The 453,245-nt window shown below is 62.9% G+C and carries 415 protein-coding genes, 14 tRNA genes, 1 other RNA gene, 4 pseudogenes and 1 riboswitch (2 of these 435 cut by a window edge); of the genes and pseudogenes, 192 read left to right on the top strand and 242 right to left on the bottom strand.

The annotated features are described in order from the left end of the window. The 4 genes from PDMSB3_RS14070 to PDMSB3_RS14085 all read right to left on the bottom strand — a co-directional run. Positions 1–1,387, bottom strand: the 5' portion of a protein-coding gene (locus PDMSB3_RS14070) for an ADP-heptose--LPS heptosyltransferase (RefSeq protein WP_007181105.1). 101 nt of this gene lie to the left of the window's left edge; only the first 1,387 of its 1,488 coding nucleotides appear in the window; the start codon lies at positions 1,385–1,387; the stop codon falls past the left edge of the window. A 53-nt stretch (positions 1,388–1,440) separates the two neighbouring features. Then, on the bottom strand, positions 1,441–2,541 hold the full coding sequence (gene aroC / locus PDMSB3_RS14075) for a chorismate synthase (RefSeq protein WP_165186661.1): 1,101 nt from the start codon (positions 2,539–2,541) through the stop codon (positions 1,441–1,443). Positions 2,542–2,717: 176 nt separating this feature from the next. After that, positions 2,718–4,655, bottom strand: coding sequence for an MFS transporter (locus PDMSB3_RS14080; protein WP_165186664.1), 1,938 nt, complete (start codon positions 4,653–4,655; stop codon positions 2,718–2,720). Positions 4,656–4,944: 289 nt separating this feature from the next. Next, a complete protein-coding gene (locus PDMSB3_RS14085; RefSeq protein WP_007181102.1) occupies positions 4,945–5,406 on the bottom strand; it encodes a CBS domain-containing protein in 462 nt (153 codons plus the stop codon). Positions 5,407–5,645: 239 nt separating this feature from the next. Between PDMSB3_RS14085 and PDMSB3_RS14090 the strand changes: the two genes are divergently transcribed. From PDMSB3_RS14090 to PDMSB3_RS14100, 3 genes are all read left to right on the top strand, one after another. Further along, positions 5,646–6,998, top strand: a complete 1,353-nt coding sequence (locus PDMSB3_RS14090) for an O-acetylhomoserine aminocarboxypropyltransferase (RefSeq protein WP_035517978.1) — start codon at positions 5,646–5,648, stop codon at positions 6,996–6,998. Beyond that, on the top strand, positions 6,995–7,807 hold the full coding sequence (locus PDMSB3_RS14095; protein ID WP_165186666.1) for an alpha/beta fold hydrolase: 813 nt from the start codon (positions 6,995–6,997) through the stop codon (positions 7,805–7,807). Before PDMSB3_RS14090 ends, PDMSB3_RS14095 begins: the two co-directional genes overlap by 4 nt. 199 nt (positions 7,808–8,006) lie before the next feature. After that, on the top strand, positions 8,007–8,327 hold the full coding sequence (locus tag PDMSB3_RS14100; RefSeq protein ID WP_165186669.1) for an Mpo1-like protein: 321 nt from the start codon (positions 8,007–8,009) through the stop codon (positions 8,325–8,327). Positions 8,328–8,452: 125 nt separating this feature from the next. Here the strand turns inward: PDMSB3_RS14100 and PDMSB3_RS14105 are convergent, their stop codons facing one another. Next, positions 8,453–9,766 (bottom strand): YihY family inner membrane protein, encoded by a 1,314-nt coding sequence (locus PDMSB3_RS14105; RefSeq protein ID WP_197740253.1) that lies wholly within the window; start codon positions 9,764–9,766, stop codon positions 8,453–8,455. Between the two features lie 121 nt (positions 9,767–9,887). Here PDMSB3_RS14105 and wrbA point away from each other — a divergent pair, with 121 nt between their 5' ends. The 5 genes from wrbA to PDMSB3_RS14135 all read left to right on the top strand — a co-directional run bounded on the left by wrbA (position 9,888) and on the right by PDMSB3_RS14135 (position 14,352). Then, positions 9,888–10,490 carry an NAD(P)H:quinone oxidoreductase gene (gene wrbA / locus PDMSB3_RS14110; RefSeq protein WP_165186672.1) on the top strand — a complete coding sequence of 201 codons (603 nt, stop codon included), beginning with the start codon at positions 9,888–9,890 and terminating at the stop codon, positions 10,488–10,490. Next, positions 10,487–10,954 (top strand): DUF2069 domain-containing protein, encoded by a 468-nt coding sequence (locus PDMSB3_RS14115; protein WP_165186674.1) that lies wholly within the window; start codon positions 10,487–10,489, stop codon positions 10,952–10,954. Before wrbA ends, PDMSB3_RS14115 begins: the two co-directional genes overlap by 4 nt. Positions 10,955–11,020: 66 nt before the next feature. Further along, on the top strand, positions 11,021–12,439 hold the full coding sequence (locus PDMSB3_RS14120) for an FAD-binding oxidoreductase (protein ID WP_165186677.1): 1,419 nt from the start codon (positions 11,021–11,023) through the stop codon (positions 12,437–12,439). A gap of 50 nt (positions 12,440–12,489) precedes the next feature. Then, positions 12,490–13,296 (top strand): metallophosphoesterase, encoded by an 807-nt coding sequence (locus tag PDMSB3_RS14125; protein ID WP_165186679.1) that lies wholly within the window; start codon positions 12,490–12,492, stop codon positions 13,294–13,296. A gap of 333 nt (positions 13,297–13,629) precedes the next feature. Then, positions 13,630–14,352, top strand: a complete 723-nt coding sequence (locus PDMSB3_RS14135) for an SOS response-associated peptidase (protein ID WP_007181092.1) — start codon at positions 13,630–13,632, stop codon at positions 14,350–14,352. A 106-nt stretch (positions 14,353–14,458) separates the two neighbouring features. On the opposite strand, the gene PDMSB3_RS14140 is transcribed toward PDMSB3_RS14135, so the two are convergent. Next, the gene (locus PDMSB3_RS14140) at positions 14,459–14,617 is read right to left on the bottom strand and encodes a hypothetical protein (protein ID WP_007181091.1); all 159 of its coding nucleotides are present in this window, start codon (positions 14,615–14,617) and stop codon (positions 14,459–14,461) included. A gap of 211 nt (positions 14,618–14,828) precedes the next feature. Beyond that, positions 14,829–15,767 (bottom strand): LysR family transcriptional regulator, encoded by a 939-nt coding sequence (locus tag PDMSB3_RS14145; protein WP_007181090.1) that lies wholly within the window; start codon positions 15,765–15,767, stop codon positions 14,829–14,831. A gap of 155 nt (positions 15,768–15,922) precedes the next feature. Between PDMSB3_RS14145 and PDMSB3_RS14150 the strand changes: the two genes are divergently transcribed. Genes PDMSB3_RS14150 through PDMSB3_RS14165 form a run of 4 tightly spaced genes read left to right on the top strand, consistent with a single transcriptional unit; the run spans position 15,923 to position 20,759 of the window. Beyond that, the gene (locus PDMSB3_RS14150) at positions 15,923–17,467 is read left to right on the top strand and encodes an efflux transporter outer membrane subunit (RefSeq protein WP_007181089.1); all 1,545 of its coding nucleotides are present in this window, start codon (positions 15,923–15,925) and stop codon (positions 17,465–17,467) included. A gap of 2 nt (positions 17,468–17,469) precedes the next feature. After that, positions 17,470–19,680, top strand: a complete 2,211-nt coding sequence (locus tag PDMSB3_RS14155) for an FUSC family protein (protein WP_165186682.1) — start codon at positions 17,470–17,472, stop codon at positions 19,678–19,680. After that, positions 19,670–19,870 carry a DUF1656 domain-containing protein gene (locus PDMSB3_RS14160; RefSeq protein WP_007181087.1) on the top strand — a complete coding sequence of 67 codons (201 nt, stop codon included), beginning with the start codon at positions 19,670–19,672 and terminating at the stop codon, positions 19,868–19,870. Before PDMSB3_RS14155 ends, PDMSB3_RS14160 begins: the two co-directional genes overlap by 11 nt. 13 nt (positions 19,871–19,883) lie before the next feature. Further along, positions 19,884–20,759, top strand: a complete 876-nt coding sequence (locus PDMSB3_RS14165; protein WP_007181086.1) for an efflux RND transporter periplasmic adaptor subunit — start codon at positions 19,884–19,886, stop codon at positions 20,757–20,759. A 104-nt stretch (positions 20,760–20,863) separates the two neighbouring features. Here PDMSB3_RS14165 and PDMSB3_RS14170 read toward each other — a convergent pair whose 3' ends face one another. After that, complete coding sequence (locus tag PDMSB3_RS14170; protein WP_232064196.1) at positions 20,864–21,157, bottom strand: DUF3828 domain-containing protein; 294 nt, start codon at positions 21,155–21,157, stop codon at positions 20,864–20,866. Positions 21,158–21,661: 504 nt separating this feature from the next. Continuing rightward, positions 21,662–23,338 (bottom strand): methyl-accepting chemotaxis protein, encoded by a 1,677-nt coding sequence (locus PDMSB3_RS14175; protein WP_007181084.1) that lies wholly within the window; start codon positions 23,336–23,338, stop codon positions 21,662–21,664. Between the two features lie 494 nt (positions 23,339–23,832). On the opposite strand from PDMSB3_RS14175, the gene PDMSB3_RS14180 reads away from it, so the two are divergent. After that, a complete protein-coding gene (locus PDMSB3_RS14180; RefSeq protein WP_007181083.1) occupies positions 23,833–25,089 on the top strand; it encodes an MFS transporter in 1,257 nt (418 codons plus the stop codon). A gap of 271 nt (positions 25,090–25,360) precedes the next feature. Next, the gene (locus PDMSB3_RS14185; protein WP_007181082.1) at positions 25,361–27,265 is read left to right on the top strand and encodes a propionate--CoA ligase; all 1,905 of its coding nucleotides are present in this window, start codon (positions 25,361–25,363) and stop codon (positions 27,263–27,265) included. Between the two features lie 94 nt (positions 27,266–27,359). On the opposite strand, the gene PDMSB3_RS14190 is transcribed toward PDMSB3_RS14185, so the two are convergent. The 3 genes from PDMSB3_RS14190 to PDMSB3_RS14200 all read right to left on the bottom strand — a co-directional run bounded on the left by PDMSB3_RS14190 (position 27,360) and on the right by PDMSB3_RS14200 (position 34,364). After that, positions 27,360–28,178 (bottom strand): 5'-methylthioadenosine/adenosylhomocysteine nucleosidase, encoded by an 819-nt coding sequence (locus PDMSB3_RS14190; protein WP_157187874.1) that lies wholly within the window; start codon positions 28,176–28,178, stop codon positions 27,360–27,362. A 92-nt stretch (positions 28,179–28,270) separates the two neighbouring features. Beyond that, positions 28,271–30,622 carry a UvrD-helicase domain-containing protein gene (locus tag PDMSB3_RS14195; RefSeq protein WP_007181080.1) on the bottom strand — a complete coding sequence of 784 codons (2,352 nt, stop codon included), beginning with the start codon at positions 30,620–30,622 and terminating at the stop codon, positions 28,271–28,273. Between the two features lie 232 nt (positions 30,623–30,854). Beyond that, positions 30,855–34,364 (bottom strand): helix-turn-helix domain-containing protein, encoded by a 3,510-nt coding sequence (locus PDMSB3_RS14200; protein ID WP_232064197.1) that lies wholly within the window; start codon positions 34,362–34,364, stop codon positions 30,855–30,857. Positions 34,365–34,947: 583 nt separating this feature from the next. Between PDMSB3_RS14200 and PDMSB3_RS14205 the strand changes: the two genes are divergently transcribed. After that, positions 34,948–37,827 (top strand): valine--tRNA ligase, encoded by a 2,880-nt coding sequence (locus PDMSB3_RS14205; protein ID WP_007181078.1) that lies wholly within the window; start codon positions 34,948–34,950, stop codon positions 37,825–37,827. 73 nt (positions 37,828–37,900) lie between these two features. After that, positions 37,901–38,782, top strand: coding sequence for a UTP--glucose-1-phosphate uridylyltransferase GalU (gene galU, locus PDMSB3_RS14210; protein ID WP_007181077.1), 882 nt, complete (start codon positions 37,901–37,903; stop codon positions 38,780–38,782). 143 nt (positions 38,783–38,925) lie between these two features. Here galU and PDMSB3_RS14215 read toward each other — a convergent pair whose 3' ends face one another. The 4 genes from PDMSB3_RS14215 to PDMSB3_RS14230 form a co-directional block, all read right to left on the bottom strand. Next, complete coding sequence (locus PDMSB3_RS14215; RefSeq protein WP_035518532.1) at positions 38,926–39,153, bottom strand: sulfurtransferase TusA family protein; 228 nt, start codon at positions 39,151–39,153, stop codon at positions 38,926–38,928. Between the two features lie 106 nt (positions 39,154–39,259). Continuing rightward, positions 39,260–40,303 carry a Gfo/Idh/MocA family oxidoreductase gene (locus tag PDMSB3_RS14220; RefSeq protein ID WP_007181075.1) on the bottom strand — a complete coding sequence of 348 codons (1,044 nt, stop codon included), beginning with the start codon at positions 40,301–40,303 and terminating at the stop codon, positions 39,260–39,262. Next, the gene (iolG, locus tag PDMSB3_RS14225) at positions 40,303–41,319 is read right to left on the bottom strand and encodes an inositol 2-dehydrogenase (RefSeq protein ID WP_165186685.1); all 1,017 of its coding nucleotides are present in this window, start codon (positions 41,317–41,319) and stop codon (positions 40,303–40,305) included. Before iolG ends, PDMSB3_RS14220 begins: the two co-directional genes overlap by 1 nt. Then, entirely contained in the window at positions 41,312–42,193 is an 882-nt protein-coding gene (locus PDMSB3_RS14230) for a MurR/RpiR family transcriptional regulator (protein WP_007181073.1), read from the bottom strand. Before PDMSB3_RS14230 ends, iolG begins: the two co-directional genes overlap by 8 nt. Before the next feature lie 277 nt (positions 42,194–42,470). Between PDMSB3_RS14230 and PDMSB3_RS14235 the strand changes: the two genes are divergently transcribed. The 7 genes from PDMSB3_RS14235 (at position 42,471) to iolB (ending at position 51,483) form a co-directional block, all read left to right on the top strand. Further along, the gene (locus PDMSB3_RS14235; RefSeq protein ID WP_007181072.1) at positions 42,471–43,517 is read left to right on the top strand and encodes a sugar ABC transporter substrate-binding protein; all 1,047 of its coding nucleotides are present in this window, start codon (positions 42,471–42,473) and stop codon (positions 43,515–43,517) included. Between the two features lie 141 nt (positions 43,518–43,658). Next, positions 43,659–44,816, top strand: a complete 1,158-nt coding sequence (locus PDMSB3_RS14240; protein ID WP_007181071.1) for an ABC transporter permease — start codon at positions 43,659–43,661, stop codon at positions 44,814–44,816. Positions 44,817–44,829: 13 nt separating this feature from the next. Continuing rightward, the gene (locus PDMSB3_RS14245; RefSeq protein ID WP_007181070.1) at positions 44,830–45,666 is read left to right on the top strand and encodes an ATP-binding cassette domain-containing protein; all 837 of its coding nucleotides are present in this window, start codon (positions 44,830–44,832) and stop codon (positions 45,664–45,666) included. A gap of 64 nt (positions 45,667–45,730) precedes the next feature. Continuing rightward, positions 45,731–47,773, top strand: coding sequence for a bifunctional 5-dehydro-2-deoxygluconokinase/5-dehydro-2-deoxyphosphogluconate aldolase (locus tag PDMSB3_RS14250; RefSeq protein ID WP_165186687.1), 2,043 nt, complete (start codon positions 45,731–45,733; stop codon positions 47,771–47,773). Further along, the gene (gene iolD, locus PDMSB3_RS14255) at positions 47,770–49,749 is read left to right on the top strand and encodes a 3D-(3,5/4)-trihydroxycyclohexane-1,2-dione acylhydrolase (decyclizing) (RefSeq protein WP_165186689.1); all 1,980 of its coding nucleotides are present in this window, start codon (positions 47,770–47,772) and stop codon (positions 49,747–49,749) included. The genes PDMSB3_RS14250 and iolD overlap by 4 nt, the downstream gene beginning before the upstream one ends. A gap of 10 nt (positions 49,750–49,759) precedes the next feature. Further along, a complete protein-coding gene (iolE, locus tag PDMSB3_RS14260; RefSeq protein WP_007181067.1) occupies positions 49,760–50,686 on the top strand; it encodes a myo-inosose-2 dehydratase in 927 nt (308 codons plus the stop codon). After that, positions 50,683–51,483: a 5-deoxy-glucuronate isomerase gene (gene iolB, locus PDMSB3_RS14265; RefSeq protein WP_165186692.1), complete on the top strand. Its 801-nt coding sequence runs from the start codon at positions 50,683–50,685 to the stop codon at positions 51,481–51,483. The genes iolE and iolB overlap by 4 nt, the downstream gene beginning before the upstream one ends. A gap of 57 nt (positions 51,484–51,540) precedes the next feature. On the opposite strand, the gene PDMSB3_RS14270 is transcribed toward iolB, so the two are convergent. The 10 genes from PDMSB3_RS14270 to PDMSB3_RS14315 form a co-directional block, all read right to left on the bottom strand. After that, positions 51,541–53,928 carry a hypothetical protein gene (locus tag PDMSB3_RS14270; protein ID WP_165186695.1) on the bottom strand — a complete coding sequence of 796 codons (2,388 nt, stop codon included), beginning with the start codon at positions 53,926–53,928 and terminating at the stop codon, positions 51,541–51,543. 367 nt (positions 53,929–54,295) lie between these two features. Further along, positions 54,296–55,009, bottom strand: coding sequence for an ABC transporter ATP-binding protein (locus tag PDMSB3_RS14275; protein ID WP_007181064.1), 714 nt, complete (start codon positions 55,007–55,009; stop codon positions 54,296–54,298). After that, on the bottom strand, positions 55,006–55,758 hold the full coding sequence (locus PDMSB3_RS14280; RefSeq protein ID WP_165186697.1) for an ABC transporter ATP-binding protein: 753 nt from the start codon (positions 55,756–55,758) through the stop codon (positions 55,006–55,008). The genes PDMSB3_RS14275 and PDMSB3_RS14280 overlap by 4 nt, the downstream gene beginning before the upstream one ends. Beyond that, positions 55,755–57,047 (bottom strand): branched-chain amino acid ABC transporter permease, encoded by a 1,293-nt coding sequence (locus tag PDMSB3_RS14285; protein ID WP_007181062.1) that lies wholly within the window; start codon positions 57,045–57,047, stop codon positions 55,755–55,757. The genes PDMSB3_RS14280 and PDMSB3_RS14285 overlap by 4 nt, the downstream gene beginning before the upstream one ends. Beyond that, positions 57,040–57,978, bottom strand: coding sequence for a branched-chain amino acid ABC transporter permease (locus PDMSB3_RS14290; protein WP_007181061.1), 939 nt, complete (start codon positions 57,976–57,978; stop codon positions 57,040–57,042). The genes PDMSB3_RS14285 and PDMSB3_RS14290 overlap by 8 nt, the downstream gene beginning before the upstream one ends. A 4-nt stretch (positions 57,979–57,982) precedes the next feature. Further along, a complete protein-coding gene (locus tag PDMSB3_RS14295) occupies positions 57,983–58,432 on the bottom strand; it encodes an acyl-CoA thioesterase (protein WP_007181060.1) in 450 nt (149 codons plus the stop codon). A gap of 55 nt (positions 58,433–58,487) precedes the next feature. Continuing rightward, positions 58,488–59,636, bottom strand: a complete 1,149-nt coding sequence (locus tag PDMSB3_RS14300) for an iron-containing alcohol dehydrogenase (RefSeq protein WP_007181059.1) — start codon at positions 59,634–59,636, stop codon at positions 58,488–58,490. A gap of 48 nt (positions 59,637–59,684) precedes the next feature. After that, positions 59,685–60,215 carry an NUDIX domain-containing protein gene (locus tag PDMSB3_RS14305; protein WP_007181058.1) on the bottom strand — a complete coding sequence of 177 codons (531 nt, stop codon included), beginning with the start codon at positions 60,213–60,215 and terminating at the stop codon, positions 59,685–59,687. A gap of 95 nt (positions 60,216–60,310) precedes the next feature. Next, positions 60,311–61,342: a threonine aldolase family protein gene (locus PDMSB3_RS14310; protein ID WP_007181057.1), complete on the bottom strand. Its 1,032-nt coding sequence runs from the start codon at positions 61,340–61,342 to the stop codon at positions 60,311–60,313. 131 nt (positions 61,343–61,473) lie between these two features. Further along, complete coding sequence (locus PDMSB3_RS14315) at positions 61,474–62,919, bottom strand: YbfB/YjiJ family MFS transporter (protein WP_165186699.1); 1,446 nt, start codon at positions 62,917–62,919, stop codon at positions 61,474–61,476. A gap of 114 nt (positions 62,920–63,033) precedes the next feature. Between PDMSB3_RS14315 and PDMSB3_RS14320 the strand changes: the two genes are divergently transcribed. Next, positions 63,034–63,951 (top strand): LysR family transcriptional regulator, encoded by a 918-nt coding sequence (locus tag PDMSB3_RS14320; protein ID WP_007181055.1) that lies wholly within the window; start codon positions 63,034–63,036, stop codon positions 63,949–63,951. A gap of 65 nt (positions 63,952–64,016) precedes the next feature. Here the strand turns inward: PDMSB3_RS14320 and alaS are convergent, their stop codons facing one another. Then, the gene (alaS, locus tag PDMSB3_RS14325; RefSeq protein ID WP_165186702.1) at positions 64,017–66,641 is read right to left on the bottom strand and encodes an alanine--tRNA ligase; all 2,625 of its coding nucleotides are present in this window, start codon (positions 66,639–66,641) and stop codon (positions 64,017–64,019) included. Positions 66,642–66,936: 295 nt separating this feature from the next. On the opposite strand from alaS, the gene PDMSB3_RS14330 reads away from it, so the two are divergent. Then, positions 66,937–68,157 (top strand): CaiB/BaiF CoA transferase family protein, encoded by a 1,221-nt coding sequence (locus tag PDMSB3_RS14330; RefSeq protein WP_007181053.1) that lies wholly within the window; start codon positions 66,937–66,939, stop codon positions 68,155–68,157. A gap of 42 nt (positions 68,158–68,199) precedes the next feature. Here PDMSB3_RS14330 and PDMSB3_RS14335 read toward each other — a convergent pair whose 3' ends face one another. Both PDMSB3_RS14335 and ggt read right to left on the bottom strand, forming a co-directional pair. After that, positions 68,200–68,763, bottom strand: coding sequence for an RBBP9/YdeN family alpha/beta hydrolase (locus PDMSB3_RS14335; protein WP_007181052.1), 564 nt, complete (start codon positions 68,761–68,763; stop codon positions 68,200–68,202). Positions 68,764–68,851: 88 nt separating this feature from the next. After that, positions 68,852–70,606 carry a gamma-glutamyltransferase gene (gene ggt / locus PDMSB3_RS14340; RefSeq protein ID WP_165186704.1) on the bottom strand — a complete coding sequence of 585 codons (1,755 nt, stop codon included), beginning with the start codon at positions 70,604–70,606 and terminating at the stop codon, positions 68,852–68,854. 364 nt (positions 70,607–70,970) lie between these two features. Between ggt and PDMSB3_RS14345 the strand changes: the two genes are divergently transcribed. Next, positions 70,971–72,680 (top strand): glutamine--tRNA ligase/YqeY domain fusion protein, encoded by a 1,710-nt coding sequence (locus PDMSB3_RS14345; protein ID WP_007181049.1) that lies wholly within the window; start codon positions 70,971–70,973, stop codon positions 72,678–72,680. A 139-nt stretch (positions 72,681–72,819) separates the two neighbouring features. Next, complete coding sequence (locus tag PDMSB3_RS14350) at positions 72,820–73,833, top strand: transporter substrate-binding domain-containing protein (protein WP_007181048.1); 1,014 nt, start codon at positions 72,820–72,822, stop codon at positions 73,831–73,833. 36 nt (positions 73,834–73,869) lie between these two features. Here PDMSB3_RS14350 and PDMSB3_RS14355 read toward each other — a convergent pair whose 3' ends face one another. After that, positions 73,870–74,319, bottom strand: coding sequence for an NUDIX hydrolase (locus tag PDMSB3_RS14355; protein WP_007181047.1), 450 nt, complete (start codon positions 74,317–74,319; stop codon positions 73,870–73,872). A 106-nt stretch (positions 74,320–74,425) separates the two neighbouring features. Then, positions 74,426–74,815: an RT0821/Lpp0805 family surface protein gene (locus tag PDMSB3_RS14360; RefSeq protein WP_007181046.1), complete on the bottom strand. Its 390-nt coding sequence runs from the start codon at positions 74,813–74,815 to the stop codon at positions 74,426–74,428. 301 nt (positions 74,816–75,116) lie between these two features. Here PDMSB3_RS14360 and PDMSB3_RS14365 point away from each other — a divergent pair, with 301 nt between their 5' ends. Next, positions 75,117–75,356 (top strand): hypothetical protein, encoded by a 240-nt coding sequence (locus PDMSB3_RS14365; protein ID WP_007181045.1) that lies wholly within the window; start codon positions 75,117–75,119, stop codon positions 75,354–75,356. 81 nt (positions 75,357–75,437) lie between these two features. Here PDMSB3_RS14365 and PDMSB3_RS14370 read toward each other — a convergent pair whose 3' ends face one another. Next, on the bottom strand, positions 75,438–76,859 hold the full coding sequence (locus tag PDMSB3_RS14370; RefSeq protein WP_051059000.1) for a cytochrome-c peroxidase: 1,422 nt from the start codon (positions 76,857–76,859) through the stop codon (positions 75,438–75,440). 215 nt (positions 76,860–77,074) lie between these two features. Between PDMSB3_RS14370 and PDMSB3_RS14375 the strand changes: the two genes are divergently transcribed. Then, positions 77,075–78,652, top strand: coding sequence for an acid phosphatase (locus PDMSB3_RS14375; protein WP_007181043.1), 1,578 nt, complete (start codon positions 77,075–77,077; stop codon positions 78,650–78,652). Positions 78,653–78,891: 239 nt separating this feature from the next. Further along, entirely contained in the window at positions 78,892–79,275 is a 384-nt protein-coding gene (locus tag PDMSB3_RS14380; protein ID WP_165186707.1) for a DUF427 domain-containing protein, read from the top strand. A 115-nt stretch (positions 79,276–79,390) separates the two neighbouring features. Here the strand turns inward: PDMSB3_RS14380 and PDMSB3_RS14385 are convergent. Both PDMSB3_RS14385 and PDMSB3_RS14390 read right to left on the bottom strand, forming a co-directional pair. Further along, positions 79,391–79,464 (bottom strand) — tRNA-Arg (locus PDMSB3_RS14385). 294 nt (positions 79,465–79,758) lie between these two features. After that, positions 79,759–80,589 (bottom strand): undecaprenyl-diphosphate phosphatase, encoded by an 831-nt coding sequence (locus tag PDMSB3_RS14390; RefSeq protein ID WP_007181041.1) that lies wholly within the window; start codon positions 80,587–80,589, stop codon positions 79,759–79,761. Positions 80,590–81,241: 652 nt separating this feature from the next. Here PDMSB3_RS14390 and PDMSB3_RS14395 point away from each other — a divergent pair. From PDMSB3_RS14395 to PDMSB3_RS14405, 3 genes are all read left to right on the top strand, one after another. After that, entirely contained in the window at positions 81,242–82,174 is a 933-nt protein-coding gene (locus PDMSB3_RS14395; RefSeq protein WP_165186709.1) for an aldose epimerase family protein, read from the top strand. Between the two features lie 220 nt (positions 82,175–82,394). Next, on the top strand, positions 82,395–83,087 hold the full coding sequence (locus PDMSB3_RS14400) for a peptidoglycan DD-metalloendopeptidase family protein (protein WP_007181039.1): 693 nt from the start codon (positions 82,395–82,397) through the stop codon (positions 83,085–83,087). Positions 83,088–83,296: 209 nt separating this feature from the next. Further along, a complete protein-coding gene (locus PDMSB3_RS14405) occupies positions 83,297–83,623 on the top strand; it encodes a hypothetical protein (protein ID WP_007181038.1) in 327 nt (108 codons plus the stop codon). Positions 83,624–83,870: 247 nt separating this feature from the next. Here PDMSB3_RS14405 and PDMSB3_RS14410 read toward each other — a convergent pair whose 3' ends face one another. Further along, positions 83,871–84,191 carry a hypothetical protein gene (locus PDMSB3_RS14410; RefSeq protein WP_165186711.1) on the bottom strand — a complete coding sequence of 107 codons (321 nt, stop codon included), beginning with the start codon at positions 84,189–84,191 and terminating at the stop codon, positions 83,871–83,873. 280 nt (positions 84,192–84,471) lie between these two features. Beyond that, a complete protein-coding gene (locus tag PDMSB3_RS14415; protein ID WP_035517970.1) occupies positions 84,472–85,200 on the bottom strand; it encodes a pentapeptide repeat-containing protein in 729 nt (242 codons plus the stop codon). Positions 85,201–85,307: 107 nt separating this feature from the next. Here PDMSB3_RS14415 and PDMSB3_RS14420 point away from each other — a divergent pair, with 107 nt between their 5' ends. Both PDMSB3_RS14420 and PDMSB3_RS14425 read left to right on the top strand, forming a co-directional pair. Beyond that, the gene (locus tag PDMSB3_RS14420) at positions 85,308–85,616 is read left to right on the top strand and encodes a DUF2288 domain-containing protein (protein WP_035518530.1); all 309 of its coding nucleotides are present in this window, start codon (positions 85,308–85,310) and stop codon (positions 85,614–85,616) included. Next, a complete protein-coding gene (locus tag PDMSB3_RS14425) occupies positions 85,613–86,980 on the top strand; it encodes an MATE family efflux transporter (protein ID WP_007181035.1) in 1,368 nt (455 codons plus the stop codon). Before PDMSB3_RS14420 ends, PDMSB3_RS14425 begins: the two co-directional genes overlap by 4 nt. Before the next feature lie 199 nt (positions 86,981–87,179). Here PDMSB3_RS14425 and PDMSB3_RS14430 read toward each other — a convergent pair whose 3' ends face one another. Beyond that, the gene (locus PDMSB3_RS14430) at positions 87,180–87,350 is read right to left on the bottom strand and encodes a hypothetical protein (protein WP_007181034.1); all 171 of its coding nucleotides are present in this window, start codon (positions 87,348–87,350) and stop codon (positions 87,180–87,182) included. A 180-nt stretch (positions 87,351–87,530) separates the two neighbouring features. Between PDMSB3_RS14430 and PDMSB3_RS14435 the strand changes: the two genes are divergently transcribed. From PDMSB3_RS14435 to PDMSB3_RS14455, 5 genes are all read left to right on the top strand, one after another. Further along, complete coding sequence (locus PDMSB3_RS14435) at positions 87,531–87,704, top strand: hypothetical protein (RefSeq protein WP_007181033.1); 174 nt, start codon at positions 87,531–87,533, stop codon at positions 87,702–87,704. A gap of 362 nt (positions 87,705–88,066) precedes the next feature. Next, positions 88,067–88,225: a DUF3309 family protein gene (locus PDMSB3_RS14440; protein ID WP_007181032.1), complete on the top strand. Its 159-nt coding sequence runs from the start codon at positions 88,067–88,069 to the stop codon at positions 88,223–88,225. Between the two features lie 93 nt (positions 88,226–88,318). Then, positions 88,319–88,395, top strand: a tRNA-Pro gene (locus tag PDMSB3_RS14445). Between the two features lie 245 nt (positions 88,396–88,640). Then, the gene (sixA, locus tag PDMSB3_RS14450) at positions 88,641–89,099 is read left to right on the top strand and encodes a phosphohistidine phosphatase SixA (RefSeq protein ID WP_007181031.1); all 459 of its coding nucleotides are present in this window, start codon (positions 88,641–88,643) and stop codon (positions 89,097–89,099) included. Positions 89,100–89,410: 311 nt separating this feature from the next. Continuing rightward, positions 89,411–90,223 (top strand): GNAT family N-acetyltransferase, encoded by an 813-nt coding sequence (locus tag PDMSB3_RS14455; protein WP_007181030.1) that lies wholly within the window; start codon positions 89,411–89,413, stop codon positions 90,221–90,223. A gap of 81 nt (positions 90,224–90,304) precedes the next feature. On the opposite strand, the gene ppx is transcribed toward PDMSB3_RS14455, so the two are convergent. Further along, positions 90,305–91,930: an exopolyphosphatase gene (ppx, locus tag PDMSB3_RS14460; protein WP_165186713.1), complete on the bottom strand. Its 1,626-nt coding sequence runs from the start codon at positions 91,928–91,930 to the stop codon at positions 90,305–90,307. A 201-nt stretch (positions 91,931–92,131) separates the two neighbouring features. Here ppx and ppk1 point away from each other — a divergent pair, with 201 nt between their 5' ends. Next, the gene (gene ppk1 / locus PDMSB3_RS14465) at positions 92,132–94,195 is read left to right on the top strand and encodes a polyphosphate kinase 1 (protein WP_007181028.1); all 2,064 of its coding nucleotides are present in this window, start codon (positions 92,132–92,134) and stop codon (positions 94,193–94,195) included. Positions 94,196–94,444: 249 nt separating this feature from the next. Here the strand turns inward: ppk1 and phoR are convergent, their stop codons facing one another. The 11 genes from phoR to PDMSB3_RS14520 all read right to left on the bottom strand — a co-directional run bounded on the left by phoR (position 94,445) and on the right by PDMSB3_RS14520 (position 106,781). Continuing rightward, entirely contained in the window at positions 94,445–95,758 is a 1,314-nt protein-coding gene (gene phoR / locus PDMSB3_RS14470; protein WP_007181027.1) for a phosphate regulon sensor histidine kinase PhoR, read from the bottom strand. Between the two features lie 135 nt (positions 95,759–95,893). Next, on the bottom strand, positions 95,894–96,595 hold the full coding sequence (phoB, locus tag PDMSB3_RS14475) for a phosphate regulon transcriptional regulator PhoB (protein ID WP_006051991.1): 702 nt from the start codon (positions 96,593–96,595) through the stop codon (positions 95,894–95,896). A gap of 26 nt (positions 96,596–96,621) precedes the next feature. Then, on the bottom strand, positions 96,622–97,326 hold the full coding sequence (gene phoU, locus PDMSB3_RS14480; protein ID WP_007181026.1) for a phosphate signaling complex protein PhoU: 705 nt from the start codon (positions 97,324–97,326) through the stop codon (positions 96,622–96,624). Positions 97,327–97,354: 28 nt separating this feature from the next. Then, complete coding sequence (pstB, locus tag PDMSB3_RS14485) at positions 97,355–98,203, bottom strand: phosphate ABC transporter ATP-binding protein PstB (RefSeq protein WP_007181025.1); 849 nt, start codon at positions 98,201–98,203, stop codon at positions 97,355–97,357. A 17-nt stretch (positions 98,204–98,220) separates the two neighbouring features. Then, complete coding sequence (pstA, locus tag PDMSB3_RS14490; RefSeq protein WP_007181024.1) at positions 98,221–99,117, bottom strand: phosphate ABC transporter permease PstA; 897 nt, start codon at positions 99,115–99,117, stop codon at positions 98,221–98,223. After that, a complete protein-coding gene (gene pstC / locus PDMSB3_RS14495; protein ID WP_007181023.1) occupies positions 99,114–100,115 on the bottom strand; it encodes a phosphate ABC transporter permease PstC in 1,002 nt (333 codons plus the stop codon). The genes pstA and pstC overlap by 4 nt, the downstream gene beginning before the upstream one ends. A gap of 137 nt (positions 100,116–100,252) precedes the next feature. Then, entirely contained in the window at positions 100,253–101,284 is a 1,032-nt protein-coding gene (pstS, locus tag PDMSB3_RS14500; protein ID WP_007181022.1) for a phosphate ABC transporter substrate-binding protein PstS, read from the bottom strand. A gap of 388 nt (positions 101,285–101,672) precedes the next feature. Further along, positions 101,673–103,031 (bottom strand): phosphoglucosamine mutase, encoded by a 1,359-nt coding sequence (gene glmM / locus PDMSB3_RS14505; protein WP_011489247.1) that lies wholly within the window; start codon positions 103,029–103,031, stop codon positions 101,673–101,675. Positions 103,032–103,059: 28 nt separating this feature from the next. Then, positions 103,060–103,872, bottom strand: coding sequence for a dihydropteroate synthase (gene folP / locus PDMSB3_RS14510; protein WP_232064265.1), 813 nt, complete (start codon positions 103,870–103,872; stop codon positions 103,060–103,062). Between the two features lie 169 nt (positions 103,873–104,041). After that, positions 104,042–105,931, bottom strand: coding sequence for an ATP-dependent zinc metalloprotease FtsH (ftsH, locus tag PDMSB3_RS14515; RefSeq protein WP_007181019.1), 1,890 nt, complete (start codon positions 105,929–105,931; stop codon positions 104,042–104,044). Between the two features lie 187 nt (positions 105,932–106,118). Then, entirely contained in the window at positions 106,119–106,781 is a 663-nt protein-coding gene (locus tag PDMSB3_RS14520; protein WP_007181018.1) for an RlmE family RNA methyltransferase, read from the bottom strand. A 203-nt stretch (positions 106,782–106,984) separates the two neighbouring features. On the opposite strand from PDMSB3_RS14520, the gene PDMSB3_RS14525 reads away from it, so the two are divergent. After that, on the top strand, positions 106,985–107,512 hold the full coding sequence (locus PDMSB3_RS14525) for a YhbY family RNA-binding protein (protein ID WP_007181017.1): 528 nt from the start codon (positions 106,985–106,987) through the stop codon (positions 107,510–107,512). 127 nt (positions 107,513–107,639) lie between these two features. Here the strand turns inward: PDMSB3_RS14525 and PDMSB3_RS14530 are convergent, their stop codons facing one another. The 7 genes from PDMSB3_RS14530 to gloB form a co-directional block, all read right to left on the bottom strand. Next, positions 107,640–108,158, bottom strand: coding sequence for a DUF4149 domain-containing protein (locus PDMSB3_RS14530; protein ID WP_007181016.1), 519 nt, complete (start codon positions 108,156–108,158; stop codon positions 107,640–107,642). A gap of 20 nt (positions 108,159–108,178) precedes the next feature. After that, the gene (gene greA / locus PDMSB3_RS14535; RefSeq protein WP_007181015.1) at positions 108,179–108,655 is read right to left on the bottom strand and encodes a transcription elongation factor GreA; all 477 of its coding nucleotides are present in this window, start codon (positions 108,653–108,655) and stop codon (positions 108,179–108,181) included. 150 nt (positions 108,656–108,805) lie between these two features. Further along, complete coding sequence (gene carB, locus PDMSB3_RS14540) at positions 108,806–112,060, bottom strand: carbamoyl-phosphate synthase large subunit (RefSeq protein WP_007181014.1); 3,255 nt, start codon at positions 112,058–112,060, stop codon at positions 108,806–108,808. A gap of 185 nt (positions 112,061–112,245) precedes the next feature. Further along, positions 112,246–113,400, bottom strand: coding sequence for a glutamine-hydrolyzing carbamoyl-phosphate synthase small subunit (gene carA, locus PDMSB3_RS14545; RefSeq protein WP_007181013.1), 1,155 nt, complete (start codon positions 113,398–113,400; stop codon positions 112,246–112,248). Positions 113,401–113,914: 514 nt separating this feature from the next. Then, the gene (locus PDMSB3_RS14550; RefSeq protein ID WP_165186718.1) at positions 113,915–115,156 is read right to left on the bottom strand and encodes an MFS transporter; all 1,242 of its coding nucleotides are present in this window, start codon (positions 115,154–115,156) and stop codon (positions 113,915–113,917) included. 210 nt (positions 115,157–115,366) lie between these two features. Continuing rightward, positions 115,367–117,061 (bottom strand): transglycosylase SLT domain-containing protein, encoded by a 1,695-nt coding sequence (locus PDMSB3_RS14555; RefSeq protein ID WP_007181011.1) that lies wholly within the window; start codon positions 117,059–117,061, stop codon positions 115,367–115,369. Positions 117,062–117,217: 156 nt separating this feature from the next. Next, the gene (gloB, locus tag PDMSB3_RS14560) at positions 117,218–118,009 is read right to left on the bottom strand and encodes a hydroxyacylglutathione hydrolase (protein WP_007181010.1); all 792 of its coding nucleotides are present in this window, start codon (positions 118,007–118,009) and stop codon (positions 117,218–117,220) included. A gap of 19 nt (positions 118,010–118,028) precedes the next feature. On the opposite strand from gloB, the gene PDMSB3_RS14565 reads away from it, so the two are divergent. From PDMSB3_RS14565 to PDMSB3_RS14585, 5 genes are all read left to right on the top strand, one after another. Further along, positions 118,029–118,895 (top strand): class I SAM-dependent methyltransferase, encoded by an 867-nt coding sequence (locus PDMSB3_RS14565; protein WP_007181009.1) that lies wholly within the window; start codon positions 118,029–118,031, stop codon positions 118,893–118,895. Continuing rightward, entirely contained in the window at positions 118,892–119,338 is a 447-nt protein-coding gene (rnhA, locus tag PDMSB3_RS14570; protein ID WP_007181008.1) for a ribonuclease HI, read from the top strand. Before PDMSB3_RS14565 ends, rnhA begins: the two co-directional genes overlap by 4 nt. Before the next feature lie 77 nt (positions 119,339–119,415). Then, positions 119,416–120,150: a DNA polymerase III subunit epsilon gene (gene dnaQ, locus PDMSB3_RS14575; RefSeq protein WP_007181007.1), complete on the top strand. Its 735-nt coding sequence runs from the start codon at positions 119,416–119,418 to the stop codon at positions 120,148–120,150. 48 nt (positions 120,151–120,198) lie between these two features. After that, positions 120,199–120,273: transfer RNA gene (locus tag PDMSB3_RS14580), tRNA-Val, on the top strand. A gap of 583 nt (positions 120,274–120,856) precedes the next feature. Next, the gene (locus PDMSB3_RS14585) at positions 120,857–122,734 is read left to right on the top strand and encodes an ABC transporter ATP-binding protein (protein WP_165186721.1); all 1,878 of its coding nucleotides are present in this window, start codon (positions 120,857–120,859) and stop codon (positions 122,732–122,734) included. Between the two features lie 142 nt (positions 122,735–122,876). Here the strand turns inward: PDMSB3_RS14585 and PDMSB3_RS14590 are convergent, their stop codons facing one another. From PDMSB3_RS14590 to PDMSB3_RS14600, 3 genes are all read right to left on the bottom strand, one after another. Further along, positions 122,877–123,341, bottom strand: coding sequence for a DUF2214 family protein (locus PDMSB3_RS14590; RefSeq protein ID WP_007181004.1), 465 nt, complete (start codon positions 123,339–123,341; stop codon positions 122,877–122,879). Positions 123,342–123,492: 151 nt separating this feature from the next. Then, positions 123,493–124,347 (bottom strand): hypothetical protein, encoded by an 855-nt coding sequence (locus tag PDMSB3_RS14595; protein ID WP_007181003.1) that lies wholly within the window; start codon positions 124,345–124,347, stop codon positions 123,493–123,495. 257 nt (positions 124,348–124,604) lie between these two features. Continuing rightward, on the bottom strand, positions 124,605–125,669 hold the full coding sequence (locus PDMSB3_RS14600) for a glycosyltransferase family 4 protein (protein ID WP_007181002.1): 1,065 nt from the start codon (positions 125,667–125,669) through the stop codon (positions 124,605–124,607). A 656-nt stretch (positions 125,670–126,325) separates the two neighbouring features. Between PDMSB3_RS14600 and PDMSB3_RS14605 the strand changes: the two genes are divergently transcribed. After that, positions 126,326–128,197, top strand: a complete 1,872-nt coding sequence (locus PDMSB3_RS14605) for an ABC transporter ATP-binding protein (RefSeq protein ID WP_007181001.1) — start codon at positions 126,326–126,328, stop codon at positions 128,195–128,197. Positions 128,198–128,301: 104 nt separating this feature from the next. On the opposite strand, the gene otsA is transcribed toward PDMSB3_RS14605, so the two are convergent. Next, a complete protein-coding gene (otsA, locus tag PDMSB3_RS14610) occupies positions 128,302–129,762 on the bottom strand; it encodes an alpha,alpha-trehalose-phosphate synthase (UDP-forming) (protein WP_007181000.1) in 1,461 nt (486 codons plus the stop codon). Between the two features lie 55 nt (positions 129,763–129,817). Continuing rightward, a complete protein-coding gene (gene otsB / locus PDMSB3_RS14615) occupies positions 129,818–130,567 on the bottom strand; it encodes a trehalose-phosphatase (protein WP_035518528.1) in 750 nt (249 codons plus the stop codon). A gap of 473 nt (positions 130,568–131,040) precedes the next feature. Here otsB and PDMSB3_RS14620 point away from each other — a divergent pair, with 473 nt between their 5' ends. Genes PDMSB3_RS14620 through PDMSB3_RS14630 form a run of 3 tightly spaced genes read left to right on the top strand, consistent with a single transcriptional unit; the run spans position 131,041 to position 132,984 of the window. Next, positions 131,041–131,610, top strand: coding sequence for an SCO family protein (locus PDMSB3_RS14620; protein ID WP_035517963.1), 570 nt, complete (start codon positions 131,041–131,043; stop codon positions 131,608–131,610). 18 nt (positions 131,611–131,628) lie between these two features. Then, positions 131,629–132,090, top strand: a complete 462-nt coding sequence (locus PDMSB3_RS14625; RefSeq protein ID WP_165186723.1) for a copper chaperone PCu(A)C — start codon at positions 131,629–131,631, stop codon at positions 132,088–132,090. Between the two features lie 9 nt (positions 132,091–132,099). Beyond that, a complete protein-coding gene (locus PDMSB3_RS14630) occupies positions 132,100–132,984 on the top strand; it encodes a cytochrome c oxidase assembly protein (protein WP_007180996.1) in 885 nt (294 codons plus the stop codon). Between the two features lie 77 nt (positions 132,985–133,061). Here the strand turns inward: PDMSB3_RS14630 and PDMSB3_RS14635 are convergent, their stop codons facing one another. The 9 genes and pseudogenes from PDMSB3_RS14635 to PDMSB3_RS38430 all read right to left on the bottom strand — a co-directional run. Next, complete coding sequence (locus tag PDMSB3_RS14635; protein ID WP_007180995.1) at positions 133,062–133,562, bottom strand: GNAT family N-acetyltransferase; 501 nt, start codon at positions 133,560–133,562, stop codon at positions 133,062–133,064. 96 nt (positions 133,563–133,658) lie between these two features. After that, a complete protein-coding gene (locus tag PDMSB3_RS14640; protein ID WP_007180994.1) occupies positions 133,659–134,417 on the bottom strand; it encodes a TraB/GumN family protein in 759 nt (252 codons plus the stop codon). Between the two features lie 286 nt (positions 134,418–134,703). After that, entirely contained in the window at positions 134,704–135,438 is a 735-nt protein-coding gene (locus PDMSB3_RS14645; RefSeq protein WP_007180993.1) for a hypothetical protein, read from the bottom strand. A 503-nt stretch (positions 135,439–135,941) separates the two neighbouring features. After that, positions 135,942–136,015 (bottom strand) — tRNA-Cys (locus PDMSB3_RS14650). 105 nt (positions 136,016–136,120) lie between these two features. Beyond that, positions 136,121–136,196 (bottom strand) — tRNA-Gly (locus PDMSB3_RS14655). A gap of 64 nt (positions 136,197–136,260) precedes the next feature. Continuing rightward, a tRNA-Gly gene (locus PDMSB3_RS14660) sits at positions 136,261–136,336 on the bottom strand. A 217-nt stretch (positions 136,337–136,553) separates the two neighbouring features. Further along, positions 136,554–137,147, bottom strand: a complete 594-nt coding sequence (gene pgsA, locus PDMSB3_RS14665) for a CDP-diacylglycerol--glycerol-3-phosphate 3-phosphatidyltransferase (RefSeq protein ID WP_007180992.1) — start codon at positions 137,145–137,147, stop codon at positions 136,554–136,556. 133 nt (positions 137,148–137,280) lie between these two features. Further along, positions 137,281–139,137, bottom strand: a complete 1,857-nt coding sequence (locus PDMSB3_RS14670; RefSeq protein ID WP_407670540.1) for an excinuclease ABC subunit UvrC — start codon at positions 139,135–139,137, stop codon at positions 137,281–137,283. Positions 139,138–139,273: 136 nt separating this feature from the next. Then, positions 139,274–139,507: pseudogene (locus tag PDMSB3_RS38430) on the bottom strand (GIY-YIG nuclease family protein); the annotation flags it as partial. A gap of 263 nt (positions 139,508–139,770) precedes the next feature. Between PDMSB3_RS38430 and earP the strand changes: the two are divergent. The 4 genes from earP to PDMSB3_RS14690 all read left to right on the top strand — a co-directional run bounded on the left by earP (position 139,771) and on the right by PDMSB3_RS14690 (position 144,089). Next, complete coding sequence (gene earP, locus PDMSB3_RS14675; protein WP_165186726.1) at positions 139,771–140,964, top strand: elongation factor P maturation arginine rhamnosyltransferase EarP; 1,194 nt, start codon at positions 139,771–139,773, stop codon at positions 140,962–140,964. Positions 140,965–141,363: 399 nt separating this feature from the next. Beyond that, complete coding sequence (gene efp / locus PDMSB3_RS14680) at positions 141,364–141,921, top strand: elongation factor P (protein WP_007180988.1); 558 nt, start codon at positions 141,364–141,366, stop codon at positions 141,919–141,921. 278 nt (positions 141,922–142,199) lie between these two features. Continuing rightward, positions 142,200–142,406: a CsbD family protein gene (locus PDMSB3_RS14685; RefSeq protein WP_007180987.1), complete on the top strand. Its 207-nt coding sequence runs from the start codon at positions 142,200–142,202 to the stop codon at positions 142,404–142,406. Positions 142,407–142,706: 300 nt separating this feature from the next. Further along, on the top strand, positions 142,707–144,089 hold the full coding sequence (locus PDMSB3_RS14690) for a sigma-54-dependent transcriptional regulator (protein ID WP_035518527.1): 1,383 nt from the start codon (positions 142,707–142,709) through the stop codon (positions 144,087–144,089). 113 nt (positions 144,090–144,202) lie between these two features. Here the strand turns inward: PDMSB3_RS14690 and nagZ are convergent, their stop codons facing one another. From nagZ to PDMSB3_RS14800, 22 genes are all read right to left on the bottom strand, one after another. Further along, positions 144,203–145,231 carry a beta-N-acetylhexosaminidase gene (gene nagZ, locus PDMSB3_RS14695; RefSeq protein ID WP_165186728.1) on the bottom strand — a complete coding sequence of 343 codons (1,029 nt, stop codon included), beginning with the start codon at positions 145,229–145,231 and terminating at the stop codon, positions 144,203–144,205. Positions 145,232–145,301: 70 nt separating this feature from the next. Then, the gene (gene acpS / locus PDMSB3_RS14700) at positions 145,302–145,742 is read right to left on the bottom strand and encodes a holo-ACP synthase (protein WP_007180984.1); all 441 of its coding nucleotides are present in this window, start codon (positions 145,740–145,742) and stop codon (positions 145,302–145,304) included. Positions 145,743–145,768: 26 nt separating this feature from the next. Next, positions 145,769–146,533, bottom strand: a complete 765-nt coding sequence (pdxJ, locus tag PDMSB3_RS14705; protein WP_007180983.1) for a pyridoxine 5'-phosphate synthase — start codon at positions 146,531–146,533, stop codon at positions 145,769–145,771. Next, positions 146,530–147,450 carry a DNA repair protein RecO gene (gene recO, locus PDMSB3_RS14710; protein WP_165186730.1) on the bottom strand — a complete coding sequence of 307 codons (921 nt, stop codon included), beginning with the start codon at positions 147,448–147,450 and terminating at the stop codon, positions 146,530–146,532. Before recO ends, pdxJ begins: the two co-directional genes overlap by 4 nt. Further along, complete coding sequence (era, locus tag PDMSB3_RS14715) at positions 147,437–148,336, bottom strand: GTPase Era (RefSeq protein WP_051058999.1); 900 nt, start codon at positions 148,334–148,336, stop codon at positions 147,437–147,439. The genes recO and era overlap by 14 nt, the downstream gene beginning before the upstream one ends. Positions 148,337–148,390: 54 nt before the next feature. Further along, the gene (rnc, locus tag PDMSB3_RS14720; protein WP_007180980.1) at positions 148,391–149,641 is read right to left on the bottom strand and encodes a ribonuclease III; all 1,251 of its coding nucleotides are present in this window, start codon (positions 149,639–149,641) and stop codon (positions 148,391–148,393) included. Between the two features lie 197 nt (positions 149,642–149,838). Next, positions 149,839–150,732, bottom strand: a complete 894-nt coding sequence (gene lepB / locus PDMSB3_RS14725) for a signal peptidase I (protein WP_165186733.1) — start codon at positions 150,730–150,732, stop codon at positions 149,839–149,841. An 18-nt stretch (positions 150,733–150,750) separates the two neighbouring features. Next, positions 150,751–152,544, bottom strand: coding sequence for a translation elongation factor 4 (gene lepA, locus PDMSB3_RS14730; protein ID WP_007180978.1), 1,794 nt, complete (start codon positions 152,542–152,544; stop codon positions 150,751–150,753). 277 nt (positions 152,545–152,821) lie between these two features. Continuing rightward, complete coding sequence (locus tag PDMSB3_RS14735; protein WP_007180977.1) at positions 152,822–153,085, bottom strand: glutaredoxin family protein; 264 nt, start codon at positions 153,083–153,085, stop codon at positions 152,822–152,824. Then, positions 153,082–154,605 (bottom strand): DegQ family serine endoprotease, encoded by a 1,524-nt coding sequence (locus tag PDMSB3_RS14740; RefSeq protein WP_007180976.1) that lies wholly within the window; start codon positions 154,603–154,605, stop codon positions 153,082–153,084. Before PDMSB3_RS14740 ends, PDMSB3_RS14735 begins: the two co-directional genes overlap by 4 nt. A gap of 35 nt (positions 154,606–154,640) precedes the next feature. After that, complete coding sequence (locus PDMSB3_RS14745) at positions 154,641–155,684, bottom strand: MucB/RseB C-terminal domain-containing protein (RefSeq protein WP_165186736.1); 1,044 nt, start codon at positions 155,682–155,684, stop codon at positions 154,641–154,643. 4 nt (positions 155,685–155,688) lie between these two features. Continuing rightward, positions 155,689–156,321: a sigma-E factor negative regulatory protein gene (locus tag PDMSB3_RS14750; RefSeq protein WP_165186738.1), complete on the bottom strand. Its 633-nt coding sequence runs from the start codon at positions 156,319–156,321 to the stop codon at positions 155,689–155,691. A gap of 83 nt (positions 156,322–156,404) precedes the next feature. Continuing rightward, complete coding sequence (gene rpoE, locus PDMSB3_RS14755) at positions 156,405–157,004, bottom strand: RNA polymerase sigma factor RpoE (protein WP_006051939.1); 600 nt, start codon at positions 157,002–157,004, stop codon at positions 156,405–156,407. Positions 157,005–157,105: 101 nt separating this feature from the next. Next, positions 157,106–157,591 (bottom strand): hypothetical protein, encoded by a 486-nt coding sequence (locus PDMSB3_RS14760; protein ID WP_327197018.1) that lies wholly within the window; start codon positions 157,589–157,591, stop codon positions 157,106–157,108. Between the two features lie 10 nt (positions 157,592–157,601). Further along, positions 157,602–158,840, bottom strand: coding sequence for a beta-ketoacyl-ACP synthase II (gene fabF / locus PDMSB3_RS14765; RefSeq protein ID WP_035517961.1), 1,239 nt, complete (start codon positions 158,838–158,840; stop codon positions 157,602–157,604). Positions 158,841–159,167: 327 nt separating this feature from the next. Then, positions 159,168–159,407, bottom strand: coding sequence for an acyl carrier protein (gene acpP / locus PDMSB3_RS14770; protein ID WP_004197638.1), 240 nt, complete (start codon positions 159,405–159,407; stop codon positions 159,168–159,170). Positions 159,408–159,558: 151 nt separating this feature from the next. After that, positions 159,559–160,308, bottom strand: coding sequence for a 3-oxoacyl-ACP reductase FabG (gene fabG, locus PDMSB3_RS14775; RefSeq protein WP_165186740.1), 750 nt, complete (start codon positions 160,306–160,308; stop codon positions 159,559–159,561). Positions 160,309–160,408: 100 nt separating this feature from the next. Further along, positions 160,409–161,344 carry an ACP S-malonyltransferase gene (gene fabD / locus PDMSB3_RS14780; RefSeq protein ID WP_007180970.1) on the bottom strand — a complete coding sequence of 312 codons (936 nt, stop codon included), beginning with the start codon at positions 161,342–161,344 and terminating at the stop codon, positions 160,409–160,411. 110 nt (positions 161,345–161,454) lie between these two features. After that, complete coding sequence (locus PDMSB3_RS14785) at positions 161,455–162,444, bottom strand: beta-ketoacyl-ACP synthase III (RefSeq protein WP_007180969.1); 990 nt, start codon at positions 162,442–162,444, stop codon at positions 161,455–161,457. Further along, positions 162,444–163,550 (bottom strand): phosphate acyltransferase PlsX, encoded by a 1,107-nt coding sequence (gene plsX / locus PDMSB3_RS14790; protein WP_007180968.1) that lies wholly within the window; start codon positions 163,548–163,550, stop codon positions 162,444–162,446. The genes PDMSB3_RS14785 and plsX overlap by 1 nt, the downstream gene beginning before the upstream one ends. 185 nt (positions 163,551–163,735) lie before the next feature. Next, the gene (gene rpmF / locus PDMSB3_RS14795; protein ID WP_006051932.1) at positions 163,736–163,915 is read right to left on the bottom strand and encodes a 50S ribosomal protein L32; all 180 of its coding nucleotides are present in this window, start codon (positions 163,913–163,915) and stop codon (positions 163,736–163,738) included. A 101-nt stretch (positions 163,916–164,016) separates the two neighbouring features. Then, positions 164,017–164,661, bottom strand: coding sequence for a DUF177 domain-containing protein (locus PDMSB3_RS14800; protein ID WP_007180967.1), 645 nt, complete (start codon positions 164,659–164,661; stop codon positions 164,017–164,019). Between the two features lie 272 nt (positions 164,662–164,933). On the opposite strand from PDMSB3_RS14800, the gene PDMSB3_RS14805 reads away from it, so the two are divergent. Next, positions 164,934–165,551, top strand: a complete 618-nt coding sequence (locus PDMSB3_RS14805; RefSeq protein WP_007180966.1) for a Maf-like protein — start codon at positions 164,934–164,936, stop codon at positions 165,549–165,551. Further along, positions 165,548–166,267: an SAM-dependent methyltransferase gene (locus PDMSB3_RS14810; protein ID WP_007180965.1), complete on the top strand. Its 720-nt coding sequence runs from the start codon at positions 165,548–165,550 to the stop codon at positions 166,265–166,267. The genes PDMSB3_RS14805 and PDMSB3_RS14810 overlap by 4 nt, the downstream gene beginning before the upstream one ends. 88 nt (positions 166,268–166,355) lie before the next feature. Here PDMSB3_RS14810 and PDMSB3_RS14815 read toward each other — a convergent pair whose 3' ends face one another. From PDMSB3_RS14815 to PDMSB3_RS14830, 4 genes are read right to left on the bottom strand one after another with little or no spacing between them, the layout of a single operon-like run. Then, positions 166,356–167,360 carry a S49 family peptidase gene (locus tag PDMSB3_RS14815; RefSeq protein WP_165186741.1) on the bottom strand — a complete coding sequence of 335 codons (1,005 nt, stop codon included), beginning with the start codon at positions 167,358–167,360 and terminating at the stop codon, positions 166,356–166,358. 34 nt (positions 167,361–167,394) lie between these two features. Beyond that, positions 167,395–167,796 carry a Rieske (2Fe-2S) protein gene (locus PDMSB3_RS14820; protein ID WP_165186742.1) on the bottom strand — a complete coding sequence of 134 codons (402 nt, stop codon included), beginning with the start codon at positions 167,794–167,796 and terminating at the stop codon, positions 167,395–167,397. Continuing rightward, positions 167,793–168,452 (bottom strand): HAD-IA family hydrolase, encoded by a 660-nt coding sequence (locus PDMSB3_RS14825; RefSeq protein WP_007180962.1) that lies wholly within the window; start codon positions 168,450–168,452, stop codon positions 167,793–167,795. The genes PDMSB3_RS14820 and PDMSB3_RS14825 overlap by 4 nt, the downstream gene beginning before the upstream one ends. Further along, positions 168,445–169,470 carry an RluA family pseudouridine synthase gene (locus tag PDMSB3_RS14830; RefSeq protein ID WP_035517959.1) on the bottom strand — a complete coding sequence of 342 codons (1,026 nt, stop codon included), beginning with the start codon at positions 169,468–169,470 and terminating at the stop codon, positions 168,445–168,447. Before PDMSB3_RS14830 ends, PDMSB3_RS14825 begins: the two co-directional genes overlap by 8 nt. Before the next feature lie 733 nt (positions 169,471–170,203). On the opposite strand from PDMSB3_RS14830, the gene PDMSB3_RS14835 reads away from it, so the two are divergent. The 6 genes from PDMSB3_RS14835 to PDMSB3_RS14860 all read left to right on the top strand — a co-directional run bounded on the left by PDMSB3_RS14835 (position 170,204) and on the right by PDMSB3_RS14860 (position 177,660). Next, positions 170,204–173,482 carry a ribonuclease E/G gene (locus tag PDMSB3_RS14835; protein WP_165186743.1) on the top strand — a complete coding sequence of 1,093 codons (3,279 nt, stop codon included), beginning with the start codon at positions 170,204–170,206 and terminating at the stop codon, positions 173,480–173,482. 187 nt (positions 173,483–173,669) lie between these two features. Further along, on the top strand, positions 173,670–174,779 hold the full coding sequence (moaA, locus tag PDMSB3_RS14840) for a GTP 3',8-cyclase MoaA (RefSeq protein WP_165186744.1): 1,110 nt from the start codon (positions 173,670–173,672) through the stop codon (positions 174,777–174,779). A 10-nt stretch (positions 174,780–174,789) separates the two neighbouring features. After that, entirely contained in the window at positions 174,790–175,404 is a 615-nt protein-coding gene (mobA, locus tag PDMSB3_RS14845) for a molybdenum cofactor guanylyltransferase MobA (RefSeq protein WP_007180958.1), read from the top strand. Between the two features lie 74 nt (positions 175,405–175,478). Continuing rightward, positions 175,479–176,780 carry a molybdopterin molybdotransferase MoeA gene (gene moeA / locus PDMSB3_RS14850; protein WP_035518525.1) on the top strand — a complete coding sequence of 434 codons (1,302 nt, stop codon included), beginning with the start codon at positions 175,479–175,481 and terminating at the stop codon, positions 176,778–176,780. Positions 176,781–176,860: 80 nt separating this feature from the next. Beyond that, positions 176,861–177,136, top strand: a complete 276-nt coding sequence (locus PDMSB3_RS14855; RefSeq protein ID WP_006053283.1) for a hypothetical protein — start codon at positions 176,861–176,863, stop codon at positions 177,134–177,136. After that, positions 177,136–177,660, top strand: a complete 525-nt coding sequence (locus PDMSB3_RS14860) for a GNAT family N-acetyltransferase (RefSeq protein ID WP_007180956.1) — start codon at positions 177,136–177,138, stop codon at positions 177,658–177,660. The genes PDMSB3_RS14855 and PDMSB3_RS14860 overlap by 1 nt, the downstream gene beginning before the upstream one ends. Before the next feature lie 10 nt (positions 177,661–177,670). Here PDMSB3_RS14860 and PDMSB3_RS14865 read toward each other — a convergent pair whose 3' ends face one another. The 5 genes from PDMSB3_RS14865 to pncB form a co-directional block, all read right to left on the bottom strand. Continuing rightward, positions 177,671–179,116, bottom strand: coding sequence for a DNA recombination protein RmuC (locus PDMSB3_RS14865; RefSeq protein WP_007180955.1), 1,446 nt, complete (start codon positions 179,114–179,116; stop codon positions 177,671–177,673). Continuing rightward, positions 179,113–180,102: a 2-hydroxyacid dehydrogenase gene (locus tag PDMSB3_RS14870; protein WP_165186745.1), complete on the bottom strand. Its 990-nt coding sequence runs from the start codon at positions 180,100–180,102 to the stop codon at positions 179,113–179,115. The genes PDMSB3_RS14865 and PDMSB3_RS14870 overlap by 4 nt, the downstream gene beginning before the upstream one ends. Before the next feature lie 42 nt (positions 180,103–180,144). Next, complete coding sequence (locus PDMSB3_RS14875; RefSeq protein WP_165186746.1) at positions 180,145–181,575, bottom strand: sodium:proton antiporter; 1,431 nt, start codon at positions 181,573–181,575, stop codon at positions 180,145–180,147. 75 nt (positions 181,576–181,650) lie between these two features. Then, positions 181,651–182,313, bottom strand: coding sequence for a LutC/YkgG family protein (locus tag PDMSB3_RS14880; protein ID WP_007180952.1), 663 nt, complete (start codon positions 182,311–182,313; stop codon positions 181,651–181,653). Between the two features lie 150 nt (positions 182,314–182,463). Beyond that, positions 182,464–183,660: a nicotinate phosphoribosyltransferase gene (gene pncB, locus PDMSB3_RS14885; RefSeq protein ID WP_007180951.1), complete on the bottom strand. Its 1,197-nt coding sequence runs from the start codon at positions 183,658–183,660 to the stop codon at positions 182,464–182,466. Between the two features lie 306 nt (positions 183,661–183,966). Between pncB and fdxA the strand changes: the two genes are divergently transcribed. The 8 genes from fdxA (at position 183,967) to PDMSB3_RS14925 (ending at position 188,542) form a co-directional block, all read left to right on the top strand. Continuing rightward, a complete protein-coding gene (fdxA, locus tag PDMSB3_RS14890; RefSeq protein WP_007180949.1) occupies positions 183,967–184,290 on the top strand; it encodes a ferredoxin FdxA in 324 nt (107 codons plus the stop codon). A gap of 116 nt (positions 184,291–184,406) precedes the next feature. Next, positions 184,407–184,482, top strand: a tRNA-Asn gene (locus PDMSB3_RS14895). Positions 184,483–184,544: 62 nt separating this feature from the next. Beyond that, positions 184,545–184,620: transfer RNA gene (locus PDMSB3_RS14900), tRNA-Asn, on the top strand. 247 nt (positions 184,621–184,867) lie between these two features. Continuing rightward, positions 184,868–185,344, top strand: coding sequence for a CreA family protein (locus PDMSB3_RS14905; RefSeq protein ID WP_035518524.1), 477 nt, complete (start codon positions 184,868–184,870; stop codon positions 185,342–185,344). A gap of 127 nt (positions 185,345–185,471) precedes the next feature. After that, on the top strand, positions 185,472–186,302 hold the full coding sequence (locus PDMSB3_RS14910) for a helix-turn-helix transcriptional regulator (protein ID WP_007180947.1): 831 nt from the start codon (positions 185,472–185,474) through the stop codon (positions 186,300–186,302). Positions 186,303–186,404: 102 nt separating this feature from the next. Next, a complete protein-coding gene (locus tag PDMSB3_RS14915; RefSeq protein WP_007180946.1) occupies positions 186,405–187,166 on the top strand; it encodes an AzlC family ABC transporter permease in 762 nt (253 codons plus the stop codon). Then, entirely contained in the window at positions 187,163–187,486 is a 324-nt protein-coding gene (locus tag PDMSB3_RS14920; protein WP_007180945.1) for an AzlD domain-containing protein, read from the top strand. The genes PDMSB3_RS14915 and PDMSB3_RS14920 overlap by 4 nt, the downstream gene beginning before the upstream one ends. Before the next feature lie 285 nt (positions 187,487–187,771). Continuing rightward, positions 187,772–188,542, top strand: coding sequence for a DUF4088 family protein (locus tag PDMSB3_RS14925; RefSeq protein ID WP_007180944.1), 771 nt, complete (start codon positions 187,772–187,774; stop codon positions 188,540–188,542). 94 nt (positions 188,543–188,636) lie between these two features. Here PDMSB3_RS14925 and PDMSB3_RS14930 read toward each other — a convergent pair whose 3' ends face one another. The 3 genes from PDMSB3_RS14930 to PDMSB3_RS14940 all read right to left on the bottom strand — a co-directional run bounded on the left by PDMSB3_RS14930 (position 188,637) and on the right by PDMSB3_RS14940 (position 191,836). After that, a complete protein-coding gene (locus tag PDMSB3_RS14930; protein WP_007180943.1) occupies positions 188,637–190,763 on the bottom strand; it encodes an ATP-dependent helicase in 2,127 nt (708 codons plus the stop codon). Between the two features lie 239 nt (positions 190,764–191,002). Further along, positions 191,003–191,266, bottom strand: coding sequence for a hypothetical protein (locus PDMSB3_RS14935; RefSeq protein ID WP_007180942.1), 264 nt, complete (start codon positions 191,264–191,266; stop codon positions 191,003–191,005). Positions 191,267–191,383: 117 nt separating this feature from the next. Next, positions 191,384–191,836, bottom strand: coding sequence for a hypothetical protein (locus tag PDMSB3_RS14940; protein ID WP_007180941.1), 453 nt, complete (start codon positions 191,834–191,836; stop codon positions 191,384–191,386). A 327-nt stretch (positions 191,837–192,163) separates the two neighbouring features. On the opposite strand from PDMSB3_RS14940, the gene PDMSB3_RS14945 reads away from it, so the two are divergent. Beyond that, positions 192,164–192,382: an RNA-binding S4 domain-containing protein gene (locus PDMSB3_RS14945; protein ID WP_011489423.1), complete on the top strand. Its 219-nt coding sequence runs from the start codon at positions 192,164–192,166 to the stop codon at positions 192,380–192,382. Between the two features lie 99 nt (positions 192,383–192,481). Here the strand turns inward: PDMSB3_RS14945 and PDMSB3_RS14950 are convergent, their stop codons facing one another. Further along, positions 192,482–192,667 (bottom strand): hypothetical protein, encoded by a 186-nt coding sequence (locus PDMSB3_RS14950; protein WP_035517955.1) that lies wholly within the window; start codon positions 192,665–192,667, stop codon positions 192,482–192,484. Here PDMSB3_RS14950 and PDMSB3_RS14955 point away from each other — a divergent pair. The 4 genes from PDMSB3_RS14955 to fumC all read left to right on the top strand — a co-directional run bounded on the left by PDMSB3_RS14955 (position 192,666) and on the right by fumC (position 198,688). Continuing rightward, positions 192,666–194,078: an MATE family efflux transporter gene (locus PDMSB3_RS14955; protein WP_007180939.1), complete on the top strand. Its 1,413-nt coding sequence runs from the start codon at positions 192,666–192,668 to the stop codon at positions 194,076–194,078. The genes PDMSB3_RS14950 and PDMSB3_RS14955 overlap by 2 nt on opposite strands. Positions 194,079–194,421: 343 nt before the next feature. Next, entirely contained in the window at positions 194,422–195,381 is a 960-nt protein-coding gene (gene panS / locus PDMSB3_RS14960; RefSeq protein WP_007180938.1) for a ketopantoate/pantoate/pantothenate transporter PanS, read from the top strand. 215 nt (positions 195,382–195,596) lie between these two features. Continuing rightward, the gene (locus PDMSB3_RS14965; RefSeq protein ID WP_197740235.1) at positions 195,597–197,273 is read left to right on the top strand and encodes a phospholipase D family protein; all 1,677 of its coding nucleotides are present in this window, start codon (positions 195,597–195,599) and stop codon (positions 197,271–197,273) included. 14 nt (positions 197,274–197,287) lie between these two features. Further along, positions 197,288–198,688, top strand: coding sequence for a class II fumarate hydratase (gene fumC, locus PDMSB3_RS14970; protein WP_165186747.1), 1,401 nt, complete (start codon positions 197,288–197,290; stop codon positions 198,686–198,688). 142 nt (positions 198,689–198,830) lie between these two features. On the opposite strand, the gene PDMSB3_RS14975 is transcribed toward fumC, so the two are convergent. From PDMSB3_RS14975 to PDMSB3_RS14990, 4 genes are all read right to left on the bottom strand, one after another. After that, on the bottom strand, positions 198,831–199,337 hold the full coding sequence (locus tag PDMSB3_RS14975; RefSeq protein WP_011489428.1) for an acyl-CoA thioesterase: 507 nt from the start codon (positions 199,335–199,337) through the stop codon (positions 198,831–198,833). A 148-nt stretch (positions 199,338–199,485) separates the two neighbouring features. Beyond that, a complete protein-coding gene (locus PDMSB3_RS14980; protein WP_007180934.1) occupies positions 199,486–200,613 on the bottom strand; it encodes a GlxA family transcriptional regulator in 1,128 nt (375 codons plus the stop codon). After that, entirely contained in the window at positions 200,613–201,869 is a 1,257-nt protein-coding gene (locus PDMSB3_RS14985; protein ID WP_165186749.1) for an MFS transporter, read from the bottom strand. Before PDMSB3_RS14985 ends, PDMSB3_RS14980 begins: the two co-directional genes overlap by 1 nt. 137 nt (positions 201,870–202,006) lie before the next feature. Further along, positions 202,007–202,150, bottom strand: coding sequence for a hypothetical protein (locus tag PDMSB3_RS14990; RefSeq protein WP_007180932.1), 144 nt, complete (start codon positions 202,148–202,150; stop codon positions 202,007–202,009). Between the two features lie 223 nt (positions 202,151–202,373). On the opposite strand from PDMSB3_RS14990, the gene PDMSB3_RS14995 reads away from it, so the two are divergent. Beyond that, positions 202,374–203,087 (top strand): ArsR/SmtB family transcription factor, encoded by a 714-nt coding sequence (locus PDMSB3_RS14995; protein WP_007180931.1) that lies wholly within the window; start codon positions 202,374–202,376, stop codon positions 203,085–203,087. Positions 203,088–203,294: 207 nt separating this feature from the next. Then, entirely contained in the window at positions 203,295–205,895 is a 2,601-nt protein-coding gene (locus tag PDMSB3_RS15000; RefSeq protein WP_165186751.1) for a DUF6600 domain-containing protein, read from the top strand. Positions 205,896–205,999: 104 nt separating this feature from the next. Here the strand turns inward: PDMSB3_RS15000 and PDMSB3_RS15005 are convergent, their stop codons facing one another. Together PDMSB3_RS15005 and PDMSB3_RS15010 are read right to left on the bottom strand one after the other, a co-directional pair. Next, entirely contained in the window at positions 206,000–206,971 is a 972-nt protein-coding gene (locus PDMSB3_RS15005; RefSeq protein ID WP_007180929.1) for a thymidylate synthase, read from the bottom strand. Positions 206,972–207,243: 272 nt separating this feature from the next. Then, positions 207,244–208,638 carry a sigma-54 dependent transcriptional regulator gene (locus PDMSB3_RS15010; protein ID WP_007180928.1) on the bottom strand — a complete coding sequence of 465 codons (1,395 nt, stop codon included), beginning with the start codon at positions 208,636–208,638 and terminating at the stop codon, positions 207,244–207,246. A gap of 535 nt (positions 208,639–209,173) precedes the next feature. Here PDMSB3_RS15010 and PDMSB3_RS15015 point away from each other — a divergent pair. The 3 genes from PDMSB3_RS15015 (at position 209,174) to PDMSB3_RS15025 (ending at position 210,521) form a co-directional block, all read left to right on the top strand. Continuing rightward, entirely contained in the window at positions 209,174–209,686 is a 513-nt protein-coding gene (locus PDMSB3_RS15015; protein ID WP_165187487.1) for a hypothetical protein, read from the top strand. An 86-nt stretch (positions 209,687–209,772) separates the two neighbouring features. Further along, the gene (locus tag PDMSB3_RS15020; protein WP_035517953.1) at positions 209,773–209,988 is read left to right on the top strand and encodes a hypothetical protein; all 216 of its coding nucleotides are present in this window, start codon (positions 209,773–209,775) and stop codon (positions 209,986–209,988) included. A 32-nt stretch (positions 209,989–210,020) separates the two neighbouring features. Beyond that, positions 210,021–210,521 (top strand): dihydrofolate reductase, encoded by a 501-nt coding sequence (locus tag PDMSB3_RS15025; RefSeq protein WP_007180926.1) that lies wholly within the window; start codon positions 210,021–210,023, stop codon positions 210,519–210,521. 147 nt (positions 210,522–210,668) lie between these two features. On the opposite strand, the gene pmbA is transcribed toward PDMSB3_RS15025, so the two are convergent. Beyond that, positions 210,669–212,039: a metalloprotease PmbA gene (gene pmbA / locus PDMSB3_RS15030; RefSeq protein ID WP_007180925.1), complete on the bottom strand. Its 1,371-nt coding sequence runs from the start codon at positions 212,037–212,039 to the stop codon at positions 210,669–210,671. Positions 212,040–212,359: 320 nt separating this feature from the next. Between pmbA and yjgA the strand changes: the two genes are divergently transcribed. Both yjgA and mog read left to right on the top strand, forming a co-directional pair. Further along, positions 212,360–212,971: a ribosome biogenesis factor YjgA gene (gene yjgA / locus PDMSB3_RS15035; RefSeq protein ID WP_007180924.1), complete on the top strand. Its 612-nt coding sequence runs from the start codon at positions 212,360–212,362 to the stop codon at positions 212,969–212,971. Further along, positions 212,952–213,608 (top strand): molybdopterin adenylyltransferase, encoded by a 657-nt coding sequence (gene mog, locus PDMSB3_RS15040; RefSeq protein WP_007180923.1) that lies wholly within the window; start codon positions 212,952–212,954, stop codon positions 213,606–213,608. Before yjgA ends, mog begins: the two co-directional genes overlap by 20 nt. A gap of 6 nt (positions 213,609–213,614) precedes the next feature. Here mog and orn read toward each other — a convergent pair whose 3' ends face one another. Continuing rightward, a complete protein-coding gene (gene orn / locus PDMSB3_RS15045) occupies positions 213,615–214,238 on the bottom strand; it encodes an oligoribonuclease (protein WP_165186752.1) in 624 nt (207 codons plus the stop codon). 157 nt (positions 214,239–214,395) lie between these two features. Here orn and PDMSB3_RS15050 point away from each other — a divergent pair, with 157 nt between their 5' ends. From PDMSB3_RS15050 to PDMSB3_RS15060, 3 genes are read left to right on the top strand one after another with little or no spacing between them, the layout of a single operon-like run. Further along, entirely contained in the window at positions 214,396–215,655 is a 1,260-nt protein-coding gene (locus PDMSB3_RS15050) for a M48 family metallopeptidase (protein WP_165186753.1), read from the top strand. Beyond that, a complete protein-coding gene (gene rsgA, locus PDMSB3_RS15055) occupies positions 215,652–216,602 on the top strand; it encodes a ribosome small subunit-dependent GTPase A (RefSeq protein WP_007180920.1) in 951 nt (316 codons plus the stop codon). Before PDMSB3_RS15050 ends, rsgA begins: the two co-directional genes overlap by 4 nt. A gap of 1 nt (position 216,603) precedes the next feature. Then, on the top strand, positions 216,604–216,924 hold the full coding sequence (locus tag PDMSB3_RS15060; protein WP_007180919.1) for a putative signal transducing protein: 321 nt from the start codon (positions 216,604–216,606) through the stop codon (positions 216,922–216,924). Positions 216,925–217,140: 216 nt separating this feature from the next. Here the strand turns inward: PDMSB3_RS15060 and PDMSB3_RS15065 are convergent, their stop codons facing one another. The 6 genes from PDMSB3_RS15065 to rpsP all read right to left on the bottom strand — a co-directional run bounded on the left by PDMSB3_RS15065 (position 217,141) and on the right by rpsP (position 221,460). Continuing rightward, positions 217,141–218,079, bottom strand: a complete 939-nt coding sequence (locus PDMSB3_RS15065) for a CobD/CbiB family protein (protein ID WP_007180918.1) — start codon at positions 218,077–218,079, stop codon at positions 217,141–217,143. A gap of 114 nt (positions 218,080–218,193) precedes the next feature. Continuing rightward, complete coding sequence (locus PDMSB3_RS15070; RefSeq protein WP_007180917.1) at positions 218,194–218,910, bottom strand: CoA pyrophosphatase; 717 nt, start codon at positions 218,908–218,910, stop codon at positions 218,194–218,196. A gap of 92 nt (positions 218,911–219,002) precedes the next feature. Further along, complete coding sequence (rplS, locus tag PDMSB3_RS15075) at positions 219,003–219,392, bottom strand: 50S ribosomal protein L19 (RefSeq protein ID WP_007180916.1); 390 nt, start codon at positions 219,390–219,392, stop codon at positions 219,003–219,005. Positions 219,393–219,537: 145 nt separating this feature from the next. After that, positions 219,538–220,305 (bottom strand): tRNA (guanosine(37)-N1)-methyltransferase TrmD, encoded by a 768-nt coding sequence (gene trmD / locus PDMSB3_RS15080; protein WP_007180915.1) that lies wholly within the window; start codon positions 220,303–220,305, stop codon positions 219,538–219,540. A 24-nt stretch (positions 220,306–220,329) separates the two neighbouring features. Continuing rightward, complete coding sequence (gene rimM, locus PDMSB3_RS15085; protein WP_165186754.1) at positions 220,330–221,073, bottom strand: ribosome maturation factor RimM; 744 nt, start codon at positions 221,071–221,073, stop codon at positions 220,330–220,332. A 132-nt stretch (positions 221,074–221,205) separates the two neighbouring features. After that, complete coding sequence (rpsP, locus tag PDMSB3_RS15090) at positions 221,206–221,460, bottom strand: 30S ribosomal protein S16 (RefSeq protein ID WP_007180912.1); 255 nt, start codon at positions 221,458–221,460, stop codon at positions 221,206–221,208. A gap of 172 nt (positions 221,461–221,632) precedes the next feature. On the opposite strand from rpsP, the gene PDMSB3_RS15095 reads away from it, so the two are divergent. Continuing rightward, positions 221,633–222,817, top strand: coding sequence for a PQQ-dependent sugar dehydrogenase (locus PDMSB3_RS15095; protein WP_007180911.1), 1,185 nt, complete (start codon positions 221,633–221,635; stop codon positions 222,815–222,817). 230 nt (positions 222,818–223,047) lie between these two features. Next, a complete protein-coding gene (locus tag PDMSB3_RS15100; RefSeq protein WP_007180910.1) occupies positions 223,048–223,515 on the top strand; it encodes an NINE protein in 468 nt (155 codons plus the stop codon). 16 nt (positions 223,516–223,531) lie between these two features. Here PDMSB3_RS15100 and PDMSB3_RS15105 read toward each other — a convergent pair whose 3' ends face one another. Next, on the bottom strand, positions 223,532–224,677 hold the full coding sequence (locus tag PDMSB3_RS15105; protein WP_007180909.1) for a PA0069 family radical SAM protein: 1,146 nt from the start codon (positions 224,675–224,677) through the stop codon (positions 223,532–223,534). Positions 224,678–224,773: 96 nt separating this feature from the next. After that, a complete protein-coding gene (locus PDMSB3_RS15110; RefSeq protein WP_007180908.1) occupies positions 224,774–225,262 on the bottom strand; it encodes an Lrp/AsnC ligand binding domain-containing protein in 489 nt (162 codons plus the stop codon). 168 nt (positions 225,263–225,430) lie between these two features. Between PDMSB3_RS15110 and PDMSB3_RS15115 the strand changes: the two genes are divergently transcribed. After that, entirely contained in the window at positions 225,431–226,717 is a 1,287-nt protein-coding gene (locus tag PDMSB3_RS15115) for a D-amino acid dehydrogenase (RefSeq protein WP_007180907.1), read from the top strand. A 144-nt stretch (positions 226,718–226,861) separates the two neighbouring features. Here the strand turns inward: PDMSB3_RS15115 and PDMSB3_RS15120 are convergent, their stop codons facing one another. The 6 genes from PDMSB3_RS15120 to PDMSB3_RS15145 form a co-directional block, all read right to left on the bottom strand. Next, positions 226,862–228,652 (bottom strand): acyl-CoA dehydrogenase, encoded by a 1,791-nt coding sequence (locus PDMSB3_RS15120; protein WP_165186755.1) that lies wholly within the window; start codon positions 228,650–228,652, stop codon positions 226,862–226,864. A gap of 102 nt (positions 228,653–228,754) precedes the next feature. Further along, positions 228,755–229,690, bottom strand: a complete 936-nt coding sequence (locus tag PDMSB3_RS15125; protein WP_165186775.1) for an electron transfer flavoprotein subunit alpha/FixB family protein — start codon at positions 229,688–229,690, stop codon at positions 228,755–228,757. 22 nt (positions 229,691–229,712) lie between these two features. Further along, entirely contained in the window at positions 229,713–230,462 is a 750-nt protein-coding gene (locus PDMSB3_RS15130; RefSeq protein WP_165186777.1) for an electron transfer flavoprotein subunit beta/FixA family protein, read from the bottom strand. Positions 230,463–230,699: 237 nt separating this feature from the next. Further along, positions 230,700–231,497 (bottom strand): MetQ/NlpA family ABC transporter substrate-binding protein, encoded by a 798-nt coding sequence (locus tag PDMSB3_RS15135; RefSeq protein ID WP_165186779.1) that lies wholly within the window; start codon positions 231,495–231,497, stop codon positions 230,700–230,702. A gap of 34 nt (positions 231,498–231,531) precedes the next feature. Beyond that, positions 231,532–232,185 carry a methionine ABC transporter permease gene (locus PDMSB3_RS15140; RefSeq protein ID WP_007180902.1) on the bottom strand — a complete coding sequence of 218 codons (654 nt, stop codon included), beginning with the start codon at positions 232,183–232,185 and terminating at the stop codon, positions 231,532–231,534. Beyond that, positions 232,175–233,209 carry a methionine ABC transporter ATP-binding protein gene (locus tag PDMSB3_RS15145; RefSeq protein ID WP_007180901.1) on the bottom strand — a complete coding sequence of 345 codons (1,035 nt, stop codon included), beginning with the start codon at positions 233,207–233,209 and terminating at the stop codon, positions 232,175–232,177. Before PDMSB3_RS15145 ends, PDMSB3_RS15140 begins: the two co-directional genes overlap by 11 nt. A 245-nt stretch (positions 233,210–233,454) precedes the next feature. Here PDMSB3_RS15145 and PDMSB3_RS15150 point away from each other — a divergent pair, with 245 nt between their 5' ends. After that, entirely contained in the window at positions 233,455–234,360 is a 906-nt protein-coding gene (locus tag PDMSB3_RS15150) for an alpha/beta hydrolase (RefSeq protein WP_007180900.1), read from the top strand. A gap of 21 nt (positions 234,361–234,381) precedes the next feature. Here the strand turns inward: PDMSB3_RS15150 and PDMSB3_RS15155 are convergent, their stop codons facing one another. Next, positions 234,382–235,191 carry an enoyl-CoA hydratase gene (locus PDMSB3_RS15155; protein ID WP_007180899.1) on the bottom strand — a complete coding sequence of 270 codons (810 nt, stop codon included), beginning with the start codon at positions 235,189–235,191 and terminating at the stop codon, positions 234,382–234,384. A gap of 47 nt (positions 235,192–235,238) precedes the next feature. Then, complete coding sequence (locus PDMSB3_RS15160; RefSeq protein ID WP_007180898.1) at positions 235,239–236,162, bottom strand: histone deacetylase family protein; 924 nt, start codon at positions 236,160–236,162, stop codon at positions 235,239–235,241. A 292-nt stretch (positions 236,163–236,454) separates the two neighbouring features. Between PDMSB3_RS15160 and mltB the strand changes: the two genes are divergently transcribed. Beyond that, positions 236,455–237,603: a lytic murein transglycosylase B gene (mltB, locus tag PDMSB3_RS15165; protein WP_035517949.1), complete on the top strand. Its 1,149-nt coding sequence runs from the start codon at positions 236,455–236,457 to the stop codon at positions 237,601–237,603. 113 nt (positions 237,604–237,716) lie between these two features. On the opposite strand, the gene cysM is transcribed toward mltB, so the two are convergent. The 15 genes from cysM to serC form a co-directional block, all read right to left on the bottom strand. Further along, positions 237,717–238,619, bottom strand: a complete 903-nt coding sequence (gene cysM, locus PDMSB3_RS15170) for a cysteine synthase CysM (protein WP_007180896.1) — start codon at positions 238,617–238,619, stop codon at positions 237,717–237,719. Positions 238,620–238,890: 271 nt separating this feature from the next. After that, positions 238,891–239,256, bottom strand: coding sequence for a ComEA family DNA-binding protein (locus tag PDMSB3_RS15175; RefSeq protein WP_007180895.1), 366 nt, complete (start codon positions 239,254–239,256; stop codon positions 238,891–238,893). Between the two features lie 77 nt (positions 239,257–239,333). Continuing rightward, positions 239,334–240,326, bottom strand: a complete 993-nt coding sequence (gene rfaD / locus PDMSB3_RS15180) for an ADP-glyceromanno-heptose 6-epimerase (RefSeq protein ID WP_007180894.1) — start codon at positions 240,324–240,326, stop codon at positions 239,334–239,336. Between the two features lie 143 nt (positions 240,327–240,469). Beyond that, the gene (gene rfaE1 / locus PDMSB3_RS15185) at positions 240,470–241,477 is read right to left on the bottom strand and encodes a D-glycero-beta-D-manno-heptose-7-phosphate kinase (protein WP_007180893.1); all 1,008 of its coding nucleotides are present in this window, start codon (positions 241,475–241,477) and stop codon (positions 240,470–240,472) included. Then, on the bottom strand, positions 241,443–242,846 hold the full coding sequence (locus tag PDMSB3_RS15190; protein WP_007180892.1) for a UDP-glucose dehydrogenase family protein: 1,404 nt from the start codon (positions 242,844–242,846) through the stop codon (positions 241,443–241,445). The genes rfaE1 and PDMSB3_RS15190 overlap by 35 nt, the downstream gene beginning before the upstream one ends. A 147-nt stretch (positions 242,847–242,993) precedes the next feature. Beyond that, the gene (gene lapB, locus PDMSB3_RS15195; protein WP_007180891.1) at positions 242,994–244,169 is read right to left on the bottom strand and encodes a lipopolysaccharide assembly protein LapB; all 1,176 of its coding nucleotides are present in this window, start codon (positions 244,167–244,169) and stop codon (positions 242,994–242,996) included. 68 nt (positions 244,170–244,237) lie between these two features. Further along, entirely contained in the window at positions 244,238–244,531 is a 294-nt protein-coding gene (locus PDMSB3_RS15200; protein ID WP_007180890.1) for a LapA family protein, read from the bottom strand. A gap of 362 nt (positions 244,532–244,893) precedes the next feature. Continuing rightward, positions 244,894–245,217 carry an integration host factor subunit beta gene (locus tag PDMSB3_RS15205; protein WP_007180889.1) on the bottom strand — a complete coding sequence of 108 codons (324 nt, stop codon included), beginning with the start codon at positions 245,215–245,217 and terminating at the stop codon, positions 244,894–244,896. Between the two features lie 101 nt (positions 245,218–245,318). After that, positions 245,319–247,052, bottom strand: a complete 1,734-nt coding sequence (gene rpsA, locus PDMSB3_RS15210; protein WP_007180888.1) for a 30S ribosomal protein S1 — start codon at positions 247,050–247,052, stop codon at positions 245,319–245,321. Between the two features lie 164 nt (positions 247,053–247,216). Then, positions 247,217–247,903 (bottom strand): (d)CMP kinase, encoded by a 687-nt coding sequence (gene cmk, locus PDMSB3_RS15215; protein ID WP_007180887.1) that lies wholly within the window; start codon positions 247,901–247,903, stop codon positions 247,217–247,219. Positions 247,904–247,938: 35 nt separating this feature from the next. Next, complete coding sequence (gene aroA / locus PDMSB3_RS15220; RefSeq protein ID WP_007180886.1) at positions 247,939–249,243, bottom strand: 3-phosphoshikimate 1-carboxyvinyltransferase; 1,305 nt, start codon at positions 249,241–249,243, stop codon at positions 247,939–247,941. A 19-nt stretch (positions 249,244–249,262) separates the two neighbouring features. Further along, the gene (locus tag PDMSB3_RS15225; protein WP_165186782.1) at positions 249,263–250,204 is read right to left on the bottom strand and encodes a prephenate dehydrogenase; all 942 of its coding nucleotides are present in this window, start codon (positions 250,202–250,204) and stop codon (positions 249,263–249,265) included. Positions 250,205–250,255: 51 nt separating this feature from the next. Continuing rightward, on the bottom strand, positions 250,256–251,368 hold the full coding sequence (gene hisC, locus PDMSB3_RS15230) for a histidinol-phosphate transaminase (RefSeq protein WP_165186784.1): 1,113 nt from the start codon (positions 251,366–251,368) through the stop codon (positions 250,256–250,258). An 80-nt stretch (positions 251,369–251,448) separates the two neighbouring features. After that, the gene (gene pheA, locus PDMSB3_RS15235; protein ID WP_007180883.1) at positions 251,449–252,531 is read right to left on the bottom strand and encodes a prephenate dehydratase; all 1,083 of its coding nucleotides are present in this window, start codon (positions 252,529–252,531) and stop codon (positions 251,449–251,451) included. A gap of 70 nt (positions 252,532–252,601) precedes the next feature. Next, entirely contained in the window at positions 252,602–253,648 is a 1,047-nt protein-coding gene (serC, locus tag PDMSB3_RS15240) for a 3-phosphoserine/phosphohydroxythreonine transaminase (protein WP_232064202.1), read from the bottom strand. Between serC and PDMSB3_RS37870 the strand changes: the two genes are divergently transcribed. Further along, a complete protein-coding gene (locus PDMSB3_RS37870) occupies positions 253,538–253,996 on the top strand; it encodes a hypothetical protein (RefSeq protein WP_232064278.1) in 459 nt (152 codons plus the stop codon). The two genes, serC and PDMSB3_RS37870, sit on opposite strands and share 111 nt — an antisense overlap. Here the strand turns inward: PDMSB3_RS37870 and PDMSB3_RS15245 are convergent. Further along, on the bottom strand, positions 253,980–254,582 hold the full coding sequence (locus PDMSB3_RS15245) for a DUF2059 domain-containing protein (protein WP_007180881.1): 603 nt from the start codon (positions 254,580–254,582) through the stop codon (positions 253,980–253,982). The genes PDMSB3_RS37870 and PDMSB3_RS15245 overlap by 17 nt on opposite strands. A gap of 123 nt (positions 254,583–254,705) precedes the next feature. After that, positions 254,706–257,354 carry a DNA gyrase subunit A gene (gyrA, locus tag PDMSB3_RS15250; RefSeq protein ID WP_165186788.1) on the bottom strand — a complete coding sequence of 883 codons (2,649 nt, stop codon included), beginning with the start codon at positions 257,352–257,354 and terminating at the stop codon, positions 254,706–254,708. A 485-nt stretch (positions 257,355–257,839) separates the two neighbouring features. Between gyrA and ompA the strand changes: the two genes are divergently transcribed. The 5 genes from ompA (at position 257,840) to PDMSB3_RS15275 (ending at position 261,225) form a co-directional block, all read left to right on the top strand. Beyond that, on the top strand, positions 257,840–258,487 hold the full coding sequence (gene ompA / locus PDMSB3_RS15255; protein WP_007180879.1) for an outer membrane protein OmpA: 648 nt from the start codon (positions 257,840–257,842) through the stop codon (positions 258,485–258,487). 194 nt (positions 258,488–258,681) lie between these two features. Next, entirely contained in the window at positions 258,682–259,380 is a 699-nt protein-coding gene (gene ubiG / locus PDMSB3_RS15260) for a bifunctional 2-polyprenyl-6-hydroxyphenol methylase/3-demethylubiquinol 3-O-methyltransferase UbiG (RefSeq protein ID WP_007180878.1), read from the top strand. Between the two features lie 31 nt (positions 259,381–259,411). Further along, entirely contained in the window at positions 259,412–260,125 is a 714-nt protein-coding gene (gene gph, locus PDMSB3_RS15265) for a phosphoglycolate phosphatase (protein WP_007180877.1), read from the top strand. Between the two features lie 123 nt (positions 260,126–260,248). After that, positions 260,249–260,618, top strand: a transfer-messenger RNA (tmRNA) gene (ssrA, locus tag PDMSB3_RS15270). A gap of 247 nt (positions 260,619–260,865) precedes the next feature. After that, the gene (locus PDMSB3_RS15275; protein WP_007180871.1) at positions 260,866–261,225 is read left to right on the top strand and encodes a COG4315 family predicted lipoprotein; all 360 of its coding nucleotides are present in this window, start codon (positions 260,866–260,868) and stop codon (positions 261,223–261,225) included. A gap of 111 nt (positions 261,226–261,336) precedes the next feature. Here the strand turns inward: PDMSB3_RS15275 and PDMSB3_RS15280 are convergent, their stop codons facing one another. Together PDMSB3_RS15280 and PDMSB3_RS15285 are read right to left on the bottom strand one after the other, a co-directional pair. Then, positions 261,337–261,603: a hypothetical protein gene (locus PDMSB3_RS15280; RefSeq protein ID WP_007180870.1), complete on the bottom strand. Its 267-nt coding sequence runs from the start codon at positions 261,601–261,603 to the stop codon at positions 261,337–261,339. A 108-nt stretch (positions 261,604–261,711) separates the two neighbouring features. Further along, positions 261,712–262,791 carry a substrate-binding domain-containing protein gene (locus tag PDMSB3_RS15285; protein WP_165186790.1) on the bottom strand — a complete coding sequence of 360 codons (1,080 nt, stop codon included), beginning with the start codon at positions 262,789–262,791 and terminating at the stop codon, positions 261,712–261,714. A 134-nt stretch (positions 262,792–262,925) separates the two neighbouring features. Between PDMSB3_RS15285 and PDMSB3_RS15290 the strand changes: the two genes are divergently transcribed. From PDMSB3_RS15290 to PDMSB3_RS15305, 4 genes are read left to right on the top strand one after another with little or no spacing between them, the layout of a single operon-like run. Beyond that, the gene (locus PDMSB3_RS15290; protein WP_165186792.1) at positions 262,926–263,411 is read left to right on the top strand and encodes an NAD(P)H-dependent oxidoreductase subunit E; all 486 of its coding nucleotides are present in this window, start codon (positions 262,926–262,928) and stop codon (positions 263,409–263,411) included. Continuing rightward, entirely contained in the window at positions 263,408–264,973 is a 1,566-nt protein-coding gene (locus PDMSB3_RS15295) for a formate dehydrogenase beta subunit (protein WP_007180867.1), read from the top strand. The genes PDMSB3_RS15290 and PDMSB3_RS15295 overlap by 4 nt, the downstream gene beginning before the upstream one ends. A 14-nt stretch (positions 264,974–264,987) precedes the next feature. Beyond that, complete coding sequence (fdhF, locus tag PDMSB3_RS15300) at positions 264,988–267,936, top strand: formate dehydrogenase subunit alpha (protein ID WP_165186794.1); 2,949 nt, start codon at positions 264,988–264,990, stop codon at positions 267,934–267,936. A gap of 8 nt (positions 267,937–267,944) precedes the next feature. Next, a complete protein-coding gene (locus PDMSB3_RS15305; RefSeq protein ID WP_165186796.1) occupies positions 267,945–268,196 on the top strand; it encodes a formate dehydrogenase subunit delta in 252 nt (83 codons plus the stop codon). Positions 268,197–268,247: 51 nt separating this feature from the next. Here PDMSB3_RS15305 and PDMSB3_RS15310 read toward each other — a convergent pair whose 3' ends face one another. The 3 genes from PDMSB3_RS15310 to PDMSB3_RS15320 all read right to left on the bottom strand — a co-directional run bounded on the left by PDMSB3_RS15310 (position 268,248) and on the right by PDMSB3_RS15320 (position 271,611). Continuing rightward, positions 268,248–269,972, bottom strand: coding sequence for an FAD-dependent monooxygenase (locus tag PDMSB3_RS15310; RefSeq protein WP_165186798.1), 1,725 nt, complete (start codon positions 269,970–269,972; stop codon positions 268,248–268,250). A 182-nt stretch (positions 269,973–270,154) separates the two neighbouring features. Next, positions 270,155–271,255, bottom strand: a complete 1,101-nt coding sequence (locus PDMSB3_RS15315) for a cation diffusion facilitator family transporter (protein WP_165186801.1) — start codon at positions 271,253–271,255, stop codon at positions 270,155–270,157. Continuing rightward, positions 271,252–271,611, bottom strand: a complete 360-nt coding sequence (locus tag PDMSB3_RS15320; RefSeq protein WP_035517944.1) for an ArsR/SmtB family transcription factor — start codon at positions 271,609–271,611, stop codon at positions 271,252–271,254. Before PDMSB3_RS15320 ends, PDMSB3_RS15315 begins: the two co-directional genes overlap by 4 nt. 137 nt (positions 271,612–271,748) lie before the next feature. Between PDMSB3_RS15320 and PDMSB3_RS15325 the strand changes: the two genes are divergently transcribed. Then, positions 271,749–273,596, top strand: a complete 1,848-nt coding sequence (locus tag PDMSB3_RS15325; protein ID WP_007180860.1) for a tetratricopeptide repeat protein — start codon at positions 271,749–271,751, stop codon at positions 273,594–273,596. Positions 273,597–273,701: 105 nt separating this feature from the next. On the opposite strand, the gene tcuC is transcribed toward PDMSB3_RS15325, so the two are convergent. Beyond that, positions 273,702–275,003, bottom strand: coding sequence for an MFS transporter (tcuC, locus tag PDMSB3_RS15330; RefSeq protein WP_165186804.1), 1,302 nt, complete (start codon positions 275,001–275,003; stop codon positions 273,702–273,704). 302 nt (positions 275,004–275,305) lie between these two features. Here tcuC and PDMSB3_RS15335 point away from each other — a divergent pair, with 302 nt between their 5' ends. Both PDMSB3_RS15335 and PDMSB3_RS15340 read left to right on the top strand, forming a co-directional pair. Further along, positions 275,306–275,830: a GNAT family N-acetyltransferase gene (locus PDMSB3_RS15335; protein ID WP_007180858.1), complete on the top strand. Its 525-nt coding sequence runs from the start codon at positions 275,306–275,308 to the stop codon at positions 275,828–275,830. A 316-nt stretch (positions 275,831–276,146) separates the two neighbouring features. Next, the gene (locus PDMSB3_RS15340; protein ID WP_007180857.1) at positions 276,147–277,289 is read left to right on the top strand and encodes a hypothetical protein; all 1,143 of its coding nucleotides are present in this window, start codon (positions 276,147–276,149) and stop codon (positions 277,287–277,289) included. 82 nt (positions 277,290–277,371) lie between these two features. On the opposite strand, the gene PDMSB3_RS15345 is transcribed toward PDMSB3_RS15340, so the two are convergent. From PDMSB3_RS15345 to PDMSB3_RS15355, 3 genes are all read right to left on the bottom strand, one after another. Next, complete coding sequence (locus PDMSB3_RS15345; protein ID WP_007180856.1) at positions 277,372–278,085, bottom strand: DUF2968 domain-containing protein; 714 nt, start codon at positions 278,083–278,085, stop codon at positions 277,372–277,374. A 604-nt stretch (positions 278,086–278,689) separates the two neighbouring features. Further along, the gene (locus PDMSB3_RS15350) at positions 278,690–280,192 is read right to left on the bottom strand and encodes a gamma-glutamyl-gamma-aminobutyrate hydrolase family protein (protein WP_007180855.1); all 1,503 of its coding nucleotides are present in this window, start codon (positions 280,190–280,192) and stop codon (positions 278,690–278,692) included. Positions 280,193–280,367: 175 nt separating this feature from the next. Then, the gene (locus PDMSB3_RS15355) at positions 280,368–282,125 is read right to left on the bottom strand and encodes a cation:proton antiporter (protein WP_007180854.1); all 1,758 of its coding nucleotides are present in this window, start codon (positions 282,123–282,125) and stop codon (positions 280,368–280,370) included. Between the two features lie 232 nt (positions 282,126–282,357). On the opposite strand from PDMSB3_RS15355, the gene PDMSB3_RS15360 reads away from it, so the two are divergent. The 10 genes from PDMSB3_RS15360 to guaD all read left to right on the top strand — a co-directional run bounded on the left by PDMSB3_RS15360 (position 282,358) and on the right by guaD (position 295,432). Further along, positions 282,358–283,044, top strand: a complete 687-nt coding sequence (locus PDMSB3_RS15360; protein WP_007180853.1) for a DUF2848 domain-containing protein — start codon at positions 282,358–282,360, stop codon at positions 283,042–283,044. Positions 283,045–283,051: 7 nt separating this feature from the next. Next, positions 283,052–284,401, top strand: a complete 1,350-nt coding sequence (locus tag PDMSB3_RS15365; protein ID WP_007180852.1) for an MFS transporter — start codon at positions 283,052–283,054, stop codon at positions 284,399–284,401. 209 nt (positions 284,402–284,610) lie between these two features. Beyond that, a complete protein-coding gene (locus tag PDMSB3_RS15370) occupies positions 284,611–285,291 on the top strand; it encodes a GntR family transcriptional regulator (RefSeq protein WP_007180851.1) in 681 nt (226 codons plus the stop codon). A 92-nt stretch (positions 285,292–285,383) separates the two neighbouring features. After that, positions 285,384–286,763, top strand: coding sequence for an amidase (locus tag PDMSB3_RS15375; protein WP_165186807.1), 1,380 nt, complete (start codon positions 285,384–285,386; stop codon positions 286,761–286,763). Between the two features lie 102 nt (positions 286,764–286,865). After that, positions 286,866–287,375 carry a disulfide bond formation protein B gene (locus PDMSB3_RS15380; RefSeq protein WP_007180849.1) on the top strand — a complete coding sequence of 170 codons (510 nt, stop codon included), beginning with the start codon at positions 286,866–286,868 and terminating at the stop codon, positions 287,373–287,375. 398 nt (positions 287,376–287,773) lie between these two features. Continuing rightward, on the top strand, positions 287,774–289,321 hold the full coding sequence (xdhA, locus tag PDMSB3_RS15385) for a xanthine dehydrogenase small subunit (RefSeq protein ID WP_197740236.1): 1,548 nt from the start codon (positions 287,774–287,776) through the stop codon (positions 289,319–289,321). Continuing rightward, positions 289,321–291,726 carry a xanthine dehydrogenase molybdopterin binding subunit gene (xdhB, locus tag PDMSB3_RS15390; RefSeq protein ID WP_007180847.1) on the top strand — a complete coding sequence of 802 codons (2,406 nt, stop codon included), beginning with the start codon at positions 289,321–289,323 and terminating at the stop codon, positions 291,724–291,726. The genes xdhA and xdhB overlap by 1 nt, the downstream gene beginning before the upstream one ends. Before the next feature lie 96 nt (positions 291,727–291,822). After that, positions 291,823–292,842: a xanthine dehydrogenase accessory protein XdhC gene (gene xdhC, locus PDMSB3_RS15395; protein ID WP_007180846.1), complete on the top strand. Its 1,020-nt coding sequence runs from the start codon at positions 291,823–291,825 to the stop codon at positions 292,840–292,842. A gap of 76 nt (positions 292,843–292,918) precedes the next feature. Then, the gene (locus PDMSB3_RS15400; RefSeq protein WP_007180845.1) at positions 292,919–293,971 is read left to right on the top strand and encodes an adenosine deaminase; all 1,053 of its coding nucleotides are present in this window, start codon (positions 292,919–292,921) and stop codon (positions 293,969–293,971) included. A 105-nt stretch (positions 293,972–294,076) separates the two neighbouring features. Further along, positions 294,077–295,432: a guanine deaminase gene (gene guaD, locus PDMSB3_RS15405; RefSeq protein ID WP_007180844.1), complete on the top strand. Its 1,356-nt coding sequence runs from the start codon at positions 294,077–294,079 to the stop codon at positions 295,430–295,432. Positions 295,433–295,519: 87 nt separating this feature from the next. On the opposite strand, the gene PDMSB3_RS15410 is transcribed toward guaD, so the two are convergent. Beyond that, positions 295,520–296,764 carry an NAD(P)/FAD-dependent oxidoreductase gene (locus tag PDMSB3_RS15410; protein ID WP_165186812.1) on the bottom strand — a complete coding sequence of 415 codons (1,245 nt, stop codon included), beginning with the start codon at positions 296,762–296,764 and terminating at the stop codon, positions 295,520–295,522. A gap of 109 nt (positions 296,765–296,873) precedes the next feature. Between PDMSB3_RS15410 and PDMSB3_RS15415 the strand changes: the two genes are divergently transcribed. Beyond that, on the top strand, positions 296,874–297,602 hold the full coding sequence (locus PDMSB3_RS15415) for a class I SAM-dependent methyltransferase (RefSeq protein ID WP_007180842.1): 729 nt from the start codon (positions 296,874–296,876) through the stop codon (positions 297,600–297,602). Positions 297,603–297,744: 142 nt separating this feature from the next. Here PDMSB3_RS15415 and PDMSB3_RS15420 read toward each other — a convergent pair whose 3' ends face one another. The 18 genes from PDMSB3_RS15420 to PDMSB3_RS15505 are packed head-to-tail and all read right to left on the bottom strand — an operon-like array spanning position 297,745 to position 314,933. Next, complete coding sequence (locus PDMSB3_RS15420) at positions 297,745–298,188, bottom strand: hypothetical protein (RefSeq protein ID WP_007180841.1); 444 nt, start codon at positions 298,186–298,188, stop codon at positions 297,745–297,747. A 53-nt stretch (positions 298,189–298,241) separates the two neighbouring features. Then, positions 298,242–298,664 carry a hypothetical protein gene (locus PDMSB3_RS15425; RefSeq protein WP_007180840.1) on the bottom strand — a complete coding sequence of 141 codons (423 nt, stop codon included), beginning with the start codon at positions 298,662–298,664 and terminating at the stop codon, positions 298,242–298,244. A gap of 35 nt (positions 298,665–298,699) precedes the next feature. After that, positions 298,700–299,941: a beta-ketoacyl-[acyl-carrier-protein] synthase family protein gene (locus tag PDMSB3_RS15430; RefSeq protein WP_165186815.1), complete on the bottom strand. Its 1,242-nt coding sequence runs from the start codon at positions 299,939–299,941 to the stop codon at positions 298,700–298,702. Then, the gene (locus PDMSB3_RS15435) at positions 299,938–301,164 is read right to left on the bottom strand and encodes a beta-ketoacyl-ACP synthase (RefSeq protein ID WP_165186818.1); all 1,227 of its coding nucleotides are present in this window, start codon (positions 301,162–301,164) and stop codon (positions 299,938–299,940) included. Before PDMSB3_RS15435 ends, PDMSB3_RS15430 begins: the two co-directional genes overlap by 4 nt. Then, positions 301,164–301,889 carry a 3-ketoacyl-ACP reductase FabG2 gene (locus PDMSB3_RS15440; RefSeq protein WP_007180837.1) on the bottom strand — a complete coding sequence of 242 codons (726 nt, stop codon included), beginning with the start codon at positions 301,887–301,889 and terminating at the stop codon, positions 301,164–301,166. The genes PDMSB3_RS15435 and PDMSB3_RS15440 overlap by 1 nt, the downstream gene beginning before the upstream one ends. Then, positions 301,886–302,371 (bottom strand): hotdog family protein, encoded by a 486-nt coding sequence (locus PDMSB3_RS15445; protein ID WP_007180836.1) that lies wholly within the window; start codon positions 302,369–302,371, stop codon positions 301,886–301,888. Before PDMSB3_RS15445 ends, PDMSB3_RS15440 begins: the two co-directional genes overlap by 4 nt. An 8-nt stretch (positions 302,372–302,379) precedes the next feature. After that, positions 302,380–303,561 carry a beta-ketoacyl-[acyl-carrier-protein] synthase family protein gene (locus PDMSB3_RS15450; protein ID WP_007180835.1) on the bottom strand — a complete coding sequence of 394 codons (1,182 nt, stop codon included), beginning with the start codon at positions 303,559–303,561 and terminating at the stop codon, positions 302,380–302,382. Next, positions 303,558–305,966: an MMPL family transporter gene (locus PDMSB3_RS15455; RefSeq protein WP_165186820.1), complete on the bottom strand. Its 2,409-nt coding sequence runs from the start codon at positions 305,964–305,966 to the stop codon at positions 303,558–303,560. The genes PDMSB3_RS15450 and PDMSB3_RS15455 overlap by 4 nt, the downstream gene beginning before the upstream one ends. Continuing rightward, entirely contained in the window at positions 305,966–306,655 is a 690-nt protein-coding gene (locus tag PDMSB3_RS15460; RefSeq protein ID WP_007180833.1) for an outer membrane lipoprotein carrier protein LolA, read from the bottom strand. Before PDMSB3_RS15460 ends, PDMSB3_RS15455 begins: the two co-directional genes overlap by 1 nt. Continuing rightward, positions 306,643–307,074 carry an acyl-CoA thioesterase gene (locus tag PDMSB3_RS15465; protein WP_007180832.1) on the bottom strand — a complete coding sequence of 144 codons (432 nt, stop codon included), beginning with the start codon at positions 307,072–307,074 and terminating at the stop codon, positions 306,643–306,645. Before PDMSB3_RS15465 ends, PDMSB3_RS15460 begins: the two co-directional genes overlap by 13 nt. Beyond that, positions 307,071–308,666 carry an HAL/PAL/TAL family ammonia-lyase gene (locus PDMSB3_RS15470; protein WP_007180831.1) on the bottom strand — a complete coding sequence of 532 codons (1,596 nt, stop codon included), beginning with the start codon at positions 308,664–308,666 and terminating at the stop codon, positions 307,071–307,073. Before PDMSB3_RS15470 ends, PDMSB3_RS15465 begins: the two co-directional genes overlap by 4 nt. Further along, positions 308,653–310,380: a glycosyltransferase family 2 protein gene (locus PDMSB3_RS15475; RefSeq protein WP_007180830.1), complete on the bottom strand. Its 1,728-nt coding sequence runs from the start codon at positions 310,378–310,380 to the stop codon at positions 308,653–308,655. The genes PDMSB3_RS15470 and PDMSB3_RS15475 overlap by 14 nt, the downstream gene beginning before the upstream one ends. Beyond that, positions 310,377–312,218, bottom strand: a complete 1,842-nt coding sequence (locus PDMSB3_RS15480; protein WP_165186823.1) for an AMP-binding protein — start codon at positions 312,216–312,218, stop codon at positions 310,377–310,379. Before PDMSB3_RS15480 ends, PDMSB3_RS15475 begins: the two co-directional genes overlap by 4 nt. Further along, positions 312,218–312,880: a COG4648 family protein gene (locus tag PDMSB3_RS15485; RefSeq protein WP_165186825.1), complete on the bottom strand. Its 663-nt coding sequence runs from the start codon at positions 312,878–312,880 to the stop codon at positions 312,218–312,220. The genes PDMSB3_RS15480 and PDMSB3_RS15485 overlap by 1 nt, the downstream gene beginning before the upstream one ends. Next, a complete protein-coding gene (locus PDMSB3_RS15490) occupies positions 312,880–313,131 on the bottom strand; it encodes an acyl carrier protein (RefSeq protein ID WP_007180827.1) in 252 nt (83 codons plus the stop codon). The genes PDMSB3_RS15485 and PDMSB3_RS15490 overlap by 1 nt, the downstream gene beginning before the upstream one ends. Before the next feature lie 3 nt (positions 313,132–313,134). Then, positions 313,135–313,434 (bottom strand): phosphopantetheine-binding protein, encoded by a 300-nt coding sequence (locus PDMSB3_RS15495; RefSeq protein WP_007180826.1) that lies wholly within the window; start codon positions 313,432–313,434, stop codon positions 313,135–313,137. Further along, a complete protein-coding gene (locus tag PDMSB3_RS15500; protein WP_007180825.1) occupies positions 313,409–314,203 on the bottom strand; it encodes a lysophospholipid acyltransferase family protein in 795 nt (264 codons plus the stop codon). Before PDMSB3_RS15500 ends, PDMSB3_RS15495 begins: the two co-directional genes overlap by 26 nt. Next, positions 314,187–314,933: a beta-ketoacyl synthase chain length factor gene (locus PDMSB3_RS15505; protein WP_007180824.1), complete on the bottom strand. Its 747-nt coding sequence runs from the start codon at positions 314,931–314,933 to the stop codon at positions 314,187–314,189. The genes PDMSB3_RS15500 and PDMSB3_RS15505 overlap by 17 nt, the downstream gene beginning before the upstream one ends. A 595-nt stretch (positions 314,934–315,528) precedes the next feature. Next, a riboswitch (yybP-ykoY riboswitch) is annotated at positions 315,529–315,746 on the top strand. Positions 315,747–315,757: 11 nt separating this feature from the next. On the opposite strand from PDMSB3_RS15505, the gene PDMSB3_RS15510 reads away from it, so the two are divergent. Then, positions 315,758–316,330 (top strand): TMEM165/GDT1 family protein, encoded by a 573-nt coding sequence (locus PDMSB3_RS15510; RefSeq protein ID WP_095418493.1) that lies wholly within the window; start codon positions 315,758–315,760, stop codon positions 316,328–316,330. Between the two features lie 295 nt (positions 316,331–316,625). Here the strand turns inward: PDMSB3_RS15510 and PDMSB3_RS15515 are convergent, their stop codons facing one another. Beyond that, entirely contained in the window at positions 316,626–317,330 is a 705-nt protein-coding gene (locus PDMSB3_RS15515) for a DUF4136 domain-containing protein (protein ID WP_165186828.1), read from the bottom strand. A gap of 227 nt (positions 317,331–317,557) precedes the next feature. Between PDMSB3_RS15515 and pepN the strand changes: the two genes are divergently transcribed. The 5 genes from pepN (at position 317,558) to PDMSB3_RS15540 (ending at position 322,484) form a co-directional block, all read left to right on the top strand. Continuing rightward, on the top strand, positions 317,558–320,254 hold the full coding sequence (gene pepN / locus PDMSB3_RS15520; RefSeq protein WP_007180821.1) for an aminopeptidase N: 2,697 nt from the start codon (positions 317,558–317,560) through the stop codon (positions 320,252–320,254). Positions 320,255–320,448: 194 nt separating this feature from the next. After that, complete coding sequence (locus tag PDMSB3_RS15525) at positions 320,449–320,730, top strand: type II toxin-antitoxin system RelE/ParE family toxin (RefSeq protein WP_007180820.1); 282 nt, start codon at positions 320,449–320,451, stop codon at positions 320,728–320,730. 16 nt (positions 320,731–320,746) lie between these two features. Further along, positions 320,747–321,202: a HigA family addiction module antitoxin gene (locus tag PDMSB3_RS15530; protein ID WP_035517940.1), complete on the top strand. Its 456-nt coding sequence runs from the start codon at positions 320,747–320,749 to the stop codon at positions 321,200–321,202. Between the two features lie 134 nt (positions 321,203–321,336). Then, entirely contained in the window at positions 321,337–322,353 is a 1,017-nt protein-coding gene (locus PDMSB3_RS15535) for a class 1 fructose-bisphosphatase (protein WP_007180818.1), read from the top strand. A gap of 55 nt (positions 322,354–322,408) precedes the next feature. Beyond that, positions 322,409–322,484, top strand: a tRNA-Thr gene (locus PDMSB3_RS15540). 112 nt (positions 322,485–322,596) lie between these two features. Here PDMSB3_RS15540 and PDMSB3_RS15545 read toward each other — a convergent pair. Next, the gene (locus PDMSB3_RS15545) at positions 322,597–322,905 is read right to left on the bottom strand and encodes a hypothetical protein (protein ID WP_232064204.1); all 309 of its coding nucleotides are present in this window, start codon (positions 322,903–322,905) and stop codon (positions 322,597–322,599) included. Positions 322,906–323,070: 165 nt separating this feature from the next. Here PDMSB3_RS15545 and PDMSB3_RS15550 point away from each other — a divergent pair, with 165 nt between their 5' ends. From PDMSB3_RS15550 to PDMSB3_RS15560, 3 genes are all read left to right on the top strand, one after another. After that, the gene (locus PDMSB3_RS15550) at positions 323,071–325,770 is read left to right on the top strand and encodes an excinuclease ABC subunit UvrA (protein ID WP_007180816.1); all 2,700 of its coding nucleotides are present in this window, start codon (positions 323,071–323,073) and stop codon (positions 325,768–325,770) included. Between the two features lie 702 nt (positions 325,771–326,472). Continuing rightward, positions 326,473–326,622, top strand: coding sequence for a hypothetical protein (locus PDMSB3_RS15555; protein WP_007180815.1), 150 nt, complete (start codon positions 326,473–326,475; stop codon positions 326,620–326,622). 293 nt (positions 326,623–326,915) lie between these two features. After that, positions 326,916–327,512 carry a chorismate mutase gene (locus PDMSB3_RS15560; RefSeq protein ID WP_007180814.1) on the top strand — a complete coding sequence of 199 codons (597 nt, stop codon included), beginning with the start codon at positions 326,916–326,918 and terminating at the stop codon, positions 327,510–327,512. A gap of 147 nt (positions 327,513–327,659) precedes the next feature. Here the strand turns inward: PDMSB3_RS15560 and PDMSB3_RS15565 are convergent, their stop codons facing one another. Beyond that, entirely contained in the window at positions 327,660–328,811 is a 1,152-nt protein-coding gene (locus PDMSB3_RS15565; protein ID WP_007180813.1) for an exonuclease domain-containing protein, read from the bottom strand. Between the two features lie 352 nt (positions 328,812–329,163). Further along, positions 329,164–329,367, bottom strand: coding sequence for a cold-shock protein (locus PDMSB3_RS15570; RefSeq protein WP_007180812.1), 204 nt, complete (start codon positions 329,365–329,367; stop codon positions 329,164–329,166). A 400-nt stretch (positions 329,368–329,767) separates the two neighbouring features. On the opposite strand from PDMSB3_RS15570, the gene PDMSB3_RS15575 reads away from it, so the two are divergent. Further along, entirely contained in the window at positions 329,768–330,016 is a 249-nt protein-coding gene (locus tag PDMSB3_RS15575) for a hypothetical protein (protein WP_007180811.1), read from the top strand. Positions 330,017–330,548: 532 nt separating this feature from the next. Continuing rightward, positions 330,549–331,694, top strand: coding sequence for a porin (locus PDMSB3_RS15580; RefSeq protein WP_007180810.1), 1,146 nt, complete (start codon positions 330,549–330,551; stop codon positions 331,692–331,694). A 79-nt stretch (positions 331,695–331,773) separates the two neighbouring features. Here PDMSB3_RS15580 and greB read toward each other — a convergent pair whose 3' ends face one another. Then, positions 331,774–332,343: a transcription elongation factor GreB gene (greB, locus tag PDMSB3_RS15585; RefSeq protein WP_007180809.1), complete on the bottom strand. Its 570-nt coding sequence runs from the start codon at positions 332,341–332,343 to the stop codon at positions 331,774–331,776. A 120-nt stretch (positions 332,344–332,463) separates the two neighbouring features. Here greB and PDMSB3_RS15590 point away from each other — a divergent pair. After that, positions 332,464–332,540, top strand: a tRNA-Arg gene (locus PDMSB3_RS15590). A 79-nt stretch (positions 332,541–332,619) separates the two neighbouring features. After that, a tRNA-Arg gene (locus PDMSB3_RS15595) sits at positions 332,620–332,696 on the top strand. Between the two features lie 117 nt (positions 332,697–332,813). Here PDMSB3_RS15595 and PDMSB3_RS15600 read toward each other — a convergent pair. The 5 genes and pseudogenes from PDMSB3_RS15600 to PDMSB3_RS15620 form a co-directional block, all read right to left on the bottom strand. After that, entirely contained in the window at positions 332,814–333,320 is a 507-nt protein-coding gene (locus PDMSB3_RS15600; RefSeq protein ID WP_165186830.1) for a phage protein NinX family protein, read from the bottom strand. Positions 333,321–333,428: 108 nt separating this feature from the next. Further along, positions 333,429–335,787, bottom strand: a pseudogene (locus tag PDMSB3_RS15605) (RelA/SpoT family protein). Between the two features lie 94 nt (positions 335,788–335,881). Next, positions 335,882–336,085 (bottom strand): DNA-directed RNA polymerase subunit omega, encoded by a 204-nt coding sequence (rpoZ, locus tag PDMSB3_RS15610; RefSeq protein ID WP_006025620.1) that lies wholly within the window; start codon positions 336,083–336,085, stop codon positions 335,882–335,884. Positions 336,086–336,145: 60 nt separating this feature from the next. Beyond that, on the bottom strand, positions 336,146–336,820 hold the full coding sequence (gene gmk, locus PDMSB3_RS15615) for a guanylate kinase (protein WP_007180806.1): 675 nt from the start codon (positions 336,818–336,820) through the stop codon (positions 336,146–336,148). Between the two features lie 17 nt (positions 336,821–336,837). After that, a complete protein-coding gene (locus tag PDMSB3_RS15620) occupies positions 336,838–337,761 on the bottom strand; it encodes a YicC/YloC family endoribonuclease (RefSeq protein ID WP_007180805.1) in 924 nt (307 codons plus the stop codon). 208 nt (positions 337,762–337,969) lie between these two features. On the opposite strand from PDMSB3_RS15620, the gene rph reads away from it, so the two are divergent. The 16 genes from rph (at position 337,970) to PDMSB3_RS15700 (ending at position 349,741) form a co-directional block, all read left to right on the top strand. Then, entirely contained in the window at positions 337,970–338,710 is a 741-nt protein-coding gene (gene rph / locus PDMSB3_RS15625; protein WP_007180804.1) for a ribonuclease PH, read from the top strand. Then, on the top strand, positions 338,703–339,350 hold the full coding sequence (gene rdgB, locus PDMSB3_RS15630; protein WP_007180803.1) for an RdgB/HAM1 family non-canonical purine NTP pyrophosphatase: 648 nt from the start codon (positions 338,703–338,705) through the stop codon (positions 339,348–339,350). The genes rph and rdgB overlap by 8 nt, the downstream gene beginning before the upstream one ends. Further along, positions 339,347–340,576, top strand: a complete 1,230-nt coding sequence (gene hemW, locus PDMSB3_RS15635; protein WP_165186833.1) for a radical SAM family heme chaperone HemW — start codon at positions 339,347–339,349, stop codon at positions 340,574–340,576. Before rdgB ends, hemW begins: the two co-directional genes overlap by 4 nt. 55 nt (positions 340,577–340,631) lie before the next feature. Continuing rightward, a tRNA-Ser gene (locus PDMSB3_RS15640) sits at positions 340,632–340,721 on the top strand. A 208-nt stretch (positions 340,722–340,929) separates the two neighbouring features. After that, complete coding sequence (locus tag PDMSB3_RS15645; protein WP_165186835.1) at positions 340,930–342,171, top strand: tyrosine-type recombinase/integrase; 1,242 nt, start codon at positions 340,930–340,932, stop codon at positions 342,169–342,171. Then, the gene (locus PDMSB3_RS15650; protein ID WP_165186838.1) at positions 342,168–342,983 is read left to right on the top strand and encodes a hypothetical protein; all 816 of its coding nucleotides are present in this window, start codon (positions 342,168–342,170) and stop codon (positions 342,981–342,983) included. Before PDMSB3_RS15645 ends, PDMSB3_RS15650 begins: the two co-directional genes overlap by 4 nt. 119 nt (positions 342,984–343,102) lie before the next feature. After that, positions 343,103–343,321, top strand: coding sequence for a helix-turn-helix transcriptional regulator (locus tag PDMSB3_RS15655; RefSeq protein WP_165186840.1), 219 nt, complete (start codon positions 343,103–343,105; stop codon positions 343,319–343,321). Then, positions 343,322–343,633, top strand: coding sequence for a transcriptional coactivator p15/PC4 family protein (locus PDMSB3_RS15660; RefSeq protein WP_165186842.1), 312 nt, complete (start codon positions 343,322–343,324; stop codon positions 343,631–343,633). A 144-nt stretch (positions 343,634–343,777) separates the two neighbouring features. Continuing rightward, positions 343,778–344,053, top strand: a complete 276-nt coding sequence (locus PDMSB3_RS15665) for an XRE family transcriptional regulator (RefSeq protein ID WP_165186845.1) — start codon at positions 343,778–343,780, stop codon at positions 344,051–344,053. A 189-nt stretch (positions 344,054–344,242) separates the two neighbouring features. Next, entirely contained in the window at positions 344,243–344,503 is a 261-nt protein-coding gene (locus tag PDMSB3_RS15670; protein WP_165186847.1) for a hypothetical protein, read from the top strand. Next, entirely contained in the window at positions 344,500–346,716 is a 2,217-nt protein-coding gene (locus tag PDMSB3_RS15675; protein ID WP_165186850.1) for an AAA family ATPase, read from the top strand. The genes PDMSB3_RS15670 and PDMSB3_RS15675 overlap by 4 nt, the downstream gene beginning before the upstream one ends. Continuing rightward, on the top strand, positions 346,713–347,153 hold the full coding sequence (locus PDMSB3_RS15680) for a TubC N-terminal docking domain-related protein (RefSeq protein ID WP_165186853.1): 441 nt from the start codon (positions 346,713–346,715) through the stop codon (positions 347,151–347,153). The genes PDMSB3_RS15675 and PDMSB3_RS15680 overlap by 4 nt, the downstream gene beginning before the upstream one ends. A 59-nt stretch (positions 347,154–347,212) precedes the next feature. Further along, positions 347,213–347,470, top strand: coding sequence for a hypothetical protein (locus PDMSB3_RS15685; RefSeq protein WP_165186855.1), 258 nt, complete (start codon positions 347,213–347,215; stop codon positions 347,468–347,470). Between the two features lie 147 nt (positions 347,471–347,617). Continuing rightward, positions 347,618–347,845, top strand: coding sequence for a hypothetical protein (locus PDMSB3_RS15690; protein WP_165186858.1), 228 nt, complete (start codon positions 347,618–347,620; stop codon positions 347,843–347,845). A 12-nt stretch (positions 347,846–347,857) separates the two neighbouring features. Continuing rightward, entirely contained in the window at positions 347,858–349,003 is a 1,146-nt protein-coding gene (locus PDMSB3_RS15695; RefSeq protein WP_165186860.1) for a phage major capsid protein, read from the top strand. A 516-nt stretch (positions 349,004–349,519) separates the two neighbouring features. Next, positions 349,520–349,741: a hypothetical protein gene (locus PDMSB3_RS15700; RefSeq protein ID WP_165186862.1), complete on the top strand. Its 222-nt coding sequence runs from the start codon at positions 349,520–349,522 to the stop codon at positions 349,739–349,741. Between the two features lie 83 nt (positions 349,742–349,824). Here the strand turns inward: PDMSB3_RS15700 and PDMSB3_RS15705 are convergent, their stop codons facing one another. From PDMSB3_RS15705 to mdlC, 3 genes are all read right to left on the bottom strand, one after another. Continuing rightward, positions 349,825–350,004, bottom strand: coding sequence for a DUF3606 domain-containing protein (locus PDMSB3_RS15705; protein WP_165186865.1), 180 nt, complete (start codon positions 350,002–350,004; stop codon positions 349,825–349,827). A gap of 102 nt (positions 350,005–350,106) precedes the next feature. Then, on the bottom strand, positions 350,107–350,766 hold the full coding sequence (locus PDMSB3_RS15710; protein ID WP_232064205.1) for a DUF4145 domain-containing protein: 660 nt from the start codon (positions 350,764–350,766) through the stop codon (positions 350,107–350,109). 632 nt (positions 350,767–351,398) lie between these two features. Next, positions 351,399–352,979: a benzoylformate decarboxylase gene (mdlC, locus tag PDMSB3_RS15715; RefSeq protein WP_165186867.1), complete on the bottom strand. Its 1,581-nt coding sequence runs from the start codon at positions 352,977–352,979 to the stop codon at positions 351,399–351,401. 107 nt (positions 352,980–353,086) lie between these two features. On the opposite strand from mdlC, the gene PDMSB3_RS15720 reads away from it, so the two are divergent. Further along, a complete protein-coding gene (locus tag PDMSB3_RS15720) occupies positions 353,087–353,983 on the top strand; it encodes a LysR family transcriptional regulator (protein WP_007180799.1) in 897 nt (298 codons plus the stop codon). A 162-nt stretch (positions 353,984–354,145) separates the two neighbouring features. On the opposite strand, the gene PDMSB3_RS15725 is transcribed toward PDMSB3_RS15720, so the two are convergent. The 3 genes from PDMSB3_RS15725 to PDMSB3_RS15735 all read right to left on the bottom strand — a co-directional run bounded on the left by PDMSB3_RS15725 (position 354,146) and on the right by PDMSB3_RS15735 (position 356,321). Further along, entirely contained in the window at positions 354,146–354,559 is a 414-nt protein-coding gene (locus PDMSB3_RS15725; RefSeq protein WP_165186869.1) for a RidA family protein, read from the bottom strand. Between the two features lie 191 nt (positions 354,560–354,750). After that, positions 354,751–354,981 carry a hypothetical protein gene (locus PDMSB3_RS15730; RefSeq protein ID WP_007180797.1) on the bottom strand — a complete coding sequence of 77 codons (231 nt, stop codon included), beginning with the start codon at positions 354,979–354,981 and terminating at the stop codon, positions 354,751–354,753. Positions 354,982–355,100: 119 nt separating this feature from the next. Further along, entirely contained in the window at positions 355,101–356,321 is a 1,221-nt protein-coding gene (locus PDMSB3_RS15735) for a Bcr/CflA family multidrug efflux MFS transporter (protein WP_035518518.1), read from the bottom strand. Between the two features lie 270 nt (positions 356,322–356,591). Here PDMSB3_RS15735 and PDMSB3_RS15740 point away from each other — a divergent pair, with 270 nt between their 5' ends. From PDMSB3_RS15740 to PDMSB3_RS15760, 5 genes are all read left to right on the top strand, one after another. After that, positions 356,592–357,137 (top strand): hypothetical protein, encoded by a 546-nt coding sequence (locus tag PDMSB3_RS15740; RefSeq protein ID WP_007180795.1) that lies wholly within the window; start codon positions 356,592–356,594, stop codon positions 357,135–357,137. A 139-nt stretch (positions 357,138–357,276) separates the two neighbouring features. Then, positions 357,277–358,560, top strand: coding sequence for a glutamate-1-semialdehyde 2,1-aminomutase (gene hemL, locus PDMSB3_RS15745; protein ID WP_007180794.1), 1,284 nt, complete (start codon positions 357,277–357,279; stop codon positions 358,558–358,560). 71 nt (positions 358,561–358,631) lie between these two features. Further along, positions 358,632–359,807 (top strand): bifunctional diaminohydroxyphosphoribosylaminopyrimidine deaminase/5-amino-6-(5-phosphoribosylamino)uracil reductase RibD, encoded by a 1,176-nt coding sequence (gene ribD, locus PDMSB3_RS15750; protein ID WP_165186872.1) that lies wholly within the window; start codon positions 358,632–358,634, stop codon positions 359,805–359,807. Positions 359,808–359,822: 15 nt separating this feature from the next. Then, positions 359,823–360,458 (top strand): riboflavin synthase, encoded by a 636-nt coding sequence (locus tag PDMSB3_RS15755; RefSeq protein WP_007180792.1) that lies wholly within the window; start codon positions 359,823–359,825, stop codon positions 360,456–360,458. Positions 360,459–361,170: 712 nt separating this feature from the next. Beyond that, positions 361,171–362,235, top strand: a complete 1,065-nt coding sequence (locus tag PDMSB3_RS15760; RefSeq protein ID WP_007180791.1) for a linear amide C-N hydrolase — start codon at positions 361,171–361,173, stop codon at positions 362,233–362,235. Here the strand turns inward: PDMSB3_RS15760 and PDMSB3_RS15765 are convergent. Continuing rightward, positions 362,206–362,604: a hypothetical protein gene (locus PDMSB3_RS15765; RefSeq protein WP_165186874.1), complete on the bottom strand. Its 399-nt coding sequence runs from the start codon at positions 362,602–362,604 to the stop codon at positions 362,206–362,208. The genes PDMSB3_RS15760 and PDMSB3_RS15765 overlap by 30 nt on opposite strands. Before the next feature lie 99 nt (positions 362,605–362,703). Then, positions 362,704–363,237 carry a GNAT family N-acetyltransferase gene (locus PDMSB3_RS15770; RefSeq protein WP_007180789.1) on the bottom strand — a complete coding sequence of 178 codons (534 nt, stop codon included), beginning with the start codon at positions 363,235–363,237 and terminating at the stop codon, positions 362,704–362,706. A gap of 554 nt (positions 363,238–363,791) precedes the next feature. Here PDMSB3_RS15770 and PDMSB3_RS15775 point away from each other — a divergent pair. Continuing rightward, positions 363,792–365,026, top strand: a protein-coding gene (locus PDMSB3_RS15775; protein WP_085954161.1) for an IS3 family transposase whose coding sequence is annotated in 2 segments (ribosomal slippage) — positions 363,792–364,146 and positions 364,146–365,026 — 1,236 coding nt in all. Because the reading frame shifts where the segments join, the coding sequence is not laid out codon by codon here. 579 nt (positions 365,027–365,605) lie between these two features. On the opposite strand, the gene PDMSB3_RS15780 is transcribed toward PDMSB3_RS15775, so the two are convergent. The 12 genes from PDMSB3_RS15780 to PDMSB3_RS15835 form a co-directional block, all read right to left on the bottom strand. Continuing rightward, positions 365,606–366,244: a peroxiredoxin gene (locus tag PDMSB3_RS15780; protein ID WP_007180787.1), complete on the bottom strand. Its 639-nt coding sequence runs from the start codon at positions 366,242–366,244 to the stop codon at positions 365,606–365,608. Between the two features lie 93 nt (positions 366,245–366,337). After that, the gene (locus PDMSB3_RS15785; protein WP_007180786.1) at positions 366,338–367,420 is read right to left on the bottom strand and encodes a porin; all 1,083 of its coding nucleotides are present in this window, start codon (positions 367,418–367,420) and stop codon (positions 366,338–366,340) included. 111 nt (positions 367,421–367,531) lie between these two features. Further along, positions 367,532–368,323, bottom strand: coding sequence for an ABC transporter ATP-binding protein (locus PDMSB3_RS15790; RefSeq protein WP_007180785.1), 792 nt, complete (start codon positions 368,321–368,323; stop codon positions 367,532–367,534). Further along, entirely contained in the window at positions 368,310–369,083 is a 774-nt protein-coding gene (locus PDMSB3_RS15795) for an ATP-binding cassette domain-containing protein (protein WP_007180784.1), read from the bottom strand. The genes PDMSB3_RS15790 and PDMSB3_RS15795 overlap by 14 nt, the downstream gene beginning before the upstream one ends. Further along, positions 369,080–370,111: a branched-chain amino acid ABC transporter permease gene (locus PDMSB3_RS15800; RefSeq protein ID WP_007180783.1), complete on the bottom strand. Its 1,032-nt coding sequence runs from the start codon at positions 370,109–370,111 to the stop codon at positions 369,080–369,082. The genes PDMSB3_RS15795 and PDMSB3_RS15800 overlap by 4 nt, the downstream gene beginning before the upstream one ends. A gap of 7 nt (positions 370,112–370,118) precedes the next feature. Then, positions 370,119–370,994: a branched-chain amino acid ABC transporter permease gene (locus PDMSB3_RS15805; protein WP_007180782.1), complete on the bottom strand. Its 876-nt coding sequence runs from the start codon at positions 370,992–370,994 to the stop codon at positions 370,119–370,121. Between the two features lie 8 nt (positions 370,995–371,002). Then, the gene (locus PDMSB3_RS15810; protein WP_165186877.1) at positions 371,003–372,220 is read right to left on the bottom strand and encodes an ABC transporter substrate-binding protein; all 1,218 of its coding nucleotides are present in this window, start codon (positions 372,218–372,220) and stop codon (positions 371,003–371,005) included. A gap of 29 nt (positions 372,221–372,249) precedes the next feature. Continuing rightward, positions 372,250–372,951, bottom strand: a complete 702-nt coding sequence (locus PDMSB3_RS15815; RefSeq protein WP_165186880.1) for an enoyl-CoA hydratase/isomerase family protein — start codon at positions 372,949–372,951, stop codon at positions 372,250–372,252. 8 nt (positions 372,952–372,959) lie between these two features. Then, positions 372,960–374,249 (bottom strand): LLM class flavin-dependent oxidoreductase, encoded by a 1,290-nt coding sequence (locus tag PDMSB3_RS15820; RefSeq protein WP_007180779.1) that lies wholly within the window; start codon positions 374,247–374,249, stop codon positions 372,960–372,962. Further along, positions 374,246–375,424 (bottom strand): LLM class flavin-dependent oxidoreductase, encoded by a 1,179-nt coding sequence (locus tag PDMSB3_RS15825; protein ID WP_007180778.1) that lies wholly within the window; start codon positions 375,422–375,424, stop codon positions 374,246–374,248. Before PDMSB3_RS15825 ends, PDMSB3_RS15820 begins: the two co-directional genes overlap by 4 nt. Positions 375,425–375,467: 43 nt before the next feature. Beyond that, positions 375,468–375,902 (bottom strand): GlcG/HbpS family heme-binding protein, encoded by a 435-nt coding sequence (locus tag PDMSB3_RS15830; protein ID WP_007180777.1) that lies wholly within the window; start codon positions 375,900–375,902, stop codon positions 375,468–375,470. Next, the gene (locus tag PDMSB3_RS15835; protein ID WP_165186883.1) at positions 375,895–376,830 is read right to left on the bottom strand and encodes a dihydrodipicolinate synthase family protein; all 936 of its coding nucleotides are present in this window, start codon (positions 376,828–376,830) and stop codon (positions 375,895–375,897) included. Before PDMSB3_RS15835 ends, PDMSB3_RS15830 begins: the two co-directional genes overlap by 8 nt. 166 nt (positions 376,831–376,996) lie before the next feature. Here PDMSB3_RS15835 and PDMSB3_RS15840 point away from each other — a divergent pair, with 166 nt between their 5' ends. Both PDMSB3_RS15840 and PDMSB3_RS15845 read left to right on the top strand, forming a co-directional pair. Next, positions 376,997–377,701 carry a peroxiredoxin gene (locus PDMSB3_RS15840; RefSeq protein WP_007180775.1) on the top strand — a complete coding sequence of 235 codons (705 nt, stop codon included), beginning with the start codon at positions 376,997–376,999 and terminating at the stop codon, positions 377,699–377,701. Beyond that, positions 377,698–378,144, top strand: coding sequence for an ArsR/SmtB family transcription factor (locus PDMSB3_RS15845; protein ID WP_007180774.1), 447 nt, complete (start codon positions 377,698–377,700; stop codon positions 378,142–378,144). Before PDMSB3_RS15840 ends, PDMSB3_RS15845 begins: the two co-directional genes overlap by 4 nt. A 39-nt stretch (positions 378,145–378,183) precedes the next feature. Here the strand turns inward: PDMSB3_RS15845 and PDMSB3_RS15850 are convergent, their stop codons facing one another. The 3 genes from PDMSB3_RS15850 to PDMSB3_RS15860 all read right to left on the bottom strand — a co-directional run bounded on the left by PDMSB3_RS15850 (position 378,184) and on the right by PDMSB3_RS15860 (position 381,263). Further along, entirely contained in the window at positions 378,184–379,452 is a 1,269-nt protein-coding gene (locus tag PDMSB3_RS15850; RefSeq protein ID WP_007180773.1) for an MFS transporter, read from the bottom strand. 62 nt (positions 379,453–379,514) lie between these two features. Continuing rightward, positions 379,515–380,816: an NtaA/DmoA family FMN-dependent monooxygenase gene (locus PDMSB3_RS15855; protein ID WP_007180772.1), complete on the bottom strand. Its 1,302-nt coding sequence runs from the start codon at positions 380,814–380,816 to the stop codon at positions 379,515–379,517. Between the two features lie 30 nt (positions 380,817–380,846). Further along, a complete protein-coding gene (locus tag PDMSB3_RS15860) occupies positions 380,847–381,263 on the bottom strand; it encodes an OsmC family protein (protein WP_007180771.1) in 417 nt (138 codons plus the stop codon). Between the two features lie 304 nt (positions 381,264–381,567). Here PDMSB3_RS15860 and PDMSB3_RS15865 point away from each other — a divergent pair, with 304 nt between their 5' ends. The 3 genes from PDMSB3_RS15865 (at position 381,568) to PDMSB3_RS15875 (ending at position 383,820) form a co-directional block, all read left to right on the top strand. Then, a complete protein-coding gene (locus tag PDMSB3_RS15865; protein WP_232064206.1) occupies positions 381,568–382,941 on the top strand; it encodes an aminotransferase class I/II-fold pyridoxal phosphate-dependent enzyme in 1,374 nt (457 codons plus the stop codon). A gap of 65 nt (positions 382,942–383,006) precedes the next feature. Next, positions 383,007–383,642 carry a hypothetical protein gene (locus PDMSB3_RS15870; protein WP_157187816.1) on the top strand — a complete coding sequence of 212 codons (636 nt, stop codon included), beginning with the start codon at positions 383,007–383,009 and terminating at the stop codon, positions 383,640–383,642. Further along, the gene (locus tag PDMSB3_RS15875; protein WP_232064207.1) at positions 383,605–383,820 is read left to right on the top strand and encodes a YSC84-related protein; all 216 of its coding nucleotides are present in this window, start codon (positions 383,605–383,607) and stop codon (positions 383,818–383,820) included. The genes PDMSB3_RS15870 and PDMSB3_RS15875 overlap by 38 nt, the downstream gene beginning before the upstream one ends. Positions 383,821–384,003: 183 nt before the next feature. On the opposite strand, the gene PDMSB3_RS15880 is transcribed toward PDMSB3_RS15875, so the two are convergent. After that, entirely contained in the window at positions 384,004–385,473 is a 1,470-nt protein-coding gene (locus PDMSB3_RS15880; RefSeq protein ID WP_007180768.1) for a metal-dependent hydrolase family protein, read from the bottom strand. Between the two features lie 846 nt (positions 385,474–386,319). Then, the gene (locus PDMSB3_RS15885; RefSeq protein ID WP_232064210.1) at positions 386,320–389,376 is read right to left on the bottom strand and encodes an ATP-binding protein; all 3,057 of its coding nucleotides are present in this window, start codon (positions 389,374–389,376) and stop codon (positions 386,320–386,322) included. Between PDMSB3_RS15885 and PDMSB3_RS15890 the strand changes: the two genes are divergently transcribed. The 12 genes and pseudogenes from PDMSB3_RS15890 to PDMSB3_RS15945 all read left to right on the top strand — a co-directional run bounded on the left by PDMSB3_RS15890 (position 389,375) and on the right by PDMSB3_RS15945 (position 404,676). Beyond that, positions 389,375–389,614: a hypothetical protein gene (locus PDMSB3_RS15890; protein WP_157187814.1), complete on the top strand. Its 240-nt coding sequence runs from the start codon at positions 389,375–389,377 to the stop codon at positions 389,612–389,614. The two genes, PDMSB3_RS15885 and PDMSB3_RS15890, sit on opposite strands and share 2 nt — an antisense overlap. Then, complete coding sequence (locus tag PDMSB3_RS15895; RefSeq protein ID WP_035517935.1) at positions 389,611–390,282, top strand: response regulator transcription factor; 672 nt, start codon at positions 389,611–389,613, stop codon at positions 390,280–390,282. The genes PDMSB3_RS15890 and PDMSB3_RS15895 overlap by 4 nt, the downstream gene beginning before the upstream one ends. Before the next feature lie 349 nt (positions 390,283–390,631). Further along, on the top strand, positions 390,632–391,384 hold the full coding sequence (locus PDMSB3_RS15900; protein WP_232064211.1) for a response regulator: 753 nt from the start codon (positions 390,632–390,634) through the stop codon (positions 391,382–391,384). 403 nt (positions 391,385–391,787) lie between these two features. Continuing rightward, positions 391,788–392,354 (top strand): fimbrial protein, encoded by a 567-nt coding sequence (locus PDMSB3_RS15905; RefSeq protein ID WP_007180763.1) that lies wholly within the window; start codon positions 391,788–391,790, stop codon positions 392,352–392,354. 104 nt (positions 392,355–392,458) lie between these two features. Then, the gene (locus PDMSB3_RS15910; protein ID WP_165186888.1) at positions 392,459–393,223 is read left to right on the top strand and encodes a fimbria/pilus periplasmic chaperone; all 765 of its coding nucleotides are present in this window, start codon (positions 392,459–392,461) and stop codon (positions 393,221–393,223) included. A gap of 166 nt (positions 393,224–393,389) precedes the next feature. After that, positions 393,390–395,993: a fimbria/pilus outer membrane usher protein gene (locus PDMSB3_RS15915; RefSeq protein ID WP_007180761.1), complete on the top strand. Its 2,604-nt coding sequence runs from the start codon at positions 393,390–393,392 to the stop codon at positions 395,991–395,993. Positions 395,994–396,061: 68 nt separating this feature from the next. Continuing rightward, on the top strand, positions 396,062–397,024 hold the full coding sequence (locus PDMSB3_RS15920; protein WP_007180760.1) for a fimbrial protein: 963 nt from the start codon (positions 396,062–396,064) through the stop codon (positions 397,022–397,024). Between the two features lie 229 nt (positions 397,025–397,253). After that, positions 397,254–398,789, top strand: a complete 1,536-nt coding sequence (locus PDMSB3_RS15925; RefSeq protein WP_084747803.1) for an EAL domain-containing protein — start codon at positions 397,254–397,256, stop codon at positions 398,787–398,789. A 615-nt stretch (positions 398,790–399,404) separates the two neighbouring features. Beyond that, positions 399,405–399,636 (top strand): annotated as a pseudogene (locus tag PDMSB3_RS15930) (alkaline phosphatase family protein); the annotation flags it as partial. A gap of 22 nt (positions 399,637–399,658) precedes the next feature. Continuing rightward, positions 399,659–399,733: pseudogene (locus PDMSB3_RS37880) on the top strand (hypothetical protein); the annotation flags it as partial. A 102-nt stretch (positions 399,734–399,835) separates the two neighbouring features. Beyond that, on the top strand, positions 399,836–400,258 hold the full coding sequence (locus tag PDMSB3_RS15940) for a DUF1214 domain-containing protein (RefSeq protein WP_035517931.1): 423 nt from the start codon (positions 399,836–399,838) through the stop codon (positions 400,256–400,258). A 569-nt stretch (positions 400,259–400,827) separates the two neighbouring features. Continuing rightward, positions 400,828–404,676 carry an autotransporter outer membrane beta-barrel domain-containing protein gene (locus PDMSB3_RS15945; RefSeq protein WP_007180758.1) on the top strand — a complete coding sequence of 1,283 codons (3,849 nt, stop codon included), beginning with the start codon at positions 400,828–400,830 and terminating at the stop codon, positions 404,674–404,676. A 521-nt stretch (positions 404,677–405,197) separates the two neighbouring features. Here the strand turns inward: PDMSB3_RS15945 and PDMSB3_RS15950 are convergent. Further along, the gene (locus PDMSB3_RS15950; RefSeq protein ID WP_007180757.1) at positions 405,198–406,361 is read right to left on the bottom strand and encodes an alpha/beta fold hydrolase; all 1,164 of its coding nucleotides are present in this window, start codon (positions 406,359–406,361) and stop codon (positions 405,198–405,200) included. A 115-nt stretch (positions 406,362–406,476) separates the two neighbouring features. On the opposite strand from PDMSB3_RS15950, the gene PDMSB3_RS15955 reads away from it, so the two are divergent. Next, on the top strand, positions 406,477–407,418 hold the full coding sequence (locus PDMSB3_RS15955) for a LysR family transcriptional regulator (RefSeq protein WP_007180756.1): 942 nt from the start codon (positions 406,477–406,479) through the stop codon (positions 407,416–407,418). A 108-nt stretch (positions 407,419–407,526) separates the two neighbouring features. Here PDMSB3_RS15955 and PDMSB3_RS15960 read toward each other — a convergent pair whose 3' ends face one another. From PDMSB3_RS15960 to phnA, 3 genes are all read right to left on the bottom strand, one after another. Further along, entirely contained in the window at positions 407,527–408,039 is a 513-nt protein-coding gene (locus tag PDMSB3_RS15960) for an isochorismatase family protein (protein WP_007180755.1), read from the bottom strand. Positions 408,040–408,170: 131 nt separating this feature from the next. Beyond that, entirely contained in the window at positions 408,171–408,932 is a 762-nt protein-coding gene (locus tag PDMSB3_RS15965; RefSeq protein ID WP_035517929.1) for an MFS transporter, read from the bottom strand. An 80-nt stretch (positions 408,933–409,012) separates the two neighbouring features. After that, positions 409,013–410,242, bottom strand: a complete 1,230-nt coding sequence (gene phnA / locus PDMSB3_RS15970) for a phosphonoacetate hydrolase (protein WP_007180754.1) — start codon at positions 410,240–410,242, stop codon at positions 409,013–409,015. Positions 410,243–410,339: 97 nt separating this feature from the next. Between phnA and PDMSB3_RS15975 the strand changes: the two genes are divergently transcribed. The 5 genes from PDMSB3_RS15975 (at position 410,340) to PDMSB3_RS15995 (ending at position 415,268) form a co-directional block, all read left to right on the top strand. Next, complete coding sequence (locus PDMSB3_RS15975) at positions 410,340–411,242, top strand: LysR substrate-binding domain-containing protein (protein WP_007180753.1); 903 nt, start codon at positions 410,340–410,342, stop codon at positions 411,240–411,242. 563 nt (positions 411,243–411,805) lie between these two features. Next, the gene (gene ribBA, locus PDMSB3_RS15980; RefSeq protein WP_007180752.1) at positions 411,806–412,942 is read left to right on the top strand and encodes a bifunctional 3,4-dihydroxy-2-butanone-4-phosphate synthase/GTP cyclohydrolase II; all 1,137 of its coding nucleotides are present in this window, start codon (positions 411,806–411,808) and stop codon (positions 412,940–412,942) included. A 49-nt stretch (positions 412,943–412,991) separates the two neighbouring features. Then, a complete protein-coding gene (gene ribH, locus PDMSB3_RS15985) occupies positions 412,992–413,495 on the top strand; it encodes a 6,7-dimethyl-8-ribityllumazine synthase (protein WP_007180751.1) in 504 nt (167 codons plus the stop codon). Beyond that, positions 413,492–413,926 carry a transcription antitermination factor NusB gene (nusB, locus tag PDMSB3_RS15990; RefSeq protein WP_007180750.1) on the top strand — a complete coding sequence of 145 codons (435 nt, stop codon included), beginning with the start codon at positions 413,492–413,494 and terminating at the stop codon, positions 413,924–413,926. The genes ribH and nusB overlap by 4 nt, the downstream gene beginning before the upstream one ends. A gap of 145 nt (positions 413,927–414,071) precedes the next feature. Beyond that, complete coding sequence (locus PDMSB3_RS15995; protein ID WP_007180749.1) at positions 414,072–415,268, top strand: pyridoxal phosphate-dependent aminotransferase; 1,197 nt, start codon at positions 414,072–414,074, stop codon at positions 415,266–415,268. Between the two features lie 105 nt (positions 415,269–415,373). On the opposite strand, the gene PDMSB3_RS16000 is transcribed toward PDMSB3_RS15995, so the two are convergent. Then, positions 415,374–416,570 (bottom strand): lytic transglycosylase domain-containing protein, encoded by a 1,197-nt coding sequence (locus PDMSB3_RS16000; protein ID WP_165186891.1) that lies wholly within the window; start codon positions 416,568–416,570, stop codon positions 415,374–415,376. A gap of 605 nt (positions 416,571–417,175) precedes the next feature. Here PDMSB3_RS16000 and ubiD point away from each other — a divergent pair. Both ubiD and PDMSB3_RS16010 read left to right on the top strand, forming a co-directional pair. Continuing rightward, the gene (gene ubiD / locus PDMSB3_RS16005) at positions 417,176–418,744 is read left to right on the top strand and encodes a 4-hydroxy-3-polyprenylbenzoate decarboxylase (RefSeq protein ID WP_165186894.1); all 1,569 of its coding nucleotides are present in this window, start codon (positions 417,176–417,178) and stop codon (positions 418,742–418,744) included. A 53-nt stretch (positions 418,745–418,797) separates the two neighbouring features. Beyond that, the gene (locus PDMSB3_RS16010) at positions 418,798–419,475 is read left to right on the top strand and encodes a LysE family translocator (protein WP_007180746.1); all 678 of its coding nucleotides are present in this window, start codon (positions 418,798–418,800) and stop codon (positions 419,473–419,475) included. A gap of 105 nt (positions 419,476–419,580) precedes the next feature. Here the strand turns inward: PDMSB3_RS16010 and PDMSB3_RS16015 are convergent, their stop codons facing one another. Together PDMSB3_RS16015 and PDMSB3_RS16020 are read right to left on the bottom strand one after the other, a co-directional pair. After that, positions 419,581–420,546: a threo-3-hydroxy-L-aspartate ammonia-lyase gene (locus PDMSB3_RS16015; RefSeq protein ID WP_007180745.1), complete on the bottom strand. Its 966-nt coding sequence runs from the start codon at positions 420,544–420,546 to the stop codon at positions 419,581–419,583. A 154-nt stretch (positions 420,547–420,700) separates the two neighbouring features. Next, positions 420,701–421,000 carry a hypothetical protein gene (locus PDMSB3_RS16020; protein ID WP_007180744.1) on the bottom strand — a complete coding sequence of 100 codons (300 nt, stop codon included), beginning with the start codon at positions 420,998–421,000 and terminating at the stop codon, positions 420,701–420,703. A 786-nt stretch (positions 421,001–421,786) separates the two neighbouring features. Between PDMSB3_RS16020 and PDMSB3_RS16025 the strand changes: the two genes are divergently transcribed. From PDMSB3_RS16025 to PDMSB3_RS16035, 3 genes are all read left to right on the top strand, one after another. Continuing rightward, positions 421,787–422,725 carry a Rossmann-like and DUF2520 domain-containing protein gene (locus PDMSB3_RS16025; RefSeq protein WP_007180742.1) on the top strand — a complete coding sequence of 313 codons (939 nt, stop codon included), beginning with the start codon at positions 421,787–421,789 and terminating at the stop codon, positions 422,723–422,725. 77 nt (positions 422,726–422,802) lie between these two features. Continuing rightward, positions 422,803–423,123: an EthD family reductase gene (locus PDMSB3_RS16030; protein ID WP_007180741.1), complete on the top strand. Its 321-nt coding sequence runs from the start codon at positions 422,803–422,805 to the stop codon at positions 423,121–423,123. A gap of 230 nt (positions 423,124–423,353) precedes the next feature. Next, positions 423,354–423,917 (top strand): YggT family protein, encoded by a 564-nt coding sequence (locus PDMSB3_RS16035; protein WP_007180740.1) that lies wholly within the window; start codon positions 423,354–423,356, stop codon positions 423,915–423,917. Between the two features lie 66 nt (positions 423,918–423,983). Here the strand turns inward: PDMSB3_RS16035 and PDMSB3_RS16040 are convergent, their stop codons facing one another. Next, positions 423,984–424,874 (bottom strand): hypothetical protein, encoded by an 891-nt coding sequence (locus tag PDMSB3_RS16040; RefSeq protein ID WP_165186896.1) that lies wholly within the window; start codon positions 424,872–424,874, stop codon positions 423,984–423,986. Between the two features lie 673 nt (positions 424,875–425,547). On the opposite strand from PDMSB3_RS16040, the gene PDMSB3_RS16045 reads away from it, so the two are divergent. Together PDMSB3_RS16045 and trmB are read left to right on the top strand one after the other, a co-directional pair. Then, positions 425,548–425,621, top strand: a tRNA-Gly gene (locus PDMSB3_RS16045). Between the two features lie 691 nt (positions 425,622–426,312). After that, the gene (gene trmB / locus PDMSB3_RS16050) at positions 426,313–427,095 is read left to right on the top strand and encodes a tRNA (guanosine(46)-N7)-methyltransferase TrmB (protein WP_007180660.1); all 783 of its coding nucleotides are present in this window, start codon (positions 426,313–426,315) and stop codon (positions 427,093–427,095) included. 93 nt (positions 427,096–427,188) lie between these two features. On the opposite strand, the gene PDMSB3_RS16055 is transcribed toward trmB, so the two are convergent. The 3 genes from PDMSB3_RS16055 to PDMSB3_RS16065 all read right to left on the bottom strand — a co-directional run bounded on the left by PDMSB3_RS16055 (position 427,189) and on the right by PDMSB3_RS16065 (position 429,137). After that, entirely contained in the window at positions 427,189–428,025 is an 837-nt protein-coding gene (locus tag PDMSB3_RS16055) for an undecaprenyl-diphosphate phosphatase (RefSeq protein WP_007180659.1), read from the bottom strand. 82 nt (positions 428,026–428,107) lie between these two features. After that, entirely contained in the window at positions 428,108–428,701 is a 594-nt protein-coding gene (locus tag PDMSB3_RS16060; RefSeq protein ID WP_007180658.1) for a DUF1439 domain-containing protein, read from the bottom strand. A gap of 103 nt (positions 428,702–428,804) precedes the next feature. Then, on the bottom strand, positions 428,805–429,137 hold the full coding sequence (locus tag PDMSB3_RS16065) for a YkgJ family cysteine cluster protein (protein ID WP_084747912.1): 333 nt from the start codon (positions 429,135–429,137) through the stop codon (positions 428,805–428,807). A 231-nt stretch (positions 429,138–429,368) separates the two neighbouring features. Here PDMSB3_RS16065 and hemN point away from each other — a divergent pair, with 231 nt between their 5' ends. The 4 genes from hemN (at position 429,369) to PDMSB3_RS16085 (ending at position 432,917) form a co-directional block, all read left to right on the top strand. Then, the gene (hemN, locus tag PDMSB3_RS16070; RefSeq protein WP_165186899.1) at positions 429,369–430,754 is read left to right on the top strand and encodes an oxygen-independent coproporphyrinogen III oxidase; all 1,386 of its coding nucleotides are present in this window, start codon (positions 429,369–429,371) and stop codon (positions 430,752–430,754) included. Between the two features lie 106 nt (positions 430,755–430,860). Next, positions 430,861–430,945 (top strand) — tRNA-Leu (locus tag PDMSB3_RS16075). A 209-nt stretch (positions 430,946–431,154) separates the two neighbouring features. Beyond that, positions 431,155–432,378, top strand: a complete 1,224-nt coding sequence (locus PDMSB3_RS16080) for a tyrosine-type recombinase/integrase (RefSeq protein ID WP_165186901.1) — start codon at positions 431,155–431,157, stop codon at positions 432,376–432,378. 107 nt (positions 432,379–432,485) lie between these two features. Next, positions 432,486–432,917, top strand: a complete 432-nt coding sequence (locus tag PDMSB3_RS16085) for a cell division protein FtsA (RefSeq protein WP_165186903.1) — start codon at positions 432,486–432,488, stop codon at positions 432,915–432,917. 347 nt (positions 432,918–433,264) lie between these two features. Here the strand turns inward: PDMSB3_RS16085 and PDMSB3_RS16095 are convergent, their stop codons facing one another. Further along, positions 433,265–434,317, bottom strand: a complete 1,053-nt coding sequence (locus PDMSB3_RS16095) for an integrase domain-containing protein (protein ID WP_232064213.1) — start codon at positions 434,315–434,317, stop codon at positions 433,265–433,267. 1,538 nt (positions 434,318–435,855) lie between these two features. Beyond that, a complete protein-coding gene (locus PDMSB3_RS16100; protein WP_165186907.1) occupies positions 435,856–436,434 on the bottom strand; it encodes a recombinase family protein in 579 nt (192 codons plus the stop codon). Positions 436,435–436,687: 253 nt separating this feature from the next. Here PDMSB3_RS16100 and PDMSB3_RS16105 point away from each other — a divergent pair, with 253 nt between their 5' ends. After that, entirely contained in the window at positions 436,688–437,347 is a 660-nt protein-coding gene (locus tag PDMSB3_RS16105; RefSeq protein WP_165186909.1) for a hypothetical protein, read from the top strand. A gap of 196 nt (positions 437,348–437,543) precedes the next feature. Beyond that, a complete protein-coding gene (locus PDMSB3_RS16110) occupies positions 437,544–438,032 on the top strand; it encodes a hypothetical protein (protein WP_165186911.1) in 489 nt (162 codons plus the stop codon). Between the two features lie 226 nt (positions 438,033–438,258). On the opposite strand, the gene PDMSB3_RS16115 is transcribed toward PDMSB3_RS16110, so the two are convergent. The 12 genes from PDMSB3_RS16115 to PDMSB3_RS16170 form a co-directional block, all read right to left on the bottom strand. Next, on the bottom strand, positions 438,259–438,741 hold the full coding sequence (locus PDMSB3_RS16115; RefSeq protein WP_165186913.1) for a hypothetical protein: 483 nt from the start codon (positions 438,739–438,741) through the stop codon (positions 438,259–438,261). 152 nt (positions 438,742–438,893) lie between these two features. After that, positions 438,894–439,544, bottom strand: coding sequence for a hypothetical protein (locus tag PDMSB3_RS16120; RefSeq protein WP_165186916.1), 651 nt, complete (start codon positions 439,542–439,544; stop codon positions 438,894–438,896). A gap of 7 nt (positions 439,545–439,551) precedes the next feature. After that, a complete protein-coding gene (locus PDMSB3_RS16125; protein ID WP_165186918.1) occupies positions 439,552–439,944 on the bottom strand; it encodes a single-stranded DNA-binding protein in 393 nt (130 codons plus the stop codon). Further along, a complete protein-coding gene (locus tag PDMSB3_RS16130; RefSeq protein ID WP_165186921.1) occupies positions 439,941–440,129 on the bottom strand; it encodes a hypothetical protein in 189 nt (62 codons plus the stop codon). The genes PDMSB3_RS16125 and PDMSB3_RS16130 overlap by 4 nt, the downstream gene beginning before the upstream one ends. 126 nt (positions 440,130–440,255) lie before the next feature. Next, positions 440,256–441,410, bottom strand: a complete 1,155-nt coding sequence (locus PDMSB3_RS16135; RefSeq protein ID WP_165186923.1) for a helicase RepA family protein — start codon at positions 441,408–441,410, stop codon at positions 440,256–440,258. After that, on the bottom strand, positions 441,407–442,339 hold the full coding sequence (locus PDMSB3_RS16140; RefSeq protein WP_232064214.1) for a DUF7146 domain-containing protein: 933 nt from the start codon (positions 442,337–442,339) through the stop codon (positions 441,407–441,409). Before PDMSB3_RS16140 ends, PDMSB3_RS16135 begins: the two co-directional genes overlap by 4 nt. Then, on the bottom strand, positions 442,333–442,635 hold the full coding sequence (locus PDMSB3_RS16145; RefSeq protein WP_165186925.1) for a helix-turn-helix domain-containing protein: 303 nt from the start codon (positions 442,633–442,635) through the stop codon (positions 442,333–442,335). Before PDMSB3_RS16145 ends, PDMSB3_RS16140 begins: the two co-directional genes overlap by 7 nt. Positions 442,636–442,645: 10 nt before the next feature. Then, a complete protein-coding gene (locus tag PDMSB3_RS16150; RefSeq protein ID WP_165186928.1) occupies positions 442,646–442,909 on the bottom strand; it encodes a helix-turn-helix transcriptional regulator in 264 nt (87 codons plus the stop codon). Positions 442,910–442,982: 73 nt separating this feature from the next. After that, positions 442,983–443,486, bottom strand: coding sequence for a hypothetical protein (locus PDMSB3_RS16155; RefSeq protein WP_165186930.1), 504 nt, complete (start codon positions 443,484–443,486; stop codon positions 442,983–442,985). 95 nt (positions 443,487–443,581) lie between these two features. After that, the gene (locus tag PDMSB3_RS16160; RefSeq protein ID WP_165186933.1) at positions 443,582–443,827 is read right to left on the bottom strand and encodes a hypothetical protein; all 246 of its coding nucleotides are present in this window, start codon (positions 443,825–443,827) and stop codon (positions 443,582–443,584) included. Further along, positions 443,820–444,326 carry a ubiquitin carboxyl-terminal hydrolase gene (locus PDMSB3_RS16165; protein ID WP_165186935.1) on the bottom strand — a complete coding sequence of 169 codons (507 nt, stop codon included), beginning with the start codon at positions 444,324–444,326 and terminating at the stop codon, positions 443,820–443,822. The genes PDMSB3_RS16160 and PDMSB3_RS16165 overlap by 8 nt, the downstream gene beginning before the upstream one ends. Further along, positions 444,313–444,486 carry a hypothetical protein gene (locus tag PDMSB3_RS16170; protein WP_165186937.1) on the bottom strand — a complete coding sequence of 58 codons (174 nt, stop codon included), beginning with the start codon at positions 444,484–444,486 and terminating at the stop codon, positions 444,313–444,315. The genes PDMSB3_RS16165 and PDMSB3_RS16170 overlap by 14 nt, the downstream gene beginning before the upstream one ends. 336 nt (positions 444,487–444,822) lie before the next feature. On the opposite strand from PDMSB3_RS16170, the gene PDMSB3_RS37885 reads away from it, so the two are divergent. Continuing rightward, the gene (locus PDMSB3_RS37885; RefSeq protein WP_232064216.1) at positions 444,823–445,173 is read left to right on the top strand and encodes a helix-turn-helix domain-containing protein; all 351 of its coding nucleotides are present in this window, start codon (positions 444,823–444,825) and stop codon (positions 445,171–445,173) included. A 29-nt stretch (positions 445,174–445,202) separates the two neighbouring features. On the opposite strand, the gene PDMSB3_RS16180 is transcribed toward PDMSB3_RS37885, so the two are convergent. Next, positions 445,203–445,502: a hypothetical protein gene (locus tag PDMSB3_RS16180; RefSeq protein WP_165186940.1), complete on the bottom strand. Its 300-nt coding sequence runs from the start codon at positions 445,500–445,502 to the stop codon at positions 445,203–445,205. Beyond that, entirely contained in the window at positions 445,499–445,726 is a 228-nt protein-coding gene (locus PDMSB3_RS16185; protein ID WP_165186943.1) for an excisionase, read from the bottom strand. The genes PDMSB3_RS16180 and PDMSB3_RS16185 overlap by 4 nt, the downstream gene beginning before the upstream one ends. 99 nt (positions 445,727–445,825) lie before the next feature. On the opposite strand from PDMSB3_RS16185, the gene PDMSB3_RS16190 reads away from it, so the two are divergent. From PDMSB3_RS16190 to PDMSB3_RS16200, 3 genes are read left to right on the top strand one after another with little or no spacing between them, the layout of a single operon-like run. Continuing rightward, positions 445,826–446,104: a hypothetical protein gene (locus PDMSB3_RS16190; RefSeq protein WP_165186946.1), complete on the top strand. Its 279-nt coding sequence runs from the start codon at positions 445,826–445,828 to the stop codon at positions 446,102–446,104. Between the two features lie 7 nt (positions 446,105–446,111). Continuing rightward, a complete protein-coding gene (locus PDMSB3_RS16195) occupies positions 446,112–446,660 on the top strand; it encodes a hypothetical protein (protein ID WP_165186948.1) in 549 nt (182 codons plus the stop codon). A 19-nt stretch (positions 446,661–446,679) separates the two neighbouring features. Then, positions 446,680–447,057, top strand: a complete 378-nt coding sequence (locus PDMSB3_RS16200) for a hypothetical protein (protein ID WP_165184134.1) — start codon at positions 446,680–446,682, stop codon at positions 447,055–447,057. 140 nt (positions 447,058–447,197) lie between these two features. On the opposite strand, the gene PDMSB3_RS16205 is transcribed toward PDMSB3_RS16200, so the two are convergent. The 5 genes from PDMSB3_RS16205 to PDMSB3_RS16225 form a co-directional block, all read right to left on the bottom strand. Further along, positions 447,198–447,509, bottom strand: coding sequence for a hypothetical protein (locus PDMSB3_RS16205; RefSeq protein ID WP_165186950.1), 312 nt, complete (start codon positions 447,507–447,509; stop codon positions 447,198–447,200). Continuing rightward, positions 447,506–447,826 carry a helix-turn-helix domain-containing protein gene (locus tag PDMSB3_RS16210; RefSeq protein ID WP_165186952.1) on the bottom strand — a complete coding sequence of 107 codons (321 nt, stop codon included), beginning with the start codon at positions 447,824–447,826 and terminating at the stop codon, positions 447,506–447,508. Before PDMSB3_RS16210 ends, PDMSB3_RS16205 begins: the two co-directional genes overlap by 4 nt. 11 nt (positions 447,827–447,837) lie before the next feature. Beyond that, the gene (locus PDMSB3_RS16215; RefSeq protein WP_165186954.1) at positions 447,838–448,155 is read right to left on the bottom strand and encodes a hypothetical protein; all 318 of its coding nucleotides are present in this window, start codon (positions 448,153–448,155) and stop codon (positions 447,838–447,840) included. Positions 448,156–448,685: 530 nt separating this feature from the next. Beyond that, on the bottom strand, positions 448,686–449,816 hold the full coding sequence (locus PDMSB3_RS16220) for a hypothetical protein (protein WP_165186956.1): 1,131 nt from the start codon (positions 449,814–449,816) through the stop codon (positions 448,686–448,688). Between the two features lie 332 nt (positions 449,817–450,148). Continuing rightward, on the bottom strand, positions 450,149–451,534 hold the full coding sequence (locus PDMSB3_RS16225; protein ID WP_035518498.1) for an amino acid permease: 1,386 nt from the start codon (positions 451,532–451,534) through the stop codon (positions 450,149–450,151). A gap of 213 nt (positions 451,535–451,747) precedes the next feature. On the opposite strand from PDMSB3_RS16225, the gene PDMSB3_RS16230 reads away from it, so the two are divergent. Then, complete coding sequence (locus tag PDMSB3_RS16230; protein ID WP_007180654.1) at positions 451,748–452,695, top strand: alpha/beta fold hydrolase; 948 nt, start codon at positions 451,748–451,750, stop codon at positions 452,693–452,695. Positions 452,696–452,799: 104 nt separating this feature from the next. On the opposite strand, the gene PDMSB3_RS16235 is transcribed toward PDMSB3_RS16230, so the two are convergent. Continuing rightward, a protein-coding gene (locus PDMSB3_RS16235; protein WP_007180653.1) for a M55 family metallopeptidase crosses the window boundary here: on the bottom strand, positions 452,800–453,245 show its 3' portion. 388 nt of this gene lie beyond the right edge of the window; only the last 446 of its 834 coding nucleotides appear in the window; its start codon lies off the right edge, out of view; the stop codon is at positions 452,800–452,802.

A 453,245-nucleotide genomic window follows, 5' to 3' on the forward strand; every position in this document is an offset into this window, starting at 1 on the left:
AGGCCGTCACTGGGGATCCGTCGCCCCAGAACCACGCGGAAACGTGATCGATCATCAGACAGGTCGGTACGCCGAGCGCCCCCGCCAGATGCGCGGGCCCGCTATCGATCGTGACCACGAGATCCAGATTCGCCAGCAACGCCGCGACATCGTCGAAGCCGGACTGAAAATGATGCGTAAGATCGACGATGTCGAAACCCTTGGCACGCCACTGCGCGACCGTCTCTGCGCGTCCCGGCGACAAAGCAAAATAGCTCACGCCAGCTACGTTCAGCAGCGGTTCGATTTGCCCGACGGGCACCGACCGCCGCATGTCGCGGATGTGGTCCGGATTGCCGTTCCACACCAGCCCGACCTTTCGATTGCCGCATTTGCCGAGTTTGCCGGCCGTGTGCACATCGACTCGCTCGCGCCATGTCTGCCTGAGCGTTGGATCAGCGCTCAAGTACGGAGCGCCCCACCCCGTTGCGTCGAAAATGCCGAGCCGCAGCGGCAGGCTCACCAGCCCGCAGTGAAAATCAGGGCGTGTCTCCAGACTCGTCTCGAGTGGAAGATCAGCGGGCAGCATCCGTTCGAACAGATGGCGCAACGGCCCGTCGTGACCGAAAATCACCCGGCCGCCCTCGCGCCGCGCCCGCTCGGCCAGCATCGGCAAAAAGCGCACTGCCCAGAGGCAATCGCCATTGCCTTGCTCGCCATAGACCACTAGCGTCCTGCCGGCAAGCGACTCACCCTGCCAGGGCGCACTGATCGCGGCGAGCGCCTGTTGCGCATTATTCAGTTCGCCGCCGGCAAACGCGACGCGCGATTCGTAATGCGCCCAGCCCTCGGCGAAACGTCCGCTGCGAATTTCGAGTTCCGACAGATCGAACAACGCATGGGCATTCTCCGGCGAGAGCACCAGGACTTGCCGGAGCAACGCCTCGGCCTCAGCAAACCGCGCCTGTTCCTTGACGCACAACGCCAACTTGTGCAGCGCCACCGGATTGCCGGGCACGACGCGCACGGCTTCGCGCAACAGCGCCTCGGCGCTGGCGAAGTCGTCGCGTTGCTGCACGGCCGCCGCGCGCCAGATCAGCGCATTGGCATCTTCGGCATGGTGCGAGAGCAGCAGCCCGGTGGCGGAGTCGACCAGCGCCCAGTCGCGCAACACGAAGGCCGTTTGCGCGATCGTATGCAACAGCGTGGGTTCGCAGAATGGATCGAGTTGGTATGCACGCACCAGCGCAACAAGCGCCTCACGTTGGCTCGCCTTGTCGCGCCCCGCGTGTTGCAACAGCGTCTGGCCGAACGCCAGGCAGTCGGCAGCGGTGGCATGGGGTGCGGCGGCACGCGCGCGCAGATCCGCGAGGCGGCTTGCTGCCGGCTCGGCGCCGAAATCAGTCATGAGAGACGACACTGCTCGCGTAGACGAATACAGATGCGCTTGACGCAGGCTCGTTAAGGCGCGCTCGCCGCGATCTTCGGCGTGCTGACGGACACGTCGCCGCATTGCGCGCGATGGCGCAGCGCGTGGTCGATCAGCACCAGCGCGAGCATCGATTCAGCGATCGGCGTGGCGCGAATGCCGACGCACGGGTCATGCCGCCCGAATGTTTCGACGACAGCCGGTTGCCCCGCCTTGTCGATGGAGCGGCGCGGCGTACGAATGCTAGAAGTCGGCTTGATCGCGATCGACACCGTGATGTCCTGCCCGGTCGAAATACCGCCGAGCACACCGCCCGCGTGATTGCCGACGAAGCCCTCCGGCGTCAATTCGTCGCCGTGCACCGAACCACGTTGCGCGACGCTCGCGAAGCCCGCGCCGATTTCGACGCCCTTCACCGCGTTGATGCCCATCATGGCATGCGCAATGTCCGCGTCGAGGCGGTCGAACAGCGGCTCGCCGAGGCCGACCGGCACGCCGGACGCCACGATGTTGATGCGCGCGCCGATCGAGTCGCCCTCCTTGCGCAGCGCGTCCATATACGCTTCCAGTTGCGGCACGATCTGCTCGTTGGGCACGAAGAACGGGTTTTCGCGCACGTGCGCCCAGTCGACGAACGGCACGTCGATCTCACCGAGCGCGGCCATATAGCCGCGAATTTCCGTGCCGAATTTCTCGCGCAGCCACTTCTTCGCAACCGCGCCCGCGGCCACCGTCGGCGCCGTGAGACGGGCCGACGAACGGCCGCCGCCGCGATAGTCGCGAATGCCGTACTTCTGCCAGTAGGTGTAGTCGGCGTGGCCCGGGCGGAACGTGTCGGCAATGTTGCCGTAGTCCTTGCTGCGCTGGTCCGTGTTGCGGATCAGGAGCGCGATCGGCGCGCCGGTGGTCTGACCTTCGAACACGCCCGCCAGGATCTCGACCTTGTCTTCTTCCTGACGCTGCGTGACATGGCGCGACGTGCCGGGCTTGCGGCGGTCGAGTTCCAGCTGGATGTCGGCTTCGTTGAGCGCCAGGCCCGGCGGGCAGCCGTCGATCACGCAGCCGATAGCGGGACCGTGCGATTCGCCGAAGGTCGTGACAGTGAAAAGCGTACCGAGCGTGTTGCCGGACATGGGCGTCGTCCAAAGAAATGCGGGGAAAGCGCTATTATGCCAGCCCCGTGGCGACCGGACCGCGTCGTACGGCGGTTCTGCCCGATTGGCCAGGGGCGCACGCGCGGCCGGTTCCCGCCGCCATACCCCAGTTCGCCGATACACATACCGCCGCCGGCCAGAAAGGTCCGACCACGCTACTTCCGCGCGCCGCGCAATTCGGTGACAAGTTGCTGCAGTTTCTCCGGCGTCGCCTGCGCCGGATCGATCGGCTCACCCACCGCCAGCGTCAGTCGGCTCATGACACCCTTCTGGATAGGCCGCAGCCAGCGCGCGTCGCCCGCCCGCGAAAATACGCTGCCCCACAACCCGCGCAACGCCATAGGAATGACCGGCGCCGGCGTACGCTTGATGATCTCGGTCACGCCATGACGGAACGGATTCATCTCGCCGGTTCTGGTGAGTTTGCCTTCCGGAAAGATGCACACCAGATCGCCCTCGGCAAGCGCCTGCGCGCAGCGCTCGTAGGCGCACGTCAGCAACTGCGCGTCCTGATGCGCCGGTGCGATCGGAATTGCTTTTGCGTGACGGAACACCCAGCCGGCGAACGGCGTCCTGAATATCTGATGGTCCATCACGAAACGGATCGGGCGCGGACTCTCGGCCATGATGACGATCGCGTCCACAAGACTCACGTGGTTGCACACGAGCACGGCCGCGCCCTCCTCCGGAATCCGCTCGGCATGCACGAGGCGAATCCGGTAAAACGTGTGCACCAGCACCCACGCGATAAAGCGCAGCAGAAATTCCGGCACGAGCGAATAAATGTAGGTCGCCACCACGATGTTCAGCAGCGCCGTGACGAGAAAAATCGCCGGAATGCCGAAGCCTGCCGCGGTCAGGGCCACGGCCATCAGCGACGAAACGATCATGAACAGCGAGTTCAGAATGTTGTTCGCCGCGATGATCCGCGCCCGGTGGCTCGGCTGGCTGCGGCTCTGGATCAGGGCGTACAGCGGTACGCTATAGAAGCCGCCGAACATGGCGAGCAGGAACAGATCAGCCAGCACGCGCCAGTGGGCGGGCCGCACGATGAATTCGCCTACGCTCAGCAGAGGCCCCGCGGGCGGCAACGCATGGCTCGCGAAAAACAGATCGATCGCGAACACGCTCATGCCGATCGAGCCGAGCGGCACGAGGCCGATTTCGATGCGCCGCTTCGAGAGCTTTTCGCACATCAGCGAACCCAGGCCGATGCCGACCGAGAAGGTGCCGAGCAGCACGGTCACGACATCCGGGTCGGCGGACAGCACGTCTTTCGCAAAGCTGAAAAACGACGACAGGAAGATCGCGCCGACGAACCACAGCCAGGATATTCCCAGCAGACTCAGGAACACGGTCCGGTTTTCGCGCGCCAGTTTCAGGTTGCGCCACGTCTCGCTGACCGGATTCCAGTTGATGCGCAAATCCGCTTGCGGCGCCGGCGTGAGCGGCACGAAGCCCGACACCACGCGCCCCACCAGCGCAATCGCAACGCAGGCGCCGGCCAGCACAATCGCGCCGTGTTCGACGAAACCCGCGCTCACGCCGCCGACGATCGTGCCGACCAGGATCGCCACGAAAGTGCCCATTTCGACCATGCCGTTGCCGCCGACGAGCTCCGACGTCGACAGATGCTGCGGCAGGTACGAGTATTTGACCGGGCCGAACACGGTTGAATGGACGCCCATCAGAAATGTGCACAAGTACAGAAGCGGCGCGCTATGCAGCCAGAAACCCGCGCCGCCGATCAGCATCACGACGATTTCGAAGCTCTTGACCAGACGCGTGAGCATCGCCTTGTCGTACTTGTCGGCAATCTGCCCGGCGGTGGCCGAAAAAAGCACGAACGGCAGAATGAAGATGGCTGAAATCAGGAACGCCGCCGTTTTCGGATCGACGCCGGAAAAACGCGCCGCCTGATAGGTGACGAGCGACGTGAAGCCGATCTTGAAGACGTTGTCGTTCATCGCGCCGAGGAACTGCGTCCAGAAAAACGGCGCGAAACGGCGCTGGCCGAGCAACCGGAACTGGGATTCGTGCGCGTCGCGTTGGCGGGCGGCGCGGCGGGCAGCGGGTAACGGACGATCGCTCATGAAGTTCCGGAAGCAAGCCAAAGAGCAACGATGAAGAAAGCACCCTGCGCGCAGCTGCGCGTGGGCGGCTCACCGGGCGGCACACATGGCACTGGCGCCCTGCAAGCCGATCACGCGGGCTCGCACCAGCCTTGGCGTCGAGTCAGCCGGAAGGCCGCATCCAGGTGCAAAGCTGAACGGAAGCCGAACCCGGCGCCGGACACAAAAAAAGCGCACGCTTTCGCGCGCGCCTTGACCGCCTCTTCGCGCTCACGACAACGGCTGAAGCGTCGCAGTGAGTCGCCGCGCATTAGCGCGCCGGTTGCTGTTCCTGCTGTTCTTCCGGCCAGTCGCGGATATAGGCCTTGAGCATGCGGTTTTCGAAGCCCTGCTCTTCGACCACTGCCTTGGCGACGTCGTAGAACGAGATCACGCCCATCAGCGTGCGGCTTTCCAGCACCGGCAGATAACGCACGTGGTGTTCGAGCATCATGCGGCGAACTTCGTTCACGTCCGTTTCGGGCGTGCAGGTGAGCGGATGATCGTCCATGACCTTGCGGATGGTGGACGTGCCGACGCTGCCGCCGTTCTTGCTCAGCGTCAAAATAATTTCGCGAAAAGTCAGCATGCCGACGAGGTCGCCGTATTCCATCACCACCAGCGAGCCGATGTCGTGCTCCGCCATGGTATTGACTGCGTCGTGCAGCGTGGTATCCGGCGTAACCGTGAAAAGGGTGTTGCCTTTGACTTTGAGGATGTCGCTGACTCGCATGATCTGTCTCCCGTAATGCCGCTAAGCTCGTAATACATCAATGACTTTCGATCCTAGCGGAAAGACCCGTAAAAGGAAAGCCGCCCGCCCACCAAGGCGTGCCGGGTGCACGAATGTTCGCACCCGGGGCCTCGCGCCCATGCGCATCGGGAAAACCGCGCTTGAAGCGCTGCATGCCGGTGATAGGATGGCCGCCACTTTCACCTTTCGCGAGGCCGTCCGTGGCCCCGCCGCCCAGCATGTCCGCGAACCGTTTCGACACGCTTGCGCTGCACGCCGGCGCTGCTCCCGACCCGACCACCGGCGCGCGCGCCACGCCGATCTATCAGACTACCTCGTTTTCGTTCCGCGATTCGGACCACGCCGCGGCGCTCTTCAATATGGAGCGCGCCGGTCACGTTTATTCGCGCATCTCGAACCCGACCGTGGCCGTATTCGAGGAACGCGTAGCCGCCCTGGAAAACGGCGCGGGCGCGATCGGCACGGCGAGCGGCCAGGCGGCTCTGCATCTGGCCATCGCCACGCTGATGGGCGCGGGCTCGCATATCGTCGCCTCCAGCGCGCTGTACGGCGGCTCGCACAATCTGCTGCACTACACGTTGCGGCGCTTCGGCATCGAGACGACTTTCGTCAAACCCGGCGACCTCGGCGCGTGGCGCGCCGCGCTGCGCCCAAACACGCGGCTGCTGTTCGGCGAGACTCTCGGCAATCCGGGGCTCGACGTACTCGATATCGCCGCCGTCGCGCAGATCGCGCATGAGCACCGCGTGCCGCTGCTGGTCGACTCAACCTTCACCACGCCTTATCTGCTCAAACCGTTCGAGCACGGAGCGGACTTCGTCTATCACTCGGCCACCAAATTCCTCGGTGGCCACGGCACGACGATCGGCGGCGTGCTGGTGGACGGCGGCACGTTCGACTTCGAAGCCTCGGGGCGCTTCCCCGAATTCACCGAACCTTACGACGGCTTTCACGGCATGGTGTTCACCGAGGAGAGCACCGTCGCGCCGTTTCTGCTGCGAGCGCGCCGCGAGGGCCTGCGCGACTTCGGCGCATGCCTGCATCCGCAAGCCGCATGGCAACTGCTGCAAGGTATCGAGACACTGCCGTTGCGAATGGAACGGCACGTTGCCAACACGCGCCGGGTGGTCGATTTCCTCGCCGGTCACGCCGCGGTCGAGGCCGTCGCCTATCCGGAACTGCCGACGCACCCCGACCACGCGCTCGCGAAGCGGCTGCTGCCGCGCGGCGCCGGCGCCGTGTTCAGCTTCAATCTGCGCGGCGACCGCGCGGCCGGACGCAGCTTTATCGAGGCGCTCTCGCTGTTCTCGCATCTCGCAAACGTGGGCGACGCGCGCTCGCTCGTGATCCATCCCGCATCGACCACGCACTTTCGCATGGACACCGCCGCACTCGCCGCGGCCGGTATCGCCGAAGGCACGATCCGCCTCTCGATCGGCCTCGAAGATCCCGACGATCTGATCGACGACCTCAAGCGCGCGCTAAAGGCCGCACAGAAAGCGGGCAGTTCGAGCGCACTGCACGGCGGCGCGTCCGGCAGTGCCGCCCAACCCCGCCCGGAGTCCGCATGATCCTCACCGTTCAAGGCAAGCCCGCCTTTGCGTACACCGGCGGCAAAGCGTTCGACGCTAGCCTGCCGACCGCCGTATTCATCCACGGCGCCGAGCATGACCACAGCGTATGGGCGCTGCAGACCCGTTACTTCGCGCATCACGGCTTCGGCGTGCTGGCCGTGGATCTGCCCGGCCACTGCCGCAGCAGCGGCCCGGCGCTCACCACTATCCCGGCGCTCGCCGACTGGCTGGCCGCGCTGCTCGACGCCGCGGGCGTGCAACGCGCGTTCATAGCCGGCCACAGCATGGGCTCGCTGATCGCGCTCGACTTCGCCGGCCGCTATCCGGAGCGGGCGACGCACCTCGCCCTGCTCGCCACGGCAATGCCGATGGACGTTTCCGACGCGTTGCTCGACGCCGCCCTCAACCGCGAACCCGAAGCGATCGGCATGGTCAACCAGTGGTCGCATTCCACCATCGCCGCCAAGCCTTCCTGTCCCGGCCCCGGCTTCTGGCTGCACGGCATGAACCAGCGGCTGATGGAACGTGTGTCGGCACGCGGCGAGCCACACCTGTTCCACACCGATTTCACCGCCTGCAATACCTACGCGGACGGGCCGGCCCGCGCCGCACAGGTGCGCTGCGCCGCGCGCCTGATCGTAGGCCGGCGCGACGCGATGACGCCGCCGCGCGCAGCCAGGGCGCTCGCCGACACGCTCGCGCAGGCAGGCATACCGGTCGATACGGTCACGCTCGAAGCCGGCCACGCGTTGATGACCGAGCAACCCGACGCCACGCTCGACGCCCTCTTCAGCTTCGCTTCCTGAACACCTCACGAAGCTCGATGAAGGTTGCGAGCCATCACGATAGCTGCGTCGGGAGCGCCGCGCCATCGGCCGAATGGCCAGGTTGCGTGCGTGGCACGATAGCCGCACAATGGGTCAAGCCTGTCCTGTTTCGAGTGCGTGCGTCCAGCATGCCGGCGCACGCCGGAAAATAGGGAAGCGTAGCAATCCGGAGGCCGTGATGGCTCAAACCACACACACCGATCACTTTGCGAGTTTCGCGGAGTTCTATCCGTATTATCTGAACGAGCATCGCAACACCGTCTCGCGGCGGCTGCATTTCGTGGGGTCGCTCGGCGTGATCGGCTGTCTCGCGATGGCGCTCGCCACGGGCGACTGGCTATGGCTGCCCGCTGCCGTGATCTGCGGATACGGCTTTGCCTGGGTCGGGCATTTCTTCTTCGAGAAGAACCGGCCGGCTACCTTCCGGCATCCGCTTTACAGCCTGATGGGCGACTGGGTGATGTTCAAGGACATCTGCGTCGGCAAGATTTCGTTGTAGCGAGGCGTTGACGTCATCGCCGTATCCAGGCCCGAACTTCCGCAGCTTCACGCGGCATCGAGGCGCGCGTCAAGGAGCCGCATGCGGGCGGCATCGAGGCTGCGTGGAGCGGCTTGAAACCGGCTTCAAGCCGCCTGATGCGGCATGGAAGACGTGCCGGATTCGTTCTCCGCGGCCTGCGCGGCACGGGCGGCTGCGCGTGCGGTCAGCAACGCGGCGAGCGTCACTTTCAGCTTGTCGTTCTCCAGCGCCGCCAGCAGCATTTCACCATCCACACGGGTGGACGCCAGTTCGAGTTGATACCCGAGCTCCGCGCGGTCGATCACGAACAGGCCGAACAGGCGTTCGACCGTGATCTGCGCCGGATTCGCGAGCAGCAGGAAATGCGGACGCGCCCCGTTCTCCTGCAAACGCGCGATCCACTCGATCTCCTCGAGCTTCTCCAGCAGGTTGATCGTGGTGCCCATATCGCGGCGAAGCATGCGCGAGAGTTCCGGCACGGTGTAGCCGCGCTTGCCCGCGTCGCGCGCTTCCGAGAGCCGCGCGAGCAGTTCGAGCGAGTCGAACAGATTGCTGCCCTCGAAGGTGGGCCGGTGAAACTGGCCGATGCGTATGGCCGGCAACGCCGAAGCGATCATCGCGCCCGCGAGCGTGATGAACCAGCACAGGTACATCCATAGCAGAAACAGCGGCACGGCCGCGAATGCGCCGTACACCGCGGTGTAGGTTGGAATGCGCCGCACGTAATAGCCGAAGCCGCGCTTCGCGAGCTCGAAAGCGACCGCGGCGGTCACGCCGCCGATCACCGCGTCGCGCCATTCCACGCGGCAATTCGGCAGATAGACGTAGAGAATCGTGAAGGCGACCGCGGTCAGCGGCAGCGCGGCGCCGGCGAGCGCCCACTCGATCACCGGCGTCATGCGCTGGGCCGCCGTGAAGGTCATGGATTGCGTGAACAGGTACGATGAAATCGACAGGCTCACGCCGATCAGAATCGGGCCGAGCGTGATGATCGCCCAATACACCAGAATGCGCTGCGCGATCGGCCGCGCCTTGCGCACGCGCCAGATCACGTTGAAGGCGGACTCCACCGTCATCATCGTCATCACGGCGGTGACGAACAGAAAAATCATACCGATGGTCGTCAGGCCCTTCGCCTTCGAAGCAAACTGATTCAGATAATTGAAGATCTGACTGTTGAGCTGCGCGGGCATCAGATGGTCGGCAAGAAAAATCTGCAGCGACATCTGGAACGAAGCAAAGATCGGAAACGCGGTGAACAACGCGAACGCGACCGTGGCGAGCGGCACGAGCGAGAGCATGGTGGTGAACGTGAGGCTGCCGGCCACCTGCGGAATGCGGTCTTCGCTGCTGCGCTGCGCGGCAAATTGCGCGAGCCGTTTGAGCGTATCGAGATCGAAACGCACCCTGGACAACAAACCCACCTCCCTGGCTTCCTGTAGCAATGTTTCGGGACCGCGCGCAAGACCTGGCCGAACGGCTATGGGTGGCCTATCGAGCGGACCCAGCCCCTATAATACCCGTTCACCGATGAGGCCTATGAAAGACATTCTCGTGCTCTATTACAGCCGTCACGGCGCCACGCGCGAGCTTGCGCTGGCGGTCGCGCACGGCGTCGACAGCATCCCCGGCATGCAGGCGCGTGTGCGCACCGTGCCGCCGGTATCCACCGTCTGTGAAGCGACCCAGCCCGATATTCCCGCCGAAGGGCCGCCCTACGTCGAACTGCGCGATCTCGAAGAATGCGCCGGTCTCGCGCTCGGTTCGCCTACCCGCTTCGGCAACATGGCCGCGTCGCTCAAATACTTTCTCGACGGCACCACGCCGCAGTGGCTGTCCGGCGCCCTTGCCGGCAAGCCAGCCTGCGTGTTCACGTCCACCGGCAGCCTGCACGGCGGCCAGGAATCCACGCTGCTCTCCATGATGCTGCCGCTTCTGCATCACGGCATGCTGATTGTCGGCATTCCGTACACTGAGAGCGCGCTGAGCACCACGCAAACCGGCGGCACACCTTATGGTGCGTCGCATTTCGCGCGCGCGGGCAGAGCCGAACACGGCATCTCCGCAGACGAGAAGACGCTCGCCATCGCGCTCGGCGCACGTGTCGCACGCACGGCGGCATCCATGAGCGAAAGGCCGTGAACAAGCCGGACGCCCAACAACCGGCCGCAGACGTCTCAACGCATGGGCCGCTGCGCCCAAACGCTACCTCTGTGCAGCGAAATCGCGCCGCCGCGCTCGGCGCGACCACTGCACTGGCTGTGCTGATCGCCCTGTGCGTCGCGTGGGAGTGGCGGCTCGCGCCGCTGCGCCCCGGCGGCTCGGCGCTCGTGCTCAAGGCCTTGCCGCTGCTGCTCGCGCTGCCGGGCGTGTGGCGGCAGCGGCTTTATACGCTGCAATGGGCGTCGATGCTGATCCTGCTGTACTTCGCCGAAGGCGTTGTGCGGGGCTGGAGCGACCGCGGGCTGAGCGCCGGTCTCGGCTGGCTGGAAGCCACGCTCTCCGCGGTGTTTTTCGTCTGCGCGCTGGCTTACGTCGCGCCGTTCAAACGCGCGGCGAAACGGGCCGCAAGACAAGCTGCAAAACAGGCCAACACGACCACCTGACCGAGCCAACACAGCCGTCCGCACAACGCCCCGACATTTTTTGCCAGAACAAGCTGACCGACCCACATGACCCAAACCGCTTTTCTCGCTGCCTGCCGCGAGGCCATCGGCGCCACGCAGGTGCTGACCGATCCGCACGACACCGCCCCCTACCTGACCGACTGGCGCCGCCGCTACACCGGCGCGGCGGGCGCGGTGCTCTGTCCGGCCACGCCTGACGAAGTCGCGGCGCTCGTGAAGCTCGCCGTCGAGCATCGCATCGCGCTGGTCCCGCAAGGCGGCAACACGGGTCTCGCCGGCGGCGCAACGCCGGACGCAAGCGGCGCACAGGCAGTCATCAGCTTGCGGCGTCTGAACCGGGTGCGTGACATCGATCCGCACAACAATACGATTACCGTGGAAGCCGGCGTCATCCTCGCCGAAGTGCAGAAGCACGCCGAGGAGGCCGGCCGTCTGTTCCCGCTGAGCCTCGCTGCCGAAGGCAGTTGCACGATCGGCGGCAATCTCGCCACCAATGCGGGCGGCACCGGTGTGCTGCGCTACGGCAACACGCGCGAGCTGTGCCTCGGCCTCGAAGTGGTCACGCCGCAAGGCGAACTGTGGGACGGCCTGCGCGGACTGCGCAAGGACAATACCGGCTACGATCTGCGCGACCTCTTTATCGGCGCGGAAGGCACGCTCGGCATCATCACCGCCGCCGTGCTCAAGTTGCATCCGCAACCGGCCGCGCGCGTCACGGCGCTCGCCGCACTCGCGTCGCCGCACGCCGCGCTCGATTTTCTGTCGCTCACGCAGCGCGTCGCCGGGCCGCTGCTGACCGGTTTCGAATTGATGTCGGATTTTTGCCTGCGTCTGGTCGGCCGGCACTTCGAGCAGATGCGTTATCCGTTCGCCGAGCCGTACGCGCAGGTCGTGCTGCTCGAACTGTCGGACAGCGAAAGCGAGGAGCACGCGCGCGAACTGTTCGAGCGTCTGATGGAAACGGCGCTCGAAGACGGCCTGGTGCAGGACGCCGTGGTCGCGGAAAATCTGGGCCAGTCGCGGGCGTTCTGGAATCTGCGCGAACACATTCCGCTCGCCCAGGCCGAAGAAGGCCTGAACATCAAGCACGATATCGCGGTGCCGATCTCGCGCATCGGCCATTTCATCGAGGAAACCGACGCGGCAATCGCGCAGGCTGTGCCCGGCGCGCGCATGGTGACGTTCGGCCATCTCGGCGACGGCAATCTGCACTACAACGTGCAGGCGCCCGAGGGCGTCGACGCAAAGGCGTTCCTCGAACAGTACCAAGGCGCGATCAATCAGATCGTCTACGACAGCGTGCATCGGCATCGCGGCAGCATTAGCGCGGAACACGGGCTCGGCCAGTTGAAAATCGACGAGGCTATGCACTACAAGCAGGACGTCGAGGTGCAGTTGATGCGCGCCGTCAAACGCGCGCTCGATCCGCTGAACCTGATGAATCCGGGCAAGGTGCTACGCTAGCGTCTGAAGCTTCGCGTTCCCTTGCGGAGCCCCTTGCAGGAGTCGTGGTCGTGAAGATTCGAGTGCTGTCCGATCTGCATCTGGAGAATGACGAGCCCGAACTGATTCCGCATGCGCAGGCGGATCTGATCGTGCTGGCGGGCGACATTCACAATCACGCGGCCGGACCGCGCTGGGCCGCTCAGACTTTCGACGGCGCCGTGCCGGTGGTCTACGTGCCCGGCAATCACGAGTACTACGACGGCGAGTTCAGTGCGCTCGAAGCCGCGCTTCACGACGCGGCCGCGCAGGTCGACAACGTGCATGTGCTGAACAACGCCGCGCTGGTCGACCCGCAAGGCCGGTGGCGGGTGCTCGGCACGACCTTGTGGACCGACTTCGCGTTATATGGAAACGACACGGATACGCTCGCCGGGTCGATCGAGGCTTCGCGCCGGGCCATGCTCGATTTTCGCGGCCTGATCCAGATGAACTGGCCGCACGACACTCACGACGCAACGCGCGACTTCACTCCCGACGACTCGCTCGCGCTGCACCGGCAAGCGCACGCCTGGCTGGAAAGCGAACTCGTCAAACCGTTCGGCGGCAAAACGATCGTCGTCACGCATCACGCGCCGCACCGGTTGAGTCTTGCCGAGCGCTATGCGGAAGACCTCGTGTCGGCGGGCTTTGTCAATCATTTGCCGGACCTCGTGGGACCGCCGGTCGCGTTGTGGATTCATGGGCATACGCATACGCCGTTCGACTACAGCGTGAACGGCACGCGCGTGGTCTGCAATCCGCGCGGCTATCTCGACCGGCGCACAGGGCTGCTGGAGAATCCGTTGTTTGCGTGGGATAAGGTTGTCGAGATCTAGCGGGAAATTGGGAGGTGGCTTGAGTCGCCTGGATCGGTTGGGTCACTTGAGGCGCTCGGGCCGTTTGAGCCCGTTTGAGCCCGTTTGAGCCACTCGGGCCACTCGGGCCACTCGGGCCACTTGAGCCACTTGAGCCACTTGAGCCACTTGAGCCACTTGAGCCACTCGGGCCACTTGAGCCACTTGAGCCGCGTCGGTCGCCCAGGTCGCCCGACTCCGGGCCGATCTGGGTAGCGAGTCCGCACGCCAGGCGCTACGCTGGTGAAGTCGTCGAACCGCCGCCATCCGGCCGCGGCTGTCGAAACCCGCGCCGGTCGTCTCCGGAGGTTGCTCATGTGTGGTCGAATCAGCCAGTACCGCGATCCGCATCTCTACGCCGAGCTCCTCGGCCTTGCCGATCCGCTGATGCTCTTCGATGCCGCTGACCGGCGTCCCGGCTACAACCTCGCTCCCGGCACGCACCCGCTCGCGGTCTACCCGGATCAGACGATGCGCGCGATCCACTGGGGGTATTGCCCGGACTGGGCACGCGAACAGCATCTGCCGCAGACTGTCAACGCGCGCGCCGACGCCGCGCCGAACGGGCGCTACTTCAAGGAGCTGTGGAAAACCGGACGGGTCTTGGTACCCGCGGACGGCTGGTTCGAATGGCGCGTGGAAACCTCGCCCGTGGCCAGCATTGCGGAGAGCAAAGACAAAGCAGACGAGTCCTCGGTGCGCCAGCCCTACTTCGTGCACCTGAAAAGCGACGCCCCCATGTACCTGGCGGCGCTATCGAGCGTACGCGGCACCGGGGCGCAAACGGAAGGTATGGGAATGGTGATCGTGACGGCCACTGCGGACGCGGGTCTCGTAGACGTGCACGGTCGCCGTCCGCTGGCATTCGCGCCGGACGCTGCGCGCCGCTGGCTGGACCCGGCGTTGCCGCTCGACGAACTCGAGCAGTTGGCGCGCAGTGCGGGTTTAGCCGCCGCGCGCTTTCGCTGGCACAAAGTGAGCCGCGAAGTGGACCGCACGCTCAATGACGAACCGGGTTTGATCGCCGCGGTGAACTGAGGATAAGCGCGGAACGCGAGCCACCAACCTGGATAAACCGGCGCGCGCCCGAAGACGCAACAGGCCGCGCAACAGCCCGCCCGCTAAACAGCCACCCCCACGAAACTCAACGATCGCGCCGTTGTGCCTGCAAATCCGGGCGCTCGACCTTGACCGGCACCAGTTGCGGCTGCTGCTCGCGCAGGCGGCGCAGCAGATCGCGCGACGCGGCAATTCCGATCAATCCAATCATGACGGCCACGCCGATCATCAGATGCGTATCCATGAATCCCTCGTGCTTCTGTTGTTGCAATAGTGCCGGACGGCAGCGAACTGAGCGGCTCCGGTGCAGAACCGCAGCGCATGAATGACACGTTAGCAAATCGACCGCGCGGCAGAAGTAAGGAAATGTTGCGATGCGGCACTTATGTAACAGGCGCGCACACCGGCGCCCGCCGCTTAGTCAACTATTGTCAAAAATCGCGCCGCGCCGTACTTCAGGTGCGCGCGAACTCGCGCAGTTCGGCGTGATCCGCGGCCAGCGTCGCGGGCAATACGTCGCGCAGGAACTCGACCCACGTGCGGATCTTGGCGTCCAGATACTGCCGCGACGGGTACAACGCGTACAGATTCATCGCCTGCGACGTGTATTCCGGCAGCAGCCACACCAGTTCGCCGCTTCGCAAGCCGCTGATCGCCGAGTAGATCGGAATCAGCCCGACGCCCATGCCGCTCGATACAGCCACCGCCATCGCTTCGGCCACGTTCACCTGGAAGGTGGTCGGTCCGAGGGCGATCGTTTCCTCGCCGTTCGGGCCGTCGAAGGTCCATTTGTCGGTCGGGAAAACCGGCGTGACCATTTGCAGACAGGTGTGACGCACAAGGTCCGCGGGCGTTTGCGGCACGCCGTGCAGTTCCAGATAGGCCGGCGACGCGCATGCAATGCTGAACGCGCTGCCGAGGCGCTGCGACACCAGCCCCGAATCCGGCAGACCGGTTGCGAGCGTGAGCGACACGTCGAAGCCTTCGTCGAGCAGATCGGGCATACGCTGCGCGAGCGTCAGTTCGATCTGGACGTCCGGGTAGCGCTCCTGATAGCGGCCCGCGGCGGGCACCACATAGTGCTGGCCGAAGCTCGTCATGGCGTGCACCTTGAGCTTGCCGGACGGACGGGCGTGGGCGTCGCCCGCCTCGGCTTCCGCCTGATCCACGTACGCGAGAATCTGCTCGCAGCGCTGCAGGTAGCGCTCGCCGGCCTCGGTCAGCGCGATGCGGCGCGTGGTGCGGTTCAAGAGGCGCGTGCGCAGATGCGCTTCCAGATCGGACACTGCGCGCGACGCATAGGCCGTGGTCGTGTTCAGATGCTGCGCGGCACCCGTAAAGCTGCCCGCTTCGACGACGCGGACAAATACGCGCATGTTTTGAAGCGTATCCATAACTTTCCCTTGTGATCGGAAGCGATTGTTACACGATTCGCAAAGGCGATTGTCACACATTGCGTAAAAATGCCTTGCACCTTTACCGGTTATTCCGCAATTGATCAAAAAATATAATGACGCACATGCTTCTATAGTCATTTCTGGAGGAAATCGTGCAGTCTCCGGTACCTAAAGGGATCGCCGCAGCCGCGGTTCTTACGATCCTATTAACAATCGCCGGCTGTGCCAGTACCGGAGGCGTCGCGCCGCAAGCGAGCGGAGTCCAGCCCGCTTCGCTCGACGTCGGCAACGCGATCCGCGCCGCCAATGCGGACGCCCAATGGCCGTCCGTCGACTGGTGGCGCGCCTACAACGATCCGCAATTGAACGAGTGGATCGACGCGGCGCAGGCCGGCAATCCGAGCCTCGCGGCTGCCCAGGCACGCGTGCGCGAAGCCATGTCGATGGCAGGCGTCGCCCGTTCGGCGTTGTCGCCGCAAGTCAACGGCAACCTGTCGGTGCAGCGCCAGAAGTGGGCCGACAACCTCTACTACGGCCCAGGCGCGCTCGCGGGCGAGCAATCGTGGAACAACACCGGCACGCTCGGCCTGTCGTATCACCTTGATATCTGGGGCAGGGACAAGAACGCCGCCGAGCGCGCGCTCGACGCCGCCCACGCGAGCGCGGCGGATGCCCGCGCCGCCCAGCTCGAACTGGAAGGCAACGTGGTGCGCACGTACATCGAGATGTCGATGAACTACGCGCTGCTCGACATCGCCAAATCCACCTTGCAGCAGCAGCAACAGATCGTGGATCTGGCCAACCGGCGCCTGAAAGGCGGCATCGGCACGCAACTGGAAGTAAGCCAGGCCGAAACGCCGCTGCCGGAATACGAACGCCAGATCGACGAGATCGAAGAAAAGATCGCGCTCGGCCGCAATCAGCTGGCCGCGCTGGCCGGCAAAGGTCCGGGCGCGGGCGATTCGATCCAGCGCCCGACGCTTTCGCTGAACACGCCGGCCGGACTGCCGAGCGCATTGCCCGCAGACCTGATCGGCCATCGGCCGGACGTCGTCGCGGCGCGCTGGTCGGTCGCGGCGCAGGCGCGCGGTATCGACGTCGCCAAGGCGGACTTCTATCCGGACATCAACCTGCTGGCCTCGATTGGCGGATATGCGGCCATGGGGCCGCTGTTCCAGTTCCTGAAGAACCCGTCGCACAGCTGGAGCGGTGGGCCGGCGCTGTCGCTGCCGATCCTCGACGGCGGCCGCCTGCGTTCGCAACTCGGCGCGGCCTCGGCGGGCTATGACGAAGCCGTCGACCGCTACAACCAGTCGATTGTCGGCGCGCTCAAGGACATTTCCGATCAGGTGATCAGGATCCGCTCGCTTGCGACCCAGGCCGAGGACGCCGATCGTTCTGTCGCGACGGCCCGCAAGAACTACGATTTGTCGCGCGAAGGTTACCGGCGCGGGCTGACCGACTATCTGAACGTGCTGATCGCGCAAAACCAGTTGCTGCACGCGCAGGAAGGCGTGGCGAAGATTCAGGCCGAACGGCTCGGCGCGCATGCGTCGCTGGTCACGGCACTGGGCGGTGGGCTCGACGACCCGGCCAACGGTCCGCTGGCGAACGAGACTTTGCCGGCGCATGGCAAGGGTAAGACGGTGGCGCCCGGTTCGACCGCCAGCGCCCAGCCGGCCAGGTCAGGAAGCTGACCATGTCCGCTTCCCCTTTTTCCGCGCCGCGTTCGGCGTCGTTCGCTGCGTTATACGCGGCCGCCGCCGACTGGGCGCGTAACGACGGCCTGACGTGGGTCTATCTGTTCAAAGCGCTCGCCGCCTGCTTCCTTGCGCTCGGCGTCGCAATGAAACTCGACTTGCCGCAGCCGCGCACGGCGATGACTACCGTCTTCATCGTGATGCAGCCGCAAAGCGGCATGGTGTTCGCAAAGAGCTTCTACCGGATCTGCGGCACCCTCGTCGGTCTCGTCGTGATGCTCGCGTTGATCGGCCTGTTCGCGCAGCAGCCGGAACTGTTCATCGTCGCAACCGGCGTGTGGGTCGGCATCTGCACGGCGGGCGCCGCGCGCAACCGCAACTTCAGATCGTATGGTTTCGTGCTGGCCGGCTACACGGCCGCGCTGATCGGCATCCCCGCTTCGCAGCATCCGGACGGCGCATTTCTGAGCGCCCTCACGCGGGTGGCCGAAGTGGTGGTCGGCATCGTCTGCGCGGGTGCGGTGAGCGGCCTCGTGTTTCCGCGCTTCGCCGGCATGCAGATGCGCGGCACCGTGCGTGCGCGTTTCTCGGCGTTCGTCGAGTATGTGTCGGCGTCGCTCGCCGGCCATAACGACCGCGAGCAGATCGAAGCGACCAATGCGCGCTTTGTCGCCGATATCGTCGGCTTCGAAGCGGCACGCAGTGTCGCCGTGTTCGAGGGCCCGGATTCGCGCATGCGCGGTGGCCGTCTCGCGCGTCTGAACAGCGAGTTCATGACCGCCTCGACGCGCTTTCACGCGCTGCACCAGTTGATGAACCGCTTGCGCAACTCGAACACGAGCGGCGCGGCCATTGCAGTCGGAGCGCTCGAGCCGTACTTCAGGGAAATCGCCCCGCTGCTCGCGAAATCCGGCGAGCCCGTGCTGACCGCCGCCGACGCTGTGCACGCCGCTGCGCAACTCGAGGTCTTCAAAGCCGAGCTGCCCAAACGCGTGCGCGCGACGCGGGCCGAACTGGAAGTGCATCCCGACGCGCCGCTGCTCGACTTCGACACCGGCGCCGAACTGCTGTACCGCTTCATCGACGATCTGCATGCCTATGCGGCCACGTATGCGTCGCTCGCCGTCGATACACATGAGCGCGAGCGCTGGATCGAGCGTTACGAACCGAAGACGAACGCGATTGCCGCCAGCGTCGCGGGCGTGCGCGCCGCCATCGTGATGATCGCGCTCGGCGCGTTCTGGATCGCGACTGCGTGGCCGAGCGGTTCGACCTTGACGTTGACGGCCGCGGCCGTGTGCGCGCTGGCGTCGTCGTCGCCGAATCCGAAACGCACGGCGTTCCAGATGGCCGCCGGCACCCTGGTCGCCACGGTGATGGGGATGATCGCGGTATTCGGCGTGTTCCCGCACGTGGATGGCTTCCCGCTGCTGTGCGCCACCCTCGCGCCGTTCCTGCTGCTCGGCGTGCTCATGACGACACGGCCCGCGCTGGCCGGTTACGGTGTCGGCTATTGCATCTTCTTCTGTTTCCTGGCCGGCCCGGACAACGTGATTCACTACGATCCGAGCGGCTACATGAACGATGCCGTAGCGCTCGTGCTGTCCATGCTGGTGGCGTCGATCGCGTTCGCGGTGTTGCTGCCGCCTTCGACGCCCTGGCTGCGTAACCGCCTGCTGGTGGATTTGCGTCGCCAGGTGGTGCTGGCGAGCCGCGCGGGCATGCGCCGGGTGCGGTCGCGCTTCGAGAGCGGCGCGCGCGATCTGATGTTCCAGATCAACGCGCTCGCGCAGCACGAGCCCGAACTCAAACGCGACACGTTGCGCTGGCTCTTCTCGGTGCTCGAAGTGGGCAACGCGGTGATCGACCTGCGCCGCGAAGTGGCGGCGCTGCCCGCCGACGCGCGTTACGCACGGTCAATGCCGTGGCGCGTCTCGCTGCGTGCCATGCGCGACGCGCTGGCCGCGCTATTCGAGCGGCCGCGTGAAGACCGCTTCGACCGCGCGCTCGCCGCGACCGCGGACGCGATCGCCGCCATTCAACAGATGCTGGCCGCTTTTACGCCGCCGCGTGAAGAGCGCCACCAGCTGCAACGCATTTTGAGTCAACTGCATTTCATTCGTACCGCGCTGCTCGATCCGCAATCACCGCTTGAGTCGCTGATGAGCGGACGTGCCAGCGCGTCAGAGGGAGTTCGTCATGCCACGTGATATCGCCGTTCTGGACGCGTACATACCGGCCATCGTGCTGCTGTTTATTGCGGGCGCCGCGCTTACCTGGATGCTGGACCGCGTGATTGCCCACACGGGCCTGTATCGCGTGGTGTGGCATCCGTCCTTGTTCCGGGCCAGCCTGCTCGTGTGTGTATGCGGCATGCTGGGCCTTGCCGTTTATCGTTGATAAGAGTCGAAACATGACCATCCGAAATATTGTGGGCTTCGTCGCGACAGCCGTTATTTTTATCGTCGCGATTCTGATTGGACGCGTGCTGTGGGTCCATTACATGGACGAACCGTGGACCCGCGACGGTCGCGTGCGCGCCGAGATCATAAATATCGCACCGGATGTCTCGGGAGCGATTGTCGATCTGCCCGTGAAGGACAATCAGCTGGTGAAGAAAGGCGATCTGCTGATGCAGATCGACCCGTCGCACTATCAGCTTGCGGTTGAACAGGCCCAGGCTGCGGTCGCCGCGCGAAAGGCCGAGTTGCAGATGAGGCGCGATGACGCGCAACGGCGTGCGGATATGGATGCGCTGGTGGTGTCGAAAGAGAACCGTGAAAATGCCACTCACACGGCTTCGGCCGCCGAGGCTTCCTATCAGCAGGCTTTGGCTACGCTCGATGCAGCCAAGCTGAACCTCGAACGCACGCGCGTGGTGTCGCCGGTCGACGGGTATGTCACGAACCTGAGCGTGTTCCGCGGCGACTACGCGACGGTTGGTTCGGCCAAGCTGGCGATTGTCGATAGCCACTCGTTCTGGGTGTATGGGTATTTCGAAGAAACCAAGCTGCCGCACGTGCACGTCGGCGATAAGGCAGCAGTCCGGTTGATGAGCGGCGGCACGCTGCAGGGGCATGTCGAGAGTATTTCCCGAGGGATTTATGATCGGGACAATCCTGAAAGCCGTGAGCTGCTTGCTGACGTGAATCCGACTTTTAACTGGGTGCGGTTGGCGCAGCGCGTGCCTGTAAGGGTGAAGATCGATTCGGTACCCGACAATGTCGTGCTGGCGGCGGGGATTACTTGTACGGTTGTGATTACGCCTGGGAGCGCCAAGGCTAGCTGATTTTTTTGCTTGCGTGCTTTTGGGAGTGTTGCGGGGATGTCGGCTTTTTGGGCGGTCACGGTGGTTGGTTAGCGGTGGCCCTGTTTGGACAGGTTGTGGCCACCCTAGTGATAATCGAGCGTGTCGTCGACTTTGGTGATTTTCCAGCCGCGCGCCTCCTTTCGCAGGAAAACCAGGACGCTGATTCGATCTCTGGAGCCAAAGGTGACGGGCACCACGGCAACCTCGCCGAGCATGACGGGAGCGTGTGTTGCGATATGGTCGGTCCAGTCGGACGCGTCATGGTCCTGAACTTTCGTGAAATAATCGGTATCGCCCGGCAGGCGGTTGCGAAGGTAGGCGTCACGCAGCCGATCGACTGTCCCTTTTGCGACATAGGCGTAAACGCCTTTGTTCAACAGAGGATAGGTGTCGGCAGACTGTGATTTGATGTACCAGGCGTAAAACGCTTTCGTGTTTACGTCTGCCTAGATATTGTCGTCGGCTGATGCCGTCTGTTGGAAAAGGATCCGGCGGAGAGCAATAGCGCAGAGACGATCAGGGCGGTGAGTTTTTTCATATTGCCTCAGTCAGCCCGGTACATTCAAGTACATCGCGGCGCTTGATTTACTGAACGGCAAGATGGGACTCAGGTGAAGAACGTTTTTGTGCTGAACAGGCTATCAGCGGAGTCACGCGAAGATTGTCGGATAAGTTCTGGTTTTGGACCACGGGCCGTGGTTTATGCCAACGGAATAATCACGCTCCGTAAACCGTCGCCACGCAGAGGGAAATCTTTTCAGGGATGCGAATTAACCGCCGGGAGGCGCGACGATTCTCCCGCATGCCCAATGCATGCTCAATGACTGGAAGGCAGCAATCAATCAGCTCGCGATCCTCTACGAGGATCGCTTCACCCGAACTCACAACCTGAACTTCCCCACCATCACCTTCAACCCGCGCGCCTGATCGTCCAGCGACCTGGCCGCGGCTGTCGCCTGTTCCACCAACGCCGCGTTCTGCTGCGTTCCGGAATCCATCTGCGTCACCGCGAGGTTGATCTCTTCGATCCCGGCGCTTTGCTCGGACGAAGCCGCCGAAATCTCGCCCATGATGTCGGTAACACGCTTCACGGCCTTGACGACTTCATCCATAGTCTGCCCGGCGTCCTGAGCCAGAGTCGACCCGTTGCTCACCCGCTCGACCGACGTGCTGATCAAGCCTTTGATCTCCTTGGCCGCCGCCGCGCTACGCTGCGCCAGATTACGCACTTCCGCGGCGACCACGGAAAACCCGCGCCCTTCCTCGCCGGCACGGGCCGCCTCGACCGCCGCGTTCAACGCAAGAATATTGGTCTGAAACGCAATCCCCTCGATCACGCCGATGATGTCGCCGATACTGCGCGCGCTATCGTTGATCTCGTTCATGGTCGCGACCACCCGGCTCACCACCGCGCCGCCCTTCTCCGCGATCTCCGAAGCGTTATTGGCCAGCGTGCTCGCCTGCTTCGCATTGTCGGCGTTCTGACGGACGGTCGAAGTCAGCTGCTCCATGCTGCTCGCGGTGCGCTCGAGCGCCATTGCCTGCTGCTCGGTACGCTGCGACAGATCCAGGTTGCCCATCGAAATCTCGCCTGACGCGGTCGCAATCGCGTCCGCGCTCGACGCAATGTCGGCGACCGTCGTCGCGAGGCCGCTTTGCATGTCTTGCAGCGCGAACAGCATGCTCGACCTGTCCTTGCGGCCCAACGCGATCTCGACGGACAGATCGCCCGCCGCGATCCGGCTGGCAATTTCCTTCGCGTACACCGGCTCGCCGCCGAGCTGGCCGGCAAGGCGCCGCACCACCCACTCGCTGATGCCGAATGCGAGCACGATCAGGCCGAGCGTGGCCAGCGCGATCATCACGAACGACGAGTGGTAAATGAACCCCGACGCCTCGATAGTCGCCTTCGCCGCCGTCGCGCGCTGCGCGACGAGTTCGTCGACGAGTTTTTCGAGCTTGCCGGTTTCGACCAGCAGCGACACGTCCTGCGTGCCGACCTGCCAGTTCATCTGCGACAGATCGAGCGGCTGCGCTTTCACGAGCGTCACGAAGTCGCGCAGATGGCCGCTCCACGCCGTCACGGCGGCGGCGAATTTCTTTTGCTGGTCGACCGCCTTCGCGTCGGAGGTGTCGACGTACTGTTGCAGCATGCGCAGTTGCGTAGCGAGACCGCTCAGGCCCGTCTCGATGTCGGCGCCGAGATCGTCGCGTTCTTTCGCGGTGGTCGCGGTGAGCAGCATTTTCTGCGCGCGGCTCGCGCGCAGCATGTAGCCGCGCGCCTCTTCGGCCGCACGGCTGGCAACGTGCCCCTGATCGTAAATGGATTGGGCGGACGCGTTCAGACGGCTGATCTGGGTCAGCGCAAACACGCCGATCAACAGTGTACCGATCAGCAAGACGGCGAACGCGAGGCGCAGCATCGCCTTCACCGACAAACCCTTGAGCCTGACCGCCCGCGAGCGGCTGCGCTCGCCCTGCGGCGGCGTTTTGCCGGCCGCTTCTCCTTCCGGTATGAACCCGGCGCCTGTCTGGCTACCCAGCGAAACTGCTTTCATATTTCCCCGTCCCCACGTGTAGAACTGCCGGAAAGGTCGGTTCCGGCATTGCTGCCCATCTCTCCGGGTCTACGGCACAAACGTCTGCGATCTTTAGCGTCGCTCGCGAAATGCCGACCGCATGTCGCCCGGTCCTCGACGCGCCGCCTCGTAAGCTTCGCGCCCGCGACGGGTTTTATACACGGCCAAAAATCCCGGAGGCGGCATTTATCAGACGAGATATCGCCCACACGTGGTCGCGGCATGACACCACCTGGCCGCACCGCTGCGGTGCGCACGGCTCCCGGTTTCGGCGCACGACTTCTGTCCCTCCTGAGCATCGTGCGTCCGATTCGCGACAAAACTTGTCCTTACAATTCGCTCAGGCCACATTAAACTTCGACGAATAGCTGACGACGCCAGATGTCGCGTCCCAATGCCGCAACGTTCAAAATGTGCGTTTTAGCAGCGCAGGCGGCTTCAAATCACTCTCTTTCTCCTCTCTCATCTACCGTATGGAAACGAGCCTCGATAAAAGCGCCCTCGCCGGCGCGCCAGCCGGAGCCGGAACCACCGGCGCGCCGCAGCCGGCGGCCAAAGTCCAGCGCACGGTCTACTCCGTGCTCGGCGCAATCAGCTTTTCGCATCTGCTCAACGACATGATCCAGTCGTTGATCCTCGCGATCTACCCGATGCTGAAAGACAACTTCTCGTTGTCGTTCGGACAGATCGGCCTGATTACGCTGACTTACCAGATCACCGCGTCGCTGCTGCAGCCGCTCGTCGGCATTTATACGGACAAGCATCCGAAGCCATATTCGCTGCCCGTCGGCATGGGCTTCACGCTCGCCGGCCTGCTGCTGATGTCGGTCGCGCCCAATTTCGGCGTGCTGCTGGTGGCGGCGGCACTGGTGGGCTGCGGTTCGTCGGTGTTCCACCCGGAATCGTCGCGGGTGGCGCGCATGGCGTCGGGCGGCCGTCACGGCCTCGCGCAGTCGCTGTTCCAGGTGGGTGGCAACGCGGGTTCGTCGCTCGGCCCGCTGCTCGCCGCGTTGATCGTGATTCCGCACGGCCAGCGCAGCATTGCGTGGTTCTCGGTGGCGGCGCTCGTCGCGATCGTGGTGCTGACGCAGATCGGCCGCTGGTACAAGCAGCATCCGTCGGTGAAGAAGGCGCGCAGCGCGGCCGGCCATGCCACGCTCTCGCGCAATAAGGTCATGTTCGCGATGGGCGTGCTGATCCTGCTGGTGTTCTCGAAGTACTTCTATCTCGCCAGCATCAACAGCTACTTCACCTTCTATCTGATCGACAAATTCCATCTGCCGGTGCAGGCCGCGCAGGTCCATCTGTTCGTGTTCCTCGCGGCGGTGGCGGCGGGCACGGTGATCGGCGGACCGATCGGCGACCGGATCGGTCGCAAATATGTGATCTGGGTGTCGATTCTCGGCGTGGCGCCCTTCACGCTGCTGCTGCCCTACGCCAATCTGTTCTGGACCGGCGTGCTGACGGTGGTCATCGGCGTGGTGCTGGCGTCGGCCTTCTCGGCGATCCTCGTGTATGCGCAGGAGTTGATCCCCGGCAAGGTGGGTATGGTCGCGGGCCTGTTCTTCGGCTTCGCGTTCGGCATGGGCGGGATCGGCGCGGCCGTGCTCGGGCAACTGGCCGATGCCACGAGCATCACGTACGTCTACAAGGTCTGTTCGTTCCTGCCGCTAATCGGCGTGCTGACGGTGTTCCTGCCGGACGTGGAAGGCAAGCGCGCAAAGGCTTGATGGCAGTCCGACCTCGGGTCTGATGAGAAAAGGCGCTTCGGCGCCTTTTTTCTTTGTCGTTGTCCTGGCGTGAACTCAGGGACTGCGCCGTGTCGGGGACGCGGCCCATTGCCGCGCCCGACAGTACGCCGCGCCGCTCATGGTGAACCCGCGTTGTCCGCCGAGCCGCGCGTGCTCTATGCTTGCGCGGATACCCCCGTGTTCTCGCGCCGCGCCGCACGGCCGCACGACCCGACAACCGTTCACTTACGCAGCAGAAGGATCGCCGCAGATGACCAGCTATCGCGACTTCCACCGCCGTTCGATCGAGCACCCCGAGGCATTCTGGCGCGACGAAGCGCGGCGCATCCATTGGCAGACGCCGTTCGACACGGTGCTCGACCGCTCGAATCCGCCGTTCGCGCGCTGGTTCGTCGGCGGTCGCACGAATCTGTGCCATAACGCAGTGGACCGCCATCTGGCCGAGCGCGCGCAGCAGAACGCGCTGGTGTACGTATCGACGGAAACCGGTATCGAACGCCGCTACACCTACGCCGAGCTGCACGCGGAGATCAACCGGATGGCCGCGGTCATGCGCTCGCTCGGTGTGAAGCGTGGCGACGTCGTCCTGCTTTATCTGCCGATGATCCCCGAAGCCCTGTTCGCGATGCTCGCCTGCGCAAGGCTCGGCGCGATTCATTCGGTGGTGTTCGGCGGCTTCGCGGCGCCCAACCTCGCGGCCCGCATCGACGACGCGAAGCCGGTGCTGATCGTCACCGCCGACGCGGGCGCGCGCGGCGGCAAAGTGATCGACTACACGCCGCTGGTGGACGAAGCGCTCGCACGCGCGACCCACAAGACGCCGCGCGTCCTGCTGATCGACCGGCAGCTCGCGCCCGAGCGCCTCAACGCCAGCTATCTGGTCGCCTACGAACCGCTGCGCGAACAGTTCTTCGACGCCCACGTGCCGTGCGAGTGGCTCGAATCCAACGAGCCTTCCTATGTGCTGTACACGTCGGGCACGACCGGCAAGCCGAAGGGCGTGCAGCGCGACGTCGGCGGCTACGCGGTCGCACTGGCGGCCTCGATGGAACATATCTTCCAGGGCAAGCCGGGCGACGTCATGTTCACCGCGTCGGACGTGGGCTGGGTGGTCGGCCATAGCTACATCGTCTACGCGCCGCTGATCGCCGGCCTCACCACGGTGATGTACGAAGGCACGCCGATCCGTCCCGATGGCGGCATCTGGTGGCGCCTCGTCGAGCATCACAGGATCAATCTGATGTTCACTGCGCCGACCGCCTTGCGCGTGCTGAAAAAGCAGGATCCGGCGTTCCTGAAGCAAGCCGATCTGTCGAGCCTGCGCACGCTGTTCCTCGCCGGCGAACCGCTCGACGAACCGACCGCCGCATGGATCGCCGACGCGCTCGGCAAGCCGGTGATCGACAACTACTGGCAGACCGAAACCGGCTGGCCGATGCTGGCCATTCCGCGCGGCGTCGAGGCGCTGCCCACCAAGCTCGGCTCGCCGGGCGTGCCATCGGCCGGTTTCAATCTGACCTTGCGCAACGAATTGACCGGCGAGCCTTGCCCGCCCGGCGAAAAGGGCGTGCTCACGCTGGGCTATCCGCTGCCGCCGGGCTGCATGTCGACGGTATGGGGCGACGACAGGCGCTTCGTCAGCACGTACTGGTCGAGCATTCCGAACCAGCAGGTCTATTCGACGTTCGACTGGGGCGTGCAGGACGAAGACGGCTACGTGACGATCCTCGGCCGCACCGACGACGTGATCAACGTCGCCGGCCACCGGCTCGGCACGCGCGAAATCGAGGAGGCGTTGTCGAGCCACGCGGGCGTCGCGGAAGTCGCGGTAGTTGGCGTAACGGACGCGTTAAAGGGTCAGGCGGCGATGGCCTTCGTGGTGCTGCGCGACGCGCAGGCCTATGCGGACGCCACCAGGCGCAGCAAACTGGAGGTGGAACTCATGGCGACGGTGGACCGCCAGCTCGGCGCGATTGCGCGGCCGGCGCGCGTGGTCGTAGTGTCGATGCTGCCGAAGACGCGCTCCGGCAAGCTGCTGCGCCGCGCGATCGCGGCGCTCGCGGAAGGCCGCGATCCGGGCGATCTGCCGACCATCGAAGATCCGGCGGCATTGCAGCAGGTGAGCGACGCGCTGGGCGACGCCGGGGACAAGTAGCGGGCACGGGCGAGGCGGATCGAAGCGCGCGCCATTGTTGCAGACACGGACCACCGGCAATAAGGCTCCGGCAATACGCGTTCGACGCCGGCCGTCAGGCCCGCGAGCTCCGCGCCTGCAGAAACCGCGTCAGGATCGCGTTCGAATACGCGCCGGCAATCTCCGTGAGAAACGACACGAAAGATGCCGGCGCGTGATCGTCCGCCGTATCCGAGATGGTCCGCACGACCGCGCACGGCACGCCGTATTCGTGACAGACCTGCGCGATCGCCGCGCCTTCCATTTCCACGGCGAGCGCGTTCGGCAGTGCATCGCGCAAAGCCCGAACGCCGGCTGCGCTGGCCACGAACTGATCGCCGCTGATGATCAAACCGCGATGCACGCGCGGCTCGCGCGTACCGAAACGCGCCGCCGAGGCCGGGCCCTCTTCCGCGACGAAACGCTCGCAGGCCGCGGCCAACTGTGCGGCCAACGCCGCATCGGCGCTGAAATGCGAGACGCCCAGCAACGGCACTTCGAAACGCGGGAACAGCGGCGACGCGTCGAGATCGTGCTGCAGCAACGCGTCGGCGACGACGATATCGCCCACCCGCACCTCCGCCCCGACGCCACCGGCCACGCCCGTAAACACGATCGCTTCCACGTCGAACGCGTGGATCAGCGCGCTGACCGTGGCCGCCGCCGCGACCTTGCCGACGCGCGCCAGCGTGACGACACACGGCGCACCGTGAACGGTGCCCAGGTGATAGTCCCGTTGACCGTGAGTGATCGTGCGCACGCCGGCCTCGGCGCGCATCGCTTCGAGCAGATCGCCGAGCTCTTGCGGCAAAGCCGCCAGAATCCCGAGCGGCCGATGCGAAACCGGCGCGCCGCCGCGGTCCGGATCGATAGCGGACATGGGCGCCGACATCATGCCTGCGTCAGCCGCTCCCGCGCCGGTCACTGGTGTGCCGGCCGCTGCTGCGCCGGGCGCGCCCGTTCCCGGCATGCCTGCCCCCGCCCCGCTCATTCCACCGCCTGCAGTTTGGCGACCGCGAGCGCCAGCCACTTCTCGCCATGCCGCTTGAATTTGACCTGTGCCTTCGCGTCGGTGCCGCCGCCTTCGAGCGCGGTGATCGTGCCTTCGCCGAACTTGGTGTGGAACACTTGCTGGCCCACGCGGAAACCCGTTTCCGCCGCGCGCTGTTCGTTCGCGAACGCAGGTAACGGCGCGGGCGTCGACGACGCGGCGCCCGTATAACCCGGCCGCGCGAACCAGTCGCGCCCATAACCCGCGTTGTCCGAACGGCCGCCCCAGCGCGCGCCCGGCTCGATCTTCGGCGTGAGCCACTTGAGCGTTTCCTGCGGCAGTTCGTCGAAGAAACGCGAACGGATGTTGTAGCGGGTCTGACCGTGCAGCATGCGGCTTTGCGCGAACGACAGATACAGGCGCTCCTTGGCCCGCGTGATCGCCACGTACATCAGGCGGCGCTCTTCTTCCAGGCCGTCCGATTCCATTGCGCTGTTCTCGTGCGGGAACAGCCCTTCTTCGAGACCGGTGATGAACACCGCCGTGAACTCGAGGCCCTTGGCGGCGTGGACCGTCATCAGTTGCACGGCTTCCTGGCCGGCTTGCGCCTGGTTGTCGCCCGCTTCGAGCGACGCATGCGACAGGAAACCGGCGAGCGGCGTCATCGTGTCCGGGTTTTGCGCCGGATCGGCGATGCCGGGGGCGTCCAGCACGACGGTGTTCGGATCGTCGGTGGCGACCGCCAGTTCGGGCGCGGCGGTCGCACCCGGACGCAGCGGAATGGAGCGGGCCGGCGTGTCCATGCCGTAGCCCTCTTCGCTGACGAACGCCGCTGCCGCGTTGACCAGTTCCTGCAAGTTCTCCAGCCGGTCCTGGCCTTCGCGTTCATTCTGATAGAACTCCGACAGACCACTCGCGCGAACCACGTATTCGACGGTTTCCGGCAGGCTCATCTGCTGCGTTTCCGCGCGCATCTTGCCGATCAGGTTTGCGAAGCCCGCGAGACTCGAACCCGCCTTGCCCGCCACGTACGGAATCGCCGCGGCCATCGAGCAGTTGTACAGACGCGCCGCGTCCGCGAGTTGCTCGATAGAGCGCGCGCCGATACCACGGGTCGGGAAATTGACGACGCGCGCGAACGCGGTGTCGTCGTTCGGATTGTCGATCAGGCGCAGATAGGCAAGCGCGTGCTTGACTTCCTGGCGCTCGAAAAAGCGCAAGCCGCCGTACACGCGGTACGCGATACCCGCGTTGACCAGCGTGTGTTCGATCGTGCGTGACTGGGCGTTGCTGCGGTACAGGATCGCGATTTCGCTGCGCGACGTGCCGGTGCTGATCAGCGCCTTGATTTCCTCGACGATCCAGCCGGCTTCCTGCGAATCGGTTGCGGATTCATACACGCGCACCGGTTCGCCGTGACCCGCGTCGGTACGCAGATTCTTGCCCAGACGCCGCGAGTTGTTGGCGATCAGCTGATTGGCCGCGTCGAGAATATGGCCGTGCGAGCGGTAGTTCTGCTCGAGCTTGATCAGGTGGCGAACGTTGAACTCATGTTCGAAGTCGCGCATGTTGCCGACGTTCGCGCCCCGGAACGCGTAGATCGACTGGTCGTCGTCGCCGACCGCGAAGATCGAATTGGTCTGGCCCGCCAGCATTTTGAGCCACGCATACTGCAGCTTGTTGGTGTCCTGGAACTCGTCCACCAGAATGTGCCGGAAACGCGCCTGATAGTGCGCGCGCAGCGGCGGATTGTGCGCGAGCAACTCGTAGCAGCGCAGCAGCAGTTCCGGAAAGTCGACCACGCCTTCGCGCTGGCATTGCTGGTCGTAGGCTTCGTAGAGTTCGACGAACTTGCGGTTGAAGTTGTCCGTGGCGTCGACGTCTTTGGGCCGCAGGCCTTGTTCCTTCGCGTTGTTGATGAAGTACTGGAGGTTTTTCGCCGGGTACTTTTCGTCGTCGATGTTAAGGCCCTTCATCAGACGCTTGATCGCGGACAGTTGGTCCGCCGTGTCGAGAATCTGGAAGGTGGCCGGCAAACCCGCGTCACGATGATGCGCGCGCAACATGCGGTTACACAGACCGTGGAAGGTGCCGATCCACATGCCGCGGGTGTCGATCGGCAGAAGCGCCGACAGGCGCGACATCATTTCGCGGGCGGCCTTGTTGGTGAAGGTCACCGCCAGAATCGTGGCGGGCGACGCCAGGCCGTGCTGGATGAGCCACGCGATGCGCGTGATCAGAACGCGGGTCTTGCCGCTGCCCGCGCCGGCGAGAATGAGCGCGGGCTCGTTGGGAAGCGTGACGGCGGCGTGTTGTTCGGGGTTGAGATTGGCTAGCAGGTCGGGCATTTGTCTGGAGGGGCGGCGGATCGTTCGTCATTATATGCCCCTGGGAGGAATGGCTTTTTTGTCTTCACGGCGCTTTTGTCTGTGCGTGTTCGGGTGTGTCAGCGCGCTTCCCAACCTGGCGGTGTGCTGGCGTTGCGCCTATGAGGGAAAGCGCCCTCGCCTGCGAGGCGTCGCTGCGCTGAGGAAGCACCCCGACATACAACAGGCCCTTCCTCATTGGATGCCCGGGTGCTCAGGGATTCGAGCTCAGGACTCTTTTTATGTCTTCCTCCGACGCACCAAACAATTGGCCAATGAATGACGGGCTCAATCCGCTCGTCCGTGCAAGATTTCGAATTTCAGCTTTATCGGCTTCGCTGAACACCATCGTTCCCTGAGGAGGCCGTTCTGCTGGCGGGGCGTCAACAACATCGTCCTGTGGCGCCACAAGGGGAAGATCCTCTTCATACAAGCGTTCAATAGCCGCGTGAGGCTGCTTGAGCTGGGTCGCGACGTCCTTGAGGCTATCGCCTTCATTCATTGCACGAATCGCCTCGATTTCCTGCTCTGGCGAAAGCGGTGGAATCCATTCGTAGTGATCGACCATCTCCGGCGACAGGGCCGAAGACGTGCCGGGTTTCGGCGACATTGGGCGCGATATGAAGCCGCTCGCATACTCCTGTTCGACGAGCGCGACCGTACTCTCGGGCAGATTGGTGCCCCGGGCGAGATCGCCGGTCGTAAAGCCGTAATCCCGGGTGCCGAGCGCGCGCGCAATATCGTCAAGTTGCTCCGGCGTCACGGAGTCCATGGTTTGCGTACGGAATTCGTTAGCAAGACTACGGGCTTTCCACGGAGAGATGCCGAGTTTCGTGGCAACCTCCTCCCGGGTATAGCCCTTTTCGAACATGGCCATTGCCGCATCCCGATCTTTCGGTGTGAAATGGATGTCATGCGTGCCCTCGGGCACGCCCTGCTTCAGACGCCTGACATAGCCCGGAGGCATGTCGAGCGAATCAGCAACCGCTTCGGGCGATTTTTCCTGCGCCAGAAGCTCGGTTGCCAACGAATCCCTGGCCATTCGGTGCTGATTGGCAATTCCCCGCACGGTTTCCAGCGGGAGTTCCAGCTCCCCGGCAACTTCTTTGGGAGTTTTGCCGTCGTCCAGTTGCTGAATGGCCGCGGTCCGCTTTTCCGGCGTCGTGTCCCACCACGACTTTTTGTAAGTGTTGGCGTTGTAGTTCGCCAAAATATCCCTGACTTTTTTCTGCGAAAGCTTGACTGCATCAGCAACTTCGCGAGTGGATTTCCCCTGGTTTTTCAGTGCAAATACCTGATCTATCTGCCCGGGCGTAACACTCCCCGGCATGCGAGCAGCGATCCCATTCTGCTTGGCGATCTTCCCTACCGTGGTTCTAGACACACCCATCAGCTCGCCTATTTTCCGTTGTGACATTCCCTCGTTGAGCAGTTTGATGATTTCCTGGCGGTCTCCCGGTGAGATTTTCAAAGCGCGCAAAGAGGCCGCAACCTTTAAGGGAATATTTTGCTGACGGGCAATATTGCTTACCGAAGATTGCGCTATTCTCAATTTTTGCGCTATTTCTTTATGTGTCAACTCGCCTTGCTCCAGCAACTGGATAGCTGTCCGTCGAATTTCCGGCTTTAACCCCGCAGGTGATTTGACACCATTGGCGCGGGCAATTTTTTTCACGGCAAACGGAGATACTCCCAGTTGCGCGGCGATCTCCTTTTGCGTCAGCTGACCGTTTGTCAACAGCTTGAGAATGTCTCGTCTGGTTACATCTGAGAGGGGTCGTCTACTTAAGGAAGCGGGGGCAGAAAGGGGGATATTTTCTTCTCTGGCAATTTTGCTTACTGACCTAGGGTCTATTCCCACCTCCTTGGCTATTTGATTCATCGGCATCTCCCCTTCCCTCAATAGTCTGATGACTTCCTGCCGGATTTCACCGCTAATTTTGGGGGGCATTCCACCCCTCAGCCCCACCTCCCCATCAAGCTCCCATTGGCGCGACGTCTCATTCAGGCGGACAGGATATTGCGGCTTCAGATCCGCTCCCTTGTTAAACACCCGCCAGCCGTTTGTGTCCCGGTCAAAGCGGACGTGATAAGCCTTTCCGCCCAGTTCGATATACCGGTCACCGTGGGCATCCACCAGAATGCCTTCGGTCGGCCCCGCACGGAGATCCTTCACCGCAACGTCGGGATCGGCATAGCTCACCAGTGACCCATAGGGGTTGTCTCCCACGCTCTGGTGCGCCAGCAGGCTGGTCGGATCCACCGCCGGTCCAGCCTCGGCAAGCGTCTTCTCCTGCAGCGCCTTTTCCGCGGCCAATGCCTCGCGGCTCAAGGTCTGTTCTGCCCGTAGCCCATCGACGATGCCTCGACCCGCCGCCTGAACCAGGTCTTTGCCCGCAGTGCCCCCGCCTTCCCCGGCCATGCTGGCCGCCTCGGCCTCCCGCGCTGCCGCAGAAACCGCTTTACCCGCAAGGCTGACTTCCCTCGCAACACTCGAGCCCTCTCCACCCAGCATGCCCAGCAGCGCCGAACCATAATCGAGCCCCATGCGGACGTTGTCCGGCAGGGTCGAGGGCAATAGATCAGCCAGCGGGGCCAGAGGCGTCAGACCGAGCAGCACCCGGGCTATGCCTTCCAGCACCTGGCCGGCCAGCTTCTCCGCCCGCGCCGCAGGCGTGATGGAATAGTCCTTGTAACTGGCGTCCTTGAGGACGGCGTTGTACCGGTCGCTCAGATCGCGCACGTAGTCGGCGCCCACCGGCGGCAGGTTTCCGAGAATGTCCGTATATCGTTTGGCCGCGCCCACTGATTGCGCATTCAGTGGGCCGCTCACCTGATCATGCCAGGCGTCCAGTTTGTCCCGCAGTTCCGGCGAGTCGTGCATGCGTTGCATAAAGGCCAGAACCACCTTGTCTTTCAACTCGTCCTGCCCGGGGTTGATCTGAAACAGTTGACGGCCTACCAGTTCGTAGCGTTTTGCGGGATCGGTCTGCGCCTGGGCTTCCTGCACGATGCGGTCCACTTCGCCGTTGGCCTCCTTCCACTGCGCCCGTTCTACCTGCTGGCGTTTGCCGACTTCGACGGAAATGCGTTCCTGCAGTTTTCTTTTGAGGTCGCTGGCTTCGGCGAATATGTCCTCCCGTTCGTCCGCATCCGTTGCCCCGAGAAACTCTTCGCGCAGTTTTTCCAGCCTGCCCACCCGTTCCCGGTCTTCCCTGTTCAGATAGGCCTCCCCCATCGGCGGGTTGAACTGGCCCAGCACCCGGTCCACAGGATCGTTGCGAACCCGGTTGCTTTCTTCAAGAACGGCGTTCTCCAGACCGGTCAGTTTCTCATCGATCGCGTAGCGTTTGTCGTTATCGGTTTCAAGCTGGTAGGCCGTGCCCAAAGTCGCAAGCACACCGCCGTAAAATTGACGTTCGCTATCGGGCAGTTCAGCCAGCATGCCTTGCAGGCGCGTTTGTCTTTCCTGGAACCGGATCACCTCAGGAGGATAGCCGGTCATTTCCTGCTGGATGCCCGCTTCGATCTTTTGTGCAATTTGCGAGTTAGCGTCGCTGCTGCGGTGAACCTCGCCATCTACCGTGTCGTACTTGCCGAGGAGCCCCTTGAACTCCTCCAGGCTTGCATTGGGCAGCGTGCCGGTGGCTTGCGTGGTCCGCTGCGGGTTGGCGGCCGCAGCGGAGCGCGCGCCGTTCGATCCCTGGAGATCCTTTCCCGTCACGGCACCGGCGCGAGCGGATACGGTCTGGCGCGCGGATAAAACGGCTGATGTGGAAGGCGTTACCGGACGCGCGGGTACATCGCTCTTCTTCTTCGAGGTTGCCTGTGGAGCTATCGGCGGTGCGAGAACCGGTTTCGGCAACGCACTGTCTGCCGGTCCTAGCTTTCCAGTATCGCTGTTCGACCTGTAAACCTCCTCCCGGACGGAAGAAGTCGCACCGCTGGCCGGGGATATCGTCATTTTTCCAGACTCCGTGTGAGGGAAAGAACGGCAGCAAACAGGCGCACAGGCACGGTGCTGTCGGACCCATTCCAGCACGGCCGAACTCCAGAAATGTGATACCTGTGTATGGGCCGGACGTCGGCCTTCACGGGCAGCCTCGGCTTGCGCGAAAAAAGCCGCATGTCATGCCGCGAACACCCGTTCGTGACAGACCCGACAGGCCAGGCGGCGCCAACACGACACAGAAATGGCCGAAGCCGCCGACGCACACGTCACAACCCTCTCAACCAGCAAAAATCCCCCGCCGCGGAGCGCCGCTTATAATCGAGCATTCTTTGCATTCACCAGCCGAATCGACACAATGAGCGAGACCCCGAGCGACACCACCTCCACGCTTGCCAAAAGCTTCGAGCCCCAGACCATCGAAGCCCATTGGGGCCCCGAATGGGAAAAGCGCGCGTACGCGACGCCCGTCATCCAGGAAAACCGGAAAGATTTCTCGATCCAACTGCCGCCGCCGAACGTCACGGGCACCCTCCACATGGGCCACGCGTTCAACCAGACGATCATGGACGGCCTCACCCGCTACCACCGCATGCTCGGCGAAAACACCCTGTGGGTGCCGGGCACGGACCACGCCGGTATCGCCACGCAGATCGTCGTCGAGCGGCAACTGGACGCGCAAGGCGTCTCGCGCCACGACCTCGGCCGTGAAAAGTTCGTCGAACGCGTGTGGGAATGGAAGCAGCAGTCCGGCTCGACCATCACGAACCAGGTGCGGCGTCTGGGAGCCTCGATCGACTGGTCGCGCGAATACTTCACGATGGACGACAAGATGTCGGCCGCCGTGCGCGACGTGTTCGTCCGTCTATATGAGCAAGGCCTGATCTATCGCGGCAAGCGCCTCGTGAACTGGGATCCTGTGCTGCTCACCGCGGTCTCCGACCTCGAAGTGGTCAGCGAGGAAGAAAACGGCTCGCTGTGGCACATCCAGTACCCGCTCACGGACGGTTCGGGCCATCTGACGGTCGCCACCACGCGTCCGGAAACCATGCTCGGCGATACCGCCGTGATGGTCCACCCGGAAGACGAGCGCTACGCGCATCTGATCGGCAAGACGATCACGCTGCCGCTGTCGGGTCGCGAAGTACCGATCATCGCGGATGATTACGTCGACCGCGAATTCGGCACGGGCGTCGTCAAGGTCACGCCCGCGCACGATTTCAACGACTACCAGGTCGGCCTGCGCCACAAGCTGCCGCAAATCGAAATCCTCACGCTCGACGCGAAGATCAACGACAACGCGCCGGAGAAATACCGCGGCCTCGACCGCTTCGAAGCGCGCAAGCAGGTGGTGGCCGACCTCGAAGCGCTCGGCGTGCTGGAATCGGTCAAGCCGCACAAGCTGATGGTGCCGCGCGGCGACCGCACGGGCGTCGTGATCGAGCCGATGCTGACGGACCAATGGTTCGTCGCCATGAGCAAGCCGGCGCCGGAAGGCACCTTCAATCCGGGCAAATCGATCGCGGAAACGGCGCTCGACGTGGTGCGCAGCGGCGAAATCAGGTTCGTGCCGGAAAACTGGACCACCACTTACTATCAATGGCTCGAGAACATTCAGGACTGGTGCATCTCGCGCCAGCTCTGGTGGGGTCATCAGATCCCGGCGTGGTACGGCGAAAACGGCGAAATTTTCGTGGCGAAAACCGAAGAAGACGCACGCGCCAAAGCCACGGCAGCCGGCTACACGGGCGCCCTCAAGCGCGACGAAGACGTGCTCGACACGTGGTTCTCGTCCGCTCTGGTGCCGTTCTCGTCGCTCGGCTGGCCGAATGAGACGCAGGAACTCAAGCACTTCCTGCCTTCTTCGGTGCTGGTCACCGGCTTCGACATCATTTTCTTCTGGGTCGCGCGCATGGTCATGATGACCACGCACTTCACCGGCAAGGTGCCGTTCGACACGGTGTACGTGCACGGTCTCGTGCGCGACGCCGAAGGCCAGAAGATGTCGAAGAGCAAGGGCAATACGCTCGACCCGATCGATATCGTCGACGGCATCGACCTCGACTCGCTCGTCGCCAAGCGCACTACCGGCCTGATGAACCCGAAGCAGGCCGCGTCGATCGAAAAGAAAACCCGTAAGGAATTCCCCGACGGCATCCCGGCGTTCGGCACCGACGCACTGCGCTTCACGATGGCCTCGATGGCCACGCTCGGGCGCAACGTCAATTTCGATCTCGCGCGCTGCGAAGGCTACCGCAACTTCTGCAACAAGCTGTGGAATGCCACCCGTTTCGTGCTGATGAACTGCGAAGGCCACGATTGCGGCTTCGGCAAGCCGGAACAATGCGGCGAATGCGGTCCTGACGGACACCTGAACTTCTCGTCAGCGGACCGCTGGATCGTCTCGCGTCTGCAACGGGTGGAAGCGGAAATCGCCAAGGGTTTCACCGACTATCGTTTTGACAATGTGGCCAACGCCCTATACAAGTTCGTATGGGACGAATACTGTGACTGGTATCTCGAACTCGCCAAGGTTCAGATCCAGACGGGTCAGCCGAACCAGCAGCGCGCCACGCGCCGCACACTGCTGCGCGTGCTCGAGACGGTGCTGCGCCTCGCGCATCCGGTGATTCCGTTCATCACCGAAGCGCTGTGGCAGAAAGTAGCGCCGTTGGCTGGGCGTTATCCCGAAGGCAAGGCCGAGGGTGAAGCGTCCATCATGGTGCAGCCTTACCCCGTTGCCGAACCGTCGAAGATCGATGAAGACGCTGAGCAATGGGCGGCCGACCTGAAGGCTGTGATCGATGCGTGCCGGAATCTGCGCGGCGAAATGAATCTGTCGCCGGCGGTCAAGGTGCCGTTGCTCGCTACCGGCAACGCGGAGCGTCTGCGCACCTTTGCTCCGTACGCACAGGCATTGGCACGTTTGTCCGAAGTGCAGATCATTGCCGACGAGGCAACACTGGATGCGCAAGCAGATGGCGCGCCAATTGCTATCGTAGGGAATGACAAGCTCGTGCTGAAGGTGGAAATCGACGTGGCAGTCGAGCGCGAGCGGTTGTCGAAGGAGATTGCGCGGTTGAGCACGGAAATCATCAAGTGCAACGGCAAATTGCAGAATGAAAGTTTCGTTGCAAAGGCGCCGCCGGCAGTCGTTGAGCAGGAGCAGAAAAGACTGGCAGAGTTCGAAGCCACGGTGGGCAAGCTGAAAGCCCAATTGGCCCGCTTGCCGGTCTGATCGACGCTCCATGCCCGCCCCCTAAGAGGCGGGCAAGGACCGATAGCTAATCCAGAGGATTCAGGGTAATCACATGCTAAAAGTTACAAAGGCGGTTTTTCCGGTAGCAGGTCTTGGCACCCGGTTCCTCCCTGCCACGAAGGCAAGCCCGAAAGAGATGCTTCCGATCGTCGACAAGCCGCTGATCCAGTACGCGGTCGAAGAGGCGATGGCGGCCGGCATCACCGAAATGATCTTCGTCACGGGCCGCAGCAAGCGCGCGATCGAGGACCACTTCGATAAATCCTACGAAATCGAGGCTGAGCTGCTGGCACGCGGCAAGGACAAGCTGCTGGAACTCGTGCGCAGCATCAAGCCGAGCCATGTGGATTGCTTCTACGTGCGTCAGCCGGAAGCGTTGGGCCTCGGCCACGCGGTGCTGTGCGCCGAAAAGCTGGTGGGCGACAACCCGTTTGCCGTGATTCTCGCGGACGACCTGCTGTACGGCACGCCGCCTGTCATGGCGCAGATGATCGAGGTGTTCGATCACTATCACAGCTCGGTGATCGGCGTCGAAGAGATCCCGGCGCAGGAAACCAAGTCGTACGGTATCGTCGACGGCAAGGAATGGGAAGATTCGATCATCAAGATGTCGGGCATCGTCGAAAAGCCTGAGCCGAACGTGGCGCCCTCGAATCTCGGCGTGGTGGGCCGCTATGTGCTCAAGCCGCGCATCTTCGAACATCTGCGTGCGCTGAAGCCGGGCGCAGGGGGCGAATTGCAGCTGACGGACGCAATTCAATCGCTGCTCGCCGACGAACAGGTGCTCGCGTACAAGTATCACGGCACGCGTTTCGACTGCGGCAGCAAGCTGGGTTATCTGAAGGCGACGGTTGAATTCGCGCTGCGTCACCCGGAAGTGGCTGCGGATTTCGAAGAATATCTGCGCACGCGTTCGCCGGTGCTGGAAGGCTGAACGGTTTTTTTACGCCCGCCTCCCGATAGCGTCGAACTGAAGTAGAAAGGCGCTGTGCCCTGCTTTCGCGGGCACAGCGCCTTTTTTTTGGCCGCTCAAGGACGCGCGATTGCACGACTGGAATGCGCGCCGGCGCACCGGATTCAGCGGCGTTTCATCAGGAACGTGAAAACCTTGTCCTGTGCCGAGGCTTCGACGATTTCATTGCCGGTCTGCTTCGCGAACGCGGCGAAATCGCGCTGCGAACCGGGATCGGTGGCCAGCACCTTGAGAATCTGACCGCTTTCCATGTCGGCGAGCGCCTTCTTGGCGCGCAAAATAGGCAGCGGGCACATCAGCCCGCGCGCATCGACTTCCTTGTGAATCTGAATTTGCATCGACGATGACCTTCGGGGACGGGGGCGTCGTGCGCGACGCCGGACGGAGACTTTAATTCTACCGCAGGCGAAGAGCCGACGTCGGGCATCGCGGGCCCCACTACACCGTAACAGCCTGCCCGGTCAACAACGACTCCCTCAACGCCACCCCAATCCGCGTAGCCTCCAATGCATCAGCAAGCGAAGCGCCGGCCTGAGCAGCGGAAGACGTCGCCCCACCCCGCACAGCCGCAACAAACGCCCGCGCCTCAAACAAAAACGCGTCCTCGAACCGATCAAAAAAATTGGCCGTGCATTCGCTCCGAATCCCCGTGGCGTCGTAAATCTCGACACGATTCGCACGCGGATTATGGCCGATAGCGAGCGCCCCGGCCGTACCCATCACTTCGCTATGCGTATCATTGCCATGTGCCTGCGTCCGCGATGCGTAAAACACGGCCAGCTTCCCATCTTCGAACTCACAGATCGCCACGCCGTTATCGACATCGCCGAATTCGCGCAAACCCTCATGCATCACCGCCGCACCCGCTGCAAACACCCGTTTCGCGCGCGGCTTGCCGAGCAGCCAGCGCGCCACGTCAATATCGTGCACGGTGCAATCGAGAAAGATGCCACCCGACGTCGCCGCAAAGCGCACAAAAAACCCGTCACTATCATTCTGATCCGCAGTCTGCGAGCGCACGAGAAAAGGCCGCCCGATCTTCCCCGCTGCAATCTTGTCGAACGCGTCCTTATAGCTCGGATCGAAGCGCCGCATGAACCCGATCGTGGCCTGCAGATGCGGATACCGCGCGGCCTCCGCCAGCACGCGCTCGCATTCCGCGAGATCCAGCGACAAGGGCTTCTCGCAGAACACATGCTTGCCCGCGCGCAACGCACCAATGATCTGCTGCGCATGCAACGAAGACGGCGTGACCAACCAGACCGCATCCACTTCGCGATCGGTGAGCAACTCCGCGTAATCGTCGTACAGACGCGGCGCGGGCAACGCTTCACGCGCCCACTCGCGCTCCTCCTCCACCGGACTGCAAGCCGCCACGACCGACGCGCCCGGCACGCGATATGCCAGATTCTCCGCGTGCCGCTTGCCGAGACGGCCGAGCCCGATCACGCCCACCCGAAGCCGTGCCGCAGCCGTCGTCATCACGACGCCTCGCCGAGTTTGACCGCGCGACTCTCGCGCCACGAGCGGCTCGCGGCTTCGGCGAGCTCAAGCGCTTTCAGACCGTCTGCCACCGTTGTGCGCACGGGCTTGCCGTGCGTCACCGCATCGAAGAAATGCGCGATTTCATGGGCGTAAGCGGCCCGATAACGCTCGAGGAAAAACGCTTCGGGCACATCGCTCGACACTTCGGTTTTTGAATAGGCCGTGACTTCCGTGGGCCGCACATTGCCCGCCTGCAGCATGCCGGTGCTGCCCAGCACTTCGAAGCGCTGGTCATAGCCGTACGCGGCACGGCGGGCGGTATTGATCTGGCACAGGCGACCGCGCTTCGTGCGAATCGTCACCGCGGTCGAATCGATATCGCCGGCCTCGGCGATCGCCGGGTCGCTCAAACAACTGCCGGTGGCATGCAGCGTGTCCGCCTCGTCGTCGAGAATCCAGCGGAAGATGTCGAAGTCGTGAATCAGCATGTCCTTGAAGATGCCACCCGAATGCCGGATGTAGTCGACCGGCGGCGCACCCGGATCGCGGCTCGTCACCACCAGCATCTCCGGCGTGCCGATCTCGCCGGCATCGAGACGCGCTTTCAGCGCCGAGAACGTCGGATCGAAACGCCGCTGAAAACCGATCATGCACACCACGCCCGCGCGCTCGACCGCTTCCGCGCAAGCCTGAGCTCGCGCCAGCGTCAGATCGACCGGCTTCTCGCAGAACACGTGCTTCTTCTGCGCGGCGGATTGCATGATCAGATCCGCATGCGTGTCCGTGCTCGAACAGATCACGGTCGCGCCGACCGAGGCATCGCCCATTGCGCCGTCGATATCCGCGACCTGCGCGCCGTGCTCGGCGGCAAGCGCCGCAGCGGCCTCGCGATTCACGTCGACCACATACTTGAGCCGCACGCCCGGCTGCCGCGCGAGATTCGCCGCATGAATCTTGCCGATGCGCCCCGCGCCGAATACCGCCACGTCGATCGTCTTCGCCCCATCAGTCATCGTATCCTCCAGTGTCTTTGGATTCTTCAACATTCAATTCGAGCTTGTACGCAAGCGCGATGAACAACGCCTGGCACAAACAGATCGTGCTGGTCAGCGAGCGGAACGCGAACGCGCTGCCCTCTTTCACATACAGCTGCGTGGTCGCATAACGGGCGAGCGGCGATAGTTGGCTATCCGTAATAACCAGGGTCTTCGCCTGATGATGATGCGCAACCCGCAGGCAATACTGCGTTTCCTTTCCATAAGGCGCGAAGCTGATCGCAATCACCACGTCGCCCTTTTTTACGCTGCGAATCTGTTCGCGGTACATGCCGCCGAAACCGGACACCAGATGCACGCGTTTAGGCGTGTGCTGCAATGCATAGACGATATAGCTCGCCACCGGAAACGAGCGCCGCACACCGATCACGTAAATGTTGTCGGCCTGCTGCAACATTTTCACCGCGGCGTCGAACTGCTTGTCATCGAGCCCCGCTTCGAGTTCTTCGAGACCACCACGCGAGGCCGCAATGAATTCGCGCGCCACCGACCCGCCGGACAACGCACCCGGCTTCTCGTCGATCAGCTTACGAATCCGCTGCTGATAACTCGGCGACGAACTGCCTTGCCCGGTGTAAGCCTGACGAAATACGGCCTGCAGATCGGAGAAGCCTGAAAAGCCGAAGCGCTGCGCAAAACGCACCACGGCGGACGGATGCACGCCGCAGCTCGCGGCGATGTCGCTGGTGCGATCCACCATCACGCTGGAGCGGTGCTGTTCGATATAGGTCGCGACATTCTTCAATTGACGCGGCAACGCATCGTAGTTTTCCGCGATGCGTTGCATCAATTCTTCGACGCTTGGCAATTCCTCGGTGCTCTCTTCCGCCATGACTCTCTCTTGGGTGTTTTATTGCAGTGCGTCAGCGACCTGCGAAGGCCGCCGCACGGCGTCCTGACGCTGCCGATTATAGGCAGGCGCCATGCCAAATGGAACGTATTTTCCAATTTTATTTGTAATGAAATTTTCATTGCAACGCCTTGGAAGATGGCCTAATCTTGGTCGTGAGCGATGGTGCTTGTGGTGGAAACACCCGGCTTGTATGCGGATGGAAAGCCGCCGGCCAGACGCTCCCTTCAAAGACGACATACCGAGAAAGGTGGAGACAATGAGACTTTGCAAGGGCAAGGCTACGCTCAGGATTCTGGTGACGGCATTGACGTTGGCGACGGGATTCGGCGCGGCCTCGGCCGCCCGCGCGGCCGACGCTCACTTCGTGCTGATCAGCCACGCGCCGGATTCGGACTCGTGGTGGAACACCATCAAGAACGCCATCAAACAGGCCGACGAGGACTTCAACGTCGAGACCGACTACCGCAATCCGCCGAACGGCGACATCGCCGATATGGCGCGTCTGGTCGAACAGGCCGCCGCGCGCAACTACGACGGCGTGATCGTCACCATCGCCGATTTCGACGTGCTGAAAAGCTCGATCAACAAGGTCACCGCGAAGAAGATCCCGCTCGTCACGATCAATTCCGGCACGGAGGAACAGAGCGCGCAACTCGGCGCGATCATGCATGTGGGTCAACCCGAATATGTAGCGGGCAAAGCCGCCGGCGAAAAAGCCAAGGCAGCGGGCGTGAAGTCGTTCCTGTGCGTGAATCACCTCGCCACCAACACGGTGTCGTTCGACCGTTGCCGCGGTTTTGCGGAGGCGATCGGCGTCGACTACAAGTCGTCCACCATCGACTCCGGCCAGGACCCGACCGAAATTCAATCGAAGGTCAGTGCGTATCTGCGCAATCACCCCAACACCGGCGCGATCCTGACGCTCGGACCGACCCCGGCTTCTGCCACGCTGAAAGCGGTCACGCAAATGGGTCTGGCGGGCAAGATCTATTTCTGCACGTTCGACTTCTCCGACGACATCGCCAAAGCCATCCAGAACGGCACGATCCAGTTCGCGATCGACCAGCAACCGTATCTGCAAGGCTATATCCCGGTGGCCGTGCTGGCGATCGTGAAGAAAGAGCACACCACCGACCCGGTGAAGATCCGCCAGATTCTCGAAGCGAATCCGAAGTTCAAGGCACGACTTGCTACCTATGGCCTCGCGCCGTCTTATGGTCCGAAGAATATCCGTTCAGGTCCAGGGTTCATCACCAAGGAAAACCTCGACAAGGTCATCAAGTACGCAGGGCAGTACCGCTGATTCTTTTCTCTAGTTAGTCACGCGCACGGCGGGCACCGTTTCGATACCGGGCCGCCCGCCGCCACCGCGCATTTCACCGGCTGTCGCTCTCGCAAGGCATCTGCGTGCAAGGCAGGCACAACCGGGTTCCAAGGAGACATCATGGGTGTAGCCGGCAAACACTTCCCACCGCACGTCAAGACGAATACCGCCGAGGCCGCGCCGTCGCTGCCCGATTCGGATGAACGGTTGCGCAAGGAATCCAGGTTCGGCCATGTGCTGAACCGCCCCGAATTCGCCGCGATTTCCGGCGCGGTACTGGTGTTTCTCGTTTTCGCGCTGACGGCCGGCAACTCCGGCATGTTCAACCTCGACGGCGTAATGAACTGGTCGCAGGTGTCCGCGTATCTCGGCATTCTCGCCGTGGGCGCGTGTCTGCTGATGATCGCCGGCGAGTTCGATCTCTCGATCGGTTCGATGATCGGTTTCGCCGGCATGATGGTGGCGATTCCTTCGGTCTATTTTCACTGGCCGATTTCTCTCGCCATCCTGTTCGCGTTTGCCGGCTCCATGCTGCTCGGCGCGCTGAACGGCTATCTGGTCATGCGCACGCGCCTGCCCTCGTTCATCGTCACGCTCGCATTTCTGTTCATCTTGCGCGGCCTCACGCTTGCGCTGTCAATCATGTTCGCGGACCGCACCATCGTCTCCGGCGTGGGCGACCTTGCGCAGCAGGACTGGTTCGCGGATACGCTGTTTCACGGCGTCGCGCTGCGCGGTCTCTTTCTGATGCTCGCGCAACACGGCATCGGCACCCTGCTCGATAACGGCCACGCGCTCGTGCCGGGCATTCCGAAGGTGATTCTGTGGTGGCTCGGCCTCGCCGCGGTCTGCGCCTTCGTGCTGGCGAAAACACGCGCCGGCAACTGGATTCTCGCAGTGGGCGGCGACGCCAATGCCGCCAAGAACGTGGGCGTGCCGGTGCGCCGTGTGAAGATTTCGCTGTTCGTGCTGACCGCGTTCTGCTCGTGCCTGTTCGCGGTGCTGCAAGTGTGCGACATCGGCTCGGCCGCGGCCGACCGGGGCTTGCAGAAAGAGTTCGAAGCGATCATCGCCGCGGTGATCGGCGGCACCTTGCTGACGGGCGGCTACGGTTCGGTGGTCGGCGCGTGCTTCGGCGCGTTGATCTTCGGCGTCGTGCAGATCGGCATTACGTACACGAACGTCAGCTCCGACTGGTTCCGCGTGTTCCTCGGCGTGATGCTGCTGATCGCCGTGCTGTTCAATCACTATGTGCGCCGCCGCGTCTCGCAGGCGTAACGGGGAGACGACCATGTCCGATACAAATACCGCCACGAATGCCGTGGACAGCGCGAGCGCTGCGCAGGACGACGTGATCCTCGCGCTCGAAAACGTCAACAAATACTTCGGCAAGGTGATCGCGCTAAGCGGCGTGACCTTGCGGCTGAAACGCGGCGAAGTGCACTGTCTGCTCGGCGACAACGGCGCAGGCAAGTCGACGCTGATCAAGACCCTCGCCGGCGTGCATCAGCCGTCTTCCGGTCAGTATCTGGTAGACGGCAAACCGGTGCTGTTCGAGTCGCCGAAAGACGCACTCGACCTCGGCATCGCCACCGTCTATCAGGATCTGGCATTAGTGCCGCTGCTCTCCGTGGCACGCAACTTCTTCATGGGACGCGAGCCGCAAAAGAAACTGTTCGGTTTCCTGAGCGTCATGGATCTCGAAACCAGCGCCACCACCGCGCGCGACAAGCTCGCCGAAATGGGCATCAACGTGCGCGACGCGCATCAGCCGATCGGCACCATGTCCGGCGGCGAGAAGCAGTGTCTCGCGATTGCACGGGCAATTCATTTCGGCGCGCGCGTGCTGATTCTCGACGAACCGACCGCCGCGCTCGGCGTGAAGCAGAGCTTCAACGTGCTGAAGCTGATTCACAAGGCCCGCGCGAAAGGCATTTCAGTGATCTTCATCACGCACAACGTGCATCACGCGTATCCGATCGGCGACTCGTTCACGGTGCTCAATCGCGGCAAATCGCTCGGTACGTTCACCAAGGAAACCATCAGCAAGGACGAGGTGCTCGACATGATGGCCGGCGGCGCCGAGATGCAGAAGATGATCGGCGAACTCGAAGGCGCGACGATCTGATTCATTCGCGCGAGGAACCGGCGCTGCTGCGCCGGCTGTCGCGCACAGCCATTCAGGAAACTTCATGGATCATTCCAGCACATCCAGCGCAATCACGTCCGCCCCGGCGCCGGTAGCCAGCCGCTTCGCGCCGGGCCGCAGCCGCGACATCGTCTGCCTCGGCCGGCTCGCCGTCGATCTGTACGCGCAGCAGGTCGGCGCGCGGCTCGAAGACGTGTCGAGCTTCGCGAAGTATCTCGGCGGATCGTCGGCGAATATCGCGTTCGGCTGCGCGCGGCTCGGCCTCGCGTCGTCGATGCTAGCGCGCGTCGGCAACGATCACATGGGCCGCTTTCTCACCGAGAAGCTCACTAAAGAGGGCTGCGACGTCAGCCACGTGCGCATCGACCGGGAACGCCTGACCGCCCTCGTGCTGCTCGGCCTGAAAGACCGCGACACGTTCCCGCTGATCTTCTACCGCGAGAACTGCGCGGACATGGCGGTCGATGAAGCGGATTTCGACGAGGCTTTCATTGCATCGTCGAAAGCGCTGCTGATCACCGGCACGCACTTTTCCACCGAACAGGTGAACCGCACGAGCCGCCGCGCGCTCGATTACGCACGCCGCAACCAGGTGCGCACCGTGCTCGATATCGACTATCGCCCCGTGCTTTGGGGTCTCACCGGCAAAGCCGACGGTGAAACGCGCTTCGTGGCGAGCGAAGGCGTCACCGCGCACTTGCAGCGCATTCTGCCGCTGTTCGATCTGGTGATCGGCACCGAGGAGGAATTCCGCATTGCCGGCGGTAAGACCGAACTGGTCGATGCGCTCGCGATGGTGCGCGCCGTCACGCCGGCTACGCTGGTACTCAAGCGCGGGCCGCTGGGCTGCCAGATCATCGACGGCCAGGTGCCCGCCTCGCTCGACGACGTGCCGATTCACGGCGGCGTGGAAGTCGAAGTGCTGAACGTGCTCGGCGCGGGCGACGCATTCGCCTCCGGCTTTCTCTCCGGCTGGTTGCGCGATCAACCGCTCGAAGCGTGCGCGCGCGCCGCGAACGCGAGCGGCGCGCTGGTCGTCTCGCGGCACGGCTGCGCGCCCGCCATGCCGACGCCCGCCGAACTCGACTACTTCCTGCGCGAAGCGAAAGCCGATCCGCAGCGCATGCGCCGCCCGGATCGGGACGCGGCGCTCGCGCGGCTGCATCGCGTCTCGCCGGCCCGCAAACAGTGGGACGAAGTGCTCGGTTTCGCCTTCGACCACCGCAACCAGTTCTTCGAACTCGCGCAGCAGACCGGCGCCGACGAAGCGCGCATAGCGCGCCTGAAAGGTCTGTTCGTGGAAGCCGTCGCGCAAACCGAGAGCGCGTTGGGTTTGCAGAACCGCATTGGCGTGCTGATCGACGACCGTTACGGCCAGGACGCGCTGAACGCGGCCACTGGCCGTGGCTGGTGGATCGGCCGGCCGGTGGAACTGCCGGGCTCGGTGCCGCTCGTGTTCGATCATGGCCGTTCGATCGGCACCACGCTGATCCCGTGGCCGCAGGAGCATATCGCCAAGTGTCTCGTGCAGTTTCATCCCGACGAACCCATCGAACAGCGCCTCGAACAGGAAACGCAATTGCGCGCACTCTACGACGCGACGCAAGCGAGCGGCCACGAACTGCTGTTCGAAGTGATTCCACCGAAACACGCGCATTTGCCGCAAGCACCGGACATTGTGTACCGCGCGTTGAAGCGTCTCTACAACATCGGCATCTACCCCGAATGGTGGAAGCTCGAACCGATGGACGCCGCGCAATGGCGCAACATCGACATGCTGATCGCGGAGCGCGACCCCTATTGCCGGGGCGTGGTCCTGCTCGGTTTGTCGGCGGGTGTCGAGCAGCTGAACGAAGGTTTCCGCGCGGCGGCGCAATCGGCGACATGCCGCGGCTTCACGGTCGGGCGCACCATCTTCCATGAGCCGAGTCATGCGTGGCTCGCCGGAGAAATCGGCGACGACGAACTGATCGCGCGCGTGCGCCGCACCTTCGAAACATTGATCGCCTCCTGGCGTGCAACGCGTGGCGCGAGCGCCGCGCAACCTGGCATGCCGAACCATGTCCATCAGGAGCAAGCCGCATGAATCAGCGCGTATTGCATCATGACGCAGCGTCCGCCAACGACGCCAGTCACGCCCGTACGGGCGCGGGCTCGGGCGGCACGGTGCGCCTGACCTCCGCGCAGGCGCTGGTCCGCTATCTCGCCGCGCAGCGCGTCGCGACCGAGGACGGCCACGGCACCGAGCCGCTGTTCGGCGGCGTGTTCGCCATCTTCGGCCACGGCAACGTGGCGGGGATCGGCGAAGCGCTGTACCAGCACCGCGACGAACTGCCGACCCTGCGTGCCCACAACGAACAGGCAATGGCGCACAGCGCGATCGCCTACGCGAAAGCGCATTTCCGCCGCCGCATGATGGCCGTCACGACGTCGATCGGACCGGGCGCCACCAACCTCGTGACCGCGGCGGCGCTCGCCCACGTGAACCGTTTGCCGGTACTGCTGCTGCCCGGCGACATCTTCGTTTCGCGCGCCCCCGATCCCGTGTTGCAGCAAGTCGAGGACTTCCACGACGGCGGCGTCTCCGCCAACGACGCGCTCAAACCGGTGTCGCGCTACTTCGACCGCATCGTGCATCCGGCGCAATTGCTCAGTGCGCTGCCGCGCGCCGTGCGCGTGCTGACTGACGCCGCCTTGTGCGGTCCCGTCACGCTCGCGTTGCCGCAAGACGTGCAGGCGCAGGCATGGGATTTCCCCATCGACCTCTTCAAGCCGCGCGTCGTCACGTTCTATTCGCCCGCGCCGCGCGCCGACGAAATCGAGGCCGCCTTCGCGCGCTTGCGGCAGGCCAAACGACCGTTGATCGTCGCGGGCGGCGGCGTGCTCTACGGCCACGCCACCGACGCCCTGCACCGTTTCGCGACCACGCACGGCGTTCCGGTCGCGGAAACGCAGGCCGGCAAAGGCTCGCTCGCCTGGAACGATCCATTGAACGTGGGCGCGCTGGGCGTGACGGGCTCGCCCGCCGCGAACGCGCTCGCGCACGACGCCGATTGCGTGCTGGCCATCGGCACCCGCCTGCAGGACTTCACCACCGGTTCGAACACGTTATTCACGCAAGCCGAGGTGGTCGCGATCAATGCCAATGCCTTCGACGGTCTCAAGCATCGCGCGCTGGTGGTCGAAGCCGACGCGCGGCTGGCGCTCGATGCCCTTGCCGAGCCCCTGCAAGGCTGGCACGCGGAGCGCACCTGGACCGCACGCGCACACAAGCTCGCGGCGAGTTGGCGCGATACGGTGAGCACGCTCACCCATGCGCCGCAACGCGACACCGTGCTGCCTTACGAGGGCGATGTGATCGGCGCGATACAGCGGTCGAGCGCCAGTTCGCCGGCGAACGATATCGTCGTCTGCGCGGCCGGCACCCTGCCCGCCGAATTGCACAAACTATGGCGCGCCGGCAAACCGGGCGCGTATCACGTGGAGTACGGCTATTCGTGCATGGGCTACGAGATTGCCGGCGGACTCGGCGTGAAGCTCGCCCGACCCGCGCGCGAAGTGATCGTGATGGTCGGCGACGGCAGCTATCTGATGATGAACAGCGAGATCGCGAGCTCGGTGATGATCGGTGCGAAGCTGATCGTGGTGGTGCTCGACAATCGCGGCTATGGCTGCATCAACCGCTTGCAGCAGGCTTGCGGCGGTGCGCCGTTCAACAACCTGCTCGAAGACTGCAAGCAAGGCCCGCTCGGCGCGCCGAAAATCGACTTCGCCGCGCATGCGCGTGCTCTTGGCGCGCGGGCCGAACACGTCGCGAATATCGCGGACCTCGACACGGCTTTGCAACGCGCCCGTGCCGCGGATCGCACTTACGTCATCAGCATCGATACCGACGCCGCGCGCACCACCGACGACGGCGGCTGGTGGTGGGAAGTGGCCGTGCCGGAAGTCTCAGCGCGCCCCGCCGTACGTGACGCGCGTGCGAAATACGAATCGCAGCTCGCGGCACGCGCCGAACCGGCCGGCTCGGCGCGGAACATCGACCCCACCGACAATGAATGAGGACGCCCGCATGACTGCTTTCGACGTACGTATCGGCATCAATCCGTTATCGTGGATGAACGACGATCTGCCTTCGCTCGGCGGCGAAACGCCGCTCGAGGTGGCGTTGACGGAAGGCCGCCAGATTGGCTATCAGGGCTTCGAACTCGGCAACAAGTTTCCGCGCGAGCCGCAGGCATTGAAGACGCTGCTCGCGCAATACGATCTCGCGCTGGTATCGGGCTGGTATTCCGGGCGGCTCGCGCGGCGCAGCGTGGAAGAGGAAATCACCGCTGTCGGCCCACACCTGGAGTTGCTTGTGCAGAACGGCGCAACGGTGATGGTGTACGGCGAGGTCGCCGATTCGATTCAGGGCGCACCGCAACCGCTTTATCAACGGCCGCGCTTTTTCAGCGACGCGCAATGGGTCGCCTATGCGGCGCGCGTCGACGAATTCGCGCGCTATACGCTGAGCCGCGGCGTGCGGCTCGCGTACCATCATCACATGGGCGCTTATGTCGAGACGCCGGCCGATGTCGATCAACTAATGTCGCGCACCGGCGACGCCGTCGGCCTGCTGTTCGACGCGGGACACATCACGTTTGCCGGCGGCGATCCGCTCGCCGTGCTCGACAAACATATCGGGCGGGTCTGCCACGTGCATTGCAAAGACGTGCGCCCTGCCGTCATGAAGCTCGCGCGCAATCGCAACTGGAGTTTTCTCGACGCGGTCATCGCCGGCGCCTTCACGGTGCCGGGAGACGGCGCGGTGAATTTCCCGGCGATCATCGAACGATTGAAGCGGCACGGCTATCGCGGCTGGCTGGTGGTGGAAGCCGAACAGGATCCGGTCGTGGCGCCATCGTACGAGTATGCACGGAAAGGCTACCAGACGTTGCGCGCGTTGGTGGATGCGCCGCTCGACGCGGCTGACAAGACCAGGCAGGAGGCGGCATGAGTTTATTGGTAAAGGCGCAGCGCGAAGGCCAGACGATCGCACGAGTGACACCGGAGTCGGCATGCTGGCGGTATGTGGGATTTGCCGCTTACCGCCTCGGTACGAGCGAAGTCGTGCACGTGCACGAACCCTCGCGTGAAGTGTGTATTGTCGTGCTCACCGGCACGGTGGATATCGAAACAGCGGACGCCACCTGGCGTTCGCTCGGTTCGCGCGACAGCGTGTTCGAAGACGCCGCGCCGTATGCGGTGTATCTGCCGCCGAACGTTCGGGCGACGGTTCGCGCTGGCCGCGATGCCGAGATCGGCGTAGCAAGCGCGCCGGCCAAGGGCCAGTATCCCGCGAGATTGATCGAGCCCGCTTCGATGAAACGCTCCACACGCGGCAAAGGCCTGAATACGCGATACGTGTGCGATATTCTTCCGCAAACCGAACCTGCGGAGTCGCTGCTGGTGGTCGAAGTCAGAACGCCCGGCGGCCACGCTTCGAGCTACCCGCCGCATAAGCACGACACCGATAATGTCCCGCAGGAAAGCTCACTCGAAGAGACTTACTATCACCGGCTGGATCCGCCGCAAGGGTTTGCGTTTCAGCGCGTGTACACGGATATGCGCGACATCGACGAGTCGATGGCCGTGGAAGATCATGACGTCGTCATGGTGCCGCGCGGGTATCACCCTGTGGTCGTACCGTACGGCTATGACTCGTATTATCTGAACGTGATGGCGGGCGGCAAGCGGGTCTGGCATTTCCGCAACGACCCGGCGCATGAGTGGATCATCAATAAGGACGCTTGAATTCAAGGCCTGCGCGATGCATCGACATGGCATCGCGCGGGCTTCGAACAGGCCGCGCTACTTCCTGACGGCCAGATCGACATCCAGGCCGCCGTCCTCACCCATTCTCACCGTTCCCTTCGCTACGTCCTTGCGATAAGCGTACAGGTCGAACTTCATCACGCCGGGATTCGAACTGTCCTTGATGAACGTGCGCGTGTTCGTCACCAGCGAGTTGAACATCTTCACGTCGCCTGACTCGATCCATACGAAGCTCCTGCCCGCGCCCGAAGGCGGCCTCGCGGCGGCGATGTTGCCGTCGCGTTTGAACTTCAGCACGAGACCTTCATCGGTGACTGTCGCGCTCGCGAGACGCCCTTGCAGAACCGGCGGCGGAAACACCGTGTACTGATCGAACACCAGTTCGTTGCCCTTTAGCGCGACACCCTTGCGCGTGAACGGCGTGAGCGAAGCGAGCGGAATATCCAGCGCACGCAGCAGGCCGGCCTGCGGCACGCCCAGCACTTTCACGGAAGTCGGTTCATACACGAGATGCCGCTCGTCTTTGGCGACGATCGTGCCGCTCATCGTGGTGGGCAGCCACACGCCGGGAAAGTGATTCCACAGCTTGATGCCACCCGTCACTTCGAGCTTGCCATCCACCGGCTTCAACTGCAGATCGTTCAGCGAGCGCGGCTCGTAATCGAGCAGATAGTCGTTGAAGAGCGCGGCCATTGCGGGCCACGGCTCCACGACGTCGCCGCCGATGATATGGATATCGTACTGATCGGGATCGTCCAGATCGACGGGTTGCCCCGGCTTTTTCGGCACCATCTGCGCATCGAGCGAACGCACGTGAAAACCGATGCGCCCCGCCACGTAGAAGTCAACGTTCTCGACGTGAATCAACGGCGCGGCGCCCGGCGAATGGCGCTCGTCGCTGAACGCCGAACGGGGGGTCGACATGCGTTGCCCGGAAAACGCCGCGCGCGTACCAACCGGAATCGCGCGTGCTACCGACGCGGTTTGCACAGACTGCGGCACGCGTTGCCACACGAGCCGCGCCTGCGCGAGTGCGGCCTGCTGGGCGCGAATGAAGCTGTCGTTAAAGCGCGCGCTCGCGCTGCCGGTTTGCAGTGGCGAGTCCTTGTCTTTGTCCGCGCCGGCTAGCGTCGTGTATGAAGGCAGATGCACGTCCAGCGCGCCCGCTTCGTCGAAGGTGAAATAGCCGGCCGCCATCTGATCGCGGTAGTGATACAGGTCCAGCACGAACGGCGCTTTGTTGTCGATCGGCGTGAGCGCCATGTCGATGTTCATCGTCATCGAGCGCATGAATTTGACGTCGCCGCCCTCCACCAGCATGCCGCGTGCGGGCATCGTCGCGGGCCAGACAATGTTGGGCACGCTGCCGTCGTCGAGCGCGAAGCGCACGCCCGAGGCGCTGGTCTCGATCTGCGTGATCGTCATATGCAACGCGGGCGGCGGCGTCAGTTTGGCCACCTGCATCACGACGTCGTCACCATCCAGACGCGCGATCGGCGTGTCCACCTTCAGCAGGTCGGCCATCTTCACGTGCGCGGCCTGCATCAGCCTGTCTGCGCCGACGCCGGCCACTTCGACATGATCGGCATGAAACACCAGCTCGGCGGCGTTGCGCATGGACAGCGATCCGCTCAGCACGATCGGCACCCATGTCTCGCGATGCATCTCGCCGGTAATGCGCAAGTTGCCGCCGTCCTGCGGCACGACGCGCATATTGCGCAGCGGCGAGCCCTGATACTGGAACAGGTAGCGATTGAAGATCGCCGTGAGTTTGGCGCTGTCGAGCGTGACATGGCCGCGGTGAACGTTGATCGTCACGCTGGTCGGATCGTCGAATACGATCGGCTGACCGGGACGCACCGGAGTCAGTGTCGCCGCCATGTCGTGAATCATGAAGCCGATGTCGCCGGTCACGCGGAAGTCCACGTCGCGTGCAAACATCAGCGCGCCGTCGATGCCGGAATCGCGCAGCGTCAGCGGACGGCTGCGCTTTTCGGTCATGCCGCTCGCGGATGGCACGCGCGCCGCGACGCTTTGTTCGGCGGCCAGTTGTTTGGCCTTGGCGAGTTCGAGGGCCGGACGTGCTGAAAAAGCGGGTTGGGCGGCGAGCGCTGCGGGTTGGGCGGCGGAAGCGGCGGCCGGCGAGGCGTTGGCGTTGGCGTTCGCATTTGCCCGACTGTCGCCGCTGCTGACTTTGTCGCCCGCCGCATCGGCCGCCCTGTTCGCCGCATTTGACGGCGCGGATGCCGCATCGCCGGTAGTCGAACTGGCCTCGGCGCAGGCTGACATCAGCAACGCGGCCGTCAACAGCGCGGCACCCGCGCTGATCGGCGGGCGCCAGGCGCGCTTCGGTTCTGAATCTCGCGAATCTAGCGGCAGCGGATCATGCGCCGATACCTCATCCAATACGCGTCCGTCTCTCATGATGTCTCCTCCTGAAGCCTCGACGCATCTCTCGCGCCCCGGGCACGGCATGGTGAGTCGCGCATACGCGGGCTTTAAACAGCAAGCCGCCGTCGCGCGTCTTTTACCCGATTGTCTTTATTTGTCAGCGCGCTGCCGACAAGATTTCTGGAGGACGCTCACCAAACGATCAAGCGTTTGAATCGCCGCGGCGAGTCATGGGAAATCCGCATGCACGCGGCCTGAGCGGCGCGCCGGCAGATGGGATTCAAACGGCATGATCGGTGCGATTCAAGCGCCGCGCGCACGATGCATTCAGCAGGACAGCAAAACGATCATCCATCGCCATGCGGCGCTGCAATAAAAACACAGCCAATAAGCGTCGCGCTCAACCGACGCCGAGCCATTCCCGCATCACATCGGTCCGCTGCAAGAACGACGCGAGCGCGCCGTCGAACACGACTTCGCCATGCCCCATCACCGCGACGCGACTGGCAATATCCTGTGCGATCACAAGGCGCTGTTCGATCAGCAGCATCGCCACGCCGCGATCGCGCAGCGTCCGCAAGCATCGGGCGACCTGCTCCATCACGAGACTCGCGAGACCCTCGCCGGGTTCGTCGATGACAAGCAGATCGGGGTCGCCCAGCAGCGCCCGCGCAAGCGTCAGCATCTGCTGCTCGCCGCCCGAGAGCGCGCCCGCACGCGTGCGCCTGCGTTCATGCAGCACGGGGAAAAGCGTGTAGGCGTCGTCGAAGGTGAAGCGCGGCGCGCGGCCGCGATCATTTGGCGCGACACCGAGTTGCAGATTCTCGTGGACGCTCAGCGTGGGAAACACGTCGCGATGTTCCGGCACATAGCCGATCCCGAGACGCGCGATCTCGAAGGTGCGCAGACCGCCGAGCGCACGGCCCGCGAAACGCAGTTCACCTTCGCTGCGCACGAGGCCCATGATCGCGCGTGCGAGCGTCGAGCGGCCCGAGCCGTTGCGGCCGACCAGCGCCAGCACCTCGCCCGCCTCGATGCCCAGCGTGACGCCGTGCAGCGCCTGGCTCGCGCCGTACCACGCGTTCAACCCGCGAATGTCGAGCAGGGCACTCATGTGCCGAACCCTTCGCCGAGATACGCGGCGCGCACCGCCGCGTCCGCGCGGATTGCCGCCGGCGTGCCGCTCGCGATGATGCGCCCCTGCACGAGAACGGAAATGCGATCGGCAATCGCGAACACCGCGTTCATGTCGTGCTCGACCATCAGCAGCGTACGGCCCGCCGTGGTCTCGCGAATCAGTTCGATGGCACGCGCCGCTTCCGCGCGGTTCATGCCGGCGGTCGGCTCGTCGAGCAGCAAGGTATGCGCGCCGCCCGCGAGCGCGATGCCCAGATCGAGCGCGCGTTGCTCGGCGTAGCTGAGCGTGCCGGCGAGGACTTGGCGGCGCGCGCTCAAACCCACCGCGTCGAGCACCTGTGCGGCACGCGCGTCGACCGTGCGCGACCCGCTGAAACGCTGCCACCATCGCGTGCGGTCGCGCTCCGCCAGCAGTGCCGCGCAGCGCAGATTGTCGAACACGCTGAGCCGCGCGAACACGCTGGTGCTCTGGAAGCTGCGCGCGAGTCCGCGGCGTGCGATCGCGGTCGGCGCAAGGCGGGTGATCTCGGCGCCGAACAGATCGATGCGCCCGGCGTTCGGCCGGGTACCACCGGCAATCAGATTGAAGAGCGTCGACTTGCCCGCGCCGTTCGGTCCGATCAGCGCGTGACGTTCGCCGGGCTGGACCGCGAGATCGACGCCGCGCAGAACCTGCGTCGAGCCGAAGCGTTTTTTGATGCCATAGAGTGCGAGTGCCGGGATCATCGCGCGTCTCCAGCGCTGTGCGTGGCGCTTGAGCGCATGGCTGCGAGGTGCGCTTGCGCGCGAATCGCGTAATGCGCCGAGAGTCCTCCCAGCGCCGCCAGCAATAAGACCGTGGTGCCGAGCCCGAGCGGCGACGCGCCCATCCCCATCAGCGCGCCCGTGCCAACTAAGGCCGCGCCCTCGTCCGCGCCGAATTGCGCGGCGTAGGCCCATTGCACCGCGAGCACGACGGCCGCCGTCCACAGCAGCGCGGCGGCCGCGCCCCACAGGTAAGCCGCGCGGCACCGGCGCCAGCCATATGCGGCCACACGCGCCGTATGACGCTGCACGAAGCCCGCCAGGCCATCCGGCGAAATCACCACGACCACGATGAAGAAGAGTCCCAGATAGAACAGCCAGGCCCGCGTGACGCTCGCCACCACGACACTGAAAAACGTCAGTACGACCGCGCCCGCGACCGGCCCGAAGAACGCCGCCGTACCGCCGATCACGGTGGCGATCAACACCGCGCCCGAGCGCATCATGCCGACGCTTTCCGTCGACACCAGTTCCACGTTGATCAGCGCCAACGTCCCGGAGATACCCGCAAAAAACGCCGACAATACCACCACGCCGTAGCGGATGCGGCGCGGGTAGCAGCCTATTGCCGCCGCCCTCACCGGATTGTCGCGCACGGCGTTGGCGAGGCGCATGAAAGGCGTGCGCGAGAGCGCGAACAGCGCCGCGCACGCGAGCAGGCACCACACCGCGATCAGCGCATATGCCTCGCGCGCTGGGCCGAAGCTCCAGCCTGCCCACTGCGCGCCGCTCGCGCGATCGATCGCCACGCCGGCCTCGCCGCCGAACCAGTCGGGCAGCGTCCACGCGGCGGCCGCCACGAGTTCGCCCAGACCGAGTGTGATCATCGCGAAGGCCGTGCCGGCGCGCCGCGTCGAAATGAACCCCAAGAGCAGCCCGCAGAGCGCGCCGCCGATACCGCCAACCAGCGGCAGCAGCACGAGCGGCACGCCGACCCGGTTGAACAGTTGCGCGGCCACCAGTGCTCCGAGGCCCGAGTAAGCGGCATGACCGAACGACAACAACCCCGTTTCGCCGAGCAGCAGATTGTAGGAAAGCGCGAACACGATCATCGTCGCGGTCTGCGCGAGGTAGGCGAGCAGCCAGCTTTGCGGCCAGATAAATGGCGGCACGCCAAGGAACAGGATGAGCGCCAGCCACGGCGCAAGCGCGCGCCGGAGCGCACGCGGTGCGGTCGCGGACAAAGCCGACGAGTCGGGTGCCTCACGCATGTTCGTCACGCCGCCCGAAAAGTCCGCGCGGGCGCAGTGCCAGCATCGCGACCAGCAGCAGATACGGAATCAGCGGTGCGAGTTGCGCGAGCGTCAGCGCGTCCCATTCGGCCGGCAGGGATGTGCCGAAGATCGACAGCACGTCGCCGAGCGACACGTTGCTCGCCACGGCCAGGGTCTGCACGCAGCCGACCAGCAGCGACGCCGCCAGCGCGCCGCCCAGCGAACCCAAGCCGCCGATCACGACCACCACGAACACGATCGAGCCGAGCGACTCCGCCATCCCCGGTTCGATCACGAAGAGCGGCGCGCCGATCACGCCGGCCAACGCGGCGAGCGCCGTGCCGGCCGCGAACACGCCGGTGAACACGCGCGGCACGTTGTGGCCGAGCGCTTCGACAGCGCTCGCGTGCGTGAGCGCGGCACGCACGATCAGTCCCGCCTTCGACACGCGCAACACGGCATGGAGCGCGCCCAGCATGGCGAGCGATACCACCATCATGAACGCCCGGTAGCGTGCGAACGCCGCGCCGTAGACGGTGAAGAGCGGCCCGTCGAGCACGGCCGGCACGGTCGCGGAAAGCGGGCTCAAGCCCCAGCCGAGCTTGACCAGTTCGCCGAGCAGATACGCCGCGCCGAAGGTCAGCAGCAATTCGGCGAGATGGCCATGCGCACGCACGCGCCGCAACAGCCAGCGCTCCAATGCCGCGCCGACCAGCCCGACGACAAGCGGCGCAATCACCAGCGCGCTCCAGAATCCCGCGCGCGCCGCCACGGAAAAGCCGACGTAAGCACCGAGCATGTAGAAGCTCGCGTGCGCGAAATTGAGCACGCCGAGCATGCTGAAAATCAGCGTCAGGCCCGCCGACAGCATGAAAAGCAGCAGGCCGTAACTGACACCGTTGAGCAGATTGACGACGAACGACTGCACGCGCCTATTCCGCCTGCCCGGCGGCGCTCAACGGTTCGAGCGCCGCGCGCAATTCGGCGGGCAGGCTCACGGGGCGCCGCGTGACGCGATCCACATACACATGTACGAAGTGTCCTTGTGCCGCGGGTTGATCTTCGCCTTCCTTGAAGAGCCCCACTTCGTAGCGCACGCTCGATGTGCCGAGCCGCACCACGCGCAGGCCGGCTTCGACCCGTTCGGGAAACACCAGCGGTGCGAAGTAGTTGCAGTGTGTCTCGACCACCAGCCCGATCGTCGCGCCGTGCTCGAAATCGAGCACGCCGGTGCGGATCAGGTATTCGTTCACCACCGTGTCGAAGTAGCTGTAATAGACGACGTTGTTGACGTGGCCGTAGACGTCGTTGTCCATCCAGCGCGTGGTGATCGGCAGGAAATGCGGGTAGGCGGTGCGCGCGGCGGGTACGGGTTTGTTCATGCCTGGCGTGAGTATGTTTGAAGTTGTCGTGCGCGTTACGCGGCTCTCGCTTTGTTCAGAGCGATTCGGTCAGCATGTGGCGGTAGTCGTCGGCGGTGGCTTCGCGTGGATTCGTGCGGTGACAATGATCCGCGAGCGCGCCCTGGATCACCTTGTCGAACATGCTTTCGTCGACGCCCATCTGCGCGAGGCCGGTAGGCAAACCGAGCCGCTCGGTCATATCGAACAGCGCCTGCGCGAGATCCGCGTTCTCCGGTAAATTCATCACGCGGCGCATTCTTGCATAACGGCGCTCGGCCACGACGCTGTCCGCGGTCTCGTTGAAGCGCAGCACCGCGGGCAACACAACCGCGTTCAGCGTGCCGTGATGCAGCGACGTTTTGCCGTTCACCGTCAGACCGCCCAGCGGATGCGACAGCGAATGCACGCAGCCAAGCCCTTTCTGGAACGCCATCGCGCCTTGCATCGAGGCGCTCATCATGTTCAGGCGCGCGTCGCGATCGCTGCCGTCCGCCGTCGCGCGTTCGATGTTGGCCCACGCGCGCTCCAACCCGTCCAGCGCGATGCCGTCCGCGGGCGGATTGAAGGCCGGCGCGAGAAAGGTCTCGATGCAGTGCGCGACCGCGTCCATGCCGGTGGCCGCCGTCAAACCCGGCGGCAGGCCGAGCGTGAGCGCAGGATCGCATAACGCCGACTTGGGCAGCAGATGCCACGAATGAAAGCCGAGCTTGCGGCCGTCGTTCAGGATCACGATCGCGCCGCGCGCGACTTCGCTGCCCGTGCCCGCCGTAGTGGGAACCGCGATCAGCGGCGCGGCCGCAGCCGTGATCTTCGGGCTGCCGCCTTCGATGGTCGCGTACTGCATCAGCGCACCGGCATGTGTGGCCGCGATCGCTACGCCCTTGGCCAGATCGATCGACGACCCGCCGCCCACCGCGATCAGACCGTCGCAGCCTTCGTCGCGGTACACCTGGGCGGCGGCGAGCACCATCGCCTCGGTCGGGTTCGAGGGCGTGTCGTCGAAGACCGGCACGGCGCCGAATTTCAATGCGTCTAGCGCGCGCTGCGCGAGGCCGGCCGCGACGACGCCCTTGTCGGTGATGATCAAAGGCCGCTTGATGCCGACACGTCCGCATTCGGACGATAACTGCGACAGCGCGTCGTAGCCGAGATGAATATGGGTCAGATAGAAAATATAGGCCATCCCGTGCTCCTCCCCGAGCGCAAGCTCGTCGCCCCGCTGATTGGTCTGCTACTGCCCCGGCCTCTCGACAAACTCGAACGGCAAGCCGCGCCGGCGCATCCACTCGCCGAGCGCCTGGCCGGTGCCCGCGCGCCACGGCCGCAACCTGGCCGGCTCGACCAGCCGGTATTCGAGCAATTCCGGCGACAGCGCCACTGTGCCATAGGCCTTCACGTGATACGCGATGATCAGTTCGTTCTTGCGGATGAATTCATAGACGCCGATCAGCTCGACCGTCTCCGCGTGCAGCGAGGTTTCCTCGAGCACTTCGCGGGCAATGCCCTCTTCCGGCGTCTCGCCGTTTTCGAGGAAGCCCGTAATCAGCGCGAACATGCCCTCCTGCCACGCGGCATTGCGCGCCAGCAGGATCTTGCCTTCATATTCGACGATCGCCGCCACCACCGGCAGCGGATTGTTCCAGTGGACGTAGCCGCACGCCGTATCGGGACAGGTCTGGCGGATGCGGCCGCCTTCGTGCGCGGCATCGGCGCGCTCGATCAGCGGCGTGGAACAGCGTGGGCAGAATCGGTATTGGGTCATGGGGTGAGAGAGACGTCCCGTTTGTTTTGTGTGATCGTGCGCGGCTGCGGGTGCGCGGCGTGCGGCGTGCGGTTTGCGGTTTGCGGTTTGCGATCTCAAGCCGCGCACAACTCCCGCACCTCGGCGGCGAACCGTTCGACCGTTTCCGGCTGCGTATCCCACGCGCACATCAGCCGGCACCCGCCCGCGCCGATGAATTCGTAGAACTTCCAGCCGCGCGCACGCATTGCCTTGGCGGCTTGCGCGGGCAATTGCGCAAAGACCGCGTTCGATTCTCTGGGAAACATGATGCTCACGCCCGGAATTTCCTGCAACCGCGTTTGCAGCAATTGCGCCATTGCATTCGCGTGACGCGCGTTGCGCAGCCAGACGTCGTTATCGAGCAGACCGAGCCAGGGGGCGGAAATGAAGCGCATCTTCGAGGCCAGCTGGCCGGCCTGTTTCAGGCGATAGGCGAAATCGGCGGCGAGCGCGCGGTCGAAGAACACCACCGCTTCACCGACCGGCAAACCGTTCTTGGTGCCGCCGAAACACAGCACGTCCACGCCCGCGCGCCACGTGATCTCCGACGGATGCACGTCGAGCGCGGCGACCGCGTTGGCGAAACGCGCGCCGTCCATATGCACTTTCAGGTGACGCCGCTTGGCGATCGCCGCGATCGCGCGCACTTCCTCGACGCTGTAGACAGTGCCGACTTCCGTCGACTGTGTCAGCGTGACGACTTTCGGCTTCGGGTAATGGATGTCGGCGCGGCGTGTGACGACTGCTTCGATCGCATCCGGCGAGAGTTTGCCGCCGACGCCCGGCGCCGTCAGCAGCTTCGAGCCGCCCGAGAAGAATTCGGGTCCGCCGCATTCGTCGGTTTCGATGTGTGCGAGATCGTGGCAGATCACCGAGTGATACGACTGGCACAGCGACGCGAGCGCCAGCGAGTTGGCGGCCGTGCCGTTGAATACGAAGAACACTTCGCAGTCGGTCTGGAACAGCTCGCGTAGACGGTCGCATACCTGGTTGGTCCAGGAGTCGTCGCCGTAGGCCGGCTCGTGGCCGCTGTTGTTGGCGGCGATCAGCGCCTCGAGCGCTTCGGGACAGATGCCGGCGTAGTTGTCGGACGCGAAATGTTGCATGGCTGGCGGCGCGCCCGGCGACAGGCGCGCTGAGATGACGGGAAAGCGGTCATTTTAGTGCGCCCTTCGGTTATTTGTTTTTCGGGGGCGGGCCGCCGGTGGCGATCGCGTCGATGTGCGTTCGGTCTGCGTCAGTCGCAGCCGCAATCGGACATGCGGCCACGGCCAACCGGCAGGCGCGCGACGATGGCGAGCCCCGCCGCGCCCGCCAGCAATGCGGCCGCCGCCAGCCACAGCGCCGGCGAAAACGATCCGCTCTGCGCGGCGATCGGCGCGGCGACCAGCGGGCCGGCGATCTGTCCGACGCCATAGGCCGCCGTCGCATAACCCATCAGCGCAGCCGCGTTGTCGCCGCGCAGACGCCTCGCCTCGCGCATCGCGAACAGGGTGATCGCGGTGAACGGCAGACCGATCAGGATGCTGCCGAGTGAGAAGCCGCCCGCCGTCGGCCAGACGATACCGAGGGCGATGCCGGCCGCCTGCAGCACATAGCAGCCGGCGAGCAGTGCACGGTTGTCCCAATGCGCCGGCAAACGCGCCGCCAGCAGTGCGCCGACGATCAGCGCCGCGCCGAACATCGGCCAGAACAGGTCGGGCCAGGATGAGCCGGGCAACGCATGACGCGCGATCACCGGCAGGAAAGTGGCAGTGATGATGTAGCCGAAACCGGGGATGCCGTAGAGGAGGACGAGCCAGAAGGCGTCGGCGGGGTGGGTGGCGGCGGGGGCGGGGGTTGTGGCGGCGCTGGTCGTGGCGGGGGCGTGGGTCGTGCCGGCGCTGGTCGTGCCGGCGGCGGAGGTCGTGCCGACTCTGCTAGTGCCGGCACTGGTCGTGGCGGAGTGGGCTGTGACGGCGCGGGCCGTGGCGGCACTCTTGATGCCCGCTCCCTTGATGACAGCTGGCTTATCGGCGTCGTCCCTGGTGGCGGCCGGCGCGGTATTGGAGCCCGCCACGCGAGCACCCGACCCATTTCCGCGACCACTAAACACCGGCCAAACCGCAATCGACAGAACAGCGCCAACGAGCCCAAAACCGAGCCATCCCATCGCGGGCCCGTACCCATCCGCCACCGTGACCAGCAGGCCCGTTCCGACGATACCCGCGCCCGGCCCCGTATAGATCACCCCGCTCCACTCAGGCGCGCCGAGTTCGGCGAGCCGCCGCAAGCCCCACTGCGATGCGAAAACGAACGTCATCGCACTGACCGCCCCGGCGAGGAAGCGCACGGCGGCCCACACCCAGAACTGCCCCGTCACGCCCATTGCCAGCGTCAGCAGCACTGTCGCGGCGAGCCCCACGCGCACCATGCGCGCCGGTTCGATCCGCAGCGCCGCACAGGCGACCGCGCCGACGAAATAACCGGCGTAATTGAACGACGCGAGCCAGCCGCCATGCTGAATGTCGATCTGCGGCTGGCCGAATGCGCTGCCATGAAGCATCAGCGGCAGGAGCGGCGTGAACGCAAATCGGCCGATGCCGAGCGCGACCGCCAGCGTGACCATGCAGGCAAGCGCGGCGCGGCGGGCGGCGTGGCGTCCCGCAAGGCTGCCGTGGGCGAGGGAGGCTGATTGATTCATGAGCAGGCGACGATGGATTCAGTCAACGAGTGGGATGGCTGAATTCATGGTAACGTGACCTTTCAATCACGAAAAATGAATAATTCGGATACCATCCATCGCCAGGAGAGAATCATGGATCTGGCCGCCCTGACCATTTTTCGCGCGGTCGTGCGGGAAAACGGCGTGACGCGCGCTGCTGCCAAGCTCAATCGCGTGCAATCGAACGTCACCACGCGCATCAAGCAACTCGAAGAGCAACTGGGCACCGACCTGTTCATCCGCGACGGCCGCCGTCTCGTGCTGACGCCCGCCGGCGAGACGCTGCTGCCCTACGCCGAGCGCCTGCTCGCGCTCGCGGATGAAGCGCGTCATGCGGTACGCGAGGATCGCCCGAACGGGCGCCTGCGTTTGGGCACGATGGAAAGCGTCGCGGCAACGCGTCTTCCTGCGCTGCTCGCGCGCTATCACCAGCAGTGGCCCGCAGTCGCGCTGGAACTGGAGACCGGCACGACCGGCAAGCTGATCGAGCGGGTGCGCGAATTCGAAGTGGATGCCGCGTTGGTGGCGACGCCGTTGGACCCCGCAGCGCTCGGCGAATTATTCGAATGGGTGCCGGTGTTCACGGAGGAACTGGTAATGCTGACGCCTCGCGGGCACCGGCCGATTCACGACGTTCAGGACATTGCGCTGTCGACGCTGATCGCGTTCGAGCGCGGCTGCGCTTACCGGGCTTATATCGAGAAGTGGTATCTGGAGCACGGCGTGAGGCCGGCGCGAGTGCTGGAGCTGGGCTCCTATCATGCGATCGTGGCTTGCGTGGCCGCTGGTGCGGGCGTGGCGGTGGCGCCACGATCAGTGCTGGATCTGCAGGCCGACGCCAGCAATATCGCGGTGCATGAACTGCCCGATATCGGAATGGTCGAGACGCTGCTCGTCTGGCGGCGCGGGCATTTTTCGTCCGCACTGAATGCGCTCAAGCAGGCGATGGTGGCACCGGAAAATGCCGCGAATTTGCCCGAACTCGCCGCTGCGGCGGAAGGGTCTTCCTGATCTGAACTCAGGCCACGCGGCGCGCCCACACTGCCGGCGCCCCGCGTGGCCCGATCATGCCCGAATCAAAGCTGGCTTTCGACCCAGCCCTTGACGCCGGCCAGTGCCGCCGGCAGATTCGCCGGCTCGGTGCCGCCAGCCTGCGCCATATCCGGACGGCCACCGCCCTTGCCGCCGACTTGCTGCGCCACGAAGTTGACCAGTTCGCCCGCCTTGACCTTCTTGCTTGCGTCTGCCGTGACGCCGGCAATCAGGCTCACCTTGCCGCCTTCGACCGACGCCAGCACGATCGCCGCGCTCTTGAGCTTGTCCTTCAGCTTGTCGACGGTTTCGCGCAGCGTCTTGACGTCCGCGCCTTCGAGCGTAGCCGCCAGCACGTGCACGCCGCCGACTTCGATCGCCTGACCAGCCAGTTCGTCGCCCTGGCTCGACGCCATTTTCGACTTCAGCGCGCTCAGTTCCTTTTCGAGCGACTTCACCTGGTCCTGCACCTGCACGATGCGCTGCGTCAGCTCCGACGGCTGCGCCTTCAACACAGCGGCAGCCGCGTTGATGCGCGCGTCGAGGTCCTGCACGAAGCGCACGGCGTTGTCGCCCGTAATCGCTTCCACGCGACGGATGCCCGCCGCCACGCCGCCTTCCATCACGATCTTGAAGAGGCCGATGTCGCCGGTGCGATGCACGTGCGTACCGCCGCACAATTCACGCGAGAAGCCCAGGTCGAGCACGCGGACTTCGTCGCCGTACTTCTCGCCGAACAACGCCATTGCGCCGCCCTTCACTGCCTCGTCGAACGACATGACGCGCACGATGCCCGGCGCGTTCGCCAGCACCTCGGCGTTGACGATTTCCTCGACACGGCGGATCTGCTCGTCTGTCAACGGCGCGTTGTGCGCAAAGTCGAAACGGGTCTTGTCCGCGTCCACGAGCGATCCCTTCTGCTGCACGTGCGTGCCGAGTACTTCGCGCAACGCCTTGTGCATCAGGTGCGTGGCCGAGTGGTTGCGAGCCGTGCGGGCGCGGCGCACCGCGTCGATTTCCGCTTTGACGACGTCGCCCACTTTCAGCGTGCCCTGCTCGAGCGTACCGTGATGACCGACCACGTCGGCCTGCACCTTCAGCGTATCGCTCACCGCGAAGCGCACGCTCGCGTTGGCCAGCACGCCCTGGTCGCCGACCTGGCCGCCCGACTCCGCGTAGAACGGCGTGTGGTCCAGCACGACGACAGCCTGTTGCCCCTGGCTTGCCTGCTGCACCGACGCGCCATCCACATACAACGCGATCACCTTCGCGTCGTCGAAGACGACTTCGTCGTAACCGTGGAACGTGGTCTTCTCGCCCGAATATTCGAGTCCTTGCGCCATCTTGAACTTGCCTGCCGCGCGAGCCTGTTCGCGCTGACGCGTCATGGCTTCGTCGAAGGCGGCTTCGTCGACCGTCACTTCGCGCTCGCGGCACACGTCTGCCGTCAGGTCCAGCGGGAAGCCATACGTGTCGTGCAGCTTGAATGCGAGTTCGCCGTCGAGCGTCTTGCCGCTCCCGGCTTCGAGCTCTGCGAGCGCGCCTTCGAGAATCGACATGCCGTGTTCGATGGTTTCAAAGAAGCGCTCTTCTTCCTGACGCAGCACGTCGGTCACGCGCTGTTCGGCGTCCTTCAGTTCCGGATACGCTGCGCCCATTTGCGCGACGAGGTCGGCCACCATGCGGTGGAAGAACGAACCCTTCTTGCCCAGCTTGTAGCCGTGACGGATCGCGCGGCGCACGATCCGGCGCAGCACGTAGCCGCGGCCTTCGTTACCCGGAATCACACCGTCGACGATCAGGAACGAGCACGCGCGAATGTGGTCGGCAATCACCTTCAGCGAGTTGTTGGTCAGGTCGCTCACGCCGGTTTCACGTGCGGCGGCCTTGATGAGCGCCTGGAACAGGTCGATCTCGTAGTTGCTGTGCACGTGCTGCAGAACCGCGGCGATACGCTCCAGACCCATGCCAGTGTCGACGCACTGCTTGGGCAGCGGCGTCATGTTGCCTTGCGCGTCGCGATTGAACTGCATGAACACGAGATTCCAGATCTCGATGTAGCGGTCGCCGTCTTCTTCAGGAGACCCCGGAGGCCCGCCCCACACGTCCGGGCCGTGGTCGTAGAAAATTTCCGAGCACGGGCCGCACGGGCCGGTGTCGGCCATCTGCCAGAAGTTGTCCGATGCGTAGCGCGCGCCCTTGTTGTCGCCGATGCGGATGATGCGCTCGACCGGCACGCCCACTTCTTTCGCCCAGATGTCGTGCGCTTCGTCGTCTTCGTGATAGACGGTGACCCACAGCTTGTCTTTCGGCAGCTGGTACACGCCCGTCAGCAGTTCCCACGCGTAGTGGATCGCGTCGCGCTTGAAGTAGTCGCCGAACGAGAAGTTGCCCAGCATTTCGAAGAACGTGTGGTGACGCGCGGTGTAGCCGACGTTTTCCAGATCGTTGTGCTTGCCGCCGGCGCGCACGCTGCGCTGCGCGGTCGTGGCGCGCGAATACGGGCGCGACTCCGCGCCGAGGAACACATCTTTGAACTGCACCATTCCCGAATTGGTGAAGAGCAGGGTCGGGTCGTTGCCGGGCACAAGGCTCGACGAGCGAACGATCGTATGGCCCTTCGATTCGAAGAACTTGAGGAATTTCTCGCGGATTTCGGCGGCTTTCATAGCGTGCGGGGGACGGGTTTGCCAGTTCCCTGGCTGTTACCGGCGGCATCGTGGGATGCGCCAACTGTTTGTTTCTTAAACGACTGATTATACGGGATCGGCGCCCGTGCGCGGCAGCGCGCCCTGCATGGCTGGCCGTTCGGCCAGGTTTAGCCGGGCCGCGCCGTTGATTCCGTAGAGCGTTGTTTGTCCTATGTCGTTCGGCTGACTGCGCCCGCGTGCCGGAATCGCTTAAGATTGCCCCCATTCGCGGCGTCTTGCGCGCCGCCTGGCTACCTAGGAGACATCTACGAACATGGGCGCTCTCAGTCATATCCGCGTGCTGGATCTCACACGCGTGCTCGCCGGCCCCTGGTGCGCGCAGACCCTCGCCGATTTCGGCGCCGACGTGATCAAGATAGAGCGCCCGGAAGTCGGCGACGACACCCGCCACTGGGGACCGCCGTACCTCAAGACGCCGGACGGCGCGGATACGCACGAGGCCGCGTACTACCTCGCGGCGAACCGCAACAAACGCTCGGTCACCGTGGACATCGCGTCGCCCGAAGGCCAGCGGATCATCCGCGAACTGGCCGCGCAGAGCGACGTGGTGCTGGAGAACTACAAGGTCGGCCAGTTGAAGAAGTACGGCCTCGACTACGCGTCGCTCAAGGAAGTGAAGCCCGACCTCATCTACTGCTCGGTAACCGGCTTCGGGCAGACCGGGCCGTATGCCCAACGCGCCGGGTACGACTTCATCGTGCAAGGCATTGGCGGCTTCATGAGCATTACCGGCGAGCGCGACGGCCAGCCGGGCGGCGGCCCGCAGAAGGCCGGCGTGGCGATCGCCGACCTCATGACCGGCATGTATTCGACCATCGCCGTGCTCACCGCCCTCACGCACCGCGACCGCACGGGCGAAGGCCAATACATCGACATGGCGCTGCTCGATGTGCAGGTGGCGATGCTGGCCAACATGAACTCGAACTACCTGGCGAGCGGTCAGCCTCCGGTGCGCTGGGGCAATGCGCATCCCAACATCGTGCCGTACCAGACTTTCCAGACGAGCGACGGCTGGATCATCGTCGCGGTCGGCAACGACGGGCAGTTCCGCAAATTCGTCGAAGCGGGCGGCCGTCCGGAACTGGCAATCGACGAACGGTTCGCCACCAACCCGGCGCGCGTGCGGAATCGTGACATCCTCGTGCCGATTCTCGCGGACATGGTCCGCCTGCAGGGCAAGCAGCAATGGATCGCCGCGCTCGAAGCGGCAGGCGTGCCGTGCGGGCCGATCAACGATCTCGGCGAGGTGTTCGAGAACGAGCAGGTGGTGGCGCGCGGGTTGCAGGTCGATCTGCCGCATCCGTCGGGCGCCACCGTCAAGCTGGTGCGCAATCCGATCAGGATGAGCGGCACGCCGCCCGAAGCGCTGGCGCATCCGCCCACGCTCGGAGAACACACTGCGAGTATCTTGCGCGACGTGCTCGGATACGACGAAGCGAAGATCGCGGCGTTGCGCGCGCAGTCGGTGATCTGAGCGGGCCGGCGGCGCAGTTCAGGCCTTCGGGCCTTCGGGCCTTCAGGCCGCCGCGCCGAACGACGCCAGCCACTTGCGCCCTTCGTCCCAATCGCCAAGGCCGCTGTCCGCATTGATATGGCCGCACGCGCCGATATCGATCCAGCGGCTGCCCCACGCATTCGCGCAGGTCCGTGAAAACGGCACGCCGCCGTAGGGGTCGTCGCTGCTGGCCACGACAATGGTCGGAAACGGCAGGCGCACGAGAGGCACAGGCGCGAAACCGCGCGCGTCCTGCGGGAAGTGGGCCCCGGCGGGATCGGGCGGAGCGACTAGCAAAGCGCCCGCCACCTTCGCAAGCTGCGCGGCGCTCGCGTACTGCGACGCCCAGAAGGCCACCGTCAGGCAGCCGAGACTATGCGCGGCGAACACCACGGGCGCAGCGGCGGCGGCTACGGCTTCATCGAGCGTGCGGCACCAGGCGTCGCGTTCGGGGTGATCCCAGTCCGGCATCTGCACGCGTTCGAATGACGGATTCAGCGCTTCCCAGCGCGTCTGCCAGTGGCCGGCGCCCGAATTCTGGTAGCCCGGCAACACCAGCGTTCTCAATCGTTCCTGTACGCTCATCGCGTTCCCCGTCGTTGGTCGTTGTTCGCAGTTTATTGTTTTCGACCGAGGTTTTGGCCTGCGGTTTTGGCCCACCCCGCCGGCCCCTTCAATGCATCACGCGCGCCACGCCCACGCCGCGAGGGTCCGCCGCCGGTTCGGGCGTCGTGCCCTCGATGCGGATCATCTGCACGTCACCGTTGAACGACTGCCCCTCGAGCGTGTAGCCCTTCGCTTGCAACTGCTCGGCCAGTTCCCCCGTGATCGGACGATACGGCTCGAAATAGATCGTCTTCTGCGGCAACAACTGATGGTGAAAGCGCATTGCGGCGAGCGCGTCGGCGGGCGGCATATTGAAGTCGTACAGGTCGGTCATCACCTGGAAAATCGACGTCAGAATGCGCGAGCCGCCTGGCGTGCCGATCACGAGCGACACCTTGTCGTCCTTCAGCAGAATGGTCGGCGTCATCGACGACAGCGGGCGGCGGCCGGGCGCCACCGTGTTGACTTCGGCGCTGCCCGCACCCGACGGGCTCGCACCGGCCGGTTTGGTGACGAAGTCGTCCATCGCATCGTTCAACAGGAAGCCGCCGCCATCCACCACCACGCCTGAACCAAAATCGCCATTTAACGTGTACGTGTTCGACACGGCATTACCCCACTTGTCGACCACCGAAAAATGGGTGGTTTGCGCCTTCTCCGGCGCGGCGCCGCCGAGGCCAGGCTTCACCGGCGCCGCGCCCGGCACTTCGTCGGGTTTGACTTCGTCGGCGCGTTGCGCGAGGTAGGCGTCGTCGATCAGTTTGTCGACCGGCACCTTGAACGAATCAGGATCGCCCAGGTATTGCTGCCGGTCGGCGAACACACGGTCCTCGATCTGGGCGATCAGATGGATATACGGCGCGGAATTCAGGTCGAGTCCGTCGAACGCCGGCTTCAGATCGGCTTTCATCTTCAGCATCTGGATCAGCCCGACACCGCCCGAACTCGGCGGCGGCGCAGTGACGACCCGATAGCCGTTCCACTCGGCGGTGAGCGGCTGACGCCACACCGCCTTGTATTGAATCAGATCCTGCTTCGTGACGAGGCCGTGGCCGTACATCTGCTGGGCGATCAGATCCGCGGTGCGGCCCTCGTAGAATTCGCGCCCGCCGTCGCTCGCAATACGCGACAGCGTCTGTGCGAGTTCCGGCTGGCGGTACGTCACGCCCGCCTTCAGACCGGAAAAGTAGGCGTCGAAATTGGTCTTGCCGGCGAAGCTTTTCGTCGCCGCGTCGCGGCGCTGCTGCAACCACGGCTCGACCTGGAAGCCGTCGGTCGCATAGCGGATCGCGGGCGCCAGCACCTGCTTCCACTTCAGCTTGCCGAAACGCTGCTGCGCCTGCCACATGCCCTCCACCGTTCCCGGCACGGCTACGGCGCGATGGCCGACGACGCTCATGCCCGGCAGCAGATTGCCCTTGTCGTCGAGGTACATGTCGCGAGTCGCCTGTTGCGGCGCGCGCTCGCGATAGTCGAGGAAGTAGGGTTTGCCGTCCATGAACACGGTCATGAAGCCGCCGCCGCCGAGGTTGCCCGCGTCCGGACAGGTCACGGCCAGCGTGAAGGCGATTGCGACCGCCGCATCGACTGCGTTGCCGCCAGCCGCGAAGATCTGCTGCGCCGTGTCCGCGCTGTAGCGGTCCGGCACGGCCACCGCCGACGCGTCGAATACAGCCTTGGGCGGCGGCGTTTTCGCGAGCGCGGCCGTGGGCGCGAGCGCGCCGCCGGTGAACGCGGCAAGCATTGCCGACACCGTCAGGATCCGGGCGAAACAAAGCGAGGCGAAAGGCGCGCGAAGCGCGCCATGTGTCGGGACAGACATCCGAGAAACTCCGGCAACTGAGGGCGCCATGTTGCACGAACCGCAGGAATTCGCGCAAGGCGACAAAGGAATGTACGGCCTGAGTACGGGAGGCACACGACCCGGTGCGGCGCCAGAAAGCCTAACGCAGGCATAGCGCGCGCGAGCGGACGAGGCCGCGCCGCTCGCATCGTATGTCGGCCGCGAACGCAGCAACAAACCGTTTTACCTCCTGTTACAGCGCCGGCCCGGCCGCGGAATTTGCCTCAAAACCGCTCAAACGTTGGCGGCATGCCGCACTCGCCTGCCGCAACGGGGCTCGTCAGGTAGAATTGTCGGATAAGAGGGCGCATTGCGCGCCCCCGACAGACTTTCACCTTCTCGCATGAATACCGAACGCAACGACGCGCCAGCGGCATCCAATTTCATCCGCAACATCATTGACGAAGACAACCGCACCGGCAAGTGGGGCCAGCGCGTCGAAACGCGCTTTCCGCCCGAGCCGAACGGCTATCTGCATATCGGTCACGCCAAGAGCATCTGCCTGAACTTCGGCGTGGCGCGCAGCTACGGCGGCGTGTGCCATCTGCGTTTTGACGACACCAACCCGGAAAAGGAAAGCGTCGAATACGTCGACTCGATCATCGACGCCGTGCGCTGGCTCGGCTTCGAGTGGGAAAAAGACGGCAAGGAGCAGCTCTACTTCGCGAGCGACTACTACGACAAGCTGTACGAATTCGCCGAACTGCTGATCCAGCGCGGCAAGGCGTACGTGGACAGCCAGTCGGCCGAGGAAATGCGCGCGACCCGCGGTTCGGCCACGGAAGTCGGCACGCCCTCGCCGTTTCGCGAACGTTCGGTGCAGGAGAACCTCGACCTGTTCCGCCGCATGAAAGCCGGCGAGTTCAAGGAAGGCGAGCACGTGCTGCGCGCGAAGATCGACATGTCGTCGCCGAACTTCAACATGCGCGATCCGGTCATCTACCGGATCCGCTTCGCGCATCACTACCGTACCGGCGACAAGTGGTGCGTGTACCCCATGTACGACTACACGCACTGCATCTCGGACGCGCTGGAAAACATCACGCATTCGCTGTGCACGCTCGAGTTCGAAGATCACCGTCCGCTGTACGACTGGATCCTGAACGAGCTCGCCGAAGCCGGCATTTTCACGCGCCCGCTGCCGCAACAGATCGAATTCTCGCGCCTGAACCTGACCTACGCGATCACCAGCAAGCGCAAGCTGTTGCAACTCGTGACCGAGGGCCATGTGGACGGCTGGGACGATCCGCGCATGCCGACCATCGTCGGCGTGCGCCGGCGCGGCTTCACGCCGGAAGCGATCCAGTTGTTCTGCGAGCGTATCGGCATCACCAAGGTCGATTCGTGGATCGACATGAGCGTGTTCGAAGGCGCACTGCGCGACGATCTCGATGAGAAAGCGCCGCGTACCGCCGCCGTCCTCGATCCGGTCAAGCTGATCATCGACAACTTCCCGGAAGGCGTAACCGAGCCGTGCAACGCGCCGGTCCACCCGCATCATCCGGAAATGGGCGTGCGGGAGTTTCCGATTTCGCGCGAACTGTGGATCGAACGCGACGATTACAACGAAACGCCGCCGAAGGGCTACTTCCGCCTGTTCCCGGGCAACAAGGTGCGCCTGCGTTACGGCTACGTGATCGAATGCATCGGCGCCGACAAGGACGAGAACGGCAACATCGTCGCGGTTCACTGCAACTACTTCCCGGACAGCAAATCGGGCACCGAAGGCGCGAACAACTACAAGGTGAAGGGCAACATCCACTGGGTCAGCGCGGCAGCCGCGTGCCCGGCCGAAGTGCGTATCTACGACCGTCTGTTCAAGGAGCCGCAACCGGACGCTGGCGGCCGCGATTTCCTCGAAGCGCTGAATCCCGATTCGAAGCGCGTGGTCAACGCCTACCTGGAACCGGGCGCGCGCGAGGCGCTGCCGGAGCAACGCTATCAGTTCGAGCGCCACGGCTACTTCGTTGCCGATCGCGTCGATTCGAAGCCGGGCAAGCCCGTATTCAATCGCATCGTCAGCCTGCGCGATAGTTGGGGCAAGCCGGCGTAAGCCGGAGCGCGAGCTTGCGTAGCGCAGTTGACGTTGAATACGGCGTGCGTCCTGTCAGAAAGATGCACGCCGTTTTGTTGCATCATGTTCCATCGACAGTGACGGCGCAGTGTTTGCGAGCGCCAGTCCCGGAGGTCCGATGAAAGTTGCAGCCCGCCACAGGGCAAGTATCGAGCACACCACGCCGACCTCAGCGCAGCCCGCAGCAGGGCACGCAACGGGCAGTACCGCGCGTGCCACGCGCGGCAGCGCCTGTGGTGCGCGTGGCGCACTCATGGCGCTGGCCGCGTTCGGCGCGCTGTCGCTGGCCTGCTCCGCGCACGCGGACGAACTCACCGGCACGCTGAAGAAAATTCACGACGACGGCGTAGTCGTACTCGGCGTGCGTGAAGCGTCGATTCCGTTTTCCTACTTCGACGGCCAGGGCACGGTCGGCTACTCGCAGACCATCGCGCTGCAAATCGTCGACGAGATCAAGAAAACGCTCGGCATGCCGCAACTGAAGGTGCACGAGATCACGGTCACCTCGTCGAACCGTACGCCGATGCTGCTCAACAACCAGATCGATCTGGAATGCGGCTCGACCACGCACACGGTGGAACGCGAAAGTGTGGCCGCGTTCTCCAACAGTTTCTTCCAGTACGCCGTGCGCATGATCGCGCGCAAAAGCAGCGGCATTACGGATTTTCAGGATCTGGCCGGCAAAACGGTCGTGACGACGGCGGGCACCTCGGATGAACGTCTGCTGCGCCGTCTGAACACCGACAAGCACCTGAACATGCGCATCACCAGTGCGCGGGATCACCTCGAAGCCTTTGGCGCAGTCAAGGACGACCGGGCGGTAGCCTTCGTGATGGACGAGCCGATCGTGTACGGCTTCAAATCGACCGATTCGCGCCCCGACGACTTCGTGGTGACCGGCACGCCGCTTGGCTATGAAGTCTATGCGTGCATGTTCCGCAAGGGCGACGAGCCATTTCGCAACCTCGTGAACGGCGTGATCGCGCGCGGCCAGACTTCCGGTGAAGCGGAGCGTCTGTACAGGCAATGGTTCACGCAGCCCATTCCGCCGCACGGCATCAATCTGAATTTTCCGCTCTCGGAACAGAATCGCGCCCTCTTCGCGCATCCCAACGACCGCGCACTCGACTGAGCCGCCAGGCGGCCTATGCAGTCGCCAGCTTTGCCGTTATAGCGACCGGTGCAATTCCGCGAGCGACAGCGTGGTCTGAAAGAGCCGCGTGAGACTGCGGCTCGCATACCTGTCGACTTCGTCCGGCGCGGTCCAGCGGTAGGCATCCATTTCCGGAATCAGCGTGCCGTCGTAGCGGCGTGGAAAGAGCGACGTGCAGGTGCACACGCTCAGGTCGAGTTCGTCGGCGGTGGCACGCGCGCCGAACAGATGCAGATCCTTGTCGCGCCGGTAGACGAACAGGCCAAGATCTTTGAGGCGCGCGGGCTCGATGGCGATACCGGTCTCCTCGACCATCTCGCGCAGCGCCGTGACATGCGGCGCCTCGCCTGCTTCGCCGTGCCCTTTCGGAATGTCCCAGTGCGATGTCTCGGTGGCGTGCGCGAGCAGCACGCGGCCGTCCGGGTCAAGCAACACGATGCCGCATGAGATCACCCGCGCGTTCATTGCGACACCGCTTCAAGCGAACGCGAACCCAAGCTCAAACGCACGCGCAAGGCTTCGAACCGCTGCGGCAGAAAGCGGACACGCGCCGCATTGACCGCCTGCATGCTCAATGCTTTTTCTGCAATTGCCAGGTGCCGCTACCCTGCTTGCAGAATTGCGGGCGCAGGTTCATGGATTGTCCCTTGGCACTCAGCACGACGCCGACGTCACGGCAGGTGCGTTCGCCGTCTTTGGCCGTGCTCGCGACCGTGATCGCCGCGTCGATCTTCACGCTATTGCCGGTGCCTTCGTTGACCCAGTTCGTGGTTTCCCCGTCCTGCTTGCCGTTCAGTGCGGAGACGACCGCCTTTTTCACCGAGTCGATGTCGCGCTGTTTCATGTAGCTAAGCGGCGTGTCGTTCAGAAAGCCGAGGTTCGCTGCCTGCGCGCCGATCGCGCCGGCCAGCAACAGACTACCGGCGCTCAGGTGACACAGGGCACGGGTTCTCATCGACATGAAGGGTTCTCCTCGAAAGTGTTCGGACGGTCTCGAGCGCACTCATGGCGTCTCGTGATCTGGACCCCAAAAGCATAGCATGTCGCCCCCAGAGCGACAGTGAGAAACGGCTGAGCTGTGAGCCAGGGCAAGCCCCCGTGAACCGGGCATGCGTACCGCACCGCTCGCCGAATCATGCGCTGGCGCCGATGGGCGACCAAACCCCATTTTAGGACGTCTCCCATTCCGGGCAGCAGAAAGCTTTCTTAAGATGGCCTGTCGCGCTTCCGCAGCGATCGAAACACGCTCAAGACCTCTCGCCATGCACATCCTGCCCGCCCTGGAACTTTTCGCTGCCGCGCTGGCGCTGCTTTGTGTCGCGCTCGTGCCGGTGGCTATCCGTCGCGATCCAGGGCTCGCGCGGCCCATCGTGCGAATGGACGCGTTGCCTCGCGCTCGCTGGCCCAATCTGCTGATGCGCGGCGGCATTGCTTGCCTGCTATTGTCCTTCGCCTGGCTGCTCGTCGGCTGCTATTACTTGCTGGCGAGTGCAGGAGATTGAGCGTGGCTTGAGCGGCGGACCATGCCGGCGCCGTAGCCGTCGCCTCACCTTCGGCCACGCCTTGATTCGCTTCGTTCCGCTTCATTTCGCGGCTAGTGAATTGGCCGATCCGCCACCCGCCTTGTATCCGTCCGTCAGCGTGTTCAAAAACGCGACCACGTCCTTGATTTCAGCTTCGTCGAACACCGGCTTGTCGCCCGGCTTGCGGTCGAACGGCGGGTCGGTATTCAGATTGGCCCAGTACTTCTGCGGCAGATCGTCGAACTTCTGCACCTTGCCTTTCGACACCGAATAGAACTTCTCAGGGTTCGTGTCGCGCGCCGCATAGAAGCGCACCACCTGATCGAGCGAATGATAGATGCCGTTGTGGAAGAAGCTCTTTTTCAACGCCACATTGCGCAGCGTCGGTGTGCGGAAAATGCCGCAAAACTCGGCACGGCCCTTCAGATCGGTTCGCTCCGGCCCGCACGCGCCGAGGTCGTAGAAATGCGGATCGCGATTCACCGGCAGCGCGCGATTGCGCGGCACGCCGATCGCAATCAGACCAAAGTCGCTGAACTGCGGTGGCGCACCGTCCCTGGTGCGCTGGCTGATGTGGCAGCTCGCGCAATTGCCTTTCTGTTCGTCGTTGAAGAGCTGCAGGCCGCGAAGCTCGGCTTGCGTCAACTGTGCGTTGCCCGCGAGATACGCGTCGTACTTGCTGGTGTACGGATAGAAGATCTCGGGCGTCTGCTCGAAGGTTTCGAGCGCTTGCAGCACAGCCTTGAAGGTGGCATCGTCGCTATCGAAAACGTGTTCGCCGAAAGCCGTGCGGAAAGCGTCGGCGTACGGCGCGGCCTTGACCGCCGCGGCGACCTTGGCCGGCGTACTGCCCATCTCGAACGACGACAGCAGCGGAATACGCGCCTGGTCAGCGCCGCGGTCGACCCGGCCGTCCCAGGTCAGCCCGCCGGTCGGTCCCGCGTCCACGCTTTCATCGCCTTCGTCATCCGACTCGTGATAGTGCTCGGCGAACGCCGGCACCGATTGCAGATACTTCAGCGTCGGCGCGGCGCGCATGCCCGTGCGGTGCATATCGCTACCGCCCAGTTGCACCGATAACGCGTTGGCTGGCGAAAACGCATGGTCCGGACTATGGCAGGACGCACAAGCGAGCTTGCCCGAGCCGGAGAGCGACGCATCAAAAAACAGCTGCTTGCCGAGCGCTGTCATCTGCCGTACGGATTCGTAGACCTGCGCGCGTGTCTGTCCCGCTTGATGGGCAGCGGCCGGCACCGCCGCTACCGGCACGGACGCATGCGATGCGCCAGCGCCCGTGCTCGCCGCTTCACTCGCGACGGCCGCCGTATCCGGCGCGCCCGCATCACACGCGGCAAGGCTCATGGTCATGGCCGTCAGCGCGAACGCCGCCGCGAGCCGCACGCGCTTCGACGTGCGCCCGGCACAACGCCGCACCTCGACTCCAGCGATTATTTTTCGAATTCCCGACAGACCTGGCCGCATAGGAAAGATGTGAGTTTGCGATAGTGAAGTCGGCGAGCGTATTTCATTAGCATGTCTTTAAAATGACATGTAGCCAACGGAATCTTCATATCAGAAGCAATTCGTAATTAATTACATCTTTCTGTCAAATTGCCTGGCCAAACTTTCTCTGGCGGCCGTCCGTGTAAGGAATGCACGCGGCCCGTCCCCAACGCGAGAGAGAGAAACCACATCAAATGAACAAGAAACTGATCTGCGCGACGCCTATCGCGATCGCAGCAGCGCTTAGCCTTTATGCCTGCGGCGGCAGTGAAGTCACGCAGCCGGACATCACCTCGATCAAGACGGTCGTGGTGATTTACGCGGAAAACCGCAGCTTCGACAACCTGTACGGCAATTTCCCCGGCGCGAACGGTTTGCAGAACGTGACGACGGCGAGCGCCACGCAGGTCGACCGCAACGGCACGCCGCTCGCGACGCTGCCGCAGGTGTGGAACGGCCTCACGCAAACCGGCGTGACGCCGGTGGTCACCCAGGCGATGACGGCGAATCTGCCGAACAGCCCGTTCGCGATCGACGACCCGAAGGGCTTCAATACGCCGATCACGGCCACCACACGCGACCTGTATCACCGTTTCTACGAGAACCAGATGCAGATCAACGGCGGCAAGAACGACAAGTTCGCCGCGTGGGCGGATTCGGGCGGTCTCGTGATGGGTCACTACACGCTCGATGCCGACAAGCTGCCGCTGTGGAAGATCGCGCAGCAGTACACGCTCGCCGACAACTTCTTCATGGGCGCGTTCGGCGGCTCGTTCCTGAACCACCAGTGGCTCGTGTGCGCGTGCACGCCGACCTATCCGAACGCAGACAAGAGCCCGGCGGCCGGTTCGATCTCGTCGGTGGAAAGCGACGGCGTCACGCTGAAGGTCGCGGGCAACTCGCCGGCTTCGGCGCTGAGCGGCCCGCCGAAATACGTGAATTCGGGCAACCTCACGCCTGACTTCTACGCGATCAACACGATGCAGCCGCCGTATCAGCCGAGCGGCAACAAGGCGGCAACGGGCGGCGACGCGAATCTCGCCGATCCGACCCAGGCCACCACCCTGCCCGCGCAGACGCAGCAGCATATCGGCGATCTGCTGAACAATGCGAAGGTGTCGTGGGCGTGGTACGGCGGCGCGTGGGGCGCGGCGGTGTCGGCGGCGCAGAACGGCACGTCGAATGTGATCTACGGTGCGAATCTGACGGCGCCGAACTTCCAGCCGCATCATCAGCCGCTCAATTACTTCGCCGATCTTGCGCCTGGCACCGCGAACCGCACGCAGCATCTGCTCGACGGCGGCCTGGCCGGCTCCGAGTTCATCAAGGCGATCGACACCGGCACGCTGCCGCAAGTGTCGTTCTACAAGCCGCAGGGCAACCTGAACGAACACCCGGGCTATACCGACGTGGCTTCGGGCGATCAGCACATTGCCGACGTGATTTCGCATCTGCAGAAGAGTCCGCAGTGGAACAACATGCTGGTCGTCGTGACCTACGACGAGAACGGCGGCTTCTGGGATCACGTGGCGCCGCCGAAGGCCGACCGCTGGGGTCCGGGTACGCGCATCCCGGCGCTGATCATCTCGCCGTACGCGAAGAAGGGTTACGTCGACCACACGCAGTACGACACCACCTCGATCCTGCGCTTCATCACGCACCGCTTCTCGCTGCCGACGCTGCCGGGTATCGCGGCGCGCGACGCAGCGCTCGTGAGCAACGGCAGCAAGCCGATGGGCGATCTCACAGGCGCGTTGGACATCCGGCCGTAAGGCAACGCGCGGTCGGTATCGGGCGGTCGGCGTTGAGCGTCAAGCAACAACACGCCGCCTGAGGGGAAGACTTTGACGGGCAGCTTCGGCTGCCCTTTTTTATGCCTGCCGCGCGGCGTCCGACGCATTTTCACGAGCGGCGTATGCTTCGACCCAAGACGCGATCGTCTCGTCGACGGCGGCTCAATACTGTCCGCCAGACATTGCAGGCTTGTTCACCCATTCAGGAGTTCGACAGCATGGCTGAAAAAACCATCAAGGTGCCCGGTCCCGATCATCCGATCACGGTCGAACCGGCCAAAGCGCGCGTGGTCGTGACAGTCGCCGGCAAGGTGATCGCCGACACGCAGAAGGCGCTGGTGCTGCGCGAAGCGTCGTATCCGGCGGTGTATTACATTCCGCGCAACGACGTGGAGATGACGCTGCTGGAGCGCACCGATCACGCGACCTATTGCCCGTACAAGGGTGATTGCGCGTACTACAGCATTCCGCTCGGCGGCGAGCGGACGCTGAACGCGGTGTGGACTTATGAGTCGCCGTACGCGGCGGTGAAGGAGATCGCGCAACATCTCGCGTTCTATCCGGACCGCGTCGATTCGATCGATGTGAAACCGGCAGCCTGACAGCAGTTGCCTGGCGAGGGGCGCGCGGTGTGCGGCTCCCGCTGAGGAGTGCCGGCGCGAGCCGCAGCAGGCCACGCGGCGTTGCGTGGCCTTGCTCACTCGCAAGCATGAAAAGTACGGCAGGAGGGACTCGAACCCCCCACCCTCGGCTTAGAAGGCCGATGCTCTATCCAGCTGAGCTACTGCCGTAATGACGTGAGGCGATGCAACAACGCACAGCATGCATCGCCCGCAATGAGAACCCGCTTCCGGGCATTGGACCCCGTGCATCAGCAAGCCACAAGGTTCGCGGAATACCGAAATTCTAACTGACCGGGCCGGAGACGGGAAATCCACACCCGCGCCGGGCAGACTACGCGAACCGGCGCGAACGCCGCCGCAAGTCATGGTCCTCAAACAGACGGGCCCGGCAGGTTGAGCCGGGCCCGGATTATAACCGATCGCTCCCTGCCCGCCAGCACGCAACGGACATGGCGAACGCCATCAGACCGGTTGCGGATGCAGCAGGAACCAGCCGAGGAACACGATCCCCGCAATCACGCAGTACACGCCGAACGAAGCCAGACGTCCGCGGCCTTCGAAATAGCGCATCAGGAAACGCACGCTGAGATACGCGGCGATCGCGGTCAGCACGCCGCCGAGCAACGCGTCCGCGAGTTGGCCCGGTGCATGGAACAGCTTCGGCAGTTCGAGCACACCGGCTGCGAAGATGATCGGCGTGCCGAGCAGGAACGAGAACTCCGCCGCCTTCTCCGCCGTCAGGCCGGCCGCATTGCCGGCGATCATCGTCAGACCGCTGCGCGAGAAGCCCGGAATCAACGCGCCGATCTGCGCGAGACCAACGAAAAACGCCTGACGGAAAGTCAGCTTCTCCGGCGCCTGATGCGCACGCGTACGTTGCAGGCGGTCACCGAACCACAGCAGTACACCGTTGACGATCAACGCGATCGCGACGATCCGCAAATCGTGAAAAATCCTCTCGAGCCGCTTTTCCAGCAGCAGTCCGACGAGACCCGCCGGAATCGTGCCGATGATCAGCGCCCACATCATGTGCGCGTCGTCGTTACGGCGCCCGCCGAACGACGCGAAGAAACCGCGCACCAGCGCGCACCAGCGCTTGCGGAAGTACCACAGCAGCGCGAACGCCGTGCCGAGATGCAGTGCGACGAGGAACGGCAGCAATTGCGGCGCGTGTTTGTCGATATGCATACCGAACAATGCGGGCACGAGCAGCGTATGGCCGAGGCTGCTCACCGGAAACAGTTCGGTGACGCCTTGCAGCACGCTCAGGAAAATGAGAAACGACAGGTTCACGCGGCAGATCCTTGTAAGGAGAATGTCGGGGACTTGCGCGCCGGACAAGGAATCTGCGGGCGCGTCAAAAGCGCACCGATTATGCCTGGCTGCAATGCCAGCGCCAAGCGTTTGCGCCGCGATAGGGGAAATATTGTGCGCCGCGTCACAACTCGAAACCGTTGTTACGCGGCGGAAAAAGAATAGGCGCCGTGAGTGGCTGCCTTATGTGGTCTGCAGAACGATTTGCCTGATGGGACGCTCAGCGGGCGGGTCGCCTGCCGGGCGCTTCTTGATGAGCGCACCGCGCAATATGGCGACTGCGGATCAGCGTTCGAGCTGGTAAAAAAAGTAGACCGTGCTTGTTGCGAACATGCCGAATAAAGCCACACCCATTGCCATTGCGAGATCCATACAGCCTCCTGAGCCGGTCTCGCCCGGTCGTCGAAGAAACCGGGCAGTCAGACGAATTATCAGAAGGATGGCCTTCCGGCGACACCCGCAATTTCCCCAGAAGGGTTTCCCCGTAGCGGAAAGCAGCGCAAAATCGTTCTTCTCGCGGCTCGACGCGCGGCGATTTCCGACGTTCAACAGCGCTCGCAGCGCCGCGATTGCACCGCCGGCGGGTCACCGTCCGCCCGCCTTCAACCTCTTACTGATCAGCCCATCGACCATGCCCCTCTCCCCGCAACAGGACATTCTCGAGATCGACCAGGACGCCTCCGTGCTCCGTTTCGCGCCGCAAGCCGGTGGCCGTCTGATGTCGTGGACGATCGACGGCGAAGCGGTCATCCATTGGCCGGAGCACGCCGACTGGAGCCAGCCCGCGCGGATTCGCGGCGGCAATCCGCTGCTGTTCCCGTTTCTCGGCCGGCACAGGGTGGACGGCAAGATCGGCTACTGGCGCGACGCCAAAGGCACCGTGCGCGAACTGCCGATGCACGGCTTTGCCCGCGACCTGCCGTTCGAAGCCCACGCCGACGTGCACGGCGCCGGCCTGCGCATGACCCTGACCGACAGCAAGGCGACCCGCCACGGCTATCCGTTCGGCTTCCGGTTCGAGGCCGCTTACTGTCTCGCGGATGCGCGCACGCTCGACGTCACCTTCACCACCACCAATACCGGCGACGCACGCCTGCCCTCGCGCCTGCCCTCGCGCCTGCCCTATTACGCCGGGCATCATTTCTACTTCACGCTGCCGCACACGCAGCGCGCCGCGACCTCGCTGGAGTTGCCGCGCACCGAGCGGCGCTATCAGCAGGACGACGGGTCGATCAGCGCCGCCGAACCCGGCGAAGCGCGCTATACGCTCGACGAGGCGCGCATTCACGATCGCTTCCACTGCCTCGCAGGCACGCCGGATCAACCCGTGCGGCTCATCGCGCCGGGTCTTGACCGGATCGTCACGATCGACCTGCAGCGGCCCGACTCGATACCCTGGTACGCCGTGACGACGTGGACCGAAGCCGCGGAATCGGACTTCTACTGTGTCGAACCCTGGCTCGGCCTGCCGGACGCGATTCACAACGGCATGGGTTTGCGCTGGCTCGAACCGGGACAAACCGAGGTCGCGGCGCTGCGCATCACCGTCGACAAACTGGGTTGATCGCGGGAATCCACACGTAGACTCGGCGCCGGATTTGAAGCGGGTTTTTGGGATCAGGTTCGCAGCGGGTTTCATCGCATTTCGTCGCACATCGCCCCGCGCGAGCCTGCCGCGCTGCCCGCTTTTCGTCTGCTGCAACGCAAAACCGTTAGAATCGGACGCTTTGTATCCACCTGCCGCGTGATCGGGATCGGCGCGCGGCAGCGCTTTGCGAGGTCCAATGCTCAGCAGAAGAAAAATGATGAAACGGCTCGCCTGCGCGTCGTTGGTGGCACTGCTCGCCGCGTGCGGGTCAGCACCGGTGGGGCCGGGCTTTTATCGGGTGGAACGGGGCGATACGCTGTCGAAGATCGCGCGCAGTAACCGGCAATCGGTGCAAAGCATCGTGCGCTGGAACAATCTGACCAATCCGGACAGCATCGAGGTCGGCCAGGTTCTGCGCGTCGCGCCGCCGGGCGGCGCTGTGCGCAGCAGCGGCAACGGCAGCGCTTCGCCGGCACCGCGCCCGGCGCCCGCGGACAGCGCGCCGCCCGCGGCGCCGGCTTCGACGATCTCGCTGGTATGGCCGGCCGACGGCACCGTCATCCGGCGTTTCGACGGCAGCAATTCGAAGGGCATCGATATCTCGGCCGCAGCGGGCACGCCCGTGGTCGCGGCGGCGCCCGGTACGGTGGTCTACGCGGGCAATGGCTTGCGCGGCTACGGCAATCTGCTGATCCTCAAACACAACGCCGAGTATCTGACTGCCTATGCGCACAACCGCGTGTTGCTGGTCAAGGAAGGCCAATCGGTCACGCGCGGCGAGAAAATCGCCGAGATGGGCGACACGGATACCGACCGCGTGATGCTGCACTTCGAACTGCGTTATCAGGGCCGTTCGATCGATCCGTCGCGGGCGCTGCCGCCTCGCTAAAGGTTGTCATCGAAGCGTGGACTGGCGGGCGGCTCGCCAGTCCCGATCGGGCTTGCGCCGTCCCTGTGCGCCCATGAAGCGCGCGTCGTCCCGTGTCTGGCACGCGCCGTGCAAGGCGGCCTTGGGAACCCGGCGTGCTATAAAACGCCCAATCAGGACATGACGTGGCCTCAGTCCACGCCCCTCTCCGTCATTTGTAAGGAACCTCTATGAAGAGCGTATGTGCGTCCGCCGCGGCGGCTGCGGCGATCGGTCTCGGCCTGCTGACGCTCGGCAGCCTTGGCGCCTGCTCCAGCACCACCACCATGACCTACCTGCCGAGCGGCGACACCGGCTTCGCAATCAACTGTAGCGGCAGCGACGCAAGTTCGAGTTGGGCTGAGTGTTACAAACGCGCGGGCGAAGTCTGCGGCAACTACGGCTACGAGGTCGTTTCGAAAGATGTCGACAACGGCGCGACTTCGGGCGGCACGGTCGGTGGGATCTTCGGCGCCAACGTGAAGAACCGGTCGATGGTGGTTCGCTGCAAGCAATAAAAAAAACGCAGCGCGGCGCGCAGGCGCGACCGCGCGGCCTAACGGCGGCGCCAGCGTCCCGAGCGCGGGTCGATGCGCGCGGCGAAGGCGAGCAGCACGCCGAGCGCGATCGGCCAGATGCCAAGGAAGATAAATAACCCTGTCATGCTCGGAGAAGGAAGAGTAAGTTTTCATGATCCGCCGCACGTGTGAATCCGCAGTGACTCGGGCGTGAATCCGGCGAAAAAAAGCCCGGCACGGGGCCGGGCTAACGGGGGTTCGGCGCATATCGGCAAAGGACCGGTTCACCATGCGCCAGAACGAAATCTAACAACCCGCTTTTACAAGCGCAATATATTAATTTCGCATGCAATGTGATGCGGCGTACGGATTCCGCGCTATGTGAACGGGAGAAGTCGGAAATAAACAGGCTCGATGCGCCCGGCGTTTCAACTGGAACGCCAGTAATGCGGCAATTCTCAATCGATGAATTGCCCGGCGCGCCGCATAGCGCCTGCACCTGGCCGAAAAACGCCGGCAAAAGCCTGAGGAAAGGCCGCTGACCGATTTCGACTAACCCGTCCAGCATGTTTCGGACGCTTTGCGTCTTGCGTAGCTTTAGTGCGCCAACGCACTCTTTCCGGCAATTGACGGTAATCGACAGATATTGGCCAGATCGAATAAATCAGCCGACTTCTTCACAAAAAAATTCGCGAATAGCGAAAATAATAAAAATCCCGAATCCACCGACAAATTGCGCGCCGGTAAATCGACTGGCATTAATCGCTCGACCAGTCGAATCATAATCACGGGCAGCAAATCGTTCAAGCTGGCCGAATGGCTAAAAAGCGGCAGCTCGGAACGCGCGTCTACATGACGCGCAAACCCAATTCGGTAACGAGCACGGCCGCCTGGGCATGCGAGATCGTCGCGCCCTTGAAGAGCGCTGCATCGACGAGCCGCACGCCGCTCAGGTCGGCTTCGCGCAGATCCGCGCCGTCGAAGCGCGCGCCCTTCAGATGCGCGTCCTTCAGGCTGCCGCCGTCGAAGATCGCCTCGCGGAAATCGACCCCGGCGAGGTCGGCGTCGGAGAAATCCAGCTGATGCAGGGTGGCTTTGCGAAACGACAGGCCGCGCAAATGTGCGCCGACCAGCAGGGTTTCGACGAAGCTCAAACCCAGCGCCGCACATGCTTCGAAATTGGCGCCGGTCAGCTTGCAACCGTGAAACGACGCCGAGGCAAGCTTGGCACGCCGCCAACTGGTGTTGTTCAGGTCACTTGACTGAAACTGCGCGTCGACCAGATCGGCCGACGCGAAATCCGCCTCGCGGCCACGACAGCGTACCCAGTGGGTATGCGAGAGGTTCGCGCCGAAAAACGAAGTCTCGACGATCGTGCAGCGATGAAACCCGGCGCCGCGCAGATCGAGCCGCGACAGATCCACGCCCTCGAAATCACAGTCGGTGAAACGGAGCGGCGCCTGATTGCCGGCGCCGCTCGCCGCGATGAGTTGCTCCACCTCGGCGCGCGTGAGCGTGGCGTCGGCCACGATCGGAGCTTGGGCACCCGCAGCCGGCGCCGTTGAATCGAAAGACATGAAGGTTAGAATCAGTTCCGGGAACCCCATAGCCTACCGGAACGGGCGCCGCGCTGGCGGCCCGCGCTGATGGTTTATAGTAACGGCCCCGTCAGAACATGCTTACGATGACTTCCAACGACGCCACCCATAGCCCGCTGTACGCCAAGCTGCTGGCCGAAACCGCCAAGATCGGCTGGCCCGAACTCGAACGCTTTTTTGCGCGCGGCATGCTGTTGCGCGTCGCGCGCGACCTCGACCTGGTGAGCGTTGCCGAAGCCATCGCCAGCGACGACACCACACAGGTCGCGCAATGGCTGTCCGCCGGCCTCGTCGAGCGTGTGCAGGCGGAAACCGCCGCCGACTTCGCCGCACGCGACCCGGATCTCTGGGCGGTCGTCGTCTCGCCGTGGGTGTGCGTGCAGGAACGCAATTGAGCGACGCCGCGCACGACGCGGACACGTCGGCAGCGGCGCCCGCCGTTCCCGTGCGCTGGCACCGCCGGGTGCTGGCGCTGGCTTTTCCCATCGTCCTCGCCAATCTGACGCAGCCGATTCTCGGCGCGGTCGACACGGCCGTCGCCGGTCATCTGGACGGCGCTTCGTATCTCGGCGGTGTGGCGCTCGGCGGCCTCTTTTTCAACTTCGTGTTCTGGGGCTTCGGCTTCCTGCGCATGGGCACCACGGGTCTGGTCGCGCAAGCGCACGGCGCGAACGACCGGGCCGGGTTGCGCAACAACGTCGTACGCGCGCTGCTGCTGGCGGCCGCGATCGGCGCCGTGGTGCTGGCGCTGCAAATGCCGCTGATCGATTACGCGTTGCGCGTGATCGGCGGCAGCGACGCGGTGCAACGCAACGCACGGCTCTATTGCCACGCGCGCATCTGGGCGGCCCCGCTCGCGCTCGGCAACTACGTCGTGCTCGGCTGGCTGCTCGGCACGCAGCAGGTGCGGCTCGCGTTGCTCTCGCAGGTGTTTATCAACAGTGTGAACATCGTGGCGGTGCTGCTGTACGTGTACGTGTTCGATTGGAGCGTGGCCGGCATCGGCGCGGCCACGGCCACCGCCGACGCACTCGGCTTCGTGCTCGGCGCCGCGCTGTTATGGTACGGCAGGCCGCGCGGCCTGCCCGCGCTGAACCGCGCCGCGTTGTTCGACGCGGCCGCCCTCAGGCGGCTGGTGGTGCTCAACCGCGACATTTTCATACGCACGGTGTGTCTGCTCTCGTCGTTCGGCTGGTTTGCGCATCTGGGCGCGCGGCAAGGCGACGCCACGCTCGCCGCCAATGCGCTGCTGCTCAATTTTCAGACCTTCATGGCCTACGGACTCGACGGCTTCGCGCATGCCGCCGAAGCGCTGGTCGGCGCGGCGATCGGCGCACGCGACCGGCATGCGTTCACCCAGGCGATCAAGGTGACTGCGCTGTGGGCCACACTCGGCGCGCTGGGGTTCTCGCTGGTGTATTGGGGCGCGGGCTCGTGGATCGTCGAACGTCTGACGGATCAGGCCGCCGTGCGCGCGACCGCAGAGATGTATCTGCCGTGGGCCGCGCTCTCGCCGGTGGTGTCCGTGTGGGGCTTTCTGCTCGACGGCGTGTTTATCGGCGCGACCCGCACGCGCGAACTGATGACGTCGATGGTGGTGTCGTTTGCGCTGTTCGTGGCGGCTTCGTGGGCCTTGCTGGCGCTCTACGGCAACCACGGCTTGTGGGCCGCGATGCTGCTTTTCATGGCGCTGCGCGGTCTCACGCTCGGCCGCTATGTGCCTGCTGTCGTACGCGGTATGGCCGGTGCAGCGGCATAAACGCTGCGCGTTTCGCATCGCGGCAACCAGTTACGGCTTGAAACAAGCGCACACATATCCGGCGCAGCGCTCGCCTAGAATGACTTCAGCCCGCGCTCTCCGCGCGAACAGTCTGCGCGGGTCAGAGGTGCCGGCGTGCCCGCGCCGGTGCTTCGCCTTTACCAGCCGGCAGGCTCGCCATGTCGTTTCCGGTCGGCGCTCAAGGCGTGACCGGCGCAGGCACCATCGCGGGCGGACGGGTGTCGGTGGGCACGCCGTGATAGTCGACGGGGTCGCGCGGCGGCGGTCCGCCGTGGTGGCCGGACGGGTCGTTCGCACAGCCGGCAAGGCCGGCAATCAGCAGCAACGCAGTCATCGGAATGCGGATCATAAACAGTGGTCTCCCGGTGCAGAACGAAAAGCGGCAGCTAGCCAGTGAGCCTGCTGCCGCGGGCGCCGAGAGTCTACCCGCAAAGCGCGTTCCGCGATGCCGCGGCAGGCAGGGGGCTCCTCCCATTTTGTCGTGCGTGACCTACTATGAAGTCACCGCCGCATGTCAAAGGAGGCTGCCATGGACGCTGAAACGATCGCGGGTCTGATCGGACTCGCAATAGGCCTGCTCGTGCTACTCGCACTGTCGATTTTCGAAGCGAGAACGTATCGGCGCGAACACGACGGCGAAGGCATGGTGCATCACTGGCTGACGCATCAGCATATGCCGCATTGGATGCGTCGCCGGCACTGAACGGGGAATTGGCCGCCTGGCGATAATGCAGGCAGCGGTCTTATCGTGGCAGGCGGGTTTGATCGCACCAGCGCGCTTGAAGCGAGCGCGGTGGTCATGCTTTGACACATTGTGCGATGACGGCCGCCATCGCCATCGCCACGCGAGTTTTTCCTGTGCGCCATTCGTGCTGTTGCGTCGTCTCCCGGCGCCCGCACGCACCGCACACCCCTTTTCCCTTTCGTCCCTTACCACCCTTTAGGCACACGCCTTGCTGATCTTCAGCCTGCAAAGGCGCGCAGGCTGCGCGTGGAGCGTCCCGGCGTGAATGCGCCGAACCAACCAGACTAACTGGCTTTAAAAGCTGGATAAGGAGAACCAGAATGACCATCGGAACCATACTGCTCATCGTGCTCATCCTCCTGCTGATCGGCGCGCTACCAAGCTGGCCTTACAGTAGCGGCTGGGGCTACCGCCCAACCGGAGTCCTGGGCGTCGTGCTGATCATCGTGATCGTATTGCTGCTGATGGGCCGCATATAACGCGGCCGAACTGCGCATTCGAGTGTTCGTTCCGGTCCGGCGCAAATCGTGATTGACTCTGGCACCCAATGCCACGTAGAATCTCGGATTCGTCGGAGCGTAGCGCAGCCTGGTAGCGCATCTGATTTGGGATCAGAGGGTCGAAGGTTCGAATCCTTTCGCTCCGACCACGAAAAGCAACATGAAACCCGCGTAGCCTTCGGCTTCGCGGGTTTTTGCTTTTTGGGTTCGCCCTTGCGATATGCGGTGGCGCTTGCAGGCGGTGGCGCTTACAGTCCTCCCAAAAATACGTCCGCCTGAATGATTCGCCTGAACCATCGCCTTGCGGCCGCACGACGCCGCATGCGACAGTGATCGAAACCCGGCGCATGCCTGAGCAGGCTCAAGCGCCGCAACCAGAGTCAAGGAGACACGCATGGATCTGATTCTCTGGCGTCACGCCGAAGCCGAAGACATTGCCAGCACCGACCTCGCGCGAGCGCTCACCACCCGGGGCCGCAAGCAGGCGCAAAACGTCGCCAAATGGCTGCGCACGCGGCTGCCCGACGACGCCCTCGTGCTCGCGAGTCCGGCTGTGCGCACCATCCAGACCGCCGAGACCTTGAGCGACCAGTATCGCGTCGTACGCGAACTCGCGCCCAACGCGAGCGCGGACAATGTGCTGGACGCAGCCGGATGGCCTGGAGGCGTCGCGCAAACGGTGGTGATAGTCGGCCATCAACCAACGCTCGGCCATGTTGCCGCGCGTCTGCTCGGCAATAGCGAAGCAAGCTGGCCGCTCAAGAAAGCCGGCGTATGGTGGATTGCAAGCCGTGAACGCGACGGCGACGACCAGGCCGTGCTGCGCGCCGCGATAAGCCCCGATCTGGTCTGATCCGGTTCAACCGGGCCTGCGCCAGCCCACACGGCGCACGAACGCTGCCGCGCCGCTCGCATCGGTCAGGCACCTCATCTCACTGCGCCGGGACCACATCGTCCCGGCGCTCCAACCGCGCCGGACCAGCGCGCCACTCCCCGCCTTTCGCGCGGGAACAACACTTGCCGACACCAGTCGCGAGATTACAAGCCGCAGGCACGCAGCTTACGCACAGTCATCCAATCGTCATGGCTTTGCCATGCGAGCGTCACCAGGCGTTACTACATTGGCGAAAAAAGAAATCTCCCTTTTTTCGACCAGGATCCCCCATGCGAGAACTGCCGACGCCTACCCTGCCCCTCGCTTCGATCTTCGAGTCGCGCCGTCTGCCGCGCGCCGAAGAAACGGTCACCGCCCAGCATCGTCTGCAGGTTACGTGGGCGCGTACCGACGAAGAACTGCGCGAGGCTCAGCGTCTGCGCTACCGCGTGTTCGCCGACGAAATGGGCGCACGCCTGACGGGCCCTGCGGGGCTCGACGTCGATCCGTTCGACTCCTACTGCGATCACCTGCTGGTGCGCGATCTCGACACGCTGAAAGTGGTCGGCACGTATCGCGCGTTGCCGCCGCATCAGGCCGCGCGCATCGGCCGCCTGTATGCGGAAAGCGAATTCGACGTGTCGCGCCTGACGCACCTGCGCGCCAAGATGGTCGAAGTGGGCCGCTCATGCGTGCATCCCGACTATCGCAGCGGCTCGGTGATCATGTCGTTGTGGGCGGGCCTCGCCGCCTACATGAAGCACAACGGCTACGAGACGATGCTCGGCTGCGCGAGCGTCGCGATGGTCGACGGCGGCCACTATGCGGCGAATCTGTATTGCTCGGTGCGCGACAACGCGCTGACGGCGCCGGAATATCGCGCGTTCCCGCACACGCCGCTACCGGTGGATGAATTGCAAACGGGTGCCGAAGTGGCACCGCCGCCGCTGGTGAAGGGCTATCTGCGGCTCGGCGCGAAGATTTGCGGCGCACCGGCATGGGATCCCGACTTCAATACCGCGGACTTTCTGACGCTGTTCCGTTTGTCCGATATCAATGCACGTTACGCTCGCCATTTCCTCGGCGACGCCTTGCCGCGCTGAACGGGCTAACGGCCGTAAAAAAAGCCCGGCGACATGCCGGGCTTTCTCATTCATGCGCCTCGCACGAGGCTTTAAGCGGCTTCAATCGTCCGTATAGACCACACGATACGGAATGCCAACCTTTTCCCACTCCGCGGCCTCCTGAATCAGGCTGTAGTCGGTAAGCGGATTGTTGCCCACCCACTCGTTCGGCAAACGCGCCTCATAACCATTGTTGACCTGTGCCACCGAAATTCCCGGCAAGCCGACATCGGCACGCCGACGGCACAGCAGCGCCGCGAGTCGCAGGCAGAACAATAGCGGCCACTCCACTTCGCGCGTTTGCGAGAGCTTGCCGAGTTTGCCCGCATGGCCGAGCACGAGCGCGGCGAGCCGCGCCTGGTCGGTGCGCGAAAAGCCTGGCATATCCGCGTTGCTGGCAATGTAGGCCGAATGCTTGTGATACGCGCTATGCGAGATGGACAGACCAATTTCGTGCAACGCTGCCGCCCAGCCGAGAAACATGCGGTTTTCCGCACGGCGCTCCTCGTCGGGTTCCGCGAACTGATCGTAAAAGCGCACCGCGAGTTCGCCGATACGCCCCGCCTGCGCCCGATCCACGCCATAGCGGCGCATGAAGCCCTCCACCGTCACCGTGCGCATGTCTTCGTGTTGCGAGCGGCCCAGCAGGTCGTACAGCACGCCCAGACGCAGCGCGCCGTCCGTGGTGTCGACGTATTCGACGCCCAGTTCGTCGAACACCGCGATCATGATCGACAGGCCACCGGCCAGCACCGGAATGCGATCGCCCTTCAGCGCGACGAGCTTCAGCCGATTGACGTTCTCCGCCTTGATCAGCGCGCGTTTGAGCCGTTCGAGCCCACCGCGCGAAATGCCGTGCGTGATGCCCGCGTCGTTGAAGCCGTTCGCCTCGACCAGTTCAGCGAGCGCGCGCGCCGTGCCCGACGAGCCGATCGCCTGCTCCCAGCCGGTTTTCTTGTACTCGGCGGAAATGATCTGGATTTCGCGCCCCGCGGCAAGCTCGGCCTGGCGCATGGTGTATTCGTCGACATTGCCGGCCGGGAAAAATGCACGGCTATGGCTCACGCAGCCGATATACAGGCTCTCCATCTTGATCGGCGTGTAGTGCGAACCGATGATGAATTCCGTCGAGCCGCCGCCGATATCGACCACGAGGCGTTTGCCGGGACTCGCGGGCACGGAGTGTGCGGCCCCTGCATAGATCAGGCGCGCTTCTTCACGTCCGGCGATCACTTCGATCGGGAAGCCGAGCGCGGCTTGCGCCTCGCCGAGAAATTCGCCGGCGTTCTTGGCGATGCGCAGCGTATTGGTGGCGACCGCGCGGACGTGATCGGGATGAAAGTCGCGCAGACGCTCGCCAAAGCGCTTGAGCGCGTCCCAGCCGCGCACCTGCGAAGCGCGGTCGAGCATCTTGTCGCGCGACAGGCCAGCGGCAAGACGGACCGGTTCGCGCAAGGCGTCGACCTGATAAATCTGGCTGCCCGCGTCGGTTTCCTCGACCCGGCCGACGATCAGCCGGAAGCTGTTCGAGCCGAGATCGACGGCAGCGAGGAGTTGTGGCGTAGTGACCATCGAGTAAGCGGACTCCATGCGCGCAAGCGCGGCGGCGGTGGATGCATTGGGAGCCGGATGTCCATTCGACGCCCTGGACGCCTTCTGGCCGGCCGCGCTGTTCAAAGACACCATTCTAAGCGTACCGGACCTCACGATGTCACCTCGCAGCGTTGGGGGGAACTATGGTCCCATATGAACTGCGTCATATTGACGACACGCAGCGAATCCGGCGTAAAATTTAAAAGATCGAGAATGTCATAACAACGTCATCATACTGTGAGAATTTCCGAGCGTCTTTCCGCCTCTCTTCCTGACATTCCATTCTCGCTGCCGATGTCCATCCGCTACCCCTTATTGAATCGCGAGCTGGGCATTCTGGGTTTCAACGAGCGTGTGTTGGCACAAGCTGCCGACCCAGCCGTCCCTTTGCTCGAACGCCTGCGCTTCATCTGCATCACCAGTAGCAATCTCGACGAATTCTTCGAAGTCCGCATGGCCGGACTGCAGGAGCAGATGCGCGACAACCCCGGCGCGCTGTCGCCGGACGGCATGTCGCTGCAGCACGTGTACGACCTCGTGGTCGAACGCGCGCAGAAGCTCGTGCATCGTCAATACACCATGCTGCACGACACGGTGCTCACCGCGCTCGAAGCGGAAGGCATCTATTTTCACGGCACCGAAGCGTGGAACGAAGCGCAGACCGAATGGGCGCGCAACTACTTCTTCGACGAACTGTTGCCGGTGCTCACGCCGATCGGTCTCGATCCGGCGCATCCGTTTCCACGCGTGCTCAACAAGAGCCTGAACTTCGTGGTCGAACTGGAAGGCAAGGACGCGTTCGGCCGTCAGGCGATGATGGGCATCGTGCAGGCGCCGCGTGCGCTGCCGCGGCTCGTGCGCATGCCGCAAGAGCTATCCGGCTACCCGCATGGCTTCGTGCTGCTGAGTTCGCTGTTGCAACGCTTTGTCGGCGAACTGTTTCCGAATCTCGTCGTGCGCAGTTGCAATCAGTTTCGCATCACGCGCAACAGCGAACTGTTCGTCGACGAAGATGAAATCACCAACCTGCGGGTCGCGTTGCAGGGTGAGTTGCCGGCTCGGCATCTAGGCAACGCGGTGCGGCTCGAAGTGTCGGCGGAAACGCCCACACATGTGGTGCGGCGCCTGCTCGACGAAAGCAGCCTTTCCGACAAGGACTGCTATTACGCCGACGGCCCTGTCAATCTGGTGCGGCTGATGCAGTTGCCGGAGATGGTGGACCGCCCCGATCTGAAGTTCGTGCCGCACATTCCCGCCATTCCGCCGCAGATCGCCAACAGCGCCAGCATGTTCGACGTGATCGATCAGGGCGACGTGCTGCTGCATCATCCGTACGAGAGTTTTCAACCGGTGCTCGAACTGTTGCTGCAAGCCGCCAAAGATCCGAACGTGGTGGCCATCAAACAGACCATCTATCGCACCGGCACCGATTCGCCGCTGATGGACGCGCTGATGCAAGCCGCGCGCAACGGCAAGGAAGTCACGGTGGTGGTCGAACTGCTCGCGCGCTTCGACGAAGAAACCAACATCAACTGGGCCTCGCAGCTCGAAGCGGTCGGCGCGCACGTCGTGTACGGCGTAGTCGGCCACAAGTGCCACGCGAAGATGATGCTGATCGTGCGGCGCGTGTCGACCGGCGGCAAGACCACGCTCAAGCGTTACGTCCATCTCGGCACCGGCAACTATCATCCGCGTACGGCGCGTCTTTACACCGACTTCGGCCTGATGACCGCCGATCAGAAAATCTGCGAAGACGTGCATCACGTATTCCAGCAACTGACCGGCATTGGCGGCGAACTGAAGCTGCACGAGTTGTGGCAGTCGCCGTTCACGCTGCATCCCAAACTGGTCGAGGCGATTCGCGCCGAAGCCGAGCATGCGCGCGCCGGCAAGAAAGCGCGCATTGTCGCGAAGATGAACGCGCTGCTCGAACCCACGGTGATCGCCGAGTTGTATGAAGCCGCGCAGGCCGGCGTGAAAATCGATCTGATCGTGCGCGGCGTGTGTTCGTTGCAGCCGGGCGTGGCGGGCCTCTCGGAGAACATCACCGTGCGCTCGATCGTCGGGCGCTTTCTCGAACATCACCGCATCTTCTACTTCTACGACGACGGCCGGGAACAGGTGTATCTGTCGAGCGCCGACTGGATGGACCGCAATTTCTTCCGGCGCGTGGAAGTCGCGTTCCCGGTCAACAACCGGCGCCTCAAGCGGCGTGTGATCGCCGAAGGTCTGTCGGCATTTCTCGGTGACAATCAGTCCGCCTGGCTGATGCAAAGCGACGGCCATTACCGGCGCCGCCGACCGGGCAAGTCTTCGCGCAACGCGCAGATGAGTCTGCTGGGGAAATTCTGTTCGTGATGATCAGGCTCGCTTCGGCGAGTTGTGAGTTGGCAACAACACTCGCCACACGCCGTCGAGCACGTTCCTTCCCGCGCTTTGAAAGGAGCTTTCCCGGCGGCGGGCAACGTCAGCCCCAAAATCACCTGCATGCGGCAATTCAGGACGGAGATGGTATCCGCTCATGATTTGAGTCGATTAAACGCTCAATCGACTCACGGTGGGCTACGCGAGCATACCGACGAACCAATGCAAACGATACATGGGCGCTCAAACCGGCGCCGGTTGCCGGCGCGCCGTGCGATACACCGGAAAGCGCACCGTGAACGTGCTGCCGCGTCCCTCTTCGCTCTTCACGTCGAGCTGTGCGTCGTGACGCTGCAGCACATGTTTGACGATCGCAAGACCGAGACCCGTGCCGCCGGTGTCGCGTGAACGGCTACGATCGACGCGATAGAAGCGCTCGGTCAGCCGCGGAATGTCCGCAGTGGGAATCCCCAGTCCACTGTCCGTCACGGAAAACACCGCATTGCCGCCTTGTGCGTGCCACGACACCCGGATCGCACCGCCGTCCGGTGTATAGCGGATCGCATTCGTGACCAGATTGCCGAATGCACTGAGAATTTCCGTTTCAACGCCCGTGACGGTGAGTCCTTCGTCGACATCGAATACGATCTTGTGATGATCGCTCGACAGGCTCTGCGCGTCGTCGCGCAGATGCCGCAACACCGCGCGCATGTCGATCATCTGATCGCTCGGCGGCTTGTTGTCGCCTTCGAGTTTGGCGAGCACCAGCAGATCGTTGACGATATGGCGCATGCGCGAAGCCTGTTGCTCCATCAGTTCGAGATAGCGTGAACGTTCACCCTCGCTCAGCGGCAACTCGCGCATGGTCTCCAGAAAACCGGAGAGCACGGTGAGCGGCGTCTTCAACTCATGCGAAACATTGGCGACGAAGTCGCGCCGCATCGCGTCGGTCCGCTCGAGTTCGGTGATGTCTTGCGAAAGCACCAGCTTGCGGTTCTCGCCGTACGGAAACACCTGCACCGAGAGCACGTTCTGACGCTTGTCGCCCATGCCGCGCATGATCAGCATCTCTTCGTACCGATGCGAATTCAGGTAACGGACGAAATCGGGCTGACGCACCAGATGCGTGATGTGCTGGCGCAGATCGCGCTTCGCATCCAGCCCGAAATGGAGTTCGGAGATGGCGTTGCACCACTCGATCTGGTCATGATCGTCGAGCATCGCCACGCCGTTCGGCGAAGCCTGGATCGCCTGGATGAAACGCGAATGCTGCTGCTCGACCTGGCGCACCTGGGCGTGCCAGCGCTTCGCGAGCTTGTGCAAACGGTAGTAGATTTCGCCCCAGATGCCGGGAGCGCTCGGCACTTCGCCGTAGACTGGCGCGTCGAGCAAACGCCACAGACGCTGTTTATGGAAGGTGCTGAAGACGCTCTGCGCGAGCAGCATGATAATCGCAAGAACGAGCGCTGTCTTGACGTTCACGAGTGCGCCGACCACCACGCACAGAACAGCCAGCAGCACGACCGACACGATGGAGCGCGCCCAGATGATGTTCATGGTCTAGCGATCGAAGAGAAAAGCCCATGCACCGGAATGTGAATCACGGCGCCTGACATTGCGAAGGGTGACAAAGCGTTGCGACGATGACGTATCCCGCGCGTGCGGCCCGCACGCCGCAACCGTGAACGTCGCTCAGGCGCTCTTCGCGAGCCGGTAGCCGCTGCCGCGTACCGTCTCAATCATAGCATCGCAGCCGGCCGGCTTAAGCGCTGCGCGCAGACGCTTGATATGCACATCGACCGTACGCTCTTCGACGAATACGTGATCGCCCCACACCTGATCGAGCAATTGCGTGCGGCTGTGCACGCGCTCCGGATGCGTCATGAAGAAATGCAGCAGACGGAATTCGGTCGGGCCGAGATCGAGCTTGATCTCGCTGCCTTCGGCATGCGCGGCCACACGGTGGGTTGCCGGATCGAGCTTCAGACCGTTGATCGCGACCACGTCTTCGGTCAACTGCGGAGCACGGCGGCGCAACACCGCCTTGATGCGCGCCATCAGCTCTTTCGGCGAGAACGGTTTGGTGACGTAGTCGTCGGCACCGATTTCGAGGCCGAGCACCTTATCCTGCTCGTCGCCGCGCGCGGTCAGCATGATGATGGGGATATGCTTCGTGCGCTCGTTGTTGCGCAGATCACGCGCGAACGCAATGCCCGATTTTCCCGGCAGCATCCAGTCGAGCAGGACGAGGTCGGGCAATACGTCGCTGATCAGGTTCTGCGCCTGCTCCGCGTTGTACGCGCGAATCGGGCAGTGTCCGGCGTGTTGAAGATTGACCGAAATCAATTCGGAAATGGCGGGCTCATCTTCAATGACGAGAATGCTGCTGGGCATCGGCACCTCTGGTCCTTATATCTGGATTAACTGAGTGCTTCGCGTTCGAGCGCGTCGCGTGACTTGTGCCGCACGTCCGTACCCTTGACGATGTAAATGATGAACTCCGCGATATTCTTCGAATGGTCGCCGATCCGCTCGATCGCCTTGGCGATGAACAGAAAGTCGAGGCCCACCGAGATCGAACGCGGATCTTCCGTCATGTACGAGATCAGCTTGCGCACGAAAGCGCGGAACTCTTCGTCGATTGCCTTATCGTCGCGCACGATCTGCGCGGCGGCGACCGTGTCGAGGCGCGCGAACGCGTCCAGCGCGCGGCGCAGAATCGACACCGCCATTTCGCCCGACAGCTTGATTTCCGCGATGTTGATGGTGCGCGAAGCGCCGTCTTCCATCAAACGCTTGGTGCGCTTGGCGATCTTTTCGGCCTCGTCGCCGGCACGCTCGAGATTCGTGATGGTCTTCGAAATCGCGATCAGGAGGCGCAGGTCACGCGCGGCCGGCTGACGGCGCGCGATGATGTTGCTGCACTCTTCGTCGATTTCAATTTCCATTGCGTTCAGGCGTTCTTCCGCGGCGATCACCTGTTCGGCGACGTCGAGATCGAAATCGTTGAGCGCCTGCATGGCCTTGACGATCTGCGATTCGACCAGGCCGCCCATTTCGAGCACCTTGGAGGAAACCAGATTCAGGTCGGCGTCGAACTGGCTGGACAGGTGTTTGTCGGACATGTCGTACTCCCTTTTTTAGCTCGGCGACTTAGCCGAAGCGGCCAGTGATGTAATCCTCGGTTTCCTTGCGGACCGGCTTGATGAAGATCTTTTCGGTGTCGCCGAATTCGATCAACTCGCCGAGGTACATATAGGCAGTGTAGTCCGAACAGCGTGCCGCCTGTTGCATGTTGTGCGTGACGATCACCACCGTGTAATCGCTCTTCAGTTCGGCGATCAGCTCTTCGATACGGCCCGTGGAAATCGGGTCCAGCGCCGAACACGGCTCGTCGAGCAGCAGCACTTCCGGACGGATCGCGATTCCGCGCGCAATGCACAGACGCTGCTGCTGGCCGCCCGACAGACCGTAGCCGCTCTGGCCGAGCTTGTCCTTCACTTCATTCCACAACGCGGCCTTGGTCAGCGCCCACTCCACACGGTCGTCCATTTCCGAGCGCGGCAGCGTCTCGAACATCTTCACGCCGAACGCGATGTTGTCGTAGATCGACATCGGAAACGGCGTCGGCTTCTGGAACACCATGCCGATCCGTGCGCGCAAGAGCGAAATATCGCGCTTGGTGGTCAGCAGGTTTTCGCCGTCCATCAGGATCTCGCCTTCGGCGCGCTGCTCCGGATAGAGCGCGTACATCTTGTTGAGTGTGCGCAACAACGTGGACTTGCCGCAGCCCGACGGACCGATGAAGGCGGTCACCTTGCCTTCGGGAATCTGCAGGTTGATGTTCTTCAGCGCGTGATACTTGCCGTAGAAGAAATTCAGGTCGTTGATCTCGATCTTCGGGCGCGACGGCGCTTGCGATTGACCGCTCTGGGCGGGGTCGAAACCGGCGGGCGCGGTGGGACGCGCGATCGGATTGAGTTGAGTTTCTGCCATATTCATCGGATTACACTCCGCCCTTACTTGTTCGTGAAGATCGTGCGCGCGAGGATGTTCAGTCCCAGCACCGCGAGCGTGATCAGGAAGACGCCGGCCCACGCGAGCGATTGCCACTGCGCGAACGGGCTCATCGCAAACTTGTAGATCGTGACCGGCAGGTTCGCGACCGGCTGGTCCATGTTCAGCGAGAAGAACTGGTTCGACAGCGCCGTGAAGAGCAGCGGCGCGGTTTCACCCGCGATACGCGCCACGCCGAGCAACACGCCGGTGACGATACCCGCGATCGAAGCCTTCAGCGTGATCGACAGCACCATCTTCCACTTCGGCGTGCCGAGTGCGAAGGCTGCCTCACGCAACGCGTTCGGCACCAGTTTCAGCATGTTTTCCGTGGTGCGGATCACGATCGGAATCTGCAGCAACGCAAGCGCGAACACGCCGGCCCAGCCGCTGAAGTGGCCCATCTTCGCGACAACCAGTGCGTACACGAAGAGACCAACTACGATCGAAGGCGCCGACAGCAGAATGTCGTTGATAAACCGCGTGAAGCTCGCGAGCCAACCCCTCTGGCCGTATTCGGCGAGATACACGCCGGCCAGAATGCCGATCGGCGTGCCGACGAACGTGGCGAGCCCAACCAGCATCAGACTGCCGACGATCGCATTGGCGAGGCCACCGCCGTCGGTGTTCGGCGGCGGCGTCGATTGCGTGAACAGTTCGACGGACAAACCGCCCACGCCGAGGCGCAAGGTCGTGTACAGAATCCAGATCAGCCACACCAGACCAAACGCCATCGCGGCGAGCGACAAGGTCAGCGCGACCGCATTCTTCATGCGGCGGCGGCCTTGCAGACGTACGCGCATGGCTTCGAGCGCGGCGGCGTCGGTCGAACCCGGCATATTCAAAGTGGGCTGGCTCATTTCGCGCCCTCCCCTTTTTCGAGGCGAAGCAGCATGATCTTCGAAATCGCCAGCACGATGAAAGTAATCACGAACAGAATGAGGCCGAGTTCCATCAACGCCGACGTATGCAACCCCGGATCCGCTTCGGCGAATTCGTTGGCGAGCGCCGACGTAATGCTGTTGCCCGGCGAAAATAGCGACACGTTATCGAGCAGATTGGTGTTGCCGATCACGAACGTCACGGCCATGGTCTCGCCGAGCGCGCGGCCGAGGCCCAGCATGACGCCGCCGATCACGCCGCTCTTGGTGAAGGGCAGCACGATCTTCCACATGACTTCCCACGTCGTGCAGCCGATGCCGTAAGCCGACTCTTTCAGCAGTACCGGCGTGACTTCGAACACGTCGCGCATTACCGATGCGATGTACGGGATGATCATGATCGCGAGGATGACCCCGGCGCACAGTATGCCGATGCCGATCGGCGCGCCCTGAAACAGCGCACCGACTACCGGAATGCCGCCGAGCACGGCGCCGAGCGGCTTTTCGAACCACGTCGCGAAGATCGGCGCGAACACGAGCAGACCCCACATGCCGTACACGATCGACGGAATCGCGGCGAGCAGCTCGATCGCGATGCCGAGCGGCCGGCGCAGCCACGCGGGCGCGAGTTCAGTCAGGAAAAGCGCGATGCCGAAGCTGACGGGCACCGCGATGATGAGTGCAATGATCGAGGTGGCGATCGTGCCGTAGATCGGCACCAGGGCGCCGAACTGCTTGCTGGGTGGATCCCAGTCGGCGGTCCACAGGAAGCTGAGACCGAATTGCCTGATCGACGGCATGGACGCGACGATCAGCGAAACGATGATGCCGCCGAGCAGCAACAGGGTGACGATGGCGGCGAGGCGCGCGAGACCGCCGAAGATCACGTCGCCGGCTCGGCTGGGCGCTTTCTGCTGCGATGCGCTGCCGGGCGGGGTGGACCTGCTCGCGCCGGACGCTAATTGGATATCGGACATGAGAGCCTGATGGACCTGTTTCCAGTTGCCGTATGACACGTGTCGTGCGGCCGGTGGTGCCGGAGGGTTAAAGCCGTTGGCCGTCCCCACAAGAGGACGGCCAACGTGTTACGTACTGCGGATGCTGTGCGCCTGACTTACTCGGCGATTGCCTTGCCCGAAGCGTCCTTCACCTTCGACTTCCACTGCGTGCGGATTTCCGACACGACCGAATCCGGCAACGAGATGTAGTCCAGATCGTTCGCGGCTTGCGTGCCGTTCTTGAATGCCCAGTCGAAGAACTTCAGCGTTTCGGTGCCTTGCGCCGGCTTGTCCTGTGCCGTGTGAAGCAGCACGAACGTCGCGCCGACGATCGGCCATGCGTTCTTGCCCGGCTCGTCCGTCAGGATCTGGTAGAACGACTTCGACCAGTCCGCGCCTGCTGCCGCTGCCTTGAATGTTTCCGTCTTCGGCTCGACCACAGTGCCCGACGAGTTCTTCAGTGCGACATACGTCATGTGGTTCTGCTTCGCGTACGCCCATTCCACATAGCCGATTGCGCCCGGCAGACGTTGCACGAAGGCCGCGACGCCGTCGTTGCCCTTGCCGCCCGTGCCCGTCGGCCAGTTGACCGTCGAACCTTCACCGACCTTCGACTTCCAGTCGGCGTTGACCTTCGACAGGTAGTTCGTCCAGATGAAGCTGGTGCCCGAACCGTCGGCGCGGCGAACCACGGCGATGTCGGTATCCGGCAGCTTGACCTTCGGGTTCAGTGCAACGATCGCCGGATCGTTCCACTTCTTGATCTTGCCCAGATAGATGTCGCCGAGCACTTCGCCCGACAGCGTCAGTTCAGCCGGCTTCACGCCCGGCACGTTGACGACCGGCACCACGCCGCCGACCACCGTCGGGAACTGGAACAGGCCGTCCTTGGCCAGCTCGTCGTCCTTCAGCGGAGCGTCCGAACCAGCGAAATCGACGGTCTTCGCGACGATCTGCTTCACGCCACCCGACGAACCGATACCCTGATAGTTAACCTTGCCGCCACCCGACTTCTGGTAGGCGTCAGCCCACTTGGTGTAAATCGGTGCTGCGAAGGTACTGCCCGCGCCGGTGATGTCTGCGGCTTGCGCTGCGATCGCGAAAAGCGCGCCAGCGACGCCAGCGAACACGGTGTGCATCAATTTCATGAGACCTCCAAGGTGTGAGCGGTGTGAGCGAGTAATACGAACACCGCGAAGCTTAGGGTCTCTTTGTGACAAAAACGTGACTTACCGTGAAACGGATGTGACAGTGGGATTACTAAGGTGAAAGGCGCTTGGACGGAAAATCCGCCGGTTTGGCTGAGGGTGGGTGCGCCGCTCTACAGATTAGACGAAAAAGACGGGGCGCGAACGTTTGCGTGTGAGAAGTTGGCGAGCGTGGCGCCGACGGCGAAAGGTGGGATGTTGAGCGCGGCCCGAAAGCTAGCTGACGCAGCCGACGGTTTGGCGGTGCTTCTTTGCCGGCGGACCAGCCGACCGGCGGCGGAACGATCTTGCGATGTCCCGCCGCGCCGCGCCCAAGAAAGGGGCTGGCTTACGCAGTGGCTTGCTTCACCGCGCTGGCGATCGACTCCGCATATTGAACCGCGTCGGCGACATTTTCCGCTTCCACCATCACGCGCAGCACCGGCTCGGTGCCGGACGCGCGGATCAGCACGCGGCCGCGCCCGTTCAGCGCGTCTTCAGCCTTGGCGATGGCGCGGCGGATCACGTCGCTGCCCTTCCAGTCCGCGTCGGGCTTCATACGCACGTTGATCAGCTTTTGCGGGAACAGCGTGACGCCGCCAAGCAACTCGGCGAGCGTCTTGTCACTGCGCTTCATGGCCGCCAGCACCAGCAGGGCGGAGACGATGCCGTCGCCCGTGGAATGGCGGTCGAGAGAGAGAATATGGCCGGAGCCTTCGGCCCCGAGCTGCCAGCCGTGTTCGCGCAACTGCTCGAGCACGTAACGGTCGCCGACCGCCGCGCGTACGAACTTCACGCCGGCTTCCTGCAGCGCCACTTCCACCGCCATATTCGTCATCAGCGTGCCGACCGCGCCCTCCACCTTGCCTTCGGTGGCGATGCGGTCCTTGACGAGGATGTACAGCAATTCGTCGCCGTTATAGAGACGGCCTGCGGCATCGACCACTTGCAGGCGGTCGGCGTCGCCGTCGAGCGCAATGCCGAGGTCGGCATGATTCGCCCGCACGGCGCGCACCAGCGCATCCGGTGCGGTCGCGCCGACTCCGTCGTTGATATTGAAACCGTTCGGCGCGACGCCGATCGGAATCACATCGGCGCCGAGCTCATGGAACACGTGCGGCGCGACGTCATACGCGGCGCCATGCGCGCAGTCGACGACCAGCTTCAGACCGCGCAGATCGAACGCGGCCGGGAAGGTGCTCTTGCAGAACTCGATATAGCGGCCGGCCGCGTCGTCGAGACGCCGCGCCTTGCCGAGTTGCTCCGATGCCGCGCAGGCGAGCGGCTGATCGAGCTGCTCTTCGATCTGCGCTTCCACTTCGTCCGGCAGCTTGTTGCCGTCGGCGGAGAAAAATTTGATACCGTTGTCGTAGTACGGGTTGTGCGACGCGCTGATCACCACGCCCGCGGCGAGCCGCAGCGCGCGCGTCAGATAGGCGATACCGGGAGTCGGCATCGGGCCGGCCAGCATCACATCCACGCCCGCCGCGGAAAAGCCCGCTTCGAGCGCCGCTTCGAGCATGTAGCCCGACACCCGCGTGTCTTTACCGATCAGCACGGTTGGCCGCGTGCCCGTCTTCGCCCAGCGGTCCGCGCCCGCCAGCACCTTGCCGGCCGCGTAGCCGAGCCGCAATACAAATTCCGGCGTGATAGGTCCTTCGCCGACTTTGCCCCGAATGCCGTCCGTTCCGAAATAACGACGTGCCATGTTTTATATTCCTCCTTGGCTTGTGGGCTCAACCGCGCGCGCGGCTGTGATTCGCCGCTTCGCGCATGGCTGCCCAGACTTTCAATGCATCTACTGTTTGCGCGACGTCGTGCACGCGCAGAATCGCAGCGCCCCGTTCAGCGGCGCACACCGCCGCTGCAATACTGCCCGCGACGCGTTCCGGCGCCGGGCGTCCCACCACCGCGCCGATCATCGACTTGCGCGACATGCCGGCAAGAATCGGATACGGCGGCTCGGCCTGCGGCGCCGTATCCGGCAGGTGCGCGAGCAGCGCGTAATTATGCTCGACCACGGCCTTGCCGAAGCCGAAACCCGGATCCACGCTAATGCGGGCACGCGCGACGCCCGCCTGCTCGAGCGTGGCGACCCGCTCCTCGAGAAAGTCCCGAACCGCGCTCACCACGTCGTCATAGACAGGCTCGCCGAGTTGCATGGTCTGCGGCTCGCCAAGCATATGCATGACGCATAGACCGCATTCACTGTCGCACACCGCGCCGATTGCGCCGGGCATCCGGAAACCCCAGATGTCGTTGATCATATCGGCACCCGCGGCCAATGCGTGGCGCATCACTTCGGGCTTGTATGTGTCGACCGATAGCGGCACATTCGCGCCGCGCAATTGCTCGACGAGGGGAATCACCCGCTCCAGTTCATCGTTGAGCGGCACCGGCGGCGCGCCCGGCCGCGTCGATTCGCCGCCGATGTCGATGATGTCCGCGCCGTCGAGCATCATGCGCTCGGCCTGGCGCAACGCATCGCCGCGCATTGCGTATTGGCCGCCGTCGGAAAAAGAATCAGGGGTGACGTTCAGAATGCCCATCACCAACGGACGTTCGAAGCTCAGTTTGAAGCGGCCGCACTGTAACGGCTCGGGAATAGGCAGAGAGGGGAATTCGACTTTCGACACGTGGCGGTGCTTCGCGCAAACGGATAAATGCAAAACGGGCCGGTGTGAAACACACCGGCCCGCACTTTCTACTGGTCGCCGATCAGGCCGGCGCCGTTGCGCTACCGGGCTTGACCTCGGTACCCGGACTGCCGCCCGACGAGGCGTCGGTTGCCGACGGCGTCGAGCTCTTCGGCGAACGCGGCGGACGGCCGGCCATGATGTCGTTGATCTGATCGGCGTCGATCGTTTCCCACTCCATCAGCGCGGCGGTCATTGCTTCGACCTTGTCGCGGTTCTCGTCCAGCAGGCGCTTCGCGAGGTTGTACTGCTCGTCCAGCACGCGGCGGATTTCGGCGTCGACCTTCTGCTGCGTTGCTTCCGAAATGGTGCGCGTGAAACCACGCCCGAACGGCGTTGCGTCGTTTTCGTCGTCGACGTAGACCATCGGTCCGAGTGCGTCCGTCATACCAAAGCGAGCCACCATTGCACGCGCCGTTTGCGTCGCCTTGTTGAAGTCGTCCGACGCACCGGTGCTGATCAGGTTCAGGAACAACTCTTCCGCCACCCGGCCACCGAACAGGATCGCGAGACGATCCAGCAGGTAGTCCTTCGAATACGTTTCGTTGTCATGCTCCGGCAACTGCCACGTCACGCCCAGCGCACGGCCGCGCGGAATGATCGTGACCTTGTGCACCGGATCCGCCTTCGGCAACAGCTTGGCAATCACCGCGTGGCCCGACTCGTGGTACGCCGTGGCACGCTTCGATTCTTCGCGGATCACAGCCGACTTGCGCTCCGGACCCATGAAGATCTTGTCCTTCGCGTCTTCGAAGTCCGTCATCTCGACGATCCGCTTGCCGCGGCGTGCCGCGAACAAGGCCGCTTCATTCACGAGATTCGCGAGATCGGCGCCCGAGAAACCCGGGGTGCCGCGTGCGATCACCGCTGCGTCGACGTCGTTCGAAATCGGCACCTTGCGCAGGTGGACCTTCATGATGTGCTCACGGCCGCGAATGTCCGGCAGGCCTACATACACCTGACGGTCGAAACGGCCCGGACGCAGCAGCGCCTTGTCGAGCACGTCCGAACGGTTCGTTGCAGCGATCACGATCACGCCCGAGTTCGCTTCGAAGCCGTCCATCTCGACCAGCATCTGGTTCAGCGTCTGTTCACGTTCGTCATTACCGCCGCCCATGCCGGCGCCGCGATGACGGCCGACCGCGTCGATTTCGTCGATGAACACGATGCACGGCGCGTGCTTCTTGGCTTGTTCGAACATGTCGCGCACACGAGCCGCGCCGACACCCACGAACATTTCGACGAAGTCCGAACCCGAGATGCTGAAGAACGGTACTTTCGCCTCACCGGCGATGGCCCGCGCCAGCAGCGTCTTACCGGTTCCCGGCGGGCCGACCAGCAGCACGCCGCGCGGAATACGGCCGCCCAGCTTCTGAAATTTCTGCGGATCGCGCAGGAAGTCGACCAGTTCGGAGACTTCTTCCTTGGCTTCGTCGCAACCGGCGACGTCGGTGAAATTGATTGCGTTGTTGTTTTCGTCGATCAGACGTGCACGGGATTTACCGAACGAGAACGCACCGCCTTTCCCGCCTCCCTGCATCTGTCGCATCATGTAGAACCAGAAACCGATGATCAGGATCGTCGGTCCGAGGTAGTACAGCGCGGACACCAGCGCATTGGGTTCGTCATCAGCCTTGCCGCTCACCTGAACGCCATACTTCATCAGATCGCCGACCATCCAGATGTCGCCGGGCGACACGATCTGGTACTTCTGGCCGTCTGCTGGAGTGACCGTAAGGTTCCGCCCCTGGACAATGACGTTCTTGACTTTGCCGTTCTTTGCGTCGTCCATGAACTGCGAATAGGAAACGCCTTCCTGGACACGGGGCTTGTCGAACTGCTTGAACACCGTAAACAGCACCAGTGCGATAACCAGCCACACTGCTGCTTTCGAAAACATATTGTTGTTCAAAGCACCACTCCTTCACTTAGACGGGCGCCTACATTTTCCTTGCGGCACCACGAAAGCATTCTAATCCAGTCCGCAGACCCCTGCCATAAGGTTTCACTACCACAGAAATAGGACAACGTGCCATTGCAGCACCCATTCCCGAGGCCATGATCGCATGGCGGCAGAGGCTGAACCGTTCTGCAGCCCCCTATGCGGGCCGCTTGAGATGCTTACCCAAAATAAACGTTTCTGACGACTTGTCCCGCGAGGCTTTCGGCTTGCGGGCCGCCACCACCTTGAACTGATGCTTGAACTTTTCGACAATCTGGCTGTAACCGCTGCCGTGAAAGCATTTGACTAAAAGGGCACCATCCGGTTTCAGGTGATTTTGCGAGAATTCCAGTGCGAGATCGCAGAGATGCTCGATCCGCGCGGCATCCGCCACCGCCACTCCCGACAGGTTGGGAGCCATATCCGAAATTACAAGGTCAACCTGGCGTTCTCCGACCAATTCTTCCAGTTGCGCGATAACCGAGTCTTCGCGAAAGTCGCCCTGAATGAAATGGACGTCGGCGATCGGCTCCATTGGCAGCAGATCCAGCGCGATGATCGTGCCGTCGATCCCGCCTTCGCGCTCGGCGTCGCGCTGAGCGCCTTTGGCAAGCTTGTTGCGGGCGTACTGGCTCCAGCTGCCCGGCGTCGAGCCAAGGTCGACGATGACCTGCCCCGCGCGGATCAGCTTGTCCTGTTCGTCGATTTCCTTGAGCTTGTAGGCGGCGCGGGCGCGATAGCCTTCCCGCTGCGCCATTTTCACGTACGGATCGTTGATGTGGTCATGCAGCCACGCGGTATTGAACTTGTTTTTTGCCATTAAACGTTGAACTCTTGCTGCGTGATGTCACGCTTTAGCGGATAATACGCGGTTAATTCGCGCGGCCACCGCCAAAACTGGCGGCCATCCGCGATTCTGTTGTTCTGACGCGCCGCCCTGCCGGATCGCCTCGAATCAAGTCAATCGAACGACTGAACCGGGGAACGCAGGTGTCGCCATTTTAGTCGAGTCTCCCACTTTCCATGCCCGCCCTCAAAGTCTCTTCCGATCAACGCGCCGAGTTGCGCTCCCAGGCACATGCGCTCAAACCGGTCGTGCTCGTCGGCGCCGAAGGCTTGACCGACGCTGTGCTCTCCGAGATCAAGGTTCACCTTGGCGCTCATCAGCTCATCAAAATCCGCGTGTTCGGCGACGAACGCGAAGCGCGCCTTGCGATCTACGAAGAAATCTGCGAGAAGCTGAACGCGGCGCCGATCCAACATATCGGCAAGCTGCTGGTGATCTGGAAACCGGAAGCCGCACAACCGGCGGTGAAGGCCAAACGCGGCGCGCTGCCGAGCGCGCGCGAAGCCGCTGTGGAAGCCAAACCGGGCAAGGGCCGTGCGCCGCGCGTCGTAACGGTCGTGAAGCCCAGCGAAATCCCGATGCGCAAACCCAAGGCCAAAGCGGTCGTGGTGCGCGGCAATGAACGTGTGACTCAAGGCGGCAACATCAAGCGCGCCAAGAAGCGCCAAAGCAGCGCGAAGCGCGCCCATCAGTCGTCGAAATAAGCGAAAGATGAGGGGTGCGGGCAAATTCCGCACCTCGGCGCTGACTGCCAGCCATGACCTGCAAGCTCTACATTGCTCGTGCAAATCGCCAAGGCGATTTGCACGCAAACCGGAGAGTCTCCGCCAGTCAACCGCGTTGGCCCGTGACCTTGCCCGCCGTGCCGCGGGCACCGTGCTCCGCCGCAGCACCGCTTGCACCCGCGGGTAACTTCCACACCAGCGCCACGCCCAGCAGGCTTTCGATCAGATAGAACAGACTCGACACGCCGTGCAAAATGCCAAAGCGCGTCGCATAAGCCGAATGTCCGACATCGCTGCCCGCTTCGAGCGCGGCAACGCGCATTGCATTCATGAACGGCTGCAACGCGAAATAGCCGATCAGCACGCACACCAGCATGCTCGCGATCAGCCAGCGCAACCGGCGATAGGTGTCACCGCCGCGGCGAACCAGTACATTCGCGAGACCCAGCAGCAAAATGCCGCACACCGCCCCGAGCACCCCTTCAATGCGGAACAGTTGCGCCGCGACCGCGCCCGCCGTCATCCGGTCGAGCGAGGTGAACAGCACGGGCGCGACGGCATAGCCGATAGTCAGCAGACTGCCGACCCATACCACCGTAAATAACCGGAATAGTCGATGTGGCATCTGGGGCACCAGCGGCGCGTTCAAACGTAGCTGACCGCGATGATTTCGTATTCGCGCACGCCACCCGGTGCCTGCACCGATGCAACGTCGCCCTCCGACTTGCCGATCAGGGCACGCGCAATCGGCGAGCTGATCGAGATCAGACCGTGGTCGATATCCGCTTCGTCGTCGCCGACGATCTGATACTTGACGGACGCACCCGAATTCAGGTCTTCCAGCTCCACCGTTGCGCCGAACACCACGCGACCGTCCGCTTCCACCGCCGCCGGATCGATCACTTGCGCGCCGGCCAGCTTCGATTCGATTTCGGCGATCCGGCCTTCGATAAAGCCCTGCTTTTCCTTCGCCGCGTCGTATTCCGCGTTTTCCGACAGATCGCCCTGGGCACGCGCTTCCGCGATCGAATTGATCACCGAGGGACGCTCAACCGATTTCAGGCGCTGCAATTCATCGCGCAACATTTCCGCGCCGCGCTTAGTCAATGGAACAGTGCTCATAAACAACTCTATGCAAAAAACAGCCGTAAAAAAAATCACCGCGGTTAAGTGCATTCCGCGGGGGCAGAGCACCGGGCAAAACCCGGCGCCAAGCACCTGCGGAACGCCGCTTAACCGCGGCACTTACATCTTGGACAGGTATTCGAAGCCTTAGTTTAGGCGAGCGTGCAAGCCTTGTAAATCATAGACTTCCAGGTCCTTCAAATAGCGCAAACCTTCCACTGCTGCGCGCGCGCCGGACATGGTCGTGTAGTACGTGACCTTGTTCGCCTGGGCGCTCATGCGGATCGAACGCGAATCGGCGATCGCGGCACGGGTTTCGTCGACGGTCGTGAAGACCAGCGCGATTTCCCCGTTCTTGATCATGTCGACGATGTGCGGACGGCCGTCCTTCACCTTGTTGACGACCTTGACGGGCACGCCGGCCGCTTCGATCGCGGCGGCCGTACCCTTGGTCGCGACGATCGGATAACCGAGCTCGTGCAGCATGCGCGCGACTTCGACGGCCTTCGGCTTGTCCGCGTCCATCACGGTCAACAGCACCGTGCCCGACTCCGGCAAACGCGAACCCGCCGCGAGTTGCGATTTGAACAAAGCTTCGCCGAACGTCTGGCCCACGCCCATCACTTCGCCGGTCGAACGCATTTCCGGTCCGAGCACCGGATCGACGGCCGGGAACTTGACGAACGGGAACACCGCTTCCTTCACGCTGAAGTACGGCGGGTCGATTTCCTTCGTCACGCCTTGCTGCGCGAGCGTCTGGCCGACCATGGCGCGCGCCGCGATCTTCGCGAGCGGCAGGCTGGTGGCCTTCGACACGTACGGCACCGTGCGCGAAGCGCGCGGATTCACTTCGAGCACGTAGATGACGTCTTCTTTCGAACCGTCCGCCTGCGGCACCTGCTGGATCGCGAACTGCACGTTCATCAGGCCGACCACGTTCAGCGCCCGAGCCATTGCGCCTGTCTGGCGCTTCAGCTCAGCCACGGTTTCCTTCGACAGCGAATACGGCGGCAGCGAGCACGCCGAGTCGCCCGAGTGAACGCCGGCCTGTTCGATGTGCTCCATCACGCCGCCGATGAACACCGCCTCACCGTCGGAGATGCAATCCACGTCGCATTCGATCGCGTCGTTCAGGAAGCGGTCGAGCAGCACCGGCGAGTCGTTCGACACCTTCACGGCCTCGCGCATGTAGCGCTCGAGGTCGCGCGGCTCGTGGACGATTTCCATGGCACGGCCGCCCAGCACGTACGACGGACGCACCACCAGCGGATAGCCGATTTCGTCGGCGAGCTTGAGCGCTTCGTCTTCGGCGCGCGCGGTGCGGTTCGGCGGCTGACGCAGACCGAGATCCTGCAGCAGCTTCTGGAAACGCTCGCGGTCTTCCGCGGCGTCGATCATGTCCGGCGACGTGCCGACGATCGGCACACCGTTCGCTTCGAGATCGAGCGCGAGCTTCAGCGGCGTTTGACCGCCGTATTGCACGATCACGCCGACCGGCTTTTCCTTGTCGACGATTTCGAGCACGTCTTCGAGCGTCAGCGATTCGAAGTACAGACGATCGGACGTGTCGTAGTCGGTCGAAACGGTTTCAGGGTTGCAGTTGACCATGATCGTTTCATAACCGTCTTCGCGCATGGCGAGCGCGGCATGCACGCAGCAGTAGTCGAACTCGATGCCCTGGCCGATCCGGTTCGGGCCGCCGCCCAGCACCATGATTTTCTTGTTGTTCGTTGGGTTCGCCTCGCACTCTTCCTCGTAGGTCGAGTACATGTAGGCCGTTTTCGTGGCGAACTCGGCCGCGCACGTGTCGACGCGCTTGTACACCGGGCGCACGTTCAACTCGATACGACGTTGACGCACTTCCGCCGGCTTCGCGCCAAGCAACTTCGCCAGACGACGATCCGAGAAGCCGCTCTGCTTCAGATACTTCAGCTCCTCCTTCGAAAGGCTCGCGAGCGTGCGGCCGGCCAGCGCCTTTTCCTTCAGGACGATCTGCTCGATCTGCGCGAGGAACCACGGATCGATCGAGGTTTCTTCGAAAATCTCCTCGGCCGTCATGCCGACCCGGAACGCGTCGCCCACGAACCAGATACGGTCCGGACCGGCTTCGCCGATCTCGCGGATGATCTCGTCGCGGTTATCGGTCTTTTCGTCCAGACCGTCCACGCCGACTTCCAGACCGCGCAGCGCCTTCTGGAACGACTCCTGGAAGGTGCGGCCGATCGCCATCACTTCGCCAACCGACTTCATCTGCGTGGTCAGGCGCGAATCGGCTTCGCGGAATTTTTCGAACGCGAAACGCGGGATCTTGGTAACGACATAGTCGATGGTCGGTTCGAACGACGCCGGGGTCTGGCCGCCGGTGATTTCGTTCTTCAACTCGTCCAGCGTATAGCCCACCGCGAGCTTGGCCGCGACCTTGGCAATCGGGAAACCCGTTGCCTTCGAAGCGAGCGCCGACGAACGCGACACACGCGGATTCATTTCGATCACGATCATCCGGCCGTCTTTCGGATTGATCGAGAACTGCACGTTCGAACCGCCGGTGTCGACGCCGATCTCGCGCAACACCGCGAGCGATGCGTTACGCAGGATCTGATATTCCTTGTCCGTGAGCGTTTGCGCCGGCGCGACGGTGATCGAGTCGCCGGTGTGGATGCCCATCGGGTCCAGGTTTTCGATCGAGCAGACGATGATGCAGTTGTCCTTCTTGTCGCGGACCACTTCCATCTCATACTCTTTCCAGCCGAGCAGCGACTCTTCGATCAGCAGTTCGCGCGTGGGCGACAGATCGAGACCGCGCTTGCAGATCTCTTCGAACTCGTCGCGGTTGTACGCGATGCCACCGCCCGAACCGCCCAGCGTGAACGACGGACGAATCACCACCGGATAGCCGCCGCTGCCGGTTTGCGCAGCGATTTCCGCTTGCACCTGGAGCGCTTCTTCCATGGAATGCGCGGTGCCCGATTTGGCCGAACCGAGGCCGATCTTGGTCATCGCGTCTTTGAACTTCTGGCGGTCTTCCGCCTTGTCGATGGCTTCCGGCGACGCGCCGATCAACTCGACCTTGTATTTCTCCAGCACGCCGTGCGCGTGCAGATCGAGCGCGCAGTTCAGCGCGGTCTGGCCGCCCATCGTCGGCAGGATCGCGTCGGGGCGCTCCTTCGCGATGATGCGCTCGACCACTTCCCACGTGATCGGCTCGATGTAGGTCACGTCGGCCGTGTTCGGGTCGGTCATGATCGTCGCCGGATTGCTGTTGACGAGAATGACCTTGTAGCCTTCCTCACGCAGCGCCTTGCATGCCTGCGCGCCCGAGTAGTCGAACTCGCACGCCTGGCCGATGATGATCGGACCCGCGCCGATAATGAGGATGCTCTTGATGTCTGTCCGCTTGGGCATAACGCTCTCGCTAATGTATTCCTGAATTCTTTCCGTCGGCGCGCGTCGCTGCTACGTTGCGCGCGCTCTGCTCTGTCTGGTCCGGCTCGCCGCTTGTGCGTCGCTGTTCGCCGTTGTGCGCAGCGTGTGCGCCGGTCACGCGCGGCGCGGTGTGAACCGTGCGCCGCCGGGACGTGTCTGCCGCCTTATGCCGCCGCGGTCTTGCCGGCCTTCTTCGTGTCCATCAACGCCGTGAAGCGGTCGAACAGATAGGCGATGTCGTGCGGACCGGGCGACGCTTCCGGGTGGCCCTGGAAGCAGAACGCCGGCTTGTCGGTCAGCGCGAAGCCCTGCAGCGTGCCGTCGAACAGCGAGACGTGCGTGACGCGGGCATTGGCGGGCAGCGTGTCGGCATCGACCGCGAAGCCGTGGTTCTGCGACGTGATCACCACGCGGCCGTCGTCCAGATCTTTCACCGGATGGTTCGCGCCGTGATGGCCGGTCTTCATCTTCATGGTTTTGGCGCCGAGCGCGAGGCCCATGATCTGATGACCGAGGCAGATGCCAAAGGTCGGAATGCCGCGCTCGATCAGTTCCTTCGTGGCGCGAATTGCGTAGTCGCACGGTTCCGGGTCGCCCGGACCGTTCGACAGGAAGACGCCGTCCGGATCGAGCGCGAGCGCGTCAGCGGCGGAAGCTTCCGCCGGCAGCACGGTGACGTGACAGCCGCGTTCGGCCAGCATGCGCAGGATGTTGTACTTGACGCCGTAGTCGAACGCCACCACGCGGTACTTCGGCGCATTTTGCGTGCCGTAGCCGCTGCCCAGCCGCCATTCGGTCTGGGTCCACTCATAGGATTCCTTCGTCGACACGACCTTCGCGAGGTCCATGCCCGAAAGGCCCGGGAACGAGCGTGCGAGTTCGACGGCGCGGGCTTCGTCGTCCGAACCGGCGAGGATCGCGCCGTTCTGCGCGCCCTTGTCGCGCAGAACGCGGGTGAGCATGCGGGTATCGAGACCGGCGATGGCAACCACGCCTTCGTCCTGCAGGTATTGCTGGAGCGTGCGCTCCATGCGGAAGTTCGACGCGAGAACCGGCAGATCGCGAATGATCAGGCCGGCGGCATGGACTTTCGTAGCTTCGACGTCTTCGGCGTTCACGCCGACGTTGCCGATATGCGGATACGTGAGGGTCACGATCTGGCGCGCGTAGCTCGGGTCAGTCAGGATTTCCTGATAGCCGGTGATAGCGGTGTTGAACACGACTTCGCCGATGGTATGCCCGGGGGCGCCGATCGAGTAACCACGAAAGACCGTGCCGTCGGCGAGCGCGAGCAGAGCGGGAGAAAATGACGGCAACACGGGAGACTCCTTGGGGAACACCCTGTTGCCGACCTGTCTATCCGACTGCGAGCCGCAGCGAAACGCATCCACGGGATGCGCGCGCAGACTCGCTCGCGAACTGCCGTTGACGTTGCAAGGGGCGCGATGGGTCCATTGTGTGGACGGATCGGCTGGGGAACTGGTCCTCGGGCCCTGCTTGCTACGCCAGCGGCGCGCGGCGGATGAACGGTATGGGAGAGGTAGGCGCTAGGGTGCGGGTTGATAAGCTCAAACCTTGAAATTATAGCGCGAAAGTGCCCTTCCTTCCAAATCCGAGATGGCGTGCGCGCGTGGGAAGGCCTCTCTCAACGTCGCTCAAAGCGCTGCTGGGGGCTGGCGCAGACGGCGCTGGACGTGATGCACACGGCCCCGAATCGGGATAGCGCACCAGGTAGCGACGACTGCCGGGATAGCGCTGGCGCGGGGTGCTCACGGTCTGAGAATCGGCGCGCGAGGCGGCATCAGGACGGGCGCGCGACAGACTCGCCCGAACTCAAGCGCCCTGTTCCGCGTGAACTTCGGCCGGGCGAACCAGCTCGCGGCCAGGCAAAACGTACCAGATCGCGCTCAACACCTGCAGCACGACCAGAATGCCCCAGGCGCTCAGATGCGCGGCCGCCGGATAATGGCCACCGCTCGCGGGCCAATGCGAGAGCACGGCACCGACGCCGATCTGGAAGCCGAAAATCAGCAGGAAGATCAGCAACGTCAGCGTGGTATTCACCCGCCCGATCATTTGCGCCGGGAAGTGCCGGGCCATCACCGCGTAGCTGAGAATGCCGGTGCCGCCGAAGATCCCGTACGCCGCCCACAGGAGAGCCGCGGGCAGCGGCGCCTTGAACATGATCAGCAACTGCGTCAGAACGAACAGCGCCATGCCGACGCCGCAAAACGCATAGAGCGAGATGCCGCGCCGCTCGAGACTGCGCGCCGCCGCGCCGAAGCCCACGCAACCGGCCATCATCGCGAAGCCGAGAACCGAGACGAGCGCCGCGGCTTCGCGCGGCTCGAAACCCTGCACGTCACGCAGCCACGCGCCGACCCAGAGCGACTGCATGGCATAGAACACGCCTTGCGTGACGACTGAGAACGACGCGATCTTCCAGAACGCCGCGCTGCGCAAGATATGCAGCGTGCCTTTGAACTGCGCGCCGAGACCGGCCTGGTGATGCGTTTCCTTCGTGTCCGGCGCGAGCGTCCATTGCGCCAGCGCGACCAGCACGGTCAGCAAGCCCAGCCCGACGCAGACGGTCCGCCAGCTCGCGAACGTCAACACCCACGTCAGCGGCGAGCCGACCATCACGCCGCCGAAGCCGCCGATCGCCATCACCAGTCCGTTCATCAGCGGCAGGCGCGCCGGCGCGAAGTGCTGGGCCAATGCCTTGAACGCGGCGCCAAGACAGACAGAGACGCCGATGCCGATCAGCAGGCGCCCCACCATCATCATGCCGACGCCTTGCGCGGCGCCGAACACCCAGATGCCGAGCGCGGCAAACAGCAGCGTGGCAGCCGTGACCCGCCGCGTGCCGAAGTGATCGAGCAGCACACCGGCCGGAATCTGTGCACCCGCGAAGCCGAGAAAGTAGAGACTGGTGAGCAGCCCCAGATCCGCAGCCGAGAGGCCCAGATCATGGGTAATGAATGGCGCGAAGCCGAGGTTGACGCCGCGGAACACGTAGGAAACAAAATAACCGGCAGAGAACAGCAGGAAGACACGCAACTGGGTCGACGACATGAGCTTTTGAATTAGGCGGCTAGCCGAATCGGTTTGACCAAAGCACGAAAGATAAAGGAAAAGCGCCGGCTTTACCTGAAATGCTCTGCACAATGAAAAACGCCGTCACCACGGGTGACGGCGTCGGAAAAAACACGGTACGTGATCGGAGCGCGATTCATGCGCCGCCCCACAACGCATGTGGCCACTACCGTGTGAGCCGCTGTTGGTCTACTTACCCTTCTTTGCGTTGGCCGCAGTCTTCGGGCGGTTCTCTACCGCAGCCTTCGGCGCCTTGCTGGACGTGGAAGCCGATACCTTGGTCACTTTGCCCTTGCTGGCGCTCGACGCTGTCGGCTTGCTGAGTTTGCCTACCGGCTCGGAGACCTTCACCACGGCTGACCGGCCACGACCCTTTCGTTTATCGTAGCGCGAATCGCTTCTCGTGTCCGCGATGCGGGTGCCGATCTTCTCCACACCGCCGCCCTGCACGTCCGTCGCGATGCGCTCAGGACCAGGCTCGCTCGGCATGGCCTTGCCGACCGGCACGTGCAGCACGATCACCTGGCCGCGCGAAACGCTGTCCCGATGGGTGCGGTTCCATGCCTTCAACTGACCGATCGACACGCCGTAACGCACGGCAATGGCGGCCAGAGTCTGATTGCGGCGCACGCGAATCAGCATCTTGCGGGTATCGGGAACGTCGGGCTCCATCGCCAGCACGGCGCTTTCAGCCACGTCGGCGCTGATGTCTTCGTCGTCGTCCGAACCGCGCGGCACCACGATCGTGGAGCCGGGTTTCAAACGCATGCCGACCGGAATCTTGTTCACTTCCATCAGCGTGTCGGCGTCGACCCCGATCTTCTGCGCGATCGCCGCCGGCGCTGCGCGCTCGGTGACCGTGTACGTGGTCCACGACGACAGCGAGCCGGAGTACGTCTTCAGATTGCGCTCGAACGCGCTGGCGTTGTCGAACGGCAGCAGGATCTGCGGCTGCGTGGCGCCGAGAATAACCGGCTTTCTGAACGACGGGTTCAGCGAGCGGAACTCGTCGGTGGAGAGATTCGCGAGCTTGGCCGCCATGTCCACGTCGATATCGTGCGAGGTGGTCACCGTCACGAAATACGGGTGGTTCGGAATGGACGGCAGCGCGAGCCCGTACATTTGCGGGTTCATCACGATGTTCTTCACCGCCTGCAGCTTGGGCACGTAGTTGCGTGTCTCGTTCGGCATGCGCAGGCTCAGGTAGTCGGTGGGCAGGCCCGCCGCCTCGTTGCGTGCAATCGCGCGCTGCACGTTACCCTCGCCCCAGTTGTACGCCGCGAGTGCCAGCTGCCAGTCGCCGAACATGTCATGCAGACGCGACAGATAGTCGAGCGCGGCGCTGGTCGACGCCAGCACGTCGCGGCGCTCGTCCTGCCACATGTTCTGCTTGAGATTGTAGGTACGGCCCGTGCCCGGCATGAACTGCCACATGCCGGCCGCCTTCGCTACCGACAAAGCCTGCGGGCTGTACGCCGATTCGATGAACGGCAGCAAGGCTAGCTCGGTCGGCATATGGCGCGCCTCGAGCTCTTCGACGATGTGGTACAGATACTTCTGCGAGCGCTCGGTCATGCGCTGCACGTAATCGGGACGCTGCGCATACCAGTTGACCTGCATGTCGACGAGGTCGGTTTGCAGATCCGGCATCTGAAAACCACGGCGAATACGGCCCCAAAGATCGGCGTCGGCGCTCGTCAACTGCGAGACGGAGCCCTGGTCGACGTTGATCGTCTCTTTGGCGGTGGCGCTCTTGCGAAGGGCGTCAGCTACGGCTTGCTGACTGGCGGGGTTGGTTGCGGTGGAAAGGCTGCTCGTCGTTGGTCCCTGACTCGCGCAGGCGGCGAGCGTCAGGACCAGCAACGCACTGAAGATAAATCGCATGAACGTCTCGGCTTCCACAAGGGCTGGAATTTGCAGCCGATAGTACGAAACGGCAACGTTTACGTCAATCGGAAAATTACGAAAAAATCAAGTAAATCTTGGGCTTGGCGAATTTTCCCGATTCTTCGCGTGAGGAATACCCTGATCTGGACCGGGTCAACGGAAGCGGTTTTTCCATTCGCGCATCAACGTAAAGGCCGTCAATCGATCGGGCACTTTTTCGTGCAGTTGCTCCTGCAGAGTTGCCTGCACCGCCGGATTGCCGGCGCGCAAAAACGGATTCACCGCGCGTTCGTGGGCGATCGTGGTGGGCAGCGTCGGCACCCCGCGCGCGCGCAATTCGCCAGCTTTATCCCGCCAGGCTTGCAGTTCGGCGTTGGCCGGCTCGCAGGCGAGCGCGAAGCGGATATTCGAAAGCGTGTACTCGTGCGCGCAATGAACCTCGGTCGCGCCGGGCAGCGCGGCGAGCGCGTCCAGCGAGGCGAGCATCTGCTTCGGCGTGCCTTCGAACAGCCGGCCGCAACCGCAGGCGAACAGCGTGTCGCCGCAAAACACGTGCGGCGTGCCGCGCGGGTCGGCCGCCTGGAAATACGCAATGTGGCCGCTCGTGTGGCCGGGCACGTCGAGCACGCTCAATTCGAGCGCGGGGGCCACGATCGACACGTGATCGCCATTTTTCAGACGGTGCGTGAGATGCTCGATCGCCTCGCCAGCGGGGCCGTAGACGGGCACGGCCTGGCCATTCAGCAGATCGGCCACCCCGCCGACGTGGTCTTGATGATGGTGCGTGAGTAAAATAGCGCTCAGCCGCCAACCCCGTTTCGCCAGATAAGCTTGCACGGGGGCGGCCTCACCCGGATCGACGACAACTGCAGAGTGTCCGTCGGAAACGACCCAGATGTAATTGTCATCAAACGCCGGGACCGGTACGTACTCGAGCGCATTCATAGGCGACGTATTCTCTGATATGACTGATCGAGCGATTATAGACTGGCCTGCCTGGACCGATTCGCCGCCTGGCCGCTACGTGCTCGAGTGGGAACAGACCCAGCTCGACCGCGTGGTGTCGGACGTGTTCGGTTACCATGCGCTGCAACTCGGCCTGCCGCAGCTCGACGCCTTGCGTGAAAACCGCATGCCGTGCCGCGGGCTCGTGCTCGACGCCGCGAGCGGTGCGAGCGCGCCTTACGCATTTCCGCGCGGCGCGGGGCACGCCGGCGGCAATGGCGCCCGCAACGGTTCGAACAACGGCGCAGCACAAGGCGGGCTTGCCGGCCTGCCCGCGCCGGCCGGGCGCAGTGCCGTGTGGTGCGACCTGCTGGACTTGCCGTTCGAAGCACAAAGCGTCGATCTGATCGTGATGCCGCATACGCTGGAGTTCACGAGCGATCCTCACCGTCTTCTGCGTGAAGCCGAGCGCGTGCTGATGCCCGAAGGCCAGTTGATCATTCTCGGCTTCAACTCGCTGTCGCTTTGGGGCGCGCGGCAGTCGGTCGGCAAGATGACCGGCCGGCCGTTCGTGCCGGCGGCGGTCGACCTGATCGCCTTCACGCGCCTGAAAGACTGGATCAAACTGTTGGGCTTCGACCTTGAACGCGGGCGCTTCGGCTGCTATCGTCCGCCGCTCGGCAGCGAACAATGGCTGTCGCGCTACGGTTTCATGGAAGCCGCCGGCGACCGCTGGTGGCCGATTTTCGGCGCCACCTACATGATCAAGGCGATCAAGCGCGTGCGCGGCATGCGCCTCGTCGGCCCGCTGAAAGTGAAGAAACCCGTCCTCGCCGCGGGCCTCGCGCCCGCCGCCACACCGAATACACGCAACCACACTCAATGACTTCCGATCTCATCGATATTTATACCGACGGCGCCTGCAAGGGCAACCCGGGCCCCGGCGGCTGGGGCGCGTTGCTGCGCTTCGGCGACCAGGAAAAAGAACTGTTCGGCGGCGAAGCCAATACCACCAACAACCGCATGGAATTGATGGGCGTGATCGCCGCGCTCGAAGCATTGAAGCGGCCCTGCAAGGCGGTCGTGCACACCGACTCGCAATACGTGCAGAAAGGCATCAGCGAGTGGATCCACGGCTGGAAAAAGAAAGGCTGGATCACCGCCGCGAAGCAGCCGGTGAAGAACGCCGATTTATGGAAGCGGCTCGATGCGCTCGTCGCGCAACACGAGATCGAATGGCGCTGGGTGCGCGGGCACAATGGGCACCCGGAAAATGAGCGCGCCGATCAACTGGCCAATCGCGGCGTCGCGTCGCTGGCGCAGCTCTGACTCCCGCTGCGACGCCGCACCGTCTCGCTGCGCGCGCCATTTTTTTGCTACAAATTTCTGAGGCAGGCTAATCCGACATGCGTCAACTCATCCTCGATACCGAAACCACCGGCCTGAATGCCCGCACCGGCGACCGGATCCTCGAACTCGGCTGTGTCGAACTGGTAAACCGCCGGCTCACCGGCAACAACCTGCACTTCTACATCAACCCGGAACGCGACAGCGATCCGGGCGCACTGGCCGTACACGGCCTGACCACTGAATTCCTGAGCGACAAGCCGAAGTTCGGCGAGATCGCCGATCAGTTCCGCGATTTCATTCAGGGCGCGGACCTGATCATTCACAACGCACCGTTCGATATCGGCTTTCTGGACGTCGAATTCGCGTTGCTAGGCTTGCCGCCGGTGAGCACTTACTGCGGCGAAATCATCGATACGCTGGCGCGTGCCAAGCAAATGTTCCCCGGCAAGCGCAATTCACTCGACGCGCTGTGCGATCGTTTCGGTATCAGCAACGCGCACCGCACGCTGCACGGCGCGCTGCTCGACTCGGAACTGCTCGCCGAAGTCTATCTGGCAATGACGCGCGGCCAGGAAAGCCTCGTCATCGACATGCTCGGCGAATCGCACGCCGGCGGCGATGCGCGCGCACCGCGTGTCGCGATCGATTCGCTGGATCTGGTCGTAATCGCCGCCAGCGACGACGAATTTGCCGCGCACCAAGCCGTGCTCGACGGTCTCGACAAAGCGATCAAGGGCACGAGCGTGTGGCGCCTCGAACCGGCACCGGCCGCGGATGAGCAGACCGCTTAAAAAGTGCTGGACGAGCATAAAAATCCCTGACATAATTCGGCTCTCTTCGGGTGGTTAGCTCAGCGGTAGAGCACTGCCTTCACACGGCAGGGGTCACTGGTTCGATCCCAGTACTACCCACCAGAATTTTGGTGTGTCGATCACCGAAGACAAAAGGGCTTACGCAGAAATGCGTAAGCCCTTTTTCATTTGCTGTTGTGACCTGTTGCGTGACCTGTTACCGCGCGCCGAAAACCGTACGGAATGCCAGGTAGATTGCGGTTATCCGCCGCGGAGCGCCCAAGTGCTCGCTTCGTTCCAGATGATTCGCGCCGAACAGTTCGATGCATCGTCATGCGCGCAGGCGTCGGGCTTTGTCGTCAACACCGAATCTCCGTACGTTTGCGGGCACCAAATACTGCTGATATAGTTGCTGCTCGGGCATTCGCCCCGTCCTTTTTCTTCACCTCATTCGACCATAGGGAGGCGTCACATGTTTGCAATGCGTATCGCCGCCCCTGGCATGGTCTCGCGAGCGTTGTCGCGACCTTAAGCTGTTCAGGTCGCCCATTCGCTGCTCACGCGGTTCCGCCTGAAAAGGCGCTCCGCGCAATTCCCAGACAGTCCGCAGTTCTATCGCCAATGCATTTCGGCGCGTTCTGACTGTCTCGTCCTTTCGCTTCTGACTGGAACCTCGGTGCGCTCCTGCGCCACCGGGTCGTGGCAAATGACCAGAAAAAAACTCGACTTTCGCGGACAGGCCTTCAAGGACGTCCTCGGCTTTACCTTCCATCACTGGGCGCAGCAGCCCTGGCGCATCGTCGTCATCACGGCGCTGGTGCTGCTCTCCGCATTGGCCGACGTGCTCACGCCAATGTTCGCGGGACACCTTGTCGACGCCATCGCGTCCGGCGCGGCCAGCAACGCCATTGCCTGGCGCGCGGCGGTGACGGCTTTCTGCGTGCTGGGCGCGCTCGGGCTCGGCGCCACGCTGCTGCGGCAAGGCGTGTACTTCAACATCATCCGGCTCACGCTCAAGATGATGAGCGAAATCGCCGCGAATGCGTTTCATCGCGTCCAGCGTTTTTCGACCGACTGGCACGCCAACAGCTTCGCCGGCTCCACGGTGCGCAAGATCACGCGCGGCATGTGGGCGCTCGACCTGCTCAACGACACGCTGCTGATCGCGCTGTTCCCGTCGCTTGTCATGCTGGTCGGCGCCACGGTCCTGCTCGGCTGGCGCTGGCCGATGATGGGCGCGGTCGTCGGCATCGGCTCATTGCTCTATATCGCGGTAACGGTGGCGATGTCGCTCGGTTTCGTCGCGCCGGCCGCGCGGCTCGCGAATGCGTGGGACACGCGCATGGGCGGCGCGCTCGCCGACGCGGTCAGTTGCAACGGCGTGGTCAAGGCGTTCGGCGCGGAAGATCGCGAAGAAGCGCTGCTGGCGCGCGTGATCGGCAAGTGGGGGCACCGCACGCGCCGCACGTGGATGCGCGGCACGATCAACGGCGGCGTCCAGGGCGGCATGCTGGTAGCGATCCAGGCCGCGATTCTCGGCGCGGCGCTGCTGTTGTGGGCGCGCGGCGAGGCGAGCGTCGGCGACATCACGTTCGCGCTGACCATGTTCTTCATGCTGCAAGGCTATCTGCGCGACGTGGGCATGCATATCCGCAACCTGCAACGCTCGGTCAACGACATGGAGGAACTCGTGTCGCTGGAAAGCCAGCCGCTCGGCATCGAGGACCAACCCAGCGCGGGCCCGATCGCGATCGGCAAAGGCGAGATCCGCTTCGAGCACGTCACCTTCCATTACGGGGCGAATGGCCAGCCGCTCTACGACAACTTCTCCGTGCGCATTGCGCCGGGCGAGCGCGTCGGACTGGTCGGGCATTCGGGTTCCGGGAAGACCACGTTCATCAAGCTGATCCAGCGGCTCTATGACATTTCGGAAGGCCGGATCACGATCGACGGTCAGGACATCGCCAAGGTGCGGCAGGCGTCGTTGCGCAGCCAGATCGCGATCGTTCAGCAGGAGCCGGTGCTGTTTCACCGCTCGCTCGCCGAAAACATCGCGTATGCGCGGCCCGGCGCGAGCCGCGCCGAGATCGAGCGCGCCGCGAAGCTTGCGAGCGCGCACGATTTCATCGCGGCGCTGCCCAATGGCTACGACACGCTGGTCGGTGAACGCGGCGTCAAGCTGTCGGGCGGCGAACGTCAGCGCGTCGCCATCGCGCGGGCATTTCTCGCCGACGCGCCAATCCTGATTCTGGACGAAGCGACGTCGAGTCTCGACAGCGAAAGCGAAGTGCTGATCCAGCAGGCCATGGAACGGCTGATGATGGGCCGCACCACGCTGGTGGTCGCGCACCGTCTTTCCACCGTGCGTGCACTGGACCGGTTACTGGTGCTGGATAAAGGCAAGGTGATCGAGGAAGGCAGCCATGAGGCGTTGATCAGACTCGAGAACGGCCTCTACCGGCGATTGTTCGAGCGTCAGGCACTGGAGCTGATCAAGGGGCTGGGCGAGCCGGAACTTGCAAATCAGACCGCACGGCTGAGCGCGAACCGTACGGATGATTCCAGCTTGCTGGTCGGGAAGTAAATGACGCCGGGTGTGCGGGACGTCGGATGGAAACCGCCGGTATGCGCCGGCGGTTTCTGGCGGCGTCCCGTCACAAACTTTTCAAGCCGTCGATAAAAGGAACGGACGCGCCGCGCCGTCCAAACGCTCACGGACTCCCCCGCTACACCACACCCGCAGGCAGTCCGACTCCGCGTGCCATCCCGGTGGCGGCAAACACTATCAGGACCATCAATATCGTCTGGATCACGCTGAAGCGCGCATAGGAACGCGCCTTGTGCAGATCGGGCGCGGCGCCTTTCCTGATCGCGGCCCGCCAGCGCATCAACGCGAGCATCGACGGAACCTCGAGGATGATAATGACCACCAGCAGCGTCATCTTGAGATGAAACAACGGCTCGTGAAGGTAGTAGTCGGCGCCCTTTTCGAAGCCGCCGAAAGCGCGCATCAGCCCGGTGACGATCAGCACCAGCGCCGAGATGCCCCACCCCGTATCCGCGCGGAAAACGGATCGCAGCGCGGCGGGCACAGTGGCGCGGCGTAGTGCCCACGTGCGCCGCAGAATCGACGCGAGCGCGAAGCCATAGGCAAGCAGATGGATGGCGGCAAGCAACCAGCGAACCAGCATGGCGACTCCTGCAAAGGACGCAATACGATCGTTGTAGGTCTCACTCGCCCGCGCTGAAGCAACGGGCGCCATGACTTCATTATCGACTACCGTTCAATTTACAACGCCTGCTTCGGCCACGGGGTGTGGCCAACTGCACAAACCGGCAGATTCAGACCTGCTGCAACGACGTGTCAAGCGCGCGGGCGGCGACCCGATCGCCTTCGGTCGTCAGCGCCGTGCGGAATACGGTTTGCCGGTTGTGACCCGCCGCGGCCGGCGAATCCCACAGCAACTCGATTTTCGGACGGCGGCCGAAGGCGCCGCGCGCCAGCGAAGGCGCGGCTGCCGTCCCTACCGACGCGCCGGGGCCACCCGCCTCGCCCACGGCACCGAACGCCACTGCCGGCGTGGGTGTCGGCGTCGGGCGCGCGCCTTGAGCTACGGCCCAGCGCACGGACAATTCGCGCGCGTCGTACTGCCCCACTTTGCGGCGCTCCGCCCACACGATCACCGTTCGCGTGACCGGATCGAGCGAGACCGCATAGCGGCCGATCGCAAAGCGGCGTGCGGCGATATTGGTCCGCCACAGCGCGCGCGGCCGGCAGATCCACAATACAGCCGCATACAGCGCCGGCGCAACCAGCAGCCAGCCATTGGAAGCCGCCACCGCATTGGCGGCGCGGCGCCAGCCGGCGCTCGCCGTGAACGCGCCGACCGACCACACCGCAAACAGGAAGCCGAGGAAAGCGAACAGACGCAATGCTTGCCGCAGCCATTGCGGCAGCGGATGAAACGGACGCTCGGCCACGGCACGCGCGCCCGGCAGGAAAATCAGAAGGAACAGAAAGACGAGGTTGATGCACGCCCACGGCGAAGACACCATAGCCAGCAGCGATGCGCCCGCATCCATCTGCGCCATCGAAAATAGCCAGCGAGCGAGGAGCACGAGACCGATGGCGCGCAACGCGAAAATCGTTCCGGCGCCGGGCGCCGCGTTCGCACGCGTCTCTTTCGTTCTCGCCAAGGCATCCTCCTGTCGTCGGCGGCGCCGCAGCCAAATTTGCGGCACGGCCATTATAGGGATATTACGGAGAGGGACTCATTCTTACCGGTCGAAACTCAGCAGTTTCGTCCGTTCATTGGGGAAAACGCAGCGCGCTTGCAACAACGCCCCGTGGGCGGATAGCACACGGGGCGTTGCTGTGGTGGCTGGCGGAACGCCGCGAAGCGCTCCTTGAACCGGATTCGACTCTTTATCTGTAGCGCATTGGCCTGCGTTGATCAGCCTGCGTTGACTTCGCGCAGCACCGTGCGATGCTTCTGACGCAGCAGTTCTTCATACGTGGCGACGTAGTTCCGCGCCATGACCTTCGACGAGAAGCGCGACTCGAACGCCTTGCGCACGTTGGCGCGCGGCAGCGTGTGCAAACGCTTCAATGCGGCGACCGCGCTGATTTCGTCTTCGACGACAAAGCCCGACACGCCGTTTTCGATCACTTCCGGCACTGAACCGCGGTTGAACGCGATCACGGGCGTACCGCACGCCATCGCTTCGATCATCACCAGACCGAAGGGCTCCGGCCAGTCGATCGGGAACACCAGTGCATGCGCGTTGCCGAGGAACTCACGCTTTTCGGCTTCGCCGATTTCGCCGATGTACTCGACGTGCGGGAGCGCCATCAACGGCTTGATCACTTCTTCGTAATAGGCGCGGTCGGCCTTGTCGATCTTGGCGGCGACCTTGAGCTTCATGCCTGCCTGGCCGGCGATGCGGATCGCGCGGTCGAGACCCTTCTCCGGCGAGACGCGGCCGAGGAAAGCGAGGTAGCCCGGCTCGACGTCCTTGATCGGCGTGAGCACGTTTTCCGGCAGGCCGTGATAGACGGTTTGCAGCCAGTTCGCCTGTTGCAGCGGAATGCGCTGGTTGTCCGAAATCGACACCACCGGCACGTCGCTGAACGTATTGAAAATCGGCTGCAGTTCTGGCAGGTCGAGACGGCCGTGCAGCGTGGTGAGGAACGGCACAGGCTGGCGGGCGAACAGCGAGAACGGGTAGTAGTCGATATGGAAATGCAGCACGTCGAATTCGTCAGCGCGGCGGCGCACTTCTTCGAGCAGCAGCATGTGCGGCGCCATCACGTCGCGGATGGTCGGGTCGAGGCGCAGCGCCTGCGGCCAGAAAGCTTCGAGTTTTGCCGAGGTTTGCGAATCGCCGCTCGCAAAGAGCGTGACGTCGTGGCCCTGCTCGACCAGAGCTTCGGTCAGATAGGACACCACACGTTCCGTACCGCCATACAGCTTGGGAGGAACCGCCTCGTGCAACGGAGCGATTTGAGCGATTCGCATAATGAAGAACTCCTCGTAAAAAATCAGGCAAAGGTACTGCGTTTGGTAAAAGCGACTCGCTTGCTCGCCAGGGCAGTCTGGCCGGACTTGCCGGCGCGGGCCTGATTCTTTCGAGAAATCCTGCGATGGATCGCTTGGGTCGTGAGCCCAGACCGGCGGTCACCGTCTGCGCATGTGCCGGTAAACGCACACATGACACCTACGTTGACAAACTGTCAGAAATTTCGGTGGGCCTACAGAGCATGCATTATCGGTGCCGGGATTCTCGCTGCACCACAACATTTCAAAGTCTTTACGTTGTTACAAAGGCGAAACACTTTGCAAACCCTTGTTTTCTAAGACAGTTCTACAGTGGCAACTGGCCTGCGGCCCGCAACCGCCAACATGGCGCCGTAAGCGCCCGCGTCAACTTTGCCGGCAAGCGTTGAAGAAATGCCGCATCGCAGTTGAATGCAATTTGTAATTATATCCTGAAATGGTTGCGCGACCTGCGTCAACCTGACCCGCTGGCGGCCCGGGCAACAGCAGGTCGCGGACATCTATCGCGAAATCAGTCGCGCCAAGGCCCGGATACACAGGGCGCAATCGCTTTTGCATGTTTACAATGCGAAGCATCGGCTTCGCGGCGAACCTTTTTCACGTGGCCCGCGCTTTGCATGCACAACCCCAAACACATCGACCTTCACGATCAATTGGAACATTTAACCGTCGCCCAGCGTAATGCCCAGGACGCAAAGCTCGCGAGCTATGCGCACCGGCCGCTCGCGTTTCTTTTCCGCTTTATCCGCCGCCATCCGCTCGCGCACGCGATCGTCCTGTGCAGCGTATTCGCGGCCGTGGGCTGTGCGCTCGCTTCTCAATATGCGATCAAGCATCTGATCGACGTGCTCGGCGAAGGCCGGCATCATCCCGGTCCGCTGTGGGGCGCGTTCGCCATCCTCGTCGCCCTGATCGCCGCCGACAACCTGCTGTGGCGTGTCGGCGGCTGGGTGGCCGCGCATACGTTCGTGGCCGTGACCGGCGACCTGCGGCGCGACCTGTTCCAGTATTTGAGCGGACATTCGCCGACCTATTACTCCGAGAAGCAGCCTGGCATGCTCGCGAGCCGGATCACGGCCACCTCGAACGCGGTCTACACGGCGGAGAACACCACCGCCTGGAACGTGCTGCCGCCGTGCATCGCGGTGCTCGGCGCGATCGTCATGATCATTGCGGTGAATCCGCTGATGGCCGGCGGCCTGATGCTGTGCTCGGCGATTCTGTCGGTCGTGCTGTACAAGCTGGCCGGCCGCGGCTCGGCGCGTCATCACCATTTCGCCACCCGGGCCGCTTCCGTGGACGGCGAGCTGGTCGACGTGATCAGCAACATGGGCCTCGTGCGCGCGTTCGGCATGACGTTTCGCGAGCAGCAGCGGTTCGGCGCCACGGTCAAGGCCGAGATGGACGCGCGCCAGCAAAGCCTGCTGTATCTGGAAAAGCTGCGCCTGCTGCATGCCGTGATCACCGCGCTGCTGTCGGCGGGCTTGCTGGGCTGGGCGCTGTGGCTGTGGGATCAGGGCAAGGCGACCTCGGGCGACATCGTGCTCGTCAGCTCGCTCGGCTTCACGATCCTGCACGGCACGCGCGATCTGGCCGTGGCGCTCGTCGACGTCACGCAGCACGTGGCGCGGCTCGCGGAAGCCGTGCGTACGCTGCTCGAGCCGCACGGCATGCCGGACCGCGACGATGCGACCGAACTCGTGCCGCAGGGCGGCCGCATCGATTTCGAAAGCGTGACGTTCGCCTATCCGCGCCGCCGCCCGATTCTCGATCATTTCGACCTGCATATCGAACCGGGCCAGCGGGTCGGCCTGATCGGCAAGTCGGGCGCGGGCAAATCCACGGTGCTCGCCCTGCTGCAGCGTTTCTACGAGACGCAGGGCGGCGCGATCAGGATCGACGGCCAGGACATCGGCAGGGTCACGCAGGACAGCCTGCGCCACGCGATCGCCGTGGTGCCGCAGGACATCTCGCTGTTCCATCGCACGGTGTACGAGAACATCGCCTATGGGCGCCCGGAGGCGACCCGCGAAGAGGTGCTCGCAGCCGCACGCGAGGCGCGTTGCGCGGATTTCATCGAGGCCATGCCGGAAGGCTACGACACGATCGTCGGCGATCGCGGCGTGAAGCTGTCCGGCGGACAACGTCAGCGGATCGCAATTGCCCGCGCCATCCTGAAGAACGCGCCGATCCTGCTGCTCGACGAAGCGACCTCGGCACTCGACAGCGCGTCGGAAGAAGCCATTCAGAAGGCGCTCGACCGGCTGATGGTCGGCCGCACGGTGGTCGCGATTGCGCACCGTCTGTCGACGCTGAACAACTTCGACCGGATCATCGTGATGAGCGCCGGCAAGGTGATCGATGACGGCAGCCCGGAAGAGCTGCGCCAGCGCCCGGGCCTGTACCGCGATCTGCTCTCCAAGCAGTATGGCAAGGGCACGACGCTGCATATCGGCGGCAAGAAGGTCGACGAACAGCACGTGGTCTGAGCCCGCGCGGGAGGCAGCGAGCCGCTTCTCGACACCAAAGGAAAAGCCGCTTCGAAAGCGGCTTTTCTGTTTTTTACACGTCATGCCCGTCGGCCGGTATGGACCTACCCGGCCTGCGTTTCGCGCGCCGCCTTTTTCCCCGACACTGCGCGCGCCTTCCCATTTCGGGTGCTCTTTGCACCAGCGACGCCCTGCAGATCGCGCATGAAGTTATCGCGCCACACCGACACATTGTTCTCGCGCAACTGCACCATCATGTCGCGATGACGCGCCTGACGCTCCGCGAGCGGCATGTCGAGCGCCCTCGCGAGCGCCTCGGCCATGCCGTCGATGTCGACCGGATTGACGATCAGCGCGCCGTCCAGTTCCTGCGCGGCGCCGGCAAAACGTGACAGCACGAGCACGCCGGGGTTCTCCGGGTCTTGCGCCGATACGTACTCCTTGGCGACGAGGTTCATGCCGTCACGCAACGGCGTGACATAGCCGACATGCGCGGTGCGGAACAGCGCGGCCAGCACCGAGCGCTCGTATTGCTTGTGGATGTAGAGAATCGGTGTCCAGTCCAGTTCGGCGAAGCGCCCGTTGATGCGCCCCGACTCCCCTTCGAGCTGCAAGCGGATGTCCTGGTAGGCGTGCATGTCGGCGCGCGTCGGCGGCGCGATCTGCAGGAACGACACCTTGTTGCGTTGCGCGGTGGAATGTTCGAGCAGACGCTCGAAGGCGCGAAAACGTTCGACCAGTCCCTTCGAATAATCGAGCCGGTCCACGCTCATGATCAGCTTGCGCGAGTGCAGCGTCGCCTTCATCGTGCGCACCGGTTTGCCGCGCTCGCCCGCTTTTGCGAGTTCGGCGATCTCGTCCGGATAGACGCCGATCGGATAAGCCGCCGCGCGCAGCGTGCGGCCAAACGCGTGGATCGTCAGCGGACCGCTTGCCGATGCGTCGACCGTGCCGTTCGCCTCATTGACGATGTAGTCGCAGAACGCGCGCAAATCCGGCGCCGTCTGGAAACCGAGCAGATCGAACGAACACAGCGCTTCGACGAGTTCGCGATGCGGCGGCACCGCCAGCAGCACCTGCGAAGCCGGAAACGGAATGTGCAGGAAAAAGCCGATGCGATTTTTCACGCCCGCCGCGCGCAGCGCCTGCGCAAACGGAATCAGGTGATAGTCGTGGACCCAGATCACGTCGTCTTCGCGCAGCAACGGCACGAGTTGTTGCGCGAGCCAGCCATTGACGCGCCAGTAGCCCTCGAAGTCGTGCCGGTCGTATTGCAGCAGGTCGGCGCGATAGTGGAACGCGGGCCACAGCGTCGCGTTCGAGAAGCCACGGTAGTACTGATCGTAATCGCGGCGCATCAGCGCGATCGTCGCAAAGGTCACCGGGCCGCGCTCTTCGACCTTGATCTGCGGCTGGCCCGAACTGAGCACGTCGCCGCTCCAGCCGAACCACATGCCGCCGGTTTCCTTCAGCGCGTCGTACACGCCGACCGCCAGACCACCCGCCGCCGGGCCGCCCTCCGAGATCGGCGCAACCCGATTCGATACGATGATCAGTCGGCCCATGAAGCGCGATTCCCGAGGCAGTAGGTTGTTTGCTTTGAGCGATGCGGCATGGCCATCATGCCGTGCGCGCGGCCGCGACGATCGATGCCAGCCAGTCGAGCAGCGCCGGAACCGAGTCGATGCGCGTTCGCGCCATCGTCTCGCCCGGGCCGACCTTGATCGACAGCCCGCCGCGTTCGTTGACGACCGCGAAGCCTTTCTCGTCGGTCAGATCGTCGCCGGCAAAGATCGGCTGGCGGCCGACGAAAGGCGGCTCGTCGAGAAAGGCGCGCAGCGCGCGGCCCTTGTCGACATCTTTCGGTTTGATTTCGTAGACCATCTTGCCCGGCTGCAGCACGTACGAGCCGGCGTAATCGGCGACCAGCCGGCCGGTCGCCTCGCGCGCCACCGGCTCGCGGTCCGGCGCATTCCGGTAGTGCAGCGCCACGGCCGCGCCCTTGATCTCGAGCAGCATGCCTGGGTTTTCGTTGACTACCTGCGCAAGCACCTGCTCCATGCGCAGGAGCCGCTCGTCATGAAAGCCAATGCGTTGCGTGTCGCCGTTCGCGTCGCGCCGCTCGGCGCCGTGCAGACCGGCAATCGGCAAATCGGGCATGCCCAGAAAACCGTCGATGCTGTCGATACCCCGGCCCGACACAACCGCGACCGCACCGTTCGTCAGGTTGCGCAACTCGTTCAGCAAGTCGATTACGCGAGGTTGCACCAGCACGCCGTCCGGCGTGGAAGCGAGTTCGACGAGCGTGCCGTCGAAATCGAAGAAAAATGCCGTCTCGCCTGGAGACAGAACAGCCGGGAGTGCTTGCATCAGTTGATTATGCCTTTCAGCCTCTTGCGGCCGGAAAAGTGTGCGCATCTTACCGCGCATCCATCAATTTTTCGAGAAAGTAAGGCTGGACACAAGCCCAGCCGGGCGCCACCCGGGAGCACCGCCGGCGATTGCGTTCAAAAAGACAACAATCCGGCTTCATGCAGCTTTCAGCCGCCTGCGTCAAATTGCCCCGCAAAACGCGCGCCCGTGGGCGCTGCGCGACGTCGTGAGCGATTTTGCGCTACAGTCGCAGCCACGCAGATCATTGCTGTTACGACCATATTTGCACACTATGACGGCCCGCGCGTTACGCGCAAATCGAGCCGCGCCACTCACGGTCCCACGGGCGCCGCAATTCAATCGAGTAACTGAACCCTGCTTTGTTCCCGATCTTCTCATCCAGGTATTCGCCAACGCACCTCGCATCCTCACGCGGGCCGTGGTCCGCGCGCCTGTTTGCATTGACGGTCATGCTGGGCGCGCTCGCGGCGCTTGCCGGCTGCACGCATCGCCAGGAAACGTGGCAGTTGACCAATGTGACCGGCCACCTGCCGGATCTCGATTTCACGCTGACCGGCGACGACGGCCGCGCCGTCAACGCCGATTCGTTCAAGGGCCGCACGTCACTCGTCTATTTCGGCTACACGCATTGCCCGGATGTCTGTCCTGAAACGATGGGCCGGTTGATGCAGGTGCTCGGCAAGCTCGGCCCCGACGCGCAGAAGGTGCGCATCCTGTTCATCACTGTCGATCCCGCGCGCGACACGGCGCAAGCGTTGCATGACTACGTCGGCGCCTTCGACCCGCAACACGCAGAAGGGCTGACCGGTACCGACTGGCAGATCGAGTCGCTCGCCAAGCGCTACCGCGTCGCCTATCAGATGGAAAAACACGACCCCCACGGCAACTACGAGGTCACCCATAGTTCCGCCGTCTACGTGTTCGACAGCCAGGGCCGCGCGCGCCTGCTGGCCACCGACCACGACACGCCCGATGCGATCGCAGAAGACCTGCGCCGTATCATTGAAGACCGTTCCTGACCTTTCCCGAGTTCATTCATGTCGATCAAGATCAAAACGTTCGCTGCATTGAGTTGTGCCCTCGCCCTCTCGTTCGGTGTCGCATCGACCGTGCAAGCCGCGGGCGCCAACGCGGTCAGCGCAAAGGACGCGTGGGTGCGCTGGCTGCCCAACAACCTGCCCGCCGCCGGCTATGTGACGCTGGTCAACGCGAGCGACAAACCGGTCGAACTCGTCGACATCTCCAGCAACGACTATGGCGACGCGATGCTGCATCAGACCGTGTCGAACGGTTCGTCGCAAAAAATGGTGATGGTCGACAAGCTGACGGTGCCGGCGCACGGCCAGGTCGCCATCGCGCCCGGCGGCTACCACGTGATGCTCGAAGATGCGAAGCACAAGATCGCGCCGGGCGACACCGTGCATCTCACGCTCAAGTTCTCCGACGGCGAAACGCTCGATACGCCGTTCGCCGTCAAGTCGCCGGCGCAGACGAAGTAACCTGCCGCGATGAACCTGCTCTACTGGCTCGACCCCTGGGAGTTTTCGCCGACCGTCGTGATCGCCTTGCTGGTGCCGGCGATCCTCTTCGTGCGCGGTGCGCGCAAGGCGAAGGTATCGCTCGCGCGGCGTCTCTCTTTCTGGTTCGGGCTGGTGGCGTTGTATGTCGCGCTGCATACGCGTCTCGACTATTTCTTCGAGCATGAGTTTTTCATGCATCGCGCGCAGCACCTGGTGCTGCATCACCTCGGGCCGTTCTTTATCGCGCTGTCGTATCCGGGCGCCGCGTTGCGCGCGGGTATTCCGTTCAGTTGGCGGCAACGCTTCGTGCGGCCCGCACTCGAGACGCCGGTCGTGCGCAAGCTGCTCGACGTGGTGATGCATCCGGTGGTCGCGGTGACGTTGTTCGTCGGGCTGATCTACTTCTGGTTGATGTCGCCCATTCATTTCGTCGCGATGCTCGACTGGCGGCTGTATCGCGTGATGAACTGGAGCATGGTGATCGATGGCCTGCTGTTCTGGTGGCTCGTGCTCGATCCGCGTCCCGCGCCGCCGGCGCGTCTGTCGCCGGGCAAGCGCGTGCTGGTGGTGATCGCCGCGATTCCGCCGCAGATCATTCTCGGCGCCTTCATTTTCTTCACGCCGCACGAGTTGTATCCGATCTACTCGATCTGCGGCCGCGCATTTACGTGGTTGAGCCCGATGCGCGATCAGCAGATCGGCGGACTGTTGCTGTGGATTCCGGGTTCGATGATGAGCGTGATCGGCGCGCTATTGGCCTTGCGCCACTGGATGCGGCTGTCGGCACGCGGCCGCCTGCGCGGGGAACGGCACGCGAAAGCGGCACACGCAATCGCGAGCACCGCTTCGGCGCCTGCCGGCAATCACGGCTGATATCCCGTGGTTCGCAACGATCGACGATTGCGGCAAGCCCGGCGCGCCCGCGCCGAGGCCGGCGTTGTTTCGCCGCTTCAGGCCGAATGCATCCAGATGTGCGGGATGCCGTCTTCTTCATGGACTTCCGACACCGGCGCAAAGCCGAACGCACCGTAAAAGCCTTGCAGATGGGCCTGCGCATGCAAACGGATCGGCGTGCCAGGCCATTGCGCGCGAATGTGCGTAAGCGAGCGTTCGAGCATCGCATTGCCCAGACCGATGCCGCGGAACTCCGCGGTCGTAAGCACCCGGCCGATGCGAATGTCCGTGTCGTCCGCATCGGGCAGCAGCACGCGCAGATAACCCGCGAGCGGCGGCTGTTTTTCACCGGAATCGTGACCATAGGCCAGCAGATGCCACGCGCCCGTATCGAGCCCGTCGATATCGCCATACACACAGTTCTGCTCGACGACGAACACCGCGCTGCGCGCGCCCAGCATCGTATAGACCTCGAGGCTCGTGAGGTCGTCGAAGGATTTCCAGCGCCAATCGAGTTGTGCCAGCCGCGTGGCGGCGCTTTGCTGCGGTTCGGTCATGACAACGTTCTATAGAAAGGAGCGCACCGCACACACAGCGGTAATGCGAGATTATGCCGCACACGACCCGTTTCGGGCCGCGCGGCGACGCGCATGCTATGGGTTGACAAAGACCGGCTCGACGGGCCGCGCGAGACATTCGATCAGGTTGCCGGGCCCGCACAAATGCAGCGCGCCGACGACCACCAACGTGCGCTCCGGCCGTGTGAGCCACTCGGTCAGGCGCGCAGCCCATGCGCGGTTGCGCGCGTCGAGAATCGCGTGCCGGATGCCCGGCAGATTGAACATCGGCGACTCGACGGCAATGCGGTGCACGGCGGGCAGATCGCCTTCCAGCCAGGCCGCATGCATGCGCTCGAGCGTGCGCTGCGGTTCGTCGAGATCGGCCATCAGCAGGCCGAGTGCCGCGCCGAGCGCTTCGAGCGGGATCGAATCGAGCGCCACCGCCACCTCCTGTGCGGTCTCGAGATACCGATACGGTTTGGCCTGCGCAATCGCCGAGCGCAACATGCGCGGCTCGACACCTTCGACGACCTGCTGGAACAGCGTCGGCGCGACGATCAGCGCGGCCCACGGACGCAAATCGACAAGCGGTGCCAGCGGTCCATCAACAGGCCACGCGGCTTGAAGCTGCTGCCATGCGTCGGCGGATAGCAGCGCCTGCAACCGGGCGGCGCCGTCTTGCCCGGCGGCCTTCAGCAACGGGAGGATCGTCGGCGGATCGGACTCGAAGACCAGCGCTTCGGCCCAGTCATACGCTTCAGCGATCCACGGCGGCGTTCTGCGGTTCGTCGCGGGAAAGAGATGCATCGAGCCGAGCAGGCGAACTTGAGTGCCGGTGAGTTGTAGGTACATGCAACCTCGGAGTGGACAGACAGTGACGCAGAAAAGCAGGCGCGCTGCTCAATCGAACAACTGCGGTGTCGCGCGTGACGTGCGCGAGGCCACCATAGTCCCACCCGAGGCTGTGCGTCAACGCCACCTGCAGATGCGCTCAGGCGGCCGCAGCCAGCGCGCGGACAATGTTCCGCATGGACATTTCCAACCAGGGTTTGAATAAAAAATACAGCCCCAAACAACGAGGCTTTTCTGGCACAGAAAAATCCGCTGCCGGATAAATCGCATCTCGCATGCGAAGCGCTTATTCGGCGCTTCTTTTGAACGACTCCAATTCACTCGTATAACGCTCGTTTCGCACGCCATTGCTGGCGTAATACTCCTCCACCGATTTTACCCACCGGCCGATTTCCGGCACATACCAGATCGCTTTATAAGTACGCCCGGTCGCCTGAACAGGGCCGGTTTTCTGCGCATGAGTGACCATCGCGGTATCGCCCTGCTGGACCTGCACGGCCTGCGTAACGGTCTGCGTCGGTTCGAGTTGCGCGGTCCAGTTGCCTTCCGCTTCGACCTTGATCGCCTGGAATTTGCCCGCCGGCACCTCGACGGTTTCCGTATCCACAACCCGATATTGAGTGCTCCATTTTTCCGAAGCGTGCATCTTGTTCGGATGCTGTTCCGCGTAGTCGATGTTCCAGGTTTTGCCGGGCGATAGCGGAAACGCGAGCGGCCGGTTCACCACCACTTCCGTGCCATTCACACTGCGCTCGCGACTCCAGTCGGCGCCCGCGATCAACTCATTGGGCGCCTGAGTCGAGCCCACCGGCTTCGACGCGTAGTAAATGTGGGCCGACGTGGCGCGCAAGACGCTCACCTCGTCGTGGGTCTGGCGCCAGACTGAAGGCGCTTTCTCAAACGTGTTGACGTAAGTCCAGGTGTCCCCGGTCTTAAGGGCCGGAGGCGGCGCCGACTGAGCGATAGCCAGCATCGGCAAGCCGACGGTGAACAGCACGGCTGCAGTTATGATTTTTTTCATTGGTCGAGATGTAGTAGTTGTAGCGGGTGTTACCTTGCCCCGTACTTTCGCGCTGAAAAGGCACCGCCATTCATTGAATCAGATGGCTGCCACCTTTATAAATGCGCGAATTGGCTTTGGCTACTGTACATTATCGGCAATTACCGATGGCAATCAAAACCGCAGACTTGAGGTAATGGGCAATTGCCGGAACGGACATGAAAGACAATAAAATAAAAATGAAAGTGTTAGAGAATAGATTGGTAAACAACGCAGGATCTTATCCGTCGGCGCCGCGCTGCTTCTGACCCGATGAGGAAGAGGTTCGCCGGATGTGTTCGGGATCGGCCGCAAGCAAAAGAATGGGTATGTACCGAACACGCTGTTGATCGCGAGGGCCGGCCGGCGTGCAGATACGTCGCGTGTCTCGGCACAAGACCGCTACCGTATCCGCATCTGTGCAGTCGGAAAACGCACAAAAAAGAAAAGCCCCGACTGGCGGGGCTTTTCAATACATCAACTACTGGAGGCGCGAGCCGGAGTCGAACCGGCCTAAACGGCTTTGCAGGCCGCTGCATAACCGCTTTGCTATCGCGCCGCAAGCGGACTGGAACCTAGCAACAGATTCGCAGATTCTGTCTGGCGGGCAACCGGAAGGACCGGCCCACCAAACAAAAAGGGAAGCGCTGCTTCCCCTTATGTATGGAGCGGGAGACGAGGCTCGAACTCGCGACCTCAACCTTGGCAAGGTTGCGCTCTACCAACTGAGCTACTCCCGCATTGCACTGCTTCACAACGCCTTGCCTTTTTACTTCTTCGCCAAACAACGCGTTGCTTCAAATTTGGAGCGGGAGACGAGGCTCGAACTCGCGACCTCAACCTTGGCAAGGTTGCGCTCTACCAACTGAGCTACTCCCGCATTGTGCTGCTTTTGCCGTGCTATCTGCTGCCTTGTTACTGCAACTACACTCTTACTGCCACCGACGTCTCAAACTGCGTGCATCGGAGAAACGAGATTATGGAGAAACGACTGAAACGTGTCAACCCCTTTTGCCAATCTCTTTTACTGAACAGATTTCACTCATGCATCAGCGAAGTTCGGGCATGCAGCAGGCGTCTTCCACCGTGAACGCAAATCAGGCCGCACCGCTGCGTTCGCGAATCTGCGGCCATGCGAGCTTCATGTAGTAGAGCATCGACCAGATCGTCAGGAACGCGGCAAGATAGATGAGCCACAAGCCCCACACGCGCGTATCGAGCACCAGGCCGCCGCCGAACGGCAGCGGACCGTAGAACAGCAGCATGGGAATCGCGACCATCTGACAAACGGTCTTGAACTTGCCGAGTGAATTGACCGCAACACTCTTCGACGCGCCGATCTGCGCCATCCACTCACGCAGCGCCGAAATCGCGATCTCGCGCCCGACGATCACCAGCGCAATTGCCGAATCGATTCGTGCGAGTTGCACCAGCACCAGCAACGCGGCGGTCACCATCAGCTTGTCCGCGACCGGATCGAGGAACGCACCGAACGCCGAGGTCTGATTCCACTTGCGCGCCAGAAAACCGTCGAACCAGTCGGTCAACGCCGCGAGAATGAAAATCGTCGCGGCCGCCAGATTGCGGTGCGCGGGGCTCATCATCATGTCGGGCAAATAGAACACGCCGACGACCAGCGGAATCAGGACGATCCGCAGCCAGGTCAGGAAAATCGGGAAATTAAACGGCATGGGCAGGCGCAGCGTCTGACGAGTGAGATGCAATTGTGCCGTGTCACAGGGCCTGCCACAAGCAAAGCGGCGCGCGGACCCTCGTACGCACGCCGCTCGGCAGGGAATCGGCGCCCGGCCGGACCCGTCGCGCTCAGTGCAACTGACGGTAAATCTGCTCTGCGAGCGCCTGCGAAATACCTTCGACGCTCGCCAGATCTTCGACACTGGCCGCAACCACGCCGCGCAGTCCGCCAAAGCGCGCGAGCAGTCGTTGGCGCCGCTTTGCGCCCACGCCTTCGAGTTCTTCGAGCCGCGAGGTCTGGCGCGTTTTGCCGCGCTTCGCGCGCATGCCGGTAATGGCGAAGCGGTGCGCTTCGTCGCGGATCTGCGCGACCAGCATCAGCGCGGCGCTTTCCTTGCCGAGTTCGAGCGGCGCGCGGCCATCGGCGAAAATCAGGGTTTCGAGGCCGACCTTGCGCCCCTCGCCCTTCGCGACACCGACCAGCATGCCGGTATCGAGACCCAGTTCCGTGAAAACCTGGCGCGCGATTTCGACCTGGCCCTTGCCGCCGTCGATCAGCACGATGGTCGGCAAGACGCCGCCGGCCGCGACCGGCTCCGCGGCGTCCGGCGCGAGCGACGGGTCCACGGCTGCGTCGCTTTGCAATTCGGCGGCTTCGTCGGCGGCATTCGCGGCGGCTTGCGCGACCATCTTTTCGTAGCGGCGCGTGAGCACCTGGCGCATCGCGGCGTAATCGTCGCCGGGCGTAATGCCGGTGATGTTGTAGCGGCGGTATTCCGAGGACTGCATCTTGTGATGGTGATACACCACGCACGAGGCCTGCGTCGCCTCGCCCATGGTGTGGCTGATGTCGAAGCATTCGATGCGCAGATGCGCAAGATCGTCGCATTCCATGCCGAGCGTGTCGGTAAGCGCGCGCGTGCGCGCCTGTTGCGAGCCCTGTTCCGAGAGCAGGCGCGCGAGCGCGAGCCGCGCGTTCTGCTCGGCCATGGCGAGCCATGCACGCCGCTGTCCTTGCGGCTGACGCAGCACGGTCACCTTATGGCCGGCCTGCTCGATCAGCACGTCGACCAGTTCGCGTGTGGCGGGCGCGTGGCTGACTACCAGTACCGGCGGCACGCGATTGCCCAGGTAATGCTGGGCGATGAACGCTTCGAGGACTTCGGATTCGATGCCGCCGGTTGCGCGGCCTTTGCGTGGCTTTGCGGCGTCGGCGTCGGCTTCGGTGTCCGCTTCGGAGTCTGCGTCTAAGTCCGCTTCGGACTCCGCCTCTTCAGGTTCGCCGTCCGGTTCGTCCTGATCGTCCTGATCGTCTTCCGGCGGCATATCTTGCGCGATCGCCAGAGCGTCGGCGGTATCGGCCGGCCCCGCCTCACCACCCACATTCTCTTCAGCGAGCGAGACCGGTCCGGTGGCGGCATCGGCCAGCCCCTCGCCGCCTTCTTCCAGTCCGCCCTCATCCACCGTCAACGCGCTTTCCACATGCGCCGGAAAGTATGCCTTGTCGCCCAGATGCCGTCCGCCGCGCACCATCGCGAGATTCACGCAGACGCGGCCGCCCAGCGCGACCACCGCGAGAATATCGACGTCGCTGTCGCTGCCGACTTCGATCGCCTGCTGATGCAGCACTGTCGACAGCGAACTCATCTGGTTCCGCACCGCCGCTGCCTGCTCGAACTTCAGCTCGCTCGCAAACGCGTGCATCTTCTGTTCGAGCTCGCTCATTACCTCGCCCTGGCGGCCGAGCAGAAAGCGCGAAGCGTTGGCGACGTCGCGCGCGTAATCCTCTTCGCTGATGGCCGCGACGCACGGCGCCGTACAGCGGCCGATCTGATGCAGCAGACACGGCCGCGTGCGGTTGTTGAACACGGAGTCTTCGCAGGTGCGCAACTGGAACACGCGCTGCAGGATCTGGATGCTCTCGCGCACTGCCCACGCACTGGGAAACGGACCGAAGTACTGGTTTTTTCCGATCCACCGCGCCACGGTAATACGCCATGCGCGGAAACTTGTGCCCGGTGAGCTTGAGATACGGATACGACTTGTCGTCGCGAAACAGAATGTTGTAACGCGGCGCGAGCGCCTTGATCAGATTGTTTTCGAGCAGAAGCGCTTCGGCCTCGGAGCGCGTGACCGTCGTCTCGACGCGCGCAATACGCGTGACCATCATCGCGATGCGCGGCGACAATTGCGTCTTCGTGAAATAGCTCGAGACGCGCTTCTTCAGATCGCGTGCCTTGCCCACGTAAAGCACCGCGCCGTGCGTATCGTAATAGCGATAAACGCCGGGCAGATGCGGCAGTTGGGTGAGCACTTGTTTCGGCTCGAAAACGTCGGTTGCTTCGGGTTCAGTCATGCAGAATCGGTTGGGTGGGACGGTCTTGCAAAGCCTTGCCCCGCGTGCCGCGCGCCTGGGTGAACCGGAGTATGCCTCACGCGCGCAATCGTGAACGGGTGCTTTAGAATCGCCAGTTTAGAACATTCCACGCGCGTTCGAACCCTGTTGCCTCGAATCAGGCCGGGCGTCGGCGGCAGCTGGCGGCACTGCGGCGCAGCGCGTCCAGATAGCCCGAACTTCGCCACCCTATCCATCCGTTCGAATCCGCGATCCAGGCCACCATGTCTTCCGCCACGCCCCTCTCTGAGCACGCCGCTGACGCGTCCACGGCAATCGCCTGCGATATCTTCTGCGCGGTGATCGACAATTTCGGCGACATCGGCGTGTGCTGGCGACTTGCGCGCCAACTCGCGAGCGAACACGGCTGGCAGGTGCGCGTGTTCGTCGACGACCTGCATGCGTTTCAGAAGCTGTGCCCGTCGCTGTCGCTGGAGCGCGCTCGCCAGACGGTGAGCGGCATCGTCGTCGAACACTGGCACGAGCCGGCCCATGCGGGCGACACGCTCGAAGTGGCCGATGTGGTGATCGAGGCGTTCGGCTGTGAACTGCCGCCTGTCTACGTCGCCGCGATGGCGGCGCGCGAGCGCACGCCCGTATGGCTCAACCTCGAATATCTGAGCGCCGAGGACTGGGTCGCGGATTTTCATCTGCGGCCGTCGCCGCACCCGCGCTACGCGCTGACCAAGACCTTCTTTTTCCCCGGCCTCGGGCAAGGCACCGGCGGCGTGCTGAAGGAGCGGCATCTCGACAGCGCACGCGCGGCTTTCGAAGCGTCGCCCACCGCGCGCGAGGCGTGGTGGCGGCAAGCCACCGGCCACGCGCCTCCGCCCGCCGAGGCTACCGTCGTCTCGCTGTTCGCCTATGAAAATCCCGCCGTCGACAGCCTGCTCGAACAATGGCGCGACAGCGCCGGCCCGGTCGTGCTGCTGGTGCCCGAAGGCCGCATTTCGGGGGCGCTCGCGCGCTTCTTCGGCCTGCCTTCGTTCGCCGCCGGCTCGCACGCCGTGCGCGGAAATCTCAGCGCACACGCGCTCGCCTTTACCGATCAGCCCGGCTACGACGCGCTGCTGTGGGCAAGCGACATCAATTTCGTGCGCGGCGAAGACTCGTTCGTACGCGCTCAATGGGCCGCCAAACCCTTCGTCTGGCACATCTACCCGCAAGCCGACGACGCCCATCTGCCGAAGCTCGACGCGGCGCTGGCGCACTACGCGCGCATCTTGCCCGCCGATGCGCGCGACGCCCTTGGGCGCTTCTGGCACGCGTGGAACGGCGCGGGCACGCCGGACTGGGCGCAATTGCAGCGTCACTTCCCGGCGCTCAGGCGCCGTGCAGCCGAATGGGCGGACGAACTGGCTCAAGTGGGCGACCTCGCCGGAAATCTGGCCTTGTTCGCAAAAACTCAGTTAAAATAAACGGTTATCCAACGGCCGACGACGCAAGCGCGGCCCGACCGCAGCGGCGAAATCCGGCAATTCGCTTGACCGGCTCGCCTATCCCGCCTCGAAAGATGCGAGACAGTCCCCACATCAAGGTGTGAACGACAGAAATGTCAGACCAGGACGTGTGTTGCGGACGGCGCCACTCGTGTACACGCCCGCACAGGGTAAAAAGCAGGTAACGGATTGCCGGGAATGACGCCGGCCGCAGGTCGCGGCCCGGAAGTCGGTCCCGGCGGCAAGCCGGCCGCGCTTCGCTCGCAACCCGCCGGGCCGCTTCAGGCGGCGCGGCGCAGTGAGCGAGGCGCCGAAGCCGCTTGCGCCGTATGCCGTTGAGCAAAAGTTGAAGCTAATTATTTCGTACAGGACAGTTTTATGAAGACCGCACAGGAACTCCGCACCGGTAACGTCGTGATGATCGGCGCAGACGCAATGGTTGTGCAAAAGGCCGAATACAACAAATCGGGCCGCAACTCCGCCGTCGTCAAGATGAAGTTCAAGAACCTGCTGACCGGCGCAGGCATGGAAAGCGTGTACAAGGCAGACGACAAGTTCGACGTCGTCGTGCTGGAACGCAAGGAAGTCACGTATTCGTACTTCGCTGACCCGATGTACGTGTTCATGGACGCCGACTACAACCAGTTCGAAGTCGAAAGCGAAATGATGGGCGACGCCCTTCATTACCTCGAAGACGGCATGGCTTGCGAAGTCGTGTTCTACAACGAGAAGGCCATCTCGGTCGAACTGCCGACCACGCTGGTCCGTGAAATCATCTACACGGAACCGGCTGTCAAGGGCGATACGTCGTCGGGCAAGGTGTTGAAGAACGCCAAGCTGAACACTGGTTTCGAACTGCAGGTGCCGCTCTTCTGCAACATCGGCGACAAGATCGAAATCGACACGCGTACGCATGAGTACCGCAGCCGCGCTTAAGCGCCCTGCTCGCCGAAATCCTGCGCCGTTGTTGCGGCGCTGAGAAAAAAATCGAAAAAAAAGCGCCCGGATTGGGCGCTTTTTCTTTTTCTTGCTGCCGTGTATGGTTGAGGAAAACTTTACCGGCGCTCTTCTCCGAATTGCACATCAATCCCCCACATTTCCCCTACTTCGCTCAGCAAACCATTGATTATTCTAATCAAATCTTGTTGGCACAGTCCATGCTTAATCTCGAATATAGACCGGTACGGCTTTATTTTCAACTCGGGAGATGCGACATGAATAACGACATCGCTGAAGGCAAATGGAAGCAGATGGTCGGCAAGGCCAAGACCGCATGGGGCGAACTGACGGACGATGAATTGACCAAGGCCCAAGGTCGCGCCGAGAAGCTTGTCGGCCTGATCCAGGAGCGCTACGGCAAGACGCGCGAACAGGCGGAACTCGAAGTGCGCCGTTTTTTCGATAGCAACCGGGATTTCTGACAGCCCGAGTGAAGGAAATACAGGTGCCCGCCCAGGCTTGCAAGACGTGGGAAAGGGCTCCGCAGTGTGATTGATAACGCAAAGGACCAGAAGTACTTGAATCGAATCGCCGCCTGCCTGGTGTTGGACGCGCCGCACGGCCAGCCTACGCAGTGCGGCCGCTCCTGCACCGCGCAAGCGAAGGCTGCGCGCGTGGCGCTGATTCGCTCGACAGTACCGGCCAGCATCGCGCCCGTGGCGCGCGCCAATGTATCGGCGCAGCGCGTTGGGTATTCCATCCATCTAAAAATTGCGCTCGCCATGCCACACGCCCTGATTGTTGAAGACGATCCCAATAGCCTGTCAGGCCTGTCCGCCATCCTCGCCGCCGACGGCTTCTCCGTCGACACGGCGACTACCCTCGCGGAGGCCCGGGCCGCATTGACGCGGTTCATTCCCGATGTCGTACTCGTCGACCTGAATCTGCCGGACGGCAGCGGGCTCGATCTGCTGCAACATCTGCCCGCTCATCCGCCCGGCGGAGATTTGCCCGTGATCGTGATGACGGGTAATGCGACGGTGGAAAGCGCCATTGAAGGTTTACGGCACGGCATCTGGGACTACCTTCTGAAGCCGGTCAACATTCCCCGTTTGCGCAGTCTGCTCGCGCGCATTCCACGCCCGTACGAACTGACCGAAGAAGTGCAGACGCTGCGCGCATCGCTGCGGCAGCTTGGACGTTTCGGTTCCATGCTCGGCCGAAGCAGCGCGATCCAGCATGTGTACGACACGATCGAGCACATCGCGCCGACTGAAGCCGCCGTGCTGATTTCCGGCGAGGTCGGCACCGGCAAGCAGATGGCGGCGCGCACCATGCACGACATGAGCCGGCGCCGCAAAGGGCCGTTCGTCACGTTCGATTGCCGGACCGCCGGCAACCTGGGTGCGAATCGCTCGCTCGACAGCCTGATGTTCGGCCACGAACGCGGCGCGTTTAGCGGCGCCGAGCAGCGCGAGCCGGGCCTGTTCGAACAGGCGAGCGGCGGTACGCTGTTCATCGACGAAATCGCCGAATTGCCGCGCGACCAGCAGGAAGCGCTATTGCGTGCGCTCGATTCGCAGACCTTCATGCGCGTCGGCGGCACGAATCAGGTCGTGACTGACTTCCGGCTGATCGCCTCGACGCGCAAGGTGCCGCGCGCGGCGGTGGCCGACGGCAGTCTGCACGAGGATCTCGCGCTGCGCCTCGAAGCGGCCGCCGTGACGCTGCCGCCTCTGCGGGAGCGCGGCGAAGATCCGGCGTTGATCGCCCAGGCAATCGTCGACGAGTTGAATCACGAAGGAACCACGCGCGGCACGCTGGAGGCCGCCAAGCAGGTCGGGCCGAACTTTCTGCGCGAGTGCCTCGCGTATGAATGGCCGGGCAATGTGCGCGAGTTGCACGACCGCGTGCGGCGCGCGTATCAGGCGTCCGGCGACGTGCTGGAGTCGCTGCGCGCCGACGAGGCGGGCTCGGCGAACGGCCGCGATCTGAACGGCAGCCGCGTGCAGGTCACGGTGGGCACGCCGCTCGCGGACGTCGAGGAAATGCTGATTCGCGCCACGCTGGATGCGGTCGGCGGTACGCGTCACCGGGCGGCGTCGCTGCTCGGCATCAGTCCGAAGACGCTGTACAACAAGCTGCAACGCATGCGCTTGAACTGAGTGCTGGCCGGGCCGGCTTGAGGCTCCAGCCTCGCATGGTTAAAAAACGGCACCTTCGTTTCAAGGTGCCGTTTTTCCTGCCTACCCGCCCGCCTGTCTGTCGCCGCAGCGACTCAGGCGAACGCGCTCCGTAGCAGCGCTTGCGCCTGCAGGTATTGCGGCTCGGCGACCAGCTTGCTCCACTTCAAAGCTTTACCGCGCGGCCGCATGCGTTTGAGCCGGCGCTGCGATTCCTTCGACGGCCTGAAGCGCAGCGCTTCCAGCACCTTCTCTGCTTCGTCCGGCTGATTGCAGATCAGCACCATGTCGCAGCCGGCTTGCAGCGCGGCGGTGGCGCCCTCGGTCAGCGTGCCGCCCTGGCGCGCGGCTTCCATGGAAAGATCGTCGCTGAAAATCGCGCCCTCGAAGCGCAGCTTGTTGCGCAAAATCTCCTGCAGCCACACGCGCGAGAAACCCGCCGGCTTCGAATCGACCTTCGGATAAACCACGTGGGCGGGAATGACCGATCCCAGCGACAAACCGAGCCAGTCGTACGGCGCGGTATCATCGCGCAGGATTTCGTCGAGCGAACGGTCGTCGACCGGCATGGCGACATGCGAATCCGCCCGCGCGAAACCGTGCCCCGGAAAGTGCTTGCCGCAATTGCTCATGCCGGCCAGCGCAAGTCCGTGGTTGAGGCTCTTCGCGAGCAGGGTCACCACGCGCGGATCGCGGTGGAACGAGCGGTCGCCGATCACCTGCGACTGCCCGTAGTTCAGGTCGAGCACCGGCGTAAAGCTCATGTCGATACCGCACGCGCGCAACTCCGCCGCGAGAATGTAGCCGACAGCCGTCGTCACTTTGGTGGCGTGCAATACATCGCTGTCCCACAACGTGCCGAGCTTGCCCATTGCCGGCAGCACGGTGAAGCCGTCGGTGCGAAAACGCTGCACGCGCCCGCCTTCATGATCGACGGCGATCAGCAGATCCTCACGGATCGCGCGAATCGAATCGGTCAACGCGATCAGTTGCGCGCGGCTCTCGTAGTGGCGCGCGAACAGGATCACACCGCCGGTCATGGGATGGGCAAGGCGGCGCTTGTCGTCGTCGTTCAGCGTTTTGCCGACCACGTCGAGCATCACCGGTCCGGGAATGGTTTTCATCGATTTCCGCTGGAAAAAAGCCTGAAGCAAAAGAAGACGCGGCCGGCGTGCACCGCGTTCAAAGTATTTTTTATCTGGCGGCGCCGAGGGCCGCTGCTTGCGTTGATGGCGCCGTCTCCACCGTTTCCGCGATCACGAACGACACCGCGTAATCACGCTCGTCGCTGACAGTGACGCGCGCCGTGATGCCGCGCGCGTCGAGCCATTCGGCCAGTTCGCCGGACGCGACCACCATCGGTTCGCCGCTCGGCTTGTTGAGCGTTTGCAGCGCACGCCACGTCATCGGCCAGCGCATGCCGAGGCCGATCGCTTTCGAGAACGCTTCCTTCGCCGAGAAGCGGGTGGCGAGAAACGCGAGCCCACGCGCCGCCGAGCGGGCGTGCCGCGCGTGATAGACGCGCAGTTCGTCCGGACCGAGCACCTTTTCGGCGAAGCGGCCATGGGTGCGCGTCATGACCGCGGCCACGCGGCTGACCTGAACAATATCCGTACCGATGCCGTAGATCGCCATACGCGAGATCGCCGCCTCAGGTTGCGTCAGGAGCGCGCGCCGAGACGCGCGGCGACCATGATCGCCTTCATCTCGCGCACCGCGTTGTCCCAGCCGGCGAAGATCGCGTGCGCGACGATCGCGTGGCCGATATTCAATTCGTCGATGCCCTCGATCGCGGCAATCTGCTGGACGTTCGTATAGTGCAGGCCGTGGCCGGCGTTGACCTTGATGCCGAGCTTCGCGCCGAATTCGACGGCGCGCACCACGCGCTCGAACTCGCGCTGCTGTTGGGCGGGATCGTGGGCTTCGGCGTAACGCCCGGTGTGCAATTCGATCACCGGCGCGGCGGCTTCGTGCGCGGCGCGAATCTGCGCTTCGTCCGGATCGATAAAGAGCGACACGCGCGAGTTCGCTTCGGCGAGTTGCCTGCACGCGGCACGCACGGCTTCGAACTGGCCGGCGACGTCGAGCCCGCCTTCCGTCGTCAGCTCCTGACGCTTTTCCGGCACGAGGCAGACGTCGTGCGGCTGCACTTCGCAGGCGATGTCGAGCATTTCCTGCGTGACCGCGCACTCGAGATTCATGCGCGTCTTCAGGAGCGGACGCAGCTTGCGCACGTCGGCGTCGACGATATGACGCCGGTCTTCACGCAGATGCAGCGTGATGACGTCGGCGCCGGCCTCTTCGGCCATCAGCGCGGCGCGGATCGGATCGGGATACGAGGTGCCGCGCGCGTTGCGCAGCGTGGCGACGTGATCGATGTTCACGCCCAGGTCAATCACATTCGGCGACGTAAGAAAGAAGCTCATAAGTTCTGCAGGTCGATCAGGATCTGGCGCGTCGCGAGCGGCGTGCCGCCAAGGTAAGTGTTGAGCAGAAAGCGCATCAGCGTTTTGCTTTGCGCCACGGTCTGCGCTCGATGGTAGTCGTCCTGTTCCATATCGAGCAAGGTTTGTCCGGCGATGACCGGCCATTGCGCGGGCAGATCGTCGGAAGCCTCGCGCACGCCGCGCTCGGGGTCGAACACGTAGCGGCCTTCGGCCAGCACCGCCTTGCGCGCGACGGTGCGGTCCAGCGCCATCGCGTAGCCGGTTTCGCGCAGGAGCACGCGCTCGAACGAACGCAGCACCTGCACGGGCGGCTCGTCGTGCGCGAGACGCGTCATCGTGACGACGTAGTGGTGGAACAATTGCGGATGCGGGTCTTCGCGCGCGCAGAACTTGACCAGCAGTTCGTTGACATAGAAGCCGCACAGGAGCGCGTCGCCGGCCAGCGGCAACATGCCGCCGACCCACTCGGCGCCGGTCAGCGTGCGCACTTCGGACTTGCCCGACCATGACAGCGCGAGCGGCTGGAACGTCTGCAACACGCCGCGCAGCGCGGAGTGCGGACGCTTCGCGCCCTTCGCGACGAGCGCGAGGCGGCCGTGATCGCGCGAGAGCACGTCGATGATCAGACTGGTCTCGCGATACGGATAGCTGTGGAGAACGAATGCGGGTTGCTCCGCGATCCGGTAGTCGGACGCGGAGGTGCGCGGCGCGCGGCGGCCCGGCGCTTTACGTGGCTCGCCTTCGGCGCCCTGGGCGCTTTTGGTCGATGAAGATTTTCTGGTGCTACGAGCGGGTTTGGACGCGGGTTTGGACAAATCGCGTGCCGGCGCGGCCGGCTCCGGGTCGTCCGGGTCGGCGTCGGAATTCAGCGTCATCCACGCGTCATTCGTACCCATACGCACGGAGCCCGGCTTCGTTGTCGGCCCAGCCGCTCTTCACCTTGATGAAGGTTTCCAGATACACCGGACCGTCGAACAGCCGTTCCATGTCGAGGCGCGCTTCGGTGCTGATCTGCTTCAGCTTCGCACCCTTCTGGCCGATGATCATTGCCTTGTGCGTGTCGCGGTCGACCATGATGGTCGCGAAGATGCGGCGCAGGCGCCCTTCGGTTTCGAACTTGTCGATCAGCACCGTGCTCGTGTAGGGCAGTTCGTCGCCGGTCCAGCGGAACACTTTCTCGCGCAGGATTTCCGCAGCCAGGAAGCGCTCGCTGCGATCGGTCAGGTCGTCTTCGCCATAGATCGGCGCGCCTTCCGGCAGGAACGGCTTGACGGTCGCCATCAGACGCTTGATGTCGTCGGGATGTTTCGCCGACAGCGGCACGATCTCGGCGAACTTGTGCAGCGCGCTGACCTGCTGCATGAACGGGAACAGCGAGTCCTTATCGGACACGCGATCGAGCTTGTTCGCGATCAGCAGCGTGGGCACCGACGGCGGAATCAGGTCGAGCACTTTCTGGTCGTCCGGGCCAAAGCGGCCGGCTTCGATCACGAACAGGATCGCATCCACCGAAGTCAGCGTGGACGTGACCGCGCGATTGAGCGAACGGTTCAGCGCGCCGCTGTGCTTGGTCTGAAAACCAGGCGTGTCGACAAAAATGTATTGCGCGTCTTCGAGCGTATGAATGCCCGTGATGCGATGGCGCGTGGTCTGCGCCTTGCGCGACGTGATACTGACTTTCTGGCCGACCAGCGCGTTCATCAGCGTGGATTTGCCGACGTTGGGGCGGCCGACGATCGCGACCATGCCGCAGCGAAAACCAGTGGGAGTGGGAGCGTTCATATTCGGGCTACGGCAAGTTCAGATCGACACGCGCGATAGGCGCGCCGATGGCAATCAATGGCCCGCGTCGGCGACGCGCGTTTGCACCGCGTCGGCTACGCCGGGTTCGTGTTCGGTCGGCGCCGCTGCGCCGGGTGTGGCGTCGCGGTTGCGAAGTTTGTCGACGCCGCGCGCGGCCGCGGCTTCCGGTTTGGCTTCGGCCGTTCTGGTTTCGGCCGTTCTCGCGTCCACAGGCTTTGTATCGGGTTTTTCGGCGGACTTCTCGGCGGGTTTATCCGCCGCTGCCGCTCCGGCTTTATCAGTGGACCTGTCGCTCGCGTGGGCGGCCGTCTTCTCCGCTTTCTCGGCCTTATCGGCGCGTTCGGCTTTGTCCTGCCCGCTGTATTCCACATGCGCGGCGCGAATCACAGCCAACGGTGCGGCTGTGACGCCCAGCGTGGGGCGCTCGCTTGCGGACTCCGCCGTGGCCGTTGCGCGGGGTTCACCGCGCCCTGCTCCACGCTCGCTCTTGCGATCCGGGCTGCGCAAATCCAGCGCGGCTTGCACGCCGGTGACGCCAGGTACGATCTCCGGCTCGACGTTCTTCGCCGCGCGGGCACTTTTCGAGCGCTTGGGTTTGCCGACTATGGCGGGCGCCGCGGCCATCACTTCGTCGAGCGCTTTCTTGGCCGCCGCCTGCTCCGCAGCGCGCCGGCTCGCGCCGGAGCCGGAGACTTTCACGTCCAGCTTCGGCACCGTGCATTCGACTTCGAATTGTTGATTGTGCGCCGCACCATGCGTAGCCACAACCGTATAAGTAGGCAGCGCGATCTTGTGACCCTGCAAATATTCCTGGAGCAGCGTCTTGGCGTCCTTGCCGAGCGTGCGCGGGTCGATATGATCGAGAATCGGCACGTAAAGACGCTTGATGACCGTCTGGGCGGCCTCGAAGCCGCCGTCGAGGAACACCGCGCCTAGCACGGCTTCGAGCGTGTCAGCGAGGATCGAGGGGCGGCGGAAGCCGCCGCTGCGCAACTCGCCTTCGCCCAGCCGCAAGCCTTCGGAAATATTGAGGGCCTGAGCGATTTCGTAAAGCGACTGCTGTTTGACCAGATTGGCACGGACGCGCGACAGATCGCCCTCGTCCAGTTTGCCGAAACGTTGGAACAAAAGCGCAGCCACCGCGCAATTCAGAACGGAGTCGCCAAGAAACTCGAGCCGTTCGTTATGCGTGGAACTGTGACTGCGGTGCGTTAAAGCCTGGCGCAGCAATTCCGCATTGCGAAATTCATAGCGCAGACGGCTTTCCAACGGAGATAGGGGCATGGGCAGAGTATAACGCGGGCGTCCGACCCGGCGACAACGCGGGACGGCCAGCGGAAAAAGCGTGGTGAAGCGACGTTACCGCGGGATCTTAAAGTAGCATGACAACACGCCGCGGCTCGTGTGACCTCTGTAACGGTCAACCTCGGGTTAACCGAAGCCCAACCGCGCGGCGTGTCGTGCAATCAACGCATATGAACTCAGTTGAATGAGCCGATGCGTTTCAGATTGCTGAAGTTCATCCAGATAAAAAACGCGCGGCCGACGATATTGGCATCCGGCGCAAAACCCCAGTACCGGCTATCCGCGCTGTTATCGCGGTTGTCGCCCATCATGAAGTAATTGCCCGGCGGCACTTTGCAGATCACGCCGCGTGCGTTGTACGTGCAATTGTCACGGTACGGATAATCTTCCGCGCCGACGATGAACGGCGGCACAGCGGGATTGTTCAGTATCGCGTTCTTGCGGCCGTCAAGATCTTCTTCGAACTGCTTCGCGTAGCCCATTCGCTCGTCGTCGAGATAATCGGGCAGCGGCGTTTCAGGCACCGGCTTGCCGTTGATCGTGAGCTGCTTGTCCTGATACGCGACGGTGTCGCCCGGCAGGCCGATCACACGCTTGATGTAGTCCACCGATTCGTCTTTCGGGTAGCGGAACACCACCACGTCGCCGCGCTGGAGCGGACGGCCTCCGGTGATCTTGGTGTTGCTGATCGGCAGACGGATGCCGTAGTCAAATTTATTGACGAGGATGAAGTCGCCCACCAGCAGCGTCGGCACCATCGAGCCTGAAGGAATCTTGAACGGCTCGACCACGAACGAGCGCACCACGAACACCACCAGAATCACCGGGAAAAAGCTCGCAGAATATTCGAGCCACCACGGTTGACGCAGCTTGTCGTCACGCAGACGCGCACGCGTTTGTGCCGCGTTTTCGTCGGCGAAACGCTCGCCGATTCGTGCCTGCTGGCGGTCGAACTCGGCGACCGCGGCTTCCGCCGCGCGGCGCCGTTGCGGCATGAAAACCAGTTTGTCTGCGACCCATGCGACGCCCGTCAAAATGACGAGCACAAAAAGAATCAGCGCAAAATTCATAGGGTTCCGTTGTTCGTCTTATTTGTCTTCGACACGCAGAATGGCGAGGAAAGCCTCTTGCGGAATCTCGACCGATCCCACCTGCTTCATTCGCTTCTTGCCTGCCTTTTGCTTTTCCAGCAGCTTCTTCTTACGAGAAATGTCGCCGCCGTAGCATTTTGCCAGCACGTTCTTACGCAACGCTTTAATGTTTTCGCGCGCAATAATGTTCGCACCGATGGTGGCCTGAATCGCCACGTCGTACATCTGACGCGGAATCAGTTCGCGCATTTTCGCCGCCACTTCGCGGCCGCGATACTGGCTTTGCGAACGGTGCACGATGACTGACAACGCGTCCACCTTGTCGCCGTTGATCAGCATGTCGACCTTCACGACGTCTGCCGCGCGATATTCCTTGAACTCGTAATCCATCGACGCATAGCCGCGCGAGATCGACTTCAGGCGATCGAAGAAATCGAGCACGACTTCGCCCATCGGGATCTCATAGGTCAACTGGACCTGGCGGCCGTGGTACTGCATGTTGATCTGCGTGCCGCGCTTTTGCGTGCACAGCGTGATCACCGAGCCGACATAGTCCTGCGGCATATACAGATTCACGGTGACGATCGGCTCACGCACTTCTTCGATCTTGGACGGCTCCGGCATCTTGGCCGGATTCTCGACCATGATGGTCGTGCCGTCGCGCTGCAGGACTTCGTACACCACGGTCGGCGCCGTGGTGATCAGGTCCATGTCGAATTCGCGTTCCAGACGCTCCTGCACGATCTCCATGTGCAGCAGACCAAGGAAGCCGCAACGGAAACCGAACCCGAGCGCCTGGGACACTTCCGGCTCGTACATCAGCGAGGCGTCGTTCAGCTTCAGCTTTTCCAGCGAATCGCGCAGCGCGTCGTACTGGTTCGCTTCGACCGGATAGAGACCGGCGAACACCTGCGGCTTCACTTCCTTGAAGCCCGGCAGCGGTTCGGCGGCCGGACGGTTCACCAGCGTGACGGTGTCGCCCACCTTCGCCGCGGCCAGTTCCTTGATGCCGGCGATGATGAAGCCCACCTGCCCAGCCGACAGCGATTCGAGATTCTTCGACTTCGGCGTGAACACGCCGATATGTTCGACCGGATACTGCGCGCCGGTCGCCATCATGCGGATCTTGTCTTTCGGACGCAGCGTGCCATTGACGATACGCACCAGCATCACGACGCCAACGTAGTTGTCGAACCACGAGTCGATGATCAGCGCCTGCAACGGCGCTTCCGGATCGCCCTTGGGCGGCGGCACTTTGGCGACCAATGCTTCGAGCACGTCTTCGACGCCGAGGCCCGTCTTCGCGCTGCAGCGCGTGGCGTCGGTTGCGTCGATGCCGATCACGTCTTCGATTTCGGCGATCGCATTTTCGGGGTTGGCAGCCGGCAGATCGATCTTGTTCAGTACCGGAATCACGTCGACGCCGAGTTCGATTGCCGTGTAGCAGTTGGCCACGGTTTGCGCTTCGACGCCCTGGCTCGCGTCGACGACCAGCAGCGCGCCTTCGCATGCGGACAACGAGCGGCTGACTTCGTACGAGAAGTCGACGTGGCCCGGCGTGTCGATCATGTTCAGGTTGTAGACTTGCCCGTCACGGGCCTTGTACGTCAGTGCGGCGGTTTGTGCCTTGATGGTGATGCCGCGCTCGCGTTCGAGATCCATCGAATCGAGCACTTGAGATTCCATCTCGCGATCGGACAGGCCGCCGCAGATCTGGATGATGCGATCGGCGAGCGTCGACTTGCCATGGTCGATGTGCGCAATGATCGAGAAGTTACGAATATGATCCATTCAGTACCGATCAAGCGAAAAAGGCGCGCTCGGACAATAGCGGAGCACGCCTTGTAAGTAGGTGAAAAACCTATCTATTTTAGCCGAAAAGGCTATCGCCCGGCGCATCTTGCGAAGCTCAGGCGGAAAAGACGGCTCAGCGACTATCTTGCATGGGACCAGAGTGAGGCGCTAACGCGCCAACTCTGATGGACGGGAAACGCGTGAAACCCTGGTGTGGATGACGCAGCCTTTATGCAGCCTTTTATGCTGCCTTCGCGCCCTTCTTGAGCCAGGCTCAGGATGCTGCCGCGACCCGGGCGGCGAGCGCGGCACGAACCCGCGCCGCGTCGAGGTGATAGTGACACAGTTCGACGCCGTCACAGACCAGAACCGGCACCTGTTCGTTGTAACGGGCTTCCAGCATGGGATCAGTATCGACGTCGACCACCTCGACAGTAGCGCCGAATTCGGCCAGCAAAGGCGCGAGCGCGGCGCGCATGTCGTCGCAAAGATGGCACCACGCGCGCCCATAGAGCGTGAGCGGTGCCGCCTTCGTCATTTCTGAACGCTACGCGGGCGGATCGGCACGAACTGCGTGTTCTCGCCGCGGCGAACCAGCAGCGCGACCATCTTCTGCGAATCGAGGTGCGAACTCACGTCGTCGAACTGCTTCGCGCTCGTGATGTCCGTGTCTCCCACCCGCAGAATGATGTCGCCCTTTTGCAGGCCGACACGCGCCGCCGGACCGTCCACGGCGTCGATCTGCACGCCGTTGTGCAGCTTGAGCGCCTTCAGCTGATCGGCAGGGATGTCGCTGACGGCCACACCCAACACGTTCGTGGCGCGCTGCTTCGGCACCGGCGGCTTCTTCTGATCCGCTTTGATCGTCTTGTCCGGCTGCATTTCGGCGATCGTCACCGGCAGATCGCGCGTCTGGCCCTTGCGCCAGATCGTGATCGTCGACTTGGTGCCCGGCTTCGTGTCGCCGACCATGCGCGGCAGGTCCGTTGCGGTGTCGACCGAATGGCCGTTGAACTTCAGGATGATGTCGCCCGGCTGCACACCGGCTTTATCCGCCGGGCCGCCCGGTTCGACGCTGCTGACCAGCGCGCCTTGCGCCTTCGGCAAACCAAGCGAGTCGGCCACGTCTTTGGTCACTTCGCCGATCGCCACGGCGATCCGGCCGCGCACGACCTTGCCCGACGCCTTCAACTGGTCGGCCACGCGCATGGCCTCGTCGATCGGAATCGCGAACGAAATGCCCATGAAACCGCCGGTGCGGCTGTAGATCTGCGAGTTGATGCCGATCACCTCGCCCTGCATGTTGATCAGCGGACCGCCCGAGTTGCCCGGATTGACGGCCACGTCGGTCTGGATGAACGGCAGATAGTCGCCCGTGTCGCGCCCCTTGGCGCTGACGATGCCGGCCGTCACCGTGTTCTCCAGGCCGAACGGCGAGCCGATCGCGACCACCCACTCGCCCACGCGAACCTTGTTCGAGTCGCCGATCGTAATGGTCGGCAGATTGGCGGCACTGATCTTCACGACGGCGACGTCGGTGCGATCGTCCACGCCGATCAGCTTTGCCTTGAATTCGCGCTTGTCGGTGAGCGTGACGTAAATGGTGTCCGCGTCGTCGATGACGTGCGCGTTGGTCATCACGTAACCGTCCGCCGACAGGATAAAGCCCGAGCCGACTCCGCTGTTCTGTTCCTGATCGCTGTTGTCCGGCGAGTCCTGGCTGCCGCCACTGCCGCCGTTGTCGCCGCCGCGGGGTGAACCCGAACCCGGGGAACCCGGCGATTGGGGCGACTGCGGCAACGGAATGCCGAAGAAGCGCCGGAAAAATTCCGACATATCGCCGTCGTCCATGCCCGGCGGCAAACCGCTGCGGGCACCGCTGCTCGACACGCGTGTGGTCGTGCGAATGTTGACGACCGCCGGGCCGACCTTGTCGACCAGGTCAGTGAAGTCGGGCAGATTGGCGGCGGGAGCGGCCGACGCCATATGCGGCACGAGCGGCAAACACGCCGCTACCACCGCGGCCGCGAGGAATTTGCGCACCGAGAAAGTCGTCATATCGTAGCAAGCCGAGGGATTCAGGATTCGGAGGATTACTTCGGAGCTTTGTATTCTATGGCAGACGCAAATTGCTGCAATGTGGTCTGAGGCACTTCACCAAGCAGAGTAATCCAGAAGTCTCCGCGCCGCTTGACGAGCACGTGCGTTGCGCCGCTGCTGCCCGCGCCTTCCTTGCGCGTGTTGTTCTCGACCGGCTCGACGAACACCGAGATGGCCGCGAGGCCGTCCGAGAACACCGCCTGATCCACCGGAATGGTCGGCTGGCCCGGATCGCGCGCAGCCATAGGACGGCGCAGTTCACGAATCTTGCGGAAACCCGGCACCGTCGGCGTGATCTGCCAGCCTTGCGCGGCCATGTCGACCGGCTCGACCGGCGGATGGACCACGGTCCACCCCGCCAGATTACGAATACCGTTGACGATGCCGGCCTTGTCCACCGGCACGCCGATGCGAATCTGCGAAAACGACAGTTGCTCCAGCACCTGACCGTTCGGGTCGAGCGTCTGGGCACGCAGCAGGAGACCGGTTTTCTTGTCGGCCCACAGCTTGTAGGCGAAGCGATAGGCGTCTTTCGGGTCGAGCTCGATCACCTGGCTGTCGACACCCGCGACACGGTCGTCGCCAAGCAGCTTGGGCTCGTAGACCGACAGCACCTGCTCGCCGCTCACGGCCAGCAACGCAGGGAACGAGTCCTTGTTCTGGCGCTTCTCGACAACGCACAGATGCCGCTCCGGCACGAACGTGTAGAGCTCTTCGTTATGGCGCAGCATTTTGCGCGGCTTGCCGTCGAGGCTTTCGAGCTGCTCGAATTCGCCGTCCGAACGCGTGGCATAGTGCGCGATCCGCGACGTTTGAACGAAATTGCCGCGCTGGTAGACGAACGCGCCCTCGTAATTTTGCTGCTGCGCGGCCTGATGGATGCGATCGAGCAGATCCGCGGCCGCGCGACGGGCGACGAGCGGATCGTCGGTTTGTGCAAAGACCCGCGGTGTGGCGGACAGCAATACGGCTGCGCAGAACAGAAATGCCGGCAGCCGCCCCCAGATAGTCGTTTTATTCAACCGCGGAGTCTGCATCAAACTATTGGCCTTGCGTAGAAACAGCGGCAGCGCGAATCAGCGGCATCGAGCCCGGCATGACCGGTTGTTGCGCGAATTGCTGGTGAGCTTCCAGATACTGGTCGAGACTGGCGTCGCGAATAATGTTGGCGTCTTGCGCGACCGGCTGCACGGTAGCCGCCGGCACCGAAGCCATAGCCACGCGTTGCAGCGCGTCGCCATGCGACTGGACCGACGCGAGTTGCGCCGTGCCCGGGCCGCCTGGCACGCCTTGCAGTTGCGGCACGACGATCCACGTCAGCGTGGCGGCCGCGGCTGCGACGGCAAAGGCCGGCACGACACGGCGGCGCAGCGCCAGCAAACGGCGTGCGACCGGCATGGCGGCGGGCGCCAGCACGTGCGGCTCATTGTCGAAGCGCGCGGCAAAACCGTTCAGGAACGCGCTGCTCGCCGCCGGGCTGACCGCCAGATCGTCGGAACGCAAGGCGTCGCCGATCAGGTGATAGCTCGACCAGGCGGCGCGATCCTGGCCGTCCAGTCCGGAAATAAACGTGTCCAGATTCAGATGCTCTTCGCCGACCAGCTCACCGTCGACAAAAGCGGACAGACGCTCGCCGCGCGAGCTGGCTTGCGATTGCATCGAGACCGACCCCATGATGCTCCCCATCTTACAAATACCCCGTAGTGACACCACTAATCCAGATATTGCACCCGCGCCCCGCCCGGCCGGCTGGTCGTTCACCAGCGCTTGCCTTCAGGTGTGTCAAGTAACGGACGCAATTTTGCCGCAATGGCTTCGCGAGCGCGGAAAATTCGTGATCTGACCGTGCCGATTGGGCAACCCATCATCTCAGCGATTTCCTCGTAGCTCAAACCTTCAATTTCACGAAGAGTAATGGCGGTGCGCAACTCTTCCGGTAAAACCGCCATCGCAGCATTGACCGTCTCAGCGATCTGCTTGCTCATCAACATCGACTCAGGCGTGTTGATATCCCTTAGTTGGTCCGCGTCCGAGAAAGTTTCAGCTTCTTCAGCATCTGCTTCGGTCGAGGTCGGCGCGCGCCGCCCTTGGGTCGCAAGGTAGTTCTTTGCCGTGTTGACGGCAATCCGGTACAACCACGTATAAAAGGCCGATTCGCCGCGAAACTGCGGCAACGCCCGGTACGCCTTGATAAAGGCGTCCTGAGCGACGTCCTCCACCTCGGCGGGATCCCTCACGAGGCGCGAGATCAGGCGCAGAATCTTACGGTGGTATTTGGAGACCAGAAGCTCGAACGCGGCCTTGTCGCCCTTCTGGACGCGCTCGACCAGCACCTGATCAATTTCTTTTTCGCTCACCTGATAAATCCGTTAACTATAGGGCGCATGGCGGGGGACCATTGTAGCGTTCCCGTCATTCGGGCACGTTACGCCGGTAACAGCGGTTACAGTCGTTACAGTCAGCCGCCGGCGCCACGTCGGCCCAGCACTGCCAGTTCGCGAAAAATGGGGGCCGGGAGGGCGTCGGCGGTGAACAGTAAAGTGCGCGAACAACCCTGCTCCGGCATCAGCACCAGAATCAGCAGGCGGCCGCTCCACTGCGAACAGCCGGCAATGCGCCCTTGCGCCAGCAGCGCACCTGTCCGGCCCCAGACGGACAACCCGTCCGGCCCGATTTTCAGCGCGACGGGTTGCGCGCGCTGATACCGGAGCGCGCAAAGCGCGAGCCACGCCCACACAGCGAGCGTCAACGGGACCGCTTGCCACGTGCCCAGATGCCACGCGAGACAAGCAAAGACGGCCGACGTCGCCGTCAGAACAAAAACCCCCAACGCCGCCCACATAGCGACGGAGCGCCGCAGCGCAATGCGCTGCGGCGCTCCGTCAGGCGTTGCCGATTCAGGGGAGCGCGCCGGCAGAACCGGCGCCTTCGACTGGCGCGTCACCAACTATCTATCAGGCGCGCTTGAAAACCAGCGTGCCGTTCGTGCCGCCGAACCCGAACGAGTTCTTCAGCGCGACATCGATCTTCATCTCCCGCGCGGTATTGGCGCAGTAGTCCAGATCACAGGCCGGATCCTGGTTGAAGATGTTGATCGTCGGCGGCGATACCTGATGATGCACGGCCAGCACGGTAAACACCGACTCCAGACCACCGGCGCCGCCCAGCAGGTGCCCGGTCATCGACTTGGTCGAGTTCACGACCATGTTTTTGGCGTGATCGCCGAAAGCGCGCTTGATGCCGGTGGTTTCTGCCAGGTCGCCGAGCGGCGTGGACGTGCCATGCGCGTTCAGATAATTCACCTGATCGAGGTTGATGCCCGCGTTCTTCAGCGCCGCTAGCATGCAGCGGCGCGCGCCGTCGCCGTCTTCCAGCGGCGCGGTCATGTGATAGGCGTCGCCGCTCATCCCATAGCCGCTGACTTCCGCGTAAATCTTCGCGCCGCGAGCCTTCGCGTGCTCGTACTCTTCGAGCACCATGACGCCGGCGCCCTCGCCCAGCACGAAACCGTCGCGATCCTTGTCCCACGGCCGGCTCGCCGTGGCCGGATCGTCATTGCGTTGCGACAGCGCGCGCGCCGCCGCAAAGCCTCCGACACCGAGCGGCGACACGGTCGATTCCGCACCGCCCGCGATCATCACGTCCGCGTCGCCGTATTCGATCAGGCGCGACGCCTCGCCGATACAGTGCAGACCCGTGGTACAGGCCGTGACGATAGCCAGATTCGGACCCTTGATGCCGAACTTGATCGACAGATGGCCGGAGATCATGTTGATGATCGACGCCGGCACGAAGAACGGCGAAATACGGCGCGGGCCGCGATTAAGCAGTTCGGTTTGCGTCACTTCGATCATCGGCAAGCCACCGATACCCGAACCGACCACTACACCGATACGCTCCGAATTCTCGTCGGTGACTTCGAGGCCGCTGTCCTGCATCGCCTGGATGCCTGCAGCCACGCCGTAATGGATGAATGTATCCATGTGGCGCGCTTCCTTACCGGGGATGTAGTCCTCGATATTGAAGCCCTTCACCTCGCCGGCGAAGCGAGTCGAAAAGTTCGACGCATCGAATTTCGTGATATTGGCAATACCCGACTTGCCGGCGACCAGATTGGCCCAGCCGTCGGCAACATTATTGCCAACAGGCGAAATCAGCCCCAGGCCTGTAACAACAACACGACGGCGGCTCACGGTAACCCCTTTTTCATAGATGACAAAAGCAAAAGCCACAGCGGCCACAGGAACGTGCCCTGTGTGCCCTGTGGCTGTTAAGCGCCCCCACGCCCGGTGCTTCGCACCAAGCCACCCCGAGGGGCGAAATCCCCCAAGGGGACTTCCTGCTGGGCGGAAAACGCGGGGCGGCCCGGCGTTTTCTTGAAAGTCGGCAATCGCGCGAAAAGTTGCGCTGTCAACATCGCTTGCTCCTGCACGGCAAAAAGCGCCAACCCTGCTGGCGTCGGCAACCGACACGGCAGGGCGTCATACGCCGCCAACGCAGAAACGCAGGCGCGAATGACCTTAGGCCTTGACGTTTGCGCGAGCGTAGTCGATCGCTTGCTGAACGGTAGTGATCTTCTCGGCTTCTTCATCCGGAATTTCCATGCCGAACTCGTCTTCGAGGGCCATCACGAGTTCAACGGTGTCGAGCGAGTCGGCGCCGAGGTCGTTCACGAACGAAGCTTCGTTCTTGATCTCAGCCTCTGCAACGCCCAGTTGTTCTGCGACGATCTTCTTGACGCGCTGTTCGATATTGTCCATTACCCCTCCAAGGGAAAAGAAGTTCAAAAATACAGGTGCGCGCATTTTATCAGGTTTGACCCGGCAAAAAAGCGGCGCATCGGGTTGCTGTCAAGGCATGCGCCTTACGCATTTACAAACGCATCAAGGCGCGGATAGTAACCGAATTTGGTTACGACATGTACATTCCGCCGTTCACATGCAGTGTCGTGCCGGTGATGTAGCCGGCTTGCGACGACGCGAGAAAGGCCACGGCGTGCGCGATGTCTTCCGGGCTGCCCAGGCGCCCCAGCGGAATCTGTGTCTTCAGCGCCGTTTGCTGCTCTTCCGGCAAGGTCCTGGTCATGTCGGTATCGATGAAGCCCGGCGCGACGCAATTCACCGTGATGCCGCGGCTGCCGATCTCGCGTGCAAGCGCGCGCGTCATGCCCGCCACGCCCGCTTTCGCGGCGGCGTAATTGACTTGCCCCGGGTTGCCGGCCGAGCCGACCACGGACGTGATGTTGATGATGCGGCCGCCCTTCGCCTTCATCATGGGACGCAGCACCGCGCGCGACAGACGGAACACCGACTTGAGGTTGGTGTCGATCACTGCATCCCAATCGTCGTCCTTCATGCGCATGGCGAGTTGATCCTGCGTGATGCCGGCGTTATTCACCAGCACATGCAGCGCGCCGAATTCCTTCACCGTACCGTCGATCAGCGCTTCCGCTGCGGCCGCGTCGTTCACGTTCAGTACCGCACCTCGGCCGTTCACACCGGCTGCGTTAAATGCTTCGCTGATGGCGGCCGCGCCGCTTTCGCTGGTTGCCGTGCCGATCACCGTTGCGCCCTGGCGCGCCAGTTCCAATGCGATCGCACGCCCAATGCCGCGCGAAGCGCCGGTCACGATTGCGATCTGCTTGTCGAGAGTCTTTTCCATCTGTCAGTCCGGATGCCCTTCGGAGGGCTGATTGATTCCTGATGCGCAGTCCTGATGCCGTCGCGCAGCACGTGCTGCCAGGTGCCGTGCGACGTTGCGTTCAGCCTGCCTTCACGAGTTTGAGCGTCTCTTCGAGCGAAGCCGGATCGAAGATCGAGGCACCGACCAGGTTGCCGTCGATACGCTTGGTCAAACCCGCAAGGACCTTGCCCGGACCACATTCGATCACGTGCGTGACGCCTTGAGCCGACATGGCCCGAACGCTTTCGACCCAGCGCACCGCGCCGGCCGCCTGGCGCACCAGCGCGTCTTTGATCCCGGCCGGTTCGTTGACCACGGCGACGTCCACGTTGTTGATGACCGGAATAGCCGGCACCTGCACGTCGACGCTCGCCAGATACTCGCGCAGTTGGTCCGACGCGGGCTTGAGCAGCGACGAGTGGAACGGCGCCGAGACGGGCAGCGGCAACGCGCGTTTGGCGCCCTTCGCCTTTGCGACTTCGCAGGCCTTTTCGACAGCGGCCTTGTTGCCCGCGATCACGACCTGCGCCGGCGCATTGAAATTAACCGCTTCGACGACGCCCGCAGCCGACGCTTCAGCGCACACCGCGCGCACCGTATCGTCGTCGAGACCGAGAATCGCGGCCATTCCGCCTTCACCGACCGGCACCGCCGTTTGCATGGCTTGCGCGCGAAACCGCACGAGCGGCACGGCGTCGCGAAACGCAATCGCGCCCGCCGCGACCAGCGCGGTGTATTCGCCCAGGCTGTGGCCTGCGACGATTGCCGGCTTCGGGCCGCCAGCCTGCAGCCACGCGCGATACATGGCGTACGAGGCAGTCAGCATGACCGGCTGGGTATTGGTGGTGAGGTTCAGATCTTCGGCAGGGCCTTCGGCAATCAGCTTGCCGAGATCCTGATTGAGCGCATCGGAAGCTTCCTGAACCGTCTCACGCACGACTGCGTGATCGGCGAATGCGTTGAGCATGCCGACCGACTGCGAACCTTGCCCAGGAAAAACGAACGCAAATTTCATATCGTCCCCAAAATCGATGTTGTCAGATGTGGGTGGCACGCCCGGTTGACGCGAGCGCGCTCAAGCGTAGTCGAGCGCCGCGAAGGGCGCTCGCCATCACGTCGCCGCTTTCAGTAGCGGATAACCGACGCGCCCCATGTGAAGCCGCCGCCGACGCCTTCGATCAGCACGTTCTGGCCGCGCTTGATGCGGCCGTCGCGCACCGCGACGTCGAGTGCGAGCGGAATGGACGCAGCCGACGTGTTGCCGTGCTCGCCCACTGTGACGATCATGCGTTCCTGCGGCAAACCGAGCTTGCGGCAGGTGCTTTGCATGATGCGGATATTCGCCTGATGCGGAATCAGCCAGTCGATCTGCTCAGCCGACAGATTGGCTTTCTCGAGCGCTTCGACCGCGACTTTTTCGAGCACGTTGACGGCGAGCTTGAACACGGCCTGCCCGTCCATGTGCAGGAACGCGCTGCCGGATACCACGCCGCCGTTCACGTTGCCCGGCGTGCAAAGAATGTTCGAATGGCTGCCGTCCGCGTGCAGCGCGCTGGCGAGCACGCCCGGTTCGTCGGACGCCTGCAGGATCACCGCGCCCGCTCCGTCGCCGAACAGCACGCAGGTGGTGCGATCCTTGAAGTCGAGAATGCGCGAGAAGGTTTCCGCGCCGATCACAAGCGCCGTACGGTGCTGACCGCTGCGAATGAAGCTGTCAGCCGTCGCCACCGCATAGGCAAACCCGGAACAGACGGCCTGCACGTCGAAGGCCGCGCCGTGGTTCTTGATGCCGAGCTTGTTCTGCAACAGGCACGCCGTGCTGGGAAACACGAAGTCGGGCGTGGAGGTTGCAACGATGATCAGGTCGATGGATTGCGGGTCGATATCCGCAGCCTCGATCGCGCGTTGCGAAGCGATGAACGCCAGATCGCTGGTCGTGACATCAGGTTCTGCGAAGTAGCGCGCGTGAATGCCCGTACGGGCGACGATCCACTCGTCGCTTGTCTCGATACCCTGCTCGGCGAGACGTTCCGCCAGATCCTGATTGGTGACGCGGTTGGGCGGCAGATAACTGCCCGTGCCCAGCACGCGGGAATAAATTGTCGATTGAGCCATTATGCCTTCGAGGATTGCGCAGCGTAGGGCTCGGCCGGCTGGCCTGCGATCGGGCTTGCGTGGCCCGCACCGCTCGCGTCGCGCGCCGCCTGTTCGAGAGATCCCGCGTTCTCTTCCATTGCCCGCGCAAGGCGTTCCAGCACGCCGTTTTTGACGGCATCATACCCGCGTTTGATAGCCCACTCAAACCCGTAGGCATCCGCCGAACCGTGGCTTTTGATCACCAGCCCGCGCAGGCCGAGCAACGCAGCACCATTGTATTGCCGATGATCGACGCGTTTCTTGAAGCGCATCAATACCGGCAAGGCCAGCACCGCCATCACCTTGGTGAGCCAGGAGCGGCCGAACTCTTCCTTGATGATGTTGGACAGCATCTGCGCGAGGCCTTCCGACGTCTTCAGCGCGACATTGCCGACAAAACCGTCGCAGACGATCACGTCGACCGTACCCTTGAAGATATCGTTGCCTTCAACGTTACCGTGAAAGTTAAGTGTACTCGCGCGCAGCAGTTCGCCGGCACGTTTGATGGTGTCGTTGCCCTTGATGACTTCTTCGCCGATGTTGAGCAGGCCGATGGTGGGCCGCTCCTTGCCCTCGAGCGCAGACACGAGCGCGTGCCCCATTTCCGCGAACTGCAGCAGATGTTGCGGCTCGCAGTCGACGTTGGCGCCCAGGTCGAGCATCATCGTGTAGCCATTGGGGTTGGGCAGCGCCGACGCAATGGCCGGGCGTTCGATGCCCGACAGCGTTTTCAGCACATAGCGCGAGACCGCCATCAGCGCACCGGTGTTGCCGGCGGAAATGCAGGCTTGCGCCTCGCCTTCCTTGACGCGGTTGAGCGCCACGCGCATGGACGAGTCTTTTTTCTTGCGCAGCGCGACTTCGACCGGATCGTCCATGGCGACGATCTCGGACGCGGGGACGACGGTCAACGCCGGCAGATCCTGAGCCTTCAACTTCTTCAACTGCGCACGAATCGCACTTTCAATGCCGACGAGCAGCAATTGCGCGTCGGGATGCGAACGGGCGAAGTTGACGGCAGCGGGAACGGTCACGGACGGGCCGTGGTCGCCTCCCATGCAATCTATCGTGAGCTTTACTGTCATGGAGTGCGACGAATTTCAGGCGCCCTGCATGGGATCGCAGCAAGCGCCGGAACGCCAATTGCAATCGACACAAAAAAGCGGCAATTGAATGCCGCCTTTTTGCCGAGCCGGGAAAATGTCAAGCGAGCCGATCGCCACGCGAAACGCCACAGGGGCGACACGCAGTGAAACGCGCAGTGAAACGATTAATCGTTCTTCGTCTTGACGACTTTCTTACCGCGATAGTAGCCGTTCGGGCTAACGTGGTGACGCAGATGCACTTCGCCCGTGCTCGGTTCCACGGCCAGCGGCGCTGCCGTCAGGAAATCGTGCGAACGGTGCATGCCGCGCTTCGACGGCGACTTCTTGTTTTGCTGAACTGCCATGACTAACTCCTAAAAATTTTTCGGATTCTAACACAGCCCGACCCGGTGTCCGCCACTGGCCGAGTGGCCAATGCGCCCGCATCGCGCTCCAATGCAACTGTTCAGTCCTTCTTGTCGTCCGGCTCACCGCGCTTGAGACTCTCGAGCGCCGCAAACGGATTGGGCCGCTCGGGCTCGCCGCCCTTGCCAGCTTCGTCCGGTGCGTCCTCGTCGCCCTCGCCTTCTGCGCCGGCCACACCAGAGACCAGGCTCTCGTGCACTTCGGGACAGACTTCGTGCTTGGGCACGAGCGGCAAGGAAAGCAGCAACTCTTCTTCGATCAAGTCGATGAGATCGAAATGGTTCGACCCCACGATCACTTCGACTTCATCCTCGTCGAGCGGAAACTCTTCGGCTTCCGCCTCAGTGTTGACGACCCGGTAAGTTGCGTCGACGTTGAATGCCTGCAGGTACGGCGTCATGCACCGCTGACATTCGAGCCATGCAGCGCCGTGAGTCGCCAACCTCAAATAAGGCTGGGGCCCCTCGGTGCCATCGTCCTGCAATTCCGGCTGCGTCGTGCCTTCGGCTTGCCAGGTGAACGCGGTATCGCGGTCTGGCGCTTCTGCCGGGACTTCGTTTAACATGCGCGGCAGTTGCAAGACGCGCACGACACCCGCGGCCTGACGCCCACTTCGCGCAAATTCGAACAGATCGAGGTTATGCGGGTCGGGCAGACCTGCAGGGTTGCCAGGATGTTGAGTCATGTGCGCTCCTGCGTCGGCAAGGGTTTCGCCGGGGGTATAAACCGCGGATATAACCGGTTTGCAAGACAACCTGCGAGCCCCGTGCGTGGTGCACCGCCGCGTTACACGACAGTTACACGCCTGGCACACACCGAGACCCGCCTAGCGCAAGCATACCGATGAAAAGCCGGAAATCATATCCGTTTTGTCTTTTCGAGTCAAACACTTAAGCCCGTACATGCGCGAGCTTTGCGCAACCCTGTACGCCCCGCCTCCCTAGCCGTTGATTGCCCATGTCAGATTCCCTCAATCGCCCGCCACGCCTGATTCTGGCGTCGAGTTCGCCCTATCGCCGCGAACTGCTCCAGCGCTTGCGCGTACCGTTCGATGTCGTCGCGCCCGCGATCGATGAGAAGCCGCTGGCCGGCGAAACACCCGAAGTCACCGCGCTGCGGCTGGCACAAGCCAAAGCACGTGCAGTAGCCAGTGGTCTGGGCGTTGGCGAAGCCGCACTCGTGATCGGTTCCGACCAGGTCGCCACTTATGACGGCCTGCAGATCGGCAAGCCGGGCAGCTACGCCAAAGCGCTAGCGCAGTTGCAGGCGATGCGCGGCCGCGAAGTGCAATTCCATAGTGCGTTGTGTCTGTTCGACAGCCGCTCAGGGACCGTGCAGGCCGTCGACGTGATTACCCGCGTGCAATTCCGTGCTCTGCCGGATGCCGCGCTGGAGGCCTATCTGCTGGCCGAAACGCCCTACGACGTCGCGGGCAGCGCCAAATCCGAAGGGCTCGGCATCGCCCTGCTCGAGACCATTCATTCCGACGATCCCACCGCGCTCGTCGGCCTGCCGTTGATCGCACTCTCGCGCATGCTGCTCGCAGTGGGTTATCCACTTTTGGGGGCCCAATGAGCGGCACGCTCTATCTGATCCCGAACACGCTAGGCGAAGGCGACGCCGAAGCGCTCGACGCCGTCCTGCCTGCGCCCGTACGGGCCCGCGCGGCTTCGCTTCACTATTACATCGGCGAAAACGCGAAAACCACACGCGCCTTCCTGAAAAAAGTCGGCACGGAGCGGCCGATCCAGGAAATCGAGATTCGCGAACTGAACGTCAACACACCGGCGGGAGAGATCGACAAGTTACTGGCCCCGCTTCTGGCCGGCACCGACGCCGGCCTGGTTTCCGAAGCGGGTTGCCCGGCAGTCGCCGACCCTGGTGCGCTATTGGTACGGCGGGCCCATGAGCGCGGCGTAAAGGTCGTGCCGTTTGTCGGTCCAAGCTCGATTCTGCTGGCTTTGATGGCGTCGGGGCTCAACGGCCAGAGTTTTGCGTTCCACGGATACTTGCCGGTCGACGCCACAGAGCGGGCCAAGCGGCTGCGAGACCTCGAACAGCAGTCGCGCAAAGGCAAGCAGACGCAGATTTTTATTGAGACGCCCTACCGGAATCGGGCGCTGCTCGACACGTTACTGGCGACATGCGCACCTTCCACGCTCGTTTGCGTGGCGGTCGATCTGACGCTGGAGACGGAGACCATCATCAGCCGCACCGTGGCGGACTGGAAGAAAAAACCTGCGATCGACCTGCACAAGCGGCCAGCTATTTTTCTGATCCTGGCCGTTTGACCCAGGTCGGTCAGAAACGAGAGTAAAAAAAAGCCCCGCGCGATCGTCGAGCGTCGATCGCGCGGGGCTTTCCCTAAGCCTCAACACATCAGCGCAGATTCAGTTTCCCGCCAAGGGCCATCGCGTGAACCGCGCCGCTGCCGACCGCTGCGCCGAATTTACGCGCTACGCGGTCCGTAATGCTCTCTTTCACCGTGTAATCGACGATATCCGGCGCCTTGAAGAGGTCGCGCGCCACGTAATCCGCGTCGCCGAAACCGTCGGCGAGACCGAGTTCGACGCTCTTTTGCCCCGTCCAGAAAAGACCGGAGAACATGTCCGGCGTTTCATGCAGACGCTTGCCGCGCCCCTCCCGGACGGCGTCGATGAACTGCGCGTGGATCTGATCCAGCATGTCTTGCGCATGTTCGTCCATCTTCGGCGTTTCCGGCGAAAACGGGTCGAAAAAGCCCTTGTTCTCACCCGATGTGTGCAGACGCCGCTGAATCCCGAGCTTATCCATCAGGCCGGTAAAACCGAAGCTGTCCATCAGCACGCCGATCGAGCCGACAATACTCGCCTTGTCCACGTAGATCTTGTCGGCCGCCGCGGCCGCGTAATACCCACCGGAGGCGCACATGTCGCCGACGACGACATACAGCGGAATCGACGGGTACTTGGCGCGCAGGCGCCGGATTTCGTTGTAGATGATGCCTGCCTGCACCGGGCTGCCACCAGGACTGTTACAACGCAGGATCACGCCAGCCGTGCCCGCGTCGTCAAACGCGCTTTCGAGCGCCGTGCTGATATCTTCGGCGTTCGCATTCGTATCCGCGGAGATTTCGCCGTCAAGCGCCACCATAGCCGTATGACGGCCGGTGGCAGCGACCTTGTCGCCCGAGAAGTCGATGGCGGCCCAGATCGCCAGCAGCAAGATGAGCAGAAACACGAAGCGGAAAAAGATTCTCCAGCGCCGTGCCGCGCGCTGCTCATTGATCGCGGCAAGCGCGATGCGCTCCAGCGCCGCGCGTTCCCAGCCGGGCTCATCGGCAGGCGTGCGGGGGCGGCCTGTCAGGGACGGTTCCTTCGGCTCGGGAGTCAAATTGTCGGACATGCGGTGCAGTGGAAAGGTCGAAGAAAAGGAAAAATCAGGAGGTGGCCGGGCACAGTTCGCCGTCAGGCAGCCAGAAAACGGCGCGGCCTTCAGGCGTATCGCGCTCGTCCACCTGGACGGGCCGCAATCTGCCGCCGCGGCACGGACCGCCGACGCATTTGCCCGTATCCGGCGCGTAAATCGCGCCATGTGTAGCGCACATCAAGTATAAACCGGACGATTCGAAGAACTGGCCCTCGGCCCAGTCCAGTTCCATCGGCACGTGGGCGCAGCGGTTCAGGTAGCCGTATGCACGGCCATCATAGCGAACAAAAAACACGACAACGTCGCCGCCGCCGAGTTTCGCCTCGCGACGTACGCCCGCGCCGCCGTCGACCAGTTCCGCCGACGCGCAAACGCGAACCGCCTGCGCCGCCTCTGTCGACTGCCCACTCATGCGTTCTCCCGCAGCCAGCCCGACAGCACGCTGACGCTCGACGCAACGAACTTCGGCGATAACGCGCTCAACGGACCCTCAGGATGCGCCCCATATGTGACACCGATGCCCGCGACGCCCGCATTGATCGCCATTTGCAGATCGTGCGTGGTGTCGCCGATCATCACTGTGCGCAAGTTGTCCTGCCCTAGTTCGCGCGTCAATTCGTGCAGCATGGCCGGGTGCGGCTTCGAGAAAGTCTCGTCGGCGCAGCGGGTGCCGTCGAACAGGCTTGTCAGGCGCGACTGGTCGAGCGCGCGATTCAGCCCGACGCGGCTCTTGCCCGTCGCCACCGCCAGCAGATAGCCCAGATCGCGCAATTCCTGCAGCATTTCGCGCACGCCGGCGAAAAGCTCGGTAGTTTGATCCTTCACCAGATAATGGAAGCGATAACGCTCGGCGAGCCGCGGATAGTCGGCCGGATCGAGCGTGGGCGCGGCAATTTGCAGCGCGTCGCGCAAACCGAGACCGATGACATAGCTGGCCGCCTCGTCGGCGGGAACTGGCAAGCCGAGATCGCGGCACGCCGCCTGGATGCTGCGCGTGATGTGCGCGGTCGAATCCATCAGCGTCCCGTCCCAGTCGAAGACGATCAGATCAAATTGCTCTCTAGCCATGCGGTGTCGTCTCCGGGTGTGACCCATTTCGTAATTCGTTGAGCTGCGCGATGAAGCTGCGGCACTCGGGCGGCAGCGGCGCGTCGAACTGCAGCGGCTCGCCGGTTGCCGGGTGCGTGAGCTTCAGCCGGTAAGCGTGCAGGAACATGCGCTTCAGACCAGGCTTGGCGTTGGCACGCGCCAGCGCCTTGTTCAGCGCGAAATCGCCGTATTTGGCGTCGCCGACGATCGGCAATCCCAGATGCTGCAAGTGAACACGAATCTGATGCGTGCGCCCTGTCTTCAGTTCCGCCTCGAGCAGCGCATACTCCGGCCAGCGGTCGATCAGATTGAAAACTGTGTGCGACGCGAGGCCGTCCGGCTGGACGCGAACACGCCGTTCGCCGTCTGCGGTCAGGTATTTGTGCAACGGCTCCTTGACCGCGCGGCGGCGGCCCCAGTCACTCGCCCACTCGCCGTGAACGCAAGCATAGTAGCGCTTATCCATTTTGTTCTCGCGAATCTGCTCGTGCAGATTGACGAGCGCCGAGCGCTTTTTGGCGAGCATCAGAATGCCGGAGGTCTCTCGATCCAGCCGATGCACCAATTCGAGGAATTTCGCCTGCGGACGCGCTTCGCGCATCTGCTCGATCACCCCGAACGCGACGCCGCTGCCACCGTGCACGGCCACGCCGGCAGGTTTGTCGATGACGAGCAGATGCTCGTCTTCAAAAATGATCTTGAAATGGGCGGCAGGCACCGGCGCCTGAGCGGCCGCTTCACTTGGCTGGGCGACGCGAATGGGCGGTACGCGCACCAGATCGCCCAGTTCGAGACGGTACTGCGCGTCTATCCGGCCCTTATTCACGCGCACTTCGCCGCTGCGCAGGATGCGGTAAATATGGCTTTTCGGGACGCCTTTGCAGACGCGTAACAGGAAGTTGTCGATGCGCTGCCCGGCCGCACTGTCGTCGATCTCGATCATGGAGACCTGGTCGCTTGCGACCGATTTCTGGGATATTTTGCCTAACTCTTTCATTCTGAATATAATTTGCCCAGCAGTCTGCGGCGGCCGGCGCAGTGTTCGGAATTCGGGCGGATTGCGCAGGCGCAAGCGATAAACCGTTATTTTACTTGCGCCGGGGTCTGGTTGCTCACCCTGAAAATGAGATGCAACAAGTTGCACGCACGAGGTCAGTGCCCGGCAGGGACGGCGCCCACAGGCGCGTTCGGTCAAGGTCGGCTTCGACGGTAACGGAATTTTGGTAAAAAAGAATTTAACTTTCAGCTTCGGTATCGGGCGGTATGACGCCCTGCTTGTCCGAAGCTGCAGGTTGCGAAAATACGGCGTGCGCCCGAGGCGTCTTGTAGAAAGTACAAGACATGGCGACGTCAAAATGAGGCGAGACACCCCCAGCAGGAAAAGACGCGCCGACTGCGCGAACTTCCCGCTGCGGCACGGCCGCAGCCTTCGACCCTCCGGTCACGCGCCCAGTTGGCGCACCGGCGCGAGTGGACGAAGGCTCATGAAGGTCTGCCGGCAGAACCCGCGGCGTGTCGGGTCGTTATTTGAAGCCGTGTTCGCATGTGCCCTGCGGCACCGCACCCATTTTTCAATGGGCCGGGCCCTCTCAGGCAATTCTCCCGCCAGTTTTCCCGCTCCAGCGTGCTTGTGAAAACACAATAAGGCGCGGCATGCCGCTGCCCGCTTCGCTCTCGCGACTGACAACCGCGCAGCGAAGGGACAGGCTAAGCCGCTCTGGAGCCGTTCAATGAAACGAATGTTGTTCAACGCGACGCAGCAGGAAGAACTGCGCGTCGCCATCGTCGATGGGCAAAAACTCATCGATATCGACATCGAAACCGCCGGGCGCGAACAGCGCAAAGGCAATATTTACAAGGGCATCATTACCCGCATCGAGCCGTCGCTCGAAGCCTGTTTCGTCAACTACGGCGAAGACCGCCACGGCTTTCTGCCGTTCAAGGAAGTCGCCCGCCAATATTTCCGCGACGGCGTCGACATGCGCTCGGCGCGCATCCAGGACGCCCTCCGCGAAGGCCAGGAACTGATCGTTCAGGTCGAAAAGGAAGAACGCGGCAACAAGGGCGCAGCCCTCACCACCTTCATCTCGCTCGCCGGCCGGTATCTGGTTCTGATGCCGAACAACCCGCGCGGCGGCGGCGTATCGCGCCGGATCGAAGGCGACGACCGCCAGGAATTGCGCGAAACCATGGCCCAGCTGCAATTGCCGGAAGGCATGAGCATCATCGCGCGCACGGCCGGCATTGGCCGCAGCGCCGAAGAGCTGCAGTGGGATCTGAACTATCTGATGCAACTGTGGCGCGCCATTGAAGCCGCGTCGCAAAGCGGTTCGAGCGGCCAGCCGATGCTGATTTATCTCGAATCGAGCCTCGTGATCCGCGCGATTCGCGACTATTTCCAGCCGGATATCGGCGAAATTCTGATCGACACCACCGAAATTCATGACCAGGCGCGCGCCTTCATGGATATCGTGATGCCGGACAATGTCAGCAAGGTGAAGCGGTATCACGACGACGTGCCGCTCTTCTCGCGCTTCCAGATCGAACACCAGATCGAAACGGCGTACTCGCGCACGGTGCCGCTGCCCTCGGGCGGCGCAATCGTGATCGACCACACCGAAGCACTGGTCGCGATCGACGTGAACTCGGCGCGCGCCACCAAGGGCGCCGACATCGAGGAAACCGCCGCGCGCACCAACCTCGAAGCCGCCGACGAAGTCGCCCGCCAGTTGCGCCTGCGCGATCTGGGCGGCCTGATCGTGATCGACTTCATCGACATGGAATCGGCCAAGAGCCAGCGCGAAGTCGAGCAACGCCTGAAAGACGCGCTGAAGCACGACCGTGCGCGCGTCCAGATGGGCAAGATCTCGCGTTTCGGCCTGATGGAACTGTCGCGTCAGCGTCTGCGTCCGGCCCTGTCCGAAGGCAGCCACGTGACTTGCCCGCGCTGTAACGGCACGGGTCACATCCGCGATACCGAATCGTCCGCGCTGCAAGTGCTGCGGATCATTCAGGAAGAAGCGATGAAGGAAAACACCGCGGCAATTCATTGCCAGGTGCCGGTCGAAGTCACCGCCTTCCTGCTGAACGAAAAGCGCGCTGAAATCAACAAGATCGAGTCGCGCTTCAAGGTCAACGTCGTCCTGATTCCGAACAAGCATCTCGACACGCCGCATTACAAGCTCGAGCGCCTGCGTCACGACGACGCGCGCCTCGACGAACCCCGCGCCTCGTGGAAGATGGCCGAAGAAGCGGCTCGCGAGCTCGAATCGGAAACCGGCTACAGCAAGCGCATCGAAGAAGTGAAGCCGAAGCAGGAAGCGGCGGTCAAGGGCATCACACCTGAAAAGCCGGCGCCGAGCGCGCCGGTTCGTCCGGTCGCCACCCCGGCTCCGGTCGCGGTCACGCCGGCGAGCGGCGGCTTTATCGGCTGGTTGAAGAATCTGTTCGGCATGCAGCCGGCGGCACCGGCGCCTGTTGCGCCGGCTACGACGGACAAACAGACGCGTCCGCAACGCAGCGAACGCACGGAGCGCGGTGAGCGCACCGGCGAACGCGGCGGCGAGCGCAACCGCAACCGCCGTGGCGGCGCAGGCGGCCGCGACGCAGCGGGCCGTGGCGAAGGCACGACCGCCACCGGCGGCCGTCCGGCTCAGGGCCAGCAGCCGTCGCAGCGTCGCGAGGAACGCGAACCGCGTGAAGCCCGCGAGCCGCGTGGCAACCGTGAGCCGCGTGAGGCCCGCGAAGGCCGTGAGCCGCGCGAAACCCGTGAACCACGTGAAGGTCGCGAGGGCCGGGAAAACCGTGACCGCGACAGTCGCGGCAACGAGCGTGCGGAAACCGTCGAGGGCGCACCGCGCGCCGAACGTGGCGAGCGTCCGGAACGTGGCGAACGCCGTGAACGAGGCGAACGTGCCGAGCGCGGCGAACGCCGCAAGCCGCAAGCAGAAACGGCGGACGCACTGACGCAAAGCGACGCGCAAACGGCGGAAGAACTGGCGCAAAACCAGACCGCCTTGGGCGAAAACGGCGCGCCGGTCGATCAGGAAGCCGTGGCGCGTGAAGGTGAAGAGCGTCGCCGCCGCCGTCGCGGCCGTCGTGGCGGCCGTCGCGAGCGCGAAGAAGACGTGAACGGCAACCTGGCAGCGGACGTCGCGGAAGCTGAAGGCGACAACGCCGCCGTGACCGACGAAGCGCCGGTGCTCACAGCACGTCAGTCCGTCGAGCGCGAAATGGAAGTCAAAGAGGCGAAGGACGTGACGCCGGTGGAAGTGGTGGTCGCTGCCGTCGCGACTGAAACCGCCGTGGTCAGCGAACTGCACGCTGCAACCGAAACGCCGGCTCTCGCCGTCGAGAAGGCGGCGAAGACGGAAGCGGTTGTCCCGGTGGCACAAGTGCCGGCGGCTCCGGCAGTCGTCGAGCCGGTTGCCGAAACGCCGGTGGCGCCAGCCGCTGCCGCGCCGGTCGAAGCAGCGCAAGCTGTGCCGGCCGCCAGCGAAACGGTTTCGCTAGTTGAACCGGTCGCGCATGTCGAGGCACCGGTTCAAGCCGAGGCCGAAGCGCCGGCAGTTGCTTCGCCGGTCGAAGCGCAAGCCGCACCGGCTCCGGTCGAAACCGCAGCTCCGGCGACGGTGGCCGAAGCACCGGCCGTTCAGCCTGCGCCGCATGCGGGGATCGTTGAATCGCAGCCGGTCGTGACCGCTGCTGCAACAGTGATTGAGCCGGCAGTGGTTGAGCCCGCACCTGTCGCCGTTGCACCGCAGGCACCGCAGGCACCGCAGGCACCGCAGGCAGCACATCATGACGCAGTGTCGGCGGAAGCCCTGAAACCGGTACTGGAACAAGCCGGTCTCGTCTGGGTGAACACCGACGCCGACAAGCTGCGCGCAGCTCAGGAAGCCGCCGCGCAGACCGTCAAGCCAACTCGCGTGGTGCGCGAACGTAAATCGTTGCCGCCGCTCGACAGCGCGCCGATGCAACAAGTGGAAACGGGTAAGCACGCGCAGTAAGCTTGCCCCGCGTCACTCGGAAAGCCCGCCTTCATGGCGGGCTTTTTTATGCGCGCCGCGACCCGCACTCGCCACGCTATGCCGCTCCCCGTATACCCCGACACGGCCAGGGGTGCCACTGCCGTCGGAAGCATTTCCGATAGAATGAATATCTGGCTTTGATTTAAAGCACTAACCGAAGCAATTCATGTCCCGACGCATCATCCCTGTTGCCGATCTCAGCGCCGTGCCGGTGATTGCCGGCCCCGTGCAGACGCCCAGCGGCGCGCTGCACGACACGCTCGCGCGCCCGTTGCGCGATCTGCGCATTTCGGTCACGGATCGCTGCAATTTCCGCTGCGTCTACTGCATGCCCCGCGCAGTGTTCGACAAGGACTATACGTTCCTGCCGCACAGCGCCTTGCTGAGCTTCGAGGAAATTGAACGGCTGGCGCGGATCTTCGTCGCGCATGGCGTCGAAAAAATCCGTCTGACGGGCGGCGAACCGCTGCTGCGCAAGAATCTGGAATTCCTGATCGACCGGCTTGCGCACCTGACCACGCCGGCAGGCCGGCCGCTCGATCTGACGCTGACCACCAACGGTTCGCTGCTGGAACGCAAGGCGCGCAGCCTGAAGGACGCAGGCTTGACTCGGGTCACGGTCAGTCTGGACGCGCTCGACGACACACTGTTTCGCCGCATGAACGACGCCGACTTCGCCGTTGCCGACGTGCTGGACGGCATTGCCGCCGCGCATGCGGTGGGCCTCGCGCCGCTCAAGGTGAACATGGTCGTCAAACGCGGCACCAACGACGGCGAAATCGTGCCGATGGCGCGTCATTTCAAAGGCTCGGGCGCGGTGCTGCGCTTTATCGAATACATGGACGTCGGCACCTCGAACGGTTGGAACATGACTGAAGTGCTGCCGTCCGCCGACGTGGTCACACGCATCGCCGAGCATTTCCCGCTCGCGCCGCTCGAAGCGCACAGCGCCGCCGAGACTGCTCAGCGCTGGGGTTATGTGGACGGCGGGGGCGAGATCGGCGTGATTTCGAGCGTGACGCGCGCCTTTTGCGGCAGTTGCACGCGAGCGCGTCTGTCCACCGAAGGCAAGCTCTACCTGTGCCTGTTCGCATCGGCGGGGCACGACCTGCGCACGCTGGTGCGTAACGGTTCGAGCGATACCGATATCGCCACCGCCGTCGCCGAAATCTGGCAGGGCCGCGGCGACCGCTATTCGCAACTGCGCGGCAGCAACCCGGCCGATTCACGCGTTCGCGACGGCCGCCGGGTCGAAATGTCGTACATCGGCGGCTGAGCGGCGGCGCATGAAACCAACACGCGAACACATTACCGGCCTGTTGCTCGCTGGCGGCCGCGGCACTCGCATGGGAGGCGCCGACAAGGGCCTGCAAACGCTGCACGGCACGCCGCTCGCCGCCCACGTGCTCAAGCGCCTCGCGCCACAAACCGGCACCCTGCTGATCAGCGCCAATCGTCATCTGGAGGCTTACACCGCACTCGGCGCGCGGTTCGGCGCCACGGTCGTGGCCGATACGCTGGCCGGATTTCCGGGCCCGCTGGCAGGCCTGCTCGCCGGCTTGCGCGCAGCCGGAACCGGCTACGTACTCAGTGCGCCCTGCGACTCGCCGTGGCTGCCCGCCGAACTAGCCCAGCGCCTCGCGCACGCGCTGGACTCGAACGGCGCCGACATCGCCATGGTCAGCACCACCGACGCGCACGGCCAGGTGTCGCTGCATCCGGTCTTCGCGCTGTTGCGCAGAGACCTCGCTGACGACCTGTCGGCCTTTCTGGAAGCCGGCGAGCGCAAAGTCCGCGCGTGGTACGCGCGCCACAAGACGGTGGAAGTCGTCTTTACCGACGAGCGCGCGTTTTACAATATCAATTCGCTACAAGAACTCGCCGACCTCGAACGTGATTGAGGCCCCGGTTGAAATCCCGCTCCGGCCGCACGGCAACTGCCGCTGCCGCCTCCGGCCGCGACGTCCAGCTCTTCATGACCACGCTTAACGAATTCTCCCGCTGCGTCGCGCAGTACGATCCTCACGCGCTACCCGTCCCGGCCGCTCAGGCGATTGTTCGCCAGTGGGCCGCACCGGTCACGGCCATTGAACGCGTGCCGCTGCGCGACGCGCTCGACCGCGTGCTCGCGGCCGATATCGTGTCGCCAATCGACGTCCCCGCCCACGACAACTCCGCCATGGACGGCTACGCGTTCAACCGCGCGGCGCTCACCGGCGGCGGCGCCACTGTCGAGTTGGCCGTGGCCGGCAAGGCGCTGGCCGGACACCCGTTCGCGGGCCGCGTCGAGACCACGCAATGCGTGCGCGTCATGACCGGCGCCTGCATGCCGGCCGACTGCGACACGGTCGTGCCGCAGGAACTCGTCGAGCGCGCCGCCGGCTCCAGTTCGATCCGCTTCGCCGCCAACGCCGTGGCGGCCGGCGCGAACCGGCGCCTCGCCGGCGAAGATCTCGCACGCGGCCACGCCGCACTGCGGGCGGGCCGTATCATGCGCGCGTCGGACCTCGGTTTGCTGGCCTCGCTCGGGATCGGCGAAATCAGTGTCAAGCGGCGTTTGCGCGTCGCCTTCTTTTCGACCGGCGACGAATTGCGCTCGCTCGGCGAGCCGCTCGGCCCGGGCTGCGTGTACGACAGCAACCGCTACACGCTGTTCGCCATGCTGCGGCGCCTGAATATCGACACGCTCGATCTCGGCGTGGTGCGCGACGAGCCGGCCGCGATGGAAGCCGCCTTGCGCAGCGCCGCGGCGAGCGCCGACGTGGTGCTGACCTCCGGCGGCGTCTCGGTCGGCGAGGCGGATTTCACGAGGCAGCTGCTGCAGACTTTCGGCGACGTCGCCTTCTGGAGCCTCGCCATGCGGCCGGGCCGCCCGCTCGCCTTCGGCCGCGTCTGGTCCGGCGAACGGCCGGGCCTTGGGCTTCCCGCGTTATTCTTCGGTTTGCCGGGCAATCCGGTCGCCGTGATGGTGACCTTCTATCAGATCGTGCGCGAAGTGCTGCTGCTGATGTCGGGCGCCACACCGCAACCGCTGCCGCTCATTCACGCGCTGAGCCGGCAGGCGATCCGCAAGCGCGCCGGCCGCACCGAGTTCCAGCGCGGTGTCGCCGAACAGGACGTGCACGGACAATGGCATGTCACGCCTACCGGCTCGCAAAGCTCGGGCGTACTGAGTTCGATGAGCGAAGCCAATTGCTTCATCGTGCTCGGACACGATGAAAGTGAGATTGGCGAAGGGGAACACGTCTCGATCATGCTGTTCGACGGTCTCATCTGACGCCCGGCTCGCGGCACACTTTCACCAGCGGTCATTTATAGCTTCACCCATTACCACTACGACACACGGGTTTGACTTACATGAAAAAACAGATCTCGTTCATTGCACCGGGACAGACGGCCAAAGCACTGATCCTCGTGTACCTGACGTTTTCGGTACCGATCGTGCTGCTCGGCGTACTGGTCGCGTTCGTGCGCTATGGTTCGGTGGAACTGAGCACGGTGTTCAGCGCGCTGCTGCTGAATGCGATTCTCGGTTTCATCCTGCTGTGGATCGCATGCCATGCGTACAACTGGGTTGCGTCGCGCTTCGGCGGCATTGAAATCCAGCTGACCGACGCCCCGGAAGAAGCGTAATGCCCGCAACGATCCGCGCCGCCACGCCGGCGGACACCGGCGCGATCTTCGCGCTGACGTACGAGCTCGCGGAATTCGAAAGCCTCACGCACGTGTTTGTCGCGACCGAAGACGGCTTGCACGACGCGCTGTTCGGCGCGCGGCCTTCCATTGAGGCGCTGGTCGCGGAGAACGAAGGCCGCGTCGTCGGCTATGCGCTGTTTTTTCACAATTACTCGAGTTTCGTCGGCAAGCGCGGACTGTATCTCGAAGACGTCTATGTACAACCCGCGCAACGCGGCGGCGGTCTGGGCACCGCATTGCTTCGGCGCCTCGCCGCACTGGCGGTGGAACGGCAATGCGGGCGGTTCGAATGGACCGTGCTGGACTGGAACCAGCAGGCCATCAGCTTCTACGAAAAAATGGGCGCAACCGTCATGCCGGACTGGCGCGTGGTACGCCTGGCGGGCAATGCGCTCGAACAACTGGCGGCGGGGGCTAACGCAGGTCAACCTCTCGCGCCGGCCCCATCACCTCTGCGTTAACCCAGTACCCTCATTGCTCTTCGGGTTCCACACCCGACAGCGCGTCGCCGAGCAACCCGCTCGCTTCCTCGCCAGGCAATGCCTCCACGTCGCGCAATCTGCGGCTCATGACACGGGTGCGCGTTTCCGCCGCCTCGATGGAACGCGTGACGGTTTCGAGTTGCGCCTTCGTTTTGGCCAGCACGTCACCGAACTTGCCGAACTCCGTTTTCACCGCGCCGAGTACCTGCCACACCTCGCTCGACCGCTTTTCGATCGCGAGCGTGCGGAAACCCATCTGCAAGCTATTGAGCAAAGCGGTCAGCGTGGTCGGCCCCGCAATCGTCACGCGGTAGTCGCGTTGCAGCAGATCCGTGAGACCCGGCCGACGCAAAACCTCCGCGTATAGACCTTCGGTCGGCAGAAACAGCAAAGCGAAATCCGTGGTGTGCGGCGGCGACACGTACTTCTCGGCGATAGTGCGCGCCTCGGCGCGAATCCGTGCTTCGAGCGCGCGTGACGCTTCTTCCACCGCGACCGGATCGGCGCGCTCCTGCGCTTCGATCAGACGTTCGTAGTCTTCGCGCGGAAACTTGGCGTCGATGGGCAGCCAGACCGGTGTGGCCACGGCGCCCGCCTCCGCGCGCCCCGGCAGCTTGATCGCAAACTCGACGCGCTCCGTGCTCTTCGGCACCGTCGCAATGTTCTTCGCGTACTGGTCCGCGGTGAGCAGTTGTTCGAGCAACGCTTCCAGTTGCACTTCGCCCCACGTGCCGCGTGTCTTCACATTGGTGAGCACCTTCTTCAGATCGCCGACGCCCGCCGCCAGCGTCTGCATCTCACCCAGACCGCGATGCACCTGCTCGAGCCGGTCGGACACCAGCTTGAACGACTCACCCAGACGCTGTTCGAGCGTGGCGTGCAGCTTTTCGTCGACGGTACGGCGCATCTCCTCGAGCTTGACCGAGTTGTTCGTCTCGATATCCTTCAGCCGCTGTTCGATGGTCGCGCGCACCTCGGCGAAACGGCGATCGTTCGCCTCCGTGAGCTGGCCAAGCTGCAGGCTCAGCGTATCGCCGAACTGCTTGAGCGAGCGGCCCTGCTCGTCGCGCGCCTGCTGGGCCTGCGCCTGCAGACTGTGGCGCACGGCGTCGAGCTGCTGTGCGAATCCGTCGATCTTGCCGCCCTGCACCGTCGTCATACTGCTGAACTGCGCAGCCAGCGTCTGCTGAAAATGCGCGAAGCCGCTGCTCTGTTCAGTACGCGACACGCGCGCGGTCTCGGCGATATCATTGCGCAGTTGCCGTTCGAGGCGCTCATAGGCGTGCGCTTGCGCGTCGGTCGCGGCGTCCATACGCTCGCTGAGCAGTTCGAACTGTTCGCCGTTCCCGGCGCTATGACCGCGCATCAGCAAAGCCAGCGCGATGACCAATGCGACCGCCAGCACCGCGACGGCCGCCACCAGAATCATTGTCATGAACGCGCCTTGCCGATGACCTCGGGATTGACCGGATTCGGCGGCCGGCCCGCGCGCGGACCTTCACCCAGCCCCGCGATCAGATTGTCGGCGGCAAGATTCGCCATGGCGCGGCGCGTGGCTTCGGTCGCACTGGCAATGTGCGGCGTCAGCACGACATTCGGCACGCTCAGGAGATCCCGATTCAGATCCGGCTCGCCTTCGAACACATCGAGACCGGCCGCTGCGATCTGCTTCGAGCGTAATGCCTCGACGAGCGCCGCGTCGTCGACAATGCCGCCGCGCGCGATGTTGGTGAGCGTCGCGCTCGGCTTCATCAGCGCGAGTTCGGCCGCGCCGATCGTGTGATGGTTTTCCTTCGTGTACGGCAGGACGAGCACGACGTGATCGGCACGCCGCAACAGATCCTGCTTCGACGCGTATTCGGCGTTCAGCTCGGCCTCGATCTCCGGCGCAACGCGCGAGCGATTGTGATAAATCACCTGCATGTCGAAGCCCTTCGCACGGCGTGCCAGCGCCTGGCCGATCCGGCCCATGCCGATCACGCCGAGCGTCGAGCCATACAGATCGCTGCCGAGAAAGCCGTCGTACGTCCACTTCTGCCACTTGCCCGCGCGCAGCCAGTGCTCCGATTCGGCGATGCGGCGCGCCGCCGCCATCATCAGCGCCCAGCCGAAATCCGCCGTCGATTCGTTCAGCACGTCCGGCGTATTGGTGCCGAGCACGTTGGCCGCGTTGAAGGCGGTCATGTCGAAGTTGTTGTAGCCCACCGCCATATTCGACACCACCCGCAGACGCGGCGCCGCCGCGAGCACGGCCGCGTCAATCGGCTCGCCCGCGGTCAGCGCACCGTCCTTATCCGCGAGACGGCGTGCCAGTTCGCCGGCCGACAACACGTCGCCCTGATTCCAGTCGACGTCGAAATACTGTTCGAGCCGTTCGATCACATCGGGAAAGATCGGACGGGCGACGAGGATCTTCTGCATTGCAATTCTCCGTGTAGCGCGTCGAGTTCGATTGCCTCGACGTCAGAAAAAGAGCCAGCCGGTGACGAGGAAAAGCGGCAGCAACACCACCGCGGACCAGCCCAGATACGCGAAAAAACCCGGCATGCGAACGCCGCGCGATTCGGCGATCGCTTTCACCATGAAGTTCGGCGCATTGCCGATATACGTGTTCGCGCCCATGAACACCGCGCCCGCGGAGATCGCCGCGAGCGTAGTGGCGCCGGTGGTCATGAGCGCCTGCGCGTCGCCGCCGGCCAGGTTGAAGAACACGAGGTACGTCGGCGCGTTGTCGAGAAACGAAGACAGCAGCCCGGTCGTCCAGAAGTACATCAGGTCGTGCGGTCGGCCCGACGCGTCGTTGACCAGATGGACGATGCCGGCGAAGGCGCCCGCCTCGCCCGCACGCAGGATCGTGATGACCGGCGCGATCGTCACGAAGATGCCGGCGAACAGTTTGGCCACCTCTTCGATCGGCGCCCAGTTGAAGTCGTTGCCCGCGCGGGCCGAGCGCGGCGTGAGCGCCAACGAGAGCAACGTGACGCCGATCAGCGCGCCATCGCGCACGGCATTTTGCAGCGCCACGTGCGTGCCGAATACGTCGAACTCCATGCCCGGCTTCCACAGTCCACTCATCAACACGAGCGCGACCACAGCGGCAAGAAGCACGAAATTGATCTTGCCGTCGATGCCGAGCAGCGGCGAGTCGGGCGTGGGATCGAGAAAGCGCGAGCGCTCTTCCTCACGCCGATGAAAGTAGTACGAGTCAAGCGCATAAAACCCGATCAGCAGCACGCCGCAGACGAACAGCATCGGCAACGCCAGATGCGTGGTGGTCCAGAAGAAACTCACGCCCTGCAAAAAACCGAGAAAGAGCGGCGGGTCGCCCAGCGGCGAGAGCGAGCCGCCCGCGTTCGCCACCAGAAAGATGAAAAACACGACCACATGCACCACGTGCTTGCGATTGTCGTTGGCGCGCAGCAACGGGCGGATCAGCAGCATGGCCGCGCCGGTCGTGCCCATGATGCTTGCGAGCAACGTGCCGAGCGCGAGAATCCCGGTGTTCAGACGCGGCGTGCCGTGCAGATTGCCGCGCACGCAAATGCCGCCCGCCACCGTGTACAGCGCCGTCAGCAGCACAATGAAGGGAATGTATTCTTCGAGCAGCGCATGCACGAGCGTGCCGAACGCGGCGCCGGCACCGAAGCTGAGTGCGAACGGCACGAGGAACACGAGCGCCCACGCAGCCGCGATCTTGCCGAAATGGTGATGCCAGAGCACCGGCGCGATCAGCGGAAACACCGCGATCGACAGTAGCATGGCCGCGAACGGTAGCCCCCACAACGCCGACATGGCGGCGCCGTCAAGCGTGACCGCAGAGGCCAGTTGCGGCCAGCCAGCCAGCGTCAATGCAGCCGCGAGCCCCATGCCCGTACAGACGGCACGTCCTTTCATAGCTTTTGAAGTCCTTGTTATTGCCGGCGGCCGCGCGCGAGAACATGCGCCGCGTTGGACAGCCGCGCTTGCCGTTCAGGCGCCCTGAACGACGATCACATGCACCCGGTAAGGCCCATGCGCGCCGAGCACGATGGTCTGCTCGATATCGCCGGTACGCGAAGGCCCGGAGATGAAATTGACCGCGCGCGGTAGTTCGCCGCGTTCTTTGCGGATCAGTCCGAACGCCTCTTCATGACCCGAAACGATGCGCGAAGCCGGTACGACGGCAATGTGCGTTTCCGGCAGCAAACCGGCCGATGCATAAGTTTCCGGCCCCGACAGCAATACGAGCGTGCCGGTCTCGGCGGTCGCGCAGAAGCAGCCGGTGAGACCGACCACGTCGCCGTCTCGCGGCTTGCGGAATTCGACGGCGAGGCCGACTTCGGCCCACTGCAACTCCTGCAGTGTTTGCCAGGCAATGGCCTGCAACGGCAACGCGTGTTGCGTGAGGTAACGATGCGCCGCGGCCGGCACGTCGCTCAATGCCTGAACCGAGTCGACCGTAGTCGCCATTTTGAGTGCTTGTTCGATGAAGCGCGCGACGAGGTCGGCCGGCATCTCCGGACGCGGCCCGGCGGGATGGCGCGCCAAATAGTCCGCGGCGGCTTCGCGCTCGGCGGCGGAAGGCTCCGGCTCACGCCCCTGCGCTGCGCGGATGCGGGCCAGTATGTTGCGGCGGGCAATCGATGTATCCATGTGCGAAGTCCTCGTGTCGACAGCCGTGCGGGATGGCGGGAATTATACCGGCCGCCTTGCACGCGACCACCCTGGCCGAATGGCCTATTGCCGCGCATCGCACACGCGGCTTACGCTATAGCCAACTGCCATAGCCGGCTGCGAGCCGCCTTACTTCGCCGCTTCTTCCTCGGGCTGCGCAATGCCGAACACCTGGCGCAGGTAAGCGAGGTAAGCCTTGTCTTCGCACATGTTCTTGCCCGGCGAGTCCGACAGCTTCGCCACCGGCTGGCCGTTGCAGCGAACCATCTTGATGACGATCTGCAGCGGGTTATAGCCGAGGTCGTTGGTCAGATTCGTGCCCACGCCGAATGCCAGCTTGCAGCGGCCGCGGAAGCGCTCATAGAGTTGCAGCACTTTCGGAATGTCGAGCGCGTCGGAAAATACGAGGATCTTGGTGCGCGGGTCGCAGCGATTCGCTTCGTAGTGCTTGAGCAGACGTTCGCCCCAATCGAACGGATCGCCCGAATCGTGGCGCGCGCCGTCGAACAGCTTGCAGAAGTACATGTCGAAGTCGCGCAGGAACGCCTCCATGCCGTACACGTCGGACAGCGCGATACCCAGGTCGCCGCGGTATTCCTTGGCCCACATTTCGAAGCCGAAGATCTGCGAGTCGCGCAACCGCGGACCGAGCGCCTGACACGCCTGCAGGTATTCGTGCGCCATCGTGCCGAGCGGCGTGAGGCCGTGCTTCATTGCATAAAAGACGTTGCTGGTGCCGGCGAACTGCTCGCCGAGGCCTTCTTTGAGCTTGAGGATCACTTCCTCGTGCCATTGCTTCGAGAAGCGGCGGCGCGTGCCGTAGTCGGCGATCTTGCAGTCGGCGAATTCCGGGCGCGCGCCGAGCAGCTTGATCTTCTCGACGAGACGGCCGCGCCCTTCGCTATAGTCCGGCTTTTGCTGGGTGTTGCGGAAGTAGACTTCGTTGACGATCGCGAGCATCGGAATCTCGAACAGGATCGTATGCAGCCACGGCCCCTTGATCTCGATGTCGATTTCGCCATTGCCCTTGGGCGACGGTTCAATCGAAATGTATTTCTCGTTCAGATGGAACAGCGCGAGAAACTCGATGAAATCGCCCTTGATGAAGCGCATGCGGCGCAGGTAGTCGAGTTCGTCGTCGGTGAAGCGAAGCTGGCAGAGCTTGCGCACTTCGCCGCGAATCTCGCCGATATACGGCACGAGATCGACGTTCGGCGTGCGGCAACGGAAGCGATACTCGACGTTCGCCGCGGGAAAGTGATGCAACACCACTTGCATCATCGTGAACTTGTACAGATCGGTGTCGAGCAGCGAAGTAATAATCATGATGGTGCGAACTGAACTGCGGGAAAACGGAAGGCCCGACACGAAAGGTCCGACTCACCCATGCGCGTACGGCACGCCCCGTGCGCACCGACCTGACGCATGTTACCCGAATGCGCCCGGATTCAGCGCGCCGCCCGACTCGCGCGCCGCGTGCAGCGAAGGACATCCCTTCAAGGGCCGCCATAAACTAATCACGAAAACGTATAAAAGGCGTTGCGCGATGCTGCATGTGCCTCTTGACGTTACGATACAATAGCGCTTTTGGCGTTTGCGCCTCCCCAGATACCGCATGCAGGAGCTGCCTGAATGACTCACGTTGTGACCGAAAGCTGCATCAAGTGCCGCTATACCGACTGTGTCGATGTGTGCCCGGTGGACTGCTTTCGCGAAGGTCCCAACTTCCTCGCGATCGACCCCGATGAATGCATCGACTGCGCCGTGTGCGTGGCCGAATGCCCGGTGAACGCCATTTATGCCGAAGAAGACGTGCCGGGCGACCAGCAGAACTTCATCGAGCTGAATGCCGATCTCGCGAAAAGCTGGCCGAGCATCACCAAGACCAAGGCACCGCTGCCGGAAGCGGACGAGTTCAAAGACGTGAAGGACAAGCTCGAGTTGCTCGTACGCTAAAGCGCGCTGCCTGCCGCGTGCGCAGCCGGATTCGAATGAAATCGGGATGAACGCAGGGTATTGACAGCTGCTTAAGCTCCTCCTACAATTTCGTTTCTCTGCTGTTGTTGTTCTGTTCCTCGATAGCTCAGTCGGTAGAGCGCCGGACTGTTAATCCGTAGGTCCCTGGTTCGAGCCCAGGTCGAGGAGCCAAGAATTGCAAAAGCCCGTTAACCAAGACGGGCTTTTTTATGTAGATCAAGCTGTACTGCTGTTCCTCGATAGCTCAGTCGGTAGAGCGCCGGACTGTTAATCCGTAGGTCCCTGGTTCGAGCCCAGGTCGAGGAGCCAAAAAATTTTGAAAGGCCCGCATCCGTGCGGGCCTTTTTGTTTTTGCGCGTCAACTTTGCTGGACGCCGTATCACATTGCCGGCGCATCTCCGGGTCAATGCTCGCGCCGCAATCGCAAACAGTCACGAGCGGCGGCGCGCTGAACCGGCTCATCCGTATCGGCCCCATGATCCGCTCGCCGTTATACGATGGCGGTTTGCGGCACGCATCCCGCGCCCAACTGAGGCGCTCAATCTCTGGCGATCCCATGAAATCCACTTTGTTGCGCATCGCACTCGCGGCGGCCGCCGCACTTCTGTTGCCGTCGGCACACAGCGAAGAAGTCGGCAGCGTCAATACCAATTTCCACATCACGGGTTCCGACCGTGTGGTCGTGGAGGCCTATGACGATCCATCGGTTCAGGGCGTGACCTGCTATGTATCGCGGGCGCGTACCGGCGGCGTCAAGGGGACGCTCGGCATCGCTGAAGATCCCACCGAGGCGTCGATCGCCTGCCGCCAGGTCGGTACGATTCATTTCACGGGTCCGATAAAACAGCAGGCCGACGTGTTCTCCGTGAGCATGTCGTTCATCTTCAAGTCGCTGCATGTGGTGCGGGTGGTCGACGCGAAGCGCAATTCACTGGTGTATCTCACCTACAGCGATCGGGTCGTCAGCGGCAGCGCGAAGAACAGCGTGAGCGCCGTGCCGATGCCCGCCGGCACCACGATCCCGCTCAAGTAAGCACGCCACCCGGCGGCAAAACGCACCCGGCCCACGCGCCGACGTGAAGCGGCGGCATGATGCGCCGGCCGATGAAGCGGCGCCGGTCCCGACGCGCTACACTGACCGGTCCTGCCGGACCTTCACCATGACTACCACCCATCGTTTCCAGGACTCCGCCCGCTACTGGCGCACGCCGCTTCTGCCCGGCGCGGACCTGCTCACGGCCGAATACCACGATCACGAGTTCACGCCGCATTGGCACGATGCGTACACGATTCCGGTGATCGTCGCGGGCGCCGAGGGGTATCGGTATCTCGGTTCCGACTATGTCGCCGAAGCCGGCAGCGTGCCGATCATCAACCCCGGCGAGTTGCACACCGGCTCGAAGGCGGTCGAGGCGGGCTGGCGGTATCGCGTGATGTATGCGCCGGTAGAGTTCATCCACACTCTTGCCAACGAAATCAGCGGCAAACCGCAAGCCTTGCCGTGGTTTGCGCCTGGCGTAATCCGCGATCCTGATCTGGCTGCGCGACTGGCACAAGCGCATCGTCTGCTGGAAACCGGCGACGACCCACTCGCCGCCGAAGCCGCCATGCTCGACGCGTTGTCCACGCTGCTGGTGCGCTATTCGCAAACGCGGCCGGAGCGCTCGCGCCTCGCCACCGACGACGCTCGCGTGGCGCTCATGCAGGAGCGCTTGACGGGCGACCTCGCCGAACCCATGACGCTCGCCGAAGTGGCCCGGGCGGCAAGCCTCTCGCCGTTCCACGCAGCGCGTCTTTTCACTCAAACGACCGGTCTGCCGCCTCATGCATGGCGCAATCAGGTACGCCTGCAACGCGCGCTCGCGCCACTGCGCGCCGGGATGCCGGTCACGGATGTCGCCGCGGCCAGCGGTTTCACCGATCAGAGCCATTTCACGCGGCATTTCCGGCGCATGTTCGGCGTGCCGCCGGGACGCTGGCAGGCCGCCTGACCTCCAGCAGCGCAGCACACCAAGCCCAGCACAGCCCGCCGCAAGAACGTACAAGCCCCGCCCGGCCGCCCCCGCTATGCTTCCGGAACCAAGGAGGCAAGTTTGACCCATTCCACCGAAGGCCAGCCCACGAGCCAAGGCCATTTAAAAGAGTTCACCGCCGGCGCGCGCGACATCATTCCAATGATGGTCGGCGCGGCACCTTTCGGCGTCATTTTCGGCACACTCGTCGCATCCGGCCCGCTGCACCTATGGCACGGCCAGTTGATGTCGCTCGTCGTATTCGCCGGCTCCGCGCAGTTCATCGCACTCGGCCTGATCGCCGGCCACGCCAGTTTCGCCGTAATCTGGGCGACCACGCTCGTGGTCAATCTACGTCACGTGCTGTACAGCGCCACGCTCGCACCGCACGTCGCGCATCTGTCGGCACGCTGGCGCTGGGCGCTCGGCGCACTGCTCACCGACGAAGTCTTTGCCGTCGCGTGGGAGCATTACCGGCATAAGGAGCCCGGCACGGTCGGCCCGCACTACTTCTTCGGCGCGGGTCTCGCCATGTATCTGAACTGGCAGATCTGGACCGTCGCCGGCCTGTTGTTCGGCGCGGCGTTTCCGGGGCTGCAATCTCTCGGCCTCGATTTCGCGATGGTCGCCACCTTCATCGCGATCGTCGTGCCGCAACTCGTCGCGTTGCGCTATATCGCGGCCGCCGTCACCGCGGGCACGCTGGCCTTCTTCTGGCAGGCATGGCCGTACAAGCTCGGGTTGCTCGGCGCGGTATTCGCGGGCGTGGCGGTCGGCGTCCTGCTGTCGACCTTGCGGCCCAACCTGCGCGGCACGGGCAAGACCGCGGAGGCGTCGCGATGAACTATGTCGTTCTGATTCTCGGCATGGCGGCCATCACGTGGGTGATCCGCGCCGCCGTCTTCGTGCTCGGCGACCGGCTGGTGTTTCCGCCGCTCGTGCGCGCCGCCCTCGGCTTCGTGCCGGTCACCGTGCTGACCGCGATCATCGTGCCGATGGCGGTTTCCCCGCACGGCAGCGAAGCCGAACTGACCTGGCGCAATCCGCAACTGGTCGGCGCACTGGCCGCGGTACTCGTCAGCGCGTTGACGCGGCGGCCGCTTCTGACCATCGCGGTCGGCCTGACGGTGTTTTTTGCCTGGCAAGGTCTCGTGCTGAAATAAGCGCACGCCGCATTCATGGCTGCATCCGCGTCGTCCCGGCTTGCGGCAAGCGCGCGCATGCCGGGCGACGCTTCCCTCTAAAGCGGGCGCCCGCACCCGGTATACCCTTAAGTTTCCCCCAGATCCGCCGTTATGCAGTCGAGGTCCGCTCGTCGGGATACGTCCCGCTGGTTACGCGGCAACAGGCAGGAATCAAGCGCGCCGGCATCGAACGCCGCGTCTCCCAAGGCCCGCGCGGCCGGGCGGCGCGACAAGGCCGCGCGGCAGGACCAAACGGGATAACTCATGGGTCAAATCACCCTTACGCTCAAAGACGAGACCATTGCGACACTGCGCAAGGATTTCGACGCTTTTCTGCGGGTCTCGCTGAAGCTCGATCCGCAGTTCGCGACGCCGTCGTTCGAGGATTTCTTGCGCGCCAAGCTGCTCGACAACATGGTGCCGCTGACCGAACACGCGGTTCAGCGGATGTTGCAGGGCGGCCAGTACGCCTGGGCCAAACGCACGCTCGACAAGGAATTTCCGGACGTCGTCGCGATCCTGATGCGGCAGGCGGGCGAATTCGGCTTCGGCTTCGCGGCCCGCTCGGAGTGGACCCCGGAAGAGCTGGCCAAGCAATGCCGCGAGTGGGCGGCGGCGATCGTCAAGGAAGCGGAAGGCGACGCCGCGCTGATCGACCCGCTCGCGGCGCAGATCAAGAGCGCGGCGCAAGACATTCAGGCGCTCGAGGAAGTCATGCAGACGCCGGCCTGGCGGCTGGTGGAGTCGCTGCGCCAGCGCGTCTACGAGGCCAAGGTGGCGTGTGAAACGAGCGTGGGCAGCACCGCGCGCGAAAAGCTCGGCGAACTGCGTGGGCTACTGCGGCTGGGGATTTCGCACGGTTCGTTCCAGAAGCAGGAAGCGCAGCAGATCATGGAGTTCCTGCGCCTGCTCAAGCCAGAGATTTTCGTGGAAGAGCCGTACGACGTGTTCTCGCGCATGGCGGCCTGGCTGCGCAACTTCTTCGTGCCGCCACGTCCGGCGCCACAGCAACAGCAGCAACGCCAGTCGCGCTGAAGATCAAGATCTTCGGAAACTGGCGCCGGGGCACCGGCAGCCGGCAGATCAGCTCGAAGCGCCGCGTGTAGAGCAGAACGACTGCGGCGCCCTCTCAATCCCACATCTTCCTGAGCTTCGCCCCTATCTCGATCTTCGCCCGCGCGGCGGCGGCAAGCCCGGTCGCCGTGGGCGCGCTCGGAACCGGTACGCGCGGCCATGCATAGGCGTCGAACAACGGCATCAGATGCGCGGGAATGAAGCGCGTGCGCGACGCCCACACGTGACGGTCGCCCATATGCGTCTGGTTGTGCACGTAAAAGCGCTGCGGCACGACGATATGCAGATCCTCTTTCGCGCGCGTCATCGCCACGTACAGCAGACGGCGCTCCTCATCGATTTCCTCTTCGCTGCCCGTGCCGAGGTCGGACGGAATGCAGCCGTCCACGCCGTTCAGCACGAACACGTTGCGCCACTCCTGCCCCTTCGCGGAGTGGATCGTGGAGAGGATCAGGTAGTCCTCGTCGATCAGGGGGACGCCGGATTCGTCGCTGGTGGCGTCGGGCGGATCGAGCGTCAGTTCGGTCAGAAAGCGTTCACGCGACGGATACGTGCCCGCGATGCTCTCCATCTGCAACACGTCCGCATGACGGATCGCGGCGTCCTCGTGGTTGCGCTCGAGATGTGGCTCATACCAGCGGCGCACCATTTCGAACTCGGCGGGCCACGGTGTCTGGCGGCCGTACACGCTCGACATCAGCTTGACGAACGGATGCCAGTCTTCCTGCGCGCGAGCCGGCGCGGCGAACGCGGCCAGCGCGCCGCCGGCCGTGTCGGCGGGATTGCCGCTGCCCGCGCGCGCGACGATTTCGTCGAGCACCTTCGCCGCCGTGGCGGGCCCTACGCCCGGCAGCAACTGCACGACGCGAAACCCGGCCACGCGATCGCGTGGATTTTCCGCCCAACGCAGCACGGCGAGCACGTCCTTCACGTGTACCGAATCGAGAAACTTCAACCCGCCGAACTTCACGAACGGAATGTTGCGCCGGGTCAGTTCAATTTCTAGCGCGGCGCTGTGATGCGAGGCGCGAAACAGCACCGCCTGCGACTTGAGCTTCATGCCCTGCTCGCGCGCCTCGAGCACCTGTTCGACGACGTAGCGCGCCTGATCGGCTTCGTCGGCGACGCTCACGAGGCGCGGGCGCTGCGCCGACGCCTTGTCCGTCCACAGATTCTTCGTGTAGCGCTCGCTGGCCAGTTCGATCACCGCATTCGACGCCGCCAGAATCGGCGCAGTCGACCGGTAATTGCGTTCGAGCGTGACCTGTTTGGCCGGTGGATCGAAGTGCGCGGGGAAATCGAGAATGTTGCGCACCGTGGCGCCGCGGAACGAGTATATCGACTGGGCGTCGTCGCCGACCACGGTCAGGCCGCGGCCGTCCGGCTTCAGCGCGAGCAGGATCGACGCCTGCAGCCGGTTGGTGTCCTGATATTCGTCGACCAGCACGTGGTCGAAACGCGCCGACAGGTCGGCGGCGATGGCCGGCTCGGCGGCCATATGCGACCAGTAAAGCAGCAGGTCGTCGTAATCGAGCACGCTCTGTTTCTGTTTCGCCTCGACGTAAGCAGCGAACAGCATGCGCAGATCGGCCTCCCATTCGCGGCACCATGGAAACGCCTTGTCGAGCACCTGGCCGAGCGACGCGCCGGTGTTCACGACGCGCGAATAAATGGCAAAACACGTGCCCTTGGCCGGGAAACGCCGCTCTTTCGCCGACAAACCGAGCTCGTGGCGCACCAGATTCATCAGGTCGGCGGAATCCTCGCGGTCGTTGATCGTAAAAGCCGGCGCGAGGCCGATCAGGTCCGCGTACTCGCGCAACAGCCGCGCCCCGACGCTGTGGAACGTGCCCGACCATGTCAGCCCTTGCGCGAGCGCGGCTCGCGTGCCGAGCGCCGCGCCGGCAATGCGCGTGACGCGGCGAATCATTTCGAGCGCGGCGCGGCGCGAAAAGGTCAGCAACAGGATGCGGCGCGGATCGGCGCCATTCACGACCAGATTGGCGACCCGATGCGCGAGCGTGTTGGTCTTGCCCGAGCCGGCGCCCGCGATCACCAGCAATGCGCCGGGTGGCGCCGTAGGCGTGTCGGCGCCGTATTCGACGGCTTCGCGCTGCGCGTCGTTGAGCCTGGCCAGCCAGGCGGCGGTATCGAACGACGGGGATTCGGCGACGGAGAGCACGATCGGTTTGGGCGGTGGGTGGATTCAGTATGGCGACGCACACTGTATATCCATACAACCCCGATGGGCAAGCGCCCCTTTTTTTCGACCGTGCTTCATCAGCGACGTTTATCCCGCCGTATATCAATTGAGCGCAAAAAAAATGGCCCGTGGCGTGAAAGCGCACGGACCATTCTCTGATCTGAAGCCACAACGGAACAGCCGCTCCCGCGCCGCGGTCTTGTCTACCGCGAAACCTGCTACTGCTTCTTCGCGTCCTTCACATTCGCGTCGGCGTTGGCCTTGTCGGCGTCAGCTTGCGCGTCGGTTTTCTTCTTGTCGGCCTTGGCTTGTGCGACGGACGCTTTCTTGTCCGCCTTCGACTGCTCCTTGGCCGCCTTCTTGTCGGCATGCGTGACCGGCGCCGTGGCCGGATCGCTAGCCTGCGCGAAGGCAACAGAAGACAGGCAACCCGCGATCAACGCGGCGTAGATCCTGGACTTCACGGACTGGGTGATTCTCATGCGATACCTCCATCAAACGAGATGCGCGGACCTCGCGGTCCGTCAAAGCAAGTTCGTCAAAGCGGCGGCAGCAGTCCAAGCCGTTGCGCCGCCGCTCTGCCGCTCTGCCGCTCAGTCTTAGTGCTTGACGTCAGCGCCGTCCGACTGGTCGGCCGCCTGCCCTTGCATGTCCATCTTCATTTCGTTGTTGGCGGCCTGTTTGTCCGCCTTCTGGTTGATCTTGGCGCCGCGCACCTGTTCCTTGTACTGCGACTTGGCTGCCTTCTGCTGTTCCTTCAGTTCCGCCTTGGATGCCTTCTTCGACGCACGATATTCAGCGTTGGCCTGGGCATTGGCGTCGCGCTTCTGCACCAGCGGGTCGGTCGAACCCGACGCCGTCAGACGCGCAGGCGGCGGCGTCACCGGCTGCACGCCCTGCGCGGCGGGGGCCACGTCGGCGCCTTGCATCTGGACCTGCGGCTGGCCATTGGCACCCTCTGCCGGTTGCGCAGTCTGCGCGACGGCTGCGGTAGCCGCGAAAGCGGCGGCGCTAAGGGCGGTGCTGATCAGAAGCGTACGAATCTGGGTCATGGCTAATCCTCTCTAAAGTTGTTGTGACGCGGGCGACCTGTCCGGTCTGCACATTCCTGAGTCGCTGTGTGAGCGCCCTCTGCGCGCCTCGCCCGGTCTACTCGCTGCCAGATAAATCCAGCAGGCTTTCCCACTGACCTGCACTTTACGAGTGAAGTTCGATTCCTCCGACCGGTGTTACGCAACGTTTCACTTTCTGACAAGCGCATAACATCTGCTTGCAGATACTCACGCGAAATGCATGCGATTTCGGCGCGCACCTCGAACTTCATCCAGGGCAAGCTTCTGGCTTATCATGCGAACCCTTTGCCTGAAGGCGCAAACGCCATGCCCAACCTTGATTTCACGCTCACCGGCGACTACGTCGAACTGCACAATCTCCTGAAGATAACCGGGCTGGCGGACAGCGGCGGCTCGGCAAAAATGATGGTGGCGGACGGTGCGGTCACCGTCGACGGCCGGGTCGAAACGCGTAAAACCTGCAAAATCCGCGCGGGCCAAGTCGTATTGCTCGGCGACACGCGGATTGCGGTCCACGAGGCTTGACCCGCAGGCCGTCGCCACGCAACTCCGGGAACCCGGAGGATCGCACGCACCAAAATCGTGCTTCGTCCATCGACAGCGCGGCGCCCAGGCAATAAGCTGTCAGTTTCGACAGATAAACAATCGGCTGACACATTCGGCTGGCGATTGTCCCGTGCTTTCGTCAGGGCTCACCGAGCCGCCGCCCTCGCCACCGCTCGCGCGAATGCCGCGCCCGCTGTCGTGCTTGTCGTTCGCTTGTTGCCGCTCGTTGCCGCTTATCGCCACTTCCGCCGCCAGGCGCTCCATGACTCAATCCGGCTTCACCCGGGTGGCCGCAAGGCCGCCAACCCTGACCCGCCACGCGGCGGACACCGCCCGGCTCGCCGCGCCGCTCGCCATCGCGCAACTCTCGCAAATGGCAATGGGTGTCACCGACACGATCCTGCTCGGCTCGCTCGGCCCGGACGCACTCGCAGCCGGCGGCCTCGGCGCGAACCTGTTTTTCGTGGTGGTCACGCTGCTGCAAGGCGTGCTGACCTCCGTGAGCGTGAGCGTGTCGCACGCGCGCGGCGCCGAGGACGAGGGCCGCGTGCCGCATATCTACTGGACCGGCTTCGTGCTGTCCGCGCTGCTGTCGGTGCCGGCGTTCTTCCTGCTCTCGTTCGCCACGCCGATCCTGCTCGCCTTCGGCGAACCCGCCCTGCTCGCGCACAACGTCGGCGAGTACGCGGCGGTGCTGCGCTGGGGGTCGCTCGGCAGCCTGATCGGCGTCGGCCTGATGCGCTCGTTCCTGCCCGCGATCGGCGCGGCCAAACGGCTGCTGTGGGTCTCGCTGGTGAGCGTCGGGGTGAACGGTTTTCTCAACTACGGCCTGATCCACGGCGTCTATGGTTTGCCGCGGCTCGGCTTTCTCGGCTCGGCGGCCGCGACCTCGATCACCGTCTGGCTGAGCGCGCTCGTGCTGATGGCGCTATTGCACCTGCGGCCGCGTTATCGCCATTTCGTCGTCGCCACCCGGCCGAATGTGCCGCTGATGGGCGAACTGTTCGGCATCGGCTGGCCGGTCGCGATCACCTACGGCGTCGAGTCGACGCTCTTTCTCGCCACCGGCCTGATGGTCGGTCTGCTCGGCGAGTCGCAACTGGCCGCACATCAGATCGCGCTGAACGTCGCCTCGGTGGCGTTCATGGTGCCGCTCGCGATCGGCCAGGCGGCCAACGTGCGAGTCGGCTTCTGGTCCGGCGCCGGCCAGCCGCTCGCCGCGCGCCACGCCGGGTTTGTCGCGCTGGCGCTCGGCGTCGGCTTCATGACGCTGTCGGGCCTCGTGCTGATCGCCGCGCCGCACTGGATCGTCGGCCTCTATCTGCAGCTCGACGATCCGGCCAACGCGGCCACGGTCGCGCTCGCGAGTTCGCTGCTCGGCGTGGCCGCTATCTTCCAGATCGTCGACGGCATGCAGACGGTCGGTTCCGGCTGTCTGCGCGGCCTGAAAGACACCCGCGTACCGATGATCGCCGCCGCGTTCGGTTACTGGGTGATCGGTTTTCCGACCGGCTACACGCTGGCGTTTCACTTCGGCCTGGGCGCGCGCGGCTTGTGGTGGGGACTCGCCGCCGGCCTCGCGAGCGTCGCGCTGCTGATGACGCTACGCTTTCACAAATTGAGCCTGCGGCGCGTGCCGGCGAAGCCCGGCGCGCAGCCGGCCAAATCCGTTTGAAGCCTGGCTTGCGGCGCGTTCCGGCGCCGCCCGGCGCGGCGCCTGCCGGTGCCGTTTCAGCACGGCGCCTATGGTTGCACGCGCAACCATAGGCGCACGGAAAACTCGCCGCGAAAGTAAAATACGCGTTTCGGCGCACTCACGCACACCCGCGCCCGCACGCCGAAAACCCGCTTGCGCGCCTCACGAAGGCCCGCGCCGCCTGCGCCGCCCGAAGGCTCATCACCCGCCATCACGGCTCGCCACTCTCACGCGGCAGATTCCCGGCAGCACGCCACCACTGTTGGCGCGCCGCTCGATCGACCCTGCTTCTCGCGATAAAACATAACAAGGATCACCCGCCATGCTTGCCCGCGTCACCCGTCTTTTTCCGCTCTGGGCCGTGCTCGTTTCGATTGCGGCGTACTTCTCGCCCGCCTCGTTCTCAGGCATCGCGCCGCACGTCACCACGCTGCTGACCATCATCATGCTGGCGATGGGCGTCACACTCTCCGTGGCCGATTTCCAGCGTGTCTTCACGCGGCCCGCGCCGGTGATCGCCGGCATCGTGCTGCACTATCTCGTCATGCCGCTCGCCGCATGGGTGATCGCCAAGGCGCTGCGCATGCCGCCCGATCTCACCGCCGGCATGGTGCTGGTAGGCAGCGTGGCAAGCGGCACGGCGTCGAACGTGATGATCTATCTAGCGCGTGGCGACGTCGCGTTGTCGGTGACGATCAGCGCGCTGTCCACGCTAGTCGGCGTATTCGCGACGCCGCTGCTCACGCGTCTTTACGTGGACGCCTCGATCGCCGTCGACGTGCACGGCATGCTGGTGAGCATTCTGCAGATCGTGGCGTTGCCGATCGTGGTCGGCCTGATCGTCAATCATCTGTTCGGCAAGGTGGTGCGCAAGATCGAACCGGTCCTGCCGCTGATCTCGATGATCGCGATCGTGCTGATCATCGGCGCGGTGGTGGGCGGCACGCAGAAGAGCATCGCGTCGGTCGGCCTCGTGGTGATGCTGGGCGTGGTGCTGCATAACGGCATCGGCTTGCTCGGCGGCTATTGGGGCGGGCGTCTGCTCGGCTTCGACGAAGCCGTGTGCCGCACACTCGCAATCGAAGTCGGCATGCAGAACTCGGGCCTCGCGGCCACGCTCGGCAAGCTCTATTTCACGCCGATCGCGGCGTTGCCGGGCGCGCTGTTTTCGGTGTGGCACAACCTGTCGGGCTCCTTGCTCGCCGGCTACTGGGCAGGGCGTCCCGCGAAAGGCTCGACGCATGTGGACAGTGAACAGGTGTTGAACGCCGAACGCGGCTAGCGGGATTTTCGCGCGGTGATAGCGCGGCGCGTTCGCTTCCTGATAGCGTTGCGCTGCGCCGCGTCGCACCACGCGAGCACCACGCGAGCAACAGGCGGGAGCAACAAGCGGAGCAACGAAACCCGCCAGCCTGATTCCCCTTAGAATGCATTTCTCGACAGCGTGAGCCATTCACGCGCTGCCGCCATGAGAAGTCTGCAAACCAGGGGAAAAGCGTGCCGTCGTATCAAGATCAGAACCGGACCGCACTACAACACAAGTGCGCGTTCAGCACACCCCGGCGTAGTTTCGCCTGGGGCACAACGAGACATTTCTTCCTGCTGTGTTGCGCAACGGCATTTTTGACCGCCTGCGCTACGAGGCCGCCCGCCACCGCATTCGAGCGCCACGTCACTCACGCACTGCCCGTCACGGAAGCCACACCGCTTCGCACAGCACTCATGCCGGTCGAAGCCGCGCATCCGGATCAGTCCGGTTTCCGGGTGCTCGCGAACGGCACCGACGCGTTGCAGATGCGCATTGCACTCGCGCGCGCGGCGACCCGAACGCTCGACATGCAGTACTACATCGCCAACGAGGACACCACCGGCAAACTGCTGCTCGGCGCCGCGCTTTATGCGGCCGATCACGGCGTGCGGGTGCGCATGCTGGTCGACGATCTCAACTTCAAGGACATCGACCGCGTAATGGCGGGCTTGAACTCGCACGAGAACATCGAGATTCGCGTGTTCAATCCGTTCGGCAGTGCGCAGCAAGGCGTGTTCGAACGCACCACGAACGTGTTCACGCAGATCGGCCATTTCACGCGCCGCATGCATAACAAGGCGATGATCGCGGACAACCAGCTGGCGATCGTGGGTGGCCGCAATCTCGGCGACGAGTACTTCAGCGCGAGCGAAACGCTGCAGTTCCGCGATCTCGACGTGCTGGCCGCCGGCCCGATCACCGCCGACATCTCAGCGAGTTTCGACGACTACTGGAACAGCAGCATCGCCTATCCGTTGCGCGTGCTGAACAAGCAGAAATTCGACGCGAAGGAACTGGACCAGACACGCGACGAGTTGCGCCAGCACTGGCGCACCAACGCCGACCCGTACAACGCGAAGCCGCTGAACGCCACCCCGCTCGCCTCGCAGATCGCCAAAGATCAGCTCGGTCTCACGTGGGCGCCGGCCGAGTTCAAAGCGGACCTCCCGGAGAAGATCGTCCACCCGTCGCCGGATTACGTGAGCCCGCCCATGCAGCGGCTCGGCGAATTGATGCGCGACGCACAGAAAGACTTCCTCGTCATTTCGCCTTACTTCGTGCCGCATGAAGCAGGTGTGAAAGCGGCCGGCGAGCTCACGCATCGCGGCGTACGCATTGCCGTGCTGACGAATTCGCTCGCCGCCACCGACGCCGTCGCCGTGCAGGCCGGCTACAACCCGTTTCGCGTGCCGCTGCTGCAACAGGGCGTCGAGTTATACGAATTCAAGCCGGAGCAGCACATGCCGCGCGTCGGCTTTACGGGCTCGCGTTCGCGCGCCAGCCTGCATGCGAAAACGTATGTGATCGACCGGAAGATTCTGGTGATCGGCTCGATGAACCTCGACCCGCGTTCGGCCAATCTGAACACCGAACTGGCGTTGGTGATCCACAGCCCCCCGCTCGCCGACCAGGTCGCGCAAATCTTCGAACGCGCCACGGCGCCCGACGAAAGCTATCGCGTCACGCTCGCGGACGAAGCGCAGCTTGCCTATCTGCGCTCGATCGGCGCACCGCTCTCCCCGCTCGTGTGGACCGACGTCGAAGACGGCATGCGCCGCACCTACATATTCGATCCCCAGGCCGGTTTGTACCGGAATGCGCTAACAGGTCTATTCTCCCTATTGCCCGTCAACGCAGAACTTTGAAAGCGGAGTTGAACATGACTGAAGACGTACGAATGGAGCGTGACACGTTCGGCGAAATCGCCGTGCCGAACGCTCGTCTATGGGGCGCGCAAACGCAGCGCTCGCTGCAGAATTTCCGCATCTCGACCGAGAAGCAATCGCCCGAACTCATCACTGCGCTGGCCGTCATCAAGCGCGCCGCCGCCGAAGTCAACCTGGACCTCGGCGTGCTCGACGAGAGCAAGGCGAAGGCGATCATCGAGGCCGCCGACGAGATCATCGCCGGCAAGCACCCGGATGAATTTCCGCTTGCCGTCTGGCAGACCGGCTCCGGCACGCAGACCAACATGAACCTCAACGAGGTGATCGCGAATCGCGCGAGCGAGCTGCTCGGCGGCGAGCGCGGCGAAGCGCGCAAGGTGCATCCGAACGACGACGTGAATCGCGGCCAGTCGTCCAACGACGTGTTCCCGACCGCCATGCACGTGGCCGCGGCCTACGCGATCGTCAAGCATCTGCTGCCGGCGCTGAAGACGCTGCGCAATACGCTCGACGGCAAGGCGAAAGCCTTCGTCGACATCGTCAAGATCGGCCGCACACACTTGCAGGACGCCACGCCGCTCACGCTCGGCCAGGAGTTTTCGGGTTACGTCGCCCAACTCGACCAGGGCATTCGTCACGTCGAATCGGCGCTGCCGCATCTGTACGAACTCGCGCAGGGCGGCACCGCGGTCGGCACCGGTTTGAATGCGCATCCGCAGTTCGCCGGCAAGGTGGCGGCGGCAATCGGCAAACTGACCGGCTTGCCGTTCGTCTCGGCGCCGAACAAATTCGAAGTGATGGCCGCGGCCGACGCACTGGTGTTCGCGCATGGCGCATTGAAGACGGTGGCGGCGAGCCTGAACAAGATCGCCAACGACATCCGCTGGCTGGCCAGCGGCCCGCGCTGCGGTCTCGGCGAACTGTCGATTCCGGAGAACGAGCCGGGCAGTTCGATCATGCCGGGCAAGGTCAATCCGACCCAGTCCGAAGCGCTGACAATGCTGTGCGCGCAGGTGTTCGGCAACGACGTCGCGGTGAATATCGGCGGCGCGAGCGGCAATTTCGAGCTGAATGTGTTCCGGCCGATGATCGCGCACAACGTGCTGCAATCAGTCCGTCTGCTCGCCGACGGCGCGCACAGTTTCAACGACAACTGCGCGGTCGGCATCGAGCCGAATCACGAGCGCATCGATACCCTGCTCAACGAATCGCTGATGCTGGTGACGGCGCTCAATCCGCACATCGGCTACGACAAGGCCGCGAAGATCGCCAAGAAGGCGCACAAGGAAGGCACCACGCTCAAGGCGTCGGCGCTTGCGCTCGGTTTCGTCACCGAGCAGCAGTTCGACGAATGGGTGCGCCCGAAAGACATGGTCGGGCATTCGGCGGCGTGATCGGCCGCATCACCGCGTCAAGGGACGTTGGAGTCAAGTGACAAGGCCAAGCTGTTTCGAGCCGCCCAACGTGATTTGAAGACTGCCGGCCGCGCGAACACAATATTCGCGCAGCCCGGCGAACGGCGCCTTCGGGCGCCGCTTAAACTTTCCCCTGCGCCACTTCTTCCGGCTTCAATTCGACGATCGCATCGAGCGCTTCCTTCACATCGATCGCGTATTTGGCGAGGCGTTTCTGTTCGTCCGTCTCCGGCACGAAGGCCGGCACGGGCACGGGCTGACCGTTCTCGTTGACGGCGACCATCACGATCAGACAGTCCGTGGTTTGCAGCAGCTCGCCGCCCTTCGGGTCGCCCGCCTGCACCGACACGTGAATGTGCATGCTGGTGCGGCCCGTCGCCACGACCCGGGCGCGCAACTCGACCAGATTGCCGACCAGAATCGGCCGGCGAAAACGGATGTTGCCCACGCTGACCGTCACGCAGTAGCGCCCCGACCATACCGCCGAGCACGCATACGCGGTCTCGTCGATCCACTTCATCAACGCGCCGCCATGCACCTTGCCGCCGAAGTTGACCGAAGTCGGTTCGGCGAGAAAGCGGAAAGTGGTTTCGGAACGGTCCAGCGGCGCTGCGGAAGGGGTGCTCATCTTGACTCCGGTCAATCGGATGCATTGAAAGGAGGCGATTATACGAGCGCAATATTGACCTCGTCGCGGCCAAATGCACGGCGCGGTGAAATCCGGCGAAACTGCCGACAGGGCTTATTGACGAGGCGCTACCGTTTGACGTCCGCGGTCAGTTCGCCTCGGCGAATTCGCAAGCGGTCTCGCCTGGCGACGCGCCCGCCGACATGAAACGCTCCCGATAATCGAGCGGCAGCACGCCGAAACGCCGCAAAAACGCCCGCCGCAAGTTCTGTTCGCTGCCAAAACCGCAGTCGAGCGCAATCCGCTTGAGCGGCCGGCGCGAGTCGGCGAGCGCCCGCGAGGCCGCTTCCAGCCGCAACGCCGCGACGGTTTTGGCCGGCGTGCGGCCGACCTCGTCGACATAGCGCCGTGCAAAAGTTCGCGGGCTCATCCGGGTTCGCTCGGCGAGCCGCTCGACTGACAGGTCGTCGCGCAAATGCGCCGCCATCCAGCTATGCAGGGCCTCGAACGGACCGTCCGCCGAGGCCTGCGCCGCCAGCGCCGCGCTGTACTGCGACTGGCCGCCGGGCCGCTTCATGAAGACCACCAGCCGCCGCGCCGCCTGCATGGCGACCGCGTGGCCGACGTCCTCCTCGATCAGCGCCAGCGCCAGATCGATGCCCGCCGTCACGCCCGCCGAGGTCCAGACCACGCCCTCGCCTTCACGGCGCCCCACGTCGCGGATAAAGATCGGGTCGGCGTCCACCTGGACGTTCGGAAAGCGGCGCGCTAGCTGCGAAGCGTCGCGCCAGTGCGTGGTGGCGCGGCGGCCGTCGAGCAGCCCGGCCGCCGCCAGATAGAACGCGCCGGTGCAGACCGAGCACACCCGCCGCGCCCGCGGCGCATGGCGTCCGATCCACGCGACCAGTTCCGGTTGCAGCGTGCAGTGTTCGTCGACCGGGACGCCGGGGATGATCAGCGTATCGATCGGCTGATCGTCCAGCGAATCGAGCCGCTCGGTAACGATCGGCAGGCCGGGAAAAGTTTGCAGTATGCCGCCGTCGATCGAAGCGACCGTCGTGCGGTAGGCCACGGGTTGCGGCAGGCTACCGGCCGAACCCGTGGCGTTAGCCGGTCGGCCGGCGCTCGCATGTTCGGCATCGTTCACACCGCGGGCGGCAGCGCCGGCCATCCCGGCGACGGTCAACTCCGCACGCCAGAACGCCTCCAGCGGCCCGCATGCATCGAGCAGCACCAGATCCGGCGCAACCGCGAAAACAATATGACGCGCTGCCATCAGGACACTTCCTCCATTACCTGCCGCTTGCGCGACCACGCGTAGCCCAGCGTGGCGAGCGCCGCCGCCCCGAGCAGCGGAAATATCGCGGCGTTGATCGTCGCCCAGCCGAAGCGGGCCAGCAATTGACCCGCAAACAGAGAGCCCAATGCGGAAAACGCAAAAGTCGTGAATTCGCTGGTCGCCTGCGTCTTCGCGCGCTCCGACGGCCGGTACGATTGCGCGAGCAGCGTCGAGCCGCCGACGAACATGAAATTCCAGCCCACGCCGAGACAGGCGAGCGCCGCGTAGAAATGCGGCAGATCGGTCGAACGCAACGCAAGTACGCCGCACGCCGCCGACAGCGCGATGCCCGCGCCGATCACCGGCAGCACGCCACAGCGTTTGATCAGGCTCGCGGAAAACAGCGACGGCGCGAACATGCCGACCAGGTGCCACTGGATGATCGCCGCGCCGTCGCCGATCGTGTGGCCGCAAGCGACCGCGGCGATCGGTGTGGCGGTCATCACGAACATCATCACGGCGTAGCCGAGCGCATTGTTGGCGAGCGCCGCCGCGAAGATCGGCTGCCGCACGATTTCGCCGAGCGGCCGCGCCGCGTCGTGGCGCGCCGCCGTGCCAACAGCCGGCGCCGCGTCGCGATACAGCAGCGCCAGCAAGGCAACCGACACAAGCCCGAAGCCCGTCACGAGCGCATACGAACCCGCGAACGCGACCGGCGCCAGCCAGTCCTTGCTCCACGCGGCGAGGAGCGGCCCGCAGACGGCGGCCACCACGCCGCCCGCCAGCACCGTGGAAATCGCGCGGCTCTTTCCTTCGATGCCGACCGCGTCGGCGGCGGCCAGCCGGTAGTACTGCGCGAACGCCTGAAAGACGCCGACCGTCGCCGTGCCCGCGCAGAAAACCCAGAAACTCTGATGAAAGATCGCCCACACGGAAACCGCGCCGCCGAGCGCACCGACGGCCGCGCCGAGCACGAAACCCGCCCGGCGGCCGATGCGCGCCATCAGAAACGACGCGAAGATCGTCGTCAGCGCGGCGGCGACGGTGATCAGGGAGAACGGCAGCGTCGCGAGCGCCTTGTCGTCGGCGAGCGTGTAGCCGACGAGGCCGGTCAACGTCAGATCGATCGATACCGATGAGGTGTACAGCGCCTGGCACACGGCCAGCACGCACGCGGCGCGCCGGCCATGCGGATCGGCATCGTGCAGGCCGGTGGAATGGGCGGGAACGGCGGACGCGGCGGACGGTGGCATCGATAGTTTCCGGGCGGCGGAAGTAAGATGACCCGATCGTCACATGGGCGCCGTTGGCAGAGATGACAATGATGCATCAATTTCTGCCAGCCGCTGTGGTTGTCCTGCGGATTTCTGTGGAAGCGCTGGCCAGCCGTCTATTTGCGGACAGTAATGCCTTCGTCGATCGTGCCGTACATCGTGATGCTGCCGGTGCCCGCGCCCGAGCCCGAACCGGTGCCGCCCTGCGCGCAGGCGCTGATCAGCAGGGCTGCGGCAATGACGGCAAGAAAAGTTTTCATGACAGCGTGTTCCCAAAGACAGACTTCAATTCTAGCCTGGCGGACCTGCGCGGCACCGAAGCGCGGGCAGGGATGGCCGCCGTCCCGGCCGGGCTCAGTGCGTCTGCCGGGTTTCCGTAACCGCTGCATTCGACAGTTCACGCTAAGCTGAAACATCGAATCGCGCAGCCCGATACAGTGAGCTTGCAGGGCGCTTTGTCCGCGCCGCTCCAGGAGACCTCAGATGACCGCCACCCTCGCAGACGAGCAGAACCATTTCCCCGGCCTGAGCCGCATCGGCGCGCTACTCGCCGACCCCGGCCGCGCCGCGATGCTGTGGGCGCTGATGGACGGCAGCGCCCGCCCGGCCGGCGAGCTGACGATGATCGCCGGGCTTTCGCCGTCGGCGGCCAGCGCCCATCTCGCGCGCCTGACCGACGGCGGCCTGCTCGCGCTCGAAGTGCGCGGCCGGCATCGCTATTTCCGGATTGCGTCGCCCGACATCGCCGCGTCGATCGAAGCGCTCGCCAACGTGGCGCAGGTCAGCGCGCCGCAGCGTCCCGTCCCGCGCCCCGCGCGCACCGTGCCGCTGGACATGCGCTACGCGCGCACCTGCTACGACCATATGGCAGGCGAATTGTCGGTGCGCGTGTTCGAGCAACTGATCGGGGGCGGCCTGCTGACGCTGCACGGCACGTCACTCGAAGCCACCGTCGAGGGCGCCGCCCGCTTCGCCGGCTGGGGCATCGACATGTCGGCGCAGAAAAGCCGGCGACGCCGCTTTGCCTGCACCTGTCCCGACTGGAGCGAGCGGCGTCCGCACCTGGGCGGCGCACTCGGCGCGGCGCTGCTCGACTCGTGGTCGTCGCACGGCTGGGTCGAACGCACGGAACGGCCGCGAATCCTGCGCATTACGCCAGCCGGGCATCGTCATTTCGATGCGTTTCTGGCCGCCTGACGCGTGGTTCGCTGCCTGACGGCATGTTCGGGAGATTCCCGATCGGCTGACGACTCGCCTTGTCGGAACTCTGATCGGGACCTTTATTGAGACCTTTTGTTACACGCTCGCCAGTGAGCCTTACAAAAGTGGGGGCCTTGAAACAAACGCCGCAGGTACAGTGACTGGACGGATGCCGCAAGATGCCGCGTCCGTCGGAGATAAATCATGAGAACAGTCACCCCACACCACCCTTCGAGCCGCCGGGTCACCGGCTATACGCTGATCGCAGCCGCCGCGTTCCTGTTCGCGGCCCAGGCCACCGTGGCGCAGGAAATCGGGGAAGCGCCTCAGAATGCGGCCGCCACGCAGAACACCGACCCGCCCGGCCGCGTCGCGCGCCTGAACTACACGGCGGGCGCCGTGACCACCGAACCGGCCGGCGCTACCGACTGGTCATACGCGCAGATCAACCGCCCGCTCACCACCGGCGACCAGTTGTGGAACGATCAGAACGCCCGCTCGGAGCTGCACATCGGCTCGACCGCGGTGCGCCTCGGCCCGTCCACCAGCCTCGATCTGCTGAATCTCGACGACAGCAGCGCGCAGCTCAAGGTCGCCCAAGGCACCTTGTCCGCGCGCGTGCGCGAACTCGCGCCGGGCTCGTCGTACGAAATCGACACGCCGAATCTCGCGCTCGGCCTGAACGGGCCGGGCGACTATCGCGTCGACGTCGCGCCGGACGGCAGCAGCACCACCGTCACCGTGCGCAGCGGCAGCGCGACGGTATACGGCGACAACGGCGAGGTGCCGGTCGCAGCCGGCCAGCAGGTCCGCTTCGGCGGCACCACCCTGCAGCAACTGGCCGACAACGGCGCCCCCGGTCTCGACGGCTTCGATCAGTGGGCCGCGAGCCGCGATGCCGCCGAAGACCGCTCGGTGTCGGCGCGCTACGTGTCGCGCGACATTCCCGGCTATCAGGATCTCGACGCGAACGGCACGTGGCGCAGCACGCCGCAGTACGGCGAAGTGTGGGTGCCGCGCGCCACGCCTGCGGGCTGGGCACCGTATCACGACGGCCATTGGGTGTGGCAGGCGCCGTGGGGCTGGACTTGGGTCGACGATGCGCCGTGGGGCTTCGCGCCCTACCACTACGGCCGCTGGGCTCAGGTGGACGACGCGTGGGCATGGGTGCCGGGGCCGGTCGCGGTCAGCGAGCCGCCTGTCTACGCGCCGGCCCTCGTCGCCTTCGTGGGGGGCGGTGGCGGCGGTGTGAACTGGGGTGTGGATCTGGCGATCGGCGGAGTTGTCGCGGCCGGCGTCGCGTGGTTCCCGCTCGGCCCGGGCGAGCCGTGGCATCCGCATTGGGGCGGTCACGATCACTGGAGCCCCGGTTACTACAACCGCGTGAACCAGACGACGATCGTCAACAATTACAGCCGCAATGTGAATGTGACCAACATTCACAACACGTATATCAACTACCGCGCGCCGGGCGGCGTGACCGCAGTGCCGGCGACGGCCTTCGTGCACGGTCAGCCGGTCGGACGCTTCGCCCAGAAGGTCGATCCGCGGCAATGGCGCAACGCGCAAATCAACCCGGGTGGGCCGGGAATCGCGCCGGTGCGGGAAAGCTTCGGGCCTGGCTTGCGCAACGCGAATTACCGGCCGTCTGCGGCCGTGACGGCCCGGCCGGTGGTGGCGACGCGCAGTCCGGCGGTGCCGGCGGCTTACCACGACAGTCTCGCGCAACGTTTCGCGCAAAGCGGCGGACGGGTGCCGGGCGCCGGTCAGCCTATCGTGCGAACGTCGGTGCCGGCGCACATGGCGGGTGGCCCGAGCGCGCTGCCGGTGCAGAACGTGCGGGTCGTGCAGTCGCATATTGCGGGACGTGCGCCTGGCATCGCGGCGGGTGCGCCAGGTGCACCCGGTAGACCTGGCGGGATGCGGCAGGCGGAACAAGCGCCGCAGCGGCCGGGGGAAGCGCCGCATGGCGGCGAGCCGCAAGCGCGGCCGGGCGTGCCGCCACAAGTGGCTAACCAGCGTGAGCAGCCCGGTGAGATGGGGCATCCTTCGAACGGGGTGCCGCGTCCGCCGCAAGTGAATGGCGGCAATGCGGCGGCGCTGGCGCCGCAGCAACGCGGTATGCCGCAGGCCGGTCAGCAGCAGGCCGGCCAGCCGCCGGGCGTCAACGAACGCCACGAGCCGGCCTGGACGCAGCCGCACACACCGATGGCTCAGCAGGCCCAGCAGCATAGCGGTCCGCAGCAACAGGCGGGACGGCCGGATCTTGCGCCGCCGCCTCGCGCGCAGCCGCAGGCAAGAGGGTCCGAGGTAGCGCAGCAGCCCGGCACGCAACAACACGGCGTGCCGCATCCCGCGGAGAACCCGGCGATGCAACAGCAGCAGCAGGCGCGGCAGCAGGGGTTTCATCCGCAGCAACAGTCGCAGTCACAACCACAGGCCCAGACGCAACATCAGCCCGAGCCGCAGGCGCCTCGTCCAACTGAAGTCCAGGCGCAGCAGCAACCGCGTCAGGAATACCATCCGCAGCCCATCCAGCAGCCGCGTCAAGAACCTCGTCCTGAGCCGCGCCCGCAGCAGGTGCAGCAACAGCCCCGGCCGGAATTCCATCCGCCGCCGCCGCAGCCGCGTCAGCAGCAGGCGCAGCAGCAACCGCGGCCGGAGTTTCATCCGCAACCGCAACCGCAGCAGCCGCGCCAGGAACCTCGCCCGCAGCAGGTGCAGCAGTCGCGTCCTCAGGCGCAGCCACAGCACGCCGAACAGCACTCGGGCGGCGGCAATCGCGACGAACATCACAAAGGCTGAGCGCGTCGTTCCGTCGAGGCATGCTGGCATGCATGAAAAAACCCCGCGATTCGCATCGCGGGGTTTTTTTATACATACGGACCGGGCAGCCCGGCAGTTGACGCTCAAACGGCCATCGGCGCCGTGAGCGGATCGTGATGCCGGTAGCCGACCAGCGAGAAATCCGCCGGCTCGATCTTTTCGAGCCATTCCGGCTCGTACACGCCGGTTTTCGCATACTCGGGTACCCGGTCGGAAATCGCGAAAGCCGGGCTTTCATACGGCTCGCGCGTGAGTTGCTGCTGCAACATGTCGAGCTGGTTCTCGTAGATATGCGCGTCGCCGATGAAATACGTGAACCAGCGCGGCGTATAGCCCGTCAGACGACCAACCAGGTGCAGCAACGCCGCGCCTTCGGTCAGATTGAACGGTGTACCGAGCCCGACGTCGTTGCTGCGGATGTACAGGCACAGCGAAATTTCCTTGCGCACCGCGTTTGGCACGAACTGGTAAAGCAGGTGGCAAGCGGGCAAAGCGATCTGGTCCAGCACGGCAGGGTTCCATGCGTGAAACAGAATGCGCCGGTCCGCCGGGTTCTGCATGATCGTGTCCAAACACTGGCGCAACTGGTCGATCGCCTTATAAAGCAGCACTTTGCGGCTGCCGTCTTCTTCGAATTCAGTCACCACCCGGAAGCCGCGTGCAGTCGCGTCGACAAGCTGCGCGCTCGCGTCTGCGTTCAACACTTTGTAGGCCGGCCACTGGCGCCATTGCACGCCGTAGACGTCGCCGAGATCGTCTGGCCCCTGGCGATAGGGATTGGCGAGCCACTGCGGATTCTGGTTGGCGTTGGCGTCCCACACCTTGCAGCCGAGGTCGCGGAAATCCGCGGCGCTGCGCGATGCGCGCAGAAACCCGACCAGCTCGCCCACCGCCGATTTGAACGCCAGCTTTTTCGTCGTAACCGCGGGAAAGCCTTGCTGAAGGTCGAAGCGCAACATGGCGCCCGGCATGCTGATGGTGCGGATGCCGGTGCGATTCTCCTGCCACGTGCCGGTGTCGAGAATCGTGCGGACGAGGTCGAGGTATTGTTTCATTCGGGTTCCTTCGACGCGGCGCCTGCCAGGTAGATCCGGGCGCCACGGAGATTGAGCGGAAAACCCGATTTTAACAAGCGCAGCCGGACGGCGCCCGGTCATGGCGCGCCGCCTGGAAAATATATCGCGGGAAAAAACGATCGGGAACGGGTGAACGGAGATCGCGCCCGGACGACGCGTAGCCGCTCACAGCGCGGCTAACGCGCTCTGAATCAATCATTCCCGAAACCCGTTTTACGAGCCCGCCGGAACCACACGGCCCATCAAACGATTCACAGATGCGGCACCGAAGCCGGCAAGTCGCCGTGCGGCGTGGCGAGCGGCTCGCCTTCCATGTGCCGCATGCCGTGCGAACACAGCAGCCGGTACAACGTGACGCGCGAGATGCCGAGTTCCTGCGCGGCGTCGCCGAGACGCCCGCGGTGACGCAGCAGCGCCAGCTCGATCGCCTGGCGTTCGGCCGCTTCTCGCGCCTGCGCGAGCGACACGGGCACGATCTCCACGTACTCCGCGAGCTCCAGATCGCGCGCCGTGATCGCGCGCCCTTCCGACATCACGATAGCGCGCCGCACCCGGTTGATCAGCTCGCGCACATTGCCCGGCCAGCCGTAGTTATGCAGCGCCGCGATCGCGTCCGGTGCGAAGCCGCGCAAGCGGCGGCTTGCATCTTTCTTGAAACGTTCGAGCATGTGCCGGGCAAGCAGTTCGATATCCTTACCACGTGCGCGCAGCGGCGGTTCATCGATCTGCAGCACGCACAGACGGTGATACAGGTCGGAACGAAAACGGCCTTCGATCATCGCCGCGGTCATATCCACGTGAGTGGCCGAGATGATACGCACGTCGACGTCGACCGCGCCGTGCCCTCCCAGCCGCTCCACTTTGCGCTCCTGCAGAAAGCGCAGCAGGCTCGCCTGACTTTCGAGCGGCAGGTCGCCGATTTCGTCGAGAAACAGCGTGCCGCCGTTGGCCGCTTCCACCCGGCCGATCTTGCGCTGATTGGCGCCGGTGAACGCGCCGCGTTCGTAGCCGAATAGTTCGGATTGCAGCAGATGCGGTGGAATCGCGCCGCAGTTGATCGGCACAAAAGGCGCATTGCGCCGTGCGGAGCGCTCGTGAATCGCAACCGCGGTCAGTTCCTTGCCGGTGCCCGATTCGCCCGAAATGAACACCGGCGCGTCGGTCATCGCCACCTTGCGGATCGAGCGGAACAGCGCGAGCATGGCATCGCACGAGCCGACCATTTCGCCCTCGGCGCCTTGCGATGCGTCGTTGGAAGCCGGCTCGCCCAAAGAAATCATGCCGTATGCATGACCCACCGAGTCGACGATCCTGTCGCCCGAATAAGGCACCGTCACATAATCGAAACAATAGTCGCGCACGAGCCGGCGCAAGGCGGCGTCCTGCAATTGGCCCGGCATGGTTGCCGCAACCCAGCCGACATTCGGCATGGTCAGGCACGATTCGAAGGCAGCGATTTCGTGTGGCTGAAAATCGCTAGACAGATCAAGCAAACCGCCCGCCGCCATTCCGGCGCGAACAGCCCGACGCACGTCGCGCGCCGACCCCACGACTTCGACGTGCCAGCCGCGCTGATGAAACCGAGTATTCAGCTCCGCGCTCGGATCGCGCGAAACGTAAATCAGTTGTCGCGTTGCGGGTTCCATTATTCAGATCCTCTCGTCAACGAACGTTAAGGATGACGCACGCACCTGAAACGAGTTCAGACACGCTGACTCATTCGGGATTCGCGAAATAGCAAAAACCGAACGGCCATTCCATTCCGTGCGGACAGCTGATCCCCAAGAAAGCGGCGTGTGTGTTTGAGACGGCCCGTTAGCAGGCTTTTTTAAATTTGAAGCTCTTTTTCGAGAGCTTACTATACGCGCGCCACTTGGAAAACAGTTATGCGAATTTAATCGTGCACCCTATACCCACTAAGGCTCTGCGGGCGATAACCAGTTATTCAGCCGACGAATAAAAGATTAGTGGAAGCGCTTTTCGTGGCGTAGACCCCGAGGTACTTCGTACCGCCCTAATTAACAATTCAAAGGTATTTCCTGCCTGTCGTTTCAACGCTGAAACGTTTTTGTCCAATTTCTGAATTGTTGCGCGGAGATTTTCACTCGCGTCTCGATGCATCAATGGATTGCGAGCGATGGCACACGTTTCGCTAAACAGCATGCACCAAGGAGACACATCATGCGACCTGTTTTCCGCATCGATCTGAGCCGCATTGCACCACACGCTGCCCTTTGCACCGCAATTGCGCTGCCCGTGCTGCCCATTGGCATAAATGCGCAGGAAGGCGAACCGGCCCAATCCGCCATGCTGGCGCAATCCACCGATGCGGCTCCCGCCGCTTCCCACGCCGAGACGATCGCAAGAGCGCCCTCGTCCGACACGAACACGCCCGCCGCCGCTGCCTTCCGCCAGCTTGCAGTCAACGCGCTCAACATTGCGGCCGAGGGTATATCTACGAACGATTTTTCACTCGACGACCAGGCGCTCTCGCGGCAACGCCGCGGCGCGGTCGGCGGGGTGATGGTGGCCGCTACGCCGCAGCTCATGCGCGGCAACAGCCTCATGCGCGGCAACAGCAACGGCGGCAGCGTAACGCTGTGGGACGAGATCGCCCCACCCTCGCCTTCACCGATTCCGGTCGATGCGGCGCGCGCTGCCCAAGGCAACTTACCCAGTTACCAAAGAAAGTAGCCCGAACGATTTAGCAGTGCAAACAGGGGTGGCGGTGTAGCGAACACATCGCCCGCATACAGGACAGCACGCAAGGAAGGACCGACATGAGCACCTCTATCCGGACGCCGCGCGATGCTTTCATACCGGCGCCGCAGAGCCAGAATCCGGTCGCCGTGCGTGCCACCACTTTCCCGGCCAACTCGTTCAACCCGGCGCCCGCCCAGACCGTGGGCGATACGTCCGGACCGGCCACGACGTCGCCGCACGGCCGGCTGCCAGGCCGGCATCCCTTCGACGGTATGGATCTGCGCGTCAGGTAGAATCGGTCCGGTTACGTTCCCCTTTCCATTCGATGACGACGCTCACTCTGATCGTCGCTCGCGCCAACAACGGCGTGATCGGCCGCGACAACCAGTTGCCCTGGCGACTTCCCGAAGACCTCGCGTTCTTCAAGCGCACCACTATGGGCGCGCCCATCATCATGGGTCGCAAAACGCATGAGTCGATCGGCCGGCCCTTGCCAGGACGCCGCAACATTGTCGTGACGCGGAATACCACACGCCGCTTCCAAGGTTGCGACACGGCCGCGACCCTCCAGGAGGCGCTCAAGCTCGCCGCTCAGGATCAGGCGCCCGAAGCGTTTCTGATCGGCGGCGCGCAGTTGTATGTGGAAGGCTTGCAGCAGGCGGACAAGCTCATCATCACCGAAATTTCCGCCGACTTCGAAGGCGACGCTACGTTCCCCGAACTCGACGAAACGGAGTGGGAAGAAGTCGCGCATGAAACACACCGCGCAGACGCACCGAACGACTTCGACTACGCATTCGTGACGTACAAACGCAAAGGCGTCTGAAGCGACCTGCTTTCACACGTAATCGCCACGCGTAAAGCAGACGGTGCTCGCCGCCCGCGTGATATGAAAAAACACCACGCAATGACTCGCGTGGCGTTTTCGTTTCTACAACCGAACCGACGGCCGACCGGCAAGCGGCAAACCGCTTTACTGCCCCGCGATCGTCATCCGCTCGATCAGCACCGAACCGGTTTTCTTGGTGCCGCGCGTGATCGTATCCGCGCCGATCGCGACGATGTGGTGGAACATCTCCTGCAGCGTGCTCGCCACGGTGATTTCCTCGACCGGATACTGGATCTTACCGTTCTCGACCCAGAAGCCCGACGCGCCGCGCGAGTAGTCGCCCGTCACGTAGTTCACGCCCTGTCCCATCAGTTCTGTCAGCAACAGGCCCGTGCCAAGCTTGCGCAGCATCTCTTCGAAGTCGTCCTCGGGGCGCGTGTTCGAGCTCAGCAGCGACAGGTTGTGCGAGCCGCCCGCATTGCCGGTGGTCTGCATGCCGAGCTTGCGCGCCGAGTAGGTGGACAGGAAATAGCCTTCCACCACGCCGTCCTTCACCACCGAACGCTGTCTGGTGCGCACGCCTTCTTCGTCGAACGGCGCGCTGCCCATTGCGCGGGGAATATGCGGGTCTTCGACCACCTGCACGTGCGGCGCAAACACCGGCTTGCCCAGGCTGTCGACGAGGAACGTGGTCTTGCGATACAGCGCGCCGCCGCTCGTGGCTTGCACGAATGCGCCGAGCAGGCCCGCGGCGAGCGGCGCTTCGAACAGCACCGGCACCTTGCGCGTATCCAGGCCGCGCGCGCCGATACGCGCCAGCGCGCGTTGCGCCGCGTAACGGCCCACCGCTTCCGGATTGGCCAGTTCTTCGGCGCTGCGGGTGGACGTGTACCAGTCGTCGCGCTGCATGTTGCGGCCGCTGCCCGCAATCGGCGCGCACGCAACGTAGTGGCGCGAGTACGGATAACCCGCCAGGAAACCGCGCGAGGTGGCCAGCACGAACTGCGAGTGCTGCGCCGAGACGCTCGCGCCTTCCGAATTCTTGATCTGCGGATCGGTCGCGAACGCGGCGTCTTCCGCGCGGCGGGCGATTTCCACCGCTTCGTCCGCGGACAGATTCCACGGGTGATAGAGATCGAGATCGCGCGGCGCCGTTTCCAGCAATTCGGCCTCGGCCAGACCCGCGCAGTCGTCTTCAGCCGTGAAGCGCGCGATGTTGTAGGCCGCCGCGACCGTGTCCTTCAAAGCCTGCGATGAAAAGTCCGAGGTGCTCGCATTGCCGCGCTTGTTACCGATGAACACCGTCACGCCGACCATCTTGTCGCGGTTGTGTTCGATCGTCTCGACTTCGCCGCGCCGCACGGAGACGGACAGGCCGTCGCCTTCGGAAATCTCGGTCGCCGCGTCGGTACCGCCGAGCGACTTCGCGTGACGAAGGATGTCCGAGGCTATTTCCTTCAGCTCATCCTGGGTATGCGGAAAAAAGCGCTGCTTGACGTCCATGTCTGCTGCCATTGTCGTTGCCGTCCTGTTCGGGGCCGAGCGGCCCTGTTCACTGTTCACTGTTCGCTGGGTTCGCACCGGTCACGCAGCTCACTCGCTCATGCGCACGCTGGTGTCTGCATGCGTGTGTCCGGTTACGTATCTCGCGATCATAGCAAGGTACGCGACGCCGTACCTGGCATTCGCTACGCCTCGCGTCGCTGGCGGCTGAGCGTTGCCGGAGCGCCGCGTTGCCGTCGAGTTGACGTCGCGCCGCCGTCGCTTCGCGGGGCGCGCGGCCTTGTGCGCGGCAGCAGGGCGGTTCGGCGGGCGCGGCACGCTACAATATCGGCATGACACGCAAAACCCGCATTCAAACCATCGAATCCGCCGAGCCGGAAGTCGACGAAAACGGCTACGACCGTCCCAGCAAGTCCCAGCTCAAGCGCGAAATGCACGAGCTGCAGGAACTGGGCGCGGCGCTGATCGCGCTGCCCAAAGACGCGCTCAAGCGCATGCCCATGCCCGAAAAGCTCGACGACGCCGTGCGCGAAGCGCGCCGCATCACCGATCACGAAGGCAAGCGCCGTCAGGTGCAGTACGTGGGCCGCGTGATGCGCTCGCTGCTGGACGAAGAAACCGCCGCGCTGCGCACCGCGCTCGACACCTACAACGGCGTCAACAAGGCGGAAACGGCCAAACTTCACTGGATCGAGCGCACCCGCGAAAAGCTGCTCGCCGACGACGCCGCGCTGACCGATTTCATCCGCCAGCACCCGAACGCCGACCCGCAGCAAGGCCGCACGCTGATCCGCAACGCGCGCAAGGAAGCGCAGCAGAGCAAGCCGCCGCGCTACTTCCGCGAACTGTTCCAGTGGATCAAGAACGCGGACGGCCCGTCCGCGCAGACCGATTCCGACGCCGACGACGCCCTGGACGACGAAGATGACGACCGCGACGCCTAAAAACTCAGGTAAGCCGACGCGTAATTACCCCGACGAAATCGTGATCGGTCTCGTGTCGATCAGCGACCGTGCCTCCACCGGCGTGTACGAGGACAAAGGCATTCCGGCGTTGCAGGAATGGCTCGGCGCAGCGTTGAGCTCGCCGTGGCAAGTGGTCACCCGGTTGATTCAGGACGATGCGCCGACCATTTCGGCCACCCTGACCGAACTGGTCGACGAGGTTGGCTGCGATCTGGTGCTGACCACCGGCGGCACCGGCCCGTCGCGCCGCGACGTGACGCCGGAGGCGACGCTTTCGGTCGCCACGAAGGAAATGCCGGGTTTCGGCGAGCAGATGCGGCAGATCAGCCTGAATTTCGTGCCGACCGCGATCCTGTCGCGCCAGGTCGCGGTAATCCGCGAAACGGCGGAGCGCGCGGCGCTGATCATCAACCTGCCGGGTCAGCCTAAGTCGATCAGGGAAACGCTGGAAGGCTTGCGCGACGCCGAAGCAGGCGGCGCAGTGAAGGTGCCGGGCATTTTCGCCGCCGTGCCGTATTGCATCGACCTGATCGGCGGCCCATATGTGGAAACCAACGCCGACGTGGTGAAGGCGTTCCGGCCGAAGAACGCGCAGCGCGCGCCCCGGCCGGCTTAAGCCTTCTTATTCCGCAGCTTTTTCCGCGCCGTTAACAGCGTCCGGCGCCGACGGGATCAGGAAGTGCTCGCGGTAGTACTTCAGCTCGTCGATCGACTCATGAATATCGGCCAGCGCCGTATGCATCGCGCGCTTCTGGAAGCCTTTGTAGATGGCCGGCTGCCAGCGGCGGCACAGTTCCTTGAGCGTGCTGACGTCGAGATTGCGGTAATGGAAGAAGCGCTCCAGATCCGGCATCCAGCGCGCCATGAAGCGGCGGTCCTGGCAGATCGAGTTGCCGCACATCGGCGATTTGCCCGGCGGCACGTAGACGCTCAGGAAATCGCGGATCTGTTCGGTGGCGTCGGCCTCGCTCACCGTGGAGGCCTTCACGCGGTCGATCAGGCCCGAGCGGCCATGCGTGTTCTGATTCCACTGATCCATTCCGGCGAGCGTCTCGTCGCTCTGGTGAATCGCCAGAACCGGGCCTTCGACCATTCTGTCGAGCGTGGAGTTCGTCACTACCACCGCGATTTCGATGATGCGGTCGGAATGGGGCTCGAGCCCGGTCATTTCCATGTCCAGCCAGACGAGATTCATGTCGCTGCGCACGAGCGGCGGCTGTTCGGTGGATGCGAGGATGTCAGTCATGAAGGCAACCCTGGTGGCCGGGCAAACGGCTGCTCTGCAGGCCCGCCTGCCACGGCGATTGTTCGTTTGAGATTGGTTTGAGCTGGTTTGAGGCTATCCCCCGCCGCGAGGCGGGAGGAAACATATAATTCTCGCATAGATACCACGGAATCCCCGGATGCCTACCCTGTACTTCACCGTTCTGTTCGTCGTCGCCGTCGTGGCGATGGTCGGCACCAAGCTGTGGCTCGCGTCGCGGCAAATCCGCTTCGTGGTCGGCCATCGCGAGCAGGTGCCGAGCCAGTTCGCCGGCACCATCGCCCTCACTGCGCACCAGCGCGCCGCCGACTATACCGTCGAGCGCACCCGTCTCACCATGATCGAGATCGTCGTTAGCGCGGCCGTGCTGATCGGCCTCACGCTGCTCGGCGGCGTACAGGCGCTCGATCTGGCCACCTCCGACTGGCTCGGCCGCGGTTATATCGGCCAGATCGCGCTGGTCGCCGCGGTGATCGCGATCACCAGCGCGGTCGATCTGCCGTTCGATTACTACCGTCAGTTCGTGGTCGAACAGCGCTTCGGCTTCAACCGCATGAGCAAGGGCATTTTCTTCGTCGACCGGCTCAAGGGCGTGCTGCTCGGCGCCGCGTTCGGCCTGCCGCTGCTGTTCGTCGTGCTGTGGTTGATGAACCAGGCCGGCAGCCTGTGGTGGCTGTGGACCTGGATCGTATGGGTCGCCTTCCAGATGCTCGTGCTGGTGCTGTATCCGTCGTTTATCGCGCCGCTTTTCAACAAGTTCGAGCCGCTCAAGGACGAAGCACTGAAAAGCCGCATCGAGGCGCTGATGCAGCGCTGCGGTTTCGCCGCCAAGGGCCTGTTCGTGATGGACGGCAGCCGCCGTTCGGCGCACGGCAACGCCTACTTCACCGGCTTCGGCGCGGCCAAGCGGATCGTGTTCTTCGACACGCTGCTCGCGCGTCTGTCGGGTAGCGAGATCGAAGCCGTGCTCGCGCACGAACTCGGCCACTTCAAACGCCGTCATGTGATCAAGCGCATGCTCGTCACCTTCGCGATCAGTCTCGTGATGCTCGCCCTGCTCGGCTGGCTCATGCAGTGCGTGTGGTTCTATGAAGGGCTGGGCGTGCGGCCGTCGCTGGTCGGCGGCAATAGCGGCCTCGCGCTGGTGCTGTTCTTCCTCGCGCTGCCGGTGTTCCTGTTCTTCGTGACGCCGCTCGGCAGCCTGAGCTCGCGCAAGCACGAGTTCGAAGCCGACGCGTTCGCCGCGACCCAGACCGACGCGCAAGACCTCGTCAACGCGCTCGTCAAGCTGTACGAGGACAATGCGTCGACCCTAACGCCCGACCCGCTTTACACCGCGTTCTACTACTCGCATCCGCCGGCGTCGCAGCGGATCGACCGCCTGCTGCGGCACGCATGAGCGGCCGCTCCCCGAAAGCGCCGCGCGCGCCGTCCAACGCGCGCGTAGGCGGCCTCGTCGTGGCCGCGCATGGCCGCCACTATCTGGTCGCACCGGATGACGGCGGCGCCCTGCTCCAATGCTTCCCGCGCGGCAAACGCAGCGAGGTGGCCGTCGGCGATCATGTGATTTACGAGCTGGCTTCGGCGGATCAAGGCGTGATCGTCGAAATCGGCGAACGACGCAATCTGCTGTACCGCTCGGATCAGTACAAATCGAAGCTGTTCGCGGCCAACCTCGATCAACTGCTGATCGTGCTCGCCACCGAACCGCATTTCAGCGAAGATCTTCTTGGCCGCGCACTCGTCGCAGCCGAGGCGAATGAGCTGAAGCCGTTGATCGTGCTGAACAAGACCGACGTGACCGATGAGCTCGAAGGCGCGCGCAAGCGGCTCGAGCCGTATCGCGCGCTGGGTTATACGGTCGTGGAAGTGTCCATCAGGACGCAGCCCGAGGCCGCGCGCGCCGCGCTGATCGAACGTCTGCATGGTCATTCGACGCTGCTGCTCGGCCAGTCGGGCATGGGCAAATCGACACTCGTCAATCTGCTGATTCCCGATGCCGAAGTCGCCACGCGCGAAATCTCGACGGCGCTCAACAGCGGGCGCCATACGACCACCTTCACGCGTCTCTATCCACTGCCCGACAGCGCGGACGGCACAGGCGGCTCGTTGATCGACTCGCCGGGCTTCCAGGAATTCGGCCTGCATCACCTGACCGAGGGGCGGCTCGAGCGAGCGTTTCCCGAGTTCCGCCCGTTGCTGCCGAACTGCCGGTTCTACAACTGCCATCATCTGCACGAACCCGGTTGCGCGATCCTCGAAGCGGTCGCGGATGGCCGCATCCGCCGCGAACGGCATGCGCTGTATGCGCAACTCGTGCACGAAGCCAGCCAGATCGTGCGCTGACATGAGATTGATGCGCGCGCCGAATCTGATCATCGGGCAGCACTGGGTCAATGTGCTGGCAACCGCGGGCATTGCTTGCGAGTTGCACAACCGTTATCTGAACGGGGCGCTCGGCGATATTCCGGCGGATCAGTGTTCGCCTGAGCTTTGGCTCGTCGATGAACGCGATGAGGCGATGGCCCGAAAGTTGATCGATGCGGCTTCACATGGGCCGGCAGCGGGAACGCCTGGCTGGCTGTGCCGGCAGTGTGGTGAGATGCTCGAAGCGCAGTTTACGGTGTGCTGGAAGTGCGGGACAGCGCGGGATCCGCGAGATGGGTGAAGCGGGTTTTTGTTGACCAGGCGGGGCTCGGTGGCTCGGTGACCGCTGCAGGTTAAAAGCCAACTGTCGTCGTGTTGAGTGTGCTTCGGGCTCGGTGCTGATTGACATTGCTCTTCCCGTGCGAGATCGGTGCCCACTTATTCGAGACGAGTTGTAAGCTCAAAAAAACCGGATCTTATCCGGTTTTTTTGTGTCAATCGCGACTCGGGGGCAACGTCAAGCGAGCCACACCGCGATCGTCAGCATCAGCAGCAGAATCATCCACAGCACCACCGCGCGCCACACCAGACCCACGGCCGATTGCAGCGTGCGCGGCGTGCAGTCGTCGCCGACCTGCATCGGGCCGCCGTCGCCGGTGGCTAGCGCATCGAGGCTGGACGGCTCAGCCAGCGGCCCGCTCAGGCGCGCGCCCAGCGCACCGCTGCCCGCGGCCAGTAACACGCCGTCGTTCGCATCCGGCCACTGACGCGCATGATTGCGCCACGCATAAATCGCGTCTTCGAAATTGCCGACAATCGCAAAGCCCAGCGACGTCAGCCGCGCGGGCACCCAGTCGATCACGAAGAAGGCACGCTGTGCGAAGCTCGAAAACGCGACCGTGCGATCGTCCACCGGCCGCGCCCATGCGCGCGCGAGATATTCGGCAATCCGGTACAGCACCGCGCCCGCCGGTCCGACCGGAATCAGAAACCAGAAGAACACACCGAACACGTGCCGATGCGAAGCGACCACCGCATGAATCAGCGTATGGCGCACGATTTCGCTGACAGGCATGTCAACAGTATCGAGTCCGGTCCACTCGTTCAGGATTTCACGCGCGTGCGGCACGTCGTCGTTATTCAACGCGAGGTGGATGTCCGTGAAGTAATGGCTGAACTGGCGAAAGCCGAGCGTGAAGTACAGCACCGCGACGTTCCACAAGAACGCCAGCGCAAAGTGAATGTGGTAAAGCACGTAGTAGACGAGCGCAACGGCCAGCGTCCAGGGCACCACCACCACGAGCCAGGCAAGCAGGCCATGCTTCGGCTTGCCGGCATCGAATCCGTGCGCCGCCGACTCCGCATGGTATTGAAGCAGCGCTGACACCGGATTGTTCGGCGACAGCGCACGCATTTGTTCAATGATCAGGGCCAGCAATACAGAGAAAAAAGTCATGCGATGCGCCGTGCTTTTCGAGTTTTACGATTGTTTTATAACGATAGCACAGGGTCGGATGCGACTGAGCGCAGACGTTGACAAACACCCAACAACTGCACAGTTCCGTGCGGTTTACGCCGCAAGAAAGCGATAGAAGTTGCGCAGCATCGCAGCCGTCGCGCCCCAGATGAAGTAGTGTCCGCCGACTTCGCTCCCGCTTTGCCCAGCTTCAGCCGACGCGCCGCGCGGATACGGCATGGCGAAAAAGCGCCGCTCGCCACCCTCATAGCGGAACACGCGCTCCTCGTGATGGGCAGGGTTCATCAGAAAGGCGAGCGGCACTTCGAAGACTTCGGCTACTTCGAGCGCGTCCGCTTTCACCGTGAACGGCGGATGCACGAGGCCGATGACCGGCGTCACGCGAAAGCCGGTGCCCGTCAGATAGTCGGGCAATGCGCCGAGAATTTCCACACGCGACGGCGCGAGACCGACCTCCTCCTGTGCTTCGCGCAGCGCGGTCGCGGTGGCGTCGGCATCGAAGGGTTCGTGACGGCCGCCGGGAAAGCTCACCTGTCCGGCGTGATCGTTCAGATGGTCGGCGCGCTGCGTCAGCAGCACGGTCAGACCGTGCTCGCGGATCACTAGCGGCACGAGCACTGCCGCGACTCGTGGATCGGCATGGGTATCGCGCCAAGGCGCTTCGACGAAAGGCTCGGGGGTCCAGGCAAGAGGCTGCTCGAAGCGTGCGCGCAGGCCGTCAGGCGTGAGACGGTCGCCGGCCACTGGCGGCAGATCGGCGCCCGTCGCTTCGACAGGCAGAGTTTCAGGCTCAAAGACGGGGCGGATCAACGGGTCTCTCGAAATGAGCGGATAGGGGACATGCCGCTATTTTGACCTGGCAAACAAAAAAGCACCCGCGAGGGTGCTTTTTCTTACAGCATTTACGCTTCCGGAGCAGCGCGGTCTTTCTTCGCGACCAGCTTTTCCTTGATTCGAGCCGACTTGCCCGAACGGTCGCGCAGGTAGTACAGCTTCGCACGACGCACGTCGCCGCGACGCTTCACGACGATGCTCGCCAGCAGCGGCGAGTACGTCTGGAACGTACGCTCGACGCCTTCGCCCGACGAAATCTTGCGGACGATGAACGACGAATTCAGACCACGGTTACGCTTGGCGATCACGACGCCTTCGTAAGCCTGAACACGCTTACGCGTACCTTCAACCACGTTCACGCTGACGATCACCGTATCGCCGGGGGCGAATTCGGGGATGGTCTTCTCGCCGAGGGCGCGCGCGATTTCTTCCTGCTCGAGTTTTGCAATCAGATTCATCACTGACTCCTAAGTCCATCTTGTCGGCGTTCGTACCTGCCTCGCAGAAAATGCTCGGCTACGGCCCCGATAGAGGATGGGTTCACATCTGGCGCCGTGCACGCATGCGCGGCGCCGCCTAATGTCCGCTCGAAAGACCAAGGCTTTACGCCTTCGACTCTTCCTTCGCGAGACTCGCGAGCCATGCCTCGTCGGCACGGCTCAACATCTTGTTCTTTCTGGCCTTCACGATCAGATCGGGCCGCTTGTTCAACGTGTTGCGCAAGGCTTCACGCCGACGCCACGCTTCGATCTCCGCATGATGGCCGCCGAGCAGCACATCGGGAACACGCACGCCGTTGTATTCCTCCGGGCGCGTGTAATGCGGACAATCCAGCAGCACGTCGACAAAACTGTCCTGCACCGCAGACTGCGAGTCGTTGAGCACACCGGGCAACTGACGCACCACGGCATCCATCAACGCCATGGCCGGCAATTCACCGCCTGACAGCACGAAGTCGCCAAGGCTGACTTCTTCGTCGACAACACGGTCGAGCAAACGCTGGTCGATCGCTTCATAGCGCCCGCACAACAGGATCAGGCCAGGCTCGGCAGCAAACCGCATGACACTGTCGTGATTCAGCGTGACACCTTGCGGTGACATCATCACGACGCGCGAGGCGCCGATGCCCTGCTCCGCCTGCGCCGCTTTCGCCGCGCCGATCGCGTCTTCCAGCGGCCTCGCCAGCATCACCATGCCGGGTCCGCCGCCGTACGGGCGATCGTCAATTGTGCGGTAGTTGTCGGTCGTGAAATCGCGCGGATTCCACGTACGCAAACTGTAGCGCTCCTGCTTCGCCGCACGGCTGGTGATACCCCAGTCGGTCAGCGCACGAAACATGTCCGGAAAGAGCGTGATGACATCGAACTGCATCGCTCTCTCCATTCAGCGAATTATTTAGTAATCGGCTTCCCAGTCGACGGTGATCCGCTTCGCCGCCTGGTCTACCGTTTTGACAAAGACACCGACGAACGGAATTAAACGCTCGCCGGTGACCGGCTTGCCGCTTTTGTCGGTAGCCGGATATTCGATACGCAACACCGAGTGCGCACCGTTGTCGACCATGTCTGCAACCTTGCCGAGATTGACACCGGCAACGTTCACCACGTCCAGGCCGAGCAGGTCGACCCAGTAGAATTCGTCGACTCCGAGAGCCGGAAACTCGCTGCGGCTGATATAGACGCGGGAGCCGCGCAGTGCAAGCGCCACATCGCGGTCAGTGACGCCGCCCAGATGAGCCACCACACTGTCGCTATGCGTTTTCGCCTGCAACGACGGCGCCGATTTGCGCTCCTGGCCTTTGAGCAGCCACCAGCGCTTCGCGCTCAGCAAAGCGTCGCCACCGTGGCCGGCATCCGCATGAGCGGCGACCTTGACCCAGCCTTTGAGGCCGTAAGCGTCGACGATTGCGCCGACCTCGACCGCATCGGCAGGCCAGCTTTCTGCCGTTTCCATGCGCATTTCTGCTGCACCGGAACCGGTGTTTGCAGCATTGGCTTTCGCCTTGCCTTCGGTTTTTTCGACCGGCTTGCGAACGAAGGCACCGAACGGTACCTGACCAGACGTCTTCGCGCGCGAGGTTGCCGCTTTTGGCGCTTGTGCCTTTGCGCGAGCTGGACTGCCGGACTCACGCTCAGACATAAGAAAACCTCGCTGCCAGCTTCGACGCCTGCTTCAGCAAAACAATTCGCGCATCGGACTGCTCATTGGGCCGCTCACGCAAACCGCGCGAGCCGCCGGTCGAACCGACGACGATACGCAGGCTAGCCACCATTAAGCAGCCGGCTGCGCCTTTGCAGCTTCCTTCACGAGACGCTCGACGGTCGGCGACAGTTGCGCGCCAACGCCTTGCCAGTACGTGAGGCGATCCTGAGCGATACGGAGGGATTCGCCCTTCGTAGCGACCGGGTTGTAGAAGCCAACGCGCTCGATGAAGCGGCCGTCACGACGGTTACGCGAATCGGTTGCGACGATGTTGTAGAACGGGCGCTTCTTGGAGCCGCCACGAGCCAAGCGGATGATGACCATACTAGAATCCTTGAAAACCGGGGTTCGGAACGACTGAAACACGCGATTATAGCGGGAAACCAACGCCATAACAAACACTTACCGGGATAAACTGAGCGGCGGGGTTGCGCCGGCCACAACACCGGCGCCCCCGTACCACGCCGAAACGCCCGAATTACCTGACGGAGCGCCCTTGAAACTCTTGCCGCCAATTGTGCTCTTGCGCGCTTTTTTCAACGCCGCCACACGGTTTGGCGGCTCAGCGCGCACTTTGCGAAGCCGGAGCCTGCGCACCGGCGCGGCCGTATTGCTCGCCGCGACCGCCCTGCCGGCTCTCGCCGCACTGCCGGTGGAGCGGATCAAACTGCCGCCGGGCTTCCATATTGAGGTGTTGTCGGACGCCGTGCCAAGCGCACGAGCGATGGCGCTTTCGCCGAAGGGCATTCTCTATATAGGCAGCCTTGACGGCCACGTCTATGCGCTCGAATTGCAAAACGGGCACGTGAGCGCTCGCCACGTGATCGCTTCCGGATTGGAAATACCGGCCGGCGTGGCATGGCGCGACGGCGCGCTCTATGTATCGGCGGTGTCGAAAATTCTTCGCTTCGACGCGATCGACGCGCGCCTGAACGATCCGCCCAAGCCTGCCGTCGTGATCGACTCCCTGCCCACGGAGACGCACCACGGCTGGAAATTCATCGCTTTTGGGCCGGACGGCAAGCTGTACGTGCCGCAAGGTGCGCCTTGCAACGTATGCCTGAAAGACCGCAATCGCTTCGGCCTGATCGGCCGCATGGACCCGGACGGCAGTCACTACGAGATCGTAGCGCGCGGCATCCGCAATTCGGTCGGCTTCGCGTGGCACCCGGTGACACACGAACTGTGGTTCACCGACAACGGCCGCGATCTGCTGGGCGACGACGTGCCGGACGACAAACTCAACCGCGCGCCGCGTGCCGGGATGGATTTCGGCTTTCCGTATTGCCACGGCGGCGACACGCCCGATCCTGAATTCGGCAAAGATCATCCGTGCAGCGGCTTTACGCCGCCCGCAGTCAAACTCGGTGCGCATGTCGCGGCGCTCGGTATGCGCTTTTATAGCGGTTCGATGTTTCCAGCCGCTTACCGGAACACGATTTTCATCGCTGAGCACGGTTCGTGGAATCGCAGCAAGAAAGTCGGCTATCGCGTCGTGCATGTAGTCACGGATCCGGACGGCAACAACGCCCACCAGGAAGTCTTCGCCGAGGGGTGGCTGCAATCTGGCGAGTCGGTCTGGGGCCGCCCCGCCGACGTGTTGCCGCTGCCTGACGGCTCGCTCCTGATCAGCGACGACTACGCCGGCGCTGTCTATCGCGTCACCTATTCGGCGCCGTAGCGGGCCCTTGAGCAATAATCAGCGGCCGGGCGCGCGGAAAACCCGGAAGCCCGGCCATCCAGCCCAACCGGCCACCCGCGCCGCCAACGCAACTCCAATCCGGCGCTTCCTGACAACCCCCGCCCCGCAGGCCACATGCCCCTTCGCCTGCGGCGGGCGTAGAATGCGCGTCGGTCCGCGCGAGCCGCGCGCCGCTCCTTTCGACCGTCTGCCACTCTGCTCTCGCCTACATGTCCACCCTTGCTTCGACTTCCCTGCGCTTCAGATCCAAGACGATTACCGCCGCGCTGGCGTTCTTCTTCGGCTGCCTTGGCGCTCACCGCTTCTATCTGTACGGCAAGCGCGACCTCTACGGCTGGGCCCACGTGATCGGCACGCTGCTCGGCATTCCGGGCGCCATGCTGGTGGCGGCGAGCGACCGGGCTTCCATGCTCGGCTGGATGCTGGCGCTTCCCGGTGCGGTTTCGCTGCTCGCCGGGTTTCTCGCCGCGATCGTCTACGGGCTGCGTCCGGATGAAAAGTGGGATGCACAGTTCAACGCCCAGAGCGAGCGCCAAAGCCGCTCCGGTTGGACAGTTATTTTCGTCGTGATTTTTTCGCTGCTGATCGGCGCCTTCCTGCTGATGACAGGACTCGCCATTTCATTCCAGACCTACTTCGAAGGCCAGGTACAGGCGGCCAAAGCACTCTCGCAATGATCCGCCACACGCTGCGCTAAAAAAGATCCAGTTGAGAGTCGTTGCGCGCCGGTTGGTTGGCACGCGACGGTTCGACCCGGCGAAAGTGCGACATATCGAGAATGCCGCGGTCACGCTGGTTCAGACCCAGCCGGCGCACCGCCTTGTGGAATCGCTGCTTGAGTAGATCCGCCCACAACCCCTCTCCCTTCATGCGTGTGGAAAAAGACGAGTCATAGTCCTTCCCGCCCCGCATGTCTCGCACCCGGCCCATGACCCGTTCGGCGCGATCCGGAAAATGCGCTGAGAGCCAATCCTTGAATAGCGGCGCGACTTCCCACGGTAAACGCAGCACGATATAGCTCGCATTGCTTGCGCCGGCCTCTGCACAGGCTTCCAGCACGCGCTCCATGTCTGGTTCGGTGACGAACGGAATCACCGGCGCGATGCTGACGCCGACCGGAATCCCCGCCTCGCTCAACGTGCGAATGGTGCGTAGCCGCCGCGACGGCGTAGCCGCGCGCGGTTCGAGCGTGCGGGCGATCCCGGCGTCCAGCGTAGTGATGGTAATGGCGGCCATGAATTGCCCGCGCGCTGCCATAGGCGCCAGCAGATCGAGATCGCGTTCGATCAGCGACGACTTGGTGATTGCGGCAAACGGATGATGCCGCTCGCTGAGCACTTCGATCACGTGGCGCGTGAGTTGCAAGTCGCGCTCGGCGGGCTGCCACGCGTCGGTATTCACGCCTAGCGCAATTGGCTCCGGCACGTAGGACTTTTTCGACAGTTCCCGCTCGAGCAACTCCGGCGCGTTGACCTTGGCATAGATCCGGCTTTCGAAGTCGAGCCCTGGCGAGAGCCCCAGATAACTGTGCGTGGGCCGAGCAAAACAATAGATGCAGCCGTGCTCGCAACCGCGGTAAGGATTCAGCGACACACCGAAAGGAATATCCGGCGACGCATTGCGGGTGAGAATGGTCTTGGCGCGCTCCTCGAAGACCTGCGTACGCAAGACCTTCGGCTCGTCATCCTCTTCCGCCGGCAACAGCCAGCCGTCGTCGACCGCTTCGCGCTGGTCGACTTCGTAGCGCCCTTGCAGGTTCGTCACCGCACCGCGCCCCTTGCGAGGCGCGGGCGGCGCGATCGGAAATTCGTTGACGAGTTGGGAGTCGGAGTCGGTCACGGGTAGAACACGCAAAACATAAACGGCGCAAAATACCTGTATAAATATACAGTGTTTACGCCGTTTGTCGAGCCCCGTTCCGGCTTGCCCTAGCGTTCAATCCCCAACCGCAATCGTCAGCGTTTCCTTGATCTCCTCCATCACCACGTAGCTTTTCGACTGCACCGCACCGGGCAACTGCAGCAGGATATCGCCGAGCAGCTTCCGGTAATCGGCCATTTCGCCGATGCGCGCCTTGATCAGATAGTCGAAGTCACCCGAGACGAGGTGGCACTCCAGCACCTCCGGAATCTTCTGCACCTCGCGGCGGAACTGGTCGAACATGTTGCCGCTCTTGTGGTCCAGCGTGATCTCGACGAACACCAGCAGCGCCGCGCCCAGCTCCGCCGGGTTCACGCGCGCGTGGTAGCCGGTTATCACACCGTCGCGCTCCATCCGCTTGACGCGTTCGATACACGGCGTGACCGACAATCCGACCTGTTCGGCCAGGTCTTTCATGGCCATCCGGCCGTCCTGCTGCAAGAGGCGCAGGATCTTGTGATCGAGTTTGTCGAGAGCCCGGACCGGTTGGCGCTGTGTACGCATGATGTTTTTGCTGAAAATCTTGAAAATACAATAACAAAACCTGCCTGACTGTTAATAGTATAGCGGTTAACACTGGGCGACCCGCGTTACACCTCGTTAATCGAACGAATTCCAACGACTCGACGAGCGCACCGCCCTCAGAACTCATCTGAATATCCTGGAGCATCTATGCGAGTCGTCGTTTTGGGCAGTGGCGTCGTCGGGGTGACGAGTGCGTATTACCTGGCGCGCGCCGGTCACGAAGTGACCGTTATCGATCGCGAGGCCGGCCCGGCGCTCGAAACCAGTTTCGCCAATGCCGGTCAGATCTCGCCCGGCTACGCGTCGCCGTGGGCCGCGCCGGGTGTGCCGCTGAAGGCCGTCAAGTGGATGTTCCAGAAGCACGCGCCGCTCGCAATCCGCCTCGACGGAACGCAATTCCAGTTGCAATGGATGTGGCAGATGCTGCAAAACTGCACGTCGTCGCGCTATGCGGTGAACAAGGGCCGCATGGTCCGCCTCGCCGAATACAGCCGCGACTGCCTGCAAGCGCTGCGCGCTGAAACCGGCATCCAGTACGAAGGGCGCACCGGCGGCACGCTGCAGGTGTTTCGCACGCAGCAGCAATTCGACGGCGCCGCTAAAGATATCGCCGTGCTGCGGGAAGCCAATGTGCCGTACGAACTGCTGTCGCCGGCTGAACTGGCGCAGGCGGAACCGGCGCTCGCCGCGGTGTCGCACAAGCTGACCGGCGGTCTTCGCCTGCCGGGCGATGAAACCGGCGACTGCCAGATGTTCACCACGCGCCTCGCCGCGCTGGCGGAACAACTGGGCGTCAAATTCCGCTACAACACGCCGATCGACGCACTTGCAATGGCGGGCGACCGCATCGCCGGCGTGAAGTGCGGCGAAGAGCTCGTGCGCGCCGATTCGTTCGTCGTCGCGCTGGGTTCCTACTCCACCCAATTCCTGTCCGGTCTGGTGAAGATCCCCGTGTATCCGCTCAAGGGTTATTCGATCACCGCGCCGATCGTCAACGAAGCATCGGCACCAGTCTCGACGGTGCTGGACGAAACCTACAAGATCGCGATCACGCGTTTCGACGACCGGATTCGCGTGGGCGGCATGGCCGAGATTGTCGGCTTCGACAAATCGCTGCGCCAGGCGCGTCGTGAAACGCTGGAGCTGTGCGTGAACGATCTGTTCCCGGGCGGCGGCGATACGTCGAAAGCCACGTTCTGGTCCGGTCTGCGCCCCATGACGCCGGACGGCACGCCGATCGTCGGCCGCACGCCGGTGGCCAACCTGTTCCTGAACACGGGCCACGGCACGCTGGGCTGGACGATGTCGTGCGGCTCGGGCCAACTGCTCGCCGACGTGATGTCGGGCAAGCAGCCGGCCATCAAGGCGGACGACCTGTCGGTGCATCGCTATCTCGGTGAGAGCGGCGGTGCGCCTCGGCCGGCTTATGCCTGAAGTGGTTTAACGACGCTTCGCGAGCGGTTGAGCTGGCATGTGATCTCACAGACCAGCGCCGCAAAAGCAAACGGCGCCTCACGCAAGGCGCTGTTCGTTTTTTCAAGCGAATTTTTTCAAGCGAAGTTAGAAACAGAAGCAGCGTCAGAACTGATCTTCAGACAGCGCCAGCACGCTCTCGCCACCCTTCGCGCTGACAATCGACGCCTCGAGCGCCGAGGCCAGCGGCAGCAGGTGCTCGGCATAGAACTGCGCGGTCGCGATCTTGGCGCCGTAGAACGAAGGGTCTTCGTCGCGCTTCCCGGCCGCCACGAGCAGCGCACGCGCCATCTGCCAGCCGCCGAGCACGATGCCCGGGAGTTTCAGATACGGCACGCTGCCGGCGAATACCGCATTCGGGTCACTCTTCGTATTGGCGACCACAAACTCAACCACCGCGCTCAACGAGCGATGACCCTGCGCGAGATACTTCTTCATCGACTCGAACGCCGGGCCTTGCTGCGCGCCGAGTGCTTCGATCGTTTCAGCCACTCCGGCGAGCAGCGACTTCGCTATCTTGCCGCCGTCGCGCACCGTCTTGCGGCCGATCAGGTCGTTGGCCTGAATCGCGGTCGTGCCTTCGTAAATAGGCAGAATGCGCGCGTCGCGGTAGTACTGCGCAGCGCCGGTTTCCTCGATGAAGCCCATGCCGCCATGCACCTGCACGCCGAGGCTCGTCACATCGATCGACAGTTCCGTGCTCCAGCCCTTCACGATCGGCACGAGGTATTCGTAGATCGCCTGATGTTCCGCTCGCGTGGCTTCGTCCGCGTGACGGTGCGCGATATCGCAATGAGCTGCAGCCACGTAAGCCAGCGCACGCGACGCCTCGGTCAGGCCGCGCATGGTCGCGAGCATGCGGCGCACGTCGGGGTGCTGAATGATCGCGACCGGCTGTTTCGCGGAACCATCCACCGGACGGCTTTGCACGCGGTCTTTCGCGTACGCCACCGCCTTCTGGTAAGCACGATCCGACACGCCGATGCCTTGCATGCCAACCGCAAACCGCGCCGCGTTCATCATGATGAACATGTACTCGAGACCGCGATTTTCCTCGCCGATCAGATGACCGATCGCACCGCCGTGGTCGCCGAACTGCAGCACCGCGGTCGGGCTCGCCTTGATGCCGAGCTTGTGTTCGATCGACACGCAATGCACGTCGTTGCGCTCGCCGAGCGAACCGTCTTCATTGACGAGAAACTTCGGCACGATGAAGAGCGAAATGCCCTTCACGCCTTCGGGTGCGTTCGGCGTGCGCGCCAGCACGAGATGCGCGATGTTCTTCGCCATGTCGTGCTCGCCCCACGTGATGAAAATCTTCGTGCCGAACAGTTTGAACGAACCGTCGCCCTGCGGTTCGGCGCGCGTGCGCACCAGCGCGAGATCGGAGCCGGCCTGCGGCTCGGTCAGGTTCATCGTGCCGGTCCATTCGCCGGAAATGAGCTTGGGCACGTACGTTTGTTTCTGCTCCTCGCTGCCCGCCGTGAGCAGCGCCTCGATGGCGCCATCCGTGAGCAGCGGGCACAGCGCGAACGACAGATTCGACGCGTTGAGCATCTCGATACAGGCTGTGGCAATCAGCTTGGGCAAACCCTGGCCATCGTAGTCGAGCGGATGCTGCACGCCTTGCCAACCGCCTTCGCCGAACTGCCGGAACGCTTCCCTGAAGCCAGGCGTTGCGGTGACCACGCCGTCTTTCCAGCTGCTCGGATTGCGATCGCCTTCGACATTCAGCGGTGCCAGCACTTCGCTGCACAGTTTCGCCGACTCTTCGAGCACGGCCTGCGCGGTGTCGAGGTTCGCGTCTTCGAAGCCCGGCAGCGTCGCGATGTGTTCGAGACCGGCCAGTTCTTTCATCACGAACAGCATGTCCTTGATGGGTGCCGTATAGCTCATTTCCGTCTCCTCCCGCCGTTGATATAAAAAAAGGACGCTGGACTTGATCGGTCCCGCGCCCTTCCTGTGCTGCCAGACGCCTTTTTTAAGGCGTTACGGCGCTTAACCGAGCTCGCTAACGAGTTCGGGCACGACCGTGAACAGATCGCCCACCAGACCATAATCGGCGACGCTGAAAATCGGCGCTTCCGCGTCCTTGTTGATTGCGACGATCACTTTGCTGTCTTTCATGCCGGCCAGATGCTGGATCGCACCCGAGATGCCGATCGCCACATACAGTTGCGGTGCGACGATCTTGCCGGTTTGTCCCACCTGATAGTCGTTCGGCACGAAGCCCGCATCGACGGCGGCACGCGATGCGCCCAGCGCCGCGTTCAGCTTGTCGGCCAGCGGTTCGAGAACCTTCGTGTAGTTCTCGCCGTTGCCCAGACCGCGGCCACCCGAGACGATGATCTTCGCCGACGTCAGTTCCGGACGATCCAGCTTCGTCACTTCACGGCTGACGAACTGCGAGATACCGCTGTCCGCTGCCGCTTCGATTTTCTCCACCGATGCGCTGCCGCCTTCGGCCGCGACTGCGTCGAAGCCGGTGGAGCGCACCGTGATGACCTTGATCGGGTCTTGAGATTGCACCGTTGCGATCGCATTGCCCGCGTAGATCGGGCGTTCAAACGTATCGGCGCTATCCACCGCCGTGATATCGCTGATCTGCGCAACATCGAGCTTCGCGGCGATGCGCGGGGCGATGTTCTTGCCGTACGCCGTCGCCGGGGCGAGGATGTGCGTGTAGTCCTTTGCGATGTTCAGCACTGTCGCTTCGACGTTTTCCGCGAGGCCCGCTTCGAGTTGCGGCGCGTCGGCCAGCAGCACTTTGGTCACGCCGGCAATCTTCGCTGCGGCATCTGCTGCGGCTTGTGCGTTGTGACCGGCCACCAGCACGTGAATGTCACCGCCAATCTTCTGTGCCGCTGCGATCGTATTCAGCGTCGCGGCCTTGATCGACGCGTTGTCGTGTTCTGCTATTACCAGATTCGTCATTTCGTCCGTCTCCGCGTTTTACTTAAAGCACCTTGGCTTCGGTCTTCAGCTTCTCGACCAGCGTCTTCACATCCGGCACCTTCACACCAGCGGAGCGCCTGGGCGGCTCGACAACCTTCAGCGTCTTCAGGCGCGGCGTGACGTCAACGCCGAGATCTTCCGGCCTGATCGTTTCCAGCGGCTTTTTCTTCGCCTTCATGATGTTCGGCAGCGTCACGTAGCGCGGCTCGTTCAGGCGCAGGTCGGTCGTGATCACTGCGGGCAGCGTCAGCGACAGCGTTTCAGCGCCGCCGTCCACTTCACGCGAAACCGTCGCCTTGCCGTCAGCCACGACAACCTTCGAGGCGAACGTCGCCTGCGGCAACCCGGCCAAAGCAGCCAGCATCTGACCGGTCTGGTTCGAATCGTCGTCGATAGCCTGCTTGCCGAGAATGACCAGCGAAGGCTCTTCCCTGTCCACCAGCGCCTTCAGCAGTTTGGCCACGGCCAGCGGTTGCAGTTCTTCGGAAGACTCGACCAGGATCGCGCGATCCGCGCCGATCGCCAGCGCCGTGCGCAGCGTTTCCTGCGACTGCGTGACGCCCGCCGACACGGCGATCACTTCGGTCGCCACACCCGCTTCCTTCAACCGCACCGCTTCTTCAACCGCGATTTCATCGAACGGATTCATCGACATCTTCACGTTCGCGATGTCGACGCCCGTGCCGTCCGACTTCACCCGGACTTTCACGTTGTAATCGACTACTCTTTTGACTGGCACCAGGATTTTCATGCACACGCTCCAAAGTTACGAATACGTCAACCCAACGAGCATTATAACGACTGCCCTCGCGGCAGCCCTGTCGCGGGCGCTTTAGCAGGAGGATATCGCTCCTCAGCGGCGCGACGGCAATATCGAACGGTCGTTCTATTTTAATCTCGAAAAAACCCGGGAGACAACCCCGGGTTCCGACCTACGACTCTAATTTTGCATTGCCGTCTTGTCTTGCTTGTTCCGCAGGCCGTCGGCTCACCACGCGGTGATCACCGACCCGCCGAATTTGCTTTCAACAAACTGCTTCACTTCCGGCGAATGATACGCCGCGACCAGTTTGGCGACCCACGGCTTATTCCTGTCCGCCTCGCGGATCGCGATGACGTTCACATAAGGGCCCTTCGGATCTTCAATTGCGATGGCGTCCTGCTTGGGTTTCAGACCCGCTTCCATCGCGAAGTTCGTATTGATCGCGGCAGCGTCCACATCGTTTAGCGAGCGCGGAATCTGCGCGGCGTCGAGTTCGACGATCTTCAGCTTCTTCGGGTTGTCGACAATGTCGAGCGGTGTCGCCTTCAGACCGGCATCGGCGCGCAGTTTCAGCAAGCCCTGCTTTTGCAGCAACAGGAGTGCGCGGCCGCCGTTGGTCGGATCGTTCGGCACCGCGATCTTCGCGCCCGGCTGCAACTCGGCGAGCAACTTCACTTTCTTCGAATAGATGCCCATCGGGTACGTCACCGTATCCGCGACACGGACCAGCTTGTAGCCGCGGTCCTTCACCTGCGCCTGCAGATACGGGTCGTGCTGATAGCTGTTCGCGTCCAGATCGCCGCCGGCGAGCGCGGCGTTCGGCTGCACGTAGTCGGAGAATTCGACAATCTTGATGTTCAGGCCGTTTTTCGCCGCGACCGTCTTCACGACTTCCATGATCTGCGCATGCGGACCGCCGGTGACGCCGACCTTGATCGTGTCTTCAGCGTGAGCCACGCCGGTGGCGAACAGTGACGCGGCGCCGAATGCGGCGGCCAGTTTCAGAATGAGACGACGTTGCATGTTGGACATTCCCGAATCTATCGATTTTGTTGTTTTACTTATGGCTCAAGCGACGCACGAGCCAATCCCCAAACGACTGCACCAGTTGCACGAAGACGATCAGAATCACCACGACCGTCAACATCACTTCCGGCAGGAAACGCTGATACCCGTAACGAATGCCGAGATCGCCGAGACCGCCGCCGCCGATCGCGCCGGCCATTGCCGAATAGCCGACCAGCGAGACGAAAGTGATCGTCAGGCCGGCGACCACGCCCGGCAGCGATTCCGGCAACAACACCTTGAAGACGATCTGGCTGGTGGTCGCGCCCATCGCCTGCGCGGCTTCGATCAGTCCGCGATCCACTTCGCGCAACGCGGTCTCGACCAGACGCGCGATGAACGGCGCGGCGGCGATCGTCAGCGGCACGACAGCGGCCGCCGTGCCGATCGACGAACCCACCACGAGGCGCGTGAACGGAATCACGGCCACGAGCAGGATGATGAACGGCGTCGAACGAACCGCATTGACGACCACACCCATCACGCGATTCACCGCGATGTTCTGCAGCACGCCCTGGCGATCCGTCAGATACAGCAGCACACCGAGCGGCAAACCCACCAACGCGCCGACCAGTCCCGAAATGCCCACCATCACGAGCGTTTCCCAGAACGACTGGACGAACATATCCAGCATTTCACTCAACATACGAGAGTTCCTCCACCACCACACCCTGTTCACGCAGATACGTCAATGCCCGCGCCACGTTCGCCGGTTCGCCGCCCGCCAGCACCGCGAGCGAGCCGAAAGCCTGCCCCTGGATCTCGTCGATCTGGCCGTGCAGGATGTTGAAGTCGAGTTCGTAGCGGCGAATGGTTTCCGACAGGATCGGCTGATCGACGCCGGAGCCGGTGAACGCGAGCCGCAGCAAGTGGCCGCTGCCGGTCTTGAGTCGTTCTGCGACGCGCGCCTTCATGGCGGGTGGCAGTTCCTGCGCGATCACGTCGCCGATCAACGCGCGCGTGACTTCATGATGCGGTTGCAGGAACACGTCGATAACCTTGCCCTCTTCGACCACGCGGCCCGCATCCAGCACCGCGACGCGGTCGCAGACCTGCTTGATCACGTCCATCTGGTGCGTGATCAGCACGATCGTCAGGTTCAGTTCACGATTGATGCGCTTGAGCAGGTCGAGGATCGAGCGCGTGGTTTCGGGATCGAGCGCGGACGTCGCTTCGTCGGAGAGCAGCACTTTCGGCTTGCTCGCCAGCGCCCGTGCGATACCGACGCGCTGCTTCTGGCCGCCGCTGATCTGCGCCGGATAGCGATCCTTCTGCGCCGTCAGGCCGACCAGTTCGAGCAGCGGCAGCACGTTCGCTTCGATTTCATCGCGCTTCATGCCGGCGAGTTCGAGCGGCAGCGCGACGTTCCCGTACACGGTGCGCGACGACAGCAGGTTGAAGTGCTGGAAGATCATGCCGATCTCGCGACGCGCCTCGCGCAGTTGGGCTGCGGGCAGCGTCGTCAGATCGCGGCCGTTGACGACGATATTGCCTTCGCTCGGGCGCGTCAGCAGGTTGATGGTGCGCACGAGCGTACTCTTGCCCGCGCCGCTGCGGCCGATGATGCCGAACACCTCGCCCGCCGGAATCGACAGATTGACGTTGTGCAGCGCCTCGACCCAGCCCCGGGGCCCGGCGAACCGCTGGGAGATATTGCGTATTTCGATCATGGGAAAACGAAACGGCGGCGACTGTCAGCGCGCGTCATGCGCTCGCGACAAGCGGCCGCCGTTGCTTTTATTGGGATTTGAGCCGGCAATTCTACCGCAGCGCCGACATTCCCTTTAATAATCAATTACGATCTTTTCATAACCGGTTGGAATTAGAGGCCCGCCCGGTGCGAGATGCTCGCGCGCACGCCGGCACTACGACTATGATCGGGCGAACAAAATCAGCATCAGGATAATCGGCAGTCATGGAGACGTCCCCAAGCAGCACTGTGCAGCCCGTCGCGGGCAAGCGAAACGCTGGCGAGCCGCTGCGCTCGTCGGTCACGGCCGGCGACGGCGTGGAATTGCCGCTATACCGCTGGCCGGCCGCCGCGCCGATGCGCGCCACCGTGGCGCTGATCCACGGGCTGGCCGAGCACGCCGGTCGATACGCGGCGCTGGCCGCGCGGCTGAACGCGGCCGGCATCGAACTGGTGGCGATCGATCTGCGCGGCCACGGCCGCGCGCCCGGCAAGCGGGCCTACGTGAAGCGCTTCGACGACTATCTGCTGGACGCGCAAGCCTTGCTCGACGCCGCGGCGCAAAGTTGCGCGCCGCTCTTCCTGATGGGCCACAGCATGGGCGGCGCCGTGGCCGCGCTCTACGCGATCGAGCGCCTCGAAGCGAGCGGCCGGCGCCTGAACGGCCTGATCCTGTCGAGCCCGGCGCTGGCGCCCGGCCGCGACGTGCCGCGCTGGATGCTCAAGCTGAGCCAGGTGATCAGCCGTCTCTACCCCAGCTTCCCCGCGATGAAAATCGACGCCGCGCTGCTCTCGCGCCTTCAACCCGTAGTGAATGCCAATCGCAACGACCCGCTCGTGCATCACGGCGCGATTCCCGCGCGCACCGGCGCGGAACTGTTGCTGGCAATGGCGCGTATCGAACGCGGCCGGGCGGGCTTGCGTGTACCGCTGCTGGTCTATCACGGCACCGCCGACAAGCTCACCGAACCCGAAGGCAGCCGCGACTTCGGCCAGCACGCAGGCTCACCGGACAAGACGCTCACCCTGCACGAGGGCAGCTATCACGAAACGATGAACGACATGGACCGCGATAGGGTGATTGGGGCGTTGATCGAGTGGATCGAAAAACGGCTGGTGGTTAGAGGCTGAACCATGCCCTGAACGACGCCGCTAGCCCGCGTCACGTTTCCAGTCAGGCGGCCGTTTGTCGATGAACGCCTGCACGCCTTCGAGCGCCGACTCATCCATCATGTTGCAGGCCATCGTCTGGCCGGCAAGCTGGTAAGCCGCTTCGATACCCATCTCCAACTGCCGATAGAAGAGGCCTTTGCCCGCGCTCACGGCTTCGACGGGTTTAGCGCAGATGCTGGCGGCGAGCCGCGTGAGTTCCGCGTCGAGCGCATCCGCGGGGACCACACGGTTCACGAGACCTTCCCGCTTCGCGCCCACGGCATCGATGAAATCGCCGGTGAGCAGCATTTCGAGCGCCGCTTTACGCGACAGGTTACGCGACAGCGGCACCGAAGGCGTCGCGCAGAAAAGCCCGAGGTTGACGCCCGAAACGGCAAAACGCGCCGTATCGGCTGCGACCGCCAGATCGCACATCGCGACGAGCTGGCAACCGGCCGCCGTGGCAACGCCTTGCACGCGCGCGATCACCGGTTGCGGCAAGCGCTGGATCGTCATCATGAGCTTCGTGCAGCGGGCGAACAGCGCCTGATAGTACGCGAGCGACGGCGCCGCGCGCATTTCCTTCAGATCGTGTCCCGCGCAGAACGCCCGGCCCGCGCCGGCGATCACGACCACGCGCGCGTCCGACCGGCCGATCTCGCTCAATGCCGTCTGCAGCTCGTCGAGCAAGGCTTCGGAAAGCGCATTAAAGGCATCGGGCCGGTTCATCGTCAAACGCACGACGCCCGGCACACCGTACCCGCCGTGTTCGATCTCGACTAGTGAAGCGTTGCGCGCCTCGGCGTTCATGACTCACTCCTCGTTGCGTGGATGGCGAGCGCGCGCGGCGCGGCGGCTCAGATCCCGGCCAGCGAGCGCATGTGGGCGACCACGCTGCGCCCCAGCGCGGACAGGTTGTAGCCGCCTTCAAGACAACTGACGATCCGCCCGCGCGAATAGCGCTTCGCGATCTCGCGCATCTGATCGGTGATCCACGCGTAATCGTCTTCGACGAGGCCCATGTTGCCGAGATCGTCCTCGCGATGCGCGTCGAAGCCGGCCGAGATGAACAGCATCTCCGGCTTGAATTCATGCAGGCGCGGCAGCCACAGCATGTCCACCGCTTCGCGCACCGCCATGCCTTTCGAGCGCGCCGGCAGCGGCACGTTGCACATGTTGGGCGCCTGGTTGTCGGCGCCGGTGAACGGATAGAACGGATGCTGGAAGAAGCTGCACATCAGCACGCGCGAGTCGCCCGAGAACGCCGCTTCGGTACCGTTGCCGTGATGCACGTCGAAGTCGATGATCGCGACGCGTTCGAGTCCGTGCACTTCGAGCGCATGACGCGCGGCGATCGCGATATTGTTGAAAAAGCAGAAACCCATAGCGCGCGCCGGTTCGGCATGGTGGCCGGGCGGCCGCACGCTGCAGAACGCGTTGTCGTAACGGCCTTCGATCACCGCGTCGGTCGCGGCTACCGCAGCACCCGCCGCGCGCAACGCGGCTTGCAAGGTGTGCGGGTTCATCGTCGTATCGGGATCGATTTCGGCCATGCCTTCAACCGGTGACCGGCTGCGGATGTAATCGACGTGGGCTTGCGTATGCACGCGCAGCAGCGCGGCTTCGTCGGCAAGCGGTGCCGACTCGCGCTCGATCAGCGAATCGATGCGGCTCGCGATCAATTGGTCTTCGATTGCCTGCAGGCGCGCCGGGCATTCGGGATGCCATTGCCCCATATCGTGCAGCAGACAGTCGGCGTGGGAATAAAAGCCAGTTGCCATGATTCTTTTCTGCGGCGACGCGCCTTGTGGCGCGTGCGGCGTGTCTCCATCCAGGGGCGCGCGCCCTCGGCGCGCCAACATTCATCAAGTTACCACACGATGCGGCTGTGACGCGTCAGGCACAGTTTTGCGGAAGGCGTCGGGTATACTGCCCCGATCGGTTTTTCCCCGCCTTTCCCTTGACTCTTACGCACCGCGCCCTTTGCTCACTATGACCGTCAAGCTTGCTCTGTCTGCACGAAACCGGCTACGTACCAGAACCCTCGCCGCCGCACTCTCCGTCGCATCGTGCATGTTCATGGCAACCAGTCCCGCGATCGCGCAAAGCGTCGGCAAAAAGCCACCGGTGCTGCTCGCGCAAAGCCAGCCGCAACCCGCTGTGCCGCAAGGGCAAACGTTTGAAGAAGAGATCATTCCGCAGCGCTACGCGAACAATCCCAATGTCGACGCGTTCATCAACGACATGGCCGCGCGTTACGACTTCGACGAGGCCGCACTGCATGCGCTCTTTGCCAGCGTGAGTTATTCGGCAACCGCGGTCAAGCTCGTAACGCCGTCGCCCTCGCCGGCGGTGAAGAACTGGCGCGTGTATCAGTCGCGCTTTCTCGACCAGGTCCGCATCAATGCCGGCGTGCGTTTCTGGCGTGCGAACCAGGCCACGCTGCAGCGCGCGTACGAGGAGTTCGGCGTGCCGCCGGAAGTGGTCGTCGGCATTATCGGCGTGGAGACGATCTATGGGCGCTTCATGGGCAACTTCCGTGTGCTCGACGCACTGACCACGCTCAGCTTCGATTATCCGAACACCGCCAATCGCGCGGATCGCCAGGCAACCTTCCGCAAGAATCTCGAAGACTACCTGGTGTGGACTCGCGACTCGCAGATCGACCCGACCTCGGTGCTGGGTTCCTACACCGGCGCGATCGGTATTCCGCAGTTCCTGCCGAGCAGCATTGTGCAATACGCGGTGAGCTACGACGGCAACCGGCAGATCGACCTGCGCACGAGCCAGGCGGACGCGATTGGCAGCGTGGCGAACTATCTGCGTCAGAACGGTTGGGAAAATGGCCGGCCGGTGGTGTGGAAGATCGGCTCGGACGCCGGCAGCCTGGGCGTCGCGCAAGCTGCCGCCGACGGTCAGCCGGAGCCGCACTGGCCGCTCGATCAATTGCTGCGCGCCGGACTACTGCTGAACGAACCCGGCGTGGATATCGCGTCGGAAGCCGGCACGCCGGTGACGGTGGTGGATCTGCCTTCGCCGGGACGCGGCACCGAGTACGTGCTGGGCCTGAAGAATTTCTACGTGCTGACGCGCTATAACCGCAGCTTCTTTTATGCGCTCGCGGTCTATCAGTTGGGCCAGCGGGTCAAGGCGCAGATGGAAGCAAGCGACGCGGCAAACGCCGGCAACGGCGCGGCAGCGCCGGCTGGCACTTCGCAATAGACGGAACAGGCGGCAGCGGGTGCGGCGAGTTCGCCTCACGAGTAAATATGAAAAAAGCGCCGGTTGTGAATCGGCGCTTTTTTCATTGACGGGCTAGAAGCTCCGCGACGCATTTATGCGGGAAACACACCCGTGGACAGATAACGGTCGCCGCGATCGCATACGATGAACACGATCGTCGCGTTCTCGACCTGCCGCGCGACGCGCAGCGCCACTTCGCACGCGCCGCCCGACGAGATGCCGGCAAAGATGCCTTCCACCGACGCCATACGGCGCGCCATAGCCTCGGCGGCGGCCTGGCTCACATTCTCCACACGATCCACGCGGCTGCGATCGAAAATCTTCGGCAGATAGGCTTCCGGCCATTTGCGGATGCCCGGAATGCGCGAACCCTCTTCGGGTTGCGCGCCGATGATCTCGATCGCCTGGTTCTGCTCTTTCAGATAAGTGGACACGCCCATGATCGTGCCGGTCGTGCCCATGGACGACACGAAATGGGTAATGCGACCTTCGGTATCGCGCCAGATTTCCGGGCCCGTGCCTTCGACGTGCGCGGCCGGATTGTCCGGATTGGCGAACTGGTCGAGGATGATGCCCTTGCCTTCGCGCTGCATCTGCTCGGCCAGATCGCGTGCGTACTCCATCCCGCCCGTGACCGGCGTGAGCACGATCTGCGCGCCGTACGCGGCCATGCTCTGACGGCGTTCCACCGACAGATCTTCCGGCATGATCAGCACCATTTTGTAGCCACGGATCGCGGCCGCCATAGCCAGCGCAATACCGGTGTTGCCGCTGGTCGATTCGATCAGCGTGTCGCCGGGCTTGATGCGCCCGCGCGCTTCCGCTTTCTTGATCATCGACAACGCAGGGCGATCCTTCACCGAGCCCGCAGGGTTGTTGCCCTCGAGCTTCGCAAGGATCACGTTGTTGCGGCTGCGGATCTCGTCGTCAGGGAGCCGGACGAGTTGCACGAGCGGCGTATTGCCGATCGTGTCTTCAATCGTTTTGTAAGCCATATCGGTTTTGGTGCTGTCGGTGCGCGAAGTCTTAATCCGTCGATTCTAAACCACCGTGCCCCCACCTGCCGCGCGGCCCTTCTGTCCGCATGGATGCAAGCGCCCGTCCGCGAACGCCTTCAACGCAAAAAGCCCGCGGCTGAGAACCGCGGGAGCCAGTCATCTGCATGACAGCTGAAGGAGTGTTCGTGACGACTCCGACCATGAAGGAAAACTGCGCGAATGGAGCAGGCGCGCGGCCGTCGGGCCCGCGCGCCAGCTCCGCGTCAGGCTATTTCTTCACTGCCACCGTGGCACTGTTCTTCGGCGCGTTGGCCGGAACGGCCGCGCCTTTGGTCTGTGCAGACGCCGCAGCCTGCGTGTTAGCAGCCGCGCCAGCCGGACCGACAGCGAGACCCTCCGCCTGCAGGCGCTCGACGGTATGCCCGCCCATGCCCTTGACGCGCTTGCCGAGATCGGCCGGGTCCTTGAACGGACCATGCGCCGCACGCTCGTCGAGAATGGCTTTCGCTTTGGCAGGACCGATGCCCTTGATGCCGCGCAGCGCGTCCTCATTAGCCGTGTTGACGTCGACCGCCGCATAAGCGTGGCCGAAAGCGGCGAGCATGGCCGCGGTAACCAGAATTTTTCGAAACATATGGAATCTCCCTCGTACAACCGGTTGGAGACCATCACCAACCGGGAGATTCCAGTTTAAAGAGGGATCCGAATTATTTACACCTGGCCGAATAGCCAACGTACGTAACGATCGACACCTTCCTGCACGCTCAGGAACGGCGCGTCGTAGCCGGCCGCGCGCAGCTTCGACTGATCCGCCTGCGTGAAGCACTGGTACTTGCCGCGCAATGCATCGGGGAACGGAATATATTCGATCATCCCGCGCTGCACCTGTTCCGCGAGCGACAACGCCGGTTCGTTGTTCAGCGTTCGCAGCGTATTGACCACCGTGCTGGCGATGTCGTTGAACGGTTGTGCACGGCCGCTACCCAGATTGAAGATGCCCGACTTGTCCGGATTGTCGAAGAAGAACAGGTTGACCTTCACCACGTCTTCAACCGAAACGAAGTCGCGCGTCTGCTCACCCGCCGCGTAGCCGTTGTATTCGCCGAACAGCTTGACCTTGCCCTCGGCGCGGAACTGGTTGAAGTTGTGAAACGCCACCGACGCCATGCGTGCCTTGTGCGTTTCGCGCGGCCCGTATACGTTGAAATAACGGAAGCCGGCAATCTGGCTTTTCGCCGTGGGCAGCACGCGGCGGATCACCTGGTCGAACAGGAACTTCGAGTAGCCGTACACGTTCAGCGGCTGCTCGACTTCGCGCTCTTCGACGAAACGGCTCGAGCCGCCGTACGTAGCCGCCGAGGATGCATACAGGAACTGGATGTTCTGCGCGAGGCAGACGTCGAGCACCTCGCGGCTATAGCGGAAGTTGTTGTCCATCATGTAGCGGCCGTCGGTTTCCATCGTGTCCGAACAGGCGCCTTCGTGGAAAATCGCGCGCACCTTGCCGAAGTCCCCGCGCTTGAAGCGTTCGACGAACTCGGTTTTGTCGAGGTAGTCGTCGATCTCGCAGTCGACCAGGTTCTTGAACTTGTCCGCGCGCGTCAGATTGTCCACCGCGATGATGCGCTGTTCACCGCGCTCGTTGAGCGCCTTCACGAGATTGCTGCCGATAAAACCGGCCGCGCCGGTGACGATGAGGGTCATGATGATCCTGCGGTAGTGAGCTTTGCATAGGATCGGAGTAAGCGCTCTGTGCCGACTCCGATCGACAGGTTCAGTTGCCGTCCCGCGGATCCCTCTATGCGCCGTTCATGACTCAAGCACAGCGAGGAACCCGGCGGTCCGCATCAATGAAAAAGTTCGTCGTAGTCGACAGTGGCGGTGCCCAGTTTGCCGACCACGATGCCGGCCGCGCGATTCGCGAGCCCGACCGCCTCGACCAGCGTGAGACCCGCGCCGAGCATGGCGGCGAGCGTGGCGATCACGGTGTCGCCCGCACCCGAAACATCATACACTTCGCGTGCGACAGCCGAAGCGTGCAGGACGCCGTCGTCCGAGAAGAGCGTCATACCCTCTTCCGAACGCGTCAGCAGCAGCGCCTTGAATTCCAGGTCGGTGCGCAGTTTCGTTACGCGCGCGAGCAGATCTTCTTCCGATTTCCACTGACCGACCACCTCGCGCAACTCAGCACGGTTCGGCGTGATCAGGGTAGCGCCGCGATAGCGTTCCCAGTCATCGCCCTTCGGATCGACCAGCACCGGCTTGCCCGCCGCATTCGCCTTCGAGATCATCTGCGTGACGTGGGTCAGGCCGCCCTTCGCATAGTCGGACATCAGAATCACGTCGTGCGACGGCAGCAGTTCGTCGAACCGGGCGAGACCCGCGAGCAGCACCTCGTGCGCCGGCGAATTTTCGAAGTCCACACGCAACAATTGTTGCTGGCGTGACAGCACCCGCAGCTTGATCGTGGTGAGGAGCGCCGGGTCGCGCTCGAGATACGGCTTTACGCCGCTTTCATTCAGCAACTGCACGATACGCTCGCCGGGCTCGTCATGGCCGACCACGCATAGCAAGCCTGCCTGTGCGCCGAGCGCGACCGCATTGCGCGCGACGTTCGCCGCGCCGCCGAGGCGGTCTTCCTGACGCTGCACCAGCACGACCGGCACAGGCGCTTCCGGCGAAATGCGGTTCACGTCGCCGAACCAGTAGCGATCGAGCATGACGTCGCCCACCACCAGCACGCGCGCCGCGGCGAGCCGTTCGCGCGGCACGACGGTAAGCTGCGGCGCGGGCGTGGACGCAGCGGCACCGGGCGTGGTCTCAGGCATCGGCCGGAAGTTCAGAGGGTTGGGCATAAGGGCGTCCAATCGAGTGATAGTCGATGCCGAGCTCGGTCATCGCGTCCGGTTCATACAAGTTGCGTCCGTCGAAAATCAGCGGCGACTTCAGCACCGATTTCAGATGGACGAAGTCCGGACTCTTGAATTCTTTCCATTCGGTCACGATCACGAGGGCGTCGGCGCCCGTAAGCGTTTCGTCCTGCGTGGTCGCAAAGGCGAGACGCGCGAACTGGTCCGGTGCGTCATGCAGATCCATGGCGAACACGCGGCGCGCTTCGGTCACCGCGACCGGATCGTACGCGCGCACGTGGGCGCCGCGCGCCAGCAGTTCCGCGATCAGGCGGCGGCTCGGCGCCTCGCGCATGTCGTCGGTATTGGGCTTGAACGCAAGCCCCCACACCGCGAACGTGCGGCCGCTCAGATCGTTGCCGAGCTTGCTCGTGATCTTTTGCACCAGCACGTCTTTCTGCCTGTCGTTCACTTCTTCGACCGCTTCCAGAATGCGCAGATTGTGGCCGCTTTCGCTGGCCGTGCGGATCAGCGCCTGGACGTCTTTAGGGAAGCACGAGCCGCCGTAGCCACAACCCGCATACAGGAAGTGATAGCCGATCCGCGGATCGGAGCCGATGCCGCGGCGCACCGCTTCGATATCCGCGCCGACGCGATCGGCCAGATTCGACATTTCGTTCATGAACGAGATGCGCGTGGCGAGCATCGCATTCGCGGCGTATTTCGTGAATTCGGCCGAGCGCACGTCCATGTACAGCGTGCGTTCGTGATTGCGGTTGAACGGCGCGTACAGACGCTTCATCAGTTCGCGCGCGCGCAAGCCGGCTTCGTCTTCGTCAAGGCCGATCACAATGCGGTCGGGGCGCATGAAGTCGTCGACCGCCGCGCCTTCCTTCAGGAATTCCGGATTGGACACCACCGAGAAGCGATGTTGCGCGCTGCCGGCAAGTCCGCGTTTGGCCAATTCTTCTTCGACCACCGCGCGCACACGCTGCGCGGTGCCGACCGGCACCGTCGACTTGTCGACGATCACCTTGAAGCCGTTCATCGTGCGGCCAATGTTGCGGGCCGCTTCGAGCACGTATTGCAGATCGGCCGAACCGTCTTCGTCCGGCGGCGTGCCGACGGCAATGAACTGCACGTCGCCGTGCGCGACGCTGGCTTCGACATCCGTGGAAAACGTGATGCGGCGCGCCGCGCGCGTGCGGGCGATCATCTCCTGCAAACCGGGCTCGTGAATCGGCACGCCGCCGTTGTTGAGGATTTCGATCTTGCGCGGATCGACGTCGAGACAGAAAACGTCGTGACCGATCTCGGCGAGACACGCGCCAGTAACGAGACCCACATAGCCCGTGCCGATAATGGTGATTTTCATACGCTATCCGGTAGAGGGTTCCGGTGATGATTCCCGGCGATGAAGCCAGTCATGAACATGTTGCGAAATCCGCCCGCGCAGGGCGGTTGTCACACGCCGGGGCAGCAGCGCGACCGCGCGGCCAAAGCCGGCGTTGCAGCCTGAGCCTCAGTTCGATGCGGTGATCGGCTCGACGCGACGCGGCGCATAGGTTTCCCAACCGCTGCAACCCGGGCACTGCCAGTAGAAAAGCCGTGCCCTGAAGCCGCAATTCTGGCACGTATACCGTGGCAGATTTTTGGTGCGCTGGCGAATCAACGTGCGCATCAGTTCGAGTTCGCTGCGCCGCGGTTCTTCCGCAACGGCTTCCTGCGCCTCGAGCAGCCGCGTCATGCCCGCCAGATTCGGCGACTTCTGCATTTGCGAGCGCGCCAGCGCATGCGCGGCCTCGGGTCCGCGCAACGATGCGACGTGTTGATAAGCAACGTCGAGCAGATCGTTGGTCGGATAGCGGTCCACCCACGTGGTAAGCAGATCGGCGCCATCTTGCGGGCGGCCGAGCGCTTCGTAGGCCTTCATCAGCTTTTCGGCGACCAGCGGCAGATAGGCGGGGTTCTGCTCCTCCACGCGCCGCCATTGGGCAATCGCCGCTTCCTGCGCGCCGCCTGCCGCGTCGACGTCGCCGAACAGGATCGTGGCGCGCACGTTGGTCGGGTTCGCCTTCAAGGCGAAGCCGAGTTGGCGGCGAGCCTCGTCGGGTTTCTTCTGTTGTAGCGCTTCCTGCGCAAGTTCGCAGTGGAACTGCGCGATTTCCTTGTCCAGCGACTCCGCGCCCATCGTTTCCAGATGACGGGCCGTGTCGATCGACTTGACCCAGTCCTTCTCGATTTCGTAGATGGTGAGGAGCGCCCGCTGCGCGCCCAACGCGTAGTCGCCGGTTTCGAGCGAGCGGAAGGTTTCCTCCGCGCGGTCGAGCAGACCCGCTTTCAGGAAATCCTGCCCTAACTCGTAGAGCGCGTGATCGCGCTCGCTGACCGGCAGGTCGGCGCGGCTCAACAGATTCTGATGCACGCGAATCGCGCGGTCCGTCTCACCGCGTCGACGGAACAGATTGCCCAGCGCGAAGTGCAATTCGACCGTTTCGGGATCGAGCTTCACCACTTCGATGAACGCATCGATCGCCTGGTCCGGCTGCTCGTTGAGCAGGAAGTTCAGCCCGCGAAAATACGAGCGCGGCAGGTTGGCGCTTTCGGAGAGCAGCGTCTTGAGGTCGTAGCGCGCAGCCATCCAGCCGAACGCGAAAGCGACGGGTATGACAAGCAGCCACCAGAAGTCTAGATCCATGCGATTAATGCAAATGTACGGGAAAGCGAAGACGGAAAGCCGCGCTCATGGTGCGCGGCACAAGGAATTCAGATCAGCGGCGGCATGGGCGGTTGCTCGACCACGACCGGAGCTTCGCGCGCCACGCGCAACTCGCGCTTGAGCCGGCCATTTTCCATGCGCAAGCGCACCATGGCCGGCATCGACGACACCAGCCCGGCCAGCAACCCGACCACGAAGAACACGAGGCCGATCAGGATCAGGGGCTGCGACCACGTGTAACCACCGGGAAATTTCAGCGTAGCAGGATCTGTATTGGAAAGCGCCAGCACCAGCAGCAGCACGAACACCAGCACCCGGATCAGCCAGACGATAAATTTCATGAATAGGTCTCTTGACGGCAGTTGCGGGGTGACGCCGGCTTGATGACGCGTCGCGCCACGGTGTTGCCCGCGCCGAAGTGACCCGTATTGTAATTGAAGCCCTCGCGGCTGGGCAGGAACTGGCGGATTGCGGGCTTACGCGGCTTTATCTTGCCGCAGGCAGCAGGGACGGCGGGGCGGTTTGTCCGGGTTCTACAGTCGCGCTTGTGGACCGTACTTCGGGCCGGGCGGAACGTGGCGGCACAAAAACGCAAACGCACAGACGAAAAAAAAGCGCCCGAAGGCGCTTTTCTGGTCTCTTGCCGGCTGGCTTTGGCCGCTGACACTATCTATGCCACGCTGTAACTGGCGCAGCGAAGCATTTACAGGTCGTCATCCGGCTCTTCGGCCTTCAACGGCTCACCCGCGCGACGATCCACCCGTTCGCGCAACTCCTTGCCCGGCTTGAAGTGCGGTACGTACTTCTCAGGTACTAACACCTTTTCGCCCGACTTGGGATTACGCCCGACGCGGGACGGACGGCGGTTAAGGCCGAAGCTGCCGAAGCCGCGAATTTCAATGCGATGACCATTGGCAAGTGCCTCCGACATCGCATCAAGCATCGTCTTCACCGCGAAATCCGCATCCTTAAGGACAAGTTGCGGAAATCGCGTAGCCAGCTGGGCGACCAATTCCGATTTGGTCATACTGCAGCAGACCTCTCAAGAAAACGCCGGGCCGCCCCCAAGCTTTCTTGGCCCCCTTGGGGGCCCTGGCGCGAAGCGACAGGTTTGGGGGCGCTCCTCAATTACGGGTTCTGGCCGTCGAGCTTGGCCTTCAGCAGCGCGCCGAGGTTCGTCGTGCCGGTGGCAGCCGAACTCGAGTCCGACGAAGCCAGGCCGCGGATCGCTTCCTGTTGCTCGGCCGAATCCTTAGCCTTGATCGACAGGTTGATGCCACGCGACTTGCGATCGATGTTGATGATCATCGCGTTGACCTTGTCGCCGTCCTTCAGCACGTTGCGAGCATCTTCCACGCGGTCTTGTGCGATTTCCGAAGCGCGCAGGTAGCCTTCGACTTCCGCCGACAGTTGAACCACAGCACCCTTCGCGTCCACCGTCTTGACCACGCCGTCGACGATCGAACCCTTGTCGTTCATGGCAACGAAGTTGCTGAACGGGTCGCCTTCGAGCTGCTTGATGCCCAGCGAAATGCGTTCCTTCTCGACGTCGATGCCGAGAACGATCGCTTCCACTTCGTCGCCCTTCTTGTACTTGCGAACTGCCTCTTCGCCCGTTTCCGACCACGACAGGTCCGACAGGTGAACCAGACCGTCGATGCCGCCCGGCAGACCGATGAAGACGCCGAAGTCGGTGATCGACTTGATTGCGCCTTGCAGCTTGTCGCCCTTCTTGAAGTTGCGGCTGAAGTCGTCCCACGGGTTCGGCTTGCATTGCTTCATGCCGAGGCTGATACGGCGGCGGTCTTCGTCGATTTCCAGAACCATGACTTCGACTTCGTCGCCCAGTTGCACAACCTTCGACGGTGCAACGTTCTTGTTCGTCCAGTCCATTTCCGACACGTGGACCAGGCCTTCGATGCCCGATTCGACTTCGACGAATGCGCCGTAGTCAGTGATGTTGGTGACCTTACCGAACAGGCGCGTGCCCGACGGATAACGGCGCGAGATGCCTTCCCACGGATCGTCGCCCAGTTGCTTGATACCCAGCGAAACGCGGTTCTTCTCTTGATCGAACTTGAGGATCTTCGCGGTGACTTCCTGGCCAACCGACAGCACTTCGCTCGGGTGACGCACACGACGCCATGCGATGTCGGTGATGTGCAGCAGGCCGTCGATACCACCGAGGTCCACGAACGCGCCGTAATCCGTGATGTTCTTCACCACGCCTTCCACGATCGCGCCTTCCTTCAGCGTTTCGAGCAGCTTTGCGCGCTCTTCGCCCTGGGTCGCTTCGATCACGGCACGGCGCGACAGCACGACGTTGTTACGCTTGCGGTCGAGTTTGATGACGCGGAATTCCAGCGTCTTGCCTTCGTACGGGGTCGTGTCCTTGACCGGACGCGTGTCGACCAGCGAACCCGGCAGGAACGCGCGGATGCCGTTGACCATGACGGTCATGCCGCCCTTGACCTTGCCCGTGATCGTGCCGGTCACGAGTTCGTTGTTGTCGAGAGCCTTTTCCAGCGACAGCCACGAAGCCAGACGCTTCGCTTTGTCGCGCGACAGGATCGTGTCGCCATAGCCGTTTTCGAGCGCGTCGATCGCGACGGAAACGAAGTCGCCCGCCTGCACTTCTACCTCGCCCGCGTCGTTCAGGAACTCTTCGAGCGGGATGTAGGCTTCGGACTTGAGACCAGCGTTGACGACCACGAAGTTGTGGTCAACACGCACGACTTCGGCGGAGATCACTTCGCCAGCGCGCATGTCTTGCTTGGTCAGCGACTCTTCGAACAGAGCCGCAAAAGATTCGGTATTCGGGGTAGAGGTTTGCAGGTCGGACATAAAAATCAAAATTTGCATGGTTCTCGCGGTGCCCGGCTGGCCGGACGGTCAGCAATATCGGCAAGAATGCGAATGCCACGCGGGGTTAAAGGGTTAACACAACGCCTCGCGACGACGCGCGAAGCACCTACTGACAACGAACTTCTACTGCGCCCGCCGCTGATGCACAACCGGTACTTTCATCAGGCATGCGGGACTAAAGCTTCATACCATTGCACCACCTGCTCGACCGCCTGGTCGACTGACAATGCGGAGGTATCAAGCAGCTTGGCGTCCGCTGCAGGCTTGAGCGGCGCGGCTACGCGCTGACTGTCACGCTCGTCGCGCTCACGCAAATCCCGGAGCAAGTCATCTATGTTAGCAGAAAATCCTTTTTGGATCAATTGCTTATGCCGCCGCGCCGCGCGGGCCTCGACGCTTGCGGTCATGAACACCTTCAGCACGGCATCCTGGAAGATGACCGTGCCCATGTCGCGGCCGTCGGCAACCAGCCCCGGTTCCTTGCGGAAAGCCCGCTGGCGCGCCACCAGCGCGGCGCGCACGGGCGCGTGCACGGCGATCGCCGAGGCGCGGCTGCCCACTTCCTCGGCGCGAATTTCGGCCGACACGTCGAGGCCGTCGAGTTGCGCCAGCCCTTCGCGAAAAGTGATATGCAGATCGTCGATCAGCTTTACAAGGGCGTCGACGTCGTGCGCGTCAATGTTGTAGCGCAGGCTGGCAAGCGCGGCGAGACGATACAGCGCGCCGCTGTCCAGCAAATGGAAGCCGAGGCTCGCGGCAACCAGCGCGGCCACGGTGCCTTTGCCGGAGGCACTCGGGCCGTCGATCGTAATGACGGGCGTCTGGTGAAAGGGACGGGTCGGTTTCATCGAAAAAGTTGCACGTCGGTCGATTCGGGGTCGAATCAGGGTTGAGCAAGCGCAATGAAGCGCTCGAAATAATCCGGAAAAGTCTTGCCGACGCACTTCGGGTCGTTGATACGGACCGGTACGCCGCCGAGACTCACCAGCGAGAAGCACATGGCCATGCGGTGATCGTCGTAGGTATCGATGGCGGCGTTCGGAATCAGCTTTTCAGGCGGTTCGATGACGATGAAGTCCTCGCCTTCCTTCACCTTGGCGCCGACCTTGCGCAGTTCGGTCGCCATTGCGGCGAGCCGGTCGGTTTCCTTCACGCGCCAGCTGGCGATGTTGCGCAGCGTGGTCGCGCCGTCCGCGAACAGCGCCGCGACAGCGATCGTCATTGCAGCGTCGGGAATCAGGTTGCAGTCCATGTCGATCGGCTCGAGCTTGCCGCTGTCGTGGCCGACGCCGCGCACCTCGATCCAGTCGTCGCCCATCTGCAGGTTCGCGCCCATCTTGATGAGCGCATCGGCAAAGCCGACGTCGCCCTGGATGCTGGCCCGGCCGACGCCCTCCACTTTCAGCGGGCCGCCGCCGAGCGCCCCGGCCGCGAGGAAATAAGAAGCGGACGACGCATCGCCCTCCACCATGATCCTGCCCGGCGACTGATAGCGCTGCCCCGCCGGCACGACGAACTGATGCCAGCCGTGGCGTTCGACCTTGATGCCGAAGCGCTCCATCAGCTTGATGGTGATCTCGATATACGGCTTCGAGATCAGTTCGCCGTCCACCTGCACGGTACTCACGCCGCTTCCGGTCCGCAAGAGCGGCAGCGTCATGAGAAGCGAGGTCAGGAACTGGCTCGACACGTCGCCGCGCACGGTGATCGGCGCGTCGGCATTGATCTGCCCGGGGCGAATTCGCAGCGGCGGATAGCCTTCGTTCTCTTCGTAGTCGATCTTCGCGCCGAGCTGGCGCAGGCCGTCGACCAGATCGCCGATCGGCCGCTCGTGCATGCGCGGCACGCCGTGAATGCGATAGTCGCCGCCATTGACCGCCAGCGCCGCCGTCAGCGGACGCACCGCCGTGCCGGCGTTGCCGAGAAACAGATCCGCCGTGCGCGCCGTGAACGCACCGCGCGTGCCGGTCACGACGCAGGTGTCGCCGTCGCGCTTCAGACGCACGCCGAGTTTCTCGAGCGCGTCGAGCATCACGCGGGTGTCGTCGGAGTCGAGCAGGTTCGTGATCGTCGTTTCGCCTTCGGCGAGCGCCGCGAGCAGCAGCACCCGGTTCGAGATGCTCTTCGAGCCAGGCAGACGAATCGTGCCGGACGCGCGAGAGAACGGTCCGAGATCGAGGAATTCCATGATTGAGTCCAGTTTCCGGTTATTTCGACGCGTCGCCATTGGCGACGCCGCCAGCGCGCTGTTCCTGCCATTCGGTACGCGCTACGCGCGAGCGCGCGAACACGGTTTCGAGGGCGGCACCGTCGGCGGCTTCGATTGCCGCGCGCAGGCCGGCAAGTACCGCCGTATAGGCGTCGAGTTCGTCGAGCAGCGCGACCCGATTGGCCACGCAGACGTCGCGCCACATTTCCGGGCTCGACGCGGCAATGCGCGTGAAATCGCGGAAGCCGCCCGCCGCGAACGAGAATTTCAGCGCGGCATCGGGTGAATTGAGAATCTGCTCGACCAGCGCGAACGAAAGCAGGTGCGGCAAATGGCTGACCGACGCGAACACGCGGTCGTGCTGCTCGGGCGCCATGTCACGCACAAGCGCACCGGTGGCCCGCCACATGGCGGCGACACGCTCCACGGTTGCCGGCGCACTCTCCGGCAGCGGGCACAACACGACATTGCGGCCCACATACAGCTCGGGCAAGGCCGCCTCCACGCCGCTGGCTTCGCGGCCGGCAATCGGATGCCCGGGCACGAACTGGCTGATGCGCGCGCCGAGCGCCGCGCGGGCGGCGGCGACCACGTCCGACTTGGTACTGCCGGCGTCCGTGACGATCGTGGCCGGATCGAGAAACGGCGCGATGCGTTCGAGCAACGGCTGTGTCTGCGCGACGGGCGCGGCCAGCAGCACGAAGTCGGCACCGGACAATGCTTCGCGCAGCGAGGCGTCGTCGTTCAGCGCCGCCGAGCCGTCGATCACACCCAGTTCCAGAGCGCGCTCGGTCGACGCGGACGAACGTCCGACACCGATCACCGTGCGCGCACCCTCGGTCCCGTTCCGTTCGCGCAGCGCGCGCGCGAGCGATCCGCCGATCAGGCCGACACCGAAAATTACCAGCTTGTCAAAAGAAAACGCGGCCACGTCGGTCACATAGAGCGCGCCTTTCAATACCGACGAGGCGCGCGGGTCAAGGGTTACCGCTTAAGCGGGGTCGAGCGCTTTTTCGAGCGCAGCAAGGAATGCTTCGTTTTCTTCCGGCAAGCCGATCGTGACACGCAGCCATTGCGGCAAACCATAGTTGCCGACCGGCCGCACGATCACGCCCTGCTTCAGCAGCTCCAGGTTGACGCGGCCGCCTGCTGCGTCGTCGTTGCCGACACGTACCAGCACGAAGTTGCCGTCCGACGGCACATACTCCAGACCGAGCTTGTCGAAGGCTTCGGTCAAACGGCGATAGCCTTGCGCGTTCAACGCGGCGCTCTTCTCCAGAAACGCCCTGTCGCTCAGCGCGGCGATCGCCGCGGCTTGCGCCAGTGTGTTCACGTTGAACGGCTGACGCAGACGATTCAGCAGATCGGTCAATTCAGGCTGTGCGATCGCGAAACCCACGCGCAAACCGGCGAGGCCGAACGCCTTCGAAAATGTTCGCGACACCAGCAGATTCGGGTAGCGGCGCACCCACGCGATCGAGTCGTAGCGCTTCTCTTGCGGCAGATATTCCGTGTACGCCTCGTCGAGCACGACGACCACGTTGCGCGGCACCTTGTCGAGAAACGCTTCGAGCTTCGTGCCTTCAATAAACGTGCCGGTCGGGTTGTTCGGGTTGGCGACGAAAATCAGGCGCGTGTCGTCGGTAATCGCCGCGAGCATTGCGTCGAGGTCATGACCGTATTTGACGGCCGGCACGACGATCGCGCGAGCGCCCAGGCCTTGCGTGGCCAACGCGTAAACCGCGAACGAGTACTGCGCATAGACGATCGACTGGTCCTTTTCCACAAACGCGTGTGCGGCGATTTCGAGGATGTCGTTGCTGCCGTTGCCAAGCGTGATCCAGTCGGCCGGCACGCCGTAGCGCTCGCTCAGCGCAGCCTTCAGCTCGAACGCGTTGGCGTCGGGGTAGCGGCCCAGTTCGCTGGCGGCCTGCGCCATCGCGCGCTGTGCCGATTCCGGCATGCCGAGCGGATTCTCGTTCGAGGCGAGTTTCACGATGATCTTTTCGTCCAGATCGAATTCGCGGGCCACTTCCGAAATCGGTTTGCCTGCGATGTAAGGCGCAATGGCACGCACGTAGGAAGGACCGAAAGACGCTGTCATGAGAATCTCCGAACGACTATGAGTAATGGGATGTGCGGCTGGGCGCGCCCGGGTGCTGCAGGGTCGCCGTTTGAATATCATCAGCGGGCGCGCGGATACGAGCCCAGAATCTTCAGGAACGCAGCCTTCTCGCCGAGTTCGGCGAGCGCGGCGGCGACCGCCGGATCGTCGCGATGGCCTTCGAGGTCGATGTAGAAGTAGTACTCCCACGTGCCGACCCGTGCCGGACGCGATTCGAAACGCGTCATGGACACGCTGTGGCGTGCCAGCGGTTCGAGCAGCTTGAATACGGCGCCAGGTTCGTTATGCACGGAAACGATCAACGACGTCTGGTCATAACCGCTCGGGCCGGTCGGCTGTTTGCCGATCATCACGAAGCGCGTGCGGTTGTGCGGATCGTCCTGGATCAGCGCATACGCCACCTGCAAGCCATAGTGCGTCGCGGCGCGATCGCCGGCGATGGCCGCCACGGTCGGGTCTTCCGCTGCCATGCGCGCTGCTTCCGCATTGCTCGACACTGCCTGGCGCTCCAGATGCGGCGCGTTGGTCGACAGCCAGCGCTGACATTGGGCAAGCGCCTGCGCATGCGCGCACACGCGCGTTACACCGGTGAGGCCACCGTTCAGCGTCAACAGATTGTGGTGGATCGGCAAAGCCAGCTCGCCGCCGATCGTGAGTTGCGTTTGCAGCAGCAGATCGAGCGTGCGCGACACCGCGCCTTCGGTCGAATTCTCGACAGGCACGACGCCGAATTCCGCGGCGCCCGCCTCGACCGAGCGGAACACTTCGTCGATCGACGGGCACGGCAGGCCTTCGATCGACTGACCGAAGTACTCGTGCATCGCCTGTTCGCTGTAGGTGCCGACCGGGCCGAGATAAGCGGCCTTGATGGTCTTTTCGAGCGCGCGGCTCGCGGCCATGATCTCGCGCCAGATCGCGCTGATATGCTCGCTCGCGAGCGGCCCTTCGCTCATGTCCTGCAGACGCGCGATCACCTGCTGTTCGCGCTCCGGCCGAAACACCGGCGCGTTGAAATGCTTCTTGACCTCGCCCACTTCGAGCGCTACCGCCGCGCGTTGATTGAGGAGCGCGATCAGTTGCGCGTCGAGCGCGTCGATGCGTTCGCGAAGAGGTTTGAGTCGGGTATTGAGTTCGTCGTCCATGCGTGAAAACGGCCCTGCCGGTAGCTGCTGCACAAATGCGTGCTGGAAAGGAAGCGCGCGCCCCGATGACTCAGGCGCTGCGCTGTTCGAATTCCTTCATGTATTCGACAAGCGCTTTGACGCCCTCGAGCGGGACGGCGTTATAAATCGACGCCCGCATGCCGCCGACGGACTTGTGGCCCTTTAGCTGCACCATTCCCCGCGCTTTCGCGCCGGCCAGGAAATCTTCGTTGCGGGACTCGTCGGCGAGGAAGAACGGGACGTTCATCCGCGAGCGCGAGCCGCGTTCGACCTTGTTCAGATAGAAGCTGCTCGAGTCGATCGCGTCGTACAGCAGCTTCGACTTTTCGAGATTGCGTGCTTCCATCGCGGCAAGGCCGCCCTGCTTCTTCAACCACTTGAACACCAGCCCGGCGATGTAGATCGCGTAAGTGGGCGGCGTGTTGTACATCGAATTGTTCTCGGCGACGATCTTCCATTCGAACGCCGACGGGCAGATCGGTTGCGCACGATCGAGCATGTCTTCGCGCACGACCACCACTGTCACGCCCGCCATGCCGATGTTCTTCTGCGCGCCGCCGAACAGCACGCCGTATTTGGCGATGTCCATGGGACGCGACAGGATATGCGACGAGGCATCCGCCACGAGCGGAATATCGCCGAGATCGGGGATCTCGAACGTCTCGACGCCGTGAATCGTCTCGTTCGTGCACAGATGCACGTAAGCCGGGTCGTCCGACAGTTGCCATTCCGAGCGGGCGGGCGCGCGGGTGAAACCATCGGCCGTCTGGCCGCTGGCCGCCAGATGCGCAGTGCCGTACTTCTGCGCTTCCTTGAAAGACTTCTGCGACCATGAACCCGTCACGACGAAATCCGCGCGCGGCTTCGCGCCCATCAGGTTCATCGGCACGATTGCGTTCTCGCCCAATCCGCCACCTTGCAGGAACAGGATGCGGTGGCTCGCCGGCACCTGAAGCAGGTCGCGCAGATCGACGAGCGCTTCCTCATGGATCGACATGAACTCTTTCCCGCGATGGCTCATTTCCATCACGCTCATGCCGCTGCCTTGCCAATCGAGCATTTCGTCGGCGGCTTGACGCAGAACTTCTTCGGGCATGGCCGCGGGGCCGGCGGAGAAATTAAAGACGCGCATCGTGAGATCCTGGAAGCGGGCGCGAAAAATGAAGATCGCGCAAAAATCGGCGAAGCTGACAGCCGGGTCGGCATTGACCGTGAAGATGACAACGCGATTGTGCCGGCGCGATTTTCTGACGCGGGTTTCGGACCATTTCGCGCCGAAAAAGAAAATGGCCGTCTGCGCGTGTGCACAAACAGCCATTATCGCATTGTCACAGCCAAGCCGCCAAACCCGGCACGCCATCCAGCGTGCGAGGCGAGCCCACCGGGCGGCGGCTGGCGCGATATCCGCGCAGCCTCAGGGCGTTGGCTTACTTGGCCGGCTTGACCGAAGCGACTTCCTTGTCGGCCTGGTCACGCGTTGCCTTGATCGATTGCGGCATGTACTTCTGCATCAAGCCGTTCACGACGTCACGGCCAACCTGGTCTTGCACCTGGATGAACTTGCGGCCGGTCGGGCTCTTGTAGAACGTAGTCAGATCCTTGATTTCCGACGTGCTGTAGTACTTCGCGTAGGCGTCGTACTGAGCTTGCATGGCGTCCTGGCGGAAGCTGTCCGTTGCGAACACCTGGCCTGCGCCGTCAACCAGCTTCGGCACTGCGTTCTTTTGCAGCGTCGGGACGGAAGCCTGCTTCTGCTTGTCCGTCATCGTCTTGTTTTCGCTCAGAGCGTCCGACAGGATTGCCGGAACCAGCTGCTTGGCTTGCATCTGGGCGCTGTTGCCGATCGCGCCGACGAGCTTCTGCGCGTCGATTGCGTCCAACAGATCCTTGATTGCAGCCTGCTTGGCCGGATCAACCGGTGCCGCGGCAGCAGCCGGCGCCGCCGGAGCCGGGCTCTGAAGCGCTTGAGCCATGGCGAAGGTCGGCACGAGGGCAGCCAGCAACATCAGTTGTTTGAATCGTTTTTGCATCATTACTCCCTAATAGAAATGAACTTGAACAGCAAGCTGCGCGGGATACGTATCAGCCCGACACGCCATTATTCCCGGCACAGCTTTCAACCAGTCACTGAGTCTGTAAGACGCTGACACGAATCAGGCCGCACCGCCCTCTTCGCCGCCGCTGTCATCCGCGTTGTTACCTTCAGCGGGACCTTCGGCGTCGCTTTCCGCATCACCTTCCGCTTCCGCCTCAGCAACCTGTTGCAGACCTGAAAGCTTGGTCCCTTCGTCAAGGCTGATGAGTGTAACACCTTGGGTTGCACGTCCCATTTCCCGAATTTCCGATACCCGCGTACGGATCAGCACGCCGGTATTGGTGATCAGCATGATCTGCGCTTCCTGATCCACCAGCGTGGCGGCAACGACCTTGCCGTTACGCTCCGAGGTCTGGATCGCGATCATGCCCTTCGTACCGCGGCCATGACGGGTGTACTCGATGATCGGCGTACGCTTGCCAAAACCGTTTTCCGTGGCGGTGAGCACCGACTGCTGCTCGTCGCCGGCTACCAGCAACGCGATCACGTTCTGGCCGTCTTCGAGCTGCATGCCGCGTACACCGCGCGCCTCGCGGCCCATCGGACGCACGTCGTTTTCGTCGAAGCGGACCGCCTTGCCCGAATCCGAGAACAGCATCACGTCGTGCTGACCGTCGGTAATCGCGGCACCGATCAGGTAATCGCCGTCATCCAGACCGACCGCAATAATACCCTTGCGCAACACGCGGCCAAAGGCTTCCAGCGGCGTCTTTTTTACGGTTCCTAACGCAGTGCCCATAAAGACGAATTTGTCAGCCGAGAATTCCTTGACCGGCAAGACGACCGTAATCTTCTCGCCTTCCTGAAGCGGGAAGATATTGATGATCGGACGGCCGCGCGAGTTCCGCGAACCTTGCGGCACTTCATAGACCTTCACGCTGTAGACGCGGCCGCGATTGGAGAAGCACAGAATGTGATCGTGCGTGTTCGCGATGAACAGCGTGTCGATCCAGTCGTCTTCTTTCATTGCCGTGGCCTGCTTGCCGCGACCACCCCGCTTCTGCGCGCTGTACTCGGACAGCGGCTGCGATTTCACGTAACCCGCGTGCGACATGGTCACGACCATCTCTTGCGGCGTGATCAGATCTTCCGTGTTCAGTTCGGTTGCGTTCAGCTCGATTTTGGAGCGGCGCGCATCGCCGAACTCGGCTTTGATCGACGTGAGTTCCTCGACGATGATCGCCGTAATGCGTTCCGGGCGAGCCAGAATGTCCAGCAGGTCGGCGATTTGCGCCATGACTTCGCGGTACTCGCCGATGATCTTGTCCTGCTCCAGGCCGGTCAGGCGCTGCAGACGCATCTGCAGAATTTCCTGAGCCTGGGTGTCGGACAGACGGTAAAGGCCGTCGGACTGCATGCCGAACGACGGATTCAAACCGTCAGGACGGTAGGCTTCGCGACCACCCGCCGACGCGTTTTCCGTCTCGGCACGCGCCAGCATCTCACGCACCAGCGACGAATCCCACGGACGCGCCATCAATTCCTGCTTGGCGATCGGCGGAGTCGGCGCCGCTTTGATGATTGCGATGAACTCGTCGATATTGGCAAGCGCGACCGCCAGGCCTTCGAGCACGTGGCCGCGTTCGCGCGCCTTGCGCAGTTCGTATACAGTGCGCCGCGTCAGCACTTCCCGGCGATGCGACAGGAAGCACGACAGCATTTCCTTCAGGTTCAGCAGCTTCGGCTGGCCGTCGACCAGCGCGACCATGTTCATGCCGAAGGTGTCCTGAAGCTGGGTCGCCTTGTACAGATTGTTGAGCACCACTTCCGGCACTTCGCCGCGCTTCAGTTCGATCACGACGCGCATGCCGCTCTTGTCGGACTCGTCGCGGATGTCGGAAATGCCTTCGAGCTTCTTTTCGTTGACCAGTTCGGCGATGCGCTCCAGAAGTGAGCGCTTGTTCACCTGGTACGGCAGCTCGTCGACGATGATCGCCATGCGCTGGCCGCGGTCGATTTCCTCGAAGTGCGTCAGCGCGCGCATCACCACGCGGCCGCGGCCCGTGCGATAGCCGTCGCGCACGCCCGCCACGCCGTAGATGATGCCGGCCGTCGGGAAGTCGGGCGCCGGAACGATCTCGATCAGTTCGTCGATCGTGGCTTCCGGGTTCTTGAGCAGATGCTGGCAGGCGTCGACAACTTCATTGAGGTTGTGCGGCGGAATGTTGGTTGCCATGCCGACCGCGATACCGGACGAACCATTGATCAGCAGATTGGGAATGCGCGCCGGCAGGATGGCCGGCTCGTTTTCGCTGCCGTCGTAGTTCGGCGTGAAGTCGACCGTTTCCTTGTCGATGTCGGCCAGCAGTTCATGGCCGATCTTCGCCATGCGGATTTCGGTGTACCGCATGGCCGCGGCATTGTCGCCGTCGACCGAGCCGAAGTTGCCCTGGCCGTCTACCAGCATGTAGCGCAGCGAGAAGTCCTGCGCCATCCGGACGATGGTGTCGTAAACAGCCGTGTCGCCGTGCGGGTGATATTTACCGATAACGTCGCCGACAATACGCGCCGACTTCTTGTAAGCCCGGTTCCAGTCGTTGTTCAGTTCGTGCATCGCGTACAGCACGCGCCGGTGCACCGGCTTCAGGCCATCGCGAACATCGGGAAGCGCACGCCCTACGATCACGCTCATCGCGTAATCGAGATACGAACGGCGCATTTCCTCCTCTAGGGAGATTGGCAGAGTCTCTTTGGCGAATTGATCCATTATCCGTATCTTTTACGTGCCAAGACGACGGCTTGACTACATTTCGCCGCGTCTTCGCGTAAGCATTGCAGGCGCAACGCATCACGCGATTCTAACATGCCGCGAATCCGCGCCGACGAAGGTACGTATACCTATTAGGCAGCGAATGCGGAGCACACCTCGACGCCCCATTTTTGAGACAGGGCAGGCTCGATTCGTGCGTGGGGCAATTCGCCGCTGAGCCATGACTGGCGGCGCCTCCGGGCGATTACTTCTGTTGCGCATGCACCACAATTGGAAGGTGATTTGATGGGGGGCAGATTTTTTTATCGTTGGAAGGGAACGATATGGCAAAATGCCAACGCACAAAGAGTTAGACACTGCTCGAAGTCTACACAGCACGTTTTTTGTTCTACACCGATGTTATACTTCGAGCAATGTATGACTTGTCTTCGTCAACAGGCTCGCAGTAAACCTGCGGTAATCTCAATTTCGAGAGGAGAAATATGAATAAACTTTCAAAGCTCGCGTTCATTGCAGCTACCGCAGTTATGGCTGCATCCGCCATGGCGCAATCGGTGCCGGCGTCGCGACAAGCCACGAACGACAACTGGGTGAATGGTACCGGCGAATACGTGTGGATGAACGGCACGAACGAGCTTTGCTGGCGCGATGCATTCTGGACGCCGGCAACGGCCAACGCAAAGTGCGATGGCGCCCTGGTTGCCCAGGCTCCGACCCCGCCGGCTCCGGTCGCACCTGCACCGGCCATCACGAGCCAAAAGATTACGTATCAAGCTGACGCGCTGTTCGACTTCGACAAGGCAATCCTGAAGCCGGGCGGCAAGGAAAAGCTGGACGATCTGGCATCGAAGATCGGCGCACTGAACCTCGAAGTCGTCGTCGCAACGGGTTACACGGACCGTATCGGTTCGGACAAGTACAACGACCGTCTGTCGCTGCGCCGTGCTCAAGCTGTGAAGGCATACCTGGTCAGCAAGGGCATCGAATCCAACCGTATCTATACGGAAGGCAAGGGCAAGCGCAACCCGGTCACGACCGGTTGCAACCAGAAGAACCGCAAGCAACTTATCGCCTGCCTCGCACCGGATCGTCGCGTGGAAGTCGAAGTTGTCGGTACTTCGAAGCAATAAGCTGCACATTGCCGCAGTATCAAAGCCCCGCTTCGGCGGGGCTTTTTTTATATGTCCTGCCGCGTGCCCAAGGCCGCGAGGGACGTCGACCGGACCGCGAGGGGGCGGCATTTTGCCGCCCCGTCCCTCGACCTATATACTCAGGGTTTATCCTCGAGCGCCCGCTCACCGCTCTCTTCGAGGCAGCTTCCGCCATGACCAATGCCGATCCCCACGAACTGCAGAAATTTAGCGACCTTGCGCATCGCTGGTGGGATCCGAATGCCGAATTCAAGCCGCTGCACGAGCTCAACCCGATTCGCCTGAGCTGGATCGACGCGCACGCCCATCTCGCGGGCAAAACCGTGCTGGATATCGGGTGTGGCGGCGGCATTCTGTCCGAGTCAATGGCAAGCCTCGGCGCGCACGTCAAAGGCATCGATCTGTCGACCCAGGCGCTGGGCGTGGCCGATCTTCACAGCCTTGAAAGCGGTGTAACCGTAGATTACGAAGAAATCGCTGCCGAGGCGCTCGCCGCCCGCGAACCGGGCACGTTCGACGTCGTGACTTGCATGGAAATGCTGGAGCACGTGCCGCAACCCGCGGCCATTGTGGAAGCGTGCAAGACGCTGGTGAAACCCGGTGGCTGGGTGTTCTTTTCCACGCTGAACCGCAATGTGAAGTCGTACCTGTTCGCCGTGATCGGAGCCGAATACATCGCGCGAATGCTGCCCAAGGGCACGCACGACTACGCGCGGTTCATTCGGCCGTCGGAATTGGCGAGCTTCGTGCGCGCCGCCAACCTGCGTACGGCCGATATCAAAGGCATTGTCTATAACCCGCTCAGCAAGCATTTCACGCTGTCCGCCGACACGAGCGTGAACTACATGCTCGCCTGCCGCCGCGACGCCTGATCCGCCCCGACCTGCCGGACCTACCCAATCAATGAGCGATCCCACGCCCCTGCCCCAACGCGAAGATAACGAAGACGCACTCGGTCTTTGCCTGGCTGTGCTGTTCGACCTCGACGGCACGCTGGCCGACACGGCGCCCGACCTCGCGGCCGCCGTCAACAAAATGCGCCATGATCGCGGGCTCGAGATGGTGCCGCTCGAAGATCTGCGCCCGCTGGCGTCCGCGGGCGCGCGCGGGCTGATCGGCGGTGCGTTTGGGATCGGCCCCGATAATCACGAGTTCGCGTCGATGCGCGAGGAGTTCCTCGCCAACTACGAAGCGGATCTGTGCATCGAGACCACGCTGTTTCCCGGCATTCCCGAAATTCTCGACGAGCTCGACGCTCGCGGCGTGCGCTGGGGCATCGTCACCAACAAGGTAGCGAGGCTCACGGAGCCGCTGATCGCGCAACTCGGACTGGAAGAGCGCGCCGGCTGCATCGTGAGCGGCGACACGACGCCGCACTCGAAACCCCACCCGGCGCCCTTGTTGCACGCCGCGCGCGAGCTCGACGTGGTGCCGGAGCGCATCGTCTATGTCGGCGATGATCTACGCGACGTGCAGGCGGGTTTCGCGGCCGGCATGAAGACGGTCGCGGCGGCGTACGGCTACTGCGGCAACGATATTCCGCCCACGCAATGGCATGCGCAACACGTCGTCCAATCGACGGCTGAATTGCAGAGGCTGTTGCGCGACCTCGGCTGAAGCGCGCTCAGCCGGCACGCCGAAGCCGGCGCACCGCTGCGGCGGCCACATCAATGAGTCAGGACGCGGCTGTCAATCTATTGTAAAATCTACGCTGGCTCAGAAAGTTGAGCAACGAACCGCGGGGGCGACCTGGTTTCGACAGGGGTTGCGAAGCGGCTAGGGCATGTCGAGGACCCGTCACCTCGTTAATCAATGGGAAAAACGTAACTGCAAACGACGATACGTTCGCACTGGCAGCCTAAGGGCCGCCGTCCTCTGCCTAGTTTACTGACGGGCTAGAGTCGCAAGACCGGTAGCAATACCGACAGAGGTCATATACGTCAGTTAAGCCTTGGTGGTGTCACGACATCCGGGTCGAAAACCTAGTGAATCGCCGTAGTGCAGCGTGTTCGTCCGCGTCACTACGGTTAAATCAAATGACAGAACTAAACATGTAGAACTGGTCGTAGAGTGCTTCTGGACGCGGGTTCGATTCCCGCCGCCTCCACCAGAACACGTTTCAGACAGTACATTCAAGTCTCACCCGGAACCCGTAAGCGGCCAGCTGCTTGCGGGTTTTTTGTCGTCCGGCGCCGCCTCCGCCTAACTCGTCGGCTCGCCACTCCCTGACGCTGCCCGATCGCGCTCCACTTTCGAAGAGCATGACTGGAATAAACGCATCCGCTCAATCGTTTAATCCTCACGCGCGCGCACGCCGCGTCTAGCGCGAAACCACACCAAGATCAGGAGCCGACATCATGCGCAAAACTCTTTTCTGCCTCGCCCTCCTCGCGCTGCAACAAAGCGCTTTCGCCGAAGCGCCGAAAATCGTCGACGGGCGCTTCGTCACGGCGGACGGCATGACGCTCTACACCTTCGACAAAGACACCACGCCCGGTGTGAGCGCCTGCACCGGCGGCTGCCTGAACAACTGGCCGGCAGCCACCGCCGGCGCATCGGACAAACCGTCCGGCGACTGGACGTTGATCGCCGGCGCGGACGGCAAGCAGCAATGGGCGTACAAAGGCCATCCGCTCTACCGCTACGCAGCGGACAAGCAGGCGGGAGATATGAAGGGAAATGGCTTCAAGGACGTGTGGCACACGGCCAAACCTTGAGCGTCTGCCATGAACGCGGCAACGGCAACGCCGGGCCACGAAACCTGAAGACCAGACGAAAAACGCCGGCAGAACGCCGGCGCCGCACTACCACCGGACTCGTGCGTCCGCTTACTCGTCTTTAGGGCACTGCAGATTGCAGCCATTCGGATCGCCCATATCGCCGCGCTTGCGCATGGCCGATTTTTTGCCGCTCTGGTATTTGTCGGAGGGCGCCGACGCGGCAAACGGCATTTGCGGATGCTCGGCGAGACGAAACTGATCTTGCAGGATACCGCCCGGCACACCCGGCGAATTCTGCGCGACAGCAACCGAAGCGCTGGCGAGCAGCACACCAGCCGTCGCCACGGCAGCACATGCGTAAAAAATAACTTTCATATTGATCGGCGCGACGTAACGCGCGGTTAAGGCGGAAGCGGAAGCTTAAAGAGTATCCCAAACGGACGCCATACGCAGCGCCGAACATAGGCTGATGTTTACGGCTGCTTACGCCGTCGTTTCGCCGAGCCCCTCTTCCAGGGCAACCACCTCGCCGCAGTCCTGCGGATCATAGCCTTCGAGTTGATCGACGCTCTCGCGAAACGCGCTGCCGCGCAGCAAGCCGATCACGGCCGCAAGCGGCGCGCGCTCGAGGCGCGCGCGATCGCAGGCGAAATAATAGTCTTCGTCGACGACCGGAATGAAGTCGAGACCGAAGTGATGCGCCGCGGGCTCCACGCCGAAGCCGACGTCCGCCATGCCGCTCGCGACGAACGCCGCAATCGCCGAGTGCGTGAGTTCGGTCGACGCGTAACCATTGACCCGATCCGGATCCACCCCGACTTTCCGTAGTGCGAGATCCAGCAACATGCGCGTGCCGGAGCCGGGTTGCCGGTTGACGAAGCGAATGTCGTCGCGCGCGAGATCACCCAGACCCACGATTCCTCTGGGATTGCCCTTGCCGAGAAAGAGTCCCTGTTTGCGCCGCGTGAGATGCACGAGCACGTGACGCTGTGGATCGAGCCAGCGGCGGTACGTATCGGCGCATACCGCGCGAAACTCGCCGAGCGGCAAATGGAAGCCGGCCAGGTCGCATTCGCCGCGCGCGAGCGCGCTCACGGCGTCGGCGCTGTCCCGATACTTGATGTCCACCGGCAGATCGTTGGCGACCAACGCAGTGACGAGCGCGGCCACGGCATAACCGTGCGACGCGAAGATGCGCACGTCATCGGCGGGCGGTGCGAGCCAGCGGTTCAGATCGCTTGCCACTTCGCTGGCGAGCGCCTGCATATTGCCGTCGAGCCGTTCCCCGCACAGACGCTGCGCACGCAAAACCGCTTGCCCGAGTTCGGACAGCACCGAGCCGCGACCACGCTCTTTCGCAATCAGCGGACCGCCCAGACGCTCTTCGATGCTGCGCAGCAAACCCCACGCATGACGGTAGGACAAACCCTTAAGCGTCGCCGCCTGCGCGATGCTGCCCGATTCATCCACCAGCGCCAGCAACGGCACGACGTCCGACAGGCTTGCCTCGCGGCCATCCGGGCTCTTCACCACCAGTTGCGCCTGGCACTCGATTCTGATCATATATGCTCAACTCTTTCCTATTGCGCCGGCCGAATCACCCGCCTATTGTTCGGCTATCCCATATCGAATATACGAAGCATAAGTGCACGCATTATGAATGACAAGTGCATATATGACTTTGGAGGAGCCCCCACTTGGACGATTCCATCGCCATCGCGCCGGATCAGCTCGTGCAACGTCACGCGCAACCGGGCATGTCGCTACTAGCGGTCTTGCACGCAATTCAGGACGAACTCGGTTATGTGCCGCCCGCTGCGGTCGCGCCGCTCGCGCGCGCCTTGAACCTGTCGCGCGCGGAAGTGCACGGCGTCATCACCTACTACCACCACTTCCGCACGCAGCCGGCCGCTCAGGTCACGGTGCAGTTGTGCCGCGCGGAAGCCTGCCGCAGCATGGGCACCGAAGCGCTCACCCGCCATATCGAGACACACACCGGCTGCCGCTTCGACGCCGAACATGAGCATGGCGCGACCGTGGAACTGGAGTCGGTGTATTGCCTCGGCCAATGCGCACTGTCGCCGGCGCTGATGCTCAACGGCACGCTGCACGCCAGGGTCACGCCGCAAAAGTTCGACGCGATCTTCGCGGCCGCCAGCAAGTGTGTGGAGGTGACAGCATGACGCGCATCTACGTTCCCCGTGATTCGTCGGCACTGGCGCTCGGCGCTGACGCGCTCGCTCAGGCGCTCGAAGCCGAAGCCGCGCGCCGCGGCCTCGCCGTGGAACTGGTCCGCAACGGCTCGCGCGGCCTGCTGTGGCTTGAACCGCTCGTTGAAGTTCAGACGCCTGAAGGCCGCATCGGCTACGCGAATGTCGACGCAGACGACGTCGCTGCGCTGTTCGATGCTGGCCTAATTGAAGGCGGGGCGCACGCGAAGCGCGTCGGCGTGGTCGACGAGATTCCGTATCTGAAGAAACAGCAGCGCCTGACGTTCGCGCGCATCGGCATCACGGACCCGCTTTCCATCGACGACTACATCGCCCACGGCGGCCTCGAAGGCTTGCGCCAGGCTCTGCAAACCGACGGCGACGCCGCCTGCGAAGCGCTGATCGAATCCGGCCTGCGCGGCCGCGGCGGCGCGGCCTTCCCCGCCGGCATCAAATGGCGCACGGTACGCGGCGCGAAGGCGGCGCAGAAGTACATCGTCTGCAATGCGGACGAAGGCGATTCCGGCACCTTCTCCGATCGTCTCGTGATGGAAAGCGATCCGTACGTGCTGATCGAAGGGATGATCATCGCGGGCGTCGTGACGGGCGCGACGGTGGGCCACATCTACGTGCGCAGCGAGTATCCGCATTCGATCGCGACGCTCGAAGCGGCCATCACGAAAGCACGCGCCGCCGGCTGGCTCGGCGACAGCGTGCTCGGCTCAACGGCGCATCGCTTCGAACTGTTCGTGGCGAAAGGCGCAGGCGCGTATGTGTGCGGCGAGGAAACGGCGCTGCTCGAATCGCTCGAAGGCAAGCGCGGCATTGTGCGCGCCAAGCCGCCGGTGCCTGCGCTCGTCGGCCTGTTCGGCCAGCCGACCGTGATCAACAACGTCATCACGCTGGCAACGGTGCCGATCATTTTCGCGCGCGGCGCGGCGTTCTACAAAGACTTCGGCATGGGCCGCTCGCGCGGCACGCTGCCGTTCCAGCTGGCGGGCAATGTGAAGCAAGGCGGCCTGGTCGAGCTCGCGTTCGGCGTGACGCTGCGCGAGTTGCTCTACGACTACGGCGGCGGCACGGCGAGCGGCCGTCCCGCGCGCGCGGTACAGGTGGGTGGCCCGCTCGGCACGTATCTGCCGGAAAGCCAGTGGGACATTCCGATGGACTACGAGGCATATGCGGCAGTCGGCGCGGTAGTGGGCCACGGCGGCCTCGTGGTGCATGACGACACGTCGAATCTCGCCGAACTCGCGCAATACGCCATGCACTTCTGCGCGCTCGAATCATGCGGCAAATGCACGCCGTGCCGGATCGGCTCGACGCGCGGCGTCGAAGTGATCGGCCGGATTCGCAACGGCGATACGTCCACCCGGCAAGTGCAGTTACTGCGCGATCTGTGCGACACGATGGTGTCCGGTTCGCTCTGCGCGATGGGCGGCATGACGCCGTTCCCGGTGCTGTCCGCGCTCGATCATTTCCCCGAAGACTTCGGTCTCGCCAACGTGTCTGAACACGCGCCGAAAGCGGCCTGACCCAGGAGCCCACCATGTCCGACATGCTCAACTCATCCACTGGCGGCTGCGGCTCCGGCAACTGCGCGTGCAAGGCGCAAGCCCAGCAGCAGCGCTCGCCCCGTTCCTTCTTCGACGACACGGACTACGGCACGCCCGAGCGTCACGCCGACATCGACGTCACGCTGGAAATCGACGGCCAGTCCGTCACCGTGCCGGCCGGCACATCCGTCATGCGCGCCGCCGTCGAAGCGGGCGTCAACGTGCCGAAGCTCTGCGCGACCGATTCGCTGGAACCGTTCGGCTCATGCCGCCTGTGTCTCGTGGAAATCGAAGGCAAGCGCGGCTATCCCGCGTCATGCACGACGCCGGTCGAAGCCGGCATGAAGGTCCGCACGCAAACCGATCGTTTGCAGTCGCTGCGCCGCAACGTGATGGAGCTGTACATCTCCGATCACCCGCTCGACTGCCTGACCTGCTCCGCCAACGGCGACTGCGAACTGCAGGACATGGCGGGCGTCACGGGCTTGCGCGAAGTGCGCTACGGCTTCGACGGCGCGAATCACCTGAAGGATAAGAAAGACGAGTCGAACCCGTACTTCACCTACGACGCGTCGAAGTGCATCGTCTGCAATCGCTGCGTGCGCGCGTGCGAGGAAACGCAAGGCACGTTCGCGCTGACCATCGCCGGGCGCGGTTTCGAATCGCGCGTGGCGGCCAGCGAAAACGTGCCGTTCATGGAATCGGAGTGCGTGTCGTGCGGCGCGTGCGTGGCCGCATGCCCGACCGCAACCTTGCAGGAAAAGACCGTCATCATGCTCGGCCAGGCCGAGCATTCGGTCGTGACCACGTGCGCGTATTGCGGCGTCGGCTGCTCGTTCAAGGCGGAGATGAAGGGCAACCAGGTCGTGCGGATGGTGCCGCACAAGAACGGCCAGGCCAACGAAGGCCACGCCTGCGTGAAGGGCCGCTTTGCGTGGGGCTACGCGACGCACAAGGACCGCATCACCAGGCCGATGATCCGCGCGAAGATCACCGATCCGTGGCGCGAAGTCAGCTGGGAAGAAGCGCTCACATACGCGGCCTCGGAATTCCGCCGCATTCAGGCGAAGCACGGCCGCGATTCGATCGGCGGCATTACGTCGTCGCGTTGCACGAACGAAGAAACGTATCTGGTGCAAAAGCTCGTGCGCGCCGCGTTCGGCAACAACAACGTCGACACCTGCGCGCGCGTGTGCCACTCGCCGACCGGCTATGGACTGAAGACCACGCTCGGCGAATCGGCGGGCACGCAGACGTTCGCCTCGGTCGATAAAGCCGACGTGATCATGGTGATCGGCGCGAATCCGACCGACGGCCACCCGGTGTTCGGCTCGCGTTTGAAACGCCGCGTGCGCGAAGGCGCGAAGCTGATCGTGGTCGATCCGCGGCGTATCGATATCGTCGATACGCCGCACGTGAAGGCGTCGCATCATCTGCAGTTGCGGCCGGGCACTAACGTGGCCGTCGTGAACGCGCTGGCGCATGTGATCGTCACCGAAGGGCTGGTGAACGAAGCGTTCGTTGCCGAGCGTTGCGAAACGCGCGCGTTCGAGCAATGGCGCGATTTCGTCGCGCTGCCGGAAAACGCGCCGGAGGCGACCGAGGCGGTGACCGGCGTGCCGGCTCAAGCCGTGCGCGAAGCCGCCCGCATCTATGCGACCGGCGGCAACGCCGCGATCTACTACGGTCTGGGCGTCACCGAACACGCGCAAGGTTCGACGATGGTGATGGGCATCGCCAACCTCGCAATGGCGACGGGCAACATCGGCCGCGAAGGTGTGGGCGTGAATCCGCTGCGCGGCCAGAACAACGTGCAGGGTTCGTGCGACATGGGCTCGTTCCCGCACGAACTGCCGGGCTATCGCCACATCAGCGACACGGTCACGCGCACGCTGTTCGAGGAAGCCTGGAACGTCACGCTGCAACCCGAACCCGGTCTGCGCATTCCGAACATGTTCGACGCCGCCGTGCACGGCACCTTCAAGGGTCTGTACTGCCAGGGCGAAGACATCGTGCAGTCGGATCCGAATACCCATCACGTGTCCGCGGCGTTGTCGTCGATGGAATGCATCGTCGTGCAGGACATTTTCCTGAACGAGACCGCCAAGTATGCGCACGTGCTGCTGCCCGGTTCGTCGTTCCTCGAAAAGGACGGCACCTTCACCAACGCGGAGCGCCGCATCTCGCGCGTGCGCAAGGTCATGCCGCCGGTACCGGGTTACGCCGACTGGGAAGTCACGGTGATGCTCGCGCGCGCGCTCGGTTATGAAATGGACTACACGCATCCGTCGCAGATCATGGACGAGATCGCGCGTCTCACGCCGACCTTCCACGGCGTCTCGTACAAAAAGCTCGACGAGCTCGGCAGCATCCAGTGGCCGTGCAACGAGAATGCGCCGGACGGTACGCCGACCATGCATATCGACACCTTCGTGCGCGGCAAGGGCAAGTTCGTGATTACGAAGTTCATCGCGACGCCCGAGAAAGTCACGCGCAAATTCCCGCTGCTGCTCACCACGGGCCGCATCCTGTCGCAGTACAACGTCGGCGCGCAGACGCGCCGTACCGAGAACTCGCGCTGGCACGACGAGGACCGGCTGGAAATCCATCCGCACGACGCCGAAGAACGCGGCATCAGGACGGACGACTGGGTCGGCATCGAATCGCGCGCGGGACAAACCGTGCTGCGCGCCAAGGTGACTGAGCGCATGCAGCCGGGCGTCGTTTATACGACGTTCCACTTCCCCGAATCGGGCGCGAACGTGATCACCACCGATAGCTCGGACTGGGCTACCAACTGTCCGGAATACAAGGTGACCGCGGTGCAGGTGATGCCGGTCGAACAGCCGTCGCAATGGCAGAAAGACTATTCGCGCTTCAACACCGAACAGCTCGATCTGCTGAAGCAGCGCGAACTGGCCAACGCGACATCGGGCAAGTGAGGTCGGATATGGACAATCAGAACCTGATCGATATGGCCAACCGGATCGGCGACTTTTTCGATTCGATGCCGGACCGCGAGGAAGCGCTCGCCGGCATCGCCGATCATATCCGCCGCTTCTGGGAGCCGCGCATGCGGCGCGCGCTGCTGGCGGCGCTCGATGAGCCCGATGCGAGCGGCATTGAAATGTCGGTCATCGTCCGGGAAGCGCTCATCAAACATCGCGAGCAACTAACGCCCGCTGCACCGGCAACGGTGTAAGCCGGGCCACGCTAGCCGGGTTCACCACCTGCGCGACTCAGGCGGCCCGCGTCACAGGGCCGCCTGCTCCGGTATCTCCCCGCTCACCGCAAACCACGCTTCGCAATGCCGCAGCAGGCCGTGCAGATCGGAGCCTGTGCGCCCGCGAGCGCTGATGTAGCCGTCCGGCCGCACCAGATAGAACGACGGCCGCGTGCGGCCATACGATTCGGCAAGCGCCAGTCCGCCGTCGCCGGTGGTATCCGTAATGCGCCAGATGCGCACCGCGCCCGGCAGCAATCTCTCGACTTCCGCCGCCACGCGCTCCAGTTCGGCGTCCGGCGGCGGCGCATGCTTCGCTGCGGGATCCAGCGGTTTTTCGTCGACGGGCAGCGGCGGCACCAGCAGGAACAGCGAGAAGAACGCCGGATCGTGCAGATCGAACACGCAGCCGACGCCGGGTGCACGGCCGAGCGGTCCGTCGACCACATGCACCAGCGCGTCCGGTGCGCGCTCGCCGGCACGCGGTCCGCCGTCGAGCACACGTTCGAGCGTCAACGGACTGCGCCGGTACTGGATCGACAATTCGCTGATGGTCAGGCGCGCGGCGTCGCGCAGCGGACCCAGCGCGGCGAGCACCGGCATCACCCGTTCGCGCAGCAGCTTCAGCGGCCCGTGATCGGCCTCCGCCATCTGCGTGATGAAACCCGTCTGCCGCAGCACGTCACGCTCGATAGGATGACGTTCGAGGTGATAGGTGTCGAGCAGACGGTCCGGCGCCGCGCCCTTCAACACGCGCGCGAGCTTCCAGCCGAGATTGAACGCTTCCTGAATGCCGGTGTTCATGCCCTGCGCGCCGGCCGGGCTGTGCACATGCGCGGCGTCGCCCGCAAGGAAGATACGGCCGACGCGCAGCCGGTCCACCATGCGGCTATTCACATGGAAATACGAGGACCACGCGAGATCCGACACGTCGACTCGCTCGCGCACACGCCGCGCGATCAGCGCCTTGCATTCTTCCAGCGAAGGCGGCGACACCCTGTTCAGCGGCGGCTCGCCCAGCACCGCCGGCGTTTCGGCCGGCGCGACGCCGGCAGGTTCGATAGCATGATCCGCGATCAGACGATGCCTGCCGTGACCCATCGGAAACAGCGCGACCAGTCCTTCGCCCGACGCGAAAATATGGAACTCGTCTTCGGGCCAATCGGTTTCGGCGTGCAGGTCGGCTAGCAGGAAAGTCTGCTCGAAGGTCTTGCCCTCGAAGTTCAAACCGAGCCGGTGACGAATCGCGCTGTGTGCACCGTCGGCGGCGATCATGTACGACGGACGCATGGTCTCCGTGTGACCGTCCGCGCGGCGCAGCGTCGCCTGAATGCTGGCGGCGCCTTGCGCGAACATGGTCAGCTCGACGCCCCGTTCGATCGTCACGCCGAATGTGGCGAGATGCTCCGTCAGCAAGCGCTCGGTCACCGACTGATCGAGAAACAGCAGATACGGATAGCGTGTGTGCAACGGATCGAAGTCCAACTGCGCGAGACGCATGCCATTCGAAAACAGATTGGCGATGCGCGCGCGATGGCCGAGCTCGAGAAACGGCTCGACCAGTCGATGCTGCTCGAGCAACTCGAGCGTACGCGCCTGGATGCCGATGGCCCGCGAATACGGGTTCGGCTGCATGGCCTTGTCGATCAGACGCACGGGGATGTGGGCACGCGCGAGACTCATCGCTGCGGCGAGCCCGGTGGGACCCGCCCCGACGATCAGCACCGGCGACGCATCGTTTGCGGCAGCGTCCATGCGGAACTCCGGAGACAACAATGCGTTCTAGTGTACGCCCGCAGGAAGTCCCCTTGGGGGCGCTGACGGCAACCGGCCAAGCGGTTGCGCTGCATCAATCGCAGCGCCGGCGTGGCATCGTGGCGACCATGTGGTGATCGCGTTGTGCCCGTGCCGTGACTTGCCGCGCGTCCCGCTCAGCTTCAATGCGCGTGCGGCGCATGATCCATCGCGCAGCGGTGCTCTGTGGTGCCGAGGTCGACTTGCAGCGTCGCATGCTGCATCGAAAAATGTTCGCGCAGCGTGACGACGATACCGTCGAGCGACTCGTCGCCGGGGTGGCCCGCCGGCATCACCAGATGCGCGCTGAGCGCATTGCCGGTGGTCGACAAGGCCCACACGTGCAGATCGTGCACGTCGACCACGCCCGGCTGCCCGGCCAGATAGTCGCGGATACCTTGCAGATCGACGCCGGGCGGCACAGCGTCGAGCGCGAGGCGCACCGAGTCGCGCAGCAGGCCCCAGGTGCCGGCCACCACGACCGCCACCACGAGCAGGCTCATTACCGGGTCGAGCCACGTCCAGTTGGTATAGAGGATCACGAGACCGCTCACCGCGACCGCTGCGGAGATGCCAGCATCGGCCGCCATGTGCAGGAACGCGCCGCGGATGTTCAGGTCATCCTGCTGCCCGCGCATGAAAAGCCACGCGGAAATGCCGTTGATGACCACACCGCCCATTGCCACGACGAACACCGCGAGCCCCGCCACCGGTGCCGGATTGATCAGCCGCCCGATTGCTTCAGCGACGATCACGCCGCACGCGAACAGCAACAGTCCGGCATTGACGAGCGAAGCCAGGATCGACGAGCTGCCATAACCGAACGTATAGCGCGCCGACGGACGGCGCGTGGCGAGCCAGGCGGCGCCCCAGGCGAGCAGCAGGCCGAGGACATCGGAGAGATTGTGGCCGGCGTCGGCGAGCAGCGCGGTGGAATGAGCGATCACACCGTAGACCGCCTGGGCGACCACGATGGCGATGTTCAATACAACGGCGAGGGCGAACGAGCGGCCGTGGCCTGCGACAGGGGCGTGAGCGTGGTGATGGCCGGCGTGGTTGTGACTGCTGTGGTTGTGACTGGCGTGATCGTCAGCGCCGTAATCGTGACCGCCGTGGCTGTGGTCGATGTGGCTATGGGCGCTGTGATCGTGGCCACAGCCGCCCGACACCCCATCGTGTTCCTGCCCAGCAGGCGCGTGCTCGTGACCTGCCGCGGTTCCGTTCGGGGTATCCGGTTTATTCATGACGCGTCCTGGGAATCGTTGCCGGCCGGTTCGGCCACGTGTTCGAGCATGCCCGCCAGCATCGCGCTGATATGGCGATCTGCGGCGAGATAGAAGACCTGCTTGCCCTGCCGCTCCGCGCGCACGATCCGCGCCGCGCGCAGCAGCCGCAAATGATGGCTCACCAGCGACGACGACAACCCCAGCGCCTCCGCGATCGCCCCGACCGCGCGCCGCTCGTCGAGACACGCCAGCACGATGCGCAACCGCGTGGGGTCGCCGAGCAGGCGAAACAGGTCGGCCAGCGGCACGATGGTGTCGACCGAAAGATCGTCGTAGCCGGCAACCGAAGTGGACGAAGCGGGGGAAGAAGCCATGACAAAGAGCGACAAGAAAGTACATGTGAACATGTACTCACACATTATAGATATCGAGACATCCGGTCAAATCGGAGCACGCTGCGGCGAGTGTGGGAAAATGCGGCCTCTGCCTCACCCGAATGCCATCCCCCGTCATGCAACCTGTATTTGACCGCGCTTTCGCGGCGCATCGTGACGGCCGCCTCGAAGACGCCGAACGCGGCTACCGCGCGACGCTCGACGGCAACCCCGCGCACGTCGATGCGTTGCACCTGCTGGGCGTCCTGCGCCACCAGCAGGGCCAGCACGCCGAAGCCGCCGAGCTCGTGCGGCGCGCGGTGAACCTGCGCCCGGAAGACGCAGCGCTGCAACTGAACCTGGGCAACGCGCTGAAGGCGCTGGGCCAGATCGACGACGCCATCGAGCAGTTCCGCAACGCGCTGACGCTGGCGCCCTCGTTCCCGATGGCGCACTACAACCTCGGCAACGCGTATGCAGCGGCGGGCCGTCACGAAGACGCCGCCGACGCGTTCGAGAAATCGTTGCGCCTGCAACCGAACGACGCCTCGTCGCACAACAACCTCGGCAACGCGCTGCACGCGCTCGGTCGCCACACGGAAGCGATCGCCGCGTTCAGGCGCACCCTCGAACTGCGTCCCGGTCACGCCGGCGCGCTCAATAACATGGGCATGTCGCTGAACGCGCTCGGCCGCGCGGCAGAGGCTATCCCGTGTTTCCAGACGGCATTGGCGGCCGAGCCGCGCTTCGTCGCCGCGCACTTCAATCTCGCCAATACGTTCGACGCCACCGGCCGCCATGCGGACGCGGTCGCATCGTTCCGGGCAGCGTTGAGCTTACAGCCGAACCTGCCGCCAGCCATCTTCGGCATGGGCAATGCGCTCGCGGCGTTGGGGCGCCATGCGGAAGCACTGCCCTATCTCGAACGCGCGGTCGGTCTCGATCCGCAGTTCGCGCTCGCCTGGCTGAGTCTGGGCACCGCGCACCAGGCGCTGGGCGCGCATGGCCCCGCCGTGCGCGCATTCGATCAGGCGCTGCGCCTGCGCCCCGACCTCGCCTCCGCGCATATGAACCGCGCGCTGGCCTGGCTCGCGCTGCGCGATTTCGCACGCGGGCTGCCGGAGTACGAGTGGCGTCTGCAAACCGTCGCGCAGCCGGTGATTCAGACGCTGCCACGCTGGCACGGCGAGCCGATCGCACAACGTACCTTGCTGGTCCATGCCGAGCAGGGGTTCGGCGACACGCTGCAGTTCGTGCGCTTCGTGCCGCTCGTCACGCAGCGCGCGGCGCGCGTCATACTCGAAGTGCAGCCGCAACTACTGCCGTTGCTGGCGCCTGCCGCGCAAGCCTGGCGCGTGACGCTGATCGCCCAGGGCACGCCGCGCCCCTCCGCCGATCTGCAATGCCCGTTGCTGAGCCTGCCGCTCGCACTCGGCACGACTTACGACACCATTCCCGCGCGCACGCCCTACCTCGACGTGCCGCCCGCTTATGGCCGCAAGTGGCGCGGCTCGCTCGGCGGCCAGGCAAAACGCAAGATCGGCATTGCGTGGTCCGGACGCATCCAGCAAAACGAAACGCGCTCGATGCCACTCGCCATGCTCGACCCGCTGTTCGCGCTCGAAGGCATCGACTGGATCGTGCTGCAACCCGAGTTGAGCGCCGACGAACGCGTGGCGCTTGACGCGCATCCGCGCGCGGCGTCGATTCATCGTTTCGACGGGCGGATCGGCGACTTTGCGGACACCGCGGCGATCATCGAACGGCTCGATGCAGTGGTGTCGATCGATACAGCCATCGCGCACCTTGCCGGCGCACTGCGCAAGCCGCTCTGGCTGATGCTGCCGTTCGCCGCGGATTGGCGCTGGTTTGCCGGCGAAACGCGCAGCCCGTGGTATCCGGGCGCGACGCTGGTGCGTCAGTCGCAACCGGGCGCATGGAGTGAAGTCGTGGAATCTGTGGCGAGCGAATTGCGTAAGCAGTGACCGGACGCCGCGCAGCCAAGGTCGGCGCAGCTGTTCCGCCAAAAACAAAACCCCGCGTTCGGTGATGAACGCGGGGTTTTGTTTTGACCGAATGAACGGCGAAGCTCAGGCTGTCCGGTACTGATCGCGCGATTCAGGCGTGCGGTACAGCACCAGCGTCGCAATCAACCCGCAAATCGCTGCCACGCCCAGGAACAGACCCGGCGCCGCCTTGTTGCCGGTGGTGTGAATCAGCAGCGTCGAGATGGCCGGCGTGAAACCGCCGATCGTCGTAGCAAGGCTGTAGGCGAGCGAAAACCCGGCGGTCCGCACTTCGACCGGCATGACCTCGGTCAGCGCCACGACCATCCCGCCGTTATAGCTGCCGTACAGGAACGACAGCCACAGTTCGACCTCCAGCAGACGCGCAAACGACGGATCCGCCACCAGCCATTGCAGCGCCGGATACGCGGTGATGATAGTCAGGATCGTGAAGGCCAGCAGCACCGGACGGCGGCCGATCCGGTCCGACAACGCACCTGCGAGCGGCAGCCAGATCAGATTCGACAGACCGATACAGACCGTGACGACGAGCGTATCGATCGACGACAGTTTCAGCACTTCCTTGCCGAAGGTCGGCGTGTAGGCCGTGATCATGTAGAACGACACGGTGGTCATGATCACCATGCCCATGCCGCCCAGCACGATGCCCCAGTTCGCGGCCATCGTCTTCATGATCTCGCCCATCTTCGGATGGTGTTTGCGCGCCTTGAATTCCTCGGTTTCCTGCAGCGAACGGCGGATCAGGAACAGGAACGGCACGATCAGGCAGCCGATCAGGAACGGCACGCGCCAACCCCAGGCACCCATCTGGTCGGCCGGCAACATCTTGTTCAGGAGCACGCCGATCAGCGCGGCGAACACCACGGCAACCTGCTGGCTGCCCGACTGCCACGCGCAGTAGAAGCCCTTGTTGCCCTTGGTGGCGATCTCCGACAGATACACCGAGACGCCGCCCAATTCGACCCCGGCCGAGAAGCCCTGCAACAACCGGCCGAACAGCACGAGCATCGGCGCCAGTACGCCGATCGTCGCGTAACCTGGAATTGCCGCCACCGTGAGCGTGCCGAGCGCCATCAGGCCGAGGGTGAGGATCAGGCCTTTGCGCCGGCCGTGATGGTCGATGTAGGCGCCAAGGACGATCGCACCGAGCGGCCGCATCAGGAAGCCCGCGCCGAACACCGACAGCGACAGCATCAACGAGGCGAATTCGTTGCCGCTCGGGAAATAGGTCTTGGCGATCGCCGAAGCGTAATAGCCATAGACCATGAAGTCGTACATCTCAAGAAAGTTGCCGCTGACCACGCGGAATACCGTCTTGACCTTGGATTCTTCCGATGAGGAAGTAGCGTGTGACGCAGTAGACATGACATTCTCTGATGGACCTGTCGCCACGAAAGAAGCGGTAACGCGCAGGCAGTTGAAACGATCCACTGCGTTCGGCAAGCGGATGCCTCGGTCGGATGGAAGAACGCGCCGGGGGCGCTGCATTCTCATGCTGAACGCATTCCCGCGGTATCAGGGTAAACGTTGTGAATCATGCGGTGGCCGCTCCACGTAATGTTACCGTTGATGGCGCTGTCGCGTAATGCATACAGTTTCATTACAAAGGGTGTCACCTGTCGTCGCGGTAACATTTTGCAGTCAGGCATTTCCGTTGATCACTACCGATGCGAACCCTCCCCGCTCTTTCGCTGCGCCCCGCGACTCTCGCGGATGCCGCGCTCATTGCTTCGATCCACAGCAGCAGTTGGCAGGCCACCTACCGCGGTCTGTTGCCCGACGCCTTTCTCGACGGCGAAGTCGCGAGCGAACGCGCCGCTTACTGGGAAGCGCGTCTGAGCGCGCCCGGCGGCGAGCGCCGCATCGTGCTGATCGCCGAACTCGCGGGCGAGCCGGCCGGCTTTGTCTGCGTCGAACGTCAGCCGGAGTCCGCGTGGGGTGTACTGCTCGATAACCTGCACGCGCGGCCCGCCTATCAGGGTCTCGGCGTCGGCAAGCTGCTGATGCAGGCCGCCGAGGACTGGGCTCGCGCGCAAGGCGAGGTGCAGCTCTATCTGTACGTGCTCGAAGGCAACACGCCGGCGATCGGCTTTTACGAGCGGCAAGGCTGGCAATTTGTCGGCGCCGAACCGGACCATATGGGCGGCGTGGATATTACGGCGTTGCGCTACGTATACAGATTCGACCGATAAAACCGGTTGGCCCGCCTGTTCGTCGTCAGGGTTTTACACCCTGCTGGACGGTTCGGCACCTCATTTCGGAACCGTCCGATCGCCAGGCCGGCTGCTTCCAGGCATCATCTTCCGCACTCCGTTGGCTTCATAGCGACCCGCCCACGTGCTCATGTGTTCATGTGCCATTTCGCTCACCGCGAGCATAACGCTGGTACGCGGCGTTGACGTGGGACGTGTATAGAAGGCGTTCACGCGCATCGCTCCGAGGCCTGAGTCCCCGCAGACCACGGGAACGCCGATCGGCATTCCCCTTACGAGGCGCTGGAAAAGACCGATGTCCACCATTCCTTTCACCCCGATCGAAGGCTATCTGGCGCTGCCCCGCCTGCGCCCGCTCGGTCATGTGCCCGCGCCCTTCGGCCGGGACTGGGCGCTGCTTCCACCGGGCTACAGTTTGCGGGCGGAACTCAAGGCGCTCTATGCAGCCATGCTGCGCACGTTCTGTCTGAGCGATCAGGCCATTCGCTCTCTTTGCCGGTGGTCGCCGCTGGAAGAACAACGCGCGATCGCGGTTGCCGCTCAGTCCGGGTCCACCGCGACAACAGCGCAGGCAACGGTCTTCGCCGCACCGCCCGAGGCCGCCGGACAAACGGCTGTTGAAACGGCTGTCGTCCCGCCCAATGTCGGGCCCGCGTATGTAACGGCGGCGCGTGGTTATGGCAACCATTGGGGCGCGTTAGCGGGCGGCGCGTGCGTACTCGGCGGCGCGGCAGTGCTGGCGTGGATTGGGTTCGACCATCTGGCGCATCGCCAAGTGGCCACTCCTGTCGCCGCCCGGGTATCGGCTCAACGGAGTTCGCAGGTATCGGACCTTCGGTCGCCGGTGACGGTAAGCGACCTCGCGGTTGGCAACGGTGCGGTGAGCGCGCCCACAACAGTTGCCGGCTCGACGCCCGCGCTCCCGGGCGTGGCGCCAACGTTCGCGCGTGCATCCAACCCGACGTCGGCAACGGTGTCTACAAGCGTTTCGGCCCACGCCTCTACTCAGGCATTGCCCTCTGCTCCGGCGCGCATCTCCGCCGATAAGACGGGCGCACGTCGCTATCACCGCGCTCGTGAGACAAGCGCTACGCAACAGCAACAAAACCGCCCGCACACCACGCGGTACGCCGCCGCAAACCAATCGTCGCACTCAGCGGGCAATACCGGTGACGTGCCGCAGATCGCAACCCGGAGCGTTGCGGAAGGTTCGACGACAAGGCCTTCGGCTGCGGGATCCTATTCGCCTCTCGCGCCGACTCGACTCGGCGTCGACGAATACGCGGGTGTGACACTGTCCGCGTCGACGCATCTGCGCGATACACCGCCATCGCACGCCGGCTCTTCGAACAATGCGTCCGACAGCGCGGGAACGGAGTGGATGAGCCGTCTTTCACAGCGGCGCGTGACCGAGATCCCCGATCAATTCGCGAAGTAGCCACGCCGCAATCCCAGCGGCGTGGCATAAAAAAGCCCGGCCATTCGTGAATGAATGACCGGGCTTTATCACGCTACCGCAATTACTTCTGGATCGGCAATCCCATTTCCGTTTGCCTCTGCAGTTGCATCACTTCGCCCTGCACCTGACGCAACTGTGCCTGCGCCCTTTCCTTCTCCGCATGCAGCGCGGCCGCTTCGCCTTGTGTTTGACGCTGATAGTCGTTGACCTTGGCCTGCTGCGTGCGAGCCACCTCGAGATCGGCTTGCAGGCGTTTGGCGCGATTTTCGGATAACACGATGATGTCTTCGATGTACGCCTTCTGCGCCTGCAACTGTGTGCGACGAATCTCGACGTCGGCAAGCTGCGCGGTCTGCTGGGCAAAGCCCGCATAGATTGCTTCCGCGCGTGCCACGTCTTCGGACTTGATCACCCGCCAGAAATGTTTGTCCTGAAATAGCGCGACGTAGTAGGTCATTTCCTGCGGATAGAAAAACAGACTGGCGCCGTAACTGCCGTTATACGTGGTGCGCAGTTCGCTCAGCTTCGCGTCGTGAATCATCTGCATCAGTTCGGCGACGTTGCCTTGCGCATCTCCAGCCGCAGACGGCGTGGCTGACGCGTTGCGCAGCGCGTCGGCCACGGGCTGCGGCGTCAGGGTGTTGATAGCCGGCCTTGTGCCGACCATGGGCGCGGCCTCGTCGCCTTGCGCCGCCAGCACGAGACCGCCCTGCTGCAACAGCGCACACGAAGTCGCGAGCAGCATGGCGCGCCGTACAATTAAGGGATACTTCATACGTGCTTGCTCCATGCGAATCCAAAACAGCCGCAGATTATCGCGCGGATTAGCCTTTAAGCGAAGCATTCAAATGTCGCGCAGACTGACTTTAAATCGAGATAAATGGCGAGCGACTGATCTGGTCGAATCGACCCGGTAATCGCACAAGAAACGAGTTCATATAAGGCGAAAATGCAAGCTTCCGCCTCGCTCAGATAATTCTCAAATCACGTTCGATTCGCGGGAATCCAACAGCAAGCGGGCGAAGATATGGAGATAGAGTGCCGGCCGAAAGAGATGCGCACTGCGGTCATTAGATAACTCGCATTCCTGAATATCCATCTCGATAACGAGACGCCTACGATGTCAAAAGCCAGGAATTTCCGCCGATCTCGTTACACAGGCCTGCGCGTAACGCACAGCGAAGCGCGAAGGCAGCCCCGGGAAAGCGAGCCTGTTGCTCGATCAGTAAGGCAACAGGAACACTGCCCCAAAAACATGAAGCGCACCACCGCAAACAGCAGTGGTGCGCCTCGAACAAACCAGCCTGTGAAACTCAACTTCGACCCGCTCCGCCCAAAGCGTGGACTCGATACCGGGTGGCCGCCTTAAAGACGCCGCCTCAAAAACGCGTTTCCCGCGCCACGCGCAGGAATGTATCGAGCAATGGCGTGCAGTCGAGCAACTCCGCGCCACCCGCCCGATGAAACTCCGGATGCCATTGCACGCCCATCACGAACGGCGCACGCCGGTAGCGCACGGCCTCGATGATGCCGTCCGACGCCGACACGGCTTCGATATTGAGATCCCGGCCGAGCGTCTTGACCGCCTGGTGGTGAATCGAGTTGACGATTGCATCGCGCTGGCCCGGGAACATATTGGCGAGCGTCGAACCGTCGGGGAAGTGAATCCCGTGCCGATGCTGATCGTAGTTCTCGTTGACGTGGGCGCCCGCGGTCGGCACATCGGTGGCGATGTCCTGATACAAGGTGCCGCCGAACGCCACATTAATCAGTTGACAGCCACGGCACACGCCGAGTACCGGCTTGCCCGACTCGATGAACTCGTGCAGCAGTTCGAGCTCGTACATGTCGCGCACGCGGTCGCCGGGCCACTCGTGGCTGGTCGCCTGTTCCGCGTAAGACTGCGGCGAAACGTCTGCACCGCCTTGCAGCAGCAGGCCGTCCAGATGCTTCGCATAATCGCGCAGGCGGATATTGCTAGGATGCAGCATGCCCTGGTGCCCGACCGTGGGAATCATGAACACGAGCACGTCGCGCGACATCACCCAATGCGCAATCGATTCCTCGAGATACTGCAAGGTCTTGCCGCGCAATCCCTTCGCGCCCGGCTCCGGATGAAAGATGCGCGCCGACACGCCGATGCGCAGCGTGCGCTGCGTGATCCGCTGGCCGGCGCGATCGAACAACTGGCGCGCGCGCGCCGCGATGATGCGGCCGAACACGGTCCACGCCGAATCGTTGTGCTTCAGATAGCGCGGTGGCGACGGCGGCAATGCGTTGGGCGGCGGCGGATTGGACGCGCTGAAGTCGGGCGCCGCGCCGAAACCGGGCGGCGGCGAGCCGGCCTGGCGCCCGGCGGAGGCCTGAACCTCATCGACTACGGCGGCGTCTTCCACTGAAGTAACCAGTTCGGCATCGACAGGTTCGCTGTTCGCGAAAGTCGGTGAGGATTTCGGAGCCGGTCTCGCCGCATACGTTCCGGTGCGGCGTGCCGCCTTTTCATGAACCTCGGCTTCCTGCTGCGCCGTGGACGCGGCAGCCGAATTGCGTGCTTCGGCCGCGTCGCGTTGCCGCGCCGTTTGCCGATCAGTCGGCGTGACGGCGGACGCGCTGTCGGGATCATCGGTCGACGATCGCACGGCCGCCTGCCCGGCAGCCGGCGTGGTTGCCGCGTCAGCGGGCGCATGGGCCGGCGGCGTCACCGCGTCCTTGACCGGCGACTGGATGGCATCTTCATGCGAGAGAGGTAGCGAGGCTGCCGGTTCATCCGGCGCAAAGCCGGGTAGCGACGCGCCGGGCGCTGCGCCGGAGGGCGCAGGCGACGCCGAAGGCGGCGTGGGATCGCCGGGCTTGCCGGCGTTTTCAGGTTTGTTTTCGCTCATGACAGTCAGACAGGCGCCTTCCACGCGAACGAATGAATATGCCCTGATTATCCGCTAGCGAGCCAAGCCCCGCAAACCCGCACACAATTGCTCACATTGTTGCGGCACCCCGAAACAAGACCCTTTGCGAGGCCGCGACGCGAGTCTGTCTGACGAGTGAGTAAGTCTGTCTGACTCAAGGATCCGGCTGTTCGTCGAAACTCTCGCGCAAGGCGATCTGCATTGCCGCATGGATTTTCACGCACCAGCGCCACACCAGCGCCAGCAGCAACGCCGCGCAGATGAGCACCGCGGCGAGCAGGCCGGTCGGCGGCAGAATGCCGCCGGATAGCGCCGCCACCAGCAGAAACACGCCGACCATCGAAACCACCGGCACCAGATCGGAAATCGCGTAACGGATCGCGCTCGTGAAACGCCCTGCCGTCGCCGGTTGCACGCTGACCTCGGCGAGCAGCAAGGCCAGCGACTTGGTCTTGCGATACACGGCCACCAGGAAAGGCATCGACACGACCAGTGCCACGCTCCACAGCACGACGCGCTGCATCGGCTCGGAACCGAGCCAGTGCGCGAGCAGCGAACTGGTATAAGGCGCGCTATACGACACGATCAGAAAGATCGCGGCCACCAGCGCCAGGTTGACGGCAATCTGCAGAATGATCCGCCGCGTCATGCTGAACAGCGTCGGTTCGCCGGTTTTCGTGCTCAGACTGTCCAGCCATTGCCCGTACATGCCAAACACGTTCGCGAGCGTGCGCGGCATGGCGTGACCGAGGCGCTGAGTCAGCGGATCGGCCGCGCGGATCAGATATGGCGTGAACAGCGTGGTCAGCGCGGACACCGCCACCGCGATCGGATAGAGAAACGCACTCGTCACTTTGAGCGTCAAACCGAGCGAGGCGATGATGAACGAGAACTCGCCGATCTGCGAGACCGTCATGCCGACACGCATCGCCGTGCGACCGTCCTTGCCGGCGAGAAAGGTGCCGAGTCCGCACGACACGATCTTGCCGACGATCACCGCCACGGTGATCACGGCGATCGGCCACGCGTAGTCGACCAGCACGGCCGGGTTCAGCATCAAGCCAATTGTCACGAAGAAGATCGCGGAAAAGGCGTCGCGCAGCGGCGCGATCAGATGCTCGATCCGGTGCAGATGGCGCGATTCGGCCATGATCGCGCCGATCAGGAACGCGCCGAGCGCGATGCTGTAGTCGAGCTTCACGACCAGCAGACAGAAGCCGAAGCAGAAGCCGAGCACGGAGACGAGCAGCATCTCGTCGCTCTTCGCGCGCGCCACGTAGTTCAACGCGCGCGGCACCACCAGAATGCCGACCACCAGCGACACCGTCATGAACAGCAGCAGCTTGCCGAGCGTGACCACGGCAACACCCGCGCTCAACTGCCCGGTCTGCGCGATGCCCGACAGCAGGACCAGCATCGCAATGGCGAGAATGTCTTCGACGATCAGAATGCCGAACACCAGTTGCGCAAAGCTCTCGCGCTTCAAACCCAGTTCGGAGAGCGCCTTGACGATGATCGTGGTCGACGAGATCGCGAGGATCGCGCCAAGGAACAGCGAATCCATCGGGCTCCAGCCGAACGCGCTGCCCATTTCGTAACCGAGCCACAGCATCAGCACGATTTCCGAGAGCGCGGCGACGATCGCCGTGGCGCCGACCTTGAAGAGCTTGCGCAGACTGAATTCGAGGCCGAGTGAAAACATCAGGAACACCACGCCGAGTTCGCCGAGCGTCTGAATGGTCTGCTCGTCGTGGATCAGCTGGAACGGCGGCGTGTACGGCCCGATGATCACGCCGGCGGCAATGTAGCCGAGCACCACCGGCTGTTTCAGGCGATGGAACAGCACGGTGACGACGCCGGCGAGCGCCATCACGACCGCCAGGTCCTGAATGAAGCCGATGCCGTGGTGCATGAATACGTCCCTTACAAAAAGTAATTTTCCAGAAGCGCAGTGTAACAAACGAATACGACTCGCCGAATGGCGCGAACCTCCGAACGGCGCTGGATTCCAGCCGGGGCTCGCCCCCTCGCCTGCGTCGCACCCGCAAAGCCACGACAGCGTGCCGCGGAATGTTTTTGACACGCTGGACTCCTGTGAAATATCACAATAATATTTGCCGCATATTTTACGTGGAGTCGAATCAATGCAGCAGGTGTCCTTCAACGTCGTAGACCGTTCCGGCGGCGGCCGCGCCGATATCGCCGAGGTGAACCGTCTGACCATCGCCGGCTGGGCCGGACGCGATCAGGCCGCGATCGAGCATCACATTGCCGAGCTGGCCGAACTCGGCGTCAAGCGGCCGTCCACCACGCCGTGCTTTTATCGCCTCGGCGCCGAACTGCTGACGCAAGCGGAGCAGATCGACGTGGTCGGCGTGAAGTCCAGTGGCGAAGCCGAATGCGTGCTGGTGCATTCGAAGACGGGCTTGCTCGTCACCGTCGGCTCGGATCACACCGACCGCGAAGTCGAGGCCTACGGCGTCACCGTCTCCAAACAGGTGTGTCCGAAACCGGTCGCGCGGGACGCCTGGCGTTTCGACGAGGTGTACGGCCACTGGGATCAACTGGAATTGCGCGCCTACGCCGTGACGAACGGCGAGCGGCGCGTCTATCAGCAAGGCAGCGTCGCTGCGCTGCTGCCGGCCGCCGATCTGCTCGCGCGCGCACCGCTCGCGCCCGGCGCGGCGATGTTCTGCGGCACGCTGGCGGTGCAGGGCGGCATCGTCGGCATGGCCGATGGCGACGCGCTCGAACTCGAATTGCACGATCCCGTTCTGAACCGCACGCTGCGTCACGCCTATCGCGTGCGCGCGCTACCTATCGTCGAATGAGGCACCCATGAGCTCCCCTTCGCTATCCGCCGCCGACGCGTCTTCCGACGCATGGCTCGAAGCCGCTGCCCTGCGCAAGATCACCTGGCGCATCATGCCGTTCCTGTTTCTCGTCTACGTGCTGTCGTATCTGGACCGCGTCAACATCGGTTACGCGAAACTGCAGTTCACCGGCGACCTCGGCCTGTCGAACGCGGCGTACGGACTCGGCGCGGGGATCTTTTTCTTCGGCTACTTCGTGTTCGAGGTGCCGAGCAATCTGCTGCTGAAAAAGTTCGGCGCGCGTGCCACCATCGCCCGCATCACGATGCTGTGGGGTCTGCTGTCGTGTCTGATGATGTTCGTGCGCTCGGAAACGATGTTCTACGTGCTGCGCTTTTTCCTCGGCGTCGCCGAAGCCGGTCTGGTGCCGGGCGTGGTGCTCTATCTGACCTTCTGGTTTCCGTCCGACCGGCGCGCGCGCATGGTTGCCGTGTTCATGGCGGCGATTCCGGTAGCGGGCATCATCGGCGCGCCGCTGTCGGGCTTTCTGATGTCGGCGCTGCATGAAGCGCACGGTTTGCGCGGCTGGCAGTGGATGTTCCTGATCGAAGGCATTCCGTCGATTCTCGCGGGCTTCTGGGCGCTCGCCGTGCTGCGCAACACGCCCGCGGAAGCCGCGTGGTTGAGCGACGACGAAAAGCGCGTGATTCTCGGCCGTCTCGCGCGCGAAAACAGCGCGGCCGCTGCGGCCGGCGCGGAGCATAGCCTGGCGGTGGCGTTGCGCTCGGGCCGTTTCTGGCTGCTCACGCTGATCTATTTCTGCCTCGTCACCGGCAACGCGGGCTTCTCGTTCTGGCTGCCGCAGATCGTCAAGGATCTGGGCGTGACGAACCTGGTGACCAATGGCTTCGTCACTGCGATTCCGTATCTGGCGGCGGGCATCGGCATGATCCTGATCGGGCGCTCGTCGGATATCACCGGCGAGCGGCGCTGGCACTATGCGATGTGCTGCTTCATCGGTGCGGCTGGCCTGCTCGGCAGTGCGTCGGTGAACAACTCAATTCCGCTCGCCGTCACCGGTTTGTCGATCGCGTATATCGGCATTCTCGCGGGCTTCGGCATCTTCTGGTCGATGTCCACGACTTTCCTGCAAGGCACGGCCGCCGTCGCCGGGATTGCGGTGATCAATTCGATCGCGAACCTCGCGGGCTATGTGAGTCCGTATGTGCTCGGCATCGTCAAGGACGCGACGCATAGCGTGACGTTCGGGCTCGTGCTGATCGCGGGCGCGCTGATCGTCGGCGGGCTGGTCACGCTGATGATGCCGCGCGTGAAGGTGCAGCACGCGGCGGCGGTTTCGCCGAGCCGCGCCTGACAGATGGTGATGGACGCGATCTGTCGACGCGCCCCGCAGAGAACGCGGGCGCCGTGCGAAACGAACGCGGGCGCGGGACCGCGATTCCGGCGCCTCCGGTCTGGAAAGCGCGGGCCGATCGCCCACAGGCCGTGTTGCCCGCCCAACCCGCGCCGCGCACGCAAAACCTTGCTCTACAATGCGGACGACATCGCCCGCTTCCTCTTCACATGACGCTTTTGCAGACCGCCCGCCCTTCCAGACCCACCCGAGCGACCGCCGCCGCGAGTCTCGCCGAGCAGGCGTACGCGTTCGTCAAGCGCGAGATCATCACCATGCGCCTGCGGCCGAGCGAGGTGCTCAACGAAGCGGAACTCATGGCGCTGACCGGCATCGGCAGGACACCGGTTCATCAGGCGCTGCACCGGCTGGTGCACGAAGGCATGCTGACCATCATGCCGCGCAAGGGCATCATGGTTCGCCCGGTTTCGCTCGACGACGTGCTGGCGATCATCGACGTGCGCCTCGTCAACGAAAGCTACTGCGTCGAGCTGGCCGCACGCCACGCGCAACAGCAAGACTACGACGCCATGCAGGCGCTGCTGGACCGCTCGGCCGTGTGTGTGGCCGCGCACGATATCGAAGGCATGATGGATATCGACCGCGAGTTTCATCTGGCGATCTCGGCCGCCTCGCGCAACCCCGTGCTGGCCGACATCCTGCGCGGGCTGCACGAACGCTCGCTGCGCTTCTGGTTCATTTCGCTCTCCGAGCCGCATCATCTGGAAGACGTGCACGAGGAACATCTCGAACTGTTTCGCCTGCTGCGCGAACGCGACGCCGAAGGCGCGCGCCAATCCGTGCAAAAGCATATCGAGGCGTTCCGCGCGACACTCTTCAATCGCATCTGATTCGAACGTATTTAAGCCACCGCGTTTGTTAAGCCACATCGTTTGAGGCACTACGCGGCTTCACTCGGTCCAACCGGATTTCTACCGACATCATGGCCACTGAATTCACGCCCTTCCCGCCGTTAGCCCAACTTGCCGCCGACCTCGCCGCCGGCCGCACCACGAGCCGCGCGCTCGTTGAAACGGCGCTCGAACGGATTGCCGATCCGGCCGGCCAGGGCGCGGCCGTCTTCATGCACGTCGACGCCGACAGCGCCCGCGCCGCCGCCGACGCGCACGACCGCTTGCGCGCCGCCGGCACCGTGCTGTCGCCGCTCGCCGGCATTCCGGTGTCGGTGAAGGATCTGTTCGATATCGAAGGCCAGCCGACCCGCGCCGGCTCCATCGTGCTTGCCGACGCTCCCGCCGCCAAGGCGGACGCCGTCACGGTCGCGCGCCTGAAGCGAGCCGGCGCCGTGCTCGTCGGCCGGACCAATATGAGCGAGTTCGCGTTTTCCGGACTCGGCCTGAACCCGCACTACGGCAATCCACTGTCGCCGTATCGGCGCGGCGTGAAGGGCGACGAGCGGATTTCGGGCGGCTCGTCGTCGGGCGCGGCGGCCTCCGTCGCGGACGGCATGGCGGCGATTGCGCTCGGCACCGATACCGGCGGCTCGATCCGCATTCCGGCTGCGCTGTGCGGCCTGACCGGCTTCAAACCCACCGCCGACCGCATCCCGAAACAGGGCGGCGTGCCACTTTCGTCGACGCTCGATTCGTTTGGGCCAATCGGCGTTTCCGTGGCGTGCTGCGCGCTGGTCGACCGCATGCTGGCCGGTCTCGAGCCGCGCATTCCGGCCGCCCGCCCGCTCGAAGGCGTGCGCCTCGGCGTGCTGACCAATTTCGTCACGGACGGCGTGGAGCCGGCCGTCGCCGCGGCGGTCGACACCGCGCTCAAGCATCTGGAAGCGGCCGGCGCGATTGTCAGCGAAGTACGTTTCGCGCCGCTCGACCGTTTGCCGGCAATCAACCGCTTCGGGTTCTCGCCGATCGAGGCGTATGCGTGGCATCGTCCGTTGCTGGAAAAGCATCGCGACCAATACGATCCGCGCGTGCTGGTGCGCATTCTGAAAGGCCAGCCCGCCAGCGCCGCCGACTATCTGGATCTGCTCGCCGAACGCGAGGCGATGCTGGCCGAGGCCGCCCGCACGCTGTGGCAGCGCTTCGACGCCGTCGTGGCGCCGACGGTGCCGGTGGTGCCGCCGCGCGTCGCCGACCTGGTCGATGACGATGACGCTTTTGGCCGCACCAACGCGCTGATCCTGCGCAACCCGAGCGTGTTCAACTTCCTCGATACCTGCGCGCTGTCGCTGCCCTGCCATCTGCGCGGCGACGCACCGGTCGGCCTGATGCTGGCCGGCGCACCACACGCCGACGACGCGCTGCTGGCGATCGGCCGCGGCGCCGAAGCGGTGCTCAACGCGATCCGCTGATCGGGAAACACGTCCTAAAAGCAGGATAAGCGGCAGGGCGGGGGTTCGCGCTAGAATCGCGGGCACCCGCCCTTTCCGTTTCCAGAGACAGCCACACGATCCATGAACAACGACACTGCGATGCTGCGCCGCGAGCGCTCCCTGCTGGTTCTGCTTGCCCTGATCTGCCTCGCCCTGGTGGGCGGCGCGCTGTATCTGCAGTACTTCCTGCACGAAGACCCTTGCCCGCTGTGCATCATCCAGCGCTATTTCTTCCTGCTGATCGCGATCTTCGCGTTCCTCGGCGCGCGCTTCAATAGCTGGCGCGGCGTGCGTCTGCTGGAAGTGCTGGCGGCCCTGTCGGCGCTGGGCGGCATCGTGACGGCCGCGCGCCACGTCTATGTTCAGGCGAATCCGGGCTTTAGCTGCGGCTTCGACGCGCTGCAGCCGCTGGTGGACAGCTTGCCGCCCGCGCACTGGCTACCGGGCGTGTTCAAGGTCGCCGGCCTGTGCGAAACGGCCTATCCGCCGATTCTCGGCCTGACGTTGCCGCAATGGTCGCTGGTCGCATTCGTGATCGCTTTCATTCCGCTGGCGCTGAGCCTGGTGCGCAACCGCCGCCGGATCGCCTGATTGGGCGGCGGTTCTCCCGTTGTCCTCCTCCGCTTTGGCCGCTTTGGCCACACGGAATAGCGCCGGATGTTGCGCCGCCATATGCGGTGGCGAAAGTCCGGCGTTTTTTCGCCCGGAACTCCCGCATCCGGCGGCTGATTGATCGCCCATTTCCCCGGTTGCGCCCCGGCCCGGCTGGTTTCCCATTCTCCGCCGCGCCGCGCGCAACTTCCCGCCTTCCCGCGAATCGTACCTATCTCATGACCGCTTCCGAATAAGCTTCATGCGATATGGGAAATATTTTTGGGACAAGGTAATGCTATCTTCGGATCTGGATGGCGATCTACGTGCGCGAGGCCGGCTTTGGCGCGACCCCATGCGTAACGCGCGCCCGGTCCGCACTGTCTTTCGGATTCGCCATGACAACGCAAACCATCCGCTTTTATCACCAGGGGTCCATCCGTGAGGTCGCGGACGTCCCTGCGTCGCGCACCGTGCTGCAGCACCTGCGCGAGGATCTGCATTGCACCGGCACCAAGGAAGGCTGCGCGGAAGGCGACTGCGGCGCCTGCACGGTCGTCGTCGGCGAACTGGATGCGCACGGCGGCCTCGCGCTGAAAGCGGTCAATGCCTGCATCCAGTTCCTGCCCACGCTCGACGGCAAGGCGCTCTTCACCGTGGAAGACCTGCGCGCCGCCAATGGCGCGCTGCATCCCGTTCAGCAGGCTCTCGTCGACTGCCACGGGTCGCAATGCGGCTTCTGCACGCCTGGCTTCGTGATGTCGATGTGGGCGCTGTACGAAAACCAGCCGGCCGCCGCCGGCCTGCCCACGCGCGATGAAATCAACGCCGCGCTCTCCGGCAATCTGTGCCGCTGCACCGGCTACCGGCCGATCGTCGACGCCTCGCAGAAAATGTTCGACTATCCGCAATATCCGCGCGTGACGCTCGACCGCCAGGCCGTCGCGAATCAGCTGCGCGAACTGCAACGGCGCGACACCTTCGAATACCGCGCACCCGACACGCGCGGCGCCGCGTTCGGCTCGCCCATCTTTTATGCGCCGGTCTCGCTCGATGCATTCGCCAGACTGCGCGCCGGGCATCCGCAAGCACGCCTGCTCGCCGGCAGCACCGACGTCGGCCTGTGGGTCACCAAGCAATTCCGCGATCTCGGCGACATTCTGTATATCGGCAACGTCGCCGAATTGAAGACGGTCGAGCGCGATGCGCAGACGCTGACGATCGGCGCCGCCGTCACGCTCGAAGACGCTTACACCGCGCTCGCCGTCGACTACCCCGAACTCGCCGAACTGTGGACGCGTTTCGCGTCGCTGCCGATCCGCAACGCGGGCACGCTCGGCGGCAACGTGGCGAACGGCTCGCCGATCGGCGATTCGATGCCGGCGCTGCTCGCGCTCGGCGCCGAAGTCGTGTTGCGCCACGGCCCGAAAACGCGCACGCTGCCGCTCGACACGTTCTACCTCGGCTACCAGAAGACCGCGCTCGCCGCCGGCGAATTCGTCGCGGCGCTGCGCGTACCACGCCCGGCGGGCAATCTGCGCTTTCGCACCTACAAGGTGTCGAAGCGCTACGATCAGGACATCTCGGCGGTATGCGCGGCGTTCGCGCTGCACGTCGACGAAAACGGCGCGATCCGGCAAGCGCGCATCGCGTTCGGCGGCATGGCGGCCACGCCGAAGCGGGCCGCGCAAACCGAAGCGGCTTTGAATGGCGCAACATGGGACGAAAACACCGCGCGGCAAGCCATGAATGCGCTCGCCGCCGATTACCAGCCGCTCACCGACATGCGCGCTTCGAGTGCCTATCGACTGAAGGTGGCTCGCAATCTCTTGTGGCGCTTCCACCTCGAAACACGCAATGACGCGCCGCTCGCCCTCTTCGACGTGAATGCGTTCGCGTTCGAAGACGGCGCACCGGACGCCGCCGTTGCGAAGGAGCCGTCGTGATGAACCGGACCGATGCTTTTGTCGAACATGCTGCGAGGCACGTCGCTCATGAAAGCGATGCGTCGATCGGCGTTTCCCTGCCGCATGAATCGGCTGCGCTGCATGTAAGCGGCGAAGCCACCTACACGGACGACGTACCGGAGTTGCAAGGCACGCTGCACGCGGCGCTCGGCCTGTCGCGCCATGCGCACGCGCGCATCGTGTCGATGGATCTGGACGCCGTCAGAAAAGCGCCGGGCGTGATCGCCGTGCTGACCGCCGAAGACATTCCCGGTGAGAACAATTGCGGCCCGGTGCTGCACGACGACCCGATTCTCGCCGTCGAAGAAGTGCTGTATCTCGGCCAGCCGGTGTTCGCCGTGATCGCCGAAAGCCACGAGCTCGCCCGCCGTGCCGCAGCGCTCGCAAAAAGCGACGACGTGATCCGCTACGAACCGCTCGAAGCCGTGCTCACGCCCGCCGAAGCAAAAGCCCGCCAGCAGTTCGTGCTGCCGCCGTTGCATCTGAAACGCGGCGAACCGGCTGCGAAGATCGCTGCGGCGCCGAACCGGATCAGCGGCACATTCGAAGTCGGCGGCCAGGAGCAGTTCTATCTGGAAGGCCAGATCGCGTACGCAGTGCCGAAAGAAATGGACGGCATGCTCGTCTACAGTTCGACCCAGCATCCGAGCGAAATGCAGCAGGTGGTCGCGCATATGCTCGACTGGCCGGCGCATAACGTGGTGTGCGAATGCCGGCGCATGGGCGGCGGCTTCGGCGGCAAGGAGTCGCAATCGGCGCTGTTCGCCTGCGTGGCTTCGCTGGCGGCAAAACGGCTGCGCCGGCCGGTCAAACTGCGCGCCGACCGCGACGACGATTTCATGATCACCGGCAAGCGCCACGACGCCATCTACGAGTACGAAGCGGGCTTCGACGACAACGGCCGCATTCTTGGCGCGCGCGTCGAAATCGGGTTGCGCGCGGGCTATTCCGCCGACCTCTCCGGCGCCGTCGCCACGCGCGCCGTTTGTCACTTCGACAACGCGTACTACCTTTCCGATGTCGATATCGTGGCGCTGTGCTGCAAGACCAACACGCAATCGAACACCGCGTTCCGCGGCTTCGGCGGTCCGCAAGGCGCGCTCGTGATGGAAGTGATGCTCGACAGCATCGCGCGCCAGTTGAACTGCGATCCGCTCGACGTGCGCCTCGCCAACTACTACGGCATCGGCGAGCGCGATACGACGCCGTACGGGCAACGCGTCGAGGACAACATCATCGCGCCGCTCACCGACGAACTGCTCGGCACCAGTGACTATCGCGCGCGCCGCACGGCAATCGCGGCCTTCAATGCAAACAGTCCGGTCCTCAAGCGCGGCCTCGCCTTTTCGCCGGTGAAGTTCGGCATCTCGTTCAACGTGCCGTTTCTGAATCAGGCCGGCGCACTGGTGCATGTGTACAAAGACAGCTCGGTGCTCGTCAATCACGGCGGCACCGAAATGGGCCAGGGGCTCAATACCAAGGTCGCGCAAGTGGTCGCCAACGAGTTCGGCTTGCCGCTCTCGCGCGTGCGGGTCACGGCAACCGATACATCCAAGATCGCGAATACGTCGGCGACTGCGGCTTCCACCGGCAGCGACCTGAACGGCAAGGCCGCCGAAGCCGCGGCGAAAACGATCCGCGAAAGGCTCGCCGGGCTCGCGGCCAAACAACTCGGCGGCAGCGCCACAGACGTGCAATTCGCCAACGGCCAGGTGTCGGTGAACGGCGGAGCGATGCCGTTCGAACAACTGGTCAGCGCGGCGTATCTGGCGCGCGTGCAGTTGTGGTCGGACGGTTTCTACACCACGCCGAAAGTACATTGGGACGCGAAAACGCTGACCGGTCATCCTTTTTATTACTTCGCCTACGGCGCGGCGGTGTCGGAAGTCGTGATCGACACGTTGACCGGCGAATGGAAACTGGTGCGCGCGGACGTGCTGCACGACGCAGGCCAGTCGATCAATCCGGCCATCGACATCGGCCAGGTGGAAGGCGGCTTCATTCAGGGCATGGGCTGGCTCACCACCGAGGAACTGTGGTGGAACCGCGATGGCCGTCTGATGACGCACGCGCCGTCCACGTACAAGATTCCCGCGGTGAGCGACACGCCCGCCGCGTTCCATGTGCGGCTCTACCAGAACCACAACGCCGAGCCGACCGTGTTCCGCTCGAAGGCCGTAGGCGAGCCGCCGTTGCTGTTGCCGTTCTCGGTGTTCCTCGCGATTCGCGACGCGATCGCGGCCGCGGTGCCGGGTGCGCGGGAGGCGCCGCCGCTGCGCGCACCGGCCACGCCCGAGGCGATTCTCGACGCACTGGATGCATTGCAGTCGCAGCCCGCGCGTCAACCGGCAACGGAAGCCGCGACGACCGACACGACCGCGTGAAAAAATAAGCCCACGGCCTGACGCGACACGAACGCGTCGGACCACAGTCAACCGGCCGCACGGACACCCCGCGCGGCCATGTATGGAGAATGCCGGATGCAGCCCTGGCTACCTGACCTGCAACAACTGCTCGCGCACGGCGACGCCGCCGTGCTGGTGACGGTCGCGCGCGTCGAAGGTTCGGCGCCCCGCGAAGCCGGCACCAAGATGATCGTCACGCGCGATTCGGCGAAACACACCATCGGCGGCGGACACCTCGAATGGAAAGCCATCGAGGCCGCGCGCCAGGTGCTGCGCGACGGCATGCGCTCGCCGCACATGCGCCGGCTGGAGCGCTTTGCGCTCGGCCCGAGCCTCGGCCAGTGCTGCGGCGGCGCGGTGATTCTCGCGTTCGAGCGGCTCGACGTGGGCGACCTCGGCTGGATCACGTCGCTCGCGAAACGCGTGGCGGCAGGGCTTTCGACCGTGCGTAGCGTATCATTCGGCCCCGCACCGGATGCGGTGATGCTGTCCGACCCCGAGCCGGGCGTCGACGCCGCCGACTGCCTGCTGTGGGACGGCGCCGGATTCGACGACAGCGGCGCGCTGCTCACCGAAACCATCGCGCCGGGCGACTTCGCGGTCGTGCTGTTCGGCGCCGGCCATGTGGGCGCCGCGCTGGTTCGCGTGCTCGCCACGCTGCCGTGCGCGGTCCGCTGGGTGGATGAGCGCGACGCGCAGTTTCCGCCCGCGGAAACGCTGCATGCGTCGAACGTAAAGATCGATCCGAACGACGCCCCCGACGAAGCCGTCGACCAGGCCGCGCCGCATACGTACTTCATCGTGATGACGCACAACCATGCGCTCGATCTCGAGTTGGCCGAGCGCATTCTGCGACGCGGCGACTTCGCGTTCTTCGGCATGATCGGCTCGCACAGCAAGCGCAAGCAGTTCGAGCACCGGCTGGCCGCGCGCGGTCTCGATCCGTCGCTGATCGCGAGGATGAAGTGTCCGCTCGGCGTGGATGGCATCGTCGACAAGTCGCCGGAGATCATCGCGATCTCGGCGGCGGCGCAGGTGCTGCAGGCCGTCGAGGCGAACGCGGGCACGACGCATCGCACCACGCAGACGGCGTGAAGCACGGCGGCGCGGAGCATCGCCATCGACCCATTGTCTCCGGCGCGAAACCACTCCAATAAACTTCTGACCGACCATGACTACAACGACCGTTATCCCCACGCCGCTGGCCGAAAAAACCGTGCTGGCACCCAAGGCCGAACTGCATATTCATATTGAAGGCTCGCTCGAGCCCGAACTGATTTTCGCGCTCGCCGAGCGCAACGGCGTGAAGCTCGCCTACGACTCGATCGACGCGTTGCGCGCCGCATATGCATTCACCGATCTGCAATCGTTCCTCGACATCTACTACGCAGGCGCGAGCGTGCTGCTGCACGAGCAGGATTTCTACGACATGACGATGGCGTACGTTGAACGGTGCCTGGCGGACAACGTAATTCACAGCGAAATCTTCTTCGACCCGCAGACCCACACCGAACGCGGCGTGCCGATCGCAACCGTCGTGGCCGGCATCGAACGCGCACTCGCTGATGCGGAAAAGCGCGGTATGTCGAGCAAACTGATTCTGTGCTTCCTGCGCCATCTGTCCGAAGAAGACGCGCTCGCCACCTTCGAAGAAGCGCGGCCTTTGTTCGAGCAATACAAGCACCGTCTGATCGGCGTGGGTCTCGATTCGTCGGAACGCGGCCATCCGCCTTCGAAGTTCGAGCGAGTCTTCGCGAAGGCGCGCGCGCTCGGCCTGAAACTCGTTGCGCATGCGGGCGAAGAAGGCCCACCCTCGTATATCTACGAAGCGCTCGATCTGCTGAAAGTGGACCGCGTCGATCACGGCGTGCGCAGCATCGAGGATCCGGCGCTAGTCGCGCGTCTGGCCGATTCGCGTGTTGCATTGACCGTGTGCCCGCTGTCGAATCTGAAGCTCTGCGTATTCGACGACCTGACCAGGCACACGCTGAAAGATCTGCTCGATCGCGGCGTGGCCGTGACGGTGAATTCCGACGATCCGGCTTATTTCGGCGGCTACGTGAACGCCAACTATCTCGCCACCATCGACGCGTTGAAGCTCAACGATGCCGAGGTCTACACGATCATCCGCAACAGCTTCGAAGCGTCGTTCGTCACGCCCGAGCAACGCAGCGAACTGATCGCGAAGCTCGACGCGCACTGGCACCCGGGCGGCCCGCACTGACGGGCCGACGTATCGCAGCCGGCGGCGGCGCGGGTTCGCCTGAGAGCCCGGGATCGACCCGTCGTCCGCGCTGTTCTGCTTCTCACATTCGGAGACGGTTTTTCCATGACTCAATCGGCTAAGGCAGCCCAATCGGCATTCCGCGCGCAACTGCTGACCTTCAACGGCGATCCCGCGCAATCGCCCAACGCGGCGGTCTTCAACGAGGACGGCCTGCTGATCGTCGAAGACGGCCATGTCGTCGCGGCGGGCGCCTATGCCGCGCTCGCGACGCAACTCGCGTCCGGCACCCAGGTCGTGGAGATGCGCGACAAGCTGATCGTGCCTGGCTTCATCGATACGCACATTCATTATCCGCAGACGGACATGATCGCGTCGCCCGCGCCCGGTTTGTTGCCGTGGCTCGAGACGTACACGTTCCCGACCGAGCGCCGCTTCGCCGATCCGGCGTATGCGCGCGACACGGCGAGCTTTTTCGTCGAGGAACTGCTGGCGTGCGGCACCACCACCGCGCTCGTGTATTGCACGGTCCATAAGGAATCGGCCGACGCGCTCTTCACCGAGAGCGAAGCGCGCAATCTGCGCATGGTGGCGGGCAAGGTGCTGATGGACCGCAACTGCCCCGAGTTCCTGCGCGACACCGCGCAGTCGGGCTACGACGACAGCGCCGAGCTGATCGGCCGCTGGCACAATCGCGGCCGCCAGATGTACGCGCTCACGCCGCGTTTCGCGCCGACTTCGACCGAAGCGCAACTGGAAGCGTGCGGCGTGCTGGCGGGCAAGCATCCGGACATCTTCATCCAGAGCCACGTCGCGGAGAATCACGACGAGGTGAAATGGGTTGCGGATCTGTTCCCGGGCCACCGCAGCTATCTGGACATCTACGACCACTACGGGCTGCTGCGCCGCCGCGCCGTGTACGGGCACTGTATCCACCTCGACGAGGAAGACCGCAAGCGTATGGCGCAAACCGGCACCGTCGCCTCGCACTGCCCGACTTCGAACCTGTTCCTCGGCAGCGGCCTGTTCGACTTCGACAAGGCGGATAAAGCCGGCATGCCGATCGCACTGGCAACGGACGTCGGCGGCGGCACCTCGTTCTCGATGCTGCAAACCATGAACGAAGCGCATAAGGTCGCGCGTCTCACCGGCCATCATCTGACGGCTACGCGCATGTTCTATCTGGCGACCGCCGGCGCGGCCGAAGCGCTCGATCTCGCGGACAAGGTCGGCACGCTAAAGCCCAAGTCGGAAGCGGATTTCGTCGTGCTCGATCCGCGCGCGACGCCGCTGCTCGCGCGCCGCACCGGGCGCACCGAGTCGCTGGAGGAACTGCTGTTCGCGTTCGCGCTGCTCGGCGACGATCGCGCGATCTATGAAACGTATGCGGCCGGCAAGCGCGTGCATCGCCGCGACGACGTGCGGCAGCATGCGTCGGGCGCGGCGAGAATCGCGGCTTGAATCGCATGATTCACACGGCTGAATAGAAAGCGGCGCTTCAATTTCGAAGCGCCGCTTTCATTTGCCCAAACCTTGCAGCACTGTGCATCAACGATGCATGCACACCTCGTGCAACGCATTCAGCCGCCGCACCGGATCGGCGACATACGGATTCGACTCGTCCCACGCATAACCTGCCAGCACCGCGCTGATCATGCGGCGGATCGACGGCGCCTGCTCCGGATAGAAAATGATGTCCTGCAACGCGCCCGTGTACCAGCGTTCGACGAAAGCGCGGAACGTATCGATGCCCTTGCGCAACGGCGCGTCGTAATCCGCCGACCAGTCCACCTGTTCGCCATCCAGTTGCCGGTTCAACGTCTGCACCGCGAGATGCGCGGAGCGCAGCGCGATCGTCACACCGGACGAAAACACCGGATCGAGAAATTCGCCCGCGTTGCCGAGCAGCGCGTAACCCGGCCCGTGCAAACGCTCCACGTTGGCCGCATAGCCGCCGATGTGGCGCACCGGCATCAGGAACGGCGCGCTGCCGATCAAACGGTTCAGCGTCGGCTCCTGCTGGATCAGCGCGCGCAGTTTCGCATCGCGCGCCGCTTCCGGCACGTCGAGAAAACTCGCCCCGGCGACGCAACCCACCGACGAGCGGCCGCCCGCCAACGGAATCATCCAGAACCACACGTCGCGGCGCTCAGGATGTGTGGCCACACAGATCTTGTTGCGATCGGTCATACCGGCCGGAATGCCGTCCTGCACGTGCGTGAAGATCGCGGCGCGCGTGGGCATGCGCGTCGGTGCTTCGAGCTTCAGCAAACGCGGCAACACACGGCCAAAGCCGCTCGCGTCGAACACGAAACGCGCTTCGATCTGATACGCGTGGTCCGCTTCGTCGACCACGTCGACCAAAGGCATGGCGCCCGTCTGAACCGCGCGCACCGTGTGCCCGAAGCGCACGTCGGCGCCCTGCTGTGCGGCACAGCGGATCAGGATGTCGTCGAACACCGCGCGTTCGACCTGATACGTGGTGCCCCAACCCGGCGAATGCTTGTCACGAAAATCGAACGCCGACGACTTGTCGCGATAGATGAAATGCGCGCCGTTCTTATACTGGAAACCGGCTTCGACCACGGCCTGCAGCATGCCGGCTTCTTCGAGGTAGGCCATGCTTTGCGGCAGCAGGCTTTCGCCGATGGAAAAGCGCGGAAAATGCTGTCGCTCCAGCACCACCACGGAGCGCCCGGCCCTGCGCAGCAGCGCCGCCGCAACCGCGCCTGCGGGGCCAGCGCCGATGATCACGACATCGACTGTCGTGCGCGTTGACGAATGTGTACTCAAATTTGCCTCAATCGTTTGGGCTTGCCCGGAGCAGCGATTCGCTGCATCCTTACATCTCGTTGCAATTACACTCTGACAGCAACAACGCCAATTCGCCGGGGAGCCCAGCGTGTCGCCATCCGAAACATCCAGTGTCCCCTACGTGCCGGAAACGGCTTTCGGGATCTGGTTCCTGCGTACCTACACCTGGGAGCACCATGTGTTGCGGGTCGCGATCAACGACCTCAAACGCCTCATCGACACACCGTTGCCCGAGGCGCCGGTGATCGTCGACGCCGGCTGCGGCCAAGGCCTGTCGTTCCGTTTGCTCGCCGAAGCATTCAGGCCGCGGCGCATTGTCGGCATCGACTTTCACGAGCCGTCGTTGACGCTTGCCGCACGAGCGGCCGGCGCCTGCCGCGACAAGCTCGCCGATATCGAACTGCTGCACGGCGACTGCGCGACATTGCCGCTGCCCGACGCAAGCGCCGATATCGTGTTCTGCCACCAGACCTTCCACCATCTCGTCGAGCAGGATCGTGCGCTCGCCGAGTTCCGCCGCGTGCTCAAACCCGGCGGCGTGCTGCTGTTCGCCGAGTCCACGGACGCGTACATCAAATCGTGGGTGATCCGGCTGCTGTTCCGTCATCCGATGCAGGTGCAAAAGAGCGCCGACGGCTACCTCGACATGATCCGACGCGGCGGCTTCAGCTTCGGCGAGCGCAATGTTTCGCTGCCCTACCTGTGGTGGAGCCGCGCGAAAGACTTCGGTCTTCTCGAACGGCTCGGCCTGTATCACCCGCAACCTGGCAAGCGTCGTGAAACGCTGGTCAATGTCGCGGCGGTCAAAACCGGTTGATGTGCAACGAAGCACACAGCGTGACGTAGCAAGCCACGAGCCCGGTGCGGTAAAACAGCGCGAGGCGGCGGCAACTCGCCGCCTTCCTGCCTTGCTCGCGCCGATCCGCACGGGTCCGCGCTCCCTTGCACTCACTTGCCCCCTACTTGCGCAGCGTCACCACTTCGCCCGTCAAAGCCACGCCGGCGATCACCGCGCCCGCGCCACAGGTGTATTCGGTCGCGCTCTCACGCAATTCGTTCTTGTAGTTGCTCTTGATGTTGATCACCGCATTGCCGCCTTCCTTGCGCGCACGTTCCTGCAATTCGATCACCGCCGAGAGGAAAACGTGCTGACAGGCCTGCAAATCGCTCTTGCCGAACGCGTTGGTCTTCTTGTTGGTCGCGAATTCGCCCATCGTCTTGACGACAGCCGGATGGTGCTGACCTGCGAAATACAGCGCGACGTCGTCGCTCACTTTGCCGGGTTCGCTGTGCAAGGCCTGATCGAGCGGATAGTAGTTGACCGTATCGCGGGCAAAAGCCGGCGCGGCGCTCAATGTGGCGAACGAAGCAAACAATGCGGCAAACAGCACATAACGTTTCATCGAGACTCCTTGGTGGTTGTTGTTGCTCTGGTGAGTTCTATTTCCGATCCGGCTCAATTCGATTCCAGCACGACGAGTTGTCCCTTCACCGCGATCGCGGCGGCGCTGGGGCTGACCCCGCAGGTGAATTCGGTCGATGAATTGCTCTCGGTGCTATGAAAGCGCGTGGACACGTCGATTACAGCGTTAGCGTGGCGTTCGCTTGCCGCCGCGCGCAACTTCTGCACCGCTTCGGCGAGCGCTTCGTGGCAGGCGTCGTCAGGCCCGGCAACCTTGCGCGCGATCCGCACCGAGTACGACACGTCGCCCAGTCGAGTCCTGACCGCCGGGTGGTCCTGCTGGCCGAAATACACCGGCACGCCGCCGCGCGATTCGCCGGCGGCCGCCGCGAGCGGCAACGACTTCACCTGGGTGGCGCATCCCGCCTGCGTCAACACCACCACCGCCAGTGCGCCCAATACAGCTGTTCTTTTCATTTTTCTTGCCCTCGTTTTTTAAAGTCGCGGCCGTTTCAGCCGCCCTGCCATGCTTCGAACATCAGGCTCGCGCAACTGCCGCCGAACCCGAATGAAACCGACATCGCCGTGCCGATGCGCGCCTCGCGCGTGGCACGCACAAGCGGCATGCCGTCCACGGCCGGCTCCGGCGTGTCGATGCCCGCCGTGCCCGCAATGAAGCCGTCGCGCATCATCAGCAGTGTGTAGATCGCCTCGTGCGCGCCGCAAGCGCCGAGCGGATGCCCCGTCATCCCCTTGGTCGATGAAAACGCCGGCACGCGACGATCGAACGCCGCGCCGAACACTTCGCTCAGCGCGCGTAGTTCCTCCGTATCGCCGAGCGGCGTCGACGGTGCGTGCGTGTTGACGTAGTCGGGCCGCTTGCCCGCTTCATGCAACGCGCCGCGCATGGCGCGCGCGATCCCCGCCGCGCGCGGCGCGACCATGCCGGCGCTGTCCGTGCAGTCGCCGAATCCGGTGAGTTCCGCGTAGATGCGCGCGCCGCGTGCGAGCGCGTACTCGAGTGATTCGAGCACCAGCACGCCGCCGCCCGACGCGATCACGAAACCGTCGCGCTCCGTGTCGTAAGGACGTGACGCGCGCTGCGGCGTGTCGTTGAAGCGGCGCGACAACGCGCCCATCGCGTCGAACATGAGCGTCATGTTGTCGTGCAGCGACTCGCTGCCGCCGGCCAGCACGATCTGCTGGCGGCCGGTCTGGATCAGTTGCATCGCCTGGCCGATCGCGAGCGCCGAGGTCGTACACGCCGATGACGGCGAATAGCTGACGCCTTCGAGCCCAAACACCTGCGCGACATTCGCCGACGCGGTGCTGCTCATCGCATGCGGCACCGTGTACGGCGGCACCTTGTCGACACCGCGAGCGTGTGCGGTTGCCATCGCCGCGTCGTAAGTGGACATCGTGCCGACGCCCGAACCGATCACCGCGCCGGCGCGCGGCGAGCGCAACGCCGCGGCATCGAGCCCGGCGTCGCTGATCGCGTTGCGCGCGGCGTGACAGGCGAACCGCGCCGTGTCGCCCATGAAGCGTTCGAGCTTGCGCTCAAACGGCGGTTCATTCACAACCGACGCAACGCCCGCCACCTGGGAAGCGAAGCCGCGCTCGCGCCAGGCGTCGATCCGCTGAATGCGCGAGCGGCCTGCGCGCAACGCGGCGGAAACCTCGTCGAGCGTATTGCCGAGACACGACACGATCCCCATGCCGGTCACGACCACGCGTTGCAGCGCCATGCTCATCGAACGCGCCTGAAAATCAGCGACGTGTTGATGCCGCCGAACGCAAAGTTGTTGCTCATCACGTATTCGGCATCGATCTCCCGGCCTGCGCCGGCGATGTAATCGAGCGGCGCACAGGCCGGATCGACCTGGGTCAGGTTCAAGGTCGGCGCATACCAGTTGCGCTTCATCATCTCGATGGTCCACCAGGCTTCGAGCGCGCCGCACGCGCCGAGCGTGTGGCCGACATAGCTCTTGAGCGAACTGATCGGCATGTGCGCGCCGAAGGTCTGCGCAGTCGCATGGCTTTCGGCAATATCGCCGCGATCCGTCGAGGTGCCGTGCGCATTCACGTAGGCGATCGCTTCAGGCGCGAGTTGGGCGTCCTTGAGCGCGAGTTGCATCGCGAGCGCCATCGTTTCGGCGGTCGGCTGCGTCATATGCGCGCCGTCCGAGTTGCAGCCGAAGCCGACGATCTCCGCATGAATCCGCGCACCGCGCGCCACCGCGTGCTCATAGTCTTCGAGCACCAGGGTGGCCGCGCCTTCGCCGACCACGAGGCCGTCGCGCGCGGCGTCGAACGGACGCGGCGTCAGATGCGGCTCGTCGTTGCGCGTGCTGGTGGCGTACAGCGTGTCGAACACGGCGACCGCCGGGCCCGACAGTTCCTCCGCGCCGCCCGCCAGCATCAGCGTCTGCTTGCCGGTCTGGATCGCTTCATACGCATAGCCGATCGCCTGGCTGCCCGAGGCACACGCGCACGAGGTCGGAATGATCCGCCCTTTCAGATCCCAGAACAGGCTGACGTTGACCGCGGTGGTGTGCGGCATCATCTGCACATAGCTGTTGGATGTGACGTCGCTCATCGAGCCGGTTTCGAGCATCGTGCCGAAGGCGCGGATCGGCTGCACCGAGCCCGACGACGAACCGTACGCGACGCCCATGCGGCCGTCCTTGATGGTGGCGTCGTCGGCGAGGCCCGCGTCGGCAAGCGCCAGTTCGCTCGCGCGCACCGAGTACATCGAGACCGGTCCCATCGAGCGGGTCTTCTTGCGCGGATAGTGCGCGGGCAACGTGAAGCCCGGCAACGGACACGCCAGCCGCGTATGCAACGACTCGAAGTAGTCCCATTCGGGCATGCGCCGCACGGCGTTCACGCCGCTCTTCAGACGCGTTTCGATCACGTCCCAGCTGTCGCCGAATGCCGTGACGCCGCCCATGCCGGTAATGACGACGCGCTTCATCAGATCATCCCGCCGTTCACGCCGATCACCTGGCGCGTGACATACGAGGCCGCATCCGACATCAGGAAGCTGACCACGGACGCCACCTCGGCAGGCTGGCCGACGCGGTTCATCGGCACCGTCTTCAACACCTGTTCGAGCGGCAGCTCGTCGAGCATGCCGCTTTCGATCAAACCCGGCGCGACGCAATTGACGGTGATGTTGCGCGTCGCCAGTTCGACCGCGAGCGCCTTGGTCGCGCCGATCAGGCCGGCTTTCGCCGCGCTGTAGTTGACCTGGCCGCGATTGCCCATCACGCCGGACACCGAAGCGATCGTGACGATACGGCCGCCCTTGCGGGCTCGCACCATCGGCATGGTCAACGGATGGACGACGTTGTAGAACGAGTCCAGACCGGTTTCGATCACCACGTCCCAGTCTTCGCCGCTGAGCGCGGGGAACGCGGCGTCGCGGGTCACGCCCGCGCTGCACACGATGCCGTAATACGGACCGTTCGCCGCGACGTCCGCTTCGAGCACTTCGCGGCACACGGCGCGCTCGCGCACGTCGAATTGCAACACACGCGCCGTGCCGCCTTGCGCGGCGATGCCCGTCGCAACCGCGTCGGCCTCGCTGCGCCCCGTGCGGCAATGCACGGAGACCGCGAAGCCGTCGGCGGCCAACTTGTACGCAATCGCGCGGCCAATGCCACGGCTTGCGCCGGTAACGAGAACACGCCGGCTCATGAACTGAAACTCCCTTCGATGAACGACTGAAAATCAGCCGGTTGAAAAACCTTGATGACGGCTTCCGCGCAGTCCGCGTCGCCATGCCGGATGGTGCATTCGTAGGCGCCGTGGCCTTCTTCGCTGCGCAGCAGTTCCATGACGTGGATCGACAACTGCGCGCCGGCGGCAAACGACGCCCGCAGTGCCTTGTAGCTGCGCGAGCCGAGCAGCACGCCCGGCCGCGCGCGGCCGCCGCCGCGCATGGCCAGCAACGCGACGTGCGCGGCGATCGCCTGCGCCATCAGTTCGATGCCGATCCACGCGGGCATGGCGCCATCGGCGTCGGCATACCAGGCGTCGGCGCGCACGGTGGCGCGCGCGCTCAGCGTCTGTTCGTCGAACGTTTCCACGGCGTCGATCAGCAGCATGGTGCCGCGATGCGGGATGATCGCCTCGATCGGCTGCCGGACCAGTTCCTGAACGGTGGGCGGCGGGTTCATGGCATGGCTCATCGGGCAAGAATCAGGCTGACATTGCTGCCGCCGAAAGCAAATGAATTGCTCATTGCGTACTGCGCGCCATCTTGCGGCAAAAACCGCTCGCTTTCCACGAGATCCAGCGGCGGCAACGCCGGATCGGCTTCACCGTCCCACAGATGACGCGGCAACGGCACGTTGTCGCGCCCCAGCGTCAGCCAGGCGAAGCCGAGTTCGGTGGCGCCCGCCGCGCCGAGCTGGTGGCCGGTCAACGGCTTGGTGCCGCTCGTCGCCACGCCGCCGGGAAAGACGCGCGACATCAGGCTGGCCTCCATCGCGTCGTTCTTGCGCGTCGCGGTAGCGTGCAGATTCACATAGCCGATCGCCGACGATTCGACACCCGCATCCGCGAGCGCCGCGCGCAGCGCGAGTTCACCGCCCACGCCCTGCGGGTCCGGCGAGGAAATGTGATACGCATCGCTCGATTCGCCCACGCCCGCGACGCGCACCGCCGCCTCGTCGCGGCTCATGAGGAACACGGCCGCGCCTTCGCCGACATTGATCCCGCAACGATTGCGGCTCATCGGGTTGCTGCGCACGTTGCTAGTCGATTCGAGCGACGCAAAACCCTGCACCGTCAGCTCGCACAGCGAATCGACACCACCCACCACGACCGCATCGCACAGTTGCAACTGCAACAGCCGGCGTGCCGACGCAAAGGCTTTCGCGCTCGACGTGCACGCGGTCGAAATGGTGAACGCCGGACCGTGCAGGCCGAGCACGGCGGCGGCGAACGGCGCGGCTGTGCCGATTTCCATCTGCCGGTAGTTGAAGTTCGCGGGAAGATCGCCGGCCTGCGCCTGATAGACGAACGCGGCTTCGGCGGCCTCGATGCCCGACGTGCTGGTGCCGAGCACCACACCGACGCGATGCGCGCCGTAGCGCTCGCGCGCCGCTTCCACAGCAGGCGCGATCTGCGCCAGCGCGGCGAGCAGCAAGCGGTTATTGCGGCAGTCGTAGCGAGCGAGTTCGGCGCGCGGCGCCAGCTCCAGCGGCGCGAGCACGCTGCCGACGAACGCCTCGCCGATCCCCGTATGCGCGTTCGCCATACCCGGCGAACGACCGGCGGCAAGCGCCGGGACAATGCTTTCGAGGTCGCCGCCGAGCGCGTTGATCATGCCGAGCGCGTGCAAATAAACTGATGGCGCCTTCATGCGGCCCCCCTTGATTCCGATGGCATGCCGATCGGCGCGAGCAGCACCGAGACCGCGATGCCGAGCGCGAGCGTCGCGCCAAAACTTTTCAGCGCGGGCATGGCGCTCATGCCGAGCATGCCGAACGACAACAACGTGGTGGCCGCCGACAACAACACGCCCGTCCACACCGCGCCGAGGTCGGCGTCCGCGCGCAGGCAGCCTTCGCGCAGGAATACGGCATAGTTTGCGCCTACGCCGAGCACGAGCATGAGCGCGAGCCAGTTGAACAGATTGAGCGGCACGTGCGCGTAGCCGAATACGGCGAGCGTGACGCCCACGGCAAGCAGCACCGGCAAAGCCACGGCGACGCCGCCACGCATGCGGTAACGCAGCATCAGCAGAACGAGCACGAGGGCCAGCGCGCCGCCGAGCCACCAGCCGCTATCCACGCGATACGCGCCGAACAGTTTCGACACGCTGGCTGCCTTGTCGACGAACACGACGCCGGGCAAGCCTTCCGCCAACGCGATCAATGCGGGTTCGTTCCGCAGCGTCACGCCTTGCGGAATGACGACCGCGGCATAGGCTTTCGTGGCTGCATCGACTTCGCCGAGCCAAAGGTGTTTGTACGGTTGCGACCACGGCGCCGCGAGCCACGTATCGACCGTCAGCGGTGCTTGCGGTTTCGCGTACGCGGCAAGCCAGGCGTCGGCGACTTCGTCCTTGAAGCCGGCTTGCAGTAGCGTGGCGCGCAACGCGGCACGGTCGTCGAACACGTGTTGCGCGAGCAACGCGCGGTCTTCATTCTGCTGTTTCGCCGACGGCACGAATTGCGCAACCGACTGATAACTGCCGACCTTGTTCGCGGTCCCGTTCAATGCATCCAGCTTCGTGCCCAACGCTTCGGCGCGTTGCAGCACGAGTTCGGGCGTCTCGCCGCGCACGACGAAAAACTGCGCGCTGTTATCCACGCCGACCGCCGCGCGCACCTTGTCTTCCTGCGCGACGAGCGCAGGATCGCGCTGGATCAGCAGATGGATATCGTCGTCGCTGGTCAGACGCAGCCAGCCGGGAATCGCCAGCAACAACAGCAACGCCGCGACGAACCACGCCCGCTTGCCGCCGATCGTGCGATGCCACACCGCCAGCACGCGCGCCGCGCCTGCAAACACGCGCTGCGGGCTGCGTTTAGGCGCGCGCGTGAGCAACGCGGGCAGCAGCCACAACACGGACGCGAACGCCGTCGTGATCCCTGCAATCGCGAAGCAGGCAATCTGCTTGAGCGCGGGAAACGGCACCCACGTGAGGATTGCGTAGCCGAGCAGACTCGTCGCGAGCGCCACGCTCAGCGCGGGACGCACGGCGCGCGCGCCGCGCCGTGCGTCCCAGTCACGCTGCGCGCCGAGATACACCACGAAGTACTGAATCGAATAGTCGACCGCTTCGCCGATCAGGCTTGCGCCGAACACGAGCGTCAACAGATGCAGCTTGCCGAAAATCAGCATCGTCACCGCGAGCGCGCAAACTATGCCGAGCGCGGTCGATACGAAGCCGAGCAATAGCAGACGCGGCGAGCGGAACACCCACATCATCAGCAGCGCGATACCGCACAGCGATGCAATGCCGATCAGATGCACTTCATGTTCCGACGCGCTGCGCGCCGCTTCCGCGTAAAACACGGCACCTGTTCGCGCCACCGAAACGTCGGGGAACGACTGCTTCAAGGCGCTTTCGCCCTGAGCGAGCGCCGCCAGGACGGCGTGCTGCGTTTTCGTTTCGTACGCCGAACCCGGCAGCGTCGCGACGATCAGCACGCTGGTGGCGGCGCCGTGATGCGAAACCAGCATGTTGTCTTCGAGTTCGAGATTCGAGGTGGCAAGCGGCAGGCCGCCGAGCCAGTGTTCGAGCCAGCCGAACGGATCGTCGGCGAGCGGCGTGGTGAGTCCGCCGCGCAGTGGGCTGTAGAGGCGCTGCGCGAGCGTGTCGTGCAACGTGCTGCCCGCCGCGCCACTGGCCAATGCCGTGCGGTCCGCCGGCGCCAGCAGGCCGAAGCGGTACGGCATGTACAGCGCCGCGATTTGCGAGAGATCGAACGGCGGCAATTCCGCCGTCACCGAACCGAACGCGCCGCTCTTTTGCAGCGACGCACCCAGCTGTTTCGCGGCCGCCTTCGCGTGCGCGTCGTCGTTGCTCGTGACCAGAAAAACCGTGCGGTCGCCAAGCGCGCTCGCCAGCGTATCCACGGCCTGTTCGGCGACGGGGTCGGCCTCGGTCGCGGGTAATAGCGCGAGCAGATTAGTTTGCAGCGGCGACGGTCCGGCGAAACGCCAGCCGCAATACAGTGCCGCCACGAGCGCGAGCAGCAGCCACGCGGCGCGCACGCCCCATACCTGTTTCGGCGACCGCTGTTGCAGCATCTCCATTACGGCGCCCCGAGCAGGCCGCGCTCAGTCGCACTGAGTTCGGTCACGGCCGCGCTCTTCGTGAAGTCGAGTTGGGTGACGTCGCCATTTGCCAACGTGATGCGCAGGCTCTGCAGATAGTCGCCGCCGCTCATCGCCAGACCTTTGATCGACTGCGCGATCTGCGGCTGATTCGGCGTGAGCTGCATGCGCCATTGCGCGGCGTTACCCTGGGCTTCCACGTCGAATTGCGAGTACAGCGCCGACAGATCGCCGCCGAGCATCGCACGCATCATCTTCGAGACTTGTGCGACGCCGCGCGTGCCCTGTGCGCTGTGAGCCGCGACGCGCTGGCCGTTCGCATCGACTTCAACCACGCCTGCGTCGGTGATTACGTAGGTGGCTTTGTATGGCTTGTCGATCTGCCAGATCACGCCGCGCTCGCGGAAGAACAACAGCGAGCCGGTACTGACGAGCGGCTGCTTCATCGCAGCCAGCGTTTGCGTCTGCGTGAATTGCGCGCGCACGCCCCGCGCCTGCGCGAGATGCGCGGCGATCTGCGAGACGAGTGCGGGGTTGCCGGGCGCGGCTTCTTTCGTCGACACCGCCGACGCAGCCTGCGTCCATACGACTGCCGCGGCGAGCACACTCGCCACACTCAGCGCGCTCAATGTGCTCACGATCACCGCGCGCAAATTCACCGTCCCCATACGCGCTCCAGCTTGTCGAACACGACCGGCGGCGAGACGAACTGCAACTCCTGGGTGGCGGCATCGACCGCGACCTGGATCGTATAGCCCTTGGTCAGGCGCGTGCCGGACGCGCAATCGACGATTTCATAGCCTATTTTCAGGCGGTTTTCGTGTTCGATCAGTTGCGTGCGTACTTCGATCTGCTGACCGTAGGTAGCCGGCCGCACGTATTTCAGATGCGCTTCCACGATCGGCCACAAGTAGCCGGAAGCCTGCATCTCGCGATAGTCGTAGTCGAAAGCGCGCAGCAGCGCCGCGCGGCCAATCTCGAAGTACTTCAGATAGTGCCCATGCCAGCACACGTTCATCGCGTCGACGTCGTGGAACGGCACTTCCACCGTCGCGCTCGCGCTCAGCACTTTGCGGGAACCTGTCATGCGTCCGGTCCTCCGCGATAGTCTTGCAGTAGATCGCACGCGGCAATGCGGGCGGTCAGTGCGCGCAGTTCGTGTTCGAGCGCGCGGTCTTCGTCGACGAATGGCGACTGCGCGCCCACGCTCTCCATGAACGTTCGCAGCGGCGCGGGAACCGGCGTTCCACTATCGATCTTCAATCGCAGACGGGCAGCTTGCACGGTTGCGAGCGTATGCGCTGCCGCCACCTGTTCGGTCAGTTCCAGCACGCGCAGGCAGTCGCGCGCGGCGATCGTGCCCATGCTGACCTTGTCCTGGTTGTGCGCCTCGGTGGAGCGCGAGAAAACACTGGCGGGCATGGTGTTCTTCAATGCTTCGGCGGTCCATGCGGACGACGAAATCTGCACCGCCTTGAAACCGTGATTGATCGCGGCGCGCGCGGACGTGGCGCCCGACAGATTGCGCGGCAAGCCGTTATTGAAATTGACGTCGACGAGGAGCGCCAGTTGCCGGTCCATCAGATCGGCGAGATTGGCGATCGCGACCTTCAGCGAGTCCATCGCGAAAGCGATATGACCGCCGTAGAAGTTGCCGCCGTGCAGCACGCGTTCGTTGTCCGGATCGATCAGCGGGTTGTCGTTCGCGCTGTTCAGTTCGTTCTCGACGTCGCGGCGCACCCACGAAAGCGCGTCGCGCGCCACGCCGATCACATGCGGCGAGCAGCGAATCGAATATCGGTCCTGCAGACGGTGGCCCGGCGTGTCGTCGCGCCCGGCCAGGTCGTCACGGATCCATGCCGCCGCTTCGGCCTGACCGGCGTGCGGCTTCACTTCGAACAGCATCGCGTCGAAATGTGCGGCACGGCCGTCGAGCGCGACCGTGCACAGCGCCGTCAGGCGCGCGGTGAGCCGCGTGAGATGATCGGCGCGCGCAAACGCGAGACAGGCGAGACCCGTCATCACGGCGGTGCCGTTCATCAGCGCGAGCCCTTCTTTCGGCGCGAGCGTAAGCGGCGTTTGACCGAGTTCGGTCCACACTTCACGCACATCGCGCAGGCGCCCTTTGAACATCACGTCGCGCTCACCCGCGAGCGCGGCGGCCACATACGAAAGCGGCGTGAGATCGCCGCTCGCACCGACCGAGCCTTCCGACGGAACGCACGGCAACACGCGATGATTGACCAGATCGGCCAGACGTTCGAGCAACACCGGACGCACGCCGGAAAAACCGTATGCGAGCGAGTTGAGCCGCGCGGCGATCACCGCGAGCGTCTGCGCCTCGTCGAGATACTGGCCCATGCCGCAGCCGTGATAGCGCGTGAGTTGCAGCGGCAATGCTTCGACCAGTTCCATCGGCACGTCGACCACGCAGGCGTCGCCGTAACCGGTGTTGACGCCGTACACGGTCGCGCCCGCGGCCAGATGCCGGCGCAGAAAATCCGCGCCGCGCTGGATGCGCGCGCGCCACGCCGGATCGGCGCTCAAGGCGACCGGCGCGCGGTGCTGCGCAATCGCGACGACCTCTTCGATCGTGAGCTTGCGCCCGCCTATTACGACTGCTGTCGTGTTCACATTTGCGCCCGCATCCGGCACATCGATCAGATCATGTTCGGCCATTCGCGCCTCGCTTGGGGCTGGCCCAGAAATCGAAGAAGTTGAACCATTGATAAGGTGCCTTGCGGCAATAGTGTTCGAGACGCACGGCATAACGTTGCGCCCACGCGGCGAGATGCTGCGCGCGTTCGCGGCGCGGCAGTTCGATGCGCTCCGCGAACGGTTCGAAATAAAGACGGTAGCCGTCGCGCTCTTTCAGGCAGAAGAACAGATAGACCGGGCAGCCCAATGCATGCGCGAGCACATACGGGCCTTGCGCGAACGGCGCGGTGGAGCCGAGAAATCGTGCTTCAGTCGTGCGGCCTGCTTCGTGTGCGGGCACGCGGTCGCCGACGATCACCAGCAACTCGCCGGCGTCGACGCGCTCCTGCATCATCATCGCGGTCTCGGGTCCGAAGTCGCGCACTTCCAGCAGATGCCGCGCGAACTCGCTATTGGCCGAAGCCAGCACGCTATTGAAGCGGCGCGCGTGGTCTGTATAGACGACGGCCGTGACCTTCGCGTAAGCGCCCTGAGCGGCGAGCGCGCGGGTCATCTCCAGATTGCCGAGATGCGCGCCGATCACGAGCGCGCCCTTGCCGCTCGCTACCAATGCTTCGAATGCCGAAGGATCTTCGAACTTGACGTCGGCATTGTTGACGCGGCCCGACCAGGCCGCGAGCTTGTCGAAGCCCGATTGCGCGAACGCCAGCATATGGCGGTACGCGGACAGCCAGCCCGGACGCGGCGTACCGCCTTGCGGCGCGGCTTCGCCGAGATGTCTGAAATAGTTGCCGGAGGCCTCGCGCGCGGCGCGGCCGGTCAGCAGAAAATACGCGACGATCGGATGCAGCCAGAGCGCGGCGAAGCGCCGGCCGAACAGCTTGCAACTGAGCGCGAGCAGCGACATGCCCAGGTGGCTGCCGCGTTCGGCGATACGCCACCAGTCCTGTTCGTTCCGTTCGCTGTATCCCTCTGCGGACTCGGTGCGGCGCGGCATCACCTTATGCGCGAGCAGCATGGGCAGACGCCACAGCATGCCGAACACGAGCCGCGTATGACTGCGGCTGATGCGCACGTTGTCCCACAGCACGTCGAAATGCGAGACGCCGTCGGTCGCATAGGTGACGCGTGTCGGAATCGAGCGGAACGCGGCGCGCCGCCAGTACAGACGCACGAGGATCTCGATGTCGAAGTCCATGCGGGTGGGCAGTCGCACGCTGTCGATCAGACTGCAGGCCAGCGCCAGCGGATAGAGGCGAAAGCCGCACATCGAATCGCGGATCGTCAACGAAAGCGTTTCGATCCATACCCACACATGCGTCAGATAGCGGCCGTAGAGACGCGCTTTCGGCACGCTCTCGTCGTAGACCGGGCGGCCGAGAATCACCGCGCCCGGTTCGGCGCGCGCGGCTTCGATGAAACGCGGTACGTCGGTGGCGTCGTGCTGGCCGTCGGCGTCGATCTGCAAGGCGTGCGTGTAGCCCGCCTTGCGCGCGGCGCGCAGCCCCGCCATCACCGCCGCGCCTTTGCCGCCGTTGAGCGGCAGGCGCAGCAGCGTGAGCTGCCCCACGTACTGCTGCGCGAGCGCGGCGAGCACCTGCTGGGTGGCCTCGTCGCTGCCGTCGTCGACGATAAAAAACGGCAGGCCGTGAACCGCGAGATGAGCAATGGTCGCGCCGATCGCGTCCTTATGGTTGTAGATCGGAATGACGATGCATGGGGAGAAGGTCTTCACGCCGGCGCCCCGTAGACGATCACGCCGGACGCGCAATCACGGCCGTTCACACGGTACGCGAACTGCACGCGCCGGCGAGCCGCGTCGTGAGCGAGCGTGAGCTTGAGCACGGCGCCCGGCGGCACCGGCGCCATGAACTTCAAACGATCGATCGACGCCAGCGCGCGCACGGCCGGCAAGTGGTCGGCGGCGAGGCGCATCGCCCAGTCGATCTGAACGACGCCGGGCAGAATCGGCAGGCCGGGAAAATGGCCGGCGAAATGCACGAGCGCGGGCGGCACGCGCAACTCGTAATGCAGCGTATCGCCGCTGCGCGCTTCGGCCAGCACTTCGACACCTTCGCTGCGCGGTTCGAAGGCGGCCGCCACGGTGGCCACCGGCAGTTTGCCGCGCGCGTCGAACGGCAGCGTGACGCGAAAACGCCAATGGCGCGGCAGCACCACGACGTCGAAATATTCGGCGAGATGCCGGCGCAATATTTTCGCGAGCGCCACGCGGCCTTCGTCGCGCAATGCTGCGCCGCCCGCTTCGGTCAGCGCCACGACGGCGCCGACGCGCTCGCGCGAGGCGCCGGCCAGCGGCACGATCGCCGCTTGCGCGACATACGGATGCAGCGCGAGGCGCGCTTCCAGTTCCGGCAACGACACGCGTTTGCCGTCGAGCTTGAGCACGCGGTCGAGCCGGCCTTGCAGGCGGAAACGGCCGTCGGCGTCGAAAGCGATCTTGTCGTCGGTGCGATGCCAGCCCGTGTGATCGAGGTGTGGCGAGCGGACGTTGAGCGCGCCGTCTTCGTCGCGGCGCACGTCGATTCCGCTCACCGGTTGCCAGGCGTCGGTCTGATCCTGGCGCCGCCACGCAATGCCGCCGGTTTCCGTGCTGCCGTAAATTTCGAGCGGCGCCGCGCCATAGGCGGCGGCGTATTCCTGCGCGGCTTCAGGCGCCAACGGGCCGCCCGACGAAAAGAACGCGAGCGGCGCCGGCGTCAGGTCGGCAAAGCCGGGCAACGCGGGCCAGCGCGACAGTTGCGCGGGCGTCGAAACGATCACCGCCGCGCCGCAATGTTCGATCTGCGCTTGCAGATGCAACGGCTCGATGCTGACCGCACGGTCGAAGGCACGGCCGGCGGCAAGCGGCCACAACACGCGAAACAGCAAACCGTAGATGTGGTGATGCGGCACGCTCGCGAGCACGGTCGCGTCGCCGACCAGCGCGCCCCACTGTTTTTCCAGCGTGTGCACTTCGGCGTTGAATTGCGCGAGTGTCTTGCGGATCGGCTTGGGGCGGCCGCTGCTGCCGGATGTGTAAAGCGTGAGCGGGGCGTTGGGGTCGATCGTATAAGCGGCGCTCGACGTGTGCGCCGGGGCCGCCTCGGCGTTTCTGGTGCCGGCGTCGGCTCCGGCGTTGCCTGCCGCTGCTGCGTTGACGTCGACGCGCGTGTTGAAGCCGGTATCGGCATGGGTTACTGCGTTGACTTCAGCTTCGGCGTTGACGCTGACGTTGGCTCCAGCAGCAAGCTCGAACGGCGGCAAATCCGCATCGGTCAACACCGCTTCGTAAGCATCCGCGAGATCGGCCAGATAGCCCGGCGTCGCATTGGCCGGAATCACCGGCTCCTTGCCGCACGCGAGCAACGCGAAGAGCGCGCAGGCGAAATCGAACGGATCGTCGATACAGAGTGCGTAGCGTTGCGCGGCCTGCGTCTGCACGAGCGCGATCAAAGCGGCGACGCGCGCGCGAAACGCCGCGCGATCGAGCACCATGGCGCCATCCCGGCAAACGGGCGCCCGCAGCGCGGCGCTCTCATGAACCGCCGACAACAGATCATGCAACGCGATCATTAGGCCGCCTCCGAACGCGCGGCGCGCGGCAGCACGACCAGGTAACGCCAGACGACCTCGGCCGCCAGCAGCACGCCGATCAGCCCATAGGCGATCGCTCCGTTATAGAGCGACCAGCTCGCACGGCTCCAGTACAGCGCCGTATAAGCGGAAAACACGCCGTTCAGCGCGAAGAATCCACACCACACCTGGGTCACGCGCCGCGTATGGCGCACCGCGCCCGGCGCCAGGTCGGGATTGCCGAGGCGTGCGAATTTTTCGATCATGGACGGCCCGCGCACGAGCGTCGCGCCGAATGCGATCAGCAAACCCAGATTGACGAGCGACGGATAAAGACGCAACAGCAGTTCGCTATTGGTGAGCACGATGGCCGCCGACGCACAGCTCAGCAAGCCAGCCACGGTCCAGTCGATCGTGGAGAGCCGCCGCAGCGAGGTCGCGACCGGGCCGCTGCCGGCCCAGCGCTGCAGCCACAGGATCGCGAACAGCATGCAGCCCACATAGCGCGGCGTGTCCCAGCGCCACGCGCACAGGATCAGCGCGGGGTACGCGAGCTTCAGCAGCACCTGCACGACGGTTTTGCCCAGGCGACGCCCGGTGCCGGGCGAGGCATCGGCGGCCTGCTGCGGCGCCGCTTGCGTTCGCGGGCGTGCGGCGCACATCAGCCTTGTGCCGCCAGCAGGGATTCGACCGCCCCGATCACGTCGCCGACAGTGCGCACCGACTTGAACTCTTCCGGCTTGATGCGGCGTCCGGTCATTTCCTGCAGTTTGATCGCGAGGTCGACGGCGTCGATGCTGTCGAGATCGAGGTCTTCGAACAGATGCGCTTCGGGCGTGACACGCTCGGGCTCGATCGCGAAGTTCTCTTTGAAGATGGCGCGGATGCGCTCCAGAATCTCTGCCTCGGACACGATTTATTCCCCTTTTCTGGTTGTTTCGTTCACAGCGTGCACCGCTTCGCGCTGGCTCGCCACCAGCGCCGCGAGCGTGTTGATCGAGCGGAAGTGTTCGCGCGTGCGCTCGTCGTTCGCCGCAAGGGTCAGTTGGTATTGTTTGCGCAGCACGATGCCGATTTCGAGCGCGTCGATCGAATCGAGACCGATGCCGTCGGTGTCGAACAACGGCGCATCGTCGTCGATATCGGCCGGGCTCAGGTCTTCCAGATCGAGCGCTTCGATCAGAAGCTGTTTAATTTCCAGTTTTAAAGAATCCATAATCGAACAGGTGCTGAGTAATGTGTGCTTCGACGGCGCTCGTCACGCTGCGCGCCGCAAGAGCCGGTGGAGTGTCATGGGCCGCGAGCTGGTCGACGCCGAGCGGTTCGAGCACGTTCACGCGGATTCTGAACGCGCGCGCCGGCACGTCGTACCAGCGCATCTGCTTGGTGAAGGCGGGCGGATCGCAATCCATCAGCACCGGGACGATCGGTGCGCCGGCTTTCAGCGCCATGTGCGCGAAACCGCGCGAAAAAGCATGCAGCCGGTTCGGCGCGGGGCTGCGCGAGCCTTCCGGAAAAATGATCATCGTATAGCCCGCCGCCAGTTGCTTCGCGCCGGCCTCGACGAGCTCCGCCGGGTCGGCATTGCTGACGTATTCCGCCGAGCGCACGATGCCCCAGAAACACGGGTTGCTCCAGTGCGCGTTTTTCACCACGCAACAGGCATGCGGCGTGAGCGACAGCAGCACCATCACGTCGAGATAGGTCGGGTGGTTGGCAACCACGATCGCCGGGCCGTCCGCGCGCAATGCGCGCATGCCCGACACTTCGAGTTCCATCACGCCGACGCGCTGCAACACCGCGACCAGCGCGCGGAAAAACCAGTGGATCACGCTCGTCACCGCGAACTGTCGCGATGCGCGGTGCGGCCACACCCACGCAAGCGGAAACACCACCACCGAAAACAGCATGCCGCACACGCCGAAAACCACGAAGGCCATGCCGGTCGCGCAGAATCGCCAGCAATAATCAAGCCGCGCGGTCATGCCAACTCCAATGCCAACTGGCGTCGGCACCTTGCCAGGCGGCGGGCAGCCCGGTCTCCAGGCAGTGCTGCAGCGCCTGGCTCTGGGTCGCGAAGAAGCTGGGCAAGCCGGCGCGGTGCCCGCCGGCGGGCTGGTTCGCGCTGGCTTCATGCGCCGACGCGGGCTCCCGCGCACCCGCGCGGCAGACCATGCACACCAGTTCGGCCGTCGCCGTTTCGCTATCGAGCAGGATCGCGATCGCGCCACCCGGCACTTCGTCTTCGATCGTGCCGTACGCGGCGTCGGCCGGTTCGTCGGCGTAGACCAGCAGCAACGGCGAATCCTGCTGCGTGGCATATTGCGCGTGCGCTTCCAGCAGCGCGTAGCCGAGCGTTTCGGCGCCGGCGGAAATCGCGCTCGCCGCCGACCGGTCGCCGCGCGCAATGCCGAACACGCCGGTCATCGCATTGAGCACGGACAGGCTGAAGGCGGTCGGCGACACCGGCTCGCCCGCGCTGATGGCACGCAAGATATCCGTGGTGCGCCGCAGTTCCCCGTGGCGCGAAGCGAACACGACCCGCGCCGCGTCCGCGGCGACACAATCGTGCGCAACCTTGAGCGCCACTCGCGACAGAGTGCTCAGACGACGCCGCACGATCGGCTCGATGAAGCCAATATCGGAGGCGGCAGATGCGGCAGCAGGCCAGCTAGACCAGCGAGCGACCGGAATGGTCCAGTGCAGATCGGGCATATCGGTGTTCGCGCGTAGAAGCGAGGAGGCTGAAGCGCCTGACGGAATACGGCACCGTCACAGCGTGTACGCGCCGCGCGGACCGGCAATCTCCAGCCGGGGTCGATCCAATCTTCTTATCTTATATAGGGTTCAGCCAATTAACGGCACTTGGCCCCGATTATTTAGGCACCCTCGCCAGTTTGTCTGGAGAATTGCCTCGGGCTCCCTGTGGTCGCCGGGAATCATACTGAATATTCTGGGATAAATCAGCCACAAAAGACGTATCCATCTGTATCCGTATCTCTCATGCGACGTTCGGCGAAAAAGCCGTCACTCGCACCTCCGACGCGATTTCCCGCTACACGCACAAACGCAAAACCACTGGCGGCGGGGCTTGCAGTCGATACGGACATACAAGCATTTCGTCGTCATCCGCCCATACTTTCATTTAACTTTCTTAAAAAGTGTTTCAGATTGGCTAGTTTCGGCTCCGTCTTCGCCCTGGTTTCCAAATGGCCGGCGCATAGCCCGCGTCAAATCCACAGTCCGGGCAATGCAACGGCGCGTGCGGCTGACGCAATCCATTATCAGGCGCGGCCACGCCTGTTATACTCCGTCCCTCATTGGGGAGTAGCCGCCTCGCGGCACGTCCGCACCGCTGTCATCGGGTGCGTCGCACGTGTGGTTCGCGGGGGCGCCTGTCAACAGACTTGGCCTGTACGGCCATGGCAGCCGCAGCCTCTGGCCTGGCGAGACCGATGATCCACACACCGCCGCAACAGGGCCCGGCGGTGTCGTGGGTCGTCGCTCGTTCATATCTCGGCCCGGGGAATCAACACACCGTGGATCACGCTTTTCTCATTTCGACCGGAGCGGTCGCGCTCGCCGAGATCGGCGACAAGACGCAATTGCTTTCGCTCGTCCTCGCGGCCCGCTACCGCAAGCCGCTGCCGATCATTCTGGGCGTGCTCGCCGCCACGCTCGTGAATCACGCCTGCGCGGGCGCGCTCGGCGCGTGGCTCGGCTCGCTGCTCACGCCGACCATCATGCGTTGGGCATTGGCGGCATCGTTCATCGGCATGGGGCTGTGGATTCTCGTTCCAGACAAACTCGACGACGAAGAGGCCAATACCAGCCGCACGCACTTCGGCGTATTCGGCGCGACCGTGGTGACGTTCTTTCTCGCGGAAATGGGCGACAAGACGCAGATCGCCACGGTGGCCCTCGCCGCGCGTTTCCACGATTTCTTCGGCGTGGTGGCGGGCACCACGCTCGGCATGATGATCGCCAATGTGCCTGCGATCCTGCTCGGCGACCGTTTCGCTCATCGACTGCCGACCAAGCTCGTGCATGGCATCGCGGCGGTGATGTTTGTCATTCTCGGGACGATGGCGCTGTTCGGTGTGGGCGTTTAGGCGAATGTCGGCCAGCAGATCGGGCGGGTAGCGCAAGGCGCCACGGCAAGGAATTAGCGGCCGGGTCCGCTGAGTCACTCAGCACTCAGGCAGCGCGTGGTCAGCATCTGGCCGCCGTGCGCGGCGCGGCTCGCTTGCGGGTCGCTCGCGCGGCGATTGATTCGAGCGCCGTGGTGCTTCTTCGGGCTCGATCCGGTATCAGCAAAACAGGCGGCCCGGCAAGAATGATTGCCGGGCCGCTCGTCTTCTTTGCTGCCGGCGAGCGCGTTAGAGCGCGCCGCCAGTCGCGCGTGACCTACTGAACGACTTTCGCACCGGAGGCCGGTGCCGGCGCAGCGGCAGGCGCGGCGCCGGTAGCGGCTATTTCGTTCGATGCCCCGCCGTTCTTGTCGACCGGAATCTTCACGGTGTGGACCACGCCGTTACCGAGCGGGAAATCAGCCAGCGCGCTACGCGCCAGATACGGCATGGCCCGGACCAGCGACGATTCGCCGCCCGAATTGCGCGCCGTCACGTTGTAGACCTCCTTGCCGGTTGCCCGCTCGGTGATCCGTATGCCCAACAGATGCGTGAAGATAGGATAGCTCTGGTTCACGTACGTGGCGGGGAAGCCACCCCACGGCCCCCACGGATCGAACGGCCGGCCCCAGCCCCAATATGGCGCCGGCCACGGGTTGTAATACACCGGCTCCGAGACCGTCACCATGTCCGAACGGATTCCGTACGAGAGTCCGACCAGATAGCGTGCCCGCGCGTTGTCGACCTGGCGGAAAGAATGCGTGGCGAGTTCGTTCGCGACAAAACGCTCGTAGGTGCTGAGCTCGAGATTGCTCTGCTGGTCCGCCGCCCGCGTGAACGCATAGGTGCGGGTGGCGTCGCTACCGCTCCAGTCTGAGAAGGCCGTGACCTGCGTGGTGACGTAGGTCGTACAGCCGGAAAGCAGCACCGCCAGCCCGGCTAGCAGCAGCGTGGCGCGGCGGGTCCATCGATCGATTTTCATGGTCTACCTCGTGAAGCCTCTCAATGTCTCTGTATTGTCCGTCATGACCGGCCCGGCCGGCGTGCAGGCTTTTGTACCAGGCGGGCGCCCGATAATACGCTGACTGGCAAATTCGGTAAAAAGTTCGCCCCGCACGATTCGCCGAGGCTTTGTACAATGGTTCGACATGCCCGGCTCGTGCGTCAGAAGCGCGCGCGCCGACTCGAGTTCCAACACTACAGAACGCCATGGCCGATACCGCAACGCCCAATGTGATTCGCCGCGCCGACTACGCGCCGCCCGCCTTTCTGATCGACACCGTCGCGCTGGAGTTCGATCTGGTTCCTGAACGCACGGTTGTCCGCAACACGATGCGCGTGCGCCGCAATCCGGAAGCCGCGCGTGCCGCGCATCTGGAACTGATGGGCGAACAGTTGGAGTTCGTGGGCGCCGAGGTCGACGGCCAGCCGTTCGCCAATGCTCACGCGCACGACCACGGCCTGCTGCTCGACAACGTGCCGGATCAGTTCGAACTGACGCTCACGAGCATCTGTAATCCGGCTGCGAACACCACGCTGTCGGGTCTCTACGTGTCGGGCGGCAACTTCTTCACGCAGTGCGAGGCCGAGGGCTTTCGCCGCATCACTTACTTCCTCGACCGCCCGGACGTGATGGCGACCTTCACGGTCACGCTGCGCGCCAGCAAGGCGGATTATCCGGTGCTGCTGTCGAACGGCAACCTGCTCGAAGAAGGCGATTTGCCTGACGGCCGCCACTTCGCGCGCTGGGAGGATCCGTTCCGCAAGCCGAGCTACCTGTTCGCGCTGGTCGCCGGCAAGCTGGTCGCGCTGGAAGAACGCGTAAAGAGCGGCTCGGGCAAGGAAAAGCTGCTGCAGGTGTGGGTCGAGCCGCACGACCTGGACAAGACCCGTCACGCAATGGACTCGCTGATTCATTCGATCCGCTGGGACGAGGAACGCTTCGGGCTCGAACTCGATCTGGACCGCTTCATGATCGTCGCCGTAAGCGACTTCAACATGGGCGCGATGGAGAACAAGGGGCTCAACATCTTCAACACGAAGTACGTGCTGGCGAATCCCGAAACGGCAACCGACACCGACTTCGCGAACATCGAGGCCGTGGTCGGCCACGAGTATTTCCACAACTGGACCGGCAATCGCGTGACGTGCCGCGACTGGTTCCAGTTGAGCCTGAAAGAAGGCCTGACGGTATTCCGCGATCAGGAGTTCTCGGCCGACATGGCCGGCGGCGCGACCGACGAAGCCGCGCGCGCCACCAAGCGCATCGAGGACGTGCGCGTGCTGCGCCAGATGCAGTTCGCCGAAGACGCGGGTCCGATGGCGCATCCTGTGCGCCCGGAAAGCTACGTCGAGATCAACAACTTCTACACGATGACCGTCTACGAGAAAGGCTCGGAAGTCGTGCGGATGTATCAGACGCTGTTCGGCCGCGACGGCTTCCGCAAGGGCATGGACCTGTACTTCAAGCGCCACGACGGCCAGGCCGTGACCTGCGACGATTTCCGTCATGCGCTCGCCGACGCGAACGGCCGCGATCTTGCGCAATTCGAGCGCTGGTATAGCCAGGCCGGCACGCCGCGGGTGTCCGTGCGCACGCAGTACGACGCCGCGCAGCAACGCTACAGCGTGACGCTCACGCAAGGCTATGGCGAAGCCGCACCGGCCGCGCGCGAAACGCAAAAGGGTCCGCTGCTGATTCCGTTTGCGATCGGCTTGATCGGCAAGGACGGTCGCGACCTGCCGCTGCAACTGGAAGGCGAAGCGCAGGCCGGCAAGGCGACCACGCGCGTGCTCGAATTCACGCAGACCGAACAGACCTTCACGTTCGTCAACGTGGCGCAAGAGCCGTTGCCTTCGCTGCTGCGCAATTTCTCGGCGCCGGTGATCGTCGAATACGACTATTCGGCGGAACAGCTGGCATTCCTGCTTGCCCACGACCGCGACCCGTTCAACCGCTGGGAAGCCGGCCAACGGCTCGCCACCCGCGAGCTGCTCACGCTCGCCGGGCGCGCCGCCACGGGTGTGCCGCTGCAGCTCGACGATTCCGTGGTCGCCGCGTTCGCACGCGTGCTGACCGACGAAACGCTCTCGCCTGCGTTCCGCGAACTCGCGTTGATGCTTCCTTCGGAAGCGTATCTGGCCGAGCAGATGGCCGAATCGAATCCGGCGGCCGTGCACGCCGCGCGGCAGTTCGTGCGCAAGCGTCTTGCCAATGCGCTCAGGGGCGACTGGCTCAACGTGTACGAGCAGCATCGCACGCCGGGGGCGTACGAAGCCACGCCTGAAGCGTCCGGTCATCGCGCGCTGAAGAATCTCGCGCTGTCGTATCTCGCCGAACTGGACGATCCGGCAGAGGCCGTGCGTCTCGCGTCCGCGCAATACGATGCGGCGAACAACATGACCGACCGCTCGGCGGCACTGTCCGCGTTGCTCAATGCGTCGGCGGCCAACGGCGGCAGCGCCGAGGCGCAGCAGGCGCTGGACGACTTCTATCGGCGCTTCGAAAAGGAACCGCTCGTGATCGACAAGTGGTTTGCCTTGCAGGCCACGCAGCGCGGCAGCGCGCAGCGTCCGGTGATCGACGTCGTGCGCAAGCTGATGGCGCACCCGGCCTTCAATCTGAAGAACCCGAACCGCGCGCGCTCGCTGATTTTCAGCTTCTGCGCGGCGAACCCGGCGCAATTCCATGCCGAAGACGGCTCGGGCTACGCGTTCTGGGCCGACCAGGTGATCGCGCTCGACGCCATCAATCCGCAAGTGGCCGCCCGCCTCGCCCGCTCGCTGGAATTGTGGCGCCGCTTCACGCCGGCGCTGCGCGACGGCATGCGCGCGGCGCTGGAGAAAGTGGCCGCGCAGGTCAAATCGCGCGACGTGCGCGAGATCGTGGAGAAAGCGTTGGCGTGAGATCCGCCTGAGCACTGTTGTCGCATCGAAAGCCGGCACGCGTTGCCGGCTTTTTTTCGCCTTGTGCTCGCCGGGCCGGCGGCGAGCGGCTACAACGCCGGCCATCTGGACGACTGGTCGGCTCGCGCCGGCGGGGTGAAAGTAAACGCATTCATTTAACGGTTTACGTTTAACGCACAGCGTTATATCATCCCATGATCACGACATTCGGCGACAAAACTACGGCGAGAATTTTTCAAGGCAGGTTCGTGTACTCACTGCCGCTTCACATGCAAACGCTCGCGCACCGCAAGCTGCTGCTGATCGACGCCGCAGAGTCCGTTTGCGATCTGCACGCGCCGCCGGGCAACCGGCTGGAAGCGTTGCAAAGCCAGCGCAGCGGGCAATGGAGTATCAGGATCAATGCGCAATGGCGCCTCGGTTTTCATTTCGTCGACGGGGAGGCACTGAATGTCGAGATTGTCGACTATCACTGATTATTGGGAGACCGGCATGGTCATCAAACGCTCCGATCTGGACAGCATCGATTTCTCGGGCATCGACTCCGGCAACAGCATCCCGGAAATCCATCCGGGCGAGATTCTGCGCAGCGAGTTTCTCGAACCGCTCGGCATGTCCGTCAATGCGCTCGCGCTCGCACTGCGCGTGCCGGCGCCGCGCATCAACGACGTCGTGCGCGGCAAGCGCGCCGTCTCGGCGGACACCGCGCTGCGACTCGAGCGCTACTTCGGCGCGAGCGCGCAGTTCTGGCTCAACCTGCAGATCGCTTACGATCTGCGCGTCGCCACGGCGGCCGCCGGCGCACAGATCGAACGTGAAATCGAACCCATGCCGAAGGCGGAGCGCCCGAAACTGCCGAAGGTTTCGAGCGACCACGCGCGGGCCGCAGCGCTCGCGGCGAGCGTGAGCGGCAAGATCACGGCCGGCAAGGCACGCCGCAAAACCTGAATTCCGCCGCGTATCGGTGTGTCCGGCGGGTGTGTCCGGCGGCGTTGCCGTACACGGTTCCCACGCAAAAGCACGGAGCCGACACAACGAACGGTTAAAATCCGAATATTCCTCAAGCCTCCCGGAGTACAGCAATGGCTTTGCAACGTCGTACCACTCTCACGAAGTACCTGATCGAGCAGCAGCGCGAGACCAACAATCTGCCGGCCGACCTGCGCCTTTTGATCGAAGTCGTCGCGCGTGCGTGCAAGGCGATCAGCTACCACGTCAGCAAGGGCGCGCTGGGCGACGCGCTCGGCACGGCGGGCAGCGAGAACGTTCAAGGCGAAGTGCAGAAGAAGCTCGACATCCTGTCGAACGAAATCCTGCTCGAAGCGAATGAATGGGGCGGCAACCTCGCAGGCATGGCGTCCGAGGAAATGGAACAGTTCTTCCCGATCCCGGCGAACTATCCGAAGGGCGAATACCTGCTCGTGTTCGATCCGCTCGACGGCTCGTCGAACATCGACGTCAATGTTTCGATCGGCACCATCTTCTCCGTGTTGCGCTGCCCGGACGGCCAGCAGCCTACCGAACAGTCGTTCCTGCAACCAGGCACGCAGCAGGTTGCCGCAGGTTATGCGGTATATGGTCCGCAAACCGTGCTGGTGCTGACCACCGGCAACGGCGTGAACTGCTTCACGCTCGATCGCGAACTCGGCTCGTGGGTGCTCACGCAAAGCGACATGCGCATTCCGGTCGAAACGCGTGAATATGCGATCAACGCTTCGAACGAGCGTCACTGGTATCCGCCGGTTCAGCAATACATCGGCGAGTTGAAGGACGGCAAGGAAGGTTCGCGCCAAAGCGACTTCAACATGCGCTGGATCGCGTCGATGGTGGCGGACGTGCACCGCATTCTGAATCGCGGCGGCATCTTCATGTATCCGGCCGACAAGCGTACGCCGGACAAACCGGGCAAGCTGCGCCTGATGTACGAAGCCAATCCGATGGCCTTTATCGTCGAGCAGGCAGGCGGCGCCGCGACCAATGGCGAGAAGCGCATTCTGGACATCCAGCCGAAAAGCCTGCATGAGCGCGTGGCCGTATTCCTCGGCTCGAAGAACGAGGTCGACCGCGTTACCCGCTACCATCTCGAAACAAAAAAGTGAGTTCAGGGGCTTGCCAAGCTCATAAAGAAGTCCCTATAATCTCGTTTCTCCTGATGCCGGAATAGCTCAGACGGTAGAGCAGCGCATTCGTAATGCGAAGGTCGGGGGTTCGATTCCTCTTTCCGGCACCAAAAGATTCAAGCAAAAAGCCCAGTCATTGCGACTGGGCTTTTTGTTTTTAGGTCTGCTTTCCTGATTCTGCGAGCACTGCTGCGAAAGGCGAAAGCAAACAACAGCGCCGTCTCACCCACCCGACCCCCGCCGGTCGAATTGCGCCGTGACAAAAAGGTTACGCGCCACGACCGTATCTTCCGCGCGCTTTTCCACACGCGTCGGTTCCATCCGCTGAGTGCCGTAAGCCGCGACCGCTTCCTGCGGTGCCGAAGAAAACCACAAAATCCGGCCGGCGCACTCGATTCCGACCTGATGACCTTTCCAGTACACAGCGTTTTCCATGGCGCAACTCTCTGAAGGGCGAAGACTGCCATCTTCCGCGCCTATGGCGGCGCGTCCGTTATCCACCGCACTCTCGGCCGCAGATAGCTGCTTCAATGATAGGCGGTGACTCCTGGTTGAAGGGTTCCGCGCGGATTGCACGCATCGTGCGCGCTGACCTCACCTTCACTGGCATCATCGCCATTTCATCGGGCATGTTCCGTGCAACCTCACAAGCGTTCTTCCGCATCGCGCGGCCACGCTTATTCGCTATTCATCGATATGGACGCCATCCGCAACAAGCCTCGCTCGACACCGTCCGCACCTGGCGCAAACACATTCACCGGCTTCGTGCGCGTGCGCGGCGCGCGTGAACACAATCTGAAAAACATCGACGTGCAGATTCCGCGTGACGCGCTGGTCGTGTTCACCGGCGTGTCCGGCTCGGGCAAATCGTCGCTGGCATTCGGCACGCTGTACGCGGAGGCGCAGCGGCGCTATTTCGAATCGGTCGCACCGTATGCGAGGCGCCTGATCGACCAGGTCGGCGTGCCTGAAGTCGACGCAATTGAAGGCCTGCCGCCCGCGGTCGCCTTGCAGCAGCAACGCGGCACGCCGAGCGCGCGCTCCTCGGTGGGCAGCGTGACAACGCTGTCGAGCCTCGTGCGCATGCTGTATTCGCGCACCGGCGACTATCCGCCGAAGCAGCCCATGCTGTTCGCCGAAGATTTCTCGCCGAACACAGTGCAAGGCGCCTGTCCGACTTGCCACGGACTCGGTCGCGTGTATGAAGTCACCGAAAGATCGATGGTGCCCGACGACTCGTTGACCATTCGCGAGCGCGCGATCGCCGCATGGCCGCCCGCATGGCACGGACAGAATCTGCGCGACATTCTGGTCACACTCGGCTACGACGTCGATACGCCGTGGCGCGACTTGCCGAAAAAAGACCGCGACTGGATTCTCTTCACGGACGAACAGCCAACCGCTCCCGTCTACGCCGGCCTTACGCCGAAGGAAACCCGCGCTGCGCTCAAGCGCAAGGACGAGCCGAGCTATCAGGGCACTTTCACCGGCGCGCGGCGCTACGTGCTGCACACCTTCGCCAACACCCAAAGCGCGCTGATGAAAAAACGCGTGTCGCAGTTCATGATCGGCAGCGTCTGCCCGGCCTGTCACGGCAAGCGGCTCAAGAAAGAAGCGCTCTCGGTGAAGTTCGCCGGACTCGATATCGGCGAGTTTTCGCAGTTGCCGCTCGCCAGACTTGCCGCGATGCTCGAGCCGATCGCTCGCGGTGAATGGCCGGAAACGGCTGACGCGAATTCCGGCACCGGCGCCGGCAAAACCGCCGGCAAAGGCAGCGTGCTCAGCAGAAGCGCCATGCGCGATGCCGTCGACAAACGGGTCGCATCAGGCGGCTCCGCGCACAAGGCCTCGCCGGACGTGCGGCGCACGCCCAACCTGTCCGAGGAAAAGCGCGTCGCCGCGCAACGCATCGCAGCCGAACTGCTCGAACGGCTGACGACGCTGGTCGATCTGGGCCTGGGTTATCTCGCGCTGGAGCGCAGTACGCCCACGCTGTCGTCTGGCGAATTGCAGCGCCTGCGACTCGCCACGCAGTTGTCGTCGCAGCTGTTCGGCGTCGTGTACGTGCTCGATGAGCCGTCGGCGGGTCTGCATCCCGCCGACGGCGAGGCGCTCTTCAGCGCACTGCAGGGATTGAAGGCGGCGGGCAATTCGCTGTTTGTCGTCGAACACGATTTGCAGATGATGCGGCGCGCCGACTGGCTGGTCGACGTCGGTCCGGCGGCGGGCGAAGCCGGCGGCCATGTGGTCTATAGCGGGCCGCCCGCAGGACTCGCGAAGGTTGAGGCGTCGCAAACGCGCCGGCATCTGTTCGCGCCGCCCGCACCCGTCGACCGCACGCCGCGTGAACCTGCCGGCTGGCTGCGGCTCGCCGGGATCACGCGCAACAACCTGCACGGGCTGGACGCGGCGTTTCCGCTCGGCTGTCTGACTGCCGTCACCGGTGTGTCGGGCTCGGGAAAATCGAGCCTCGTGAGCCAGGCACTGCCCGAGTTGGTTGCAAGCCACCTCGGTCGCGCTTTCGAAAACCCCGACGACGACGAGCAAGACCCGTTGCTCGCCGCCGCGACCGCGCCGACCGGCGGCCATATCGCCGAAGGCATGGATGCCGTGCGGCGGCTCGTGCGCGTCGATCAGAAACCGATCGGCCGCACGCCGCGCTCCAACCTCGCGACGTACACGGGCCTGTTCGACCATGTGCGCAAGCTGTTCGCCGACACGCCGCTCGCCCGCAAGCGCCGCTACGGCGCGGGCCGCTTTTCGTTCAACGTGGCGCAAGGCCGTTGCCCGACTTGCGAAGGCGAGGGTTTTGTCAGCGTCGAACTGCTGTTTTTGCCGAGCGTCTACGCGCCCTGCTCGACGTGTCACGGCACGCGCTACAACCCGCAGACGCTGGAAATCACATGGCGCGATAAAAACATTGCCGAGGTGCTCGGCCTGACCGTCGACGCCGCCTGCGAATTCTTCGCCGACGAAGCCAGCGTGATGCGCGCGTTGAAAGTGCTCCGCGACATCGGCCTCGGCTATCTGCGGCTCGGCCAGCCGGCCACCGAGCTGTCCGGGGGCGAAGCCCAGCGCATCAAACTCGCCACCGAACTGCAGCGCGCGCAACGCGGCGAGACGCTGTATATCCTCGACGAACCGACCACCGGCCTGCATCCCGCCGACGTCGACCGGCTCATGGTGCAGCTCCAGGGACTCGTGGATGCCGGCAATACGGTGGTGGTGGTCGAGCACGACATGCGAGTGGCCGCGCAAAGCGACTGGGTCATCGACGTCGGCCCCGGCGCCGGAGACGCCGGCGGCAACATCGTGGCGAGCGGCACACCCGCCGAGGTCGCGCATGCGAAGGAAAGCCGCACCGCCGGGTATCTGCGGCAACAGCTCGTAGCGTGATGGCGAAGGGAGAAAGCGTGCGCACGTCGAACTGATCGGGCGGCTCGACGCCGTGTCGGAACCGGCTCGCCCGTTCCTCTACTGCACGTTTACGTTTGCGGACGGTCAGTCTTCGCCGCGGATCCACGGGCAGATCGAAGTAACCGACAAACCAGTGGCCCATTCCGCGCCAGCGAAAATCCCGGGCGCCTGCAGCTAAAAGATGACGACCAGCAAAAGGCCCACCGTTCGCGACGCAGCGGTGGGCCGATTTATTCACACACGAATCAGGAAAAGTGTTTTCCTCGTCAACGAATCCCGCGGACCGATCGTTTACGAAACAATGAGGGCTGAATGCCCGGACTGAAATGGTCGGTAATTAACGAACGTTCGCCCCTTTAAGAAGAAAATCCTGCCGATGCGGCAGCGCACAAAATCCACGCGGATTGGCTGATATTAAGCCGATAAGATTGGTGGTGTGCACGAGCAGAGGGCGACGTGCTGAATGACCCGCAGGACAAGGCTCGGAACAACACGGGAAGAAATATCGGACTGCTTTGACTGGCGAAAAGCGCAGGAACAGGCAACCGATAAATTCTATTCAAACATTCCGTTCCATTGTTGGCCTGTGCCGTTAAAGCAACAAACAACCTATGACCCGCATCAGGCTCTGGTGCAAAACGGGGACCGAGGCAGATAATCGGTTTGTAAAGGAGAAAGATCATGGATGCCAAACCACCGAAAGTTCCGACCCCGGATAAAGTCTTTTGCCCGGATCCGGAACCCGCTGGCGTCGAGTTTCTGGGTGCCGAACTGCCTGAGCATGTTCGTGCCTTTTTCGACGAACAACGCAAGTCGTGCGATTCGAAGTAACTATCCAGTTGCGCGATGCAGCATCGGTGTCTGCGCGTCCGGCACGCGGCGCATGTTGGCACGCGCCCAGATTTTCGTGTTCGAACCGATTCGCGACACGGGGTAAGTTGGTCTGAATTGCACAACGCCGGACCGTGCTGCCGGCGTATGTTTCTGCACGCTCTCAAGAGGCCGGTCTGGGGGGTTTCCGCGCCCCCTTCGCTTCCCGTGGTGAAAACGAAGATGCCGCATGATCGGCGCATCGTCTATTCTTCTGGTTTTTCTTCCGCGGCCGCCCGGCCACTGCCACCTCCATGAAACGTTCGTACCGCTTCGGCGCGTCATGCGCGCTCGCGCTCTTCGCTACCCTCGCTTTCACGCCGGCTCCCGCTATCGCGGATGGTGACGATACCGCCCTCACCAATCTGATTGCGCTGGCTTCGCAGCGTCTCGCGCTCGCGGAACCGGTGGCGCGCTGGAAGTGGGCCAACCACCAGGACATCACCGACACGCCGCGCGAGAACGCGCTTCTCGCCGATGTCGAAAAGCGCGCTGCTGCGGGGAATGTCGACCCGGCATTCGCCCGCGCCTTCTTCCAGGATCAGATCGATGCGAGCAAGGACGTGCAAAACGCGCTGTTCGCCACCTGGCGCAGCACACAGGCGCCGCAAGGATCCGCGCCCGATCTTGCGACCAGCACAAGACCGCAGTTGGACCGGTTGACGCAATCGCTCGTGGCTGGCCTCGCACGCGTGCAGCCGCTCCGTGCCGCTCCGGATTGTCCGTCGCGCGTCGCGCAATCGCTCGCGAACTGGAAATCGCTGACCCGCTACGATTCGCTTCGTTCGAGCGCGTTGACGCGCGCGCTTGGGCACGTGTGCGAAACGGGTGGCGTGGGTGCGACCGGCTGATTGGGTCGGCATGAAGCACTAAGCCTGACGCGGGCAGTCCGCCGCGAAGGCTGAATGCGCGCGTTGGGCTGCGTTGAACGGCGGGTTATCGGCTAGAAATTGAGCGGCTGGAAACAACGCCGCTAAATCCCAAGCAGTTGGACTTCATCAAGCCACATTGGCCACGGCCGTTCCGCTCGACATGCTCAACGGCATCACCCGCAGGCCCCGGGCAAGATGGCTCTGCAAAATGCGATACGTCGACAATTCGAATGCTCCCGCGACGCTCGACGCATGCAACTCAGCAGCCTCCGCGAGCGACGCCGCATGGCCCACGTAGCGCCAACGGTCGACGACATGAAACGCGCGAGCCTGCGAGGCTTCCTCGCGCTCCTCGAATACGATCGGTCCCTCGAACGGCCAGGGCGCGTCCGCCGGATCGCTCTTCGCCACACGCGGCACCCGGTTATGGCCAGGGCGCAGCGTCGCGATCCACTGTGCCTCCGCGAGCATCGCGCCCAATTCGCCGCCGGTTGCCCGCCACTCGACACGCCGCACCTGTTGCGCAAGCCGGATATCTTTGGACGAGCGCCGCTCGCCGGTCAAATGTGAACGCAGCCTCTGACGCACGCGCACGCTTCGCCCGACATACAGAGGCAAGTCCTGCTCTCCATAGAATGCATACACGCCACAGCCCGCAGGCGCGGTGTCGAGCAGATCTTCCGTGATGTCGCCGGCAAGCCGGTACCGCCGCGTGGTGCGCTCGATCTGCGCGCGCAGTACGTCGAGCGGCACAAGGCCGTGCAGACGCTGCCAGAACTGCCAGATCAGGTCGGCGTCGGCGAGCGCGCGGTGACGATCGGATGGCACGAGCGTATGACGTTCCACCAAAGCGTCGAGACCGTGGCGTTTTTCCGCCGGGAACAGCGCGCGCGACAAACGCACGGTGCACAACACGTCGGGATCGAACGCCAGTCCCACCCGGCGAAACTCGCCGCGCAGAAAGCCGCGATCGAAACTAGCGTTATGCGCCACGAACAGCTTGCCGTTCAGACGCTCGAAAAGAGCGGGAGCGATGGCCTCGAAAGTCGGTGCGCCCCGCACCATCGCGTTCGTGATGCCGGTGAGTTGCTGGATGAAGGAGGGAATGGGTTGCTGAGGGTCGACCAGACTGCTCCAGCGCGACACACCGGCCGGTCCAACTTCGACCACCCCGACCTCGGTGATGCGATGCTCGGCAGTCGAGCCACCAGTCGTTTCAAGGTCGACGAAAACAATCGGACCATCCAGGGCCGGTTCGGGTAAAAACTGTTCAGACATGGAAAAGAATACTTTGGACGCGTGGCTTTGCGGCAAGTATGCACCAGTTGGCCGCCGCGTACCCGAACAGCATGTATAACAGCGGCCTCACCAGGGCGCGGCAACCCCGTTTTCGCGCGAGCAAACGGTGAGCTTGAAACAACGGATCGTTATGCTTCTCAGCGGCAGGCCAATATCTAAATCATGCAGGATGGTTTTTAGCGAGTGTCTGCACCCGTTCAAATCATTCCGAACCAGATAGTTAAAACAATCTTTCGCGGTCGAATAACACTGGCATAAAAAAGCCCTCGCGTTTTGCGAAGGCTTTCGCGCGTTCCGCTGCCCGGCACTGCCCGCGCAGCATTGACTGCTATTACAGCGGCTGGATGTTCGCCGCCTGCTTGCCCTTCGGGCCCGCCTTGACGTCAAACGAGACGCGCTGGTTTTCCTTCAGCGATTTGAAGCCGTCGGCGCGAATCTCCGAAAAGTGCGCGAACAGATCTTCGCCGCCCGAATCCGATGTGATGAAGCCAAAGCCCTTAGCATCGTTGAACCATTTGACGATACCGGTTTCCATTTTTTCAGTTTCCCTCGATGAATTATCAAAATCGGGCATTGCCCTCGAACCGAATATCACCAGTCTGCGCAACGGGATCTGCGAGGTGACATTTGGAATTGCCGTTATACGGGGAACAAAGAAATACCGTCAAGTGAATTCTGGAGATGCGCTTAGCGCGTGAACCGATATGGTCCCAAAAGAATTCCCGATGCATTATTCAGCGGTAGCCGAATAACCCGCAAGTCAATATTACTTAATCGTTGGCGAAACATGGATCTGAGCGGGAAAATTTTCAGCATATTAAAGGAGGATATGTAACAAAAGATGTTTTCAGTAAGTGTTTGTCCGACTTGCTGCATCGCATCCATGCCGCGATGATTGAAGTCAGCAGTTTGTAGTAACGCTTCAGGAGATTGTCATGCTGTTCAACGAAATCCGCCGTCTCGTCGCCTGGCTGACCCACTCGCATACTGATACGGCTTCCGGCCCATCCGCGGCGCGCGCAGAAACGCCCTCCGCATTCGAATTCGATCCCATGTGGCATGGGGATCACTGGCAGAACCTGCTGTCGTGCCCGATGGACGCGCGCCGCTACGTGATGGAAGACTGGAGCGTCTCCGTAGTAGAGAACTGGAACGAAGCGGACGGCGCGGCACCCGCGCACTGACGTATTCGCCAATTGTCGGCCGACCGCCAGACGAAAAAAAAAGCGCGACTGAAAAGTCGCGCCGACAAAGGTTTGGAGATCTTTTTCGTCAACGAAAAAGTCTGCTTCGGAAAGCAGAACTTTTAGTATAGCGGCTCCGCTCATTTCGATTATTCACACAAATTACAATCATCTATTGCGGCAACAACAACAATCCTCTATTACGTTTTATTGCGTTGTTTTTTTGCATCGATTAGTGTCGCAAATCAGCAACGCAAGATCACCACTGCACCTTTCCAATCTCCGCAAAACTGCCAAAAGCCTTTGTTTATAAGGCTTAAGCGGCATTCGCATATCGTTTCCGAACGCGTAATACTTTATTGCGAAAATCGGAACGTCCACTTTGCAGAGTGTCTCTCTACACTCTGCCTAACCGGAAACCGGCGCGATTTGTTCAGCGCGCTTCTCACTCGGATTACGCCTCTCGCAGCGCCCCGCGTGAAGGTCTCCTAAGCCTGGGTTTAATGCCCACTCTCGCTCTCGGAGTTACAAGATGAAAAAGACACTCATGGTCGCGGCCCTTACGGGCGTTTTCGCAACGGCGGCACATGCCCAAAGCAGCGTCACGCTGTACGGCTTGATCGACGCCGGCATCACCTATACGAACAACCAGCACGGTCATAGCAACTGGCAGGAAACGAGCGGCTCGGTGAACGGCAGCCGTTGGGGTCTGCGCGGTTCTGAAGATCTGGGCGGCGGACTGAAGGCCATCTTCACGTTGGAAAACGGCTTCGGCATCAATGACGGCACGCTCAAGCAAGGCGGCCGCGAATTCGGCCGTCAAGCTTTCGTGGGTCTGACGAGCGACCAGTTCGGCTCCGTCACCCTTGGCCGTCAATACGACAGCATGGTCGACTATGTCGGCCCGCTGGCCCTGACCGGCACGCAATACGGCGGCACGCAGTTCGCGCACCCGTTCGACAATGACAACCTGAACAACTCGTTCCGCGTCAACAACTCGGTCAAGTACCAGAGCGTGAACTACGGCGGCTTCAAGTTCGGCGCGTTGTATGGCTTCTCGAACCAGGCCGACGGCTTCGCGAACAACCGCGCATATAGCGCGGGCGCGTCGTACAACTGGGGTGGCCTGAACCTCGCCGCCGCTTACCTGCAACTGAACAGCAACGGCGCAACCGGCGCGGCTGCGGCGTTCAATTCGGGTGGCGCGGTGTCGAGCGACAACACGTTCTTTGCCGGCCGTCAGCAAACGTGGGGCGCCGGCGCGAACTACGCGTTCGGCCCGGCAACGGTTGGCCTCGTGTATTCGCAAACGAACCTGTCGAGCCTGGCTGGTATCGGCGCGGGTGCATCCGGTCAAACCGGCGGTATCGGCTTCGCCAACAACAGCGCTCACTTCCAGAACTTTGAAGCGAACGCCCGCTATGCACTCACGCCGGCGGTCAGCATTGCCGGTTCGTATACGTACACCCGTGCAAGCCTGGCTGGCACGCGTCCGCACTGGAATCAGTTCAATCTGCAAACCGCATATGCGCTGTCCAAGCGTACCGATGTGTATCTGCAAGGGGAGTATCAGCAAGTCAACGACAACGCCGTCGTGGATGCCGACATCAACGGTCTGGCCGCTTCGGGCAACAACAAGCAGGTCGCTGTGACCGCAGGTCTGCGTCACCGCTTCTAAAGCTGCCTGACGTACCCGCAGTCTCGAAGGCGCCGTTCGCGGCGCCTTTTTTTTGCCACGTCGTGCGGTGTCGAGCGGCCTAACTGCCGGCTTCAGGCGACGGATATTTGACGTCCAGTATGTCGATCGGCTGCGGGCCGGCTGGGGTATACAACGTGACCGTATCGCCGATTTTCGCCTTGAGCAGCGCACGCGCAATCGGCGAAATCCAACTCACGTGCGCGATATCCAGATCCACCTCGTCGATGCCGACAATCGTCACGGTATGCACTTCGCCGTCTTCGGTCGCGTACTCGACGGTTGCGCCGAAAAAAACCTGATCGACGTTCTCCTGTTTGCTGCTGTCGACGATTTCGGCGAGATCGAGGCGTTTGGTGAGAAAGCGGATGCGCCGGTCGATCTCGCGCAAGCGGCGTTTGCCGTAGATGTAATCACCATTTTCAGAGCGATCGCCGTTGGAGGCGGCCCACGACACCAGCTTGACCACTTCCGGCCGCTCCACGTCAATCAGATGCAGCAGTTCATCGCGCATACGCCGGTAGCCGGCGGGCGTGATGTAGTTTTTCGTGCCAGCGGGAATGTCCGGCTGGGCGACGTCGAGGTCGTCGTCATTCTCTTCGCTCGACTCTTTGACAAAGGCCTTGTTCATGATGATCCGGTAACTGCAGCAAGCGACTGCCTATCAAGGGTACACGATCACGACTATGAGACAAATCGCACCTACGCGCTTCCTTTTTTCAAAACCTTTGCTATAATCTCGTTTCTGCGTGCGGCTGTAGCTCAGTTGGATAGAGTACTTGGCTACGAACCAAGGGGTCGTGGGTTCGAATCCTGCCAGCCGCACCACTTATTCGAGGGCCTCCCTCCGGGGAGGCCCTCACGTTTTGCCCCAGTTTCACTGCAGTGTGTATCACCCGTTTAGCGTGCGGCTGTAGCTCAGTTGGATAGAGTACTTGGCTACGAACCAAGGGGTCGTGGGTTCGAATCCTGCCAGCCGCACCACCTATGAAGGGCCTTCCGATCGGAAGGCCCTTTGTTTTTATCCCGTGCGTTTTTGTCCCGCCCTTCCTGCCTCACAGCTCCTCTGCTGAAGGCCGGGCGCCGACACGGCACAAGCCATCAGCGTGGCGGCGACTGAATATCCCCGATCTGCCCATCCGGCCGGGGCACATCTCCGAACGAACTTACCGCCGCCTGATCACCGGCGATCTCCCGCTCGCCGATCGGTTGCGCCCGGTCGCCCGTCAGCGCCTGCGCTTCATGCAACACGTCGTCCACGGTATCGCCAAAACGGCTTTCGACGAACGCCCGCAGCAGCGCGACCCGCAAGGAGTCGCCCCGCCCTTCCACGGTTCGGTGTCCGCCTTCGAATTCCGCGATGCAGTGCGCCGAACCCTGGTGGGTGCGCTCGCGCACTTCCAGGCGCTGCGCGCGCTCCAGCACTGCCGCCGCAGCCTCCCATGACGTGGACGGCGTAAACCGGCCGTCCCACGAACGACCACGGTCGTTGCCGCGAATCGAGACAGTTTCGCCGCCATCGGTAAAGTGGATTTCGCGCACGAAGTCGTGCAGGCTGCGGGCGACCCAATAGTCGAGCGCCAATCCGGTAAGGTCAGCTACATTCACAAGCGTTCTCCCTGAGTTTCAGTTGAGACTCGCGCGTAGCCGGTGCGTTCAGATTCGCACGAAGAGATAAGAAACGGCCCGAGGCCGCCTCAGGGCCGCCGCAGCCGATCAGTAGTCAGCCCGCTCGCGGTCGATCCGCATCCCGCCCTCGTGACGGTGATGGCCTTCCTCGCTCGGCCGTTCGCGTGCAATGCGCATGACGTCCGGGTTCGTGCGCACGCGGCGCATTACATTGGCCAGGTGGACGCGGTCGCTGACCTGAATCACGAAGCGCAGCACCGTGGATTCCTGCGACAGATCTTCGTCCATTGCAATGTGGACGATGTTGGCATCCGCCGACGTGATATCCGCCGCCACGCGCGCAAACACGCCCTTGGTATTCTTGACCAGCACCTTCACGGCGACGTCGAACAGACGCCCCGGTTGCGGCGCCCAGGCGACGTCGATCCAGCGGCCCGGATCACGCCGGTGGATACGCTGCGCGACGCGGCAATCCGTGGTGTGAATGGCCATGCCGAGACCGATGCCGATATAGCCCATGATGTCGTCGCCCGGAATTGGACGGCAGCACGCGGACAGTTGTACCGACATGCCCTCCGTACCGGTGATGACAACCGGCGGCGCATGCGGGGCGTTGCTGTCGGAGCGCGAGCCGTCGTCGTCGGCGTCGCGGCCGCTCATCAGCACTTCGATGCGTTTGGCCATGACCGCCGCGACACGCCGGCCAAGGCCGATGTCCGCGAAAATTTCCTGGCGGTTCTTGTTGCCCGTCCACTGCACGAGCTTTTCCCACGCTTCCGGCGTGACGTCCGAGAGGGCCAGCCCATAACCCTTCAGCGCCTGATCGACCAGGCGCTCACCAAGCTGAACGGACTCGTTCAGGCGCATGGTCTTCAGATAATGACGGATGGCCGAGCGCGCCTTGCCGGTACGCACGAAACCGAGCCACGCCGGATTCGGCTTCGAATACGGCGCCGTGATGACTTCGACGATATCGCCGCTCTTCAGTTCGGTGCGCAGCGGCAGCAGTTCATTGTTGATCTTCACCGCGACGCACTGGTTGCCCAGGTCGCTGTGGATCGAATACGCGAAGTCCAGCGCCGTGGCGCCGCGCGGCAGCGCCATGATCTTCGACTTCGGCGTGAACACGTACACCGCGTCTGGGAACAGATCGATCTTGACGTGCTCGAGGAATTCGCTCGAGTCGCCTGCTTCGCTCTGAATGTCGAGCAGCGACTTGAGCCATTGGTGCGCGCGCTTCTGCACGTCGTTCAGATCGGCGCCGCCGTTCTTGTACAGCCAGTGCGCGGCCACGCCCGCTTCGGCGATTTCGTGCATCTTGCGCGTGCGCACCTGAAACTCGATCGGCGCGCCGAACGGGCCGACCAGCGTGGTGTGCAGCGATTGGTAGCCGTTCACCTTCGGGATTGCGATGTAATCCTTGAACTTGCCCGGCACGGGCTTGTACAGCGCATGCAGAGCGCCGATGCAGGTGTAGCACTCCAGCGCGCTCTCCACCACGACGCGAAAGCCATACACGTCGAGCACCTGCGAGAACGACAGCTGCTTGTCGCGCATCTTCTTGTAGATGCTGAAGATGGTTTTTTTCGCGGCCGGTGACTTCGGCGTCGAGCTTCGCGTCTGCAATCGCGCGCTGCACCGACTCGAGAATCTTGCCGACCACTTCGCGCCGGTTGCCGCGCGCCGCCTTGACGGCTTTTTCGAGCGTGGCGTACCGGTGCGGATTGAAGTTCGCGAAGCTCAGGTCCTGCAGTTCGCGATACGTATTGTTCAGGCCCAGCCGGTGAGCGATCGGCGCGTAGATATCCAGCGTTTCGCGCGCCACGCGGCGGCGTTTTTCGGCCGGCACGGCACCCAGCGTGCGCATGTTGTGCAGCCGGTCGGCGAGCTTCACCAGAATCACGCGGACGTCGCGCGCCATTGCGAGCAGCATCTTGCGGAAATTTTCCGCCTGCGCTTCCTCGCGATTGCGAAACTCCATCTTGTCGAGCTTGGACAAGCCGTCGACCAGTTCCGCGACCTTCGCACCGAAACGCTCGGCGAGTTCGGCCTTGGTCACGCCCTGGTCTTCCATCACGTCATGCAGCAGCGCCGCCATGATCGACTGGGCGTCGAGATTCCAGCCGGCGCAGATTTCCGCGACGGCAACCGGATGCGTGATGTAAGGCTCGCCGCTCTGGCGGTACTGGCCGAGGTGGGCTTCGTCGCTGAAATGGAAGGCCGCCTTGACTTCCTTGATCTCTTCCGGCTGCAGATAGCCGGACAAGGCGGACGTCAGCTTGGCAATGGAGACGACGTCATGCCGGCGCGGTTGCTCCGGCGTGGCGGTCGGGCCGAACAGATGGCGAAACGACTGTTCGAGGACCGCGTCGATGTACTTCCGTGCAGACGAGGGCGAGTCGGCGTCGTGTTCCACTTCCGTGGCGGTGGGCGGGGTCGTACTCATGTTCGCCTCCGTATCGGTTAGGGTTGGACGCCGGTCTGCACGTTGATCAATTACAGGTGTGGCAAATGCGCAATCGAAAACGGAACAGTGCGCCTTAAACAGGCACCTTCTTCAGCATTTCGACACCGACCTGACCGGCCGCGATTTCGCGCAACGCGACGACCGTGGGCTTGTCGCGGCTTTCGATCTTCGGCGTGTGGCCTTGAGCGAGCTGACGCGCGCGATAGGTTGCGGCAAGCGCCAGTTCGAAACGGTTCGGGATCTGTTTGAGGCAGTCTTCGACGGTAATGCGGGCCATGTTGGGTTCCTTCTCAGTATGTTGCTTATTCTACCTTATGTGCTCGGTACGCCGCCGCGCTTACGCGTGTGGCAGGTGAATGCCGAGCTGCACGAAAAGCTGCGTGTGGCGCGCGTATTGCGAGGCGAAGCGCGAACGCGTCGCGGCCACGAGGCATTGCAATTCACCGAGCGCGCGATCGAAGTTCTCGTTGATCACCACGTACTCCGCTTCCGCTGCGTGCGCCATCTCGCTACCGGCCGCGAGCAGCCGGCGTGTGATCACGTTCGGCTCGTCCTGGCCGCGCTTCTTCAGACGCTCTTCGAGCGCTTCGAGCGACGGCGGCAAAATGAAGATTTCGACCGCGTTGTGAAACTGCTTTTTCACCTGCTGCGCGCCTTGCCAGTCGATTTCGAGCAGCACGTCATGGCCGCTTTTCATCTGGTCCTCGATCCACACGCGCGAGGTGCCGTAGTAGTTGCCGTGCACTTCCGCGCTTTCCAGAAACTCGCCGGCATCGTGACGCTGCATGAAATCGTCGACGGTGGTGAAGTGGTAGTGCTCGCCGTCCTGCTCCTTCGGACGCGGCGGGCGCGTCGTGTACGAAATCGACAGACGGATCGCGTCGTCGCCGGCGAGCAGCGCGTTCACGAGCGTCGACTTGCCCGCGCCCGACGGCGCGACGACCATGAACAGGTTGCCCGGGTAAGCACCGGCGTAAGGATTGCGCGGCGTTTCGCGTGTGTGGTCGGTCATTTTTGTGGTGCTCCAGCTTATTCCAGATTCTGTACCTGTTCGCGCATCTGTTCGATGAGCAGCTTCAGGGTCATCGACGAATCCGCCAGTTCCTTCGCGGCCGCCTTCGACCCGAGCGTGTTCGCTTCTCGATTGAGCTCCTGCATCATGAAGTCGAGGCGCTTGCCGACCTTGCCGCCCTTCTGGATCACGTGACGCGTTTCGTTCAGGTGAGCCGTGAGGCGCGACAGTTCTTCGGCGATGTCGATACGGATGCCGTACATCGTCACTTCCTGGCGAATCCGCTCGTTGATCTCTTCGCGCGAGACACTCGTCGTCGCCGTATCCGGCGCGGCGATACCGAGCGCTTCCTGCAAGCGTTCGACAATCTTCTGCTGATGCTTGGCGATCAGTTCCGGCACGAGCGGGGTGATCTTCGTGACGATCGCTTCCATTTCAGTGACGTTGGCGAGCAGCATGGTCGCCAGTTGCGCGCCTTCGCGAGCGCGCACGTCGATCAGGTCCGTAATGGCCTGCTTGCCGCATGCGAGCACGGCGTCGCGCAGCACTTCGGGCGCCACGCCGCTTTCCGCCAGAATGCCGGGCCAGCGCAGAATTTCGCCGGTGCGCAGCCGCCCTGCTTCCGGAAACGTGGAGAGCACCGTGCGTTCGAGCAGCGCGAGTTGCGCCAGCGCTTCGCGATTGATCGAGCCCGCGTTGGCGGACTGATCGCTGCGTTGCAGATTGATACGGATATCGACCTTGCCGCGCGACAGCTTGTTCATCAACATCTCGCGCAGCGTGGGTTCGCTCACGCGCACGTCTTCCGGCATGCGGAAGTTCAGATCGAGAAAGCGCGAGTTCACGGTGCGCAGTTCGACCGATACGCTCACGCCGCCTGTGCCTGAGGCTCCGACGAGTTCGCGCGTGGCGCTCGCATAGCCAGTCATGCTGTAGATCATCGTATTTCTCGCGATTGTGGCCATGCGTTCGACGATGGCCGGAGAGTCGAATCGCCCGGCGTGTACGAGGCGCGGGGCGGGGAAACACCATTATCCCATTTTTGGCGACGAGCCCCTTGGAGAGCCAAGGCACATGCGGGCAGCCGCCGCGCCCGATCGGCTGTAAAATCGCGCTTTCCCTCCTGCATTTTTCCTGACCGATTCCAACATGACCAACAACACCCAACGCCCCAGCGGCCGTCAGGCCGACCAGCTGCGCGACGTGCGCATTACGCGCCACTACACGAAGCACGCGGAGGGCTCGGTGCTGGTCGAATTCGGCGACACGAAAGTGATCTGCACCGCGAGCATCGCCGAGAGCGTGCCGTCGTTCCTGCGCGACCGCGGCCAGGGCTGGCTCACCGCCGAATACGGCATGCTGCCGCGCGCCACGCACACCCGCAGCGACCGCGAGGCCGCGCGCGGCAAGCAGACCGGCCGCACCCAGGAAATCCAGCGGTTGATCGGCCGCGCGCTGCGCTCGGTGTTCGATCTGGAGAAGCTCGGCGTGCGCACATTGCATATCGACTGCGACGTGATCCAGGCCGACGGCGGCACGCGCACGGCCAGCATTACCGGCGCGTTCGTGGCCGCGCATGACGCGGTGGCCAGACTGCTGGCCACGGGCCGCATCGAGAGCTCGCCGATCACCGACTACGTCGCGGCGATTTCGGTAGGAGTGTACGACGGACTGCCGGTGCTGGACCTCGACTACGACGAAGATTCGCAGTGCGACACCGACATGAACGTGGTGATGACAGGCGCTGGCGGCTTCGTCGAAATTCAGGGCACCGCTGAAGGCGTGCCCTTCTCGCGCGACGAAATGAACGCGCTGCTGGATCTGGCAAGCGACGGCATCAATACGCTGATCGCGAAGCAGAAGGCGGCGCTGGAGCAAAAGGGTGAATGAGGTGAATCAGGACAACGGCGCGGCCGCATACGGTTCGCCGTTGAAAAAAGTCGTGCTGGCGTCGAACAACGCGGGCAAGCTGCGCGAGTTCGCGGCGTTGCTCGGCGCCGCCGGCATCGAACTGATTGCGCAAGGCGAACTGAACGTGCCGGAAGCCGAAGAGCCGCATCCCACGTTCGTCGAAAACGCGCTGGCCAAGGCTCGCCATGCGGCGAAGCTGACCGGTCTGCCCGCGCTTGCCGACGACTCGGGCCTTTGCGTGCGCGCGCTACGCGGCGCACCGGGCGTCTATTCGGCGCGCTACGCGCAACTTGCCGGCGGCGAAAAGAGCGACGCGGCGAACAATGCACATCTCATGTCGGCGTTGCGCGGCGAAACCGACCGGCGCGCGTATTACTTCTGCGTACTGGCTCTGGTGCGTCACGCCGACGATCCCGAACCGCTGATCGCCGAAGGCCGTTGGCACGGCGAAATGCTCGACGCGCCGCGCGGCACACATGGTTTCGGCTACGACCCGTACTTCTTTTTGCCCGCGCTGAATGCGAGCGCCGCCGAACTCGAACCGGCGGTGAAAAACGCCAGCAGCCATCGCGCGATTGCATTGCGGCAACTGCTCGCGCGCCTGACGGAGGAAGCGTGATTCCGATCAAGCCCACCCCCGCCGATATCGGCAATGGCATTATCAAGGCGTTCACGTCGCCGGGCAGCATCCGGCTGACGTCGCTGCCGCCGTTGGCGTTGTACGTGCATTTTCCGTGGTGCGTACGCAAGTGTCCGTATTGCGACTTCAATTCGCACGAATGGAAAGGCGATACGTTCCCGGAAAACGAATATCTCGATGCCTTGCGCGCCGATCTGGAGATGGCGCTGCCGCTCGTCTGGGGGCGCCAGGTGCATACGGTGTTCATCGGCGGGGGGACACCCAGCCTGCTTTCGGCGGCCGGGCTCGATCGCATGCTGTCGGACGTGCGTGCGCTGCTGCCGCTCGACGCCGACGCGGAAATCACGCTCGAAGCCAACCCCGGCACGTTCGAAGCCGCCAAATTCGCGCAGTTTCGCGCGAGCGGTGTGAACCGGCTCTCGGTGGGCATCCAGAGCTTCAATGAAGCGCATCTGAAGGCGCTCGGCCGTATTCACGATTCGGCGCAAGCGCGCCATGCCGTCGAAGTTGCGTCAACCACCTTCGACAACTTCAATCTCGACCTGATGTTCGCGCTGCCGGGGCAGACGCTCGCCGAATGCCAGACCGATGTCGAGACCGCGTTGTCGTTCGCGCCGCCGCATCTGTCGCTGTACCACCTGACGCTCGAACCGAACACGCTGTTCGCGAAGTTTCCGCCCGCTCTGCCCGACGACGACGCCTCCGCCGATATGCAGGACTGGATTCACGAGCGCACCTCGGCTGCGGGTTACGAACGGTATGAGGTATCGGCGTATGCGCAGCCGCATCGGCAGAGCAAGCACAATCTGAACTACTGGCGCTTCGGCGACTATCTCGGCATTGGTGCGGGTGCGCATACGAAGCTCTCGTTTCCGAATCGCGTGCTGCGTCAGGCGCGTTACAAGCATCCCACCACCTTCATCGAGCAGGCTAAGGCCGGCACGGCGGTGCAGGAAGAGCATGAAGTCGGGACGCGCGACCTTCCATTCGAGTTCATGCTGAACGCGCTGCGGCTGGTGGAAGGGTTTCCGGTGCATCGGTTTATCGAGCGCACGGGAATGTCGATGACGTCGATCGAACCGGCTTTGCAGGAGGCCGAACGGCGCAAGCTGATCACGCGCGACCACGAAAAGATTGCGCCGACGCCGCTTGGCCAGGCGTTCCTGAACGATTTACAGGAGCTGTTTCTGAAAGATCCGCAGTGATTGCGGATCGACCGCACGCCGCAACGAGGTTTTTTCAGGTTACAATTTAGGGCTTGGAGGTGTGGCCGAGTGGTTTAAGGCACCGGTCTTGAAAACCGGCGAAGGAGCAATCTTTCCGTGAGTTCGAATCTCACCGCCTCCGCCAGGACACCTGTTTTGAACCGTCCGGTTCAATCTGAATCAATCGCGCAAAGCCTTACCAGCTAAGGCTCTCAGCGCAAAATCCCAAAAAGTAGTTGTCCGGTTTCGTTGCAATTAATCGCGTTCAGTCGTAAATTTTATGGTGGACTGGATGGTGGACTGGCGTTGGTGGACCAGATGGTGGACTGCTGACGCGTCGACAACGAGCAACGATGCCCAAGAAAGCCAAGGAACTCGGCCCGCTGGCCGTGAAGCGGCTAACGACGCCCGGAAAGCATCCCGTGGGCGGCGTCGATGGCCTGTATCTCAAAGTGGTGAGCGAGCGCTCACGGTCGTGGGTTCTGCGCGTCGTCGTGGCCGGCAAGCGGCGCGAGATCGGCTTGGGCGCCTACGCCGAGTCCGGTATGGGCGTCGCAGCAGCGCGAGCGAAAGCGCTGGCAGTGCGCGAAGACATCGCCCGCGGCGTCGATCCCGTCATGCAAAAGAAAGAGGCGGCGAGCCGTCTACGCGCGAGCCAGGCACTCGAAATGACATTCGAGCAAGCGGCGAAGCGCTTCATCACGGCTAAGGAGCCGGAATGGCGCAACTCGAAGCACGGTGCACAGTGGACGTACACGCTCGAGGAGTTCGCCTATCCGCTCATTGGCAAGATGATGGTCCGGCACGTCACGCGTGCGCACGTGACCGAAATTCTTGAGCCTATCTGGACGACCAAGACCGAGACCGCCTCACGCTTGCGCGGCCGCATCGAGGCAGTTCTCGACTGGGCGCGAGTGAAAGGTTTCCGCGACGAAGGTGTGAACCCGGCCGCATGGCGCGGCAACCTAGACAAGCTGCTGTCCGCCCCGAAGAAGACCAAGCGCGTGCGCAATCATCCCGCCCTGCCGATCGTGCAGATGGGCGCATTCATGGTGACGCTGCGCGCGACCGAAGGCGTGAGCGCCCGCTGCCTGGAATTCACGATATTGACGGCCGCCCGGTCCGGCGAGGCGCGCTTTGCCGAGTGGCCGGAAATCGACCTGGAGAAAAAGGTGTGGTCGGTGCCCGCCGAGAAAATGAAGGCGAAGAAAGAGCACCGCGTGCCGCTCTCGCCGGCAGCCGTGCGCTTGCTGGAATCGATCGAGCGGAAGAAAGACATTGACCTGATATTCCCAAGCCCGCGCTCGGGTCGCGCGCTGTCCGATATGTCGCTGCTGGAGTTGATGCGTCGACAGAAACTTGAGGCGACGCCGCACGGCTTCCGATCGACGTTCCGGGATTGGGCAGGCGAGTACACAAACTATCCGCGCGAGCTGGCCGAAGTGGCGCTGGCGCACATCAAGGGCGACACCACAGAGGCCGCCTACTGGCGCGGCGACGTGCTGGAAAAGCGCCGACGAATGATGACGGATTGGGCGGAATTTATCGAAGTGGTGCCGGCCGAGGCCACCGCCGATCAAGAGGAAGAGACGTGACAACCTATCAGCGCATCCTTAGCTTCAGCCCAGGACTCACAGCAGCTGCACGTGATGAGCGGTTTTATCCGCCCCTGAAGCTGCTCGGCATCTCTCCAAGAGTGAGCCTGGATCACCAGCCGATCGACGTCGGCTATCAGCAATTGCTATCTCGGACCCTTTTCGACGCTCTCCGTAGCCTCGGGCTCGAAGAAACTTCGCCCACCTTGGACAGAGACATTCACGATTTGATCGGGCAATTGCACCGCAGGACGCGCAAGATTAAAGAGAACTGTTTGCGGCTGCTCGCGAAAAACCCGAAGCTCGCCCAAGCCGGGCCGGAATGGAACGAAAAATATCTCTCTCGTTTGAGTCCGTGGGGAGCGGCTTGCATCGTTTCCAACTGGGAAGAGTTCGCGCTCCCCAAAGACGTAATGACGCGCCATTTTGGCGCGCTGGCACTGCTGTTCATTGACGACACTCTCGTGTATCTGCAGAACCGTCCGACGCAGGCAGTTTCACCAGCCCTGCTCGCCAAAGAGTGCGTCTGGCTGGCGTTGCAATCGTCCGGAAAAACTTCCAGCGGTCAGTTAATGCCGCATGAGCTTGGCGGCGCGGCGCGGTCAGATCGTTCTGTGAGAGTCGGCGATTACGCGCTCAGCCTCGCCTTGGCCGGCAACTATCGCAGCCGCGCCGAGGCCGTTAGGCAGATCAAAGTGAGGGTCATGGAATTCGCCCGCGACACCGAGGGCTGGAGCATCAGCCCACTACAAGCAGAAAAGACTATTGGCGGATGGCTCGCTACACGCGGGTATAACCCGCGAGCTAGCTAACAGGGTACGTCAGCTGGGAAACGGTATCCGTTAGCTGGCTCGCGCCGTATTTTTTAGCGAGCACATGACAAAGAATCCGTATCGACCCGTCCAATCCGGGACGCTTCCGAGTCGATACGATGAAAAAGTCAGACACCCAAGCCCTTCAAAACTTCGACAGCCTTCCGAACGCTGCCGGCGTCAGTGACACCGTTGTAGCGAGCCTGTGCGGCTGCAACGTCTCCACCGTATGGGAACGTGCCAAGCGCGGCGCGCTTCCCAAGCCCATCAAGATCGGCGGTTCGACCCGCTGGAACGTCGGCGAACTCCGCAAGTACCTGATGCCGGAGGTCGCATAAATGACAAACAAAAAAACCGGCCAGCACGAAGGCCGGCCACAAAGTCGAAGTTGGAGCAAAGAGTTTAACACCGGCGGCGAGCACATCATTCGCTTTCTGGATGCGGTAAAGAACGCGAGCGAGCGCGTGCGCATCGACGTTAAAACATATCGCGGCAACACGTACATCGACATTCGCGTGTGGTATGTGGACGCCGGCGGCGAGTATCGCCCGTCGAGCAAGGGCATCATGGTCAAGCCGACGCTTGCGCCCGAGCTGCTGCGCGGCATCGCTTTGGCGGCTCAATCCTTCGATCCGAAGGGGGCGAACTGATGCGCACCAGCTACAATCACGCATTGACTATCAGCCCCAATAGAGCTATCTTTTCGTCCATAGGGAAACGCCGTTGCGAGTCCCATTTATCCCGTAAGGACGAAACCATGAAGCTCACGTTATCCGCGTGCCGCGCGGCTACTTATGCCCATCAAATACACACCTCCGTCGCCGGAAGACCTCTCGGCACTCAAGACCTCGCTGGGAAAGACCGGCAAACAGATGGCCGAATTGGCATGGCTGGCGGGGGATCAACATTGGCGCAAGTACACCAACCCGAATCCCGCAACCGGCAGGCAGATGAGCGCGCAAATGCTTTTCACAATGGCGGCGCTGCTGGAACTGGACGAAGCAACCGTAAATCGCATTCTCGATCGGATGCGCTCGATCGGCGCGACGATCGAGTTGGACAAGCCATAACGATCGCGGGCCGCGCGCCCGCACACCTCCCGCAAACCCTCACCGCAACAATCAACCGCGCTTTGCACGATGCCGCTCTGGCGTCGACGCCCAACGCAGCAATCGACCTTCTGGCCGATGCCTTGCTGGCGCTGGCTGTGCTAGCACATCCGGCGGAGGGCCGCCGCGATGACTAGCGCATCCCACGTCATGCCAACCATCACCCGCGCGCGCGTGTCGTTCCGCGGATTCATGATCATCGCACCTGGCGGGCTGCGATATTTCCCGCCCTGCCGCACGATGACAGATGCTTACGCCGAGATTCGCGAACGCAGCCTGTACGACGGGGAACCCGGCTGGGTCATTCAGCCGACCGACGACGAAGGCGAACCCAACGGTAAGGCGATAAAAGTACGCGGCAAATCTCGTCGTATCACAAGCGTTGAGCAGTCCTCACGAGGTGATGCATGACTGTACAAGCTGAAGAGGACCGCATTCGCGCTGCACTGAGCCACGTTCCGGCCGATAGCCGGGATACCTGGGTGCAGATGGGCATGGCGGTCAAAGCCGAACTGGGCGACGCGGGTTTCGGTCTGTGGGACGACTGGTCGAAAATCAGCGAGACCTACAGCGAGAGCGACGCGCGCGCGGTGTGGCGCTCGTTCAAGGCAGGCGGTATCACGATTGCCACGCTGTTCAAGGAGGCAATCGCCCACGGCTATACCGAGAGCGAGCCGCTCAAGCCGATCGACCCGGCCGAGCACGCCCGGCACCGCGCGGCGCGCGAGCAGGAAGCGAAGGAAGCCGCGGCGCAGCATGAGCGTACCCAAGCCGAAGCCGCAGACAAGGCGCGGGAGTTGTGGGAGCGGGCCGGCAAAGTTCACGCCGACCACGCCTATATCCGCTCGAAGAAGATCAAGCCCTACGGCGCGAAGCAACTGCGCGAGCAGCTCGTCATCAGGATTCAGGACGTGGACGGCACCCACCATTCCGCCCAGTACATTCAGGCGGACGGGAGCAAGACGTTTCAGACCGGCGGGCGCATCAGCGGATGCTTTGCGGCAGTGACAGCCGGCGCCAAGCCGAACGCCAAGACGCCCCTGTTGATAGCCGAGGGCTTCGCGACCGCCTGTTCGCTACACGAAGCGACCGGCTACCCGGTGGCCGCCGCGATGAACGCCGGCAACCTGCTGAACGTCGCGAAGGCGTGGCGGGCCAAGTATCCGCGCGTGCGCATCGTGATCTGCGCGGACGACGACACCGAGACGGCAGGCAATCCGGGCATGACGAAGGCCACGGAGGCGGCGCGCGCGGTAGGCGCATTGCTCGCCGTGCCCGACTTCGGCCCGGATCGGCCTGACCGCTCCAGCGACTTTAACGACCTGCACGCGCTTGACGGGCTCGACGCTCTACGCCGCTGTGTGGACGCGGCCACCGCGCCCGGCGGTGTCGCCAAGCCCGCGGCGGCCCGCCCGACCGCCCTGCTCACGCGCGCGAGCGACATCGTTCCCGAGGCAATCCGCTGGCTGTGGCCGAACTGGCTGCCTGAAGGCAAGTTGACGCTGCTGGCGGGCTCGCCGGGCACCGGCAAGACAACGCTGGCGCTGGCATTGTCGGCAACGGTGTCGCGCGGCGGCAAGTGGCCGGACGGCACCGCCTGCAACCGCACCGGCGACGTGCTGATCTGGTCGGGCGAAGACAATCCGGCCGATACGCTCGTCCCGCGCTTGATGGCGGCCGGCGCGGATACGCATCGAATCCACATCGTCACGGGTAGCACCGACGCAAACGGCGAGATCCAGCCTTTCGACCCTTCCAATGATATTCCGCTGCTGGCGGAACGGCTCTCGGAGATGGGCGGCGCAGCAATGCTGATTGTCGATCCGATCGTCTCAGCAGTATCCGGCGACGCCCACCGGGTCAACGATGTACGCCGCAACCTGCAAGCGTTGGTCGATATGGCTGCGAGCTATCGGTGCGCGGTGCTGGGTATCAGCCACTTTGCGAAGGGCACAAAGGGCAGTTCGCCGGCCGAGCGGGTTATCGGCTCTCAGGCGTTCGTGGCGCTCGCCCGCATGGTGCTGGTGGCAGGCAAAGACGAGGCTGCCGAGCGGCGCATCCTCGCGCGAGCCAAGTCCAACATCGCACCAGACGACGGCGGCGTGAGCTATACGCTCGAAATGGCAGATGCGGGCGGCATTCAGGCAAGCCGGGTTGTGTGGGGCGACATGATCGACGGCACGGCTCGCGAGATTCTCGGCGACGTGGAGCAGCAGGACGACGAAGCCAAGACAGAAAGAGGCGAGGCTGCGGAGTTCCTGGAAGGTCTCCTTTCCGATGGCCCGATGTCGTCGAAGCAGATTCGTAAGGACGCGGACGAAGCCGGCTATGCCTGGCGAACGATGCATCGTGCTGCGGACGCCCTGGGGGTCGAGAAGCGCAAGATCGGAATGAAAGAGGGTTGGCAGTGGGCGTTACCGAAGATGCCAATCTCCGAACGTGCCACCGAAGATGCCACTCTCTATACCGTGGCATCTTCGGGAGGACGTGGCACCTTCCGTAACCACGCGGGTTTGCGGGCGGTCAGTTTTGGGTCTGCTGCCGAAGATGCCAACACGGACGGAGTGACACCTTCGGAGAATTCTCGCGAATCTGAGGCTGGCGAACCGGGAGACGAACTGTGAATATCAGAGATCTCATTCAGGAGGCCAAGGCCGCAGGAGTCCGTCTCTACCTGCACGACGGCAAGGTGAAACTGCGCGGCGATGCAGAGGCCATGAAGGCGCTGAAGCCGAAGCTCGCTCCGCACAAGGCGGCAATCCTCGCCTACCTGCAAGACGCAGAGCAGCAAGCCAGCGAGTTTTGGCCGTGGGCACCGTATCTGACCACCGCCGACGTAGAGCGATTCCGTACCGAGCTTGTCGGGATCATCGAGAAGCTGGCCGACATGGAGCACTGGCCGGACGAGCATCGCGACGACGTGCTGAGCCGAGCGATACGCGGCCCGCTCGCCGACCTGTTGCCCAACCTGCACCACTTCAACCAACGATTGACGGAAGCGACCGCCCAGGCGGCGGCGCGAGAAGCAACCAAACAACGCACCTGGAGATTTGACCGATAAGCGCCGGGCTTCAGATATGGAATGAGAACGGAAATATTGTCCTTGATGCGACGTATCGTGTGGCGCGCATCATCGGCGACACTCGGGTCGATGCCAACAATCCCTCCGGCACCGTGGTTGACGACCGGTTCTTGCAAGGCGGCTGGGTGTCTTTCCAACCTGAAAACACTGCCGGCGATGGTTACCTCGATCATGGCGTGCGCGCGCCACGATTCTCGATCGATGGCAATGTGCTGACGTGGTCCTATCCGCCCATCAATGGCGGCGCCCAGTTCGACACAATCCAGACAGGCACGTTGTTCTACGGTGCCTATTAGAAATTTTGATTGTCCGAAATAGTCCGGTTTAATCCGATCCAATAGCATTCCTAAATTAATGCTTTCCAGTGGCAAATTTGAGAGTTATAAACCTTCCAAGTTGTGAAGTTTGCAACGTTTCCAAATGACCAATCGGGAGCGCACAGCGTGCGACGCAAAGACCTTGAAAACCTCACCGCAGAGCAGAAAGCCGAAGCATCGGTAATCGTGATGCGGGTGGAGCAATACCGCCGGTGGCGCGTAGTCGTCAACGGCGAAATCCTCGTGACCGGTGACGAATACGACTGCCTGTACGCCGATCTTGAACGAGTGGCCGCTTGGTTGAGGCAAGTCGGCATCGAAACATTCACCGTGCGCCAGCACGAACCCAGCTAAGGAGAACAGACAGTGACTATCGCAACGCAAGCCCGCGAGATGGGCCGCAAGCATGGCAATGGCGGTAACGGCGATGATGACGTCGTTACCCTGGTAAAGACCGAGATGAAGCGCATCGGCGATGAAGTCGGCGCGAAGCAGTTGGAATTTCAGGCGCGGATTCATGAACTTGAGCAAAAGAGCGCGCGCCGCGGCGGCGCGAGTGGTCCGCTGGGCACCATCGCTACGAAATCGATCGGTTCGCAGATCAAGGACATGCCCGAGCTGGAGATGTTCAGGAAGGGCTCGACGCCCACGACGCGTATCCCGTTGGAACTGAAGTCCATCGTATCGGACGGCGCAACGCCGAATATCACGCCTTTCGCTCAGAACGTACCTGGCATCCAGGCGCCGCAGGTGCGTCGCCTTACCATCGAAGCTCTGATTCCGTCCACGCCAGTGACGACTAGCTCGGTGCAGTGGTTGCGCGAATCCGCTTTCACGAACGCGGCGGCCGCACAGAAGAAGCAGCTCGACACCAAGGCCGAATCGAATCTCACGTTCGAGAACAAGTCCGCTGAAATCGCGACAATTGCCCACTTCGTGACCGCCTCGAAGCAGGTCCTTGACGACCAGAATGGGTTGCAGGCGTATATCGAGCAGCGCCTTCGCTTCGGTCTGGATCTCGCGACCGAAGACCAGTTACTGAACGGCGACGGCGCGGAGGGCGACATTGGTGGTCTGCTGCTGGCAGGCAATCACACGGCATTCGACGGCACGGGCCTCGGCAAAACGACCCAGCTCGATTACCTGCGGCGCGCAAAAACGCAACTGCAGAAGGCGTTCTTTATCGCCGGCGCACTCATCATCAATCCCACCGATGCCGAGTCCATCGATCTGCTGCGCGACGCCGAAGGCCGCTTTCTGGTTGCGCCGGGCAGCCCGATCTGGGGCATGGCGCCGGTTGTTACGGAAGCGATTGCCGAAGGTCAGTTCGTCGTCGCCGACTTCCTGAACAGCGCTGTGCTCTGGGACCGAGAGGAAGCCAGCCTGCAACTGGGCTATGTCAGCGACCAGTTCATCAAGAACGCAATCACGTTGCTGGTCGAGCGGCGACTGCAAATGTCCGTGACGCGCCCGGCCGGGATCATCGTCGGCCAGTTCGCCGCCGCGAATTGAGTAATAGGACCAGCGATGGGTGTCCTCAACAACCCGCGCAGCAGGTGATCAGGTCCCGTCGATGCCCAGTGGCGCTGTCCAGCGGCGCCCTGGCCTCGCCGGTCTTACCCGAGGCACCTGCACTGAGCCGCGCCCAGATGTTCCGGGCGCGGCTTTTTCATTGGTCGCGCAGGGGGGCGTATAGGCAAAGTTGGTGGCCCATCAGCCTGGGACCGACCGTTCAGTCAAATTTTTACGCCCGCGAAAAATGAAATTTAAAGGTCGCGCCGCAAACCCGCGCCACATTAGGGAAAGCAGGTAGGAATTACAACGAAAAATGGCCGAAGTATCCCATTTTCTTTTCAGAAAATCCGCCTGTTTGCCCCTATGTTCTATCGAGGGCGATGCTGTTCTGCGGGCTGGAGTCGGCGGCACTCGACTGCTGGTCACAATGGATTTCCAGCGGGGCTTTTTACTGCGGCATCTCGCCTCGCCAACTAAGGTACGATTCCCATAGGTTTGTAAGAGTTTGCTTAAATGGAACGGATTTTCATGACGCGTCGTCGCGCGATTGCCCACTTGCTGGAACTGCGGCAGGCTCTGCGGGACGAGATAAACGGCCCGGGCGCCCACGAGGCGGAGCGTCGGCTTGATCGCGCCGACGTGGTGGAGCGACTTCTGTTCGACGTGCGGGCGGTCCGTATCCATCGTTTTCAACTCGCGGGGCCGCCCGCAATCGAGGTTTTCATAACCGAATAGCGAATTCAGCTTGGCACACCCGGCTCCGGGCGCATTGATGAAAGCGGATGGTGCGCGAGTTGATCCGCGCCGGCATAGCGCTGCTAATTTTTTCCCAAATGCCGGCGCACTGCGTCGACATGCGTTCCGACTTGGGCAACCGCCCTCTTCAACGCCTCTTTCGAAACCCCGAATTTGTTGCTCCAGTATTCAAGCTCCCACGGCTCGTGAACGTTCACTTGTTTTCCGTCTTGAGGTTCACGAATTTTAAGATTGTCGGCCATTTCTATTAGTCTCCATCGTTATGAGGAGACGTAATAATGCGCTCGACGCAACACTTGTAAATCTATCGTAAACCCGGGCGATATTTGATGAATGACGCAACGCTACTTCATCTCTGGCTTGCCCGCTGCAGCGAGCTTTGCGTTGAGCGCCGCGCGCTTTTGTCTTGCCTTTTCGGGCTGCACATAGAAAAAGTCAAACAGCTCTTCGAGCACGTCTAGATTCCATTCAGCTTCTTCGGGCACCACTGGCAGAATTTCGCCGCTATTTGTGTCCTTGAGCGGATGTGCAGCGAAATTCCCGATGTTACGAATCGCATCAAGGTTGTCAGCGATCGCCCCCGGTATCTGGTTAGAGTCGAGCGCTGCTTGAATCGCCGGAGCTAGATCCTTTTGCGTAAAGCCCTTGTCACGCAGCATTGATTGCAAACATCGACGGCTCAATGCGGCGGATGCTTTTGGGCTGTCACGTAGTACTGCACAAGCCTCGTGATAGTCCTCCGCGATATGAGGCGGAACTTCAGAAGCTGCCTTTTGCCTGCCCGTCGTTTTGGGAAATGCCAGAAAATTCGGAATCTCCGCTGCCTCACTCTGCTGCCTCTGTGCTGTTAGGTAAATAATCGCTTGGTCGCATGCGGGACAAACCATGTACTTGGCAGCCCACAGATGACCGCCGAGCGCATGCCAATAGCCGCTAGGAACTCCATTAATCCGGCTATCTTGAAACCCTTGGTGAACTTCAACTGTACAGTGCGGACACTTCATCACCCCCCCAGTTAGTGCTTTTATGGGGGTCTAGCGTCTCGTAAACCCACCATGCCGGCAAGCGCCACCGCGTCAATAATTTTATGGTGGACTGGATGGTGGACTATAAGTCTCCTATACGGCAAAACTCTTTTCTACATTGATTACTGGGCGGACACCGCCTCCGCCAGAACAGCAATGCAAACGGGCCGCCTTGCCCGTTTTTCGTTGGTACCGCATGTGCTCAGACCAAACTGATCAGCCTTCGCTACACGAGCACGACAAGCGCCGCCAGAAGGTCTAGACTTCACGAAAACCCGCTTTGCCATCCAGCCCGCCTCGAGCGGGCTTTTGCACATTCAGCTACTGAAATCGAGGTGCGAAATGGCGGGTACAGCGCGGCGCCGGGCAGACCGGGCGCGAATCAGAAAAAATCGCTGCTATTACTGGTGGGGGCGGCGCCTCACTTCCGAGGAACTCGGCAAGGTCGTCGATACACCTACACCATGCAGTTGCTGGATGTGCGGCAATCCGCGGCGCCATTTAAAAAAGGACAAGCTCTCCGTCTGGGAGCAGCGGTGGTTTCAGGAGATCGGGGACGAGTCATAGCGAAAGAAAGAATCCACTTGGTCATGACATTTTCCTCGACTCGCTCATGCCGCCCGCGTTTCGACTTCGATCAGCATCGGCTTGTTACTCGCCAGCGCGTGACGCAGCGCAGAGGCCAATGCTTCGCCGGAGTCGGCATGCACGGCCTCTACGCCGTAGCCACGAGCCAGAGCGCAGAAGTCGAGACCCGGCACGTCAAGGCCTGGAACGTCTTCGACCTGAAGGACGCCCGCGAACCAGCGAAGCGCGCCATAGGTGCCGTTCTTCATGATGATGAAAATCGCCGGGATGTCGTACTGAGCCGCAGTCCAGAGCGCCTGAATACTGTAGTTCGCCGACCCGTCGCCAATCACGCCGATGACCTGCCGCTCCGGCCTCGCCAACTGAATGCCGACAGCGGCCGGCAACGCGAAGCCGAGACCACCGGCCGCGGCGAAGTAATAGCTGCCCTGCCCGGTCATGCGCAAACGCTGCCAGAGGATGCTCGTGGTCGAGGTCGACTCATTGACGTAGACGGCGTCACGCGGAGCCAACTCGTCGACGATGTCGAAAACGCGTTCGGGTGTCAGCGGGCCTGGCGCCTCCGGTGCCGGCTCCGGCCGACGCACGGCGACGGGCATGGGTCGCTTGCTCTGCGAGACCGTTTCGCCGAGCGCGCGAAGCGTCAGCCCGATGTCCGCAATGACCGCATCGCCCATTGGGGCACGCGTCGCTTCGTTGATATCGCACGTAATGGCGATAAGTCGCGTGCCGTGCGGCAGATAGTCGCCGGGTTCGTACTGGTGATAGCGGAACACCGGCGCGCCGACGACCAGCACGAGGTCATGGCCTTCGAGGATTCGGCTGATGCTTGCAATACCGGCCGGCAGCAATCCGCGGAAACACGCATGCGTAGTCGGAAAGGCGCAGCGTGAAGCGGAAGGCGCCATCCATACGGGCATCGAGAGTTTTTCGGCAAGCGCGACGGCGTATGCGTTCGCATGGCTCGCATCCACATCGGGGCCGACCACCATCACCGGGTTGTGAGCGCCTTCGAGCGAGCCGACCAGCCTCGCCAGCATCTCTGCGGAGGGCATTCCTGCAAGTTCGACGCGACGCTTTGCCAGATGTTCGACGCCGGACCCTGCTTCCTGTTTCCAGTCGTCATACGGCACCGATACATACACCGGACCAGCAGCCGGCGTGGCGGCCATATGAATCGCGCGGCTCAATGCGAGCGGGACTTCTTGCGCGCAACTCGGCTCGCAGCTCCACTTCACCAGAGGACGTGGCAGCGCCGCCGCATCCACATTGGTCAGCAAGGCTTCGACGCCGACCATCGTACGCACTTGCTGCCCGGCTGTGACGACGAGCGGCGTATGCGAATTCCACGCATTCGCGAGCGCACCCATCGCATTGCCGGTACCCGCTGCGGAGTGCAAATTCACGAAGCCGGGGCGGCCGGTTGCTTGAGCATAGCCGTCGGCCATGCCGACCACCGCCGCCTCCTGAAGGCCCAGGATGTAGCGGAAGTCTTGAGGGAAGTCTTTGAGAAACGGCAGCTCGTTCGAACCGGGGTTGCCGAAGAAGGTGGTCAATCCTTGCTCACGAAGGATTTCATAGCATGCTTGATGAACGGTAGTCATGAGGTTTCTTCCTAGTCGATGCGTTGATGCTAGGAGCCGATATAAAATAAATCAAATCATCTATTTTTCGATTCAATAATAGATGTTGTCTATATTTGACAATCATCATGGCGACTACAGACCTGAACCTCATTCGCGCTTTTATCGCTATCTACGAGACAGGCAGTGTGAGTGGCGCAGCGAAGCGGCTGAACATCACGCAGCCTTCGGTCAGTCATTCACTCAGCAGGTTGCGCGACCTGTTGCAGGATCCGCTTTTCACGCGCACGCGCGAAGGCATGATTCCGACCTTCAACGCGAGTCAGCTATTTCAGTCGTTCAGGCATGCGCTCGACAGCATCGAGACGGCCATATCGGCCACCCGCCATTTCGATCCGGCCAGGTCGACCCGCTGCTTTCGCCTCGCGCTGTCGGACCTGGGCGAGCTTTACCTCTTGCCGCATCTCGTCAAGGAATTGCAGGAAACCGCGCCGTCGGTGGCTTTGGAAATTGTGCAAATGGACAGCGAACGGATTACGGAATGGCTGACCACGGGAAGCATCGACGCGGCTGTCGGAAACCTGCAACTCTCAGGTGGCCAGGCAAGAAAACGCACGCTTTTTACGGAAACCTATTCCTGCCTGATCAGTGCCGCGCATCCGTCAATTGGAGACACGCTGAGCCTGGAAGAATACGTCTGCGCGAACCATGTGGTCGTTGCGCCTTTCTCCGGTCACCACCTCGTGGAAGACGTGATGACGGAGTTGGGCTTGTCCAGAAGGATTGCGCTGCGCGTGCCGCACTTCACGAATATCGTTGCCGTGATCGCGTCTACCGACCTCGTCCTGACACTCCCGACCAGGGTGGCGCGCACCTTCGCGAGCGACGGAAAAATGCGCACGCTGCCATTGCCCTTTCCCATATCGTCGTTCGATGTCAATCTCCACTGGCAACCTCACATTGAGGATTCAGCGGCGCAGCAATGGTTGTGCGACACGATTACGCGTACGTTGAGCGGCATTTGAACCTTGCGTACGGACACGCTTCGAGGTTTCGCGCAAGGCAATGAACGTTCAGGACGAGAGGTCGAGCACAGTACGAAAGCGCCCATGTGGCGCGCTCCGATCAGATGAAGTCGACGCGGCCAGATGCCAGAAGGAACGATATCGAAATCGATACCAACGCGGTTATCGCGCAGCAACCAGCGCCGTCGCCTCGACCTCGATCCTGAAGCCGTAGTGCAGTTGCGGAACCGGCACGACGGCACGCGCCGGCCGAGCTTCGCCCGCCCACCGCGCGTAGATCTGGTTGAAGCTCATCCAGTGCTCGACATCGACAATGTAGACGCGCACCTGCACCAGTTGCGCGACGCTACTGCCCGCACCTTTGAGCGCCGCCTGCACATTGGCCAGCACCTGTTCGGCCTGAACCTCGAACGACGCCTCGGACAGCTTGTCGCCCTGCGGGGTAATCGGTAGTTGTCCCGAGACGAACACAAAACCATTCGCAACCGCGACGTGACTATAGTGGCCACCCGGCTTCGAAAGCGTGGCAGGATTTTCTGTACGCGGCAGATGCGAGTCGTGCTGACTATCAGCCATGAATACCACTCCAGATGTGACAACGCATGACGCTGCACGCGAGTCGTTCGCGCGGCTGCATTCCGTTGCGCATAAGCGATGAAGCGACCACGCGAGTCATCATGCAATGCGCAAGCCTTGCCCATTCAAGGCAAAGCGCCGCACGCAACCGGCACGTTTGAATGGTGAGGCGCTCAACTGCGCGCCACACCTCACACGTCAAGCATTTCAAGCTTCTCGCGCGCATCCGCGCAACGGCGGTTCAGGTCGCGATGCATCAACTGACTGTCGAGCAGCGCCGATACATCAGACAAGCCGTAATCAAAGCGCAAGACGTATTCGATGTCCGTGTAATCGTGATAGGCGCCGCTGTCTGCCAGCTTCTGCGCTTCAGCGAAAGCAGCGTGTTGCCGTTCGCCACTCATCAAATCTCTGATCGCCATGATTGCCGCTCCGAGGAACAGTGGCTCCATCATAGCAATGCAAATTGAAACGCACGGTCGCGTGCGCGCAACACCTGGTGTTTTCCGTAGACGCCGCGCGGCTTGCGTCTGGTCAGCCTTTAAACGACAGCAACAGGCGCCTTGGTTCCATGCCACCTGACGACCAGGATCCGGCCGAGATAACAAAGCAGGCCCGCCACGCCCACCACCACGCCCATACCTTTGGGCGAGCCATCCTGCCAGAGTCCGACCGCGAGGCTCGACAGCGCGCCGAGCGCCAACTGCACGGCGCCGAACACCGCAGCCGCGGCGCCAGCATTCACCGGATAGCGATGCATCAGATCGGTCGTGCAGTTGGCGGACAGAAGACCGACCACGCCGACCACGAAGAACAGGCCGAACACGATCGACCACAGACCGCCCCAACCGGTCAGCGACACGAGACCAACGAACAGCGAAGCTATGCAACTCACGGTTGCGGCAAAAGAAATCAGCGGCAACGAGCCGAGCCGGCCGACAAGTCGCGTATTCATGAAGTTGCCGAACATGATGCCGACAATATTCAACGCGAACAGAAAGCCGTAATGCTGCGCCGACACATGGAAATACTCGATGTAGACGAACGGCGTTGCCGTGATGTACGCGAACATCGACGCGAACGCCATGCCGCCGCACAGCATGTGCCCCCACGCAACCGGATCGCGCAACAACTTGCCGTACGCGCCGAACGATTTCAGCAGCGCCGACTGCGCGCGTTTCTCGCGCGGCCACGTTTCCGGCACCTTGAGAAACGCGGTGACCGCGCACACCGTACCGAACAGCGTCAGCACGACGAAGACGACACGCCAGCCGCCGAGCAGCAGCAACTGACCACCGATCAGCGGCGCAAGCAAAGGCCCGATCGACGTGACGATGGCGAGCATGGACAGCACGCGGGCGGCGTCGGTCGGCCCGTGGGCGTCGCGTGCAATGGCGCGCGCCAGCACCGAAGCCGCGCCCGCGCCCAACGCCTGCACGAAACGGAATATCACCAGCGAGCCGATCGAGAACGACAACGCACAGGCCACGCTGGCCAGCGCATACATGACGATCCCGCCGAGCAGCACCGGCCGGCGGCCGTAGGTATCCGACAGCGGACCATACAGCAGCATGCCGATCGAAAAACCGAACATGAAACTGGTGAGCGTGGTCTGCGCAGCGCCGGTGCTGATGGCGAACGCCTGCGCGATGGTCGGCAGGCTCGGCAGATACATATCGATCGAAATCGGCCCGCATGCAGCGAGCGCACCGAGCAACAGAATCAGCCGGCCATCGGGCCGGCTTCTGGTGACGTGAGACATGGGAATCCAGATGAAGCGCCGCGCCGCCATCGGCAGCGCAACAGGTGGAACGGGGAAAGCAGCAGCTTGGCAGCGTCAATTGTACTCGACGGTTAACGCGCTCGCGGACTTCGGACAGGGTTGTGACAGTGATCACGAAGATGCCTGAAAGACATCGACGATGCACGGCAGGCGCGCCGCCGATCGGTTAAGCTGCCGCCAGAACGCTTGCGGCCTGCGCGTGAAAACTGTTCGCGGCGCCCTTCCCAACCATCACGTGTCGATCTTGCGATGACCGCATTCCTGTTGATCTGGAGCCCCAGGAAATGGCCCTGGCCCGAGCTGCCCGACGTGGCCAAACGCGTCTCCACCGGTGTCGCGGTAACCGACGTGTGGGGCTGCGGATTTGCGCGCAGCATCCTGCCTGGCGATCGCGTCTTCCTGCATCGTGTCGCGCAGGAACCGAAGGGCATTTTCGGCTCCGGGTATGTGACCCGCGCGCCGTACGAAGTCCCGGATGCCGCGACGAAGCGAGGCTACCGTTTATGCATCGACTTCGTGTACGACTGGCTGGTCGATGCCCATGAAGCCGTGGTGATCCCGCGCGAGATGTTGCGCACGCATCCATTTTCCGTGCAGACGTGGGATGCGCAGAGTTCAGGAACGGTGATCAAGCCGATCGCCGAAGGCGCGCTGGAAAAGCGCTGGGCGGAGCTCACCGGCAAGCGCAAGCCGCCCAGGCTCGATGCGCAGCCGGGCCCCACGCGTTCGAGCAAGGTCACGGCGCACGCCGCGGCAAAAAAGCACGCAGCCACGAAAGGCGTGCGCAAAAGCTGAACGGGACGCCCGCTCCGCTGGGGCACCCGTAGAGCCTGTTCACGCTGACTCCGGTACAATTTCCCCACCTATCCCAGCGCCGCGCGAACCGCCCACGGGCAACCCGCGCCGCTGCGCAACCCACATTCCGGTCATCGCCATGTCCAAAAACGAAACCCTCTTCGAACGCGCGCAACGCACCATTCCCGGCGGCGTGAACTCGCCGGTCCGCGCTTTCCGTTCGGTCGGCGGCACGCCGCGCTTCATCGAACGAGCGCAGGGCGCCTACTTCTGGGACGCGGACGGTCAGCGTTATATCGACTACATCGGCTCATGGGGCCCGATGATCCTCGGCCACGTCCATCCGGAGGTGCTCGAGGCCGTGCAGCGCGTGCTGGGCAACGGCTTCTCGTTCGGTGCGCCGACCGAATCGGAAGTGGAAATCGCCGAAGAAATCTGCAAACTGGTGCCTTCCATCGAACAGGTGCGCATGGTGTCGAGCGGCACCGAAGCGACCATGAGCGCGCTGCGCCTGGCTCGCGGCTTCACGAACCGCACCCGTATCGTCAAGTTCGAGGGCTGCTATCACGGCCACGCGGACAGCCTGCTGGTCAAGGCCGGTTCGGGCCTGCTGACCTTCGGCAATCCGACTTCGGCGGGCGTGCCCGCGGATATCGCCAAACACACCACCGTGCTCGAGTACAACAACGTCGCCGAACTCGAAGAAGCGTTCAAGGCGTTCGGCAACGAGATCGCCTCGGTGATCGTCGAGCCGGTGGCCGGCAACATGAACCTCGTGCGCGCCACGTCCGAATTCCTGCAAGCGTTGCGGCGCCTGTGCAGCGAGTACGGTTCGGTGCTGATTTTCGACGAAGTGATGTGCGGCTTCCGCGTCGCGCTGGGGGGTGCTCAAGAGGTCTACGGCATCACGCCGGATCTGACGTGTCTCGGCAAGGTGATCGGCGGCGGCATGCCGGCGGCGGCCTTTGGCGGACGGCGCGACATCATGGCTCACCTCGCGCCGCTCGGCGGCGTCTATCAGGCGGGCACGCTGTCGGGCAACCCGATCGCAGTCGCGGCCGGTCTGAAAACGCTGCAACTGATCCAGGCGCCCGGCTTTTACGACACGCTCGCCGCGCGCACCACACGCCTCGCACAGGGTCTCGCGAATGTCGCGCGTGAAGCCAAGGTGCCGTTCGCGGCCGATTCGCTCGGCGGCATGTTCGGCCTCTACTTCACGGAGTCGATCCCGACCAGCTTCGCCGAAGTCACGCAAAGCGACGTGCCGCGTTTCAACGCGTTCTTCCACAAGATGCTGGATGCCGGCGTGTACTTCGCGCCGTCGGCCTATGAAGCGGGTTTTGTCTCGATCGTTCACGACGACGCAATCGTCGACGCCACGATCGACGCCGCACGCGGGGCATTCGCCTCGCTCGCGGCCTGAAACCGGCGAGACCACACACCGTCGAGACTGACGTTCATTACAGCCTAGCCACCGTACCCGACCGGACACCGATGTTTTCGCAAACCGATTTCGTCCATATGGAACGCGCGCTCGCGTTGGCCAGGCGCGGCATGTACACCACCGATCCGAATCCCCGGGTTGGCTGCGTGCTCGTCAAGAATGGCGAGGTAATCGGCGAAGGCTTCACTCAACCGGCCGGTCAGGATCACGCCGAGATCCGCGCATTGAAAGATGCGCGCTCGCGCGGCCATGATCTGCGCGGCGCCACCGCCTACGTGACGCTGGAGCCATGCAGCCACTTCGGCCGCACGCCGCCGTGCGTCAACGCGCTCATCGAAGCCCAGATCGCGCTCGTGGTCGCGGCGATGGAAGATCCCAATCCGCTCGTATCCGGACGCGGTCTCGCCATACTGCGCGACGCCGGCATCGAAGTGCGCTGCGGCCTGCTCGCCAACGAAGCGCACGAACTCAATATCGGCTTCGTCTCGCGCATGACCCGCGGCCGCCCGTGGGTACGCATGAAAGTCGCGGCCTCGCTGGATGGCCGCACCGGCTTGCCTTCAGGCGTCAGCCAATGGATTACCGGCGAAGCGGCGCGCGCCGACGGCCACGCCTGGCGCGCTCGCGCATCGGCGATCCTGACCGGCATCGGCACCGTCAGAGGAGACGATCCGCGCATGACGGTGCGCGCCGTCGACACGCCGCGCCAGCCGCAACGCGTGCTGATCGACAGCCAGCTCGACGTGCCCCCCGAAGCGCAAATTCTGGCCGGCGCGCCCACATTGATCTTCTGCGGCAATCTCGATCAACGCCATACCGATCGCGCCAACGCGTTGCGCGATCGTGGCGCCGAAATCGTTCAGCTGGCGAACCCGGCCGGCAAGGTCGATCTGCCTGCAGTGCTGAAAGTGCTCGGCGAGCGTAACGTGAACGAACTGCATGTCGAGGCGGGCTACAAGCTGAATGGCTCGCTGCTGCGCGAAGGCTGTGTCGACGAACTGCTCGTGTATCTCGCGCCGAGCCTGCTCGGCATGGATTCGATGAGCATGTTCAGTCTGGCCGCCCCTGAAACGCTCGAGGATCGCGTCAAACTGAGCTTCCACGCAGTCGACCGGATCGGCGACGATCTGCGGATTCTCGCGCGCTTTGTGGCGCAGCCCGCGCCTCAGACCGCACCCGTACCCGAACCCGGCGGCGATCCCGCGTCCCAACCCGTTTCGAAATGATCAAGGATTAGCACGATGTTCACAGGAATCGTCGCGGCCGTGGGCCGCATTGAATCAGTCAAGCCGCTCGGCGCGAACGGCGACGCGGGCGTGCGCCTGAACGTCGAAGCCGGCGGCCTCGATCTCAGCGACGTGCAGCTCGGCGACAGCATCACGATCCAGGGCGCCTGCATGACCGTGGTCGCCAGGACCGACCATTCGTTCGAAGTCGACGTGTCGCGCGAGAGCCTGAACTGCACGGCAGGCCTTGGGGAGATCGGCGAAGTCAATCTCGAGAAGGCACTGCGCGCGCACGACCGGCTCGGCGGCCATATCGTCTCCGGCCACGTGGATGGCCTCGGCACGGTCACGCATTTCGCGCCGGTCGGCGAATCGCACGAACTACGCGTGCTGGCGCCGCGCGAGATCGGCCGCTATCTGGCGTACAAAGGCTCTATCACTGTCAACGGCGTGAGCTTGACCGTCAACTCGGTTAAAGATCGCGACGATGGCTGCGAATTCTCGATCAACCTGATTCCGCACACGGTGGAAGTGACGGCGCTCAAACATCTGCGTGAAGGCACGCGGGTGAATCTGGAGATTGATCTGATTGCGCGGTACGTGGAGCGGATGCTCAGCACGTCTCAGGATGGCCATAACTCGTTGAAATAAATCGGTTTTTCGCCAAACGACTGTCTACCGTCGTCTCGTCAAATCCAGCCAGATCTACAGCATTGTGACGGTATACTTGACGGTATACCGTCGTTTTCTGCGTTAAGTATACCGTCACGCCTCTGGAAAAACGCCTCCCCGAGGCACCCAAAGCGGCTGTCTGCCGCGCCAGCATTAGGATCGGCGGAGATACAGCGGAGCAGAGAATTCGCGGGTTTCTCACCGGTCTTCCTCGCACGCCGCTCAACATTCGAAAATGTTGCAAGTCGAACGCCACCTCAGCTATCCGTCACCCACCGGCCGCGCATAACCCATATGGACTACCGAGTCAGTTACAAACACAGCCTGAAGAGCAATCCTGGCGCCGTTCATCTTTCAGGTTCCATCACGGCTCGTAGACGGAATTACTGGCAACATCCCGCGCGCACTCCTGCCCGAGTACATCACAGAACACATCCTGAGCCGGTCGCCGACCATGGGGAAAATCTGGAACCTTCGGATTCTCTGAACGCGACGAGCCTCCTGCGAACAGGCGGAGTAGTCGCACTGAGAAATGCGCATCGGACTTAAGTCGATCCGAGCCGACCGTGTCAGGCACAGGTCGCCCAGGTCCGGCCGTTCGCATACGGGCTAAGATAGACACTCGAACGTCGGCTTCGCAGGGCCAACGGTCATTAGCGCAGCGCAGATAATGAGTAAAGGGAGGCATCGTATGAAAGCACCCACCCGCCGTCAGCGAAATTTGTTGCGCTTAGTGTTATGCACATCCCTCATTGCGCTTTCTCTACCGACGGCGCTTGCCTGTACTCGCGTGCTTTGGAACAGCAACAAGCTTGCCGTCGTGGTGAGTCGAACGATGGACTGGCCGACAACGACCGATCCGATAATCACTGTATTTCCTCGGGGCATGGAGCGTGACGGTGGGCGTATCGGGCCTCATGTAGCTGTCGCCGACAATCCGGCACATTGGACGTCAAAGTACGGCAGCCTAGTCACAACTGTTTATGGCGTTGGCACTGCGGATGGCTTCAACGAGAAGGCCTTCGCAGTTCACATGCTTTATCTGACTGCGACAGATTTCGGCCCGCGCGATGAAACCAAGCTGGGCGTACAAGCCGGTTTATGGGGGCAATACCTTCTTGACAATGCTGCAACGGTTGATGATGCGTTGCAACTAATGAACGAGATTCAGCCAGTGATGGTTGCGGTGGACGGCATGAAGGCGACGGTGCATCTCGCCATCGAGGATGCTACAGGTGACTCAGCCATCCTGGAATACATCGACGGCAAGCTGGTGGTCCACCATGGTCAACAGTACCGCATCATGACCAATGATCCCACCTACGACCAGCAACTTGCCAATCGCGCTCGGTATGATTTCACCAATGCGACACGCCAGACGGTTCTACCGGGCAACGTTGATCCACGAGACCGTTTCGTGAGGGCAGACTACTACCTCCAGATGCTGCCAGAGCCGAAGTCGGAGCGTGCAGCAATGGCGAGCATCCTCTCCATTGCACGCAACGTGTCGGTTCCGTTCGGTGCGCCAAACAATGAACCTGGGACCCTCTATAACACCGAATATCGCACCGCGATGGACCTGACCAACCGATTCTATTTTTTCGAGCTGACGACCACGCCAAATGTTATCTGGATGAACATGGCCAAGCTCAACCTTAACGCAGGAGCACCGGTGCTGACCCTCGATCCGGATGACATCAACCTCTCAGGGGATGTTACTGCGAAGCTACGTCCGGCCCAAAAATTGCCGTTCTGACGTCGAACCAAGCCCGTTGCCTTCACCTGAAAGAATCACGCCGTCTATTCCGGCCAGTATCGCTACCATTCCAAAACTTGCGACCATTGCTTGCCCTAAAAACAGGAATAACGCGCTGATGCAGACTCCGCCCAAAATAACGGAAATTTGCAGAGCCCGTTCTTCTATTCCAAATAACTTGGTGCTTCGCGGAAGAGCCCTTTGTAGAAGTGGTCCTAGTAGCATCCAAAGGAGTGACGCCGGAATGTAGCAAGCCACGGCAAAAAAAAACGCGGCTCCTGGTATCGGAGCGCGAATCCAGACAACTGCGATCGCCATCAACCCCAACGCGACATACCAACAAATCCGCAGCCGATATTTCCTTCCCATCTTTATCCTCCCGGACTGAAAACATATTGTCAGCGATTCCGCGCCTCTGCTTCAATCTCGCCTCCTGGCCGGCGGATGTCAGTTTGTGGGCCGAACCGCTTATGCCTCGCTCATGACTGGCCGGCGAGGAATTCTGTAAACGACGGATATGTACTTTGGTGTCGCGCGGCTTTCCACAATGACGCCGCCCAACGATTCGGCGATGCGCCGGCTGGCGCGGTTCTCTTCGGCAACCGGATAGGTAAAACTGGCACAGCCAATGGTTCGCGTTGCCCAGTGTGCAACCAGAGTTACGGCCTCGCGACCAAAACCATTTCGATGATGATCTTCGCGAATCCAGATGCCGAGTTCCGGGCTCTCGGTGCGTACGCGGTGAAGGCCGGTCAACCCAAGGAAACTCCCGTCAGCGCGTTGCCGGATTGCGAATACATAGTCCGATCCGTCGTCTATCGCCGGTATCCAGGACCGCCAAACACCATCGAAGTCATGCCGGGATGCCGGCGGCTCCCACGCCATGTAACGGGTGAGCGAAGGAGTTATGCATGAGAACGTGGCATCCGCGTCGTTGGCCGAGAACGGTTTGATCAAGAGCCGGGTTGATTCAATCTGGATTTCTGTCGGTTGCAGCAGCATCTCAGGTTTTCCGTCGAAGGTTGTTTACGCTCACCAATTGTCGACGAATCAGAAACGTGTGTCGAACGTCTCTTCATGGCCCGCGCTGGGTCACACGACCGAGGACGACGGTCGCTCTCACTTTAAGCACCCGGCTTGCCTTTCATACATAGCTCGCGAATAGGGAAGGAGATCGTCGTCGTAACGGGCGCTGTATTTTCCGTAGCCGACGAACTCGTAGTGAATGTTCATCGCCTGAATATGTGACGATGCCCAGAACGTCCATACCCATTGGCTGCCTGCCTCGTTGACGCTCCGAGCAGCGTCTCCGTCCGGCCCATGCGGGATGCATGCGGGAAGAGAGTTGCCGCGCCCATCCGGGCAATACCAAACTTCATGAAGGTAACAGTCGCGCGGGAAAAAGGACCACGTGCCCACGGCTTCGACTCGGACTTATGGCGAAATCGTGATGTTCAGGCGCTAATCAAACGCAAGTTTGATATTTACCATTCTGGGGCGGCCCCCGTGAAAACCGGACACGAGGAACGCTTAAACTTTGAGGTAGTCTTACGCCTATGTTTAAGCCCAGCTCTAACGTGGAACCCATTGAAGTTTTGACCCAGCCCGAACAGCGCCGCAGGCGCTCTGTCGAGGAAAAGCTTGCGATAGTGCGCGAGACCTTCGAGCCCGGCGCAACCGTTTCCGGAGTTGCCCGTCGTCATCAAGTGAATGCAAACCAGGTGTTCGCCTGGCGCAAGCTCTATCAGGACGGAAGCCTGTCAGCGGTCAGTGCCGGCGAGCATGTGGTACCGGCATCGGACCTGGCCGAAGCGATGAAACAGATTCGTGAACTCCAGCGATTGCTGGGCAAGAAGACGATGGAAGTGGAAATCCTCCGCGAAGCAGTGGAGTACGGCCGGGCAAAAAAATTGATTGCGCGCTCACCATTGCTGCCAGGGGACGACCGATGAAGACGGTCTGTAATGTCCTGGGTGTGTCGCGCTCTAATCTCGCAGTGAAAATAAAGCGCGACGCCGAATGGGTCGACAAGCGCAAGACACCCGCCCGTGACGACATGCCGCTCGTTGCCGAGCTCCAGGAGTTGGTTGCTGATTTGCCTACTTACGGCTACCGGCGCGCCTGGGCTCTCCTACGCCGAAACCGGGAGGCACAGGGACAGCCTCGGGTTAATGCAAAACGGGTTTATCGGGTCATGCATACCCACGGCCTGCTGCTTGAGCGCCGCCCTCGACATCCCGAATCCAGGCGCCGGCACGATGGAAGGGTCGCGGTGGACCAGAGCAATGCGCGCTGGTGCTCGGACGGCTTCGAATTCCGCTGTGATGACGGCTCGCCGCTGCGCGTCATCTTTGCACTGGACTGCTGTGACCGGGAAGCCATGAGCTGGGCTGCGACCACTGGAGGCTATACCGGAGACATGGTGCGTGATGTCATGCTTCAAGCTGTAGAAAACCGTTTCGATGGTGCGTTAAAGGCCGACAACGAAATCGAATGGCTCAGCGACAACGGTTCCTGCTACATTGCCGAGGAGACGCTGACGTTCTCGAAAAAAGTGGGCCTGAAACCCATCACGACGCCGGTCAGAAGTCCGCAGAGCAACGGAATGGCCGAGAGCTTCGTCAAAACGATGAAGAGAGACTACGTCTCGTGGATGCCCAAGCCGGACGCGAGAACGGCGTTGCACAACCTGGCCATCGCGTTTGACCACTACAACGAGTCGCATCCGCACAGCGCCCTGAAATACTGCTCACCACGCGAGTTTCGCCAGCGAGCAGATTCACCAACCTAAGCGTGACCGCATGTCCGGTCATGCAGGGGCAAGTCCACATTCCAACGGGTACGTTCGCCAGCTCGTTGTGGAGTTGGAACTCTCCCATCTGATGCATCCACCTAAACGGCGAACCGAAACACGTCTTACAGTCAACGATGAGCTACTTGCGTGGGTAGCCAGTCACCCCGGCAGCACGGCATGGACGGCGACCACTGGAATAACGCACGCCTGCGCGCAGTAATCCACAAGCGCGTGGGGGTGGAGTATTCCAGAGGCTATATCCGGGAGATCGCCATACATACCGGCGTGGGCGACCTGATTACCAGGCGGCGAAACTGAATCACTTGCACCATTCAAGGCGGCATGCGGAAACGATACCCGACACGTTGTGCAGACAGCAAGGGAACCGCTTGCAGTATTCGCCTGATCTGTCTGGCGACCCGCCTTTAAGCCCCCGACGGCACCCTAAGGGGATGGAGCAGACCGTTCCGTTTGGCGTACCAAGCGCCGCTGGATGGCCGGCCAGAGCCAGTGGACTACCGGACGTCCGAAAGTAGGCACCGCACTGCGACAGACACAAGGCTAATATTCATCACCCTACTTGTTCGGCTGCGGTGTCAGGCGCAGATACGGACGCAGCGCCTTATAGCCCTTCGGGAATTTCTGCTTGATGATTTCCTCGTCCTTCAGCGACGGAACGATCACCACGTCATCACCCTGCTTCCAGTTGCCCGGTGTTGCAACCGAGTGACTGTCGGTCAGTTGCAGCGAATCGATCACACGCAGCACTTCGTCGAAGTTACGGCCCGTGCTAGCCGGATAGGTGATGATGAGACGCACCTTCTTCTTCGGGTCGATCACGAACAGCGAGCGCACGGTCAGCGTTTCGTTCGCGTTCGGGTGGATCATGTCGTACAGCTCGGAAACCTTGCGGTCGCCGTCCGCGAGAATCGGGAAGCCGACATTGGCCGCTTGAGTCTCGTTAATGTCTTTAATCCACTCCTTGTGCGACTCGGCGCTGTCGACCGACAGCGCGATGGTCTTCACGTTGCGCTTCTCGAATTCGTCGGCGAGCTTCGCGGTCAGCCCGAGTTCGGTCGTGCAAACCGGCGTGAAGTCAGCGGGATGCGAAAACAGCACACCCCAGCTATCGCCCAGCCACTCATGGAATTTGATCGGGCCGACACTCGACTGTTGCTCGAAATCCGGTGCGATATCGCCAAGACGTAGACTCATGATGCTCTCCTTTAGAACTTGATAGATGACTGACACGCAGACCCTGCCACTCCGTGCAAAGCCGCCGTCGAATAAACCGGCCCTAAAGCCGACTCAGAAAAACTGATGCACGCCCACGCGTAACGCCGTCTGGTTGGGACTGTTCGACGGCGAAAGCAGCGGAATCGCCGCATTGCCGGAACCTTGCGCGTGCTGATAAACGGCCTGCGCGTAGACAATCGTGCGCTTCGACAGCGAGTAGACGTCGCCCACGCCGACTTCCGTGTAGCGCGTGCCCGTCAGCCACGACGCGTATCCGCCGAACGTCACCATATTGGCCACGCTCGTATGCACATCCGCGCCAAGCTCGACGGTTCTCATGCGGCCCGAACCATAGTCGCTGCTCAGATTGACTTGCGTAAGCACGCCGTGCAGTGCCAGATTCCGGTTGACCGACCATGTCGCCGAAAGACCGCCAATGTCCTGCTTCTTCGCGAGAAAGACGCTGCCCTTCGCGAGCGACTGACCGAGAAAGCTCGTATATCCCAGTTGCGAACCCACGTCGATCGAGTGGTTGCGCCAGCTGCTATAAACCGCAGATGCACGCAACGGCCCGTTCGTGTAGATCACGTCGGCACTGACGACACGCCCCGGCTGCGTCGACGTATCGTCGAAGCCGTAGAGCACGGCTGCCTTGAGACCATGAAAATCCGCCGTCGCGTACTTGACCGAGTTGTTGATCGAGTCGCCGCGAATGCCGAGGTTGTCCAGGTTGGCGGGGTGGAACAGATAGAACGTGTACTGCACGCTGCCGTCCGAATCCAGACGCAGCGTTTCCGTTGTGAGATCCAGTTGACGACCGAGCGTCAGCGCGCCGTAACGATTGCTCGACAGGCCGACCCACGCGAAATGGCTGAACGCCTCACCCGCAATCGTGCCGGCACCCGTGCTCGACAGAAAACCGTTCTGCAGGGCGAAAATCGCCTTGAACTGGCCGCCCAGGTCTTCCGATCCGCGAATGCCGTAGAAGTCAGGCACCGCCACGGGGCCAACGGAGGCGGTGCCGTGCCCCTTGATGTTGCTCGTATAGGTGACGCCTTCGTCGATACTGCCATATAGCGTCACGCTGCTTTGCGCGTGTGCCGCCACCGTGAACACAGCAATCACGGCCCCAAACAGACTATTTAATTTTTTCATAGTTAGTATACCTGATTATATGACCAAAATTTCAACCGTTCCAGACACTGCAGTGTGTGAAGAAAACATGGAACTGACCACCTCGCGTCCACGAGGCGGCGGTGAGCACTTCTACGCTGTCAACCGCCCTTTCCGGTAAGCCGTCAGCAGACGCGCGCGGCCGGAAGGTTGAGCGGGGTTATCGGAAGTCACCACCGTGCCGTGATGCAGCACCACGGCGCGGTGCGCTTCGGTCAATACGAGGTCGAGATCGTGCTCGATCCATACGACAGACCGTTTTGCGTCCTGGCACGCAATGCGCACCAGTTCGCCGATCAACGGCCTCTCATCGTGGCTGAGCCCGGAGGCGGGCTCGTCCAGCAACAGGACGTCCGGATCGCGCAACAACGCGCGCGCCAGATCGACGCGACGCAGCACGCCAAGTGGAAGCTCGCCGCAGTACACATCGCGCAGTTCGGCGAGACCGCATAGCTCGGCCATCGCATACGCTCGCTCGCGGGCCTCGCGCTCCTCGCGACGCGCGCGCCACGGCCGCGCGAGGCTGCCCAGTGCGCCGAGCGAAAACCGCGTCGTCCAGCCGAGCAGAATGTTGTCGAGCACTGTGCGCTCACGCAGGAGCTTGAGTCCCTGAAACGTACGCCCAATACCGAGTCTCGCGACACGATGCGGCGCGAGGCCGTCGATACGCGTGTCGTGCAGCCGTATCTCGCTGCCTGCCGCCGGACGGTAGACACCCGTGATGCAGTTGAGCAGCGCGGACTTGCCCGCGCCGTTCGGGCCGATCAGCGCAAGCACTTCCCCGGCCTGCAGGCACAATTCGACGTCGCGCAGCACCTGAAGCCCGCCGAACGAGAGATTCACGCGCTGGAGGCTCAATACAATCGACGGATCAGACCGTTGCATGGTGATCCTCCGGGCGATCGGCTTCATCGCCGTTCGCGCCAAGTCCCAGCATAAGATCGTGGATCGTGCTGAGATCGTCCTGTGACAACGTGCCGAACGTACGCAGCAGACGTCCGCGATCCAGCACGGCGGCAGTGTTGGCGAGCGCGGCAAGCCATTGCGAATCGGACTCCGCGACGAGCATCGTAAGACCGGCTTCGCGGCGCAAACGCGCGAGCCGTTCGCACAGATCCTCGATTACCGGCACGGCGAGCCCGAGCGTCGGTTCATCGAGCAATAGCAGTTGCGGCGAGGCGAGCAAAGCCATGCCGATGCCGAGCATCTGCTGCTCGCCGCCCGAGAGGTTGCCCGCGAGCGAGCCTCTGCGTTCGGCAAGTCGCGGAAACCATCCCAGTACGTCGTCGAGACGAATCGTGTTGTTGCGCGTGCGCGCGGCGCCGATCCGCAGATTGTCGGCGACGCTCAGCAAACCGAATACCTTCTCACGGTCCGGCACGAGGCGCACACCCTGCCTGATACGCTGCGCGATATCGCCCGTACGCAAGACCACGCCGCCGAACACCGCTTCACCGCTGACACGTTGGCCGCGCAGGCGTAAACCCGCCAGCGCGCCGAGCACGGAAGTCTTGCCCGCACCATTGTTGCCCGCGAGCACCAGACTCGTACCGCGAGCAATGGAGAACGAGACGTGGTCCACCGCGCGATCCACGCCGTACGTAATCGACAGCGCGCGCACTTCCATAAGCTGCGCTTCAGTCACGGTTCCCTCCGCGCGGCGGATGCAGCGCCAGGGCGCAGAATGACGCGCCTCGCGCGCGCCGGAAGATCGAGCAACGCACAGACGAGCAGCGCGCCGAGCAACATGTTGTCGATGCCCGCAAGGCGCGTGGTGGCATCGATACCCAGCGTGGCGAGGACCGCCGCAATGGCGTCGGGCAGCACGACGATCGCATACGAGGCGACCACCGCGCCCACGAGTCCGCCCGCGCCGCCGAGCGCGACGACCGTGAGATACATGATGGCCAGATGCAGCGAATAGCCCGTCGCCTGAACATTGCCCAGCCGGTATCCGTCGATGGCGCCCGATGCGGCGATCACCGCAGACGTCAACGCGAAGACCGTGAGCCGTGCACGCACAGGCGAAACGCCCAGTGTCGCGGCCGCCGTCGGCTCCATGCGAAGGAGAGCCCACTCGCGTCCCACATGGCCGCGCTGGAGGCTGCGAAACAGCACATAGACGCCGAGCAGAAGCACGATCGTCATCCCCCACCATTTCGCCGGCGTATCGATCGCGAGGCCCGCAATATGCGGTGACTCGAGCATGAAGCCGCTTGCGTAGGTAAACTTAAGATCGAGGTCGGTCGCGACGATCTGCACGACATGCTGCAATGCCAGCGTGCCGACCGCCAGATAAAGCCCTGAAACACGTAACGTGAGCAACGCGACACCCGCGCCGGCGGCGAAACCGAGAACGAGCGCGAGCAGAAGGGCCGGCAGCATACCCAAGCCCCATTGCGTCGCAAGAATGCCCGCCGAAAACGCGCCGATTGCCATGAAAGCGGCGGTGCCGAGCGAGGGTAGGCCCGCGGATCCCGAAAGGACCGTGAGCGCCATCGCGCCGAGCGCCATCACACCACCGCTGGATGCAATGTAAAGCCCATAGCCGCCCAGCGCGAACGGCGCCCCGAGTGCCGCGATCGCCACCGCGAGCAGCGCGGGCTGCACGGCGCCGCGAGGAAAGATCGTGCGCGTATGCGGTTCCAGCGCACCTGATTGAAGACTCGACATGCTCAGCTCAACTTCTCGAAATGTGTTCGACGCGTCCGCTCAACCCCGCCGGCCGCAGGGCCAGCAGAAGTACCAGCAGGACGACCGGCACGGCGACGCTGTAACGCGCGTCGAACCAGAGGCTCGTGAGGTTCTCGCCGAGGGCGAGCGCGAACGCGCCCGCGAGTGCGCCCGCGGGACTCGTCAATCCGCCCATGATCGCCGCGACGATCCCCGAGAAACCCACAGCGGCCCCGCTGATCGACACGGCCGATATTGCCCCTGAAAAGATTCCGCCCACGGCGCTCAGCATCGACGCGACGATCCAGACGGCCGCGAACCAGCGCGCTGCGGGAATGCCGCTCAGTACCGCGAGCGTCCAGTTGCCCGCTACAGCCTGCAGTTCGATCCCGGCGCGCGACTGGTAGAACGCGAACAGGAGCACGCCGATCAGCGCCGCGCCGATCACCACGATGCACGCACTGACCGCGGAGAACGTCACGCCGCCCCATGCAAGCATGGGATGCGGCAGCGGCAGTTGCACGGTTTCCCCGCTCCATACCGAAGACATCAGGCCCGTAAGAAAGATGCTCACGGCGATGGTGACGACCGTCCCGACAAAGTAATCGCCCGCCGCGGACAGCTGCCGGAGCAGCGCGAATAGCAGCCAGCCGATCAGCGCGGCCACGACGAGCGCACCGGCCACGCCCAGCGCGAAACCCCACACGCCGCCGCCCGCTGCGCGAGCGATGCCGTTCATCACATAGGCGCTCGTCATGCCGATCTCGCCCACGCAAAACATCAGCACGCGGCTCGTGCGCCACGCAAGCACCACGGCGAGCGCAAGCAACGCGTAAGTTACGGCGCTGCTCAGCAGATCGAGCGAGAAAGACCAGACGTTCATCACAATCCTCAGGGCGTGAGCTTGCCGTCGCTCGCAATGCGCTGCCAGCCGCCCACCGCAGAAAGAGACTTGCCCGCTGCGTCGTAGCGATACAGACGCCACGCGGACGGTCCATAGTGGTCGTTCGGCGTGAAGGTGAGACGCGCGCCCGTGAGACCGCCGCTGTCGATGTCCACGTTCTCCAGCGCGGCCCGCAGCGCATCGGGGCCGCACGCGCCCTGGCAACGGCGCAGCGCGTCGGTCACGACGAGCCCCAGTGCCCAGCCGCCCGCGTAACTCGCGTCGTCGTCTGGCATGTGGGCGGCGGCGAGCGCGGTGCGCAGCGCGCTCGCTTGCGAACCGGCGCCGTCGCCATGCGTCACGAAACGCGTGAAGCTGTAGACCTGAAGTTTCGAGTTCGCCGGAACGGCATCGATCAGCGTCTTGTCGCCGATGCCGGTGTCCATCGAGAGAAAGATCCCGCTATATGCGGAAGCGGCCAGCACCGGCAGCAGAGCGGCAAGATGTTCGCGGCCGATGCAGTCGGCCACGACGTCAGGATTCAGCGACACGATCCTGTCGACGACCGCGCGAAAATCGCGCTGGCTGATGGGCACCGTATAGAGCTCGCCGCGCTGATAGCCTTCGGCCTTTGCCTGTTCGAGGATCTTGTTGCAGCTCAGAATCGAGCCCGGCACTTCGAATGCCACGCACGCGATGGTCTTGCCCTGCGGCCGCAACCGGTGCGCAAAGTGCCCGCCGATTATGCCCGCGAGGCTCAACTCCTGGCCTAGCCCGAACGCATATGGCTTGACCGGCGGAAGCACGATCGGAATGTTGATCGGATTCGACGCGAGCACGGGCAGGCCGAGCTTCTGCGCCGCCGCGTATACAGGCGCGTGCGTGTTGGTCGCGCCAAGGCCGAGCACCGCCGAAACGCTCTCGCTCCTGAGCTGCTCGACCGCGTTGAGCGAGCGTTGCGTGTCGCTCTGGATATCGCGTGTGACGATCTGCACCTGCCGCCCGTTGACGCCGCCTGCGCGATTCAGTTGCGCGATATAGAGCTGGAACGCGTCGAACGTGGGTTTGAGCGTGGTGGACTGCTGCCCCGATGCGTCGACGAGATAGCCGAGCTTGTAGGGTGCTTCGGCTGCTTGCGCCGCCTGCGCCATCGATACCGTTGCGGCCGCAACGGCCGCGATCCGCGCGAGCCCAAGCAGGGTCGCGGCAATCTGTTCTTTTAGCATGATGCGAGTTGGTTTGTGCGTCGTTGGGTTCACGGCTTGCCTTGTTCGATCCACGTCGCGAGGCGCTGCACGGCGGCGCCGAGCGTCGCGTCGTCGGGATAGCGGGCAACGCCCTCGTGATAGTCGCGCAGCAGGCGCAATGCCGAAGGCAGATAGCCTTGCAGACTTTCGATGAGCGCCTGTCCCGCACGCTCGAGTTCGGCGCGCGGCACCACGCGGCTCAGCAGGCCGATGGCGCGCGCTTCCTCCGCCGGCACTGCGCGCCCCGTAATCACGAGCTCCTGCGCGATGCGCGGCGCGATGAAATACGGCGCATACGCGGCCACCACGAGCGGCGCCAGTCCGTGATGGATCTCGTCGAAGCCAAGCACGGCGTCGGCGGCGCCGATCGAAATCGTGCTGTGCAACGCGATGCCCGAGCCGAAACCCAGCGCGCGACCCTGGATCAGCGCAATGCTCACGCCGTCGAAGGCACGCAGCGCGGCATTGGCCTTGAGAATCAGCGTGAGGTTCTGTTCGCGCGTCACATCGGGCACGCGCTCCTTCTGGTCGCGGCCCACGGTGAAGTCGGCGCCTTTGGCGTCGATCAGCAGGAAGCGCGCGCGGCTCTCGCGCGCCGCAGCGAGCGCCGCGATGTAATCGTTCATCATGCGGTACGTGATCGCATTCGATGTCGTGGGACTGTCGAACGTGATACGCGCCACGTCGTCTGTTTTCGTGTACTGCAACATCGCTGACCTCATAGACCTAGATTGGATCGCAGCGTCGTGCCAACCGGCTCGCTGCGAAAAAGACCGCGCTTTTGCAGGTGCGGAATCACGTGTTGGGTGAAATCGGCGAGCCCTTCCGGCAGCACGTCGATCATCAGATTGAAGCCGTCGCAGGCCCGCTCGCTGTGCCACGTCTCGATCGTCGTCGCGACCTGTTCCGGTGTGCCGACCACCTGCAGATGCCCGCCGCCGTTGCGATAAAGAATCTCGCGCACGGTCAGGTTCTCCTGCAGCCCCAGTTCCAGCGCGGCGCGGCGAAATCCCTCCGATCCCTTGAAGGCCGTGTTCTCGCGGATGGCATCGAACGGCAACGGTTTGTCGAGTTCGAGCGCGTCGACGGGAACGCCCACGCGCAGCGCGAGCTTCCTGAGTTCGGCGTTGCCGGCAAGTGCGTCGAGTTCACGTTTGCGTTCGCGCGCCTGCGCTTCAGTGCCGCCCAGCACCGCCAACAGACCGGGCAGCACTGCTACGCGGTTGGGATCCCGGCCGAATGCGCGCGCCCGCGCGCGGATATCCGCGCGGAACGCCTGTGCTCCGGCGAGCGTGTTCTGCGCCGTGAACACGGCGTCGGCCGTGCGTGCGGCCAGCGCGCGGCCCGCTTCGGACGATCCCGCCTGAAACAGCACCGGCGAACCCTGCGGCGAAGGCGGCAGCGTCGCCGGTCCCCGCACGCTGAAGTGCTCGCCGCGATGATCAATGGCGTGTACCTGCGCGGCGTCGACGAACACGCCCGCAGCCTTGTCGCCGACGAGCGCCCGCGGCGACCAGCTCTGCCAGAGCGCCCGCACCACGTCGACGAACTCCTCCGCTCGCGCATAGCGCGACGCGGGCGCCGGCAGCGGCGCGTCGCCGAAATTCGCGGCCACGTCGGGCACGAAGGTCGTCACTACATTCCAGCCGGCACGGCCGCCGCTCAGATGATCGAGCGTCGAGACACGCCGGGCGAGACTGAACGGCTCGTTATAGGTCGTCGACGCCGTGCCCACGAGACCGAGATGGGTGGTCGCGTCCGCTATCGCGGCAAGCGCGAGCAGCGGATCTACCGCGCCGAGATTGGGCCGCTCGAAGTTCTCCTCGCCCACCGCCAGCGTATCGGCAAGAAAAAGCGCGTGCAGACAGCCCGCCTCCGCCGTGCGGCCAAGCTCGCGATAGAACGGCAGCCCGAGCGACGAAAACGCCTCGTCGCGCCGGTAGCGCCATGCGCCCGGATGCATGCCGACACCCAGCACCACCGCGTTCAGGATCAGACCGGTGCTCATACGGCCTTCGACCGCAGGCCGCGCGCTTCGAGCAACGGCACCACGTTCTGCGCGAAGAATTCGAGTTCCGGCGCATAGTCGTAGAAGCCCAGCTGAACGCCGTCGAAGCCTGCTTCGTGCAGCTTCTGCAAGGCGTCGGCCACATCCGTTGGACTCCCAACTATCTGGATATGCCCGCCGAGAACCCGGTCGGCGGGAACGTGCCCCTTCCATCCCTGGGCATCGCCTCCGCTGTGCCGTGCCGTATACGCGCGGATCGACTCGTAATCGGCCTGTGCCACGATCGCGTCGCGATACGCGAAAGCCTCTTCGCGCGTCGGCTTGCAGATGATCATGGGGAAGATGATGACCTTCGGATCGCGGCCCGTTCCCGCATAAGGCTCACGAATCTGCGCGACGTGCTCGGGCAACGCCTCGATAGCGCGCTCGAAGACGGCGCCCGCCGGGCTCGACGTGAACACCACGTCCGAGTGCCGCGACGCGTACTCGAAACCCGCGCGAGAAGCGCTCGCGGAAACCATGATCGGCCGGCCATATTTGGGCCGCGGCGAAACATACGCGCCCTCCAGCCGGTAGAAGCGCCCCTCGTGCGTGAGATTCTCTTCGCCGGCCCAGAGTGTTTCGAGCACGGACGCGAATTCGCTGGCCCGATCGTAGCGTTCGTCGTGCACGATACGTTCCATGCCGAACATGCGCGGCTCCGCGGCATCGTATCCCGTCACGATGTTCAAGCCGAACCTGCCGCCCGCGATGTGATCCACCGTCGCCGCGAAACGCGCGAGATGCAGCGGATGCAGATCGCCATACAGGATATGCACGGTCGAAATGGTGATGAGCCGCCTGGTCAACGCGCTCAGCGCAACCGTGGCCATGAACGGATCGAGGAAATTCTCACGATAGTGCGAAGCGCCGCCAAAGCCTCCCTTCGGCACCCACTGCTGGAGACCGAACGCGAATTCGAAGCCATGCGCTTCCGCGCGCAGCGCGAGCGCGCGGTTGTATTCGAACGACCAGTCGGTCCCGCGCGGATACGTCGACTGCGAGAAGCCGCCGGTCTGGATCGGCAGGAACAGGCCAAGCATCAGCGGTTGCTTTGCTGCCTGGGAAAGCGGGCTGTCGGGGAAATCGAGCGGGCCACGCAGTGCGGTACTGGAATTGACGGTAATGGTAGACATGGTTCTCGCGCCTGGAAAATGAGGTCCCTCGTGCGCCGCGCGCTTACTCCGCGAAGCCGGTCCGTTCGCGGAACCAGGCCACGGCCGCTTCGGCCACGATCAGGTCTTCGTCCGCGGTTCCTGAACTCACACCCACGCCGCCGACGATCGCGCCGTTCACCGTCACCGGCAGACCGCCGCCGATGATGCTGAAGTGCCCGCCGTTCGTGACGTGAATACCGAACGTGCCCTTGCCCGGCACGCAGAGCTGGTTGTAGACGTGCGTGCCCTTGCGCGCGACAGCGCCCGTGAACGCTTTGTCGATCGCGATGCTGATACTGCTGATCTTGCCGCCGTCCATCCGCTCGAACGTGATGAGGTGGCCCGATTCGTCGGTCACGGCGGTGCACATCGGAATGGCAAGTTCAGTGGCTTTCAGGCGTGCGCCTTCAAGCAGGATGGCCGCTTCGGCGACCGAAAGTCGTTGGATTTCAAGCATGATTTTCAGTGACGTGGCTAAGGTCTGTGGATTGGAGATAGGTTGCGATCTGCGCGGCTTCGTCGTCGGTCAGGGTGCCGAACGGCGGGTACGGCTCGCCGATGCAGCGGCCCAACGCGTGCAGCGCCGCCTTCATGGTCGGCAGCAGACCGCGATGCATCCAGCGCGCGGGAAACAGCGAAAACTGCTGTTGCAGTCGCGCGGCTTCGGCTGCGTTGCCGCCGGCGAATGCGGCGATGATCTTCGCGCCCAGTTCGGCAAGCGGCGGCGGCATGGTCGCGCCGCTGCCGCCCAGTTGCAGCGTGATCAGCAGCATTTGCGACGTCGTGAGGTACTGTGCGTGACCCGCGCGATCGATCTGTTCGATGAGCCGTCCCACGCGTGCGAGGTCGCGCGAGCTTTCCTTCACGTACTTCACGCGCTCGAGCTTCGCCAGTTCGACCGTTGCTTCCGGGCCGAGGTCGGCGCCCGGACCGGGATTCAGATAGAGCATGATCGGCAGTTCGGTTTCGCGCGCGATCAACTCGAAATAGCGGACGACCTCCGCCGTGCTGGGCGCGCCGCCGAACGGACGCAACGGCGCGAGCAGCTGGATGGCGTGCGCGCCGAGCGAGGAAGCAAGCTGTCCCAGTTCGACAGCGCTGCGGATCGAAGGATGTGAGATGCCGACCACCACGGGAACCCGGGCGTCGACAGCCTCGACCGTGGCGCGCACGAGCGCCTTGCGCTCCTCGAACGGCAGATAGTGATATTCCTGCGTCTCGACGCCGGCTGCGACCACCATCGTGGCGCGGCAGTCTTCGACCACGTAGTCGATATGAGTAGCGAGCGCAGCGCGATCGACTTTCAGCGACGAATCGAATGGAGTCAGCGGCGGCACGACGAGTGCCGGTGTAGTTTTGACGTTTGTGGATTTGATAGTATTCACTTGTAGATTGCGATAAGTATTAGTAGATTTTCTGGCTCGAAACCGCTAAATTACATTCGTTTCGCATTGAAATCGCAGTATTGATTTCGCACTTTCGCAAGTCAACAAACAAAAAACGCTTTCGTTATTCGCTAACCCAGCAATTCCGCAACAACGGATAAATTGAATGGACAACATCGGAGAAGACTTTCGCGCTCAGCGGCCGCCCTTCCTGTACGAACCCGCGCCCGACTTCGAGGCGCGCTCCACAATGGGAATGGTTTCCTCGGCGGATTACCGCGGAAAATGGCTGCTGTTCTTTTCCCACCCTGCGGATTTCACGCCGGTCTGCACGAGCGAATTGATCGCTTTTGCACGCATCGCTCCGCGTTTCAAGGAGCTTGGCTGCGAGCTTCTCGCGCTTTCCATAGACGGGCTCTACTCACATCTCGCATGGCTGCGCAGTATTCAGGAGCGCTTCAACATAGACATTCCATTTCCTGTCGTTGAAGACCCGTCAATGGCCGTGGCGAAGGCCTATGGCATGCTGCCGCCGAAAGCGGTTTCGTCGAGCACGGTGCGCGGCATGTTCCTGATCGACCCCGAGGGCATCATCAAGGCGATCAGCTGGTATCCCATCTCCACCGGCCGGTCGGTCGAGGAAGCATTCCGCCTCTTCCAGGCAGTCCGAATGACCTGGCAGGAAAATCTCTACGCACCGGCTGACTGGCAACCGGGTTCACCATGCGTGGTGCCGCCACCCAAGACGATCGAGGACGCGTCGAAACGCCTTTCGGAAGACGATGTACTCGACTGGTACTATCAGACTCGCCAGATCGCCCAGGACGCGCCGCCGGAACGCGCACCGGGCAAGCGAGGACGGCGCGCATGAGCGAACACGGAATGGACACACAGGACATCACCGCCATTGCCAATTATTTGCGTATCGTGAGCCATCCCAGCCGGCTCGCGATTGCCATGCTGCTGCTCGACGGTCCGCGCGCGGTCTCCGAAATCGAACTGGCGCTGGGACTGCGTCAGCCCAACCTTTCGCAGCATCTCGGTGTGATGCGCGACGCCCAGGTGCTGACCGCGAGCCGCCGCGCCAAATCGGTCGTCTACGATGTTGCGGACGGACCGCCCAGAATCCTGATGCAGGCGCTACGCCAGTGCGCTCCCGTCAGGACCACGGCCGGGCCTTTGGCGACACCGCTCGTGGCGCAACCGGCAGGCGCCGCATTGGACCGGAAAAACTCGCTCAACGAATCCGACGACGGCCTCATGTTCGCGCAGGTTGTGCAGCGTCAGAGCACGCCTTCGGGGCCGGACAGCTGACATGCGCCCATCCGTCGATTAGATGCGCGCGCAACAATGTCAGTCTGGCAGCCCCTTGCCGCGTGTCTCGGGCAGGAACAGCACCGCAACCGCACCAAGCAGATAGATTGGAGCGAACCACAACGCCACCTTCCCCATTCCGCCGAGTGCCGCCGCGAGCGTGCCCGCGGCGATCGCACCCGCCATCGCCAGATAGCGCGCACCTGAAAAGATGACGCTGATGGCGGTCGCGCGGATGCGCGTGGGGAAGAGTTCCGGCGTATGGATCGCGTACCAGCTGTACAGGCCGCCGGTGAAGAACCCCGACACCAGTTGCGCAACCGTTACCGCCTTCGCGGAGCCAAGGCCGGCGAACACGAATGGCACGATCAGAAGCGAGCCGAGCAGATAGACGATCGTCGTCGGACGGCGGCCCCATGCTTCGGCGAGAAACCCCATCGCAATGCAGCCGACGATCTCGCCGAGGTTGTAAAGCGCACCGGCCCAGCCGGCGAGCGACGCTGCCTCGCGCGGATCATGCGCGAGACTTGCGACGAAGGTCGGCAGAAAAGACGTGACCGCCCACCACCCGCCGGTAATGGCCACCGACACGGCGAGCGCAGCCAGCAGACGACGACGCACGTACGGCTGTGCGAACAATGCAAGCGGACTGACCTCGTTGCGGGTCTGCGTCCAGCGTGCCGACTCGGGAATGTGGCGGTAGACCGCGAAGATGATGAGCAGCGGCACGATGCCGAACAGGTACATCCAGCGCCACGACAATCCGAACGACGATCCGACGAGAATCCACAGCCCGGAGACCAGCAGGCCGCCCACTGAAAAGCCCGCCTGCAGAAGTCCGGCACCGCGCGTGCGCCACTTTTCGGGCCACGTCTCCTGGAGCAGCGACGTGCCCACGCCCCACTCCGCGCCAATGCCGATACCCGTGAGAAAGCGCGCGAGCGCGAGCCACTGCCATGTCGACGTAAGCGCCGACGCCGTCGTGGCGAGGCTATAGAGCACGACGCCCAGCAGCATCACCTTGCGCCGCCCGAGCCGGTCGCCCAGCACGCCACCCAGCACGCCGCCGGTTGCCCATCCGGCAAGCGTGATCATCACCAGATAGCCGAGATAGCGGGCGAAAAACGGCGATGCCTCGTGCGGCAGCAGGTCCGCCAGCGCGGGGCGCGCCGTGACGAGCAGCACGAACGTGTCGTATCCGTCCGCTATCCAGAAGGTCGTGACAATGGCGATCACGACCCATGCATGCCGCGTGAGTGAGGTGCTGCCCGGCGCCGAAGGCTCACGGATCGATTGGTTCGCGTACATAGGTAATTAGTATGTCTTAACGTATCGCAGGTTGATGGGGCAAGCAGCAGACCGGACGCGCGCTAGAACGCCATCAGGTTGTCACGGAATTGCTCATGTTCGTATTGCGTGCGCACGACGCCGAGCCGCTGGAGCTCGGGAACGAGGCCATCGGTGATCTCGGCGATGTAGCGGCGCGTGAGATCCGGGTCCATCAGCAGAAAACCATCGCCGCCCACCTCGTCGACGATTTCGCTGAGCCGCGCGGCCACATCCTGCGCGGTGCCGACCAGATTCACGTCCGAGAGCATCTTGCCGGTGCCGCTGATTTCGCGAAGCGTGCGGCCGCTGTACTGGGCGACGAGCGTCTGATGGCCGTTCGATTTCAACTCGGGAAGCGGCTCATCCAGATCGAACTTCGAAAAATCAATGCCGCTCGTGCGCGAGAGCGACGCCAGATGCGCGTCCAGATGCCGGCTCGCGTCTTCGAGTTGCGCGCGACGGCGCATTTCGGCGTTTTCGCGCGACTCGTCGACAATGGGCGTGATCAGGAACAGCACCTTGATGCTGTCCGGGTCGCGTCCCGCCTCGCGGGCTTTGGCTCGAATGTCGTCGCGAAACGCTTTCATCGAAGCGACACTGCGCGCGGTGCCGATCACGGTTTCGGCCCAGCGCGCGGCGAATTGACGGCCGCGCGGCGATCCGCCCGCCTGGCAGATAACAGGCCTTCCCTGCGGCGAGCGAGGGGCGCCAAGCGGGCCGCGCGACCGGAAGTACTGGCCCTCGAAATGCACCGGATGCACCTTCGAAGGATCCGCGAAAATCTCGTTCTGCTGGTCCATTACCACGGCGTCGGCATCCCACGACTCCCACAGTCTGGTGACCAGATCCACGTATTCGTCGGCCATGTCGTAGCGCTGGTCGTGCGGATACTGCCTGTCGAGCCCGAAGTTCTGTGCGCCGCCGTCGTTGCTGCCCGTCACGAGATTCCAGCCTGCGCGGCCGTGACTCACATGATCGAGTGTGTTGGTCAGGCGCGCGAGTTGAAACGGGTGATATTCGGTCGTCGAAAGCGTCGTAACGACGCCGAGCCGCCGTGTCGCCTGAATCAGGAACGATGCAAGCACGGCCGGATCCAGCTTGGGCGAATCGACCGCGTAGCGCAGATAGATATCGTGCGAATTCTGATAGGTGTACGGAATGTTCGACGAGTCTTCGATCATCACGTAGTCGAACGCGGCGCGTTCGAGTGCGCGCGAGAGATCCACGAAAAGATCGGGCGACGTCCAGCCCTTGGGGTTCGGGCCGCCCCAAGGCAGCCGCCATGCCTTGGGACCGAAGCCGCGGGAGATGAACCAGGCGAGATGAAACGGTTTGCGTGCCATGTCTGCTTCGTTACGGTCGGATGCGACGGGTTAGGGATGAGCCGTGACTGCGACGGAAATCGGGCCGGCGCGGCGCACCGTGTTGTAGATCACGCAGCCGCTCGTGAAATGGTCGATCAACCGCTGCGCTTGGGGCTGCGTCACGCCGTGCACCGTCACCTCGATATGCACGCGGGCAAAGCGAGTACGGTCGTCAGGGTCGCGCAGTGAATCGACGGTGGCATCGGCATGGCGCACGTTCAACTCGAATTCCCGCGCGGCCTTTTCGACGCTGCCGAGTGCGCACACGCCGAGCGCCGAGAGCAGAAGCTCCGAAGGCTCCACTGCCGCCGTCTCGCCGTCGCGCGCGGAGGGCGAATCGGAGGCGAAGAAATTTCCGCGGCTTTCGACCAGATAGCGGCCAGTCACGCCGATGGTTTTTGCGGTTGCGCTGCGCTGTTCGCTCATGAGAGTGCTCTTTCCAGATGGTTCGATAAGATTGCCGTGACGTGATTAGATACCCGCTCTGACGTTCGTTCCAGTAACATATTCAGATATGTTTATATTATAAAAATATGTTCAACGTCGCGATCGGCGATCGACAATGCTGTCGAAGAGAGAAAGCCCGAGGATGCGAAACGGCTCGAAACGGCGGCACAGATCGCTGCGCGGAACCCTTTTCCCTTATCTGGCGCGGCACAGCGGCGAATTAACCGACAGCGAACATGCAACGGATGATTGAATGACCAAACACCAAACGGCGCCCGACGGCGTGGAGAGCGAAACCGGCCAACTGGCGGAGGCGGACTGGATTGCACGATATGTTCAAACGGACGGCGGGGGCGACCTGGTCCACAGCATCCGCGACCTGATCCGCACCGGGCGGCTGCAGGCGGGGGCGCGCCTGCCGACCGTGCGCGTACTGGCGCCGCTGCTCGGCGTGAGCCCGGCAACCGTCGCCGGCGCGTGGTCGCGGCTGCGCGACCTTGGCCTGATCGACACGCGCCGGCGCGGCGGCACGGTGGTGACGGATACCGGAACACGAGAAACCGCCCGTGCCGATTCCCCCGACGATCATTCGTGGGACCTCGCACAAGGGCTGATCGACTACGCACTCCTGCCCGATCTCGGTCAGGCGCTGCTTGCCGGATCGCGAGAACCCTCAGCCCATCGCGCGTCGAAGGAGCACGCCATACCGAGCCTCATTGCCGCCGTAGCGCCCACGTGGCCATTCCGGCCCGAGGCGTGGAGCACCGCCGGCAGCGGCACGGAAGGCACGCTGCTCGCCATCGAGGCCGCCGTGGGCGAACAGCGTCTCCTCGCCATCGAATCGCCCACGAGTCCGCGGCTGCTCGACATCTGTTCGACGCTCGGCCTCGAGCTCATTGCAGTGGAGTGCGACGGGCGCGGCCCCACGCCTTCGTCGCTGCGCACCGCGCTCGAGCGGCGGCCAGCAGCGTTCGTCTATCAGCCCCGCGCCCAGGTGCCGCTGGGACACGCCGTCGACGCTGCACGTCTCGACGAGCTGGCGCGGTTGCTTCACGAAAGCCCGCAGACGCAGATCGTGGAGGATGATTTCATCGGGCCGCTGTCGTTGCGCAGCGCACCCAGCATGGGCGCATTGCTGCCCGAACGCACGCTCCTCGTACGCGGCTATTGCAACACTTACGGCATCGACTTGCGGACCTGCGTGCTCGCCGGCTCGTCACGACTCATCGACCGGACGCGCAAGCTTCGCAGTTTTGGCGCCGCGATGAACAGCCGCATTCTTCAAGGTGCGCTGGCGTGGCTTTTGACGGACACGCGGACCAACGCGGCGGTCGACCACGCCCGCCAACGATATGCCGCACGACGCTCAGCGTTGCGCGATCTGTTGCTCGCGCGCGGCATGAGCGCCCAGGGTGACGACGGGTTGAACCTGTGGGTGGCGGTGCCTCACGAAGAGACGGCGATCGTCGCGCTCGCCGCGCATGGCATATCGGTTGCGAGTGGCAGCCGTTGCCACGTCGGCCCGCGCACTGGCGAGTTTCTTCGCGTCTCGACGGCGCGGCTTCCCGACTCTGCGGAAGCGCTTCGACGGATTGCCGACAAGTTCGGCGCGCTGGTCAACCTGGAAGCGGGGCAAAGCTCGCGTCAATTGGCCTAGCGATAACCCGGCCCGCAGAGAAATTCTGGCCAGGCGGGGTTTCGATGGGAGGCTCAAGCTCGCTCATGCAGCGCAGCGCGAATTCGAATTTCGGCCCCTCGACCAGCATGCCCGATACGTCCTTCCCGTCCTCCCAACGACTCAATACATCCGTGATGGGTGTGCTGGCGATCATCGGCAATTGGACACTTCCGCATTACGACACGCTGCGTGCGCTGAGCGTGGAGCGGGTCACGCAGGACGCAATCACTTCTCTGGATTTCTCCCGGCTCGGCGGACACGACACCGCCGGTGCTGCGTTGCTTGCACAAGTGCTCGGCCCGGAACGTCTGCAAAGCCTGTTGCACGACGCCACCGGTCTTGACCATGATCGCCTCGCCCTCCTCGACGCAGTTGTGCTCGCCGTCGGAAAGGTCGCCGGGCAGCCCGTTACACGACGGCGTAACGGTGTGATCGAACTACTCGAGCGCATCGGTGCGGCTGTTCTGCGACTCGCCCATCGCACGGTCGCGCTACTCGGGTTCATCGGCCTCGTGCTCGAGTCGCTGATGCTTGCCGCGTGCCGACCGAAAGCACGTCCCCGGCGCACCGAACACCTATTACAACGCGAAAGCTGCTTCAGTGGGTGCACAACTCGGCTTCGAATCGAAGAGCGTGGCCCTCGTGTTTCTCACCCAGAACGCGCTCGACCGGTTCCGTAACAGCAAGAGCTGGACGCTCGGCGTTGATGGATCCGTGGCCTTCTTCAAGAGCGGCGAAAACGGCAAATTCGACACCAACACAGCTCGCCATTCCATTGTGGGCGTTGTCGAGACCAAGGAAGGCCTGATGTTCGACCTGTCGCTGAAGGGCACGCATTTCTCGAAGGCACCGGTCTGATTGCGGCATCGACCGCTTACCCGATCGCAATCGAATGCAGCGCATAACCAGGTGTGGTGCAGACGTTGCGAGCGGCACCAGGTACACAGCCGTTCAATATTCGCCGGACTTCGGCGCGCCATGTCGTCGCAAACCGCGTAATTGGAAAGAGAAGATCGACATTGGCGCTGGAGGACGTCCGGCCTATTGAACCCGCAGACCCAAGGTGTTCTTGTAGATCCGGCCGTCCTTCATGATGATCCTCATGCTCCTTTGTGGCTCCGAGATCAGCGAAATGTCCTCGAGCGGATTTCCTTCGATGACCAGGAGGTCCGCAAAAGCGCCGGGCTGAATCATACCCAGCGCGCCGGGATAGGGACTGCGCAAGCCTGACAAACTGAGGAGCTCTGCATTGCGGCTGGTGCCGAGCCGCAGGACATCGACGTTCTCGAACCAGCGACTGAGTTTCGAAAGCTGCCTGCCTTGCGTCAAGGCACCCGGAGGATTGAACAGGACGTCCGTTCCCCAAGCCATATTCACGTTGTGCTTCTGCCCGAGCTCGAAGGCTCGCACCGTCCCTTCCGCGATAGCCTTCTGCTGCAGACGCTGCGCTTCAGTCGCCTTTGGGTTGGCGTCCTCGTCGGCCAGGAATGGCTGCAGACTCCACCAGGCGCCGGCATCGGCAATCCTTCGCACGGTCTCTTCGTCCGCAAGCTGGCCGTGCTCGATGGACTTCACCCCGCATGACAAGGCTCGGCGAATGCCGGCCGAGGTGTACACGTGGGCGCAAACGTAGGTTCCCCAGTCCGATGCCGCGTTGACCGCGGCGCGCATTTCTTCTTCCGTGTATTGAATGGAATCGAGCGGGTCGAACATGGAAGACACACCCCCGCCCGCCATGATCTTGATCTGGCTCGCGCCGAGCATCAGTTGTTCGCGCACCCGTCTGAGCATCTCGGGCACACCGTCGGCGATCGATGATATGCCCGCCACTTCCGCAGCGCTCAGTGAGCACAATGCGGTGCGCGGCAACTCGCTGCGGCTGCGGAAGTCGCCATGTCCGGACGTTTGCGAAATCATCGCGCCTGAAGGAAAGATTCGCGGACCGGCGACGCGGTTCTCGTCGATCGCCCGCTTCAACGAGAAAGAGGGGCCGCCCACGTCGCGAACCGTGGTGAAGCCGCGCAAGATGGTGCGCTCGGCTTCCTGCGCCGCCAGAAGATAGATATACGTGATGTCGGCCGTCATTGCCACGCTCAGTGGAACGGCGGCAAGAATCGAATGCCAGTGCGCGTCGATCAGCCCGGGCATGATGACGTGCCCCACGCAATCGATCACCTGCGCGCCGCCGACATCTTGTCCTGTGGGAACCAGGTCCTCGACCCGGTTGCCGTTTACGACGAGGTCGTGCCCCTCGTGCAGAATGCTGGAAGTTCCGTCGAAGATCCGCGCGCCTCTCAGGACGACGGGGCCGGCCGCCGCCGCCGGAGAGAAGACCGGGTCGGCCATGCTGTGGCCGCCCGCTGCGAAACCGGATTCGAAGTCATGACCTGCCGAGTGGCGCGAAACCGTCTCACTGATACGGCGGCAAATGTTGTGCGTCAGCGCGTTCTGACAACCGCATCCGAAGCGATGCCAGGAACTCCGACTTTCGTCGTCATACGTGTTTACCATCTCGGTCTCCGCGGTTTACCGAATGCACTGGACTCTTTTCACACCTGACGTCACAACAGACGATGCCGGCGCAACGCGCGTTCAATATACATGGTCGCGTGTCCGGGGGCATTGATACACCGAAATATACGTATTGGCATTTTATTCACATGGCATGCCTCATTCGATGCATGCGATTGTGTCTGCTTGCATTGATATGGCGAAACGTATATCCTCAATTCAACCGGGATGTCCATTAACGGAAATTCCCGGCTTTTCAATTAACCCTTTATCTTTTTGGCATGACTTTATTTTTCCATGTATAGCGGCTAATTGCGATCGCGAGGCAAGCAGTTTCGATTGCCGCGATCCACCTCACTTTGCGGAGGTTTCTCATGGCACGACGTTCGATCGTCTCACACTGTCTACTAGCCACCTCTTTGCTCTTCGTGTGCTCCGTTGGGAGCGCTCAGGCGAGCGGTGTCATCCGCTTCAGCGGAATGATCGTCGAGCCACCCTGTTCGCTGAGCATGAGCGACAATGCGTCGAGTCAGGCGCGTTTCAATATGACATGTCCCCGTCCCGCTGCTGGCAGCGTCGCTTTCATGAATACGTCCAGTCAAACCCCGTTGCGCACGTTCAGGTTAACCCAACAGTCACAATCGGTTCGTTTGCCAGCCATTGATACGACGAAGAGTCCGCGGATAATCGCAGTCGTTACCTACCTGTAATTGATAAGCTCTAACGCGTTAATCCGGATAGGTCGCAATCCTGTTGGCTAATAGCCCGATATTGATTCGACTGTGCCGCTTTCCGGATTGACGCGATAATGCTGCGCGCTATCGTTGAAGGGCCATTGGTTCTCATTCAGCTGCGCGCACCGCTCTGCCCGGATTCCCCGGCCCGCGCCATTCTATCGAGTGCCGAGGCAATGCGTTCCTGCACCTCGCCGAGCGTATGCTGCAAGTCGCCGGCCGCGGCGTCTGCTTCGCCGTCGAGCATTTTCTCCAGCCGTGTGCATGCTTCCACCACGTCTTCGGCGTGCAGCATCGCAAAACCACCCTTGATCGAATGAACCCGCGACGATACCGCGCCCCAGTCGCCTTGCGCCATCGCGCTCTTCAATACCGCCAGCGAATCAGCGGTCTGCCGCTCCAGAGTGGCGCGCAAGTTGTCCGGCAACGCAGGGGCCGAGCGCCCCGCCGCCGCGTCGATGGCAGCCGCGGCCCGGGGATGAGCCCCGAGCCAGAGATAGCGCCGCGCCGCGGCATCGATCGACGCGAGCGACATCGGCTTGAGCAGCACGCCCGATATTCCCGCCTCGCGAAAGCGCCGCGAATCGGCAGCCGTGACGTCGGCTGTGATCGCGATGATCGGCGTGCGCGCTCCCTGATTGCGCAGGCATTGCGCGAACGTGTAGCCGTCCATCACCGGCATTCCAAGATCGGTGAATACGAGATCGTAGTGCCGCTCGTTGAACTTGCGCAGCGCGACCAGACCGTTCTCCACGATATCGCTCGTGTAGCTCAGTGTGTCGAGCTGATCGCGGATCAACTCACGGTTCACCTCGTCGTCTTCCGCCACGAGGACATGGATGCCGCGCGTGTCGGTTGCCTCGTCCGCCGTTTGCGAGTCGCCTTCGTGGGCGGGTGCTGTATCGTCGCCGTGCCGAAGCGGCAGCGTCACCGTGAAGATGCTGCCTTGGCCCTCTTCGCTGCTCATCTCGATCGTGCCGCCCATACCCTCGGCGATTCGCTTGCAGAGCGCCAGCCCCAGTCCCGTGCCTCCAAAACGGCGAGTAATCGACGCATCGATCTGATCGAACGCATCGAACACGCGTGCCTGACGTTTCGCAGGAATGCCGATCCCGGTATCCGTCACGCGAATCACGAGCGGTATCGCCGGGTTGCCTTTGCCGGCGCTCACCTCGATCGACACGCTTCCCCGGTCGGTGAACTTGATGGCGTTGCTAAGCAGATTGACGACCATCTGGCGGATTCGCCCCGGATCACCCAGGTAATAGCGCGGCAGAGCCGCATCGATGGTATGCGTGAGTGCCAGCCCTTTGCGTTGCGCAAGCGGCATGAACATCGAGGTTGCCTGCCGGACCAGATCCGCCGCGTCGAAGCGGATCGATTCGAAACTCATCTCGCCCGCTTCGACCTTCGAGAAATCGAGAATATCGTTGAGAATCTGCAGCAATGCCCGCGACGACGACGCAACGGTCCGCACGCGCGCAACGACAGGCGCCGCCTGCGGCAGCCGTTCGAGCAGTTCGAGATGTCCAAGAATCGCGTTCAGCGGTGTGCGGATTTCATGACTCATCGACGCGAGAAATGCACTCTTTGCGGCATTCGCGCTGTCCGCCGCGTGCCGCGCGGCAGTCAACTCGCGCGCCAGCTGACGCTCGGCCGTGACATCCGATAAGGCTGCCACGATAACCGGTTGCCCCTCGTAAAACGACGGAGTCAATTTCGCTGCGATGTCGATCGTGGAGCCTTCGCCGCTTGGCAGATGCAGTTCGACATCGGAGGTTGTCGCCGCGTCGCCGCGCGAGGCCCGGAAGGCCGCTGGCGCGTGCTGCTTGAGCATGCCGCCGATCAACACATCGCCTGCCGCCGCGACGCGCTTTTCGAGCGCCTGCATGTGCGCGCTCTCCAGCAGCACGGTATGGTTGTCGGCGTTGACGAGCGCCAGCCCGACCGGCACGGTTTCGATCAGGGTCCGACTCAGATGTTCGCTGTCGAAGACACGCTCCGAGCGTTCGAACAGAGGCACGAGGATCTTGCGGTTGAACAGCAGGACGAAGGTCCACAACAGGATAATCGCAAGGCCCGTGGCGATGGCCGATCCTGCGATATCCCGCGCCACGCGGCCGGCAATGACCTGCCCCGGCAACGAATAGGCCAGTTTCCATCCCGTGTTGCCGAGTGGCGCGCAGATCGACAGTTTGCCGTCGTGGAACGTGTCCGTGATGTCTTGCGTGGCAGAAGCGGGCTTCTGGCAGTGTGCCATCACGTAGTCCCGTTCCGACGAACTCAACTGACCGGATGCACTGCTCGTCACCGGCTCGGAGCGTTCGTCGAGGATCCAGTAGGCGCCGGAAAAACTGCCGGGCTCCAGTCGGTCGATCAATCGCTGCGGGCTGAATACGCCGGCCACCACACCGAACGGGCGACCGTTCGCACTGACTGGCGCGAGGATGCGGAGCAGCGTTTTTCCGCTGAGCGGATCGACCTGCGGACGCAGCCAGCGTAATTGCCTGGTGCGGCTCTGCTGCGCAGCGGCCCATGAAGCGAGGTTCGCCAGTCCTGCCGCGTAATAGGCCAACAGGCGTGCCGTGTCCGCAATGGCGGACTGTATTTGCGGGTTCGACAGATCGGGCAATGGGCTGATAGCGACCGCCGAGGCCGTGGGTGTCGCGATGTAGCCGCTGAGTCCCCACGGCAGTCCCACCGCATCGTTCATTGTCTTCACCAGGTTGCTACCCGAACCGGCGGTGGCTTTAGCGATGGCAAGGAAGCGGCCGATCCTTTCACCGTCCATGCTTTCCTCGCGAGAAAGCCGGACGATCAAGGCGCCGCGGGAATCCGGGCCCGAGGCAAATACCAGGCGGCCGCCCTGCCCTTCGAATGCGCTCACGTCGGCCGCGTCCGCAGCGCCACTGCTCTTCGACACGGTTTCGACGCCCGCCGCCACGATACGAACACGGGTCTCGCTCGCCCAGACAATGTCCATGACGCGTCCCAGATCGCGCTGGAACGTCTGCCGTTCGTCATTCAGATCCTCGCGAACGTAGCCGGCGAGACTCAGCGCGAAAGCCAGCAGAATGAAGAGCGTCAGTGCCGCCGCCCCCATGAACAGAATGATCCGCTGATGAACCCGGAACCGCGCAAGCAAATCAGGAGACGACGATGGGCGCATGGCTAAAAAATATCAGGCTGGTTTTGTCGCCGGCGCGCAGACGACGCTGCGGCTCGCACGGCGAACGCAAACAGATCGGGCCCCGAACCAGGGCATGGCGGATATCCGGCTGGCATTCAATCGCCCTACGGGCGAACTCTCCTGGTATGATCCAAAGATGACGTCGTGGCGAGGCGAAAGGCCGCGTTTGCAGGCCCTGAATCGTAATCGGCATAAATGCGGGGCGGGGAAAAGATGAGCGCCGGAAACCAGTTTTCGATAAAAGTCGTGATCGCCGACGACCATCCTACTGTACTGGGTGGCCTCGTTCATGCGCTGGAGCCGGTCAGCACGATACAGATCGTCGCGACCTGCCAGAATTCGACCGAACTGATCGCGGCGCTCCAGAAGCAAACTTGCGACGTGGTCATTTCCGACTACGCGATGCCGAGCGGCGAGTACGGCGACGGACTCGTGCTCTTCGAATACCTGCGGCGCCATTTCCCGAAAGTCGGCATCATCGCGCTCACAGTAATGGACAGTCCGGCGGTCATACGTGCACTCATCTCGGCCGGCGTGACCTCCATTTTGAGCAAGTCCGACGCGACCGGTCACATCATCACGGCGATTCATAGCAGCTATGCCGGCGGTTCGTATCTCTCACCTACCATCGAGCAAGTCGTGAACAACAGCGAGACGACCGGTGATCAACAGCCGCTTTCGCCGCGCGAACTCGAGGTCGCGCGATTATTCGCCTCCGGGCTCTCCATGACGGACATTGCCAGGCGGCTCAATCGCAGCAAACAGACCGTCAGCACCCAAAAGACCACCGCGATGCGAAAGCTCGGCGTGGCGAACGACGTCGAACTCATCCGCTATGCAATCGAAAGCGGGCTGATCGCTTCTCCCTCCACTAAAGACAAATAAGCGCGCCTTCCGCGCTCGTCACACCCCACGTACTCGAACGCGCGGAGCGTGAATCATCTCGACTTCCGCCCGATTTTCATACGCTTCCTTTTCACTTTCGTACTAGTACGACTGAAAAGCGACGAAATAGCTTACTTGTATGATATCTGTAATCTTCCGGTATTTATAAACTGATTTTGGTTGCCTTCCCAACGGTATTGGTCTTCGGGCTGAAACGTCTCCCGGCGCAAACCAGAGGCACCCGAACAGTGACGGCGAGCGCGTAGTACCCAGGCGAACCGACGTTTGCACGGCGACCCAATTGCCCAACCGCCCAGTCCGCCGTCTGGAGCCTCAGGCACCCGGCTTCATGCCGCGCGCCGCCTCAATCAACGGATACCATTGCATGAACCATTTCTCCATCCGCGTTGCGATTGCCGACGATCACCCCGCGGTTCTGATCGGACTGCAACAAGTCCTTGAGCATGCCGGCCAGATAGAACTCGTAGGAACCTGCCGGAACTCGACGCAGATCGTCGAACTGCTGCAACATGTGGCATGCGACGTCGTGATCTGCGAATACACGTTACCCGAAGGTAAATATCGTGATGGCCTGGAATTCTTTGGCTATCTGCAAAGGAATTTTCCAGATATCGGCATAGTCGTGCTGACGACGATGAACAATCGCGCGGTGGTACGAACCCTCGCCTCTCAAGGCAATCTGTCCGTCATCAGCAAGGCCGATGCGACGGGACACATTATCACCGCAATCCATGCCACCGTTGCGGGAGGCAACTACCATTCGCCGACCATCCGATCGATTGCGTCGAATGTCCACAGCGGCGCAATTCATACGGCAACCGAACTCTCTCCGAAAGAAGCCGAAGTCATGAGGCTCCTCGCGTCCGGAAACACGGTCACGGACATTGCGGCTTATCTGAAGCGCAGCAAGCAGACAATCAGTTCGCACAAGCGAAGTGCAATGCGCAAGTTCGGCGCTTCAAACGATATCGAACTGATTTCGTTCATGCTGAGCAGGGAGCGTGAGATCGCGCCGTTAGTCATTCAGCCGGAAAACCCGGCCTCTACGCGCGCGATGCATCAGGACCTCGACGCGAGATGAGTTGAAACGACAGTGCGGCCTCACCTTACCGGCCCGTCCACACGGACGCGCCAGGCCAGTACACGATTGTTGAACCCGCCGTACTTGACCTTCACGCAATGTTACCGGCTACTGCCACGTCCTTCGCGTTCATCAGCACTGACAGCCTTTCTGGCATTCCCCGGATCCGCGGGATCCGCAAAGCAGGTTACGAATTGCATGGGCCCACGAAACGCTCTTTCCCAGAGCTTTAGTACGAGTACTACAAGCCAGCGGCAGCATTTCGTTTCAGTCCGATATCGCGATAAAGCCAAAGCCGTCAAAATTGTTTTCGACGGGCGCAGTAGCACAACAGCGATCCGCCGCTCACTCCTTGCGAGTGAATCCCATTATACGAATACATATCGTAAAAGGTAAAGAGAATATGACATTCAAAGCGAATCACCTCATCAAGACATTTGCAGTCCTTTCTATTGCGGCAGCGGCTCACACTGCAATGGCAGCAGACGGTCAGATCACCTTCAACGGCCAGGTACTGGCAACCACTTGCACGATTTCGGCGGGCGGCGGTGCGACCGGTACGAACAACATGACGGTGACGCTGCCGAGCGTCTCGGTCGCCGCGCTCAGCAGTTCGGGCAACGCCGCGGGTCGCACACCGTTTTCGATCAACCTGAGCGGCTGCACCGGCGACTCCACGAAGGTCGCAGCCTTCTTCGAGGCCGGCGACACGGTCGACCAATCGACGGGCCAGATCAATCTCGTCGCCACCGAAGGCGCGACCAGCGCAACGAACGTTCGAATTCGCCTTCTCAACAACGCGCAAAGCCCGATCGTCGCTGGCGCACCGGCCGGCCAGCAGAACTCGCAGACGGTGGATCTGAATGGCGGCAGTGCATCGCTGCAGTACTTCGCGGAATACGTGGCCACGGGCAAGGCAACGGCCGGAGCGGCGAACTCGCGCATTCAGTACTCGCTGAGCTATCAGTAACTCCGAGCGTGCCGGCCGGCGACATCGGTTCGGCACATACGCCGGGCGGTTCCGCGCTCGCGGAATCCGCCCGGCCAGTCAGTCAGTCAGAAAGGAATAAGCAAATGAGTCAATGGATATCAAAAGTATTCGCCATGCTGGCTCTGGGCGCAATCGTTCTGGGCAGCACGGCGGAAGCAAGTGTCGTCATCACCGGTACACGGGTCGTTTTTCCCGGCGACAGCCGTGAAGTAACAGTGAAGCTCTTCAACGACGGGAAGGCTCCGGCACTGGTTCAGACGTGGATGGACACCGGCGACGAGAAAGCCGCGCCGGAATCAATCCAGGTGCCGTTCGTCCTGACGCCGTCGATGTTCCGTCTCGATCCGGACAAGGGTCAGACGTTGCGCATGGTCTATGCCGGCGAGCCTCTGCCCAGGGACAAGGAATCGCTGTTCTGGCTGAACGTGCTGGAAGTACCGCCCAAAGCGAGCGGCGAGGATGCAGCGAACAGGATCCAGTTGGCATTTCGTTCGCGGATCAAGGTGATGTATCGGCCTGGTGGACTGCCAGGGACCGCAGAGGAAGCCCCGAGGCAACTGACGTGGGAGATTGCTCGTCGCGACGGAGCGGAAGGTTATGAGTTGACCGCATCCAATCCCAGTTCGTATGTCGTGAATCTGGGCAGCGTCGAGCTTGAGGTGGCGGGACGCAAATACGAAATCGAGCCCAAATACGTTCTGGCGAAAGGCGTGGCTCGCTTTCCGGTTCCCGGACTCTCTTCGGTTGCGTCGAACGGCACGACTGTGACCTACAGCAGCATCGACGACTGGGGTGTCATCCGCCCCGCAACACCGTCCCAGGTCGCCAACGGCAGCACGCAGCGCTAACACGTACTGCGCCAGAGCGTTTGCCCTAGTCCATTTCTGTTTCGCTAATTCGTTCCTGCTGGCGCTGAACGCGCCCGGCAGGCGGGTGTTCGCCCTTGCTCGACTACGCGGCACGCATTGCCTTCCACCCGACGTTGCCAGTCTCAAGAAACAATACAGGATCAACATGACGTTATCTTCCCGCCATGGTGGCCTCGACGGTGGTCGGGTGCCGCGACTCGACCCGCTCTATCTTGCCGTACTGTCCGCGCTTCTGTTCTGGCACGTATCGGCCGATGCAGCACCCACGCCTTCCGCATCCGACGACGTTCAGTTCGATAGCGGCTTTCTTGCCCATACTGGCGGTGGCAGCATCGACCTTACCCGTTTCGAGAAGGGCAATATCGTATTGCCAGGCGAATACAGCGTCGATGTCTATGTCAACGGCAACAACGTTACGCGCACCCAGATCACGTTTCGCCAGGTAGGGGGTAAGAAGGATGCGCAGCCGTGCTTCGGTGCAGTGCTCCTCGAGAGCCTCGGCGTCGATCTGCAGAAGCTGCCGGTCGACGTGCGAGACCGGAAGCCGAGCGAGGCGTGCATCGAGCTTCCGCAGATCATCGCAGACGCAAGCACCGCCTTCGCATTCGACGATCAGCGTCTCTCGCTCAGCATCCCGCAAAGCGCGCTGCGCAGGACGCCGCGGGGCTATGTCAGCCCGGATCGGTGGGATTCCGGCGTGACCACCGGCCTGCTGAACTACAGCGCGGACGTGTATGCCACCCGCAACAACGGTGGACCTTCGACATCGCAGGGCTTTGCGGGGCTGACGGCCGGGTTCAATCTGGGCGACTGGCATTTCCGTCATCAAGGATCGTATAGCTGGGCGAACGGCGCCGGCGCGCGCTATCAGGACATCGCGACGTATGTTCAGCGCGACATGCCGTCCCTCACCTCGCAACTGACGGTCGGCGAAGCCTATACGTCTGGCGATCTTTTCGATTCCACCCAGTTTCGCGGCATCAAGTTCGAGACGGATGACCGGATGTTGCCCGACTCCATGCGCGGCTACGCGCCGATCATCCGGGGTATCGCGAGGAGCAATGCGCGCGTCACGATCACGCAGAACGGCGTCAAGATCTATGAAGCGACGGTCGCGCCGGGCGCATTCGAGATCGACGATCTGTATGCCACGGGCTACGGCGGCGACCTGAACGTTTCGGTCAAGGAAGCCGATGGTTCCTCCCACGATTTCTCGGTGCCATATGCGGCGGTTCCGCTCGCATTGCGTCCCGGTACGCACCGCTATAGCTTCGTGGCCGGCACCGTCCGGCCATCGCAAGGCGACAGCAATCCGGTGTTCATGCAGAGCACATGGCGGCAAGGCATCACAAACCTGATAACCGGTTACGGTGGCATGACCGCCGCGCAGGGTTACATGTCGTTCGTGCTGGGCACCGCCCTGAATACTTCATTCGGCGCGTGGGGACTGGACGTCACGCAGGCAATGACGTCCGTGCCGGGAGAGAAGCGCTATAACGGGACCAGTGCGCGGATCAGCTACTCGAAGTCGATTACGCAGACGTCCACGGATATCGCTATTGCGGCATACAGATACTCTACCGGCGGCTTCTTCGGTCTCAACGATGCCATGCTGGCGCGCGAGCGCGTCCGCGACGGCGGATTGGCGAGCGATATTGCTCGCCAGCGCAGCCGCGCTTCGCTGTCGGTCAATCAGGATCTGGGCGGACGCGCGGGTCGCTTCGGCATGACGTTGTCGGCGAGCAATTACTGGAACCGTCACGGGTCGGACCTGACCTATTCCGCCGCGTACTCGAACGTGTTCCGCAACCTCAGCTATCAGCTGTCGGTGACGCGCGAAAACACCAGCCTCGACAGCAGGAACACGACGTTCTACGCGAGCGTCAGCATCCCGCTCGGCAAGACAAAGCCGGTCATCGCATCCTCCAGCGTGACGTTCGACGACCACGGCAACGCCCGCGGCCAGGCAACGCTGTCGGGCAGCACTGGCCGCGACGACACGCTGTTCTACAGCATGACGGGCAACTATGCGTCGCAAACCGGCGGCTCGTCGGCCGACGGAAGCGGCACGCTCGTCTACCGCGCGCCGTATGCGGAGTTGACCGGAAGTGCAGGCGCAGGCCAGCACTATCAGCAGGGCTCGATCGGCGTGCGTGGCGCAGTGGTCGCACATCCGGGCGGTATCACGTTGTCGCAACCGTTGTCCGATACCTTCGCCATCGTCGAGGCTCCCGGCGCGGCGGGCGCGCGGGTTCTCAACTCGCAAGGGGTACGCGTGGACAGTCGTGGCTATGCCATCGCGCCGACGCTCACGCCGTATTCGCTGAACGAAATCGAACTCGACCCGTCCGGACTGCCGCTCGATGTCGAACTGCGTGTCACGTCGCAGCAGGTGGCGCCGCGTGCCGGTGCCGTCCCGCTGATCAAGTTCCAGACCGCTGTTGGGCGCACGGCGCTGATCACTGTGCGTCAAGCCAATGGCGAAGCACTGCCGTTCGGCGCACCGGTTCTGGACGAGTCCGGCAAGGAAGTGGGCGTGGTCGGTCAGGGCGGCCGGATCCTCGCGCGCGGGCTCGAAACTCAGGGCACGTTGACGGTGCGCTGGACCAATGACAGCGGTATGTCATGCGCCGTGCCGTACACGCTGGCCCCGACCAAAGACGGCAACTCCGTGCACGGCTATCAGACGATTGAAACAACCTGCAGGCCATTGCCGATCAGCGCGGCCAGCAAGCCTTCCGCGGAATGAAACGCTCGTTGTCTATCGACAGCGATCCTCAGGATTGTTGCAAGTTCAACAGACAGGAAACCCTCAGCATGAACAGATTCCTTTCCATTGTGGTGTCGGCAGTCTCATTGGCCGCGCGGACCGCACGTGTTCGCTGGGCAAGAAACAGCCTGGCAGCCATAGGACTCATGGCCGCACTTTCGTCGCCGGCATTCGCCCAGTATGCATTCGGACAGTCGACGATTACTGTGCCCGCACGCGTCGCCGCCGGTACGGTAGTCGCGCGCGACTACCTCACGCCGCAACAGCTGTGCTATTCAACGAGCTGCACGCTGACCTACGCGGAGTTGTATCAGTACGGCGGAGGTCAAAGAGTCCCCGGCCCAAACGTTCTGACTACGGTCACGGGCCTTTCGACCCGATTGATCGTCAACGGGAAGCAGATAACCGATGGCGCGGTAACACCGAACCTGGTCATCACGAGTCCCATAGAGATCCAGTTGGTCGCCAACGGACAGCAGATCATCGGCGGCCCATTGAAAGCAAATGGCTCTACCCCCTCCCCTGCGTACTTCATCATCCGTTTTGGAAGCTCTATGTACCAGATCTTTCTTGCAGCAACGGTTCAGACGATCGATGGAACCTGTTCGGTTCCAGATCAGCTCGTCACGTTGCCGACAGCAGGGCTCAAGAAATTCGGCAGCGCAGGCACCGTTCAGGGCGCGCAGAGTTTCAGTATTCGCCTCAACAATTGCCCAGCAGGCTTCAATCGGGTGGGCTACAGCCTCATACCGGTCGGCACTGAAGTGACCGGCTACCCAGGCGCATTGCCACTCAGCGCCGACTCGAGCGCAACGGGCGTTCGCGTAAGAATTGCAGATGCAAACGGTACACCCGTGACATTCAACACGTCGATCAAACTCAATGCCTATAACAAAACCACCGGCGGGTCGTATACCGTGCCTTACCAGGCGTCGTACATCAAGACGGCAGCCAATGTCACGGCCGGCACGGTGAATGGCGCCATGCTGGTGCTGGTCGACTATCAATAGATGAAGTTAGCCAACGCAAGTCGGCGCGGTAGCGGTAGCGGTAGCGCATAGCGTCGTGTCGCTCGCGCCGCTCCCCTCGACGAAAGCCGCAACTCCGCTCACGACTCTTCAATGCTCGAAGCACTCTATACGCAGAACGTACGTCTGAGCGATTAGAAGGAAGTGCCCGGACAATGCACGGCGCACGCGGCTAGCCCGCAATTTCTGGCTTCATACAGACAAGGATTTGATGATGAACCCCATTGCCCTGCCGCGCATCGCGCGCTCCCTACGCATTCCGGTTGCCGTTTCCATTTTTCTGCTCGTCGCGACCATTGGAATTGCAATTCAGCTACTCGTTATCGGCTCGCGTCTGGACAGACAGGCGGCTGACGGCAGTCGCGGCATTCTCGACGAGATCGAGAAGATGGTCGACCAGGCCTCCGACGCAGCCACACAAACGCTCACACTCGCGGGGCAGCCGTGCTCCCGCGCGGTGCTCCGTCTGCGCGAGGAGGTTCAATCGCGGCCTTACGTGCGCTCGGCGAATCTCGTGGACCCCGAGGGCGTCCTGTACTGCTCGTCTCTGGTCGGAGACGTCCACGAAGCAACCGATCCGAACACGTTTGCGAACGGCACGCTGGAACTACTGCCTTTCAATCGTGTCACGCCCGATTCGTCGCTGCTCGTGCTGCGCAGGGCCACGCACAACGGTGCGGCCCTGGTTGCCATCGATGGCCGCCATTTGATCAAGGTGCTAAAGACGTTCGACCCCGCCGGAACCGCGATGCTTCGCGTAGGCGACGTCTGGTTGAGCCCGGAGGGTGTACTGGCGAACGGTAGCGCCGCCGACGGAATGAAGTCGGCCGTAGCGAATTCGATGCTTTATCCGCTGGAAATCCACGCGGGATACAGCCGGAAGAATTCTGTCTTCGATCCCCTACATCGCTTCGCGCTCTGGCAGGCTGCGATCGTCGCCGTATCGGCCCTCGCGACCTCGCTATTCTGGTGGTTTGCCAGCAAGCCCCGAAACGCAAACAGGGTATTTGGCGACGCGCTGTTGGCGGGTGAGTTCTCGCCCTACCTGCAGCCGCTGGTCGACGCGCAGAGCGGCGAATGGATTGGCGCCGAGATTCTCGCGCGCTGGAAACGCGGCAACCAGGGTTTCGTGTCGCCCGACCAGTTCATCCCGATCGCGGAGGAATCCGGATTCATCGTGCCGCTTACGCGGGAACTGACGACTTCGGTTGCCAGGGCGCTCAATGCCGTCGATCTTCCTCTGGGATTCCATGTCAGCTTCAACGTGTCTCCTACGCAACTCATCGGGGGAGGTCTGATCGAGGATTGTCGCCGCTTTCTGCATATCCTTCGGCACTCGGATGTTCGGCTCGTGCTGGAACTGACGGAGCGCGAGCTTTTCGTGCTGGACGACGCCATGCGCGATTCGCTTGCGAGCTTGCGCAGTCTCGGCGTCAGTATTGCGATAGACGACTTCGGCACGGGCCACGCAAACCTTTCGCTGCTGAACGATCTGAGTGTCGATCTCTTGAAAGTCGACAAAAGCCTGATCTCAAGTGTCGCCGACAATACAGTGGCGCAACCGGTTCTGGACTGCGTGATCGATCTCGCGAAGCGGCTGAACGTGAAGGTGATCGCGGAAGGCATCGAAACTGTGGCGCAATGGCGTTACCTCGAACGCAAGGGAGTGCGCGTGCTTCAGGGGTATCACTTCGCGCGGCCTATGTCGCTTGACGCCTTTGCGACGCAAGTGGGCACGTTGGCGTAAGCCGCGTCACGGGCTTGCTGGAGAACTGCTGAAATCTATGGTGGGCCGGGTCGGAGTCACATTGCGCCGGCTTGGAGGCGCCGCATAAGGATCTCCCGATGTGGCATCCCCAAGTTACCCCCAGATCTACCCCCATGAAATGGCGGAACAGATCGGAATTAGGATCCGACAAAAATACCGCCCGAGGGTCAATCTCATCTTTGCCGCTATCACCTGTCGGTGTCGCGATCTCGCAACACACACACACAACGAAGGCATCTCCGTTGCGAGCGGGCGCCCATGCATGCTGCCACGCCTTAGTGGGAAAGTCATGACGAAGAGGACAACGACGCGGATACAGGAGACGGTGGCTATAGTTTCCATATCAGACTGGTCGTATTGCGCACCAACTCGACATTTCCGCCAGTCCGTTTGGTCATTGAACGACAAGAGTGTACCGATCCGAATGCCAACGGCGTATCCCGATGCCAATCGTCGTCGGCGCTACGCAATGTTGCGCTGCAGGTCTTCGTAGAACTGGATATCTGCAGGCAACGCGCATGTGGACGTTTCGTTTCCGACGCGGATGTCGCTTCATTGCCGAACTCTGCCTGATACCTTTTCATGAGACGGGCCACGACTGACGAAGGCGGTGGCTACTACGATTCCGGCTACATCGAGCCGCTCGACTTTTTCGGCGATGGCCCGCGCATTCCGATGATCGTCGTGTCGCCATACTCGCGCGGTGGACGTGTTGTGCACCAGTACGTGGGATCATGCGTCGATCGTGAAGTTCATCGATCGCAACTGGCGTCTGAAGCCGATCACGCATAGAAGCCGCGACAAAGGGCGGCAAGTACCTCATCCTCCCACCTGGCTACAAAGGCACGATCCCGTCGGGCTACATTCCACTGCGCCCCGCCACCTATAACGGATATGCGCTATTCCGTGCGATCCCTGCCACATCGTCTGACTCTGACGTAACAAAGGCCATCCTGCTGGTAAAGCGGCTGAGGCTTTATCCCCTTGCGTCGCGCTCTCATCCACCTGAGCAACGCTTCGTCGACATGGCCGGGAAATTATTCGACGGCACCGTCGCATTCGATAGTACTTTTTATGGCCGGCTCGCCCGCATGATCCAGGAGGAGCCTGTGCAAACGCGGGATGGTGGCAAGCAATACATCCTCCACGTACCAGCAAACGTTCCGGCCAAGGAGTTCTGGGCGGTCACTGTCTACGATAATCTGACACGCTCGATGATCGCTACCGATACGATGAAAGCGGGCGTGTCGAGTAAAGACAAGTTGCAGATGCAAGCTGACGGATCGGTGGATATTTATTTCGGGCCACAAGCGCCGGCGGGCGTAGGCAGCAACTGGGTGAAGACGTTGCCGGGCCAAGGCTGGTTTGCTTATTTCCGCTGGTATGGTCCAACCCAGCCGTTTTTCGATAAGACGTGGGCTTTGCCTGACATTGTAGAAAACCATTAGCTGGCGAATATCTAGCTTACAGAAGAACCGCTCCCCGCTTGCTATCGGTCGCTTACGACGGCACATAATATGACCCCTCAGGGTCGAGCATAGTCAGCGTTGCGCTGGGTCTTTGGTGGCCGTTTTTCAACTAGCTACGAATTAGTAGAGAGTAAAACTGGATGACCGGTTGTATTGCTCAAGTACCGAAATCCTGGATGGCAATTGGACCTTTCCAGATGCTCAGCGCACGACTCAAGCGCGCCGCCGGGTTTGTAGATTGTTGACCTGCTTTTTCGTATGGCCGGTCGACAGGAAAGTTGCCTTCCCATCAAGGTCGATTTTCGCCACCGTACGCAGCTTGACATCGGTATCCGTGCTCACCCTGTGAATCGAACACGCGCGGCCCATTTCAGTAGTCTTTTACCTAGTAGGGCACCTGCTGTCTATTTGTTGCGAACCTCCCGCCAGGCAACGATCAGCTGACGACTGGATGTCTTCATCCGATTAAATCGCGATCTTCTCTTGCGATTTGTCCTATCATTCCTTTCGATTCGCCTTCTGACGCGCATTCGTTGAAGGAGAGCCGGATGAAGTCGACCTCAAGAAAGTTGGCCTTGAACGTGAAATTCGAACTACCAGCGCGCTCGTCAGTAATCCTGATGACAGAGGTCGGGGCAATTTTTTTCTGCTCCACTGCGGCGCGAGCTCAGACTGCGCCTTGCGGGTTGGCCTCTGGCATCTATGCCAGCGCTGTCTGCACGCCGGCGGTCGGAACGCCCGCGACCGTTACGACGACGACGGGTACGACGTTCACGACCCCCACCGGAACGAGTATCAACGTCACCGCCCGCGCCGCCGATGCGACGGCGTCCTTGTCGGGCACAACGGTCACCAATAGCGGCGGCGCCGCAGCAAACGGGGTGCAGGTTCGCGTGACGAGCGGCACAGGGAACGCCTCTGCCGTCTTCCAGAGCGGCACGACCGCGATCACGATGCAGGGCACTAGTCAGGATGGGGTTGCCATATCGAACAATTCGGCGGGAAGTGCGAGCGTTTCCGTGGCCCCCGGCGCGACGCTGAACATCACCAATGCCGTAACCGGGGACGAGCACGACGGCCTCGACGTCGCCAGCACAGGGAGCGGTAACGCTTCGGTAGTTCACAACGGCAGCGGCACGATCTCCACCGCGGGCGGTAATGCGTTATGGATAAAAGCGGCTAATACTGGCACGGTCAATGCGCAGACGGGCAGCGGAGTTACGCTGTCGGTCGATAACACCAATTCCGCCTCTGGAGCGCGCAACCATGCTGGCCTCCACATCCGCTCCACAGGATCGGGCGCCACGACAATCGACAACGCGGCCACGATTCAAGCCCATGGCTCCAATGCATTCGGCATCTATACCGAGGGCGCGACCGGTTCCGTTTCAGTTCACAACACCGGCTCAATCACCACTGACGGCCTGAACGGCTTCGGTATTCGTTCCACGTCTGGCGGCGGCGCGATCGATATCTCAAACGCTGGAGCGATCACAACGACCGGCTCTGCCGCTCACGGTATCTATGCAAACGACAACACCAATACGGCTGGTCCTATCTCGGTCGAAAACAATGGCGAGTTGACAGTCGGCGGCGCGAGCGCAGTGGACGGATCGCGAGCCATGTTTCTAACGGGCAGAGGCAACGGTAGCGTCATTGTTACGGGCAACGGTAACATCTCAGTGCTCGGTAACCCATTGACGACGCGCGGTCAGGGAATACTCGTCGGTACCGAACTCGGGAACGCTACGGTGAACTATGGCGGCAACATCACCGTACAAGGCTCGGGTGCCGGCGGAATTCGCGCCGATTCGAGCGGCGGAAACGTTCAGGTAATCTACACGGGCAACCAGATCGAGACCTTCAACACCCTGGCCAATGCCATTTATGCCACTGCGACATCCGCAACCGGGACGGTAGGCATCACTGCGCAGGGCAATATCATCACTCATTCCAACGCGGGCAGCGGCGACGGCACCGGTATCTCGTCGTTCGGTCTCCAGGGGTACAGCCAGGGCGGCGATGTCAGCGTTACGTTCACGGGCTCCGGCATCGACGTGAACGGAACCGGCGCGGCAATCCTTGCAGCCAATGCATATACAGGAACTGGCCTGGGTACACTAACAGTGGCCAACACCGGCGCGCTCGTCGCCCGGGGCAACCGACAGCAGGGCATTCACACGCGCTCGTCAACGGGCACACAAACTATCTCGAACCAGGGCGCCATTCAGACCTATGGCGCAACCGGGAGCGCCGGCATTCTCGCCGAGGGGGCGGGCGCCGCATCTATCTCGATCGTCAACGAGGGCTCGGTCACCACGCGCGGAACCACTTCAACCGGCATCGATGGACGTACGCAAGGCGGCTCCGTCGACATCCGCAACAGCGCGCCGGTGAGCGCGGGCTGGGGGGCGAGCGTCGGAGTTTCGCTCGGTGGCGCAACCCAGACGCTGAGCAACACGTCGAGCATCCAGGCACTGAGCGACGTTGCGGTACTTGCCGATACCTCCGGCCTCGGATCTGCCGACAACGTCGTGCTTCAACCGATCGACCCAACACTGGTCGCCGCGCCAACGCCGCTGTCGACGGTCAGCGCGGGTTCGCCATCGGTATTCAGCTTCGCCAACTCGGGCGAGATAACCGGCGTGGTCAATGCGACAACGTCGAAGGTCACCGTCAACAACAGTGGCATCTGGAATCTGCGCAGTTTCGTCGACAGCGTTGGGTCCGGCACACGGGACACCTGGAACGTCGCGGTGAGCAACCTGGGGACGAGCGGCGGCAACGCGGTCAACAATATCGGCACGCTCAATCTGAATGCTCAGCCATCGGGTGACATGAGCACTTTCAACGCGGCAGGTGCATATCTACCTCTGGGTCAGGCGAGCAACACGCCCCTGCCGGGTGGCGCGGTGCAGGGGCAGATACTTGGCGTGAACACGTTCACGAACAGCGGCATGATCGATCTCACGGGTGGCGCTCGTGCGGTGGGCAATGTACTTGTCATCGGCGGCGGACAGACCGCTGGCCAGGACGGCGGTGGCGTATTCGTGTCGAACGGTGGCACGCTGAAGCTGAACACGGTGCTCAATCAAGGTGGCGCACACAGCCAGTCCGACATGCTGGTGGTCGATTCGACCCGCACCGGTCCGGGAGGTCCGACCCGCATCCAGGTCAATAACATCGGTGGCGTCGGCGCCGTCACGAGCGATAACGGGATAGCCGTGGTGGACATTCTCGACAAGTCGCCCGCAGCGAGCGATCCAAATGCATTTGCGCTGAATGGACGTGCCGTAGCGGGCCCCTATGAATACAGGCTATTCCGTGGGAACGACCAGGGAACCGCGACCGATGCATGGTATCTGCGCTCGGAAGAGTCTCCGGTGCCTCCGCCAAACCCCGAACCACCTGGACCGCCCGAGCCAACGCCCGGCGCCCCGCTGTATCGGCCGGAGGTGGGAGCCTATCTGGCGAATCAGCGGGTCGCGGGGATGATGTTCGTCCATAGCCTGCACGACCGCCTGGGCGAGCCTCAGTACGTCGAAGGACAGGGTTTCGATCCCGCATCCGACAAACCACAGTCCGGTTGGCTACGGGTGGTGGGAAGATGGGAAGGGTCCGAAAGCAGTAACGGAATCTTCAAGACCAGCACTGACTCATTCCTGCTGAACGGCGGCCTCGAAATCGCAAAATGGAAGCTTGCGAGTGAGACCGACAGGCTGCACGTTGGCGTCATGGCGAGCTACGGCAACGCCAGCACCGATGCCGAAGCGCAGGGCAATCCGGCCCATGCCAAGGGCAACGTCGAAGGCTGGTCCGTTGGTGCTTATGGCACCTGGTACCAGAACGACGAACGGAAGCTGGGCGCCTATGTCGACACCTGGTTTCAGTACGGATGGTTCACGAACCAGGTCGAAGGCGATCTGCTGCCGACGGTCCAGTATCATGCGCATGGCCTTGGCGCGTCGGGCGAAGTCGGATATGCGCTACCTCTGCCGCACGATTGGGTCGTCGAACCCCAGGCACAACTCATCTATATCGACTACAACGAGAACGACATCACGGAGCCTAACGGCACACGCATCAGCGGAGCGGATTCGAACGGCGTCATCACGCGGCTTGGCGTTCGCACCAGCCGCACATGGGAGAGGGCCGACGACCGTAAGGTGCAGCCATACCTCACATTGAACTGGTGGTATACGGATACGACCAGCAGTGTGAGCTTCAATCAGGTGCCGGTCGGCACGATGTATCCGCACAACCAGTTCGAAGTGAAGGTAGGCGTCAACGCTGACCTCGGAAAGCGGTGGACTGGGTGGACGAACGTCTCCGGCGCCTGGGGGCAGCAGAGTTACTACCAGTATGCGGTGCGCGCGGGCGTCAAATATACGTGGTAAGTGCGCAGCCGTCCGACAAGCGGGTCAAGGACCACGCGCCAACGAATGTCCGCGCCTCTCTCTCTTGATCGGCCGCTCACCCCAGTTCGCGGAGTGCCTCTTCAGGTCGAAATGAGCCCGTCGAACCGGCCCACGCAGTTCTGTGCCATTGCCCGACCTGCGCCGTGCGGAAACGCCAATCCAGCACCGTCTACCAGTGTCTCGCTGCAGACACCGTCAAGTGACGGTATTTCTGACGGTATACTGGCGACGCTTCGCAGCCTTACCTATACAAGCCAAGCGTTTTCAGCCAGACTCAACATAATCGCGCGGAGAATTCGCGACTTTTTGCTGCTTTCTACGTATGCCGCTGGACAGTGAAAAACTGCAAGCCGAACGCCACATTAGTTACCCGCCCCGACCGCAGGCCGCACCATACCCATATGATTATCGAGTCAGCTACGAGCACAGCCTGAAGATCGATGCCGACGCGTTCATCGTTCAGGTTCCATCGCGGCTCGTAGACGGGATTCCGGTGCCATTCAGTTCAGCCCAAGCGGATTGGAGATCCGCAGTCTCCACCCACCGTCGCGCCCCTTTTCCATAACCTGCGTAGCAGTGCCGCGCTCTTCGTGCTCGTGACCGTCCGGTAGCGTCACGTTCAGGGTCCAGTCGAGCAGGACGAGGGCTATGTCGCCGCTCGTCAGTACACGACGCACTTCGTTACGGATGTGCGGGCGCAGTGCCAGCAACTGAGCGAGGCCGACGCGCAAACCGGCGGGGCTTTCCTGTACCACCTCGCCATTCGTCATCCGCATCGTGGCCAGATTGCTAAACGTACCGAGCAGGGCATCGAGATCGCCCGCGTTCAGCGCCGCATCGAAAGCGACCGGGATCTGCTCGGGCGAGTTACACACGGCTGACTTGCTCTCGATCGCTGCGGCGAATCGCGCGATGAGCCGCGCCACCTCGGCGGGCGCCTCCAACGGCGACAAGTGTCCCGTGCCGGGCAGGACGTGCATCGCCGCGTGCGGGATGCGAGGCAGCAGCTCCGCCTGCAGTGTTGCGACGCGATCCACCTGGTCAAGCTCGCCGGAGATGACGATGGTCGGCGCGTCGATTGCCGCCGTCGCCTCGGTAATGTCTTCGCGCATGGCCACGTTTGGCCAGCCCGCTTTAGCCTCCGGTGCGCCCCTCAGGCTGTCCTCGATGACTTGCTCGCGGCGAGCGGCGTCGAGCGGCTTTGCTGTCAGGACGTGATCGATAACGAATTCCACCGATTCGCGCGTTTGATACGCGCCGGTCAAGGTCGCACGTTGCTCGTCAGAAAGGAGCATCGGCGACGGCGGCGACGGCGCGACGAGCACAAGACCTTCGAGCCCGCCCGGCCGGCGCGATGCGATAAGTTGAGCAACCTTCCCGCCCATTGAATGACCGACTAGAACGTAGCGCCGCAGCCCCAGCGCTTCGATAACGCCTTCGGCATCCGCGGCGAGATCGGCAATGCGGTAGCCGTCGGCGGGCGCCTCGGAATCACCCCAGCCCCGGTGATCGGTGGCAACGATTCGATAGCGGTCGGACAATTCGCCTGATACCGCATCCCATGTGCGCGACGAGCCGCCGTAGTAGTGCAGGAACACCAGCGCCAACTCGCCGCTGCCCCGCTGCGTGACGTGAATCCGCGTGTCGTTCGACTTGATTACCATTTTCGTGCCCCTTGTCCGTTAGCTGATGCCCGCATAGTAGATTCAAGTCTTCAGTTTGATAATTACCAGATCGGTGTGTTCAGTCGATAATGCTGCTATCGAATGGGAGGGCAAAATGGACCGGCTCACGAGCCTCGGAGTATTCGTCGCCGCTGTCGAGGAAGGCAGCTTTGCCGCGGCGGCGCGCCGCTTCGGACTATCGGCAGCGATGGCCGGCAAGCACGTGAGCGCCCTCGAGGCCGAACTGAATGCACAGCTACTCCACCGCACCACACGGCGCTTGAGGCTGACCGATACCGGCCAGACTTACTACGAACGCTGCAAGCGGATTCTCGAAGCCTTCGACGAAGCGAAGCGGGAAGCGAGCGATTCGCAAGGCACGGCGCGCGGTGTGCTGCGCATCGCAGCGCCTGTCACGTTCGGTGCGATGCACTTGGGCGAGGTTGCGGCGCGCTACATGGAGGACCATCCGCATGTCAACGTGGAAGTGCTGCTCGGAGACCGCTACGTCGATCTCATCGATGCGGGCGTTGACGTCGCAATCCGGATCGGAAAACTGGAGGATCCGGGACTTGTGACGCGCCGGCTTGCGCCGTGCCGGATGGTTGTGTGTGCGTCTCCCGCCTACCTCAAGCGCCACGGAACGCCGCGCAAGCCGGACGACTTGCTGCGCGCGCAACGACTTGCGTTCAGCGAGGCCGTGTCGGCCGGAGACTGGACATTGCACGACAGGCAAAACCGCGCGCACGTCATCGACGGACCTTGCCGAATGACGGCCAACAACACCCAGATGCTGCTCGCCTCCGCTATTGCCGGAGCGGGCATCGTGTACGGTCCGACCTTCGTATTCGGAGCGCACATCCGAAGCGGAGAACTCGTAGCGCTGCTGCCGGCCTATCGTGCGGCTGATCTGACGATTCAGGCGGTTTATCCGAGCGCGCGGCGCATACCGCTCAAGGTGCGCCGGTTTGTCGATTACCTCGCCGAGACGTTCGGCGATGAACCGCCTTGGGATCGCAAGGAAATGCCTCAGAAGCGCGGCTGTTCCGGCTGCTAAAGCGGCCGTTGAGGAGGGGCAGGTAAAAGCGGCTGTTCAGGGTGGACAGTGGTCAGCAAGATAATGCTACGGCTCGATACCCAGGCAGCTTACTTCGTTCGTCCTTCATCAACCAGCGAAGAGTCCAAAATCGACGTCTTTGCCCGCTACGATGCCGCCCGCGCGCCCCGGCGCGCGTTGATTGCTCCAGTAAAGATTTGTGTGCGCGATCACGCTGGCCGGCGGTGGCGCGCCCCATCGAGTCATGTCTTCGGTCGTGTGCGCATCGCTGGCCAGAGTTACGTCGTAGCCGCGCACAAGGCCGCCGTGCACTGTCGAGCGAATGCACATGTCCGTTTGCACTCCGGTCACGATGAGTTTGCCAACGCCGAGCTTCGATAAGGCCTGTTCGAGGTCGGTGCCTTCGAACGCGTCGCGGTAATGCTTTTCGATAATCACTTCCTCCGGTCCTGGCGAAAGTCCGTCGACGATCTGCCACGCATTACTTCCAGCTTCCAGGTCTTCGTCGGAGTGACGGACCCAGATGACCGGTACGTGGGCGCCCCGCGCTCGCTCAACGAGCGCGTTGATGGTGCGGAGCACTTCCTGGCGTCGATCGGCAGCACGCGACCTTGAATCCAAGACCCAACTCGGCCATTCGAGTCATCGCGCACTAAACGGCCGCTCCCGAGATAAAAACGGCCGTCCACGAATCGACTTGTAGCAATAGAAACGCATCGAGAATTCCATCCCGGTTCGCACGACGCGATTCGTCAGCGCTTGATCAGCATCGAAAGCGCTGCGCTTGCTGCGCAAAGCCCTGCGACAGTCGGAAAGATGATCGACGTATGGCCGGTGGTATCGATAATGTGGCCGATAACCGGTTCGCCGATGCCAGCGAACATGTACGACATGGTGTTGAGCACACCTGTTGCTGTCCCCGCAGCGCGGCGCCCGAAAATATCAGGACACAAGGCCCAGAAAGAGGATGCCGGCCCGAAGACAAAAAAGCCGCACAAAAACAGAAGCACGATCGCAAACATACTACCGTGCGGCACGAACATCATGAAGATCGCCGTCGCGCAGGCCAGCACCATGTACCAGACGATCGCCATATAGCGGCGCCCTTGAAACAATACGTCGGATATCCAGCTATTCGACAGCGAGCCGAGCGCCATGCCTACCGGTAACGCGACCGTGATCCACTTCGGGTCGATCAGCGCCGATGAAGTCTTCCAGTCCATGCCGAGAAAATGGACCGGCACCCAGACCACCAACGCGTACCGTGCTGCGTTCTGGAAGCCGATTGCGAGACCCGTGATGTAGAGCCTCCAGTTCTTCATCACGAGCGCGTATCGCTGCGCGCTCGTCAGCTCATCCTCCGACTCCGCTGGAGAGGCCGCCTCTTCCGATTTTTCAGCAGCGGGCAGATGCTGAGCCTCCGGTCGTTCAGAAACAAATAGCAACAACACCAGTGCGCCCAGCAGCATGGAAAGCGGCGCGAGACGGAAGATCCAGACCCAGCCGAGCTGCATTGTGCCCAATCAGGCGTATCTGTGGGCATTACTGTCTCCATGGGGCGCGCGGTCTTTGCCGTGCTAACCGTTTTTCGTTATCAGACGAGGTGATTGAGTGCGAGATCGATGACATCGAAATTGCGCAAGCGCCGCGTGCCGTCGTTGCCACCGAGCTTGCGATTGAAAATGAGCGGCACTTTCTGTTCGGACACACCGCCGTGAGAGCGCAGCGGCATGGTGAGCCCGGACAGGTCATGTTTGTCGGCTGCGCTGCCGAGCACCGTGAGCCTTTCGCCGAGCACCACGAGTTCACCGATCCTGTCGGACGGCAACTCGAATCGCTCGCTAGCCTGTGCACGGGTCAATACCGCCTCGACGCCGTCGATAGCCGCGAGGAACGCTGCCACGTCGCGCTGTTTCTGTTCGTCTTGATCGCGCAGGTACACCGTAGCGTAGGAGCCGAGCGCGCCGTGATGCACGACATACGGATCAGTGATTGGCAGGAGCACACGCGTCGCGTGCGCGCCGTATCGCGCATCGAGCCTATCTTGCAGAAACACGATATTTGGCCGGCCAATGGCATCGGTCTTCGCATTCATGCCGTGGTCAGCCGTGGTGGCCAACACGGCGCCCTCGGCGTGATAGCGCGCCAGGTAACCGTCCATCATCGCGTAAAAACCGTTGGCTTCTGGCGTGCCGGGAGCGTGCTTATGCTGGACGTAATCTGTTGTAGAGAGGTACATCAGATCAGGGCGCTCTTCACGCAAGATGGAAAGCCCAGCGGCAAACACGAACTCCGAAAGCTCTGCGCTGTACACGGACGGCACAGGCATGCCGACTCTCGCCACGATGTTCCTGATACCGTGCTCGTCGAGGTTCACCTGGTCGGCCTTTTCAGCCGAAAAACAGATCCCTTCCAGCCGGTGTCCGAGCAGACTGCGCAGCTTGTCCTTCGCGGTAACGACGGCGACGCGCTGACCCGCGCGAGCCATCTCCGCAAGAATGGTGGGCGCGCGCAGGTATTTGGCGTCGTTCATCAGGACTTCCGTCTGCGTCTCCTCGTCGAAAAAGAAATTGCCGCAAATACCATGTACCGACGGCGGCGCGCCCGTGACGATCGACAGATTGTTCGGGTTGGTGAACGACGGCACGACGCAGTCCCCGGCCAGCACGGTGCCGAACGAACGCAAGCTGGCCAGAAACGGCGCTTTGTCGGCCAAGATCGCCTGATTAATGTATTCCTGCTCGCAGCCGTCGACACACACCACGATCGTCGGCGCAGAGGGCAATTGATAAGTTCGAGAGTTGACGGTGATCTGCTGGGTCATGGGGACACCTTTCTGAGTGGAATGACGTCAGCGTATGATGATCAATTTACTCACACAATCGACAAAATTATCCGGATTACGCCAAATAAACTCACACATGCGATCGAAGCTTCCCCCACTCAACGCCCTCCGCGTGTTCGAAGTCGCCGCGCGCGCAGGCAGCTACTCAGCAGCCGCGCGTGAGCTCAACCTGACGCACGGCGCCGTGAGCCGTCATATCACCATCCTTGAAGACTGGCTCGGCCAGCCTCTGTTCGTGCGCGATGGGCAACGCATGGTCGCGTCCGGGCACGCACGAGCCTTTGCCCGAGAAATCAGCGCGGCTTTCGACCACATTGCGGACGCGGCGGAACGCTATGGCAAGAGCCAGCACCGTAAAGTAATTCGGGTCAGCGCGCCGGCGACGGTCGCAATGCGCTGGCTGATTCCTCGCCTGCCCTTGTTCACGGAAATCTGCCCAGATGTAGATGTGCGCGTCTCCACGACGCTGACGACCGATTCCGCACTGCGCGGCAGTTTCGATCTGGCGATTCGTCGCGAAGTACCCGCGGACGGGCAATATCAGGCATGGCCATTATTTGAGGAGCGCAACACGGTGATCGCGAGCCCGGCGCTGATCGAGCAAACCACGATCTCGTCGGTCGAACAACTTGCCGCCGAAACATGGCTTACCACGGAATCTCGTCCGAGCGATTGGGAGAGATGGACTCAAGCCGTCGGTCAACCCTCGCTTCGAGCCAGTCGAACCTTGAGATTCGATCACTTTTTTGTGACCTTGCAGGCCGTGGTCGACGGCTTGGGTTTTGGTATCGGACCATTTCCAACGCTCGATGCCGACTGCACTGCAGGGCGTCTACAGAAACCTTTTCCCGATCTGACCTCGAAGGGAGCGACTTACTTTGCATTGGTGCCGCTGGATGCCGATAAGCCTGTGCATATGAGGGATTTCGTCGATTGGCTGCGATCGGGTGGCGTGGACGAACACTCCGGCAAAAAATGAGCCCTCGTTCGCCTCGTTCGTATATGTGCCAATGTCTTTTGTTGAGAGCCGACTGACGCTCCAGCGCCAGCGGCCATAATTTGAAATCGCAGGGTCGTGAAATTCGGCTTCAACGAAAGGAGGCTCGACTTTCACGGTGGCAAGCCTATGATTCATTCAAGAATGCATCACACCGACTGCCTGCAATGGTGCATCCATCACCGTCTGCTGACGTCTCTCCATACAGCAGCCGTTAAATGACATTATTTCTGACGGTATACTGGCCGCGGCTTCGCGCCTCAGCCTTATACAGCAAGCGTTTCCGGTCGGACTCGACATAGTTGCGCGGTACGTGGAGCGGATGCTGAACGCACCGAAATAACAGACCGCAACCCGGCCACGCATGCGCTGGCGGCGGCGCTCCGCCGCTTTCAGCCGGTTCATGCGTCCATCGTTTTCAACGAGCATAGCAACGGCCGACGGCTCATCGCCAGTCGGCCAAACGGCCTATGCCGTTCGGCGGAGGCGACTTGGCGACGCGCGTGGCGTAAAATACGCGCTTTCTTCGAAACTCTCGCCAACTCATGACGCTCGCCTCCACTCTAGAGATCATCGCCGAACTGAAAGCCGGCCGGATGGTGATCCTCGTCGACGAAGAAGACCGCGAAAACGAGGGCGACCTCGTGATCGCCGCCGAATTCGTCACGCCGGAAGCGATCAACTTCATGGCCCGCTACGGCCGTGGCCTGATCTGCCTGACGCTTACGCAGGAACGCTGCAAGCTGCTGAACCTGCCGCTCATGACCTACCGCAACGGCACCCAGTACGGCACGGCGTTCACCGTCAGTATCGAAGCGGCCGAAGGCGTCACCACCGGCATCTCGGCGGCCGACCGCGCCCGCACGATCGCCACCGCGGTCGCGCCGGACGCCAAAGCCGAGCACATCGTGCAGCCGGGCCACGTGTTCCCGATCATGGCCCAGCCCGGCGGCGTGCTGGTGCGCGCCGGCCACACCGAGGCGGGCTGCGATTTCACCGCGCTGGCAGGCCTCACGCCGGCCGCGGTGATCTGCGAAGTCATCAACGACGACGGCACGATGGCGCGCCTGCCGGACCTGATGGAATTCGCGAAGGAACACGGCCTGAAAATCGGCACGATCGCGGATCTGATCCACTATCGCAGCCGCACGGAATCGATCGTCGAGCGCATTTGCGAGCGCACCATGCAGACGGCGCACGGCGCGTTTCGCGCGGTCATGTATCTCGACCAGCCGAGCGGCCAGCCACACATCGCACTGGTGCGCGGCGCGCCGTGCACGGATCAGGACACGCTGGTGCGCGTGCATGAACCGCTATCGGTGCTGGATCTGCTCGAAGTGGGCGAATCCACCCACTCGTGGACGCTGGACGCGGCCATGAAAGAGATCGCCAGACGCGACTGCGGTGTGATCGTGCTGCTGAACTGCGGCGACTCGAAAGACCATCTCATCGACGTTTTCAAAGCGTTCGACTCGAAGGAAAGAGCCGAGGCGCTCAAACGCCGCCCGGTCGACTTCAAGACGTACGGCATCGGTGCGCAGATTCTGCGCGAGCTCGGTGTCGGCAAGATGCAGGTGCTGTCGAACCCGCGCAAGCTGGGCAGCATGTCGGGCTACGGTCTCGAAGTCACGGGCTTCGTGCCGATGCCAGGCAGCACCGCACAGGCTCCGCAACAAGGCTGATCCGACCATTCTCGCGCCTGGCGCTTACTCAAAACACTACGGAATTCACATGGAAATCGGACAATATCAACCGAACCTCGACGGCGACGGACTGCGTATCGGCATCGTCCAGGCGCGCTTTAACGAACCCGTTTGCAATGGTCTCGCGGACTCCTGCATCGAAGAACTCGAACGCCTCGGCGTAACCGGGGAAGACGTGCTGCTCGTCACGGTGCCGGGCGCGCTGGAAATCCCGTTGGCGTTGCAAAAGCTCGCCGAAAGCGCGCAATTCGACGCACTGATCGCGCTCGGCGCGGTGATTCGCGGCGAAACGTACCACTTCGAACTGGTCTCGAACGAAAGCGGCGCGGGCATTACGCGTATCGGCCTCGACTTCGGCATTCCGGTCGCGAACGCGGTGCTGACTACCGAAAACGACGAGCAAGCCGTTGCACGCATGACCGAGAAGGGTCGCGACGCAGCGCGCGTGGCTGTCGAAATGGCGAATCTCGCGGTCGCGCTCGAACAACTCGGCGGCGACGACGAAGAAGAAGACGAAGAGGAAGAGGCATGAAGAGCGCTCGCCGACGCTCCCGCGAACTGGCCACGCAGGGGCTTTACCAGTGGCTGCTGTCGGGCTCGCCCGGCGGTGAAATCGACGCGCAGCTGCGCGGTGCGCAAGGCTTCGACAAGGCTGACCACGAACATCTGAACGCCCTCCTGCACGGCGTGATCCGCGATTCGGAAGCACTGTCCGCGGACATCGTTCCTTGTCTCGACCGCCCGATCGAGCAGCTCTCGCCCGTCGAACGCGCCGTGCTGCTGGTCGCCGCGTTCGAACTGAAGAATCACGTCGATATCCCTTATCGCGTGGTCATCAACGAAGCGGTTGAACTCGCCAAGACGTTCGGCGGCGCGGACGGCTACAAGTACGTGAACGGCGTGCTGGACAAGCTGTCGGCCCAACTGCGCGTGGACGAAACGCAGGCGGCTCGCAAGCGTTGAGCGCGAGGCGCATGACTACGGTGCGATTCCGTCGCGCGCTTTGCTGGATGCAACGCAACGAAACTGCTTGCAAGGACGGCGTGCTGCGCATGAGCGTACGCGCAATAAGCCGTCCCGCTTTTGCTTCTGAACTGGATTTGATCGTATGAACTCCGTGACGGAACCCCTGGTGCGGCTTGCTGCACGCGTGGATGCCATCCAGCCTTTCTATGTAATGGAGCTGGCCAAGGAAGCCGCGCTTCTCGAACGCGACGGGCGCGACATCATTCACATGGGAATCGGCGAGCCTGATTTCACGGCGCCCGAGCCGGTTATCGAGGCAGCCGCGAACGCGCTGCGCCGCGGCGTCACGCAATATACCAACGCGCTTGGCCTGCACGCGCTGCGCGAAGCGATCTCGGCGCATTACGCCGACTTCTACGGTGTCAGCGTCGATCCGGCGCGGATCGTCGTCACCGCCGGCGCATCGGCGGCATTGCTGCTGGCTTGCGCGGCGCTGGTGGATCGCGACGACGAAGTGCTGATGCCCGACCCGTGCTATCCATGCAACCGTCATTTCGTGATCGCCGCCGAAGGCAAACCGGTAATGGTGCCGAGCGGCCCAGCGGAACGTTTCCAGTTGACCGCCGCCGACGTCGAGCGGCTCTGGAACGAGCGCACCCGTGGCGTGCTGCTCGCGTCGCCGTCGAATCCGACCGGCACGTCGGTCGAGCCGGATGAGCTGGAGCGCATCGTCAAGGCCGTACGGGCACGTGGCGGCTTCACCATCGTCGACGAAATCTACCAGGGCCTGAGCTACGACGCGAAGCCCGTCTCGGCGCTCTCATTCGGCGACGACGTCGTCACCGTCAACAGCTTCTCGAAGTACTTCAACATGACGGGCTGGCGTCTGGGCTGGCTGGTGGTCCCGCCCGGCATGGTCAGCGCGTTCGAAAAGCTCGCGCAAAACCTGTTCATCTGCGCCTCCGCGCTGGCCCAGCACGCGGCGCTCGCCTGCTTCGAACCGGACACGATCGCAATCTACGAAGCGCGGCGTCTGGAATTCAAGCGTCGCCGTGACTTCATCGCGCCGGCGCTGCAATCGCTCGGCTTCTCGGTGCCGGTCATGCCGGACGGCGCTTTCTACGTATACGCGGATTGCCGCACGGTCGCGCATCCTGCCGCCGGCGACAGCGCGGCGCTCACCCAAGCCATGCTGCACGATGCGGGCGTGGTGCTGGTTCCGGGCATGGATTTCGGTACGCACGCGCCGAAGGACTATATCCGGCTGTCGTACGCCACGGCCTATCCAAAGCTGGAAGAAGCGGTCGACCGGTTAGCGAAGCTCTTCGGGAAAGGCTGAGCGAAGCAACGGCGCTCTCAACCACCACACAAAAAAAAGGACACTCATCCGAGTGTCCTTTTTTGTTGCTGCTCCTGCCGAGCCGCCAGCTTTACGCCACGAACCTCAAGCGCCCAACTCCGAAGCCGATGCCACGTGCTTCGTGACGTTCGAACTCGCGTCGTCCTGCTCGGAAACCGGCGTCTTCACCGAAGTCGACGCGCTCAACGGGTGGCTACCCTCGAGCGTCACCTGCACACGTTTGCCGTTGCTGGCAGGCGCGGCAGCCGCGCTGCTATTGGTCGACGCGGTCAGAACCGGTGCCTGCGGCGCGTTGACCGGAACCTTGCGGCCACGCGCCACGTCGCGCAGACGGCCACGCTCGGCCATCACCTTGGCGCCGTAACCGCCATCGTCCTGCGATGACGAACCGACGTACAGGCGCAAGCCGCCCGGCAGCGAGCCGCCGCGTGCGATGCAATCCTTCAGCACCAGTGCGCCCACCTTGATGTTCGCAACCGGTTCGAGCGCCGCGCTCTGGCCGCCGAAATACTGGAACTTGTCGGAGTGCACCTTGGACATGACCTGCATCAGGCCTTGCGCGCCGACGCCGCTTTCAGCGTACGGGTTGAAACCGGATTCGATCGCCATCACCGACAGCAGCAGCAGCGGATCGAGACCGACTTCGCGGCCGGTGTCGAATGCGGCCTTCACGAGCTCGCTGACGGGCTCCTGAGCGACGCGATAGCGCCGTGCCAGATAGGACGCAACCAGATCCTGCTCGCGGGTCGAAACCAGCACGCGGTCGTCGCGCGCGTCGGCGGATACACGCTGCGACGGAATCAGCCGCGCCAGCGCGGTCACGCTTTGCATGGTGCGGGGATCGAGGCCATTGAGCGCCGCGACGCCCATGCCGGTCGAACCGGTGGCGTCGAATGCGCCGTCAAAGCCGGTGTTGCTCACGGTAACGCCAGCGTTGCCGTTGCTACCGTTGCTCGTGCCGCTGGCGGCGTCGGAGCCGTTAGAGCTGGCGGACAGCGAGTCGTCGGAAGACGCGCCGCCCGGCGGTCCGAAAGCCGGCAGCGGGTTGCCCTGCAGCAAACGGGCGGGACCGGCTTGCACGGCAGCCGAGATGACCGGCATCAGTTTGGCGGCTAGCGTGCCGCGCAGGGCCGGCATCAGCCACAGTGCGACGGTCAGCACAACGGCGATACCGCCGACGATGCTGAACAGATGATGACTCATTCGCGTCCCGCGACGCAGCACACCACGCACAACCTGCGCAATACGCTCATCGGGACGCCACGATAACCAGGCGTTCATTCAGATCTCCCATGTTGCATGATCCGCGAACTCCGCCGGATGAAGAGGCGGTAACGCACGTTCGCAGAGTCAAGACATCGCGTGCTCTGTCTGGTTAGGGCAGCAGCGACGTCGGGAAAACGGCAAATACCGTTTGTGGGGAGCCGTCCTGATAGAGGTCCGCGGCATGTCAAAAGCATGCGGGCGGTGGCTCCCACGCGAAAAACCAGCGTCAGTTGGCGCTGGCGAGAACTTCAATAAGGCCGTCGGATACCGTGCAGGGGTTCGGTAAACGGTGACGCGTTGCGTCTGATGGGACCGGGGGCAGTGGTAAAAAGGTTCACGCCCTGCAACCAATGTGGACGGATTCTATGCAGGGTTTTATAGATCGTCAACACTATAGATAGGCAAATGTATAACTAATTGTAATAACGAACGGTGTTCAGTCGGTCAAGAACCGCGCGGCATGCGCCTTTTGAGCGATCTCGATTCCTCCGTCTCGCCTAGCCCGTTTGGCCAATCCACGCGCGACTGCCAACACAGGTAAAATCGACAATTGTTCTGGCGCCGCGAAGCCCTGTCGCGCCTCTCCTTCCCGCCGCTTGCGCGGCACTGAACCGCACCAGATGAAATACAAAGACCTGCGCGATTTCGTCGGCCGTCTAGAGACGATCGGTGAACTGCGCCGTATCTCGCAAAACGTTTCACCTGTCCTGGAAATGACCGAGTTATGCGATCGCGTGCTGCGCGCCGGCGGTCCCGCTCTGCTGTTTGAGAGCAAGGCGCAGCATGCGTTCCCCGTGCTCGGCAACCTGTTCGGCACACCCCGGCGGGTCGCGCTGGGTATGGGGGTCGACGCGCAAGCAGGTGAAGGCGACGGCGCCGCGCTCGAGTCGCTGCGTGACGTGGGCCGCCTGCTCTCCGCATTGAAGGAGCCCGAGCCGCCGAAAGGGCTCAAGGACGCCGGCAAACTGTTCTCGCTCGCAAAGGCGGTTTGGGACATGGCGCCCAAAACCGTGAGCGCGCCGCCCTGCCAGGAAATCGTCTGGGAAGGCAACGATGTCGACCTCGCCAGGCTGCCCATTCAGACCTGCTGGCCGGGCGACGCCGGCCCTCTGATTACATGGGGCCTGACCGTGACAAAAGGCCCCAACAAGTCCCGACAAAACTTAGGCATATATCGCCAGCAACTGATCGGGCGCAACAAACTGATCATGCGATGGCTCGCGCATCGCGGCGGCGCGCTCGATTTCCGCGAGTTCGCGCTGCAGAATCCGGGCAAGCCGTATCCAGTGGCCGTCGTGCTGGGCGCAGATCCGGCGACGATCCTCGGCGCGGTCACGCCGGTGCCCGACACGCTCTCCGAATACCAGTTCGCCGGCCTGCTGCGCGGCGGCCGCACGGAGCTCGCGAAGTGCCTCACGCCGGGCGTCGACGGCTTGCAGGTGCCCGCTCGCGCCGAGATCGTGCTGGAAGGCTTCATCTATCCGCAGGAGGGCGCGCCCTCGCCCGCTCCCGCAGGCGCGCCGCCGCGTCCGCTCAAGGGCGCTTCGGCGGCGTACGAACATGCGCTGGAAGGCCCGTACGGCGACCACACCGGCTATTACAACGAGCAGGAGTGGTTCCCCGTTTTCACCGTCGAGCGCATCACCATGCGGCGCGACGCGATCTATCACTCCACCTACACCGGCAAACCACCCGATGAGCCCGCTGTACTTGGCGTCGCGCTCAACGAAGTGTTCGTGCCGCTGCTGCAGAAGCAGTTCGCCGAGATCACGGACTTCTATCTGCCGCCCGAAGGCTGCAGCTACCGCATGGCCATCGTGCAGATGAAGAAGAGCTACCCCGGTCACGCCAAACGCGTGATGTTCGGCGTGTGGAGTTTCTTGCGGCAATTCATGTACACGAAGTTCATTGTCGTGGTCGACGAGGACGTGAACATCCGCGACTGGAAGGAGGTGATCTGGGCGATCACCACGCGCATCGATCCGGCGCGCGACACGGTGCTGGTGGACCGCACGCCGATCGACTACCTGGATTTCGCCTCGCCCGTGGCCGGACTCGGATCGAAGATGGGTCTCGACGCGACCAACAAATGGCCAGGCGAAACCGACCGCGAATGGGGCCGCCCAATCGTCATGGACGCCGCGGTCAAACAGCGCATCGATTCCTTGTGGAACGAGTTGGGCCTCTAAGGCAGGCCGTACAACAAGCGTGAAATAACAGAACGAACGGAGCAGTTGCGCGGATGCATGCCTTTTCAATGATGTCGGATGGATTTTTTCTGTCGTTGTCGCTGTGTCTGGATATCGGTCTCGTGAACGTCGCCATGATTTCCCTGACGCTTTCGCATGGCTTCAAACCGGGCTTCTGGCTCGGTCTCGGCTCGTGTATCGGCGATCTGATCTATGCGGCGCTCGCGCTCGCTGGCATGGCTGCGTTACTGCAGTTCGAATCGGTGCGCTGGGTAGTGTGGATTGGTGGCGCGGCAATCCTGCTTTTCCTGACCTGGAAGATGGCGCGCGAAGCAATGTATCCGGCCACGGCGCCCGCGGTGGCCTGCGAGGCGGACGCAAATGCGCCGCATCTGTCAGCGTGGCGCGGGTTTTTGCGCGGCGTCTTACTGGCCATATCGTCGCCTTCGGCGATTCTTTGGTTCGCTGCGGTGGGCGGCGCGCTGATCGCGAAAGCCGGCGCCACGAGCGTGACGACCGCGCCGGTGTTTCTCGGTGGATTCTTTCTCGGCGGTCTGTGCTGGACGATCTTTATCTGCGGACTCGGCAGTCACGGACGCAAACGCGCCGGCACCGGTTTGCTGCGCGCCTGTCACGTGCTGTCCGCGCTGCTGTTTGCTTACTTCTCGTATAGCGTGATCGTCAACGGCTATCGCGACCTGATCGTGCAAACCGCGCACGCGGCAAGCTGATATAACAACGGCTCGCGTCGTGCGAGCCGTGTTCGATCAAGCGTCACATTCACATATCAGGTCATCAGGTCCCGCGAGCGCGACAACACCCGCCCACGCGACGTATCAGGCGAGATACTGCGCGAGCTTTTCCAGATCGACGTTGCCGCCGCTGACCACCACACCGACACGCTTGCCCTTCACCGGCACGATACCGTTGAGCACCGCCGCCGCGCCGAGACACCCCGTCGGCTCGACCACGATCTTCATGCGCTGTGCGAAAAAGCGCATCGTGTCGATCAACTGCTCGTCGCTGACCGTTTCGATCCGCGCGACCAGCTTGCGGATGATCGCAAACGTGTAGTCGCCGAGATGCGTGGAGGCTGCGCCGTCGGCGATCGTGCGCGGCGTGTCGATATGTACGATCTCGCCGCGCGCCAGCGACTGCTGGCCGTCGTTGCCCGCCTCCGGCTCGATGCCGATCACCGTGCACGCCGGGTTCAGTGCCGCGGCGGACAGCGCGCTGCCGCTGATCAGTCCACCGCCGCCGAGGCACACGAACAGCATGTCGAGCGGGCCGGTTTCCTCGATCAGTTCTTTCACCGCCGTGCCTTGCCCGGCGATCACATGCGGATGATCGTATGGTGGAATCAGCGTCATGCCACGCTCCCCCGCGAGACGCCGGCCGATCTCTTCGCGGTTCTCGGTGTAGCGGTCGTAGGTGATCACTTCTCCGCCGTAGCCTTTGGTTGCCGCGACTTTGGCGGCCGGTGCGTCGTGCGGCATGATGATCGTCGCGCGAATGCCGGCAAGGCGCGCCGACAATGCAATTGCCTGCGCATGGTTACCCGACGAATACGTCAGCACACCGGCTTTGCGTTGCTCCGCGTCGAAATGCGAGATCGCGTTATAGGCGCCGCGAAACTTGAAGGCGCCCATGCGCTGAAAATTCTCGCACTTGAAGAACACCGACGCGCCCGTTCGTTCGTTAAACGTGCTGGAGGTCAGAACAGGGGTGCGGTGGGCGACGCCTTCAAGACGCGCTGAGGCGTCGAGTACGTCGTCGAAAGTGGGAGCGGGAAGCGCTTGCATCGGCGAAACTCTCCAGAGCGGTGGCGAAACAGCCATTCTCCCAGCTTCGATGAAGGTTTGGAACGTTGGACGCGCAGCAAAAACACAAACGGCGTAACCCGGCGATCAAGCCGGCGTTACGCCGTCAACACAGCCTTATGCCTGCTGTCCGCGATCAGCGGCGATAGTAGCCGTGGCCGTAGTAACCGCGGTAGTAGCCGTGATGATAATAAGGACGGCCATAGCCGCCGTAATATCCGCCTACCACCACTGCAGGCGGCGGAGCGTAGACGACCGGCGGGGCATAGACCGGCGGAGGCGGCGCGTAGTACACCGGAGGCGGCGCGGCATAAACCGGGTAAGCCGGCGCCATCGGAACCCCGATGCCGATACCCACAGAAACGTGCGCCTCAGCGGCACCGGCGAGTCCCAGGCCGAGTGCTGCGGCAACGACAAACGGAACGATCTTTTTCACTTTATTCTCCTAGCGCGGCCCACCCAGGTCGCCGACTTCGCATGCGCTGCATGCCATGAAATCAATGTATCGAAAAAGACCGCGCGTATCTGTTCGCATTTGTTGCAAATTGCAATTGACCACAAAAGCCCGTAATACACGCTGAGGCAATGCGCCGCAGACGGGTTTCGCAAAGCACTGAAAACTCAAGGATTGTGCCTGCATGAGCGGATCCCAGCGGGGCGCGATACGCCTATGCGGCCGTAAGACATTCGCTTCCAGTAATCTTTGATTACAAATTAGCTTCAATCCTGACGTCGTCAATGGACGCCCCAAAATGAAAAATGCCCGGCCAATGGACCGGGCATTTCTTACCTGCAAAGGACGCCGTTTCAGCCAACCTTCACATATGCAAATTCGCGGGACACGCTCGGCGGCACATAGGCGCCGCTGATCCGCACGCGCGGCGTCAGGCGCTTTTTCTGGTCCCACCAGCGACGGCGCTGTGCATGCGTCAGGAACCGCAAGTGCTTTCGGTAAGAAAAAATATTCATCTTGAACCTCCCGAATCTGACTGCGAGACGAAATACCCGGAACAGCAACTGCCAAACCGGCTAACAAAGCCAATGCGGCCATTGTGAGCAGTTTTCAAGCCCACGGGGCGCATGGCGCCACATGACCGGCCAAACGCGCCATATCGTGCGCGCACTGATCAGACCAAAGTCGCCGCCAAGCCGCGCCGCAAGCGCAACGGATGCGCGATACTTCTGCTTTCCCGGTCAAATATTCCGTCTGGAGCAGGCAACCATGTCCCAGTCCTCTCTGCCGCGCCTCGGTTTCATCGGCGCGGGCCGGCTCGCGCGTTGTCTGGCGCTGTGCTTTTCACGAGCCGGTTACCCGGTCACGGCGGTAGCGAGCCGCTCGGCGGCCTCGGCCAGCCGGCTTGCCAGTCAAATTGGGCATTGCGCGGCATTCGACAACCCTCAACAGGTGGTCGACGCCGCCGATATCGTCTTTTTAGCGGTTCCTGACGACAGCATCGGTACGTCAGCACACACACTCCGGTTCATTCCGGACCGTGCGGCTGGCCCGTACGGCAAGGCACTCGTGCATTGCAGCGGCGCCTCGCCGGTCGAATTGCTCGCCCCGGCGCGTGACCAGGGTGCCGCGATCGGCGGTTTTCATCCACTGTACCTGTTTAGCGGCGACCTCGCCGATCTCGAGCGCATCGCCGGTTGCTCGGTGACGATCGAAGCCGATGGCGCGCTCAAGGACGAACTGACGGCACTGGCCGTCGCGCTGCGCTGCCATCCGCTGTCGATTCCGCCGGGCGGCCGCATGCTTTATCACGCTGCCGCGCACTACGCCGCCAGCTTCGCGCTGTGCAGCCTCGCGGAATGCGTCGCGCTGTGGCGTACGCTCGGCTTTGCCGAAGACGACGCGCTGCGCGCCCTGCTGCCGATGCTCTCCGGCACCATCGAAACCGCTCGCGACAAAGGCCTGCCGAACGCGCTCGCGGGCCCCGTTTCGCGAGGCGACACGGGCGTGGTGCGCAAGCAGCTGGCGTTGCTGGAAGGGCTCGGGGGCGACCATGCCGCGCTCTACGGATTGCTGACGCGCCGCGCAGTAGAACTGGCTGAACGGCGCGCCACGCCGCCCGCCGCGATCGAAGCCATCTCTCAGGCCGTGGAAGAATCGCTCAGCCGGTCGCTGAATCAGGCCGCAGCAGGTGCAAGCGTCAAGTAAGCCGTGATAATGTGACGTCCGGCGCCGCACGCAATCCGCCAGCGCCGCGCATCGGGACCAACAGACGAGAACGCACAATGATCAAGGTCAGCATCCTTTATCCGTATCGGGAAAACGGCCACTTCGACGTGGACTATTACTGCGTCACGCATATGCCGCTCGCGGCAAAGCTGTTCGGGCCGTCCCTGAAAGGCTGGTCGGTCGACGTCGGCATCAACGCCGGACCACCCGGAACGCCGCCGCCGTATGTCGCCGCGGGTCACTTCCTGTTCGACAGCACGGACGACTTCTACAAGGTCTTCAAGTCGGTCTCCGAGCAACTGATGGCCGACATTCCGAACTACACCGACGCCGGCAACGGCACAACCCTGATCAGCGAGATCAAGATTTCCGTGTGATGCCCAGCGGACGCGGCACGAATGCGGGCCTGTAATACCGATAGCCGTCGTCGAACGTGACCTGCAAGCCGTGGCATCGCGGCACCGCACGGCCGCTCGAGACGACGCATAACGCGCTCTGCCGCAGTAAGGGCGCGGGCAATCCAAATGAAACCGCCGGCGCGCCGATCGAAAAGCGCCGGCACCCTGCGGCCGGTCGGCGGCCGTCATCCGAAGGATAAGGACACGAGATGTTTGGCGATATCGCCCGTTTTCTGCTCAATACCGTCTTCACGCTGTTCGGCGCTGCGCTGTTGCTGCGCGCCTGGTTGCAGGTCGTGCGCATGCCGCCCTACAACCCCGTCACGAACGCCGTGCTGCAGGCCACCAACTGGATCGTCCTGCCGTTGCGGCATATCCTGCCGAGCACGCGCAAGATCGACTGGGCGAGCCTTGTCGCCGCCCTGATCGCGGCCATCGTCTATGTGGTGCTGATGGTGGTCCTGACCGGCGCCGATCCGCTCACGCTGCTGCCGACGCTGCTGATCGTCGCGGTGCTCACGCTGATCAAATGGGCACTGAATCTGATCATCTGGATGACGATCCTGATGGCGCTGCTGTCGTGGCTCAATCCACGCTCGCCCGCCATGCCGATTCTGTACCAGTTGACGGCGCCGTTCCTGAATCCGCTGCGCCGCGTGGTGCCGCAACTCGGTGGCATCGACCTCTCGCCGATTCTGCTGTTCGTGATCGTGCAGGTACTGCTGATGGTGGTCACCCGCGCGGCCGTGCAACTGACTTACTTCGTGATCTGACGCCGCCCGCTGCCCGCCGCATTCAGCCGCCGCCCTCACAGGCGGCGGCTTCGCTTCATGTTTCGCTTATTGCTTCGTCAACTGACCGTAGGCGACCGTCGTGTTGGTCGCCGTCTTGATCATGAAGAAAATCGTGCGGACGTACAGATTGCTGCTCGTGATCGGCAGGAACGTAATCGCGGCATTGCCGGAGTATGTCGCGCCGGATTTCAGCGTGCAGGACGCGGTCGTGCCGGTCACGCTCAACGTGTAGAGGTTCTTCGCCGACGACGGCGTGGCGAGCAGCAACGTTCCGGAGACCGGGCAATTGCTCAGGGTGCCGCTTAGTGTGCCGTCGCTTGCAATCGTCAGCGACGACCCGGTTTCCGCCCACGTGCCCGCCACGCTCGACTGCGTCACGGCGAGCGCATTCGCGGCATCGTAGTTCCAGGACAGGTTCACCGTGTTGCCGTTCTCGACGTAGGTGCCGGTGAATGTCTGCTTGTTGACGAAAGAACCCGAACCGGAGGTCGTCGGATAGTAGAAGTTGGAGATGAAAGCGGTGCCCGAGGTGAGCGTCCAGTTCGGCGAGGTGGCCGCGAGCACGCCGAAGAATTGCGAGATGCCGAAACCGGCTACCGTATCCAGGTAAGAGATGTTGCCCTGCGGATCGATGAGCGCCGTGGTCTTGTCGACGCCGGACTGGGTGACCCAGATCCCTTCCACACCGTTGCCCACGGCCGCAGCCGAACCGCTTTGCGGACTGGACAGACTCGGCAACGGTTCGCCATTGAGGGCCGCCGACGAAGCCGGCGCGCTAGCCGGGGCGGGAGCGCTCGCCACCGACGGTGACGAAGCGCTGCCGGCCGAAGGCGTCGGCGTCGGATTGCCCCCGTCGCCACCACCGCCGCCGCAAGCTGCCAGAGCGAGCGAAGCGAGCAGAGATAACGTCAATTTAGCCTTGTTTTTCATATCCATTTTTTGTTTTTGGGGCGGTTGCACAGCCAATCAGATTCGCTGCGTCGCGCCCGTTCGTAGTTAGTAATTTGATCTCGATGTTTGCTGTCAGCGCCAGTTCGATAAATCATTCCAGCAATCCGCTTGACGGAGTGAAATCGCATGAATTGCTGTAACAATTGGAAAGGACGCAAGGGGAGCAAACGGCGGGATTTCAATAAGCTTTAATATTTATTTGAATTTTTTGAGATCAGCCCTTTGATGCCAATGAATATGATGCAGAACGAATCAAAATCGGATTTGGCCCGACGGCTCTAATGGATTGGTTTCGTATTAATACGCGCTTCCATCTGCGTTCAATTTCTTCGAACTGATCGGCAATCGGCGAGTTTGTGTCGCGACTCGGTCTGCACGGCCTTCGCGCCCCCCGATAACGCGTACGAAGCGCGGTCGCGATTGCCCACATGGGAGGCGGCGACGCGCGTTGAATGGCACGACGGCCCGTCAAGACCGGTGATGCCGCCGAGGAGAAATTTCGAAGAGACGCCCGAGATGGCAGGAGACATTCACCACGCAGCTGGCGCTAAACCGGCATTCACCGCACACGGGTTTTCGCAGCAGATAAGCTTTCCGATGGGCGGTCAACCTCCTCGTTTGCCAAATCATGCGAAACGCGCGTAGAATGGCGGGCTCTGCGGGCGTCGTATAATGGTAATACCCTAGCTTCCCAAGCTAGAGCCGTGGGTTCGATTCCCATCGCCCGCTCCAGATACTTTCCGAATGCTCCGTTGGCAAGCGGCAACTTCGTCAAAGGATCTGGCTCTACCGCTCTTCCCGTCCGTCCCGGCCAAGAATCTTTTTCTCAAGCTCAACAATTGATCCGCTTGCCAAACCGGCCAGCAGACGCGGCATTGCTATAGCAGCCGGCGAAATAGCCGAGGGTGCCTCGGCATTTTCGAATGCATGCCGAGTTCAACGGGCGGCGCCTTTTCGATTGGCATCGTATAACCGCGTGCGATCTGCAGCTTAGTCAAGCGACTCACGCGCTGATGATTGGTATTTGCCGAAATAATCGGCCCCCGGGAAATACCTTACAAATTTATTAACTCAACCGAATATACATTTCGCTATTTAAACGCAATGGTGGCACCGCCTCCCCCTAGTCGCCACCACCCGCACTCCGTCTGGACGCATCCTTTTCGGGTGTGCTACCTTACGCGCACTTGCAACGCCCGCTCCACCTTCCTGCTGATGCCTTCAGCAGAATCCAGCACGAGCCGCCTCCATGAAGGCGGCTTTTTTGTCCTAGGGGCGGCCCCCGGCGCCGCGGTCCGTAAGCGAGGCGCCTGCCGGTGCCTGGCGTGCAACTCGCGGCCCTACATACGGCGCGAGCGCGGACACGCGCCGCGCAGCACGCCAGGCAAACCGCGAAGCCCTTACCCTTGTAGCAGCATCGACAATGATCCACGATCCAAACGACGCCGGCCTGCCGGACCAACTTCCGACACCCTCCCCAGAAGCCGAAGACCAGCCCGTCGGCGACGCGCCGCCGCAGGAAGAAGCCCTGCATCGGCGCCGCATCCGCAGCTTTGTCACGCGCGCCGGCCGCGTCTCGACCGGCCAGCGCCGCGCAATGGACGACCTCGGCCCACGCTTCGTGGTGCCCTTCGCGCCGCAGCAACCCGACTGGAACAGCGTGTTCGGCCGTGAAGCGCCGCGCGTGCTGGAAATCGGTTTCGGCATGGGTGCGACCACGGCGGAGATCGCCTCGCACCGTCCCGACGACGATTTCCTCGGCGTCGAAGTGCACGAGCCGGGCGTGGGTGCGCTGCTGAAACTGATGGGCGAGCAGAACCTGTCGAACATCCGCATCATTCAGCATGACGCGGTCGAAGTGCTCGAACAGATGATCGCGCCCGACAGCCTCGACGGCGTGCACATCTTCTTTCCGGACCCGTGGCACAAGGCGCGCCACCACAAGCGCCGGCTGATCCAGTCGAAGTTTGTCGCGCTGCTCGTATCGCGCCTGAAGCCGGGCGCCTATCTGCATTGCGCGACCGACTGGCAGAACTACGCAGAACAGATGCTCGAAGTACTGAGCGCCGAGCCGTCGCTTAAAAACACCGCCGACGGCTATGCACCGCGTCCGGAGTACCGTCCGGTGACGAAGTTCGAGCGCCGTGGATTGCGGCTCGGGCACGGCGTATGGGATCTGGTTTTCCGCAAACGCGGCGCTGAGTAAGACCGCGCGCAGAGACTCACACGCCAATCAGACAAAGGTCCGCGAATGCGGACCTTTTGTCATGTTGTCACGGCTCGAGAAAACCGAAGGCACTCACTCCGTCCAGCTCAACGCCCCGCTATAGCCGACCAGCAGGATCAGTAATCCGAAACCGATCCGATACCACGCGAACGCAGTGAAGTCGTGCGCGGCGATATAGCGCAACAGCCAGCGCACGCAGGCAAACGCGCTGATGAAGGCCGCCACGAAGCCGAGCGTGAAGGTGCCGAGCGCATCGACGGAAAGCTGATGCCAGTCTTTATGCAGTTCATAAGCCGTCGCGCCGAAAATGATCGGAATTGCGAGGAAAAAGGAAAACTCCGTGGCGACGCGCCTATCGAGGCCGAACAGCATCCCGCCGATGATCGTCGAGCCCGAGCGCGACATACCCGGAATCAGCGCGAAACATTGCGCGAGCCCCACTTTTAGCGCGTCCAGCGCACTCAAGTCGTCCACGTTCTGCACGCGCGCCACCGTTTCGCCGCGGGTGCGCTGCCGCGACTCCGCCCATAGAATCACCACGCCGCCCGCCACCAGCGCGAATGCAACCGGCACCGGTGAAAACAACGCCGCCTTGATGGTCTTTTCGAATAACAGGCCGAGCACGATCGCGGGAATCGTGGCAATGATCACGTTCAGCGTGAAGCGGCGCGCGTCCGGCCGGCTGGGCAAGCCGGACACCACACTGCCGATGCGGCGGCGGTATTCCCAGCACACGGCGAGAATCGCGCCGAGCTGGATCACGACATCGAAGGTTTTCGCGTGTTCGTCGGTAAAGTTCAGCAGACTGCCCGCGACGATCAGATGCCCTGTGCTCGATACGGGCAAAAACTCCGTCAACCCTTCGACGACGCCCAGAATCAGCGCCTTGCAAGCCAATAGCCAGTCCATCCGTGCCCCTCATCGCTATAGATAGTCGGAACGAACAGGGCCGGCGTGGAATCGCGCGGCCCTGCCGGCCGCGCGCGCCACGTCATTTTTCGACGATTTGCACGCGTATGCCGTTTGTAAGGATGGTGATTGTACCGGGTTCGTAATTCACACCGGCAAATTGCAGCTGTTCGGGCTTGAAGGTGTAGATCGGATAGTTGGTCAGCAACTGCGTGGCGAGCAGCCCCGCCGCGGCGTTGATCTGCTGCGTGTAGGCCTGCGCCTGCCCGCTCACGCTGACGTTGTCGACGTTCGGTGACCTGAGCACGACCGATTTGCTGGCGGCGTCGTAGGCCAGTTCGCTCGACAGCATGAACACGCCGTCCACCGGCTGCGGCATGAAGGGACTCGCGAAGCGGGCGTCGAGCTTCACCGAGACGCGGTTCGCATCCGGCAGGAAGCCGACCACGGGGTTGGTCAGCGCGATATCGAACACCTGCGAGACCGTGCGCTGATACGGGAACTTGCGCTGCACCGCGTCTTGCACCTGCTGCTGAGAGAACGTGTAGTGCGAAGGAATGAACGGAAACGTCGATGTTGCACAGGCCGCGAGCGAAACGGTGATGCCGAGCGCGCCGGAACCGGTCAGCGCGGCGAGCAGAAAGCGGCGCCGGGCCGGCGCAGCGGGTCGAGTCATGCGAAATCTCCTGTGGAAACCTGTTCGGGCATGCAATTGCGTTGTTCGTTTGCGGCTTGCGGCGTTTTGGCCATGCGTGCGCTCATGCGTATTGTCAGCGGCGTCAGCGGACATCCGGCCGCGCGCGCGGTTGAGTCTGGGCTTCGAGTTGCGTGAGCCACGCGAGTGCTTCGCCGCGATTCGTGCCGCACATTTCCAACTGCGGTTGCAAACCGGAACAGCACGCCGGCCGCTCAGGCTGGCCGAAGATCGCACAGCGCAGATCGTCGCCGAGCTGCACACAGCGCACGCCCGCCGGCTTGCCGTTCGGCATGCCCGGAATGGCACTCGAAATCGACGGCGCAATACAGCACGCGCCGCAATCGGGGCGGCACGCGTGACCGGCCACATGGAACGCAGGCTCGCCCTTCACGACACGCTTCGACACTTCAGACACTTCGCTCACCACATTCTTCCCGAACCCGAAAGCGGGCAATGCATTATCAGACCCGCATTGTGCCACCGCATTCCATGCGACCTTTTTACGCAATCGCGCGAACGCGCGCTCACGTACACTCGGGGGATCCGAAAGGCCATGCTCAAGAAGCGTCTGCGCTGTTCGATCCGGTTTCGCGAATCACCGCCGGTTCCGCCTCTTCCTCGATGGCCGCCAGCCCTCGAGCCCCTCATGTCCAACGACAACTCGCTGTTCCGCCCCGACCTGCTCGCCAAATACAGTGCCAACGGCCCGCGGTATACGTCCTATCCGACAGCCCTGCAGTTCCGCGACGATTTCGATCCCGCCGACTATTTACGCTCCGCCGCCGATCCGGGCGCCTCGTCAACGGATCTCTCGCTGTACTTCCACATTCCGTTTTGCGACACCGTGTGTTTCTACTGCGGTTGCAATAAGGTCGCCACGAAAAACCGCGCGCACGCGCGTCCGTACCTCGCCCAGCTGAAGCGCGAAATAGCCTTGCAGGCGGCGTGTTTCGATACGCGGCGCCCGGTATCGCAATTGCATTGGGGCGGCGGCACGCCAACCTTTCTGTCGCACGACGAAACGGCCGAACTGATGGCGGCCACGCGTGAGCACTTCATGCTGCTGCCCGATGCCGAAGCCGAGTATTCGATCGAAGTCGATCCGCGCGAAGCGTCGCCCGAGACGATCGCGCATTTGCGCAAGCTGGGCTTCAACCGGCTGAGCCTCGGCGTGCAGGACTTCGATCCGGTCGTGCAGCAGGCGATCAATCGCATTCAACCGCTCGAAATGACCGCGTCGGTCATGCAGGCGGCGCGCGACACCGGCTTTCACTCGATCGGTGTCGATCTGATTTATGGGCTGCCGCATCAAACGGTCGAGAGCTTCAGCCGCACGCTCGACACGATGATCGAGCTCGCGCCCGATCGTCTCTCGGTATTCGCCTACGCCCACATGCCGCAGCTCTTCAAGATGCAACGGCAGATGGACCCCGCCACGCTGCCCTCGCCTGATGTCCGCCTCGCGATCCTGCAGCGCGTGGTCGAACGTCTGACGGGCGCGGGCTATGTGTACATCGGCATGGATCACTTCGCGCTGCCCACCGACGAACTGGCGCGCGCGCAAGCGCAGCGAACCTTGCATCGCAATTTTCAGGGCTACAGCACGCGCGCCGAATGCGATCTGATCGGTTTCGGCGCATCGTCGATCGGCAAGGTCGGCGACGTGTACGCACAGAATGCCAAGGATCTGCCGGGCTATGCCGCGGCCATCGATTCAGGCAAGCTCGCCATCAGGCGCGGCGTGCGCCTGAGCGCCGACGACCGTCTGCGCGGCGACGTGATCACGCAATTGATGTGCAACCTGGAATTGCGCTTCGATGAATTCGAAGCGGCTTACGGCATCCGCTTCGCCGAGACGTTCGAGCCGGAGCTGGAACGTTTGCGCGGCTTCGAGCAGGACGGTCTGGTATCGCTCGCCACGGACAAGCTCGAAGTGCGAATGGCCGGCCGCATGCTCGTGCGCAACATCGCTATGGTGTTCGACCGTTACCTCGGCCAGCAGACGCTCGAACGGTTTTCCCGCACGGTCTGAAGGCTTCGACGCGGTTGAGGGCAACCGGCTTGCCCGCCGTTCAATTTTCGGACATAATCTGCGTCTTCGCTGCGCGCAGGGTTCTGGTGCGTACGCTGCAAGATCTGCCCAGGTGGTGAAATTGGTAGACGCAGGGGACTCAAAATCCCCCGCCGCAAGGCGTGCCGGTTCGATTCCGGCCCTGGGCACCAACAAGTCTCCAAGCAATACCCAGCAACACCAAGAGAACCCCGCCAAGTCTAGCTTCGCGGGGTTTTTTGTTGCAAACTATGCCCACCGATTGCCAGCCAAAACAACCCCCGCTCAGGGGTTTTTTCGGGGGTTGTCCGTCGTTCCGGCCATCGAGCAACGAAAAAGACCCCCGCAAATGCCCTCGCGAGCACCGCAAGGAGCACCATGCATGGCTCTTACCGATCTCGCGGTTCGCAGTGCCAAGCCAGCCGAGAAGCAACAGAAGCTCTTTGATAGCGGCGGACTGTTCCTGCTCATCACTCCGGCGGGCGGAAAGCGCTGGGTACTGAAGTACCGCATCAACGGGAAAGAGAAAAGCCTCGCGCTCGGCATGTACCCGGAAGTGTCTCTAGTCGAAGCGCGCAAGCGGCGCGACGCGGCTCGTGAGAAGCTGGCATCGGACATCGATCCCGGTGAGGCGAAGAAAGCGGATAAGCGCGCTGCGAAGCTGGCAGCGGCAAACTCCTTCGAAGCGGTTGCCCTCGCATGGATGGATGAGCGCCGCCCTTACGTCGAATCGGCACAGTACGACAAAACGCTGGCACGCTTCAAGAATGATGCCTTCCCGTGGCTCGGAAAGCGCCCCATCTCGGAGATCGAGGCGCCCGAGATCCTTGACGCGCTAAAGCGAGTCGACAGCCGCGGCGCGCGCTTCACGGCCCACCGCCTGCGCGGCGAGATCAGCCGCGTATTCCGCTTTGGAATCAAGGAGGGTTTCTGCAAGTCCGACCCAGCGCGCGACCTGATGGGCGCTATCCCGCCTGCCCAAACGATCCATTTCGCCTCAATCACCGAACCCACGAAAGTGGGCGAAATGCTGCGTGCGTTCGATGGCTTCAACGGCACATTTCCGGTGCTCTGTGCGCTGAAACTAGCCCCGATGCTGTTTGTCCGGCCCGGTGAGTTGCGTCAGGCCGAGTGGACAGAGTTCGATCTGGACAAAGCCGAATGGCGCTACCACGTCAGCAAGACGAGGACAGAGCATCTGGTGCCGCTCTCCACGCAGGCAGTGGCAATTCTTCGCTCACTCCACTCCCTGACCGGATCGGGCCAGTATGTGTTCCCTGGCGCGCGCGATCGCAAACGCCCAATGAGCGAAGCTGCGATCAACGCCGCGCTGCGCCGGCTTGGCTATGACACCCGCACCGAGATCACCGGGCACGGCTTCCGAGCAATGGCGCGCACCATCCTCCATGAAGAGTTGGAGCAAAAGCCAGAAGTCATCGAGCACCAGCTCGCCCATGCGGTTCCCGACAACCTTGGCGGCGCGTACAACCGCACGAAATTCATCAAGGAGCGGCGTGCGATGATGCAAAAGTGGGCCGACTACCTTGACGGAATCAAGGCTGGCGCGCAGATCATCCCGATCAGTGCGGCACCCGGAACCGCATAGGCGGGCTGCCTGATCACATTTGAGATACCTGTCAGTGTTTTCCGTCGCCGTGCGACGGTCTCATCTTCAACCATTCTCGCAAAAACCAAAACGCTTTGGAGCTCCCAATGCCCGACGCCGAAAACATCGATCGCTTCAACAAGATCGCCTCGGAAACCTTCGCGATGCTTTACTCGTACTTTCCCCAAGGTTGCAATTTCGGCCCCGAAGATTTCGACATTCCCAAGGACCAGTTCGGCGGCGTCACACGTGACGACGCGGCTTTTGTCTTCTCGACGGTTAAGTGGCTGGAGGAGGAAGGCTATCTGCGCACGAAGGGAGCCAGCTTGGCGGGTGATTTTCATGGAACTGTCCTCACAGGGAAAGGCCTCGCTGTACTGAAGCTCGTTCCCGACGCACTAGCCAATCCGGCTCCGCTCGGAGAACAGATTCAGGCAGCTGTGAAGAGCGGTTCATTGGCAGTTGCAAAAACGCTTCTGACCACTGCCCTCGATGTAGGCGTCAAATACACGCTCGCGCGGGCGGGCTTTCCTGCGTGACGGGAAACCAGCGTTGACGGCCTTCAACCAAGCGGCACGACCTCCCACTCAACCGTTGCCGTCGAGCACGCGATGGGCACCGACCTATCGAGCGCAAATACATCGCCCTAGCGATCTACCCGGCAGCCACCGTATTTTCCGCACGATAGCCCAGCGGGTCCGCAAGCCAGCTATGCACTTCACAATTCCGCCAGACGGTGCATCGTTGCGTCAGTTGTATCGGCTGCGGCGCGCGACCTTCCAGACAGCGCTTCCGCCACGTCTCCCGCGACACCCCCACGAACGGCGCAATTTGGTCCCAGCGGGAGAGGCCCACCAGCGGCAAGGTATCGATGTGCTTGTGCATCTCACGCCTCCCCGCCGGCAAGCGCTTCACGGCCATACACCTGCTCAACCCACGTACCTCGTCCGTCGCCATGACCGAGCCACGTCGACACGCCGGCAGCGGCTTCACGCCGCGATACGCCGGCCGCCTTCATCCGCTGAAGATGCTCGGTCGCGTAGGCGTACCGGAGACTGTGTGGCGCCAGCTCGCCGGTCATGCCAACCGTGGTCGCCAAGTAGTGATAGCGGCTCATGGCCTGATGTAGATGCGGTTTGCGTACCAGCTTGCCGCCGTACCGCTTTGCCTGATCGATCGCTCTGCGCACGGTATCGGCGGCGCGCTGCCGGTCCAAGGGCGGGCTGCGACGAGTCTTACCGCCCTTCGTGCCGTGGATGATCGTCACCAGCCCGTCGCCGAAAGCATTCAGAAGCGCCCTCTCCCAGTCAGCCAACGATTTGACACACCGAACACCTTCCTCTGCACGCAGACCAAGTTCAAGCTGCAACTCCAGCACAATTGCGATGCCCGGATCAATGGCCGCGACGGCGGCGCGGTATGGTTCGAACTCTTCGCGATTCATCGGGCGCTTGGTGCCTGCGCGACTCGCACCCGAGATGCCAAGCTCCATGTTGCTCATCTTGTCTGCAAACGGGCGACGTTTGATTCCTTCCAAGGCAGTACGCACATGCGCCAGATTGTTGGCGATCGTGCGTTTCGAGCAGCCGCGCGCGCCCATGTCCGCTGACCAAGCCCTGATGTGCTTCTCCTTCAGTTGCGCCGTCGTGTGAATCTGGAATCCTCCCTTCCAGAGGAAGCCCGCGAAGCGCGCGAGCGCCTGCTCCCGCCCCTTGTAGGTCAGATTGCCCTGTTTGCCGCGCGCCCGTCGCGCAGCACGGCACAGGTCGGCCGTGAGTGATTCTTGAGACATGCGTACCCCGACAGTCCAGTCCTGACGCTCGACCCCAAGTCGTCTCCCGCAATGGGCCACGGTGAACCTGCGCAAATGCGCGAGGGAGACAACAAACGGGGGCACGAGCGCCGGCTTGGTGAGATTGAGGGTGTTCTGCGCCAGCAAGCTGACGTAGCTCGTCGCGCGGAGCCCATAAGAGCGCTCGCGCGGCGGGAGGACACCTCTCCCCGTTTGTTCCGTGAATTTGGCTTTGTCGACCGATCGGGAGCGCCACTGCCCGACCGCGGTAGTTGATGGGTGCCCGGTACTGCTGGACACCGAGTTAGGCGCACGCACGCGGCGCCGCCGACCGATGCCTCGATTCGAGGCGATGGGCGGGCGAGCCAAAGCGTGGCGATGGCGCTTGGGGAAGCGCGCGTCACAAGTTGATAGCCGGCATGCGGCGTTTCACGGAACAAACGGATTTCGGGGTGAGCCTTCCGCAGAACGCGGAAAGCAGCGGCACCACCTGACGGCGGCGCGTCTTCACATGCCGTCCCGAAACCGCGGACGGATTTTGGGTGTCGGGCCCAACTCAGTTAATTGCAGTGATCCAATCACCGCGCCCGTCATGGACGAGCTCACATTTCATGTGCCGGTTTTATGTCCCGGCAGACTGTCGATGCCTTACCTAGGCGAGGTTTGCGAGCACAGATTAATTGGACGAATGCAACTTCGCAAGATCTTTTTGTCGTCGGACGACTGTTGCCACACGCTGGTCCCAACGTGACGAGAGCGCTTACAGAGTGACGCACATTCACTTTCGCGATGGCGTTGGTTTGGCGACCGGTTTTACAAAGTGACGTTGCCAACGTCGGCGCGTCACGGGCTACTAAACGGAATCCTTCGGCGGCGCTTCGAATATTCAATCTTCGTTTCGAGCAACAACCGCGAGACAGTTCTCTTCATGAGGGCGCTAATCACAGTTGCAAAAACACCCTCCGTTCGGCTGATCGTAACAACTCCCCCCATTTGGGCACGAGCAACCATTGTCGGCCGGACAGACTCGCATGAACTGATACTTGGCATCTGAACGGACCACGTCATATGAAGCGATCGAAGGGGCGACCCAATAGTACCCTTCAGCGCGGCTACCGATTGCAATAGCCTCGTCGTACGTGACGCCACGCAGGTAATACGGGGTAAGAATTGTCTTGCCCATAGAGTGGCGTTGTAGCAAAAGAATGACAGCTGTCCCAGACGCGTTCCTGCTCGTCCTCCATTTTTGGAGGCTTTCGACCGCGGTTCGGTTTTTGCCGCAGCAGGTCGATGTTGACTCTTGGGCAAATGCATTACCTAACGCAATCGCGAATAAGATTACAAAAAAGATGGTCCTTTTCATGTCGTTTCTCGCCTCGCGTAAGACAAACTCGACCAATCGGGAACACCGGACGCCTGAGCGTAATGGTAGGCGCCATGCAAAAAATATCGTTTACTCTGGAAGTGATTGACGGAGCGAGTCTTAGTTTCGACGGAAACAGACTTGTTTAAGCTCGATAATCCATAAAGAACGAGCGGGGATGGGAAAGCCCCCCCTATTAGCATAAACGTTACGGCGCGCGGCGGATTATCGGCAACCAGAGATGAGATCGAGCGCCGGATCGTCAGAAGCTTGCCCACAGTCGGGTACGGCTCATCGTAATGTCGCAGGGCAAGCCAAAAGATCAGGCGCCGGTTTTACGAATACGCATGATAGTCTGGCGGCTGGTCGAAAATTCCCTTGCAAGGGCGGCGACGCTTTCCCCGGCAACAAGTCGGTCAAGCACGGCCCGACGCTGACCAGCGGACAGCGCCGATGGGCGGCCAAACGTTTTACCCTCCGCTTTCGCGCGGCGCAGCCCGGACTGAGTGCGCTCGATCAATAGGTCGCGCTCAAATTCCGCGACGGCGGAGATCACCTGCATCGTCATGCGGCCAGCGGCGCTCGTGAGATCCACGCCACCAAGTGCCAAACAGTGAACACGGACACCCGCGCCGGCCAGCTGCTCAACTGTCGCGCGCACGTCCATTGCATTGCGGCCCAGTCGATCGAGCTTTGTCACCACGAGAACATCGGCCGGTTCAAGCCGATCCAAGAGCTTGGCGAAACCGGGGCGTTCGGCGGCGGCAACGGAGCCACTGATCGCTTCTTCGATGACCCGCCGCTTGTCGATCGCAAAGCCGGCGGCCTCTATTTCTCGACGCTGGTTCTCGGTCGTTTGGTCGGATGTGGAAACCCGGCAGTAGGCGAAGACACGTGACATTTTGAGCCCCAACATGTACGAAATTGACGTACGAATGTTAGGCCATGTCCAAAAGGTTTACAAGCTATATTTCGTACATGCCTTGGCATACCTGTACGTAACCGTTCGTTTTTGAACATAGTTGGGCGTCGTTAGTCGTCAACATGCACCCAAGGCGCGACCGGTCTAAATCTTTCGGGGCCAACTGCCGATAACACGGATAGCAGCGCTTCTCTCGTTCTGACGAGTGGTCTTCGCGAATCGGTGAAACAAAATGAAAAAGCGGATTGTGGCAACGCTACTGGTCGCGGCCTCGCTGGTTGCAGCGCAAGAATCATTTGCGGACGACGCCTGCACGGCTCACGCGCATGCAGACAAGCGGCTAGATCCGATCCGGGCAAAGCTGCCCGAAGTCATCACGTCGCCCACGATGCAGCAGCTCGCCGATCACTCGAAGCCGACGAAGACTGAAAAGCAGGCGCTCGTCGCATATGACGAGGACCGGTCGTTCTGCGAGCAGCAGTTTGGCGCCCAATTTACCGGGGAAGCGGCCAACGCGTTCGCGCTTTTCGTGTCCAATTCGAGAAAGCTTCGGGCATCGCTCTATTCCGGACAAATCGACTACGCCGCGTTTATTGCTACGGATTCGGACAACTTGCAGGCGTTCGTGAACTACAACACTGCTCTGCAATCTCGCGCGCAGGCCCAAGCCGCAGCAGCCAAACAAGCCAAGGAACGGGCGGAACAGCAGGAACGCATCGCAAACGAAGCGCTGGAGCAACAACAGGAAGAGTTTGAGGCGGACCAGAAACGCCAGAAGATGCAGGCGATCAGTGACGCCCTCCAGCGATTCAGCGACTCTCTGAGACGTCCGCAACCCGTCGTCACCAATTGCCAGAGCTCGTACGGAAACACTCGCTGTACCACGTACTGAATCACCTTAGACAATGGATCTGTTGCCGGCAACGCGATCAAGCGTTTTATTCCACAGCTAGACCAGCGAGAAGCGCGCCGCCCGAAATCGTGATTTCACACAGCGGCACATCCGCTTTTATGTCGCAGATGTCGCCTACGCTATCGACGCATCCTTTACCATCCGCATAAAACGAGACGGCATCGGGGGCAATGTCATGAGTGAAACACAGTCGAAACTGTGGTTTTCAGGGGTTGCGTTCATCCCATACGCAATCTTGGCGTATGGGTTCAACTGGATCATTAAAGGCAGCGACCACGATTTAACAATCGCTATCATCGTGGTTCTTGGCGGGCGTCTAGTGTATGGGCTGATAGATAACGTAACCGCCGCCCTTGCATGGCGCTTTCACGGCCGCAAACGCGCGGTCGAAGCTTTCTTGAAGTTGATGCGCGAGAATCGTATGCCACGGCGAGAAAGCCCGACGGACAGCCTCAGAAGCTATCTGAGCTATGTCGACTGCGACGATGAGACCAATGCGGTTATCCGTAGCGCCGCGCGCCAAATATCGACAATCATCGAGCAGTCGCACCATGACGGTCTGATGGGCGGAAACCGGATTGAAAAAGCGGCTCAGGAAGCGTACGAGCGCTACCAAGATAAATTGCCGGCATTCCGATTGCCAGATTGGATTGAGACCGATTGAGCACCTCGAACTCGCTTAGCCGGTGGCGAGCCCTGGTTCGCGAAAATCCGTAGAGGCGCCCGGAAGGCGTTCAGAAATTCTCGAAGTCCGCCGCCGCAGTGAAACGTACGGCGGCCTTTCCAGCCGCATTGTGCGTTCGGAAACTGGATAGCGAAAATATCGTTAGAGTCTGCTGAGCCGAGTATGGCGACTGTTGCTGCGCCACCTCGGACACCCACTATGCGGATCAATTTGATGGAAGGACGGTGAAGCTGTCGGTATTCCCTAGCCTGAGTAAATTGGTCGGCGTAACCGGGCTGCTACCCTGCAGTCCCCAATCGACGCTATCCATTTTGGGTAGGACTATGGAAACCCCGGTCGTGTTATTTCTGACCGACAGGTTCCCGCCCCAGTTGGGTGCGCTGGCGCAGCCAAGAATCAGCGAATACTGCCCGGTAAAGATGTTCTGGACCGCGACCAAGTTACTCAGCTGGCCTCCGAACCACGGCGACGAGGAAAACTGGATGACCTGACTTCCGCCCTCGGACTGACATAGAAGTGATCCATCATATCGCCCCGCCTTCCCGTAAAAGTCGCTGAAGCTCACCGGCAACCCTGGTTTGTTGATGAGCTTCAGCAGCCACGGATGATTAATTGAAACCGGAAGGGAAAGCCCGACCTCATTGGCTATCTGGGACAGGGAAATCGGCCCACTGACTGGAAGTGTCATTTTTCAGATCCTCATTCTTGGTTCGTTAATCGATAAACAACTCACAGCGGCGATCCCGCAGTTCCCGAATCGCCTCGTTTAATGCTCTCTGCTGGGCCTCCCACTCGGCCGAGCGCATTCCATGCTTCAACGCATTGCGTGACGCCGCCGACTTACCTTCCTTGCTTCGCGGTCCGGTCGACTTTGCCCACGGCTGCCATTGCCGGATCAATTGCGCCTGCCGTGCCCGCCGCTCCGGTGTCCAGCCATTCGCCATTGCCTGCCTCCAAAAGTTCGTTCGTGAGATTCGGTGTTTCCCCGCGCGGGGTCGGTACGCCGTTGTTGATCTGTTGCGGCCCGTTCGCGAGATTGGCCTGCCGGATAAATGCAATCGAGCGCGGGGCTTTCAGTTCCCCCAGCGTCTGCAGCGTAGCCCGGCATTGGCCTTGTGCCTTCAGCGCCATACGCATATAGGTCTCGGTGGCCTGCAGATGCTGCCCCATGTTGAGTGCCGCACGCCCGCAGAACGCGTTGAATATCGCGTTCAGCGAATGGGCCTGGCTGATGAGCATCGCCTCCGCCCGAGCCAGATCTCCGTCATTGACGAGTTTGGTCTGCCGGCTCATTTCGGCAGCGAGGGCATTGATATCGACGTCGGATGTGAGCGGATTGAAGTAGGACGTCACCGAAGCGGCTCCGACCTCAGGTCTGGTCACGGTCTTTGAAATGGTCGCGTCGACTGCTTCGCCTGGCATCTGACGCACTTCCACCACTCGTTTCCCGCGGGTCGATTCGGGTTTGCTCGACTGCTCTTTCGTGCTCATGGAAACCTCAGAAAGGAATGCTGTCATCGGCCAGCGCAGGTTCACGCGCCGCCCTACTCTCTGAGTTGGAGGCATCGGCCACCGCCTTGCGCTTTCTGGCCACGTGGTAGGTCGTCAGAACCTGTTGCGCGACCATGCTGACGTTCGGTTTCACCGTCCCGTCACGAGCCTCATACGTGCCGATCTTGAGCGTCCCGGCGAGCGAGACGCTGTCGCCGTCTTCCAGAGCCAGCAGCGCGGCCTTTGCCGAGTCGCTGAATGCGACCACGTTGACGAACAGCGCTTCCCCGTCGCCATCGGCGGCGCGGACGTTCGCCGTGACGAATGTCTTGCCGGCGCTCGATCGCCTCTCTTCCGGGTTCTTCCACAACTTCCCTGCCACAAGCGCATCAATGCTCATTTCGGTTCCCCTGCTTGAATCAGTCGCCAAATCTCACGCCGTTGCGCTGCCGCCGCGGCATCGCCAAACCGCCCACGAACCCGCTCAACCATTTCCTGAGCGGGGCCGTAATTGCCGCGCTTGCCTTCGTGGACTGCTCGGATGAAATCGCCCCAAGACTTGAGGCGTTCGTTACTGGTCGCCATTTGCCTTTTCCCTCCCGACGGAATTTCCCGACCGATTTCCCGTTCCGAACCCCTTAGGGGGTTTCGGGAATCGGGAAAGAATCGGCGTCCCGAAACTTCCCGAAAACGGGAAAATCGGGAACGCGGCTACGCTGCCCATATCCAGTCCTCCCGCATTTCGTACGTGCCGGAACCGAGCAGACTGGTCAGCGCTGATTCAGTGCGCTCACGCTTGCGTTTCGGATCGACGGGAAGGACAGCCATGATTGCTTCCTTGGCCTCGTCGAGACGAACGCACGGACGCCCGACAGGCGCGCCACCCTTGGCGAAGTCCCGGGAATCCTTGAGCATCTGTTTGAGCACGCGAATCGCGATCTTTGCGTTTGCCCCGCCAGGCGGTCTGCGCGCGCCTCGATCGCCCGATATGGATCGCTGGTCGTCAGGCTCAACCACGCAGCTCGTAATCGGGTCGCCGTCGTCATCGGTGCCGAGCTCAACAGAGACCAGACGGAACGCCTGCGAATCGCCATCTACACCGTCGCGGGATTTGGCGACCTTGAAGGCCCGCTGATCGCCGTCTCGCGAGACTTCGAGACAGCCGTCCATCGCTCCAAAGAACGACGAGTGACCACGCGCGCCGGCAGATGTGTCCTTTCCGGTGTGGTGAACGACCAGCGCCAGGCCATCGATTGAACGGCGTAGGGCATCGACGTTTTGCAGGAAGGCGCCCATCGAATCCGACGTGTTCTCATCGCCACCCGGCATGCACCGCGCCAGCGTGTCGATAACAACGAGCCCGACCGTGCCAATCCGCTGTTCTGCCGCCCTGATCGCCGACACGAGCGCATCGAGATCCGCCATGCCGCGCAACAGGTCCACGGGGGATGGCACGACTTCCAGAGCGATGTCCTTATGGTCGTCGCCAAGGGAGGCGCGCAGGCGGTCCGAAATACCAGCCTCCCCCTCGGCGGCGACATAGACGACGCCGGTCTTGTTCACGCGCCGCCCGAACCAAGGTTGGCCACGAGCAATGGAGAGCGCGACATCCAGCGTCAAGAATGTCTTCCCCGATGCGGATGGCCCGTAGATCGCCGCCACACCTTTGGCAGGGAAGACACCCTTTACGAGGTACGTCTGGCGCTCCCCGGACAGGAGTTCATCAATCGGCACCGAGCGGATATTGGTTTCAGCTACATCGCTACCTTTTATGGACTCGGAAAATTCGGGCGGCGCGTCGTCGCGGTACTGATTCATATCGAATACCGGAGCGCCGTCTACCCAATCGCGGAATTCGGCTTTCATGCCGCCCTCCGCAGGTAGTCGTTAGCGTCATCTCCTGCTACCGGCGACTTGGCAACCCTGGCTTCCCTGTCTTCGCTCGACCATGCAATCGCGCATGCCTTGGCGGCGCGCGCTCCCGCCTCGTCGTGATCCTCGCCGATCAGCAGCGACTCAACACCAGCGAGAACAGGAAACTTGGCAAGGTTGCCCGCATCGATCAGCGCCCATGCGGGCTGAAACACTCGCGCAAGACTGAGCGCCGTCTCGATGCCTTCGGCGATCGCGAGCCCTTGCGTCAATGCTTCATCCGGCCACAGGCGAATTGCGCCGCCGGCTTTCCGGTGACCGCCGAGGAGCAGGCGTGGCGGTGCCACGTCGGCTTTGGTACCGTCGGCATTGATCCATGTGCGGTGAAGTGAGATCGGTTTGCGGCTCGCAACGTCGGTAACGAGCGCCACGAGACACGGCCCGACGTAGCCGGCAGGATGACGCGCCGCCGGATCGAATCTAAGGTCGCCGTCTGTCGGCGGGATAGCACATTGGCGCGCTTGCAGATACGCGCGGCCGACATCTCGAACTTCGCCGAGCGAATTCCAGTACGCGAGCCAGCGCGGATCGAGCGTTGTGCGGGCCTCCGGTTCGGGTTCGCGCTGGCGAACAGGCGCAGGTGACGGGCGTCGCGCTGCTGACGTTTCCGACCATCCTGTATCGATCGCAGCACGGAACAGCGTTGCGGCGCCGATGCCGCCCGCCGGCTTGAACGAGCGCCAGACAGCGCGCGCATCCCGTTCGCCGCCATAGTTGGCACCCGACGCGCACCAGTCGATCCAGTCGACGACATCCAGATCGGCCGCTTTTGCCGCCATCCCGATTCGAATCCATTCCGCACGGTCGCAGCCAGCGTCGAGGTGAAAAAGCGCTGCGCGTGCGCGGTCGATGTCGCTCAGCATGTGCCCGCCTCGCTCATCAGGTGATAGCGAGCGACGCGATGCCTGCCGCCTTCGGGCGTTACCTCGTGCGACCAGACGGTTGCAATACTGTAGCCGGCGTTGCGCAGCTCCATCACTCGGGCGGCGGGATGAAGGCAATCAATGAGATGCCGCGCGTCGATGGTCGAGAGCGAGCCGTGCTGCCGAAGGAAATCGAGAATCCGGCGCCGTTGAGCATTGGCGTCGTTTCCGTTAGACTGCGTTTGGGATTCAATTTGAGCCGCGCCTTCAAGGGTCGCGGCTTTTTTGTGGGCCATGTCGAGCCCCTTACGCGTCAATCGACTGCGCTTGATAGCCAACCGGATCGGCGAACCAACGGTGAAGCTCGCGATTGGGCCACACAGCACAACGTTGCGTCAGGTGTTGGCGGCGCGGGAATCGGCCTTCGATTTCACGCTTGCGCAGGGTCTCGCGAGAAAACGGCACGAAGACCTTGAGATCGTTCCAGCGCGAAAAACCGTCGAGCGGCAGCGACTCGGAGGGAAAAAGGTACGCGCTTCCTGTCGGTTGCTCGCTATACGTTTTAGCCATGTTTGAAACCCCGTAAAAGGTTGTTGAACATGGCTAGGATCGTCTTCGGCAGCTAGTGTCGCACTGTCAATAATTATTGGATTTTTGACAGTAGGTCTCTCCATCGGCGGCCGGCAAGGCAGATCAACGCCTGGTCATCCAGCTCGCTCATTGGCGTGAAATCCATCTTCTCAATTTTTCGCCACTCGCTTCTTGGGTACGGATCGTCCGAACTCGAAAGCCGCCGTATCGCCTCGGTTTTGTTGATTCCTTTCACTCGCTCGGCCAACAAGATCGTCGCCTGAATCGCTACGGCGTCGTTGAATCGATCTCCCTCCGGCATTTTGGGGCGACCTCGGCCACGTTGGTTAGGAACAAGGTTCAGCGCCTTCGAGGGATCGTCCCCGCTCGCTATCTTCGAAAGACATTCGGCTAGATAGAAAGCAAGGTCCTCGTTGAACCTCGCCCGCCCATATAGCAGCCCCGCGCACATATCGAGCACATACAGGGCATCTTCTATCGAGCCTTGCTTCGCTCTTGAAAGTGCCTCATCAATGTGTTCGTGTTCACGCTCCAAGTAGTCATCGTCATCTTGCATTCGCGTCCCTTTCGCGCCCCCTTGATCTTAGAGCCGCACCAGCGGAGTAGGGTGCTCCGTTTTTGCCCCGTCGGGCTAGGCGCGGTTGCAAAAGTTTACTCTGCCAAACGAGAATTGGGATTAGCGATCTTCGCCACCTCCCGGGTTACCCTGACAGCGGTCAGCAGAGCGCGAGCCATGCTGTTCATAGCTTCGTCGATCCTGGCGAGCCTCTGCTCGGGTGTTTCAAGCCGGTTGCCAACATCGAAATTCAAGATCGCGGCGGTGGCAGCGCCGGCAAGCGGGTTGGTACGTCGACGCCCGCGTTTGCGCTGGACCGGGAGAGTATGGATATCAGCCATGACGAGCGTTCCTCACGAGATCCATCAGATCCGTCGCCAGTTTCTCCACGTCGAGACGTAAATCGACCACGGTGCAACGAACAGGTAATTCGCCTGCCCTGTCGTCGCTGATCGCTTCGGACATGAAGGCCAGAACGTTATAAACCTTCCAGGCCCATCGGGAGTGGTCACAGAGATCTCTCTCCACCCGCTCCATCGTGCGGGCGTCCTCGGCGAATCGCTTCACGCCCTCAGTTAGCCCATGGAAGAAGTGGTTCATCATCAAGTTGAGGAGAGCCCCGTACTCATCTTCCGACTGCCCGCATGCATTCGGAACGTTCGCGTTCATCCAGTTGGTCCACAGGTCTTGAGACACCGCGGCGATCGCGTCACTGTCGATGAGGATTTTTTCGCCGGCAACGTATGCGCGCTGAAGCGCTTCGTCGAGCGGAAGCGATGCGAGATTAACCGGTTGTTGTTTGCTTTGCTCGGGACGAGCAGCGGAATCAAGCGCGGTCATGGCCGACCTCCGCTTCGGAAGCCTTCCGTTTTTCCGTTTCGGTACGTTGCAGCAGGACGTAGAGCGCGGCGTTCAAGCAGACGATCGCTTGTTCGACCTTATCCTTAAGCTCTTGAATTTCGCTAGTCGGGCCGGATTGGGCCTGATGGGTTTGCGGCATAGCATGGACTCCTACTTTGAACAGAAGCCCGCATTCCATCGCCAAATGGGGTGGGCGGGCACATGACGGGGTTGGCGAACCGGAAAGTAGGAACCGGCAGACCCAAAGGTCTCCCCATCATGGCCCACCCATAAAATGGGTACGCGCGATGATACAACGGACGTAAAAAAACCGCACTGCGGCGGTTGTCCGCCCACTTTCCTCAGGTCGCCAAACCCGATCGCTGTTGTCTCAGCGATGACTGAAGGTTAGTTGTCCGGCGCGAGAACGTCAAGAGGGAATTTGCAAACTTGGGCGAACGTGTCACGATATAGGTGTGTTCTTCGGGAGAGCATCATGGTCAACTCCGTAGATGAATTGCGCGCGGCCGCAGCTCGGCTCAAAAAAGAGAGCGACACCGTCGCAAGACTAATCGAATCGCTTCCTCCACACGCGCTTGAATGCAACGAAGGGAAGCCTGCGCGCACCGAAGAAGAAATTCTGCGAATCATTGATGAGGCGATAAGCCTGTTCGAAAAGCGAGAGAAACGCCCGGTCCACGTAACCGGCAAGGTCGCAGCAACCATGCTAGGCGTAAGTCCGCGGACAATCAGCAACATGCTCAAGACCGGCGAATTGCGCTACAACCGATGCGGAAGGATTCCTATCGAACAGATCGACATGGTGCGAGCCCGGTCTAAGAAGTAATAATCGGAACGCGCTGCGGTCACCAATCGTCAGTCATACCTACGCGGGCGTCCCCGCTTGCCGCCTTGGTGGGACTCAACCCACTTGATCACTTCGATCGCCTTCCAGCGCGGATGCGCCCGTCCAGTACCGTCGACGGTGGGAAGGCGGATAGCTTGCGGAAATCCAGGCAAACATACCACGCGATCGCGCACAACTTGCGCAGGCCTTTGTAGGTATTCGCCGATCTCTTTAGTCGACCAGAGGGCGTGGTCGAAAGGCACCGCCGCCCTCGTGCGTGCCTCGACGGCTTCAATAATTTTCTGCGCGAGCGTTTCGATTTCCGTCACTTTGACGTTGCCTTCTTGAGCGCATCGTTGCCGAAGAGACGTTCGGCAAGACGTGGCCTCTGATACGCGTCTGCGAAGACTGCATTTTCCTCGACATAGTACGAACGACCGACTTTAACGGGAACGGGATAAATCTTTCCCGCCTTGATCCAAAGCCTCGCCGTGCGAATCTTCGGAGGTGGATCGAATTCCTTTTCCAACCACTTATCAAGTCGGATCTTCATCGGCAGCCCTCGTGGAAGAGTTTCGCGAGTCACGATGATAACGCGCACTTGCGGCCAACACCCCGACCCTGCAAAATTCGGCAATCAACGGGGGCTACAATGAAAAAAATTCTCACCTTGGCGGCGCTAGCCGCGCTTGCCGCATGCACGACCATTTCCGAAGTCACGCCGGCCGGTGATGGGCACTACACCGTCACGACCCAGGTCCGCGGCGGGATGACGCCGTGGGGCGAAGTGAAAGCGTCAAGCCTCAAGCGTGCCGACGAGTACTGCACCCGACAAGGCAAGCAGATGCATCAAGTCGACATGCAGACGCATGGGGTTCGCGGATGGACGCCGCAGGAAGCCGAGTTGACATTTTCGTGCGTTACTTCGTGAGCGAAAGATGGCATCCAACCAAACATTTCAAGACCTGCTGAAAGGCGTTGGCAGCGTTGTGACTTCGGGAATTGGCGCTTACCTTGCGCTGCTTTTGAAAGACCGGTTCGATAAACGTGGACAGTCGCGGACCGCAGATCTCGAAGAATACAAGAAGGTGACGAGCTTCCTCACCGAACGGGTAATCGCGGCCCTCGACAACCCAGACTTTCTCGGCGGGACATTGCAGTCTGAATTCTGGGGCCAACTGAACGACTTACTCGGTGCCTATGAGGCAAAGCGAGAGTTGATATTCCACGATCAACATCTGAACGCCCGATTTCATGCGATCCGCAATCTGACTGCCGGATTTGTGGAGGCTGTCGCACAATACACGGTTAACGAAGGCAACCCGCCGCGGATGACAACCCGACCCCGCGCCGATCGCGTTTATCCAAGCGATGAGAGCAGAAAGCGGAGCGCCGAAGAAGCAGGCATGCTTGATCGGGCAGCAAAGCAACTTGGAGCGAGATCTCGCGAACTCGTGGATGACGCAAAACGACGCTTGAGGACTTGATCCGTTAGAGAAGCCCATCATGAAACTGCAAGCGACGGCCAGCACCACTGCTCCAGATAATTCCCACGCTAGCCTACTCTGCTACCTCGTCATCGCTCAACTTGTCGCGATGGCGCGCACCGGCGAATGGCTGCGCACGGACCACCTGGTTGAATCAGGACGCATCTGGTGCAACGCGAACGGCGCGCGTTTCGATTGGCAGGAGCGCGTCTCGCTGGGACAGATGGCGGCTGAGCTGGCACCGCAGGTTATGGAGACGTTTAGGCTGACGCGGGAGCAGTCGCTGGCGCCGCTCTTTGTCGATAGCTGGATGCTCGACTACGCCTCGCCAATCGTCCGCGGGAAGCCATGCGGCTGTGCCACGCCGACAGCAGCGAGCACGGGACGAACTATGTGAAAGCGGTACATGCTGGTTGGCGCCGAACTGCAGAAGACGTGCGAGCGGTTGCTGACGGAAAAGGTGCGGCTCGACGCTATGGGCGGAAATCCGGTGCAGGTCGGCCGCGCGAAGTGAGCGGTCTAACCAGATCGCGAAGATCAAAGACTCGCGTACATCATAATTAGCTTCATGGCCGACGAAGCGATCGCCAGCGCAAGGCCTGTCAGAAGCATCCAAAACTCCTTGCTACTGAAGTGGTACACGGCTTCCTTGAGAACATCGTGAAGATCGTCGGCCAAATCACGCAAGGATCGCTTCCCGGGCGCAGGGCGACTAAACAGGCTTCTAAGCCCACGCATTTGGAAAAGCCTGTAGCTGGCGATAAATGCAGGCATCCAAATCAGAAAGACGCTGGCCAAAGTCATAGCCTCGGCCAGCATATTCAGCAGAATTTCAGTTTGCTTGGTCAAAATTCGACCGTTGATGCGAGTTCACGATGTCCATTGGGTGTCAGCGTGACACCCAGGGTTAATCCAAGTGCCCGCGCATATCTGGCAAGGGTTTCGAACGTGGGCCCTCTATCGCCCTCGCCGTTCTCCAATCGACTGATGTCCGCCTGAGCAATCCCGGAGCGATCCGCCGCTTGCATTTGAGTCAAATCCAGGGAGCGCCGAGCCTGACGCAACACCAAGCCCAGTCGAACCAACTGGTCTCTGTCGTCGTACCCTTCTTTGGCTTCAGGGAATTCACCCGTCAGTTCATCGCGAAGATCCTTAAGCTTGCCCATGGCTTCCTCCATTAGGCGCGATTGACCGCGTTACCCAGCGCTTTCTGCAGCGTCCGATCTACTGCTAGCAACCGCAACACACGTAATCCTCCACCAGTTGGCGGCGGATCGATAATGAAGACGCCAACAACTTGCGACGCATGTCTTGCATATAGCGCACCGCTGCCATTTCCCGGATCTACAGCCGCCTCGCCCGGAGGCAAACAGCCGTCAACTACCGCGTCCAAGAGTCGCAACAACTCGCCAATGCTGCGAGAATGACCGCCATTAGCAAGGTCGCGTGCCTCGACCCGGGCCTTATCGTCGTAGTCATCGTCGTAACAAGCCATGACGTCCTCCCACAGAATTATGGCCTTTTACCCATATACATCAAGCCCAAAACTGTAACAACCGCTATTTGCGTGTGATGCAACACTCATACGCGAACAGGGCGCAACCGTGGCCAAGGCGCAAGTTTAGGCCGCCTCAGATCGAACACCAAATCCAAATATCACTCCGTCTGCAAGCGCACACCCGCGGTTGTGCGGAATTTTTCGAATAAAGGCGGGCAGCTATCTGCTCGGAGGCCTCCCGATAATAGTGCACCATCAGGACCCTTAGATTCTTAATACTGCTGATCCGCGACACGTTGGGCACATCCACCCTCTTCGCGAGACGCGTTAGAGCTTTGCCACGGCTGTGGTGAGAATGCAGTTTTTCAGTAAGCAGCGGCGCCGGCCGTCCAGAAAAGCGCCGTAGGTATGGAGCGCAAATCGGCGTCGTTCGTCCGGTCACGCAGCCGGGTCAGTGCGTCCGGGATTATGCGGGGGCCAGACCACTTGCTGGGAATACCCGAGCCCGGCGAATTTTAATCAGGCCCTTACGATTTCGAAGGGTATCGCCCCAACCAGTCAAGCACGCTGCGAACAACCTGCTCCGCGGTAAGAAGCGCGTCACGCGCCTTTTCGGGCTGCAGGTCGGGTGGTCCACCAGGAAAATCCTCAAGCATCCGTCCTGCGTGAATTCTCTGTCGTGCGCTGATTAACATGCTTACCCGCGTCTGTAGTGACTTGTCGAGAATTGCCGCTTCGCCCCCATATCCCGCGCTGGTGGCCAGTTCCTCCAGCTTCCATCGCGAGGGCCGTTCCGCAAATGCTTTGGAGCCCATGACGCCAAGACCAAGCGCCTGCGCGTGCGCTACGACGAACGTGAGCGAGGCTTCAACGAGCGCAGCCGAAAGCGTCGTCACAGTAACTGGTGCAGTTTGCGTGCTGGCCTGCCGCAGTTCCGCCACCATCTGATTCCACCAAACGCGGAATGGCCCGGTACCAAGCGATTCAAGGGCCTCCGCGAAAGCCTCGAAGGGCTCAGCGGATTTAGGGCGGCCATCTGAGCGCCGCGCTATGACGTCTTTCACCGCAGCGTAGGCTCGCTCCCGAGATTCGTTTCGACGCGTCTGCGGAAAGTTGCGTTGTTGCGCCAGTTGCGTAGTCGGGGTCGCGAAGCCTTCCCTGCCTCGCGCATATCTAAGGATTCCTTCCTGCTCCACCAGAATACCGTTCAGCACCATCATGGTCACGGCAATCTGGACGTCATTCCGTGAAAGTCCTGCAGCGTTGCCACGCTCGACAATAACAGTGCGCTCAAGCCGTGCACCCTGTGCCCCATAGACACGCGCAGCTTCATGCATCTCGGCGAAGACGAAATCAAACGCCTTGGGGTTTCGGTAATCGGGCACCTCGGGCGGGTAGAAAATCAGCCACAGCGCCGTATCGTTCGGCCCCGGCATTAATCGGCCTCCAACGCCGTGCTCCGTGGTTACGTGTGACATCGCATCTGAAATTTCTCCCGGCAGAAGCCCAATGCTACGCCCCGCTTCGACGAGTTCGCCAAAGGTCAAACCTGGGTCAGTTGGCGCAATGTAGATGCTGCACTCGATGCAAGACTTCAAAAAACCAATCAGGCGATTTCGGTCGTGGATTGTCTGCATGGCTTGGTCGAACTGGAGCACGGAAAGGAGTCGTCCGATTCTAGCGGCTTCCTTGGCGCGGAGCCCACGCCGTGTGGACCGAGCGCACATCATTCGGGGGTTCTTTTGGGGGTTTTCTATCCGCCGAGAATTCCATCATCCAATACTGTCGTGTGGTTACACGAACTATTTCATTCCGGCCCTGGCACCAAAGAATTCGCAAGACCGCTGTTTCAGCATTTCCTCAAACCCCGCCAGCACATGCTGCTCGCGGGGTTTGTTGTTTGTGGCGGCCTGCCTGACAACCTCGACAGACCTGAACGAACGTGAGCGGCGTGAGCACGACCATCGCCTCTCACGCCATCCGATACCCCTTACCGCCCCACCGCCCGCGCCCCGCCCTGCACGGCCGCGCGCCGGCGCTTGAACACGTACCCGGCCCACATCACCACCAGCCACGCCGGCACCAGCCATACTGAAACGGACAGACCGGGCGTCATTGCCAGAATCACGAGGATCAATGCCATGAACGCGAGGCAGATCCAGTTGCTGACCGGAAACCAGAACGACTTGAATACGAGCGTCTCGCCTGCCGCGACCATCGCCTTGCGCGACTTGAGATGCGTGAGGCTGATCAGCGCCCAGTTGAGCACGAGCGCCGCCACCACCAGCGCCATCAGCAAGCCGAGCGCTTCGGCCGGAATCAGGTAGTTGACGATCACGCACGTGAACGTGGCGAGCGCGGACAAACCGATCGCCATATACGGCACGCCGCGCCGGTCGACCTTCATCAGCGCGCGCGGAGCGTTACCCTGCTCCGCGAGACCGTACAGCATGCGGCTGTTCGCATAGACGCCGCTGTTGTACACCGACAGCGCCGCGGTCAACACCACCACGTTGAGGACGTTCGCGGTCAGCGTCGAGCCGATCTGCGAGAAGATCATCACGAACGGACTGCCGCCGGCCGCGACCTCGTTCCACGGATACAACGACAACAGCACCGTCAGCGAGCAAATGTAGAAAATCAGAATCCGGTAGATCACCTGATTCACGGCCTTTGGAATGCTCTTCTGCGGCTCGTCGGCTTCCGCCGCCGTAATGCCGATCAACTCCAGCCCGCCGAACGAGAACATGATCACCGCGAGCATCATGAACAGACCATGAAACCCATGCGGGAAAAAGCCGCCGTGGGCCCAGAGGTTGGCGATCGACGCTTGCGGGCCGCCGTGGCCGCTGATCAGCAGATAGCCGCCGAACACGATCATGCCGACCACCGCCGCGACCTTGATGATCGCGAACCAGAACTCCGTTTCGCCGTAGGCTTTGACGTTGGCGAGATTGATCGCGTTGATGCCAGCGAAGCACACCAGCGCCGACACCCACGTCGGCACGCCGGGCCACCAGTAGTGAACATACGTGCCGACAGCGGTCAGCTCGGCCATACTCACGAGCACATACAGGACCCAGTAATTCCAGCCCGACAGAAAGCCGGCAAAGTCGCCCCAATACTTGTACGCGAAGTGGCTGAACGAACCGGCCACCGGCTCCTGCGCCACCATTTCCCCCAACTGCCGCATGATCATGAAGGCGATGATGCCGCCGATCGCGTAGCCGAGAATCATCGACGGACCGGCTGCCTGCAACACGCTGGCGGAGCCGAGAAACAGGCCGGTGCCGATCGCGCCGCCCAGCGCGATGAGCTGGATGTGGCGATTCTTGAGCCCCCGCTTCAGGCCGTCTTGCTGCTGTGCACTATTCAAATTGCGCCCCAGTGTATGAATATCGATCACCCGATCGGACTTATGGTCCGGGCCGGCCGAACCTGAAATTTTACCGTGGCCGATATTACCTAAATACTGGGAGCAACCCGCGCTTGGTTCTGCGCCGCACTTAACGGCAAGGATAGTGATTGTCACTGGCGCAGGGCTTCTGTATGTTGCCCTAGTCGGGCTTTCAGCCTCCGGAGATTCAACATGTCGCCCAAACGTCTGCTTTGCGCCGCTGCTTTGTGTCTCTGCTTCCCCGCGGCCGCCGCTCTCGCCCAAACCGCCGCGCCGGCCACGCCGCCCACCGCCGCGCCTCCCGTGGAACCCGCTGCCGAGCCGCCCATCGAGCCGGGTATGGAGACGAGCGCACCCGAAGCCCCTGCTCCCGCACCCGTGGCGCCCGCCGCACCGCCCGTGAAGGCTGCCGCCGCGCCGCCTCCCGCCGCGCCCATGACCGGTCCGGTACGCAATGTCGTGCTGGTTCACGGCGCGTTCGTCGACGGCTCGAGCTGGAACGGTGTGGTCGCCAAACTTCAGCAGAAAGGCTATCACGTGAGTTCGGTGCAGAACCCGCTCACCTCGCTCGCCGACGATGTCGCCGCGACCCGCCGCGTCCTCGCACGCCAGGACGGGCCGACCATGCTGGTGGGGCATTCGTGGGGCGGCGTCGTGATCACCGAAGCGGGCGCGAACGCGCCGAACGTCGCGGGCCTCGTCTATATCGCGGCGATCGCGCCGGACCTGCACGAGTCGACCGTGGATCTGATGAAGCGCGCCGCGCCAATGCCCGCGGGTGCGAGCATCATCAAGGATCCGAGCGGCTTCCTCTGGCTCGATCGCACGAAATACCATGCAGATTTCGCCGCGGACGTCCCCGAGAATCTGACGCGCGTGCTTGCCACCGCGCAGGTGCCGATTGCCGCAACGGCCTTCAGTGAAACGGTCAGTCAGGTCGCCTGGAGGGAAAAGCCGTCGTGGTACGTGATCACGACACGCGACCGGGCTGTGTCGCCGGAAGTCGAAAGATTCATGGCCGACCGCATGGGCGCGAAAGTCGTGCCGATGGCGTCGAGCCACCTGGCGCCGGTATCGCACGCGGGCGCGATTGCCGACGTGATCGATCGCGCGGCGCGTGAGCTGAGCCGGCAGCAGTAGTCCCGTTCAGGCGCATTCGCGAGTGTCCTTCGCGCAATACCGGTTCGATGCTCTCCCGCAGTACGATTCGATTGGGACACCATAGGTTTCCGAGCCTCCGGCGTTCAACGCAACATGAACGACATCGCCGACAGGCAGTTCAGCACGCGCACCGCATGTTCCGCCGACGCCGCGCTGAATCGCAGGGTGACTGCATCGACGCGCGTGAGCGTCGGCCATTGGCAAAACAGATCGGCAAGCGCGCTGGTTTGCACGCGCAGTTCGCATTCCAGCGGCTTCGTTTGGGCGTGCGAGGATTCCCGCGCATACCCGTTGGCGAGATGCTGCTGAACCACTTCGCGCGCGGCGCTCCCGATCGCCGCGCGCGCGTTTGCCGGTGACTGCGTGACGCCGCTCGCATTCCCGGTCGCGCTCTTGGTGACGACGAAACGCGCGCCCGGGAAACGCGGCGCGGTTTCTTCGGCGAAAACGTCGTCGCCGGATAAAAGCCCGACCCGTGCGCCATATTCTTCCGCCAGCGCGCCATATACGCCCGCCTCGCCGACCTCGA

Source organism: Paraburkholderia dioscoreae (assembly GCF_902459535.1).
GTDB classification, from domain to species: domain Bacteria; phylum Pseudomonadota; class Gammaproteobacteria; order Burkholderiales; family Burkholderiaceae; genus Paraburkholderia; species Paraburkholderia dioscoreae.

Excerpts from the sequence above, each read along its gene's own strand:
- aroC (WP_165186661.1), bottom strand. The coding sequence starts at position 2,541 with ATGTCCGGCAACACGCTCGGTACGCTTTTCACTGTCACGACCTTCGGC.
- PDMSB3_RS14080 (WP_165186664.1), bottom strand. The coding sequence starts at position 4,655 with ATGAGCGATCGTCCGTTACCCGCTGCCCGCCGCGCCGCCCGCCAACGC.
- PDMSB3_RS14085 (WP_007181102.1), bottom strand. The coding sequence starts at position 5,406 with ATGCGAGTCAGCGACATCCTCAAAGTCAAAGGCAACACCCTTTTCACG.
- PDMSB3_RS14090 (WP_035517978.1), top strand. The coding sequence starts at position 5,646 with ATGTCCGCGAACCGTTTCGACACGCTTGCGCTGCACGCCGGCGCTGCT.
- PDMSB3_RS14095 (WP_165186666.1), top strand. The coding sequence starts at position 6,995 with ATGATCCTCACCGTTCAAGGCAAGCCCGCCTTTGCGTACACCGGCGGC.
- PDMSB3_RS14100 (WP_165186669.1), top strand. The coding sequence starts at position 8,007 with ATGGCTCAAACCACACACACCGATCACTTTGCGAGTTTCGCGGAGTTC.
- wrbA (WP_165186672.1), top strand. The coding sequence starts at position 9,888 with ATGAAAGACATTCTCGTGCTCTATTACAGCCGTCACGGCGCCACGCGC.
- PDMSB3_RS14120 (WP_165186677.1), top strand. The coding sequence starts at position 11,021 with ATGACCCAAACCGCTTTTCTCGCTGCCTGCCGCGAGGCCATCGGCGCC.
- PDMSB3_RS14135 (WP_007181092.1), top strand. The coding sequence starts at position 13,630 with ATGTGTGGTCGAATCAGCCAGTACCGCGATCCGCATCTCTACGCCGAG.
- PDMSB3_RS14140 (WP_007181091.1), bottom strand. The coding sequence starts at position 14,617 with ATGGATACGCATCTGATGATCGGCGTGGCCGTCATGATTGGATTGATC.
- PDMSB3_RS14145 (WP_007181090.1), bottom strand. The coding sequence starts at position 15,767 with ATGGATACGCTTCAAAACATGCGCGTATTTGTCCGCGTCGTCGAAGCG.
- PDMSB3_RS14155 (WP_165186682.1), top strand. The coding sequence starts at position 17,470 with ATGTCCGCTTCCCCTTTTTCCGCGCCGCGTTCGGCGTCGTTCGCTGCG.
- PDMSB3_RS14160 (WP_007181087.1), top strand. The coding sequence starts at position 19,670 with ATGCCACGTGATATCGCCGTTCTGGACGCGTACATACCGGCCATCGTG.
- PDMSB3_RS14165 (WP_007181086.1), top strand. The coding sequence starts at position 19,884 with ATGACCATCCGAAATATTGTGGGCTTCGTCGCGACAGCCGTTATTTTT.
- PDMSB3_RS14175 (WP_007181084.1), bottom strand. The coding sequence starts at position 23,338 with ATGAAAGCAGTTTCGCTGGGTAGCCAGACAGGCGCCGGGTTCATACCG.
- PDMSB3_RS14180 (WP_007181083.1), top strand. The coding sequence starts at position 23,833 with ATGGAAACGAGCCTCGATAAAAGCGCCCTCGCCGGCGCGCCAGCCGGA.
- PDMSB3_RS14185 (WP_007181082.1), top strand. The coding sequence starts at position 25,361 with ATGACCAGCTATCGCGACTTCCACCGCCGTTCGATCGAGCACCCCGAG.
- PDMSB3_RS14190 (WP_157187874.1), bottom strand. The coding sequence starts at position 28,178 with ATGATGTCGGCGCCCATGTCCGCTATCGATCCGGACCGCGGCGGCGCG.
- PDMSB3_RS14195 (WP_007181080.1), bottom strand. The coding sequence starts at position 30,622 with ATGCCCGACCTGCTAGCCAATCTCAACCCCGAACAACACGCCGCCGTC.
- PDMSB3_RS14205 (WP_007181078.1), top strand. The coding sequence starts at position 34,948 with ATGAGCGAGACCCCGAGCGACACCACCTCCACGCTTGCCAAAAGCTTC.
- galU (WP_007181077.1), top strand. The coding sequence starts at position 37,901 with ATGCTAAAAGTTACAAAGGCGGTTTTTCCGGTAGCAGGTCTTGGCACC.
- PDMSB3_RS14220 (WP_007181075.1), bottom strand. The coding sequence starts at position 40,303 with ATGACGACGGCTGCGGCACGGCTTCGGGTGGGCGTGATCGGGCTCGGC.
- iolG (WP_165186685.1), bottom strand. The coding sequence starts at position 41,319 with ATGACTGATGGGGCGAAGACGATCGACGTGGCGGTATTCGGCGCGGGG.
- PDMSB3_RS14230 (WP_007181073.1), bottom strand. The coding sequence starts at position 42,193 with ATGGCGGAAGAGAGCACCGAGGAATTGCCAAGCGTCGAAGAATTGATG.
- PDMSB3_RS14235 (WP_007181072.1), top strand. The coding sequence starts at position 42,471 with ATGAGACTTTGCAAGGGCAAGGCTACGCTCAGGATTCTGGTGACGGCA.
- PDMSB3_RS14240 (WP_007181071.1), top strand. The coding sequence starts at position 43,659 with ATGGGTGTAGCCGGCAAACACTTCCCACCGCACGTCAAGACGAATACC.
- PDMSB3_RS14245 (WP_007181070.1), top strand. The coding sequence starts at position 44,830 with ATGTCCGATACAAATACCGCCACGAATGCCGTGGACAGCGCGAGCGCT.
- PDMSB3_RS14250 (WP_165186687.1), top strand. The coding sequence starts at position 45,731 with ATGGATCATTCCAGCACATCCAGCGCAATCACGTCCGCCCCGGCGCCG.
- iolD (WP_165186689.1), top strand. The coding sequence starts at position 47,770 with ATGAATCAGCGCGTATTGCATCATGACGCAGCGTCCGCCAACGACGCC.
- iolE (WP_007181067.1), top strand. The coding sequence starts at position 49,760 with ATGACTGCTTTCGACGTACGTATCGGCATCAATCCGTTATCGTGGATG.
- iolB (WP_165186692.1), top strand. The coding sequence starts at position 50,683 with ATGAGTTTATTGGTAAAGGCGCAGCGCGAAGGCCAGACGATCGCACGA.
- PDMSB3_RS14270 (WP_165186695.1), bottom strand. The coding sequence starts at position 53,928 with ATGAGAGACGGACGCGTATTGGATGAGGTATCGGCGCATGATCCGCTG.
- PDMSB3_RS14275 (WP_007181064.1), bottom strand. The coding sequence starts at position 55,009 with ATGAGTGCCCTGCTCGACATTCGCGGGTTGAACGCGTGGTACGGCGCG.
- PDMSB3_RS14280 (WP_165186697.1), bottom strand. The coding sequence starts at position 55,758 with ATGATCCCGGCACTCGCACTCTATGGCATCAAAAAACGCTTCGGCTCG.
- PDMSB3_RS14285 (WP_007181062.1), bottom strand. The coding sequence starts at position 57,047 with ATGCGTGAGGCACCCGACTCGTCGGCTTTGTCCGCGACCGCACCGCGT.
- PDMSB3_RS14295 (WP_007181060.1), bottom strand. The coding sequence starts at position 58,432 with ATGAACAAACCCGTACCCGCCGCGCGCACCGCCTACCCGCATTTCCTG.
- PDMSB3_RS14300 (WP_007181059.1), bottom strand. The coding sequence starts at position 59,636 with ATGGCCTATATTTTCTATCTGACCCATATTCATCTCGGCTACGACGCG.
- PDMSB3_RS14305 (WP_007181058.1), bottom strand. The coding sequence starts at position 60,215 with ATGACCCAATACCGATTCTGCCCACGCTGTTCCACGCCGCTGATCGAG.
- PDMSB3_RS14310 (WP_007181057.1), bottom strand. The coding sequence starts at position 61,342 with ATGCAACATTTCGCGTCCGACAACTACGCCGGCATCTGTCCCGAAGCG.
- PDMSB3_RS14315 (WP_165186699.1), bottom strand. The coding sequence starts at position 62,919 with ATGAATCAATCAGCCTCCCTCGCCCACGGCAGCCTTGCGGGACGCCAC.
- PDMSB3_RS14320 (WP_007181055.1), top strand. The coding sequence starts at position 63,034 with ATGGATCTGGCCGCCCTGACCATTTTTCGCGCGGTCGTGCGGGAAAAC.
- alaS (WP_165186702.1), bottom strand. The coding sequence starts at position 66,641 with ATGAAAGCCGCCGAAATCCGCGAGAAATTCCTCAAGTTCTTCGAATCG.
- PDMSB3_RS14330 (WP_007181053.1), top strand. The coding sequence starts at position 66,937 with ATGGGCGCTCTCAGTCATATCCGCGTGCTGGATCTCACACGCGTGCTC.
- PDMSB3_RS14335 (WP_007181052.1), bottom strand. The coding sequence starts at position 68,763 with ATGAGCGTACAGGAACGATTGAGAACGCTGGTGTTGCCGGGCTACCAG.
- ggt (WP_165186704.1), bottom strand. The coding sequence starts at position 70,606 with ATGTCTGTCCCGACACATGGCGCGCTTCGCGCGCCTTTCGCCTCGCTT.
- PDMSB3_RS14345 (WP_007181049.1), top strand. The coding sequence starts at position 70,971 with ATGAATACCGAACGCAACGACGCGCCAGCGGCATCCAATTTCATCCGC.
- PDMSB3_RS14350 (WP_007181048.1), top strand. The coding sequence starts at position 72,820 with ATGAAAGTTGCAGCCCGCCACAGGGCAAGTATCGAGCACACCACGCCG.
- PDMSB3_RS14355 (WP_007181047.1), bottom strand. The coding sequence starts at position 74,319 with ATGAACGCGCGGGTGATCTCATGCGGCATCGTGTTGCTTGACCCGGAC.
- PDMSB3_RS14360 (WP_007181046.1), bottom strand. The coding sequence starts at position 74,815 with ATGTCGATGAGAACCCGTGCCCTGTGTCACCTGAGCGCCGGTAGTCTG.
- PDMSB3_RS14365 (WP_007181045.1), top strand. The coding sequence starts at position 75,117 with ATGCACATCCTGCCCGCCCTGGAACTTTTCGCTGCCGCGCTGGCGCTG.
- PDMSB3_RS14370 (WP_051059000.1), bottom strand. The coding sequence starts at position 76,859 with ATGCGGCCAGGTCTGTCGGGAATTCGAAAAATAATCGCTGGAGTCGAG.
- PDMSB3_RS14375 (WP_007181043.1), top strand. The coding sequence starts at position 77,075 with ATGAACAAGAAACTGATCTGCGCGACGCCTATCGCGATCGCAGCAGCG.
- PDMSB3_RS14380 (WP_165186707.1), top strand. The coding sequence starts at position 78,892 with ATGGCTGAAAAAACCATCAAGGTGCCCGGTCCCGATCATCCGATCACG.
- PDMSB3_RS14395 (WP_165186709.1), top strand. The coding sequence starts at position 81,242 with ATGCCCCTCTCCCCGCAACAGGACATTCTCGAGATCGACCAGGACGCC.
- PDMSB3_RS14400 (WP_007181039.1), top strand. The coding sequence starts at position 82,395 with ATGCTCAGCAGAAGAAAAATGATGAAACGGCTCGCCTGCGCGTCGTTG.
- PDMSB3_RS14405 (WP_007181038.1), top strand. The coding sequence starts at position 83,297 with ATGAAGAGCGTATGTGCGTCCGCCGCGGCGGCTGCGGCGATCGGTCTC.
- PDMSB3_RS14410 (WP_165186711.1), bottom strand. The coding sequence starts at position 84,191 with ATGCTGGACGGGTTAGTCGAAATCGGTCAGCGGCCTTTCCTCAGGCTT.
- PDMSB3_RS14415 (WP_035517970.1), bottom strand. The coding sequence starts at position 85,200 with ATGTCTTTCGATTCAACGGCGCCGGCTGCGGGTGCCCAAGCTCCGATC.
- PDMSB3_RS14420 (WP_035518530.1), top strand. The coding sequence starts at position 85,308 with ATGACTTCCAACGACGCCACCCATAGCCCGCTGTACGCCAAGCTGCTG.
- PDMSB3_RS14430 (WP_007181034.1), bottom strand. The coding sequence starts at position 87,350 with ATGATCCGCATTCCGATGACTGCGTTGCTGCTGATTGCCGGCCTTGCC.
- PDMSB3_RS14435 (WP_007181033.1), top strand. The coding sequence starts at position 87,531 with ATGGACGCTGAAACGATCGCGGGTCTGATCGGACTCGCAATAGGCCTG.
- PDMSB3_RS14440 (WP_007181032.1), top strand. The coding sequence starts at position 88,067 with ATGACCATCGGAACCATACTGCTCATCGTGCTCATCCTCCTGCTGATC.
- sixA (WP_007181031.1), top strand. The coding sequence starts at position 88,641 with ATGGATCTGATTCTCTGGCGTCACGCCGAAGCCGAAGACATTGCCAGC.
- PDMSB3_RS14455 (WP_007181030.1), top strand. The coding sequence starts at position 89,411 with ATGCGAGAACTGCCGACGCCTACCCTGCCCCTCGCTTCGATCTTCGAG.
- ppx (WP_165186713.1), bottom strand. The coding sequence starts at position 91,930 with ATGGTGTCTTTGAACAGCGCGGCCGGCCAGAAGGCGTCCAGGGCGTCG.
- ppk1 (WP_007181028.1), top strand. The coding sequence starts at position 92,132 with ATGTCCATCCGCTACCCCTTATTGAATCGCGAGCTGGGCATTCTGGGT.
- phoR (WP_007181027.1), bottom strand. The coding sequence starts at position 95,758 with ATGAACATCATCTGGGCGCGCTCCATCGTGTCGGTCGTGCTGCTGGCT.
- phoB (WP_006051991.1), bottom strand. The coding sequence starts at position 96,595 with ATGCCCAGCAGCATTCTCGTCATTGAAGATGAGCCCGCCATTTCCGAA.
- phoU (WP_007181026.1), bottom strand. The coding sequence starts at position 97,326 with ATGTCCGACAAACACCTGTCCAGCCAGTTCGACGCCGACCTGAATCTG.
- pstB (WP_007181025.1), bottom strand. The coding sequence starts at position 98,203 with ATGAATATGGCAGAAACTCAACTCAATCCGATCGCGCGTCCCACCGCG.
- pstA (WP_007181024.1), bottom strand. The coding sequence starts at position 99,117 with ATGAGCCAGCCCACTTTGAATATGCCGGGTTCGACCGACGCCGCCGCG.
- pstC (WP_007181023.1), bottom strand. The coding sequence starts at position 100,115 with ATGTCCGATATCCAATTAGCGTCCGGCGCGAGCAGGTCCACCCCGCCC.
- pstS (WP_007181022.1), bottom strand. The coding sequence starts at position 101,284 with ATGAAATTGATGCACACCGTGTTCGCTGGCGTCGCTGGCGCGCTTTTC.
- glmM (WP_011489247.1), bottom strand. The coding sequence starts at position 103,031 with ATGGCACGTCGTTATTTCGGAACGGACGGCATTCGGGGCAAAGTCGGC.
- folP (WP_232064265.1), bottom strand. The coding sequence starts at position 103,872 with ATGGGCATTCTGAACGTCACCCCTGATTCTTTTTCCGACGGCGGCCAA.
- PDMSB3_RS14520 (WP_007181018.1), bottom strand. The coding sequence starts at position 106,781 with ATGGCAAAAAACAAGTTCAATACCGCGTGGCTGCATGACCACATCAAC.
- PDMSB3_RS14525 (WP_007181017.1), top strand. The coding sequence starts at position 106,985 with ATGCCCGCCCTCAAAGTCTCTTCCGATCAACGCGCCGAGTTGCGCTCC.
- PDMSB3_RS14530 (WP_007181016.1), bottom strand. The coding sequence starts at position 108,158 with ATGCCACATCGACTATTCCGGTTATTTACGGTGGTATGGGTCGGCAGT.
- greA (WP_007181015.1), bottom strand. The coding sequence starts at position 108,655 with ATGAGCACTGTTCCATTGACTAAGCGCGGCGCGGAAATGTTGCGCGAT.
- carB (WP_007181014.1), bottom strand. The coding sequence starts at position 112,060 with ATGCCCAAGCGGACAGACATCAAGAGCATCCTCATTATCGGCGCGGGT.
- PDMSB3_RS14550 (WP_165186718.1), bottom strand. The coding sequence starts at position 115,156 with ATGTCGTCGACCCAGTTGCGTGTCTTCCTGCTGTTCTCTGCCGGTTAT.
- PDMSB3_RS14555 (WP_007181011.1), bottom strand. The coding sequence starts at position 117,061 with ATGCGATTTATCTTCAGTGCGTTGCTGGTCCTGACGCTCGCCGCCTGC.
- gloB (WP_007181010.1), bottom strand. The coding sequence starts at position 118,009 with ATGAATGCGCTCGAGTACGTACCGGTCCCGGCGTTTGATGACAATTAC.
- PDMSB3_RS14565 (WP_007181009.1), top strand. The coding sequence starts at position 118,029 with ATGACTGATCGAGCGATTATAGACTGGCCTGCCTGGACCGATTCGCCG.
- rnhA (WP_007181008.1), top strand. The coding sequence starts at position 118,892 with ATGACTTCCGATCTCATCGATATTTATACCGACGGCGCCTGCAAGGGC.
- dnaQ (WP_007181007.1), top strand. The coding sequence starts at position 119,416 with ATGCGTCAACTCATCCTCGATACCGAAACCACCGGCCTGAATGCCCGC.
- PDMSB3_RS14585 (WP_165186721.1), top strand. The coding sequence starts at position 120,857 with ATGACCAGAAAAAAACTCGACTTTCGCGGACAGGCCTTCAAGGACGTC.
- PDMSB3_RS14590 (WP_007181004.1), bottom strand. The coding sequence starts at position 123,341 with ATGCTGGTTCGCTGGTTGCTTGCCGCCATCCATCTGCTTGCCTATGGC.
- PDMSB3_RS14600 (WP_007181002.1), bottom strand. The coding sequence starts at position 125,669 with ATGCGAATCGCTCAAATCGCTCCGTTGCACGAGGCGGTTCCTCCCAAG.
- PDMSB3_RS14605 (WP_007181001.1), top strand. The coding sequence starts at position 126,326 with ATGCACAACCCCAAACACATCGACCTTCACGATCAATTGGAACATTTA.
- otsA (WP_007181000.1), bottom strand. The coding sequence starts at position 129,762 with ATGGGCCGACTGATCATCGTATCGAATCGGGTTGCGCCGATCTCGGAG.
- otsB (WP_035518528.1), bottom strand. The coding sequence starts at position 130,567 with ATGCAAGCACTCCCGGCTGTTCTGTCTCCAGGCGAGACGGCATTTTTC.
- PDMSB3_RS14620 (WP_035517963.1), top strand. The coding sequence starts at position 131,041 with ATGCTGGGCGCGCTCGCGGCGCTTGCCGGCTGCACGCATCGCCAGGAA.
- PDMSB3_RS14625 (WP_165186723.1), top strand. The coding sequence starts at position 131,629 with ATGTCGATCAAGATCAAAACGTTCGCTGCATTGAGTTGTGCCCTCGCC.
- PDMSB3_RS14630 (WP_007180996.1), top strand. The coding sequence starts at position 132,100 with ATGAACCTGCTCTACTGGCTCGACCCCTGGGAGTTTTCGCCGACCGTC.
- PDMSB3_RS14635 (WP_007180995.1), bottom strand. The coding sequence starts at position 133,562 with ATGACCGAACCGCAGCAAAGCGCCGCCACGCGGCTGGCACAACTCGAT.
- PDMSB3_RS14640 (WP_007180994.1), bottom strand. The coding sequence starts at position 134,417 with ATGTACCTACAACTCACCGGCACTCAAGTTCGCCTGCTCGGCTCGATG.
- PDMSB3_RS14645 (WP_007180993.1), bottom strand. The coding sequence starts at position 135,438 with ATGAAAAAAATCATAACTGCAGCCGTGCTGTTCACCGTCGGCTTGCCG.
- pgsA (WP_007180992.1), bottom strand. The coding sequence starts at position 137,147 with ATGCCGTTTAATTTCCCGATTTTCCTGACCTGGCTGCGGATCGTCCTG.
- earP (WP_165186726.1), top strand. The coding sequence starts at position 139,771 with ATGTCTTCCGCCACGCCCCTCTCTGAGCACGCCGCTGACGCGTCCACG.
- efp (WP_007180988.1), top strand. The coding sequence starts at position 141,364 with ATGAAGACCGCACAGGAACTCCGCACCGGTAACGTCGTGATGATCGGC.
- PDMSB3_RS14685 (WP_007180987.1), top strand. The coding sequence starts at position 142,200 with ATGAATAACGACATCGCTGAAGGCAAATGGAAGCAGATGGTCGGCAAG.
- PDMSB3_RS14690 (WP_035518527.1), top strand. The coding sequence starts at position 142,707 with ATGCCACACGCCCTGATTGTTGAAGACGATCCCAATAGCCTGTCAGGC.
- nagZ (WP_165186728.1), bottom strand. The coding sequence starts at position 145,231 with ATGAAAACCATTCCCGGACCGGTGATGCTCGACGTGGTCGGCAAAACG.
- acpS (WP_007180984.1), bottom strand. The coding sequence starts at position 145,742 with ATGGCGATCTACGGCATCGGTACGGATATTGTTCAGGTCAGCCGCGTG.
- pdxJ (WP_007180983.1), bottom strand. The coding sequence starts at position 146,533 with ATGAGCTTCTTTCTTACGTCGCCGAATGTGATTGACCTGGGCGTGAAC.
- recO (WP_165186730.1), bottom strand. The coding sequence starts at position 147,450 with ATGGGTACGAATGACGCGTGGATGACGCTGAATTCCGACGCCGACCCG.
- era (WP_051058999.1), bottom strand. The coding sequence starts at position 148,336 with ATGAACGCTCCCACTCCCACTGGTTTTCGCTGCGGCATGGTCGCGATC.
- rnc (WP_007180980.1), bottom strand. The coding sequence starts at position 149,641 with ATGCCCCTATCTCCGTTGGAAAGCCGTCTGCGCTATGAATTTCGCAAT.
- lepB (WP_165186733.1), bottom strand. The coding sequence starts at position 150,732 with ATGAATTTTGCGCTGATTCTTTTTGTGCTCGTCATTTTGACGGGCGTC.
- lepA (WP_007180978.1), bottom strand. The coding sequence starts at position 152,544 with ATGGATCATATTCGTAACTTCTCGATCATTGCGCACATCGACCATGGC.
- PDMSB3_RS14735 (WP_007180977.1), bottom strand. The coding sequence starts at position 153,085 with ATGACGAAGGCGGCACCGCTCACGCTCTATGGGCGCGCGTGGTGCCAT.
- PDMSB3_RS14740 (WP_007180976.1), bottom strand. The coding sequence starts at position 154,605 with ATGACGACTTTCTCGGTGCGCAAATTCCTCGCGGCCGCGGTGGTAGCG.
- PDMSB3_RS14745 (WP_165186736.1), bottom strand. The coding sequence starts at position 155,684 with ATGCAGACTCCGCGGTTGAATAAAACGACTATCTGGGGGCGGCTGCCG.
- PDMSB3_RS14750 (WP_165186738.1), bottom strand. The coding sequence starts at position 156,321 with ATGGGGTCGGTCTCGATGCAATCGCAAGCCAGCTCGCGCGGCGAGCGT.
- acpP (WP_004197638.1), bottom strand. The coding sequence starts at position 159,407 with ATGGACAATATCGAACAGCGCGTCAAGAAGATCGTCGCAGAACAACTG.
- fabG (WP_165186740.1), bottom strand. The coding sequence starts at position 160,308 with ATGGAAAAGACTCTCGACAAGCAGATCGCAATCGTGACCGGCGCTTCG.
- fabD (WP_007180970.1), bottom strand. The coding sequence starts at position 161,344 with ATGAAATTTGCGTTCGTTTTTCCTGGGCAAGGTTCGCAGTCGGTCGGC.
- PDMSB3_RS14785 (WP_007180969.1), bottom strand. The coding sequence starts at position 162,444 with ATGGCTCAATCGACAATTTATTCCCGCGTGCTGGGCACGGGCAGTTAT.
- plsX (WP_007180968.1), bottom strand. The coding sequence starts at position 163,550 with ATGACAGTAAAGCTCACGATAGATTGCATGGGAGGCGACCACGGCCCG.
- rpmF (WP_006051932.1), bottom strand. The coding sequence starts at position 163,915 with ATGGCAGTTCAGCAAAACAAGAAGTCGCCGTCGAAGCGCGGCATGCAC.
- PDMSB3_RS14800 (WP_007180967.1), bottom strand. The coding sequence starts at position 164,661 with ATGACTCAACATCCTGGCAACCCTGCAGGTCTGCCCGACCCGCATAAC.
- PDMSB3_RS14805 (WP_007180966.1), top strand. The coding sequence starts at position 164,934 with ATGTCAGATTCCCTCAATCGCCCGCCACGCCTGATTCTGGCGTCGAGT.
- PDMSB3_RS14810 (WP_007180965.1), top strand. The coding sequence starts at position 165,548 with ATGAGCGGCACGCTCTATCTGATCCCGAACACGCTAGGCGAAGGCGAC.
- PDMSB3_RS14815 (WP_165186741.1), bottom strand. The coding sequence starts at position 167,360 with ATGTCCGACAATTTGACTCCCGAGCCGAAGGAACCGTCCCTGACAGGC.
- PDMSB3_RS14820 (WP_165186742.1), bottom strand. The coding sequence starts at position 167,796 with ATGAGTGGGCAGTCGACAGAGGCGGCGCAGGCGGTTCGCGTTTGCGCG.
- PDMSB3_RS14825 (WP_007180962.1), bottom strand. The coding sequence starts at position 168,452 with ATGGCTAGAGAGCAATTTGATCTGATCGTCTTCGACTGGGACGGGACG.
- PDMSB3_RS14830 (WP_035517959.1), bottom strand. The coding sequence starts at position 169,470 with ATGAAAGAGTTAGGCAAAATATCCCAGAAATCGGTCGCAAGCGACCAG.
- PDMSB3_RS14835 (WP_165186743.1), top strand. The coding sequence starts at position 170,204 with ATGAAACGAATGTTGTTCAACGCGACGCAGCAGGAAGAACTGCGCGTC.
- moaA (WP_165186744.1), top strand. The coding sequence starts at position 173,670 with ATGTCCCGACGCATCATCCCTGTTGCCGATCTCAGCGCCGTGCCGGTG.
- mobA (WP_007180958.1), top strand. The coding sequence starts at position 174,790 with ATGAAACCAACACGCGAACACATTACCGGCCTGTTGCTCGCTGGCGGC.
- moeA (WP_035518525.1), top strand. The coding sequence starts at position 175,479 with ATGACCACGCTTAACGAATTCTCCCGCTGCGTCGCGCAGTACGATCCT.
- PDMSB3_RS14855 (WP_006053283.1), top strand. The coding sequence starts at position 176,861 with ATGAAAAAACAGATCTCGTTCATTGCACCGGGACAGACGGCCAAAGCA.
- PDMSB3_RS14860 (WP_007180956.1), top strand. The coding sequence starts at position 177,136 with ATGCCCGCAACGATCCGCGCCGCCACGCCGGCGGACACCGGCGCGATC.
- PDMSB3_RS14865 (WP_007180955.1), bottom strand. The coding sequence starts at position 179,116 with ATGACAATGATTCTGGTGGCGGCCGTCGCGGTGCTGGCGGTCGCATTG.
- PDMSB3_RS14870 (WP_165186745.1), bottom strand. The coding sequence starts at position 180,102 with ATGCAGAAGATCCTCGTCGCCCGTCCGATCTTTCCCGATGTGATCGAA.
- PDMSB3_RS14875 (WP_165186746.1), bottom strand. The coding sequence starts at position 181,575 with ATGAAAGGACGTGCCGTCTGTACGGGCATGGGGCTCGCGGCTGCATTG.
- PDMSB3_RS14880 (WP_007180952.1), bottom strand. The coding sequence starts at position 182,313 with ATGGATACATCGATTGCCCGCCGCAACATACTGGCCCGCATCCGCGCA.
- pncB (WP_007180951.1), bottom strand. The coding sequence starts at position 183,660 with ATGATTATTACTTCGCTGCTCGACACCGATCTGTACAAGTTCACGATG.
- fdxA (WP_007180949.1), top strand. The coding sequence starts at position 183,967 with ATGACTCACGTTGTGACCGAAAGCTGCATCAAGTGCCGCTATACCGAC.
- PDMSB3_RS14905 (WP_035518524.1), top strand. The coding sequence starts at position 184,868 with ATGAAATCCACTTTGTTGCGCATCGCACTCGCGGCGGCCGCCGCACTT.
- PDMSB3_RS14910 (WP_007180947.1), top strand. The coding sequence starts at position 185,472 with ATGACTACCACCCATCGTTTCCAGGACTCCGCCCGCTACTGGCGCACG.
- PDMSB3_RS14920 (WP_007180945.1), top strand. The coding sequence starts at position 187,163 with ATGAACTATGTCGTTCTGATTCTCGGCATGGCGGCCATCACGTGGGTG.
- PDMSB3_RS14925 (WP_007180944.1), top strand. The coding sequence starts at position 187,772 with ATGGGTCAAATCACCCTTACGCTCAAAGACGAGACCATTGCGACACTG.
- PDMSB3_RS14935 (WP_007180942.1), bottom strand. The coding sequence starts at position 191,266 with ATGAGAATCACCCAGTCCGTGAAGTCCAGGATCTACGCCGCGTTGATC.
- PDMSB3_RS14940 (WP_007180941.1), bottom strand. The coding sequence starts at position 191,836 with ATGACCCAGATTCGTACGCTTCTGATCAGCACCGCCCTTAGCGCCGCC.
- PDMSB3_RS14945 (WP_011489423.1), top strand. The coding sequence starts at position 192,164 with ATGCCCAACCTTGATTTCACGCTCACCGGCGACTACGTCGAACTGCAC.
- PDMSB3_RS14955 (WP_007180939.1), top strand. The coding sequence starts at position 192,666 with ATGACTCAATCCGGCTTCACCCGGGTGGCCGCAAGGCCGCCAACCCTG.
- PDMSB3_RS14950 (WP_035517955.1), bottom strand. The coding sequence starts at position 192,667 with ATGGAGCGCCTGGCGGCGGAAGTGGCGATAAGCGGCAACGAGCGGCAA.
- panS (WP_007180938.1), top strand. The coding sequence starts at position 194,422 with ATGCTTGCCCGCGTCACCCGTCTTTTTCCGCTCTGGGCCGTGCTCGTT.
- fumC (WP_165186747.1), top strand. The coding sequence starts at position 197,288 with ATGACTGAAGACGTACGAATGGAGCGTGACACGTTCGGCGAAATCGCC.
- PDMSB3_RS14975 (WP_011489428.1), bottom strand. The coding sequence starts at position 199,337 with ATGAGCACCCCTTCCGCAGCGCCGCTGGACCGTTCCGAAACCACTTTC.
- PDMSB3_RS14980 (WP_007180934.1), bottom strand. The coding sequence starts at position 200,613 with ATGGCAGCGCGTCATATTGTTTTCGCGGTTGCGCCGGATCTGGTGCTG.
- PDMSB3_RS14985 (WP_165186749.1), bottom strand. The coding sequence starts at position 201,869 with ATGCCACCGTCCGCCGCGTCCGCCGTTCCCGCCCATTCCACCGGCCTG.
- PDMSB3_RS14990 (WP_007180932.1), bottom strand. The coding sequence starts at position 202,150 with ATGAAAACTTTTCTTGCCGTCATTGCCGCAGCCCTGCTGATCAGCGCC.
- PDMSB3_RS14995 (WP_007180931.1), top strand. The coding sequence starts at position 202,374 with ATGACCGCCACCCTCGCAGACGAGCAGAACCATTTCCCCGGCCTGAGC.
- PDMSB3_RS15000 (WP_165186751.1), top strand. The coding sequence starts at position 203,295 with ATGAGAACAGTCACCCCACACCACCCTTCGAGCCGCCGGGTCACCGGC.
- PDMSB3_RS15005 (WP_007180929.1), bottom strand. The coding sequence starts at position 206,971 with ATGAAACAATACCTCGACCTCGTCCGCACGATTCTCGACACCGGCACG.
- PDMSB3_RS15010 (WP_007180928.1), bottom strand. The coding sequence starts at position 208,638 with ATGGAACCCGCAACGCGACAACTGATTTACGTTTCGCGCGATCCGAGC.
- PDMSB3_RS15015 (WP_165187487.1), top strand. The coding sequence starts at position 209,174 with ATGCGACCTGTTTTCCGCATCGATCTGAGCCGCATTGCACCACACGCT.
- PDMSB3_RS15020 (WP_035517953.1), top strand. The coding sequence starts at position 209,773 with ATGAGCACCTCTATCCGGACGCCGCGCGATGCTTTCATACCGGCGCCG.
- PDMSB3_RS15025 (WP_007180926.1), top strand. The coding sequence starts at position 210,021 with ATGACGACGCTCACTCTGATCGTCGCTCGCGCCAACAACGGCGTGATC.
- pmbA (WP_007180925.1), bottom strand. The coding sequence starts at position 212,039 with ATGGCAGCAGACATGGACGTCAAGCAGCGCTTTTTTCCGCATACCCAG.
- yjgA (WP_007180924.1), top strand. The coding sequence starts at position 212,360 with ATGACACGCAAAACCCGCATTCAAACCATCGAATCCGCCGAGCCGGAA.
- mog (WP_007180923.1), top strand. The coding sequence starts at position 212,952 with ATGACGACCGCGACGCCTAAAAACTCAGGTAAGCCGACGCGTAATTAC.
- orn (WP_165186752.1), bottom strand. The coding sequence starts at position 214,238 with ATGACTGACATCCTCGCATCCACCGAACAGCCGCCGCTCGTGCGCAGC.
- PDMSB3_RS15050 (WP_165186753.1), top strand. The coding sequence starts at position 214,396 with ATGCCTACCCTGTACTTCACCGTTCTGTTCGTCGTCGCCGTCGTGGCG.
- rsgA (WP_007180920.1), top strand. The coding sequence starts at position 215,652 with ATGAGCGGCCGCTCCCCGAAAGCGCCGCGCGCGCCGTCCAACGCGCGC.
- PDMSB3_RS15060 (WP_007180919.1), top strand. The coding sequence starts at position 216,604 with ATGAGATTGATGCGCGCGCCGAATCTGATCATCGGGCAGCACTGGGTC.
- PDMSB3_RS15065 (WP_007180918.1), bottom strand. The coding sequence starts at position 218,079 with ATGACTTTTTTCTCTGTATTGCTGGCCCTGATCATTGAACAAATGCGT.
- rplS (WP_007180916.1), bottom strand. The coding sequence starts at position 219,392 with ATGAATCTGATTGCAAAACTCGAGCAGGAAGAAATCGCGCGCGCCCTC.
- trmD (WP_007180915.1), bottom strand. The coding sequence starts at position 220,305 with ATGCAGTTCGATGTCATCACGCTCTTTCCGGACATGTTTCGTGCGCTG.
- rimM (WP_165186754.1), bottom strand. The coding sequence starts at position 221,073 with ATGTCTGAGCGTGAGTCCGGCAGTCCAGCTCGCGCAAAGGCACAAGCG.
- rpsP (WP_007180912.1), bottom strand. The coding sequence starts at position 221,460 with ATGGTCATCATCCGCTTGGCTCGTGGCGGCTCCAAGAAGCGCCCGTTC.
- PDMSB3_RS15100 (WP_007180910.1), top strand. The coding sequence starts at position 223,048 with ATGTCCACCCTTGCTTCGACTTCCCTGCGCTTCAGATCCAAGACGATT.
- PDMSB3_RS15110 (WP_007180908.1), bottom strand. The coding sequence starts at position 225,262 with ATGCGTACACAGCGCCAACCGGTCCGGGCTCTCGACAAACTCGATCAC.
- PDMSB3_RS15115 (WP_007180907.1), top strand. The coding sequence starts at position 225,431 with ATGCGAGTCGTCGTTTTGGGCAGTGGCGTCGTCGGGGTGACGAGTGCG.
- PDMSB3_RS15120 (WP_165186755.1), bottom strand. The coding sequence starts at position 228,652 with ATGAGCTATACGGCACCCATCAAGGACATGCTGTTCGTGATGAAAGAA.
- PDMSB3_RS15125 (WP_165186775.1), bottom strand. The coding sequence starts at position 229,690 with ATGACGAATCTGGTAATAGCAGAACACGACAACGCGTCGATCAAGGCC.
- PDMSB3_RS15130 (WP_165186777.1), bottom strand. The coding sequence starts at position 230,462 with ATGAAAATCCTGGTGCCAGTCAAAAGAGTAGTCGATTACAACGTGAAA.
- PDMSB3_RS15135 (WP_165186779.1), bottom strand. The coding sequence starts at position 231,497 with ATGCAACGTCGTCTCATTCTGAAACTGGCCGCCGCATTCGGCGCCGCG.
- PDMSB3_RS15140 (WP_007180902.1), bottom strand. The coding sequence starts at position 232,185 with ATGTTGAGTGAAATGCTGGATATGTTCGTCCAGTCGTTCTGGGAAACG.
- PDMSB3_RS15145 (WP_007180901.1), bottom strand. The coding sequence starts at position 233,209 with ATGATCGAAATACGCAATATCTCCCAGCGGTTCGCCGGGCCCCGGGGC.
- PDMSB3_RS15150 (WP_007180900.1), top strand. The coding sequence starts at position 233,455 with ATGGAGACGTCCCCAAGCAGCACTGTGCAGCCCGTCGCGGGCAAGCGA.
- PDMSB3_RS15155 (WP_007180899.1), bottom strand. The coding sequence starts at position 235,191 with ATGAACGCCGAGGCGCGCAACGCTTCACTAGTCGAGATCGAACACGGC.
- PDMSB3_RS15160 (WP_007180898.1), bottom strand. The coding sequence starts at position 236,162 with ATGGCAACTGGCTTTTATTCCCACGCCGACTGTCTGCTGCACGATATG.
- mltB (WP_035517949.1), top strand. The coding sequence starts at position 236,455 with ATGTTCATGGCAACCAGTCCCGCGATCGCGCAAAGCGTCGGCAAAAAG.
- cysM (WP_007180896.1), bottom strand. The coding sequence starts at position 238,619 with ATGGCTTACAAAACGATTGAAGACACGATCGGCAATACGCCGCTCGTG.
- PDMSB3_RS15175 (WP_007180895.1), bottom strand. The coding sequence starts at position 239,256 with ATGTTTCGAAAAATTCTGGTTACCGCGGCCATGCTCGCCGCTTTCGGC.
- rfaD (WP_007180894.1), bottom strand. The coding sequence starts at position 240,326 with ATGACCCTCATCGTCACCGGCGCGGCCGGTTTTATCGGCAGCAATCTC.
- rfaE1 (WP_007180893.1), bottom strand. The coding sequence starts at position 241,477 with ATGCCCAACCCTCTGAACTTCCGGCCGATGCCTGAGACCACGCCCGGT.
- PDMSB3_RS15190 (WP_007180892.1), bottom strand. The coding sequence starts at position 242,846 with ATGAAAATCACCATTATCGGCACGGGCTATGTGGGTCTCGTTACTGGC.
- lapB (WP_007180891.1), bottom strand. The coding sequence starts at position 244,169 with ATGGATCTAGACTTCTGGTGGCTGCTTGTCATACCCGTCGCTTTCGCG.
- PDMSB3_RS15200 (WP_007180890.1), bottom strand. The coding sequence starts at position 244,531 with ATGAAATTTATCGTCTGGCTGATCCGGGTGCTGGTGTTCGTGCTGCTG.
- PDMSB3_RS15205 (WP_007180889.1), bottom strand. The coding sequence starts at position 245,217 with ATGACCAAATCGGAATTGGTCGCCCAGCTGGCTACGCGATTTCCGCAA.
- rpsA (WP_007180888.1), bottom strand. The coding sequence starts at position 247,052 with ATGCAAATTTTGATTTTTATGTCCGACCTGCAAACCTCTACCCCGAAT.
- cmk (WP_007180887.1), bottom strand. The coding sequence starts at position 247,903 with ATGAAACCGACCCGTCCCTTTCACCAGACGCCCGTCATTACGATCGAC.
- aroA (WP_007180886.1), bottom strand. The coding sequence starts at position 249,243 with ATGGAATTCCTCGATCTCGGACCGTTCTCTCGCGCGTCCGGCACGATT.
- hisC (WP_165186784.1), bottom strand. The coding sequence starts at position 251,368 with ATGACAGCGTCTTTCGGTCCTTCCTACGTGCGTGCCATTGCGCCTTAC.
- pheA (WP_007180883.1), bottom strand. The coding sequence starts at position 252,531 with ATGGACGACGAACTCAATACCCGACTCAAACCTCTTCGCGAACGCATC.
- PDMSB3_RS37870 (WP_232064278.1), top strand. The coding sequence starts at position 253,538 with ATGGATCGACATGAACTCTTTCCCGCGATGGCTCATTTCCATCACGCT.
- serC (WP_232064202.1), bottom strand. The coding sequence starts at position 253,648 with ATGCCCGAAGAAGTTCTGCGTCAAGCCGCCGACGAAATGCTCGATTGG.
- PDMSB3_RS15245 (WP_007180881.1), bottom strand. The coding sequence starts at position 254,582 with ATGCAAAAACGATTCAAACAACTGATGTTGCTGGCTGCCCTCGTGCCG.
- gyrA (WP_165186788.1), bottom strand. The coding sequence starts at position 257,354 with ATGGATCAATTCGCCAAAGAGACTCTGCCAATCTCCCTAGAGGAGGAA.
- ompA (WP_007180879.1), top strand. The coding sequence starts at position 257,840 with ATGAATAAACTTTCAAAGCTCGCGTTCATTGCAGCTACCGCAGTTATG.
- ubiG (WP_007180878.1), top strand. The coding sequence starts at position 258,682 with ATGACCAATGCCGATCCCCACGAACTGCAGAAATTTAGCGACCTTGCG.
- gph (WP_007180877.1), top strand. The coding sequence starts at position 259,412 with ATGAGCGATCCCACGCCCCTGCCCCAACGCGAAGATAACGAAGACGCA.
- PDMSB3_RS15275 (WP_007180871.1), top strand. The coding sequence starts at position 260,866 with ATGCGCAAAACTCTTTTCTGCCTCGCCCTCCTCGCGCTGCAACAAAGC.
- PDMSB3_RS15280 (WP_007180870.1), bottom strand. The coding sequence starts at position 261,603 with ATGAAAGTTATTTTTTACGCATGTGCTGCCGTGGCGACGGCTGGTGTG.
- PDMSB3_RS15285 (WP_165186790.1), bottom strand. The coding sequence starts at position 262,791 with ATGATCAGAATCGAGTGCCAGGCGCAACTGGTGGTGAAGAGCCCGGAT.
- PDMSB3_RS15295 (WP_007180867.1), top strand. The coding sequence starts at position 263,408 with ATGACGCGCATCTACGTTCCCCGTGATTCGTCGGCACTGGCGCTCGGC.
- fdhF (WP_165186794.1), top strand. The coding sequence starts at position 264,988 with ATGTCCGACATGCTCAACTCATCCACTGGCGGCTGCGGCTCCGGCAAC.
- PDMSB3_RS15305 (WP_165186796.1), top strand. The coding sequence starts at position 267,945 with ATGGACAATCAGAACCTGATCGATATGGCCAACCGGATCGGCGACTTT.
- PDMSB3_RS15310 (WP_165186798.1), bottom strand. The coding sequence starts at position 269,972 with ATGGACGCTGCCGCAAACGATGCGTCGCCGGTGCTGATCGTCGGGGCG.
- PDMSB3_RS15315 (WP_165186801.1), bottom strand. The coding sequence starts at position 271,255 with ATGAATAAACCGGATACCCCGAACGGAACCGCGGCAGGTCACGAGCAC.
- PDMSB3_RS15320 (WP_035517944.1), bottom strand. The coding sequence starts at position 271,611 with ATGGCTTCTTCCCCCGCTTCGTCCACTTCGGTTGCCGGCTACGACGAT.
- PDMSB3_RS15325 (WP_007180860.1), top strand. The coding sequence starts at position 271,749 with ATGCAACCTGTATTTGACCGCGCTTTCGCGGCGCATCGTGACGGCCGC.
- tcuC (WP_165186804.1), bottom strand. The coding sequence starts at position 275,003 with ATGTCTACTGCGTCACACGCTACTTCCTCATCGGAAGAATCCAAGGTC.
- PDMSB3_RS15335 (WP_007180858.1), top strand. The coding sequence starts at position 275,306 with ATGCGAACCCTCCCCGCTCTTTCGCTGCGCCCCGCGACTCTCGCGGAT.
- PDMSB3_RS15340 (WP_007180857.1), top strand. The coding sequence starts at position 276,147 with ATGTCCACCATTCCTTTCACCCCGATCGAAGGCTATCTGGCGCTGCCC.
- PDMSB3_RS15345 (WP_007180856.1), bottom strand. The coding sequence starts at position 278,085 with ATGAAGTATCCCTTAATTGTACGGCGCGCCATGCTGCTCGCGACTTCG.
- PDMSB3_RS15350 (WP_007180855.1), bottom strand. The coding sequence starts at position 280,192 with ATGAGCGAAAACAAACCTGAAAACGCCGGCAAGCCCGGCGATCCCACG.
- PDMSB3_RS15355 (WP_007180854.1), bottom strand. The coding sequence starts at position 282,125 with ATGCACCACGGCATCGGCTTCATTCAGGACCTGGCGGTCGTGATGGCG.
- PDMSB3_RS15360 (WP_007180853.1), top strand. The coding sequence starts at position 282,358 with ATGCAGCAGGTGTCCTTCAACGTCGTAGACCGTTCCGGCGGCGGCCGC.
- PDMSB3_RS15365 (WP_007180852.1), top strand. The coding sequence starts at position 283,052 with ATGAGCTCCCCTTCGCTATCCGCCGCCGACGCGTCTTCCGACGCATGG.
- PDMSB3_RS15370 (WP_007180851.1), top strand. The coding sequence starts at position 284,611 with ATGACGCTTTTGCAGACCGCCCGCCCTTCCAGACCCACCCGAGCGACC.
- PDMSB3_RS15375 (WP_165186807.1), top strand. The coding sequence starts at position 285,384 with ATGGCCACTGAATTCACGCCCTTCCCGCCGTTAGCCCAACTTGCCGCC.
- PDMSB3_RS15380 (WP_007180849.1), top strand. The coding sequence starts at position 286,866 with ATGAACAACGACACTGCGATGCTGCGCCGCGAGCGCTCCCTGCTGGTT.
- xdhA (WP_197740236.1), top strand. The coding sequence starts at position 287,774 with ATGACAACGCAAACCATCCGCTTTTATCACCAGGGGTCCATCCGTGAG.
- xdhB (WP_007180847.1), top strand. The coding sequence starts at position 289,321 with ATGAACCGGACCGATGCTTTTGTCGAACATGCTGCGAGGCACGTCGCT.
- xdhC (WP_007180846.1), top strand. The coding sequence starts at position 291,823 with ATGCAGCCCTGGCTACCTGACCTGCAACAACTGCTCGCGCACGGCGAC.
- PDMSB3_RS15400 (WP_007180845.1), top strand. The coding sequence starts at position 292,919 with ATGACTACAACGACCGTTATCCCCACGCCGCTGGCCGAAAAAACCGTG.
- guaD (WP_007180844.1), top strand. The coding sequence starts at position 294,077 with ATGACTCAATCGGCTAAGGCAGCCCAATCGGCATTCCGCGCGCAACTG.
- PDMSB3_RS15420 (WP_007180841.1), bottom strand. The coding sequence starts at position 298,188 with ATGAAACGTTATGTGCTGTTTGCCGCATTGTTTGCTTCGTTCGCCACA.
- PDMSB3_RS15425 (WP_007180840.1), bottom strand. The coding sequence starts at position 298,664 with ATGAAAAGAACAGCTGTATTGGGCGCACTGGCGGTGGTGGTGTTGACG.
- PDMSB3_RS15430 (WP_165186815.1), bottom strand. The coding sequence starts at position 299,941 with ATGAGCATGGCGCTGCAACGCGTGGTCGTGACCGGCATGGGGATCGTG.
- PDMSB3_RS15435 (WP_165186818.1), bottom strand. The coding sequence starts at position 301,164 with ATGAAGCGCGTCGTCATTACCGGCATGGGCGGCGTCACGGCATTCGGC.
- PDMSB3_RS15440 (WP_007180837.1), bottom strand. The coding sequence starts at position 301,889 with ATGAGCCGGCGTGTTCTCGTTACCGGCGCAAGCCGTGGCATTGGCCGC.
- PDMSB3_RS15445 (WP_007180836.1), bottom strand. The coding sequence starts at position 302,371 with ATGAACCCGCCGCCCACCGTTCAGGAACTGGTCCGGCAGCCGATCGAG.
- PDMSB3_RS15450 (WP_007180835.1), bottom strand. The coding sequence starts at position 303,561 with ATGAAGGCGCCATCAGTTTATTTGCACGCGCTCGGCATGATCAACGCG.
- PDMSB3_RS15455 (WP_165186820.1), bottom strand. The coding sequence starts at position 305,966 with ATGGAGATGCTGCAACAGCGGTCGCCGAAACAGGTATGGGGCGTGCGC.
- PDMSB3_RS15460 (WP_007180833.1), bottom strand. The coding sequence starts at position 306,655 with ATGGGGACGGTGAATTTGCGCGCGGTGATCGTGAGCACATTGAGCGCG.
- PDMSB3_RS15465 (WP_007180832.1), bottom strand. The coding sequence starts at position 307,074 with ATGACAGGTTCCCGCAAAGTGCTGAGCGCGAGCGCGACGGTGGAAGTG.
- PDMSB3_RS15470 (WP_007180831.1), bottom strand. The coding sequence starts at position 308,666 with ATGGCCGAACATGATCTGATCGATGTGCCGGATGCGGGCGCAAATGTG.
- PDMSB3_RS15480 (WP_165186823.1), bottom strand. The coding sequence starts at position 312,218 with ATGATCGCGTTGCATGATCTGTTGTCGGCGGTTCATGAGAGCGCCGCG.
- PDMSB3_RS15485 (WP_165186825.1), bottom strand. The coding sequence starts at position 312,880 with ATGTGCGCCGCACGCCCGCGAACGCAAGCGGCGCCGCAGCAGGCCGCC.
- PDMSB3_RS15495 (WP_007180826.1), bottom strand. The coding sequence starts at position 313,434 with ATGGATTCTTTAAAACTGGAAATTAAACAGCTTCTGATCGAAGCGCTC.
- PDMSB3_RS15500 (WP_007180825.1), bottom strand. The coding sequence starts at position 314,203 with ATGACCGCGCGGCTTGATTATTGCTGGCGATTCTGCGCGACCGGCATG.
- PDMSB3_RS15505 (WP_007180824.1), bottom strand. The coding sequence starts at position 314,933 with ATGCCCGATCTGCACTGGACCATTCCGGTCGCTCGCTGGTCTAGCTGG.
- PDMSB3_RS15515 (WP_165186828.1), bottom strand. The coding sequence starts at position 317,330 with ATGAAAATCGATCGATGGACCCGCCGCGCCACGCTGCTGCTAGCCGGG.
- pepN (WP_007180821.1), top strand. The coding sequence starts at position 317,558 with ATGGCCGATACCGCAACGCCCAATGTGATTCGCCGCGCCGACTACGCG.
- PDMSB3_RS15525 (WP_007180820.1), top strand. The coding sequence starts at position 320,449 with ATGATCACGACATTCGGCGACAAAACTACGGCGAGAATTTTTCAAGGC.
- PDMSB3_RS15530 (WP_035517940.1), top strand. The coding sequence starts at position 320,747 with ATGGTCATCAAACGCTCCGATCTGGACAGCATCGATTTCTCGGGCATC.
- PDMSB3_RS15535 (WP_007180818.1), top strand. The coding sequence starts at position 321,337 with ATGGCTTTGCAACGTCGTACCACTCTCACGAAGTACCTGATCGAGCAG.
- PDMSB3_RS15550 (WP_007180816.1), top strand. The coding sequence starts at position 323,071 with ATGGACGCCATCCGCAACAAGCCTCGCTCGACACCGTCCGCACCTGGC.
- PDMSB3_RS15555 (WP_007180815.1), top strand. The coding sequence starts at position 326,473 with ATGGATGCCAAACCACCGAAAGTTCCGACCCCGGATAAAGTCTTTTGC.
- PDMSB3_RS15560 (WP_007180814.1), top strand. The coding sequence starts at position 326,916 with ATGAAACGTTCGTACCGCTTCGGCGCGTCATGCGCGCTCGCGCTCTTC.
- PDMSB3_RS15565 (WP_007180813.1), bottom strand. The coding sequence starts at position 328,811 with ATGTCTGAACAGTTTTTACCCGAACCGGCCCTGGATGGTCCGATTGTT.
- PDMSB3_RS15570 (WP_007180812.1), bottom strand. The coding sequence starts at position 329,367 with ATGGAAACCGGTATCGTCAAATGGTTCAACGATGCTAAGGGCTTTGGC.
- PDMSB3_RS15575 (WP_007180811.1), top strand. The coding sequence starts at position 329,768 with ATGCTGTTCAACGAAATCCGCCGTCTCGTCGCCTGGCTGACCCACTCG.
- PDMSB3_RS15580 (WP_007180810.1), top strand. The coding sequence starts at position 330,549 with ATGAAAAAGACACTCATGGTCGCGGCCCTTACGGGCGTTTTCGCAACG.
- greB (WP_007180809.1), bottom strand. The coding sequence starts at position 332,343 with ATGAACAAGGCCTTTGTCAAAGAGTCGAGCGAAGAGAATGACGACGAC.
- rpoZ (WP_006025620.1), bottom strand. The coding sequence starts at position 336,085 with ATGGCCCGCATTACCGTCGAAGACTGCCTCAAACAGATCCCGAACCGT.
- gmk (WP_007180806.1), bottom strand. The coding sequence starts at position 336,820 with ATGACCGACCACACACGCGAAACGCCGCGCAATCCTTACGCCGGTGCT.
- PDMSB3_RS15620 (WP_007180805.1), bottom strand. The coding sequence starts at position 337,761 with ATGATCTACAGCATGACTGGCTATGCGAGCGCCACGCGCGAACTCGTC.
- rph (WP_007180804.1), top strand. The coding sequence starts at position 337,970 with ATGACCAACAACACCCAACGCCCCAGCGGCCGTCAGGCCGACCAGCTG.
- PDMSB3_RS15645 (WP_165186835.1), top strand. The coding sequence starts at position 340,930 with ATGCCCAAGAAAGCCAAGGAACTCGGCCCGCTGGCCGTGAAGCGGCTA.
- PDMSB3_RS15655 (WP_165186840.1), top strand. The coding sequence starts at position 343,103 with ATGAAAAAGTCAGACACCCAAGCCCTTCAAAACTTCGACAGCCTTCCG.
- PDMSB3_RS15660 (WP_165186842.1), top strand. The coding sequence starts at position 343,322 with ATGACAAACAAAAAAACCGGCCAGCACGAAGGCCGGCCACAAAGTCGA.
- PDMSB3_RS15665 (WP_165186845.1), top strand. The coding sequence starts at position 343,778 with ATGCCCATCAAATACACACCTCCGTCGCCGGAAGACCTCTCGGCACTC.
- PDMSB3_RS15670 (WP_165186847.1), top strand. The coding sequence starts at position 344,243 with ATGCCAACCATCACCCGCGCGCGCGTGTCGTTCCGCGGATTCATGATC.
- PDMSB3_RS15675 (WP_165186850.1), top strand. The coding sequence starts at position 344,500 with ATGACTGTACAAGCTGAAGAGGACCGCATTCGCGCTGCACTGAGCCAC.
- PDMSB3_RS15700 (WP_165186862.1), top strand. The coding sequence starts at position 349,520 with ATGGAACGGATTTTCATGACGCGTCGTCGCGCGATTGCCCACTTGCTG.
- PDMSB3_RS15705 (WP_165186865.1), bottom strand. The coding sequence starts at position 350,004 with ATGGCCGACAATCTTAAAATTCGTGAACCTCAAGACGGAAAACAAGTG.
- PDMSB3_RS15710 (WP_232064205.1), bottom strand. The coding sequence starts at position 350,766 with ATGAAGTGTCCGCACTGTACAGTTGAAGTTCACCAAGGGTTTCAAGAT.
- mdlC (WP_165186867.1), bottom strand. The coding sequence starts at position 352,979 with ATGACTACCGTTCATCAAGCATGCTATGAAATCCTTCGTGAGCAAGGA.
- PDMSB3_RS15720 (WP_007180799.1), top strand. The coding sequence starts at position 353,087 with ATGGCGACTACAGACCTGAACCTCATTCGCGCTTTTATCGCTATCTAC.
- PDMSB3_RS15725 (WP_165186869.1), bottom strand. The coding sequence starts at position 354,559 with ATGGCTGATAGTCAGCACGACTCGCATCTGCCGCGTACAGAAAATCCT.
- PDMSB3_RS15730 (WP_007180797.1), bottom strand. The coding sequence starts at position 354,981 with ATGGCGATCAGAGATTTGATGAGTGGCGAACGGCAACACGCTGCTTTC.
- PDMSB3_RS15735 (WP_035518518.1), bottom strand. The coding sequence starts at position 356,321 with ATGTCTCACGTCACCAGAAGCCGGCCCGATGGCCGGCTGATTCTGTTG.
- PDMSB3_RS15740 (WP_007180795.1), top strand. The coding sequence starts at position 356,592 with ATGACCGCATTCCTGTTGATCTGGAGCCCCAGGAAATGGCCCTGGCCC.
- hemL (WP_007180794.1), top strand. The coding sequence starts at position 357,277 with ATGTCCAAAAACGAAACCCTCTTCGAACGCGCGCAACGCACCATTCCC.
- ribD (WP_165186872.1), top strand. The coding sequence starts at position 358,632 with ATGTTTTCGCAAACCGATTTCGTCCATATGGAACGCGCGCTCGCGTTG.
- PDMSB3_RS15755 (WP_007180792.1), top strand. The coding sequence starts at position 359,823 with ATGTTCACAGGAATCGTCGCGGCCGTGGGCCGCATTGAATCAGTCAAG.
- PDMSB3_RS15760 (WP_007180791.1), top strand. The coding sequence starts at position 361,171 with ATGAAAGCACCCACCCGCCGTCAGCGAAATTTGTTGCGCTTAGTGTTA.
- PDMSB3_RS15765 (WP_165186874.1), bottom strand. The coding sequence starts at position 362,604 with ATGGGAAGGAAATATCGGCTGCGGATTTGTTGGTATGTCGCGTTGGGG.
- PDMSB3_RS15770 (WP_007180789.1), bottom strand. The coding sequence starts at position 363,237 with ATGCTGCTGCAACCGACAGAAATCCAGATTGAATCAACCCGGCTCTTG.
- PDMSB3_RS15780 (WP_007180787.1), bottom strand. The coding sequence starts at position 366,244 with ATGAGTCTACGTCTTGGCGATATCGCACCGGATTTCGAGCAACAGTCG.
- PDMSB3_RS15785 (WP_007180786.1), bottom strand. The coding sequence starts at position 367,420 with ATGAAAAAATTAAATAGTCTGTTTGGGGCCGTGATTGCTGTGTTCACG.
- PDMSB3_RS15790 (WP_007180785.1), bottom strand. The coding sequence starts at position 368,323 with ATGCAACGGTCTGATCCGTCGATTGTATTGAGCCTCCAGCGCGTGAAT.
- PDMSB3_RS15800 (WP_007180783.1), bottom strand. The coding sequence starts at position 370,111 with ATGTCGAGTCTTCAATCAGGTGCGCTGGAACCGCATACGCGCACGATC.
- PDMSB3_RS15805 (WP_007180782.1), bottom strand. The coding sequence starts at position 370,994 with ATGAACGTCTGGTCTTTCTCGCTCGATCTGCTGAGCAGCGCCGTAACT.
- PDMSB3_RS15810 (WP_165186877.1), bottom strand. The coding sequence starts at position 372,220 with ATGCTAAAAGAACAGATTGCCGCGACCCTGCTTGGGCTCGCGCGGATC.
- PDMSB3_RS15815 (WP_165186880.1), bottom strand. The coding sequence starts at position 372,951 with ATGTTGCAGTACACGAAAACAGACGACGTGGCGCGTATCACGTTCGAC.
- PDMSB3_RS15820 (WP_007180779.1), bottom strand. The coding sequence starts at position 374,249 with ATGAGCACCGGTCTGATCCTGAACGCGGTGGTGCTGGGTGTCGGCATG.
- PDMSB3_RS15825 (WP_007180778.1), bottom strand. The coding sequence starts at position 375,424 with ATGTCTACCATTACCGTCAATTCCAGTACCGCACTGCGTGGCCCGCTC.
- PDMSB3_RS15830 (WP_007180777.1), bottom strand. The coding sequence starts at position 375,902 with ATGCTTGAAATCCAACGACTTTCGGTCGCCGAAGCGGCCATCCTGCTT.
- PDMSB3_RS15840 (WP_007180775.1), top strand. The coding sequence starts at position 376,997 with ATGGACAACATCGGAGAAGACTTTCGCGCTCAGCGGCCGCCCTTCCTG.
- PDMSB3_RS15845 (WP_007180774.1), top strand. The coding sequence starts at position 377,698 with ATGAGCGAACACGGAATGGACACACAGGACATCACCGCCATTGCCAAT.
- PDMSB3_RS15850 (WP_007180773.1), bottom strand. The coding sequence starts at position 379,452 with ATGTACGCGAACCAATCGATCCGTGAGCCTTCGGCGCCGGGCAGCACC.
- PDMSB3_RS15855 (WP_007180772.1), bottom strand. The coding sequence starts at position 380,816 with ATGGCACGCAAACCGTTTCATCTCGCCTGGTTCATCTCCCGCGGCTTC.
- PDMSB3_RS15860 (WP_007180771.1), bottom strand. The coding sequence starts at position 381,263 with ATGAGCGAACAGCGCAGCGCAACCGCAAAAACCATCGGCGTGACTGGC.
- PDMSB3_RS15870 (WP_157187816.1), top strand. The coding sequence starts at position 383,007 with ATGCAGCGCAGCGCGAATTCGAATTTCGGCCCCTCGACCAGCATGCCC.
- PDMSB3_RS15880 (WP_007180768.1), bottom strand. The coding sequence starts at position 385,473 with ATGGTAAACACGTATGACGACGAAAGTCGGAGTTCCTGGCATCGCTTC.
- PDMSB3_RS15890 (WP_157187814.1), top strand. The coding sequence starts at position 389,375 with ATGGCTAAAAAATATCAGGCTGGTTTTGTCGCCGGCGCGCAGACGACG.
- PDMSB3_RS15885 (WP_232064210.1), bottom strand. The coding sequence starts at position 389,376 with ATGCGCCCATCGTCGTCTCCTGATTTGCTTGCGCGGTTCCGGGTTCAT.
- PDMSB3_RS15895 (WP_035517935.1), top strand. The coding sequence starts at position 389,611 with ATGAGCGCCGGAAACCAGTTTTCGATAAAAGTCGTGATCGCCGACGAC.
- PDMSB3_RS15900 (WP_232064211.1), top strand. The coding sequence starts at position 390,632 with ATGCCGCGCGCCGCCTCAATCAACGGATACCATTGCATGAACCATTTC.
- PDMSB3_RS15905 (WP_007180763.1), top strand. The coding sequence starts at position 391,788 with ATGACATTCAAAGCGAATCACCTCATCAAGACATTTGCAGTCCTTTCT.
- PDMSB3_RS15910 (WP_165186888.1), top strand. The coding sequence starts at position 392,459 with ATGAGTCAATGGATATCAAAAGTATTCGCCATGCTGGCTCTGGGCGCA.
- PDMSB3_RS15915 (WP_007180761.1), top strand. The coding sequence starts at position 393,390 with ATGACGTTATCTTCCCGCCATGGTGGCCTCGACGGTGGTCGGGTGCCG.
- PDMSB3_RS15920 (WP_007180760.1), top strand. The coding sequence starts at position 396,062 with ATGAACAGATTCCTTTCCATTGTGGTGTCGGCAGTCTCATTGGCCGCG.
- PDMSB3_RS15925 (WP_084747803.1), top strand. The coding sequence starts at position 397,254 with ATGATGAACCCCATTGCCCTGCCGCGCATCGCGCGCTCCCTACGCATT.
- PDMSB3_RS15940 (WP_035517931.1), top strand. The coding sequence starts at position 399,836 with ATGGCCGGGAAATTATTCGACGGCACCGTCGCATTCGATAGTACTTTT.
- PDMSB3_RS15945 (WP_007180758.1), top strand. The coding sequence starts at position 400,828 with ATGAAGTCGACCTCAAGAAAGTTGGCCTTGAACGTGAAATTCGAACTA.
- PDMSB3_RS15950 (WP_007180757.1), bottom strand. The coding sequence starts at position 406,361 with ATGGTAATCAAGTCGAACGACACGCGGATTCACGTCACGCAGCGGGGC.
- PDMSB3_RS15955 (WP_007180756.1), top strand. The coding sequence starts at position 406,477 with ATGGACCGGCTCACGAGCCTCGGAGTATTCGTCGCCGCTGTCGAGGAA.
- PDMSB3_RS15965 (WP_035517929.1), bottom strand. The coding sequence starts at position 408,932 with ATGCAGCTCGGCTGGGTCTGGATCTTCCGTCTCGCGCCGCTTTCCATG.
- phnA (WP_007180754.1), bottom strand. The coding sequence starts at position 410,242 with ATGACCCAGCAGATCACCGTCAACTCTCGAACTTATCAATTGCCCTCT.
- PDMSB3_RS15975 (WP_007180753.1), top strand. The coding sequence starts at position 410,340 with ATGCGATCGAAGCTTCCCCCACTCAACGCCCTCCGCGTGTTCGAAGTC.
- ribBA (WP_007180752.1), top strand. The coding sequence starts at position 411,806 with ATGACGCTCGCCTCCACTCTAGAGATCATCGCCGAACTGAAAGCCGGC.
- ribH (WP_007180751.1), top strand. The coding sequence starts at position 412,992 with ATGGAAATCGGACAATATCAACCGAACCTCGACGGCGACGGACTGCGT.
- nusB (WP_007180750.1), top strand. The coding sequence starts at position 413,492 with ATGAAGAGCGCTCGCCGACGCTCCCGCGAACTGGCCACGCAGGGGCTT.
- PDMSB3_RS15995 (WP_007180749.1), top strand. The coding sequence starts at position 414,072 with ATGAACTCCGTGACGGAACCCCTGGTGCGGCTTGCTGCACGCGTGGAT.
- PDMSB3_RS16000 (WP_165186891.1), bottom strand. The coding sequence starts at position 416,570 with ATGAACGCCTGGTTATCGTGGCGTCCCGATGAGCGTATTGCGCAGGTT.
- ubiD (WP_165186894.1), top strand. The coding sequence starts at position 417,176 with ATGAAATACAAAGACCTGCGCGATTTCGTCGGCCGTCTAGAGACGATC.
- PDMSB3_RS16010 (WP_007180746.1), top strand. The coding sequence starts at position 418,798 with ATGCATGCCTTTTCAATGATGTCGGATGGATTTTTTCTGTCGTTGTCG.
- PDMSB3_RS16015 (WP_007180745.1), bottom strand. The coding sequence starts at position 420,546 with ATGCAAGCGCTTCCCGCTCCCACTTTCGACGACGTACTCGACGCCTCA.
- PDMSB3_RS16025 (WP_007180742.1), top strand. The coding sequence starts at position 421,787 with ATGTCCCAGTCCTCTCTGCCGCGCCTCGGTTTCATCGGCGCGGGCCGG.
- PDMSB3_RS16030 (WP_007180741.1), top strand. The coding sequence starts at position 422,803 with ATGATCAAGGTCAGCATCCTTTATCCGTATCGGGAAAACGGCCACTTC.
- PDMSB3_RS16035 (WP_007180740.1), top strand. The coding sequence starts at position 423,354 with ATGTTTGGCGATATCGCCCGTTTTCTGCTCAATACCGTCTTCACGCTG.
- PDMSB3_RS16040 (WP_165186896.1), bottom strand. The coding sequence starts at position 424,874 with ATGGATATGAAAAACAAGGCTAAATTGACGTTATCTCTGCTCGCTTCG.
- trmB (WP_007180660.1), top strand. The coding sequence starts at position 426,313 with ATGATCCACGATCCAAACGACGCCGGCCTGCCGGACCAACTTCCGACA.
- PDMSB3_RS16055 (WP_007180659.1), bottom strand. The coding sequence starts at position 428,025 with ATGGACTGGCTATTGGCTTGCAAGGCGCTGATTCTGGGCGTCGTCGAA.
- PDMSB3_RS16060 (WP_007180658.1), bottom strand. The coding sequence starts at position 428,701 with ATGACTCGACCCGCTGCGCCGGCCCGGCGCCGCTTTCTGCTCGCCGCG.
- hemN (WP_165186899.1), top strand. The coding sequence starts at position 429,369 with ATGTCCAACGACAACTCGCTGTTCCGCCCCGACCTGCTCGCCAAATAC.
- PDMSB3_RS16080 (WP_165186901.1), top strand. The coding sequence starts at position 431,155 with ATGGCTCTTACCGATCTCGCGGTTCGCAGTGCCAAGCCAGCCGAGAAG.
- PDMSB3_RS16085 (WP_165186903.1), top strand. The coding sequence starts at position 432,486 with ATGCCCGACGCCGAAAACATCGATCGCTTCAACAAGATCGCCTCGGAA.
- PDMSB3_RS16100 (WP_165186907.1), bottom strand. The coding sequence starts at position 436,434 with ATGTCACGTGTCTTCGCCTACTGCCGGGTTTCCACATCCGACCAAACG.
- PDMSB3_RS16105 (WP_165186909.1), top strand. The coding sequence starts at position 436,688 with ATGAAAAAGCGGATTGTGGCAACGCTACTGGTCGCGGCCTCGCTGGTT.
- PDMSB3_RS16110 (WP_165186911.1), top strand. The coding sequence starts at position 437,544 with ATGAGTGAAACACAGTCGAAACTGTGGTTTTCAGGGGTTGCGTTCATC.
- PDMSB3_RS16115 (WP_165186913.1), bottom strand. The coding sequence starts at position 438,741 with ATGACACTTCCAGTCAGTGGGCCGATTTCCCTGTCCCAGATAGCCAAT.
- PDMSB3_RS16120 (WP_165186916.1), bottom strand. The coding sequence starts at position 439,544 with ATGAGCACGAAAGAGCAGTCGAGCAAACCCGAATCGACCCGCGGGAAA.
- PDMSB3_RS16125 (WP_165186918.1), bottom strand. The coding sequence starts at position 439,944 with ATGAGCATTGATGCGCTTGTGGCAGGGAAGTTGTGGAAGAACCCGGAA.
- PDMSB3_RS16130 (WP_165186921.1), bottom strand. The coding sequence starts at position 440,129 with ATGGCGACCAGTAACGAACGCCTCAAGTCTTGGGGCGATTTCATCCGA.
- PDMSB3_RS16135 (WP_165186923.1), bottom strand. The coding sequence starts at position 441,410 with ATGAAAGCCGAATTCCGCGATTGGGTAGACGGCGCTCCGGTATTCGAT.
- PDMSB3_RS16140 (WP_232064214.1), bottom strand. The coding sequence starts at position 442,339 with ATGCTGAGCGACATCGACCGCGCACGCGCAGCGCTTTTTCACCTCGAC.
- PDMSB3_RS16145 (WP_165186925.1), bottom strand. The coding sequence starts at position 442,635 with ATGGCCCACAAAAAAGCCGCGACCCTTGAAGGCGCGGCTCAAATTGAA.
- PDMSB3_RS16150 (WP_165186928.1), bottom strand. The coding sequence starts at position 442,909 with ATGGCTAAAACGTATAGCGAGCAACCGACAGGAAGCGCGTACCTTTTT.
- PDMSB3_RS16155 (WP_165186930.1), bottom strand. The coding sequence starts at position 443,486 with ATGCAAGATGACGATGACTACTTGGAGCGTGAACACGAACACATTGAT.
- PDMSB3_RS16160 (WP_165186933.1), bottom strand. The coding sequence starts at position 443,827 with ATGGCTGATATCCATACTCTCCCGGTCCAGCGCAAACGCGGGCGTCGA.
- PDMSB3_RS16165 (WP_165186935.1), bottom strand. The coding sequence starts at position 444,326 with ATGACCGCGCTTGATTCCGCTGCTCGTCCCGAGCAAAGCAAACAACAA.
- PDMSB3_RS16170 (WP_165186937.1), bottom strand. The coding sequence starts at position 444,486 with ATGCCGCAAACCCATCAGGCCCAATCCGGCCCGACTAGCGAAATTCAA.
- PDMSB3_RS37885 (WP_232064216.1), top strand. The coding sequence starts at position 444,823 with ATGGTCAACTCCGTAGATGAATTGCGCGCGGCCGCAGCTCGGCTCAAA.
- PDMSB3_RS16185 (WP_165186943.1), bottom strand. The coding sequence starts at position 445,726 with ATGAAGATCCGACTTGATAAGTGGTTGGAAAAGGAATTCGATCCACCT.
- PDMSB3_RS16190 (WP_165186946.1), top strand. The coding sequence starts at position 445,826 with ATGAAAAAAATTCTCACCTTGGCGGCGCTAGCCGCGCTTGCCGCATGC.
- PDMSB3_RS16195 (WP_165186948.1), top strand. The coding sequence starts at position 446,112 with ATGGCATCCAACCAAACATTTCAAGACCTGCTGAAAGGCGTTGGCAGC.
- PDMSB3_RS16200 (WP_165184134.1), top strand. The coding sequence starts at position 446,680 with ATGAAACTGCAAGCGACGGCCAGCACCACTGCTCCAGATAATTCCCAC.
- PDMSB3_RS16210 (WP_165186952.1), bottom strand. The coding sequence starts at position 447,826 with ATGGGCAAGCTTAAGGATCTTCGCGATGAACTGACGGGTGAATTCCCT.
- PDMSB3_RS16215 (WP_165186954.1), bottom strand. The coding sequence starts at position 448,155 with ATGGCTTGTTACGACGATGACTACGACGATAAGGCCCGGGTCGAGGCA.
- PDMSB3_RS16230 (WP_007180654.1), top strand. The coding sequence starts at position 451,748 with ATGTCGCCCAAACGTCTGCTTTGCGCCGCTGCTTTGTGTCTCTGCTTC.